General features: G+C 62.0%; 440 protein-coding genes, 6 tRNA genes and 9 pseudogenes (2 of these 455 running past the window's edge). 281 read left to right on the forward strand and 174 right to left on the reverse strand.

Annotation, left to right across the window (positions count from 1 at the left end):
- Positions 1–285: the 3' end of a serine O-acetyltransferase gene (gene cysE / locus ACYG9Y_RS09725; protein ID WP_023667506.1), read on the forward strand. Its footprint begins 564 nt before the window's first position; only the last 285 of its 849 coding nucleotides appear in the window; its start codon lies off the left edge, out of view; it ends in the stop codon at positions 283–285.
- A 256-nt stretch (positions 286–541) separates the two neighbouring features.
- Positions 542–745 (forward strand): DUF3126 family protein, encoded by a 204-nt coding sequence (locus ACYG9Y_RS09730; protein WP_006200852.1) that lies wholly within the window; start codon positions 542–544, stop codon positions 743–745.
- 255 nt (positions 746–1,000) lie between these two features.
- On the opposite strand, the gene ACYG9Y_RS09735 is transcribed toward ACYG9Y_RS09730, so the two are convergent.
- Positions 1,001–1,726, reverse strand: coding sequence for a hypothetical protein (locus ACYG9Y_RS09735; RefSeq protein ID WP_023734416.1), 726 nt, complete (start codon positions 1,724–1,726; stop codon positions 1,001–1,003).
- A 110-nt stretch (positions 1,727–1,836) separates the two neighbouring features.
- On the opposite strand from ACYG9Y_RS09735, the gene ACYG9Y_RS09740 reads away from it, so the two are divergent.
- Both ACYG9Y_RS09740 and ACYG9Y_RS09745 read left to right on the forward strand, forming a co-directional pair.
- Positions 1,837–2,205 carry a DUF6949 family protein gene (locus ACYG9Y_RS09740; protein ID WP_023734415.1) on the forward strand — a complete coding sequence of 123 codons (369 nt, stop codon included), beginning with the start codon at positions 1,837–1,839 and terminating at the stop codon, positions 2,203–2,205.
- An 84-nt stretch (positions 2,206–2,289) separates the two neighbouring features.
- A complete protein-coding gene (locus ACYG9Y_RS09745) occupies positions 2,290–2,817 on the forward strand; it encodes a gamma carbonic anhydrase family protein (RefSeq protein ID WP_023734414.1) in 528 nt (175 codons plus the stop codon).
- A 244-nt stretch (positions 2,818–3,061) separates the two neighbouring features.
- Here ACYG9Y_RS09745 and ACYG9Y_RS09750 read toward each other — a convergent pair whose 3' ends face one another.
- From ACYG9Y_RS09750 to ACYG9Y_RS09760, 3 genes are all read right to left on the reverse strand, one after another.
- Positions 3,062–3,670, reverse strand: a complete 609-nt coding sequence (locus tag ACYG9Y_RS09750) for a transglutaminase-like cysteine peptidase (protein ID WP_023681509.1) — start codon at positions 3,668–3,670, stop codon at positions 3,062–3,064.
- A gap of 288 nt (positions 3,671–3,958) precedes the next feature.
- Positions 3,959–4,576: a PilZ domain-containing protein gene (locus ACYG9Y_RS09755; protein ID WP_023667501.1), complete on the reverse strand. Its 618-nt coding sequence runs from the start codon at positions 4,574–4,576 to the stop codon at positions 3,959–3,961.
- Positions 4,577–4,700: 124 nt separating this feature from the next.
- Positions 4,701–5,336 carry a PAS domain-containing protein gene (locus tag ACYG9Y_RS09760; protein ID WP_023695380.1) on the reverse strand — a complete coding sequence of 212 codons (636 nt, stop codon included), beginning with the start codon at positions 5,334–5,336 and terminating at the stop codon, positions 4,701–4,703.
- Between the two features lie 404 nt (positions 5,337–5,740).
- Between ACYG9Y_RS09760 and ACYG9Y_RS09765 the strand changes: the two genes are divergently transcribed.
- The 4 genes from ACYG9Y_RS09765 (at position 5,741) to ACYG9Y_RS09780 (ending at position 9,273) form a co-directional block, all read left to right on the forward strand.
- Complete coding sequence (locus ACYG9Y_RS09765; RefSeq protein WP_023706620.1) at positions 5,741–6,508, forward strand: rhomboid family intramembrane serine protease; 768 nt, start codon at positions 5,741–5,743, stop codon at positions 6,506–6,508.
- A gap of 138 nt (positions 6,509–6,646) precedes the next feature.
- Positions 6,647–7,078, forward strand: coding sequence for a CBS domain-containing protein (locus tag ACYG9Y_RS09770; RefSeq protein ID WP_023667498.1), 432 nt, complete (start codon positions 6,647–6,649; stop codon positions 7,076–7,078).
- 202 nt (positions 7,079–7,280) lie between these two features.
- The gene (gene gatB / locus ACYG9Y_RS09775; protein ID WP_023688375.1) at positions 7,281–8,780 is read left to right on the forward strand and encodes an Asp-tRNA(Asn)/Glu-tRNA(Gln) amidotransferase subunit GatB; all 1,500 of its coding nucleotides are present in this window, start codon (positions 7,281–7,283) and stop codon (positions 8,778–8,780) included.
- A gap of 4 nt (positions 8,781–8,784) precedes the next feature.
- Positions 8,785–9,273 carry a GNAT family N-acetyltransferase gene (locus tag ACYG9Y_RS09780; protein ID WP_023738941.1) on the forward strand — a complete coding sequence of 163 codons (489 nt, stop codon included), beginning with the start codon at positions 8,785–8,787 and terminating at the stop codon, positions 9,271–9,273.
- 16 nt (positions 9,274–9,289) lie between these two features.
- On the opposite strand, the gene ACYG9Y_RS09785 is transcribed toward ACYG9Y_RS09780, so the two are convergent.
- The 4 genes from ACYG9Y_RS09785 to panB form a co-directional block, all read right to left on the reverse strand.
- The gene (locus tag ACYG9Y_RS09785) at positions 9,290–10,690 is read right to left on the reverse strand and encodes an ArnT family glycosyltransferase (RefSeq protein WP_050588894.1); all 1,401 of its coding nucleotides are present in this window, start codon (positions 10,688–10,690) and stop codon (positions 9,290–9,292) included.
- A gap of 183 nt (positions 10,691–10,873) precedes the next feature.
- Positions 10,874–12,034, reverse strand: a complete 1,161-nt coding sequence (locus tag ACYG9Y_RS09790) for a helix-turn-helix transcriptional regulator (protein WP_023738939.1) — start codon at positions 12,032–12,034, stop codon at positions 10,874–10,876.
- A gap of 224 nt (positions 12,035–12,258) precedes the next feature.
- Positions 12,259–13,131 carry a pantoate--beta-alanine ligase gene (panC, locus tag ACYG9Y_RS09795; protein ID WP_444849040.1) on the reverse strand — a complete coding sequence of 291 codons (873 nt, stop codon included), beginning with the start codon at positions 13,129–13,131 and terminating at the stop codon, positions 12,259–12,261.
- The gene (gene panB / locus ACYG9Y_RS09800) at positions 13,128–13,958 is read right to left on the reverse strand and encodes a 3-methyl-2-oxobutanoate hydroxymethyltransferase (protein WP_023681501.1); all 831 of its coding nucleotides are present in this window, start codon (positions 13,956–13,958) and stop codon (positions 13,128–13,130) included. Before panB ends, panC begins: the two co-directional genes overlap by 4 nt.
- A gap of 325 nt (positions 13,959–14,283) precedes the next feature.
- On the opposite strand from panB, the gene ACYG9Y_RS09805 reads away from it, so the two are divergent.
- The 3 genes from ACYG9Y_RS09805 to ACYG9Y_RS09815 all read left to right on the forward strand — a co-directional run bounded on the left by ACYG9Y_RS09805 (position 14,284) and on the right by ACYG9Y_RS09815 (position 15,808).
- On the forward strand, positions 14,284–14,682 hold the full coding sequence (locus ACYG9Y_RS09805; RefSeq protein WP_023710575.1) for an NADH:ubiquinone oxidoreductase subunit NDUFA12: 399 nt from the start codon (positions 14,284–14,286) through the stop codon (positions 14,680–14,682).
- Positions 14,683–14,797: 115 nt separating this feature from the next.
- Positions 14,798–15,349 (forward strand): DUF2155 domain-containing protein, encoded by a 552-nt coding sequence (locus ACYG9Y_RS09810; RefSeq protein WP_023667490.1) that lies wholly within the window; start codon positions 14,798–14,800, stop codon positions 15,347–15,349.
- A gap of 75 nt (positions 15,350–15,424) precedes the next feature.
- A complete protein-coding gene (locus tag ACYG9Y_RS09815; protein WP_023702474.1) occupies positions 15,425–15,808 on the forward strand; it encodes a hypothetical protein in 384 nt (127 codons plus the stop codon).
- A gap of 42 nt (positions 15,809–15,850) precedes the next feature.
- Here ACYG9Y_RS09815 and aat read toward each other — a convergent pair whose 3' ends face one another.
- The 6 genes from aat to ACYG9Y_RS09845 all read right to left on the reverse strand — a co-directional run bounded on the left by aat (position 15,851) and on the right by ACYG9Y_RS09845 (position 21,200).
- Positions 15,851–16,468 carry a leucyl/phenylalanyl-tRNA--protein transferase gene (aat, locus tag ACYG9Y_RS09820; protein WP_023681498.1) on the reverse strand — a complete coding sequence of 206 codons (618 nt, stop codon included), beginning with the start codon at positions 16,466–16,468 and terminating at the stop codon, positions 15,851–15,853.
- A 27-nt stretch (positions 16,469–16,495) separates the two neighbouring features.
- The gene (gene accC / locus ACYG9Y_RS09825; RefSeq protein ID WP_023681497.1) at positions 16,496–17,839 is read right to left on the reverse strand and encodes an acetyl-CoA carboxylase biotin carboxylase subunit; all 1,344 of its coding nucleotides are present in this window, start codon (positions 17,837–17,839) and stop codon (positions 16,496–16,498) included.
- A 10-nt stretch (positions 17,840–17,849) separates the two neighbouring features.
- Entirely contained in the window at positions 17,850–18,314 is a 465-nt protein-coding gene (accB, locus tag ACYG9Y_RS09830; protein ID WP_023681496.1) for an acetyl-CoA carboxylase biotin carboxyl carrier protein, read from the reverse strand.
- Positions 18,315–18,340: 26 nt separating this feature from the next.
- Positions 18,341–18,775: a type II 3-dehydroquinate dehydratase gene (gene aroQ, locus ACYG9Y_RS09835; protein WP_023667485.1), complete on the reverse strand. Its 435-nt coding sequence runs from the start codon at positions 18,773–18,775 to the stop codon at positions 18,341–18,343.
- A gap of 150 nt (positions 18,776–18,925) precedes the next feature.
- Complete coding sequence (locus tag ACYG9Y_RS09840) at positions 18,926–19,729, reverse strand: DsbA family protein (protein ID WP_023738937.1); 804 nt, start codon at positions 19,727–19,729, stop codon at positions 18,926–18,928.
- 58 nt (positions 19,730–19,787) lie between these two features.
- The gene (locus tag ACYG9Y_RS09845; protein WP_023738936.1) at positions 19,788–21,200 is read right to left on the reverse strand and encodes a M48 family metalloprotease; all 1,413 of its coding nucleotides are present in this window, start codon (positions 21,198–21,200) and stop codon (positions 19,788–19,790) included.
- Positions 21,201–21,352: 152 nt separating this feature from the next.
- On the opposite strand from ACYG9Y_RS09845, the gene ACYG9Y_RS09850 reads away from it, so the two are divergent.
- Both ACYG9Y_RS09850 and ACYG9Y_RS09855 read left to right on the forward strand, forming a co-directional pair.
- Complete coding sequence (locus ACYG9Y_RS09850; RefSeq protein WP_023738935.1) at positions 21,353–22,501, forward strand: pyridoxal phosphate-dependent aminotransferase; 1,149 nt, start codon at positions 21,353–21,355, stop codon at positions 22,499–22,501.
- 11 nt (positions 22,502–22,512) lie between these two features.
- Entirely contained in the window at positions 22,513–23,442 is a 930-nt protein-coding gene (locus ACYG9Y_RS09855; RefSeq protein WP_023738934.1) for a glutaminase, read from the forward strand.
- Between the two features lie 93 nt (positions 23,443–23,535).
- Here ACYG9Y_RS09855 and ACYG9Y_RS09860 read toward each other — a convergent pair whose 3' ends face one another.
- Positions 23,536–26,454, reverse strand: coding sequence for a ribonuclease E/G (locus tag ACYG9Y_RS09860; protein ID WP_023738933.1), 2,919 nt, complete (start codon positions 26,452–26,454; stop codon positions 23,536–23,538).
- A 647-nt stretch (positions 26,455–27,101) separates the two neighbouring features.
- Here ACYG9Y_RS09860 and ACYG9Y_RS09865 point away from each other — a divergent pair.
- The 5 genes from ACYG9Y_RS09865 (at position 27,102) to ACYG9Y_RS09885 (ending at position 33,514) form a co-directional block, all read left to right on the forward strand.
- Complete coding sequence (locus tag ACYG9Y_RS09865; RefSeq protein WP_023738932.1) at positions 27,102–28,361, forward strand: N-acetylmuramoyl-L-alanine amidase; 1,260 nt, start codon at positions 27,102–27,104, stop codon at positions 28,359–28,361.
- A 213-nt stretch (positions 28,362–28,574) separates the two neighbouring features.
- Positions 28,575–31,031, forward strand: a complete 2,457-nt coding sequence (locus tag ACYG9Y_RS09870; protein WP_023738931.1) for a penicillin-binding protein 1A — start codon at positions 28,575–28,577, stop codon at positions 31,029–31,031.
- Positions 31,032–31,161: 130 nt separating this feature from the next.
- A protein-coding gene (gene prfB, locus ACYG9Y_RS09875) for a peptide chain release factor 2 (protein WP_155922402.1) occupies positions 31,162–32,293 on the forward strand; the annotation gives its coding sequence in 2 pieces (ribosomal slippage) (positions 31,162–31,227 and positions 31,229–32,293; 1,131 coding nt in all).
- Between the two features lie 118 nt (positions 32,294–32,411).
- Positions 32,412–32,831, forward strand: a complete 420-nt coding sequence (locus tag ACYG9Y_RS09880; RefSeq protein WP_023738930.1) for a GFA family protein — start codon at positions 32,412–32,414, stop codon at positions 32,829–32,831.
- Between the two features lie 287 nt (positions 32,832–33,118).
- Positions 33,119–33,514, forward strand: a complete 396-nt coding sequence (locus ACYG9Y_RS09885; RefSeq protein ID WP_023667474.1) for a hypothetical protein — start codon at positions 33,119–33,121, stop codon at positions 33,512–33,514.
- Between the two features lie 54 nt (positions 33,515–33,568).
- On the opposite strand, the gene ACYG9Y_RS09890 is transcribed toward ACYG9Y_RS09885, so the two are convergent.
- A complete protein-coding gene (locus ACYG9Y_RS09890; protein WP_023738929.1) occupies positions 33,569–34,438 on the reverse strand; it encodes an NmrA/HSCARG family protein in 870 nt (289 codons plus the stop codon).
- A gap of 103 nt (positions 34,439–34,541) precedes the next feature.
- Between ACYG9Y_RS09890 and ACYG9Y_RS09895 the strand changes: the two genes are divergently transcribed.
- The 4 genes from ACYG9Y_RS09895 (at position 34,542) to ACYG9Y_RS09910 (ending at position 37,595) form a co-directional block, all read left to right on the forward strand.
- Positions 34,542–35,432 carry a LysR family transcriptional regulator gene (locus ACYG9Y_RS09895; protein ID WP_023738928.1) on the forward strand — a complete coding sequence of 297 codons (891 nt, stop codon included), beginning with the start codon at positions 34,542–34,544 and terminating at the stop codon, positions 35,430–35,432.
- 147 nt (positions 35,433–35,579) lie between these two features.
- Positions 35,580–35,948 carry a GFA family protein gene (locus tag ACYG9Y_RS09900; protein WP_023667471.1) on the forward strand — a complete coding sequence of 123 codons (369 nt, stop codon included), beginning with the start codon at positions 35,580–35,582 and terminating at the stop codon, positions 35,946–35,948.
- 150 nt (positions 35,949–36,098) lie between these two features.
- Positions 36,099–36,749, forward strand: a complete 651-nt coding sequence (locus ACYG9Y_RS09905) for an OmpA family lipoprotein (RefSeq protein WP_023667470.1) — start codon at positions 36,099–36,101, stop codon at positions 36,747–36,749.
- A gap of 237 nt (positions 36,750–36,986) precedes the next feature.
- A complete protein-coding gene (locus tag ACYG9Y_RS09910; protein ID WP_023702468.1) occupies positions 36,987–37,595 on the forward strand; it encodes a hypothetical protein in 609 nt (202 codons plus the stop codon).
- A gap of 227 nt (positions 37,596–37,822) precedes the next feature.
- Here ACYG9Y_RS09910 and ACYG9Y_RS09915 read toward each other — a convergent pair whose 3' ends face one another.
- Together ACYG9Y_RS09915 and ACYG9Y_RS09920 are read right to left on the reverse strand one after the other, a co-directional pair.
- Positions 37,823–38,953, reverse strand: coding sequence for a DegT/DnrJ/EryC1/StrS family aminotransferase (locus ACYG9Y_RS09915; protein WP_050593135.1), 1,131 nt, complete (start codon positions 38,951–38,953; stop codon positions 37,823–37,825).
- Complete coding sequence (locus ACYG9Y_RS09920) at positions 38,950–40,596, reverse strand: B12-binding domain-containing radical SAM protein (RefSeq protein WP_198018637.1); 1,647 nt, start codon at positions 40,594–40,596, stop codon at positions 38,950–38,952. Before ACYG9Y_RS09920 ends, ACYG9Y_RS09915 begins: the two co-directional genes overlap by 4 nt.
- 79 nt (positions 40,597–40,675) lie before the next feature.
- On the opposite strand from ACYG9Y_RS09920, the gene ACYG9Y_RS09925 reads away from it, so the two are divergent.
- From ACYG9Y_RS09925 to ACYG9Y_RS09945, 5 genes are all read left to right on the forward strand, one after another.
- The gene (locus ACYG9Y_RS09925; protein WP_198021318.1) at positions 40,676–41,365 is read left to right on the forward strand and encodes a class I SAM-dependent methyltransferase; all 690 of its coding nucleotides are present in this window, start codon (positions 40,676–40,678) and stop codon (positions 41,363–41,365) included.
- A gap of 63 nt (positions 41,366–41,428) precedes the next feature.
- Positions 41,429–42,097, forward strand: a complete 669-nt coding sequence (locus ACYG9Y_RS09930) for an acetyltransferase (RefSeq protein ID WP_023738924.1) — start codon at positions 41,429–41,431, stop codon at positions 42,095–42,097.
- Between the two features lie 41 nt (positions 42,098–42,138).
- On the forward strand, positions 42,139–43,050 hold the full coding sequence (locus tag ACYG9Y_RS09935; RefSeq protein WP_156942337.1) for a hypothetical protein: 912 nt from the start codon (positions 42,139–42,141) through the stop codon (positions 43,048–43,050).
- Between the two features lie 86 nt (positions 43,051–43,136).
- Positions 43,137–44,003, forward strand: coding sequence for a C2H2-type zinc finger protein (locus tag ACYG9Y_RS09940; RefSeq protein WP_156942336.1), 867 nt, complete (start codon positions 43,137–43,139; stop codon positions 44,001–44,003).
- Positions 44,000–44,671 carry a WbqC family protein gene (locus ACYG9Y_RS09945; protein WP_023738921.1) on the forward strand — a complete coding sequence of 224 codons (672 nt, stop codon included), beginning with the start codon at positions 44,000–44,002 and terminating at the stop codon, positions 44,669–44,671. The genes ACYG9Y_RS09940 and ACYG9Y_RS09945 overlap by 4 nt, the downstream gene beginning before the upstream one ends.
- A 42-nt stretch (positions 44,672–44,713) precedes the next feature.
- Here ACYG9Y_RS09945 and ACYG9Y_RS09950 read toward each other — a convergent pair whose 3' ends face one another.
- From ACYG9Y_RS09950 to ACYG9Y_RS09960, 3 genes are all read right to left on the reverse strand, one after another.
- On the reverse strand, positions 44,714–46,327 hold the full coding sequence (locus tag ACYG9Y_RS09950) for a DEAD/DEAH box helicase (protein ID WP_031243648.1): 1,614 nt from the start codon (positions 46,325–46,327) through the stop codon (positions 44,714–44,716).
- A 192-nt stretch (positions 46,328–46,519) separates the two neighbouring features.
- Positions 46,520–47,287, reverse strand: coding sequence for an NAD kinase (locus tag ACYG9Y_RS09955; RefSeq protein WP_023738919.1), 768 nt, complete (start codon positions 47,285–47,287; stop codon positions 46,520–46,522).
- A 445-nt stretch (positions 47,288–47,732) separates the two neighbouring features.
- Positions 47,733–50,702: a caspase family protein gene (locus ACYG9Y_RS09960; RefSeq protein WP_023738918.1), complete on the reverse strand. Its 2,970-nt coding sequence runs from the start codon at positions 50,700–50,702 to the stop codon at positions 47,733–47,735.
- 285 nt (positions 50,703–50,987) lie between these two features.
- Here ACYG9Y_RS09960 and ACYG9Y_RS09965 point away from each other — a divergent pair, with 285 nt between their 5' ends.
- The 4 genes from ACYG9Y_RS09965 to ACYG9Y_RS09980 all read left to right on the forward strand — a co-directional run bounded on the left by ACYG9Y_RS09965 (position 50,988) and on the right by ACYG9Y_RS09980 (position 55,007).
- Positions 50,988–52,022, forward strand: a complete 1,035-nt coding sequence (locus tag ACYG9Y_RS09965; RefSeq protein ID WP_023738917.1) for an extracellular solute-binding protein — start codon at positions 50,988–50,990, stop codon at positions 52,020–52,022.
- A gap of 101 nt (positions 52,023–52,123) precedes the next feature.
- Positions 52,124–53,551: an amidase gene (locus ACYG9Y_RS09970; RefSeq protein WP_023738916.1), complete on the forward strand. Its 1,428-nt coding sequence runs from the start codon at positions 52,124–52,126 to the stop codon at positions 53,549–53,551.
- 69 nt (positions 53,552–53,620) lie between these two features.
- Positions 53,621–54,310, forward strand: a complete 690-nt coding sequence (locus ACYG9Y_RS09975) for a TetR/AcrR family transcriptional regulator (protein WP_023738915.1) — start codon at positions 53,621–53,623, stop codon at positions 54,308–54,310.
- Positions 54,311–54,479: 169 nt separating this feature from the next.
- Positions 54,480–55,007 carry a DUF2569 family protein gene (locus ACYG9Y_RS09980; RefSeq protein WP_245260196.1) on the forward strand — a complete coding sequence of 176 codons (528 nt, stop codon included), beginning with the start codon at positions 54,480–54,482 and terminating at the stop codon, positions 55,005–55,007.
- A gap of 126 nt (positions 55,008–55,133) precedes the next feature.
- Here ACYG9Y_RS09980 and ACYG9Y_RS09985 read toward each other — a convergent pair.
- Positions 55,134–55,209: transfer RNA gene (locus ACYG9Y_RS09985), tRNA-Thr, on the reverse strand.
- A 158-nt stretch (positions 55,210–55,367) separates the two neighbouring features.
- On the opposite strand from ACYG9Y_RS09985, the gene ACYG9Y_RS09990 reads away from it, so the two are divergent.
- The 3 genes from ACYG9Y_RS09990 to ACYG9Y_RS10000 all read left to right on the forward strand — a co-directional run bounded on the left by ACYG9Y_RS09990 (position 55,368) and on the right by ACYG9Y_RS10000 (position 56,491).
- Complete coding sequence (locus ACYG9Y_RS09990; RefSeq protein WP_023710564.1) at positions 55,368–55,535, forward strand: hypothetical protein; 168 nt, start codon at positions 55,368–55,370, stop codon at positions 55,533–55,535.
- Positions 55,536–55,705: 170 nt separating this feature from the next.
- A complete protein-coding gene (locus ACYG9Y_RS09995; RefSeq protein WP_084014321.1) occupies positions 55,706–55,918 on the forward strand; it encodes a hypothetical protein in 213 nt (70 codons plus the stop codon).
- Between the two features lie 267 nt (positions 55,919–56,185).
- Complete coding sequence (locus ACYG9Y_RS10000; RefSeq protein ID WP_023738913.1) at positions 56,186–56,491, forward strand: BA14K family protein; 306 nt, start codon at positions 56,186–56,188, stop codon at positions 56,489–56,491.
- A gap of 76 nt (positions 56,492–56,567) precedes the next feature.
- Here the strand turns inward: ACYG9Y_RS10000 and ACYG9Y_RS10005 are convergent, their stop codons facing one another.
- The gene (locus tag ACYG9Y_RS10005) at positions 56,568–56,957 is read right to left on the reverse strand and encodes a hypothetical protein (protein WP_245260428.1); all 390 of its coding nucleotides are present in this window, start codon (positions 56,955–56,957) and stop codon (positions 56,568–56,570) included.
- Between the two features lie 20 nt (positions 56,958–56,977).
- Positions 56,978–57,796 (reverse strand): HTH-type transcriptional regulator BhcR, encoded by an 819-nt coding sequence (gene bhcR / locus ACYG9Y_RS10010; RefSeq protein ID WP_023681470.1) that lies wholly within the window; start codon positions 57,794–57,796, stop codon positions 56,978–56,980.
- A gap of 204 nt (positions 57,797–58,000) precedes the next feature.
- Here bhcR and gcl point away from each other — a divergent pair, with 204 nt between their 5' ends.
- The 3 genes from gcl (at position 58,001) to ACYG9Y_RS10025 (ending at position 61,794) form a co-directional block, all read left to right on the forward strand.
- Positions 58,001–59,782, forward strand: a complete 1,782-nt coding sequence (gene gcl / locus ACYG9Y_RS10015) for a glyoxylate carboligase (RefSeq protein ID WP_023738911.1) — start codon at positions 58,001–58,003, stop codon at positions 59,780–59,782.
- Positions 59,783–59,950: 168 nt separating this feature from the next.
- The gene (hyi, locus tag ACYG9Y_RS10020; protein ID WP_023738910.1) at positions 59,951–60,748 is read left to right on the forward strand and encodes a hydroxypyruvate isomerase; all 798 of its coding nucleotides are present in this window, start codon (positions 59,951–59,953) and stop codon (positions 60,746–60,748) included.
- A 158-nt stretch (positions 60,749–60,906) separates the two neighbouring features.
- Positions 60,907–61,794 (forward strand): 2-hydroxy-3-oxopropionate reductase, encoded by an 888-nt coding sequence (locus ACYG9Y_RS10025; RefSeq protein ID WP_023738909.1) that lies wholly within the window; start codon positions 60,907–60,909, stop codon positions 61,792–61,794.
- Positions 61,795–61,860: 66 nt separating this feature from the next.
- On the opposite strand, the gene rlmB is transcribed toward ACYG9Y_RS10025, so the two are convergent.
- Positions 61,861–62,712, reverse strand: coding sequence for a 23S rRNA (guanosine(2251)-2'-O)-methyltransferase RlmB (gene rlmB, locus ACYG9Y_RS10030; RefSeq protein WP_023738908.1), 852 nt, complete (start codon positions 62,710–62,712; stop codon positions 61,861–61,863).
- On the opposite strand from rlmB, the gene ACYG9Y_RS10035 reads away from it, so the two are divergent.
- The 4 genes from ACYG9Y_RS10035 (at position 62,711) to ACYG9Y_RS10050 (ending at position 63,299) form a co-directional block, all read left to right on the forward strand.
- A complete protein-coding gene (locus ACYG9Y_RS10035; RefSeq protein WP_023738907.1) occupies positions 62,711–62,944 on the forward strand; it encodes a hypothetical protein in 234 nt (77 codons plus the stop codon). The genes rlmB and ACYG9Y_RS10035 overlap by 2 nt on opposite strands.
- Positions 62,923–63,007 (forward strand) — tRNA-Tyr (locus ACYG9Y_RS10040). The genes ACYG9Y_RS10035 and ACYG9Y_RS10040 overlap by 22 nt, the downstream gene beginning before the upstream one ends.
- A 28-nt stretch (positions 63,008–63,035) precedes the next feature.
- Positions 63,036–63,109: transfer RNA gene (locus ACYG9Y_RS10045), tRNA-Gly, on the forward strand.
- Positions 63,110–63,152: 43 nt separating this feature from the next.
- Positions 63,153–63,299, forward strand: coding sequence for a hypothetical protein (locus ACYG9Y_RS10050; RefSeq protein WP_023738906.1), 147 nt, complete (start codon positions 63,153–63,155; stop codon positions 63,297–63,299).
- Here ACYG9Y_RS10050 and ACYG9Y_RS10055 read toward each other — a convergent pair.
- Positions 63,296–63,772 carry a YidB family protein gene (locus tag ACYG9Y_RS10055; protein ID WP_023738905.1) on the reverse strand — a complete coding sequence of 159 codons (477 nt, stop codon included), beginning with the start codon at positions 63,770–63,772 and terminating at the stop codon, positions 63,296–63,298. The two genes, ACYG9Y_RS10050 and ACYG9Y_RS10055, sit on opposite strands and share 4 nt — an antisense overlap.
- 131 nt (positions 63,773–63,903) lie before the next feature.
- On the opposite strand from ACYG9Y_RS10055, the gene ACYG9Y_RS10060 reads away from it, so the two are divergent.
- Positions 63,904–64,161, forward strand: a complete 258-nt coding sequence (locus tag ACYG9Y_RS10060) for a GlsB/YeaQ/YmgE family stress response membrane protein (RefSeq protein WP_023667446.1) — start codon at positions 63,904–63,906, stop codon at positions 64,159–64,161.
- Positions 64,162–64,224: 63 nt separating this feature from the next.
- Here the strand turns inward: ACYG9Y_RS10060 and ACYG9Y_RS10065 are convergent, their stop codons facing one another.
- Positions 64,225–65,112 carry a DMT family transporter gene (locus tag ACYG9Y_RS10065; RefSeq protein WP_023738904.1) on the reverse strand — a complete coding sequence of 296 codons (888 nt, stop codon included), beginning with the start codon at positions 65,110–65,112 and terminating at the stop codon, positions 64,225–64,227.
- Between the two features lie 313 nt (positions 65,113–65,425).
- Here ACYG9Y_RS10065 and tuf (ACYG9Y_RS10070) point away from each other — a divergent pair, with 313 nt between their 5' ends.
- The 16 genes and pseudogenes from tuf (ACYG9Y_RS10070) to ACYG9Y_RS10145 all read left to right on the forward strand — a co-directional run bounded on the left by tuf (ACYG9Y_RS10070) (position 65,426) and on the right by ACYG9Y_RS10145 (position 84,082).
- Positions 65,426–66,601 carry an elongation factor Tu gene (gene tuf, locus ACYG9Y_RS10070; protein ID WP_352608132.1) on the forward strand — a complete coding sequence of 392 codons (1,176 nt, stop codon included), beginning with the start codon at positions 65,426–65,428 and terminating at the stop codon, positions 66,599–66,601.
- Between the two features lie 149 nt (positions 66,602–66,750).
- Complete coding sequence (locus ACYG9Y_RS10075) at positions 66,751–68,385, forward strand: COG3904 family protein (RefSeq protein WP_023740284.1); 1,635 nt, start codon at positions 66,751–66,753, stop codon at positions 68,383–68,385.
- Positions 68,386–68,577: 192 nt separating this feature from the next.
- Complete coding sequence (locus ACYG9Y_RS10080; RefSeq protein WP_031253368.1) at positions 68,578–69,066, forward strand: group II truncated hemoglobin; 489 nt, start codon at positions 68,578–68,580, stop codon at positions 69,064–69,066.
- A 158-nt stretch (positions 69,067–69,224) separates the two neighbouring features.
- Positions 69,225–69,300: transfer RNA gene (locus ACYG9Y_RS10085), tRNA-Trp, on the forward strand.
- A 119-nt stretch (positions 69,301–69,419) separates the two neighbouring features.
- A complete protein-coding gene (locus ACYG9Y_RS10090) occupies positions 69,420–69,614 on the forward strand; it encodes a hypothetical protein (protein WP_156942347.1) in 195 nt (64 codons plus the stop codon).
- Between the two features lie 113 nt (positions 69,615–69,727).
- Positions 69,728–70,192, forward strand: a complete 465-nt coding sequence (locus tag ACYG9Y_RS10095) for an Hsp20 family protein (protein WP_352608128.1) — start codon at positions 69,728–69,730, stop codon at positions 70,190–70,192.
- Positions 70,193–70,265: 73 nt separating this feature from the next.
- A complete protein-coding gene (locus ACYG9Y_RS10100) occupies positions 70,266–70,733 on the forward strand; it encodes a hypothetical protein (protein WP_023749180.1) in 468 nt (155 codons plus the stop codon).
- Positions 70,734–71,222: 489 nt separating this feature from the next.
- A complete protein-coding gene (gene secE, locus ACYG9Y_RS10105) occupies positions 71,223–71,426 on the forward strand; it encodes a preprotein translocase subunit SecE (protein WP_023667439.1) in 204 nt (67 codons plus the stop codon).
- Positions 71,427–71,453: 27 nt separating this feature from the next.
- Positions 71,454–71,981 carry a transcription termination/antitermination protein NusG gene (gene nusG / locus ACYG9Y_RS10110; RefSeq protein ID WP_006333333.1) on the forward strand — a complete coding sequence of 176 codons (528 nt, stop codon included), beginning with the start codon at positions 71,454–71,456 and terminating at the stop codon, positions 71,979–71,981.
- A gap of 172 nt (positions 71,982–72,153) precedes the next feature.
- Positions 72,154–72,582: a 50S ribosomal protein L11 gene (gene rplK / locus ACYG9Y_RS10115; RefSeq protein ID WP_006333334.1), complete on the forward strand. Its 429-nt coding sequence runs from the start codon at positions 72,154–72,156 to the stop codon at positions 72,580–72,582.
- A 4-nt stretch (positions 72,583–72,586) separates the two neighbouring features.
- Complete coding sequence (gene rplA, locus ACYG9Y_RS10120; protein WP_023667438.1) at positions 72,587–73,285, forward strand: 50S ribosomal protein L1; 699 nt, start codon at positions 72,587–72,589, stop codon at positions 73,283–73,285.
- A 373-nt stretch (positions 73,286–73,658) separates the two neighbouring features.
- Complete coding sequence (gene rplJ / locus ACYG9Y_RS10125) at positions 73,659–74,177, forward strand: 50S ribosomal protein L10 (RefSeq protein ID WP_023740281.1); 519 nt, start codon at positions 73,659–73,661, stop codon at positions 74,175–74,177.
- A 54-nt stretch (positions 74,178–74,231) separates the two neighbouring features.
- Positions 74,232–74,609 (forward strand): 50S ribosomal protein L7/L12, encoded by a 378-nt coding sequence (gene rplL / locus ACYG9Y_RS10130; protein WP_023667436.1) that lies wholly within the window; start codon positions 74,232–74,234, stop codon positions 74,607–74,609.
- Positions 74,610–74,857: 248 nt separating this feature from the next.
- On the forward strand, positions 74,858–78,994 hold the full coding sequence (rpoB, locus tag ACYG9Y_RS10135; protein WP_460222754.1) for a DNA-directed RNA polymerase subunit beta: 4,137 nt from the start codon (positions 74,858–74,860) through the stop codon (positions 78,992–78,994).
- A 147-nt stretch (positions 78,995–79,141) separates the two neighbouring features.
- On the forward strand, positions 79,142–83,338 hold the full coding sequence (gene rpoC, locus ACYG9Y_RS10140) for a DNA-directed RNA polymerase subunit beta' (RefSeq protein WP_023667434.1): 4,197 nt from the start codon (positions 79,142–79,144) through the stop codon (positions 83,336–83,338).
- A gap of 79 nt (positions 83,339–83,417) precedes the next feature.
- Positions 83,418–84,082: pseudogene (locus ACYG9Y_RS10145) on the forward strand (O-methyltransferase).
- 46 nt (positions 84,083–84,128) lie between these two features.
- On the opposite strand, the gene ACYG9Y_RS10150 reads toward ACYG9Y_RS10145, so the two are convergent.
- Positions 84,129–85,064, reverse strand: a complete 936-nt coding sequence (locus ACYG9Y_RS10150) for a Gfo/Idh/MocA family protein (RefSeq protein ID WP_023740280.1) — start codon at positions 85,062–85,064, stop codon at positions 84,129–84,131.
- A gap of 106 nt (positions 85,065–85,170) precedes the next feature.
- Positions 85,171–85,452, reverse strand: coding sequence for a transcriptional regulator (locus tag ACYG9Y_RS10155; protein ID WP_023740279.1), 282 nt, complete (start codon positions 85,450–85,452; stop codon positions 85,171–85,173).
- A gap of 495 nt (positions 85,453–85,947) precedes the next feature.
- Here ACYG9Y_RS10155 and rpsL point away from each other — a divergent pair, with 495 nt between their 5' ends.
- The 39 genes from rpsL to ACYG9Y_RS10350 all read left to right on the forward strand — a co-directional run bounded on the left by rpsL (position 85,948) and on the right by ACYG9Y_RS10350 (position 114,411).
- Positions 85,948–86,319 carry a 30S ribosomal protein S12 gene (gene rpsL, locus ACYG9Y_RS10160; protein ID WP_038646652.1) on the forward strand — a complete coding sequence of 124 codons (372 nt, stop codon included), beginning with the start codon at positions 85,948–85,950 and terminating at the stop codon, positions 86,317–86,319.
- A 60-nt stretch (positions 86,320–86,379) separates the two neighbouring features.
- Positions 86,380–86,850 carry a 30S ribosomal protein S7 gene (rpsG, locus tag ACYG9Y_RS10165; protein ID WP_008875664.1) on the forward strand — a complete coding sequence of 157 codons (471 nt, stop codon included), beginning with the start codon at positions 86,380–86,382 and terminating at the stop codon, positions 86,848–86,850.
- Positions 86,851–86,880: 30 nt separating this feature from the next.
- Positions 86,881–88,971, forward strand: a complete 2,091-nt coding sequence (gene fusA / locus ACYG9Y_RS10170) for an elongation factor G (RefSeq protein ID WP_023667430.1) — start codon at positions 86,881–86,883, stop codon at positions 88,969–88,971.
- 65 nt (positions 88,972–89,036) lie between these two features.
- Positions 89,037–90,212, forward strand: a complete 1,176-nt coding sequence (gene tuf, locus ACYG9Y_RS10175) for an elongation factor Tu (protein ID WP_023723394.1) — start codon at positions 89,037–89,039, stop codon at positions 90,210–90,212.
- A 69-nt stretch (positions 90,213–90,281) separates the two neighbouring features.
- Complete coding sequence (gene rpsJ / locus ACYG9Y_RS10180; RefSeq protein WP_010909272.1) at positions 90,282–90,590, forward strand: 30S ribosomal protein S10; 309 nt, start codon at positions 90,282–90,284, stop codon at positions 90,588–90,590.
- A 61-nt stretch (positions 90,591–90,651) separates the two neighbouring features.
- Positions 90,652–91,380 carry a 50S ribosomal protein L3 gene (rplC, locus tag ACYG9Y_RS10185; protein ID WP_023691244.1) on the forward strand — a complete coding sequence of 243 codons (729 nt, stop codon included), beginning with the start codon at positions 90,652–90,654 and terminating at the stop codon, positions 91,378–91,380.
- Entirely contained in the window at positions 91,380–92,000 is a 621-nt protein-coding gene (rplD, locus tag ACYG9Y_RS10190) for a 50S ribosomal protein L4 (RefSeq protein ID WP_023698816.1), read from the forward strand. Before rplC ends, rplD begins: the two co-directional genes overlap by 1 nt.
- Positions 91,997–92,290 carry a 50S ribosomal protein L23 gene (locus ACYG9Y_RS10195; protein WP_023672751.1) on the forward strand — a complete coding sequence of 98 codons (294 nt, stop codon included), beginning with the start codon at positions 91,997–91,999 and terminating at the stop codon, positions 92,288–92,290. Before rplD ends, ACYG9Y_RS10195 begins: the two co-directional genes overlap by 4 nt.
- Positions 92,291–92,313: 23 nt before the next feature.
- Entirely contained in the window at positions 92,314–93,147 is an 834-nt protein-coding gene (gene rplB, locus ACYG9Y_RS10200) for a 50S ribosomal protein L2 (RefSeq protein ID WP_023706515.1), read from the forward strand.
- Between the two features lie 16 nt (positions 93,148–93,163).
- Positions 93,164–93,442, forward strand: coding sequence for a 30S ribosomal protein S19 (gene rpsS, locus ACYG9Y_RS10205; RefSeq protein WP_023738903.1), 279 nt, complete (start codon positions 93,164–93,166; stop codon positions 93,440–93,442).
- Positions 93,443–93,444: 2 nt separating this feature from the next.
- Entirely contained in the window at positions 93,445–93,834 is a 390-nt protein-coding gene (gene rplV / locus ACYG9Y_RS10210) for a 50S ribosomal protein L22 (RefSeq protein ID WP_006205462.1), read from the forward strand.
- A complete protein-coding gene (gene rpsC / locus ACYG9Y_RS10215; RefSeq protein ID WP_023672753.1) occupies positions 93,834–94,559 on the forward strand; it encodes a 30S ribosomal protein S3 in 726 nt (241 codons plus the stop codon). Before rplV ends, rpsC begins: the two co-directional genes overlap by 1 nt.
- Positions 94,560–94,584: 25 nt before the next feature.
- The gene (gene rplP, locus ACYG9Y_RS10220) at positions 94,585–94,998 is read left to right on the forward strand and encodes a 50S ribosomal protein L16 (RefSeq protein WP_006205460.1); all 414 of its coding nucleotides are present in this window, start codon (positions 94,585–94,587) and stop codon (positions 94,996–94,998) included.
- Positions 94,999–95,011: 13 nt separating this feature from the next.
- Positions 95,012–95,212, forward strand: a complete 201-nt coding sequence (gene rpmC / locus ACYG9Y_RS10225) for a 50S ribosomal protein L29 (protein ID WP_006205459.1) — start codon at positions 95,012–95,014, stop codon at positions 95,210–95,212.
- A gap of 11 nt (positions 95,213–95,223) precedes the next feature.
- The gene (gene rpsQ / locus ACYG9Y_RS10230; protein WP_010909280.1) at positions 95,224–95,463 is read left to right on the forward strand and encodes a 30S ribosomal protein S17; all 240 of its coding nucleotides are present in this window, start codon (positions 95,224–95,226) and stop codon (positions 95,461–95,463) included.
- Positions 95,464–95,535: 72 nt separating this feature from the next.
- A complete protein-coding gene (gene rplN, locus ACYG9Y_RS10235) occupies positions 95,536–95,904 on the forward strand; it encodes a 50S ribosomal protein L14 (RefSeq protein ID WP_006205457.1) in 369 nt (122 codons plus the stop codon).
- A 12-nt stretch (positions 95,905–95,916) separates the two neighbouring features.
- Positions 95,917–96,231, forward strand: a complete 315-nt coding sequence (rplX, locus tag ACYG9Y_RS10240) for a 50S ribosomal protein L24 (protein WP_013531428.1) — start codon at positions 95,917–95,919, stop codon at positions 96,229–96,231.
- Positions 96,224–96,823 carry a 50S ribosomal protein L5 gene (gene rplE, locus ACYG9Y_RS10245; protein WP_023672755.1) on the forward strand — a complete coding sequence of 200 codons (600 nt, stop codon included), beginning with the start codon at positions 96,224–96,226 and terminating at the stop codon, positions 96,821–96,823. The genes rplX and rplE overlap by 8 nt, the downstream gene beginning before the upstream one ends.
- A gap of 27 nt (positions 96,824–96,850) precedes the next feature.
- Entirely contained in the window at positions 96,851–97,156 is a 306-nt protein-coding gene (gene rpsN / locus ACYG9Y_RS10250) for a 30S ribosomal protein S14 (RefSeq protein WP_010909282.1), read from the forward strand.
- A 12-nt stretch (positions 97,157–97,168) separates the two neighbouring features.
- A complete protein-coding gene (gene rpsH / locus ACYG9Y_RS10255; RefSeq protein ID WP_006205453.1) occupies positions 97,169–97,567 on the forward strand; it encodes a 30S ribosomal protein S8 in 399 nt (132 codons plus the stop codon).
- A gap of 41 nt (positions 97,568–97,608) precedes the next feature.
- Entirely contained in the window at positions 97,609–98,142 is a 534-nt protein-coding gene (gene rplF, locus ACYG9Y_RS10260) for a 50S ribosomal protein L6 (protein WP_023682603.1), read from the forward strand.
- 140 nt (positions 98,143–98,282) lie between these two features.
- Positions 98,283–98,642 carry a 50S ribosomal protein L18 gene (rplR, locus tag ACYG9Y_RS10265; RefSeq protein WP_023682602.1) on the forward strand — a complete coding sequence of 120 codons (360 nt, stop codon included), beginning with the start codon at positions 98,283–98,285 and terminating at the stop codon, positions 98,640–98,642.
- 154 nt (positions 98,643–98,796) lie between these two features.
- Complete coding sequence (gene rpsE, locus ACYG9Y_RS10270; RefSeq protein WP_006333394.1) at positions 98,797–99,360, forward strand: 30S ribosomal protein S5; 564 nt, start codon at positions 98,797–98,799, stop codon at positions 99,358–99,360.
- 24 nt (positions 99,361–99,384) lie between these two features.
- Positions 99,385–99,582 (forward strand): 50S ribosomal protein L30, encoded by a 198-nt coding sequence (rpmD, locus tag ACYG9Y_RS10275; RefSeq protein WP_006205449.1) that lies wholly within the window; start codon positions 99,385–99,387, stop codon positions 99,580–99,582.
- Between the two features lie 22 nt (positions 99,583–99,604).
- Positions 99,605–100,075, forward strand: coding sequence for a 50S ribosomal protein L15 (gene rplO / locus ACYG9Y_RS10280; protein ID WP_023672760.1), 471 nt, complete (start codon positions 99,605–99,607; stop codon positions 100,073–100,075).
- 257 nt (positions 100,076–100,332) lie between these two features.
- Positions 100,333–101,673: a preprotein translocase subunit SecY gene (gene secY, locus ACYG9Y_RS10285; protein ID WP_023672761.1), complete on the forward strand. Its 1,341-nt coding sequence runs from the start codon at positions 100,333–100,335 to the stop codon at positions 101,671–101,673.
- Positions 101,670–102,278: an adenylate kinase gene (locus ACYG9Y_RS10290; protein WP_023738902.1), complete on the forward strand. Its 609-nt coding sequence runs from the start codon at positions 101,670–101,672 to the stop codon at positions 102,276–102,278. The genes secY and ACYG9Y_RS10290 overlap by 4 nt, the downstream gene beginning before the upstream one ends.
- A gap of 211 nt (positions 102,279–102,489) precedes the next feature.
- Positions 102,490–102,858 carry a 30S ribosomal protein S13 gene (gene rpsM / locus ACYG9Y_RS10295; RefSeq protein ID WP_006205445.1) on the forward strand — a complete coding sequence of 123 codons (369 nt, stop codon included), beginning with the start codon at positions 102,490–102,492 and terminating at the stop codon, positions 102,856–102,858.
- Between the two features lie 126 nt (positions 102,859–102,984).
- On the forward strand, positions 102,985–103,374 hold the full coding sequence (rpsK, locus tag ACYG9Y_RS10300) for a 30S ribosomal protein S11 (protein WP_006205444.1): 390 nt from the start codon (positions 102,985–102,987) through the stop codon (positions 103,372–103,374).
- Positions 103,375–103,476: 102 nt separating this feature from the next.
- Positions 103,477–104,487 carry a DNA-directed RNA polymerase subunit alpha gene (locus ACYG9Y_RS10305; protein WP_023682599.1) on the forward strand — a complete coding sequence of 337 codons (1,011 nt, stop codon included), beginning with the start codon at positions 103,477–103,479 and terminating at the stop codon, positions 104,485–104,487.
- Positions 104,488–104,588: 101 nt separating this feature from the next.
- Complete coding sequence (gene rplQ, locus ACYG9Y_RS10310) at positions 104,589–105,020, forward strand: 50S ribosomal protein L17 (protein WP_023710556.1); 432 nt, start codon at positions 104,589–104,591, stop codon at positions 105,018–105,020.
- Between the two features lie 197 nt (positions 105,021–105,217).
- Entirely contained in the window at positions 105,218–106,711 is a 1,494-nt protein-coding gene (locus ACYG9Y_RS10315; RefSeq protein WP_023688416.1) for a DegQ family serine endoprotease, read from the forward strand.
- 47 nt (positions 106,712–106,758) lie between these two features.
- Positions 106,759–108,069 (forward strand): replication-associated recombination protein A, encoded by a 1,311-nt coding sequence (locus ACYG9Y_RS10320; protein WP_023738901.1) that lies wholly within the window; start codon positions 106,759–106,761, stop codon positions 108,067–108,069.
- A 182-nt stretch (positions 108,070–108,251) separates the two neighbouring features.
- Positions 108,252–109,082: an aspartyl/asparaginyl beta-hydroxylase domain-containing protein gene (locus ACYG9Y_RS10325; RefSeq protein ID WP_023738900.1), complete on the forward strand. Its 831-nt coding sequence runs from the start codon at positions 108,252–108,254 to the stop codon at positions 109,080–109,082.
- Between the two features lie 53 nt (positions 109,083–109,135).
- Positions 109,136–109,510: a fluoride efflux transporter CrcB gene (crcB, locus tag ACYG9Y_RS10330; protein ID WP_023682593.1), complete on the forward strand. Its 375-nt coding sequence runs from the start codon at positions 109,136–109,138 to the stop codon at positions 109,508–109,510.
- 133 nt (positions 109,511–109,643) lie between these two features.
- Complete coding sequence (locus ACYG9Y_RS10335) at positions 109,644–110,624, forward strand: RluA family pseudouridine synthase (RefSeq protein ID WP_023672769.1); 981 nt, start codon at positions 109,644–109,646, stop codon at positions 110,622–110,624.
- Between the two features lie 62 nt (positions 110,625–110,686).
- Positions 110,687–111,544, forward strand: coding sequence for a DMT family transporter (locus ACYG9Y_RS10340; RefSeq protein WP_081727411.1), 858 nt, complete (start codon positions 110,687–110,689; stop codon positions 111,542–111,544).
- Positions 111,545–111,555: 11 nt separating this feature from the next.
- On the forward strand, positions 111,556–112,347 hold the full coding sequence (locus tag ACYG9Y_RS10345; protein WP_023738898.1) for an ATP12 family chaperone protein: 792 nt from the start codon (positions 111,556–111,558) through the stop codon (positions 112,345–112,347).
- Between the two features lie 177 nt (positions 112,348–112,524).
- Complete coding sequence (locus tag ACYG9Y_RS10350) at positions 112,525–114,411, forward strand: MFS transporter (protein WP_460223117.1); 1,887 nt, start codon at positions 112,525–112,527, stop codon at positions 114,409–114,411.
- 94 nt (positions 114,412–114,505) lie between these two features.
- Here the strand turns inward: ACYG9Y_RS10350 and ACYG9Y_RS10355 are convergent, their stop codons facing one another.
- A complete protein-coding gene (locus tag ACYG9Y_RS10355; RefSeq protein WP_023706518.1) occupies positions 114,506–114,703 on the reverse strand; it encodes a DUF2735 domain-containing protein in 198 nt (65 codons plus the stop codon).
- A gap of 316 nt (positions 114,704–115,019) precedes the next feature.
- On the opposite strand from ACYG9Y_RS10355, the gene ACYG9Y_RS10360 reads away from it, so the two are divergent.
- Positions 115,020–116,060, forward strand: a complete 1,041-nt coding sequence (locus ACYG9Y_RS10360; protein WP_023672774.1) for a glutamine synthetase beta-grasp domain-containing protein — start codon at positions 115,020–115,022, stop codon at positions 116,058–116,060.
- Positions 116,061–116,197: 137 nt separating this feature from the next.
- Here ACYG9Y_RS10360 and glnA read toward each other — a convergent pair whose 3' ends face one another.
- Complete coding sequence (gene glnA / locus ACYG9Y_RS10365; RefSeq protein WP_023672775.1) at positions 116,198–117,607, reverse strand: type I glutamate--ammonia ligase; 1,410 nt, start codon at positions 117,605–117,607, stop codon at positions 116,198–116,200.
- Between the two features lie 58 nt (positions 117,608–117,665).
- Positions 117,666–118,004 carry a P-II family nitrogen regulator gene (locus tag ACYG9Y_RS10370; protein ID WP_006205430.1) on the reverse strand — a complete coding sequence of 113 codons (339 nt, stop codon included), beginning with the start codon at positions 118,002–118,004 and terminating at the stop codon, positions 117,666–117,668.
- A gap of 7 nt (positions 118,005–118,011) precedes the next feature.
- On the opposite strand from ACYG9Y_RS10370, the gene ACYG9Y_RS10375 reads away from it, so the two are divergent.
- The 3 genes from ACYG9Y_RS10375 to ACYG9Y_RS10385 are packed head-to-tail and all read left to right on the forward strand — an operon-like array spanning position 118,012 to position 122,703.
- Complete coding sequence (locus tag ACYG9Y_RS10375; protein WP_156942335.1) at positions 118,012–119,145, forward strand: hypothetical protein; 1,134 nt, start codon at positions 118,012–118,014, stop codon at positions 119,143–119,145.
- Positions 119,146–119,164: 19 nt separating this feature from the next.
- The gene (locus tag ACYG9Y_RS10380; protein WP_031253422.1) at positions 119,165–120,706 is read left to right on the forward strand and encodes a bifunctional ADP-dependent NAD(P)H-hydrate dehydratase/NAD(P)H-hydrate epimerase; all 1,542 of its coding nucleotides are present in this window, start codon (positions 119,165–119,167) and stop codon (positions 120,704–120,706) included.
- Positions 120,703–122,703, forward strand: a complete 2,001-nt coding sequence (locus ACYG9Y_RS10385) for a hypothetical protein (protein ID WP_023734051.1) — start codon at positions 120,703–120,705, stop codon at positions 122,701–122,703. The genes ACYG9Y_RS10380 and ACYG9Y_RS10385 overlap by 4 nt, the downstream gene beginning before the upstream one ends.
- A gap of 25 nt (positions 122,704–122,728) precedes the next feature.
- Here the strand turns inward: ACYG9Y_RS10385 and ACYG9Y_RS10390 are convergent, their stop codons facing one another.
- A complete protein-coding gene (locus ACYG9Y_RS10390) occupies positions 122,729–123,799 on the reverse strand; it encodes a M48 family metallopeptidase (RefSeq protein WP_023738895.1) in 1,071 nt (356 codons plus the stop codon).
- 6 nt (positions 123,800–123,805) lie between these two features.
- Positions 123,806–125,338: an acyl-CoA carboxylase subunit beta gene (locus ACYG9Y_RS10395; protein WP_023738894.1), complete on the reverse strand. Its 1,533-nt coding sequence runs from the start codon at positions 125,336–125,338 to the stop codon at positions 123,806–123,808.
- A 409-nt stretch (positions 125,339–125,747) separates the two neighbouring features.
- Between ACYG9Y_RS10395 and ACYG9Y_RS10400 the strand changes: the two genes are divergently transcribed.
- The gene (locus ACYG9Y_RS10400; protein ID WP_031193338.1) at positions 125,748–127,184 is read left to right on the forward strand and encodes a DEAD/DEAH box helicase; all 1,437 of its coding nucleotides are present in this window, start codon (positions 125,748–125,750) and stop codon (positions 127,182–127,184) included.
- A 94-nt stretch (positions 127,185–127,278) separates the two neighbouring features.
- On the opposite strand, the gene ACYG9Y_RS10405 is transcribed toward ACYG9Y_RS10400, so the two are convergent.
- Positions 127,279–128,259 carry an alpha/beta hydrolase gene (locus ACYG9Y_RS10405; RefSeq protein WP_023713249.1) on the reverse strand — a complete coding sequence of 327 codons (981 nt, stop codon included), beginning with the start codon at positions 128,257–128,259 and terminating at the stop codon, positions 127,279–127,281.
- 70 nt (positions 128,260–128,329) lie between these two features.
- Positions 128,330–129,151: an SDR family oxidoreductase gene (locus ACYG9Y_RS10410; RefSeq protein WP_023710548.1), complete on the reverse strand. Its 822-nt coding sequence runs from the start codon at positions 129,149–129,151 to the stop codon at positions 128,330–128,332.
- Positions 129,152–129,365: 214 nt separating this feature from the next.
- Between ACYG9Y_RS10410 and ACYG9Y_RS10415 the strand changes: the two genes are divergently transcribed.
- The 6 genes and pseudogenes from ACYG9Y_RS10415 to ACYG9Y_RS10440 all read left to right on the forward strand — a co-directional run bounded on the left by ACYG9Y_RS10415 (position 129,366) and on the right by ACYG9Y_RS10440 (position 133,385).
- Positions 129,366–130,400 carry a cysteine synthase A gene (locus ACYG9Y_RS10415; RefSeq protein ID WP_023738892.1) on the forward strand — a complete coding sequence of 345 codons (1,035 nt, stop codon included), beginning with the start codon at positions 129,366–129,368 and terminating at the stop codon, positions 130,398–130,400.
- Positions 130,400–131,143, forward strand: coding sequence for an alanyl-tRNA editing protein (locus ACYG9Y_RS10420; RefSeq protein WP_023738891.1), 744 nt, complete (start codon positions 130,400–130,402; stop codon positions 131,141–131,143). Before ACYG9Y_RS10415 ends, ACYG9Y_RS10420 begins: the two co-directional genes overlap by 1 nt.
- A 95-nt stretch (positions 131,144–131,238) precedes the next feature.
- On the forward strand, positions 131,239–132,090 hold the full coding sequence (gene sseA / locus ACYG9Y_RS10425) for a 3-mercaptopyruvate sulfurtransferase (protein WP_023738890.1): 852 nt from the start codon (positions 131,239–131,241) through the stop codon (positions 132,088–132,090).
- 5 nt (positions 132,091–132,095) lie between these two features.
- Positions 132,096–132,659, forward strand: coding sequence for a GNAT family N-acetyltransferase (locus ACYG9Y_RS10430; protein ID WP_023738889.1), 564 nt, complete (start codon positions 132,096–132,098; stop codon positions 132,657–132,659).
- A gap of 19 nt (positions 132,660–132,678) precedes the next feature.
- Positions 132,679–132,783, forward strand: a pseudogene (locus ACYG9Y_RS10435) (OmpA family protein); the annotation flags it as partial.
- Positions 132,784–132,917: 134 nt separating this feature from the next.
- On the forward strand, positions 132,918–133,385 hold the full coding sequence (locus ACYG9Y_RS10440; protein WP_023738888.1) for a DUF1203 domain-containing protein: 468 nt from the start codon (positions 132,918–132,920) through the stop codon (positions 133,383–133,385).
- A gap of 385 nt (positions 133,386–133,770) precedes the next feature.
- On the opposite strand, the gene ACYG9Y_RS10445 is transcribed toward ACYG9Y_RS10440, so the two are convergent.
- The 3 genes from ACYG9Y_RS10445 to ald form a co-directional block, all read right to left on the reverse strand.
- Positions 133,771–134,070 (reverse strand): outer membrane protein, encoded by a 300-nt coding sequence (locus ACYG9Y_RS10445; protein WP_460223118.1) that lies wholly within the window; start codon positions 134,068–134,070, stop codon positions 133,771–133,773.
- Positions 134,003–135,004 (reverse strand): outer membrane protein, encoded by a 1,002-nt coding sequence (locus ACYG9Y_RS10450; RefSeq protein WP_460223119.1) that lies wholly within the window; start codon positions 135,002–135,004, stop codon positions 134,003–134,005. Before ACYG9Y_RS10450 ends, ACYG9Y_RS10445 begins: the two co-directional genes overlap by 68 nt.
- 275 nt (positions 135,005–135,279) lie before the next feature.
- The gene (ald, locus tag ACYG9Y_RS10455) at positions 135,280–136,395 is read right to left on the reverse strand and encodes an alanine dehydrogenase (protein ID WP_023738886.1); all 1,116 of its coding nucleotides are present in this window, start codon (positions 136,393–136,395) and stop codon (positions 135,280–135,282) included.
- A 155-nt stretch (positions 136,396–136,550) separates the two neighbouring features.
- Here ald and ACYG9Y_RS10460 point away from each other — a divergent pair, with 155 nt between their 5' ends.
- Positions 136,551–137,024, forward strand: coding sequence for an Lrp/AsnC family transcriptional regulator (locus tag ACYG9Y_RS10460; RefSeq protein WP_023668897.1), 474 nt, complete (start codon positions 136,551–136,553; stop codon positions 137,022–137,024).
- Here the strand turns inward: ACYG9Y_RS10460 and ACYG9Y_RS10465 are convergent.
- Positions 137,021–137,686, reverse strand: coding sequence for a 5-formyltetrahydrofolate cyclo-ligase (locus tag ACYG9Y_RS10465; RefSeq protein ID WP_023738885.1), 666 nt, complete (start codon positions 137,684–137,686; stop codon positions 137,021–137,023). The two genes, ACYG9Y_RS10460 and ACYG9Y_RS10465, sit on opposite strands and share 4 nt — an antisense overlap.
- A gap of 181 nt (positions 137,687–137,867) precedes the next feature.
- Here ACYG9Y_RS10465 and ACYG9Y_RS10470 point away from each other — a divergent pair, with 181 nt between their 5' ends.
- Together ACYG9Y_RS10470 and ACYG9Y_RS10475 are read left to right on the forward strand one after the other, a co-directional pair.
- Positions 137,868–139,133, forward strand: a complete 1,266-nt coding sequence (locus ACYG9Y_RS10470; RefSeq protein WP_023696082.1) for an NAD(P)/FAD-dependent oxidoreductase — start codon at positions 137,868–137,870, stop codon at positions 139,131–139,133.
- Positions 139,134–139,274: 141 nt separating this feature from the next.
- Positions 139,275–141,254: a bifunctional 2',3'-cyclic-nucleotide 2'-phosphodiesterase/3'-nucleotidase gene (locus ACYG9Y_RS10475; RefSeq protein WP_023738884.1), complete on the forward strand. Its 1,980-nt coding sequence runs from the start codon at positions 139,275–139,277 to the stop codon at positions 141,252–141,254.
- Positions 141,255–141,314: 60 nt separating this feature from the next.
- Here the strand turns inward: ACYG9Y_RS10475 and ACYG9Y_RS10480 are convergent, their stop codons facing one another.
- Positions 141,315–142,565: an SAM-dependent methyltransferase gene (locus ACYG9Y_RS10480; RefSeq protein WP_023696084.1), complete on the reverse strand. Its 1,251-nt coding sequence runs from the start codon at positions 142,563–142,565 to the stop codon at positions 141,315–141,317.
- 259 nt (positions 142,566–142,824) lie between these two features.
- Here ACYG9Y_RS10480 and ACYG9Y_RS10485 point away from each other — a divergent pair, with 259 nt between their 5' ends.
- The 6 genes from ACYG9Y_RS10485 (at position 142,825) to ACYG9Y_RS10510 (ending at position 145,917) form a co-directional block, all read left to right on the forward strand.
- Positions 142,825–142,959, forward strand: coding sequence for a hypothetical protein (locus tag ACYG9Y_RS10485; protein WP_023696085.1), 135 nt, complete (start codon positions 142,825–142,827; stop codon positions 142,957–142,959).
- A gap of 113 nt (positions 142,960–143,072) precedes the next feature.
- Positions 143,073–143,363 (forward strand): Dabb family protein, encoded by a 291-nt coding sequence (locus ACYG9Y_RS10490; RefSeq protein ID WP_023696086.1) that lies wholly within the window; start codon positions 143,073–143,075, stop codon positions 143,361–143,363.
- Between the two features lie 55 nt (positions 143,364–143,418).
- Positions 143,419–144,291 carry a VOC family protein gene (locus ACYG9Y_RS10495; RefSeq protein ID WP_023738883.1) on the forward strand — a complete coding sequence of 291 codons (873 nt, stop codon included), beginning with the start codon at positions 143,419–143,421 and terminating at the stop codon, positions 144,289–144,291.
- A complete protein-coding gene (kdsA, locus tag ACYG9Y_RS10500) occupies positions 144,288–145,166 on the forward strand; it encodes a 3-deoxy-8-phosphooctulonate synthase (RefSeq protein WP_027050832.1) in 879 nt (292 codons plus the stop codon). Before ACYG9Y_RS10495 ends, kdsA begins: the two co-directional genes overlap by 4 nt.
- A 97-nt stretch (positions 145,167–145,263) precedes the next feature.
- Positions 145,264–145,467 (forward strand): dodecin family protein, encoded by a 204-nt coding sequence (locus ACYG9Y_RS10505; protein WP_023668908.1) that lies wholly within the window; start codon positions 145,264–145,266, stop codon positions 145,465–145,467.
- Positions 145,468–145,551: 84 nt separating this feature from the next.
- Entirely contained in the window at positions 145,552–145,917 is a 366-nt protein-coding gene (locus tag ACYG9Y_RS10510; protein WP_023668909.1) for a PRC-barrel domain-containing protein, read from the forward strand.
- Positions 145,918–145,999: 82 nt separating this feature from the next.
- On the opposite strand, the gene ACYG9Y_RS10515 is transcribed toward ACYG9Y_RS10510, so the two are convergent.
- Positions 146,000–146,122, reverse strand: a complete 123-nt coding sequence (locus ACYG9Y_RS10515; RefSeq protein WP_023668910.1) for a hypothetical protein — start codon at positions 146,120–146,122, stop codon at positions 146,000–146,002.
- A gap of 109 nt (positions 146,123–146,231) precedes the next feature.
- Entirely contained in the window at positions 146,232–147,812 is a 1,581-nt protein-coding gene (locus ACYG9Y_RS10520) for a glycoside hydrolase family 19 protein (RefSeq protein ID WP_198018636.1), read from the reverse strand.
- A gap of 103 nt (positions 147,813–147,915) precedes the next feature.
- Between ACYG9Y_RS10520 and eno the strand changes: the two genes are divergently transcribed.
- From eno to ACYG9Y_RS10575, 11 genes are all read left to right on the forward strand, one after another.
- Complete coding sequence (eno, locus tag ACYG9Y_RS10525) at positions 147,916–149,190, forward strand: phosphopyruvate hydratase (protein ID WP_023682561.1); 1,275 nt, start codon at positions 147,916–147,918, stop codon at positions 149,188–149,190.
- 137 nt (positions 149,191–149,327) lie between these two features.
- The gene (locus tag ACYG9Y_RS10530; protein ID WP_023682560.1) at positions 149,328–149,651 is read left to right on the forward strand and encodes an FtsB family cell division protein; all 324 of its coding nucleotides are present in this window, start codon (positions 149,328–149,330) and stop codon (positions 149,649–149,651) included.
- A 195-nt stretch (positions 149,652–149,846) separates the two neighbouring features.
- Entirely contained in the window at positions 149,847–150,893 is a 1,047-nt protein-coding gene (gene pdhA, locus ACYG9Y_RS10535) for a pyruvate dehydrogenase (acetyl-transferring) E1 component subunit alpha (RefSeq protein ID WP_023682559.1), read from the forward strand.
- Between the two features lie 15 nt (positions 150,894–150,908).
- Positions 150,909–152,330 carry a pyruvate dehydrogenase complex E1 component subunit beta gene (locus ACYG9Y_RS10540; RefSeq protein ID WP_023696091.1) on the forward strand — a complete coding sequence of 474 codons (1,422 nt, stop codon included), beginning with the start codon at positions 150,909–150,911 and terminating at the stop codon, positions 152,328–152,330.
- 18 nt (positions 152,331–152,348) lie between these two features.
- Positions 152,349–153,767, forward strand: coding sequence for a pyruvate dehydrogenase complex dihydrolipoamide acetyltransferase (locus ACYG9Y_RS10545; protein ID WP_023738881.1), 1,419 nt, complete (start codon positions 152,349–152,351; stop codon positions 153,765–153,767).
- A 14-nt stretch (positions 153,768–153,781) separates the two neighbouring features.
- On the forward strand, positions 153,782–154,201 hold the full coding sequence (locus ACYG9Y_RS10550; RefSeq protein WP_023738880.1) for a hypothetical protein: 420 nt from the start codon (positions 153,782–153,784) through the stop codon (positions 154,199–154,201).
- Positions 154,198–154,839 (forward strand): SGNH/GDSL hydrolase family protein, encoded by a 642-nt coding sequence (locus ACYG9Y_RS10555; protein ID WP_023738879.1) that lies wholly within the window; start codon positions 154,198–154,200, stop codon positions 154,837–154,839. Before ACYG9Y_RS10550 ends, ACYG9Y_RS10555 begins: the two co-directional genes overlap by 4 nt.
- A gap of 21 nt (positions 154,840–154,860) precedes the next feature.
- Positions 154,861–156,309, forward strand: a complete 1,449-nt coding sequence (gene lpdA, locus ACYG9Y_RS10560; protein WP_023696093.1) for a dihydrolipoyl dehydrogenase — start codon at positions 154,861–154,863, stop codon at positions 156,307–156,309.
- Between the two features lie 102 nt (positions 156,310–156,411).
- Positions 156,412–156,669 (forward strand): GlsB/YeaQ/YmgE family stress response membrane protein, encoded by a 258-nt coding sequence (locus tag ACYG9Y_RS10565; RefSeq protein WP_023668920.1) that lies wholly within the window; start codon positions 156,412–156,414, stop codon positions 156,667–156,669.
- A 208-nt stretch (positions 156,670–156,877) separates the two neighbouring features.
- Positions 156,878–157,843 (forward strand): lipoyl synthase, encoded by a 966-nt coding sequence (lipA, locus tag ACYG9Y_RS10570; protein ID WP_023668921.1) that lies wholly within the window; start codon positions 156,878–156,880, stop codon positions 157,841–157,843.
- Between the two features lie 11 nt (positions 157,844–157,854).
- Complete coding sequence (locus ACYG9Y_RS10575; RefSeq protein ID WP_023688454.1) at positions 157,855–158,316, forward strand: type II toxin-antitoxin system RatA family toxin; 462 nt, start codon at positions 157,855–157,857, stop codon at positions 158,314–158,316.
- Here ACYG9Y_RS10575 and ACYG9Y_RS10580 read toward each other — a convergent pair.
- Entirely contained in the window at positions 158,292–158,801 is a 510-nt protein-coding gene (locus ACYG9Y_RS10580; RefSeq protein ID WP_023738878.1) for a CinA family protein, read from the reverse strand. The genes ACYG9Y_RS10575 and ACYG9Y_RS10580 overlap by 25 nt on opposite strands.
- Entirely contained in the window at positions 158,798–160,021 is a 1,224-nt protein-coding gene (locus ACYG9Y_RS10585) for a bifunctional 2-C-methyl-D-erythritol 4-phosphate cytidylyltransferase/2-C-methyl-D-erythritol 2,4-cyclodiphosphate synthase (RefSeq protein ID WP_023738877.1), read from the reverse strand. Before ACYG9Y_RS10585 ends, ACYG9Y_RS10580 begins: the two co-directional genes overlap by 4 nt.
- 139 nt (positions 160,022–160,160) lie before the next feature.
- Between ACYG9Y_RS10585 and dusB the strand changes: the two genes are divergently transcribed.
- The 8 genes from dusB (at position 160,161) to hflX (ending at position 170,309) form a co-directional block, all read left to right on the forward strand.
- On the forward strand, positions 160,161–161,183 hold the full coding sequence (dusB, locus tag ACYG9Y_RS10590) for a tRNA dihydrouridine synthase DusB (protein WP_023738876.1): 1,023 nt from the start codon (positions 160,161–160,163) through the stop codon (positions 161,181–161,183).
- Entirely contained in the window at positions 161,180–162,325 is a 1,146-nt protein-coding gene (locus ACYG9Y_RS10595; RefSeq protein ID WP_023706549.1) for a two-component system sensor histidine kinase NtrB, read from the forward strand. Before dusB ends, ACYG9Y_RS10595 begins: the two co-directional genes overlap by 4 nt.
- Positions 162,322–163,779: a nitrogen regulation protein NR(I) gene (gene ntrC, locus ACYG9Y_RS10600; RefSeq protein WP_023710528.1), complete on the forward strand. Its 1,458-nt coding sequence runs from the start codon at positions 162,322–162,324 to the stop codon at positions 163,777–163,779. The genes ACYG9Y_RS10595 and ntrC overlap by 4 nt, the downstream gene beginning before the upstream one ends.
- Positions 163,780–163,923: 144 nt before the next feature.
- Complete coding sequence (locus tag ACYG9Y_RS10605) at positions 163,924–166,212, forward strand: sensor histidine kinase NtrY-like (RefSeq protein ID WP_023738875.1); 2,289 nt, start codon at positions 163,924–163,926, stop codon at positions 166,210–166,212.
- Positions 166,202–167,563: a nitrogen assimilation response regulator NtrX gene (gene ntrX, locus ACYG9Y_RS10610; RefSeq protein ID WP_023668929.1), complete on the forward strand. Its 1,362-nt coding sequence runs from the start codon at positions 166,202–166,204 to the stop codon at positions 167,561–167,563. Before ACYG9Y_RS10605 ends, ntrX begins: the two co-directional genes overlap by 11 nt.
- Positions 167,564–167,665: 102 nt before the next feature.
- Positions 167,666–168,526 carry a D-amino-acid transaminase gene (locus ACYG9Y_RS10615; RefSeq protein WP_023738874.1) on the forward strand — a complete coding sequence of 287 codons (861 nt, stop codon included), beginning with the start codon at positions 167,666–167,668 and terminating at the stop codon, positions 168,524–168,526.
- A 145-nt stretch (positions 168,527–168,671) separates the two neighbouring features.
- Positions 168,672–168,917 carry an RNA chaperone Hfq gene (gene hfq / locus ACYG9Y_RS10620; protein ID WP_006202172.1) on the forward strand — a complete coding sequence of 82 codons (246 nt, stop codon included), beginning with the start codon at positions 168,672–168,674 and terminating at the stop codon, positions 168,915–168,917.
- Positions 168,918–170,309, forward strand: coding sequence for a GTPase HflX (gene hflX / locus ACYG9Y_RS10625; protein WP_023738873.1), 1,392 nt, complete (start codon positions 168,918–168,920; stop codon positions 170,307–170,309).
- Between the two features lie 6 nt (positions 170,310–170,315).
- Here hflX and mazG read toward each other — a convergent pair whose 3' ends face one another.
- The 3 genes from mazG to ACYG9Y_RS10640 all read right to left on the reverse strand — a co-directional run bounded on the left by mazG (position 170,316) and on the right by ACYG9Y_RS10640 (position 172,968).
- On the reverse strand, positions 170,316–171,140 hold the full coding sequence (gene mazG, locus ACYG9Y_RS10630) for a nucleoside triphosphate pyrophosphohydrolase (protein ID WP_023738872.1): 825 nt from the start codon (positions 171,138–171,140) through the stop codon (positions 170,316–170,318).
- 76 nt (positions 171,141–171,216) lie between these two features.
- Positions 171,217–172,401: an amino acid aminotransferase gene (locus ACYG9Y_RS10635; RefSeq protein WP_023691284.1), complete on the reverse strand. Its 1,185-nt coding sequence runs from the start codon at positions 172,399–172,401 to the stop codon at positions 171,217–171,219.
- A 129-nt stretch (positions 172,402–172,530) separates the two neighbouring features.
- On the reverse strand, positions 172,531–172,968 hold the full coding sequence (locus tag ACYG9Y_RS10640; RefSeq protein WP_023706554.1) for a DUF3592 domain-containing protein: 438 nt from the start codon (positions 172,966–172,968) through the stop codon (positions 172,531–172,533).
- A 175-nt stretch (positions 172,969–173,143) separates the two neighbouring features.
- Here ACYG9Y_RS10640 and ACYG9Y_RS10645 point away from each other — a divergent pair, with 175 nt between their 5' ends.
- The 9 genes from ACYG9Y_RS10645 to ACYG9Y_RS10685 all read left to right on the forward strand — a co-directional run bounded on the left by ACYG9Y_RS10645 (position 173,144) and on the right by ACYG9Y_RS10685 (position 179,424).
- On the forward strand, positions 173,144–173,677 hold the full coding sequence (locus ACYG9Y_RS10645; protein ID WP_023688465.1) for a sigma-70 family RNA polymerase sigma factor: 534 nt from the start codon (positions 173,144–173,146) through the stop codon (positions 173,675–173,677).
- On the forward strand, positions 173,674–174,450 hold the full coding sequence (locus ACYG9Y_RS10650; RefSeq protein ID WP_023710522.1) for an anti-sigma factor family protein: 777 nt from the start codon (positions 173,674–173,676) through the stop codon (positions 174,448–174,450). The genes ACYG9Y_RS10645 and ACYG9Y_RS10650 overlap by 4 nt, the downstream gene beginning before the upstream one ends.
- 38 nt (positions 174,451–174,488) lie before the next feature.
- A complete protein-coding gene (locus ACYG9Y_RS10655; RefSeq protein WP_023738871.1) occupies positions 174,489–175,205 on the forward strand; it encodes a Bax inhibitor-1/YccA family protein in 717 nt (238 codons plus the stop codon).
- A 175-nt stretch (positions 175,206–175,380) separates the two neighbouring features.
- On the forward strand, positions 175,381–176,259 hold the full coding sequence (locus ACYG9Y_RS10660) for an aldose 1-epimerase family protein (protein ID WP_023738870.1): 879 nt from the start codon (positions 175,381–175,383) through the stop codon (positions 176,257–176,259).
- Positions 176,260–176,282: 23 nt separating this feature from the next.
- Positions 176,283–177,059: a pyrroline-5-carboxylate reductase gene (locus ACYG9Y_RS10665; RefSeq protein ID WP_023738869.1), complete on the forward strand. Its 777-nt coding sequence runs from the start codon at positions 176,283–176,285 to the stop codon at positions 177,057–177,059.
- A gap of 107 nt (positions 177,060–177,166) precedes the next feature.
- Positions 177,167–177,943, forward strand: coding sequence for a DUF2066 domain-containing protein (locus ACYG9Y_RS10670; protein WP_031253419.1), 777 nt, complete (start codon positions 177,167–177,169; stop codon positions 177,941–177,943).
- 52 nt (positions 177,944–177,995) lie between these two features.
- A complete protein-coding gene (locus ACYG9Y_RS10675; RefSeq protein WP_032923825.1) occupies positions 177,996–178,904 on the forward strand; it encodes an alpha/beta fold hydrolase in 909 nt (302 codons plus the stop codon).
- 47 nt (positions 178,905–178,951) lie between these two features.
- Positions 178,952–179,098, forward strand: coding sequence for a hypothetical protein (locus ACYG9Y_RS10680; RefSeq protein ID WP_156929791.1), 147 nt, complete (start codon positions 178,952–178,954; stop codon positions 179,096–179,098).
- Positions 179,095–179,424 (forward strand): hypothetical protein, encoded by a 330-nt coding sequence (locus tag ACYG9Y_RS10685; RefSeq protein ID WP_023696110.1) that lies wholly within the window; start codon positions 179,095–179,097, stop codon positions 179,422–179,424. Before ACYG9Y_RS10680 ends, ACYG9Y_RS10685 begins: the two co-directional genes overlap by 4 nt.
- A gap of 75 nt (positions 179,425–179,499) precedes the next feature.
- Here the strand turns inward: ACYG9Y_RS10685 and ACYG9Y_RS10690 are convergent, their stop codons facing one another.
- Entirely contained in the window at positions 179,500–180,081 is a 582-nt protein-coding gene (locus tag ACYG9Y_RS10690) for a hypothetical protein (RefSeq protein WP_023738865.1), read from the reverse strand.
- A gap of 450 nt (positions 180,082–180,531) precedes the next feature.
- On the opposite strand from ACYG9Y_RS10690, the gene ACYG9Y_RS10695 reads away from it, so the two are divergent.
- Positions 180,532–181,140, forward strand: coding sequence for a GNAT family N-acetyltransferase (locus ACYG9Y_RS10695; protein ID WP_460222753.1), 609 nt, complete (start codon positions 180,532–180,534; stop codon positions 181,138–181,140).
- A gap of 55 nt (positions 181,141–181,195) precedes the next feature.
- On the opposite strand, the gene ACYG9Y_RS10700 is transcribed toward ACYG9Y_RS10695, so the two are convergent.
- The 7 genes from ACYG9Y_RS10700 to ACYG9Y_RS10730 all read right to left on the reverse strand — a co-directional run bounded on the left by ACYG9Y_RS10700 (position 181,196) and on the right by ACYG9Y_RS10730 (position 188,714).
- A complete protein-coding gene (locus tag ACYG9Y_RS10700; protein WP_023738864.1) occupies positions 181,196–182,005 on the reverse strand; it encodes an MBL fold metallo-hydrolase in 810 nt (269 codons plus the stop codon).
- A gap of 3 nt (positions 182,006–182,008) precedes the next feature.
- Positions 182,009–182,797 (reverse strand): TatD family hydrolase, encoded by a 789-nt coding sequence (locus ACYG9Y_RS10705; protein WP_023728031.1) that lies wholly within the window; start codon positions 182,795–182,797, stop codon positions 182,009–182,011.
- On the reverse strand, positions 182,797–184,347 hold the full coding sequence (metG, locus tag ACYG9Y_RS10710) for a methionine--tRNA ligase (protein ID WP_023738863.1): 1,551 nt from the start codon (positions 184,345–184,347) through the stop codon (positions 182,797–182,799). Before metG ends, ACYG9Y_RS10705 begins: the two co-directional genes overlap by 1 nt.
- 90 nt (positions 184,348–184,437) lie before the next feature.
- Positions 184,438–185,493, reverse strand: coding sequence for a DNA polymerase III subunit delta' (locus tag ACYG9Y_RS10715; RefSeq protein WP_023730621.1), 1,056 nt, complete (start codon positions 185,491–185,493; stop codon positions 184,438–184,440).
- A complete protein-coding gene (tmk, locus tag ACYG9Y_RS10720) occupies positions 185,490–186,164 on the reverse strand; it encodes a dTMP kinase (protein WP_023668949.1) in 675 nt (224 codons plus the stop codon). Before tmk ends, ACYG9Y_RS10715 begins: the two co-directional genes overlap by 4 nt.
- A gap of 72 nt (positions 186,165–186,236) precedes the next feature.
- Positions 186,237–187,403, reverse strand: coding sequence for a D-alanyl-D-alanine carboxypeptidase family protein (locus tag ACYG9Y_RS10725; RefSeq protein WP_023738862.1), 1,167 nt, complete (start codon positions 187,401–187,403; stop codon positions 186,237–186,239).
- A gap of 102 nt (positions 187,404–187,505) precedes the next feature.
- On the reverse strand, positions 187,506–188,714 hold the full coding sequence (locus ACYG9Y_RS10730; RefSeq protein WP_023738861.1) for a septal ring lytic transglycosylase RlpA family protein: 1,209 nt from the start codon (positions 188,712–188,714) through the stop codon (positions 187,506–187,508).
- A gap of 228 nt (positions 188,715–188,942) precedes the next feature.
- Between ACYG9Y_RS10730 and ACYG9Y_RS10735 the strand changes: the two genes are divergently transcribed.
- The gene (locus ACYG9Y_RS10735; RefSeq protein ID WP_444849039.1) at positions 188,943–189,488 is read left to right on the forward strand and encodes an MgtC/SapB family protein; all 546 of its coding nucleotides are present in this window, start codon (positions 188,943–188,945) and stop codon (positions 189,486–189,488) included.
- A gap of 212 nt (positions 189,489–189,700) precedes the next feature.
- Positions 189,701–189,790: transfer RNA gene (locus ACYG9Y_RS10740), tRNA-Ser, on the forward strand.
- 146 nt (positions 189,791–189,936) lie between these two features.
- On the opposite strand, the gene ACYG9Y_RS10745 is transcribed toward ACYG9Y_RS10740, so the two are convergent.
- Positions 189,937–190,098, reverse strand: a complete 162-nt coding sequence (locus tag ACYG9Y_RS10745) for a hypothetical protein (protein WP_023738859.1) — start codon at positions 190,096–190,098, stop codon at positions 189,937–189,939.
- A gap of 185 nt (positions 190,099–190,283) precedes the next feature.
- On the opposite strand from ACYG9Y_RS10745, the gene ACYG9Y_RS10750 reads away from it, so the two are divergent.
- The gene (locus ACYG9Y_RS10750; protein WP_023738858.1) at positions 190,284–190,475 is read left to right on the forward strand and encodes a DUF3606 domain-containing protein; all 192 of its coding nucleotides are present in this window, start codon (positions 190,284–190,286) and stop codon (positions 190,473–190,475) included.
- 345 nt (positions 190,476–190,820) lie between these two features.
- On the opposite strand, the gene ACYG9Y_RS10755 is transcribed toward ACYG9Y_RS10750, so the two are convergent.
- Positions 190,821–191,537, reverse strand: a complete 717-nt coding sequence (locus ACYG9Y_RS10755) for a hypothetical protein (protein WP_023738857.1) — start codon at positions 191,535–191,537, stop codon at positions 190,821–190,823.
- 503 nt (positions 191,538–192,040) lie between these two features.
- Here ACYG9Y_RS10755 and ACYG9Y_RS10760 point away from each other — a divergent pair.
- The 6 genes from ACYG9Y_RS10760 to rimO all read left to right on the forward strand — a co-directional run bounded on the left by ACYG9Y_RS10760 (position 192,041) and on the right by rimO (position 197,450).
- Positions 192,041–192,358: a sugar 3,4-ketoisomerase gene (locus ACYG9Y_RS10760; RefSeq protein WP_023726566.1), complete on the forward strand. Its 318-nt coding sequence runs from the start codon at positions 192,041–192,043 to the stop codon at positions 192,356–192,358.
- Positions 192,282–193,619 (forward strand): FAD-dependent oxidoreductase, encoded by a 1,338-nt coding sequence (locus ACYG9Y_RS10765; RefSeq protein WP_198018635.1) that lies wholly within the window; start codon positions 192,282–192,284, stop codon positions 193,617–193,619. The genes ACYG9Y_RS10760 and ACYG9Y_RS10765 overlap by 77 nt, the downstream gene beginning before the upstream one ends.
- Positions 193,620–194,546 (forward strand): glycosyltransferase family 2 protein, encoded by a 927-nt coding sequence (locus ACYG9Y_RS10770; RefSeq protein ID WP_023738855.1) that lies wholly within the window; start codon positions 193,620–193,622, stop codon positions 194,544–194,546.
- Between the two features lie 119 nt (positions 194,547–194,665).
- Entirely contained in the window at positions 194,666–195,073 is a 408-nt protein-coding gene (locus ACYG9Y_RS10775; RefSeq protein ID WP_032904882.1) for a DUF930 domain-containing protein, read from the forward strand.
- 262 nt (positions 195,074–195,335) lie between these two features.
- Positions 195,336–195,995: a TerC family protein gene (locus tag ACYG9Y_RS10780; RefSeq protein ID WP_023668959.1), complete on the forward strand. Its 660-nt coding sequence runs from the start codon at positions 195,336–195,338 to the stop codon at positions 195,993–195,995.
- Positions 195,996–196,136: 141 nt separating this feature from the next.
- Positions 196,137–197,450, forward strand: a complete 1,314-nt coding sequence (gene rimO, locus ACYG9Y_RS10785) for a 30S ribosomal protein S12 methylthiotransferase RimO (RefSeq protein ID WP_023682528.1) — start codon at positions 196,137–196,139, stop codon at positions 197,448–197,450.
- A 139-nt stretch (positions 197,451–197,589) separates the two neighbouring features.
- On the opposite strand, the gene ACYG9Y_RS10790 is transcribed toward rimO, so the two are convergent.
- The 8 genes from ACYG9Y_RS10790 to ACYG9Y_RS10825 all read right to left on the reverse strand — a co-directional run bounded on the left by ACYG9Y_RS10790 (position 197,590) and on the right by ACYG9Y_RS10825 (position 205,876).
- Positions 197,590–198,657 carry a BMP family ABC transporter substrate-binding protein gene (locus ACYG9Y_RS10790; protein WP_023668961.1) on the reverse strand — a complete coding sequence of 356 codons (1,068 nt, stop codon included), beginning with the start codon at positions 198,655–198,657 and terminating at the stop codon, positions 197,590–197,592.
- Positions 198,658–198,707: 50 nt separating this feature from the next.
- Positions 198,708–199,628, reverse strand: a complete 921-nt coding sequence (locus ACYG9Y_RS10795) for an ABC transporter permease (protein WP_023738854.1) — start codon at positions 199,626–199,628, stop codon at positions 198,708–198,710.
- Complete coding sequence (locus ACYG9Y_RS10800) at positions 199,628–200,752, reverse strand: ABC transporter permease (RefSeq protein WP_031193354.1); 1,125 nt, start codon at positions 200,750–200,752, stop codon at positions 199,628–199,630. The genes ACYG9Y_RS10795 and ACYG9Y_RS10800 overlap by 1 nt, the downstream gene beginning before the upstream one ends.
- Positions 200,749–202,326, reverse strand: coding sequence for an ABC transporter ATP-binding protein (locus tag ACYG9Y_RS10805; RefSeq protein ID WP_023682524.1), 1,578 nt, complete (start codon positions 202,324–202,326; stop codon positions 200,749–200,751). Before ACYG9Y_RS10805 ends, ACYG9Y_RS10800 begins: the two co-directional genes overlap by 4 nt.
- 210 nt (positions 202,327–202,536) lie before the next feature.
- Positions 202,537–203,514: a quinone oxidoreductase family protein gene (locus ACYG9Y_RS10810; RefSeq protein WP_023738853.1), complete on the reverse strand. Its 978-nt coding sequence runs from the start codon at positions 203,512–203,514 to the stop codon at positions 202,537–202,539.
- 18 nt (positions 203,515–203,532) lie between these two features.
- The gene (gene pcsA / locus ACYG9Y_RS10815) at positions 203,533–204,363 is read right to left on the reverse strand and encodes a phosphatidylcholine synthase (RefSeq protein WP_023668966.1); all 831 of its coding nucleotides are present in this window, start codon (positions 204,361–204,363) and stop codon (positions 203,533–203,535) included.
- On the reverse strand, positions 204,360–204,974 hold the full coding sequence (locus ACYG9Y_RS10820; RefSeq protein ID WP_023706821.1) for a DUF1326 domain-containing protein: 615 nt from the start codon (positions 204,972–204,974) through the stop codon (positions 204,360–204,362). Before ACYG9Y_RS10820 ends, pcsA begins: the two co-directional genes overlap by 4 nt.
- 14 nt (positions 204,975–204,988) lie before the next feature.
- Entirely contained in the window at positions 204,989–205,876 is an 888-nt protein-coding gene (locus ACYG9Y_RS10825) for a DUF2182 domain-containing protein (protein WP_023738852.1), read from the reverse strand.
- A 95-nt stretch (positions 205,877–205,971) separates the two neighbouring features.
- On the opposite strand from ACYG9Y_RS10825, the gene ACYG9Y_RS10830 reads away from it, so the two are divergent.
- Positions 205,972–207,183, forward strand: a complete 1,212-nt coding sequence (locus ACYG9Y_RS10830; protein WP_023738851.1) for a UbiH/UbiF family hydroxylase — start codon at positions 205,972–205,974, stop codon at positions 207,181–207,183.
- On the opposite strand, the pseudogene ACYG9Y_RS10835 reads toward ACYG9Y_RS10830, so the two are convergent.
- Positions 207,160–208,123, reverse strand: a pseudogene (locus tag ACYG9Y_RS10835) (AEC family transporter). The gene ACYG9Y_RS10830 and the pseudogene ACYG9Y_RS10835 sit on opposite strands and share 24 nt — an antisense overlap.
- A 224-nt stretch (positions 208,124–208,347) precedes the next feature.
- On the opposite strand from ACYG9Y_RS10835, the gene hspQ reads away from it, so the two are divergent.
- On the forward strand, positions 208,348–208,671 hold the full coding sequence (hspQ, locus tag ACYG9Y_RS10840) for a heat shock protein HspQ (RefSeq protein ID WP_023668971.1): 324 nt from the start codon (positions 208,348–208,350) through the stop codon (positions 208,669–208,671).
- Between the two features lie 81 nt (positions 208,672–208,752).
- On the opposite strand, the gene ACYG9Y_RS10845 is transcribed toward hspQ, so the two are convergent.
- Complete coding sequence (locus ACYG9Y_RS10845) at positions 208,753–209,376, reverse strand: invasion associated locus B family protein (RefSeq protein ID WP_023668972.1); 624 nt, start codon at positions 209,374–209,376, stop codon at positions 208,753–208,755.
- Between the two features lie 260 nt (positions 209,377–209,636).
- Here ACYG9Y_RS10845 and ACYG9Y_RS10850 point away from each other — a divergent pair, with 260 nt between their 5' ends.
- Together ACYG9Y_RS10850 and ACYG9Y_RS10855 are read left to right on the forward strand one after the other, a co-directional pair.
- Complete coding sequence (locus ACYG9Y_RS10850) at positions 209,637–211,457, forward strand: extracellular solute-binding protein (RefSeq protein ID WP_023738850.1); 1,821 nt, start codon at positions 209,637–209,639, stop codon at positions 211,455–211,457.
- Positions 211,458–211,506: 49 nt separating this feature from the next.
- Positions 211,507–212,187, forward strand: a complete 681-nt coding sequence (locus ACYG9Y_RS10855) for a DsbA family oxidoreductase (RefSeq protein ID WP_023738849.1) — start codon at positions 211,507–211,509, stop codon at positions 212,185–212,187.
- A gap of 125 nt (positions 212,188–212,312) precedes the next feature.
- On the opposite strand, the gene ACYG9Y_RS10860 is transcribed toward ACYG9Y_RS10855, so the two are convergent.
- The gene (locus ACYG9Y_RS10860) at positions 212,313–212,747 is read right to left on the reverse strand and encodes a hypothetical protein (RefSeq protein ID WP_023682515.1); all 435 of its coding nucleotides are present in this window, start codon (positions 212,745–212,747) and stop codon (positions 212,313–212,315) included.
- Between the two features lie 602 nt (positions 212,748–213,349).
- On the opposite strand from ACYG9Y_RS10860, the gene ACYG9Y_RS10865 reads away from it, so the two are divergent.
- Together ACYG9Y_RS10865 and mgtE are read left to right on the forward strand one after the other, a co-directional pair.
- Complete coding sequence (locus tag ACYG9Y_RS10865) at positions 213,350–215,236, forward strand: ABC transporter ATP-binding protein/permease (protein ID WP_023738848.1); 1,887 nt, start codon at positions 213,350–213,352, stop codon at positions 215,234–215,236.
- A gap of 290 nt (positions 215,237–215,526) precedes the next feature.
- Complete coding sequence (gene mgtE / locus ACYG9Y_RS10870; RefSeq protein ID WP_023738847.1) at positions 215,527–216,894, forward strand: magnesium transporter; 1,368 nt, start codon at positions 215,527–215,529, stop codon at positions 216,892–216,894.
- 74 nt (positions 216,895–216,968) lie between these two features.
- Here the strand turns inward: mgtE and gor are convergent, their stop codons facing one another.
- The 3 genes from gor to rpiA form a co-directional block, all read right to left on the reverse strand.
- Positions 216,969–218,360, reverse strand: a complete 1,392-nt coding sequence (gene gor / locus ACYG9Y_RS10875) for a glutathione-disulfide reductase (protein WP_023738846.1) — start codon at positions 218,358–218,360, stop codon at positions 216,969–216,971.
- A 124-nt stretch (positions 218,361–218,484) separates the two neighbouring features.
- Positions 218,485–219,102, reverse strand: a complete 618-nt coding sequence (locus ACYG9Y_RS10880; RefSeq protein WP_023668979.1) for a DUF2059 domain-containing protein — start codon at positions 219,100–219,102, stop codon at positions 218,485–218,487.
- Positions 219,089–219,820, reverse strand: coding sequence for a ribose-5-phosphate isomerase RpiA (rpiA, locus tag ACYG9Y_RS10885; protein WP_023738845.1), 732 nt, complete (start codon positions 219,818–219,820; stop codon positions 219,089–219,091). Before rpiA ends, ACYG9Y_RS10880 begins: the two co-directional genes overlap by 14 nt.
- A gap of 155 nt (positions 219,821–219,975) precedes the next feature.
- On the opposite strand from rpiA, the gene ACYG9Y_RS10890 reads away from it, so the two are divergent.
- The 5 genes from ACYG9Y_RS10890 to ACYG9Y_RS10910 all read left to right on the forward strand — a co-directional run bounded on the left by ACYG9Y_RS10890 (position 219,976) and on the right by ACYG9Y_RS10910 (position 223,565).
- On the forward strand, positions 219,976–220,659 hold the full coding sequence (locus ACYG9Y_RS10890) for a phosphoglycolate phosphatase (RefSeq protein WP_023738844.1): 684 nt from the start codon (positions 219,976–219,978) through the stop codon (positions 220,657–220,659).
- A 128-nt stretch (positions 220,660–220,787) separates the two neighbouring features.
- Positions 220,788–220,862, forward strand: a tRNA-Val gene (locus ACYG9Y_RS10895).
- A gap of 449 nt (positions 220,863–221,311) precedes the next feature.
- Entirely contained in the window at positions 221,312–222,244 is a 933-nt protein-coding gene (locus ACYG9Y_RS10900) for a ParB N-terminal domain-containing protein (RefSeq protein WP_460223120.1), read from the forward strand.
- The gene (locus ACYG9Y_RS10905) at positions 222,241–222,648 is read left to right on the forward strand and encodes a hypothetical protein (protein WP_023738841.1); all 408 of its coding nucleotides are present in this window, start codon (positions 222,241–222,243) and stop codon (positions 222,646–222,648) included. Before ACYG9Y_RS10900 ends, ACYG9Y_RS10905 begins: the two co-directional genes overlap by 4 nt.
- Positions 222,645–223,565, forward strand: coding sequence for a DNA adenine methylase (locus ACYG9Y_RS10910; protein WP_023738840.1), 921 nt, complete (start codon positions 222,645–222,647; stop codon positions 223,563–223,565). Before ACYG9Y_RS10905 ends, ACYG9Y_RS10910 begins: the two co-directional genes overlap by 4 nt.
- Before the next feature lie 86 nt (positions 223,566–223,651).
- Here the strand turns inward: ACYG9Y_RS10910 and ACYG9Y_RS10915 are convergent, their stop codons facing one another.
- The 5 genes from ACYG9Y_RS10915 to ACYG9Y_RS10935 all read right to left on the reverse strand — a co-directional run bounded on the left by ACYG9Y_RS10915 (position 223,652) and on the right by ACYG9Y_RS10935 (position 231,474).
- Complete coding sequence (locus ACYG9Y_RS10915; protein ID WP_023749317.1) at positions 223,652–223,924, reverse strand: hypothetical protein; 273 nt, start codon at positions 223,922–223,924, stop codon at positions 223,652–223,654.
- Positions 223,925–224,117: 193 nt separating this feature from the next.
- Positions 224,118–226,778 (reverse strand): DNA/RNA non-specific endonuclease, encoded by a 2,661-nt coding sequence (locus ACYG9Y_RS10920; RefSeq protein ID WP_023738838.1) that lies wholly within the window; start codon positions 226,776–226,778, stop codon positions 224,118–224,120.
- Positions 226,775–227,905 carry a hypothetical protein gene (locus tag ACYG9Y_RS10925; RefSeq protein ID WP_156929790.1) on the reverse strand — a complete coding sequence of 377 codons (1,131 nt, stop codon included), beginning with the start codon at positions 227,903–227,905 and terminating at the stop codon, positions 226,775–226,777. The genes ACYG9Y_RS10920 and ACYG9Y_RS10925 overlap by 4 nt, the downstream gene beginning before the upstream one ends.
- A 304-nt stretch (positions 227,906–228,209) precedes the next feature.
- Positions 228,210–229,193 carry a trypsin-like peptidase domain-containing protein gene (locus tag ACYG9Y_RS10930; RefSeq protein WP_023738836.1) on the reverse strand — a complete coding sequence of 328 codons (984 nt, stop codon included), beginning with the start codon at positions 229,191–229,193 and terminating at the stop codon, positions 228,210–228,212.
- Positions 229,194–229,209: 16 nt separating this feature from the next.
- A complete protein-coding gene (locus ACYG9Y_RS10935) occupies positions 229,210–231,474 on the reverse strand; it encodes a DNA/RNA non-specific endonuclease (protein ID WP_352608056.1) in 2,265 nt (754 codons plus the stop codon).
- Between the two features lie 509 nt (positions 231,475–231,983).
- Here ACYG9Y_RS10935 and ACYG9Y_RS10940 point away from each other — a divergent pair.
- Positions 231,984–232,670 (forward strand): Crp/Fnr family transcriptional regulator, encoded by a 687-nt coding sequence (locus ACYG9Y_RS10940; RefSeq protein WP_023738834.1) that lies wholly within the window; start codon positions 231,984–231,986, stop codon positions 232,668–232,670.
- A gap of 7 nt (positions 232,671–232,677) precedes the next feature.
- Here the strand turns inward: ACYG9Y_RS10940 and ACYG9Y_RS10945 are convergent, their stop codons facing one another.
- Both ACYG9Y_RS10945 and ACYG9Y_RS10950 read right to left on the reverse strand, forming a co-directional pair.
- Positions 232,678–237,000 carry a cytochrome P450 gene (locus tag ACYG9Y_RS10945; RefSeq protein WP_023738833.1) on the reverse strand — a complete coding sequence of 1,441 codons (4,323 nt, stop codon included), beginning with the start codon at positions 236,998–237,000 and terminating at the stop codon, positions 232,678–232,680.
- A gap of 129 nt (positions 237,001–237,129) precedes the next feature.
- Positions 237,130–238,902, reverse strand: coding sequence for an adenylate/guanylate cyclase domain-containing protein (locus ACYG9Y_RS10950; protein WP_023738832.1), 1,773 nt, complete (start codon positions 238,900–238,902; stop codon positions 237,130–237,132).
- A 357-nt stretch (positions 238,903–239,259) separates the two neighbouring features.
- Here ACYG9Y_RS10950 and ACYG9Y_RS10955 point away from each other — a divergent pair, with 357 nt between their 5' ends.
- The 3 genes from ACYG9Y_RS10955 (at position 239,260) to ACYG9Y_RS10965 (ending at position 240,902) form a co-directional block, all read left to right on the forward strand.
- Positions 239,260–239,517: a PepSY domain-containing protein gene (locus ACYG9Y_RS10955; RefSeq protein WP_023668990.1), complete on the forward strand. Its 258-nt coding sequence runs from the start codon at positions 239,260–239,262 to the stop codon at positions 239,515–239,517.
- An 82-nt stretch (positions 239,518–239,599) separates the two neighbouring features.
- Positions 239,600–240,340, forward strand: a complete 741-nt coding sequence (locus ACYG9Y_RS10960; RefSeq protein ID WP_023749315.1) for a lysozyme inhibitor LprI family protein — start codon at positions 239,600–239,602, stop codon at positions 240,338–240,340.
- A gap of 91 nt (positions 240,341–240,431) precedes the next feature.
- The gene (locus ACYG9Y_RS10965; RefSeq protein WP_023668992.1) at positions 240,432–240,902 is read left to right on the forward strand and encodes a hypothetical protein; all 471 of its coding nucleotides are present in this window, start codon (positions 240,432–240,434) and stop codon (positions 240,900–240,902) included.
- Positions 240,903–240,999: 97 nt separating this feature from the next.
- Here ACYG9Y_RS10965 and ACYG9Y_RS10970 read toward each other — a convergent pair whose 3' ends face one another.
- Both ACYG9Y_RS10970 and ACYG9Y_RS10975 read right to left on the reverse strand, forming a co-directional pair.
- The gene (locus ACYG9Y_RS10970; protein WP_023738830.1) at positions 241,000–242,880 is read right to left on the reverse strand and encodes a L,D-transpeptidase family protein; all 1,881 of its coding nucleotides are present in this window, start codon (positions 242,878–242,880) and stop codon (positions 241,000–241,002) included.
- A 212-nt stretch (positions 242,881–243,092) separates the two neighbouring features.
- Positions 243,093–243,839, reverse strand: a complete 747-nt coding sequence (locus tag ACYG9Y_RS10975) for a 3-oxoacyl-ACP reductase family protein (RefSeq protein ID WP_023738829.1) — start codon at positions 243,837–243,839, stop codon at positions 243,093–243,095.
- Positions 243,840–243,939: 100 nt separating this feature from the next.
- Between ACYG9Y_RS10975 and ACYG9Y_RS10980 the strand changes: the two genes are divergently transcribed.
- The gene (locus ACYG9Y_RS10980) at positions 243,940–244,548 is read left to right on the forward strand and encodes a TetR/AcrR family transcriptional regulator (RefSeq protein WP_460223148.1); all 609 of its coding nucleotides are present in this window, start codon (positions 243,940–243,942) and stop codon (positions 244,546–244,548) included.
- 62 nt (positions 244,549–244,610) lie between these two features.
- Positions 244,611–245,009 carry a rhodanese-like domain-containing protein gene (locus ACYG9Y_RS10985; protein ID WP_023682502.1) on the forward strand — a complete coding sequence of 133 codons (399 nt, stop codon included), beginning with the start codon at positions 244,611–244,613 and terminating at the stop codon, positions 245,007–245,009.
- Positions 245,010–245,054: 45 nt separating this feature from the next.
- On the opposite strand, the gene ACYG9Y_RS10990 is transcribed toward ACYG9Y_RS10985, so the two are convergent.
- Entirely contained in the window at positions 245,055–245,963 is a 909-nt protein-coding gene (locus tag ACYG9Y_RS10990) for an alpha/beta hydrolase (protein WP_023738827.1), read from the reverse strand.
- 48 nt (positions 245,964–246,011) lie between these two features.
- Here ACYG9Y_RS10990 and ACYG9Y_RS10995 point away from each other — a divergent pair, with 48 nt between their 5' ends.
- Positions 246,012–246,464 (forward strand): MarR family winged helix-turn-helix transcriptional regulator, encoded by a 453-nt coding sequence (locus tag ACYG9Y_RS10995; protein WP_023668997.1) that lies wholly within the window; start codon positions 246,012–246,014, stop codon positions 246,462–246,464.
- 26 nt (positions 246,465–246,490) lie between these two features.
- Here ACYG9Y_RS10995 and ACYG9Y_RS11000 read toward each other — a convergent pair whose 3' ends face one another.
- Together ACYG9Y_RS11000 and ACYG9Y_RS11005 are read right to left on the reverse strand one after the other, a co-directional pair.
- Positions 246,491–247,102 (reverse strand): pyridoxamine 5'-phosphate oxidase family protein, encoded by a 612-nt coding sequence (locus ACYG9Y_RS11000; protein WP_023738826.1) that lies wholly within the window; start codon positions 247,100–247,102, stop codon positions 246,491–246,493.
- Positions 247,103–247,167: 65 nt separating this feature from the next.
- Positions 247,168–247,521: a gamma-butyrobetaine hydroxylase family protein gene (locus tag ACYG9Y_RS11005; RefSeq protein ID WP_023668999.1), complete on the reverse strand. Its 354-nt coding sequence runs from the start codon at positions 247,519–247,521 to the stop codon at positions 247,168–247,170.
- A gap of 200 nt (positions 247,522–247,721) precedes the next feature.
- On the opposite strand from ACYG9Y_RS11005, the gene moaA reads away from it, so the two are divergent.
- From moaA to ACYG9Y_RS11020, 3 genes are all read left to right on the forward strand, one after another.
- On the forward strand, positions 247,722–248,717 hold the full coding sequence (gene moaA / locus ACYG9Y_RS11010; protein WP_031253414.1) for a GTP 3',8-cyclase MoaA: 996 nt from the start codon (positions 247,722–247,724) through the stop codon (positions 248,715–248,717).
- Between the two features lie 68 nt (positions 248,718–248,785).
- Complete coding sequence (locus ACYG9Y_RS11015) at positions 248,786–249,337, forward strand: hypothetical protein (RefSeq protein ID WP_245264385.1); 552 nt, start codon at positions 248,786–248,788, stop codon at positions 249,335–249,337.
- Between the two features lie 121 nt (positions 249,338–249,458).
- Positions 249,459–249,815 carry a hypothetical protein gene (locus ACYG9Y_RS11020; RefSeq protein WP_023682496.1) on the forward strand — a complete coding sequence of 119 codons (357 nt, stop codon included), beginning with the start codon at positions 249,459–249,461 and terminating at the stop codon, positions 249,813–249,815.
- 145 nt (positions 249,816–249,960) lie between these two features.
- On the opposite strand, the gene ACYG9Y_RS11025 is transcribed toward ACYG9Y_RS11020, so the two are convergent.
- Positions 249,961–250,092, reverse strand: coding sequence for a hypothetical protein (locus tag ACYG9Y_RS11025; protein WP_280790909.1), 132 nt, complete (start codon positions 250,090–250,092; stop codon positions 249,961–249,963).
- Between ACYG9Y_RS11025 and ACYG9Y_RS11030 the strand changes: the two genes are divergently transcribed.
- From ACYG9Y_RS11030 to ACYG9Y_RS11075, 10 genes are all read left to right on the forward strand, one after another.
- Positions 250,043–250,963, forward strand: coding sequence for a DMT family transporter (locus ACYG9Y_RS11030; protein ID WP_023738824.1), 921 nt, complete (start codon positions 250,043–250,045; stop codon positions 250,961–250,963). The genes ACYG9Y_RS11025 and ACYG9Y_RS11030 overlap by 50 nt on opposite strands.
- A 7-nt stretch (positions 250,964–250,970) precedes the next feature.
- Positions 250,971–251,603: a molybdenum cofactor guanylyltransferase MobA gene (gene mobA, locus ACYG9Y_RS11035; RefSeq protein WP_023706846.1), complete on the forward strand. Its 633-nt coding sequence runs from the start codon at positions 250,971–250,973 to the stop codon at positions 251,601–251,603.
- Positions 251,600–252,103 carry a molybdopterin-guanine dinucleotide biosynthesis protein B gene (gene mobB / locus ACYG9Y_RS11040; protein ID WP_023738823.1) on the forward strand — a complete coding sequence of 168 codons (504 nt, stop codon included), beginning with the start codon at positions 251,600–251,602 and terminating at the stop codon, positions 252,101–252,103. The genes mobA and mobB overlap by 4 nt, the downstream gene beginning before the upstream one ends.
- Before the next feature lie 319 nt (positions 252,104–252,422).
- A complete protein-coding gene (locus ACYG9Y_RS11045) occupies positions 252,423–253,208 on the forward strand; it encodes an ABC transporter substrate-binding protein (RefSeq protein WP_023688509.1) in 786 nt (261 codons plus the stop codon).
- A gap of 75 nt (positions 253,209–253,283) precedes the next feature.
- Complete coding sequence (locus ACYG9Y_RS11050; RefSeq protein WP_023669007.1) at positions 253,284–254,000, forward strand: ABC transporter permease; 717 nt, start codon at positions 253,284–253,286, stop codon at positions 253,998–254,000.
- Entirely contained in the window at positions 253,997–254,827 is an 831-nt protein-coding gene (locus tag ACYG9Y_RS11055; RefSeq protein WP_023688511.1) for an ABC transporter permease, read from the forward strand. The genes ACYG9Y_RS11050 and ACYG9Y_RS11055 overlap by 4 nt, the downstream gene beginning before the upstream one ends.
- 104 nt (positions 254,828–254,931) lie before the next feature.
- A complete protein-coding gene (locus ACYG9Y_RS11060; protein ID WP_023738822.1) occupies positions 254,932–255,801 on the forward strand; it encodes an NAD(P)-dependent oxidoreductase in 870 nt (289 codons plus the stop codon).
- A 9-nt stretch (positions 255,802–255,810) separates the two neighbouring features.
- Positions 255,811–256,515, forward strand: a complete 705-nt coding sequence (locus ACYG9Y_RS11065) for a DNA alkylation repair protein (RefSeq protein ID WP_023738821.1) — start codon at positions 255,811–255,813, stop codon at positions 256,513–256,515.
- Positions 256,475–257,059: a GNAT family N-acetyltransferase gene (locus ACYG9Y_RS11070; protein WP_023730564.1), complete on the forward strand. Its 585-nt coding sequence runs from the start codon at positions 256,475–256,477 to the stop codon at positions 257,057–257,059. Before ACYG9Y_RS11065 ends, ACYG9Y_RS11070 begins: the two co-directional genes overlap by 41 nt.
- Before the next feature lie 46 nt (positions 257,060–257,105).
- Positions 257,106–257,675 (forward strand): DUF3299 domain-containing protein, encoded by a 570-nt coding sequence (locus tag ACYG9Y_RS11075; RefSeq protein ID WP_023738820.1) that lies wholly within the window; start codon positions 257,106–257,108, stop codon positions 257,673–257,675.
- A gap of 48 nt (positions 257,676–257,723) precedes the next feature.
- Here the strand turns inward: ACYG9Y_RS11075 and ACYG9Y_RS11080 are convergent, their stop codons facing one another.
- The 4 genes from ACYG9Y_RS11080 to ACYG9Y_RS11095 form a co-directional block, all read right to left on the reverse strand.
- Positions 257,724–258,215 (reverse strand): Lrp/AsnC family transcriptional regulator, encoded by a 492-nt coding sequence (locus tag ACYG9Y_RS11080; protein ID WP_023669013.1) that lies wholly within the window; start codon positions 258,213–258,215, stop codon positions 257,724–257,726.
- 143 nt (positions 258,216–258,358) lie between these two features.
- Entirely contained in the window at positions 258,359–258,976 is a 618-nt protein-coding gene (locus ACYG9Y_RS11085) for a uracil-DNA glycosylase family protein (protein WP_023688514.1), read from the reverse strand.
- Complete coding sequence (locus tag ACYG9Y_RS11090) at positions 258,976–259,587, reverse strand: glutathione S-transferase (protein ID WP_023688515.1); 612 nt, start codon at positions 259,585–259,587, stop codon at positions 258,976–258,978. The genes ACYG9Y_RS11085 and ACYG9Y_RS11090 overlap by 1 nt, the downstream gene beginning before the upstream one ends.
- 39 nt (positions 259,588–259,626) lie before the next feature.
- A complete protein-coding gene (locus ACYG9Y_RS11095; protein WP_460223121.1) occupies positions 259,627–260,250 on the reverse strand; it encodes a thermonuclease family protein in 624 nt (207 codons plus the stop codon).
- 75 nt (positions 260,251–260,325) lie between these two features.
- Here ACYG9Y_RS11095 and ACYG9Y_RS11100 point away from each other — a divergent pair, with 75 nt between their 5' ends.
- Positions 260,326–261,849 (forward strand): sensor histidine kinase, encoded by a 1,524-nt coding sequence (locus tag ACYG9Y_RS11100; RefSeq protein WP_023706851.1) that lies wholly within the window; start codon positions 260,326–260,328, stop codon positions 261,847–261,849.
- A gap of 9 nt (positions 261,850–261,858) precedes the next feature.
- Here ACYG9Y_RS11100 and ACYG9Y_RS11105 read toward each other — a convergent pair whose 3' ends face one another.
- A complete protein-coding gene (locus ACYG9Y_RS11105) occupies positions 261,859–262,857 on the reverse strand; it encodes a nicotinate-nucleotide--dimethylbenzimidazole phosphoribosyltransferase (RefSeq protein ID WP_023738819.1) in 999 nt (332 codons plus the stop codon).
- Between the two features lie 187 nt (positions 262,858–263,044).
- Here ACYG9Y_RS11105 and ACYG9Y_RS11110 point away from each other — a divergent pair, with 187 nt between their 5' ends.
- The gene (locus tag ACYG9Y_RS11110; RefSeq protein WP_023824914.1) at positions 263,045–263,278 is read left to right on the forward strand and encodes a DUF1289 domain-containing protein; all 234 of its coding nucleotides are present in this window, start codon (positions 263,045–263,047) and stop codon (positions 263,276–263,278) included.
- 13 nt (positions 263,279–263,291) lie between these two features.
- Positions 263,292–263,996 (forward strand): TIGR02281 family clan AA aspartic protease, encoded by a 705-nt coding sequence (locus ACYG9Y_RS11115; protein ID WP_023738817.1) that lies wholly within the window; start codon positions 263,292–263,294, stop codon positions 263,994–263,996.
- A 5-nt stretch (positions 263,997–264,001) separates the two neighbouring features.
- Here the strand turns inward: ACYG9Y_RS11115 and dusA are convergent, their stop codons facing one another.
- Positions 264,002–264,994 carry a tRNA dihydrouridine(20/20a) synthase DusA gene (dusA, locus tag ACYG9Y_RS11120; RefSeq protein ID WP_031253413.1) on the reverse strand — a complete coding sequence of 331 codons (993 nt, stop codon included), beginning with the start codon at positions 264,992–264,994 and terminating at the stop codon, positions 264,002–264,004.
- Between the two features lie 127 nt (positions 264,995–265,121).
- On the opposite strand from dusA, the gene ACYG9Y_RS11125 reads away from it, so the two are divergent.
- Genes ACYG9Y_RS11125 through ACYG9Y_RS11135 form a run of 3 tightly spaced genes read left to right on the forward strand, consistent with a single transcriptional unit; the run spans position 265,122 to position 266,343 of the window.
- On the forward strand, positions 265,122–265,499 hold the full coding sequence (locus tag ACYG9Y_RS11125) for a hypothetical protein (RefSeq protein ID WP_245260425.1): 378 nt from the start codon (positions 265,122–265,124) through the stop codon (positions 265,497–265,499).
- Positions 265,500–265,525: 26 nt separating this feature from the next.
- A complete protein-coding gene (locus ACYG9Y_RS11130; protein WP_280790908.1) occupies positions 265,526–266,134 on the forward strand; it encodes a tyrosine-type recombinase/integrase in 609 nt (202 codons plus the stop codon).
- The gene (locus ACYG9Y_RS11135; RefSeq protein WP_280790907.1) at positions 266,023–266,343 is read left to right on the forward strand and encodes a site-specific integrase; all 321 of its coding nucleotides are present in this window, start codon (positions 266,023–266,025) and stop codon (positions 266,341–266,343) included. Before ACYG9Y_RS11130 ends, ACYG9Y_RS11135 begins: the two co-directional genes overlap by 112 nt.
- On the opposite strand, the pseudogene ACYG9Y_RS11140 reads toward ACYG9Y_RS11135, so the two are convergent.
- Positions 266,319–266,579: pseudogene (locus ACYG9Y_RS11140) on the reverse strand (helix-turn-helix domain-containing protein); the annotation flags it as partial. The gene ACYG9Y_RS11135 and the pseudogene ACYG9Y_RS11140 sit on opposite strands and share 25 nt — an antisense overlap.
- A 133-nt stretch (positions 266,580–266,712) precedes the next feature.
- On the opposite strand from ACYG9Y_RS11140, the gene ACYG9Y_RS11145 reads away from it, so the two are divergent.
- The 3 genes from ACYG9Y_RS11145 to ACYG9Y_RS11155 all read left to right on the forward strand — a co-directional run bounded on the left by ACYG9Y_RS11145 (position 266,713) and on the right by ACYG9Y_RS11155 (position 268,328).
- Entirely contained in the window at positions 266,713–266,949 is a 237-nt protein-coding gene (locus tag ACYG9Y_RS11145) for a helix-turn-helix domain-containing protein (RefSeq protein ID WP_023738815.1), read from the forward strand.
- Between the two features lie 270 nt (positions 266,950–267,219).
- Positions 267,220–267,465, forward strand: coding sequence for a helix-turn-helix domain-containing protein (locus ACYG9Y_RS11150; protein ID WP_031253412.1), 246 nt, complete (start codon positions 267,220–267,222; stop codon positions 267,463–267,465).
- Positions 267,466–268,133: 668 nt separating this feature from the next.
- Positions 268,134–268,328, forward strand: a complete 195-nt coding sequence (locus ACYG9Y_RS11155) for a hypothetical protein (RefSeq protein WP_023738814.1) — start codon at positions 268,134–268,136, stop codon at positions 268,326–268,328.
- 919 nt (positions 268,329–269,247) lie between these two features.
- On the opposite strand, the gene ACYG9Y_RS11160 is transcribed toward ACYG9Y_RS11155, so the two are convergent.
- A complete protein-coding gene (locus ACYG9Y_RS11160; protein ID WP_198018634.1) occupies positions 269,248–270,438 on the reverse strand; it encodes a YcaO-like family protein in 1,191 nt (396 codons plus the stop codon).
- Between the two features lie 192 nt (positions 270,439–270,630).
- On the opposite strand from ACYG9Y_RS11160, the gene ACYG9Y_RS11165 reads away from it, so the two are divergent.
- Complete coding sequence (locus tag ACYG9Y_RS11165; protein WP_156929788.1) at positions 270,631–272,337, forward strand: tetratricopeptide repeat protein; 1,707 nt, start codon at positions 270,631–270,633, stop codon at positions 272,335–272,337.
- A gap of 26 nt (positions 272,338–272,363) precedes the next feature.
- On the opposite strand, the gene ACYG9Y_RS11170 is transcribed toward ACYG9Y_RS11165, so the two are convergent.
- A complete protein-coding gene (locus ACYG9Y_RS11170; protein ID WP_023738810.1) occupies positions 272,364–272,681 on the reverse strand; it encodes a hypothetical protein in 318 nt (105 codons plus the stop codon).
- Between the two features lie 186 nt (positions 272,682–272,867).
- On the opposite strand from ACYG9Y_RS11170, the gene ACYG9Y_RS11175 reads away from it, so the two are divergent.
- Positions 272,868–274,304 (forward strand): S8 family peptidase, encoded by a 1,437-nt coding sequence (locus tag ACYG9Y_RS11175; protein WP_023738809.1) that lies wholly within the window; start codon positions 272,868–272,870, stop codon positions 274,302–274,304.
- Between the two features lie 594 nt (positions 274,305–274,898).
- Here ACYG9Y_RS11175 and ACYG9Y_RS11180 read toward each other — a convergent pair.
- On the reverse strand, positions 274,899–276,272 hold the full coding sequence (locus ACYG9Y_RS11180; RefSeq protein ID WP_023738807.1) for an FAD-binding oxidoreductase: 1,374 nt from the start codon (positions 276,270–276,272) through the stop codon (positions 274,899–274,901).
- A gap of 247 nt (positions 276,273–276,519) precedes the next feature.
- On the opposite strand from ACYG9Y_RS11180, the pseudogene ACYG9Y_RS11185 reads away from it, so the two are divergent.
- From ACYG9Y_RS11185 to ACYG9Y_RS11195, 3 genes and pseudogenes are all read left to right on the forward strand, one after another.
- A pseudogene (locus ACYG9Y_RS11185) lies at positions 276,520–276,633 on the forward strand (SAM domain-containing protein); the annotation flags it as partial.
- 325 nt (positions 276,634–276,958) lie between these two features.
- The gene (locus tag ACYG9Y_RS11190; protein ID WP_280790904.1) at positions 276,959–280,075 is read left to right on the forward strand and encodes an adenylate/guanylate cyclase domain-containing protein; all 3,117 of its coding nucleotides are present in this window, start codon (positions 276,959–276,961) and stop codon (positions 280,073–280,075) included.
- Positions 280,076–280,127: 52 nt separating this feature from the next.
- Positions 280,128–280,388 carry a DUF4242 domain-containing protein gene (locus ACYG9Y_RS11195; RefSeq protein WP_023738806.1) on the forward strand — a complete coding sequence of 87 codons (261 nt, stop codon included), beginning with the start codon at positions 280,128–280,130 and terminating at the stop codon, positions 280,386–280,388.
- A gap of 198 nt (positions 280,389–280,586) precedes the next feature.
- Here ACYG9Y_RS11195 and ACYG9Y_RS11200 read toward each other — a convergent pair.
- The 3 genes and pseudogenes from ACYG9Y_RS11200 to ACYG9Y_RS11210 all read right to left on the reverse strand — a co-directional run.
- A pseudogene (locus ACYG9Y_RS11200) lies at positions 280,587–281,231 on the reverse strand (alpha/beta fold hydrolase); the annotation flags it as partial.
- Between the two features lie 306 nt (positions 281,232–281,537).
- A pseudogene (locus ACYG9Y_RS11205) lies at positions 281,538–281,996 on the reverse strand (adenylate/guanylate cyclase domain-containing protein); the annotation flags it as partial.
- Between the two features lie 475 nt (positions 281,997–282,471).
- Complete coding sequence (locus ACYG9Y_RS11210) at positions 282,472–283,302, reverse strand: DUF1194 domain-containing protein (RefSeq protein ID WP_198018633.1); 831 nt, start codon at positions 283,300–283,302, stop codon at positions 282,472–282,474.
- 211 nt (positions 283,303–283,513) lie between these two features.
- Between ACYG9Y_RS11210 and ACYG9Y_RS11215 the strand changes: the two genes are divergently transcribed.
- From ACYG9Y_RS11215 to ACYG9Y_RS11225, 3 genes are all read left to right on the forward strand, one after another.
- Positions 283,514–285,196 carry an nSTAND1 domain-containing NTPase gene (locus ACYG9Y_RS11215; RefSeq protein WP_352608017.1) on the forward strand — a complete coding sequence of 561 codons (1,683 nt, stop codon included), beginning with the start codon at positions 283,514–283,516 and terminating at the stop codon, positions 285,194–285,196.
- A complete protein-coding gene (locus tag ACYG9Y_RS11220; RefSeq protein WP_050593255.1) occupies positions 285,102–287,699 on the forward strand; it encodes a WD40 repeat domain-containing protein in 2,598 nt (865 codons plus the stop codon). The genes ACYG9Y_RS11215 and ACYG9Y_RS11220 overlap by 95 nt, the downstream gene beginning before the upstream one ends.
- A gap of 637 nt (positions 287,700–288,336) precedes the next feature.
- Positions 288,337–288,654: a DUF982 domain-containing protein gene (locus ACYG9Y_RS11225; protein ID WP_023738802.1), complete on the forward strand. Its 318-nt coding sequence runs from the start codon at positions 288,337–288,339 to the stop codon at positions 288,652–288,654.
- Between the two features lie 825 nt (positions 288,655–289,479).
- Here ACYG9Y_RS11225 and ACYG9Y_RS11230 read toward each other — a convergent pair.
- Complete coding sequence (locus ACYG9Y_RS11230; RefSeq protein ID WP_084014313.1) at positions 289,480–289,839, reverse strand: ArsR/SmtB family transcription factor; 360 nt, start codon at positions 289,837–289,839, stop codon at positions 289,480–289,482.
- Between the two features lie 90 nt (positions 289,840–289,929).
- Positions 289,930–290,799: an ATP-dependent DNA ligase gene (locus ACYG9Y_RS11235; RefSeq protein ID WP_023749313.1), complete on the reverse strand. Its 870-nt coding sequence runs from the start codon at positions 290,797–290,799 to the stop codon at positions 289,930–289,932.
- A 125-nt stretch (positions 290,800–290,924) separates the two neighbouring features.
- Between ACYG9Y_RS11235 and ACYG9Y_RS11240 the strand changes: the two genes are divergently transcribed.
- The 5 genes from ACYG9Y_RS11240 (at position 290,925) to ACYG9Y_RS11260 (ending at position 292,943) form a co-directional block, all read left to right on the forward strand.
- Positions 290,925–291,047 carry a DUF3606 domain-containing protein gene (locus ACYG9Y_RS11240; protein ID WP_348524245.1) on the forward strand — a complete coding sequence of 41 codons (123 nt, stop codon included), beginning with the start codon at positions 290,925–290,927 and terminating at the stop codon, positions 291,045–291,047.
- 252 nt (positions 291,048–291,299) lie between these two features.
- On the forward strand, positions 291,300–291,494 hold the full coding sequence (locus ACYG9Y_RS11245; protein ID WP_031244300.1) for a hypothetical protein: 195 nt from the start codon (positions 291,300–291,302) through the stop codon (positions 291,492–291,494).
- Positions 291,495–291,537: 43 nt separating this feature from the next.
- Positions 291,538–291,744 carry a KTSC domain-containing protein gene (locus ACYG9Y_RS11250; protein WP_023738797.1) on the forward strand — a complete coding sequence of 69 codons (207 nt, stop codon included), beginning with the start codon at positions 291,538–291,540 and terminating at the stop codon, positions 291,742–291,744.
- 450 nt (positions 291,745–292,194) lie between these two features.
- On the forward strand, positions 292,195–292,377 hold the full coding sequence (locus ACYG9Y_RS11255) for a hypothetical protein (RefSeq protein WP_023738796.1): 183 nt from the start codon (positions 292,195–292,197) through the stop codon (positions 292,375–292,377).
- Positions 292,378–292,787: 410 nt separating this feature from the next.
- A complete protein-coding gene (locus tag ACYG9Y_RS11260) occupies positions 292,788–292,943 on the forward strand; it encodes a hypothetical protein (protein ID WP_023738794.1) in 156 nt (51 codons plus the stop codon).
- A gap of 235 nt (positions 292,944–293,178) precedes the next feature.
- Here ACYG9Y_RS11260 and ACYG9Y_RS11265 read toward each other — a convergent pair whose 3' ends face one another.
- Entirely contained in the window at positions 293,179–293,916 is a 738-nt protein-coding gene (locus ACYG9Y_RS11265) for a site-specific integrase (RefSeq protein WP_245260422.1), read from the reverse strand.
- Positions 293,917–294,949: 1,033 nt separating this feature from the next.
- On the opposite strand from ACYG9Y_RS11265, the gene ACYG9Y_RS11270 reads away from it, so the two are divergent.
- The 5 genes from ACYG9Y_RS11270 (at position 294,950) to ACYG9Y_RS11290 (ending at position 308,712) form a co-directional block, all read left to right on the forward strand.
- Positions 294,950–295,414 (forward strand): hypothetical protein, encoded by a 465-nt coding sequence (locus ACYG9Y_RS11270; protein WP_156929787.1) that lies wholly within the window; start codon positions 294,950–294,952, stop codon positions 295,412–295,414.
- An 18-nt stretch (positions 295,415–295,432) separates the two neighbouring features.
- Positions 295,433–304,975 carry an Ig-like domain-containing protein gene (locus ACYG9Y_RS11275; RefSeq protein ID WP_352608007.1) on the forward strand — a complete coding sequence of 3,181 codons (9,543 nt, stop codon included), beginning with the start codon at positions 295,433–295,435 and terminating at the stop codon, positions 304,973–304,975.
- Positions 304,976–305,149: 174 nt separating this feature from the next.
- On the forward strand, positions 305,150–306,850 hold the full coding sequence (locus ACYG9Y_RS11280; protein WP_023738790.1) for a type I secretion system permease/ATPase: 1,701 nt from the start codon (positions 305,150–305,152) through the stop codon (positions 306,848–306,850).
- A gap of 19 nt (positions 306,851–306,869) precedes the next feature.
- Positions 306,870–308,207 carry an HlyD family type I secretion periplasmic adaptor subunit gene (locus ACYG9Y_RS11285; protein WP_023738789.1) on the forward strand — a complete coding sequence of 446 codons (1,338 nt, stop codon included), beginning with the start codon at positions 306,870–306,872 and terminating at the stop codon, positions 308,205–308,207.
- A 286-nt stretch (positions 308,208–308,493) separates the two neighbouring features.
- Positions 308,494–308,712 (forward strand): conjugal transfer protein TraD, encoded by a 219-nt coding sequence (locus ACYG9Y_RS11290; RefSeq protein ID WP_245260421.1) that lies wholly within the window; start codon positions 308,494–308,496, stop codon positions 308,710–308,712.
- A 106-nt stretch (positions 308,713–308,818) separates the two neighbouring features.
- Here the strand turns inward: ACYG9Y_RS11290 and ACYG9Y_RS11295 are convergent, their stop codons facing one another.
- Positions 308,819–309,127: an AIPR family protein gene (locus tag ACYG9Y_RS11295; protein WP_023738787.1), complete on the reverse strand. Its 309-nt coding sequence runs from the start codon at positions 309,125–309,127 to the stop codon at positions 308,819–308,821.
- A 166-nt stretch (positions 309,128–309,293) separates the two neighbouring features.
- Between ACYG9Y_RS11295 and ACYG9Y_RS11300 the strand changes: the two are divergent.
- The 3 genes and pseudogenes from ACYG9Y_RS11300 to ACYG9Y_RS11310 all read left to right on the forward strand — a co-directional run bounded on the left by ACYG9Y_RS11300 (position 309,294) and on the right by ACYG9Y_RS11310 (position 311,272).
- Positions 309,294–310,285, forward strand: a pseudogene (locus ACYG9Y_RS11300) (IS481 family transposase).
- 129 nt (positions 310,286–310,414) lie between these two features.
- On the forward strand, positions 310,415–310,603 hold the full coding sequence (locus ACYG9Y_RS11305) for a hypothetical protein (protein ID WP_156929786.1): 189 nt from the start codon (positions 310,415–310,417) through the stop codon (positions 310,601–310,603).
- Between the two features lie 129 nt (positions 310,604–310,732).
- Entirely contained in the window at positions 310,733–311,272 is a 540-nt protein-coding gene (locus tag ACYG9Y_RS11310; protein ID WP_023738785.1) for a hypothetical protein, read from the forward strand.
- Between the two features lie 22 nt (positions 311,273–311,294).
- Here the strand turns inward: ACYG9Y_RS11310 and ACYG9Y_RS11315 are convergent, their stop codons facing one another.
- The 11 genes from ACYG9Y_RS11315 to ACYG9Y_RS11365 all read right to left on the reverse strand — a co-directional run bounded on the left by ACYG9Y_RS11315 (position 311,295) and on the right by ACYG9Y_RS11365 (position 320,859).
- Positions 311,295–311,888 (reverse strand): hypothetical protein, encoded by a 594-nt coding sequence (locus tag ACYG9Y_RS11315; RefSeq protein WP_023738784.1) that lies wholly within the window; start codon positions 311,886–311,888, stop codon positions 311,295–311,297.
- On the reverse strand, positions 311,885–312,484 hold the full coding sequence (locus ACYG9Y_RS11320) for a L,D-transpeptidase (RefSeq protein ID WP_023738783.1): 600 nt from the start codon (positions 312,482–312,484) through the stop codon (positions 311,885–311,887). Before ACYG9Y_RS11320 ends, ACYG9Y_RS11315 begins: the two co-directional genes overlap by 4 nt.
- On the reverse strand, positions 312,468–313,631 hold the full coding sequence (locus ACYG9Y_RS11325) for an AAA family ATPase (protein WP_023738782.1): 1,164 nt from the start codon (positions 313,629–313,631) through the stop codon (positions 312,468–312,470). The genes ACYG9Y_RS11320 and ACYG9Y_RS11325 overlap by 17 nt, the downstream gene beginning before the upstream one ends.
- A complete protein-coding gene (locus ACYG9Y_RS11330) occupies positions 313,628–314,278 on the reverse strand; it encodes a TadE/TadG family type IV pilus assembly protein (RefSeq protein WP_023738781.1) in 651 nt (216 codons plus the stop codon). The genes ACYG9Y_RS11325 and ACYG9Y_RS11330 overlap by 4 nt, the downstream gene beginning before the upstream one ends.
- 2 nt (positions 314,279–314,280) lie before the next feature.
- Complete coding sequence (locus ACYG9Y_RS11335) at positions 314,281–314,829, reverse strand: TadE/TadG family type IV pilus assembly protein (protein WP_084014311.1); 549 nt, start codon at positions 314,827–314,829, stop codon at positions 314,281–314,283.
- Positions 314,829–316,331 carry a pilus assembly protein TadG-related protein gene (locus ACYG9Y_RS11340; protein WP_023738779.1) on the reverse strand — a complete coding sequence of 501 codons (1,503 nt, stop codon included), beginning with the start codon at positions 316,329–316,331 and terminating at the stop codon, positions 314,829–314,831. Before ACYG9Y_RS11340 ends, ACYG9Y_RS11335 begins: the two co-directional genes overlap by 1 nt.
- Positions 316,332–316,403: 72 nt before the next feature.
- Complete coding sequence (locus ACYG9Y_RS11345) at positions 316,404–316,673, reverse strand: hypothetical protein (protein WP_245260419.1); 270 nt, start codon at positions 316,671–316,673, stop codon at positions 316,404–316,406.
- 4 nt (positions 316,674–316,677) lie between these two features.
- Positions 316,678–318,123, reverse strand: coding sequence for a type II and III secretion system protein family protein (locus ACYG9Y_RS11350; RefSeq protein ID WP_023738777.1), 1,446 nt, complete (start codon positions 318,121–318,123; stop codon positions 316,678–316,680).
- A gap of 49 nt (positions 318,124–318,172) precedes the next feature.
- The gene (gene cpaB / locus ACYG9Y_RS11355; protein ID WP_023738776.1) at positions 318,173–319,201 is read right to left on the reverse strand and encodes a Flp pilus assembly protein CpaB; all 1,029 of its coding nucleotides are present in this window, start codon (positions 319,199–319,201) and stop codon (positions 318,173–318,175) included.
- A 98-nt stretch (positions 319,202–319,299) separates the two neighbouring features.
- The gene (locus tag ACYG9Y_RS11360) at positions 319,300–319,512 is read right to left on the reverse strand and encodes a Flp family type IVb pilin (protein WP_023738775.1); all 213 of its coding nucleotides are present in this window, start codon (positions 319,510–319,512) and stop codon (positions 319,300–319,302) included.
- 468 nt (positions 319,513–319,980) lie between these two features.
- On the reverse strand, positions 319,981–320,859 hold the full coding sequence (locus ACYG9Y_RS11365) for a phosphatase PAP2 family protein (protein ID WP_023738774.1): 879 nt from the start codon (positions 320,857–320,859) through the stop codon (positions 319,981–319,983).
- 974 nt (positions 320,860–321,833) lie between these two features.
- On the opposite strand from ACYG9Y_RS11365, the gene ACYG9Y_RS11370 reads away from it, so the two are divergent.
- The 5 genes from ACYG9Y_RS11370 to ACYG9Y_RS11390 are packed head-to-tail and all read left to right on the forward strand — an operon-like array spanning position 321,834 to position 326,304.
- Positions 321,834–323,219 (forward strand): CpaF family protein, encoded by a 1,386-nt coding sequence (locus tag ACYG9Y_RS11370; protein WP_023738772.1) that lies wholly within the window; start codon positions 321,834–321,836, stop codon positions 323,217–323,219.
- Complete coding sequence (locus ACYG9Y_RS11375; protein ID WP_023738771.1) at positions 323,219–324,190, forward strand: type II secretion system F family protein; 972 nt, start codon at positions 323,219–323,221, stop codon at positions 324,188–324,190. Before ACYG9Y_RS11370 ends, ACYG9Y_RS11375 begins: the two co-directional genes overlap by 1 nt.
- Before the next feature lie 17 nt (positions 324,191–324,207).
- Positions 324,208–325,158, forward strand: a complete 951-nt coding sequence (locus ACYG9Y_RS11380) for a type II secretion system F family protein (protein WP_023738770.1) — start codon at positions 324,208–324,210, stop codon at positions 325,156–325,158.
- A 51-nt stretch (positions 325,159–325,209) separates the two neighbouring features.
- On the forward strand, positions 325,210–325,764 hold the full coding sequence (locus ACYG9Y_RS11385; RefSeq protein ID WP_023738769.1) for a tetratricopeptide repeat protein: 555 nt from the start codon (positions 325,210–325,212) through the stop codon (positions 325,762–325,764).
- 9 nt (positions 325,765–325,773) lie between these two features.
- A complete protein-coding gene (locus tag ACYG9Y_RS11390) occupies positions 325,774–326,304 on the forward strand; it encodes an A24 family peptidase (RefSeq protein WP_023738768.1) in 531 nt (176 codons plus the stop codon).
- 841 nt (positions 326,305–327,145) lie between these two features.
- On the opposite strand, the gene ACYG9Y_RS11395 is transcribed toward ACYG9Y_RS11390, so the two are convergent.
- Together ACYG9Y_RS11395 and ACYG9Y_RS11400 are read right to left on the reverse strand one after the other, a co-directional pair.
- On the reverse strand, positions 327,146–327,463 hold the full coding sequence (locus ACYG9Y_RS11395) for a hypothetical protein (protein ID WP_156929785.1): 318 nt from the start codon (positions 327,461–327,463) through the stop codon (positions 327,146–327,148).
- Between the two features lie 90 nt (positions 327,464–327,553).
- A complete protein-coding gene (locus tag ACYG9Y_RS11400) occupies positions 327,554–327,796 on the reverse strand; it encodes a hypothetical protein (protein WP_023738766.1) in 243 nt (80 codons plus the stop codon).
- 295 nt (positions 327,797–328,091) lie between these two features.
- Between ACYG9Y_RS11400 and ACYG9Y_RS11405 the strand changes: the two genes are divergently transcribed.
- Positions 328,092–328,277 (forward strand): hypothetical protein, encoded by a 186-nt coding sequence (locus tag ACYG9Y_RS11405; protein WP_023738765.1) that lies wholly within the window; start codon positions 328,092–328,094, stop codon positions 328,275–328,277.
- A 188-nt stretch (positions 328,278–328,465) separates the two neighbouring features.
- On the opposite strand, the gene ACYG9Y_RS11410 is transcribed toward ACYG9Y_RS11405, so the two are convergent.
- Entirely contained in the window at positions 328,466–328,600 is a 135-nt protein-coding gene (locus tag ACYG9Y_RS11410) for a DUF768 domain-containing protein (protein WP_023738764.1), read from the reverse strand.
- 1,411 nt (positions 328,601–330,011) lie between these two features.
- Between ACYG9Y_RS11410 and ACYG9Y_RS11415 the strand changes: the two genes are divergently transcribed.
- Positions 330,012–330,203: a hypothetical protein gene (locus tag ACYG9Y_RS11415; protein ID WP_023738762.1), complete on the forward strand. Its 192-nt coding sequence runs from the start codon at positions 330,012–330,014 to the stop codon at positions 330,201–330,203.
- Positions 330,204–331,282: 1,079 nt separating this feature from the next.
- Here the strand turns inward: ACYG9Y_RS11415 and ACYG9Y_RS11420 are convergent.
- Positions 331,283–331,981: a hypothetical protein gene (locus ACYG9Y_RS11420; protein ID WP_156929784.1), complete on the reverse strand. Its 699-nt coding sequence runs from the start codon at positions 331,979–331,981 to the stop codon at positions 331,283–331,285.
- Between the two features lie 359 nt (positions 331,982–332,340).
- Here ACYG9Y_RS11420 and ACYG9Y_RS11425 point away from each other — a divergent pair, with 359 nt between their 5' ends.
- The 8 genes from ACYG9Y_RS11425 (at position 332,341) to ACYG9Y_RS11460 (ending at position 338,277) form a co-directional block, all read left to right on the forward strand.
- Entirely contained in the window at positions 332,341–332,682 is a 342-nt protein-coding gene (locus ACYG9Y_RS11425; protein WP_023738757.1) for a hypothetical protein, read from the forward strand.
- Between the two features lie 59 nt (positions 332,683–332,741).
- On the forward strand, positions 332,742–332,945 hold the full coding sequence (locus ACYG9Y_RS11430) for a hypothetical protein (RefSeq protein WP_023738756.1): 204 nt from the start codon (positions 332,742–332,744) through the stop codon (positions 332,943–332,945).
- A 1,330-nt stretch (positions 332,946–334,275) separates the two neighbouring features.
- The gene (locus ACYG9Y_RS11435; protein ID WP_023738755.1) at positions 334,276–334,629 is read left to right on the forward strand and encodes a hypothetical protein; all 354 of its coding nucleotides are present in this window, start codon (positions 334,276–334,278) and stop codon (positions 334,627–334,629) included.
- A 240-nt stretch (positions 334,630–334,869) separates the two neighbouring features.
- The gene (locus ACYG9Y_RS11440; RefSeq protein ID WP_023738754.1) at positions 334,870–335,346 is read left to right on the forward strand and encodes an Hsp20 family protein; all 477 of its coding nucleotides are present in this window, start codon (positions 334,870–334,872) and stop codon (positions 335,344–335,346) included.
- Positions 335,347–335,420: 74 nt separating this feature from the next.
- Positions 335,421–335,930: an Hsp20/alpha crystallin family protein gene (locus ACYG9Y_RS11445; RefSeq protein ID WP_023738753.1), complete on the forward strand. Its 510-nt coding sequence runs from the start codon at positions 335,421–335,423 to the stop codon at positions 335,928–335,930.
- Between the two features lie 181 nt (positions 335,931–336,111).
- Positions 336,112–336,768, forward strand: a complete 657-nt coding sequence (locus tag ACYG9Y_RS11450; protein ID WP_245260418.1) for an NADH dehydrogenase ubiquinone Fe-S protein 4 — start codon at positions 336,112–336,114, stop codon at positions 336,766–336,768.
- A 203-nt stretch (positions 336,769–336,971) separates the two neighbouring features.
- The gene (locus ACYG9Y_RS11455; RefSeq protein ID WP_031253402.1) at positions 336,972–337,469 is read left to right on the forward strand and encodes a 2,4'-dihydroxyacetophenone dioxygenase family protein; all 498 of its coding nucleotides are present in this window, start codon (positions 336,972–336,974) and stop codon (positions 337,467–337,469) included.
- 70 nt (positions 337,470–337,539) lie between these two features.
- The gene (locus ACYG9Y_RS11460; protein WP_245260417.1) at positions 337,540–338,277 is read left to right on the forward strand and encodes an SDR family oxidoreductase; all 738 of its coding nucleotides are present in this window, start codon (positions 337,540–337,542) and stop codon (positions 338,275–338,277) included.
- 661 nt (positions 338,278–338,938) lie between these two features.
- Here the strand turns inward: ACYG9Y_RS11460 and ACYG9Y_RS11465 are convergent.
- The gene (locus ACYG9Y_RS11465) at positions 338,939–339,349 is read right to left on the reverse strand and encodes a hypothetical protein (protein WP_023738748.1); all 411 of its coding nucleotides are present in this window, start codon (positions 339,347–339,349) and stop codon (positions 338,939–338,941) included.
- A gap of 293 nt (positions 339,350–339,642) precedes the next feature.
- Positions 339,643–340,737: a mandelate racemase/muconate lactonizing enzyme family protein gene (locus ACYG9Y_RS11470; protein WP_023738747.1), complete on the reverse strand. Its 1,095-nt coding sequence runs from the start codon at positions 340,735–340,737 to the stop codon at positions 339,643–339,645.
- Between the two features lie 210 nt (positions 340,738–340,947).
- On the opposite strand from ACYG9Y_RS11470, the gene ACYG9Y_RS11475 reads away from it, so the two are divergent.
- The 6 genes from ACYG9Y_RS11475 to ACYG9Y_RS11500 all read left to right on the forward strand — a co-directional run bounded on the left by ACYG9Y_RS11475 (position 340,948) and on the right by ACYG9Y_RS11500 (position 347,972).
- Entirely contained in the window at positions 340,948–341,697 is a 750-nt protein-coding gene (locus ACYG9Y_RS11475) for an FCD domain-containing protein (RefSeq protein WP_023682469.1), read from the forward strand.
- On the forward strand, positions 341,694–343,313 hold the full coding sequence (locus ACYG9Y_RS11480; protein ID WP_023738746.1) for a GMC family oxidoreductase: 1,620 nt from the start codon (positions 341,694–341,696) through the stop codon (positions 343,311–343,313). Before ACYG9Y_RS11475 ends, ACYG9Y_RS11480 begins: the two co-directional genes overlap by 4 nt.
- A gap of 103 nt (positions 343,314–343,416) precedes the next feature.
- Positions 343,417–344,397 (forward strand): ABC transporter substrate-binding protein, encoded by a 981-nt coding sequence (locus ACYG9Y_RS11485; RefSeq protein WP_023672664.1) that lies wholly within the window; start codon positions 343,417–343,419, stop codon positions 344,395–344,397.
- Positions 344,398–344,457: 60 nt separating this feature from the next.
- Complete coding sequence (locus tag ACYG9Y_RS11490; protein ID WP_023738745.1) at positions 344,458–346,002, forward strand: sugar ABC transporter ATP-binding protein; 1,545 nt, start codon at positions 344,458–344,460, stop codon at positions 346,000–346,002.
- Complete coding sequence (locus ACYG9Y_RS11495; RefSeq protein WP_023738744.1) at positions 345,999–347,003, forward strand: ABC transporter permease; 1,005 nt, start codon at positions 345,999–346,001, stop codon at positions 347,001–347,003. Before ACYG9Y_RS11490 ends, ACYG9Y_RS11495 begins: the two co-directional genes overlap by 4 nt.
- A gap of 3 nt (positions 347,004–347,006) precedes the next feature.
- Entirely contained in the window at positions 347,007–347,972 is a 966-nt protein-coding gene (locus tag ACYG9Y_RS11500) for an ABC transporter permease (RefSeq protein ID WP_023738743.1), read from the forward strand.
- Between the two features lie 199 nt (positions 347,973–348,171).
- Here ACYG9Y_RS11500 and ACYG9Y_RS11505 read toward each other — a convergent pair whose 3' ends face one another.
- The gene (locus tag ACYG9Y_RS11505) at positions 348,172–349,536 is read right to left on the reverse strand and encodes a Do family serine endopeptidase (protein ID WP_245260416.1); all 1,365 of its coding nucleotides are present in this window, start codon (positions 349,534–349,536) and stop codon (positions 348,172–348,174) included.
- A 480-nt stretch (positions 349,537–350,016) separates the two neighbouring features.
- Here ACYG9Y_RS11505 and ACYG9Y_RS11510 point away from each other — a divergent pair, with 480 nt between their 5' ends.
- The 3 genes from ACYG9Y_RS11510 to ACYG9Y_RS11520 all read left to right on the forward strand — a co-directional run bounded on the left by ACYG9Y_RS11510 (position 350,017) and on the right by ACYG9Y_RS11520 (position 352,240).
- Positions 350,017–350,628, forward strand: coding sequence for an ATP-dependent Clp protease proteolytic subunit (locus tag ACYG9Y_RS11510; protein ID WP_023738741.1), 612 nt, complete (start codon positions 350,017–350,019; stop codon positions 350,626–350,628).
- A gap of 68 nt (positions 350,629–350,696) precedes the next feature.
- Complete coding sequence (locus ACYG9Y_RS11515; RefSeq protein WP_050587750.1) at positions 350,697–351,125, forward strand: GFA family protein; 429 nt, start codon at positions 350,697–350,699, stop codon at positions 351,123–351,125.
- A gap of 47 nt (positions 351,126–351,172) precedes the next feature.
- Positions 351,173–352,240, forward strand: coding sequence for a M42 family metallopeptidase (locus ACYG9Y_RS11520; RefSeq protein ID WP_023696168.1), 1,068 nt, complete (start codon positions 351,173–351,175; stop codon positions 352,238–352,240).
- 129 nt (positions 352,241–352,369) lie between these two features.
- On the opposite strand, the gene ACYG9Y_RS11525 is transcribed toward ACYG9Y_RS11520, so the two are convergent.
- Positions 352,370–353,194, reverse strand: a complete 825-nt coding sequence (locus ACYG9Y_RS11525; RefSeq protein WP_023696169.1) for an SIR2 family NAD-dependent protein deacylase — start codon at positions 353,192–353,194, stop codon at positions 352,370–352,372.
- A gap of 895 nt (positions 353,195–354,089) precedes the next feature.
- Between ACYG9Y_RS11525 and ACYG9Y_RS11530 the strand changes: the two genes are divergently transcribed.
- Entirely contained in the window at positions 354,090–354,260 is a 171-nt protein-coding gene (locus ACYG9Y_RS11530; protein ID WP_023672674.1) for a hypothetical protein, read from the forward strand.
- Positions 354,261–354,299: 39 nt separating this feature from the next.
- The gene (locus ACYG9Y_RS11535; RefSeq protein WP_023738740.1) at positions 354,300–354,797 is read left to right on the forward strand and encodes a hydrolase; all 498 of its coding nucleotides are present in this window, start codon (positions 354,300–354,302) and stop codon (positions 354,795–354,797) included.
- Positions 354,798–354,993: 196 nt separating this feature from the next.
- On the opposite strand, the gene ACYG9Y_RS11540 is transcribed toward ACYG9Y_RS11535, so the two are convergent.
- The 3 genes from ACYG9Y_RS11540 to cphA are packed head-to-tail and all read right to left on the reverse strand — an operon-like array spanning position 354,994 to position 359,491.
- Entirely contained in the window at positions 354,994–355,818 is an 825-nt protein-coding gene (locus ACYG9Y_RS11540; protein WP_023710470.1) for a cyanophycinase, read from the reverse strand.
- Positions 355,815–356,714: an isoaspartyl peptidase/L-asparaginase family protein gene (locus tag ACYG9Y_RS11545; RefSeq protein WP_023738739.1), complete on the reverse strand. Its 900-nt coding sequence runs from the start codon at positions 356,712–356,714 to the stop codon at positions 355,815–355,817. Before ACYG9Y_RS11545 ends, ACYG9Y_RS11540 begins: the two co-directional genes overlap by 4 nt.
- Complete coding sequence (cphA, locus tag ACYG9Y_RS11550) at positions 356,714–359,491, reverse strand: cyanophycin synthetase (protein WP_050593129.1); 2,778 nt, start codon at positions 359,489–359,491, stop codon at positions 356,714–356,716. Before cphA ends, ACYG9Y_RS11545 begins: the two co-directional genes overlap by 1 nt.
- A 657-nt stretch (positions 359,492–360,148) precedes the next feature.
- Between cphA and sdhD the strand changes: the two genes are divergently transcribed.
- Positions 360,149–360,538, forward strand: a complete 390-nt coding sequence (gene sdhD, locus ACYG9Y_RS11555; protein WP_027050929.1) for a succinate dehydrogenase, hydrophobic membrane anchor protein — start codon at positions 360,149–360,151, stop codon at positions 360,536–360,538.
- Between the two features lie 103 nt (positions 360,539–360,641).
- Here sdhD and ctaD read toward each other — a convergent pair whose 3' ends face one another.
- Positions 360,642–362,300: a cytochrome c oxidase subunit I gene (gene ctaD, locus ACYG9Y_RS11560; protein ID WP_023738737.1), complete on the reverse strand. Its 1,659-nt coding sequence runs from the start codon at positions 362,298–362,300 to the stop codon at positions 360,642–360,644.
- Between the two features lie 311 nt (positions 362,301–362,611).
- On the opposite strand from ctaD, the gene ACYG9Y_RS11565 reads away from it, so the two are divergent.
- The 5 genes from ACYG9Y_RS11565 (at position 362,612) to ACYG9Y_RS11585 (ending at position 367,679) form a co-directional block, all read left to right on the forward strand.
- Entirely contained in the window at positions 362,612–363,439 is an 828-nt protein-coding gene (locus ACYG9Y_RS11565) for a DUF2243 domain-containing protein (RefSeq protein WP_023738736.1), read from the forward strand.
- A 30-nt stretch (positions 363,440–363,469) separates the two neighbouring features.
- Positions 363,470–364,846 (forward strand): NAD(P)/FAD-dependent oxidoreductase, encoded by a 1,377-nt coding sequence (locus ACYG9Y_RS11570; protein WP_023738735.1) that lies wholly within the window; start codon positions 363,470–363,472, stop codon positions 364,844–364,846.
- A gap of 244 nt (positions 364,847–365,090) precedes the next feature.
- A complete protein-coding gene (locus ACYG9Y_RS11575; RefSeq protein WP_023738734.1) occupies positions 365,091–366,605 on the forward strand; it encodes a protein adenylyltransferase SelO in 1,515 nt (504 codons plus the stop codon).
- Between the two features lie 685 nt (positions 366,606–367,290).
- Complete coding sequence (locus ACYG9Y_RS11580) at positions 367,291–367,476, forward strand: hypothetical protein (RefSeq protein ID WP_023682450.1); 186 nt, start codon at positions 367,291–367,293, stop codon at positions 367,474–367,476.
- Between the two features lie 2 nt (positions 367,477–367,478).
- Positions 367,479–367,679 carry a hypothetical protein gene (locus ACYG9Y_RS11585; RefSeq protein ID WP_081726098.1) on the forward strand — a complete coding sequence of 67 codons (201 nt, stop codon included), beginning with the start codon at positions 367,479–367,481 and terminating at the stop codon, positions 367,677–367,679.
- A 601-nt stretch (positions 367,680–368,280) separates the two neighbouring features.
- Here the strand turns inward: ACYG9Y_RS11585 and ACYG9Y_RS11590 are convergent.
- Both ACYG9Y_RS11590 and ACYG9Y_RS11595 read right to left on the reverse strand, forming a co-directional pair.
- Positions 368,281–368,439, reverse strand: a complete 159-nt coding sequence (locus ACYG9Y_RS11590) for a hypothetical protein (protein ID WP_023672685.1) — start codon at positions 368,437–368,439, stop codon at positions 368,281–368,283.
- Positions 368,440–368,624: 185 nt separating this feature from the next.
- Positions 368,625–369,131, reverse strand: a complete 507-nt coding sequence (locus tag ACYG9Y_RS11595; protein ID WP_373432840.1) for a DUF982 domain-containing protein — start codon at positions 369,129–369,131, stop codon at positions 368,625–368,627.
- Between ACYG9Y_RS11595 and ACYG9Y_RS11600 the strand changes: the two genes are divergently transcribed.
- The 5 genes from ACYG9Y_RS11600 (at position 369,117) to ACYG9Y_RS11620 (ending at position 376,753) form a co-directional block, all read left to right on the forward strand.
- The gene (locus ACYG9Y_RS11600) at positions 369,117–370,178 is read left to right on the forward strand and encodes a glycosyltransferase family 4 protein (protein WP_023738733.1); all 1,062 of its coding nucleotides are present in this window, start codon (positions 369,117–369,119) and stop codon (positions 370,176–370,178) included. The two genes, ACYG9Y_RS11595 and ACYG9Y_RS11600, sit on opposite strands and share 15 nt — an antisense overlap.
- Positions 370,179–370,221: 43 nt before the next feature.
- The gene (locus tag ACYG9Y_RS11605) at positions 370,222–372,384 is read left to right on the forward strand and encodes an amylo-alpha-1,6-glucosidase (RefSeq protein WP_023738732.1); all 2,163 of its coding nucleotides are present in this window, start codon (positions 370,222–370,224) and stop codon (positions 372,382–372,384) included.
- 144 nt (positions 372,385–372,528) lie between these two features.
- Positions 372,529–374,310 carry an alpha,alpha-trehalose-phosphate synthase (UDP-forming) gene (locus ACYG9Y_RS11610; RefSeq protein WP_023738731.1) on the forward strand — a complete coding sequence of 594 codons (1,782 nt, stop codon included), beginning with the start codon at positions 372,529–372,531 and terminating at the stop codon, positions 374,308–374,310.
- A complete protein-coding gene (gene otsB, locus ACYG9Y_RS11615; protein ID WP_031253400.1) occupies positions 374,307–375,095 on the forward strand; it encodes a trehalose-phosphatase in 789 nt (262 codons plus the stop codon). Before ACYG9Y_RS11610 ends, otsB begins: the two co-directional genes overlap by 4 nt.
- A gap of 200 nt (positions 375,096–375,295) precedes the next feature.
- On the forward strand, positions 375,296–376,753 hold the full coding sequence (locus ACYG9Y_RS11620; protein ID WP_023688556.1) for an NCS1 family nucleobase:cation symporter-1: 1,458 nt from the start codon (positions 375,296–375,298) through the stop codon (positions 376,751–376,753).
- Positions 376,754–376,858: 105 nt separating this feature from the next.
- Here the strand turns inward: ACYG9Y_RS11620 and ACYG9Y_RS11625 are convergent, their stop codons facing one another.
- The 5 genes from ACYG9Y_RS11625 to tpiA form a co-directional block, all read right to left on the reverse strand.
- Positions 376,859–377,404 carry a DUF1697 domain-containing protein gene (locus tag ACYG9Y_RS11625; RefSeq protein ID WP_023738729.1) on the reverse strand — a complete coding sequence of 182 codons (546 nt, stop codon included), beginning with the start codon at positions 377,402–377,404 and terminating at the stop codon, positions 376,859–376,861.
- A 24-nt stretch (positions 377,405–377,428) separates the two neighbouring features.
- The gene (locus ACYG9Y_RS11630) at positions 377,429–379,066 is read right to left on the reverse strand and encodes a CTP synthase (protein ID WP_084014310.1); all 1,638 of its coding nucleotides are present in this window, start codon (positions 379,064–379,066) and stop codon (positions 377,429–377,431) included.
- Positions 379,067–379,220: 154 nt separating this feature from the next.
- Complete coding sequence (locus ACYG9Y_RS11635) at positions 379,221–380,339, reverse strand: L,D-transpeptidase (RefSeq protein ID WP_460223122.1); 1,119 nt, start codon at positions 380,337–380,339, stop codon at positions 379,221–379,223.
- Positions 380,340–380,540: 201 nt separating this feature from the next.
- Positions 380,541–381,029, reverse strand: a complete 489-nt coding sequence (secG, locus tag ACYG9Y_RS11640; protein ID WP_023738726.1) for a preprotein translocase subunit SecG — start codon at positions 381,027–381,029, stop codon at positions 380,541–380,543.
- Positions 381,030–381,225: 196 nt separating this feature from the next.
- Complete coding sequence (gene tpiA, locus ACYG9Y_RS11645) at positions 381,226–381,996, reverse strand: triose-phosphate isomerase (protein ID WP_352459332.1); 771 nt, start codon at positions 381,994–381,996, stop codon at positions 381,226–381,228.
- A gap of 147 nt (positions 381,997–382,143) precedes the next feature.
- Between tpiA and ACYG9Y_RS11650 the strand changes: the two genes are divergently transcribed.
- Genes ACYG9Y_RS11650 through ACYG9Y_RS11670 form a run of 5 tightly spaced genes read left to right on the forward strand, consistent with a single transcriptional unit; the run spans position 382,144 to position 387,588 of the window.
- Positions 382,144–384,039, forward strand: coding sequence for a peptidylprolyl isomerase (locus ACYG9Y_RS11650; protein WP_460223123.1), 1,896 nt, complete (start codon positions 382,144–382,146; stop codon positions 384,037–384,039).
- A 31-nt stretch (positions 384,040–384,070) separates the two neighbouring features.
- The gene (gene trpD, locus ACYG9Y_RS11655) at positions 384,071–385,081 is read left to right on the forward strand and encodes an anthranilate phosphoribosyltransferase (protein ID WP_023738724.1); all 1,011 of its coding nucleotides are present in this window, start codon (positions 384,071–384,073) and stop codon (positions 385,079–385,081) included.
- A gap of 3 nt (positions 385,082–385,084) precedes the next feature.
- Entirely contained in the window at positions 385,085–385,897 is an 813-nt protein-coding gene (gene trpC / locus ACYG9Y_RS11660) for an indole-3-glycerol phosphate synthase TrpC (protein WP_023738723.1), read from the forward strand.
- A 2-nt stretch (positions 385,898–385,899) separates the two neighbouring features.
- Positions 385,900–386,382 carry a cyclic pyranopterin monophosphate synthase MoaC gene (gene moaC, locus ACYG9Y_RS11665; RefSeq protein ID WP_023738722.1) on the forward strand — a complete coding sequence of 161 codons (483 nt, stop codon included), beginning with the start codon at positions 385,900–385,902 and terminating at the stop codon, positions 386,380–386,382.
- Entirely contained in the window at positions 386,383–387,588 is a 1,206-nt protein-coding gene (locus ACYG9Y_RS11670) for a molybdopterin molybdotransferase MoeA (protein WP_023738721.1), read from the forward strand.
- 45 nt (positions 387,589–387,633) lie between these two features.
- Here ACYG9Y_RS11670 and ACYG9Y_RS11675 read toward each other — a convergent pair whose 3' ends face one another.
- Positions 387,634–388,464, reverse strand: a complete 831-nt coding sequence (locus tag ACYG9Y_RS11675; protein ID WP_023738720.1) for an alpha/beta hydrolase — start codon at positions 388,462–388,464, stop codon at positions 387,634–387,636.
- A gap of 166 nt (positions 388,465–388,630) precedes the next feature.
- On the opposite strand from ACYG9Y_RS11675, the gene ACYG9Y_RS11680 reads away from it, so the two are divergent.
- Complete coding sequence (locus tag ACYG9Y_RS11680; RefSeq protein WP_023738719.1) at positions 388,631–390,256, forward strand: AMP-binding protein; 1,626 nt, start codon at positions 388,631–388,633, stop codon at positions 390,254–390,256.
- A complete protein-coding gene (kynA, locus tag ACYG9Y_RS11685; protein WP_031253399.1) occupies positions 390,253–391,089 on the forward strand; it encodes a tryptophan 2,3-dioxygenase in 837 nt (278 codons plus the stop codon). Before ACYG9Y_RS11680 ends, kynA begins: the two co-directional genes overlap by 4 nt.
- A 7-nt stretch (positions 391,090–391,096) precedes the next feature.
- On the opposite strand, the gene kynU is transcribed toward kynA, so the two are convergent.
- Positions 391,097–392,344: a kynureninase gene (gene kynU, locus ACYG9Y_RS11690; protein ID WP_023738717.1), complete on the reverse strand. Its 1,248-nt coding sequence runs from the start codon at positions 392,342–392,344 to the stop codon at positions 391,097–391,099.
- A gap of 167 nt (positions 392,345–392,511) precedes the next feature.
- Here kynU and ACYG9Y_RS11695 point away from each other — a divergent pair, with 167 nt between their 5' ends.
- Together ACYG9Y_RS11695 and lexA are read left to right on the forward strand one after the other, a co-directional pair.
- Positions 392,512–393,276, forward strand: a complete 765-nt coding sequence (locus tag ACYG9Y_RS11695; RefSeq protein ID WP_023712349.1) for a GntR family transcriptional regulator — start codon at positions 392,512–392,514, stop codon at positions 393,274–393,276.
- Between the two features lie 205 nt (positions 393,277–393,481).
- On the forward strand, positions 393,482–394,264 hold the full coding sequence (gene lexA, locus ACYG9Y_RS11700; protein WP_023738716.1) for a transcriptional repressor LexA: 783 nt from the start codon (positions 393,482–393,484) through the stop codon (positions 394,262–394,264).
- Here the strand turns inward: lexA and ACYG9Y_RS11705 are convergent.
- Together ACYG9Y_RS11705 and arr are read right to left on the reverse strand one after the other, a co-directional pair.
- On the reverse strand, positions 394,258–396,714 hold the full coding sequence (locus ACYG9Y_RS11705; RefSeq protein ID WP_023738715.1) for a ComEC/Rec2 family competence protein: 2,457 nt from the start codon (positions 396,712–396,714) through the stop codon (positions 394,258–394,260). The two genes, lexA and ACYG9Y_RS11705, sit on opposite strands and share 7 nt — an antisense overlap.
- A 111-nt stretch (positions 396,715–396,825) precedes the next feature.
- Positions 396,826–397,242: an NAD(+)--rifampin ADP-ribosyltransferase gene (gene arr / locus ACYG9Y_RS11710; RefSeq protein WP_023684701.1), complete on the reverse strand. Its 417-nt coding sequence runs from the start codon at positions 397,240–397,242 to the stop codon at positions 396,826–396,828.
- Between the two features lie 461 nt (positions 397,243–397,703).
- Here arr and gltX point away from each other — a divergent pair, with 461 nt between their 5' ends.
- Both gltX and gltA read left to right on the forward strand, forming a co-directional pair.
- Positions 397,704–399,128 carry a glutamate--tRNA ligase gene (gene gltX / locus ACYG9Y_RS11715; RefSeq protein WP_023738714.1) on the forward strand — a complete coding sequence of 475 codons (1,425 nt, stop codon included), beginning with the start codon at positions 397,704–397,706 and terminating at the stop codon, positions 399,126–399,128.
- Between the two features lie 181 nt (positions 399,129–399,309).
- Positions 399,310–400,641, forward strand: coding sequence for a citrate synthase (gene gltA / locus ACYG9Y_RS11720; RefSeq protein ID WP_023671037.1), 1,332 nt, complete (start codon positions 399,310–399,312; stop codon positions 400,639–400,641).
- Positions 400,642–400,784: 143 nt separating this feature from the next.
- Here the strand turns inward: gltA and lpxB are convergent, their stop codons facing one another.
- The 13 genes from lpxB to ACYG9Y_RS11785 form a co-directional block, all read right to left on the reverse strand.
- Positions 400,785–401,963, reverse strand: coding sequence for a lipid-A-disaccharide synthase (gene lpxB, locus ACYG9Y_RS11725; RefSeq protein WP_023684699.1), 1,179 nt, complete (start codon positions 401,961–401,963; stop codon positions 400,785–400,787).
- On the reverse strand, positions 401,953–402,855 hold the full coding sequence (locus ACYG9Y_RS11730; protein ID WP_023684698.1) for an LpxI family protein: 903 nt from the start codon (positions 402,853–402,855) through the stop codon (positions 401,953–401,955). Before ACYG9Y_RS11730 ends, lpxB begins: the two co-directional genes overlap by 11 nt.
- A complete protein-coding gene (lpxA, locus tag ACYG9Y_RS11735) occupies positions 402,842–403,675 on the reverse strand; it encodes an acyl-ACP--UDP-N-acetylglucosamine O-acyltransferase (RefSeq protein WP_023706235.1) in 834 nt (277 codons plus the stop codon). The genes ACYG9Y_RS11730 and lpxA overlap by 14 nt, the downstream gene beginning before the upstream one ends.
- A 15-nt stretch (positions 403,676–403,690) precedes the next feature.
- The gene (fabZ, locus tag ACYG9Y_RS11740; RefSeq protein ID WP_023684696.1) at positions 403,691–404,143 is read right to left on the reverse strand and encodes a 3-hydroxyacyl-ACP dehydratase FabZ; all 453 of its coding nucleotides are present in this window, start codon (positions 404,141–404,143) and stop codon (positions 403,691–403,693) included.
- Position 404,144: 1 nt separating this feature from the next.
- Positions 404,145–405,203, reverse strand: a complete 1,059-nt coding sequence (lpxD, locus tag ACYG9Y_RS11745) for a UDP-3-O-(3-hydroxymyristoyl)glucosamine N-acyltransferase (protein ID WP_023684695.1) — start codon at positions 405,201–405,203, stop codon at positions 404,145–404,147.
- Positions 405,204–405,280: 77 nt separating this feature from the next.
- Positions 405,281–407,662, reverse strand: coding sequence for an outer membrane protein assembly factor BamA (gene bamA / locus ACYG9Y_RS11750; RefSeq protein ID WP_023738713.1), 2,382 nt, complete (start codon positions 407,660–407,662; stop codon positions 405,281–405,283).
- 217 nt (positions 407,663–407,879) lie between these two features.
- Positions 407,880–409,022 carry an RIP metalloprotease RseP gene (gene rseP, locus ACYG9Y_RS11755; protein ID WP_023738712.1) on the reverse strand — a complete coding sequence of 381 codons (1,143 nt, stop codon included), beginning with the start codon at positions 409,020–409,022 and terminating at the stop codon, positions 407,880–407,882.
- A gap of 103 nt (positions 409,023–409,125) precedes the next feature.
- The gene (locus tag ACYG9Y_RS11760; RefSeq protein WP_023738711.1) at positions 409,126–409,941 is read right to left on the reverse strand and encodes a phosphatidate cytidylyltransferase; all 816 of its coding nucleotides are present in this window, start codon (positions 409,939–409,941) and stop codon (positions 409,126–409,128) included.
- An 11-nt stretch (positions 409,942–409,952) separates the two neighbouring features.
- Positions 409,953–410,675: an isoprenyl transferase gene (locus tag ACYG9Y_RS11765; RefSeq protein ID WP_023748403.1), complete on the reverse strand. Its 723-nt coding sequence runs from the start codon at positions 410,673–410,675 to the stop codon at positions 409,953–409,955.
- Positions 410,676–410,706: 31 nt separating this feature from the next.
- Positions 410,707–411,261, reverse strand: coding sequence for a ribosome recycling factor (gene frr, locus ACYG9Y_RS11770; RefSeq protein ID WP_023671027.1), 555 nt, complete (start codon positions 411,259–411,261; stop codon positions 410,707–410,709).
- 99 nt (positions 411,262–411,360) lie between these two features.
- A complete protein-coding gene (pyrH, locus tag ACYG9Y_RS11775) occupies positions 411,361–412,083 on the reverse strand; it encodes a UMP kinase (protein ID WP_023671026.1) in 723 nt (240 codons plus the stop codon).
- Between the two features lie 151 nt (positions 412,084–412,234).
- On the reverse strand, positions 412,235–413,344 hold the full coding sequence (locus ACYG9Y_RS11780; RefSeq protein WP_023738710.1) for an aldo/keto reductase: 1,110 nt from the start codon (positions 413,342–413,344) through the stop codon (positions 412,235–412,237).
- 34 nt (positions 413,345–413,378) lie between these two features.
- Positions 413,379–413,906, reverse strand: a complete 528-nt coding sequence (locus tag ACYG9Y_RS11785) for a nuclear transport factor 2 family protein (RefSeq protein WP_023671025.1) — start codon at positions 413,904–413,906, stop codon at positions 413,379–413,381.
- Between the two features lie 99 nt (positions 413,907–414,005).
- Here ACYG9Y_RS11785 and ACYG9Y_RS11790 point away from each other — a divergent pair, with 99 nt between their 5' ends.
- Positions 414,006–414,932: a LysR family transcriptional regulator gene (locus ACYG9Y_RS11790; RefSeq protein ID WP_023671024.1), complete on the forward strand. Its 927-nt coding sequence runs from the start codon at positions 414,006–414,008 to the stop codon at positions 414,930–414,932.
- Between the two features lie 33 nt (positions 414,933–414,965).
- On the opposite strand, the gene tsf is transcribed toward ACYG9Y_RS11790, so the two are convergent.
- The 6 genes from tsf to ACYG9Y_RS11820 all read right to left on the reverse strand — a co-directional run bounded on the left by tsf (position 414,966) and on the right by ACYG9Y_RS11820 (position 418,721).
- Positions 414,966–415,886 carry a translation elongation factor Ts gene (gene tsf, locus ACYG9Y_RS11795; RefSeq protein WP_023684688.1) on the reverse strand — a complete coding sequence of 307 codons (921 nt, stop codon included), beginning with the start codon at positions 415,884–415,886 and terminating at the stop codon, positions 414,966–414,968.
- A gap of 108 nt (positions 415,887–415,994) precedes the next feature.
- Positions 415,995–416,783 (reverse strand): 30S ribosomal protein S2, encoded by a 789-nt coding sequence (gene rpsB, locus ACYG9Y_RS11800; RefSeq protein WP_023671022.1) that lies wholly within the window; start codon positions 416,781–416,783, stop codon positions 415,995–415,997.
- A 177-nt stretch (positions 416,784–416,960) separates the two neighbouring features.
- Positions 416,961–417,221: a LysE family transporter gene (locus tag ACYG9Y_RS11805; RefSeq protein ID WP_280790902.1), complete on the reverse strand. Its 261-nt coding sequence runs from the start codon at positions 417,219–417,221 to the stop codon at positions 416,961–416,963.
- On the reverse strand, positions 417,167–417,499 hold the full coding sequence (locus ACYG9Y_RS11810) for a LysE family translocator (protein ID WP_280790901.1): 333 nt from the start codon (positions 417,497–417,499) through the stop codon (positions 417,167–417,169). The genes ACYG9Y_RS11805 and ACYG9Y_RS11810 overlap by 55 nt, the downstream gene beginning before the upstream one ends.
- A gap of 68 nt (positions 417,500–417,567) precedes the next feature.
- Positions 417,568–417,846, reverse strand: coding sequence for a DUF4031 domain-containing protein (locus ACYG9Y_RS11815; protein ID WP_023671020.1), 279 nt, complete (start codon positions 417,844–417,846; stop codon positions 417,568–417,570).
- A gap of 44 nt (positions 417,847–417,890) precedes the next feature.
- Complete coding sequence (locus ACYG9Y_RS11820; RefSeq protein WP_023724373.1) at positions 417,891–418,721, reverse strand: cell envelope integrity EipB family protein; 831 nt, start codon at positions 418,719–418,721, stop codon at positions 417,891–417,893.
- A gap of 139 nt (positions 418,722–418,860) precedes the next feature.
- Here ACYG9Y_RS11820 and ACYG9Y_RS11825 point away from each other — a divergent pair, with 139 nt between their 5' ends.
- The 5 genes from ACYG9Y_RS11825 (at position 418,861) to ACYG9Y_RS11845 (ending at position 423,079) form a co-directional block, all read left to right on the forward strand.
- On the forward strand, positions 418,861–419,325 hold the full coding sequence (locus ACYG9Y_RS11825; RefSeq protein ID WP_023693441.1) for a RidA family protein: 465 nt from the start codon (positions 418,861–418,863) through the stop codon (positions 419,323–419,325).
- A 14-nt stretch (positions 419,326–419,339) separates the two neighbouring features.
- Positions 419,340–420,068: a glycerophosphodiester phosphodiesterase gene (locus ACYG9Y_RS11830; protein WP_023738709.1), complete on the forward strand. Its 729-nt coding sequence runs from the start codon at positions 419,340–419,342 to the stop codon at positions 420,066–420,068.
- 55 nt (positions 420,069–420,123) lie between these two features.
- Entirely contained in the window at positions 420,124–421,338 is a 1,215-nt protein-coding gene (locus tag ACYG9Y_RS11835; protein WP_023738708.1) for a GNAT family N-acetyltransferase, read from the forward strand.
- Between the two features lie 96 nt (positions 421,339–421,434).
- Complete coding sequence (locus tag ACYG9Y_RS11840; protein ID WP_023684683.1) at positions 421,435–421,863, forward strand: HIT family protein; 429 nt, start codon at positions 421,435–421,437, stop codon at positions 421,861–421,863.
- Positions 421,864–421,981: 118 nt separating this feature from the next.
- Positions 421,982–423,079 carry a phosphatase PAP2 family protein gene (locus ACYG9Y_RS11845; protein WP_245260414.1) on the forward strand — a complete coding sequence of 366 codons (1,098 nt, stop codon included), beginning with the start codon at positions 421,982–421,984 and terminating at the stop codon, positions 423,077–423,079.
- 99 nt (positions 423,080–423,178) lie between these two features.
- On the opposite strand, the gene clpA is transcribed toward ACYG9Y_RS11845, so the two are convergent.
- The 4 genes from clpA to ACYG9Y_RS11865 form a co-directional block, all read right to left on the reverse strand.
- Positions 423,179–425,668 carry an ATP-dependent Clp protease ATP-binding subunit ClpA gene (gene clpA / locus ACYG9Y_RS11850; protein ID WP_023684681.1) on the reverse strand — a complete coding sequence of 830 codons (2,490 nt, stop codon included), beginning with the start codon at positions 425,666–425,668 and terminating at the stop codon, positions 423,179–423,181.
- Between the two features lie 6 nt (positions 425,669–425,674).
- A complete protein-coding gene (clpS, locus tag ACYG9Y_RS11855) occupies positions 425,675–426,001 on the reverse strand; it encodes an ATP-dependent Clp protease adapter ClpS (protein WP_023671012.1) in 327 nt (108 codons plus the stop codon).
- Positions 426,002–426,278: 277 nt separating this feature from the next.
- Positions 426,279–426,608 (reverse strand): phasin family protein, encoded by a 330-nt coding sequence (locus tag ACYG9Y_RS11860; protein ID WP_023671011.1) that lies wholly within the window; start codon positions 426,606–426,608, stop codon positions 426,279–426,281.
- Entirely contained in the window at positions 426,605–426,880 is a 276-nt protein-coding gene (locus ACYG9Y_RS11865) for a hypothetical protein (RefSeq protein ID WP_156929783.1), read from the reverse strand. Before ACYG9Y_RS11865 ends, ACYG9Y_RS11860 begins: the two co-directional genes overlap by 4 nt.
- 68 nt (positions 426,881–426,948) lie before the next feature.
- Between ACYG9Y_RS11865 and ACYG9Y_RS11870 the strand changes: the two genes are divergently transcribed.
- Positions 426,949–428,343, forward strand: a complete 1,395-nt coding sequence (locus ACYG9Y_RS11870; protein ID WP_373420149.1) for an SPOR domain-containing protein — start codon at positions 426,949–426,951, stop codon at positions 428,341–428,343.
- Between the two features lie 46 nt (positions 428,344–428,389).
- On the opposite strand, the gene ACYG9Y_RS11875 is transcribed toward ACYG9Y_RS11870, so the two are convergent.
- The 4 genes and pseudogenes from ACYG9Y_RS11875 to ACYG9Y_RS11890 all read right to left on the reverse strand — a co-directional run bounded on the left by ACYG9Y_RS11875 (position 428,390) and on the right by ACYG9Y_RS11890 (position 431,774).
- Positions 428,390–429,088, reverse strand: coding sequence for a DnaJ domain-containing protein (locus ACYG9Y_RS11875; RefSeq protein WP_023730128.1), 699 nt, complete (start codon positions 429,086–429,088; stop codon positions 428,390–428,392).
- Positions 429,088–429,752 (reverse strand): annotated as a pseudogene (locus tag ACYG9Y_RS11880) (VWA domain-containing protein). The gene ACYG9Y_RS11875 and the pseudogene ACYG9Y_RS11880 overlap by 1 nt, the downstream one beginning before the upstream one ends.
- Before the next feature lie 102 nt (positions 429,753–429,854).
- On the reverse strand, positions 429,855–430,292 hold the full coding sequence (locus tag ACYG9Y_RS11885) for a DUF1489 family protein (RefSeq protein WP_023671006.1): 438 nt from the start codon (positions 430,290–430,292) through the stop codon (positions 429,855–429,857).
- A gap of 78 nt (positions 430,293–430,370) precedes the next feature.
- Positions 430,371–431,774, reverse strand: a complete 1,404-nt coding sequence (locus tag ACYG9Y_RS11890; protein ID WP_023738706.1) for an L-serine ammonia-lyase — start codon at positions 431,772–431,774, stop codon at positions 430,371–430,373.
- A 272-nt stretch (positions 431,775–432,046) separates the two neighbouring features.
- Here ACYG9Y_RS11890 and ACYG9Y_RS11895 point away from each other — a divergent pair, with 272 nt between their 5' ends.
- Positions 432,047–432,790: a DUF599 domain-containing protein gene (locus ACYG9Y_RS11895; RefSeq protein ID WP_023671004.1), complete on the forward strand. Its 744-nt coding sequence runs from the start codon at positions 432,047–432,049 to the stop codon at positions 432,788–432,790.
- Here ACYG9Y_RS11895 and ACYG9Y_RS11900 read toward each other — a convergent pair.
- The 7 genes from ACYG9Y_RS11900 to ACYG9Y_RS11930 all read right to left on the reverse strand — a co-directional run bounded on the left by ACYG9Y_RS11900 (position 432,739) and on the right by ACYG9Y_RS11930 (position 437,670).
- A complete protein-coding gene (locus ACYG9Y_RS11900; RefSeq protein WP_023738705.1) occupies positions 432,739–433,536 on the reverse strand; it encodes a YdcF family protein in 798 nt (265 codons plus the stop codon). The genes ACYG9Y_RS11895 and ACYG9Y_RS11900 overlap by 52 nt on opposite strands.
- A gap of 7 nt (positions 433,537–433,543) precedes the next feature.
- Positions 433,544–434,074: a hypothetical protein gene (locus ACYG9Y_RS11905; protein ID WP_023671002.1), complete on the reverse strand. Its 531-nt coding sequence runs from the start codon at positions 434,072–434,074 to the stop codon at positions 433,544–433,546.
- A gap of 1 nt (position 434,075) precedes the next feature.
- A complete protein-coding gene (locus ACYG9Y_RS11910; RefSeq protein WP_460223124.1) occupies positions 434,076–435,641 on the reverse strand; it encodes an amidase family protein in 1,566 nt (521 codons plus the stop codon).
- Positions 435,641–436,096: a GNAT family N-acetyltransferase gene (locus tag ACYG9Y_RS11915; RefSeq protein ID WP_023706217.1), complete on the reverse strand. Its 456-nt coding sequence runs from the start codon at positions 436,094–436,096 to the stop codon at positions 435,641–435,643. The genes ACYG9Y_RS11910 and ACYG9Y_RS11915 overlap by 1 nt, the downstream gene beginning before the upstream one ends.
- Before the next feature lie 7 nt (positions 436,097–436,103).
- Entirely contained in the window at positions 436,104–436,391 is a 288-nt protein-coding gene (gatC, locus tag ACYG9Y_RS11920; RefSeq protein WP_023670999.1) for an Asp-tRNA(Asn)/Glu-tRNA(Gln) amidotransferase subunit GatC, read from the reverse strand.
- 110 nt (positions 436,392–436,501) lie between these two features.
- Complete coding sequence (locus ACYG9Y_RS11925; protein WP_023670998.1) at positions 436,502–436,918, reverse strand: hypothetical protein; 417 nt, start codon at positions 436,916–436,918, stop codon at positions 436,502–436,504.
- 44 nt (positions 436,919–436,962) lie between these two features.
- On the reverse strand, positions 436,963–437,670 hold the full coding sequence (locus ACYG9Y_RS11930; RefSeq protein ID WP_023684673.1) for a metal-dependent hydrolase: 708 nt from the start codon (positions 437,668–437,670) through the stop codon (positions 436,963–436,965).
- 165 nt (positions 437,671–437,835) lie between these two features.
- On the opposite strand from ACYG9Y_RS11930, the gene ruvX reads away from it, so the two are divergent.
- Positions 437,836–438,342, forward strand: a complete 507-nt coding sequence (gene ruvX / locus ACYG9Y_RS11935) for a Holliday junction resolvase RuvX (RefSeq protein ID WP_023724364.1) — start codon at positions 437,836–437,838, stop codon at positions 438,340–438,342.
- Here ruvX and ACYG9Y_RS11940 read toward each other — a convergent pair.
- From ACYG9Y_RS11940 to ACYG9Y_RS11950, 3 genes are all read right to left on the reverse strand, one after another.
- Entirely contained in the window at positions 438,260–438,601 is a 342-nt protein-coding gene (locus ACYG9Y_RS11940; RefSeq protein ID WP_023738703.1) for a DUF6105 family protein, read from the reverse strand. The two genes, ruvX and ACYG9Y_RS11940, sit on opposite strands and share 83 nt — an antisense overlap.
- Entirely contained in the window at positions 438,601–439,188 is a 588-nt protein-coding gene (locus ACYG9Y_RS11945) for a hypothetical protein (protein WP_023688597.1), read from the reverse strand. Before ACYG9Y_RS11945 ends, ACYG9Y_RS11940 begins: the two co-directional genes overlap by 1 nt.
- 124 nt (positions 439,189–439,312) lie before the next feature.
- Positions 439,313–440,941 carry a DNA alkylation response protein gene (locus ACYG9Y_RS11950; protein WP_031253397.1) on the reverse strand — a complete coding sequence of 543 codons (1,629 nt, stop codon included), beginning with the start codon at positions 440,939–440,941 and terminating at the stop codon, positions 439,313–439,315.
- Between the two features lie 195 nt (positions 440,942–441,136).
- On the opposite strand from ACYG9Y_RS11950, the gene ACYG9Y_RS11955 reads away from it, so the two are divergent.
- Genes ACYG9Y_RS11955 through dprA form a run of 4 tightly spaced genes read left to right on the forward strand, consistent with a single transcriptional unit; the run spans position 441,137 to position 445,168 of the window.
- A complete protein-coding gene (locus ACYG9Y_RS11955) occupies positions 441,137–442,099 on the forward strand; it encodes an aspartate carbamoyltransferase catalytic subunit (protein WP_023688599.1) in 963 nt (320 codons plus the stop codon).
- A complete protein-coding gene (locus tag ACYG9Y_RS11960) occupies positions 442,096–443,382 on the forward strand; it encodes a dihydroorotase (protein WP_023738701.1) in 1,287 nt (428 codons plus the stop codon). The genes ACYG9Y_RS11955 and ACYG9Y_RS11960 overlap by 4 nt, the downstream gene beginning before the upstream one ends.
- A gap of 56 nt (positions 443,383–443,438) precedes the next feature.
- Positions 443,439–444,044, forward strand: a complete 606-nt coding sequence (gene plsY, locus ACYG9Y_RS11965) for a glycerol-3-phosphate 1-O-acyltransferase PlsY (protein ID WP_023738700.1) — start codon at positions 443,439–443,441, stop codon at positions 444,042–444,044.
- Entirely contained in the window at positions 444,041–445,168 is a 1,128-nt protein-coding gene (dprA, locus tag ACYG9Y_RS11970; RefSeq protein WP_023738699.1) for a DNA-processing protein DprA, read from the forward strand. The genes plsY and dprA overlap by 4 nt, the downstream gene beginning before the upstream one ends.
- Positions 445,169–445,386: 218 nt before the next feature.
- Here the strand turns inward: dprA and ACYG9Y_RS11975 are convergent, their stop codons facing one another.
- Positions 445,387–446,529, reverse strand: coding sequence for a hypothetical protein (locus ACYG9Y_RS11975; RefSeq protein WP_023738698.1), 1,143 nt, complete (start codon positions 446,527–446,529; stop codon positions 445,387–445,389).
- A gap of 258 nt (positions 446,530–446,787) precedes the next feature.
- Here ACYG9Y_RS11975 and ACYG9Y_RS11980 point away from each other — a divergent pair, with 258 nt between their 5' ends.
- The 4 genes from ACYG9Y_RS11980 to ACYG9Y_RS11995 form a co-directional block, all read left to right on the forward strand.
- Complete coding sequence (locus ACYG9Y_RS11980; protein ID WP_023738697.1) at positions 446,788–447,672, forward strand: dihydrodipicolinate synthase family protein; 885 nt, start codon at positions 446,788–446,790, stop codon at positions 447,670–447,672.
- A 24-nt stretch (positions 447,673–447,696) separates the two neighbouring features.
- Positions 447,697–448,356 (forward strand): GntR family transcriptional regulator, encoded by a 660-nt coding sequence (locus ACYG9Y_RS11985; protein WP_023738696.1) that lies wholly within the window; start codon positions 447,697–447,699, stop codon positions 448,354–448,356.
- A 66-nt stretch (positions 448,357–448,422) separates the two neighbouring features.
- A complete protein-coding gene (locus ACYG9Y_RS11990) occupies positions 448,423–449,760 on the forward strand; it encodes an ABC transporter substrate-binding protein (protein ID WP_023738695.1) in 1,338 nt (445 codons plus the stop codon).
- Positions 449,760–450,303: the 5' portion of a carbohydrate ABC transporter permease gene (locus ACYG9Y_RS11995; protein ID WP_023693414.1), read on the forward strand. It continues 395 nt past the right edge of the window; the window shows 544 of its 939 coding nt (coding positions 1–544); its start codon is at positions 449,760–449,762; the stop codon falls past the right edge of the window. Before ACYG9Y_RS11990 ends, ACYG9Y_RS11995 begins: the two co-directional genes overlap by 1 nt.

A 450,303-nucleotide genomic window follows, 5' to 3' on the forward strand; every position in this document is an offset into this window, starting at 1 on the left:
GTGACGCTGGGCGGCACGGGCAAGGCCGGCGGCGACCGCCACCCCAAGATCCGTTACGGCGTACTGATCGGCGCCGGCGCCAAGATTCTCGGCAATATCGAGATCGGCCATTGCTCGAAGATCGCGGCAGGCTCGGTCGTGCTGTCGCCGGTGCCGCACAACAAGACGGTTGCCGGCGTACCGGCCCGCGTCGTCGGCGAGACCGGCTGCGACCAGCCTTCGCGCCAGATGGACCAGCTTTTGCCGTCGCAATCGATGGACCAGGTCGTCAGCTTCGACATCTGATTTGCAACACCCGGCGCGCCGGACTGAAGTCCGGTTGCCGGCGCCGTTGCCTCTGAAGCATGATGCCGAAAAGTGTGAGGCGGTTTTCGGACGACATCATGCTCTACCTCCTTGATTTAGAGGCGGATTTGGATTCGACCTGAAATCATCCGGCCCCAGGGTTCGCGTTCTATCCAGCCGGCTTGCCTTTACATCGCCATTGTCGACGTGCCAGAAGCGCGTTCCAACGAGCAAGCCCGACGATCGGAGAAGACTTTTGAAGCCGGACGAAATCAGAAAGCTGGACGCCTATTTCAAGCGCGTCTTCCAGAATCCCAAACTCGAGGTGAAGGCGCGGCCGCGCAAGGAAGATTCGGCCGAGGTCTATGTCGGCGACGAGTTCCTCGGCATCGTCTTCAAGGACGAGGACGACGGCGACTATAATTTCTCGATGGCGATCCTCGACATCGATCTGGCCTGAGCCCAGACGGCTACGGACTTCGGCGATTGGCGGCAGCCAGCTGCGCCATCGTCATCCCGGGGAGAAGCAGCCGCACAGCGGCGTCGCTGAGACCCTGGGATATATTCCAGGCCTCGGCTCAGGAATGTGGCGGTCCAGAACTGCCTCTGCTGCTTCCCAACAGTAATTCTGCACCGCTTCGCTGCCTTAAGGGCATGGAACGGATCCTCGGGTCCGCGCGGCTTCGCGCCCATGTATGACAAAAGCAGAGGGCCGCTACCGTGCGGTCTTTAAGACGCGCGTGGCCTCGGCGACGATAGCGGCGTCAAGCGCTGGCCAGTTGCCCAGCAACTCCCGGGGAAAGCGGTAGGTCAGGCTGAGGCTGTCGCCGACCTGGATGTCGCGCTCGCAGGGCGCCAGCGATTCCTCGGCGCTCGGTCCGCTCAGGCAGCGGGCGACGAACGGGTCCTTGCCGGCCCGGTCGGCGACCGCAAGCACCTCGTTGAGATAGCCTGATTTTTCGCTAAAGCCGTAAATCGTCGTGCCGCCGGGGCCGGGCGCGCCGGGCTGGCTGATCAGCGCGCTATAGATCGGCGCGAAACGGCCGCTCATGTCGCGCGACATCATCTGCGGTTCGAACGACAGGAAGATGATGTTCTTGGCCGTGCCCGTGTGGTTGAAATCGTCGCGTGCGGCTTCGCTGTAGCCGTCCATCTGGGGATAGCGCAGATAAAGGTCGAGGCGCGAAGCGATGCCGTCGCGCCGCGCCTGCAGGAAGCGGATGGCGTTGGCCGGCACGGCAATGACATTGTTGCCGATCACCACCTTGTGGACTGTGGTGTCGTCGGTGTAGCCGGCCATGGCGATCGAGCGGCCGAACCATTTTCCGCCAAGGCTGATCGCCAGCGACAGCAGCGCCAGTGCGGCAAAGGCATAGAACACCCGCTTCATCAGCACGGAATCGACGACGTTGAATTCTTCGGCGGTCGCTGCCTGCTTCATCGCAATCCCCATAGTCGCCGCCGTCTGTCCCTGGGCTGCACACATGCCGCGGCACGGCTCTTGCTGCGCTGGACGCGACTGTGCGATCTCATGGTAAACGGAAGGTAAAGATGAGCCTGCTGCTGCCCGTTCTCTTCGCTTTTGCCGTCGGGCTCACAGCCTGCGGGCTTACCGGGTCCGTGATGGAACTGGCGGCGGGCCGCCGGCTTGCCTTTGCCGAACCTTATGTGTCGCCGGCGTACATCCTGCGCTCGCTGGCCGCGACCGCTTGCGCCGGTCCGTTCATGCTCGCCAACGATGCGCTCGATGCGCGGCGCGACGGCCGCATTTCGATGCTGATGCTGGTGTCCTGCGGCTGCACGGTGATCGCCTGGGCGCTGGCGCTGGGCATCGTGCTGATCGCCATTGCCTCCTGGGGCATTGGCTCTCCTGGTGCGCTTCAGCTGTTGGTGGAATCGCTGGCGCGGTATTTGCCTTGAGGCAATTGCTGGGGAAACCGCTACGCGGTTTTCCCAGGATTGTTCTAGGGTTTGTCCCGGCCTGCGACGAATCGGAGACTGGAAATGCCGACCTATGTAATCGACGGAAAATCGCCCCGTTTCGAGGATGCCGACAGCAACTGGATCGCGCCCGATGCGACGTTGATCGGCGACATCAGCGTCGGTCGCAATGCCGGCTTCTGGTTTGGCGTGGTCATCCGCGGCGACAACGAGGCGATCGTCATCGGCGCCGACAGCAATGTCCAGGAACACACGGTGATGCACACCGATCCCGGTTTTCCCCTGACGATCGGGCAGGGCTGCACGATCGGCCACCGCGCCTTGCTGCATGGCTGCACGATCGGCGACAACAGCCTGATCGGCATGGGCGCCATCGTGCTCAACGGCGCCAGGATCGGCAAGAACTCGCTGGTCGGCGCGGGCGCGCTGGTCACCGAGGGCAAGGAGTTCCCCGACAATTGCCTGATCGTCGGCTCGCCCGCGCGGGTTATCAGGACGCTGGACGACGCCGCGGTCGCCAGGCTGCGCGCCTCGGCCGCGCACTACGTCGCGAACGGCAAGCGCTTCAAGGCGGGGCTGAAGAAGGCCTGAACTCTATCCTGTTTGACGATGATCTTTTCCGAACGGCAGGTCAGCGCAGCAAAAACCGGTTCTCACTTTTCGCTGCCGAGGTCCTTCGGTTCGCGATCATGGTCCAGAAATGGTGGAGCCGGCCCGGGGACGGGGCCGGCTCCTTAAAACCCGGTCGTTGGGGACGGGGAGGGTGGGGACTCGACCGGGCTTTCTCGTTAGGCACGTCGCATTATTCGATGTGCTTGACCTCTGTGATGGCGTCCTAGCGGACGCTGGCAACCGCGTCGGCGCGACCGTCGTTGATCGTCACCCACACGCCGGAATTCTGGTCGGACTGGCGCTTCAGGTATGTATAGTCGGTGTCGGTCCAGGACAGCACCTTGGACTCCAGATTGTCGAGGATGAACTCGCCGAGGCTGGTGCGCACGGTCAGCACCGCATGGCCGTCGCCATTTTGTTGGCGCGCCACGGTCATCAAGAGATTGCCGGCGGGAACGCCGAGCGCCATCAATTCGCGGCGCTTCTCCAGCGCATAGTCCTCGCAGTCGCCGAAGCCGCTGTCGGGATAGGACCAGACCTCTTCCTTACCCCACATTTCCATATCGGTGCGCGGCACGATCCGGGTGTTGACCGAATTGTTGACGTCGACGATCGCCGCCCACAGCTTGCGGGTCAGTTCGACCGGTGCCTGCTTCGGCGTGCGCTGAGCGCACTCCTGCGGCAGCTTCTGGCAGAATTCGTAGTGACCGACCGGCTGTGTCGTGCGGCCGCCAGTGTGCATGTAGGCCGGTCCTGCTGCTTGCGCCGTTCCCCAAGCGGAAAGCTGCATCGCCATTGCCAAGAGCAACAGCTTGCCCCAAATCTTCGCCATTGGTCAGTCTCCCCGTTTGAGGAGACAATGACAGCGCTGGATTTATTTGACGCAAAAACCCGAAGTAGACATTGAGTAAAAGCTCAATAGAATACGCGTAAAATTTGACCTATTTTAAAATAAAATCGTTCAGGTCTCGGCGTAAAACCGCGGTGTCGGGGCGCGGATTTCCGGGTGGAGCCGTGGATTTGCTGCGTGCCGCTACAAGCTGGAGAGGCAGGCGGAACGCCGGCAACAAAAAACCGGCCGCGCAGGGCCGGTTCGTTTTTGCTGCCTGTTGCCGATCGTTCAGGCGCGCGGGGCGTTGAACTCGGAATCGAGCGTTTCCGGGCGCTGGATGACGGCGAATTCGATGGCGACGCCATCCTCGAAATGACGCACCACCTGGCCACGCATGGTGCCCAGCATCACCTGGATGCCGAGCGCCGGCTTGACGTCGATCTCGACCGCCGCGCCCGACAGCGACAGGTCGATGATGCGGCACTGATACTGGCGCCCGTCGGTGAGCTGCAGCACGCTTGTCGGATTGCGCGGCGCCACGCGTTCGTGGCGGCGGTCTTCCGGCAGGTCGAGTTCATGCTTGTTGGCGAGCCAGGTCAACTGCGCGGCAAGCTTGTCCTTCTTGCGATCCGAAGCAATGACGGTCATGGCGAAGCCGTCCTGCGAGGTGCGCGTCACCACGCCCTCGATGCGGCCGATATGATCGATATAGGCAATGATTTTTTCGCCCGGCATGCCGACGCGCTCGGTGCGCAACGCGACATTGCCCGGCGACATATCGACGACCTGGCAGGGGTGCTCGGTGCGGTCCTCCAGCATGAAGCGCCCGTAGATCTTGACCCGGACGCGCTGAAAATTACGCCTTTCGGCGCGGGACGGTGCGTATTCGACCGCCGCTGACCTCATGACTGCCTACACCCCGTTGGCATTCCCGCGTCGTGCGTGGAATCTCGGCAAAAACTACAGCCAAGCAGGTTAACAAAGGGGAAAAGTGGGCCCCCGATAGTTAAGATTAGCGCCGGCTTGGAGACTATTGCTCGCGCCCGCCGTCGAACACGACGAGGTGGCGGATACGGCGCGACCGACCGAGCGCCGAGATGGTCTCCGGCGCTTCGAGTTCGGGAGCCAACGACGGAACGGATATTTCCGGCCGGTTTTTCAGGAACATCGGGTCCTTGTCGGGATCGATGACGCGGATGGCATCGATCAGCGCGTCGGTGATCGGGTCGGCGCCCAGCCAGAACGGCTTTTCCACGGCGCTGATGACGCCGAGGCAGCGCGGGTTCTCGACGCCGCCATCGAGCGGCAGCGCAAGCAGTTCGAAGTGGTTGGAACGGCCGTTGCGGCTGAATCCCTCATAAGTGATCGACACCACGGATTTCTGCTCGAAAACGCCGTGAATGAGGCGCGACACCAGCCGCTGGTCCTTCTCACGCCATAGCGAGGGGAACGAAAACCCCTTGAGCTCGCGGCCGTAGCCGGCGCAAAGCCTGGTGCCGGCAAGCCGGAACACCGCTTCGCCGCGCGTATCCCTTTCCAGGATGAAGGTGTCGGCCAAAAGCGCCTTGATGTCGGCCGGTTCGACCTCCGAACGCTTTGGGGCAGGACGTCCACCACGCAGGCGATTCCAATAATGGAACAGCGCGATTGATCCGTTCTGGTTCATGCTATGAAACTCCGCGCATTCTGCCGTCTGATGGTCCCATCGGTGAACAGAAAGGGCGCCCTCCGATGACCTACATGCGTTCCGGAGCAGGATGCGTGCCAGCGTCGTTAAGACTTGTTCACGGGTCGGGGACGTTAAGGTTAACAAGTGGTTTACGTTGCGCGCACAGGCTCGCCATGGCACACCAAAACCACTCCAGAAGCGGTCGTTTCGCGACGACCAACAGCACTTCGGTCAATAGTTTTAGGGGAGCAGGGGGCTCGACCAGCCGTTCAAGGGAAACCTTGGACGGCTTCTTTTTGATTCGCGCCCCTGGTGATTCGCGGTTGTGATTCGTAGTTTGTGATTTGTCCGGGCATGGCCTAGATGCTCGCGACGACACGCAAATCCCTGGATCAGAGCATATGAGCGAACCGGCCGGCCCCTTGGAGACCGAACAGACCGCGGAGGCGCCGCCGCCGCGCCGCGAGCCGGTGTTCAACCTGCCACCGGCGGTGCTGGCGGTGATCGGCATCTGCGTTGCCGTCTTCCTGCTGCAGCAATATGTGCTGACCGAAGAGCAGCAGATAACATTGCTCACCGACGGCGCCTTCATTCCGGTCCTCTACACCGGCCAATACGGTTTCGACTGGTTCCTTTTCACCCGTCCTTTCACCTATGCCTTCATGCATGGTGGCGTTGCCCACATTGCCATCAACATGGTTGCGCTGGCCGCCTTCGGGTCGCCGCTGGCCAACCGTCTCGGCTGGTTCTGGTTCGCCTTGTTTTTCGCCGCCACCGGGCTGGCCGCGGTGGTGCTGTTCTGGGCGGTCCATCCATACGGCGAAGCACCGCTGGTCGGCGCTTCCGGGGCGATATCGGGCATGATGGGTGCGGCGGCTCGCTTCGGGTTCCGTACCGACCGCTCCTCCGGCAGGGCGGCCTTTGCCGGTCCCGTGCTGCCGATCGCAGTCGTTTTGCGCATGCGCGGCGTCGTCAATTTTCTCGGCGCCTGGATGGTCATCAATCTCGCCACCGGCCTTTACGGTCTCGGGCTCGGAGAACCCGGCCAGATCGCCTGGGAAGCGCACATTGGCGGCCTCGTCGCAGGCTTCTTCGGATTGCGCTGGTTCGACCGGCGCTGGCGGGCGCCTGAATGGGAGATCCCCGACGACCAGCGCACCCCCCACTAGCGCACTCTATTGGCGCACCCCACTGGCACACCCCACTGGCACACTTGAAAAGCAACCGATCACGGCGCACGATGTTCACTCTTATGTGAAGCCGGTCAGGGCGGGAGCTGGCTAGCCAAGCAGGAGGAGGAGGACGCCATGACGGTTAAGGCAATTCTCGAGAGAAAAGGCCATGACGTGTTCACGCTCGGGCCGAATGTAAAGCTCAGCGAAGCCATTCGAATCCTGGCCGACCACAAGATCGGTGCACTGGTCATCACCAACGGCGATCGCAAGATCGTCGGCATCCTTTCCGAGCGTGACATCGTGCGGGTCGTTGCCAGGGAAGGCGCTGCCGCACTTGATATAACGGTACGCTCGGCGATGACGCCGAAAGTGAAGATCTGCAACGAGAACCACACGGTCAACGAGGTGATGGAGATCATGACCAAAGGCCGTTTCCGCCATCTGCCGGTGGAAAAGGATGGGCTGCTCGACGGGATCGTGTCGATCGGCGACGTGGTCAAGCGCCGCATCGAGGATGTCGAGCGCGAGGCCGACGAAATCAGGGCCTATATCGCAACGGCCTGACCTGACGAAGAAACCGCCGTCCGAATACCGGCCGGCGGCGTTCATTCTATCGGTTGCCGAGCGGCCGAAAGGGGCTGAAAAGGCCAGCCCACTGCTCTGCGCTGCTTTGGGCGCTTGTCTCGCGAAGCGGTTTGCACTAGCGAAGACCGATACCCAAATTCGCGAAAATCGCAGTTTTCGCGAGCCAAAAGCGCAGGCCACCATGACCCTTATCGATACCCGCACGCCCGATGCCAAACGTTTTATTCCCGGCGCTACCGGCGATTGGGAGATCATCATCGGCCTCGAGGTCCATGCGCAGGTAACCTCGGAAGCAAAGCTGTTTTCCGGGGCGTCGACGACTTTCGGCGCGGCGCCCAACGCCAATGTCAGCCTGGTCGACGCGGCCATGCCCGGCATGCTGCCGGTCATCAATGAGGAATGCGTCAAGCAGGCGATCCGCACCGGCCTCGGATTGAAGGCGCAGATCAACCACAAGTCGGTTTTCGACCGGAAAAACTATTTCTATCCCGACCTGCCGCAGGGCTACCAGATATCGCAGTTCAAGCAGCCGATCGTTGGCGAAGGCACGATCGTCATTTCGGTCGGTCCCGACCGGCAGGGCGAGTTCGAGGATATCGAGATCGGCATCGAGCGCCTGCACCTGGAGCAGGACGCCGGCAAGTCGATGCACGATCAGCATCCCACCATGTCCTATGTCGATCTCAACCGCTCCGGCGTGGCGCTGATGGAGATTGTCTCCAAGCCCGACATGCGCTCCGCCGACGAGGCCAAGGCGTATGTCACCAAGCTGCGCACCATCGTGCGCTATCTCGGCACTTGCGACGGCAACATGGACGAAGGTTCGATGCGCGCCGACGTCAACGTCTCCGTTCGCAAGCCCGGCGGCGAATTCGGTACGCGCTGTGAGATCAAGAACGTCAACTCGATCCGCTTCATCGGCCAGGCCATCGAGTTCGAGGCGCGCCGCCAGATCGCCATCCTCGAGGATGGCGGCAAGATCGACCAGGAAACCAGGCTGTTCGACGCCGTCAAAGGCGAGACGCGCTCGATGCGCAGCAAGGAAGAGGCGCATGACTACCGCTACTTCCCCGATCCCGACCTTTTGCCGCTGGAGTTCGACCAGGCCTATGTCGACGCGCTGGCCAAGGAGTTGCCGGAACTGCCCGACGACAAGAAGGCGCGCCTGATCTCCTCACTTGGCCTGTCGACATACGACGCCTCGATCCTGGTGTCGGAAAAGCCGATCGCCGACTATTTCGAGCAGGTGGCCTCGGGCCGCGACGGCAAGCTTGCCGCCAACTGGGTCATCAATGACCTGCTCGGCCAGCTTAACAAGGCCGGCAAGGGCATTGAAAATGCTCCTGTAACACCGGAGCAGCTCGGTGCCGTGATCGACCTGATCAAGGAAGGCACCATCTCCGGCAAGATCGCCAAGGATCTGTTCGAGATCGTCTGGAACGAGGGCGGCGATCCGCGCCAGTTGGTCGAAAGCCGCGGCATGAAGCAGGTCACCGACACCGGCGCCATCGAGAAAGCGGTCGACGAGGTGATCGCCGCCAACCCCGACAAGGTCGAGCAGGCTCGCGCCAAGCCGACCATGGCCGGCTGGTTCGTCGGCCAGGTGATGAAAGCCACCGGCGGCAAGGCCAACCCGCAGGCGGTCAACGATCTGGTCAAGGCCAAGCTCGGTATCGAATAGAACAATGTTCGTCCGCACCGCCAGCGAACGTGACCTTGCCGCTGTCCGCGCGCTGCTGGTCGAAACCTGGCACGCAACCTACGACGCGATCTATGGCGCCCAGCGGGTGATCGAAATTACCGACGACTGGCATTCGATCGCCTCGCTCAAGGCGCGGCTGACAAGGCCGAACTCGGAATTCCTGGTCGCCGATGACGGCAAGCGTATCGGCGGCATGGCTTTTGCCGCCGCAACGACGGATGCGAAGATCGTGCTGCTGAACCAGCTCTATGTACTGCCGGCCTGCCAGCGGCAAGGCATCGGCCAGGCCTTGCTGGACGAGGTCGAAGCCAGCTTTCCCGAGACGAACAGGTTGCGCGTCGAGGTGGAAGAGGCCAACGTGCCGGCCATCGCCTTCTACCGTTCGAAGGGATTTTTGCCGGTCGGCAGCACCGCCGATTGCGGCGGCGGTTCGGGGTTGCCGGCGCTGATCTTCGAGAAACCGCTGGGATAGGCGCCCGACGAAACGCTCAGTGCTGTCCTTTCAGCACGACCAGATAGCCGCGTTCCACCGGCTGCCGGAAGGCGATCTGTTCGGATGTGCCCGGATCTTTCGATTGCTTTTCGATGACGTAGCCGCCGGGGTGAGACTTGAGCCATTCCTCAGGCTTGTCGGCGTTCTCGAATGGCTTCTCTATTCGCCCAAGGAAACCGACCTCGCCCTGATAGTCGTAAGCGACGGCCCAGTCGGCGTCCTTTCGTTCGTCGATGAAGCTCGCCAGCTGCGTGAGATCGTAGCGTTTGAACACGGTCGCAGAGGCGGCGGCGTGGCCGATGGCGAAAAGGGCAAGCATGACAAAGGCCGTCGCCCTCAGCCTGGCGACTGAAATCTCGGCCATGAAATAGCCCAGCAGAATGGTCGCGAACGGTAGTGCCGGCACGACATAGTGCGGCTGCTTGCCGGATATGGCGCTGAAGACCAGCAGCACCGCAATGAACGAGAACGACAGCAGGCGCAGGGCACGCAGATCCGGGGATTTGGTGTCGATCAGGCTGCGTATCCGGGCAACCGGCCTCAGCCGCCACACCGGGGGGATAAAGGCCCAGGGCACGAACATGAGCGGCAACAGCATCAGGTAAAAGTAAAACGGCCGGCCATGCGAATTGTGCAGGCTTCCGGTAACCCGACCTGCCGACTGGTTCCAGACGAGATCGTAGACGAAACTGCCCTTGGTCAGGATGGTCGCGGGCGCCAGCCATATAGCGACCGGGGCAAGGGCGGCGAGAATTGCCAGGCCGGCTCCGGCAAAGAACTGCAAAGGGGCAAGGCCGGCTCGCCGGTCACGCCAGAGGGGATAGAGCAGGACGGGCGCGCCGATGTGAATGAGCACGACCGGGCCTTTGGCCAGCACGCCGAGCCCGATGAAGAGACCCGCCAGCACCGCCTGCCAGCGGTTGCCGGTCCTGGCGAAGCCCAGCAACGCCAGCAGTGCGGCGACCACACAGGCCGTCAAAAGCATGTCGAACAGGATCAGGGTCGAATAGATGACAAAGACGGTGCTGCCGGCCACCAGCCAGGGGATGCGACTGGCGATTTCCGGGCGCTCGGGAAACAGGGTTTTGGCCAGAAGTGTCGTCAGCCAGATGACCAGCGACGAGGCAGCGAAGATGACGAGCATCGCCGCCGCGCGGCTCACACCGAAGATGTTCCAGACGAGATCGATGAGCCAGAACAACAGCGGCGGCTTCTGCAGATAGGGCGCAAAGTTCATCGTCGGTACGAAGACATGTCCACCGAGATACATCTCCCAGGCGACGCTGAGATAACGCGTCTCGTCGACCGGCAGTAGCGGACGGAAAGCGAGCGCGATGCAAAGCAGGGCCAGCAGGAAGAGGTAAGGCAGCAGCCGTTCAATTCGTGTCGGTATCAAGTTCGGGGACCGCCCAGGAAATGGTTTTCCACGTCCGGTCGTGCACGATGCACCGTCTCCGGACCGGAGCAGAACCGCACCATGATTTTGGCCGAATTGCAACGATGCCGGCTTGGTATTGTGGATTACGCCTGCGTACCGGCAAATAGTTGAAAAATTTGATGATTGGCTCCGAGTATGGCTTCAGGCCGAGCGCAGCGGCGGCGTCAATTCGCGCATCAGGAGTTCCAGCTCTCGCTGGTCGCCGGTGGCGGTCTTGTCGAAGATGGTTGCCAGCTGTGATTTGACGGTGCCGTCCGAGACGCCGCTGGCAGCCGCGATTTCACGCCGTGTCAGCCCGGCGGCGACATGGCCGGCGACACGCTTTTCCGCTGCGGTCAGTCCGAACAGCGCAGCGATCGCTTCCAGCGCCGGCACTGATGCGGCGCCGGCGGCGGCAATGAAGATGGCCGCGGCGGCGCGCGGCGACATGCGGGCCGAAATGTCGCGTCGCGCCAGAGGCATGACATGCGCCACCGCCGGAGACATGGCCTTCACCAGCGGAATGTTGATGCCGGACGGTCCGAGCGCGAATTCGTCGCGCGTGCCGAGCTGGACGGCGCGGCCGATGGCGGTGTTGGCGTTGGCATAAGCGAAGGACAGCTGGCCGCGCACCGAGGACACTGAGGCGGTTTCGGTGAGCAGGGCTTCGGCTGCCGGATTGGCGAAAATGATCTGCATATCGTCGGCGACGATCAGCACTGGATGGTCGAGGCTCTCAAGGATCGAGCGAAAGATGTCGGCCTTGCGCCGCTCGGCCTCGAACAGGTCGCCGATGGTCACCGCACGCCGGACATGGGGGGCGAGCCTGGACATCAGGTCGATATCCCTGGCTGAAATCTGGGGCCTGTCCTTGTCGGTAACCACCATCAGCGTGCCGGTGCGCGCCGGCTGCTTCATCAGCGCTACCCAGAAGAAATCGTCGAGACGGTTGGGTTCCACCCACTCGCGCACGATGCGGCTTTCGAGCCAGTTCTGGCGGGCGTCAGGGCCTTGCAGGGCGTAGACGCTGTCGACGGTCAACGGTATGTCGACTTCCATCTTCGGCACCGCCTTGAAAAAGGGCACCTCGCAGGCGTAGTCGCGCTGCAGCGGCTCAAGCAGAACCGGATCGCCGCAGGAAGTCGAAAACCGGGCCGAGTTTCTCGCCGTATCGACGACCGCCAGCATGGCAAGCCGGCCGAGCGCCAATTTGCAGATTGATTCAAGCGTCGATGGCCAACGGCCGACATCGACAATCGAATCGTAGATTGCCTCGACGATCTGCGGCAGGGCGCGACCGACTATGTTGGCCTGGACAGACACGTAGAGCCTCGTAAGGATTGCAGCGTAGTGGCAGGTCACACACTGTCTCTGCCTGGGGTCGCACACAACATAGCCGGCTTGGTTACGTCTGTGAAACGTCTCACAGCGGCGTTCGGTGTATCGTGAGCGCTTACGGGCTGGCCAGAACGTACCTGATGAGCCGTTGTCTAAGAGCGCTCGGGCCGCTCTGCGATACAAATCAAAGTGAACGGAATTGGAATTTTTCAGGGAATAAATGAGTAAACTTCCACATTGTCGATCAACCTGGTTCTGCCAAGCCACGCCGCGGCAAGCAGGCGGCCATCGCCGTCACGCCGCCACGAGGTGAGCGTCAGGCTCTCGCGCGCGGCGACATAGTCGACGCTGTCGAAGCCTGCCTCGAGAAGCGCGGCAGTGGCTTTACCGGTCACGCCGTTTTCATCGGCACCGGCCGCGAGCGCTGCCGCCGTCTGGCGCAAGATGACATTGAGCTGTCGCGCGACGTCGAGCTCGGCGGCGTCGAGATAGGCGTTGCGCGACGACATTGCCAGGCCATGCGCATCGCGCACGGTTGGCGCGCCGACGATTTCCACCGGAAGGTCAAGATCGCGGCAGAGCTTTCGGACGACGCAAAGCTGCTGGTAGTCTTTTTCGCCGAAGATGGCGTAGTCGGGCAGGGCTTGCAGAAAGAGCTTGGCCACGACCGTGGCGACGCCCTCGAAGAAGGTCGGCCTGAAATCCGATTCCAGGCCAGAAGACGGGCCGCCGACCGAAATCTTCGTCGCAAAGCCTGCCGGATACATTTCGGAAACCGTAGGCGTGAAGGCAAGCTGTGCGCCGGCCTCGGTCAGCCGGTCGAGATCGCGGGCCAGCTGCCGCGGATACTTGTCGAGATCTTCAGTGGGGGCGAACTGGGCCGGGTTGACGAAGATGGAGACGACGCAGCGATCGGCCGTTGCGAGCGCAGCCCCGACCAGCGAGATATGGCCGTCATGCAAAGCGCCCATGGTCGGCACCATGGCGACGCTCAGGCCTTCGCGCCGCCATTCGCGGATCTGCGCGCGAAGGCCGGGCACGGTGTCGACGACGAGCGGCTGGCGGATGGGGGGCCGGTTCATGCCTTGTCCTTGTCGCTCGCGGCTGAAAAGACGTGGCCCGGCCCGGGGAAGGTGCGGCTGCGCACCTCCGCCGCATAACGCGCCGCGGCATCGGCGACAGCGCTGCGCAAATCGGCGTATTCCTTGACGAATTTCGGCACCCGGTCGACCGTCAGGCCGACCATGTCGTCGATGACCAGGATCTGGCCGTCGCAATCGCGGCTGGCGCCGATGCCGATGGTAGGAATGGTAATGTGCCGGGTGAGGTCGGCGGCAACGGTCTCGACCGTGCCTTCGATGACCAGCGAAAACGCGCCGGCCTTTGCGACCGCGTCGGCGTCGCGCATGAGCGCGGCCACATTCTCCGGCGTGCGGCCCTTGATCTTGTAGCCACCGTCCTTTTCCACCGATTGCGGCTGCAAGCCGATATGGCCCATCACTGGAATGCCGGCCGTGACGATTGCGGCGATCTGGAGGGCTACTTCGACGCCGCCTTCCAGCTTCACCGCCTCGCAGCCGGTTTCCTCAGAGATGCGGCGCGCCGAGGCAAGGGCTTGCGCGGCCGAAGTCTCGTAGCTGCCGGCCGGCATGTCGACCACCACGCAGGCCTTTGACGAACCGCGCATCACGGCCTGGCCATGGGCGATCATCATCTCCAGCGAGGCGCCGAGCGTGGTCTTGTGGCCATGCAGCACCATGGCAACGCTGTCGCCGACCAGGAGAAGGTCGACATGATCGTCGAGCAGGCGGGCGACGGGATAGGTGTAAGCGGTAAGGCATACGACCGGCACGCCGCCCTTGCGGGCGCGTATTGTCTCCGCACTGATCCTGGCGACAGCTAAGGCCATTCCTCACCTCCCGCAGCCGGCGTTGACTACAGCGCCGCGCGTCCCGTGGACGCGCAAAGGACGCTGTAGCACTTTGGTTTGCGCATGATCCTTTCCGAAAATCGATTTCGATTTTCGGGGTCATGCGGCAGCGCCGGGCGATGAGAGCTTTAGGAAGACGCAGCCGGCTTGGCAAGCGTCGGTTCGCAGGTGCGAAATGGATCGGCCAATGACCGAGCGTTTCGGCATGCCGTCAGTGCCGCAGGCGCCGCAAAACCCTTGCCTTCGCCAAGGCCTGACGCCATAAGCAGGGAACAGCCACCGCCGCGCGCCCGCGAGGATCTGAATGAAAACTTTCCTTCTGCAGTTTTTCACCTGGTGGAACCGCCAGACGCTGGGAACCCGTTTTCACACCTGGCGCCACGGCAACAAGGTCGGCCAGGATGGGGCCGGCAATGTCTACTACGAAGGCGGCGTCGATTCGGAAGGCCGCACCCGCCGCTGGATCATCTACGCCAATTATTCGGAGGCGTCGGCGATCCCTCCGGGCTGGCACGGCTGGATGCATCACCGCGTCGATGTGGCGCCGCCAAGCGATGACTATCGGCCGCGCGAATGGGAAAAGGCGCATGAGCCGAACCTCACGGGAACACCGGCGGCTTATCGCCCGAAGGGTTCCGTGCTCACCAATCAGCACCGTCCGCAGGTGACGGGCGACTACGATGCGTGGACGCCTGGTTCTTGACCGCCGGCCGGTCCTTTGTCGCCACAATTGGCGTTTAGCTGCTTGCTGATATGACAACGGCGAATAGCCTTGGGCGTGACAGAATCACCCGGGCCCAAACCACCGGTATCTCCGCATGAACATTTTCAGCCTGACATCGATGGCCGGACTGGCGGCAATTGGCGCTATCGCCATGTTCCCGACAGCGTTTGCCGCGGCGCAGGCGCCTGCGGCAGCACCCGCAATCTCCGATCGCATCACCAATCCGGTCGCCGAATTTGCCGGCATCGACAAGATCACCGGCCGTATCATCACCTTCGATGTCTACATCGACGAAACCGTGCAGTTCGGCGCTTTGCAGGTGACGCCGCGCATCTGCTATTCGCGGCCGGAGAATGAAGAGCCGAAGACCGATTCCTTCGTCGAAGTCGACGAAATCACGCTCGACCGCAAGATCCGCCGCATCTTCACCGGCTGGATGTTCGCCGAGAGCCCCGGCCTAAACGCCGTCGAGCACGCCGTCTATGACGTCTGGCTAAAGGGCTGCAAGCAGAAGTCGGATGTGCCGCCGCCCGACGCGGCCAATGCCGAGACGCCCAAGGTCGACACGTCCAAGCCAAAGCCCGCCGCTGCTCCGGCCGCCGAACAGCCAGACCCCACGGAACCTGACGCGACCAACACCAACTGATCCTCCGGAACCGTGGTGGCAACTATGCGTTGGGCCATGGACGATGACGCATTTATGCGCTTGGAGGATATTCTGATGTCGGACAGCAAACGGATAACGGCCAGCAAAGACGACCTGCTCGAACTCGAAAAGGGGTTCTGGACGGGCGACGAAGCTTACTACGCCGCCAATGTCGACACAGAATGCCTGGTGGCATTTCCTGAGATGGCACAGGCAATGGACAATGCCGATCTGGCCAAGACCGCGACCAAGCCCAACCGCTGGCGCGACCTTCAGATCGACCTCAAGGGTATCATCGAGCCCGGCAGCGACATTATCATGCTGACCTATGAGGCTCATGCGACACGGGAAAACGGCGAGCCCTACGCGGCGCTGGTCAGCACTGGCTATGTCCACCGTGTCAACGGCTGGAAGATGATGTTCCATTCGCAGACGCCGATGGAAGCCGCGAAGGGCTGACCCCTTTCACCGGTCGAGCCGGCTCGGCCGCTCGGTCTCCGATCAGGGATAAAAAACGGCTTCGCCCTTCAGCGCGTCGGCCAACATCTTCTCGTATTTGACGCGCGGCACGTCGACCGCGCCGAAGCGTTTGAGATGCTCAGTGGTGAATTGCGTGTCGAGCAGGGCAAAGCCGCGCGCCTTCAGCCGCTCGACCAGATGATACAGGCAGGTCTTGGACGCGTCGGTTTCCCGGGCGAACATGCTTTCGCCGAAGAACACGCGACCGAGCGAGACGCCATAGAGGCCGCCGACCAGCCGTTCCTCGCGCCATGCCTCGACCGAATGGCAGTGCCCCAGACGGTGCAGTTCGATATAGGCTTCGCGGATCGGCGCGTTGATCCAGGTCGAGCGGCGCTCCTCGCGCTTTTCGGCGCAGCCGTCGATCGTCGCCTCGAAATCGAAATCGAAGCGGATGTCGAACGGGTGCTTGCGAATTGTCTTCCGCAAGCTCTTCGGCGTGTGGAAGCCATCGAGCGGTATGATGCCGCGCGTCTCCGGCCGCACCCAGAACACTTCCGGGTCGGAAGCGCTCTCGGCCATCGGGAAGACGCCCGAGGCATAGGCCTTGAGCAACAGGTCGGTCGGAATGCGATAGCCGGGAGCGTAAGGACGGGTCATCGCGGCATCATAGCGGCAAGTCGGGCGCTATTCCTCTTTGGCCAGATACTTTTCCAGCCAGTGGATGTCGTAGTCGCCATTGGCGATATCGGCATTGCCGACCAGGTCGCGAAACAGCGGCAGCGTCGTCTTGATGCCGTCGACGACGAACTCGTCGAGCGCCCGGCGCAGCCGCATCATGCATTCGACGCGGTTGCGGCCGTGCACGATCAGCTTGCCGATCAGGCTGTCATAATAGGGCGGGATCTTGTAGCCGGAATAGACACCGGAATCGACGCGGATGCCGAGACCGCCAGGCGTATGGAAATGCGTAATCGTGCCGGGCGAAGGCGTGAAGGTGCGCGGGTCCTCGGCATTGATGCGGCATTCTATGGCGTGGCCGTTGAACTTGATGTCCTCCTGGCGCACCGAAAGCCCGCCGCCGGAGGCGACGCGGATCTGTTCGTGGACGAGATCGATGCCGGTGATCGCCTCCGTTACCGGATGCTCGACCTGCAGCCGCGTGTTCATCTCGATGAAGTAGAACTCGCCATTCTCGTACAGGAATTCGATGGTGCCTGCGCCGGAGTAGCCGAGGTCGGCGATGGCCTTGGCACAGATATTGCCGATGCGGGCGCGCTCCTCGGCGTTGAGGGCCGGCGAGGGCGCCTCTTCCCAGACTTTCTGGTGGCGGCGTTGCAGCGAACAGTCGCGCTCGCCGAAATGCACGCCGCGGCCGGCGCCGTCGCCGAATACCTGCACCTCGATGTGGCGCGGCTTTTCCAGGTATTTCTCGATGTAGACGGCATCGTCGCCGAAGGCCGCGCCGGCCTCCGTGCTGGCTGTCTGCAAGGCGATCTCGAGATCGGCTTCGGTAAGGGCGACCTTCATACCGCGCCCGCCACCGCCTGCCGAAGCCTTGATGATCACGGGATAGCCGATCTCGGCGGCAATGCGCCTGGCTTCCTTCTGGTCGGTGACGGCGCCGTCGGAGCCCGGCACAACCGGAATGCCGAGCCGCTTTGCGGTGCGCTTGGCCTCGATCTTGTCGCCCATGATGCGGATGTGGTCGCCCGACGGGCCGATGAAGGTGATGTTGTGGGCGGCGAGAATGTCGGCGAACTTGGCGTTTTCCGACAGGAAGCCATAGCCCGGATGCACGGCATCGGCGCCTGTGATCTCGCAGGCTGCGACGATCTGGTGGATGTTGAGATAGCTGTCGCGCGACGGCGGCGGACCGATGCACACGCTTTCGTCGGCGAGCCTGACATGCATGGCGTCAGCGTCGGCGGTCGAATGCACGACCACGGTCTGGATGCCGAGTTCCTTGCAGGCGCGCAGCACCCGAAGCGCGATTTCGCCGCGGTTGGCGATGAGGATCTTCTGGAACATCCGGCCCGCTCTACTCGATCACGACGAGCGGCATGCCGTACTCGACCGGCTGGCCGTCCTCGAACAGGATCGCCGTCACCGTGCCGGCGCGCGGCGAAGGGATCTGGTTCATCGTCTTCATCGCTTCGATGATCAGCAGCGTCTGGCCTTCCTTGACCTTCTGGCCGACTTCGATGAAGGCCTTGGCGTCGGGCGAGGGCGCGAGATAGGCGGTGCCGACCATCGGCGAGGGGACCGCGTTCTTGGACGGGTCGGCCACTGCTGGTGCGGCAGCCGCGCCCGCCGCGGGCTGCTGCGCTGCCGGAGCATAACCGGCCTGCGGGGCGGCGATGGCGTGGACGGCCGGCGCCTGGCGCGATACGCGCACCTTCAGGTCGCCGAGCTCGACTTCGATCTCGGTGAGATTGGTGTCGTTCAGTATGCCCGCCAGATCGCGGATCAGTTGCTGGTCAACACCGGTCTTCTTTATTGACATTTTCGAGCCTTCTGTTTGTGGGCCGGTCATAGGCGTGCCGCCAGCGCCTGCAGCGCCAGCGAGTAGCCAAGCGGTCCGAACCCGCAGATCATGCCGACAGCGACCGGCGCGACCATGGAGACGTGGCGGAATGGTTCCCGCGCGTGGATGTTGGAGAGGTGAACTTCGGCGACGGGCAGCGGCGCGACAGCGCGGATGGCGTCGTGAATGGCAATCGAGGTGTGGCTGTAGGCACCCGGATTGATGACGATGCCGGCTGCCTTGTCGCCGGCTTCCTGGATCCAGTCGACGAGGTCGCCCTCATGGTTCGACTGGCGAAAATCAATCTCGAGGCCAAGCGCGGCGCCCGCCTGCTTGCAGTCGTCGGCGATCGCGGCAAGCGTCTTGCCGCCATAGATGCCCGGCTCGCGCTTGCCGAGCGCGTTCAGGTTGGGGCCGTTCAGGACGAAAATCGTTTTCAAAAATGCCGACCTTTTCCGACGCCGGCCTCAAGCCGGCGCGCAGGGCCTTCTATAATGGGCATAGCCGCCCGCGGAAAGAGCACAAGTGCGATCTTTCACTGTCCACAACAGGCGGAAATGTGCCCGTGAGAAATAGGCTCGCGTGCAAGATCAGAGCGCGGCTTTCGCCGCCTCGATCTTTTCAGCCAGCACTTCCTGGCCGAGCGCCCCGAACACCACCTCATTGCCGACCACGTAGGAAGGCGTTCCGGTGATGGCCAGCTTGTTGGCGAGGTCGAAGGTCTTGGAGAAAGCCTCGGTGATGGTCGGATCCTTCATCTTCTCGCGCAATTTCGCCTCATCGGCGCCTAGCGACAGCGCAACCTTGATGGCCGCCGCCTCGGTGGCGCGGCCCTGGCCGCCGAGCAGGGCGTTGTGGAACTCGCCGTATTTCTCCGGATGCATCAGGTGGAAAGCCATCGAGACGACGCTGGCCTTTTGCGAATCCGGCCCGAGGATCGGGAATTCCTTGAGCACGAAGCGCAGCTCCGGATCGGCCTTTGTCAGAGCCTGCATGTCCTCGATGGCGCGTTTGCAGAAGCCGCAATTGTAATCGTAGAATTCGACGATGGTGACCTTGCCCTTCGGGTTGCCGACGACACCGTCGAAGGTCGAGTTGAAAATCTCGGACTTGGCCTTCTCGATGACTCCGAGGCTGGCGATGCGCTGCTCTTCCTTCTGCTTGGCCTCGAGCGCCTCCTGCACTTCGAGCAGCACTTCGGGGTTCTTCAGGAGATAGTCGCGGATAATGCCCTCGACCTCGGTGCGATCGATCTTGGTCTCGGCCGAGGCGGTCTGCACGGCCTGCGCCGTGCCGGCCTTGGCCACCTGCGGACTGCCGGCGACGAACCCGAACGCCAGCATGGCAAGAGCAGCCGCCACTCCCGTCGTGCCGAGCAATATTGCCTTGTTCATCGTCTCATCCTCTTTACCGGTTCCGGTCTATCCTAGTCGCCGCGGGCGACCGGAAGGTTCATTTCTTGAGTTTGCCTGAAGGGTTGTAGTTTATGATGTCCTGCGCCCGAATCCAGCCGGGTTCGCCACGCTTCAAGTCCTTTTGCGCGCGCATGGCGAAAATTTTCGCATTCGTGTAATCGCCGGAATAGAAATGGCCCTCGGCGGTGGCGAGTTCCGCCGCCGGAATGTTGCCAAGCTCGCCATAGGCCTGGGCGAGATAGCGGTATCCGACCGTGTTTTCCTTGTCGCGCCCGAGACCGTTGTTGATCTGCACCACCGCCTTCTTCAGCGAGTCGGGCGTGCCGATGGCCATCAGCGCCTGGCCGAGGGAAACGGGCAACAGGCCCGACCTCACCGGATCGAGGCTGACCGCCTTGGCATAGGCGTCCGCGGCGTCCTTGGGCTTGTTGGCCTTCATCAGGATGTCGCCGCGCATTTCCTGGAAGTAGGGGTTCTTCGGCTGTTCCTTGATCAATGCATTGGCCTTGGTCAGTGCTGCACCCAGATTGCCGTAGAGATAGGCCATCTGCGCTTCGCCATAGCGCGAGGCGAGGCTGCCCGGGGCCTTGCGGATCAGCCGCGTGGCGGCGGCCTGGCCGCCCATATAGGCGGCGATCTTGATGCGCATCATGTCGTGCCGCTGCTGCAGTGCCGGCGGATCGACCTTGTCGACGTTAGGGCTCTGCTTGACCAGCACTTCGAGATTGGCGATGCGCTCCTGCGGCATCGGGTGGCTGATGCGGTAGGGATCGACCTGCGTGCCGGAAAGCGACAGCGCGCTCTGGAAGCGGGCGAAGGTCTTCAGCATGCCCAAGCCGGACTGGCCGGTGGCATTGAGATAGGTGATGGCAGAGCGGTCGGCGGTCGACTCTTCGGTGCGCTGGTAGGCAAGGATGCTGCGCTGCGCCATCTCGCCGCCGCCCGCGGCCACGCCCATGCCGGCGCCGGCAAGGCCGCGGCTGTTGGTGGTGGCGCCGGCAACGATGGCGCCGGCGCCAAGCAGCGTGGCGATGATGGCCATGGTCTTGGCGCGCTCGAGCTGGTCGCGCAATTTCTGCTGATGGCCGCCTGCGATGTGGCCGGCCTCATGGGCGATGACGCCGATGATCTCGTTGGGCGTTTCTGCCTGCATCAGCGCGCCGGTGTTGATGAACAGCCGGCGCCCGGTGACGAAGGCGTTGAAGCTCTGATCGTTGACCAGAACGATATCGACACCGTCATTGGCAAGACCGGCCGCCTTGAAGATCGGCCGCGCATAGTCGCGCACCAGCGCCTCGATCTCGGCATCGCGCACGACCGGCACCGCCTGCGCGAAGGCCGTCACCGAGCCGGTGAGAGCGACGGCGGCGGCAAGCAAAAGCGTCGCAAAGCCGCGCGCTGTCTTCCCGATGGAAGATTTGGACATCGTTGATTTGGGTCGGCTCTGCATGAGGTCCACTGGTAAACGAGCGCGCGAACGATGAAAAGTCACGGCACCGAAACTAGGCGAACTTGTGATCCTCACATCAATCGGGCATTTGTGCGGCGCTGCCGCCGGTTGATGGCTTTGAGCGGCGGGCCGGACGGAAAGATTGAGGTCAAATGGTAGTTTCGCTGTCGCGCCGCGGTGAAGTCGAGCCGTTTCACGCCATGGACATTCTGGCCGAAGCCAACCGGCTGAAGGCGACGGGCGTGCCTGTCGTCTCCATGGCCGTCGGCCAGCCATCCGATCCGGCGCCCGTGGGCGTGAGGGAAGCAGCCGCAAATGCGCTGAGGATCGGACGCATCGGCTATACCGACACGCTCGGTCTGGCGGATCTGCGCAAGGCGATCGCCGGACATTATGGCGATCATTACGGGATCGATGTCGCGCCGAACCGGATCGCCGTGACCACGGGATCTTCGGCCGCCTTCAATCTGGCCTTCCTGGCGATGTTCGATCCCGGCGACCGCGTCGCCATCGCAGCACCCGGCTATCCCGCCTACCGCAACATCATGGCGGCGCTCGGCATCGAGATCGTCGAGATCGAGCTCGGCAGCGACGCCTATCTTCATGCCGAGCATTTGAAGGCGGCGCATCGCGAAAAACCGCTGAAGGGCGTGCTGTTCGCCAGCCCGGCCAATCCGACAGGTGCGGTCATTCCCGTCGACGAGTTGTCGGCACTGGTGAGGACAGCCGAAGAACTCGGCATCGCGGTGATATCGGACGAAATCTATCACCGGCTGGCCTATGCCGCGCCCGACACCACGGCGCTGGCCCATGGCTCAGGCGTGACGGTGATCAATTCCTTCTCGAAATATTATTGCATGACCGGATGGCGCATCGGCTGGATGGTGCTGCCGGAAGCTCTGGTGAGGCCGATCGAGCGCATCGCCCAGAGCCTCTACATCTCGCCGCCGGAACTGTCGCAGATCGCGGCAATCGAAGCCTTCAAGGCGGCGGAAGAGCTGGAAGCGGTGAAGGCGCGCTATGCCTGGAACCGCGAGCTGTTGATGCGGCGCCTTCCGGAACTCGGATTTCCCTTGGCGGCGCCGATGGACGGTGCCTTCTACGCTTTCTGCGATGTCACCCGGCATACCAATGACAGCATGGCCTTTGCGCGCAAAATGCTGGCCGAAGCGCATGTGGCGGCGACGCCCGGTCGCGATTTCGATCCGCTGGCAGGACACCGCACGATGCGCTTTTCCTATGCCGGCAGCCATGACGACATGGTCGAGGCGATGGCGCGCATCGAGCGCTGGCTGAAATAGCGGGGACGAGCATGCCGGATCTTGAACAAACGCTGGCCGACATCGCCGCCGAGATGGCCGAGCGCTCCGATCGCGGCGAGGTCGCCACCTACATTCCGCAGCTCGGCAAGGTCGATCCGAAGAAATTCGGCATTGCCGCCGTGACCAATGACGGCCGCGTGCTGGTCGCCGGCGACGCCGACCAGGCGTTTTCGATCCAGTCCATCTCCAAGGTGTTTACGCTCACGCTGGCGCTCGGCAATGTCGGCGACGCGCTGTGGCAGCGTGTCGGACGCGAGCCGTCGGGCAATCCGTTCAACTCGATCGTGCAGCTCGAGCATGAGAACGGCATTCCGCGCAATCCGTTCATCAATGCCGGCGCCATCGTCGTCTCCGACATACTGCTTGCCGGCCACCAGCCGCGCGAGGCGATCGGCGAAATCCTGCGCTTCATCCAGTTCCTTGCCGATGACGAAGCGATCATCATCGACCGCGAGGTCGCGGCTTCCGAACGCGCCACCGGCTATCGCAACTTCGCGCTTGCCAACTACATGAAATCCTTCGGCAATGTCCACCATGCACCGGAGCTGGCGCTGGGCGTGTACTTCCACCATTGCGCCATCGCCATGAGCTGCCGGCAACTGGCGCTGGCCGGCCGCTTCCTCGCCAATGGCGGCAGAAACCCGGCAACCGGGCACTCCGTGGTGTCTGCCGAGCGGGCGCGGCGCATCGGCGCCATGATGCTGACCTGTGGCCACTATGACGGTTCCGGCGATTTCGCCTTCCGTGTCGGCATTCCCGGCAAAAGTGGCGTCGGCGGCGGCATATTGGGGATCGTGCCGGGTGTTGCTTCGCTCGCCGTATGGTCGCCGGGCTTGAACGCCAACGGCAATTCCAAGCTGGGGTCGATCGCCTTGGAAAAACTGGCCAGGATGATGAACTGGTCGATTTTCGCCCCCTGACGCCTTCCGTCATTCGCGCATGCAAAAATCCCGCGCCGTGGTTTGAACGGCGCGGGATTTTTGTCAGGAACCTATCTTAATCGGCTGAATAGCTTAGAAAAAGCCCTTCCGCTGCCACCAGCCGGCGCGCTTCGGCTTTTCCTCGGCCTTTGCCTCGTCGGCAACGCTGGAGGAAACCACCGGCACCGCGGAGGTATCCGCGGCCACGGCTTTGCGCCGTGACTGGCGAGCCTTGGCGGGCTCGTCGTCGACGGTCGTTTCCGTGGCGGCATCGGCCGCAGCGGGGGCGGCAGCTTCGACGGCAGCTTCCGGTGCAGCCTCGGCCGCCGTCTCATCGGCGACTTCCACCACAGCCTTCTTTGCCCTTGAAGCGCGCTTCTTCTTCGGCTTTTCGGCTGGAGCGTCGTCGTTCGCCGCGGCGGGAGCCGCTGCTTCTTCAACCGCTACGGCTGCTACGGGCTCGCTTGCGGCCGTTCCGACTTCAGCGGCCTCGGCCACCGAGGCGGTTTCGCCGGCTTCGGTCTCCGTGCCGTCTTCGCGACGATTGCGCTTGCCGCCGCGCTTGCCGCGACGGCGCTTCTTGCCCTGGGCGTCATCTGATGCTTCCACCGTTTCGACGGCGCCAACCTGGGCTTCGTCTTGCTGTGTTGCATCGTCATCGCCTGGTTCAGCGGCAAAGTCGTCGCTTGCCGCCGAAACCGAAGCACCTTCGGCGCCATGCTCGCGATCGCCATGTTCGCGTTCGCGATCCTTGCCGCCGCGCCGCCTGCGGCGCTTGCGACGCTTGCGATCGCGGCCTTCGCCGTCCTCAGCCGATCTCGGCTGCTGCTGCTGCGACTGCGGCTGCGCCTGACGCGGCTGCTCTGCCTGTACCACAACCTCGTCGTCTTCCTCCTCGATGACGATCTCGTCCTCGGGCTCTTCCGGCTCGACATAGGCCGGGAAGGTTCGCGCTTCGACAAAGCCTTCCGGCTTTTCGGCAATGGCGCCGCGGAAGATCGCGTAGTGCTGCACACCGACCGTATCATCGGCCTCGACGGTGATGGTCAGGCCAAAGCGGCTTTCGAGTTCCACCAGCGTGCCGCGCTTGTGGTTGAGCACATAGAGAGCGGTCGCCGCCGGGGTCCGCACCGTGATGTGGCTGCGCGAATCCTTGAGCAGGAATTCCTCGATCGCCCGTACCACCATCAGCGCCACCGACGAATCGGAGCGCACATGGCCGGTGCCGCCGCAATGCGGGCAGGGCTTCATGGTCGATTCCAGCACGCTGGCGCGGATGCGCTGGCGCGACATCTCCATCAGACCGAAATGTGAGATGCGGCCGACCTGGATGCGGGCTCGGTCGTTCTTGAGGTGATCCTTCAGCCGCTTCTCGACGGAGCGGTTGTTGCGGTTCTCCTCCATGTCGATGAAGTCGATGACGATCAGGCCGGCGAGATCGCGCAGCCTCAATTGCCTGGCGACCTCTTCCGCCGCTTCAAGGTTGGTGTGGAGAGCGGTGTCCTCGATCGAGTGCTCCTTGGTGGAGCGGCCCGAATTGACGTCGATGGCGACCAGGGCCTCGGTCTGGTTGATGATGATGTAGCCGCCGCTCTTCAGCGTCACCTGCGGCTGCAGCATGCGGTCGAGCTGCGCCTCGATGCCGTTGCGCACGAAGATCGGCGTCGTGTCGCGGAACGGCTGAACCACCTTGGCGTGGCTCGGCATCAGCATGCGCATGAAATCCTTGGCCTCGCGATAGCCTTCCTCGCCGGAGACAAGAATCTCGTCGATATCCTTGTTGTAGAGGTCGCGCACCGAGCGCTTGATCAGGCTGCCTTCCTCATAGACGAGGGCAGGGGCGGTGGATTGCAGCGTCAGGTTGCGGACGTTTTCCCAAAGCCGCATCAGATATTCGTAGTCGCGCTTGATTTCCGCCTTGGTGCGGCTTTCGCCGGCGGTGCGCAGGATGACGCCCATGCCCTGCGGCACTTCGAGATCGGCAACGACCTCCTTGAGGCGCTTGCGGTCGACCGCACTGGTGATCTTGCGCGAAATGCCGCCGCCGCGTGCGGTGTTGGGCATCAGCACGGAATAGCGGCCGGCAAGCGACAGATAGGTGGTGAGTGCAGCGCCCTTGTTGCCGCGCTCTTCCTTGACCACCTGCACCAGCAGGATCTGCCGGCGCTTGATGACTTCCTGAATCTTGTACTGGCGGCGCACCGGCTTGCGGCGGCTGCGCACCTCTTCCAGCGCATCCTCGGCGCCTACGGATTCGATCTCGTGGTCGTCCGGATGCGAGGACTGCACCTCTTCCAGCATGCCGCGATCATTGTCCTCGGAGGTGGCTTCGCCACTTGCCTCGCTGGACGACCTTTCGTCACCCGGCTCCGCCGCAGGGACAGCTTCGGAGATCACATCCGCTTCGACGCTTGCCGCGATCGATGTCGGGCCGCCTTCCGACGGTTCGGTCCCGGATGTCTCGGCGTCGGAGGCTTCGCTGTCGCCATGCCCGGCATGATCGTCATGCCCGGCGGTATTGGCCGCGGCATGCTCGGAAGCAGGCGCTTCGGAGACGGCATCGCTGCCGGCATCGCCATGTTCGCCGTTTTCATCATCGGCGCCGGCGTCGCGCTTGTGTTCGCCGCGCTCACGACCCTTGCCGCCGCGCCGGCGGCCGCGCCGGCCGCGATCGCGACTCTGGCGGTCGTCGCCGTCATTGTCCTCGTTCTCCTCGTCCTCGGCTTCCTGCGCTTCAGCGCGCAGCAAAGCCTGACGATCGGCGACCGGGATCTGGTAATAGTCGGGGTGAATTTCACTGAAGGCGAGGAAACCGTGACGGTTGCCGCCATATTCGACAAAGGCTGCCTGGAGGGAAGGTTCGACACGCGTTACGCGGGCGAGATAGATGTTTCCTTTGAGCTGCTTCTTGTCCTGAGATTCAAAGTCGAATTCTTCAATACGGTTACCGCGGATAACGACAACGCGTGTTTCCTCCGGGTGGGAGGCGTCTATCAGCATTTTGTTGGGCATTATTTCGTTTCCTCCCGGCAGCCGTCAGCCGCAGCTTGCGAGGCAAAGCCCGCTGCTGCGTGTCTGGGATGTGGGTGCCGGATGTCTGAATGTCCGCCGGACGCCGCTTGAGCGCCATGGCGGTGCCGCCCGCAGCCACAATGGCGCGGTTTGATGCGGACCTTTCCATGATTGCGCTTGAAGCCATCGTCACCAGCAGAACCTTTTGAACCAAAGCCCGGACGAACCGGACCAGCTTGTTTGCTCATACAGAGCCGGCACGGGAACAAACCCGGCCGTTTTCCTCACGCAGGCGATTCCCCCGCCACGGGCGCACACCTGCGAAATTCGTCGCGATCACCTGAAGCCTTTTCGCTGGAGCGAAAGGAGCCGCCTTTCATCTGACCTGTAGCAGGAAGCTGCGGGAGAAGCGGTTCCAGGATTGCAGTGATCCACCATCGCTTTTATGATTTGACGGGGTGGAAGGCAACCCCGATTTCGGATGCCGGCAAAAAGCAGTGCCGTAACGGAAGCACAGGCCTTAATCCTCAATGAAAAGGCTTGGTTAACCTTCTCTGGATACCAATCGTTAATCGAGTCTGCGGCCTGACCGGCATTTCGACCAACCACGCGGGCGCAAGCGCCAAACCGGGAGCGACTGCAAAGAAATGGGACTGGCGGGCATCACAGACAAGGGCCATGGCCGTGCAGGCCGTTTCCTGCGCGCTGCCGGTGTGCTGTTGCTGCTGGCGCTTTGCCTTGCTTTTGCGCCGGTTTCACGCGCCGCCGATGCGCCACTCGGCGCCACCGCCTACAAGATGGCCGGCGACGCAACCAAGATGCGCATCGTCATCGATTTCGACCGCGAGCCCGACATCAAATGGTTCCTGCTGCGCGGCCCCAACCGGCTGGTCGTGGACCTGCCGCGCACCCGATTCGCCATCGGCGCGAAGGACGCCAAGGCCCGCGGCCTGGTCAAAGCGGTGCGTTATGGCGATCAGGGCGAGGGATCGCGGCTGATCCTGACCGGCAAGGGGCCGTTCTCGGTCGACAAGCTCGAGGTGCTCAAGAACGAGGACGGCGCAGGCTATCGCATCGCCATCGACATGTCGGCAGCCTCCGACCGCGAGTTCGACGAAGCCCTTGCCAACCAGGCGCTGACCACTGGCTCGACCGTCTCCACCGACAAGGGCTCCAGGGTCGGCACAGGGCCGATCTCCAATCCCGGGCATCGCTTCACCATCGTCATCGATCCCGGCCATGGCGGCATCGACGGTGGCGCCGAAGGCCTCAACGGCACCATCGAGAAGAACGTGACGCTGGCCTTCGCCACCGAATTGCGCGACAAGCTCGCCGCCGTCGCCAACTACGACGTGTTCATGACGCGCGATACCGACGAGTTCCTGCGGCTCGATGACCGCGTGCGCATCGCCCGGCAGCACGAGGCCGACCTTTTGATCTCGATCCATGCCGACACGATCAGCGTCAAGGGTATCAGAGGCGCCACCGTCTATACCGTCTCCGACAAGGCGTCCGATCCGCAAGCGCAGGCGCTTGCCGACCGCGAAAACCTCTCCGACCAGTTCGCCGGCATGGTGATCAAGGACGACAACAAGGAAGTCACCGACATACTGATCGACCTGATCCGCCGCGAGACGCATAATTTCTCGATGAGCTTTGCCCACACTCTGGTCGGCCAGTTGTCCACCAGCGTCGGCCTGATCAATAATCCGCAGCGTTCGGCCGGCTTCAAAGTGCTGAAAGCGCCCGATGTGCCGTCGGTGCTGGTGGAACTTGGCTATCTCTCCAACGCCAAGGATGAAGCGCAACTGCTCGACGCCGACTGGCGCGGCAAGGCGGCGCAGAGCATCACCAACGCCGTCGCCCTGTTTGCCTCCGCCAAGATGGGAACGGGAACCGGAGGCTGAGATGGTCGCCGCCGCCCACGACCGGAGGCAGCGTTGCACGACGACAACACCAGGCGCTTTTATTTCAGGTGGGGGATGCCTAAACCGGGCACTGCCGTATTTTGCCCACATGGTGGCGACATGGGTTTTCCATCACGGATCGGGACAGTTGCGAAGGCTTGCGCGAAAGGCGGCTTCGTCTAGGAAATTCCCGGACCTCGGACTGGAGCGGGCATGATTCGTCTTATCGGCTATTTCTTTGGTATCGGCACGACGCTGGCGCTTATCGTCGCCGCGGGCGTGGCGATATACATCAGCCATCTGTCGAAAGACCTGCCCGACTACGAGGTGCTGGCCAAGTACGAGCCGCCGGTCACGACCCGCATCCATGCTTCCGACGGCTCGCTGATGGCCGAATATGCGCGCGAACGGCGGCTCTATCTGCCGATCCAGGCGGTTCCGGACCGGGTCAAGGCGGCGTTCCTGTCGGCCGAGGACAAGAATTTCTACAACCATCCCGGCATCGACATCACCGGGCTTGGCCGCGCCATCTACGTCAACCTGCAGAATCTTGGTTCGGGCAGGCGCCAGGTCGGCGCCTCGACCATCACCCAGCAGGTGGCGAAGAACTTCCTCTTGTCCTCGGACCAGACCTACGAGCGCAAGATCAAGGAGATGATCCTGGCCTTCCGCATCGAGCAGGCCTATTCGAAGGACCGCATCCTTGAGCTCTACCTCAACGAAATCTTCTTCGGCTTCGGCGCCTATGGCGTTGCGGGCGCGGCACTGACCTATTTCGACAAGTCGGTCAACGAACTCACGGTCGCGGAAGCCGCCTATCTGGCGTCGCTGCCGAAGGGGCCTAACAACTACCATCCCTTCAAGCATGCCGACCGCGCCATCGAGCGCCGCAACTGGGTCATCGACCAGATGGTCGAGAACGGCTACGTGACGCGCGAGGAAGGCGACAAGGCCAAGGCCGAGCCGCTTGGCGTGACGCCGCGCCGCAACGGCTCCTATCTGTTTGCGGGTGAATATTTCACCGAGGAAGTGCGCCGCCAGATCATCTCGCGCTATGGCGAGAACGCGCTCTATGAGGGCGGCCTTTCGGTGCGCACGACGCTCGATCCGAAGATCCAGCTCATCGCCCGCAAGTCGATGCAGAACGGCTTGCTCAAATACGACACGCTGCGCGGCTATCGCGGACCGGTGACGCATATCGATGCTTCCGGCGACTGGGGCGTGGCGCTGGGCAACGTCAAGGGGCTGGAAGACGTGCCGGAATGGTCGCTTGCCGTCGTGCTCGACAGCTCGGCGACCGGCCTTTCCATCGGCCTGCAGCCGACGCGGCAGATTTCGGGCGATATCGTCAAGGAACGCATCGAAGGCGCCGTCAGCAAGGAAGACATGAGCTTTGCCATGCGCCATGTGGTCGATGGCAAGACGGTCAAGGCCAAGTCTCCGGCCGATGTACTGCAGCCCGGCGACGTCATCTTCGTGCAGAAGAACGAAGGGTCGGAAGGCGCCTACACGTTGCGCCAGGTGCCGGAAGTGGAGGGCGGCCTGATCGCCATGGATCCACATACCGGCCGCGTGCTGGCCATGGTCGGCGGCTTCTCCTATGCGCAGTCGGAGTTCAACCGCGCCACGCAGGCGATGCGCCAGCCGGGATCGTCCTTCAAGCCGATCGTCTATTCGGCCGCGCTCGACAATGGCTATACGCCGGCCTCGGTGATCATGGACGGACCGATCACCATCCAGAGCGGCACCACGACCTGGACGCCGAAGAACTATGACGGCACGGTGGCCGGTCCCGCGACCTTGCGCTCCGGTATCGAAAAGTCGCGCAATTTGATGACGGTGCGGCTCGCCAACGACATGGGAATGAAGCTGGTGGTGGAATATGCCGAGCGTTTCGGCGTCTACGACCATCTGGCGCCGTATCTGCCGATGGCGCTGGGTTCCGGCGAGACGACGGTGATGCGCATGGTGTCGGCCTATTCGATCATGGCCAATGGCGGCAAGTCGATCAAACCCTCGCTCATCGACCGCATCCAGGACCGCTACGGCAAGACCGTGTTCAAGCAGGACGAGCGCGGCTGCGAAGGCTGCAATGCGCCCGAATGGAACAACCAGCCCGAACCGGAACTGGTCGACAATTCCGAGCAGGTGCTCGATCCGATGACCGCCTACCAGATCACCTCGATGATGGAAGGCGTCGTCCAGCGCGGTACCGGCGCCACCATCGCCGAGCTTGGCCGCCACATCGCCGGCAAGACCGGAACGACCAATGACGAGAAGGACGCCTGGTTCATCGGCTATACGCCGAACCTCGTCGTCGGCCTTTACATGGGTTACGACACGCCGCGCGGTCTCGGCCATGGCGCCACTGGCGGCGGTCTGGCGGCACCTATCTTCAAGGACTTCATGCGCGTTGCGCTGGACGGCACGCCGAATGTCGACTTCAAGGTGCCGGAAGGCATGAACCTGGTCGCGATCAACCGCAAGACCGGCATGCGTGCCGCGTCGGGCGATCCCGGCACCATCATCGAAGCCTTCAAGCCCGGCACCGGCCCAGCCGACAGCTATTGGGTGATCGGCATGGGCGCCGACGGGTCCAACGGCGCCGGCGGACCGCTATCGCCGCAGGCTACGGAAGCCATCCAGGCACCTGGCGGCGGACTCTACTGACGACCTGATTTTTTACGTCGAATGGGCTGGCTTGTTGAGCCGGCCCATTTCGCTTTACAGGCAGCAATGCCGTGCCTATGTATCGCGCCGACCCAAGCGCCACTTCGAAAACAGGACAGAACAACCAGCCATGCGCGCGGAAACGCAGAATATTGTCGACGAGATCAGGCAGGCGATCACCCTGCTGAGGAGGCATCTTTGACTGGGATCAGGCTATAAAGCGGCTTGAATACCTGAACGTGCGCGCCGAGGATTCCAGCCTCTGGAATGATCCGCTGGAAGCGCAAAAGCTGATGCGCGAGCGCCAGGGCCTCGAAGACGGGATCGCCGGCGTCAAAAGCCTGACTCAGGCGCTGGAAGACAATATCGGCCTGATCGAACTGGGTGAGGAAGAGGGCGACCAGAGCGTGATCGCCGAGGCGGAAGCAGCCCTCCGCTCGATGCAGGGCGAGGCCAAGGCCCGCCAGGTCGAGACGCTGCTGTCGGGCGAGGCCGACGCCAACGACACCTATCTCGAAGTCCATGCCGGCGCCGGCGGCACCGAGAGCCAGGACTGGGCCTCGATGCTTCTGCGCATGTACACGCGCTGGGCCGAGCGTCGCCGTTTCAAGGTCGAAGTGCTGGAAGTCCATGACGGCGAAGAGGCCGGCATCAAGTCCGCCACGCTCCTGATCAAGGGCCACAATGCCTATGGCTGGCTGAAGACCGAGTCGGGCGTTCATCGCCTGGTCCGCATTTCACCCTATGACAGCAATGCGCGCCGCCACACGTCCTTCTCCAGCGTCTGGGTCTACCCGGTCGTCGATGACAGGATCGAGATCGACGTCTCGGAATCCGATGTACGCATCGACACCTACCGCTCATCCGGTTCGGGCGGCCAGCACGTCAACACCACGGACTCGGCGGTTCGCATCACCCATATCGCCACCGGCATCGCGGTTGCCTGCCAAGCCGAACGCTCGCAGCACAAGAACAAGGCGAAGGCCTGGGAAATGCTGCGCTCGCGCCTTTACGAGGAAGAGCTGAAGAAGCGCGAAGCGGTGGCCAATGCCACAGAAGCGTCGAAGAGCGACATCGGCTGGGGTCACCAGATTCGTTCCTATGTGCTGCAGCCCTACCAGTTGGTGAAGGACCTGCGCACCGGCGTCGAGAGCACCAGCCCGTCGAGCGTGCTCGACGGCGACCTCGACGACTTCATGGAAGCCTCGTTGTCGCAGCGCATCGAGGGCGGTGCCGGTGAAGCCGTGGCCGACCTCGACTAGGATATGTTCATATTCAGCTGAGGCCGGCCTGCGAATGGATGATACCTGCGCTTCCGCCACTTTCGACTCGGCTGACTTGAATAAGAACATCCCTTGGCGGGGGAGCGAAGGAGGAACCATGAGTCGCAGGCTCACCGGCAAATGCTTTTGCGGCACGGTTCAGTATGAAGTGGCGGACGAGTTCGTCTATGCCGCGATCTGCCATTGTTCGAACTGCCGGCGCACCACAGGTTCCGCCTTCAAGCCCTTCGCCGGCATCGAGCGCGAGAAACTTGCCCTTGCCGAAGGGCATCACGGGCTCATCCATTTCGGCGATGACAGCGGCCACGATGCGCATTGCAGCCGCTGCGGCTCGTTGCTGTATTCGCTGGTCCGCGACGGCGCCTATGTCCATGTCGCCATGGGCACGCTGGTCGACGATCCGACGATCCGGCCGACCGCGCACATCTTCGTCGGCTCCAAAGCGCCATGGTTCACCATCGCCGACGACTTGCCGCAATATGAAGGGCATGTGATCGCCGGTCCAGGCGAAGTATAGGCTGGAACCACATTCGGCCAATCCCGTTGTTTCGATGCCCGTCTGCCGGGAGTTGAGCCTGGCCTTGGATCTCGTCAGCGGTGGCAGATAGCGGCGTAGATGTGCGGCCTCGCGCAGCAACTTCTTGCGCCAGCCTAGGAATCAGCCCAGCATCCGAGGGCTGGAAGAGAAAAAGCATTTATGGCCGGACGCGGCATATCTGCGACCTGACGATCCGGCCACTGGGAAGACACGTTCCGGGAACGGGCAAGCGAAACGCTTGATGCTCGTTTGAAAGGAACGCTTCCATGTCTGCTGCCACTCTCCGATCGGCCAGAGCCGTTCAACCGGCTGGCCGACTCCTGTTTTCCTTGTTCGTGACCCCGATCTTTGCAATCGCGATGCTTGCTGCGGTGCTGACCGCACCCGCCTTCGCCCATGACGCCAAGCCTACGGCGGCGAAGCCGCAAGGCTGGAGTTATCCCTTCGCCTGCTGCGCAAACTACGACTGCCGCACCACCCATACCGGCGAGGTGCTGGAAAAGCCGGAGGGCTATGTCATCGCCGGAACGGGGGAGGTCGTTCCGATGAGCGACAAGCGGGTCAAGGACTCACCCGACGGCGATTTCCACTGGTGCGCGCACCAGGCCGGCCTCGACGCAGGCAAGACGATCTGCCTGTTCGTGCCACCGCGTTCCTACTGAGTTCTGTTGGCAGTTCTCATCGGAAGGCCGGCCTTGGTGCTGAAGGCGCTTGCGTCAGACGGCAGCAGCGAGTGCTGAGGCGAAGTCGCGATACGGCCGCAGTGGGCGACCCAGAAGTGCCGTCAGGCGCTCGACGTCGCCGGTCTCGGGCAGCATCCCGTCGGTAAAGAAACGCTCGCCCATCAGGCGCATGTCGTAGGCCATCCAGGCGGGCAGGAACTGCTTGAGATTTTGCTCAAAACCCTCCGTATTGTCGCCGCTGTAGCTGATCGGACGGGCGAGTACGTCTGACCAGATTGCGGCAATGTCCGTCCCGGTCAGTGTCTGCGGACCGACGAGGTTGATCCTCTCGAACGCAAGCGGCTCCTTGGACCGTTCGCGACGCAGCAGCTCAAGGGCGGCGATCTCGGCGATATCGCGGGCATCGATCATGGCGAGACCCTTGGGGCCGATCGGCATTGGGTAGGTGCCGTAGCCGGTGATGACGTCTTCGACCGTCAGATCGTTCTGGATGAAGTAGGCCGGGCGCAAGATCGTAGCTTTGAAGTCCATCTGCTCGATCATTCGCTCCACGCCGAACTTGCCCGCGAAATGCGGCACGTTCACATAGACGTCAGCGTGGATCACCGAGAGATAGACGATCCGCTCGATGCCGGCCGATCGGGCGACGTTCAAGGCGATCAAAGCCTGGGTGAATTCGTCCGGCACCACGGCGTTCAAGAGAAACAGCGTGGAAACGCCAGACATGGCTTTGCGCAGCGAATCGACATCGAGAAAGTCGCCTTGCACGACGGATACGCCCGCCGGAAAACTGGCTTTCGACGGATCGCGCACGAGAGCACGCACATCGGCGCCGCGCTTGGCGAGCTGTTCGACGACTTGGCGGCCGATATTGCCGGTGGCGCCGGTAACGAGAATGGTCATGGAATTTCTCCTGTTGGGTTGCTTGACAGCCCCAATATGTGTGGCTCACAAAGAGCCCAGTAGACGGTAATTTTAGACACGTCGTCTCACTGGTGGGACAGTCATGGATCTTTTAGCCCTTGCCGATTTTAACCTCGTGGCCCGCCATGGCGGCTTCGGCAAAGCGGCAAGGTCCACCGGCCGGCCCAAGGCAACGTTGTCCCGGCGCGTTGGCGAATTGGAAAGCAGTCTCGATCTGCGTCTGTTCGAACGGGGTGCGCGTAACCTGAAGCTGACCGAAGAAGGACGGGCGCTCTTCGAGCGGACGGGGGCGTTGCTTGCCGAGCTGGACGAGACGGCATCGGCGATTGCCTCGGGCGGTCAGAGACCCAAGGGCAGATTGCGGATCAGCGCGCCTTTGCATTTTTCGCAGACTGCAATGGGGAGGATCGCTGCGGGATTTGCCCTGAGGTATCCTGAGGTGAGGCTTGAAGTGACCACCGAAGACCGGCATGTCGACATGATCGAGGAAGGCTACGATCTGGTAATCCGGGTCAATCCGGATCCCGATGAAAGCCTGGTCGGACGGGCGTTTCTCCGCGACCGCCTGGTCGTTGTCGCGAGCCCGGACCTTCCTCGCCCGGCCGATGGGCTCGCCGCTCCTGGCATTGCGCGCGGGACAGGCGAGCGGCAAACATGGCAGGTGAAGACACCAGGTGGCCGGGCAACACTTAGAATCGAGCCGGTCCTCGCCTTGTCGACGCTGATCATGGTCCGCGATGCGGTGCGAGCCGGCGTCGGCGCAGGACGGCTTCCCATTTCGTTGGTGGCCCACGACCTGGCTGACGGCACACTGGTGAATTGGGGGGATATTGACGGCCCCGAAATTTCTCTATGGACGCTCTACCCGTCGCGGCGGCTGCTCAGCGCGCGCGTGTCGGCATTCCTGGATTTTCTAAAACAGGCTTTCCCAAACGGGAGGCCGGACGAACTGGCCGCCTATATCGGCAGGTGACGACGATTGGGAGGTGACGACGGGTCCGCTTCAGCCAGAGCGCCGCTCGGCTCGATCGACCGGAGCCTGCTGACAGACAGTTGTCAGGAGCCTTCCTTTATGGTGCCTTGCCGCATGGGTGGCGGGCAACCGAGAGGAAAGCTTTTCATGACCATCAAGGCCAGCTGTCATTGCAAGGCGACGACGTTCGAGGTTTCGCAGGCGCCCGAGACGGTAACACAATGCACCTGCTCGTTCTGCTCCAAGCGCGGTTCGCTGTGGGCTTACTACGTTCCGTCGCAATTCAAGCTCACCAGCTCGCCGGAAAACGTTTCCTTCTATCAATGGGGATCGAAGACCGTCAAACACGGGTTTTGCGCCATTTGCGGCTGCGGCACCTTCACCGAAACGCCGGACTGGTCAACCGGCAAACCGGACTTCGACAATCCCAAGATATCAGTCAATTCGCGGCTGTTCGACGATTTCGACCTCGATAAGGTCGAGGTGGTCGTCATTGACGGCAAGAACCTCTGGTAGGCCAGCACCAGCCACCGAAGCGGAAGAGTGGCGCGAGCGGGGAAAAGCCGCTTTCGCCGCTCGGTTTTTCGCCGCATTTCATGTTACAAGACCGGAGAAGGGCTTATGTGCGCGAGCCGCAAAGGCCGCGCTTTGGAGAGGGACGATTCTATGAAAAAGACTGTGCTCGTCGCCGTTGCGACGGCTGTGCTGGTGAGTGCCTGCACCACGACCGATCCGTACACCGGCGAGCAGAAGGTTTCGAACACCGCAGCCGGCGCCGGCCTTGGCGCCCTGGCGGGTGCGGGCCTCGGCCTGCTTGCCGGCGGCAATGACCGCCGCAACGCGCTGATCGGCGCCGGTATCGGCGCGCTGGCCGGCGGCGCCATCGGCGCGACCATGGACCAGAACGAGGCTGAACTGCGCCGCCAGCTCGAAGGCACCGGCGTCAGCGTCACCCGCACCGGCGACCAGATCATCCTCAACATGCCGTCCGACATTACTTTCAACGTCGACCAGGATGCGGTGAAGCCCGGCTTCTACCAGGTGCTGAACTCGGTTGCGCTGGTGCTGAAGAAGTTCAAGCAGACCACGGTCGACGTGTTCGGCCATACCGATTCGACCGGTGGCGACGAACACAATTTCGATCTGTCGCAGCGCCGCGCATTGGCGGTCGCCAACTATCTCTCAGGCCAAGGTGTCGATTCGCGCCGCTTCGCCGTCACCGGATTCGGCAAGACCCGTCCGATCGCGTCCAATGGAACGGCGGCCGGCCGTGCGCAGAACCGGCGCGTCGAGATCCAGCTTTCGCCGCTGACCTGAATTGTTCGGCATCGAAATGCGAAGGCGGCCCCCGCAAGGGGCCGCTTTCTTTTTGGGCTCCTGTGGTCCGCCAAAAGGTCTAACGCATTAGAGATTTCTAATAATTCCTTTCCGGAGGCCTTGGAAGGGATTAGCATTGGTGCGGTTCCAGAGGGGATGGGGCGATACAAACGGCCGCGCAGTCACTTAGTCGGCCCCGGTCCTGCACGGCCTGATAAGGAAATCTGGGAGGAATGCATGACAAGAACAGCTCGTCTTGGGCGTTGCGGCGTCCTCATTTTGACAGGTCTGGCCTCAGCTTGGTGCGCTGCGGCCACGGCTCGAGCCGAGGACGCCAACAAAGCCGACATCGAAGCTTTGAAGAAATCGCTCGCCAAATATGAGGACTACACGGTCGCCGTCCGCGACCTTTATCTGTCGACTGTCGGGTGTGTCTATTACAGCGGGGACAGGATCGAGGGCGCAATGGACTATCCGAAGGGCGCTATGGGCATCCATTTCGTCAACGTCCCGAGTGTCGGTCAGAAACTCGATCCGATGCGCCCCAATGTGCTGATCTACGAGCCGACCAAGAAAGGCTTGAGATTGGTTGGCGTGGAATGGCTGGTGCCCCTGACGCCAGACACCAAGGAACCTCCAAAACTATTTGGCCAGACCTTCATGGGACCGATGGAAGGGCACTATCCGCTCATTCCGAGGGAGTTCGTCCACTACGACCTTCATGCCTGGCTGTTCAGAGACAATCCGAACGGCATGTTCAGTCCGACCAACCCGAACGTGAAATGCAGCAAGGCAGAGTTTCCGATGCTGGAAAAACCGACCAAGATGATGCCCGGCCCGATGTGACGGACGGGCCAGGATAGGAGGGTGCCAAGAGTGCAAGCTGGCCGGCTGCATTTGAGAGCGCTCGGGATCAGGCTCGGACGACGATCGGCATGAGGGCCGGCGCGCATGAAGGCTGCCCGCATGATGTCGTCGCGGAAGCCGACAATGGCGGCAAAATTGCGCACGCGCCAGCATCGCGCTGGGCGCTAAGGGGCCGTTTTGCCTTAAGAGTCGACCAGACATTCGGCTCAGCCCGCAGCAGCCACTTCGCTGAGGATCGAGCAGATGCGGGAGATTGTTTCATCCGCAAGATCGGTCCAACAGGGTAGCCCCAGTTGAGTCGCTACCAGTATGTCAGTGGTCTGTAGCGGCAGCCTGGGAAAATGTTCGAAGGCTGCGTGCCGATGCAGACCGCCACCCCACCACCGGCGCACACCAACCCCTCCTTTCGCCAGCGCCGTGAGCGCCCGGTCCATCGAACCAGGCCGCAGGCCAATGGTGACGGTGGACGATATCCATTTTTCACCGAACCCCTCCGGCAAGCTCAGCCCGGAAATCGACCCCAGCGAGCGGCTATAGCTTGTGGCAACGCGCTTGTAGGCGGCACGCGTATGTGGCCACAGCTCAAGTGCGGCCAGGCCGACGGCCGCACCATACTCGCTGAGCTTGCCGTTCAGGGCCGGTCTGACCGCCTCGCGCGAATTTGAAAAACCAAAGTTGGCACCCTCCGCGATTTCCTCGATCAGAGAGCCGTCGTCTGACGCGATAAAACAACCTTCGCCGATGCCGAGTGCCTTGGTGGCATGCAGGCTGACGACTGCCGGAACCCGCGATGGCGTCAAGGTGTCGAAGGCTGCGGCTGCGTCAATTACCACGGCAAGACCGGTATCGCTCTTAAACCGATCCCAGTTCGCGACACCAATCGGGCGGCCGAACGGCATGACCGGCATGACCGCTCCGACGCCGCCGGGAGCCTGGCGGAGGAGTTCTGCCGCGCTCTCGGGCAACAGTTGCTGGCTGTCCAGGTCTACGTCGACCAGCCATGGAACGAGCCCTGCGAGGACCGCCGCGTGCGCGCTGGCCGCGAAGGTCCAGGACGGCATCATGCAGAGACTTCCCTTCGCCGGTTTCTGGGCCATCAATGCGAGCGCCAACCCCAGCGTTGCGTTTGCGCCACATACGACATGGCCTGCAGCGGTCCGAGTCTTGAGAGCTTCCTGGAAACGCCGGTTCAACGGACCGTTGTTGCTGTACCAGCGAGTTGCATCGATCTCGTGCAGATAGGGAAGGATGCTGTCGCCTGTCGGCAGTCGCGGGCGCGACACGGGAACATCGGGCGCTGGGCCGGGATCGGCATCCCACAATCCGTCGGCGTTCAAGCTCTACCGCCTGCGGTCTTGTCCAGATAGAGGCCTTCATTTGCGGGTATGGGCCGCAAGGTTTCGGGCCGGCTGGTCCCGATCTCGATCTTACTGCTGGTCCGCGAGATGGTGTAAAAATGCCAGTGATCGGCGCAAAGCAGCACGAAACTGGCGAATGGTATCGCCTCGCGGCCGCAGAGACGCCGGTTGCGGCGCCAATGCCTGACATAGGCGCCGCCCAGCGACATCGCGCTGCGCTTGGCAAGCAAAGCTCTGAAGAGTCGGGCAGCCATCAGGATGGCACCGGCCAATTCCGCAATCCGGGTCACGCCGGAACGCTTCCGGCCGATCAGGGTTGCAAGCGTCGCCCGGCTCTTGCGAAAGCCTGGCGATCCGAAATAGCCATCCACAAGGCGGCTGAAGTAGGCGTCCGGCTCGTAAAGGCGCTGCACCAACCTGTCATAGCCGGCCCTCAGCGCTTCGCGCGTCATCTTCTTCGGGCGGAAGCTGACATAGGGGTCGCTGAGTTCCAGCCGACCCTCCATCTTCAGCCGCCCATAGAGCGGCGTCGTGGGGATCGGGCACAAGATTGCCACAGATGCTTGCGCGATACCGATTTGCTGAATGAACTCGAACTGCTCATCGAAGATCGCCTCATCGTCGCTATCGAAACCGACGATGAAACCCGCCTGAATCACCAGCCCGCTGTCGCGGATGCGCTGCAATTTGTCGATCATGCTGTCGCCACGAACGTTCTGGATCTTCCTCGTTTCCATCAGCGACTTGGCGCGGGGCGACTCGATGCCGACAAAGACTTGGCGGAAATTGGCCAGACGCATCAGATCGAGCATTTCCGCGTCGTCACCCAGATTGATGCTGGCTTCTGTCGAAAAGGCCAATGGATAGCCGTTTACCTTTTGCCAATCGATCAGGCCTCTCAGGAGTTCCTTGGCCTTGACCTTGTTACCGATGAAATTGTCGTCGACCAGAAAACAGGTACGGAAGCCCGCCTTCACGATCGCATCGAACTCGCGAATCATTTGCGCCGGCGACTTCAGGCGTGGCCGGCGACCGAAGATGGTAATGATGTCGCAGAATTCACAAAGGAACGGGCATCCTCGCGAGAACTGTAGAGACGCTACCACGTAGCTTCCAGATTTCAGCAGGTCATATCGAGGCGTGGGGACGGTCTCCATATCGGTTTTCGCGTCCTGCTCGTAGCGCTTCTGGACAGGCTCTCCGCGAGCGAAAGCCGTCAGGAAGCGAGGCCACGTTTCCTCGGCTTCGCCGATGAAGCGCACGTCGCAGCGGTCGACAAACTCCGCCTCCGACACCGAGACATAGGGACCGCCCGCGGCGACGGTAATCGGTAGATCGCGCAGTCTCTCGAGGATTTCAAACATGCGGTCGCGCTGCACGATCATGCCGGTCACGCCGACGATGTCGAAGGCCCCGAGCCGCTCGAAATCCAGGTCCTCGACATTCTCATCGAGCAGGACGACATCACAATGATCCGGAGCAAGCGCCGCAAGGGCGGGCAGGGAACCTGTCACTATCCAGCTGCCTTTTTTGCCAGGCAGAACGGGAAGCACCTCGTCCCGGCTCCAGACGGAAGGGCGGAACCGCGGATTGATGAGGCAAACCCGAAGCTTGCGCGGCAAAGGCATATTCGAAGTGTGCATCGAGTATAAGCCTGTGAGTGAGCGATTCAGTGACATGATGTTTCGCGCAGATTATAGAGTGATATACAAGCCAGCCGACGCCTTCTATTGCCAATTAGACGAGGTATTCCAATTGCCCGACAGTGGTCCATACGACGCGCTGGTCGCCCACTACGAGGCGTGTCTTGCACGTCATGGCGATACGCCCCAGGGAGTCGACTGGCCGGATGCCGGGGGGGCAGCGACACGTTACCGCATAATGGCCGAGGCGATGCGTGAGCGCGACCGGGTCGATGTGCTGGACTTCGGCTGCGGCGCCGGCCATTTCCTCGACTATTTGCGCCAATCCGACGATCGCAAACTGCGATATCGGGGGCTCGATCTGTCCGCACGGTTCATTGACCTGTGCCGGCGCAAATATCCCGGCGTGACCTTTGACTGTATGGACGTGATGCAGAATGAGGTGGTTGTGCCCGAGGCCGACTACATCATCATGAACGGGGTCTTCACGGAGCGTTGTGGCGTCCCCTACGAGACGATGTTCGACACCATGACCCGGTTGATCGCAAGGGTGTTCCCGCATGCCCGCAAGGGAATGGCCTTCAACCTGATGTCGAAGCACGTCGACTGGGAACGCGAGGACCTTTTTCACGTGCCTTATGATCGGATAAGCCACTTCGTCGTCGGTCAATTGTCGCGTCATCACCTCATTCGCGCCGACTACGGGCTCTACGAGTACACGGTTTACGTCTACAAGGCTGCCGCGTAGCCGACGATCCGCGGATTTCCGGCTTGCGGGTCAAGAATATATGGGCATAGGCGCGGGGGCGGCATGGCGGACGTGGTTATTTTTGGGATGGGCCAGATCGCCGAGGTCGCGTGGGCCTACCTCGACAGGTTCGGAGAGGATCGCGTCGTCGGTTTTACTGTCGACGAAGACTTCCTCACACAAACCGAGTTCAAAGGTCTTCCCGTGGTCGCCTGGGAAAAGCTTGAGGACCGATTCCCGCCTGAAACCGTCAAGCTGCTTGGTCCGCTCAGCTACCAGAACCTCAACGAGTTCCGCCGTGATCGGCATAAGCAGGGCCGGGCGCGCGGGTACAGCTTCACGCGCTTCATCCACCCCTCTACGCACAATATGGCGGACACGGTTGGTGAAAACTGCTTCATTCTCGAGAATTGCACGCTGCAGCCGTTTGTCCGCCTCGGCGAAGGCATCATGATGTGGAGCGGTAGCCATGTCGGTCATCACTCCATCGTCGAGGATTTCTGCTTCGTCTCGTCGCAGGTGGGGCTGGCGAGCGGTGTCCATATCGGCACGTGCAGCCTGATCGGCGGCCAGGTCGGCATCGACAACGGCATCACCATCGGTGCCGGAAGCTATATCGAGTCCCGTTGCATGATCCGGCGCGATGTGCCCGCCAACAGTGTAGTGCGTCATCCCTCGGACTTTCCGAAGCCCTATTCCAGCGCCCGTATCAAGTCGATGAAGTTCCGCTGATGCCTGGCCGTCAGAGGAAATGGACCCGGCAGGGGTTGCTGGTGCCCATAAAGGCCGGGCACGGGTGGTGGGGCAGCTACGCGCAGGTTCCGACGGTCCTCGCCCTTTCGCCTCGGCTTTGGCGCATCTATTTCGCCGGGCGCAATAGCGCCAACCGGTCATCTATCCTGGCCGTTGATGTCGACCCGCAAGACGGCATGCGTGTGTTGGGTGAGTATTTCGACCCGATCATGGAGCCGGGCCTGCCAGGCACTTTCGATTGCTCGGGGCTGGGGCCCTCCTGCGCGGTGATGATCGGTGGGCGCGTGCATCTGTATTATTCGGGCATCTACCCACGTAGCGATGTCAGCTTTCAGATCGCCATCGGGCTCGCCACCAGCGATGATGGGCTGAATTTCGAGAGAGCATTTGCGGGGCCGGTCCGCAGTATCGGTCCGGCAGATCCCTATTTCGTGTCAACGCCCTTCGTTGGTGCGATCAAGGGCGGCTATCGCATGTGGTATGCGAGCGGCACCGGTTGGGTGGAGACCAGAGGTGTCCGGGAGCCTGACTATGTGCTCCGCAGCTGTGTTTCGCCAGACGGAATTCTGTGGGAAACAGGCTCGGTCCCGGTCCTAGGTGACGACCTCGGGGACGGGAACAGCCAGACGCGTCCCTGGGTCACGCATGAGGCTGGCGGTATACGGCTGTGGTACAGCCGCCGCGGGCGGGACTTTCGCGATGGTGGCAATGAAGCCTACCGCCTTTTTTCCCGCCTGATAGATGTCCGGGATGGCATGGCTGGCGAGGCGGAACCTGTGATCTTCAGCAATCCGCCGGCGGCCGGCGACTTCGACAGTTGGATGCAGGCCTATTGTTGCGTCATGCGACGCGCTTCCGGTGAAGTGATGTTCTACAACGGCAACGGGTTCGGCGAGGCCGGCATCGGCTGGGCGACTCGCGATTTGACATGACGGGGACCGGCATGACTTTCGAATTTCGCATCCCGATCCTGCCGGAGCCGGAATTTTTCTCAAACGTCAAGCTGGCAGCTTTGTCGTTGGCCAAGCTCGGCGGCGTCTATGCGGCCGCCCCCATTGTGGTCTCTGTTGGCGGGCATGCCGACATCGACGAACTCCATGCCGCCAACACCTGGTCCTCGGCCTTACCGGTAACGTGGCGCCCCGTGCCGCGTGCTATCAGCGACCGGGGTTTCTCCTCGGGCTTTGACCGCTATGCCGAGGCGCCGCGCGGCGATGTCATCATCCTCGCCGATGCCGACGCCTGCCTGATGCGGCCGATCGACGAGCTTTTGCAACGCATGCGCGACGCTGATCGGCCGAGTGTTGCCGGCCTACCGGCGCATTTCTCGCCATTTTCGAGAGATGGCTCGGAAAACAACGCTGCATGGCGTCGGCTTCTTGAGACGCTCGGCTTTGCAGATACGCCTCTCAACTGGCGATATTCCGAGTCGTCGGATGGCGCCTTCGGCGGGTGCCCCGCCTACATCAACTATGGCTTCGTCGTCTTCAACAAAAGCGCTTTCAGCGCCATTCAGCCACTGATCCGCCCGCTTACCGCGCGCGTACTGGATTATTTGAAGGATCAGCCCTCGATCTTCTTTTCCGGCCAGATCGCGCTGTCGCTGGCCATCCTGACGGTCGGGGCCGATGCGTTGCCTCTCGGGCCGGAATACAATTGTCCAAACTCCGACGAGATGCTGGCGCACGGGCTGCGCGACCCGGCGGATATCCGGGTGCTGCATTATCTTCGCCGCGAGCAGTTCGATCGCCACAGCTTCCTGTGCAACCGCGACGAATTCGACGCCTTCTGTGGCAAGTCGTTCGCATCGCCGGTCCTTCAAGCGTTCCAGCAGCACGTTCGAAGCTTGCCTCATTGCTTCTATGGCGAAGGCAAGACGCAGTGACGGGCAAGCTCACCATTGCTGTCATGCAGCCATATTTCTTCCCGCATGCGGGCTATTTTCGCCTGATGGCTGCGAGCGACGTCTTCGTTGTTTTCGACGATGTCCAGTTCCCGCGCCGGGGACGGGTGCATCGTTGCGAAATGACACCGGGCCGCTGGCTGACATTGCCGCTCGCGCCTATGCCGTTCAATACACAGATAAAGCATCTGCGCTGGGCGGACGGCGCCCGAACCGCTCTGGACAAGCGCCTGGCCGCTTTCGGCCTGCCGGGCCAGGCGACAACGCCGGCCGCGGAGCGGATCAGCCGCCATCTGACCGGGTCGCTTGGCGACGTGACAAGCTTTCTCGAGAACGGTCTTCGGCTCGTCGCCGACGCGCTCGAACTCAAAGCAAACATCTTGCGCAGTTCCAGCCTCGGCGTTGATCCCGCCTTGCGAGGGCAAGCGCGCATTATCGGCATCGTTCGAGCGCTCGGCGGACAGCGCTACATCAACGCTGCCGGTGGGCGCCACCTTTATGCCACCGAGAACTTCCAGCAGGCGGGCATCGATCTGCAGTTTCTCGTGCCCTACGCAGGGAGGTTCCCCCACATCCTGCCTGCCTTTTTTGGCAATAACCTCGCCGACCTTCGCGACGATGTTCGAAACACGTGCCAATGGGGGCCGTGAGCAATTGCCGATCACTTGGCAGCTATTTTAGGACTGCGACGATCAGACCTTGGCGACGATCTTCATGAAGGCCGGCATGTCGTCGCCGAAGCCGACGGTGCCGTCATTGTCTTCACCGCGGTTGTTGCCGCGGGCAGGGCGGCTGTTGCTGGCGCGCTGCGGCCTTGTGTCGCCGCGTTCCGGGGCGCGGTTCTCGTTGTTGCGATCGGAGACCTTGCGGTCGCTGTTTTCGGAGCGGATCGCTTCCTTGCGCTGATGCCGTTCGCCGATGTCGGCGACCGCGGCCTCGGCTACCACCGGCTGTTCCTCGCGCGCGGCATCTGCCGCCGGCGCGTCGTCGCTGCGCTTGGCATGGCGTTCGCGCGGCTTGCGCTCGCCACCGTCCTTGCGATCATGGGGCTTGCGGTCCTCGTCCTTGCGGCCGGCGCGGCGCGGAGCGCCACGGCCACGGCGGGGCGCTTCGTCCTCGCCGCCTTCGCTGGCGACCACGGTCGACAGGTCGCCGTCATGCCACTCGATCTTGTTGCCGATCAGCCGCTCGATGGCGTCGATGTATTTGGTGTCGGACTTGGTGGCGATGGTGAAGGATTTGCCCGAGCGTCCGGCGCGGCCGGTGCGGCCGATGCGGTGGACATAGTCTTCGGCGTGGATCGGCACGTCGTAGTTGAAGACGTGGCTGACGTCGGGAATGTCGAGGCCGCGCGCGGCGACGTCGGACGCCACGAGATACCGCAATTTGCCATCGCGGAAATTGGCCAGCATCTGCATGCGGGCGCGCTGGTCCATGTCGCCATGCAGGGCGCCGGCGTCGAAATCATACTTCAGCAGCGAGCGGAACAGCTCCGCGACCTCGACCTTGCGGTTGCAGAAAATGATAGCGTTCTTCAGCTCGGCGTCTTCGGCCTTTATCAGATTGCGTAGCGTCTCGCGCTTGTCCCACGGCTTGGAGCCGGACTTGACCAGGCGCTGGATGATGTTGGTGGCAGCGGATGCCGCCTTGGACACCTCGACGCGCACCGGCGCATGCAGGAATTTCTCGGTGAGCTTGGTGATCTCCGGCGGCATGGTCGCTGAGAAGAACAGCGTCTGCCTGGTGAACGGGATCATCTCGCAGATGCGCTCGATGTCGGGGATGAAGCCCATGTCCAGCATGCGGTCGGCCTCGTCGATGACGAGGATCTCGACGCCGTTGAGCAACAGCTTGCCGCGCTCGCGGTGATCGAGCAGACGGCCGGGTGTGGCGATCAGCACGTCGGCGCCGCGCTCGAGCTTCTTGTCCTGCTCGTCGAAAGAGACGCCGCCGATCAGCAGCGCGATGTTGAGCTTGTGGTTCTTGCCGTATCTGATGAAATTCTCTTCGACCTGCGCGGCGAGCTCGCGCGTCGGCTCGAGGATCAGCGTGCGCGGCATGCGTGCACGGGCCCGGCCTTTTTCGAGGCGGGTCAGCATCGGCAGCACGAAGGAGGCCGTCTTGCCGGTGCCGGTCTGTGCTATGCCCAGAATATCCTTGCCGAGCAAGGCATGCGGGATGGCCCCAGCCTGGATCGGCGTCGGCACGGTGTAGCCGGCATCGGTGACTGCGGAAAGGACCTTCGGCGACAGGCCGAGGTCTGAAAAGGTCAACGCTTCTGGAGCGGTCGTGGTGTCTGAGGACAAGAGTTGCTGTCTTTGGCTGGTTCGGGGAAGCGCAACGGCATCCGTCGCGGCAAGCACAGCGTGCCTGCAAGATTGGTATTGCGATTAGGCGCAAGCCCGCGATTTGTCAACAGAAACGGGCGGGATTGGCACGATTGTGAAAACGTAAGCTTAATCGCGATGCTTAATTAGGTAGTCACTCTTTGCGCCGGCTCAATAGCGAAACTGCTCGGCGAGAATGCGTTCGTTCCACGAATGGTTGGGATCAAACAGCAGCGTCGCTGTCGCAGTCGGCGATTCCCGGACCGTCACGGAAGCCACCGCCTTGACCTCGGTATGGTCGGCGGCGGTGTTCACCGGGCGCTTTTCCGACTCCAGAATATCGAAGCGTACGGTCGCCTTGTTTGACAACAGGGCACCCCGCCAACGGCGCGGCCGGAACGGGCTTACCGGGGTCAGCGCCAGCAGCGGCGCATCCAGCGGCAGGATCGGACCGTGCGCCGACAGATTGTAGGCGGTCGAGCCGGCCGGCGTCGCGATCATCACGCCGTCGCAGTTCAGTTCCTCGATTCGTACCTGCTCATCGACGGTGATGCGGATCTTTGCCGTCTGGTAGGACTGACGCCACAGCGCCACCTCGTTGATGGCGAGTGCCGAAACCGTCTCACCCTCATGCGTCACCGCCAGCATTTCCAGCGGGCGGATCGTTTCGGCGACCGCGGCAGCAATGCGCTCGGTGAGGCCGCCGACGCGGTACTCGTTCATCAGGAAGCCGATGGTGCCACGGTTCATGCCGTAGACCTTCTTCCCCGTGCTCATCGTGTCGCGCAAGGTCTGCAGCAGGAAGCCGTCGCCACCCAGCGCCACCACCACCTGGGCGTCGTCGAAGGATGCCTTGCCATAGCGGGCCGACAGGCTCTCCATCGCCGCCCTGGCATCGGCAGTGTCGGAGGAGACGAAGGCGAGATTGGCTTTGCTCATGACATTCCGATTGCGGTCGGCCGATGGCGGTCGGCGGCGGTTGCGTGGGGTAGCATGGGCAAGCGCATCTGCAAAGGGAGGCATCGTCCGGCACAGTTGCGGCCGCGGCGAAACGAAATCGGCGGCTCGCGCTTGATGTCGCCGGAACGGCGAATGTGATGGTTAAGAGCGAGCTTAAACACTCGTAAAGCCTGATCGATCATGTTAGCCGACAGAGGATGGGTGGCTGGGGGGCTAGCCAGTCGAGACCTGTCTATTGCCGGTGACACGCCTGATTATCGTCTTCCTTGTGATGGGAAGTTTCGCCCTTCTCTTTGCGGAGCTTGTGCGGCAGTCCGAAGACATGAGCTCCAGGCCGATGGCCTCACGCTGCGGCGGCGCCGGCGTGCCATGCCCGCAAAACGCGTTGTAGGCTGAAGCCAATCTGCCAACGACGATCCGTCGCCTACTGCGCGACAATCCTCAGATTGGCGTTGCCGTAGAATGTGTAGGCGAGATAGGTCGGATCGCCGGTCCGGTAGAATTCTCTGCGGACATCCTGCAGGATCTCGGCCAGATAGACCGGCCCGTCCTTGATCCGCGTGCTGATGCCGCCATAGAAATCGGTCGAGAAGGCCGCTGCCGCGCGGTCGGTCAGTGGCCACATGCCGCCGATGAAGCCGGAAGCGCCGCCCGCCAGCACTGCCGGACCCCAGCCCTGCACGAAGCCGCCGAGCATCTGGGAACGGCCTGTGTCGCAGGCGTTGAAGAAGTAGAACGGATTGCCCTTGCCATGCGCGGTCGCGACCAACGCGGCCCATGTATCCGGGTCGAGCGACTGATCGACGAGATCGATGGCAAAGACCGGCCGGCCGCTGCCCGGTTGGTTGACCTCGCCATGGCCGGAGAAATGAATGAAACCGGTCGAGACTTCGCCGACCAGTTTCTCGAAAGAGATGAAATCGCCATCGAAGCGGCGGTAGCCGGCAAGCTTGCTCAGTGCCGCGATCTCGTCCTGCTGAAAGCGCAGCGACTGCTTGTCGACATAGGAGGGCGCGACGGCCGCGACGCCGGTGAAGGTCATGCGGTCGAGCGGGTTGTCGACCTGTGAGGCACTGCTGCGCGGAGCCCAGCGGGCCAGCCGGTAGCCCATGCCGAGAAAACCGTCGGCTATAGCGCCGTCGGCGCTGCGCGGGCGGATCAATTCCCAGGGCAGCGTCGGGCTGTTCGAGGTGATCTGGATCGAATGCAGTTCGCCTTTGCCGCGCAGCGACCAGAACACGTCCTTGAACGCTTTCGGCACATAGTCGCGGTAGAGCGCATCGCCAAAACCTTCGGCGGCGAGCGTGACAAAGCGCTTTTGCGTCCCCGGATCGCTGCTTGCGGCAGGCTGCTGCAGCGAAACGGCCCCGCGCAAGCTCAGGCCGAGCTGCAGCAGGCGGCGGTATTCGGAGTCCAGCCACGCCGCCATCTCAGGTGGCGTCGAGAACGTATCGGTCACCGGACCGGCCAGATGCGGCGAATGGATGATGATCTGCCCCGAACCCAGCCCGCTCGGATCGTCATAGAGGATGGTCACGTCGAGATCGGGAACGTCATCGCCGGCTGCGCCGCCGAGCGTCACATTGCCAGTTACCGCCGGCTGCGGCGGCGCTGCGGCCAGCATCAGCATGGCAGGTGCTGCGGAGCGTTCGGCTGCGGCGCTCCGAGCGGCTGCCTCGACAGGCGCCGTGCGACGGATGACAACGGACCGCGACGCCGATCCGAGGAACCTCCCGGCGCTGTAGATGCGTGCGATGAACTGGGACGGCTTGCTGTCGCTGGCGGTCGGCCGCGCCTTGACGTCGAAGCGGACGAAGTCGCTGTCGCCCTGGCGGTAGAGCGTCGTTTGCCGGCTCCATTTGCCGCCGTCGGTGAGATCGAAGCCGGAGGCGAACAGATCGATGTCGATCGGCCATTGCTCGGCTCCCGCCGGCATAGCCATGGCCAGGGCGCCATCTTCCGTCGCCGACGAGCCCGGCGCTGCCTTTACCTTCACTTCGGGCGTCAATTGCTCCTCGGTCAGAGCGATCGAAACGGTCACCGTCTCGCCGGCGACAATCTCATCCGGCGCATCGATGGTTGGATGGCGCACCACCTCGACAGCGCCCGTCTCGGGTTGTGGAAAGGCGCCGCCGGAAGGAGGGCTTTGCGCCTGGTCGATGGGCGGCGGCGCTGGTTTCGGTGGCGCCTGCGCCTCCGGCGGACTTTCGGTGCCGGTCGCGGGTGGCGGGGCCGATGTCATGCCGTCCTCAGGGGGGATCCCTGCCTTATCGGGGGGCGGTTCGGTGCCGGTGGCTTCGCCATCCTGCGGATAGGTCCCGTCGAGATTGTTCTGGGCAGCGGCCGCAGCCGCGTCTTCCAGACGTTGCTTTTCCTCTTCGTATCGTTGCCGAGCCTGCTCCTCCTGGCGCTGCTGTTCCTGGCGTTTGTATTCCTCGTAGAGCGCCGCCTCCTTGGCGCTGTCGCCCATCGCGGCATCGGGACTGCCGGAGCCCGGTGCAACGTCCATGGGGTAGGGCTCCTGACCGCTGCCATCGGCGTAGTCGCTGCCGTCAGGCTCCCAACCGCCACTCCCGGAGATGTAGCCGCCGCTCGCCATCGCCGGCGGTGCCGGTTCCGGCACAAGCGGCAGCGCCGGTGCCGCGCCGGCCACCTGGTCCGGCGTCAGCACAAAGGCAGCGTCTGCCGAGCGGCCATATGCCATCCATGGCCACTGGGCGCCTGACGTTTTGTCGATAGTGGTTTGCCTGACCGAGGCGAGGATGATGGCTATGTCCGCGCCGCGCTTGACCAGCGCAGCGGTGAGCGCATCGGCAAATACGGTGACGGGGCGGGCTTCGTCCAGTGCAACGGTTCCGGGTTTGGCCGACAGGGCGACGATGGCGTGGGTGAGGGGATCGACCGCCGCCAGACCCTGCATCACGCCGGAAGTAGGGTTGTGGCCATCGCCGGGAATGTCGAGCAGAACCACCTTCAATGTCGGGGTTGCCTCGAGCGCCTGCATGAACAGATCGAGGGGCAATGCCATCTGGTCGACCGTTTCCTTTGAATCGATCCGGGTGCCGCGCGTCAGTAAATAGTTCCTGCCGTTGGCCTGCGCGGTGTGGCCGACATAGTAGAAGATGCCGACGGAGTCCGGATTGGCCAGGGATTGGGCGAAATCATGCATGGCGCGCGCGACATCGGCGCGGTCGCCATCCGACACCTGCCGGACGGTGAAGCCAAGCGATCGTAGTGTCGCTGCAACGAGTTCGGCACTGAGGTCGGCGTTGGCGATTGCCGGTGAGCCCTCAGAGGCCGGATTGGCAACAACCAGCGCTATCCGCTCTTCGCCGCGCGCAGCGGAGAAGAGCGCCATGGTCATCAGCAGCACGACCGCCAGAAAAAGGCGCATGACCGTGATCCAAGCCCTGCAGGCTGCAGCGCTCACGCCACGGCTTGCCCCAATTCATCAATGGCCCAACCTTGACCATATCATGTCGGCTTCGCCGGCGCACTGCCGGTGCCGATGATGCAGTTGTGTCCCTAAAAGATATTGACTGTATGTTTAGTAATTAATACCGTTGCCCGAGATACCGAGTTGGTCAGCCGGCATTCGCCGGTGAATGATCACCAGGACGAAGGGAACTTAGGGACTCGAGGCGCAATCCCGCCGGTCCCAACAATGGGAGACACAAGCATGCAGTTGAAATCGACCGCCACGGCGCTCGGCCTGTCGCTGCTGGCGATGACCGGCATTGCCCACGCCGAAGGCGAACTCCAGATCTACAATTGGGGCAACTATACCAGCCCGGACCTGATCAAGAAGTTCGAGGAGACCTACAAGGTCAAGGTTACCGTCACCGACTACGACTCCAACGATACGGCTCTGGCCAAGGTCCGCCAGGGCGCTTCCGGCTATGACATCGTCGTTCCATCGGCCAGCGTGATGCCGATCTGGATCAGCGAAGGCCTGCTCTTGGAAACCGATCCCAACAAGATGGAGAACTTTAGAAACGTCGATCCGAGATGGGTCGACGTGCCGTTCGATCCCGGCCGCAAATACTCCGTGCCGTGGCAATGGGGCACGACCGGAATCTCGGTCAACAAATCGATCTATGCGGGCGATCCGAACACCTCGGCGATTTTCCTCGATCCGCCGCCGAAACTCGTCGGCAAGATCAATGTCGTGCCCGAAATGGGGGACATCATGTTCCTCGCCATTGCCTATGAGGGCGGTAAGTACTGCACCGACGACAAGGTGCTCTTGAAGAAGGTGCATGACAAGCTCATCGAGGCGAAAGCGAAATGGCTGTCGCTCGACTATGCGGCCGTCGACGGTCTCGGCAGGGGCGACATTGCCGCCGGCGTCAACTGGAACGGCATATCGCTGCGCGAGCGGCTGGAGAACGACAAGATCGTCTACGGCTATCCCAAGGAGGGCTTTCCAATCTGGATGGACAATGTCGCGGTGCTCAAGGATGCCAAGAACGTCGAGAACGCCAAGCTCTTCCAGAATTTCATCATGGACCCCAGGAATGCAGCGATGATCTCGGCCTTCGCGCACTACGCCAATGGCATCAAGGGCTCCGAGCCCTTCCTGCCGGCCGATATGAAGGGCGCGCCCGAAGTGGATGTTCCGGCCGAATTTGCCGACAAGGGCCAATTCATGCCGGCCTGTCCCGCAGACGTCCAGGCGCTCTACACCAGGATCTGGACCGATCTGCAGAAATAGCGGGCCCGCCAGCCGAAGCTGACCACCAAACATCGGGCCGCGGATCGCGGCCCTGCCATCGCCAATGCCAGATGCCGTAAAGCCGCCGCGGGAGATTTTCGATGTCCGATCTCGACCTTTGCTACATGCCGGCCAGCGAGGTGTTGCGGCTGTTCAAGGCGAAGAAACTGTCGCCTGTGGAACTGATGCAGGCCACCATCCGCCGCGCCGAGGCGACCAAGGCGACGATCAATTGCCTTACCTTCACGCATTTCGACGAGGCGATGGCTCTCGCCAGAAAAGCCGAAGCGAAATACGCCAGGGGCGCCAGGACCGGCGCACTCGAGGGCCTGCCGATCGGCATCAAGGATGAGAGCTACATCAAGGGCAAGCCGACCTCGCATGGCTCGCTGCTGTCCGGGGACGCGCTTGGCGGCCATACCTCGACGATGAACGAGCGTGTCATGAAGGCCGGCGGCATCGTCCACGCCCGCACGGCGACGCCCGAATTCAGCTGCGCCGGTTATACCTGGTCGAAGCGCTGGGGCGTCACGCGCAACCCCTGGAACCCGGATTTCACGCCGGGCGGTTCGTCGGGAGGTTCGGCGGCAACGCTGGCCTCCGGCACGTCGTCGATCGCAACCGGCTCGGACATAGCGGGCTCAATCCGCATCCCTGCCTCGGCCTGCGGCCTGGTCGGCTTCAAGCCGCCTTACGGCCGCAATCCCGATGAGCCGCCGTTCAATCTCGATTTCTACTGCCACACCGGGCCCTTGGCCCGAAACGTCGGGGATGCGATCCTGCTGCAGAACGTCATGGCCGGGCCGAGCCCGCTCGACATCGCCACGCTGCGCCCGAAACTGCGCCTGCCGCTCGACTACAAGCCGATCAAGGGTTGGAAGATCGCATTCTCCATGGATCTCGGGTCCTTCGAGGTGGATGCGGACGTGCGCAAGAACACGCTCGCTGCCTGCGATGTGTTCCGCTCGCTCGGCGCCACCGTCGAGGAGGTGGACCTCGGCTGGGGCGACGAGGTGCTCAAGGCCGGCATGGCCTATCTCGAACATCTCTTCGGCGCCTCGCTGTCGCCGCTGCTCGCCAAGCACGGCAAGGACATGACCAGCTATGCCAGGCAGTTTGCGCAGGACGGCCAGAAGTCGAAGGCCACGGACTTTGTCGCAACTTTGGACGTGGCGGCCAGGATGTACCAGACGCTGGGGCCGTTGCTGGAAAAATACGATGTGCTGATCTGCCCGACCAATGCGCTTCCCGCAGTGCCGGCGGAATTCGATCAGACCAAAGGCAAGGTCGAGATCAATGGACGAGAGGTGAACCCGTCGCTGGGCTGGGTGATGACGACGCCGTTCAACATGCTGAGCCGCTGCCCGGTTCTGTCGATCCCGTCGGGCCGCGCCGCCAACGGCGTGCCGACAGGCATCCAGATTGTCGGCCGCACCTATAGCGACGCTGACGTGTTCCGGGCGGGTATGGCCTATGAGACGGCTCGTGGTCAGTGGTACACGAATGCCGGGACACGCCCGACGCTGTGAGTCCGCAGGGCGCCGGCATGCCAAGGCAGCGGCGGGATGTTTCGGCCGCCGGGGAAAGGCCTGACGACAATGGCGCAACGCATAGCCACTCCGGATGCGGGAAAAAGCAAGGCGGCCAAGGGTGCGGCGAACGACGCCGCGCCCAAGGACCGCCGGCGCGAGCGCGGCGAAGCGAGGGTCCAGCGCATCATCGACGCCACAATCGAGCTCATCGCGGAGGAGGGGCTGGCCAGCGTCACCATGCAGCGCATTGCCGGGCATGTCGGCTCGTCCAACGCACTGGTGGTCTTTCATTTTCGCAGCAAGGAGAACCTGTTCCGGGCCGTCCTGCAATATCTCAGCGACCAATATGACGCGCTGTGGCTGACGCTGGTGCGGGCGCCCGGCCTGTCGCCGGTGGAGCGGGTGTTGGGCGCGGTCGACTGCGCGCAGCGCTTTGCCCGGCAGCATCCGAAATGGGTTTCGGTCTTCGTCGTGTTTTCCAGCGACCGCAAGAGCATGCAGATCTACAATGAAATCGGCCTGCCGAGCGATCTCGCCTACACGGCCGAAGCGCGCGAACTGCTGATCGAGATTTCCCGCAGCGGCGGTTACACCGGCGTCGACATAGACACGCTGTCGGAGAGCCTGAACTATCTGGTGCATGGCGCCTGGTATTGGGACCATCTCAACCCGTCCAGCCGCGACACCGACGTGCTGCGCAAGACCATGCTGCTCCTGCTGCACCAGGCGTTTCCACGGCATTTTGAGTTGGGGTGAGAGGCGGCCAAATCGCGAGCGACGGAAAGCGTCCTCTGCAAACCTAAACCCGAAAATCTCTACGATGCCTTGATCTCTGTAAAAACGCTTGCACAATCCAAAGGTGCGAGCTAAACAACCCAGGGATGCATTCGAGGGTGGGTAAATGTGGCATTGGGCGATACTTCTGTTGCTGATTGGCGTGCCGGTTTTCTTCGCCGTCCGGTCGTCGCGCAAATCCTCACAGAGCCCAGATGACCTCGTGGGGTTCGGCGGCTGGCTGATCCTGCTGGCGATCAGCCTGTCCCTTTCGCCGTTGCGCACACTTGTCGATATGGCCAGTCTGGTCAAAACCTACCAACAGCTTGTTACAGTGCCCAACGGGGCCTTGGCCATCTATGGCGAGGCAGCCCTCAATCTGGCATTTCTGGTGCTTCAGCTGGTCGTGCTTGTTTCGATGCTGCGGCGAAGCCACCGCTTTCCGCAGCTGTTCATATGTCTGTGGTTTGCGATCCCTCTCTTATTCGTACTGGACACAGTTTGGATATCGACTGTGCTTGGTGTCCCGGTAAACCGTTTGCTTGCCGGAGGAGCTCTGGTTACACCTTTGGCATCCTTCATAGTCACAGGGATCTGGGCCGCCTACGTCTACAGGTCGGTCAGGGTGAGGAACACGTTCGGCGATACGGCAGCCATACAGGCTGCCACATTTTCCTAGAAGGTCCGACGGCTGCGAGTTGGCCTGATGTCGTGCTGCCAGCTCCGCCGAACAGATCCGTCGGCAGTCCTCCTTCGTCTAACGAGCTTCGAGTGGCCTGCCACCCGAAGCTCGAAGAGCGAAGGGTGGTGCCCCCGGACGGAATCGAACCGCCGACCTTCGGTTTACAAAACCGCTGCTCTACCAGCTGAGCTACAAGGGCACGGCGCTCCGGTTAGCATATTTCGTGCGCCAGTAAAGACAAAACTCCGTTTCCGATCGCTAATGGACCCCGCCGAGGTGGGCGGGCCGCCATCCTGAAAACCGCCAATGCGATCCCTACATATCTCTCAGGTGCAAACGCATCGAACGGGGTGTCGCATGATCAGACTTGTCATCATCCTGCCGCTTGTCGTCATCGCCTGGTTTCTCGTGGTGAAGCTCATCAAGGATGTGAAGAGCGCCAAGATCGACTGGACCGGCGTCGCCACCATCATCGGCTTCATCGTGCTGGCCTTCTGGCTGCGGCACGTTACGGGCATGGGGTGACGGGAGCGAATAGCGAATAGGGAGTAGCGAATAGGGAAGTCTTAACTCCCGAAAGCCATTTCGCTACTCGCTACTCGCTACTCGCTGAAACCTTCGAACCTTTCGCCGCACCGCGACGACTGATCTCCAGAGGCAAATGGTCGCCTCGACCAGGGATTCAGGAGATCATCATGTTGAAGCGCACTCTTACTTCGGGCCTGGTCGCCATCTTCCTCGCCACTGGCGCGGTCGCCGGTACCTTGCAGTCGTCCTCCGCTCGCGGCCATCATCACCACCATCACCATAAGCATCACGACAAGCCCTGGTGGTGGTGGAACCATCACCACAAGCACCATCACCACAAGCATCATCATCACCACGGGAAAGTGATCATCTTCCTTTGAGCGAGACGACCTGCCTCGCGGAAGGGCGGCTTCGGCCGCCCTTTTTTTGCGAGCGACGGCGCCACTGATGTGGGCCACCCGGTTACCGGCAACATAAGATTTCAGCGCTGTCGCGCGAAGATTTCGCGAGTGACGAAACGTCGACCGCAGAAAGTTCTCTGGTCCGAGAGAAAAATCTTCAAAAACCTCGAACCTTTTTCCTGCTCGCCGCGACTGATGATCAAGAGGCGGATGGATCGCCTCTCGCAACCAAACAAGGAGATCGTCATGTTCACGCGCAAAATCGCTTCTGCCCTCATCGCCAGCACCGTCGCCGCCACCTCGCTGGTCGGCACCGTCCAGCCGTCGGCCGCCCACAGCCATCACCACAACCGCGAAATCGGCATCGGCATCGCCGCCGGCGTCGGCGGCTTCGTCCTCGGCAGCCTGCTCAATCAGCCCCGCACCGTCTATGTCGACGACGAGGGTGGCTCCTGGCACGTCCGCCGCTGCGCCAACCGCTACGCCAGTTACGATCCGTACTCCGACACCTATGTCGGCTATGACGGCTACCGCCACTATTGCCGCCTTTAAGAGGAGGCACCCCCACACGGAAAGGAGGGGCTGTACGCAGCCCCTCCTTCCTGATTTGAGCGCGCCGCGGTGCGGGCTACGGTTTGGAGATCGGCAATCCCGCTGCACGGCAGATGCGGGCAACACTCGCATTCTGCGATTGATCCCCCATGGCGATGAGTTCGAAGCTGCTTCCTTCATCCGGATAGATCTTGGCGGCGAACGGTTGGTCTGTTGTATGACCACCGGACGACGTCTTTGCAGCGACATGGCCGCAGACCAGGATTTCGCGGCGGCCGTCGAGCGTTCGCTCGCCGGCAAGCATCGTCCCGAATTTGGCGGATACAGGATCATGTAAATGCTGGCGAATGCCGATCGTGATTGTCTCCTCCAAAGCGAGCGAGATCGGAATCTCGCTGACTTGCTGGGAGACAGGGGCGGGCTCGGGCGCCGTCGCCACGCATCCGCACAGTGAAGCGGCGAGCAAAAGCTGAAGCGTTCTCCGCATTATAATCGGAACCCGCCGATCATCCTCGTCACCTCAGCGGCGGCGTCGCGCACCAGCGGCCCGATCTCGTCCAGCCGCTCCATCGTCACCCGCACCGTCGGTCCGGAGACCGAGACACCGCCGATCGGCTCGCCGAACTCGTTGAAAATGGCGGCGGCCACGCAGCGCATGCCGGGATGCCGCTCCTCGTCGTCGACCGACCAGCCGCGGTGCTTGATGACAGCCAGGTCATGGGCCAGCGCCGAAATGTCGGACAGCGTCTTGTCGGTGAAGCGCTGCAGGCCCGACTTGCGCAGGATGGCGGCGACGCGTTCCGGCTCGAGCTGCGCCAGCACCGCCTTGCCGATGCCCGAGGCATGGAAGGAGCTGCGCGTGCCCGGGCGGAAGAAGGCGCGGATCGCCTGATGGGTCTCGACCTGGCTGACGAAAACGACGCAATCGTCCTCGGCGACGCCGAGATTGGCGGTTTCACCGGTCTTCTCCATCAATTCCTGCATGACCACGCGGGCCCTGTCGACAAGCTTGCGGCGGCGCAGGAAGGCGGCACCCATGCGGTAGGTCTCGACGCCGATCGACCACAGCTGGTCCGATGTATCGAACTCGACCATGCCGTGGTTCTGCAGCGTCGTCAGCATGCGGTAGGCGGTGGACGCCGCGAGCTCGCTACGCGCCGAAATCTCGCTCAGCGACAGGCCACTGCCTTCAGCGACGATGGCCAGGATGCGCAAGGCCCGGTCCAGCGACTGTACAGAACCGGCCTCGGACGGACCGTTGAAAGCGCGCGGCCGGCCGCGCTGGCGTTTTTCGCTGGTTTCCATGGCGGCATTGTCGCCGGTTTCGCCGAAATCGCAATGAAAAACTTTTTCATCGTTTTGATGGCCGGATTCATTGGAAAACGAAAAACCCAGGGGAATCAGTGGATAGAAGCGGTTTTCTCGAAATGAAAAATTATTCTGAAAAAATTGAAAAATGAAAACGACACTGGCATTGTCTACCAACCAACAATCTTGAGGAGGCTGGACATGGCCAGGATGCGCGCTGTCGATGCAGCGGTTCTCGTTCTCGAAAAGGAAGGCGTTTCCTGCGGCTTCGGCGTGCCGGGCGCGGCGATCAATCCGTTCTATTCGGCGCTGAAGGCGAGGGGCTCGATCCGCCACATCCTGGCGCGCCATGTCGAGGCGGCCTCGCATATGGCCGAAGGCTACACGAGAGCCAAATCAGGCAATATCGGGCTGTGCATCGGCACGTCGGGCCCGGCCGGCACCGACATGGTCACCGGGCTCTATTCGGCGGCGGCGGACTCCATCCCGATCCTGTGCATCACTGGTCAGGCGCCGCGGGCACGGCTCAACAAGGAGGATTTCCAGGCGGTCGATATCGCCGCCATAGCCGCACCCGTCGCCAAATGGGCGGTCACGGTCATGGAGCCCTATCTCGTGCCGATGGCGCTGCAGAAGGCATTTCACCTGATGCGCTCGTCGCGACCGGGCCCGGTGCTCATCGACCTGCCGGTCGACGTGCAATTGGCCGAGATCGAATTCGATATCGATGCCTATGAACCGCTGGTCCCGTTCAAGCCGGCAATGTCGCGCGCCCAGGCCGAAAAGGCCTTGGCGATGCTCAATGCCGCGGAAAAGCCGCTGATCGTCGCCGGCGGCGGCATCATCAACGCCGATGCGTCGGATCTGTTGATCGAATTCGCCGAGATAACGGGCGTGCCGGTCATCCCGACGCTAATGGGCTGGGGCGCGATCCCCGACGACCACCGGCTGATGGCCGGCATGTGCGGGCTGCAGACCTCGCATCGCTACGGCAATGCGACGATGTTGGAAGCCGATTTCGTCTTTGGCATCGGCAATCGCTGGGCCAACCGCCACACCGGTTCGGTCGATGTCTACACCAAGGGCAAGAAATTCATCCATGTCGACATCGAACCGACCCAGATCGGCCGGGTGTTCGCGCCGGATCTCGGCGTCGTCTCGGACGCCGGTGCGGCACTGAAGATGCTGCTCGACGTCGCCACAGAGTGGAAGACGGCTGGAAAGCTGCGCGACTGGTCGGGCTGGGCGAAGGAATGCCAGGCCCGAAAGATGACGATGAAGCGCAAGACGCATTTCGAGCAGGTGCCGCTGAAGCCGCAGCGCGTCTATGAGGAGATGAACAAGGCGTTCGGCCGCGACACCACCTATGTCACCACGATCGGCCTGTCGCAGATCGCCGGGGCGCAGTTCCTGCATGTCTACAAGCCGCGCAACTGGATCAATTGCGGCCAGGCCGGCCCGCTCGGCTGGACGCTGCCGGCGGCGCTTGGCGTGCGCGCCGCCGATCCCGACCGAACCATCGTAGCGCTGTCGGGCGACTATGATTTTCAGTTCATGATCGAGGAACTGGCGGCCGGCGCACAGCACAAACTGCCGTATATCCACGTCGTCGTGAACAACGCCTATCTCGGCCTGATCCGCCAGGCGCAGCGCGGTTTTGCGATGGATTTCGAGGTCAGCCTCGCCTTCGAGAACGTCAACCGCTCCAACGATCCGGAGGCCGGCTACGGCGTCGACCATGTCGCGGTCGCCGAAGCCATGGGCTGCAAGGCGGTGCGGGTGCGCAAGCCGGAAGAGTTCGCCGGCGCGTTCAAGGAAGCGCAGCGGCTGATGAAGGAATACCAGGTGCCGGTGGTGCTCGAATTCATCCTCGAACGCGTCACCAACATTTCCATGGGCACGGAAATCGACAAGATCACCGAATTCGAGGACCTTGCCGAAAGCCATGAGGATGCGCCGACGGCGATTGTGTTGCTCGATTAGGCGCGCCGATATTCAGGTGAGACAGGCCTACAAACGGCGCCTTCCTGCGCTTCCGGTGCTCACGTACAGAAAGTACGTTCCGCTCCGGTTCTCGAAAGTCACCGTTTTCGACTCTGCCTGACCTGAATCTCAACACGCCTAGGGCCAAGCAGAAGATGGAGAAAAAGAATGCCGCGTTTTTCAGCCAATCTGTCGATGCTCTTTGGCGAGCACGATTTCCTCGACCGTTTCGATGCCGCCGCCCGCGCCGGCTTCAAGGGCGTCGAATATATCGGCCCCTATGATCATGCGCCCGAGATCGTTGCGGCGCGGCTGAAGAAGAACGGCCTGAACCAGGTGCTTTTCAACCTGCCGGCCGGCGACTGGGGCAAGGGCGAGCGCGGCATCGCGGTGCTACCCGACCGCGTGCCGGAATTCCGGCAAGGCATCGCCAAGGCGATCAGCTATGCCCATGCGCTGGGCTGCGAGCAGGTCAATTGCCTCGCCGGCATCGCGCCGCAGGGCGTGGATCGTTCGGTGCTGGAAAATACCTTTGCCGAAAACCTGGCGTTTGCGGCCGAGAAACTGGAGCAGGCCGGCATCCGGCTTTTGATCGAGCCGATCAACACGCGTGACATCCCGGGCTTCTTCCTGAACTATTCGAACCAGGCGCTGGCGCTGATCGACCGCGTCGGCTCGAAGAACCTGTTCCTGCAATACGACATCTATCACATGCAGATCATGGAGGGGGATCTCGCCCGTACCATCGAGGCCAACCTCGGCCGCATCGCGCATATCCAGCTTGCGGACAATCCCGGCCGTCACGAGCCGGGGACGGGCGAGATCAATTATCCCTTCCTCTACGAGCATATCGACAGGATCGGCTATTCCGGCTGGGTCGGAGCGGAATACAAACCGAAGGCGGGGACGGAGGCTGGGCTGGGGTGGTTTCGGGAGCTTAACGGGCAGGGGAGTGCCGCGGCTTAAGCGTCGCAGCCCCCTCATCCGGCCCTTCGGGCCACCTTCTCCCCGAGGGGAGAAGAGATCGCCGAGGTTAGCGCCAGCCTCTTCTCCCCAACGGGGAGAAGGTGGCCGCGTAGCGGCCGGATGAGGGGGCGTTTCACACAGTCATTTGGAGAACAACAATGGAAACCATCGGCTTCATCGGCCTTGGCATCATGGGCGCGCCGATGGCGGGGCATCTGCTCGATGCCGGCTACACCGTCGTCGCCAGCGACCACCGCTCGAAGCAGCCGGCCGATCTCGTCGCCAAGGGCTTGACAAGCATCACCGGCCACGCGGCAGTGGCGAAGGCCGCGGATATCATCATCACCATGGTTCCCGACACCCCGCAGGTAGCCGAGGTGCTGTTCGGCGAGAACGGTGTCGCTTCCGCCCTGAGCAAGGGCAAGCTGGTCATCGACATGAGCTCGATCTCGCCGATCGAGACCAAGGTTTTCGCCAAGAAAATCAACGATCTCGGCTGCGACTATCTTGACGCGCCGGTGTCGGGCGGCGAGGTCGGCGCAAAGGCGGCGTCGCTGACCATCATGGTCGGCGGCGAGGACAAGGCGTTCGAGCGCGCCAAGCCCGTGTTCGAAAAGATGGGCAAGAACATCACGCTTGTCGGCCCGAACGGCGTCGGCCAGACCACCAAGGTTGCCAACCAGATCGTCGTGGCCCTGACCATCGAGGCGATCGCCGAGGCGCTGGTCTTTGCCTCAAAAGCCGGCGCCGACCCCGCCAAGGTCCGGCAGGCGCTGATGGGCGGGCTGGCGGCATCGCGCATCCTCGAAGTGCATGGCGAGCGCATGATAAAGCGCGCCTTCGCGCCGGGCTTCCGCATCGAACTGCACCAGAAGGATCTCAATCTGGCGCTGGAAGGCGCCAAGGCACTCGGTGTCTCGCTGCCCAATACGTCGACGACGCAGCAGCTGTTCAACTCATGCTCGGCGAATGGCGGGGCAAAAGAGGATCACTCAGCGCTGGTTCGTGCGCTGGAGCGGATGGCGGGGCATGAAGTGGGTGAATAGCGAATGGTGAATAGTGAATAGTGAATGGTGACGGTAAGAACGCTTTTCCATTCACTATTTCACCATTCACCCTCCAAGGAATTTCCGTGCCGCATAAAGGCTCACCGCCGCCGCATTCGACACGTTGAGCGAGCGGATGGCGCCGGGCATGTCAAGGCGGGCGAGTGTCGTCACCGTCTCGCGCGTCTTCTGGCGCAGGCCCTTGCCCTCGGCGCCGAGCACCAGCGCAATCTTTTCGCCTGAAAAACTCGTTTCGAGCTCCGCTGGCCCATCGGAATCGAGGCCAATGGTCTGGAAGCCGGCTTCGTGCAGCTGTTCCAGCGCATCTGCCAGGTTCTTCACCTCAATCTGATCGATGTGTTCCAGCGCGCCGGAGGCGGATTTGGCCAGCACGCCGGATTCCTGCGGGCTGTGGCGCGCGGTGGTGATCAGCGCGCCGGCGCCGAAGGCGACCGCCGAGCGCAGGATGGCGCCCACATTGTGCGGGTCGGTCACCTGGTCGAGCACCAGCACCAGTTTGGTATCGCCGAGCGCGTCGAGGCGTTTTGGCTTCAACGGCTCTGCCTCGATCAGCACGCCCTGGTGGACGGCATCCGAGCCGGTGATCTTGTCGATCTCCTTGGGCTCGACGAGTTCGGCCTTGAACGGCAGAGCGGCGAGATCGGCGATCGCCAGCCGCTCGGCGGCGTTGCGCGTCACCAGCATCTTTTTGATCCGCCGGCGCGGATTGTCGAGCGCCGCTCGCACCGTGTGCAGGCCATAGAGCCTGACAAGCCCGTCGGCGGCGTTTTCGCCCGGCGGCACCGGCTGGCGCGGCCGGAAGGCGGGCGCGCCGCCGGCCTTCTCGTCGCGGTGGGCGCGGCGCAGCTTGGCGTAATGGGTGTCTTTGGCGGTCTTGGGCGTGTTGTCATTGCTCATGGCCGGCTTCTATAGCCGCGTCGTCGGGCTGTGGATACGGGCAGAAAGCCGGCTTGCCGGGCAGGCTGTCAAATTCAGCGCATTTTGCCTTGGGGTGCGGTTGACACCCACTGGCCTTGCCGCCATAAGGCGCTTCGCTGATTTCGGACAAAACCCTGGTTTCGACCTGATCGGCGAGAATGCCTCGTTGCAAGGCTTCGACGGCAGGCTGGAGAGGTGCCCGAGTGGTTAAAGGGGACGGACTGTAAATCCGTTAGCTTAGCTTACGTTGGTTCGAATCCAACCCTCTCCACCACTGCCAGCCCGCGAACCTTGAGGACGATGCGGGTATAGCTCAGTGGTAGAGCAGCAGCCTTCCAAGCTGAATATGCGGGTTCGATTCCCGCTACCCGCTCCAACTTCCCCCATCAAATCTGAGCGAATACGTCCAAGACGTTGCCGTGGGTGATTTTCCGGTTTCCGTCTACACGCCGGTCGATGCAGCGACCGCCGACCGGTTCATGGCTGTGGTGAAGGCGACGCCCGACAACCGCAGAGCGGCGTCGGGCGCGTTTCGGTCCGATGCAGAAGCAGGCGGTGTACCCTAGTTGTTAAACGCCGAAGCAACCTGATGCTGTTGCGGCATCTGTCCGTTCGGCGTCAGTCTGTCGACAATGCCTGGCAGGGCTGTGGACAATTGCTTGAGCAACTCCTGCTCGTCCAGTCCGGTCCTTTGCGCGATCTCTCGAATGACCTGCGGGCCGATCGCCTTGCCCAGATCATTGGCGTTGATCGGCTGGTTCTGCCCGGTGCCGACCCAGGAGTCAGCGACATTGCCTTGGCCGGCATTCTTGAGCTTGTCGAGCAGTCCGCCCAGTCCGCCGAGCAGGCCGCCGTCGCTGGAGGCCGCGGTTCCGGTGGGGGCTGGCGTTTGAGGCTGAGGGGGTTCGCCCGTCTCTCCGGCACTCGTCTGTTCGGCGCTTCTGCCGCTCAGCATCTTTCCCACCAGCAGCGCGCCGAGCGCGATCATCAGCGGTTTGGTGATGTTGCCGCCGGGTACGGCGTTGTCAAAAAGTCCCATAGGTCAATCCTCCATAACGGCCAAGCCCGTCCCGCCGGCTACAATGGAGCATGCGGGCGGAAATTCAAGTTGGCTTGAGCTTTTGACAATCATGTGACCATGATCGGCCGGCGGGGGAATGGAGAGGAAAAATGGGCATTATCAGCTGGATTATCCTCGGCGTCATCGCCGGCTTTATCGGCAGCAAGATCGTCAACAAGACCGGCCAGGGCCTGATCATGGATATCGTGCTCGGCATTGTCGGCGCCATCGTCGGCGGGCTGATCTTCAGCGCCTTTGGCGCCACGGGCGTGACCGGCCTCAACATCTGGAGCCTGATCGTCGCCGTCATCGGCGCGGTGGTCGTGCTGTGGGCCTATCACCAGTTCTCCGGCAAGCGAACGCTTTAGGCGCCAGTCTGCCGATTGGTTGACCGCAGGACGGCCAAACCTGCTTCGACGCGTTGACTTGGGTCAGGCGACGACGGTCAGCCTGCGTTTGCGTTCATCAAGCGAGACGATGGTCAGCCCGCTCGCGACCACCAGCAGGATGCCGCAGACCGCCAAGGCATTCGGGAACTGCCCGAATACCAGCACGCCTGAGATGACCGCCCAGACGGTGAAGCAGTAGTAGAACGGTGCTACGACGCCGGTCGGACCGACGCGATAGGCCATGAAGATGAAGAAATGGCCGAAGATCAGGAAGAATCCGGCGCCGGCCATGAGCAGCAGGTGCCGGGCTTCCGGCATTACCCAGCGCTCGGAAACGAGATGCGCGGCGCCGGCGCCGATCAGCACCACTACGACGGCGGAAATGGCGACGATCATGCCCGGCACCTCGGCCGCGATCCGCCTGCCGGCAAGATCGCGCGCCGCCGCCAATACCGCGTTGCCGAGCGCCAGCAACGCATAGACCGAGATGCCCTGCATGGTCGGCTGGGCCACCATGAGCGCACCGATGAAGCCGAGCCCGATCAGCGCCATGCGCACGCCGCCGATCCGTTCGCCGAACAGGATGGAGGAGCCGACCAGCATCAAAAGCGGGGTGATCTGCCCGAGCGCGGTCGAATCGGCGATCTGCATGTTGGCCAGCGCCACGACGTAACAGAGGATGGCCGCGAGCTCGAGCAGGTTGCGGCGCAGCACGCGTTTGTCGAAGATCAAAGGGATCTGCCTGCCATAGCCCAGCAGGAACAGCAGCGGCATGCCCCATAGCGTGGCCGCGACCCCGCGCAGGAACAGCACTTCATAGGACGGCAAGCCCGCGGTCGCGAGTTTCATCATCGTGTCGTTGACGAGGTACGACCCCGTCGAAACGATCATGAACAGCGGGCCGCGTATGGAGGTCGGTATGAATTGCATGGGGCAACCAAATCAGACCGCCGCCGTAGCGGCAATGGGCCAGGCGCCGGCTGCACATCCGGCAGGCAAAGGCCAGGACATGGGCGGGACAGGACATGGGCGGGAATAGCAAACAGGTGCTGGAGCCCGCAGCCCCCATTTCATTTCCGCTCGCGCGTTCCTATATCAGCGCCACATCCCCGCAATCGGATCATCGGTTGAGACCGAGTGGACAGCGCACCCGGCCACAAGGCACTTGTGTTTTTCGGCCGTAGTCGCTAATCGCCCCGCATTCGACTGAACTGAAGGTCAAGGCCGTCCAAGGAAAGAGACTATGGCAAAAGGTAAATTCGAGCGTAACAAGCCTCATGTGAACATTGGCACGATTGGCCACGTCGATCATGGCAAGACGTCGCTGACGGCGGCGATCACGAAGTATTTTGGCGAGTACAAGCGCTACGACCAGATCGATGCGGCGCCCGAAGAGAAGGCCCGCGGCATCACGATTTCGACGGCGCACGTCGAATACGAGACGACTGCGCGCCACTACGCCCATGTCGACTGCCCCGGCCACGCCGACTATGTGAAGAACATGATCACCGGCGCCGCGCAGATGGACGGCGCGATCCTGGTCGTGTCGGCCGCCGACGGCCCGATGCCGCAGACCCGCGAGCACATCCTGCTTGCCCGTCAGGTCGGCGTGCCGTCGATCGTGGTGTTCTTGAACAAGGTCGACCAGGTCGACGATGCCGAGCTGCTCGAACTGGTCGAGCTCGAGGTTCGCGAGCTTCTGTCGAAGAACGAGTTCCCCGGCGACGACATTCCGATCGTCAAGGGTTCGGCGCTGGCAGCACTCGAAGATTCCAACAAGACCATCGGCGAAGATGCGATCCGCGAGCTGATGGCTGCGGTCGATGCTTACATCCCGACGCCGGTTCGTCCGCTGGACAAGCCGTTCCTGATGCCGATCGAAGACGTGTTCTCGATCTCGGGCCGTGGCACGGTCGTGACCGGCCGCGTCGAGCGCGGCATCGTCAAGGTCGGCGAGGAACTGGAAATCATCGGCATCCGTCCGACGACCAAGACGACCTGCACGGGCGTCGAGATGTTCCGCAAGCTGCTCGATCAGGGCCAGGCCGGCGACAACATCGGCGCGCTGCTGCGTGGCGTTGATCGTGAAGGCGTCGAGCGCGGCCAGGTTCTGGCCAAGCCCGGTACGGTGAAGCCGCACAAGAAGTTCGTGGCCGAAGCCTACATCCTGACCAAGGACGAAGGTGGCCGTCACACGCCGTTCTTCACCAACTACCGTCCGCAGTTCTACTTCCGCACGACCGACGTGACCGGCATCGTGTCGCTGCCGGAAGGCACGGAGATGGTTATGCCCGGCGACAACATCACGGTCGATGTCGAGCTGATCGTGCCGATCGCCATGGAAGAGAAGCTGCGCTTCGCCATCCGTGAAGGCGGCCGCACCGTCGGTGCCGGCATCGTCGTCACCATCAAAGAGTAATCGAGCCCGGCATCGCCGGATCGAAACGGGATAGGGGCGGCCCTCGGGCCGCCCTTTTTCGTTGGCCAGATGTGCCTGTTTTGGGGTCCCAATCTCTGTTGCAAGTCTGTGAGCCTCTACAGTATAGATTGCATTGAGGGCTTGGTCGGATGGTTCCACAGCACCGTTTGCATAGTCGGTCATGGTGGGCACTGGGGCTGATCTGCCTGGCGTCGATGTTTGCCATGGGCAGCGCCGCCTTCGCGGCCGAGACAAAAAATTCAGAGCCGGATCCGGATCCGCCGATGCGGTTCGTCGTCGTGCGCAGCGACGCGGCGGGCTGTGAGCCGACCTGTCCGGAATGGATATCGGCCGAGGGTGCGATATCGGCCAAGTCGCCGGCGCTGCTCAAGGCTGCCCTGAAAACGCTCGGCGGCCGCAAATTGCCGATCGTCATCAACTCTCCGGGCGGCGATGTCGATGCGGCCATCGCCATGGGCCGGATGATACGCAAGAACAAGCTCGACATCGCGGTCGGCAGGACGTGGTTCGTCGGCTGCGAGCCGGGGATGAAAAACTGCAAGGAGAACGACGCCAGAGGCGCGCACTATATCGGCAGCCCCTATGTGCTCGGCAGCTATTGCGCGTCCGCTTGTCCAATGATGCTGGCCGGCGGCACCAGGCGCCTGGTCGGGCCGCTGGCCTATCTCGGCGTCCACCAGATCACCACCACGATCGTGCAGATGAACGTGCAATATCAGGTCCGCTACCGGATCGTGAAAGGCAAGAAGCGGGTCATCAGCAAGAAGGTCGTCAGCCGCAAGAACACCGGCAGCTACAAGACCTACGAGATGAGCAAGGGGGTGGAGCGCAAGCTGTCCGCCTATTTCAAGGAGATGGGTGTCGACCTCAGCATCATCGAGACGATGAAGAGCACGCCGGCCAGCGACATCCAGCAGATCGACCTCAGCGACATGCTGACAATGAAGCTGGTCACCAGCGAAGACGCTGCAGATCTGCTGACCAGCGCAAGCCTGTGCAGGCTGGACCTTCCGGCTCCGAATTGCCGGGAAATACCGGAGAACAAGCCAGCCGGCGGCCTGCCGGACGTGGCAAAGGCTGCGCCGCTGCCGCTGAAGCCGGAGAGCGCGCCGCACGATGACGGCATGCGCTTTGTCGTGGTTCGCGGCAGCAACCCGCTCTGCAATCCCGACTGCCCGGAATGGATTGCAGCGCAAGGCGCGATTACGCCTCAGACGCCGCAGAAACTCAGCCAATTGCTCGCCACGCTTGGCAACCGGCGGCTGCCGGTGGTGATCAGCTCGCGAGGCGGAGACCTCTCCGGCGCCCTGGCGGCGGGCCGGATCATCCATGAAAAGAAGCTCGACGTTGCCGTTGCCCGCACAGATTTCGTCGACTGCGACCCGGCAGAGTGGAATTGCCTGGCCAAGGAAGGCGCCTATGCCGGACTGAGCGTCCATGGCGACGGCGACTGCGATTCGGCCTGCGCGCTCATGCTGGCCGGTGGCGCCAGACGGCTTGTCGGTTCCCAGGCGCGGCTCAGCCTCTATCTGATGGGGCAAAAGCAGGCGGTCAGGTCTTACCTCGACGAGATGGCGATCAGCCCCGCTTTGTTCAGGGCGCTCCAGGGCAGTTCGGTCGAGCGTCAGCTCGAACCCGACATGATGCTGAAGGTCGGCCTGACGACCGGGCGCCAGTCGGTGGATGCGCTGACGGGGTCCAGCATCTGCAAATCGGCGCCGAAACCTGAGAATTGCCGCGTGGTGCCGTCGTCCAATGGCTGATCGTGCCCTATCGTCATGGAAGCGAAAGGGGTCGGATGGGCGTGCTGGAGCCGAGGAAGGCGACGCCGGCAAGCGACATCACGCCGAAGCGCCGGCCAAATTGTAGCGCGGCGGGTTCACACTCGCCATCGAGGCAGGTTGAGCAGGGCGCGATTTCCGCTATCGTCGTGCAGGCGCCGGGCTTGGCGGAGGATCAAGAATGAGCCAGGATATCCGACACTCTACGAATGGGCCGGCGGCATCGAAGCCCTCAACCAGCTGACGGAAACCTTTTACGACAAGGTGTCGCGCGACCCGGTGGTCGGCCCGGTGTTCAAACACATGTCGCCGGATCATCCCACGCATGTCGCGGCCTTCATCGGCGAGGTTTTTGGCGGACCGAAGACCTACAGCGAACAGCATGGCGGCCATCGCGAGATGGTCATGCATCACTTGGGCAAGCATCTGACGGAGGAACAGCGCCGCCGCTGGATCAGCCTGCTTGCCGATGCCGCCGATGCGGTCGGGCTGCCGGACGATCCCGAATTCCGTTCCGCCTTCATGGGCTATGTCGAATGGGGGTCACGGCTTGCCAAGATGAATTCCACCCTCGGCGAGACCTGCGACCCGCAGACCGAACCGATGCCGGCCTGGGGCTGGGGCGTACCGGGCGGGCCGTACAAGCCGCCGGCCGGGGATTGAGCGCCGGCATGCGGCTTCAGGCAGGCGAAAAATCGAGATCGGCAGGGACGGGCTGGTCATCACCTATTCGGATTTTGGCAAAGGATCTGAAAGCGCGTCAGACACTCTTTACAGCGCGCCCGGAAGCTTTTAGGAAGCGCCTGCGCTGAAACGCGCGTACGGGCATAGCTCAGTTGGTAGAGCGGCGGTCTCCAAAACCGCAGGTCGTAGGTTCGAGCCCTGCTGCCCGTGCCATTTTCCTCGTTGGAATCCGGCATTTTAGAAACGCCTTGTTTTGGCTCCTCGTTTGGTTGGGCTGAAGCCGCGTACTCGACGAGCGACGTTCCGAAGGCATGCGCAGAGCGAGAGCGCTGATGCGCAATGCCGAAGTCGGCGTATTTACACGAACGATTTCCTTGATTCAACTGCCATTGGCGAGCCAATTGCCATTTGCGTTCACAATTCAGAATAGGCCTATTTTGCTGCCGCCGGCTGCTTTTCAGCGGCTGCGAATTATTGGAAGCGGGATGCTGGCCTGGCTTCTGAAATTTTCTGAACAGGGCTCTTGAACCGGTTTTCGGCCCTTCCTAATTCGTTTCCCGCCGAGGCCGATTGGCTTGGCAAAAGGCGGCGCTGCTGGGCGGCGCCCTTGTACCCATGTTGCTTCAAGGAGGATGTGGCTATGAGAACCTTTGATAGTCTCTATCGGACCACCGTCGGTTTCGACCGGCTTTTCGACATGCCCGACAGCGGTACGCGTCCGGACTGGCCGCCCTATAACATCGAGAAGGTCGACGAGAACGACTACCGTATCTCGATGGCCATCGCGGGCTTCAGCCAGGATGAGGTTGAGCTGACCCAGCATGGACCCGAACTGGTCGTGGTAGGCCAGAAAGCTGATGATCAGAGCGGACGCCAGCTGCTGCACCAGGGCATTGCCTACCGCAGTTTCAGGCAGACGTTCAAGCTTGCCGACCACATGAAGATCAAGGCAGCCAAACTGGAGAATGGCCTCCTCTCGATCGACATTGTCCGCGAGATTCCCGAAGAGCTGAAGCCGCGCCGCATCAGCATCGGCGTGGGCGACGCCCAGGTGGGCGGCAAGCAGATCGCCCAGGATACGGAACGCACCCGCAAAGCGGCCTGATCGTATCGATTCAGTTATCCCTGCGGTCCGCCTCCCGGCTTCGGCCGGGAGGCCCAGATTGCGGAGAATGGAGATGGACAACTTCTACGAGACACCGACACTTTCTGCGGCACGCTCGGGCAAAATTGAAACTTCTTTGTGCCTGCTCGACAATCCAGACGACGTCATCAACCATCCACGCCTCAGCCGTGGAGAAAAGCGGGCACTGCTTTCCTCGTGGGCGTCCGATGCCTGCGCGGTGGAAAACCAGCCTGCCTTGCGCCGCCTGGACAACGGCACGGTAATCCCTGTCGACCAGATTCTGAGGGCGTTGAAGGCTCTCGATGAGAAACCCACGCTGGGGAAAGAGACTTCAGGCCGAGTGCTGCCTTGGCGACCCTCCTCGCGCCGCAGCGCTCTCAAGGCTTGGCGGCGTCGTGGCCGTTCTTTCGGCCCCGACGATGACGACGACCCGCCCCCGTGCCCGGCAGTGATCGCGCCGCGCCCACGCCCACCACGCGGAATCGGCGCAGTGGCCGAGGTCGAACTCGCCTGTGCCTGAACTAACCCTGGGTTGATCCAGCTGCCTCGCCAGGGGCAGCTGGATTCCAACCTTGGGTGCTTCATTTGCTTTCCAACACAGCAGGTCGCAGTTTCGACCTCAACGCCATTTCCTCGAACTTGTAATCACGTGCCTGATCTTCCGGATGCATCCTCCGGAATTGGGGTCTGGCATTGAAAAACGGCAGGTGGCTTGCCATATTGGGCGAACTGAGGCATAAGGCCCCGATAGCCGGGACGGGACGACTGGATGGTTCCGAGGCGGCGTTTGATCATAAAGCGGACACTTGCCACTTGCGTGGATCAAGAATCGGTTTTATGTAGACACAACAGACACGCGACGCGTGGAGCTGGGAAGCCGGCTTTACGCGTCCGATTTGCATGGGCGAAATAGCGCTGATTCGGCGCCGACTTGAACCCAGGCGGCACGTCCCGGCCAGCGGGATCATCCAGGAGACCCGGCCAACGGGTCTTGAAGACAGAGCGGCATATGGCTTCGAAAACCACAAATCCTTTCGTCTTTCTCCAGCAGGTTCGCGCGGAAACTGCCAAGGTGACTTGGCCGTCGCGCCGGGAGACGATGATCTCGACGGTGATGGTGCTCGTATTCGCGGTCATCGCGATGATCTTTTTCTTCACCGCCGACGTGGCCATGGGCTACGCGATCGAGCGGTTACTGAGCCTCGGCCATTAAGTCCGGCGATTACGGAGAAGTCTTGAAATGACCGCGCGCTGGTACATTGTCCACGCCTATTCGAACTTCGAAAAGAAGGTCGCCGAGGACATTGAGAACAAGGCCAAGCAGAAGGGCCTGTCCGCCGATATCGAGCAGATCGTGGTGCCGACCGAGAAGGTCGTCGAGATCCGCCGCGGCCGCAAGGTCGATGCCGAGCGCAAGTTCTTTCCGGGCTATGTGTTGCTCAAGGCCAATCTGACCGATGCGGTGTTCTCGCTGGTCAAGAACACGCCGAAGGTCACCGGCTTCCTCGGTGACTCCAAGCCGGTGCCGATCACCGAAGCCGAGGCGCAACGCATCCTAAACCAGGTTCAGGAAGGCGTCGAGCGGCCGAAGCCCTCGGTCACTTTCGAGATCGGCGAGGCGATCCGCGTTTCGGATGGTCCGTTCGCCTCGTTCAACGGTTTCGTCCAGGAAGTGGACGAGGAGCGGGCGCGGCTCAAGGTGGAAGTTTCGATCTTCGGGCGCGCCGTGCCGGTCGATCTGGAATTCGGACAGGTCGAAAAGGGCTGATCCGAAAACCCTGCGCCGGTTCGCCGGCAAGGGGAGGCGGCGCGGAAAGCGCGCGGCCATGAACGGGTGGGAGGCGAATGCGGCTTTAGCCGGCTGCGCGGACCGCACCACCAGACTGCAACCGCCGGTGTTCCCGATACTGGGGCCGGCATGAGATAAAGGCAGGAAAGAGATGGCTAAGAAAATTGCAGGCCAGCTCAAGCTCCAGGTCAAAGCGGGATCGGCTACGCCGTCTCCGCCGATCGGCCCGGCACTTGGTCAGCGCGGCATCAACATCATGGAATTCTGCAAGGCGTTCAACGCGCAGACCCAGGAAATGGAAAAGGGATCGCCGATCCCGGTCGTCATCACCTATTACCAGGACAAGTCCTTCACCTTCGTCATGAAGACGCCGCCGGTGAGCTACTTCCTGAAAAAGGCGGCGAACTTGACGTCAGGTTCGAAAGAGCCGGGCAAGATCAAGGCCGGCACGATCGGTCGCGACAAGGTGCGCGCCATCGCCGAACAGAAGATGAAGGATCTGAACGCAAACGACGTCGAGGCGGCCATGCGCATGGTCGAGGGCTCCGCCCGCTCGATGGGTCTGGAAGTGGTGGGCTGAGATCATGGCAAAGATTGCAAAGCGTGTATCGAAGTCCCGTGACGGCATCGACCCCAACAAGGCTTATGCCCTTGGTGAGGCGCTGAAGCTGCTCAAGGACCGTTCGACGGTGAAGTTCGACGAGACCATCGAAGTTGCGATGAACCTCGGCGTCGACCCGCGCCATGCCGACCAGATGGTCCGCGGCGTGGTCAACCTGCCGAACGGCACCGGCCGCTCTGTCCGCGTCGCCGTGTTCGCACGTGGCGGCAAGGCCGATGAGGCTCGCGCCGCCGGCGCCGACATCGTCGGTGCCGAGGATCTGGTCGACATCGTCCAGAAGGGCACGATCGACTTCGATCGCTGCATCGCCACGCCGGACATGATGCCGCTGGTCGGCCGTCTGGGCAAGGTGCTGGGCCCGCGCGGCATGATGCCGAACCCGAAGGTCGGCACCGTCACCACCGACGTCGCCGCCGCCGTCAAGGCATCGAAGGGCGGCGCTGTCGAGTTCCGCGTCGAGAAGGCCGGCATCGTTCATGCCGGCGTCGGCAAGGTCTCGTTCGACGTCAAGGCGCTGGAAGAAAACGTCCGCGCCTTCGCCGATGCCGTGACCAAGGCAAAGCCGGCTGGCGCCAAGGGCAACTACGTCAAGAAGGTGTCGGTCACCTCGACGATGGGCCCGGGCCTCAAGCTCGACGTCTCGACGCTCGCAGCGTCTTGATACGAAATCTGGATCGGCTGCCAAGGCGCTGATCCGCAAGTGAATTCCGGGCCTCCGACTTGTCGGCGGCCCGGTACCGGAAGTCGAGAGGCTTCCGGACATCCTGTCCGAGATTGCAGGCGGCCCAGAAGCCTTAATTGAATTGGGCCTGCATGAGACGGGTGAAAACCGGACAACGGAGCGACAAGCTCCAATGAAAGGTTCGAACCGTGTTTGCCTTTTGTCTGCGCATCTCCGGCTTGCCGTCGATGTGGCGAAAGGGGGCAGGATCCTCGAGCGTCGTTCGGGAGATCTGTAATGGATGGCCCGGCCGGCAAAAAGGCAACCCGACGCCTGTCCCACTAGCGGGGCAGGGGTCAACTGGAGATAGGCAGTGGACAGAGCGGAAAAACGCGAACTCGTCACGGGCCTGAATGGTGCTTTTGCAGGCGCTGGTTCAGTCGTCGTGGCCCACTACGCCGGTATCACCGTCGCGCAAATTAACGACCTTCGGTCGAAAATGCGCGCTGCCGGTGGCACCGTCAAAGTCGCGAAGAACCGTCTCGCCAAAATCGCTCTTCAGGGCACGGACTCCGCATCGATCATCGACCTGTTCAAGGGACAGACGCTGATCGCTTATTCGGAGGATCCGATTGCGGCGCCGAAGGTCGCGTCCGATTTCGCCAAGGGAAATGACAAGTTGGTCATTCTCGGCGGCGCAATGGGCACCACCTCGCTCAACGCCGACGGTGTGAAGGCACTCGCCACACTTCCGTCGCTCGATGAGTTGCGCGCCAGGCTGGTTGGCATGATCGCCACGCCGGCAACCCGGATCGCCCAGATCGTCAATGCGCCAGCGGCTTCGGTCGCGCGCGTCATCGGCGCTTACGCCCGGAAGGACGAGGCGGCATGAGGCCGTTCCTCGCTATCACAAACACACGTTCGAACCTGATGAAGGAATACAACAATGGCTGATCTGGCAAAGATCGTAGACGACCTTTCGAAGCTGACCGTCCTCGAGGCGGCCGAGCTGTCGAAGCTTCTGGAAGAAAAGTGGGGCGTTTCGGCTGCTGCTCCGGTGGCGGTTGCCGCTGCCGGCGGCGCTGCCGCTGCTGCTGCTCCGGCTGAGGAAAAGACGGAATTCGACGTCGTCCTCACCGAGGCAGGCGCTCAGAAGATCAACGTCATCAAGGAAGTCCGCGCCATCACCGGCCTGGGCCTCAAGGAAGCCAAGGATCTGGTCGAAGCAGCTCCGAAGCCGGTCAAGGAAGCCGTTTCCAAGGCTGACGCTGAGAAGTTCAAGGCCCAGCTGGAAGCAGCCGGCGCCAAGGTCGACCTGAAGTAAGCGTAAAAGCGGCGGGCGGCCTCGCGCCGTCCGCCACTCCCTTCATCAGAGGGGAGGATGCGTAGCGCGAGATGTACGAGAACCTCTTTCCTGAGGGCCGAAACCGGCCTTCAGGAAACGGGTTTTCTCCCGTTTTAGCCGTCGCCGCCAGGCGGCGGGAAACAGATCAGGGGCCGCCGCCGAGGTGGCCGCGCATGCAAGGTGAGCCGCGGCGAGGCTCGCCCCGAGTTTATAGCTAAGGAGCGACGATGGCCCAGACCCAGACTTTCAATGGCCGCAGACGCGTACGCAAGTTCTTCGGAAAGATTCCGGAAGTTGCGGAGATGCCGAACCTGATCGAGGTTCAAAAAGCATCCTATGACCAGTTCCTGATGGTGGCGGAGCCCAAGGGTGGACGTCCGGACGAGGGACTGCAGGCCGTTTTCAAGTCGGTTTTCCCGATCTCCGATTTCTCCGGCTCCTCGATGCTGGAGTTCGTGAAGTACGAGTTTGAAGGACCGAAATTCGACGTTGACGAATGCCGTCAGCGCGACCTGACCTATGCCGCGCCACTCAAGGTGACGCTGCGCCTCATCGTGTTCGATATCGACGAGGATACCGGCGCAAAGTCGATCAAGGACATCAAGGAGCAGGACGTCTATATGGGCGACATGCCGCTCATGACGCTCAACGGCACCTTCATCGTCAATGGCACGGAGCGCGTCATCGTCTCGCAGATGCACCGTTCGCCGGGCGTCTTCTTCGACCATGACAAGGGCAAGTCGCACTCCTCGGGCAAGCTTTTGTTTGCGGCGCGCGTCATTCCCTATCGCGGTTCGTGGCTCGACATCGAGTTCGATTCCAAGGACGTCGTGCACGCCCGTATCGACCGCCGCCGCAAGATTCCGGTGACGTCGCTCTTGATGGCGCTCGGCATGGACGGCGAAGAAATCCTGTCGACCTTCTACAACAAGATCACCTACAAGCGCGCCGGCGACCACTGGCGCATCCCGTTCAACGTCGAGCGCTTCCGCGGCCTGAAGGCCGTTGGCGACCTCGTCGATGCCGACACCGGCGAAGTTGTCGTCGAGGCCGGCAAGAAGATCACCGCCCGCCAGGCAAGAGCGCTTGGCGAAAAGGGTCTGAAGGCGATCAAGGCGACCGACGAGGATCTGCTCGGCAATTACCTGGCCGAGGACATCGTCAACTACGGCACCGGCGAGATTTTCCTCGAAGCCGGCGACGAGATCGACGAAAAGACGCTGAAGGTGCTGCTCGGCACGGGCGAAAGCGAGATCAAGGTTCTCGACATCGACCATGTCAATGTCGGCGCCTACATCCGCAATACGCTCAACGTCGACAAGAACGAGAGCCGCCAGGACGCACTGTTCGACATCTACCGTGTCATGCGCCCGGGCGAGCCGCCGACGCTTGAAACCGCCGAAGCCATGTTCAACTCGCTGTTCTTCGACTCGGAGCGCTACGACCTGTCGGCCGTCGGCCGCGTCAAGATGAACATGCGCCTCGAGCTCAAGGCTGAGGACACCGTGCGCGTGCTGCGCAAGGACGACATCCTGGCGGTGGTCAAGACGCTGGTCGAACTGCGCGACGGCAAGGGCGAGATCGACGACATCGACAATCTCGGCAACCGCCGCGTGCGTTCCGTCGGCGAGCTGATGGAGAACCAGTACCGCGTCGGCCTGCTGCGCATGGAGCGCGCGATCAAGGAACGTATGTCCTCGATCGAGATCGACACGGTGATGCCGCAGGACCTGATCAACGCCAAGCCGGCGGCTGCCGCCGTACGCGAGTTCTTCGGTTCCTCGCAGCTGTCGCAGTTCATGGATCAGACCAACCCGCTGTCGGAGATCACCCACAAGCGCCGCCTGTTGGCACTTGGACCGGGCGGTCTGACCCGCGAGCGCGCCGGCTTCGAAGTGCGGGACGTGCACCCGACGCATTACGGCCGCATCTGCCCGATCGAGACGCCGGAAGGCCCGAACATCGGTCTGATCAACTCGCTGGCGACCTTCGCGCGCGTCAACAAGTACGGCTTCATCGAAAGCCCGTACCGCAAGATCGTCAACGGCAAGCTGACCAATGAGGTCGTCTATCTCTCCGCTATGGAAGAGTCCAAGCACCACGTCGCGCAGGCCAATGCCGAGCTCGACAAGAATGGTGGTTTCGTCGACGAATTCGTCATTTGCCGCAGCGCCGGCGAAGTGATGATGGCGCCGCGCGAAAACGTCGATCTCATGGACGTGTCGCCCAAGCAGATGGTGTCCGTGGCCGCGGCGCTGATCCCGTTCCTCGAGAACGACGACGCCAACCGCGCGCTGATGGGCTCCAACATGCAGCGTCAGGCCGTGCCGCTGGTGCGCGCCGAAGCGCCGTTCGTCGGCACCGGCATGGAGCCGATCGTTGCCCGTGACTCGGGTGCCGCCATCGGCGCCCGCCGCGGCGGCATCGTCGACCAGGTGGACGCGACGCGTATCGTCATCCGCGCCACGGAAGATCTCGATCCCGGCAAGTCGGGCGTCGACATCTACCGGCTGATGAAGTTCCAGCGTTCGAACCAGAACACCTGCATCAACCAGCGTCCGCTGGTGCGCATGGGCGACCGCGTCAACAAGGGCGACATCATCGCCGACGGTCCGTCGACCGAGCTCGGCGATCTGGCGCTCGGCCGCAACGTGCTGGTCGCGTTCATGCCGTGGAACGGCTACAACTACGAGGACTCGATCCTGCTCTCCGAGCGCATCGTGGCCGACGACGTCTTCACCTCGATCCACATCGAGGAATTCGAGGTCATGGCCCGCGACACCAAGCTTGGACCGGAGGAAATCACGCGCGACATTCCGAACGTTTCGGAAGAAGCGCTGAAGAACCTCGACGAAGCCGGCATCGTCTATATCGGCGCGGAAGTGCAGCCGGGCGACATCCTGGTCGGCAAGATCACGCCGAAGGGCGAAAGCCCGATGACGCCGGAAGAAAAGCTCCTGCGCGCCATCTTCGGTGAAAAGGCGTCCGACGTTCGCGACACCTCGATGCGCATGCCTCCGGGCACCTTCGGCACAGTCGTCGAAGTGCGCGTCTTCAACCGCCACGGCGTCGAGAAGGACGAGCGCGCCATGGCGATCGAACGCGAGGAGATCGAACGCCTCGCCAAGGACCGCGACGACGAGCAGGCGATCCTCGACCGCAACGTCTATTCGCGCCTTTCCGACGTTCTCGTCGGCAAGGAAGCGATTGCCGGGCCGAAGGGCTTCAAGAAGGGCTCGAAGCTGTCGAAGGACACGCTTGACGAGTATCCACGTTCGCAGTGGTGGCAGTTTGCGGTGGAGAACGAAAAGCTCCAGAGCGAACTGGAAGCCCTGCGTGGCCAGTACGACGATTCCAAGAAGGCGCTCGAGCAGCGCTTCATGGACAAGGTCGAGAAGGTGCAGCGCGGCGACGAAATGCCTCCGGGCGTCATGAAGATGGTCAAGGTCTTCGTGGCCGTGAAGCGTAAGATGCAGCCGGGCGACAAGATGGCGGGACGTCACGGCAACAAGGGTGTCGTGTCGCGGATCGTTCCGGTCGAGGACATGCCTTTCCTCGAGGACGGCACGCATGCCGATATCGTGCTCAACCCGCTGGGTGTGCCGAGCCGCATGAATGTCGGCCAGATCCTGGAAACCCATCTGGGCTGGGCATGCGCGGGCATGGGCAAGAAGATCGGCGAGCTGATCGACGCGTACAAGACGGCTGGAGACATCAAGCCGTTGCGCAAGACGCTTGAGAGCTTCATCCCGGCCAACGACCGCAACGAGCCGGTCCGCGAATATGACGACGAGAGCATCGTTCGCCTCAGCGAGCAGATGCGCCGCGGCGTCTCCATCGCGACACCGGTGTTCGACGGCGCGCATGAAGTCGACATCAACATCATGCTGGAGCAGGCAGGCCTGCACACCAGCGGTCAGTCGCAGCTCTATGACGGACGCACCGGCGAGCCGTTCGATCGCAAGGTGACGATGGGCTATATCTATATGCTCAAGCTTCACCACCTGGTGGACGACAAGATCCACGCGCGTTCGATCGGTCCGTACTCGCTCGTTACCCAGCAGCCGCTGGGCGGCAAGGCGCAGTTCGGTGGCCAGCGCTTCGGCGAAATGGAGGTCTGGGCGCTGGAAGCCTATGGCGCCGCCTACACGCTGCAGGAAATGCTGACGGTGAAGTCGGACGATGTCGCCGGCCGCACCAAGGTCTACGAGGCGATCGTGCGCGGCGACGACACGTTCGAGGCCGGCATTCCCGAGAGCTTCAACGTGCTCGTCAAGGAAATGCGGTCTCTCGGCCTCAATGTCGAGCTGGAGAATACCAAGCTCGACGACAACCCTGTCCGGCTGCCAGATGCTGCCGAATAGGGGCGCGGCCGAGTAAGCAAGACATCCGGTCGCGGAACGCCGCGACCGGATGCAACAAATTCTACGGCCAGTGGGCCGACCACTCAGCGGGCATTTGGCCCGCGTTAGATGCAAGGGGTTTTCGAGGACCCCGAAAAGGAGAACGGCATGAACCAAGAGGTCATGAATCTCTTCAATCCGCAGGCGCCGGCGCAGGTGTTCGATTCCATTCGGATATCGCTCGCCAGCCCTGAGAAGATTCTGTCCTGGTCGTTCGGCGAGATCAAGAAGCCGGAGACCATCAACTACCGCACCTTCAAGCCGGAGCGTGACGGTCTGTTCTGTGCGCGCATTTTTGGCCCGATCAAGGACTATGAATGCCTGTGCGGCAAGTACAAGCGCATGAAGTACAAGGGCGTCATCTGCGAAAAGTGCGGCGTCGAAGTCACGCTGTCGCGCGTTCGCCGCGAACGCATGGGCCACATCGAGCTGGCGGCACCTGTCGCTCACATCTGGTTTCTGAAGTCGCTGCCGTCGCGCATCGGCACGCTGCTCGACATGACCCTGAAGGACATCGAGCGCGTCCTCTACTTCGAGAACTACATCGTCACGGAGCCTGGCCTCACTGCGCTGAAGGAGCACCAGCTGCTCAGCGAGGAAGAGTACATGATCGCCGTCGACGAGTATGGCGAGGATTCGTTCACCGCCATGATCGGCGCCGAGGCCATTCATGACCTTCTGGCCGGCATGGACCTGGAGAAGATCGCCGGCGACCTGCGTTCGGAACTGGCTTCGACCACGTCCGAGCTGAAGCAGAAGAAGTATCTGAAGCGGCTCAAGGTCGTCGAGAATTTCATGGAGTCCGGCAACCGTCCGGAATGGATGATCATGAAGGTGGTTCCGGTGATCCCGCCGGACCTGCGCCCGCTGGTTCCTCTGGATGGTGGACGTTTCGCGACGTCCGACCTGAACGATCTCTATCGCCGCGTCATCAACCGCAACAACCGTCTGAAGCGGCTGATCGAGCTGCGCGCCCCCGGCATCATCGTGCGCAATGAAAAGCGCATGCTGCAGGAAGCCGTCGATGCGCTGTTCGACAACGGCCGTCGCGGCCGCGTCATCACCGGCGCCAACAAGCGTCCGCTGAAGTCGCTGTCCGACATGTTGAAGGGCAAGCAGGGCCGGTTCCGCCAGAACCTGCTCGGCAAGCGCGTCGACTATTCGGGCCGTTCGGTCATCGTCACCGGTCCGGAGCTCAAGCTGCACCAATGCGGCCTGCCGAAGAAGATGGCGCTCGAACTGTTCAAGCCGTTCATCTACGCCCGCCTCGACGCCAAGGGGTTCTCCTCGACCGTCAAGCAGGCCAAGAAGTTGGTCGAGAAGGAGCGTCCGGAAGTCTGGGATATCCTCGACGAGGTCATCCGCGAGCATCCGGTGCTCTTGAACCGTGCACCGACGCTGCACCGCCTCGGCATCCAGGCGTTCGAGCCGATCCTGATCGAAGGCAAGGCGATCCAGCTGCATCCGCTGGTCTGCACGGCCTTCAACGCCGACTTCGACGGCGACCAGATGGCCGTTCACGTGCCGCTGTCGCTCGAAGCGCAGCTTGAAGCCCGCGTGCTGATGATGTCGACCAACAACATCCTGCACCCGGCTTCCGGCGCGCCGATCATCGTGCCTTCGCAGGACATGGTCCTGGGTCTCTACTATCTCTCGATCGTCAATCAGAACGAGCCGGGCGAAGGCATGGTGTTTGCCGACATGGGCGAACTCCAGCACGCGCTCGAGACCAAGGCGGTGACGCTGCACTCCAAGATCAAGGGTCGTTTCCGCACGGTCGATGCCGAAGGCAAGGTCGTGTCGAAAATCTACGACACCACGCCTGGCCGCATGATCATCGGCGAGCTGCTGCCGAAGAACGTCAATGTGCCTTACGAGACCGCCAACCAGGAGATGACCAAGAAGAACATCTCCAAGATGATCGACACCGTCTACCGCCACTGCGGTCAGAAGGAGACGGTCATTTTCTGCGACCGCATCATGGCCCTCGGCTTCAGCCACGCCTGCCGCGCCGGCATTTCGTTCGGCAAGGACGACATGCTGATCCCGGACGCCAAGATCAAGCTGGTTTCCGACACCGAAGCTTTGGCCAAGGAATACGAGCAGCAGTACAATGACGGCCTGATCACTCAGGGCGAGAAGTACAACAAGGTCGTCGACGCCTGGGCCAAGTGCTCGGAAAAGGTCGCCGACGAGATGATGGCCCGCATCAAGGCCGTCGAGTTCGAGGACAGTGGCCGTCAAAAGCCGATGAACTCGATCTACATGATGTCGCATTCGGGTGCGCGTGGTTCGCCCACCCAGATGCGTCAGCTCGCCGGCATGCGCGGCCTGATGGCAAAGCCCTCGGGTGAAATCATCGAGACGCCGATCATCTCGAACTTCAAGGAAGGCCTGACCGTGCTCGAGTACTTCAACTCGACCCACGGCGCCCGCAAGGGTCTGGCCGACACCGCCTTGAAGACGGCGAACTCGGGTTACCTCACCCGTCGTCTGGTCGACGTGGCGCAGGACTGCATCGTCAACTCCGTGGATTGCGGCACCGACAAGGGCCTCACCATGCAGCCGATCGTCGATGCCGGTCAGGTCGTCGCTTCGGTCGGCCAGCGCGTGCTGGGCCGCACCTCGCTCGACGACATCACGCATCCGGTTTCGGGTGAGGTTCTGGTCAAGGCCGGAACGCTGATGGACGAACGTGACGTGGAAAAGATCGAAAAGGCCGGCGTGCAGTCGGTCCGCATTCGCTCGGCACTGACCTGCGAGGTCAGGATCGGCGTCTGTGCGGTCTGCTACGGACGCGATCTTGCCCGCGGCACCCCGGTCAACCAGGGCGAAGCCGTCGGCGTCATCGCGGCGCAGTCGATCGGCGAGCCGGGCACCCAGCTCACCATGCGTACCTTCCACATGGGCGGTACGGCGCAGGTGGTGGACAGTTCGTTCCTTGAAGCCTCGTATGAGGGCAAGGTCGAGATCCGCAACCGCAACGTGGTGCGCAACTCGGACGGCCAGCAGATGGTCATGGGCCGCAACATGGCGGTGCTGATCCTCGACGAAGCCGGCAAGGAGCGTGCCTCGCATCGCCTTACCTATGGTTCGCGCATCTTCGTGGACGATGGCGACAAGGTGAAGCGCGGCCAGCGTATCGCCGAATGGGATCCCTATACCCGCCCCGTCCTCACCGAAATCGAGGGCAAGGTGTCGTACGAGGATCTGGTCGACGGCATTTCCGTTCAGGAAACGGCCGACGAATCGACCGGCATCACCAAGCGCGAGGTCATCGACTGGCGCTCGACGCCACGCGGCAACGACCTCAAGCCGGCGATCGCCATCCTTGACCCCAAGGGCAAGGTCGGCAAGCTGTCGAAGGGCGGCGACGCCCGCTTCCTGCTCTCGGTAGAGGCCATTCTTTCGGTCGAGCCGGGTTCGCAGGTTCGTCCCGGCGACGTTTTGGCGCGTATCCCGATGGAAAGCGCCAAGACCAAGGACATCACCGGCGGTCTGCCGCGTGTTGCCGAACTGTTCGAGGCACGTCGTCCGAAGGATCACGCCATCATCGCCGAGATCGATGGCACAATCCGCTTCGGCCGCGACTACAAGAACAAGCGCCGCATCATCATCGAGCCGCATGACTCGACGCTTGAGCCGGTCGAATACCTGATCCCGAAGGGCAAGCCGTTCCATCTTCAGGACGGCGACGTCATCGAGAAGGGCGACTACATCCTCGACGGCAATCCGGCGCCGCACGACATCCTGGCGATCAAGGGCGTGGAAGCACTTGCTTCCTACCTCGTGAACGAAATCCAGGAAGTCTACCGTCTGCAGGGCGTGTCGATCAACGACAAGCATATCGAGGTGATCGTTCGCCAGATGCTGCAGAAGGTCGAGATCACGGTGCAGGGCGACTCGACCTACATTCCGGGCGACCACGTCGACGTGATCGAACTGGAAGAGGTCAACGAGCGCCTGGTCGAGGACGGCAAGAAGCCGGCCGAAGGCCAGCCAGTGCTGCTGGGCATAACCAAGGCCTCGCTGCAGACGCCTTCCTTCATCTCGGCCGCCTCCTTCCAGGAGACGACCAGGGTGCTGACCGAAGCTGCGGTTGCCGGCAAGACCGACATGCTGCAGGGCCTGAAGGAAAACGTCATCGTCGGCCGGCTGATCCCGGCCGGTACCGGCGGCACGATGAGCCAGATCCGGCGCATCGCCACCTCGCGCGACGAACTGATCATCGACGAGCGCCGCAAGGCCTCCGGTGTCGAGGTCGCCGAGCCGATGCTGACCGACATGGTCAACGCCGCGCAGTAAGCGCGGCAGGACGAGAAGAAGGAAGGGGGCCCCAGTGGCCCCTTTTCGCGTTTTGACCCCCCATCGAATCGAGGAAAACATGAGCAAGAAGGTTTGGACTGACGTCGACGACTACATCGTTTCCTCTCTCTTCGAGGCGGATCCCATCCTCGAAGCGGTGCTTGCGGCCAACCGCGACCAGGGCCTGCCGGCCATCGACGTATCGCCGGCGCAGGGCAAGCTGCTGTCGCTGCTGGTCCGCATCAGCGGCGCCAGGAAGGTGCTGGAGATCGGCACGCTTGGCGGCTACTCGACCATCTGGATGGCAAGGGGATTGCCCGCCGGTGGCAAGATCGTGACGCTCGAACTCGAGCCGCATCATGCAAAAGTCGCGCACTCGAATCTCGAGCGGGCAGGGGTGTCGGACAAGGTCGAGCTCAGGATCGGCCCCCGCTTCAGTCGCTTGAGACGCTGGCTGCCGAAAATGCCGGTCCGTTCGATCTGATCTTCATCGACGCGGACAAGCCGAACAACCCGAATTATCTGTCATGGGCCATGCGCCTGTCGCGGCCGGGGACGGTCATCATCTGCGATAACGTCATCCGCGACGGCACCGTGCTCAACGACGATGGCCGTGACGCGTATGTCGAAGGCGCACGCGGTGCGTTTTCCTTCATCGGCGGCGACAAGCGCCTGGACGGCACCGCCATCCAGACCGTCGGCGCCAAAGGCTATGACGGGTTTGCGATTGCGATCGTCGAGTAAGGCTGCATGGTGAGTGTCCGGACTGCGGTCCGGCAGAACTCATCGCTCAATCGAAGAACGCTTCCACCACATTGCGCTTGCCGAGCATGAAGGCGTCGGCCACGTGCTGCAGGGGTGCCAAATCGACATCGGAGACGCCGTCGCGTACGATTTCAGCGAAGTGCCGGTAAAGCTGGGGATATTCGGCCTCCGGCTCGTCGTGAACCACCTTGCCGTCGATGGCGAGCTTGGTGCCGCCGCCGGACAGCACCATCTTGCCCTTGTCGGTGTCGGCCAGGATGTCCCAGCTCTGTGGTCCCGTCTGCAGCCAGTCGAGCTCCATGGTCACCGGCAACCCATCCGAGGTGCGGAAGGTCACGTGGGCCGCCACAGGCGAGGCGCGGTTTTCCGGGAAGTCGAGGACGGCCGAGGTGATGAACATCGCCGGCAGGATGTGGGTTGCGATCGACAGTGCGTTGATGCCGGGATCGAAGACGCCGAAACCTCCCGGCGCCCAGATCCAATCCTGGTTCGGGTGCCAGCGGCGGACATCTTCCTTCCAGACGATGGCGGCCGAGTTGACCTTGGCCGACGCTAGGAAGGCGCGCGCGGCCTCCACTGCCGGCGCGTAGCGCGAATGCCAGCTGGCGAACAGTGAAACGCCATTGGCTGCCGCCAGCTGCTTCAGGTCCTCGACCTCACTGACCGTAGCGCCCGGCGGCTTCTCCAGGAAAACATGCTTCTTCGCTATTAGCGCGGTGCGTGCCGCGTCGTAGCGGAACTGCGGCGGCATGCACAGCGACACGGCCTCGAGTTCCGGCACCGCGTCGAGCATCGCCTCGATGGTCGGAAAATTCGGGATGCCGTCCACCTTGCCGTGCCGGCTGGCGGCGGCGATGAGGCGGTAGTCCGCATCCTTGGCCACTGCCGGCAGATGCTGGTCGCGCACGATCTTGCCGACGCCGACGATGCCGAGCTTGATGGGACCATTGTTCGAGGGCATGGGAACTCCGCGGATTCGAATTTGGCTGGTTAAGTCGCCCGGTTCTTAGCAGAGAACCGGTGCCGGGCAAGCCGGCGCGGTGACAGGCGCAAGCAGCCGGCGACGCTCAGAGCGGAACCTCGAACGTAACGATCGACACTTCGCCTTCGAGCGCGCCCTGGAAGGCCGACAGATGCGGCTCCTCGTCGGGTACGCCCTCGATATCGCCGATCTGGTCGAGCTCAGCTTCGGCATAGCCTTCGGCGGCGAGCGATTCGAGCGCCCGGCGCACGGCCGAATCGTCGTCGGGCGCAACCAGCATCACATGGACGCCTTCCGGCTTACCGCCCTTCTTTTTCCAGACGCGACCGGTGATGATGGTGACCGGGCGCTCCTCATTGTCGTTCACGGGCTGATTCCTTTTGAGACGGGTGCGGGCGAGGGGATTTGCGCTGTCCATGGCGCCTTTTGCCATGAAGAACCCGCGCATGACAGCCAAAAGCCGGTCACTTTCTTGTCTGCGCGGGTCACTTTCTTCCTCTGCCTTGCAAAATGAAGAAAGAAAATTACATGCGTTTTTCGCATGGCTGCCAAGCCGTCGTCAGCGCGCAATATTTGGCGTGCCGGGGTTGACGGTTCACGGTCTTGCGAGTAGAAGCCGCCCAGTCAGAACCGATGTGAGGCTCTCCCTTCCGAAGCGACACGCCTTGGAGTTTGCCTCAAACAGGGTTCGTTTTACGAGCGAAAAGACATTTCCGGCGCGCATGAAGCGGTTCCCGCTTCCTCTGCATTTTGTTCGGGCAGGACCGCGAGGCGCGGTTTATGGCCCGAATTTGCGTATGGAATTGGCGCTTTGAGCGGCCCTGACCGGGCGAGACACGGAATTGAGAGACAAGAGGGTTTAATGCCTACCGTCAACCAGCTGATCCGCAAGCCGCGCATTGCGCCAGTGAAGCGCAACAAGGTCCCGGCCATGCAGCAGAACCCGCAGAAGCGGGGCGTCTGCACGCGCGTCTATACAACGACGCCGAAGAAGCCGAACTCGGCACTGCGCAAGGTGGCCAAGATCCGCCTGACCAACGGCTTTGAAGTGATCGGCTACATCCCCGGCGAAGGCCACAACCTTCAGGAACACTCCGTGGTCATGATCCGCGGCGGCCGCGTCAGGGATCTTCCGGGCGTGCGCTACCACATCATCCGCGGCGTGCTCGACACGCAGGGCGTGAAGAACCGCAAGCAACGCCGTTCGAAGTACGGCGCCAAGCGTCCGAAGTAAGATTTTCCGGCCCTGGCGCTGCTTGAATGCGTCGGGCTACGAGATTGAGAGACAAAAGCCATGTCGCGTCGTCACAGTGCAGAAAAGCGTGAGATCAATCCGGACCCGAAGTTCGGCGATCTGATCGTCACCAAGTTCATGAACGCCGTCATGTATGACGGCAAGAAGTCGGTTGCCGAGACCATCGTCTACGGTGCGCTCGACCAGGTTCAGTCGAAGACCAAGCAGGAGCCGGTCACCGTCTTCCATCAGGCGCTCGACAATGTCGCGCCGCATGTGGAAGTCCGGTCGCGCCGCGTCGGCGGCGCTACCTACCAGGTTCCGGTCGATGTGCGCCCCGAGCGCCGCCAGGCCCTGGCGATCCGCTGGCTGATCGCCGCGGCCCGCAACCGCAACGAGACCACCATGGTCGACCGCCTCTCCGGCGAGCTGATGGACGCGGCTAACAACCGCGGCACCGCCGTGAAGAAGCGTGAAGACACCCACAAGATGGCTGAAGCCAACCGCGCTTTCGCACACTACCGCTGGTAAAGCGCGAACGAGACTGAGAAGGCATCCAAGATGGCCCGCGAATACAAAATCGAAGACTACCGCAATTTCGGTATCATGGCGCATATTGACGCCGGCAAGACGACGACCACCGAGCGCGTCCTCTATTACACGGGCAAGTCGCACAAGATCGGCGAAGTCCACGACGGCGCTGCCACCATGGATTGGATGGAGCAGGAGCAGGAGCGCGGCATCACCATCACGTCCGCCGCCACCACGACCTTCTGGAAGGGTCGCAGCGGCAAGATGTACCGCTTCAACATCATCGACACTCCCGGACACGTCGACTTCACCATCGAAGTCGAGCGTTCGCTGCGCGTGCTCGACGGCGCCATTGCGCTGCTCGATGCCAATGCCGGTGTTGAGCCGCAGACGGAAACCGTCTGGCGCCAGGCCGACAAGTATAAAGTTCCGCGGATGATCTTCTGCAACAAGATGGACAAGATCGGCGCCGACTTCTACCGCTCGGTCGAGATGATCGGCTCGCGTCTTGGTGCGCATGCCGTCGTCATGCAACTGCCGATCGGCGCTGAGACCGAGTTCAAGGGTGTCGTCGATCTCGTCGAGATGAACGCGCTGGTCTGGCGCGACGAGACGCTGGGCGCTGCCTGGGACGTCGTCGAGATCCCGGCCGACCTGCAGGCTCGCGCCGAAGAATACCGCGAGAAGATGATCGAAGCCGCTGTCGAAATGGACGAGACGGCACTCGAGAATTACCTCGAAGGCAAGATGCCGTCGAATGACGAGATCCGCGCGCTGATCCGCAAGGGCACCATCGCGGTCAAGTTCTACCCGATGTTCTGTGGCTCGGCCTTCAAGAACAAGGGCGTGCAGCCGCTGCTCGACGCCGTCGTCGAATACCTGCCGTCGCCGGCCGATGTTCCCGCCATCAAGGGCGTCGACGCCAAGACCGACGCCGAGATCGAGCGTCATGCCGACGACAACGAGCCGCTGTCGATGCTGGCCTTCAAGATCATGAACGACCCGTTTGTCGGTTCGCTGACCTTTGCCCGCATCTATTCGGGCAAGCTGACCAAGGGCATCTCGGTCGATAACACCGTCAAGGGCAAGAAAGAGCGCATCGGCCGCATGCTGCAGATGCATGCGAATTCGCGCGCCGACGTCGAAGAAGCCTTTGCCGGCGACATCGTTGCTCTGGCTGGCCTCAAGGACACGACCACCGGCGACACGCTCAGCGATCCGCTGCACCCGGTCATCCTCGAGCGCATGGAATTCCCCGATCCGGTCATCCAGATCGCCATCGAGCCGAAGACCAAGAACGACCAGGAAAAGATGGGCCTCGCCCTTCACCGCCTGGCCGCCGAGGATCCGTCCTTCCGCGTCAAGACCGACGAGGAAAGCGGCCAGACCATCATTTCGGGCATGGGCGAGCTTCACCTCGACATCATCGTCGACCGCATGCGTCGCGAGTTCAAGGTCGAGGCCAATGTCGGCGCGCCGCAGGTGGCTTACCGCGAGACGATCACCCGCAGGCACGAGCAGGACTACACCCACAAGAAGCAGACCGGCGGTACCGGTCAGTTCGCCCGCGTCAAGATCGTGTTCGAACCGAACCCGGAAAGCTCGGAGTTCGAGTTCGAGACCAAGATTGTCGGCGGTGCGGTTCCCAAGGAATACATCCCGGGTGTCGAAAAGGGCATCAACAGCGTCATGTCGTCGGGTCCGTTCGCGGGCTTCCCGATGATCGGCGTCAAGGCGACGCTTATCGACGGCGCTTACCACGATGTGGACTCCAGCGTTCTGGCCTTCGAAATCGCCGGCCGCGCCTGCTTCCGTGAAGCCGCACCCAAGCTTGGCGTGCAGCTGCTCGAGCCGATCATGAAGGTCGAAGTCGTGACGCCGGAAGACTATGTCGGCAGCGTCATCGGCGACCTGAACGGCCGTCGCGGCCAGATCCAGGGCCAGGAAGCGCGTGGCGTGGCTGTCGTCATCAACGCGATGGTGCCGCTGGCCAACATGTTCAAGTATGTCGACAACCTGCGCTCGATGAGCCAGGGCCGCGCGGCCTACACGATGCAGTTCGATCACTATGAGCCTGTGCCGACCGCGGTCGCCCAGGAAGTCCAGAAGAAATACGCGTAACCCCAGCGGGTTGCATCGGTAACTTAATTCAAGGCCCGTACGGGCGAGCAGATTGGAGACATCACATGGCAAAAGGTAAATTCGAGCGTAACAAGCCTCATGTGAACATTGGCACGATTGGCCACGTCGATCATGGCAAGACGTCGCTGACGGCGGCGATCACGAAGTATTTTGGCGAGTACAAGCGCTACGACCAGATCGATGCGGCGCCCGAAGAGAAGGCCCGCGGCATCACGATTTCGACGGCGCACGTCGAATACGAGACGGCAGCGCGCCATTATGCCCATGTCGACTGCCCCGGCCACGCCGACTATGTGAAGAACATGATCACCGGCGCCGCGCAGATGGACGGCGCGATCCTGGTCGTGTCGGCCGCCGACGGCCCGATGCCGCAGACCCGCGAGCACATCCTGCTTGCCCGTCAGGTCGGCGTGCCGTCGATCGTGGTGTTCTTGAACAAGGTCGACCAGGTCGACGATGCCGAGCTGCTCGAACTGGTCGAGCTCGAGGTTCGCGAGCTTCTGTCGAAGAACGAGTTCCCCGGCGACGACATTCCGATCGTCAAGGGTTCGGCGCTGGCAGCACTCGAAGATTCCAACAAGACCATCGGCGAAGATGCGATCCGCGAGCTGATGGCTGCGGTCGATGCTTACATCCCGACGCCGGTTCGTCCGCTGGACAAGCCGTTCCTGATGCCGATCGAAGACGTGTTCTCGATCTCGGGCCGTGGCACGGTCGTGACCGGCCGCGTCGAGCGCGGCATCGTCAAGGTCGGCGAGGAACTGGAAATCATCGGCATCCGTCCGACGACCAAGACGACCTGCACGGGCGTCGAGATGTTCCGCAAGCTGCTCGATCAGGGCCAGGCCGGCGACAACATCGGCGCGCTGCTGCGTGGCGTTGATCGTGAAGGCGTCGAGCGCGGCCAGGTTCTGGCCAAGCCCGGTACGGTGAAGCCGCACAAGAAGTTCGTGGCCGAAGCCTACATCCTGACCAAGGACGAAGGTGGCCGTCACACGCCGTTCTTCACCAACTACCGTCCGCAGTTCTACTTCCGCACGACCGACGTGACCGGCATCGTGTCGCTGCCGGAAGGCACGGAGATGGTTATGCCCGGCGACAACATCACGGTCGATGTCGAGCTGATCGTGCCGATCGCCATGGAAGAGAAGCTGCGCTTCGCCATCCGTGAAGGCGGCCGCACCGTCGGTGCCGGCATCGTCGTCACCATCAAAGAGTAATTTGGACTTAAACCGATCTGTCGCGGGCGCAGGATTTGCCCGCGCCGCGCCAGAACAAGGAAGTGACGCATGAACGGACAGAATATCCGCATCCGCCTGAAGGCGTTTGATCACCGCGTGCTCGACGCCTCGACGAAAGAAATCGTGTCGACGGCCAAGCGCACCGGAGCAAACGTCCGCGGCCCCATTCCGCTGCCGACGCGGATCGAAAAGTTCACGGTCAACCGGTCGCCTCACGTCGACAAGAAGAGCCGCGAGCAGTTCGAGATGCGCACGCACAAGCGTCTGCTCGACATCGTCGATCCGACCCCGCAGACGGTCGATGCTTTGATGAAGCTCGATCTGGCCGCCGGTGTCGACGTCGAGATCAAGCTCTAAGGGAATGAGAGCGCGGTAAGGGGCGGTGCCCCTGGCCCGGAACTCTAAAGGAATTGAACCGATGCGTTCAGGTGTGATTGCAAAGAAGGTGGGAATGACCCGCATCTATAATGATGCCGGGGAACATGTTCCCGTCACCGTTCTCCAGATGGAGAACTGCCAGGTCGTGGCTCAGCGCACGCAGGAGAAGAACGGCTATACGGCCGTCCAGCTCGGCGTTGGCCTTGCCAAGGTAAAGAACACGTCGAAGGCGATGCGCGGCCATTTCGCGACCGCTTCCGTCGAGCCGAAGGCGAAGGTCGCCGAGTTCCGCGTCTCCGCCGACAACATGATCGATGTCGGCGCCGAGATCACCGTCGAGCACTTCGTCGCCGGCCAGAAGGTCGATGTGACGGGCACGACGATCGGCAAGGGTTTCCAGGGCGTCATCAAGCGCCACCACATGGGTGGTGGCCGCGCGACGCACGGTAACTCGGTTTCGCACCGTACGCACGGTTCGACCGGCCAGCGTCAGGATCCGGGCAAAGTGTTCAAGGGCAAGCATATGGCTGGCCACATGGGCGACACCCGCGTCACCACACAGAATGTCGAGATCGTTTCGACCGACGCCGATCGCGGCCTGATCCTGATCCGCGGTGCGGTTCCCGGATCGAAGGGCGCCTGGATCCTGGTCCGCGATGCGGCCAAGGTGGCACTGCCGGCCAATGCGCCGAAGCCTGCCGCGATCCGCCCGGTTGCTGCAGCTAGCGCTGCCACGAACGAGGCTCCGGCCGCAGAGGGAGCAGAATAATGGATCTCAAGATCACAACGCTTGGCGGCAAGGACGCCGGCAAGGTGAAACTCTCCGAGGAGATTTTCGGCCTTGATCCGCGCGAGGACATCCTGCAGCGCGTCGTGCGCTGGCAGCTGGCCAAGCGCCAGCAGGGCACGCACAAGGCCAAGGGCCGCGCCGAAATCGCGCGCACCGGCGCCAAGATGTACAAGCAGAAGGGTACGGGCCGCGCCCGTCACCATTCGGCACGCGCTCCGCAGTTCCGCGGCGGCGGCAAGGCCCACGGCCCGGTCGTTCGCAGCCACGAGCACGATCTGCCGAAGAAGGTGCGCGCTCTGGGCTTGCGGCATGCTCTCTCGGCCAAGGCCAAGAGCGCGTCGATCATCATCATCGACGAGCTGAAGCTGACCGAGGCCAAGACGAAGGCGCTGATCGCGAATTTCGCGACGCTGGGCCTGACCAACGCCTTGGTGATCGGCGGTGCCGAGCTTGACCAGAACTTCAAGCTGGCGGCGACCAACATCCCGAACATCGACGTGCTGCCCATCCAGGGCATCAACGTCTACGACATTCTGCGCCGCGGCACGCTGGTCCTTTCGACGGCCGCCGTCGAGGCTCTCGAGGAGCGCTTTAAATGACCGACCTCCGTCATTACGACGTGATCGTCTCGCCGGCGATCACGGAAAAGTCGACCATGGCTTCCGAGAACAACCAGGTTGTTTTCAACGTCGCCAAGAAGGCGTCAAAGCCGGAAATCAAGGCCGCTGTCGAAGCGCTGTTTGGCGTCAAGGTTACGGCCGTGAACACGCTTGTCCGCAAGGGCAAGATCAAGCGCTTCCGCGGCACGATCGGCCGCCAGAGCGACGTCAAGAAGGCGATTGTGACACTGGCCGACGGCCAGTCGATCGACGTCGCGACGGGTCTCTGAGCTAGGCCGCGAGGACAACAAACATGGCACTTAAAAAATTCAACCCGGTAACGCCGAGCACCCGCCAGTTGGTCATCGTCGACCGCTCGGGCCTCTACAAGGGCAAGCCCGTCAAGGGACTGACCGAAGGCCTGACCAAGTCGGGCGGCCGCAACAATCACGGCCGCATCACGGCCCGCTTCATCGGCGGCGGTCATAAGCGTTCGTACCGCATCATCGACTTCAAGCGCCGCAAGTTCGACGTCGTCGGCACGGTCGAGCGCATTGAATACGATCCGAACCGCACCGCCTTCATCGCGCTGATCAAGTATGACGATGGCGAGCTGTCCTACATCATCGCTCCGCAGCGCCTTGCCGCCGGCGACAAGATCGTGGCCGGTGAATCGGTCGACGTGAAGCCAGGCAATGCGATGCCGCTGGCCTCGATGCCGGTCGGCACGATCGTCCATAACATCGAGCTGAAGCCGGGCAAGGGCGCCCAGGTTGCCCGCTCGGCAGGTGGCTACGGACAGCTGGTCGGTCGCGACCAGGGCATGGCGATCCTGCGCCTCAACTCGGGCGAGCAGCGGGTCGTTCACGGCTCCTGCATGGCCACCGTCGGCGCCGTGTCGAACCCCGACCACGGCAACATCAACGACGGCAAGGCCGGCCGCACGGTCTGGCGCGGCAAGCGCCCGCACAATCGCGGCGTGACCATGAACCCGGTCGACCATCCGCATGGCGGTGGCGAAGGCCGCACCTCCGGTGGCCGTCATCCGGTCAGCCCGTGGGGCAAGCCGACCAAGGGCAAGAAGACGCGGTCCAACAAGGCGACCGACAAGTTCATCCTGCGCTCGCGCCATCAGCGCAAGAGCTAAGAAGAGGTAACGCCAAGTGACTCGTTCTGTTTGGAAAGGCCCCTTCATCGACGGCTACCTTCTCAAGAAGGTGGACAAGGTTCGTGAAGGTGGTCGCAATGAGGTGATCAAGATGTGGAGCCGTCGCTCCACCATCCTGCCGCAGTTCGTCGGCTTCACCTTCGGTGTCTACAACGGCCAGAAGCATGTTCCCGTCTCGGTGAACGAGGACATGGTCGGTCACAAGTTCGGTGAATTCGCTCCGACCCGGACCTATTACGGTCACGGCGCGGATAAGAAGGCGAAGAGGAAATAATCATGGGCAAGGCCAAAGCTCCGCGCAGGCTTGCTGACAACGAAGCGCGCGCCGTTCTGCGCACGATCCGTATCAGCCCGCAGAAGCTGAACCTGGTTGCCGCGCTGATCCGCGGCAAGAAGGTCGCGACAGCGCTTTCCGATCTCGAATTCTCGGCCAAGCGGATTTCCGGCACGGTCAAGAAGACGCTGGAATCGGCGATCGCCAACGCGGAAAACAACCACGACCTCGACGTCGATGCGCTGATCGTGGCGGAAGCCTATGTCGGCAAGTCGATCGTCATGAAGCGGTTCCATGCTCGTGGCCGCGGTCGCGCCAGCCGTATAGAAAAGCCGTTCTCGCACCTCACGATCGTCGTTCGTGAAGTCGAAGAAAAAGGGGAGGCCGCATAATGGGTCAGAAAGTCAATCCGATCGGTCTGCGCCTCGGCATCAACCGCACCTGGGATTCGCGCTGGTTCGCGAACACCGGCGAGTACGGCAAGCTGCTGCATGAGGACATCAAGATCCGCAAATATCTTGAAAAGGAACTCAAGCAGGCTGCGATTTCCAAGGTCGTGATCGAGCGCCCGCACAAGAAGTGCCGCGTCACCATCCATGCGGCGCGCCCGGGCCTGATCATCGGCAAGAAGGGCGCCGACATCGAAAAGCTTCGCAAGAAGCTGATGGAGATGACGAAGTCCGAGACGCACTTGAACATCGTTGAAGTGCGCAAGCCGGAAATCGACGCAACCCTGGTCGCCCAGTCGATCGCCCAGCAGCTCGAGCGTCGTATCGCGTTCCGCCGCGCCATGAAGCGCGCCGTTCAGTCGGCCATGCGCCTGGGCGCCGAAGGCATCCGCATCAACTGCGCCGGCCGTCTCGGCGGCGCCGAGATTGCACGCATGGAATGGTACCGCGAAGGCCGCGTGCCGCTGCATACGCTGCGCGCCGATGTCGACTATGGCACGGCCGAAGCGCATACGGCTTACGGCATCTGCGGCGTCAAGGTCTGGGTGTTCAAGGGCGAAATCCTCGAGCACGATCCGATGGCTTCGGAGCGTCGCGCGACCGAGGGTGATGCTGCGCATGGCGGTGGTGGTGATCGCGAACGCGGTCGTCGTCGCGAAAACGCCTGATTATTAGGAATTTGGAGTTAGAACGATGCTGCAGCCAAAGCGCACAAAGTTCCGCAAGCAGTTCAAGGGCCGTATCCATGGTACCGCAAAGGGCGGCACCAACCTGGATTTCGGTGGTTTCGGGCTGAAGGCGCTTGAGCCGAACCGCGTCACCGCGCGTGAGATCGAAGCGGCCCGCCGCGCGATCACTCGTGAGATGAAGCGTGCCGGCCGCGTGTGGATCCGTATTTTCCCCGATGTGCCGGTGACGTCGAAGCCGACTGAAGTGCGCATGGGCAAGGGCAAGGGCGCTGTCGATTACTGGGCGGCGCGCGTAAAGCCGGGCCGCATCATGTTCGAGATCGACGGCGTCAACGAAGAAACCGCCCGTGAGGCGCTGCGTCTCGGCGCGGCCAAGCTCTCGGTCAGGACGCGCTTCGTACAGCGCATCGCAGAATAAGGACGGGCTGATCATGAAAGCCGAAGACATCCGGACCAAGACCCAGGACCAGCTGACCGACGATCTGGCCAGCCTGAAGAAGGAGCAGTTCAACCTGCGCTTCCAGAAGGCCACCGGCCAGCTCGAGAAGACCGCGCGCGTGCGGCAGGTTCGCAAGGACATTGCGCGTATCAAGACCATCGCTGCGGAAAAGTCCGCGGCCAAGAAGGCTTAAGGACGAAAATCATGCCAAAGCGCATTCTGCAGGGCACTGTCGTCAGCGACAAGAACGAGAAGACGGTAGTCGTCAAGGTCGAACGGCGCTTCACGCATCCCGTGATGAAGAAGACCGTGCGCATGACCAAGAAGTACAAGGCGCACGACGAGAACAACGCCCACAAGGTCGGCGATCAGGTGTTCATCCAGGAATCGAAGCCGATTTCCAAGGACAAGCGCTGGATCGTCGTGTCTTCGGACCAGGCGTAACAAACCGAATTTTGGACAGACCGGGGAGGGGCTTTGAGCCCGTCCCGTTAGAAGAGAAGAAGGCGGCCAGTCATGATTCAGATGCAAACAAACCTCGACGTCGCGGATAATTCAGGCGCCCGTCGTGTCATGTGCATCAAGGTGCTGGGCGGCTCGAAGCGGAAATACGCTTCCGTAGGCGACATCATCGTGGTGTCGATCAAGGAAGCCATTCCGCGCGGCCGCGTTAAGAAGGGCGATGTGATGAAGGCGGTCGTGGTTCGCACGGCCAAGGACATCCGCCGCCCGGACGGCAGCGTGATCCGTTTCGACAAGAACGCGGCCGTTCTCGTCGACAACAAGAAAGAGCCGATCGGCACGCGTATCTTCGGACCGGTTCCGCGCGAACTCCGCGCCAAGAACCACATGAAGATCATCTCGCTCGCGCCTGAAGTGCTGTAAGGAGCCGGACCAATGCAAAAGATTAGAAAAGGCGACAAGGTCGTCGTGCTGGCCGGCAAGGACAAGGGCCGTTCGGGCGAAGTCCTCTCGGTTCAGCCGAAGGAAGACACCGCGCTGGTGCGCGGCGTCAACATGATCCGTCGTCACCAGAAGCAGTCCCAGTCCCAAGAGGGCGGGATCATCACCAAGGAAGCGCCGATCCAGCTGTCGAACATCGCGCTCGCCGACCCCAAGGATGGCAAGCCGACCCGCGTCGGCTTCATCTTCCAGAAGGACGGCAAGAAGGTGCGCGTCGCCAAGCGCTCGGGAGAAGTCATCAATGGCTAAGGCTCAAACCACGAAGCCCAAGGCTGAAAGCAAGCAGTCCAAGGCCCAGAACACGCCGCGCCTCAAGCAGGTCTACAACGAGACCATCCGCAAGGCGCTGCAGGAGCAGTTCGGCTACGAGAACGAGATGCAGGTTCCGCGCATCGACAAGATCGTGCTGAACATGGGCGTCGGCGAAGCGACCGCGGATTCGAAGAAGCCTTCGATCGCGGCCGAAGACCTGGCGATGATCGCCGGCCAGAAGGCCGTCGTCACCCGCGCCCGTAATTCGATCGCCGGCTTCAAGGTCCGCGAGAAGATGCCGATCGGCGCCAAGGTCACGCTGCGCAAGGAACGCATGTACGAGTTCCTCGACCGTCTCGTGAACATCGCACTGCCGCGCGTCCGCGACTTTCGCGGACTGAATCCGAAGAGCTTCGATGGCCGTGGCAACTACGCCATGGGCATCAAGGAACACATCGTGTTCCCGGAGATCAACTACGACAAGGTTGATCAGATCTGGGGCATGGACGTCATCGTTTGTACGACTGCGAAGACGGACGACGAAGCCAGGGCATTGCTCAAGGCCTTCAACTTCCCCTTCCGCCAGTAACGGCAGCGAGAAAAGGAAAAATCTGAAATGGCAAAGACCAGCTCAGTCGAGAAGAACAACAGGCGCCGCAAGCTTGCCGACCAGTACGGTCCCAAGCGCGCAGCGCTCAAGGCGATCATCATGGACCAGTCCAAGCCGATGGAAGAGCGTTTCCGCGCTCAGCTGAAGCTTGCTGCCCTGCCGCGCAACTCGGCCAAGATCCGCATCCGCAACCGTTGCGAAGTTACCGGCCGTCCGCGCGCCTATTATCGCAAGCTCAAAGTATCGCGCATCGCGCTTCGTGATCTCGGCAATAACGGCCAGATCCCGGGCCTGGTCAAGTCGAGCTGGTAAGGAGGACATAACATGTCATTGAGCGATCCTCTCGGCGATATGCTGACCCGCATCCGCAACGCGTATGGCCGTAAGAAGTCGAGCGTTTCGACGCCGGCGTCGCGCCTGCGTACCCGCGTCCTCGACGTGCTGAAGGCTGAAGGCTATATCCGCGACTACAGCCAGACCGACTTCGACAACGGCAAGTCCGAAATCGAAATCGAGCTGAAGTATTTCGACGGTGCTCCGGTCGTGCGCGAAATCGCCCGCGTTTCGAAGCCTGGCCGCCGCGTTTACGTCTCGGCAAAGTCAATCCCGCACGTCGCCAACGGCCTCGGCATCGCCATCCTTTCGACGCCCAAGGGCGTGATGGCCGATCACGAAGCACGCGAACAGAATGTCGGCGGCGAAATCCTCTGCCAGATTTTCTAATTCGGCAGACCTGAAACAAGAGAAGTGACGAGGACAACCAAATGTCTCGTATTGGAAAGAAACCCGTTTCGCTGCCGCAGGGCGTGACCGCGACCGTTAACGGCCAGACCGTGACGGCGAAGGGCCCCAAGGGCGAGCTGAAGTTCGTGGTGAACGACGAAGTGCTGGTCAAGATGGAAGGCAGCGAAATCGCTGTCCAGCCGCGCGACCAGACCAAGACCGCCCGATCCAAGTGGGGCATGTCGCGCACGCAGATCGTCAACATCCTGCAGGGCGTCAAGGACGGTTTCGAGAAGAAGCTCGAGATCACCGGCGTCGGCTATCGCGCGGCACTCCAGGGCAAGAACCTGCAGCTGGCGCTTGGCTTCAGCCACGACGTCGTTTACGAGACGCCGGCCGGCATCACGATCACTGTGCCGAAGCCGACGGAAATCACCGTGACCGGCATCGACAAGCAGCAGGTCGGCCAGGTTGCAGCCGAGATCCGCGAGTATCGCGGTCCCGAGCCCTACAAGGGCAAGGGTGTCCGCTATGCCGGCGAGAAGATCGTCCGCAAGGAAGGCAAGAAGAAGTAGTAGGCCTGGGCCCGAAAAGTTGCAGACTTTTCGGAAAAGGCCAAGCCAAAGAAGTGCAACGCCGCGGGGAGCGGTCGCGGGAGGCGCTTTCGCCTACCGCACATGGCGGCCCCCGTTTTTTGAAGGCAAGGAAGATTATCATGGCTACCAAGGAATCCATCCAGCGCCGCGCGCAGCGCGTCCGCCGCCAGATCAAGAAGGTCGCCGGCGAACGTCCGCGTCTCTCGGTTCACCGCACGTCGAAGAACATCTACGTGCAGGTCATCGACGACGCCAAGGGCCATACCATCGCGGCTGCATCGACACTCGAGAAGGACCTCAAGGGTTCGCTCAAGACCGGCGCTGACACCGAGGCAGCAGCCGCTGTTGGCAAGCTGATCGCCGAGCGTGCTTCGAAGGCCGGCGTCAAGGAAGTCGTCTTCGACCGCGGCGCCTACATCTATCACGGCCGCGTCAAGGCGCTGGCCGAGGCTGCCCGTGAAGGCGGTCTGAGCTTCTAATTGCCTGATCCCGAACCGAAGGTCAGCGCAGCAAAAAGTTGCAGACTTTTCGGACAAGATCATGCAAGGAAAAATAATTCGCCCCCGGTGACCCAAAGAGGCGCACCGGATCTTATCAGCAACCGTGCTTCCGGAAAAAAACAAGGAACAGGATATGGCACAGGAACGTAGGGATGGCGGCCGCGGCCGCGATCGTGAAGAACGCGATGACGGCATGGTGGACAAGCTCGTCCACATCAACCGTGTCGCCAAGGTCGTCAAGGGCGGCCGTCGCTTCGGTTTTGCAGCACTCGTCGTCGTCGGCGACCAGAAGGGCCGCGTCGGCTTCGGTCACGGCAAGGCGCGCGAAGTGCCGGAAGCGATCCGCAAGGCAACCGAGTCGGCCAAGCGCGACATGATTTTCGTGCCGCTGCGCTCGGGCCGCACGCTGCACCACGACGTCGAAGGACGCTGGGGCGCCGGACGCGTGCTGCTGCGCGCTGCCAAGCAGGGTACCGGCATCATCGCCGGCGGCCCGATGCGCGCTGTCTTCGAGACGCTCGGCATGCATGACGTGGTCGCCAAGTCGATGGGTTCGTCGAACCCCTACAACATGGTTCGCGCCACGTTCGACGCGCTGAAGAGCCAGATGCATCCCAAGGATGTGGCTGCTGCGCGCGGCATCAAATATTCGACCCTTCAGGCCCGCCGCGGCACCGCCGTTGCGGCTGAAGAATAGTCGATCTGACCAGGGATTTTGACCATGGCCAAGAAAGCAACCAAGACCATCACCGTTGAGCAGATCGGTTCGCCGATCCGCCGCCCGAAGGAACAGCGCGCAACGCTGGTCGGCCTCGGCCTCAACAAGATGCACAAGCAGCGCACGCTGGAGGACACTCCCTCGGTGCGCGGCATGATCGCTGCCGTCCAGCATCTCGTCCGCGTCGTGGACGAGGGCTGAGCAAAAGCGCAGGAGAACCCAGATGAAACTCAACGATCTGCGTGACAAGGACGGCGCGACGCACTCCAAGAAGCGTCTCGGCCGTGGCATCGGCTCCGGCTCGGGCAAGACCGGCGGTCGCGGCGTCAAGGGCCAGAAGGCGCGCTCCGGCGTTGCCATCAACGGCTTCGAGGGCGGCCAGATGCCGCTCTATCGGCGCCTGCCGAAGCGTGGCTTCAATAACATCTTCGCCAAGAGCTTTGTCGTCGTGTCGCTGGCTCGTATCCAGACGGCGCTCGATGCCAAGAAGCTCGACGCCAAGGCGACCGTGACGGCCGAGGCACTCGTTGCCGCCGGCGTCATCCGCCGCGTCAAGGACGGCGTGCGCATCCTCTCGGACGGCGAACTCAAGGCAAAGCTTGCCTTCGACGTCGCCGGCGCCTCCAAGGCCGCGATCGAGAAGATCGAAAAGGCCGGCGGTTCGGTCAAGCTGCCGGAAGCGGCAGCGGAGTAACGGCAATTTGAAGCGCGGCCGGCAGGAACGGTATCCGTTTTTGTTCACGATTGCGCTTTGATCCAATCAATTAGGCGGCCGCGTCAACGCGGCCGCTTGCATGTTTAGAGCCCGGAGCTTATCTCGTGAGCTTCGGTGCCACGCGCCGCCTGAACTGCGGGCATCGAGCGTGGCATACAAATCAAAGAAGTAGCGCATGACGTTGTCCGAAAACCGCTTCACACTTTTCGGCATCATGCTCTAGCGGAGAATCAGGCATGGCTTCGGCTGCTGAACAACTAGCCTCGAATCTGAACTTTGCGGCTTTCGCCAAGGCGGAGGACCTGAAGAAGCGAATCTGGTTCACCGTCGGCGCGCTGCTCGTCTATCGCCTCGGCACCTATATCCCGCTGCCCGGCATCAATCCGGATGCATTCGCGCAGGCCTTCTCTTCGCAGGCCAAGGGCGTGCTCGGCATGTTCAACATGTTCGCCGGCGGCGCCGTGCAGCGCATGGCGATCTTCGCGCTCGGCATCATGCCTTACATCTCAGCCTCCATCATCATGCAGCTGATGACCTCGGTCATTCCGTCGCTGGAAGCGCTGAAAAAGGAAGGCGAGCAGGGCCGCAAGGTCATCAACCAGTACACGCGCTACGGCACGGTACTCCTGGCGCTGGTGCAGGCCTACGGCATTTCGGTGGGCCTGGAAGGCGGCAACGGCATCGTCAACGATCCCGGCATGTTCTTCCGCATCTCGACCGTCGTCACGCTGGTTGGCGGCACCATGTTCCTGATGTGGCTGGGCGAGCAGATCACCGCCCGCGGCATCGGCAACGGCATTTCGCTGATCATCTTCTCCGGCATCGTCGCCGGCCTGCCGCGCGCCATCTCCGGCACGCTGGAGCTCGGCCGCACCGGCGCCCTATCGACGGGGCTGATACTCGCGATCATCGTGCTGGCCATCATCGTCATCGCGCTGATCGTGTTCTTCGAGCGCGCGCAGCGCCGCCTGCTGATCCAGTATCCGAAGCGCCAGGTCGGCAACCGCATGTTCCAGGGCGACACCTCGCATCTGCCGCTGAAGCTCAACACGTCGGGCGTCATTCCGCCGATCTTCGCGTCGTCGCTGCTTTTGCTGCCGGCAACGGTCGCCGGCTTCTCGCAGACGACAAACCTGCCGGCCTGGGCAAGCACCGTGCTCGCTTCGCTCGGCCACGGCCAGCCGCTCTACATGCTGTTCTATGCGGCAATGATCGTGTTCTTCGCCTTCTTCTACACGGCCATCGTGTTCAATCCGAAGGACACCGCCGACCAGCTCAAGAAGCATTCCGGCTTCATTCCGGGCTACCGTCCGGGTGAGCGCACCGCCGATTACATCGACTATGTCCTGACGCGCATCACCGTCGTCGGCGCCATCTATCTGGTGCTGGTGTGCCTGCTGCCCGAGTTCCTGATTTCGGCAACTGGCGTACCATTCTACCTCGGTGGCACATCGCTTCTGATCGTGGTCAGTGTAACCCTCGATACGGTGGCGCAGATCCAGGGTCACCTGATCGCGCACCAGTATGAGGGCCTGATCAAGAAGTCGAAGCTGCGCGGGGGGAAGAAGGCCAGATGAGATTGATATTGCTTGGGCCGCCAGGAGCGGGCAAGGGGACGCAAGCACAAAGACTGGTAGAAAAATACGGCATACCGCAGCTGTCGACGGGTGACATGCTGCGGGCGGCCGTGCAGGCCGGCACCGAAGTCGGCAAGCGCGCCAAAGCGGTGATGGATGCCGGCGAGCTGGTTTCCGACGCCATCGTCAACGCCATCGTGGCCGAGCGCATCGATCAGCCCGATTGCACCAACGGTTTCATCCTCGACGGATATCCGCGCACGCTGGTGCAAGCCGATGCGGTTGAATCGATGCTCGCCGAGCGCGGCATTGGCCTCGATGCCGTGATCGAGTTCGTCGTCGATGACAAAGCGCTGGTCGGCCGCATCGTCAAGCGCGCCGACGACGCCAAGGCCGCCGGACAGCCGGTGCGCAAGGACGACAATCCGGTGGTGTTCGAAGAGCGCCTGCGGGAATATTACAAGAAGACCGCGCCTCTGATCGGCTATTATTATGCCAAACGCTCGCTTAGGAGTGTCGACGGCATGGCCCCTGTCGACACCGTGACGGCGGAGATTGACGCGCTGCTCGCGGCGGTGACGCGGGAGACCGTTACGGTAAAGTAAAGATTGCGCTTGACTGGAACGGTTCGCTGGGTTATGGCGGCCCGTCTTCCTATCAGGCATGAGGCTTTGCTTGTCCGCAAGGGCAAGGCAGCCGCATTGAAACTAGGGAACTCCCGCAAGGGCCGGCCTCCACCGGACGCGGGTAATTTGAACAGCGCCGCGCATGCCTTTTTTTGAAGGCCGGCCGGTCCCACATGGAGAAGAGAAGAATATGGCTCGTATAGCCGGCGTCAACATTCCGACCAACAAGCGCGTCGTCATTGCGCTTCAGTACATTCACGGCATTGGCAAGAAGTTCGCCCAGGAGATCGTCGACAAGGTCGGCATCCCGGCCGAGCGCCGCGTCAACCAGCTGACCGACGCGGAAGTGCTGCAGATCCGCGAGACCATTGACCGCGACTACCAGGTCGAAGGCGACCTGCGCCGCGAAGTGTCGATGAACATCAAGCGTCTCATGGACCTCGGCTGCTACCGCGGTCTGCGTCACCGCCGTTCGCTGCCGGTTCGCGGCCAGCGCACGCACACCAATGCACGCACCCGCAAGGGCCCGGCCAAGTCGATTGCCGGCAAGAAGAAGTAAGTGAGCGAATAGCGAGTAGCCATTAGCGAGTAGGGGTTCCCTATTCGCTGGTCCTGCTCACTACTCGCTTTCAAAGGTGGAGCCGCTGGCATTACGGCGGTGTAGAGATCAACTGAAAGGACTATCATGGCCAAGGAAGCCGCTCGTGTTCGCCGTCGCGAACGCAAGAACATCTCTTCGGGCGTTGCCCACGTCAATTCGACCTTCAACAACACGATGATCACCATCACCGACGCGCAGGGCAATTCCATTGCCTGGTCGTCGGCCGGTGCCCAGGGCTTCAAGGGTTCGCGCAAGTCGACCCCGTTCGCCGCCCAGATGGCTGCCGAAGACGTCGCCAAGAAGGCCCAGGAACACGGCATGCGCATGCTCGAAGTCGAGGTCTGCGGACCCGGCTCCGGTCGTGAATCGGCGCTTCGCGCCCTGCAGGCGGCCGGCTTCACCATCACCTCGATCCGTGATGTGACGCCGATCCCGCACAATGGCTGCCGCCCGCGCAAGAAGCGCCGCGTCTAAGACATTACCGAACGCCGCGTGAGCGCCTCAAGGCGCTCCTCCACGGCACTCCAGGTCGCCCGCCACGATTGGATGGTGGCGGGTCAACGGAAGGAAAGCATCATGATCCAGAAAAATTGGCAGGAACTGATCAAGCCGAACAAGATCGAGTTCTCGTCGAAGAAGAAGACGCTGACCACGCTGGTCGCCGAGCCGCTCGAGCGTGGCTTCGGCCTGACGCTCGGCAACGCGCTGCGCCGCGTGCTTTTGTCTTCGCTGCGCGGTGCGGCTGTCACCGCCGTGCAGATCGACGGCGTTCTGCATGAATTCTCGTCGATTGCCGGCGTGCGTGAGGACGTGACCGACATCGTCCTCAACATCAAGGAAATCGCCATCCGCATGGAAGGCGATGGTCCCAAGCGCATGGTCGTTCGCAAGCAGGGCCCGGGTGCGGTTCTGGCTGGCGACATCCAGACGGTTGGCGACGTCGAGATCCTCAACCCCGACCACGTCATCTGCACGCTGGACGAGGGCGCTGAAATCCGCATGGAATTCACCGTCGACACCGGCAAGGGTTACGTGCCGGCCGACCGCAACCGCGCCGAAGACGCGCCGATCGGCCTGATCCCGGTCGACAGCCTGTATTCGCCGGTCAAGAAGGTCTCCTACAAGGTCGAAAATACCCGCGAGGGCCAGGTTCTCGACTATGACAAGCTGACCATGACCATCGAGACCGACGGTTCGATCTCGGGCGAGGACGCGGTGGCATTCGCTGCCCGCATCCTGCAGGACCAGCTTGGCCTGTTCGTCAATTTCGACGAGCCGCAGAAGGAAGTCGCCACCGAGGCCGTCACCGAGCTTGCCTTCAACCCGGCGCTGCTCAAGAAGGTCGACGAACTCGAGCTTTCGGTGCGTTCGGCCAACTGCCTGAAGAACGACAACATCGTCTACATCGGCGATCTCATCCAGAAGACCGAAGCCGAGATGCTGCGCACCCCGAACTTCGGCCGCAAGTCGCTGAACGAGATCAAAGAAGTGCTCGCGGCGATGGGCCTGCACCTCGGCATGGAAGTGCCGGACTGGCCGCCGGAAAACATCGAAGACCTCGCCAAGCGTTACGAAGACCAATATTGAGCATGAAGTCCAAGGATCGGCGGCGTGGGCCGCTCGATCCGACGGTCATGCGGAAAACCATCAGAGGCCGTGGCCTCTTGAACAACTGAAGGAAAAGAGCCATGCGCCACGGTTTTAAAGGCCGCCGCTTCGCCCGAAGCATTAGCCATCGCAAGTCGATGTTCGCCAACCTCGCCGTGTCGCTGCTCGAACATGAGCAGATCGTCACCACCCTGCCGAAGGCGAAGGATTTGCGTCCAATCGTCGAGAAGCTGGTGACGCTCGGCAAGCGCGGCGACTTGCATGCGCGCCGCCAGGTCATTGCCCAGATCGGCAATGAAGGCGTCGTCAAGCGTTTGTTCGACACGATTGCGCCGCGCTACGCCGACCGCAACGGCGGCTATCTGCGCATCATGAAGGCGGGCTTCCGCCACGGCGACAATGCCGCCATGGCGGTCATCGAGTTCGTCGACCGCGACACCGACGCCAAGGGCGCCGGCGACCGCGCCCGCATCGAGGCCGAAGGCACCGACGAGGAAGCCGCTGCCGCATAAGGCTCGGTTTTTCAGGAATGACTTCAAGGGGCCTTCGGGCCCCTTTTTTGCATTGTCGCGAGGGCATGCTTCGCCAGGCTTTTTTGCCTGCCGGCCAAGTGCTTTTGCACGACAATCGCCGCATTTCAGTGCATTAGCCTTTCATTCTGCACAATCGTCGGGACAATGCCCCCGAACTTGCCTTGGAGGATTCGCGAATGCGCGCCAACCGACTGTCTCTTGTTCTGCTCTTCGCCATGATGGCGTTCGCAGCCGCGCCGACAGTCAGGCAGGCTCTGGCCGAGGACGCCGCCAAGCCAGCCGATCCGGGGCTCTCCGATGTGCTGACCGACCTCTTGCATGGCGTCGAGGGCGAGAACGGCACCTCCGGTCCCGACAAGCGCGTGCCGTTCGGCCGCGAAGAGGTGCAGCTGTCGTTTGCCCCCCTGGTCAAGCAGACGGCGCCGGCCGTGGTCAATGTCTATGCTTCGCAGACGGCCAAGGTCACGTCGCCCTTTGACGGCGACCCGTTCTTCGAGGAATTTTTTGGCCGCGCACAGCCGCGCGCGCAATCCTCGCTCGGCTCGGGTGTGCTGGTCGATCCGAGCGGCGTCGTCGTCACCAATTTCCACGTGATCAAGGATGCCGACGAGGTCAAGGTCGCGACCGCCGACGGGCGCGAATTCACCTCGAAGGTCATGCTCAAGGACGAGACGCTCGACCTCGCCGTGCTCAAGATCACCTCCGACAAGCCGTTTCCGGTGATCGCCATCGGCGATTCCGACGCGCTCGAGGTCGGCGACCTGGTGCTGGCCATCGGCAATCCGTTCGGCGTCGGCCAGACCACCACCAGCGGCATCGTTTCGGCGCTTGCCCGCAGCCATATCGGCGTTTCGGATTCGGGCTATTTCATCCAGACCGACGCCGCCATCAATCCCGGCAATTCCGGCGGCGCGCTGATCAACATGGGCGGCCAGCTGGTCGGCATCAACACCGCCATCTACAGCCGCAGCGGCGGCTCGATCGGCATCGGCTTTGCCATCCCGGCCAACATGGTGCGTGCCTTCGCCGATGCGGCCAAGGCCGGGCTCGATTTCTTCGAGCGGCCCTATATAGGCGCCGAGTTCGAAGCGGTCACACCTCAGATCGCCGAATCGCTTGGCATGGAGAAGCCGACCGGCGCGCTGGTGTCGTCGGTCGAGGAAGCCGGACCGGCGGCCAAGGCAGGGCTGAAGCCCGGCGATGTCGTGCTGCAGCTCAATGGCACGACCGTCGAAGGCATCGAGGCGCTGGACTACCGCATGGCGACCCTGTCGATCGGCACCAAGGCGACCTTCGCCATCCTGAGCAAGGGCCAGCAGGCGACGATGGAGATCGCACTGGAGCGCGCGCCGGAAGGCGCCAAGGCGTCGGAAGTGACGCTGCATGGCCGCAGCCCATTCTCCGGCGCCAAGGTCGCGGAACTGTCGCCCAGGCTCGCCCAGCGGCTTGGCCTGCGCACCGACCTCAAGGGCGTCACCGTGGTCGACATCAACCGCGATTCGCCGGCTGCCGATTTCGGCTTCCAGCCCGGCGACATCGTGCGCGAGGTGAACGGCACCACCGTCGATACGGCGGCGACACTGGCGCAGCTTGCCCAGCAGGATACGCGCTGGTGGCGCTTTACCGTCGAGCGCGGCGGGCAGATACTGCGCCAGGTGTTGCGTTACTGAGGCGATCTTCCCATTTCTGAGGATCGTGCTCCAACCAGAAGACCTAGATGGCCGATCTGTTCAGCGTCGATGAACCGGAAAGAGCGCCGCCCGGCCGGCCTTTGGCCGATCGGCTGCGCCCGAAAAACCTTGGCGAGGTCGTCGGCCAGGAGCATCTGACCGGCCCCGACGGCGCACTGACGCGGCTCATCAACTCCGGTTCGCTCGGCTCGATGATTTTCTGGGGGCCACCCGGCACCGGCAAGACTACCGTTGCGCGGCTGCTGGCCGGCGAGACCCGTCTTGCTTTCGAGCAGATATCGGCGGTGTTTTCCGGCGTCGCCGACCTGAAGAAAGTGTTCGAAGCAGCGAAGCTGCGCCGCACCAATGGCCGCCAGACGCTGCTGTTCGTCGACGAGATCCATCGCTTCAACCGTGCCCAGCAGGACTCTTTCCTCCCGGTCATGGAGGATGGAACAGTTGTTCTGGTCGGCGCCACCACCGAAAATCCATCGTTCGAGCTGAACGCCGCGCTTCTGTCGCGCGCGCGGGTGCTGGTGTTTCACTCGCTGGGCGAGGACAGCATTGCCAAGCTGATGACGCGCGCGGAGGAGACGGAGGGCAGGGCGCTGCCGCTCGACGACGAGGCGCGGGCGATGCTCATCCGCATGAGCGATGGCGACGGCCGGGCCTCGCTGACGCTGGCCGAGGAAGTCTGGCGCGCCGCCAAACCCGGCGAGGTTTTCGATCCCGAAGGGCTGCAGCGCATCGTCCAGCGCCGCGCGCCGATCTATGACAAGGGCCAGGACGGTCACTACAATCTGATCTCGGCGCTGCACAAATCGGTGCGTGGGTCCGACCCGGACGCGGCGCTTTATTATCTTGCCCGCATGTTCGACGCCGGCGAGGATCCGCTCTATCTCGGCCGCCGGCTGGTGCGCATGGCGATGGAGGATATCGGGCTGGCCGACCCGCAGGCGCTGGTTATCGCCAACGCCGCCAAGGACGCCTACGACTATCTCGGCTCGCCCGAAGGCGAACTGGCCTTCGCCGAGGCCACCGTCTATCTCGCCACCGCGCCCAAATCCAACGCCGTCTATACCGCCTTCAAGGCAGCCACGCGGGCGGCGAAGGAGTTCGGTTCGCTGCTGCCGCCCAAGCACATCCTCAACGCGCCGACCAAGCTGATGAAAGAGGAGGATTACGGCGCCGGCTACCGCTACGATCACGACCAGCCCGATGCTTTTTCCGGCCAGGACTATTTCCCCGAAAAGATGGGCCGGCAGACCTTTTATGATCCGCCCGAACGCGGCTTCGAGCGCGATATCAAGAAACGGCTGGACTATTGGGCAAAGCTGCGCAGCGAGCGGGAAAAATAGGTGCGCGGGACAAACGGGACGAACTCGGCCTGCCCGCGATGAACTGAAATTCTGTCCCCGCCAGTCACAGCAGTGTGATTGTACCGCATGACAAAAAGCCCTATCACGTCGCATGACTCGGCCGGGAGGCTGCCAGGACGGGCGATAATTCGGAACGGGGACAGCGCGCGGCGCGAACAGAAATGACAAAATCCCTTCGCAAAACGCTTCGCCAGGCTGTGATTGCTGTCCCGCTGCTCGTGCTCGGCTTCTATTTCATTCCGATCCTGACCACGATTTGGATCGTCTGCGGCCTGATCGATGTGCTGCGCAACGCCAGCAAGGATCTGTCGCTGTTGCGCGGCTATTTCCTCGGCAATGGCATCTTCACCTGGCTGCTGTCGCCCTTCAATCTGCTGGTGGACCTCGTTTGCTACCGCAACCCGGGTGTGTGGAAGCTGGAGCAGTTTCCTGCCGATTATCAGCGCGAGGTCAACGAGGTTCTTGACGTCTTCAAGGCGCGCAAGGACGAGATCATCGCCGATATCGACGCCAATTTCGGCACCGGTCGTCGCGGCATGTATGTCTATCAGTGGTACGGCAAGCACCGGATCGACAATGTTGCGGAATTCAACAAGGATTTCAAATACATCAAGACCATTGCCGTGTCTGTCTTCAGAGGCAAGGAATCGACTTCCTGGCATTTCGGACCGCTGCGGCTCAGCCTGCGCATCCTCTACAATCTCTTGCCGGTGAAGGCAGAGGTTTTCGTCGAATGCAACGGCGCCAGGAATTACTGGCACGACAACCCGCTCTATATTTTCGACGACACGCTGCTGCACCGCTCGGTCAACGAGTATGATGGGCGCCGCTACTGCGTGTTCATGGACATCATCCGCCCGTCGCCGTTCCCCGGTTTCATCGCCGGACTTCTGGCCATCGTTTCGGTCACCGTCGAGCGCATCAATTCCATGTTCTACAAGAACTGGAAGATGATCGGCTCGAGCAAGGCAAAGAAGGTCGAGACGACCTGAGGCGTTAGCCTGAAGGGATTGACCGCACTGCCTTGGCCGGGCAGTAAACGGGCATGTTCAATCTGCTTCTTGTTGTGGTCGGCGGCGGCATCGGCGCCGGCATCCGCCACCTGACCAACATCGGCGCCTTGCGCCTCGTCGGCCCCAACTACCCCTGGGGGACAATGGCGATCAACATCCTCGGCTCCTTTGTTATGGGGCTGTTCGTCGCCGCGCTGATGCGGCGCGGCGGTTCCAATGAGCTCCGGCTGTTCGTCGCCACGGGCATCCTTGGCGGCTTCACCACCTTCTCCGCCTTTTCGCTCGATTTCGCGACCCTGTGGGAGCGCGGAGCGACGCTGACGGCGTTGGGATATGCGCTTGCCAGCGTCGTTGGCGCCATTATCGCCCTGTTTCTGGGACTTTGGCTCGCAAGAACCGTTTCATAGTGTTATTGCCCCGACCTGGAGCACGCCGCATCCTCTGGACGCGCTGCAGAAACTTTGATCTTGCGCATGATCCTTTCCGAAAGCCGGAGTAGATTTTCGGGGTCACGCGTTAGAAACGGATAAAGCGAAAATCATGGCAGGCGTAGAACAGATCACGGTGGAGGCCGGCGAGGCGGGCATGCGGCTCGATCGCTGGTTCAAGACCCATTTCCCCGGCCTCGGCTTTGGCCATCTGCAGAAGTTGCTGCGCTCGGGCCAGATCCGCGTCGATGGCGGCCGGGTCAAGGCCGACAGCCGTGTCGAGCCCGGCCAGGTGGTGCGTGTGCCGCCGCTCGAGGTCGACAAGAAGGGCGAGAGTGCGCTTACGGGTTACTCGATCCGCAACCAGGGCGACGCCGATGTGCTGGCCAAGATGCTGATCCACGAAGATCCAAAAGTCTTCGTCTTCAACAAGCCGGCCGGCCTGGCGGTGCAAGGCGGCTCGGGCGTCACCCGCAATGTCGACGACATGCTGGAGGCCTGGCGCAGCCAGAAGGGCGAGAAGCCGCGCCTGGTGCACCGGCTCGACCGCGACACGTCGGGCGTGTTGGTGGTTGCCCGCACCAGGCTTGCGGCGATGAAGCTTTCCGAGTCATTCCGGGCGCGCGAGACCAAGAAGACCTATTGGGCGCTGGTCAAGGGCGTCCCGCCCAAGCGTGAGGACAAGATCTCGACCTGGCTGATCAAGGAGCCGACCGAGGACGGCGACCGCGTGCGCGTGGCAGCCCATGGCGAAAAGGGCGCCGACCACGCCGTGTCCTACTATCGCATCATCGAGCAGGCGGCTCAGACGATGACCTGGCTGGAAATGGAGCCGTACACTGGCCGCACCCACCAGCTGCGCGTTCATGCCGCCTATATCGGCTGCCCGATCCTCGGCGACCCCAAATATTTCGAGGCCGACACCAACTGGGACTTTCCGGGCGGCATTCAGAACCGCCTGCATCTGCATGCGCGCCGCATCGTCATTCCGCACCCGGACAAGGGCGTCATCGACGTCACCGCGCCGATGCCGCCGCATATGCGCCAGAGCTGGAACCTGATCGGCTTCGACGACGCCAGCGCGGAGGACTGACATTGGCCGTTGCCTCGGTATTGGATCGCCGCGATGCGGTCGATCTGGCGGCTGCTTCCATCATGGTCGGGTTGACCTTTTCCTGGGGGCTGAACTACGTCGCCGCCAAGATCTCCTATGCCGGCTTCGATCCGGTTTTCGTCTCGATCGCACGTTCGATCATTGGCGGGCTCTGTGTGCTCGGCTGGTGCTGGCTGCGCGGCATCAGGCTGTTTAAGGCCGACGGGTCGCTTGTCGCCGGCATCATCGTCGGCGTGCTGTTCGGCGTCGAGTTCCTGTGCCTCTATATCGGGCTGGAATACACGACCGTTGCCCGCAACACACTGCTGGTCAACACCATGCCGTTCTGGGTCCTGATCGGCGGCCATTTCCTGCTCGGTGAGCGTATCAACGCGCGCAAGCTTGGCGGGCTCGTTCTCGCCTTCTGCGGCCTGGTGGCGGTGTTTTCAGACGGGATTGCCGGCGGCACCGACGTGACCTTGATGGGCGATCTGCTCAGCCTCGGCTCCGGTATTCTGTGGGCGGCGACCAGTATCGTCATCAAGCGTTCGAAACTGGTCGAGACCAGTGCCGAGAAATTGCTGCTTTATCAGCTGGCCGGTGCGGCCATTGTCGGTGTCCTGGTTCTGCCTTTCGCCGGCCCGCCGATCCGCGCGGTCAGTGCCTTGCCGACATTGGCGCTGCTGTTCCAGTCGCTCTATATAGTTGCCTTCACCTATGTGCTGTGGTTCTGGCTGCTCAGGCGCTATCCGGCATCGGGCCTGTCGAGCTTCGCCTTCCTGTCGCCGGTGTTCGGCGTCCTCTGCGGCGCTATCATTCTTGGCGAGGCGCCAACGACCAGGATCTTTGTGGCGCTTGGGCTGATCGCAGTCGGCCTGATCATCGTCAACCGGCCGGCGCGCAAGCAGGTACCTGGATAGAAAGTTCGACCATGCGTGACATCCTCAACGACCTCGAAGCGGGAAAGCATCTGTCCGATCCGGATCCGGTCCGCCGCGCGCAGATCCAGATGAAGACGCACCTGCCGAAGCGCTTCTACAAGGACGTGTCGGTCGCAGCTGTGGAGGACGGTTTTGCCGTCCATCTCGACGGCAAGCCGGTGCGCACGCCGGGCAAGGCGCTGCTGGCGCTGCCGACCGAAAAGGCCGCCGCCCTGGTCGCCAATGAGTTCGCTGCACAGGGCGAGACCATCGACCCGGTCACGATGCCGGTGCTGCGTCTGGTCAACACCGCCATCGACGGCGTCGCCAGCGACCCGCAGGCGGTGCTGGAGGACGTCTTGCGCTTCGCCTCGTCCGATCTGACCTGCTACCGCGCCGACGCGCCACAGGGGCTGGTCGAGCGGCAGAACCAGCATTGGGATCCGGTGATCGACTGGGCGAGAGCGACATTAGGGGCTCGGTTCAATCTCGCCGAGGGCATCATCCATGTCGAGCAGCCGCGCGAGAGCATCGCAGTGCTCGGCGCTCATCTTGCCCAGCGTGCCGAGCCGCTGCGGCTGGCCGCAATCCATGTCATGACTTCGCTGACCGGGTCGGCGCTGCTGGCGCTGGCGGTCGATTACGGCGCGCTCGATGGCGACGCGGCTTGGGCCGCCGGCCATGTCGACGAGGACTGGCAGATCGAGCATTGGGGCCAGGATGCCGAGGCTGTCGCACGCCGCTCGGCCCGCAAACGCGACATGATGGCGGCCGTCGGCCTGCTCGATGCGCTGAAGACCTGATCCTCGGCCTTTGCCGCACTGCACCTAATACCAAAGTCATAAATCCAAGGTCTGTCTGCCTCCGGCGGTCGCTTTCTGTCATTTTTTACGCTGATGGCTGGTTCGAGTCGCGTTCAGAGGGAACGCCGACGATGACGCCCAGCGTCGAAGGCAGACGATTCACGGGAGGACAGTTCAATGGCATTGGCATCGACCGCCGGCGGAGCCAGCCGCGGCATGACACGAGAGGAGAAGAAGGTCATCTTCGCCTCCTCGCTGGGCGCGGTTTTCGAATGGTATGATTTCTATCTCTACGGAGCGTTGGCCGGCGCGATCGGCTTGACCTTCTTCAACTCGTTTCCCGAAAGCACCCGCTACATCTTCACGCTGCTGGTCTTCGCCGCCGGCTTCATCGTGCGCCCGTTCGGCGCGCTGGTGTTCGGCCGCATCGGCGATCTCGTCGGCCGCAAATACACATTCCTTGTCACCATCATGATCATGGGTCTGTCGACTTTCCTTGTCGGCCTGCTTCCGGGTTCAGAGACACTGGGCATTCTGGCGCCGATCCTGTTGATCGCGCTGCGCATGCTGCAGGGCCTGGCGCTTGGCGGCGAGTACGGCGGCGCCGCGACCTATGTCGCGGAACATGCGCCGGACGACCGTCGCGGCTTCTACACCTCATGGATCCAGACGACGGCGACGCTCGGCCTTTTCCTGTCGCTGATTGTCATCCTGCTGGTGCAGAATTCCGTAAGCAAGGACGCCTTCAACGCCTGGGGATGGCGCATTCCGTTCCTGGTCTCGGCTATCCTGCTCGGCATTTCGGTCTGGATCCGGCTGTCGCTTTCGGAATTGCCGACCTTCCTGCGCATGAAGGAAGAGGGCAAGAGTTCCAAGGCGCCGCTGTCGGAAGCCTTCGGCCAGTGGAAAAACGCCAAGATCGCCATCCTGGCGCTGTTCGGCCTCACCGCCGGTCAGGCCGTGGTATGGTACAATGGCCAGTTCTATGCACTGTTCTTCCTGGCCAATGTGCTCAAGGTCGACGCGCAGTCGGTCAACATCATGATCGCCATTGCGCTGGCACTCGGCACGGGCTTCTTCGTCTTCTTCGGCTGGCTGTCCGACAAGATCGGCCGCAAGCCGATCATCATGGCCGGCCTTGCGCTGGCAGTCGTCACCACCTTCCCGCTGTTCAAGGCGTTGACCTGGGCCGCCAATCCGGCGCTCGCCACCGCACAGCAGAACACGCGCGCCACGGTGACGGCGGCTCCGGGAGACTGCAACTTCCAGTTCAACCCGACCGGCACGCGCGTACCGGTCAGTTCGTGCGATATCGCGACCGACTTCCTTGCCAAGAACTCGGTGCCTTACGACATCGTCTCTACCGCGGCGGCGGGGACCCCGGCGAGTGTCATGATCGGCAGCGAAACTGTGGCGTCTTATGATGCCAAGGCCGCGGGCGACAAGAAGGCTGCAAGCGACGCTGCCTTCAAGAAGGGTATCAACCTCGCGCTTCAGGGTGGCGGTTACCCGTTGAAGCGCGCTGCCGCCAAGGTTGCCGACCAGAAGCTCGACGCCTTTGTCGCGGCCAATCCTGAACTGAAGCTCGATGCGGCAGCCATCCGCGCCGGCGAAAAGACCGCGGTCCCGACCGAACAGGCCATCAAGGACAAGGTGCTGACCAAGGATGAGGCCGCGGGCGCCACCGAGGTGACCGTGTACAGCGTTCCGGCAGCGGGCGCGTTCGCGATGTTTGCCGACCCCGCACAGGTCAACTGGGCAAAGGTCATCGGCATCCTGTTCATCCTGGTCCTCTACGTGACCATGGTCTACGGGCCGATCGCGGCGATCCTGGTCGAGATGTTCCCGACACGCATCCGCTACAGCGGCATGTCACTGCCCTATCACATCGGCAATGGCTGGTTCGGCGGCCTGCTGCCCGCGATCGTGTTCGCGTTCAGCGCCTACAAGGGCGATATCTATTACGGCCTTTGGTATCCGGTGGTGATCGCGGCGGTGACGCTGATCATCGGCATGATCTTCGTCAGGGATACGCTCGGCACCGACCTGCATACCAAGCAGTAGCCGACGGCTCTGTATCAAACAAAAAACCCGGCGCGAGCGATCGCGCCGGGTTTTTGATTTGTGGGCCTGTTCGATCTATCAGCGCGGAAGACGCCTAGCTCTTGCGAGGCTGTTCGGCCTCCGCAATGGCGGCCTCATGATACCAGGCCCCGCCATGGGCAAGCGGGTGATCGCGCAGCGAAGCAAGCTCTGCCGCAAACTTGGCCTTTACGCCTAAATTTGAGGCACCCGCACGCGCTGCCACCGGGAACATCAGGATTTTGGCCGACGGACGGGCTGAGGTGATTTCCATGGTCGGTCTCCTTTCTTCTGGAGAGGCTCTTCGATTCATCTTTCCATCAAGGTAAGTCCTGCAATCCATTTAGGCAAGATGCCTAAAGAAAGATCGGCATTTGCCTGTTATTTAAGCAAATTCTGCCTTTGATCGATCCGGGCGCATTGCTTAGGCGGCTTGCCTTCGTCACCGGCATGAAAGGGCATTTTTGCCGCACCCTGACCAACTGAAGTGGCACACGATTTGCATTTATTGGCTTGGCAGCTGGGCTGCTGGATGGCTCGGCGCGCCGGCGTCATCCAGGTTCGGTGATCAAGCAACGAGAGGCTCTAGAATGACGAAATACAAGCTCGAGTATATCTGGCTCGATGGTTACACGCCGGTCCCCAATCTTCGCGGCAAGACCCAGGTCAAGGAGTTCGCCGAGTTCCCGACGCTCGAGCAGCTGCCGCTGTGGGGCTTTGACGGTTCCTCGACGCAGCAGGCCGAAGGCCATAGCTCCGATTGCGTGCTGAAGCCGGTTGCCGTGTTCCCCGATCCGGCCCGCACCAATGGCGTGCTGGTGATGTGCGAAGTGATGATGCCAGATGGCGTGACGCCGCATGTGTCCAACAAGCGCGCCACCATCCTCGACGACGAGGGCGCCTGGTTCGGCTTCGAGCAGGAGTATTTCTTCTACAAGGACGGCCGTCCGCTCGGCTTCCCCGAGAGCGGCTATCCGGCGCCGCAGGGCCCGTACTACACCGGCGTCGGCTATTCGAATGTCGGCCCGATCGCGCGCCAGATCGTCGAGGAGCATCTCGACCTCTGCCTCGCAGCAGGCATCAACCATGAAGGCATCAACGCCGAAGTGGCCAAGGGCCAGTGGGAATTCCAGATTTTCGGCAAAGGCTCCAAGAAGGCCGCCGACCAGATGTGGATGGCCCGCTATCTCTTGCAGCGCCTGACCGAAAAATACGAGATCGACATCGAGTATCACTGCAAGCCGCTCGGCGACACCGACTGGAACGGCTCGGGCATGCACGCCAACTTCTCGACCGCCTATATGCGCGAAGTCGGCGGCAAGGCCTATTTCGAAGCGCTGATGGCTCAATTCGACAAGAACCTGATGGACCACATCGCCGTCTACGGCCCGGACAACGACAAGCGCCTGACAGGCAAGCATGAGACCGCTCCGTGGAACCGCTTCAGCTACGGCATCGCCGACCGCGGCGCTTCGATCCGCGTGCCGCATTCCTTCGTCAACAATGACTACAAGGGTTACCTGGAAGACCGCCGCCCGAACTCGCAGGGCGACCCCTACCAGATCGCTTCGCAGATCCTGAAGACCATCGCGGAGGTTTCGACCAGCGCCCAGGTTTCGGCGGCCGCCTAAGCATCTATAGCGGCGCAGGCTTCGTAAGCCTGCGCCGTAGCCTGCTGCTACCACGTCTACGGTCTGCTATTGGTCAAACAAAAACCCCGGCGTCTGAACTGACGCCGGGGTTTTTCCTTGTCGCTGAGGCTTATCGTTCAGACCGAATAGTACATGTCGTATTCGACCGGATGCGGGGTCATTTCGAAGCGCATCACTTCGGCCATCTTGAGCTCGATGTAAGAGTCGATCTGGTCGTCGTCGAAGACGCCGCCGGCCTTCAGGAAGCCGCGGTCCTTGTCCAAGCTTTGCAGCGCTTCGCGCAGCGAACCGCAGACGGTCGGAATCTTCTTCAGTTCCTTCGGCGGCAGATCGTAAAGATCCTTGTCCATCGGCTGTCCCGGGTGGATCTTGTTCTTGATGCCGTCGAGGCCGGCCATCAGCATGGCGGCGAAAGCGAGGTAGGGGTTCGCGCCTGGATCGGGGAAGCGGACCTCGACGCGCTTGGCTTTCGGCGACGAGCCGAACGGAATGCGGCAGGAGGCGGAACGGTTGCGCGCGGAGTAGGCGAGCAGCACCGGGGCTTCATAGCCAGGCACAAGGCGCTTGTAGGAGTTGGTCAGCGGGTTGGTGAAGGCGTTGATGGCCTTGGCGTGCTTGATAATGCCGCCGATGTAGAACAGGCACGACTCCGACAGGCCGGCATATTCATTGCCGGCGAAGGTCGGCTTGCCGTTCTTCCAGATCGACTGGTGGACGTGCATGCCCGAGCCGTTGTCGCCGAAAATCGGCTTCGGCATGAAGGTGGCCGTCTTGCCATAGGCGTTGGCGACCTGGTGCACGACATATTTGTAGATCAGCATCTTGTCGGCGTTGCGGACCAGCGTGTCGAACTTGATGCCGAGCTCGTGCTGGGCAGCGGCAACCTCGTGATGGTGTTTTTCGACGCGCACGCCCATTTCGGCGAGCACGGTCAGCATTTCGGAGCGCATGTCCTGCGCGCTGTCGATCGGCGGCACAGGGAAGTAGCCGCCCTTGACGCGCGGGCGGTGGCCGAGATTGCCGGTCTCGTAGTCGGTGTCGTCATTGGACGGAAGTTCGGTCGAGTCCAGCTTGAACCCGGTGTTGTAGGGATCGGCCTTGTACTTGACGTCGTCGAAGACGAAGAACTCGGCTTCGGGGCCGACATAGATGGTGTCGCCGATGCCTTCGGCCTTCATGTAGGCCTCGGCCTTCTTGGCAGTGCCGCGCGGATCGCGGTTGTAGGATTCGCCGGAGACCGGATCGAGAATGTCGCACAGGATGACCATGGTCGACTGGGCGAAGAACGGATCCATGTGGACGGTGTCCGCATCGGGCATCAGCACCATGTCGGACTCGTTGATCGCCTTCCAGCCGGCGATCGAGGAGCCGTCGAACATGACGCCGTCGGCGAACATGTCTTCCTCGACCTCGATGACATCCATCGTCACGTGCTGCAGCTTGCCCTTCGGATCGGTGAAGCGCAGGTCGACGAATTTCACGTCGTTGTCCTTGATCTGCTTCATGATGTCTTTGGCTGTCGTCATGTCGTTTCTTCCCTGTGTGATGACGTTTCGAGGAGACGTTAATCTGAAATCAGAAAGCTCAGACGGCGTCCATCCCCGTTTCGCCGGTGCGGATGCGAACGACCTCCTCGATGTTGGAGACGAAGATCTTGCCGTCGCCGATGCGGCCGGTCTGCGCCGCCTTGCGGATGGCTTCGATGGCGCCTTCGACGGCGTCGTCGCCCAGCACCACTTCGATCTTCACCTTGGGCAGGAAGTCGACGACATATTCGGCGCCGCGATAGAGTTCGGTATGGCCTTTCTGGCGGCCAAAGCCCTTAGCCTCGGTGACGGTAATGCCTTGCAGACCGGCCTCCTGAAGCGCTTCCTTCACTTCGTCTAGCTTGAACGGCTTGATGATCGCTTCGATCTTTTTCATGTAAAAAGTGGCCTCCACTGCCAAAAAAACGGGTTGTGCGCCCCGCTTGCGCCTCCATCAAGCACGAACTGTGCCAATTTCAGCCCACGCGAAGCGGTTTCGCGCAATTCCAATGCCGCGCCGCGCCGGGATGCACATTCGCGTCATCCTCTGCTTCGGCTGCGGCAAAGCTGCCCGAAGCCTACACATTGCCGCTTCGGGCGTCTGCACGATAATTAGGCAGATTGCGCATTTTGCAGGCCCGCGCGGAACCGTGCAGTTGGGCGGCCTGGCAGATTTGACCCATCATTCCCGGTGTGGGCATATCCGCGTCAACGACGCAGTGAAAGGTGGACGAATGAAGGGTGTATTTGGGCGCGTGCAGTCTTCACGTGGCTCTGCCGGCTCCGGTAGCGGTTCGACTGGTGGCGGACCACCGCGGGCCGTGGATTTTCCATGGCGCGACAAACCTGACAGCGCCGCCTGCAACTTTGCATTCGGACATTTGCGCGACAATCTTCCGCAGCTTTTGGCGGTGAATGGACGCATCCATGCCGAGACCATCGTTTCGGCTGCGGGAGCGATTGCCGGCTTTGCCGCGCAGTGCGCTCTGCTCAGCGGCCGCACACCCGAGCTAGACATCGTGACGACCAAGGACGGGTCGCGTTTCCTGTTCGGCGAGCCGCTGAACGAGATGCTCTTTGCCCGCGACGACAAGAAAGCTCCGGAGCGGCTCTGGAACCTCGCTGCCGGAACGGCGATCAACAACGGCCTGCCGCCGAATGGTATGCCTTCGCTCGAGGCCATGTTCGCCCATGTCTCGCAGACGCTGGGCGGCCCACTGGAGGGGCTGCCGTCGGTCGGCAAAAATCATCATCCGCATTTCCCGGTCAGGAAGCTGCTTGGATTTGCATGGCCAGTGGCGGTGACGTGTCTGACCGGCCGTCTGCCGAATGCGACAATTGTCTATGGCGAGGCCGATGTGACCAATTGGCCGGCCATCACCGCCAATGTGGCGGCATTGATTCTCGGTCAGGCCAAGGATTTGCTCGACCCGAAGCTGGGTCTCACCATCGTCATGGAATCGGCGATCTATGCCTCAAAGCTCGATCCCGGCCTCGTGTCCGGCCGAGCTCCCGACGCTGCCACGCAAGGCGGATGAACCGAAGGACGTACCAGCGATGGGTTTGCCAGCCGGCGCCAAATTGGAACTGCTGTCGCCGACCGAGATGGCGGAGACCGACCGGTTGGCAATCGCGGCCGGTCCACTGGACGGCTATGGCCTGATGAAGCGCGCCGGCGAAGCGGTCGCTGCTGTGGTGTTGGCGCGCTACCCCGCCGCGAGCCGCGTGCATGTGCTGTGCGGCCCCGGCAATAATGGCGGCGACGGCTATGTCGTGGCGCGGTTGCTGGCGGAGACCGGTGTCGAAGTCGCGCTGTGGACATCAGGCGAACCGAGGGTAGGCAGCGATGCCGCGATCGCCGCGACCCAATGCCTGCTGGAGCGCAAGCCGCTAGCGGCTTTTGCCGCCGAGCCCGGCTCGTTGATTGTCGATGCTCTCTATGGCGCGGGCCTATCCAAGGACCTTTCGGGCGATGCCGCACGCGCGGTCGACAGTGCTGCCCGCCTGTCTGTTGTCGCCGTCGATTTGCCTTCAGGTGTCTCAGGTGACAGCGGCGACATTCTCGGCACGGCATTTCGTGCCGACATCACCGTCACCTTCGCGCGCAAGAAACCGGGGCATCTGCTGTTGCCCGGCCGGGACCGATGCGGCGAGATCGTCGTCGCCGATATCGGCATTGGCGACGACATCATCGCCCAGGTCGCGCCGCGCGCATTCGAAAACAAGCCGGCGTTCTGGCTCGACGCGTTGCCGGTGCCGGCCGTCGATGCACACAAATACAAACGCGGCCATGTCGGCGTCTTCTCCGGCGGACCGTCGGCGACGGGTGCGGCGCGGTTGGCCGCACTTGCCGCTGCAAGAAGCGGGGCAGGGGCCGTGACCATGCTGTCTCCCGCCAATGCCATGCAGGTGAACGCCACGCATCTGACCGCGATCATGCTGCGCAAGGCCGACGCTATCGAGGACGTGCAAGACTTTCTCGGCGATCGCCGGTCGTCGAGCTTTGTCCTCGGCCCGGGCTTTGGTGTTGGTGACAAGGCGCGCGATTTCGCCCTCGCCGTGCTCGGCAGAGCACGGCAAGAGGGTGGTGTTGAAGGGTTGGTGCTCGATGCCGACGGCATCACGTCTTTCCGCAACGCGGTCTCAACGCTGTTCGAGGCGGCCGGCAGGCCGGATGCGCCAGCATTGGTCATGACGCCGCATGAGGGCGAGTTCGGCCGACTGTTTCCCGACATCGCCGACGACAAAAGTCTGTCCAAGCTCGCCAAGGCGCGCGCAGCCGCTGAACGAGCCAACGCCATCATGGTCTACAAGGGCGCCGACACCGTCATCGCGGCGCCGGACGGCCGCGCGGTGATCAACGCCAATGGTGCACCATGGCTCGCCACCGCCGGTTCCGGCGACGTGCTGGCGGGCATTGTCGCCGCGCTGCTGGCGCAGGGCATGCAGGCATTCGAGGCCGCCTGCGCAGCGGTCTGGATACACGCCGAGGCCGGCAGCCGCTTTGGACCCGGTCTGATCGCCGAGGATCTCCCGCTGGCCCTGGTGCCGGTGCTGCGTGAACTTGTCGAGGCACGGCAGAAGGTGCCGATCGGATGAAGCGTTTCGCGCTCGCCATTGCAGCCATCATCGCGCTGTTCGCCTCGCATGGCGTGCGCGCTGAGCAGCCGGTGACCATCGTCGACGATCCGGCGGTGCTCGCCGCCCTCGATGCCAAGGGGTTTGGCTTCGCCGGCATTTTCGCCGTCGACGGCGCGGACGATCTGAAGACGCTCTACAGTGAGGTGCCGGCCTATCGTGCTGTTGTCGACATGGTGGCGGCCGATATTGCCACGCTGCGGGCCGAGATAAAGGCCGGCGGGCGCACGCTCTACGAGGTGACCGACGGCAATGTCGGCCGCATCATGGATATGCGCTGGCTGAAGACCGAGGCCGCGCGCTTCCGCCTGGTCGGCGTCGTCAACCGGCTGGACCGGCGTGATTTCACCGCGCTGCAAGGCGACAAGAGCTGTGGCGAGGTGCGCTTCATCTATCGCCTGGCCTACAGTTTCCGCAAGAACGGCAAGGTTTTGGCATCGCGGCTGCCATTCAATTTCAACGCCGTCTACAGCGTGGCGCCGGATGCCGATGGCGGCTGCGTCGGCGTTGCCGGGCGCTGGACACCGCAGATCGACGAAAACGTCGATGCCGGCTGGCTGGCCGGCGGTTCGCTGGCACCGGAGGAACTGACGTTCAAGCAGCTTGAACTCAATGCGCAGGTGGTGCGTTTTCCCTCGGGACAGGAGACCCAATTCGGCGGGCAGGCGGCCTATCTGATGCGGATCTTCGGTATCGATGGCGCTGCCATCAGCGAGAAGCCGCTGGAGAATACGCCTGACGTTGCGCGGCTCTCGGATGATGCCGCACTGAAGAAAGGGCTCGCCGACTACGTCAGCGCCAATGTCGCGGCCATCGATCTCGGCGTCTACGAAATCCCCGACGAATTCCTGGCCAAGAAAATCATCTCGTGGTCGACCTTCGGCAGCGCGAGACGGGCCAACCATCCGTTCACGCCGCTGTTCCAGCCAGCGGATTTCGCCGGCTTGGACTATGCGGCGCTAAAGCTGGTGCGGACACCGGAGGCGCTGGTCGAGCGGCTGGACAATGGCGCCTGCCAGGGCTGCCACCAGGCGGGCTCGACGGCCGGCTTTCACTTCATTGGCCTCGACGACAAAACGACGTCGCCTCTCAACCGGATCGAGGTCGGCATCTCGCCGCATCTCCATGCCGAGATTCCGCGACGTGAGGCCTGGCTGCGCGCGACGGAAGAAGGCAAGGAGCCGAACCGCTACCGGCCGCTGTCCTTCGCGCCGCCAGCGACATGGACCGATGCCGGCGATGTCGACTACGCCCCGGCCGAGATGGCGATGCCGTGCCTGATGCCGGATGATGCAAAACGCTTCGGCGCGACCTGGCAATGCGGTGGCGGCACCGTCTGCACGCCGCTCGCGACGGCTTCAGGCGTGCATACCGCGTTGGCGCAATGTCTGTTGCCCACGGACAGTCCAAAGATGTTTTCGGGCCATCCCTGCCTGACCGGGTCGATCGCCAGCAACCCGTCTCAGCCGTTCAACGACCGCTACAAGATCACCGGCCAGTTCGCGGCTTTTGCGCCGACCTTTTCGCGGACCGCCTACACCTGCCGGCCACCGAAAATCGGCGTACCGGCAGGCATCGCTTATCGCGCCTGCGACGACAAGGACCGCAGCTTCGCCGCATTCAAGACGGGCAAGCCGATGCCATCGGAAATTTGCGGCATGGTCGGCGGCAAGAAATTCGACACCTGCGTCGCCACCAACAATTTCGACCAGTGCCTCGGCGGCGCGGTCAACCGCGGCAACCGTCCAGCCTGCTCGGCTGATCATTTCTGCCGCGAGGACTATATGTGCCAGTCGCTGCCGCCGGACACGCCGGGTGCTGCCAAGGTGAAAGGCATCGGCTACTGCTCGCCGACCTATTTCATCTTCCAGATGCGCATCGACAATCACGCGACGCCCTGGGCGAGCGCGACCAGCGCCCCCAGGAATGCGGGGTTCGGGGCGGCGGAAGAGGAGTGAGCCTGCGAGTTGGGCGACCACCAGTTCAGCGCTGGAGATAGTCTTCCATCCGCGCAGTCCATTTGGTGTCGAATTCCGAAATGTGGCGCTGTGCTACGCTCGAGTTCAGCAGCGTCGAGAGCGCGGTCACGGCGATCGGGTCCAGGTCGGGCGGCTCCGTATAGCCAAGCGCCGCCAGCCGTTGAGCCCATGATGGATGGGTGGACTTTGCGTCATCCGGGCTTGCCCACGCCTTGCGGGCGCAAACATCGAGGCAAATGGGTTCTCGCAGCTGGCCGGCAGCTTCCAGCATGCGCTCGAGCGGCGGTCGCGGCGGACGCAAAGCACCTCGTAATTCATGCTGCAAAGGGTCATAGACCGTCTCCGTGAAATGCACGTCTGCCGTGGCAAGAAGCAACAGCGCGCGTGCGGCGTGCTCGGCGTCGCCGGAGGATGCCGCGTGTCGATCTGCCTTGATCTCCGCTTCGCGCGAAAGCCGGATTTCTTCCCGCTCGAACGATTGCGACAGCCAGCCGATAGCGGCGTGGAGCAGGCTGCCTGTGATCGTGGTTCCGGGCGGGGCATACTCGAAGACAAATCCGAAACCGTTTTCGAACTCAGCGAGATTGAGGCTGCCATTGGTATCCTTGTTGCGCACATGCGCGTCCTCATGGGCAAGGATCGCGGCAAGCGCTCTTTCATCGGTCACTGCGAGGAGAGGGATGCCAATGGTTAGAAACAGCCGATTGCCGAGAAGGCCGAGAAGCGTGCGCTCTTCGCGCACGCTGGCGTTCAGGTTGCCCTCTAGTATGACAACCGTGCGCGCAGCACGGCGCGGTCCGGCGATGCTCCGCCACAGCGCCCACAGGCCGGGCGCTTCTGCTTCACTGACGCCTTTGATCTTGCTGCGTCGGAAGCCCGCAAACAATGTGCCGAACAGAAATGCCATGGCCGTGGTGGCGATCGGCATGACGACAAAGCCGCCGGCGATAAACCAGATCGGATGGTTGTCGAGCAGGGACATCCAGACGCACAAGATGACGAGGGCGGGAACAACGAAAAACAGGACCGTGAACCTGCCAAACCGCCGACCGGCGCTGATGATCAGTCGCGACATTGGATGTTACAACGGGATGTTGTCGTGCTTCTTCCAAGGGTTCTGCATGTCCTTGTTGCGCAGCATGCGCAGTGCCCGGGCAATGCGGCGGCGGGTCGAATGCGGCATGATCACCTCGTCGACATAGCCGCGTTCGGCGGCGACGAAGGGCGACAGGAAACGGTCCTCGTAAGCCTTTGTGTGAGCTGCGATCTTTTCGGCGTCGCCGATATCCTTGCGGTAGATGATCTCGACCGCGCCTCTCGCCCCCATCACCGCGATCTGCGCCGTCGGCCAGGCATAGTTCATATCGCCGCGCAGATGTTTTGAGGCCATCACGTCATAGGCACCGCCATAGGCTTTGCGGGTGATGACGGTGATTTTCGGCACGGTTGCCTCGGCGTAGGCAAACAAGAGCTTGGCGCCGTGCTTGATCAGTCCGCCATATTCCTGCGCGGTGCCGGGGAGGAAGCCGGGGACGTCGACGAACGTGACGATGGGAATGGAAAAACAGTCGCAGAAGCGCACGAAGCGCGCCGCCTTGCGGCTTGCGTCGGAATCGAGCACGCCGGCCAGCACCATCGGCTGGTTGGCGACGAAGCCGACGGTGCGGCCTTCGACGCGGCCGAAACCGGTGACGATGTTCTTGGCAAAGTTCTGCTGGATCTCGAAGAAATCGCCTTCATCGGCAACTTTGAGGATCAGCTCCTTGATGTCGTAAGGCTTGTTGGCGTTGTCCGGGATCAGCCGGTCGAGCGACAGATCATGGTCGGTGACCGACTGGTAGCATTCGACCTCCGGAAGCTCCGACGTGTTGGACGCCGGCAGCAGATCGACCAGCCGACGCATCTGCAACAGCGCCTCGACGTCATTGTCGTAGGCGCCGTCGGCGATCGAGGATTTCGTCGTGTGGACGGACGCGCCGCCAAGGCTCTCGGCGGTCACCGTCTCGTTGGTGACGGTCTTCACCACATCCGGCCCGGTGACGAACATATAAGAGGTGTCGCGCACCATGAAGATGAAGTCGGTCATCGCAGGCGAATAGACGTCGCCGCCGGCGCACGGGCCCATGATCACGGAAATCTGAGGAATGACGCCGGATGCGAGCACGTTGCGCTGAAAGATCTCGGCATAGCCGCCTAGCGCCGCCACGCCTTCCTGGATGCGGGCGCCGCCGGCGTCGTAGATGCCGATGATCGGCGCGCGGTTGCGTAGCGCCATCTCCTGCACCTTGATGACCTTTTCGGCATGAGCCTCCGACAGCGAGCCGCCGAAGACGGTAAAATCCTTGGCGAAGAGATAGACCGGACGGCCATTGACGGTGCCCCAGCCGGTGACGACACCATCGCCGGCGATCTTGGTTTTCTCCATGCCGAAGTCGGTCGAGCGATGCTCGACATACATGTCGAACTCCTCGAACGAGCCTTCGTCGAGAAAGACATCGATGCGCTCGCGCGCGGTGAGCTTGCCCTTCTTGTGCTGGGCGTCGATGCGGGCCTGGCCGCCGCCCATGCGGGCGATCTCGCGGCGGCGCTCAAGTTCCTTCAGCACGTCCTTCATCGCTCGGTCCCCAGAAATGGCAGCTGCCTTTGTGGTAATGATGGCTGCAGGCGTGCGCAAGCGCCGCTTTCGCAGTCGATTTTGCTGCGCTGCAACATGTGGCCCCTTGCATTCCGGAGCGAACTCAGCCATATGCAGCCCATAGGCGCTTGGGCCGGAGATTCCGGCCTTCTCGACAAATGAGACTGGTTGCGTCTGTTTTCCCTCTTTCCGGTATATCGGCCCCTCTTTCCGATACATCGCGAAGTGGCGAAAGAGCCCCGTGGCATGACGCCTGCGGGCACGACAGCGCAGCCGAGTGGACGTTTCCGTCCGCCCGCCTTGTCGTTTCATATCAAATTTTTCGACGGCAGGTTGCGCCCTGCCGCCATCGATGTTTGCGGCCAAGACCGCGTGAAAGAAGACTATTTTGACCAACGAAAACACCTCAGCCGGTAACGCGATCTCGACCGGCAACACTGCGGACCTCACCGGTTTCGCAGCTCTTGGGATCACGGGCGCGCTGCTCAAGGCGACGCATGGCGCCGGCTTCACCGAGCCGAAGCCGATCCAGACGCAGGCGATCCCGCCGCAGATGGAAGGCCGTGATATCTTCGGCATCGCCCAGACCGGCTCCGGCAAGACCGCGGCCTTCGCGCTGCCGATCCTGTCGAAGATCATCGCGCTCGGCACCAAGCGCCGGGCCAAGACCACCCGTGCGCTGATCCTGGCGCCGACGCGCGAACTCGCCGTCCAGATCGAGGACACCATCAAGATCCTCGCCAAGGGCGCGCATGTCTCAACCGCTCTCGTGCTTGGCGGCGTCTCGCGCTTCAGCCAGGTGAAGAAGGTTGCGCCCGGCGTCGACATCCTGATCGCCACGCCCGGCCGCCTGACCGACCTGGTGCGCGAGGGCGACCTCATCCTCTCCGACACCAAATGGCTGGTGCTCGACGAGGGCGACCGCATGCTCGACATGGGCTTCATCAACGACGTCAAGCGGATCGCCAAGGCGACCGCGCCCGACCGTCAGACGGTGCTGTTCTCGGCCACCATGCCCAATGAAATCGCCGAACTGGCGAAGGGCCTGTTGAAGAACCCGATCCGCGTCGAAGTCGCGCCGCAGAGCACCGCTGCTGCCGAAATCGTGCAGGGCGTTGTCTTTGCCCGCACCAAGCAGAAGCGCCAGGTGCTGTCGACGATGCTCGCCGACGAAGCGATGAAGTCCGTCATCATCTTCTCGCGCACCAAACATGGCGCCGACCGGGTGACCAAGGACCTCGAACGCGACGGCTTCAAGGCCGCCGTCATCCACGGCAACAAGTCGCAGAACGCCCGCCAGAAGGCGCTCAACGATTTCCGCGAGGGCTCGGTGCGCATTCTCGTGGCGACCGATATCGCGGCGCGCGGCATCGACGTCCCCGGCATCAGCCATGTGGTGAATTTCGACCTGCCGGATGAGGCCGAAAGCTATGTCCACCGCATCGGCCGTACCGGCCGTAACGGCATGGACGGCATCGCCATCACGCTTTGCGATCCTTCCGAAAACAGCAAGCTGCGTCAGGTCGAGCGCATCATCCGCAGCAAGCTGCCGATCGTTGCCGACCATCTCGGCAGCCCGGATCCGGTGCGCAATCCGGCCGAAAAGAACGAGCGCTTCGAGCCCGCCAATGATCGCAACGACCGCAATGGACGTCGCGACGGCAGGCGGCCCGGTGGCCAGAACAACGGCTTCGCCAAGAAGCGTTTTGGTGACAAGCCGGCCTTTGCGGGTGCAAGCGAGCGCAAGCCGGAAGGCGCCAAGGCCTTCAAGGGCAACAACAAGCGCCGCTTCGGCGGCAAGCGGCCCGCGGCGCGGGCTGCCTGATCAGACGAACCGGTCAGGCTCGTCGAGCCTGGCTTGATTGCTGACGATTGAATATGAGGACGGCCGGGGCAATGCTTCGGCCGTCCTTTTTCGTTTAGGGCTGCCCGGCAATTGCCTGAACCCACACGACGATCCGCTGCGCCAGGAATGCCGTGGTCGAGGGCGACAGCGCGTCGCCGGCAATGACGTGGTTGTCGGGATCGCCATTGTCGTCGACGGGCACCAGTTCATGCGGTGCGCCCCAGCGGCCGGCGATTTCGCGGGTGCGATCCTGGCGCACCACCTTGTCGGAATCCGAGAAGATGAACAGCGCCGGTATGGTTGCCTTCTCCACAGGCGCTGCGTAGGCAAGGTTGGTCAGCGCCGCCATCGGTAGCACGGCTGCCATTGGATATGTGTGCGTCCAGAGTTTCTCGTGCAGCGCGTTGCGGGTCGGAAAGCTGCGCTCCTTGCCGCCGACGAACTCGGCGATCTGCCTGCCCCAGGGCATGGTCAGCAGCTCGGCGCCTGCAGCCCTGACGCCGAAATTCGGCGAGATGAATGCGATCGCAGCGACGCCGTCCGATGCGCCAGGCTCAGTCGCCGCCCATGCCGCCAGCGATCCACCGGTCGAGGTGCCGATGACGATCACCTTGTCGCCGATGGCCCGGCCGATGGCGAGCGCCTCCTCATAGTCGTTGATCCAGGCATTGACGCTGCCTTGCGCCATAGCAGCGCCGTCCTGACCATGACCGGTGAGGCGGGTGTAGAAAAGGTTGGCGTCGAGTTGGTCGGCGACCTCGTCGGCCAGCGGGCGAACCTCGCCCTTCGATGCCGAAAAGCCATGGATATAGACGATCGCCAATGGCGTCTTGGCGTGAACCATCGGATCGGCCCAGATGATTTCTTTCTCGAGCGCGTCGCGGACGTTGGGCACGGTAGCCTCTTCACGCGCGATATACGCTTGCGGATCGTCGCCGATCACCTTGGGGTCGAAGCTGATTGTTGTGTCGACGGGAACGCGCGGACCAAGCAGGAGGGCCAGGACAAGGATGATGACGACGCCCAGCACCGCAAGCACGATCCGTCGCCCCATCTCAGACACCACAACAATTCTAAAGCCTATGGCGGCCGGTGCAGTCAGGCAACAGCCGGGCTGTGGACAGCTATTCGTTCGGCGGCTTGCGGTCGAAATTCAGCGGCCGCCCTGTCCAGCGGGTCGCCGTGCTGATGAACCACCGGCAGACTGGCCTTGGCAGCAGTGCCAGCAGCTTCAGCCCCCAACTCAGCCGGTGAGGGAAGGTAACCTCAAAGCCGCCATGCTCGATGCCGCGCAGCATGCGGCGCGAGGCGCGGTTGACCGGCATCAGTCCCGGCATTGGCAGCATGTTCTTTTCGGTCAGCGGCGTGTCGATGAAGCCCGGATTCATCACCTGGATCCGGACATTCATCTTGTCGAAATCGTATTTCAGCGACTCGGCCAGGATGTTGATCGCCGCCTTCGAGCCGCCATAGGCCGCCGTGGTCGGCCAGCCGAAATAGGCGGTAACCGATCCGACAAGCACGATATGGCCGCGCGCACGGATGCGCATGCGCTCCATGAGCGGGACGAGGCCATTGATGATACCGAAATAGTTGACCTCGAAGGTCTGGCGAAAGTCGCGGACCCTGAGGTCTTCGCCGGGCGTGGCGATGTAGTTGCCGGCGTTAAAGACGGCGAGCACGATCGGCCCGAGCTCCTTTTCAATCGCCGCCACCGTGCTTGCCATGCGCGGCTCATCGGTGACGTCGCAAGGGTAGGCGGCGACACGTCCCGGCATCTGCGCCGTCTCGACGATGAGCGCGTCGAGTGGGTCGCCGTCGAGTGCGGTGACCGCGACGACAAAGCCCTTTGACGCGAGGTCTTTGGCCAGCGCACGGCCGATGCCGCTGCTGCCGCCGGTTATCCAGGCGACGCCGTGCTTCGGGTTGGCCCGGTAAAGTGTCATTCTGCGCCCTGCCGATCTGTCATTAGTGCTCTAGCGGTGAAAAAATCGAATGAAAAGAGCGCTTTTCCGTACTGGCCGAAATGATAGTCATCGCGCTTTGTGCGGCCGCGGGAGATTGCAGTGCCCGAAATGCGACTGGACCAGGCGAATTCTTGCCTTGAAACGCACGCTTCGGGTTTCTAGGGTCTCGCCGCAGCTACATAAGGAATCCCGGATGCCCCGTTCTGTGATCGAAGCGATCGGCAACACGCCCCTGATCCGCCTCAACAAGGCCTCGGAGCAGACCGGCTGCGAGATCCTGGGCAAGGCCGAGTTCATGAACCCCGGCCAGTCGGTCAAGGATCGCGCAGGCCTGTTCATCATCCGCGACGCCGAACAGCGCGGGCTGTTGAAGCCGGGCGGGGTCATCGTCGAAGGCACGGCCGGCAATACCGGCATCGGCCTGACGCTGGTTGCCAAGGCGCTGGGCTATCGCACAGTGATCGTCATTCCCGACACCCAGAGCCAGGAAAAGAAGGACACGATCAAGCTGCTTGGCGCCGAGCTGATCGAAGTGCCGGCGGTGCCTTACAAGAACCCCAACAACTACGTGAAACTGTCGGGGCGGCTAGCCGAGCAGATGGCGAGGTCGGAGCCGAACGGCGCGATCTGGGCCAACCAGTTCGACAACGTTGCCAATCGCGACGGCCATATCCGCACCACGGCGGAAGAAATCTGGACGCAGACCGGCGGCAAGGTCGACGGTTTCGTCTCGGCGGTGGGTTCGGGCGGAACGCTGGCCGGCGTCGCCTTCGGGCTGAAGGCCAGGAGCAGCAACGTCAAGATCGCGCTCGCCGATCCGCTAGGTGCGGCGCTCTATTCCTTCTACACGAGTGGCGAATTGAAGTCCGACGGCAGCTCGATCACCGAAGGGATAGGGCAGGGGCGCATCACGGCAAATCTCGATGGGTTCACGCCGGACTTCTCGTTCCAGGTGCCGGACGAGGAAGCGCTGCCGATCGTCTTCGACCTGATCCAGGAAGAAGGCCTGTGCGTCGGCGGTTCGACCGGCATCAACATTGCCGGCGCGATCCGGCTGGCGCGCGAGCTTGGCCCCGGCCACACCATCGTGACCATCCTTGCCGACTATGGCACGCGCTACCAGTCGAAGCTGTTCAACCCGGAATTCCTGCGCGAGAAGAACCTGCCGGTGCCGGGCTGGATGGATGAGCGCAGCACAATTTCGGTGCCGTATGAGAAGGTCGCCTGATGGCGCACAGAACAGAAGCGCTGTTTCGCGACGACGCCTATCTCAGAGCGGCTGACGCCACCGTTGTCGCCATCAACGAGCGCGGCGGCATCATTCTCGACCGGACCATCTTCTATGCCACATCGGGCGGCCAGCCTGGCGATACCGGCACATTAGAGCGCGCCGACGGCAGCCGCATCGCCATTGCCGCCACCATCACCGGCGAGACCAAGGACGAGATCATCCATGTGCCGGCGCCGGAGCAACCGGCACCCGAGGTCGGCGAGCAGGTGAAACTCGCCATCGGCTGGGAGCGGCGGCATCTCCTGATGCGCATGCACGCAGCTTGCCATTTGCTCACCGTAGTCTGTCCGTTTCCGATTACCGGTGCTGCGGTTTCCGAAGATGACAGCCGCGTCGACTTCGACGCTCCCGATGCCGGCTTCACCAGGGAAGACGTCACCGCCGGGCTGATGGAGCTGGTGCGAGCCGATCATCCGATCTTCGTCAGGCTGATCACCGACGAGGAACTGGCAGCCAATCCTGGCCTGGTGAAATCCAAGAATGTCCGGCCGCCCGCCGGCACCGGCAAGATCCGCCTGGTCTGCATCGGCGACAACGCTTCGATCGACAGCCAGCCCTGCGGCGGCACCCATGTCAAAAGCACCGGCGAAGTCGGTGAAATCCATATCGGCAAGATCGAGAAGAAGGGCCGCGAAAACCGGCGTTTTCGCATTCGCTTCGGACCGCTGCCGGTGGCTTGAACGAACCATGATCCCGAAAAGTGGAAGCCGGTTTTCGGGGAAGATCATGGTCAACAGGAAGCAATGCTTCGCCAAGGCGGAGCAGGAGAAGAACAATGGCCGATGACAGCCCTTTCACCGTCGATGCGGACTGGTTGCAGAGCCGTCTTGGCGAGCCCGGCCTGACGATCGTCGATGCATCCTGGTATCTGCCGGCGCAGAAGCGCGATGCGCGCGCCGAGTATGAGGCTGCGCATATTCCGGGCGCGCGATTCTTCGATCATGATGCGGCCTCCGATCCTGATGCCAAGCTGCCGCACACGCTGCCCTCGCCACAGCATTTCGCGCAATATGTAGGCGCCATGGGAATTTCGGCCGACGACACCATTGTCGTCTATGACGGTCCGGGTTTCTTCTCGGCGCCGCGCGCCTGGTGGATGTTCCGCGTCATGGGCGTGTTCCAGGTCTATGTGCTCGACGGCGGCTTCGACCGCTGGAAGGCGGCGGGCCGGCCGGTGACGGCGGAGCCGACCAAGATCGCGCCGAATGTGTTTCATGCCGATTTCGATGCCGCTCGCGTCGCCAGCCTTGCCGACATGCGCCGCATCGTCGAGACTGGCGAGAGCCAGATTGCGGACGCCCGAGGCGCGGGCCGCTTCACCGGCGCCGAGCCAGAGCCCCGCGCGGGTGTTCGCTCCGGCCACATGCCCGGCGCGCACAATTTGCCTTATTCGGCGCTGTCAGAGGATGGCGCGCTGTTGTCGAAGGACCAGTTGCGCAAGGCCGTTGAGGATGCCGGTATCGATCTGTCGAAACCGGTCGTCACCTCTTGCGGTTCCGGCATCACGGCGGCTGTCGTCACTCTGGCGCTGGAGACGCTCGGCCACACCGACAACCGGCTCTACGACGGCTCATGGACGGAATGGGGCGGGCTGGCAGACACGCCCGTGGTGACGGGCAAGGAATGATGGCGATGGAAAATGGCGCGCTGGACGACATCGAGGTTACGGTCACGTTTCTGGAAATGCATGTGCCGCCGGCCTATTCGCCGCCGTTGCCCTACAACAGGCAAATCGCGCTGCTCAGGACCAAGGACATTCCGCTGCATTTCTACCGCTATCTGATGGATCGGGTCGGACGCAAATGGCACTGGGTCAATGTGCTGAGGCTGGACGATGACGAGCTTGCCGCCGGCGTCCACCGCGAGGACCGCGACATCAGGGTGCTTTATCTCGACGGCGCGCCGGCCGGGTTCTTCGACCTCAAGCCGCATTTTCCAGAGGAAGTCGAACTCGCTTATTTCGGCATGATGGAACATGCGACCGGGCAAGGCATCGGCCGTTGGTTCCTCGGTGCGGCGATTGCCGCAGCATGGTCGTATGGGCCGAAACGGGTAACGGTGCAGACCTGCACGCTCGACCATCCGGCTGCCTTGCCGCTCTACCAGAAGCTCGGTTTTGCGCCGGTGGCGCAAAAGAAGGAGACCGTGCACCCGCTGTCGTTCGCCGAGCGCTCGGCCAGCGTCATGCGGCCGTGACTTTCTCCGACTGAAGGCCGAACCGACCGTTCATGGCGAGGAATTCCTGCTCGTGCGGACCCAGGACGAGAACTGGCGCAGGCGCCGGGTGACGCTGCGCCGCTTCGACGATTTCATCCGCTGAGCCGGCGCGGGACCTGCCCAATGCCGAAGCAGTCCGGCCTGAGACTGGCCGGGCTGCTGACAGTTGACAGGAATCGGGTGGGAAGTACCTCGGCGGGGGCATAATTTCCGGTCAACCACACCGGAGATTTAGCCATGACCGTCCAGTTCAAAGCCTTGCCGACAGAAGATGTGAGAGCGCTGCAGCGCGGCGGGCCGGACGCCTACGGGCAAACGCCGGAGCGGAAGGTTTCAGATGGCGACGGGGTGCCGTGCCGGCATTGCCTAAGAAACGTCGCCGAAGGCGATGGCTATCTGATCATGGCCTATCGGCCGTTTCCGGCGTTGCAGCCTTACGCCGAGACAGGACCGATCTTCCTGCATGCGCAGGAATGCGAACGCGCAGCCGAAACGGAAGCGCTTCCAGAGATGCTTGAGAGCAGCGACTATATCGTGCGTGGCTATGGTGCCGATGACCGTATCGTCTATGGCAGCGGCGGCGTCATCCCGACGGGCGCCATTGCGGCGCGGGCAGAGACGCTGTTTGAGCGCGATGACATCGCCTATGTCCACGTCCGCTCGGTGCGCAACAATTGTTATCAGTGCCGCATGGAGCGTGTCTGACAAAAAGATGCCCGCCGGTGGTCTGGCGGGCAGTTGGGAACCGTGTGACGGCACGAGCCGTCAAGTTGGCATCCCTGTCTGCGCATGTTTTTCGATTGCCTGATGTGAAGCACTTCACATAGCGTCCGCGATCGTCGCCGGCGTGGCGGCGCGCCGATTGCCGGTGCGCTGTCGCACTCCCTTCGCATTCGTCCGTTAAAGCATGAGTGTCGATGGATTTGCCGACCGCGGATGAACCGGCGGGGATCTCGACAACCGAGGAAGCGGGGCTTTGGCTCCGCTTTTTTGTTGTCCGTCAGCCTGTTCAATGCCGATGTTAAGATTTTGCGCAAAGAAAAAGCCCGCCGGAATTGACCGACGGGCTTTGACGTTGCCGGAGCGGCTTTTAGTTGAATTTATACTTCGCGCCAAGGCGAACGGTCTGGAAAGAAGGCTCGTCGGTGAGGAAGCCGCCCGAACCGAAATCCTCTTTCTCATACTGCGAATAGCGGTATTCGAGGCCCAGCGTCATGTTGCTGGAGACGGCCGTTTCCAGGCCGCCACCGATCGAGAAGCCGCTCGAACCCCAGTCGGTAATGTCGCCGCCAGGCGAAGCATGCAGGTCGAAATGCTGCCAGCTATAGCCGCCGATGACATAGGCCAGAGTCGAACTCGTTGACCTTGGCGCCGATGCGGGCCAGGGCATCGAAGCCATAGTCGGCATCGCCCTTAATGGAGCCGCCGAAGAGATCCAGCTTCGAGCGAATGCCGGAATAGCGGGCATCAAGCAGCACGCCGGCGACCCATCCGCCGAAATCATGGTCGTAACCGATGCTCGCCTCGCCGAACACGCCTTCGCCACCGATGCCATCCAACTCGAGGGCACCGCCCAGCGTCAGGTCATGTACCACCGTGCCGGCGCCAAGCGCGCCGCCGACATAGAAGCCGGTCCAGTTGTAGGTCGGAGCAGCAAACGAGGCCCCGCCGCCATTCTGGGCGCCGAAGCGGTAGTTGGCCGCGATGTGGAAGGTGTGGCTGGATGGCTCGACATCCAGAGAGGTTCCCGGGCCGCCAATAATGCCGAGGTCAGCCACCGAGTCGTCGCCATAGTTGGCGTAGCGGTACTCGGTCTTAATCGTCCAGTTGCCGCGCAGCACGGTTTCCATGCCAACGCCGACGACATAGCCGCCACGGTTCTCCGTGAAATCGAGACCGTCGGCAAAGCCCGAACCCTCGAGCTTGAAATGGTTCCAGGTGTAGCCGCCGAGCACATAGCCGAGTGTATCGGGGTTCAAGAGATAGCCGGCGCGCAAGCCGACGTCGAAGCCATAAGCGTTCGTCAGGTCGATATCAGCGCCCGGAAGGCTGATCGACGGACCGATATTCCCGATGTTGGCGTCGATGAAGCCGCCAAGCAGGAAGCGCTCGGAGACCATATAGTCGTAGCCGGCGGTGATTTCGCCAAACACGCCGTTGCCGCCGATCCCGTTGAAGTCGATCACCGGGTCGACGCTGATGCGATGCACGGTGGCGCCGAAGCCGCCGCCGATGCCGACATAGGCGCCGCTCCAGTTGAAACCGGCAGGTTCTTCCACCGGCTGCACAACATCGGCGGCATGCGCTACCGATATCAAAGCCATTGCCGAAACGGCCCCGAGAAGAACGGATTTAGCAGAGATGAACATTTTAGCCCCTTAGCATAAGAACAAACCCGTCCGTGTTCTAACAGGACGCTCGCCAATATTGGAATGACAAAAATGCCACATCGGCAGGCAAAAGCACCGCCAAGCCGGGCCGTTTCGCCGTGATGTTGCCTTAGAGCCCGCAATTTGTGAGCACGCGGCCAATAAAAAACCCGCCGGCGCAACCGGCGGGTGAGGGAGGCAGAACTGCTTGAGTCGATTAAGGCGTCTGGTCAGGCAGCCAGAACCACTTTCGGTTCGACCAGCTCATAGCCGAGTGCTTCGGCGACGGCGCGATTGGTGATCTTGCCCCTGTGGACATTGAGGCCGTTGCGCAAATGGTGGTCGTCGACCAGTGCCTTCAGGCCCTTGTCGGCCAGCTGCAGGCCATAATGCAGCGTCGCGTTGTTGAGCGCGTGCGCCGAGGTCACCGGCACGGCGCCCGGCATGTTGGCGACGCAGTAATGGATCACGCCGTCGACCTCATAGGTCGGCTCGGCATGGGTGGTGGCGTGCGAAGTCTCGAAGCAGCCGCCCTGGTCGATAGCGACGTCGACCAGCACCGAGCCCTTCTTCATGCCCGACAGCATTTCGCGAGTGACCAGCTTGGGTGCAGCAGCACCCGGGATGAGCACGGCGCCGACGACGATGTCGGCCGAGAAGCATTCTTCCTCAAGCGCCTCGACTGTGGAGTAGCGGGTGTGGACGCGGCCGGTAAAGAGGTCGTCCAGCTGGCGCAGGCGCGGGATCGAGCGGTCGATGATGGTGACGTCGGCGCCGAGGCCGACCGCCATGCGGGCGGCATGCAGGCCGACGACGCCGCCGCCGAGCACCGTGACCTTGCCGGGCAGTACGCCGGGCACGCCGCCGAGCAGCACGCCGCGGCCACCATTGGCCTTCTGCAGCCCGGTCGCGCCGGCCTGGATCGACAGGCGGCCGGCAACTTCCGACATCGGCGCCAAGAGCGGCAGGCCGCCGCGGTCGTCGGTTACGGTCTCATAGGCGATTGCGGTGACGCCGGACGCGAGCAGGCCCCTGGTCTGCTCCGGATCCGGGGCCAGGTGCAGATAGGTGTAGAGGATCTGGCCCTCGCGCAGCTGCGCCCATTCGTTGGGCTGCGGCTCCTTGACCTTGACGATCATGTCGGACTTGGCGAACACGTCGGCGGCGGTCCTGGCGATGGTGGCGCCGGCGGCGCGGTAGGCATTGTCATCGGCGCCGATGCCGGCGCCGGCGCCGCTTTCGACCAGCACTTCATGGCCATGCGCGACATATTCGCGGACGGAGCCCGGCGTCAGGCCGACTCGGTATTCGTGGTTCTTGATTTCCTTGGGGCAGCCGACGCGCATAGTCTTCTCCTGATCCGGCCCTTCGGGCTCGTTCCCTGTATCAACCGAGTGAACCACGAATCGTTGCGCAGGTGTTTGCGAATGCGCTTGCGCGAGGTGACGTGTTTCGATAATCGTTGCGCGAAATTGCATAATTTTCGCAGGAATCACTCTAAATGCCGCTCGACAGGATCGATATCGCCATTCTCGAGGCACTGCAGAAGGATGGGCGCATACCCAATGCGGCGCTCGCTGAAAGGGTCGGCCTGTCGCAATCGGCCTGTTCGCGCCGGCTCGACAATCTGGAGAAATCCGGCACCATCCGCGGCTATCACGCCCGGCTTTCGAATGCAGCGCTCGGCCACCAGATGACGGCGATCGTGCACATATCGCTGTCGGGGCAGTTCGAAAAGACGCTGTCGGATTTCGAGGCGGCGATCAAGCGCTGCCCGAATGTGCTGTCGTGCCACCTGATGTCGGGCGAATACGACTATATCCTGCGCATCGCCGCCAAGGATCTGGTCGACTATGAGCGCATCCACAAGGAGTGGCTGTCGGCGATGCCGCACGTGACCAAGATCAATTCGTCGTTTGCCCTGCGCGAGATCGTCGATCGCACGGCGATGGGCATGAAGCCGGAACTGGCCTAGCCCTGAGCAGTCTCGGTCACCAGCCTATCCATTGGGATGTCGTGCGGCTGCGGGTAGATGGTGGCTATGCGCTGCAGTTCGTAGCCGACGCCGATGACCAATGGCTTGAACGGCATGGCAGCCAGCGTGCGGTCGAAGAAGCCACCGCCATAGCCCAGGCGGTAGTTTCGCGGGTCGATGCCGACGATCGGCGAGATGACGACGTCGGGCAGCACCGGGTCGCCTTCGGCGGGGATAGGGATGTTCCAGACGCCTTTTTCCAGCCGGTCGCCAGGCACATAAGCGCGGAAGATCAGCGGCTGGCCCTTCTCGATGACGACTGGCAGTGCCGTGCGGCCGCCGCGCTGGTTGATCGACGCCATCCACGACCGCAGGTCCGGCTCGCCGCGAAACGGCCAGTACAGGCTGACCATGCGGCCGGCAATGTCGCCGATTGCCGCGTCGAGGCCTTCGGTGATAGCCCGCGACATCGCCACCCGCGCATCGGCCGAAACCGCCAACCGTGCCGCGATCAGACGCTCGCGCTCGGCCTTGCGCCAACGGCGCACATCGGTCCAGTCGGTCAATGGCGCGCGAAATTCCGGATCGAGTTCGTGCATGAAGCAAGGCGGCGAAGAATATTGCGCCCGCCCTTTGCGATCTTTGTCATCGTCGTTGGCCATGCTTCACTCCCGTGGTTCCAGCCCCTGCAAGGCTATACCCGTCCAGGCTTGCCGACATAGGCATTCGCGACATCCGGCGACGAGTCCTGGGCAGCCTTACGCGCGGCAGTCTAGCGCGCCGCGACATTGTTGCGGTGCACAAAAATCACTAGATAAAGAGAGACAAACAGGGGTGAATGCGATGAGTGAAACCAGCCATCATGTCGTTGTCGTCGGCGCAGGGTTCGGCGGTCTCGAACTCACCCGGGCGCTGGCCGGCGCACCCGTGCGCATCACCATGGTCGACAAGCGCAACCATCACCTTTTCCAGCCGCTGCTCTACCAGGTGGCGACCACCTCGCTGGCGACCTCGGAAGTTGCCTGGCCGATCCGTCATCTGCTGCGCAAGCGCGAGGACGTGACGACCCTGCTCGGCAACGTCACCGGCGTCGACCGTCCAGGCAAACGCGTGCTGCTTGAGGACGGCAGTTCTGTTCCCTACGACACGCTGGTGCTCGCCACCGGCGCGCGTCATGCTTATTTCGGCCACGACGAATGGGAGCCTTTCGCGCCCGGGCTGAAGACGCTCGAAGACGCAACCACCATTCGGCGGCGCATCCTGCTCGCCTTCGAGCAGGCCGAGCGCGAGACCGATCCGGCCAAGCGCCAGGCACTGCTGACACTGGTCATCGTCGGCGGCGGCCCGACCGGCGTGGAGCTTGCCGGCACCATTGTCGAACTCGCGCATGAAACGCTGCGCGGCGAATTCCGCAACATCGACACGCGTGAGGCGCGTGTGGTGCTGGTCGAGGCCGGAGACAGGATCCTCGCCAATTTCGCGCCAAAGCTGTCCGACTATGCGCGCAAGGCGCTGGAGCGGCGGGGCGTCACGGTCGAGCTTGGCCGCGCCGTCACGCGCCTCGATGCCGAAGGCGTCGTCTTTGGCGATACGCATCTGCCGGCGCGAACCATCCTGTGGGCCGCCGGCGTGGCGGCTTCCCCCGCGGGAGAGTGGCTGGGCGCGCCGGTGGACCGGGCGGGCAGGGTAATGGTCGAGCCCGATCTGACCGTGCCGAACAGTCCTGAAATCTTCGTCATCGGCGACACCGCGCATGTCTTGCGGCCGGACGGCAAACCGGTGCCCGGCGTGGCGCCCTCGGCCAAGCAGGAGGGCAAGCATGTCGCCGCGACGATCAGGGCGCGGCTGGCCGGCGATGGCGCGCCGCGGCCTTTCCGCTACAAACATGCCGGCGACCTGGCGACGATCGGCAAGTGGGCAGCCGCGATCGATTTCGGCTCGATCAAGCTCACGGGATGGCTTGCCTGGTGGCTGTGGGGCGTGGCGCATATCTACTTCCTGATCGGTTTCCGCAACCGGCTCTCGGTGTCGCTTAGCTGGCTATGGATCTATTTCACCGGCCAGCGCAGCGCGCGGCTGATCACCCAGGGCGACGATGACAAGGGCTGAGGTTCTCAACCGCGGCCAAGGATATTCATCCAGCCGTCACCTTTTGCTGATCGACTGACTTCCCGATGGACATGGCCGGTTTTCGGCGCGAAGCTTCCGCCCGGGGCTGGGATCTTGTCACGTCGCTGGGAAGGAAAACCAATGCCGCATCTCAATTACCCCGTCTCCCGCCGTAGTTTTCTTGCCGGTACGGCCGCCAGCGGGGCGCTGATCATGCTCCATCCGTTTTCCGCCCGCGCGCAGGCCAATCAGGCGCATCTGAGGATCATGGAGACCACCGACATCCATGTGAATGTGCTGCCTTACGACTACTACGCAGACAAAGCCAACGACACGATGGGCCTGTCGCGGACGGCCTCACTGATCGCGGCGGTGCGCAAGGAAGCCACCAATGCGATGCTGATCGACAATGGCGATCTTTTGCAGGGCAATCCGATGGGCGATTACATCGCCTATGAGAAGGGCCTCAAGGAAGGCGATCTGCATCCGATCATGAAGGGCATGAACCTGCTGGGCTATGAATGCTCGACGCTCGGCAATCACGAGTTCAACTACGGCCTGTCGTTCCTCGACAAGGTGCTGGCCGGGGCCAATTTCCCGTTCGTCTGCGCCAATCTGATCCGCGGCACCGAGCTTGCCGCCAACCCGCGCGACGACAAGCTCTACCTCAAGCCCTATGTCATCCTCGACAAGAAGATCAAGGACGGGTCGGGCGCCGAGCAGCCGATCAAGATCGGCATCATCGGCTTCGTGCCGCCGCAGATCATGGTCTGGGACCTGAAGAACCTGGAAGGCAATGTCAGGACGCGCGATATCGTCGAGGCGGCCAGGGCCTGGGTTCCGCAGATCAAGGAGGAGGGCGCCGACATCGTCATCGCGCTCTCGCATTCCGGCATCGATATCAAGCAGGGCGACGGCATGGAGAACGCCTCCTTCTTCGTCGCCGGCGTCGAAGGCATCGATGCGGTGTTCACCGGCCATCAGCATTTGGTCTTCCCCGGCAAGAAGGATTTTCAGGCGCTCGAAGGCGTCGACACCGAGAAAGGCACGCTGCAGGGCAAGCCCGCCGTGATGGGCGGTTTCTGGGGCTCGCATATGGGACTGATCGATCTGCTTCTGGAACGGGACGGATCGAAATGGCGCGTAGCCTCGGCCACATCGGAGGCAAGGCCGATCTACCAGCGCGTCGACAAGGCAAACAAGCCGACGGTGGCGGACGACCAGCGCGTCGTCGATGCGCTGAAGGCGGACCATGAGGCGACACTTGCCTATGTCCGCCGACCGGTCGGCAAGACCTCGGCGCCGCTCTATTCCTATTTCGCGCTGGTCGCCGACGATCCGTCGGTGCAGATCGTCAACCAGGCGCAGAGCTGGTACCTCAAGGACATATTGAAGAGCACGCAGTGGAAGGATGTGCCGCTGCTGTCGGCGGCAGCACCCTTCAAGGCCGGCGGGCGCAACGGCGCCGACTACTATACCGACGTGCCGGTGGGCGACCTCGCCATCAAGAACGTCGCCGACCTCTATCTCTATCCGAACACGGTGCGCGCCGTCGAAATCACCGGCGCGCAAGTGAAGGAATGGCTGGAAATGTCGGCCGGCATTTTCAGGAAGATCGAGCCGGGCAAGGCCGACCAGGCGCTCATCGACACCGAATTCCCGTCCTACAATTTCGATGTGATCGATGGCGTCAGCTACGGAATAGACCTGTCGCAGCTGCCGAAATACGATGCCAAGGGTGGCGTCGCCAATGCCGGCTCGAACCGCATCGTCGGCCTCAGCTTCGACGGCAAGCCTATTGATCCGGCAGCGAAATTCGTCGTCGCCACCAACAATTACCGCGCCGGCGGTGGCGGCAATTTCCCCGACATCAATGCCTCGAAGATCATCTACGAGGCGCCGGACACCAACCGCGACGTGATCGTGCGCTACGTCGTCAGCGAAGGCACGATCAATCCCTCGGCCGACGACAATTGGTCGTTCACGCCGCTGCCCGGCACCAGCGTCGTGTTCGAGACCGGCCCCAAAGCGAAGGATTTCATATCTGGGGTGAAATCGCTCAAGATCGAGCCGGCCGGCGAGGGCGAATCCGGGTTTGCGAAGTATCGCATCCTGCTTTGAGGCAACGTGCAGCTAACAGGGAAAACGAGCGGGCATACGCCCGCTCAATCACGCTTCGGATCAGGCCTTGTAGACCACCTGGCGCACGTCGATGTAGCTGGCCCTGAAGCCGGCTTCGCAATAGTGGAGATAGAATTCCCAAAGCTTCTTGAAGCGGTCGTCGAAGCCGAGCGGGACGATCTTTTCCCACGACGCCCAGAAGCGGTTGCGCCATTCGGCAAGCGTGCGGGCATAGTCGTCCGGAAAGACGCGCTCGCGCAGATGGGCAAGGCCATGGTCGCTGCCCAGCGTCTTCAGGATCGACGGCGTCGGCAGCATGCCGCCTGGGAAGACATAGCGCTGGATGAAATCCGGCCGCGCCCGATAGGTGTCGTAAGCGGCCTCGTTGATGGTGATGATCTGCAGGCCGGCGGTGCCGCCGGGCCTCAGGCATGCCTTCATCTTGCCGAAAAATACCGGCCAATATTTTTCGCCGACCGCCTCGAACATCTCGATCGAGGCGATGCGGTCGTAAGTGCCCGTTTCGTCTCGGTAATCCTGCAGCTTGATGTCGACCTTGTCAGACAGTCCCGCCTTCTGGATGCGCGCCTTGGCGAAATCGTGCTGTTCGCGGCTGATGGTCAGGCCGGTGACGCGGCAGCCGATCTCGCGCGCGGCAAATTCGGCAAAACCACCCCAGCCGCAGCCGATCTCGAGCACATGGTCCTTCTTGCCGATACCCGTATCCTTGGCCAGCGCGCGGTATTTGGCGGCCTGAGCGCTTTCCAGGTCGTTGGCGCCGGTCGCATAGAGCGCCGACGAATAGGTCATGCTGGGATCGAGCCATTGCTTGTAGAAGGCGTTGCCGAGATCGTAATGCGCCGAGATGTTGCGCTTCGAGCCTGTGCGGGTGTTTTCGTTGAACCAGTGGCGGATGCGCTGGACCGTGTTGATGAGCCAGCTGGCGCCGCCGGCAATGCGTTCGCCAACGGCCGAGTTGACGACGAACAGTTCCAGGAAGCTGGTTACATCAGGGCTTTCCCAGTCGCCGTCCATGTAGGATTCGGCAACGCCGATGGTGCCGCCGGAAAAGGCACGGCCGGGCAGGCGCCAGTTCTTCAACACCAGCTCGGCATCCGGCCCGGGTCCGTTGCCGCCGACAAGCACCGCCCGGCCATCCGGCATCCTCACCTTCAGCGAACCGCGCGGCAATTTCATCGCCGCCGACAGCACCATGCGCGCCTTGGCCGGCAGGCCCTTGACGATCTCGGCGAAATTGAGTTCGTCCAGCCTGATGGCGTCGCCGATGCCTTTGTATTCCCTGACAGCCATCTCACACCCCCCTGGACTTCCGCGGGGGCGGCGCAAGATCTGCCGGCCTCCACATCCTCCACTTTCATTCGCCAGGCGCGAACGCCGTAGCCTGCTTAAATTTTCGCCACAATCTTCCATGGCATTGGCCGAAACTTCAAGAGGCAAGCTTCGTGCGGCGCTGGCCCAGCTTGCCGGCCTGAGGCCAGAATCCGCGGGAGAGCGCGGCCCTCGGCGAAATCGCTATGGTTACGAACAGCCACATACGTTAGTTTCAGCCATGCGTTATGTCATCGTCATCGTCGCCATCGCCTTTTTCCTGATCTGGGACGGCCTCTACAATCAGGGCCGCTATCTCGACACGACGGTCAGGGAGATGTCGCGCGTCGTGCGCTACGTCACCGGCGGGGCCTAGCTTTTGCGCCTCTGCAAAGTCGCCTGCCGGCGTTGCCGGGCGCGACATCGTGGCGGTTGACGCGACGGTCCCGCTCACACAAAACATGCCGCAAATCGAACGTGGAGGCAGGCGTGATCCGGCATATCGTTTTCTTCAGCGCGCGGCGCAAGGACGATGTCGAGGCCGTGCGTACGGGCTTGCTCACACTGGGCAAGATCCCGCATTCAAGCCTCTTCGAGGTGACGCTCAACACCAAGGTCGATCCGCTGTCGGATGCGATCGACGTGGTCGTCTATGCCGAGTTTGAGGATGATGCCGCGCTTGCCGCATACAAGGCGCACCCGCTCTATGCCGAGACGACCAGCCGGGTCAAACCCTTGCGCGAATTGCGCTATTCGGCCGATATCGTGGCGACGGCCTGATCGGGCCGGCAAGAGGCCTTGAACCAATTTCGGGAATGATGCACACCGCGCCGGCATGACCAGCACGACCCATCCGCTTGACCATCTGGTGCTGCCGACGGCGAGCCTCGCCGTGGCGTGGGCGCGGCTGACATCGCTTGGCTTCATCGTCGCGCCAACCGGCGTTCATCCCTTTGGCACCGAAAATTGCTGCGTCTTCCTTGCCGACGGCACCTATCTCGAACCGCTGGCGGTCGGGAATGAACAGGTGGCAGCGAGTGCGATCGCCGGCGGCAATGTCTTTGTCGCGCGCGACCGCCTCTATCGCGCCAGGCTGGGCGATGAGGGCTTTTCCGCCGTGGTGCTGGCCACCGATGATGCCGATGCGGATCATGCGCGCTATGTCTCGGTCGGTCTGTCGGCGGGGGACGTGCTGAGCTTTTCCCGCGCCTTCACCGACACGGCCGGAAAGAGCGACATGGCCTCGTTCAAACTGGCTTTCGCCGCCGGCGCCGAGACGACGGACGCCTTTCTGTTCGCTTGCGAGCGGATCAACGCCCCTCAAATCGACCGTACGGCACTGCAGGCCCATGCCAACGGCGTGACCGGCATTGCCGAAGTCGTTGCGGTCAGCGATGTGCCTTCCACACAGATCAGCCTGATCTCGACAGTGGTTGGCTCGGAGCAGCAGAGCAGCGCGGTCTTCGACCTGCCGAATGCGCGTCTGACCGTTCTGGATCCTGCGGCTTTCACCGCGCGCTTCGACATTCCGGCCGGTGCGCCGACAAGAGTTCGCTTCGCCGCGATTGTCTTTTCAGTCCGCAGTGTCGGCGCTGTCGCGAGGCTGCTTGCAGACAACGCCGTCGGGCACGATATAGCGGGCAACGAAATCGTCGTGCAGCCGGCATCCGGACAGGGCGCGGCTTTCATCTTCCGGGAGACCCCATGAGCAAGCCGCAAGGGCTCAATTCGCTGGCGCCGAATTCGTCGGTAACCGTCGGCAACGTCGTCTTCGACAACAGCGGGCCCTTGGCGTTGATCGCCGGCCCGTGCCAGTTCGAATCGCGCCAGCACGCTTTCGACATGGCCGGCGCGCTGAAGGAACTGACCGGCAAGCTCGGCATCGGCCTCGTCTACAAGACCAGCTACGACAAGGCCAACCGCACCTCGCTGTCGGCAACGCGCGGCGCCGGCATGGACGCGGCGCTTCCGGTGTTCGACGAGTTGCGCAAGGAATTTTCGGTTCCCATTCTGACCGATGTCCACACCGAGGAGCAGTGCGCGATCGTCGCACACCATGTCGATGTGCTGCAGATTCCGGCGTTCCTGTCGCGCCAGACCGACATGCTGGTCGCCGCCGCCAAGACCGGCAAGGTGATCAACGTCAAGAAGGGGCAGTTCCTGGCGCCCTGGGACATGAAGAACGTGGTGGCCAAGATCACCGGCTCCGGCAACCCCAATGTGCTGACCACCGAGCGCGGCGCTTCCTTCGGCTACAACACGCTGGTGTCGGACATGCGGGCTTTGCCCGTGATGGCCGAGATCGGCGCGCCGGTGATTTTCGACGCCACCCATTCGGTGCAGCAGCCGGGCGGGCAGGGCGGTTCCTCCGGTGGCGAGCGCCGCTTTGTCGAGACGCTGGCGCGGGCTGCCGTTGCCGTCGGCGTCGCCGGCGTGTTCATAGAGACCCACCAGGATCCCGACAATTCGACCTCCTCCGACGGGCCCAACATGCTGCCGCTGAAGGACATGCCGGCGCTGCTCGAAAGACTGATGGCATTCGACCGCATCGCCAAGAATGCTGCTGACCTGAACCGAGGCTGATGGTTTCGGCTATGGCGCGCGCGCTGCCCTGCTTGTGGAAGGCATAAGCCGGCTGTAGGCTCGCTGCTGCAAATGAGCGTCTTGGCAGGAGGAAGCCATGTCCGTCGCCCGCGTCACCGAAATCACGTCGTCGTCGAAAAAGAGCTTTCAGGACGCCATCGAGAAGGGGATTGAGCGCGCCTCAAAGACCCTGAAGAACGTCGAAGGCGCCTGGATCCAGGACCAGAAGATCGTCGTCGAGGACGGCAGGATCGCGGCCTATCGCGTCAACATGAAGGTGACGTTCATCCTCGCGGAGTAACCGCCCGCCGCTCGAAAAAACGGGAACTTTCGCCCGCGCCCCTCATTGTCAAAGTATCGATCAACGACATGAGGAGCAGCAGCCATGACCACCCAGACAGGCCACACCGAAGCCATCGCCGCTTCGCGCGTCATCGGCACGTCGGTCTACAACACCGAAGGCACGAGCATCGGCAGCATCGAGGACATCATGCTCGACAAGACGTCGAACGGCATCATGTTCGCGGTGATCGGGTTCGGTGGATTTCTCGGCATTGGCGAGAAGTATCACGCCATTCCGTGGGCGAGCCTCGACTATGACGAGGACAAGGGCGGCTATGTCGTGCCGTTCTCGAAGGAGCAGCTGAAGGCAGCACCCGCCTATTCGATCAATGAACTGGCCGGCGCCGATGGCGAGGCCGCGCGTGATGCTTCCTATGATTACTACAAGGTCACGCCGTATTGGCATTGATCAGCTGCGCTGACGCCTGACGTGAAAAGGCCCCCGAATTCCGAAACGGGGGCCTTTTCAGTGCAACCCGACAGTTTCTAAATTATTCTGCCGCATGAAACGTGGACAGCTGCGTCGCCGCCCTTGGCGGCTGCTGCGTATCGCAGGACGTCAGGAACGCCGCCGCGATCAGGAACAAACTCACGATACCGCTCAACTCGGACATGGCGAAACTCCTCCTGTTTCGCCCCGCGCATCACCATCCTAGTCGACACAGAGATTGTTATCTCTGAATTATGATGACGTGGTGTTGTCGAACGTGATCCGAGGCATGCTCAGCCGAGGAGTCCGGCATTCTTCACCGCCTTGAAAACCTTTTCGTGCCAGGCGATCCGATCCGCTTCGCCATTGGCCTGCGTGGTTGAATTGGCGTTGCCGACGTTGATCGCGCGCGAGATCTTTTTGATCAGGCCGGAATCAGCAAAGGCATTGCAGCCTGAGCCTTTCCATTCGGCGCAAGCTGCGAGCAGCGAAATCTGCGGATCCTCGATCAGTTCAGGATGATTGGCGAGGTCGACCTTGGCGAGCTTGCCCTTGGCCGTGTACGCGTCGCGTCCGGTGGTCTGGAACGTACCGCCGCCGCGGAAATTAAAGCCGTCCAACGTTCCTTTCACATTGCCCATGCGGTCGCCATAGGCCCAGTCGCCCAGGGCTTGCGGCTTGCGCAGCAGGTTGTCCTCGATCCACTGATCGGTCTTGCCCGCGGCTCGCGACCTCCATGCTTTCCGGATTGCCGCCACGGTCGTGTAGGACAGGGATTCGCGAATGAGGGTGAAGCCACCGGTTTCCATCGCCGCTTGAGCGAAGAAATGCATCAGCCGATCATAATTGTTGCACACGCCATGATCGCCAAGTGTCTTGAGGCCCTTGTCGGAGGTAAAGGCGCCGATGTAACCGTCATAGATTGTTCGCTTGGAACCGCTTGTCGGTCTCGGCGCGAATTTCTGGAAGACCGCTGCCGGCAAACCCTTGTTCGGATCGCCCGCAACCGCTTCGAGCACGCTCTCGACACTCTCGGTCGACAGCACCGGTTCGCCTTCGACGACCACCGAAGCATTGGGAATTCGCTTGCCGTTGCTTTTCGGGAAGCCACCGCCGGCAAAGGTTTTTAGATCGTCAATGAGGGCGATTACGCGTGTCCGGCTCTCCGTGAAATCCATGTCGGAAAGCGGACCGCTCACCTTCTTCGTCGGGTTGATGCATCCGACGCTGGACAGGAAATTGACGCCCGGATGGATCAGGATTTCGGTGCGCTTGTTGGTCTTCAGCAGTTCGAGTCCAGGTTTGGGTGGCGTCTTGGCGCCAGTGTAGCCTATGGTCACATATTTGCCTCCGGCCTGTGTCGCCAGCGGATAGGTGCCGGGCTCGATGCGCCTGCCATTGTCTTCTTTGGAATTGTCGCCTGGGCCGCGAGATTCACACACGAACCCCGATAGACCCGTTACTGCCGTGCCGTTGTGGAAGACTTTATAGGTACCAACCGTCCTGCGTCTGGTGCCCCTCGTATGCTCGACTTTGCGGCTAATAAGAAGTTCCCAGCCAGTGCCTGAAATCGCTGCCATTGCCGCCTCCCCAAAGAGTTCAAGTGTGTTGATTTCACTGTGGTCGCCAAATAGTTCGCGTTGTAGATGTGACGCTAACATCTTCGAATTCTCTGCATTGTGAAGTTTGTCACGTTGGCGGTAGCCTCTTTTGAAGCATCTGCTGGAGTTTGCGTGCCGCCTGGTATTTTGTGATAAGGGATTGCCGCGATCAAAGGGGAGGGGCACCCGCCCCATGCGGCGCCAGACATATGACGTCAGGGCGGGCTGTTTGCGTTCAGATGGCGTCGCCCATGCCCCACGGCCTGAGCGCATGGGGCGATCGTCACCATTATTTCATGCCATTCCTGATTGCCTTTTGCGGCACTTTGGCTAAGAGGGGCGCGACGCTTTCAATCGATCAATCGGGGACATCGCAATGACCGCCATCATCGACATTGTCGGGCGTGAAATCCTGGACAGCCGTGGAAATCCGACCGTCGAGGTCGACGTCGTTCTCGAAGACGGCTCGATGGGCCGCGCCGCGGTGCCGTCCGGCGCGTCGACCGGCGCGCATGAGGCCGTCGAACTGCGCGACGGTGGCGCCCGCTATCTCGGCAAGGGCGTGCTCAAGGCGGTCGAGGCCGTCAATGGCGAGCTGTTCGAGGCGATCGGCGGCATGGAAGCCGAGAACCAGATCCACATTGACCAGACCATGATCGAGCTCGACGGCACGCCCAACAAGAGCCGGCTCGGCGCCAACGCCATTCTCGGCGTTTCGCTGGCGGTCGCCAAGGCAGCAGCGGAAGCCGCCGGCCTGCCACTCTACCGCTATGTCGGCGGCACCAAGGCGCATTTGCTGCCGGTGCCCATGATGAACATCATCAACGGCGGCGCGCATGCCGACAATCCGATCGATTTCCAGGAATTCATGATCCTGCCGGTCGGCGCGCCGACGCTGCGCGAAGGCGTGCGCTGGGGCTCGGAAATCTTCCACACGCTGCGCAAGAAGCTCAAGGATGCCGGCCACAACACCAATGTCGGCGACGAAGGCGGCTTCGCGCCCAATCTGAAGAGTGCGCCGGTGGCGCTCGATTTCATCATGGAATCAATCGAGAAGGCCGGCTTCAAGCCGGGCGAAGAGATCGCGCTCGGTCTCGACTGTGCGGCGACCGAATTCTTCAAGGACGGCAATTACGTCTATGAGGGCGAGAAGAAGACCCGCGATCCCAAGGCGCAGGCCAAGTACCTGGCCAAGCTCGCCGCCGACTATCCGATCATCTCGATCGAGGACGGCCTGGCCGAGGACGACTGGGAGGGCTGGAAGTACCTGACCGATTTGATCGGCAACAAGACGCAGCTGGTTGGCGACGACCTCTTCGTCACCAACACGGCGCGGCTGCGCGACGGCATCCGCATGGGTGTCGCCAATTCGATCCTGGTCAAGGTCAACCAGATCGGCTCGCTCACCGAAACGCTCGACGCTGTCGAGACCGCGCACAAGGCAGGCTACACCGCAGTCATGTCGCACCGTTCGGGCGAAACCGAGGATTCGACCATCGCCGACCTCGCCGTCGCCACCAATTGCGGGCAGATCAAGACCGGTTCGCTGTCGCGCTCGGATCGCATGGCCAAGTACAACCAGCTGATCCGCATCGAGGAAGAGCTCGGCAAGCAGGCGCGCTACGCTGGCAAGTCGGTGGTCAAAGCCTAAATTCTGCCGAACTGGCGAAAACGACGAAGGGCGGGATTTTCCCGCCCTTTTTCGTTGCGGCCGCTGGCTAATGCACCTGTCCGTAACCGTCCATTAAGCACAATCGAGCGACAAATGGCGGTCAAAGGATTGCGACCATGTGGACACGCCAGCACAAGCAGAGAAACACCGGCCGGCTGATCATCCCGTCGCTTTGCGTGGCGTTCCTGGCCTATTTCGGCTTCCATGCCTATCATGGCGAGTTCGGCATCAATTCCAAATATCAGCTCGAAGCGCAGACCATCGAATTGCAGGCCAAGTACGATGCCATCAAGGCGCGCCGGATCGATCTGGAGCGGCGCGTCCAGCTGATGCATGAGGGCACGCTCGAAAAGGATATGCTCGACGAGCAGGCACGCCGGGCGCTCAATCTGTCCCAGCCCGATGAAATCACCATCATGCTGCCGGCCAATTCGAAATAACCGAATTTCGGTTAATCGCTGTTATCTCTAATGATTCTGGGCGTTTAGGCGCATGCCAGCCATGCGTTTTTCTGCATGGCGAAACACGGTCTCGCATGTTAGCTTCCTTCCAATCGGTGGGGAGGAGCTGATCCTCCCCGGAGCAGACATGGTCTGCTTTAGTGTCCGCGAAGAGACGCCAACAGGGAGTGATGCATGGCCACCGCCGCCAAAAAAGCGCCTGCCAAATCCGTTAAATCGACATCCGCCAAATCAACGGGGCTTTCCGCCCCCAAGCCGGCCGACTTCACCAAGGACGAGGAGCTTGCCGCCTACCGGCACATGCTGCTTATCCGTCGCTTCGAGGAAAAGGCCGGCCAGCTCTACGGCATGGGCTTTATCGGCGGCTTCTGCCACCTCTATATCGGCCAGGAAGCGGTCGTCACCGGCATGAAGATGTCGCTGATCAACGGCGACCAGATGATCACCGCCTATCGCGACCATGGCCACATGCTGGCGATGGAACTGTCACCGCGGGGCGTCATGGCAGAGCTGACCGGACGCCGTGGTGGCCTGTCGAGGGGCAAGGGCGGCTCCATGCACATGTTCTCCAAGGAGAAGCATTTTTACGGCGGCCACGGCATTGTCGGCGCGCAGGTCTCGCTCGGCACCGGTCTCGCCTTCGCCAACCGCTACCGCGACAACAACAATGTGTCGCTGACCTATTTCGGCGATGGCGCTGCCAATCAGGGTCAGGTCTATGAAAGCTTCAACATGGCCTCGCTGTGGAAGCTGCCGGTGATCTACATCATCGAGAACAACCGCTACGCCATGGGCACTTCGGTGTCGCGCTCGTCGGCCGAAACCAATTTTTCGCATCGCGGCGCCTCGTTCAAGATTCCCGGCATTCAGGTCGACGGCATGGATGTGCGTGCGGTCAAATCCGCCGGCGATCAGGCGACCGAATGGTGCCGTGCCGGCAACGGTCCGATCATCCTCGAGATGCAGACCTATCGCTATCGCGGTCACTCGATGTCGGATCCCGCGAAATACCGCTCCAAGGAAGAAGTGCAGAAGATGCGCTCGGATCATGATCCGATCGAGCAGGTCAAGGCGCGGCTGACGGCCAAGAAGTGGGCGACCGAGGACGAGCTCAAGAACATCGACAAGGAAGTCCGCGACATCGTCGCCGACGCTGCCGAATTTGCCCAGCACGACGCAGAGCCGGATCCGTCCGAGCTCTGGACCGACATCGTATTGTAACGGGAGGGCAAGGACATGCCGATCGAAATTCTCATGCCCGCTCTCTCGCCGACCATGGAAGAGGGCAATCTTTCCAAGTGGTTGAAGAACGAGGGCGACAAGGTCGTCGCCGGTGATGTCATCGCCGAGATCGAAACCGACAAGGCGACGATGGAAGTCGAGGCCGTCGATGAAGGCACGATCGGCAAGATCGTGGTTCCCGCAGGCACCGAAGGCGTCAAGGTCAATGCGGTGATCGCCGTGTTGCTGCAGGACGGTGAAAGTGCAGGCGATGTCGAAAAGAGCGGCAAGCCTGCCTCCACCCAGGATGCCGTTTCCGCTGGCGGTCAGCGGACCGATGCAGCCGAGGAAGGTTCAAAAGCGGCTCCCCAGGATGCCGGCGAGGCTCCGAAGGCAGTTCCCGCCGCTCCGGCGGCCAAACCTGCGGCCGATCCCGATATTCCCGCCGGCACCGAGATGGTCTCGACCACGGTGCGCGAGGCCTTGCGCGATGCCATGGCCGAGGAAATGCGCCGCGACGGCGATGTCTTCGTCATGGGCGAGGAGGTCGCGGAATACCAGGGCGCCTACAAGATCACGCAAGGCCTGCTGCAGGAATTCGGGCCGCGCCGCGTCGTCGACACGCCGATCACCGAGCACGGCTTTGCCGGCGTCGGCGTCGGTGCGGCGATGGCCGGCCTGAAGCCGATCGTCGAGTTCATGACCTTCAACTTCGCCATGCAGGCGATCGACCAGATCATCAACTCCGCCGCCAAGACGCTCTATATGTCGGGCGGCCAGATGGGCGCGCCGATCGTGTTCCGCGGCCCGAACGGGGCTGCCGCCCGCGTCGGCGCCCAGCATTCGCAGTGCTATGCCGCCTGGTACAGCCATATTCCCGGCCTGAAGGTGGTGATGCCGTACACGGCTGCCGACGCCAAGGGCCTGCTCAAGGCGGCGATCCGCGATCCGAACCCGGTCATCTTCCTTGAAAACGAAATCCTCTACGGCCAGTCCTTCGACGTGCCGAAGCTCGATGATTTCGTGCTGCCGATCGGCAAGGCGCGCATTCACAAGCAGGGCAAGGACGTCACCATCGTCTCGTTCGGCATCGGCATGACCTACGCCATCAAGGCGGAAGCCGAACTGCGCGGCATGGGCATCGATGCCGAGATCATCGATCTCCGGACCATCCGCCCGCTCGACCTCGACACCGTCATTGCCTCCGTAAAAAAGACCAACCGCCTGATCGTGGTGGAAGAAGGTTTCCCGCAAAGCTCGGTCGGCGACCACATCGCCAATCAGGTGTCGCAGCGCGCCTTCGATTTCCTCGACGCGCCGGTCATCACCATCGCCGGCAAGGACGTGCCGATGCCCTATGCGGCGAACCTCGAAAAGCTGGCCTTGCCCAATGTCGGCGAGGTCATCGAGGCGGTCAAAGCCGTCACGTATCGCTGAGCCGGTCGGGAGGACATCATGCCAATCAACATCACCATGCCGGCGCTGTCGCCCACGATGGAAGAGGGCAATCTTTCCAAGTGGTTGGTCAAGGAAGGCGACAAGGTTACGCCGGGCGACGTGATCGCCGAGATCGAGACCGACAAGGCGACGATGGAAGTCGAGGCCGTCGATGAGGGCACGGTCGCCAAGCTGGTCGTTCCGGCCGGCACCGAAGGCGTCAAGGTCAACGCGCTGATCGCCATTCTGGCCGGCGAAGGCGAGGATGCTGGTGCAGCGGCAAAGGGCGGCGGCGATGCCGCGCCCGCGAAAGCCGATGCCAAGCAGGATAAGGCGTCAATCTCCCCACCCGTGGGGGAGATGTCGACGAAGTCGACAGAGGGGGGCGCTGCCCCGCCGACCTCTCAGTCTGTCGCGCCCCCCTCTGGCCTGCCGGCCATCTCCCCCACAAAGGGGGAGATCAGCCAACCGTCAGGCGAGCGCACCTTTGCCTCGCCGCTGGCTCGTCGCATTGCCAAGGATGCTGGTGTGGACGTGTCCGCCGTGACCGGCACCGGTCCGCATGGCCGCGTCGTCAAGGCCGATGTCGAGGCGGCGATCGCCGGTGGCGGCGCCAAGGCCGCGCCCGCCGCGAAAGCAGCATCTGCCGGCGCTCCGGCGTCTGCGCCGGCTCCGGCACCCAAGGCGATGTCGGACGAACAGGTGCTGAAGCTGTTTGCCGAAGGGTCCTATGAGCTCGTCCCGCACGACAATATGCGCAAGACCATTGCGCGCCGGCTGGTCGAGGCCAAGACCACCATTCCGCATTTTTACCTGACACTCGACTGCGAGCTCGATGCGCTGCTGGCGCTGCGCACACAGATCAATGCGGCTGCTCCGACGAAGAAGACCGACAAGGGCGAGGCTCCCGTCTACAAACTCTCGGTCAACGACATGGTGATCAAGGCGATGGCGATGGCGCTGATGGCGGTGCCGGATGCCAATGCATCGTGGACCGAAAGCGCCATGGTCAAGCACAAGCACGCCGATGTCGGCGTTGCCGTGTCGATCCCCGGCGGCCTGATCACGCCGATCATCCGCCACGCCGACGAAAAGACGCTGTCCACCATCTCCAACGAGATGAAGGATCTGGCGAGCCGTGCCCGCAGCCGCAAGCTGAAGCCTGAGGAATATCAAGGCGGCACGACGGCGGTTTCCAATCTCGGCATGTTCGGCATCAAGGACTTTGCCGCCGTCATCAACCCGCCGCATGCGACGATCCTGGCGGTGGGTGCCGGCGAGCAGCGGCCGGTGGTCAAGAACGGCGAGATCAAAATCGCCAATATCATGTCGGTGACGCTGTCGACCGATCACCGCGCCGTCGACGGTGCGCTCGGCGCCGAACTTCTGGTCGCCTTCAAGCGCATGATCGAAAATCCGATGGGCATGCTGGTCTAGGAAGGAAAAAGGCTGTGCGGAAATTCGTCACCAGCCTTTTCGCCCTGATCCTTTCCGGCCTGGCCGGCGGGCTGGTGGCGCTGTGGCTGGCAATCGTCACCAATGCGAATTCCGAATACATCCTGGTCTTCATGGTTTCGGCGCTGGTCACCATCGTTGCGACGGTGGCGTTTTTCATCGCGCAGTTGGTGCCAAACCCGCAAAGGGCGATAAACCTGACGGGGCTTGTTGGGATTGCGTTGTTCGTGCTGGCCGGAATCGGCCTGATCGCCTGGACCTTCTCGCAGCCGCCGGGCAAGGCCCAGTGGTCGGGCGATCTTCATTTTGGCGCCGGCCTGGTGTTGCCGAGCATCGCCACGGTCATTGTGCAGTGGCTGTTCGTTGGATGGCGCGTGCGGCGCGGGCTTAGGGCGGAGGCGGGTGCGGGTGCATGAAGACGATCCTCTGCTACGGCGATTCCCTGACCTGGGGCTATGACGCGGCGAGCCTCGGGCGTCATGCGCTGGAAGATCGCTGGCCGAGCGCGCTCAAGGCGGCGTTGGGCGACGACGATATCGAAGTCATTGCCGAAGGTCTGAACGGCCGCACCACGGCTTTCGACGATCACCTGGCTGGTGCCGACCGCAATGGCGCCAAGGTGCTGCCGACGATCCTGACCAGCCATGCGCCGCTCGACCTGATCATCATCATGCTCGGCGCCAACGACATGAAGCCCTGGATCCACGGCAATCCGGTCGCGGCCAAGCAGGGCGTGCAGCGGCTGATCGACATCGTGCGCGGCCACGATTATCCGTTCGACTGGGCCGCGCCGCAAATCCTGATCGTCGCGCCACCAGCGGTCAGCCGCACCGACAATGCCGAATTCAAGGAAATGTTTGCCGGCGGCGACGAGGCCTCGAAGCGGCTGGCGCCGCAATATTCCGCGCTCGCCGACGAGGCTGGCTGCGGCTTTTTCGATGCCGGCACGGTGGCCGAGACCACACCGATCGACGGGGTCCATCTCGATGCCGAAAACACGCGCAATATAGGTGACGCATTGGCGCCATTGGTGCGTGTGATGCTGGAACTCTAGAGAAAATCAGGGAGAAACCCCGTGGCAGAATCCTACGACGTTATAATCATCGGCTCGGGCCCCGGCGGCTATGTCACGGCGGTGCGCTCCGCCCAGCTCGGCTTCAAGACTGCCATCGTCGAGCGCGAGCATCTCGGCGGCATCTGCCTCAACTGGGGCTGCATCCCGACCAAGGCGCTGCTGCGCTCGGCCGAGATCATGCACTATTCCGATCATCTGAAAGACTACGGCCTGAAGCTCGAAGGCGGCAAGGTCAGCGCCGACACCGCCGCTGTCGTCGACCGCTCGCGCAAAGTGTCGTTGAGGCTCAATGGCGGCGTCGCCTTCCTGATGAAGAAGAACAAGGTCGACGTTATCTGGGGCGAGGCCAAGCTCTCCAAGCCCGGTGAGATCGTCGTCTCCAAGACGGCGAAGAAGCCGATGGAGCCGCAGCCGCCGGTGCCGAAGGGCGTCAAGGGCGAGGGGACCTATACCGCCAAGCACATCATTCTCGCCACCGGCGCCCGGCCGCGCGCGCTGCCCGGCATCGAGCCGGACGGCAAACTGATCTGGACCTATTTCGAGGCGATGGTGCCGAAGGAGATGCCGAAATCGCTGCTGGTCATGGGTTCGGGCGCCATCGGCATCGAGTTCGCCTCCTTCTACCGCACCATGGGCGCCGAGGTGACGGTGGTCGAGCTTTTGCCGGCGGTGATGCCGGTCGAGGATGCCGAGGTCTCGAAATTCGCGCAGAAGCAGTTCGAGAAGCAGGGCATGAAAATCATCCTCGAGGCCAAGGTGACCAAGGTCGAGAAGGGCACCAACTCGGTTACCGCACATGTCGAGATGAAGGACGGCAAGGTCGAGAAGATCACCGCCGACCGCATGATCTCGGCCGTCGGCGTGCAGGGCAACATCGAGAATCTCGGCCTCGAGACGCTCGGCGTGAAGACCGATCGCGGCTGTGTCGTCATTGACGGTTACGGCAAGACCAATGTGCCCGGCATCTACGCCATCGGCGATGTCGCCGGGCCGCCTATGCTGGCTCACAAGGCTGAGCATGAGGGCGTGGTCTGCATCGAAAAGATCGCCAATTTCCCGGGCGTGCATGCGACAGACAAGCTGAAGATCCCGGGCTGCACCTATTGCAACCCCCAGGTCGCATCGGTTGGGCTCACCGAAGCCAAGGCCAAGGCCGAAGGCAAGGACATTCGTGTCGGCCGCTTCCAGTTCGGCGCCAACGGCAAGGCGATCGCGCTTGGCGAGGACCAGGGCTTCATCAAGACCATCTTCGAAAAGAAGACCGGCCAGCTGCTCGGCGCGCATATGGTCGGCGCCGAGGTGACGGAGCTGATCCAGGGCTTTGTCGTGGCGATGAACCTGGAGACCACCGAGGAAGAACTGATGCACACCATCTTCCCGCATCCGACGCTGTCGGAGATGATGAAGGAAAGCGTGCTTGATGCCTATGGCCGTGCGCTCAACGCGTGATAAATTGGTGCTGCGAGACTCAGACGCATGCGCCGGAGGAACCTTACGGCAAGACAGTTCGTTTCCGGATGCATTTTCACCTGACACTGGAGGAGTTGGCATATGGACGTGAATGGCGTGGGCTGGATTGCGGCCATCATCATCGGCGGTTTGGCCGGGTGGCTGGCCGAGATGGTCATGAAGAGCAATACCGGCGTCTTGATGAACATCATTATGGGCATTGTCGGCGCGGTGGTGCTGAACGCAATTCTCAGGGCGCTCAACATCGAACCCTTCGGTGTCGGCTGGCTCGCCTACCTGATCACCGGCTTCATCGGCGCCTGCCTGCTGATCTTTGCCGGGCGGCTGATACGCCGCTAAAACGGCTCGCCGTTTTATCTCGTTCTTCTGACGCAATTCCGGACGGAAAACCGTGTCACATTTTTCCTGGAATTGCTCTGGATCCCCGCTATGCGAAAAAGGCTGTGGCGGCATGCGCCACCGCAGCCTTTTTCTTTGCTCCGAAAAGTCTTAAGTGACGTTCTGAAGGCTGACGCCGACGGGCGGACGCCAACAAGTCAGGTTTGAGATGGTCACCGTCCTCGACACGATCGCCAACGCGCCGCGCCTGCGGCACCCCGAGAAGGCACACAAGCCTGATCAGGACGTGCTGCGCAAACCCGACTGGATCCGCGTCAAGGCGCCGATGTCGAAGGGCTATGCCGAAACCCGCGAGATCGTGAAGTCGCACAAGCTGGTCACGGTGTGCGAAGAGGCCGGCTGCCCCAATATCGGCGAGTGCTGGGAAAAGAAGCACGCCACCTTCATGATCATGGGCGAGATCTGCACGCGCGCTTGTGCCTTCTGCAATGTCGCCACCGGCATTCCCACCGCGCTCGATGCCGATGAGCCGGCGCGTGTCGCGCATGCCGTCAAGCAGATGGGGCTGACCCATGTCGTCATCACCTCGGTCGACCGCGATGATCTCGCCGATGGCGGCGCGCAGCATTTCGCCGAGGTTATCCGGGCGATCCGAGCAGCGACGCCCTTGACCACGATCGAAATCCTGACGCCCGATTTCCTGCGCAAGGAGGGCGCGCTGGAGATCGTCGTGGCGGCCAAGCCCGATGTCTTCAACCACAATCTCGAAACCGTGCCGTCGAACTACCTGACGGTGCGGCCGGGTGCCCGCTATTTCCACTCGATCCGGCTGTTGCAGCGGGTCAAGGAGCTCGATCCGTCGATCTTCACCAAGTCCGGCATCATGGTCGGCCTCGGCGAAGAGCGCAACGAGATCCTGCAGCTGATGGATGACCTGCGCTCGGCCAATGTCGACTTCATGACCATTGGCCAGTATCTGCAGCCGTCGAAGAAGCACCACCCGGTGATCCGCTTCGTCACGCCGGAGGAATTCAGCTCCTTCGCGACGATCGGCAAGACCAAGGGTTTCCTGCTGGTGGCGTCGAGCCCGCTGACGCGCTCCTCGCATCATGCCGGTGACGATTTCGCCAGGCTGCGGGCGGCGCGTGAGGCGCAGCTCAAAAAAGCCAGTTAAATCCTGCTTCAATGCCGAAATTCGAAGCCACACGCCGCGTTGCCCACACGCCGGAGCAGATGTTTGCGCTGGTCGCCGATATCGAGACCTATCCTGAATTTCTGCCGCTGTGCGAGGCGCTGACGGTGCGCTCTCGCAAGGAGCGTGATGGCCGCACCATTCTCGTTGCCGATATGAGCATCGGCTACAAGGCGATCCGCGAGACCTTTACGACGCAAGTGCTGCTGAAGCCGGACGAAAACACAATCGATGTCAAATACATCGATGGACCGTTCAAATATCTCAGCAATATCTGGCGCTTCGAGCCGGCCGACGGCGGCGGCTGCAACGTCCGCTTCTTCATCGACTACGAGTTCAAGAGCCGCATCCTCGGCGTGGTGATGGGCACCATGTTCGATCGTGCCTTCCGCATGTTTTCCGAAGCCTTCGAAAAACGTGCGGACGTCATCTACGGAACGACGCCCATCTCATGAGTGTCGCCGAGCGCGCGCAGCCCGATCTCCAGCGCATGCTTGACCGTCTCGCGGCGGATGAAGTCGCGGCCATTGTCGGCAAACATATTGAGCTCGGCAGCCACCGGCCCAGCTCTTAGGGCAACTCCGAACCAGACGAGGCCGACCGGTTTTTCCGGCGAACCGCCGCCTGGGCCGGCAATGCCGGTGACGGCAAGCGCAAGCCCGGCGCGCGAGCGCGCCAGAGCGCCCGCCGCCATCTCCAGAACCGTTTCGCGCGAGACGGCGCCATGCGCCTCGAGTGTGGCGGGCGAGACGCCGAGCATCTCCATCTTTGCTTCATCAGAATAGGTGATGAGGCCGCGATCGACGACAGCGGACGAGCCGGCAATGTCGGTCAGTGCCGAGATGATCATGCCGCCGGTGCAGCTCTCGGCCGTCGCCAACATGATGCCGCGCTGCTGGCAGACCTGGAGCAGGGCGTTGGCAAGATCGCTGTTGTTCATGCGGGAACCTCCCCGGGGAAGACGACACTGGCGGTGGCGATGGCGGCGATGCCTTCCTCGCGGCCGACAAAGCCGAGTTTTTCGTTGGTCGTCGCCTTGATGGAGATGCGATCGCTGGAAATGCCCAGCATCGCCGACAGCGCGTTGGTCATGGCCTCGCGATGCGGGCCGACGCGCGGCGCCTCGCAGATCAGCGTGATGTCGGCATTGGCGATGCGGCCGCCGCGTTCGCGCACCAACCTGGCCGCATGCTCGACGAAGATCTTTGACGCCGCGCCCTTCCATTGCGGATCGGAAGGCGGGAAATGCGTGCCGATGTCGCCGGCGCCGCAAGTGGCGAGCAGCGCATCGGTCAGCGCGTGCAGGCCGACATCGGCATCCGAATGGCCGGAAAGCTTCTTGCCGTGCGGAATGGCAACGCCGCACAAAGTGACATGGTCGCCGGCCTCGAAGGCGTGCACGTCATAGCCATTGCCGGTGCGAATGTCTGGAAAACGCTCGCCAGTAAGCCGCTGATCCGCCATCGCAATATCCCTTGCCCAGGTCAGTTTGACATTGTCCGGCGACCCCTGAATGATTTTCACCGGAATATGCGCCCATTCGGCGATCGCGGCATCGTCGGTGAAATCCGCCTTGCCGAGATGATGGGCCTTTTCATGCGCGGCGAGCAACGGCCAGAACGGAAAGCCTTGCGGCGTCTGGGCGGCATGAAGGCCGGCCCTTGGCACCGTCTCTTCGATCATGCCGGTCGTCGACTCGCGCTTTAGCGTATCGGCGACGGGCAAAGCGGGCAGCGCGCCCTGCCGCTCGCCAATGGCGGCGATGGTACGGTCGATCAGGGCCGCGTCGACAAAGGGCCGCACCGCGTCATGGACAAGGACACGGCCGGGCGTACGGTCCCTCAGCGCCAGCAGGCCGAGCCGGACCGAGGCCTGGCGTGACTCGCCACCGACCACGGCGGTAACCCGCTCGGCATACACGCCGGCTGCCTTGTCGAAAAGCGCGCGGTCATCGGCATGGATGGCGACGACGACGGGGCCAATTTCGGGATGCCCCAGGAAAGTCTCCAGCGTGCGCGCGATGACGGCACGGCCACCGATGCGTTGATATTGCTTCGGCCCGTCGGCCTTTCCGGCACGCGCGCCGCGACCGGCGGCAACGATGACCAAGCCGACCTTGTCGGTCGTCGCCTCGGCCGGTTTTTCGCTTGCGTCTGTCATGCCGAGAGGCTTAGTCGCGGCTTATGGCGAAGGCCAGCATTTTCCCAAATGCGCCGCAATGTGACGTCATTGCGCGTTGCACAATGCCTTTCTTATGGCTAGAGAATGTGCAGCAATCCGATATGCTTGGTTTTTGTGCATGCCTGAAGTGACAAAATTGGCTTCGCCGCTCGACGTCGGCGGCGTGACGATCCGCAACCGCGTCTTCCTCGCGCCCATGTCGGGAATAACGGACGAGCCGTTCCGGCAGCGCGCCTACGCGCATGGCGCGGGCCTGGTCGTGTCGGAAATGGTGGCGAGCGGCGAGCTTGCCAAGGGCAGGGCCGGCTGCGACCTGCGCATCCGTCATTCCGGGCTGCCCGTCCATATGGTCCAGCTTGCCGGCCGCGAGGCCGAGCACATGGCCGAGGGCGCGCGCATCGCTGCCGGCGAGGGCGCCGACATCATCGACATCAATATGGGCTGCCCGGCCAAGAGGGTGACCGGCGGCTATGCCGGCTCGGCGCTGATGCGCGATCTCGACCACGCGCTGTCGCTGATCGAAGCGGTGATCGGCGCGGTCCAGGTGCCGGTCACGGTCAAGATGCGGCTCGGCTGGGACGACAATGCGCTCAATGCACCCGTCTTGGCGCGCCGCGCCGAAGAGGCCGGTGTTAAAATGGTGACCGTGCATGGGCGCACGCGCTGCCAGTTTTATCAAGGCAAGGCCGATTGGGGCGCCATCGCCCGCATCAAGGACGCCGTCTCGATCCCGGTGGTCGCCAACGGCGATGTGGGCTCGCCCGCGGAGGCCGCCGAAATCCTTGAACAGTCGGGCGCCGACGCGGTGATGATCGGTCGTGCCCATTATGGCGCGCCATGGACGGCGGGCCGCATTGCGGCGACGGCTGCGGGCGACGCGCTCTCCGGCGTGCCGGAAAGCCCGCAAGCCATGGCCGACTACATCGTTTCCCACTACGAGGACATGCTGACGCTTTACGGCGTCGAAAGCGGCTTGCGCCAGGCGCGCAAGCATCTCGGCTGGTATCTCGACCGCCACGCTGCTGGCGTTTCCGATGGGCGGCGGAAAGCCATCCTCACCTCTTTCGAACCCGCCCGCGTCATTGCCTTGCTGCATGAGGTGTTTTCCGGCGAAGCCACGCCCTTGCGGAGCGCCGCATGAACGCCACGGTCACACCGAGCTCCGACATGGCGGATGCCGCCAGTATCGTGCTGAACACCATCCGCCGTCCGGTCATCATGGTCGATCCGGACGGGTTCATCACCTACGCCAATGCCGATGCGGAAGACTTCTTCCGCTCAAGTGCCAACATGCTTGCCCGCAACACACTGTCCAAGCTGATCCCGTTCGGCAGCCCGTTGCTGCAGCTGGTCGACCAGGTGCGCGAGCGCCGTGCGCCGGTCAACGAATACCGTGTCGACGTGTCGTCGCCGCGTCTCGGAATCGAGAAGGTCGTCGATCTTTATGTCGCGCCGGTGCCGGAATTCCCAGGCTCAATCGTGGTGATGTTCCAGGAACGCTCGATGGCCGACAAGATCGACCGGCAGATGACACACAGGGGTGCCGCGCGTTCGGTCACCGGCCTTGCCGCCATGCTGGCGCATGAGATCAAGAACCCGCTGTCCGGCATACGCGGCGCCGCACAGCTGCTCGAACTCTCGGCGTCGGACGAGGATCGCGCGCTGACCCGCCTCATCACTGACGAGACTGATCGCATAGTCTCCCTCGTCGACCGCATGGAAGTGTTTTCCGACGAGCGGCCGATTGACCGCTATCCTGTCAACATCCATGTCGTGCTGGATCATGTGAAGGCAATCGCCAAGAACGGTTTTGCCAAGAGAATCAGGATATTGGAGGACTATGATCCATCATTGCCTCCGGTTTTCGCCAACCGCGACCAACTGATCCAGGTGTTTCTCAACCTGGTCAAGAACGCCGCCGAGGCGATCGGCGGCGACCCGCAGGGCGAGATCGTGCTGTCGACCGCGTTCAGGCCGGGCATCCGCGTTTCCGTTCCCGGAACCCAGGACCGCGTGTCGCTACCGCTTGAATTCTGCGTGCGCGACAATGGGTCCGGCGTTTCGGAAGACATTCTGCCGATCCTGTTCGATCCGTTCATCACCACCAAGCCGAACGGCTCGGGGCTCGGCCTGGCGCTGGTGGCGAAAATCGTCGGCGAGCATGGCGGCATCATCGAATGCGATTCGACGCCGCGCGGCACCACCTTCCGAATCCTGATGCCGGCCTGGAAAGAAACACCCATCGACACTGCCGATGATGAAGGCGAAGGAGACCGCAAATGACGGTTCGCGGCAATATTCTCGTCGCCGACGACGATGCGGCCATCCGCACCGTGCTCAATCAGGCGCTGTCGCGCGTCGGCCATGAGGTGCGCGTGACCTCCAACGCCTCGACGCTGTGGCGCTGGGTGGCGGCGGGCGAGGGCGATCTGGTGATCACCGACGTTGTCATGCCGGACGAGAACGCCTTCGACATGCTGCCCCGCATCAAGAAGGCCCGGCCGGAGCTGCCGGTCATCGTGATGAGCGCGCAAAACACTTTCATGACGGCTATTCGTGCTTCCGAAACAGGTGCTTACGAGTATCTGCCGAAGCCGTTCGACCTGACCGAGCTGCTCAACATCGTCAATCGTGCGCTGTCAGAGCCGCGCCGACCGAAGATCGATACGCGACCGGAAGAACAGCCTGACGCCATGCCGCTGGTCGGCCGCTCGGCCGCCATGCAGGACATCTACCGCATGCTGGCGCGCATGATGCAGACCGATCTGACGGTGATGATCTCGGGCGAGTCCGGCACCGGCAAGGAATTGGTGGCGCGCGCGCTGCACGAATATGGCCGCCGCCGCGGCGGTCCGTTCGTCGCCATCAACATGGCGGCGATCCCGCGCGACCTTATCGAATCGGAACTGTTCGGCCATGAGAAGGGCGCCTTCACCGGCGCACAGAACCGCTCGACCGGCCGCTTCGAGCAGGCCGAGGGCGGCACGCTGTTCCTCGACGAGATCGGCGACATGCCGATGGAGGCGCAGACGCGGCTGCTGCGCGTGCTGCAGCAGGGCGAATACACCACTGTCGGCGGGCGCACGCCGATCAAGACCGATGTGCGCATCGTCGCCGCCACCAACAAGGATCTGCGCACGCTGATCAACCAGGGGCTTTTCCGCGAAGATCTGTTCTATCGCCTGAACGTCGTGCCGCTTCGGCTGCCGGGTTTGCGTGAGAGGTCGGAAGACATTCCCGATCTGGTGCGGCATTTCTTCAAGATCGGCGCCAGCGAAGGCTTGCAGACCAAGCGCATTTCGACCGGCGGCATCGAATTGATGAAGCGCTATCCGTGGCCGGGAAACGTGCGCGAGTTGGAAAACCTGGTGCGCCGGCTTGCGGCGCTCTATTCGCAGGACGAAATATCAGCCGAGATCATTGAAGCCGAGCTGAAGACAGGCGAAAGACCGGTCGTTCCCGGCGGCGGCAATTTGATCCCGGACGATCTATCCATCGGCCAGGCGGTGGAGCACTTCCTGCAGCGCTATTTTGCCTCTTTCGCCGGTGAGTTGCCGCCGGCAGGTCTCTATCAGCGCATCTTGTCCGAGGTCGAATATCCGCTGGTGCTCGCTTCCATGACGGCAACGCGCGGCAACCAGATCAAGGCGGCCGAATTGCTCGGCTTGAATCGCAACACGCTGCGCAAGAAGATTCGCGAGCTGGGCGTCAACGTCTATAAATCGTCGAGATCATGAGCGCCTGGCGCCCGAAGTGACGCGAGGTCGTCCCCTTTTCAGGGGATCGGCGGCCGAAAGATTTCCGTCACGGCCACACTTGTTGCATAATCGCCACAATGCGTTGCATACATCCGACGCAATCACTGGCTCTTAGACGGCGACATGGCTTCGCAAGCTCTGACATCAAACGAACCGCTTTTCAGCAGACCCGGCCAGAGGGATGGACGGCGGCTGCTTGCGTTGCCCGGCGTTGTGGCAATTGCCGGCGCGCTGGTTACGGCGGCAATCTCGTTTGCGATTCTTGTCGGCGCCACGCCGATCACGCCAGACGCAAACACAACGCTGACGCTGATTGCGGCCAATGCCTTATTTGTGCTGGCGCTGATTGCCCTCGTCGGCCGCGAGGTGCATCGCATCACCATGGCGCGCCGGCACGGCAAGGCGGCGTCGCGGCTGCATGTGCGCATCGTGACGATGTTTGCGCTGGTCGCGGCCATCCCCGCCATCATGGTGGCCATCATCGCCTCGATCACGCTCGATATCGGCCTCGACCGCTGGTTCGAGATCCGCACCAAGGCGATCGTCAACTCGTCGCTGTCGATCGCCGACGCCTATGTGCAGGAAAACGCTCGCAATCTTCAGGGCACGACGCTGTCGATGGCCTACGATCTCGATGCGTCGCGCACGCTTTACGGCCTCGATCGAACCGGCTTTCTCGACCTGATGAACAAGGAAGCCGTCGGCAGAAGCCTGGTGCATGCGGCGCTGGTCAGGGAAGACGGCTCCTTTGTCGTGAGTGCCCAGACCGATGCGGACTTCGCCATGCCAGCACCGCCTGAGGGCGCGGTGGCAAGTGCGGCCGACGGCAAGCCGGTGCTAATCGAGCCGAAGACGCGCAACATCATGGGCGCCATCATCAAGCTGCGGGAGATCGAAGGACTCTACCTCTACACCAATCGCCTGGTCGACCCCGAAGTGATCAAGGCGAGGGCGATCGTCCAGTCCAACACCGCCGAATATCGCGGCCTGGAAGACAACAGGCGGACGTCGCAGGTGGCGTTCGCGCTGCCCTATCTGTCACTGACGCTGATCATCATCCTGTCGGCCATCTGGACCGGCATAGCGGTGGCCGACCGTCTGGTGCGGCCCATCCGTCAGCTCATCGGCGCGGCTGACGAGGTTGCGACCGGCAATCTCGATGTCGCCGTGCCGGTACGGCCTTCCGACGGCGATGTCGCCTCGCTTGGCGATACGTTCAACAAGATGCTGCTGGAGCTTAAATCGCAGCGCAACGAGATCCTGTCGGCCAAGGATTTGATCGACGAACGGCGTCGTTTCTCGGAAGCGGTGCTGGCCGGCGTCACCGCCGGCGTCATCGGCGTCGATCCCTACGGCATCGTCTCCATCGTCAACAAATCGGCCGAAACGATGCTGGCCATATCGGCCACGGCGGCGCTGGGGCAGAACCTGTCCGCCGTGCTGCCGCATGTCGGCCGTGTCTTCGAGATCGGCCGCAAATCCGGCAAGCCGGTCTATCGCGAGCAGGTCACCTTCTATCGCACCGGCGCCGAGCGTACCTTCAACGTGCAGATCACCATCGAGGCCGGCGACGACGGCGAGGAGGAGAAATCCTACGTCGTGACGGTCGACGACATCACCGATCTGGTCCAGGCGCAGCGCTCGTCGGCGTGGGCGGATGTGGCGCGGCGCATCGCACATGAGATCAAGAACCCGCTGACGCCGATCCAGCTCTCGGCCGAGCGCATCAAGCGCCGCTTTGGCAAGGTCATCACCGAGGACCGCGAGATTTTCGACCAGTGCACCGACACGATCATCCGGCAGGTCGAGGATATCGGCCGCATGGTCGACGAGTTCTCGGCTTTCGCCCGCATGCCCAAGCCCGAGATGAAAGCCATCGATCTGCGTGAATCGCTGCGCGAGGCGTCGTTCCTGGTCGAAGTCAGCCGCGCCGACATTGCTTTCGAACGCGTGTTCGGCAACGAACCGCTCAAGGGCACGTTCGATAGCCGATTGATGGCGCAGGCTTTCGGCAACGTCATCAAGAACGCGGCCGAGGCGATTGACGGGCTGGAACAAAAGGACGGTTCGCACGGCATAATCCGGATTCAAGCTGCCCGGCAGAATGGCGCGATCAGAATCGACGTCATCGACAATGGCAAAGGCTTGCCACGCGAGAACCGCCAAAGGCTGCTCGAGCCCTACATGACGACGCGCGAGAAGGGCACCGGGCTCGGTCTCGCCATCGTCAAGAAGATCGTGGAGGACCATGGCGGGCGGCTCGAATTGCACGATGCGCCTGCGGATTTCCACGGTGGACGCGGCGCGATGATCTCGATCATCCTGCCGCCAGCTGCCGCAACCGCGCCGCCACGCGATCAAGGCGAAACGGAACACGAACGAGAAACTGAAAAGGTCGGTAATGGCGTCTGATATTCTCATCGTCGATGACGAGGAAGACATCCGTGAACTCGTCGCGGGCATATTGAGCGACGAAGGGCATGAAACCCGCACGGCATTCGATGCCGACAGCGCGCTCGCGGCAATCGCCGACCGGGCGCCGCGGCTGATTTTCCTCGACATCTGGTTGCAGGGCTCGCGCCTCGACGGGCTGGCGCTGCTCGACGAGATCAAGACGATGCATCCGAGCCTGCCGGTGGTGATGATCTCCGGCCACGGCAATATCGAGACAGCGGTGTCGGCCATCCGCCGCGGCGCCTATGATTTCATCGAGAAGCCGTTCAAGGCCGACAGGCTGATCCTGATCGCCGAGCGGGCGCTCGAAACCTCGAAATTGCGGCGCGAGGTGTCCGACCTCAAGCAGCGCAGCGGCGAAACCTTCGACCTGATCGGCATGTCGTCGGCGATGAGCCAGCTGCGCCAGACCATCGAGCGCGTGGCGCCGACCAACAGCCGCGTCATGATCATCGGTCCGTCCGGCTCGGGCAAGGAGCTCGCCGCGCGCGCCATCCACACGCTGTCGACGCGCAAGGGCGCGCCGTTCGTGACGCTGAGCGCGGCCAACATCACGCCCGAGCGCATGGAGATCGAGCTGTTTGGCACCGAATCGAACGGCACCGAGCGCAAGGTCGGCGCGCTTGAAGAGGCGCACCGCGGCATTCTCTACATCGACGAAGTGGCCGACATGCCGCGCGAGACGCAGAACAAGATTTTGCGCGTGCTGGTCGAACAGCAGTTCGAGCGGGTCGGCGGCACCAAGCGGGTCAAGGTCGACGTCCGCATCATCTCCTCGACCTCGCAGAACCTGGAGGCGATGATCGCCGACGGCCGTTTTCGCGAAGACCTCTATCACCGCCTGGCGGTGGTTCCGGTCATGGTGCCGGGCCTGGCCGAGCGGCGAGAGGACATTCCCTATCTCGTCGACAATTTCATGAAGCAGATCGCTCGCCAGGCCGGCATCAAGCCGCGCCGCATCGGCGACGATGCGCTTGCCGTGCTGCAGGCGCACAACTGGCCGGGCAATGTCCGCCAGCTGCGCAACAATGTCGAACGGCTGATGATCCTGGCGCGTGGCGACGATATCGATGCGCCGATCACCGCCGACCTGTTGCCGTCGGAGATCGGCGATGTCATGCCGCGCACGCCGAACCAGTCCGACCAGCACATCATGGCGCTGCCGCTGCGCGAGGCGCGCGAACAGTTCGAGAAGGACTATCTGATCGCCCAGATCAACCGTTTCGGCGGCAACATCTCGAAGACGGCGGAATTCATTGGCATGGAGCGCTCGGCGCTGCACCGGAAACTGAAGTCGCTGGGGGTCTGATCCCCATTGTTGTTGGTCCAGCGGGCCGTGGCCCGTGCAATTGCCGGTTACGGCAGCGGCGGAATCGCCTAGAAATAGCGAGACTGTTCTGAGGGATAACCCATGCCGCGCATTGCCTATGTGAACGGGCGCTATGTCGCCCATGCCGACGCTGCCGTGCATATCGAGGATCGCGGCTATCAGTTCGCCGACGGCGTCTACGAGGTCTGCGAGGTGGCGCAGGGCTTTATCGTCGACATGCCGCGCCATCTTGCCCGGCTGAACCGCTCGCTTAGCGAATTGTCGATCGACTGGCCGGTCACCAAGGGCGTGCTGCCGCTTCTTCTGCGCGAGATCGTGCGGCGCAACCACGTCGTCAACGGCCTGGTTTATGTCCAGGTTACGCGCGGTGTTGCCAGCCGCGACTTCGTTTTCCCGGCCGATACACCGTCATCGCTGGTGATTACGGCCAGAAAGGCCGACCCGGCGGCGGCCGCCAAGCGAGCCGAGGCGGGCATCAAGGTCATCACCGTGCCGGAAAACCGTTGGGACCGGGTCGACATCAAGAGCACCGGCCTGCTGCCCAACGTGCTGGCCAAGCAGAAAGCCAAGGAGGCCGGCGCCCAGGAAGCCTGGTTCGTCGACACCGATGGCAACGTCAAGGAGGGCGGCTCGTCCAACGCCTGGATCGTTACAAGGGACGGCGTTCTGGTTACCCGGCCGGCGGAGCATGGCATCCTGCGCGGCATCACCCGCACGACCATGTTCGAAGTGGCGGCAAATCTCGGGTTGACGATCGAGGAGCGCGGTTTTTCAGTCACTGAAGCCAAGGCTGCGCGAGAAGCTTTCATCAGTTCGGCAACGACAATCGCCATGCCGGTCGTGGCAATCGACGGTGCCGCGGTCGCCAATGGGAACCCCGGTTCGATAACACTTTCATTGCGGCAAGCCTTTTTTGACGTTGCGGAAAAAAGTCCAGCCTGATAACCGCACAGACGGACTGCACATCAATATATCTCGTTCTGCTTGTCGTTACTGACGGCAAGGGGGTGTTTGCAAGCTTGACATGTGCCCGCTAATTTGGCGCATTGGCCTGCAAACCGAAGGGGATCGGCGAAAGACAAGAACAATGGCGGAACGATCGCAAAACCTTCAGGACCTGTTCCTGAATTCTGTTCGCAAGAGCAAAAATCCACTCACCATCTTTCTCATCAACGGCGTCAAGCTGACCGGCGTGGTCACTTCCTTCGACAATTTTTGTGTTCTGCTGCGCCGTGACGGCCACTCCCAGCTCGTCTACAAGCATGCCATTTCCACGATCATGCCGAGCCAGCCGGTTCAGATGTTCGATGGCGAGGAAAGCCAGGGCGCCTGATTGGCACGTGAAAAAGACGCGGACCGCGGCGTCCGCGGGAAACCAGCACATAATTCCGGGACGGAAGCCACAGGTCCGACCCGGGCGGTTGTCATTGTGCCGGTGCTTACCCGGCATCAGCGCAACGATGACGAAACGAACCGTCCACGGCTGACGCGTTCGGCGGATGCGCGCCACGACGAAGCGGTCGGCCTTGCCCGCGCCATCAACCTGGATCTGATCCACACGGCGGTGGTCACCGTCAACGATCCACGCCCGGCAACCTTGCTCGGCAGCGGCAAGGTCGCGGAATTCGCCGAGATCGTCAAAGAGGGTCACGCGGAGGTGGTCATCGTCGACCATCCGCTGACGCCGGTGCAGCAGCGCAATCTCGAAAAAGAAATGAATGCCAAGGTGCTCGACCGCACCGGACTGATCCTGGAGATTTTTGGCGAGCGCGCGCGGACCAAGGAGGGCACGCTGCAGGTCGAACTTGCCCATCTCAACTACCAGAAGGGCCGCCTGGTGCGGAGCTGGACCCACCTTGAACGCCAGCGCGGCGGAGCCGGCTTCCTCGGCGGCCCCGGCGAAACCCAGATCGAATCGGACCGGCGGCAGCTGCAGGAAAAAATCATCAAGCTCAAGCATGAGCTGGAAACGGTGCGCCGCACCCGCGACCTGCACCGGGCCAAGCGCAAGAAGGTGCCGTTCCCGGTGGTGGCGATCGTCGGCTACACCAATGCCGGCAAGTCGACGCTGTTCAACCGGCTGACCGGGGCCGACGTGCTGGCCGAAGACATGCTGTTTGCCACGCTCGACCCGACGCTGCGCCGCGTGCGCCTGCCGCACGGCACGCCGATCATCCTGTCGGACACAGTCGGCTTCATTTCGGACCTGCCGACGCATCTGGTCGCCGCCTTCCGCGCCACGCTGGAAGAGGTCGTCGAGGCCGATCTGGTCATCCACCTGCGCGATATTTCGGATCCGGATACCGCAGCGCAAGCCGAGGACGTCGAGCGCATTCTCGCCGATCTCGGCGTCGATGCCGGCGATGCCAAGCGCGTCGTCGAAGTGTGGAACAAGGTCGACCTGCTCGACGACGGCAACCGCGAGCGTCTGCTTGCCGACGGCACTGACGCCAACAAGGCGCCGCCGATCGCCATCTCGGCCGTCACCGGCGAAGGCATCGATGCGCTGAAGGCGCTGATCGAGACCAGGATGTCGGGCGAACTCGAGGAATTGACGGTGACGATCGAACCGGCGCAGTTCGGCCTTGTCGACTGGCTCTACCGCAATGGCGACGTCGTTTCGCGGGTAGACAATGAGGATGGCAGCGCAACCATTGCACTCAAGGCTACGCACAGCGCGCGGCATGAGATCGAAAGCCGATTGCACCGCAAAAACAGGCAGTAAGCCTGATTATTTCGCGCTCTTGGCCTGCTGCCAGAGCGCTTCCATCTCGTCCAGCGTGGCTTTTTCGAGCGTGCTTCCCGATGCATCGATCGCGCGCTCGACATAGTGGAAGCGCGAGCGGAACTTTTCGTTGGTGCCGCTGAGCGCCGCTTCCGAATCGAGGTTGAGGTGACGGCCCAGGTTGACGACGGCAAACAGCATGTCGCCGAATTCGTCCTTGATCTCAGCCGTTTCGCCCTTGGCCAGCGCCTCGCGCAATTCGCCGATCTCTTCCTCGATCTTGTCGAGGATGGGTGCTGCCTCGCTCCAGTCGAAACCGACACGGGCAGCCTTTTCCTGCAGCTTTAGCGCCCGCGTCAAAGCGGGCAGGGCGACGGGCACGCTGTCCAGGAACCCCTTGCCATTGTCTTCGGGGTCGAGGCCGCGGGCGAGGCGGGCGCTTCGCTTTTCGGCTTTTTCCTCAGCCTTGATCTTTTCCCACATGCCCTTTGCCATGCCGGCGCTGCGCGCCTTCTCGTCGCCGAAGACATGCGGATGGCGGCGGATCATCTTGGTGGTGATGGCCTCGACCACATCACCGAAGGCAAAATCGCCGGCTTCCTCAGCCATCTGCGCGTGGTAGACGACCTGCAGCAGGAGATCGCCGAGTTCGTCGCGCAGATCGTCGAGATCGCCGCGCGCAATGGCGTCGGCCACCTCATAGGCTTCCTCGATCGTATAGGGCGCGATGGTCGAGAAATCCTGCTCGATGTCCCAGGGACAACCGGTCTTCGGCGCCCTGAGCGCCGCCATGATCTCGATCAGCCGGGAAATGTCGCGCGAAGGTTTCATGCGGCGAATGCTATCCCGCTGCCTGTCGTGCGGCCAACGGCGTCAGCCGGAGAGGGGAGATTGTCCACAGCGAGCTTCAGCCGAGTACCGACACAACCGCCTTGGCGAGGTCATCCATGCCGTCCTCGGGCAGGCCGGCGACGTTGATGCGGCTGTCGCCGACCATGTAGACGCCATACTCCGCACGCAGCCGCTCGACTTGCGCCTCGGTCAGGCCAAGCCTGGAAAACATGCCGCGATGGCTGGCGATGAAGTCGAAGCGGTCGGAGTTGGACTGCCGGCGCAGCGCGTCGGCGAACTGGACGCGCAGCCTCAGCATGCGCAGCCGCATCTCCTCCAGCTCCGCCTCCCAGTCGGCGCGAAGGCCATCATCTTCCAGCACCATGCGCACGGCGGCGGCGCCATGGTCCGGCGGCATCGAATACATGGCGCGCGCCGCCGCCAGCATCTGGCTCATCGCCACATCGGCTTGCGCACCATCCTTCGCCAGGATCATCGCCGCGCCGACGCGGTCGCGGTAGACGGCAAAGTTCTTCGAGCAGCTCGAGGCAACGACCATTTCAGGCACCTTGCCCGCGAGAAGGCGCAAGCCGGCCGCATCGGCGTCCAGGCCTTCGCCAAAGCCCTGATAGGCAATGTCGACAAAGGGCAACAGCCCGCGCTCGACGACAAGATCGGTGACGCTGGCCCATTGCGCGATATCGAGATTGGCGCCGGTCGGGTTATGGCAGCAGCCATGCAGCAGCACGATATCGCCGGGCTCGGCTGCGCCAAGCGTTGCCAGCATCTCGTCGAAGCGCACCGCGCCGGAAACGGCATCGAAATAGGGATAATCGCGCACCTTGAGGCCGGCCCCGCGCATCACCGGCGGGTGGTTCGGCCATGTCGGGTCCGACAGCCAGACGGTTGCGTCGGGGCGGGTCCGCTTCAACAGCTCCGCCACCAGCCGCAGCGCGCCGGAACCGCCAGGCGCTTGCGCGGCGCGGATGCGCGTCATGTCGGCAGCGGGGCCGAAGGCCAGCTTGACCATCGCCGTGTTGAAGCCGGTGTCGCCGGCAAGGCCGAGATAGGTCTTGGTGTCCTGGTCCTGCAGCAACCGCTTCTCGGCCTCGCGCAGGGCGCGCATGACCGGCGTCCTGCCGTCGCGGTCCTTGTAGACGCCGACGCCGAGATCGATCTTGCCGGGGCGCGGATCGGCGCGATAGAGGCCGATCAAGGCGATGATCTTGTCAGCCGGGGCAGGTTGCAGGGTCTCGAACATCAATACGGCTCCAATGGCGGCGGAGTAATACGCAAAGCGGCCGCGTTTCGCCAGTGCTTCCATCTGCGCCAGTCCGCTAGCGTACTGGACCGTTACGCCAAGCTTTGTCTGTACGGCAGGGGTCGGCGGCTATGGCGACGGGTTCATTCCAATCCGCCGGATAAGCACCCGTCCAATCACGGCGAGACCGATGCCGGTCAGCAGGGAGAAACCGCCGAGCATGCCGGCCAGCCCGGCAAGGAACCAGCGTCCGGCGAAGCTGTCGACGGAGGCATTTTGCGGATTGGTTGGGTCGTAAGCGACAGGGACGCTGTCGCCATCACCCCAGAACGAGCTGTGGACGGCATTGTTGAAGCGGATGACGGTGCCGTCGGCGGTCGAGAACTCGATGCGGGGATTGTATTCGGCGGCGACAATCCTGCCTGTCGCCGAAGCGGTACGAGGGCCGTACATCTCGACGATGGCCAGCACGCCGGAAGCGATCAGTCCGACAATGCCAAAGATGATGAACACCCTGCCGACGATCGGCAACGCTGCAAAACCCGTTACACGACTACCATTGGCCATCTTTTGCTCCTGGGACAGACGGATAAGGCTAGACTTCATCCATAAAGCAAACATCTGCCGCACGGGAGATGGGTAAGTGCGCAGCGGACTTCTGATTGCATGATGCCTATTGTGGCGACGCAAAAAAGTTTTGGTGGCGATGGATTAAGATCCCCGCCTGTTTCGTAAACGGGGCATGAAACGGTCGATGCCACGCTTCGATATTGTCGGACAGCTGGGTTCGCTCAGGCGCTACGCACGCTCGCTGACGCGCGACGGCACTGACGCCGAGGATCTGGTGCACGATGCGCTGGTGCGCGCCTACGAGCGGCGCGACACATTCCGCTCGGGCGGCAATCTGCGGGCATGGTTGCTGTCGATCGTCCACAACGCTTTCATCGACAAGATGCGCTCGCGCCGGTCGGAAGCAGCGCGTGTCGAGCAGGCCGGCTATCTCACCGATGCCAGCACCCCGGCGCCTCAGGAACATTCCGTGCGACTGGCGCAGGTGCGCGAGGCCTTTTTCAGTCTGCCGGAGGAGCAGCGTTCGGCGCTGCATCTGGTCGCCATCGAGGGCCTTTCCTACCAGCAGGCCGCCGACGCCAGCGGGGTGCCGCTGGGCACGCTGATGTCGCGCATCGGCAGGGCGCGCGCAGCACTGCGCGAGATGGAAAACGCTGCACCTTCGCCGGCCAAAAGCCATCTGAGGATCGTGGGAGACCCGTCATGACCGACCTGTTGCGGGACCCGGTGACCGATACCGATCTCGATTCTTATGTCGACGACCAGCTGGATGTCGCGCGCCGCATCGAGGTCGAGGCGTTCCTCTCAGTTCGTCCGGAGGCTGCGGCGCGGGTGATGTCCGACTTGAGGACGCGCGACGAACTGCGCCTGGCGCTGGCTGCTTCCACAGGCATGGCGCGGCCGGCGACGACTGAAGTCGCGCGCCGGCTGGGCAGGGGACTGGCCAGTCGCCGCGTCTTCGCCGTGCTGCAGCGGGTGGCCGCGGTCGCCGTCTTTGTCGCTGCCGGCTGGCTGGCGAACGGCCTCTTCGGGCCGCTGCTGGTGACCAAGGTCGTGGCTTCGCCGCCGCCGCCCGCCTATGTCGAAGAAGCGATCCGGGCGCACAAGACGACGCTCATGCGCGAGGCGATGCCCTCGCAGCTGGAGGCGCCCAACTACAATGGCGACGAAATCCGCGCCGCCACCGCAATCGTCATGCCATCGCTGCCCAAGGACTGGAAGGTCCGCGACGTGCAGATCTATCCGTCGCGCTTCGGGCCGAGCGTCGAAGTGGCGCTGGAGACGAAGGATATGGGGCTGGTCTCGCTGTTTGCGATCCGGCCCGGAACCTTCGACGTGGTCAAGCCTGCCATCGCGCCCTCCGGCGACATCTCCTCTGCCTATTTCCAGATCGGCGAGGTCGCGTACGCGGTCGTCGCGCGCAGCGATGTCCACGACCTCGACCGCGCCGCCGAGACGCTTGCCAAGACACTTTACTGATCAGGACACTTTACTGAGACCACATAAGGAGAACCCGCATGAATACCCCTGACCTCGGATACCGCATGGGCACTGGCGCGCGCGCCGGCGCCGTCTATGACGAGGGCCTGCGCAGCCACATGCTGCGTGTCTATAACTATATGGGCATCGGCCTCGTCGTCACCGGCATCGTCGCCATGGTGGTCGCTTCGACGCCGGCCCTCTACGTGCCGATCTTTTCCAGCCCGCTGAAATGGGTGGTGATGCTGGCGCCGCTCGCCTTCGTGCTGCTGTTCTCGTTCAAGATGCAGACGATGTCGGCGGCGAGCGCCCAGTTGATGTTCTGGGCCTTCTGCGCGGTGATGGGCCTGTCGCTGGCTTCGGTGTTCCTGGTCTTCACCGGCACCAGCATCGCGCGCACCTTCTTCATCACCGCCACGATGTTCGGCGCCACCAGCCTCTACGGCTACACGACCAAGCGCGACCTGACCCAGTTCTCGTCCTTCCTGATCATGGGCCTGATCGGTGTGGTGATCGCCAGCGTCGTCAACATCTTCCTTGGCTCGACCGCGCTGCAGTTCTCCATTTCGGTGATCGGCATCGCGGTGTTCGTTGGCCTGACCGCCTGGGACACGCAGACGATCAAGGAACAGTATGCGGAGAATTTCGACGCGGAATCGCAGCAGAAGCTCGCCGTCTTCGGCGCGCTGTCGCTCTACCTGAACTTCGTCAACATCTTCCAGCTGCTGCTGAACTTCACCGGCGAACGCGAATAGTCGAACCGTAGCAGGGCAACAATCTCGATCTCGCAGTGGCCGGAGGAGAATCTCCGGCCACTGTCGTTTTTGCCGTCGAGACATCGCTCCTCTATCAGCGCGATGTCGCTGCGCCCTTGAGTCCATGGGGGCTTTTGCTAACCTGCCGCTCGCACGCAGCTTTCCGCGAGAACGCATGGAACAAGTGACGCTTCACGGCGACGGCATCTCGGCAACCATTGTCGGGCAGGGGGCCGAGCTCGTCTCCTTGCGCAATGCCGAGGGTCTGGAGTTTTTGTGGCAGGCCGGGCCGGAATGGCGGCGGCATTCGCCGGTGCTGTTTCCGATCGTCGGCCGGCTGAAGGGGGACCAGCTTCGCCATCGGGGCCGGGTCTATCCCCTGACGCAGCACGGATTTGCCCGCGACAAGCCATTTGTGTGGGCTGACGCGAGCCCCCGATCCTGCGCGCTGGTGTTGACCGACGATGCCGATACACGCACGCGCTATCCGTTCGCCTTTCGCCTTGCCATCACCTACACGCTCGAGCGTCGCGAACTTGGTGTGAGCTTCGAGATTGCCAACACCGGCGACGAGACGCTGCCAGCCTCCATCGGTGCACATCCGGCTTTCAATTGGCCATTGCAGCCGGGGCTCGCCAAGACAGACTACCACCTGACCTTTGCCCAGAACGAGCCGGCGCCGATCCGCCGGCTGAAGGATGGCCTGGTGGTGGCTGCACCACAGCCGACGCCCATCGAAGGCAAAACGCTGGCGCTTTCCGAACAGCTGTTCGAGGCAGACGCCGTGATCCTCGACCGGCCGGCCAGCACCAGCGTGCGCTATGCCGCCCGTAACGGTGCGGCGATCGAGATGTCGTGGCAGGGTTTTAGGGAATTGGGCATCTGGTCGAAGCCGGGCGGCGCTCCGTTCCTGTGCATCGAACCCTGGCATGGCCTCGCCAGCCCCGTCGATTTCGATGGTGAGTTCGCGGACAAGCCGGGCGTGATGCTGATCGCGCCCGGTGAAAAGCGCGTGCTGAGCTATCAGGTACGGCTCGAGCATGCGCCGCTGTGACCGATGAACCAGAGACAGGCGCGATGAAACTTGGCTTCATCGGCACGGGTGCCCTTACAGCGGCCATTGTCAGCGGGCTCAAATCCGTCGCGGATAACTCCGTCTCCGTGCTGCTGTCGCCGCGCAATGAAGAGATCGCCGCAGAGCTGGCAGCCCGTTATCCGGATGTGCGTATCGCTGATGACAATCAGGCGGTTCTCGATCAATGCGACCTGGTCATGCTGGCTGTCCGGCCGCAAATTGCGCATGACGTCCTGCCGGGTTTGCGGTTTCGGCGCGAGCATCACCTCATCAGCTTGATCGCCACGCTGCCGCGCGAGGAGATTGCCCGCTTGACCGCACCCGCGCACCAGGTGACGAAAGCGCTGCCCATGCCGATGATCGCCCACCGGCTGGGGGCAACGATCATCTGCCCGCCGGATGCCACTCTCGCTGCCTTGTTCGGCAATCTGGGGAAAGTGATCGAGGTCGAGAACTCAGCCGAATTCAACGCGTTGAGCGTGGCCACCGCAACCTATGCCAGCTACTTCAGATATCTCGATACGATCAACAGCTGGCTCAAGAGGAATGGCGTGGAGGAAGGGAAGGGGCGCGATTACATCGCCTCGCTTTTCAAAGCCTTGGGAAGCGCTCCTGATATGTCGCCGGATGCCGACTTCATGCATCTGGCGCAGGACTATGCGACGCGCGGCGGCATCAACGAACAGGTTCTTCGCGAACTCACGGCGCGAAACGTGTTCGAGGCGCTCACCGAGAGCCTGGACGGCGTACACCGGCGCATCGTCGGCGATACGCCTTGATGGGCGGCACCTTGAAGTTCCCTGATGATCAGGAGTATGGCTCCAACGGATGTTCCGGACCGTTTCGGGAGGGTCGGCGGGTGCCTGGATGCTTGAAATTGGGCTTTGTGGCAGCGGCGCTGGCTGTGCTGATTGTCTTTCCGGTCGCTGCCGCCGACATCGACCGCGCCAGCATCTACCGCGCGCAGTCGGTGACCAGCGGCACTGGCGAGGAGAACCGGGCGTGGGGCCTGGCGCCGTGCCTTGAAGAGGTGCTGGTCAAGGTTTCCGGCGACCCGCGGCTGATCGGCGACCCGCGTGTTGCGGACATGAGCCGGCACGCGGCCGACTATGTCACTGGTGTCGGCTACCGCGACCTGCTCAACAACCGCCCGCCGCATGACGAGCAGGGCACCCACGACCGGCCGCATTACATCACCGCCGATTTCGACCCGGACGAGATCGATGCCTTGCTGGCGTCGCTCGGGCGCAAACCGTGGGCGGTGCCGCGGCCAAAAATCGTCGCACTGCTGGATGTAAGGCCGATGAAAGGCGACGGCTTCACGCTGGTGCGCGATGGCGGCGGCGAGCTTGCGGCGGATATGCGCGTTGCGCTGGCGGACGCGGCGCACCGGACCGGTTTGCCGCTGGAGTTGCCTCGGCCGTCCGACGTCGCGCTCGCCGACGTGGCCAACACGCTGGATGGGGACGCCCTGCTTGCCGGCACTTTGGTATGGCGCCAGGAAGCGCTGGGCTGGGTCGGCGACTGGCGGCTCAGCTTCAAGGATAAGGACTATCGCTGGCAGGTACGTGGCGTCAGTTTCGACGATGCGTTCCGCAACGCCACGCGCGGAACGCTGCAGATCCTGTCGGGGAATGGACAGCCGGAAGCCGTCACGCCCTGACTTCAAGGGAACCTTCTTGCCGGAGCACCGTAAACAAAGTGGCGGGCAAGCTTTGAGCAAGGAGGTAGAATTGCAACATCGCCGGATCGACATTGACGGAAACAGCATCTTCTATCGCGAAGACGGCCCGCCTGATGCTCCCGTCCTTCTCCTGCCGCACGGCTATCCGTGCTCGTCCTATCAATTCCGACGGTTGATGCCGGCACTTGCCGATCGCTGGCATACATTCGCGCCGGACTTTCCCGGCTTTGGCTATAGCGCCACGCCCGAAATGTTGGTTTTTGGCTATGATTTCGATGCCTATGCCGAGTTTCTGACAGCTTTCGCCGATGCGCTCGGCATGTCGCGCTATGCTCTCTGGCTGCACGATTATGGCTCGCAGATCGGACTGCGCCACGCCATCGCACATCCCGAGCGCATCGCGGCACTCATCATCCAGAACGGCGATATACACCAGGATGTTCTCGGGCCGAAATACGCTGGGATAAAAGCCTATTGGAAGGAAAAGACGCCCGAAAAGCACCGGCCGTTGGAAGAGGCGGTGAGCGAGGAGGGGTTCCGGCACGAGTTTGTCGGAGAGGTGGATTACGCTGTAGCCGAGCGCGTGCCTCCCGATCTTTGGAAACTCCACTGGCCTTTGATGGACACGCCGATCCGCCGGCGGCTCGCGGTCGGCCTGATGGAGAAGCTGGAGGCGAACCTCGGCTGGTTCCCGCGCTATCAGCGCTATCTGCGCGAGCACCAACCGCAGACGCTCATTGTCTGGGGCCCCGAGGATGGTTACATGCCGGCACAATCGGCGCATGCCTACCACCGCGATTTGCCGGAAGCAGAACTTCATCTCATCGGCGGCGCCGGCCACTGGCTGCTCGAAACCCATTTCGATGAGGCGCTTCCCCTGGTGCGCGATTTTCTGGCGCGCGTCCACAGTCAGGAAGCGAAAGGGACGGGCCGGGCGTAGACCCCTCCGTTGCGGCCATCGGATCGATCTGCAACCATGGCGCCATGATGGAAAAGTCTGCCGCGCCCTGGCCACTGCTGCAAATCGCGATCGAGCCGAAGTCGCGGGCCGATCAGGAGAAGCTGCTTGTCACTTCGTCCAAGCTCGCGCCTGACGACCGCGACCCGTCCGCTGCCGTGGCCATGGCCAGATGACGTCGCCAAAATTCTCCTCGCGGGCAGGGTTCCTTGTCGGCCTCGGCATCACGCCCGTCGCCTTTTTCCTGGCGCTCTATTCGGCCGGAGCCGGGCATGGCGACTATGGGCTGGCGCGACTTCTCTATCCGGTCCCCATGCTGGCAACGCTGTTGACCAACACTACGATCACCGGCCTTTCGATCGGATTGGCTGCGCTGCAGTTTCCCGCCTATGGGGCATTTGTTGCGGGCGCCGGCGGCTCCAGATGGCTGGCCCTTGGCGTCTTCCATCTTGTTGCAATCGCAGCAGCCTTCAGCGGCCTCCTGGAAAGCTTCTCGGGATGACGCTCCTGTTCGTTATCCTGGTGCCAGCCCGTCGAGCAGGAAGTCGAGGCCTTTGCGAAGGCGCCATCCCAATCGCTAAGGGGAGAGGGGGGAACCGACCTGAAGCAGCCGCTCGTTAATGAGGCGATCATCCCATACCTGCACCTCGATGAACTTGTCGTACTTCATCGTTGGATCGGTCTTCCAGCGCTCACCGGGCATCCCAAATTCGGCCACGACGGCTTCGATCTCACCAAGAGTAAACACTTGCCCGTGGTATCGCTTTCGTTGGGGGCGAAGATCGTCACGCGTCGCGATCGGGAGACTTGCCATGCTGTCCGGATAGGTGAAAGTGAGCGTCTCCGGTGGGAACTCTCGCAGTCGCATAACGAGTCGGCTTGGCCGTGACGGGTCTTTGCCGTCGGCAAAGTCGCCAAGAAAGAAATAGACCGGACGCTCTAGCTTCGTGGGCCCAAGCAGTCGGCGCCGTTCTCGAATGAGCCATTCCTCCGTTAATCGTCGCCTCTCCAAGTAGTTTGGTTTGATAGCGCGCAGCCCAGACGCTCTGATCTCGTCAAGAACCCGTTCTGCCTGCTCTTCGGAAAGCTCGCAAACATTTCTGCACGGTCCTCGACGGGGATCGTAGTTGTGAGTGATGACCTCGGGGAACGATTCCATTCGGGGAAGCTATACGAACCGCGCGTCAGCAGGCCACATCGCTGCCAGATGGATGCCCTTGAGGGTACCCGTTGGGACGTTGTCGGCAAATCATGCGTTGTATCGCAGCCATGGGATGGTGACCGCCCAGTGAGCCGCCGGCCTGCATCTCAGTCAGCAGGGCGTATATTGGCACGCCGCTAATGGAAGCAGCAGCCACATATGAAAGTCGCATAAGATAGATTATGGAACTTATTACATGAGGCTGCAGCTGGGAAATGACGCGGACTTTCATAGGCTTGGCATGATCGACGCGTGTTGCCTTGAGCCGATGGCCAACGCTACGCTGTGTCGATGACGACAGGAAAGCGTGACATCGAAGCGGCGATCGAAGTGTTCGTGCACGGCTTCAGTACCGATAAGAGCCGTTCCTTTCCCTACGAGGCCAGCCGCGTCGGACCCTTGTGGCTGATGCGCGATGCCGAGCGCAAGAATGCACGCGATTACCGTGACGAAGAATGGATCGTCCATGACGTCGCCGCCGAGGAAGCCGATGCCATCGTGCGGCAGCATGCGCGGCCGAGCTTTGCCGTTTCGGTCGTGATCGCGAATGATGGCCCGGACGAACCAACGCGAACGGCCTACAAGGCGCTCGGCTACCGGCTGCTGCGGACGGAAGGCTTTTTCGTCCAGTCGCTGCGCCAAATTCCAGACCCGCCAGCAATCGTCTCTATCGAACGCGTGAGGACGGCTGAACGCGCTGCACAACTGGGAAAGGTCATACGCAGGCGGACACTTCCAGACGATCAACTCGGCGACGATGCGCCGTTTCGCCAGTATGTGGCGCTCGATGGCGACGCCATCGTCGGGCGTGTGCGCAGCATAGACGCCGTCGGCGCCACATGGTGCTCGGCAATGTTTGTCGAGCCTTCGCACCGGCGTCGAGGCATCGGCCAGGCGCTGATGGCCAAAATGCTGCATGACGACAAAGCGCATGGGTCGCGGTGCTCGATGCTGTTGGCGACGCCGGAGCGCTGCTTTATCCCCGCATGGGCTATGAGCGGATTGGAACGCTGCTGATCTTCGCACTGAAGAACCGAACGTCCTTATAAAGATCTGCTCGTATCATGCTGTCTCATAAAGGAATTTCGATCACCATGCCGTCATAGGCCGGAGTGACGTTGGCCGGCACCTCGGCCTTCACCGTGGCATAGTCGAGCGGCACATGCATATGCGTCAGCACGGCCTGTTTCGACGCCAGTTTTTCAATCCAGCCAAGCGCCTGACCGAGCGACAGATGACTGGGATGGGTATGGTACTGCAAGGCATCGATGACCAGCATGTCCAGGCCGCGCAGCCGCTCGGCGGTGGTATCCGGGAAGTCGCTTATATCGGGGCAGTAGGCCAGCCCGCCGATGCGGAAGCCGAGCGAAATGATGTCGCCATGGATCTGCGGCAGCGGCTCGAGGGTGAGGGCACCGCCCTCGCCTTCGATCGTCACCGCCCTTGCGTGATCGATGATGTGCGGCCTGACGATCGGCGGATAGGAGCTGCCAAGCGGCGTCTCGAAGCAATAGCCGAACGCTTCGCGCAGCCTGAGCATGGTCGGCTGGTCGGCATGGACATCGATCAAATGGCGCTGCTCCAGCACGTAGCCGCGCAGATCGTCGATGCCGTGGATGTGGTCGGCGTGCGGATGCGTATAGACGACGGCGTCGATGCGCCGGACCGCCGCCATCAGCATCTGCTCACGGAAATCAGGCCCGGTGTCGATGACGACCGTGGTTCTGGCGCCGTTGGCTGCTATCCGCTCGACGAGCGCGGCTGAGCGTGTACGCCGGTTTTTCGGATTGGCCGGGTCGCAATTGCCCCAATCGCCGGTGATGCGCGGCGTGCCAGGTGACGAGCCGCAGCCGAGGATGGTGAGGCGCAGCCGGTCGCTCATGCGTCAGAGCCCGGCGGGCCGCGGCATCTTGCCGAACAGCCGGAAGAAGTTCGCCGTCGTCAGCGTCGCGATCTCGGCTTCGCCAACGCCGACCGTCTCCGCCAGCACCTTGGCTGTATGCGCGACATAGGCCGGCTCGTTGCGTTTGCCGCGGAACGGCACCGGCGCCAGATACGGCGCGTCGGTCTCGACCAGCAGCCGGTCATGCGGCACATCGGCTGCGATGGCGCGTAAATCGGCGGAGTTCTTGAAGGTCAGTATGCCCGAGAAGGACACATAGCCGCCAAGCGCCACGCCGACCTCTGCCAGCCGTCGCCCCGACGAAAAACAATGCAGGATGAAGGGGAAGGCGCCCTTCCCTGTTTCGTCTTCGAGGATGGCAGCCATATCGTCGTCGGCATCGCGCGAATGGATCACCAGCGGCAGCCCGGACTCGCGCGCGGCCGATATGTGAGTGCGAAAGCCCTGCGCCTGCGCGTGGCGTGGCGCCTTGTCGTAGAAATAATCCAGCCCGGCCTCACCGATCGCCACCACCTTCGGGTGCGCGGACAGGCGCACAAGGTCCTCAGCCGTCACATCCAGCTCTTCGCCGGCATTGTGAGGATGGGTGCCGACCGAGCAATAGATTTCGTCGAAACTCTCGGCAATCTCAAGCACTTGCGCAAACCGCTTCACGCGTGTCGAGATGGTCACCATGCGACCTATACCGGCAGCCTTTGCGCGGGCGACGATGGCCGCCCGCTCCTCGGCGAAATCCGGAAAGTCGAGATGACAATGGCTGTCGACGAGCATCAGGCGCTCGCCTCAGGGTTTTCGACATAACGCGGAAACACGCCCTCCGGCGCGGGCAGCGCCGTGCCGGGCACCAGCGCATAGTCGGCATGGACATGCGCGAAGTCACGCTTGTCCGCCGGCACCGCCAGCAGGTCCAGCAGCTTGCCGGCCGACCCCGGAATGTAGGGCTGGCACAGCAATGCCACGCGCCGCACCAGTTCGGCGGTCGTCCACAGCACCGTTTCCATACGCGCCGGATCGGTCTTCTTCAGCGCCCAGGGCGCCTGCGAGGCGAAGTAGCGATCCGCTTCCGCCACAACGCCGAAGATCGCCGCCAACGCGAGATGGATGCCCTGTTCCGCCATCGCCTGGCGCGCGGTACCCAGCGCTTCCACCGCCTGGTCGAGGATCGCGCTGTCGGCTTCGGTCAGCTCGCCGCGATGCGGCACCACGCCGCCGCAGTTCTTGGCGATCATCGACAGCGAGCGCTGCGCCAGATTGCCGAGACCGTTGGCGAGATCGGCATTTGTGCGGTTGACGATCGCGTCATGGCTGTAGCTGCCGTCCTGGCCGAATGGCACCTCACGCAAGAAGAAATAGCGCACCTGGTCGAGGCCGTAATGCTCGACCATGGTGAAGGGGTCTACGACATTGCCGACCGACTTCGACATTTTCTCGCCGCGGTTGAACAGGAAGCCATGCGCGAAGACGCGCTTCGGCAGTTCGATGCCGGCCGACATCAGGAAAGCCGGCCAGTAGACGGCATGGAAGCGGACGATGTCCTTGCCGATAATGTGCGTGGCCGGCCAGTAGCGCCATTGCTCGGCCTTGGTGTCGGGATAGCCGGCAGCGGTGATGTAGTTGGTCAAGGCATCGACCCAGACATACATCACATGCTTGTCGTCGCCGGGCACCGGCACGCCCCAATTGAAGGTCGTGCGCGAGACCGAGATATCCTTGAGGCCGGATCTGACGAAGCTCATCACCTCATTTCGGCGCTCGGCCGGACCGACGAAATCGGGCTGGCTTTCGTACAGCGCAAGCAATTTGTCCTGATAGGCGGAAAGCCTGAAGAAGTAGCTTTCCTCCTCATTCCATTCGACCGGCGAGCCAAGCGGCTCGCGGCGCACGCCGTCGTCGCCGAGCGTGGTTTCGCTCTCTTCGAAATAGCCTTCCTGGCGGACCGAATACCAGCCACTGTAGCGGTCGAGATAGATGTCGCCATTGGCCGCCATCGCCTTCCAGATCGCCTGGCACGACTCGTAGTGGCGTGGTTCCGTCGTGCGGATGTAATCATCATTCGAGCCGCCCAGGACCTCTGTCATCGAACGGAAGATCGCCGAGTTGCGGTCGGCAAGCGCGAGTGGCGTTATGCCTTCCTTCTCGGCCGTCTGCTGCATCTTGAGGCCGTGTTCGTCAGTGCCGGTGAGGAAGAGCACGTCCTTGCCGTCCAGGCGCTGGAAGCGGGCCAGCGCGTCGGTCGCGATGACCGTATAGGCGTGGCCGATATGCGGCTTGCCGTTCGGATAGAAAATTGGTGTCGTGATGTAGAATGTGTCGCGTGACATGAATTAACCGTCATGAATGGCCGAATGAATGTGAGCGGTGGATATCGCATCGAGACGGCGATTGCCATCCCGCCGCAATGCCGAAACCGGTCACATTCGCATTGCGGAATTCAGGCGGTCGATCATGGTCAAGGCGTGCTGCTTCTTGTCAAGATTGTAGGTATCGGTCTCAGATATGGCGTTCAGCGCCTCGTGCCAAGTGTCGGACAGCGTTTTCGCCCGCGCGAGATCCCCAGCCAGCGCGGCTTCACTGGCGCCGGTGGAGAGCAGATCGAGCGCGCGGCGGTTGAAGATGTCGAACTGGATCGCCTGGTCGCGGCCGGCGACGGCCTCGGCAAGGCGATAGGCGCCGGCGATGTCGCTCTTGCCCGACGTGACCAGGGCGTCGAGCGTGCCGGCAATCTCCAGCCCGCCATATTGGGTCAGAAGGATCGCATTGCGGGCGCTGCCCCCTGCCCGTTCCGCCAATGCCGCGCGCGCGGCAGGATCGGAAGGTGGCGGCGGCTCGACGGTTTCCAGAACGCTCATCAGGCTGCCGGCATCGAGCGGCGTCAGCCGCACCATCTGGCAGCGCGAGCGGATGGTCGGCAAAAGGCTGCCCGGCGCATGCACGATGAGGATGAACAGCGTGCGGCTCGGCGGCTCCTCAAGGTTCTTCAGCAAGGCATTGGCGGCGTTGGTGTTCATGTCGTCGGCCGGATCGACGATCACCACCCGGTAGCTGCCGTCATGCGAGGTCAGCGACAGGAAGCGGTTGACCTTGCGGATCTCGTCGACGGTGACGACCGTCTTGAAGCTCTTGGTCTTGTCGTTCAGCGGCCTGGTCAGATGCAGCACGCCGGGATGCGCCCCTGTGGCGATCTGGCGAAACAGCGGTGAGGCCGGATCGGGAACGGCAAACACATCCGGCGCCTGGTCGAAGGCCGGATGCTTCAACAGATGGTGCGCCAGGTGAAAGGCAAGCGTCGCCTTGCCGATGCCGACCGGCCCGGCAAAGATCAACGCATGCGGCAGTTTTCCCGAGCGATAGGCGGCAGCGAGCATCGCGGCCGCCTGCTCATGGCCGACCAGGCGCAGCGTCTCGGACGGCTCCGGTACACCGTCCAGTGTGTCGTGCTGCTCGGGAGCGATGCGTTCGAAGATCATGCGGGCGCCGCCTGTCGGTTGCGCGCGGGCGCCCTCGCCTCAAGTGCGGCGAACACCACCGCGGTGATGACATCCTCCACCGCAGCGGGAGGCGCCGACGCGTCGATCACGATGCAGCGGTCCGGCTCGGCGGCTGCGATCGCCAGGAAGGCGTCACGGCGGCGCTGGTGGATGTCCAGCGTCTCCTTTTCGAAGCGGTCCGGACCGTCCTCGGCGCCACGCCGCGCGGCGGCGCGCCGCAAGCCCTCGGCGGGGTCAATGTCAAGGATCAGCGTCATGTCCGGCATCATGCCGTTGATGGCGACCTCCTCCAGAGCTTCCATGAAAGCCGGATCGAGGCCGCCGGTGACGCCCTGATAGACGCGCGACGAATCCAGGAAACGGTCGCAAAGCACGATGGAGCCGCGCTCCACCGCCGGCCGGATGACCTGCTCGACATGGTCGGAGCGTGCGGCGGCAAACAGCAGCGCCTCCATCTTCGGCCCGAAAGGCTCGGCGGCGCCGGACAGGAGCACGTGCCTGACCGCCTCGGCGCCGGGTGACCCCCCGGGTTCGCGGGTGAGGAGGACATCGTATTTCTTGGCGCGCATCTTCTGGGCCAGCCGCTCGATCTGCGTCGACTTGCCGGCGCCCTCGCCGCCTTCGAAGGTGATGAAAAATCCGCTTGCCAATCGAAAGGCCTTTGTCCTGCTTTGCGCTGGTGTCTTAGTCCGCGCCCGAGAAAAGGTCCACGCCGCGGGAACTCAACGCAGCCAGCCTACGGCCAGTTCCCTGGCGGCATCAAACGCGCGTTGCGGCAGTGTGCCGACGCCGACCGATTCGGCGGCGAAAAGCGGCGTTTCCTGGCTCAGCGTATCGCCGATCCAGACGCGCAGCGCGCCGACGGGTTGCCCCTCCTCCACCGGCGCCGATACCGGCCCCTGATAGACGATCCTGGCGGTCAGCTTGTCGCGGTTGGCGATCGGCAGCAGGACGTCGATCGGCGCCTTTGCCTTCAGCGCTACGCTGGATTTGGCGCCGCCGAACACCTGGGCCTCGCCGACCACTTCGTTGCTGGCGAAAATCTCGGTCTTCTCGAAGGAGCGGACGCCCCATTCGAGCAGCTTGCGCGCTTCCTCGGCGCGCTCGCGATCGTTGGCCAATCCGCTCATCGCCGCGAACACCCTGGTCCCGTCATGGCTGACCGAGCCGACGATGCCGAAACCGCCCGCCTCACTCGACCCGACCGCCAGCCCATCGGCACCGATGCCCATGGCCAGCAACGGGTTGCGGTTCTTTTGCGAGATCTTGTTCCAGGTGAAATCGGCCCGGCCGTAATAGAGATAGAGATCCGGATATTCGCGCCATATATGCAGGCCAAGCTGCGCCAGTTCGCGCACCGTCGTCTGCTGGCCGTCGGCCGGCAGGCCAGTCGAATTGACGAATGTCGATTTCGCGAGCCCGATCTGGCGGGCGCGATCGTTCATCTGCGCCGCGAAATTCTCTTCCGAACCGGCCATGCCTTCGGCCAGCACCATGCAGCCGTCATTGGCGGCCTGTATGGTGACCCCCTGGATCAGATCCTCGACCCGGATCGCCGATTTGAGCTTGGCAAACATGGTCGACGTTCCCGAAGGCGCACCGCCCTTGCGCCAGGCATTTTCCGAAACCACGAAGGTGTCGTCGAGGCTCATGCGCTTCGACTTGATGGCGTTGAAGACCATCTCCATCGTCATCAGCTTGGCCATCGAGGCCGGCGGGATCGGTTGGTCGGCATCCTTGGAAAACAGCACCGTGCCGGTTTCGGCATCGATCATGAAAGCCTGCGTCGCCTTGGTTTCGAAAAGCTGCGCGTTGGCCGGAACCAGCGCGGCAAGCAAGAAGCCAAGGCCAAAAAGCCCGGCAAAAGGGTGGAAAAGGCGAAATCGCATGAAGAGGCTCGACTGTTAGCCGGCAGAAACTTGCCGCAACGCTATCAGGCTTCTTCCCGGCGGATCAACCGCGCAATGACAAAACCGGCGTGCCTTTGTTGGTCAGTTGCGCACAGCCAGCGCGTCCGGCGCGCCATGCGACCATGCCGCGCGCAAGAGGTCGTCGACATTGCCATGGCCATCCGGATAGAGATTGACCGCGTACCAGTCATTGCCGTCGAGTTCGGTGCTCTGGATTTCGGTCCTGCCGAACGGTTCGAGAGCCGCAGCCACCCGCTTTGCCTCGGCAGCATCGTCGAAGGATCCGGCGGCGACATAGTCGGAAACGGCAGGCGATGCCTGCGGGTTGGATTTCTTCCACGATTGCAGGATGTCGGCTGGCGACATGCCCCGGTCGTCAAGCGCTGCAAAGACGTCGGCGCGCTGTGCGCGCTCATCCGCATAGGAGAGCGAAGCCACGGCAAAGGGCGATTCCGGGCGCTGAGGCACGATCGGCCCGAATTCAGGCAGCGTCACATCGCTTGAGGCCGGTGCCTGCATCGACATCACTGGCTGTGTGTCGGAATTCGTCAACTGACCAGGAAACGGCACTACGGCAGGGGGTGCGCCAACAGATAGGCTCGGCGAAGGTCCGTTCATCGCCACCATGACCCCGGTCGGCAAGCCGTCGGACGGATCCGGACGATTGTTGCCCGGGTGGTAGGAGGCCACCAGATACTGGTCATCATTGCCGTCGAGCGGCGCGCGACCGATATATTCCACCTTGACCTTGGCCGTGCCGACCTTGGCATAGTCGAGCATTTGCGCGGCGCGTTCCGAGACATCGATGATGCGTCCCTGGTGATAGGGGCCGCGGTCGTTGACGCGCACGATGACCGAGCTTCCGGTCTCGGTGTTGGTGACACGGGCGTAGCTTGGCAGCGGCATGGTCGGATGCGCCGCCGTCAGATGGGTCATGTCGTAGACTTCGCCATTGGCTGTGAGACGACCGTGGAAGGCATCGCCATACCAGGAGGCGAGACCGACCTTGGCGTAGCGCTTGTCTTCCTTGGGGTAATACCACTTGCCGCGCACCTGATAGGGCTTGCCCAACTGGTCGCGGCCGCCGCCGCGCCGCATGTACTGCACGCGCGGGCTGGCCTTCACGCCGTACTCGGTCTCGGCAAAATATTCCTTAGAGCGAGGCTTCTTGTAGACCATGGCTTTCGGCTCGGACTGCGGCGACGCGCACGCGGCCAGCAACGCAGCCGAAAGAGCGCACAACACCAAAGCAGGAGCGCGACGAAGACGCCGATGCGTCGTGGTCTGCATGTTTCCGATGTCCCCTACCGTCTCGACACAGGCGCCGCTTCTAGAATTTCGGCGGAGCCAGATGAGCAATGCCTGCGACGCGCCAATCCCCATCCCTTGTGCGCAGGAATTGTTTATCAGCGTATTAATCGATTGTGTCCGGAACCGGGCAGGAATGTGGCGGAGTTCTTGGGTCGGTCGGGCCTGTGGAGCAGCATCCGAGACCTAGCCCAGGCCCTTGGAGTCTGAATGTTAATCTATGGCACGAAGCGCGGCTGCCTGGAACCGACCGACCCGAGATACGTTCTGCCCGTCATGGATGAATTCATTGAACGTTTTGGGCAACAGACGTGGCTGCCCTTTTCCGTAATTTCAGCCAGGCTTTTGCTCGCGGCCGTCCTTGGCTCCATCGTTGGCATCGAACGCGAATGGCGCAACCGGCCGGCCGGATTGAGGACACACATCCTGGTCTGTGTTGCGACGGCTCTAATTGCCATCCTCACGATCGAGATTACTCACCTTCACGTCTTCGATGGTCAGGAAATCGCCATTGATCCTATCCGCTTGATCGAAGCCACGACTGCCGGCGTGGCATTTCTGGCCGCCGGCCTGATCTTCTTCTCCAAGGGCGAGGTTCAAGGGCTTACCACCGGGGCGGGCATGTGGCTGGCGGGCGCCATAGGCCTGGCGGTTGGGCTCGGGTTCTGGCAGATCGCGGCTTTGGCAACTGTGCTCGCACTTGTCGTGCTGGGCCTTCTGCAACTGGTGCAGGTCGGCAGCAAGGATCGCAATTAGAGCCCTTGCGCTCGAAAAAAACGGGCTCGCAGCTCCGTTCGGGCACCGAACGCCACCCCCTGTTATCCATGGCAGCGCCGATGGTTGACTTGGCGCTGAGCAACGCTCTAGAGAAATGAACCGCAAGCTGGTCCGGAAGCATAGGTATCATTCGATACCAACTGTCGTTCACTGGGTCGGTTGATGTTCCTGAATGATTGAAAAATCACGACGGAGGGATGGCCGAGCGGTTTAAGGCACCGGTCTTGAAAACCGGCGTGGGTGCAAGCCCACCGTGGGTTCGAATCCCACTCCCTCCGCCAGATATTTGGCTACCGTGCTGAATTGCCTCTGTATTTTCAAAGAGGGCCAAATCTTTCCTAAGTTATTCCTAACTTCCTAAAACGAAGAAGCCTGCCACCGTGAGGCAGCGGGCCAGCGTAGCGCAAACGTTGCGCCAGCCTGAGGATCAACGTTCGTCCTGGCTATAGAGCCGTTTGGTCGCGCGGTCGCTTTCCATGCGTTCTGCAGGACCACGGTAGCGTCGGGTAATAAGAACGTATGCCATCAGTACGGCCAGCAACAGTGGCCCACCAGCAACGACGATCAACCACATCACACTTTCAAACATGAGACATCTCCTTCACGTCACAACCGTCAAGGAGAAAAACCGTTCCGTTCAAAGTTACAGCAACACCAGCACCTCCTGCTATGAGGGTCGTTTTCCCATGTGACCGTTTCGGAAATCCGGACTCCGCTGCAACAAAAGGCTGCGGCTGCACGTTGCGGTTGATCATTCAACCAGGAGCAAAGCAAATGGCCGCCGACAAAACGAAGACGGACTTCCGCGATCGGGACCGCGTCTCTGCCGATGAGGATTATGAAGTCGAGTATTTCGCCACCAAGGCCGGCATCACCCCGCAGCAGGTCGAGGAATTGATCGCGAAGCACGGCAACCGACGCGAGACGCTGGAGCGGGAAGCGAAGGCTCTGGGGAGCGGTAGGTAGCCGGCATGCCAGAGTACCAGGTGGAAGAGTGGCATGGAGAGGAGTGTGTCTCAACTCAGGCCACGAGCGCCGATGATCCGTTATCTGCGGTAGAGAAGGTCACGGGCCAAAGGGTGTCGCCTAGAGCGCTTCAGGAGCATTGGTTTCGTGTGGTCGATGAAGATGCGCGAAGCACGCATGAATTCAGCCTTGAGGACGGCGGCGCGGCTGGAGATTTCGCAAAATAGCCATGACCAGAATCTCGGACCTGCATTGGGACCAACGCTGCAGATAGGCGAGAAAGGTGCAGCCGCCGGGCGGACCCGACGGCTTATCGTCGATTGGATCGCTGCCGCCGCATGGGCCTTAAGGCGCGGCCGGCGCCAGCTTGGCGGCTACTTGGTCGATCTTGTCGGCAAGTACGCTATTGGCCCAATCTGTCACCTCAGGGTCAACGGGCTTGTTGGCCATTTGGGCAAGGGCTGCATCGATCGATGGGACGTTGGCAGCGGCAGCTGTGGCGGCGGTCTGAGCAGCGGCCGCATCCTGGGTGGCGTCATCGAGCGCTGCCTGTGCTGCATCGAGGTCGGCCTGCGTCGGGACATCTTCGGGCGGGGTATTCGGGTCAGCCGCTTTCGCATTCAGCGCGTCGAGCGCCGCTTTGGCGTCGGCAACCGCCTGATTAGCGGCATCGAGCGCCGATTGAGCGTTCTTGGCTATTGCCGACTGTGTCACAAAGGCCTGCACGCCAGCGAAGTTCTTGCTCTTGGAGTGCATAAAGGCGTTGGCGTTGCGCTGCAGTGAGTTCAACCGGCCCAGCTTGGCATGGATATTCTTTTGCTTGGACACTGAACCGGTAGCGGCCTTGGCGACCTGGCCCTTGGCGGATGCCGACTTGCCGAGCGAACCGCCGCCTCCGCCATTGCCGCCAGCATTACCGTTTCCTCCGCTATTGCCATTGCCATTGCCGTTACCGTTACCATGGCCGTTACCATGGCCGTTGCCACCAGCAGCAGCCAGGGCCGGCGACACCAGAAGCGAGAACACCGCAAATGCAGCAAAAAGGGTCTTTCGGGATGTCATAACTACCTCCGAGATTGCCACCGCCACTAACCGCTATAGCGGGCAACATGAGGAATCGCTAACACAAAGGGTAAACTTGGATATAGCTGTGCTTTCATTGCGAGAACGAAGCGGCCGGCCGGCGAAACGCCAACCAGCATAACTCTTTGAAATTGCTGAAGTAGATCACCCTCGTTGGGACCGGCCGGCCTTCCGAACTCAAAGGTCCTAGACCGCTCGGACCAAGGTCTTAAACCGTGGTTTCGGCCGCGACTCAGAAGTCGTGACGGCGCGGCGACCTTCGGTAGTCGGCACCGTATCGGCCTGAGGCCGAGCTCGACATCGATCCGCTGCTGTGTCCCAAAACACCGCCTAAGTGGTTGTATTCTCTGTCTTTTGATATAAGCGCTAGTCTGAGGTAAATTTCGACCGGCATCTGGCGGGCTTACGTTATGCAGCATCGAACGTTCTTTGGCGGCAAGGTCACCGAGATCCCTACTTCGTTACATTGCGATCCCAGGGGAATGCTGACCGCTATCGAGTTCAGCGGTTACAATTTCCAAGCCGTGCGGGCGTTCGTCGTCACCGCGCCGCGCGGCACGTCGCGGGGCGGACATGCACACGGCTCGGGCCGGCAATTGATGATGCAGCTGTCGGGCGAGATCGGCATCGAATTTCGCTATCAGGAACAGATCGAACGGCTGACGCTCACCGCATCGAACCGCGCGGTGCTGGTCGATGCCCCGGTGTGGGCGCTGCAGACCTATGAAGGCGAGAACCCGTCTTTGCTGGTTTTCTGCGATACCGAATACGACCCTGAAAACTACGTATCGAACCCCTGATGACACTCATCGGGAAAGGAGAGGCCGCGATGCGCGCCAGGACATGACAGCGCCTCGCGGCAGAATGGCTATTCTCGGCGCCGGCATCATGGGCGCCAGCCTCGCTCTCATGATGGCCCGCAGAGGCTACGCGGTGTCCCTCTTCGACAAGGAGAGCGAGCCGATGGCCTGCGCCAGCCGTTGGAACGAGGGCAAGATTCATCTCGGCTATCTCTACGGGAACGATCCCTCGCTGCTGACCGCCCGGCATCTGCTTTCGGGAGGACTGTGTTTCGGCAGGCTTGTTTCCGAGCTGATCGGAAGCAATCTGGAAGCGCACACGACCTTTTCGGAAGACCTTTATCTGGTCCATCGCAACTCGATCGTCGCTGCCGAGGCGCTGGGGGCGATCTTTGAACGTGTGGATGTATTGGTGCGCAGCCACGCTGACGCCACCAGCTACCTTGCCGACGTATCGGCGGCGCGATCGAATCGGCTTTCCAAAACTGAATTGGCCGATGTCACCAACTCGGACCAGATCGTCGGGGGCTTCCAGGTGCCGGAGCGATCCGTCAACACGCGATGGGTTGCCGACCGGCTTTGCGCGGCGCTTCGGGGTGAACCCAATATCAGCTTGCGGATGGCGTCCAAAGTCCTGTCGGCACAGCCGGTGGACGGAATTGACGGGAAATGGCGCGTGGCGGTCGCAAGCGAAAAAAGGGCGTTCGACATCGTCGTCAATTGCCTTTGGGAGGGGCGGCTGGCTGTCGACCGCACGGCCGGCATCGAGCCGGTTCCCGGATGGTCGCACCGCTACAGGCTTTGCCTGTTCGGCCGCACCAGCCAGCCTGTCGATTTGCCGTGCGCGGTCGTCGCCCTTGGCCCGTTCGGCGACATAAAAAACTATGACGGGCGCAACTTCTATCTCTCCTGGTACCCGAGCGGGTTGCTTGCGGAGAGTGGCGAATTGTCGATCGAAACGCCACAAGCGCTCGATGCCGACGCACGACAGCGGTTCATCGGCGACGTTCGCGCCACGCTCACTCGGTTGGTGCCCGTTGTTTCCAGCATGTTCGACGATGCCGAGGAGCTTGAGGTACGCGGCGGCTTCGTGTTTGCGCAAGGGCGTGGTTCGCTCAGCGACCCGAAAGCCACGATCCATCGCCGCGACCAATTCGGGGTCAACCGCCTGGGCAACTACATCTCGGTCGACACAGGTAAATATTCGACGGCGCCGTGGCTTGCCGACAGGCTGGCGCGGCAAATCTGCGGGATCGACTGAATGGGTGAGACAGAACAGGGCGGCGCGAAGCAGGTAGCGCAGAAACAAGTCGAGCTTCGATCCGGCTGGCGGCCGAAGGTCACGGCGCTGGTGCCATGCTACAATTCGGCGGCATTCATTTCGCGTACGCTGGACAGCCTCGCCGCGCAGACCTGGGACAATATCGAGATCCTGGTCGGCGAGGACAATTCGACCGACGCGACATTCGAGATCGTTTCGGCCTTCGCCGGCGGCCGCGACGATGTCCGCATCCTGCGTCGGGACAAAAACCTGGGATGGCTGAAGAATTCCAACGATCTGATGGCCAATGCCAGCGGCGAATTGATGTTCTTTGCCTTCCATGACGACGTCATCGATCCAAACTATATCGAGGCGCTGGTGCGGGCGCTCGATGCCAATCCCGAGGCCGTACTGTCGTTCAGCGATGTCGAAGTGGTCGAAGTCAGAGGCGAAAGTGCCACGTGGAAGTTCGACCTGCTGGAGGGCTTGCAGGACGGTTTTGCGCGTGGCCGGGTGATGGCGCGCCAGCCGCATGGATGGTGGGTCCCCAACCGTGGGGTATTCAGGGCCTGGGCGTTCCACCGCAGCGGCGGGATCAAGCCCAACAGCCAAGGCGAATTCAGCGCCGACTGGACCTGGCTTCTGCATCTGTCGCTGCTCGGCGGCTTTGTCCGCGTGCCGCAAGTGCTCTGCCACAAATACTATCGGGCGGGCAGCATCAGCCGGCGCTGGGAACGCAACAGCACCCAACGAAGGGCATTGAGGGCGGCGGGGATAAGGGAGGTCTGGCACAGCGAGGCCGGCCTTGCACAGAGAACCTTCCTCGCTGCCTATATCGCCTTGCGGCCGTGGCGGTGGCTGCCGCGATCGCGAGAAGCGGAAAGACGGCGAAACAGGCAATCGGTGCATGGCAGCCCGGACAATTAAGAATGGCGCCGGCGACGTGTCAAAGCGGCTGCGTCAAGACACCCTGCCCGGCCAACGACGATTTCCGCGCATATCCGGCTGCCCCAAAATGGCACTCCGGTTGATTTTTCACGCGAGTTATGGTCGTTCTCCCGCCCATGAAAAAACTATTCCTTGCGGCGCTGGCCTCGGTGACGCTGGCCTGGCCCGCCCACGCGATGGACGCCGCCCTGCGCGCCGGCCTGCTGAAACTCGACCCGGAGACCCGGCTGGAGCAGAGATGCGACGCCGAAGTGCTCGACCGCATCAGCCATGACGACCACAAGTACAAGGCAGACCGCGTCGTCGCCTACGCCTTCGCGACGCCGGAAATGAAAGCCGATGTCATCCGCAGCCCGGGTGCTGCCTTCCGCAGCAAGGGACAGTGGTACCGGCTAAAGTTCAAATGCGAGACGGCGCCGGACCATATGGAGGTCCTGCAGTTCCGTTACCGCATCGGCGACGAGATTCCGGAAGCCGACTGGGCGAAGTACAATCTCTACGACTGAATTCGCTGCGACCAGAATTCTCTCTGGCAGAACGACCTTCCCTATTCCCGTGGCTTTCAGCGTCGGCCGTTAGAGCGTTTCAGCTTTTTATGGAGCAGCTGACCCACTCTAACTCTTTGTTTTTGCATAATTCCGGACGGAAAACCGCTACGCACTTTTCCTGGAATTGCGCCGGCAGTCTCTTGACGCGCGGGAACCATACACGTTAGGGCGTCGGCATATCCGACGACGAACACGCCGATACAGCAAGGGGCTCCGGTCGATGGACATTTTCAGCGCTGCAAGCATGACGGCCCTCCTCCAGGTCATCGCCATCGATCTGGTGCTTGCCGGCGACAATGCCATCGTCATCGGCCTTGCCGCCGCCGGCCTGCCGGTCGAGCAGCGCAAGAAAGCCATCCTGATCGGCGTGTTGGCAGCGACGGTGCTGCGCATCCTGTTTGCCGCCGTCACCGTCAAGCTTCTTGCCATTGTCGGCCTGCTGCTGGCCGGCGGCATCCTTTTGTTGTGGGTGTGCTGGAAGATGTGGCGCGAGCTGCGGACGTCGCATGCCGACGAGTTCGAGGCGACCGAGGCGCTGTCCGATTCCGACCTCAACAGCGACAGAACGGTGGGTGGCAAGGCGCCGCGCAAGACGCTCGGCCAGGCGGCCCTGCAGATCGTCGTCGCCGATGTTTCGATGTCGCTGGACAATGTGCTGGCGGTCGCCGGTGCGGCGCGCGATCATTTTCCTGTGCTTGTCATAGGCCTGGTGCTGTCGATCGCCTTGATGGGCTTGGCCGCGAGCTTCATTGCCAAGCTGCTGCATCGCCACCGCTGGATCGCCTATGTCGGCTTGCTGATCATTCTCTACGTCGCGATCGATATGGTCTATCGCGGCGTTGTCGAGGTCTGGCCGCATGTCAGTCCTGTGGTGAGCTGACGCTGCCGGTCCCACAGCTTCTGTAGCAGCATGGGTATCTGCCGGAGGCAGTGGTCGCGTTCGCCGCAGCCGCTGCCCATACCAATGCCGCAATAAGTGTGGTACTGGCCGCCGATCCCGAAAAACCCGGAATGTTTTCTCATGTCTGCGCCTCGCGTCAGTTTCGTCAGCCTTGGATGCCCGAAGGCGCTTGTGGATTCCGAGCGCATCATCACGCGCCTGCGCGCCGAAGGCTATGAGATCGCGCGCAAGCATGACGGCGCGGACCTGGTCGTCGTCAACACCTGCGGCTTTCTCGATTCGGCCCGCGACGAATCGCTCAACGCCATTGGTTCGGCGCTTTCGGAAAACGGCCGGGTGATCGTCACCGGCTGCCTCGGCGCCGAGCCGGACGTCATACGAGAGAAGCACCCCAACGTCCTCGCCATCACCGGCCCGCAGGCCTATGAGAGCGTGATGGCCGCGGTGCATGAGGCGGCGCCGCCCAGCCACGATCCGTATATCGACCTTCTGCCGCCGCAAGGCGTCAAGCTGACGCCGCGCCACTACGCCTATCTCAAGATTTCCGAAGGCTGCAACAACCGCTGCACCTTCTGCATCATTCCGGCGCTGCGCGGCGACCTCGTCTCGCGCCCGGCGGCCGATGTGCTGCGCGAGGCCGAGAAGCTGGCCAAGGCCGGCGTCAAGGAACTGCTGGTCATCTCGCAGGACACCAGCGCCTACGGCATCGACATCAAGTACCAGACGTCGATGTTCGGCGACCGCGAAGTGCGGGCGAAATTCCTCGACCTGTCGGAGGAGCTCGGCAAGCTCGGCATCTGGGTACGCATGCACTATGTCTACCCCTACCCGCATGTCGCCGATGTCATCCCGCTAATGGCGGATGGAAAAATCCTTCCCTATCTGGACATCCCCTTCCAGCACGCCTCGCCGCAGGTGCTGAAGAACATGCGTCGGCCCGCGCATGGCGAAAAGACGCTGGAGCGCATTCGCGGCTGGCGCGAGGTGTGCCCGGATCTGGCGATACGCTCGACCTTCATCGTCGGTTTCCCCGGCGAGACCGACGAGGATTTCGAGATGCTGCTCGACTGGCTGGACGAGGCCAGGATCGATCGCGCCGGCTGCTTTAAATACGAGCCGGTCCGCGGCGCCCGCTCCAACGATCTCGGCCTCGAACAGGTGCCGCAGGAGATCAAGGAAGCGCGCTGGCATCGCTTCATGCAGCGCCAGCAGAAGATCTCGGCGACGCAGCTGGCCAAGAAGGTCGGCAAGCGCCTGCCGGTGCTGATCGACGAGGCGCATGGCACGTCTGCCAAGGGCCGGACAAAATACGACGCGCCCGAGATCGACGGTTCGGTGCATATCCAGTCGCGCCGCCCGCTGCGCCAAGGCGACATCGTCACGGTCAAGATCGACCGCGCCGACGTCTACGACCTTTACGGCTCGGCGGTTTAGAAAAATACCAAAAAGGGCGCCTCCCGGCGCCCTCGGATTTTTGGCACAGCCCTCGGCGCGGTTTCGCAGTCGAAGCGTGCAGCCCGCGAAGTGAAAAAGGGCGCCGGGCGGCGCCCCTTCTCTTTTGCGTTTCCGATACTTACTGCGGCAACTTGTCGTCGACGCCCTTCACATAGAAGTTCATGCCGAGCAGCGTGCCGTCGTCGGCTACTTCGCCGTCCTTGAGCCACGGCGTGCCGTCCTGCTTGGCGACCGGTCCGGTGAAGGGGTTCCAGCCATCTGCGATTTTCTTGGCGGTTGCCTCGGCCATCGCCTTCACATCGTCCGGCATGTTGGTGAAGGGCGCCAGCTTGACGGCGCCGTCCTTGATGCCGAGCCAGACATTGTCAGGCTTCCAGGTGCCGTCGAGCGCCGCCTGAACGCGGCTGATGTAATACGGCCCCCATTCGTCTGTCAGCGAGGTCAGCTGCGCGTTCGGCGCGAACTTGATCATGTCGGAGGACTGGCCGAAGCCGTGCAGCTTGCGCTCTTCCGCCACCTGCAGTGCCGCAGTGGAATCGGTGTGCTGGACGATGATGTCGGCGCCCTGGTCGAACAGCGCCTTGGCCGCGTCGGCTTCCTTGCCCGGATCGAACCAGGAGTTCACCCAGACGATCTTGGCCTTGAAGTTCGGGTTGACCGACTGCGCGCCGAGCATGAAGGAGTTGATGCCCATCACCACTTCGGGGATCGGGAAGGAAACGATATAGCCGGCGACCCCTGCCTTCGATTCCTTGGCGGCGATCTGGCCGAGCACGTAGCGGCCTTCATAGAAGCGCGCATTGTAGATGCCGAGATTGTCAGCGGTCTTGTAGCCGGTGGCGTGCTCGAACATCACTTTGGGGAACTTCTTGGCGACCTTCACTTCCGGGTCCATGAAGCCGAAAGAGGTGCCGAAGATGATCTTGCAGCCTTCGCGCGCCAGACGCTCGAAAGCGCGATCGGCATCGGGACCTTCCGAGACGTTCTCGAGATAGGCGGTTTCGACCTTGTCGCCGAGCGCCTTCTCCACCTCGAGGCGGCCTTGGTCGTGCTGGTAGGAATAGCCGAAATCGCCGATCGGGCCGGTGTAGACCCAGCATGCCTTCAACTTGTCGGCGGCCTGCGCCGACGCCGCCAGTGACATGGCGGCGGTCGTGGTCATCAACGCGATAAACAGTTTTTTCATTGTGTTACCTCTCTGAGTTTAGCCTTGGAGCTTCCCGTTTGTTTTTGTTGTCAACGATCCGGAACGAATGGCTGCCCCAAGGAAGCCGGCGTGTTCATCATCGTCAGACGCTTGTTGCGCGAGATTAGAACGAGAACCACGACGGTTGCCAGATAGGGCAGAGAAGAAAGCAGCTGCGAAGGCACCGGAATGCCAAATGCCTGTGCATGAAGCTGGCCGATCCACACCGCGCCGAAGATGTAGGCGCCGGCCAGCACGCGCCACGGCCGCCAAGAGGCGAAGACGACCAGCGCCAGCGCGATCCAGCCGCGGCCCGCGCTCATGTTCTCCACCCATTGCGGCGTGTAGACCAGCGACAGGTGGCCGCCGGCAAGGCCGGCGCAGGCGCCGCCGAAGATGACCGCGAGATAGCGGTAGCGGATGACCTTGATGCCGAGTGCATGCGCCGATGTGTGGCTGTCGCCGATCGAGCGCAGGGTGAGGCCGGTGCGGGTCTTGAACATGAACCACATGACGGCCGCCGTCAGCGCGATCGAGATGTAGAAGATCGGGTCCTGGCCGAACAGCAACCTGCCGACCACGGGAATGTCGGTGAGCACCGGAACGTAGAGATTTGGCAGCCTCTCGCCGGGCTGGCCGACGAAGCTGGTTCCCATCATGCCGGACAGGCCGAGGCCGAGCAGCGTCAACGACAGGCCGGTCGCCACCTGATTGGTGGCGAGCGACAGCGTCATCACCGCAAACAGCAGCGAGAACACCGCGCCCATGGCAATTGCCGCCAACAGGCCCATCCAGGGCGATCCCGTGAGATAGCCGGCTCCGAAGCCGCCGACGGCGCCCATGATCATCATGCCTTCGACGCCGAGGTTGAGCACGCCGGAGCGCTCGACCACCAGTTCGCCGATGGCCGCTATTAAAAGCGGCGTCGCCGCCGTGGCGATGGTCAAAAGGATGTTGACGGCGATGTCCATCAGCGGGCTTCCTTCAACTTCGGCGCGGCTTCAAGCTTCGCCGCGCTTTTCGTCAGCGCCATGCCGACCAGACGGATGCGATAGTGGATGAGCGTGTCGCAGCCGAGCACGAAGAACAAAAGCATGCCCTGGAACACACGTGCCACTTTGTCGGAAATGCCGAGCGCGCTCTGCACCGCCTCGCCGCCGAGATAGGTCAACGCCAGCACCAGGCCGGCGGCGACGATGCCGAGCGGATTGAGCCGGCCGAGGAACGCGACAATAATGGCGGTGAAGCCGTAGCCGGGCGAGATCACCGGCTGGAGCTGGCCGATGGCGCCGGAGACTTCCGAAATGCCGGCAAGCCCAGCCAGCGCGCCTGACAGCAGGAAGGCGAAGAACACCATGCGGTTGAGGCCGAAACCGGCGAAGCGCCCTGCCCTCGGGCTGGAGCCGAGCACGCGGACCTCAAAACCCTTGAGCAGGCGGCTCATCAGCACCCAGATCAGCACGGCTGCAACAAGCGCGAAGACAAAACCCCAATTGGCGCGGCCGGCATCCGGCATCAGTTCCGGCAGGACCGCCGAGTCATTGAACTGGATCGTCTGCGGGAAACCGTGGCCCTGTGGATCGCGCCAGGGGCCGCGCACCAGCCAGTCGAGGAAAAGCTGGGCGACATAGACCAGCATCAGGCTGGTCAGGATTTCGTTGGTGCCGAAGCGCGTCTTCAAGAGAGCCGGGATTGCTGCATAGGCGGCACCGCCGACCATGCCGAACAACAGCATCAGCGGCAGCACCAGCGGGCCTTCAAACCCGGGAAACAGCACCGGAATGGCCGAGCCGAAAATGCCGCCGAGGATGAACTGTCCCTCAGCGCCGATGTTCCAGATGTTGGCCTTGTAACAGACCGACAGGCCGACCGCGATCAGGATCAACGGCGCGGCCTTGATCGCCAGCTCATGCAGCTGCCAGACCTGGCTGATCGGCTCGATGAAATAGATCTCAAATGCGCTCAGCGGGTTGACGCCGAGCAGCGCGAACAGAACCGCGCCGGCGATGATCGTCAGGGCGAAGGCGATGAAGGGCGACAGCGCCGAAAAGAGCATAGAGCGCTGCGGGCGTTTGACGAGTTCGAGGCGCATCATGCCGTCTCCAGACCATGTTCGGCGTGGCCAGGCTCGGCGCCGCCCATCAACAGACCGACCTTTTCGAAAGTTGCCTCGGCGATCGGCAGCGGTTTGGACAATTCGCCATTGTGCATGACCGCGATCGCGTCCGAAATCTCGAACAGCTCATCGAGGTCCTGGCTGATGACCAGAACTGCCGAGCCGCTGCGCGCCAGTTCGATCAGCGCCTGGCGGATGTGGGCGGCGGCACCGGCGTCGACGCCCCAGGTCGGCTGGTTGACGACCATGACGGCAGGGCTGCGGTCGAGTTCGCGACCGACGATGAATTTCTGCAAATTGCCGCCCGAAAGGGCCGCGGCTTCCGGATCGGGCGCGCTCTTGCGCACATCCATGGCCACGATGATGCGCTGGGCGGCGGCATAGACCGCACCGCTTTTGACCGCGCCGCCGGCGCCGACAAAAACCTTGCCGTCGGTGGCGTGCCGCGACAGAAGCAGATTTTCCGAAAGCTTCATGCGTGGCGCGGCGCCATGGCCGAGGCGTTCTTCCGGCACGAAGGCAGCGCCCATCAGCCGCCGGCCTGTGATCGAGAGCGAGCCGGCATCCTTGCCGCGGATGCGCACGGATGCGGCGTCCTGCTGCAGCACCTCGCCGGAGACGGATTCGAAGAACTCGCCCTGGCCGTTGCCGGCGACACCGGCAATGCCGATCACCTCGCCGGCGCGCACAGTGAGGTTGATATTCTTCAGCGGAATCGAAAACGGCGTTGCCGGCTTGCGGCTGAGGGCGCGGATTTCGAGCAGCGGCTGCGCGGTCTCGATGCCTTCGGCCGGCGCACGCACCACGGCCTTCACCTCGTTACCGACCATCATGCGGGCCAGCGACGAAGCCGTTTCCTCGCGCGGATTGCAATGGCCGACGACCTTGCCGTGACGCAGCACGGTGGCGCGGTCGCAAATGCGTTTGACCTCTTCCAGCCGGTGCGAAATGTAGAGGATGGATTTGCCCTCGGAGCGCAGGCGCTCCAGCGTCTCGAACAGCTTGTCGGCTTCCTGCGGCGTCAGCACCGAGGTCGGCTCGTCGAGGATGATGAGCTGCGGCGTCTGCAACAGGCAGCGGATGATCTCGATGCGCTGGCGTTCGCCGACCGAGAGATCGCCGACCAGCGAGTCCGGATCGAGCGGCAGGCCATAGCTGAAGGAAAGCGCCCTCGCCTTGGCCGCGATCGAGCTGATCGGTGAGCCGTCATCCAGAGACAGAGCGATATTCTCGGCCGCGGTCAGCGCCTCGAACAGCGAAAAGTGCTGAAACACCATGCCGATGCCGAGCTTCTTCGCCATGCCCGGACTGGTGATCCGCACCGCTTCGCCGTTCCAGAATATCTCGCCGGAATTGGGCTCCAGCGAGCCGAACAGCATCTTGACCAGCGTCGACTTGCCGGCGCCGTTTTCGCCAAGCAGCGCGTGGATCTCGCCCTTGGCGATGTTGAGGTCGATATGATCGCACGCCGTCAGCGTGCCGAATATCTTGGTCAGGCCACGAACCTCAAGCAGGTTCGCTCCATCATGATCTGCACTCACAGTGCCTCCCATCCGGTTCCCGGACATGTTCTGTGTTCCCGCCAGCATGGTATGCGCTGGCCGCTCTCGTGCGAAAGCAGCACCCACCTTGAAAGAGCTTCAAGAATTTCAGCGGAAACTCAAGGGGTAAAGACCGACCTGCTTCGTACAACAGACCGATCGCCCGGTTTTTCGGGTAAACAGTGCCTAGCGTCGCGGCAAAACACTGAACAGCAAGGCAGATCAGGGGATCAGTATGGTCGTGCCCGTGGTCTTGCGCCGTTCGAGATCGGCTTGCGCCTTGCCCGCGTCCTTCAGCGCATAACGCTGGTTGATCTTGATCTCGACCGCACCGCTCAACACCACGTCGAACAATGCCGCGGCGGAGACTTCGAGGTCTTCACGCTTGGCGTTGTAGACGAACAAAGTCGGCCTGGTAGCGAACAGCGAGCCCTTCTGCGCCAGCAGCGACATCGAAAATGGCGGGATCGGTCCAGAGGACTGACCGAAAGAGACGAACATGCCGAGCGGCTTCAGACAGTCGAGCGAGGCCGGGAATGTGTCGTTGCCGACCGAATCGTAGACGACGTCACATTTCTTGCCGCCGGTGATGGCGGCGACGCCGGCGACGAAATCCTGCTCCTTGTAGTTGATGACATGGCCGAAGCCATGCGCCTTGGCGAGCTCGATCTTATCGGTTGAGCTTGCCGTGCCGATCACGGTGGCGCCGAGATGTTTTGCCCATTGTCCCAGGATCAGCCCGACGCCGCCGGCGGCGGCATGAAATAGGATGGTGTCGCCTGCCTTCACCTTGAAGGTTCGGCGCAACAGATACTCCGCCGTCATGCCTTTAAGCATCATGCCGGCGGCCTGTTCGTCGCTGATGCGGTCCGGCACCTTGACGACGCGGTCGGCGGCGACGACGCGCTGCTCGGCATAGGCGCCGACACTGACGGCATAGGCGATGCGGTCGCCCGGCTTCAGCCAGTCGATGCCTGCGCCGACCTCGAGAACCACACCTGCCGCCTCGCCGCCGGGGATCAGCGGGAAGCCGCCGGGTGGCGGATAGAGGCCGATGCGGTGATAGACATCGATGAAATTGAGGCCGATCGCGGTGTGCCTGACCAGGATCTGCCCGGCGCCGGGTTGTCCCGGATCGGCGTCTTCATAGGTCAGGACTTCCGGACCCCCATGGGCGTGGATACGGATTGCTTTGGACATTTGTGGGCTTTCCTGCGGTCAGGCTTTCTTAGTGTCCGGCTTGGCGCCGAGTTTGGGGAAGAACTGCATGATACCGCCGATGCAGGCGAGGTAAAGTCCGGTGATGGTGATGCCGACCTTGGTAAAGACGCTGACCTGTTCGCCCAAAACGCCGATCTGGTCGTAGAAGGCGGCAAGGGCCGCCTGCGCCAGCGCCAGCGCACCGAAAGCGCACCAGAGCAGCGTCATGCCAAGATTGATTGGCCGCAGCCGCACCACCCGCACGGGATGGATGAAGTTGATCGGCACGAAGGTCAGGATGCCGGCCGCCACGACGACGCCGAAGGACACCCACTGTCCGGGCTCGATGACGAACAGCGTGAACACGACCATGTTCCAGACGACCGGAAAGCCTTTGAAGAAGTTCTCCTTCGTCTTCATTCCGGTGTCGGCATAATAGATGGCGCTGGACACCACGATGATGGCCGCCGACAGGAACGACAGCCCTTCGCCCATGAAGCCGCGCTGGTAGAGTGCGAAGGCCGGGATCAGCACGTAGGTGACATAGTCGATGATGTTGTCGAGGAGTTCGCCCGACCAGGTCGGCAAAATCTCCTTGACCTCGAGCTTGCGGGCGATCGGCCCGTCTATGCCGTCGACGAACAGCGCCAGCCCCAGCCACCAGAACATCGCCGTCCAGCGTTGCTCGCTTGCCGCCACCAGCGACAGGAAGGCCAGGAACGAGCCAGACGCGGTCAACAGATGCACCGAGAATGCCCGCGCCTGCGGCCAGGTGACCTTTTTCTTCGGCCTGGGAATCCGGTCGGTGATCTTTTTGGCGGCGTTTCTGGCCGTTGTGTTCTTGCTCACGGGCCCCGCCAATCCAGTTTGCAGATTTCGGCCGAGCGGCCGGCAAAGTTCCAGTTGCGGCCGAAAGCCCGCATCTTGCTCTTGTCGGACCTGGCCACGATGATCTCCGGCGCGATCCAGTATTCCGAGTTGCCGATCACGGTATCCTTCTCGCGATCCTTGCCGGGAATCGGTGTGACCGCCCCGTCGATGATCTTCGGTATCTGGAAAATACGGGTCTTGTCACGCGTCTCGTAGGTGATCGGCACCTGCTCGACGCCGAGGAACTTGCCGACAAGGATCGACAACAGCGCGGTGGTTCCGCCGGCCTTCCCGGTGAAGATCCTGGTCAGCGCTTTCACCGCATAGACGGAGGCTTGCTTGTCGATGAACAGGCCTGCGGTCCAGTTGCCGCGGCTCATGTAGCCGGGGATTTCCATGACCAGACCGAGATTGAGGCCGGACAGGTCGACCTCGCCGAAATGGCCTGCGTCGATGCGGAAGCCCGCCCAGGTCTGGCAATAACCCTCCGTCGGCGGATGGCTGCCAAGCGACAGTACGCAAGGACAAAAAACCGTGCAATTGCAGGAGAGTACGAGCTCTCCTTTCATTGCCCAGCCTTGCTCTGCCATGGAATTATCCCCCGTCATGCCGAGACTACTAGCAGGGCGACTGCCCAGACAAGCAGTATCGCACCGGCCACTCGGGTTGGAAGGCTGCCGGTGGTCTGTTTTTCGATCAAGGTGAACAGGCCGATCAGCGCCATCCAGAACACGTTCATCGCGCCGACGGCAAACATCACCAGCATCAGCGCCCAGCAGCAGCCGAGGCACCACAGGCCCTGCTTCAGCCCTAGCCGGAAGATGCCACCCGGCTCCGCGCTCCAGTTGGAAAACAGTGTCGAGAACGGGTTCCGGCATTTTGTCAGGCAGGCCTGCTTGAGGCTGCTGAACTGGTAAAGGCCGGCAACCAGCAGCGCGGCCGCCGCGGCAAGGCCGCTCACCGGATCGAGCAATCGAGCGGAGGACGCAAATGCGTGGACGAGCAACGTCAGCACCGCGAAGCCGATAGAGGCGACAAGCCATGTCGAGAGGTAGCCGGCAACCAGGACCAGCGGGTGGGCCACCGGCTCGCCCTTGAGGCGGGCGGTGTCGGCGATTTCACAATAGGTACGGATCATCGGCGCCGCCGACGGCAGCATCTTCGCCACGGCCATCAAAAACCACATTACGATCAGCGCCAGAACCGGTGCGCCGCCAGCATCAAGTGGTGCGGGCGTCAGGCACATGCCGAAGAAGCGGTCGAGGACATCCGGCAGCGGCAGTTGCGGCAGATATCGCAGGACCACATCGCCTGGTACGCCGGGGAGCCGGCCTTCGGCGCCGCGGATCGCCATGGCGCCGAGAATGAACCAGGCGAGCAGAATGCCGCCGGCGATGGCGATGTTGACCGTCAGGCGGGGGCTGCGGGCCAGGCTTGCCGTGGCGCGGCCGGCGCGGTCGAGATGGCTGAAATCGTCCTGCTGGCCGGTCATGACAACCGAATGAGCCTAATCGCCGCGTTGATCAAGCCGCATGGTCTGACCTATATCCATGGGTAGACACCTGCATCGCAAACTGGAAGTCCAATTTGGATCATCGCGAGACAGCACGGATACTGGTAGCCGGCAGCGGCCCTGCCGGACTGATCGCGGCGCTCGGTTTCGCCGAGGCGGGCTTTCCGGTAACCCTGGTCGGACCCGAAGCAGGCGGGCCCGATGGCCGGACCACGGCGCTGATGAACCCTGCTCTCAAGGTTCTCGATCGGCTGGGCGTGCTGGCCGAACTTGCGCCGAAGGCCGCGCCGCTGAAGGTCATGCGCATCGTTGATGCGACCAGCCGGCTGATCCGCAGCCCGGTGGTGACTTTTCGCGCCATAGAGATCGGCGAGGAGCAGTTCGGGCTCAACCTGCCCAACAGTGCGCTGAACCCGACGCTGGCCAAGTCCGTCGCGGCGCATCCCGGCATCGAATGGCTGACGTCGATGGTCGAGAGTTGGCGTCTGGACGCCGATCAGGCGCATGCCGTCTTGACTGATGGTCGCGAAGTCTCGGCCGCGCTTGCGGTCGCTGCCGATGGGCGCCTGTCGCCGGCGCGCGAGGCGGCAGGCATAGTGGCTTCGGTGCGATCCTACCGCCAAGCGGCGCTGGTGCTGAATTTTGGCCATCGCAGCGAACACGGCTTCACCTCGACCGAGTTCCACACAGAGACCGGGCCGTTCACCCAGGTGCCGCTGCCCGGCAACCGCTCCAGCCTCGTCTGGGTGGTGAAACCGGAGACGGCCAAGGACCTCGCCGCACTCGATGACGCGACGCTTTCCGAGCGTGTCGAGCAGCAGATGCAGTCGATGCTGGGCCGGGTGTCGGTCGAGCCCGGCCGACAAATTTACCCGCTTTCAGCGGCATCACCGGGGCGCTTCGCGCAAAACCGGGTGGCGCTGGTCGGCGAGGCTGCACATGTGTTCCCGCCGATCGGAGCCCAAGGTCTCAACCTCGGCATCAGGGACATCGAGGATCTGATTGGAATCGCTGGTGAAAATCGCGGCGACCCCGGCGCCGCGAAGGCCCTGGCCGCCTATGATTCCAGGCGCCGTCCCGACATTCTGGCGCGTTCCGGCGCGGTCAATCTGCTCAACATGTCGCTGCTTTCGGACATGCTGCCGGCGCAGATGGCACGCAGCGCCGGCCTCAATGTGCTCGGCAGTTTCGCGCCGCTGCGCGCCTTTTTCATGAGCGAAGGCTTGAGGCCGGGCAGCGGCTTTGCGGCGCTTACCGGCGGTTCAGGGAAACAGGTCCGGCGGTAAGATGCCGTGGCGGATCATGTAGAGCAGCCCGGTCACCGTCAGCACCGAGAGGCAGGTGGTGATCAGCACGCTGGCCGAGGCGCGTTGCACCCAGACGCCATATTGCTGGGCGATGACGAAGACGTTGGTTGCGGTCGGTAATGCCGCCAAAAGCACGGCTGAAAAAACCCAGATTTCAGAAAAGTTCCCGATCCAGCTCAGCACGACGTAGCAGAGCGATGGATGCAGGATCAGCTTCAGCGCCGCGATCGACGCCAGCTCATGCGGCACGCGGTTGAGCGGCCGGAGCGCAAGCGTCACGCCCATGGCAAACAGGGCGCAAGGGGCGGCTGCCCGCGAAAGATATTCAAGCAGGCGATCGACCGGCTGCGGTGGGTGAAAGCCGAGATAGGCGGCGCCGACGCCAAGCGCGGTCGCGATGATGAACGGGTGCAGGACGATTTTCCTGACTACGCCGAGGGATGAGCCGCCACGGCGATGTCTTGTCGTCGCCCGACAGCGCCATCATCATCGGCGCGATGGCGAAATGCATGATATTTTCGAAGCAGAAGATCAGCGCGACGGGAACCGCCGCTTGTTCGCCGAAGGCGAGCAGCGCCAGCCCCGGCCCCATATAGCCGATATTGCCGTAGGCCGCGGCCAGCGCCTTGATCGTCGACTGGGCGATCTCGCCGCGCGACGCCGTCACCGACCATACGAACATGATCGAGAAGATCGTGTAGGTGGAAAATACCGAGCCGAAGATGAAGCGCCATTCGGTCAACTGTTCGAACGGCGTGCGGGCCAGCAATTGGAAGAACAGGGCAGGAAGCGCGACATAGACGATGAAGGTGTTCATCCAGCCAAGCGCTTCCAGCGGCTGCCTGGTCATGCGCGCGACCAGAAAGCCGATGAAAATCAGCCCGAAGAACGGAAGAACAAGACCGACAATGTCAGACATTTTTGCCCTGGCCCGAAACCCCGGGACCGGGCTAGCCCGTAGCTTCATCGGGCGTCAAGCGCTTCGGCATTGAACTGACACGCCATCTGCGCCAAATAAAGCCTGATCCCAGACCTAAGTCGGGCTCGATTTTTGGCCACGGTGTGTGTAAATTCAAAGCCTTAGAGCGCTCTTCGCACATTCGAGGGGACGCCGGGCGCTCTAGAGGCTTAGTGGTGAGTATGATGAAAACGGCCAAATTTTCGATCGGACAGGTGGTTCGTCATCGGCTGTTTCCGTTCCGCGGCATCATTTTCGATGTCGATCCGCAATTCGCCAACACCGACGAATGGTACGAAGCCATCCCGGCCGACGTGCGGCCGCGCAAGGACCAGCCGTTCTACCATCTGCTCGCCGAGAATTCGGAAACCGAATACATCGCCTATGTCTCCGAGCAGAACCTGCTCGAGGACCAATCAGGTGAGCCGGTCCGTCATCCGCAGATCGGCGAGATGTTCGACAAGCGGCCGGATGGACGCTACGAGCCGAAACGCCAGTCGAGACACTGACATCACCTTGCATCGACGTGACGACAACAAAAAAGCGGGGCATGACCCCGCTTTTTGTCGCTCCGGTATCTGTCCCGGCGATTAGTTGGCGGCTTTGGCCTTGGCCTGCTCGTCCTTGAGCTTCTTGGCGAAGTCCTGGTTGTTCTTGACGACGAAATCCTGAAGTTTTTTCTGCCGATCCTCGATGTCCGACTGCTGCAGCGGCGCGCCGTCAAAGGCGCCGCTGAAGCCGGTCAAGGCAACCTTGATGGGATTTGGCTGACTTTGGAAGTTGATCGAGGTCAGCGTGATCGCCTGTCCCTTCTTGAAGGACGCGACGAGCGCGTCGGTCAGCGGCACTTCGGCAACGCAACGGTCGGCGAAGCAAATGACATAATCCAGCTTCGTCGCCTTGCCGGCGTCTATCTGCAGGGCGATGCCGGGGGGCACCAGGCGACCTGGGGGAACCGTGACCTGGAAGACCTTGCGGTTTACCTTGCCCTTCAACTCGATCAGGCTGACGCCGGTGACGAACTGGCCGTTGCCGGCAGTGATGATGTTCTGGACATTGCAGATGTCGACATCTTCCTGCTTGGTGCAGGCCTTGAACCAACCCTGCGGAATCTGTTGCTGTGCCGAAGCGGTGGGAAGTCCGGCGCCCAGAAAGCCGACCACGCCCGCGGCCAGGACCGAAAGGCGGTATGCGTTGCTGTTCAGGCTCGTCATGTCGTGCATTTCCTCTCAAATGATCCCGGGACCGGCTTCTTCGCGCCGTGTGGTCCTGCTACCTGTTGCCGAATTGAGGCAACAGAATGACTTCGGAGCGCGTGTTACACTGCATGAGCAGCCGAATCCAGCCCGCCGCCTGCAATTCTTGGCCTCGCAATTTGGGTCGTGCGATTTGGGTTGATGTATCTGGCCGGAGCGCCGCGGCGCCATGTTAGGGTGCACTCCGAATCATCAAGCCGCCCAGTAAGGAGACGGTCATGGGCCGCATTCTTGTTTGGCTGATCGCCGCAATTTCGTTCTTCGCCTTTGCACCCGGCGTGGCGATGTCGGAACCGAAACATGCCATCGCCATGCAGGGCGAGCCGGCGCTGCCAGCCGACTACCAGCATTTCGACTACGTCAATCCCGATGCGCCGAAGGGCGGCAACATCACTTACTGCGTCGTCGGGAGCTTCGACAATCTGAACCCGTTCATCCTGAAGAGCCTGCGCACCACGGCGCGCGGCATGCAGGACCTCATTTTCGGCAATCTCGTCTTCGAGCCGTTGATGATGCGCAACTACGACGAGGCCTTCACCCTCTATGGCCTGCTCGCAGACAGCGCCGATATGGACCCGGAGCGCAAATCGATCGAATTCCACCTTAATCCAAATGCGAAGTGGTCGGACGGTGAGCCGGTGACGCCGGATGACGTGCTGTTCACCTATGATGTCTTCACCGACAAGGGCCGCCCTCCCTACAGGGATCGCATGAGCCTGGTCGCCAAGCTCGAAAAGACCGGCGATCACAGCGTGCGCTTCACCTTCAATGACAAGGCCAATCGCGAGACCCCCTTGATCATCGCGCTGACGCCGATCATCCCAAAGCACGCCTTCAACAAGGATACCTTCGACAAGACGACGCTGAAGCCGGTGATCGGCAGCGGTCCCTACACCATCGACAAGGTGCAGCCGGGACAGCGCATCGTCTTCAAGCGCAATCCGAATTACTGGGGCAAGGACATCCCTTCCAAGCGCGGCTTCGACAATTACGACCAGATCACCATCGAGTACTTCCTCAACGCCAACGCCAAGACTGAAGCGTTCAAGAAAGGCATCTGCGCCATTTACGATGAGGGCGATCCGGTCAAGCGCGAGCGCGATATCGATTTTCCCGCCTTCCATCGCGGCGAGGTGATCGCCGAGACCTTCGACACCGGCATACCGCCCGTGGTGACCGGCTTCCTGTTCAACACGCGACTGGAGAAGTTTTCCAATCCGGAGGTGCGGCGCGCGCTCGGCATGCTCTACGACTTCGAATGGGCCAACAAGAACCTGTTCGGCGGCAAGTACACGCGCACGATGAGCTATTGGCAGAACTCCGAACTTTCCGCGCTCGGCCATCCCGCCAGCGACAGGGAAAAGGCGCTGCTGGCGCCCTACCCCGGCCGCGTGCCGGCCGATGTCATGGACGGCAGCTGGCGCCCGCCGGTGAATGACGGCACCGGCCAGGACCGCAAGGTGATGAAGGTGGCGTTCGACCTGCTGAAGAGTCAGGGCTACGCCGTTAGGGATGGTGTCCTGCTGGACCCAAAGGGAACTCCCTTCGGTTTCGAGATCCTGACGGCCTCGCAGGACGAGGAACGCTTTGCCGCCATTTATCAGCGCTCGCTGGAAAAGATCGGCATCGCGGTGACCATCCGCAGCCTCGAAGCCGACCAGATCCAGTCGCGCAAGCAGCGTTTCGACTTTGAGGTTCTTGTCGGGTCGAGCGGGTTCAGCAACTCGCTGTCTCCCGGTATGGAGCAGAACCTTCGCTGGGGTTCTTCAGAGGCCAAAAGAGAAGGTTCATTCAATCTGGCCGGCGTCGCCGATCCAGCGGTCGACGCGGCGATCGACGCGATGCTTAGAGCACGGACCAAGGAAGACTATGTCGCCGCCGTGCGCGTGCTCGACCGATTGCTGATCTCCGGCAACTACATGGTGCCGATGCAGTACAACGCGCAGCAATGGCTCGCCTACTGGAATTATCTGGACCATCCCAAAAAGACGCCCATATTCGGTTATCAATGGCCGACCTGGTGGCGCAAGCCGAACTGAGCGTGGCCGAGATCGGTCTCGCTGAAACGTTCGGCTGCAGGAGATCAAGATGAGCGATGACAATTCCATTACCATCGACGTGGTCTCCGACGTCGTCTGCCCCTGGTGCTTCGTCGGCCAGAGGCGGCTCGACAAGGCGATCGCCGCTGCTGGCGACGTCCAGGTTCATGTGCGCTGGCGGCCGTTCCAGCTCGACCCGACCATCCCATCCGAGGGCAAGGACCGGCGCGAATACATGCTGGCCAAATTCGGCAGCGACGAGCGCATCCGTCAGATGCATGCCCGCATAGAGCCGCTCGGCGAAGCCGAAGGCATCAATTTCGCTTTCGACGCCATCAAGGTCGCCGCCAACACGCTGGACGCGCATCGTGTCATCCGCTGGGCCGGTGCCGCCGGTGAAGCCGTGCAGAACCGGCTCTTGCGCCGGCTGTTCCAACTGTATTTCGAGAAAGGCGGCAATATTGGCGACCACGCCGTGCTGATCGATGCCGCCCGCGAGGCCGGCATGGACGCTGCCGTGGTCGAAACGCTCCTGCCGACCGATGCCGACGTCGAGGAGGTGCGCACAGAAATCGCCACGGCATCGCGGATGGGGATCACTGGCGTGCCGTGCTTCCTGCTCGAAGGCAAATACGCCGTCATGGGCGCGCAGGACGCCGACACGCTGACTGATGCCATCCGCCAAGTCGCGGCCGCAAAGGCCAAGGGCGAACTGGAAAAGGCCGGCTAGAGCCTGTTCCATCCCGATGGAAATCGGGATGGGCTCTATCTCCTTGTTTGAGCATGATCTCTGGACAAAACGGTTTCCCGTTTGTCCGATAAAACCGGCAACCACTTTTCGGGATCATGCTCGGGTTATTTCACCGTCACCTTGGCTTTGCTGAGGAAGAAGCCATGCCCGTTGCTGCCCGTGCAGGTCAGTCCCTTGGTTGACGACTGGCAGGTAAACGGCCCTTTGCTCCAGCTGTTGCCATAGGCCAGCTTCGCGACATCGCTGCAGCAGCCCTGCTCTCCCGGATTCTTGATCAATGTCGCCGGGCCGTTCGGCCCAAGGATCACGGTGACGTAGCTGGGCTCGACGCGCGAACAGCTCAGTTCCGGACCGCCATCCTGTGGTTCGTAGGTGCTGGTGCCGCCCTTCGGCGTGTAGATGCAGCCGATGTTGCCGGACGGAGCATTGAACTCGATTTGCCCTTCGGCGCTTGCCGGAATGGTCTGGCTGACGGCATGCGCAAGAGGCAGCCAGGCAAAGAGCGTCACCATTGCGGGAACGGCTGCGCGTGCAAGCATTGGGGAGCTTCCTTGTTGGGGACCGGACATGCATCGGTGCCGACAGTGCCCGGCAAGGTTCATTCCAGTGCGCTTGATTGTCAAACGGTGTTGAGCTGCAGCTAAAAAGCGCGTGCCACCTCATGAACAGTCGCTTTACAGGAGGGACGATCTTGCGTGCCCAACCATGATGGCCGGTGAAATGATTCGGGCGGCCTGGGGCGATCACGGACGGCATTTTTCGGGCGATCCGGTTAGCGCGCGGTGGGAAAACCGGCCGACGGGCAGGCCTTTTGGTCACAAAGCCGTGTATGAGCCTTCCCTCAGGAAATATTTTCGCACATCTGAGCGTTCCCGCAACATATTGAAACAAGAGCAAATTCGGCCCAAAGACGGCGGTCTCGCAGCACCAACTGTTGCCTCATGGCAACGGGGGTGGGCTGCCTCACATTCGCCGGGATAAAATTCATAGAAAATGATCAATTGGTGTTACTATCCGTAACAAAACTAAAAAAGGTTTGGGCGGGATTGTGATTCGGGTCGACAGACCGCGACGTTCAATATCGGCACTTTGGAACCGCGACGCCCCCGCCGGGCCGTCGCCCCTGACGCCAGTATCGTCGATGCGGACCTTCTGGGGACTGATGCGGGCCTACTGGTTCTCGGACCGGTGGAGAGAGGCCTGGGCTCTCACCGTCGTCCTCGCACTCATCATAGCCCTGTCGAGCAAGGCCGACGTCTGGTTTACCGTGTTGGCGGGCGAACTGGCGGCCTCAATCGCTTTTTTCCACGACGCTGCGAATACCACGCCCCTTGAATCGGTGCTTACCAATGCCGGCCTGCTTGTGCTGCTGGTCGTGTTCAAGGACATGGGAATCATAGGCGCCTGCAAATTTGTATCGGCGACATTGCATCGCAAATGGCGCGCCTGGCTGAACGCGCGTTTCAATGCGGCGCTGCTCGATACCAACCATACGCACTACCACGCCCAGAATGGCTCGCCAGATGCGCCAGCGCCCGACAACATTGATCAGCGCGTGCAGGAATCCATCAAAGACATGGCGGGCGGCGCCATCGGGCTTGCCCAAGGTGTCTTCGGCGTCTTCACCTCACTTTATTTTGTCGGCGGCGCTTTGCTGGCGAATTCCGTGGAGGTAAAAGGCCTGGATGCCCTCGGCAGCTATGGCAGCGCCGTCCTCGCTCTGCTGGCGGTTGCCATCTACGTGCCCGTCAATACCTGGATCGCGATCAAACTCGGCGGAATGCTGGAGTGGCTCAACGTCAGGATGCAGAAGGCCGAAGGCACCTATCGCAGCGAGCTGATCACTTTGTTGCGCCGCAGTTTCCATGTGTCGGCGTCGCAAGGCGAAGACGTGCAAAAGACGATACATGGACGGCTCTATGTCGATATCGATACGACCTGGTCGAAGCTCAACATCGTCAACACCCTCTATGCGGGATTCGAATCGGTCTATAATTTCGTCGGGGCCAAAGTTGTCGCCTACGGACCTGGTCTGGTGCCGTTCATCCACAACGGCGTCGACCTCAAGGGCTACATAACCGGTTCCGAGCAGGTCAACGCGCTGATCAGCAAATGTTCCTGGTTCATCCATGTCATGCCGAGTCTCGCCACCTTGCGGGCCAACAGCCAGCGCGTCATTGAATTGGCGCACGCCATTGAAAACGTCCAACAGCCGCAGGACTTCTACAGCCAGACCGGCCGTTCCGACTTCCACTATGCCAGCCAGAACCCGGTCTTCGGCCTGACCATCCAGAAGCTTGAACTGGCGCATCAGGGTGAAGACGCCACGCCGTTCCTGAGCGCAGCCAATCTGCGCTTTCGGCGCGGCGAGTGGGCATTCCTCAAGGGCGAATCCGGCTGCGGCAAGACTTCGCTGATCAAGGCGATCAACGGCTTGTGGCCTTATGGCCGCGGCACCATCGTCTTCCCTGACGGTGTGAGGAGCTTCTATGCCGCCCAGGAGGTCAAGCTGCAGCAGGTGTCGCTGAAGCAGCTGGTGTGCCTGCCCGGCTCCGAGGACGACTATGGCGATGCGCAGGTCGCGGCAGCCCTGCACAAGGCCGGCCTTGGCGATTTCATCGAACACATGGCCGATGAAAGCCGCGAGGGAAAGATCTGGGACCAGCTGCTGTCGGGCGGCCAGAAGCAGAAGCTGGTTGTGGCCCGCATCGTGCTGCAGCAACCGGGACTGCTGTTCCTCGACGAAGCGACCGGCGCGCTCGATCCGGATGGCAAGATCGCCTTCCACCAGGCCATCAAGGACAACTGTCCCGATGTCACGGTGATCAGCATCATGCACGAGGCGGTGGCCCCACGCTCGGCCTCGGGCGAGGAATTCTACCACAGCGTGGTCGCGATCGCCGACGGCGTCGCCACCAAGAGGCCGCTTGTTCCGAACCTTCCGCGCGAGCTCACCACCATCCTTACGCAGCCGCGGCCGGTCGAGGACAAATGGATGCGTTTTTCACGCCGGCTGAAGCAGAAATAGCAGCCACGCCGAAGCGCGTTCCGCCACTGGCGGCGGGGCACTCGCTCCCTCCCCCTTCAATAATCATCACAGTCTCGCGATTGGGCCGGCTCCCGGCTGTTTTCCGCCACCCCCGCGATTGACTCGCCAAGATGCGCTCCTATGTTGCGCCCGCTCGCTGAATTCCAACTCGAACCCGCGAGCAGAAAGGTCACCGCGCCATGCCTGGCGACAGTAGTCGAACGCAACCGCCGTCCGCCTCGATGTGACCTCTAACGGCTCACGTCCCGCCGGACGGCAAGGAGTGAGCCATGAACGAATTTACCCCCGTCGTAGCGGGCGACGATGCCGTCGCTATCGCGCGTATCCTTGCCAATGATCACGTCGCCGATGTCGTCGAGGCCCTGAACCGGGAATCTCGCGATACCGCGATAGAACTGCTTTGCGAAATGCCGTTCGAGCGGCTGGTCGAGATCTTCGACCAGCCTGAACTCGACGGCGCCTCCGATCTGGCCGAGGCGCTGCCGCGCGCCAAGGCGTGCAAGCTGCTGACCGCCATGTCGGTCGACCGCGCCGCCGATATCCTGCGCGAACTGGACGAACCGGCGCGCTCCGAGCTGCTCGGCGGGTTGGTCCCGCCGCTGCGGGCAACGCTGCTTTCCATTCTCGGCTATCCCGAAGGCAGCGCCGCCTCGATCATGACGACCGAATTCGTCAGCGTGCCGTCGGACTGGACCGTCGGGCGCACGCTCGACTACATCCGCAAGGTGGAGCGGACGCGGGAGACCGTCTACGCCATCTACATCGTCGATCCAGACACGCATGTGCTGGTGCGCTCGACCGGCCTGCGCCGGCTGATCACCGGCGAGCCGGACGATCCGATCCTGTCGGTGGCGCCGGATCGCGCCCCGGTGACGGTGACGCCGCTGACCGATCGCGAGACACTGGCGCAGACGATCTCCAAATATGACCTGCTCGCGGTTCCCGTCGTCGACCACGGCAAGATCCTCGGCATCGTCACCATCGACGACATCATCGACACCATGATCGAGGAGACGACCGAGGACGCTCATCGTTTCGGCGGCATGGAGGCGCTCGACGAGCCCTACATGAAGATGAGCTTTCTCGCGATGATCAAGAAGCGCGGCGGCTGGCTGTGCGCGCTGTTCATCTCGGAGATGCTGACCGCCAACGCCATGCAAAGCTATGAAGGCGAACTGGAGAAGGCGATCGTGCTCACTCTGTTCATTCCGCTGATCATGAGCTCGGGCGGCAATTCCGGTTCGCAGGCGACCTCGCTCGTCATTCGCGCGCTGGCGCTGCGCGAGATCGGCCTTCGTGACTGGTGGCGGGTGGCGTTACGCGAATTGCCAACCGGCCTGGTACTCGGCGCCATGCTTGGCGTGGTCGGCATCTGCCGCATCGCGCTCTGGCAGTATATGGGCTTCTACGATTATGGGCCGCATTGGCCGCTGATCGCGGCGACCGTGGGGGCAGCCCTTGTCGGCATCGTCACCTTCGGCTCGCTGTCGGGGTCGATGCTGCCGTTCGCGCTGAAACGGATCGGCTTCGATCCGGCGAGCGCCTCGGCGCCGTTCGTCGCCACGCTGGTCGATGTCACCGGCCTGGTGATCTATTTCTCGGTGGCGCTGGTCATCCTGCGCGGCACTTTGTTGTAATAAGCTTCAGGCCTCCCATCGCGGTGGCAACAGCGGCTGCCATGGGGGGTTCTTCAAGATCGAGCGCGCGGGCGTCAATCGACCCGCACGCCGTTCTTCACGCGGTAGGTGGGCTTGTACATGGTGACCAGTTCCTCCGCTGCCGTCGGGTGGACGGCCATGGTGCGGTCGAAATCATCCTTGGTGACGCCGGCCTTCAGCGGAATGCCGAGCAACTGCGCCATCTCGCCGGCGTCCGGCCCGAGGATGTGCGCGCCGAGCACTTTTCGCGTGGCGCCATCGACCACCAGCTTCGTCAGCATCCTTTCGTCGCGGCCCGACAGCGTGTGCCGCATCGGCCGGAATGTGGCGCGGTAGATTTCGATGTCGGAGTAGCGCTTGACGGCATCGTCCTCGGACAGCCCGACGGTGCCGATCTCCGGCTGTGAGAAGACGGCGGTCGGAATGGTGTCGTGGTCGGGCGCGGTCGGATTGCCCTTGAATGCGGTCTCGATGAAGCACATGGCTTCGTGGATCGCCACAGGCGTCAACTGCACGCGGTTGGTGACGTCGCCGATCGCCCAGATGTTGTCGATGTTGGTGCGGGAATACTGGTCGACAACGATGGCGCCGGTTTTGCCGAGTTCGATGCCGACGCCTTCCAGGCCCATATTCTCAGTGTTGGGGAGGCGGCCGATGGCGAGCATGACCTGGTCGACTGTCAGCACCTTGCCGCCGGTGACCAACGCATCCAGCCTGCCGTCCGGCCGCTTGCGGACCCATTCCGACACGGCGTGGCAGAGGATCTTGATCCCCTTCTTTTCCATGGTTTCGTGCAGCATGCGCCGCAGGTCCATGTCGAAGCGCGACAGTATCTCCTTGCCGCGATAGACCAGCGTGGTGTCGACGCCCAAGCCATGGAAGATATTGGCGAATTCGACGGCGATGTAGCCGCCGCCCTCGATCATGATCGCCTTCGGCAGTTGCTTGAGGTCGAAAACCTCATTGGAAAAGATGCAATGCTCGTGACCGGGCAGCGCCGGGTGCGGCGCCGGCCGGCCGCCGGTGGCGATCAGGATCTGGTCGGCGGTGACGGTGCGGTCATCGCCCAGGAGATGCACGACATGCGGGTCGACCAGCATGGCGCGCGAGTGGAACGTCTCGCCGCCGGCGCCTTTCACGTTCTTTTCGTAGATCGCTTCCAGACGGGCAATCTCGCGGTCCTTGTTGGCGACCAGCGTCGGCCAGTCGAAGCTCGCCTCCGGCACCGTCCAGCCATAGCCGGCGGCGTCGGCAAAATGCTCGGGAAATTGCGAGGCATAGACATAGAGTTTTTTCGGCACGCAGCCACGGATGACGCAGGTGCCGCCATAGCGGTATTCCTCGGCGATGCCGACACGCTTGCCGAGCGCTGCCGCCACGCGCGCCGCCCTCACCCCGCCGGAGCCGCCGCCGATGACGAAGAGATCGTAGTCGTAGCCGGCCATGCTGCTGTTCCTTGCCCCAAGAAATGTTTGAGACAGGTAGGCTGCATGAAGCCAAAAGAAAAGCCCGGTTTCCACCGGGCTTTCTGGTCCAGCGGCAAGGATGCCGGTGGCGAAATCAGACGTCTTAGTTCTTCGGCGCTTCCGGCTGGTCACCGTCTGCGGGCGCATCGCCGTCGGCAGGTGCAGCGCCATCGGCGGGGGCAGTTGCGTTATCCGGCGCAGGCGCGGCCGGAGCAGCGGCCTTCGCGGCGGCTGCCAGCGTTTCGCCGACCTGCTGGGCGAGATCGCGCGCCAGGCCGTTCTGCCAGATGTCGGCGGCCTTGACCAGTTCGCGCGTCACGTTGGGGCCGTTGTCGAGCAGTTTCTTGCCGGCATCGGAATTGTAGAAGGCGGCGATGTCGGTGAGATCCTTCTCGGAGAACACCTTGGCATAGGCGAGCGCTGCTTCCTTCTCCAGATCGGCACGGCGCGAGGCCAGCGCCAGTGCCTTTTCGCTGACGGTCTTGCCGATCAGCTCCTGCATATCAGGGTTCTTCTGGATAAGCTGCTGCTCGAGCGAGGCCGCCGCTTGCGGCAGGATGTTGTCGAACGAGTCGGTCGCGTGGATTGCCGTGACCGCCGCCCGTGCCGCCTTCAGATGCGATTCCGTGATCTCCTGCGAGAACGCCGGGGAGGAGAAGGCGAAAACGGCCGAAGCCGCCAGAACGGCGCAAAGATTGCGAACCCGGTTATGCAACATCATGATCGGTAGAACTCCCTGGTTTTCGGGCGGCACGGACGGCTTGGATGCCGTCGCCGCCGGCGATGATGGCCGCTGACGCCAGCCCGATGAAAAGACCATGCTCGACCACACCAGGAATGGCATGGAGAGCATTCGAAAGCGCTCTTGTATCCGGAATGCGGCCAAAAGATGCATCGAGGATAAAATGGCCGCCGTCTGTAACAAAAGGCTGGCCCCCCGTCATCCTCAATGTAACCGGGCCGGAAAGGCCGAGACTTTTGGCCGCTGCCGCGACCGCGATTTCGGTGGCGCGCAGGCCGAATTGGTTGACTTCGATCGGCAACGGAAACCGGCCAAGGGTGTCGACCATCTTCGAGCGATCGGCAATGACGATCATGCGCTGAGACGCCGCCGCGACGATCTTCTCGCGCAGCAGCGCGCCGCCGCCGCCCTTGATCAGCGTCAGCGCCGCGTCGATCTCGTCGGCGCCGTCGACGGTAAGGTCGAGCTCGGGCGTTTCCTCAAGCGTCGACAGCGGCACGCCAAGTTCGCGGCAAAGGGCTGCAGTGCGCTCCGACGTCGGCACGCCGATGACGGTCAAGCCCGTGGCGATCTTTTGGGCCAGCAGCCGCACGAATTCGTCGGCCGTGGTCCCGGTGCCGATGCCGAGCCGCATGCCGTCGCTGACATGGGCAAGGGCTGCCCGCGCGGCCTCGACCTTCAACTGCCTCGCATCCATGCTCGCCCCGGGGATTTGGCTTGGTTCTGATTTTTCTGGATGCGCGCTCCTAGCACTTTTGCCCGCAGGGTCAAAGACTTTGGCTCCCACCGGCTTGCCTGAAAGAAGCGCAGCCGCTATCGCCTGCCTGCAATGCATCAGCCACAGGATAGGCCATGACCCAACCGATCATCGTGTTCGACCTCGACGGGACGCTGATCGACACGGCGCCGGATCTGCTCGACAGCCTTAATCACAGCCTTGCCGCCAGCGAGCTTGCCGCTGTCGACGAGGCCGGCTTCCGGCGTTTTGTCGGCCAGGGCGGACGGGTGATGATCGAGCGCGCGCATACCGCGCAGCAGAAATCGCTGGCGGTGGAGGAGCACGACAGGCTGCTGAAGGTGTTCCTCGACCACTACACACTCAACATCCCCGGCAAGTCGCGCCCCTACCCCGGTGTCGTCGAAGCCATCGCCCGCTTCGAGAAGGCCGGCTATCTGCTCGCCATCTGCACCAACAAATATGAGGCGAATTCGAAAGCGCTGATCGAGGCGCTCGGCCTGACAAAGCATTTCGCCGCGATCGCCGGCCAGGACACGTTCGCCTTCCGCAAGCCCGACCCGCGCCATCTCACCGAAACCATCCGGCTCGCCGGCGGCGAGCCGCACCATGCGCTGATGGTCGGTGATTCGCAGACCGACATCGACACGGCCAAGGCCGCCGGCATTCCGGTGGTCGCCGTCGATTTCGGCTACACCGACCGCCATGTCAGGGAATTCGAGCCATCGGCGGTGATTTCGCATTTCGATGCGCTGACGCTCGACCTGGCGGAACGGCTGATTGCAGCGGCGGCCGGCTGAGCGAAACAGGTGATTGCGCGGCAGCGCCTGTCCTCGGCTATTTCAGGCACAGAAGGCCGGCGCATCGCCTTGACTTCACAACCCTGCCTCCCTTATATCGCGGCTCGCTTGGCCTTCGGGCAACGAGCGGGCGATTAGCTCAGCGGGAGAGCACACCCTTCACACGGGTGGGGTCGCAGGTTCAATCCCTGCATCGCCCACCATTTTTTCAAGCACTTAGGCATGTTGATTTTCCTCCGCGTACGGAAACCGTACAGAAACAATCGCATCCTTCAGACATTTCCGGCGATCTGCTTTTTGTTGGACAGTGAAGGCATGCCAAATCTTGATGAGATCCTGCCCGATTTAGAACCGCCACTCGCACTCGAACTCACGTTCCTCGGGCCATACCGGGTTGACGTATTCCGCAGGTGAGAGAACGACGATGTCTGGCAGCTCACGTGGATGCTCCCTAACGCGACGCCGATTTCACGAGTCGAAGATCGGGATAACGGCACCGGGCCCAAAAACAATACTGCCCTCAAGTAAGCGAGTGTCGCCCAGAATAGTATCCAGATCACCGCCGGGAATATTTCGCAACAACTCTGCATTGGATAGCTTGAATTTTTTTCACGCCCAGGCTTAATCCCACGCCAGGTATGGGAGGGGACTAATGCCGAAACCTATTGGGCTGAAAATTTCTGAGCTTCGCTTGGATCACGAAAATCCGCGCATCTCGACGGAAGACGGTCAAATCAACATCCGTCAGGCACTTCTCGATGATCAGGGGACCAAGATAGCGGAGCTTGCCGCCGATATCGCGAAATTTGGGCTAAACCCCATGGACCGGATGATGGTTCTAAAGCCCGACTCGAAGAAAAACGAATATGTCGCTCTTGAGGGTAACCGACGAACAGCGGCCTTGCAGATTCTCGCCAATCCGTCGTTGCTGGAAGATATGAAGATTCCAAACTCGCTTCGAACTAAGCTGACCGACCTTGCGGACGATTTTGACACGAAAACGGTCGAGCCCATCTCTGGCGTGGTCATGCCCGACCGAGACACTGCCCGACGTTGGATAGAGCTCCGGCACACCGGACAGAACAGCGGCCGGGGAATAGTTGATTGGAATGGTGTTCAGACGGCCCGTTTTCGCGGAGATCGCACACTTGATCTATTGGAATTCGTGCGTCAGAAGGGAAATCTGACACCGGCCGAGCAGGCTGCCATTGCGAGCAATTTCCCGATTACCACGCTCGACCGTATCATTTCCAATCCAGCAGTCCGCCAGAAAATAGGCATACAGATCGTCGATGGAGAGTATTATTTCGCTTACCCGACCAGCGAACAGATCAAGATCATCAAGAAAATTGTTCTTGACCTGGCTAGTAAGACGATCAAGGTCGATGCGGTCAAAACCAAGGAACAGCAGATCACCTACGTCGACGGCATTCCCAAATCGGCGATGCCATCTGGACCGAAGCTCAAGGCGGCCGAGTCCGTGAAGGCTGTAGTAAAGGCCCAGCCTTCACCCCCACCCCTCCCCCGCCCCCCTTTCCAAGCCCATTGCGCCGAAAGACACTTGTCCCAAAGACCTTTGGGTTGACGATATCGAACACGAAAGCAGCTCAGCTCTTTTATGAGCTGCGAAACCTGAACATCGACAAATTCACGATTGCCGGCGCTATTTCTTTGCGAAGTTTTGTCGAAGCGGTCGTCGAGATATATTGCTCTTCCCATTCGATCTTAACGAAACACACGTCGGGGAAGAACGCGGGGAAGACATTCAGCCTAGGAGAGAAAGTGGAGGCCGTGCTGCAGCATCTCAGTTCGGCTCTGACGAAACAGGAGTTGACCGCAGCAAGGGCTTCGCTCACCGGTAAGGATAGCGTGATATCCGTCGCCCGGTTACACGAGTACGTGCATAACCCGGCCATGTTTCCATCAAAAAACGATCTTATTGGCGCCTGGTCTGGCGTGGAGGCGTTTTTCAAAGCGGCCTGCAAATGACGCCGAAGAGCGCCCGCGCCTCTCACCATGCGTCTCCGCTACGCTATCCAGGGGGAAAGGCCAAGCTCGCCCCGTACTTTAAAGCACTTGTTCGAAAGAATAGGCTCCTAGACGGAACCTATGTCGAACCGTTCGCAGGCGGTGGCGGTGTGGGGCTATGTTTGCTTCTGCATGGCTACGTCGAGCACATCATACTCAACGACCTGAGCGCCCCGATCTACGCATTCTGGAGAGCTCTGTTGGATGAACCCGACCGGTTTCAGCAGAAGATTCTCGACATTGAGCTAACGACCGAAGAGTGGTTAAACCAGCGACAAGTGTTTCAAGAAGCTGAGGGGCGGATCTCCTTCGAAATTGGGTTTGCCACGTTCTTCCTCAACCGAACGAACCATTCTGGCGTCCTCAACGCCGGCATGATCGGAGGGCACAGTCAAAGGTCCGCCTATGGTCTCGATGCCCGTTTCAATCGTCAAGAACTCGCCGCTCGGGTCATGAGAATCGCGAAAAATCGTTCGAAGATCACGGTGATGAATCTGGATGCGGCGGAGCTTATCCGGAATGTGACGGAAATTGCCGGCGATGATCGCCCGCTGATCTATATCGATCCTCCATACTATCGGAAGGGGCGCGACCTTTACTACGACTTCTACCGTCAAGAGGATCATGGCAAGCTTCGCGATGTGATCGTTCAACTCAATTCCGCAATCCCTTGGGTAGTCTCTTACGATAACGAGCCGGCGATCCGCGAGTTGTATGATGCCCACCAGATGCTTGAGTACAACTTGAGCTATTCGGTCCGAAACGGAAGGCAGGGCAAAGAGGTTATGTTCATGTCTGACTGTCTCAAACCGGCTTCACTTGCTGAAGGAGGGCTGCAGGCGCCCCTGCCACAAGCGGAGTTCAACCTGGCCAGTTGATCGATTCGGGCGCACGGTCTTTCGGAGATTTCGTGTCTAGCGCCCGGCTTCACTTCGCAGAGTATCGGTTGGCAGCGGACGTTAGACTAGCAACTACAGCTCGCCCCCTCACCCCCAAAATTCTTCTGCGCGAAATTCAACGCGCTTGAGTAGCTGGTGTAGCTCTGGAACTGGCAGACATCGGAGCCGTTGCGCACCTTCATCTGCTCGAGATCCCAGAACGAGACCTCGATGTGGTCGTTGGCGCAATAGACCGTGTATTTTTCAGGCTCCAGCGCGCTGGCTTTCTGCAGCGGCATGGAGACGGCAGGAATGGAAAGTACGGAAAGTGCAAGCATGACGGCGTGACGCGTGCGCATGGTAAACCCCTTAAGTGAAACCGGCCCGTATTATCGCCGCTATTTTGAAACGTTGCATCACGGCTTTTTGGCGAACGACTTCTTTCCCCACGGCCCGGCTCGCAGCCGGCTACTCCCTGTTTGACGCAATTCCCAAGGGAAAGCGCTTCGCGCTTTTCCCGGGAAAACCGTTTCACACTTTTCCTGGAATTGCTCAGATGCTGATCCAGATCTCCAGTGTGTTGGCGCCGATAATCGGTACCGCTCGGGCGATTACCGCCTGGCCGGCAGCAGTGAGGTCGGCGGCGAGAAGTTCGGCGGCGTAGCGGTCGGCGTCGGCGTCCGGATTATAGCGCACCTCGTTCTTGCCGGCAGCGGAGTCCACCTGTTCCTCGCCGGGTGTCGGGATGCCCCAGCCCAAGGCGCGCATTTTGGCGGAGAGCGCCTGGGCGCCATCGCGCGTCATCCCGTCGAACTGAACGTAAACCGTCTGCGGGTGCTGCTGGATACGCAGCCGATCCTTCAATGTGTTGAGCGCCTCGCGGTCCTGGTCGCCGATGATCGCCTGACCGCCGGCTGCGGATATGTCGAGATCTGCGACAGCGCGGCGCGCGGCGGCGAACACAGGCAGCCAGTCCGGGCGGTTCCACAGGTCAGGCGGAACACTGAGCAAGGTCTCGAGCACGTTGCTGCGCCGGGCAGGCGTCAGCCCTGTCATGCTTTGCAGGCCGGCCATCTCGACAAGAGCTGCGACGATCTTGCGCCGTTCGGGCACCGCGAGATCCGCATTGCCGAGTGCGGCAATCAATTCACCGCGCAGCGCATCGGTGGCGCCGTCGGCGCTGTCGAGCAGTTTGACACGCCCCGCCAGATCGTCGGCTGCGGTTCCATTCGGGCCGGGGTTCTTCACCGAATCCGTCCATTCGATGAGCGTGCCAAAATTCAGGCTCGTGCGTCTCTCAAGCTCGGCAACCGGGAGCCGATACTGTTCGACGTTGAACTCGCCCGTGGCGTCGCCCGGAATGAGGAACGCATCGACGACGAAGTCAGGCTCCCTCGCCTCGTCCTTCACGGCAGCCGGCACGGAAGAGACGGCGAGCTTCCAATAGGCGTTGGGGACCGGCACGCCATCGATCGGGTGGCTGGTGGGGTTGAAGATCGTACCGCTGAAGATGGTCACCTTATTGGCCAGCGGATTGTGCTGCGTGCGCACCCAGTTTTCGAGCGGCGCCCACTTCGTCTCGTAAAAAGCGCTGGACTGCGGCATCGTGTTGGGCAGGACATAGGTATACTGGGCCAGTTTGAGCGCCGCCGTTGCCGCATCGACCGTGAATTCGGGACCCCAGGCGATGTCGCTTGCGTTCGCCAATCGTGCTGGCAGCCAGCGCCGGTCCGGCCGGAGGTACCAGGCACGATCCGGCTGCAAATCATCCAGCAGTCGATTATCATACCTCAATCCGCTGCCGGTGACCTGCAAAGTCATCCTTTGCGACCGATCCAGATTGACCGCCGAGTAGATGGCCATGCGGTGACTTCGGCCCATCACCAGCGAGTAGTTGATATAGTCCAGCGGCGTCCTCGAGGTATCGCTCGCCAAATCGCCGGTTAACCTGGGCAGGGCGATGTTGGCCTGGATAAAATCGACCTTATAGCCCGTAAGGACATTGGGCCGCTTGTCAGTAACTTTGCCGAGCAGCGGTTCAAGCGCGCTTTGCAGCGGCGCCGGCAACTCGCTGAGACTGATCTCACTGCTTTTGATCCGGCCTGCCAGTTCAACAAGCACCGCCTGCTTCAAATCGGGCGTCAGTTTTTCGAGGGATATATTGCCGTCTTTGAGCTGGTCGATCACAAGCCCGATGGCAGACCGCAAGGTGGCCTGCGTGTCTTGCTGCTCACGCAGTCTTTTGGCAGCGTCCTCGGCATTCTTCAAGGCAACGTCACGCGCGGCTTCTGCCTGTACGCGTGCGTTTTTTGCCTCCGCGAGAGCGGCGCTTAGGTGCTTATTGAGTTCCGCGACCTCGTTCGCCGCGGTCTCGGCCTTGGATTGTGCCTGCTCGGCATTGGAACGGGCAACAACAGCATCATTCCTCTGGTTAAATGCGAAGTAGGTGGTTCCAGCGAGGATTGCGGTTAGGGTGGCGAACACGGCGATCAGCAGGTTCTTGCTGCGATCGCGCTGCTTCTGGCTGTCCGTCTCCGCCTTGGCGCTCGCCTCAACGAACTCGGCAATGTCGGCACCTTGCGGCAGCTCCGCCGCCTCCTTCAGCGCTTCGCCGCGCAGGAGATAACCGGCATAGCCGGTGTTCTTCCATTGCCTGGCCTGAGCGGCCACACGGATGCGAAAGCGCTCGGTCAGTTCGTCCGAACTCAGTTCGTCGTCGGATGCGGATTGCTCGTTGGACCCAGAGGCCGTGGGGCCGGCTTTGGCCGGCCCGACAATGGCATCCGTTGCAACCGACCCCGGATCGTCCGCCGCGACAGCGACCGTTTCAAGGCCGCCGCCACCTGCGAAAGACGCGAGCCGCGCCGGGCTGACGTCGGCTGAGGTGATGCCCGGCCGCGTGACCAGTTCGGCGGACCAATAATCGAGTATGCGCTGCGCCGCGCGCCGGTCGGATTCCCGCGCGATGGAGCTGCCGGCGCGCCGTGCCTTGGCCAGGAAGTCGCGGATGGCCTGCGCATCGGGGGCCGTGTTGTCGATGCTGGCTTCCGTCGTCTCGGCGCCGGCCTTGTCGCTGCGGCTCATCGATGGGTCGACGGCTTCATTGCTGCTGGCGATGCGCATCAGCTCGAGATGTGCGATCCGGATGTCGCTCAGCGAAATAAAATCGGCCGGAGTTTCGGTCTCCGTGCCTGTCGCAAGTTCATCGCTCATGGCCCCAGGTCCTCAATGATCTTGTGCAAAGGCGTGCTGACGCGGACGATCGAGGCGCATTCCGTTTTCAGCGCCAGATCGACCTGGACGAAGCGTTGCTGGGCCTCGTCCCGATAGGCTTCGAAGGCAAGGATGAAGGCGGCATCGACGGTCTCGCGCGATAGCTGGTCGTTGACGTCGGTGGAGTAGTCGACGAGCGTCGCCCGCCACGCTCCAGTGGGGTCGAGGTCGGCAAGAACCTTGACCTTCACTTCCAGGTTTCGCCACAGCGGCGAAAACTGGAACGGCAGCGACCTGTCCGCCGCAGCGCCCCCTTCTATCGGCTCGATCATGTCGGTAAGGCTGGCCAGCTTGTTGTCGATGTCCTGCCATAGCTTGTGCTCGACGACGCGCGCATAGATGGTCGAGGACAGCACCATGATCGCGTCATGCGCGGCCTTGATCAAGGGCACGGACGGCTCTTCTGCAGGAAGTTTGCCGGCTATCGTATCTAGACCGGTGGCCAAAAGTCCGAAGGGCAGGTTCTTTGCCGTGACGAAAATCTGCTGGTTGAGCCGCGACGGCACGACGCGCAGCACGGTGCGCACGTCAAACAGCGCGTCGTAGGCGTCCGGAGACTTGTTATCGATGGCAGCCTGCAACTTGATCGCAGCCGCCTTGAGGTCGTCGAGCCAGGCCTGCTCGATATCGTGAAGCGCCGGCCCCGCCGGCAGCTCCATGACCGACTCTCCGATAGAGACACAGAAGAGCTTCAATATTTTGAGGAAATTGCGCATGACGCGGACCTGCTCTAGGTCGGCCCCCATGTCGCGGGCGGCGACCAGCAGGTTCTGGAAGCTGCCGATGCCGTATTGAAAACTCTGCAGATGGTCATGCAGGTCCTTGTAGGTCTTGAGGACATCGATCTGGCTGGTGACATTGGTGAGGCCGTTGTCGGCGGCAAGCGTGGCCTGAATGTCCTTGGACTGCTGGTTGACGGCGTTGAAGCCTGCGAGCGCGGTGTTGACCCGATCGTCGGTCGTCAGGCCGGGCAACTCGGCCGTCGGTTTCTGGCCCGCGGCGAGTTCGTCCAGATAGGCCTTGAACCGGGCCGCGCACTGCGGATTTTGCGCCACGACGGCAGTCATAAGCGCCTGCGACAGTTTATTGGTCAACGCATAGTCAAGGATGTTGAACCAGACTGTAAGCGCCGCCCCCTGGAGGTTGATGGCGCCAGCGACGATCCCAGCGTCCTTGGTTACCTGCAACCAATCGGGAGGCAATGGGTAGAGATCAGCCAGTTGAAGCCTGAGGTCGAAATAGGCGCTGATCTCTGAACTCCCTGGTGTTTGGTGTGTGGCGTTATAAACCGTCACATCCGAAAAAATTTACATGCCGTAGTCCCAAATCGCCGCGCATCGAGCTGCGCCATCGGTCTGCATAGCTCACCATCTACACAGGCTTGGCCGCGAGGTCCTGGATGATGGTGTCGATCGCAATGCCCTCGTTGCGATAATATGTGCTTTTGGCAGGCGCGTTGGGCTCGGTGAGCCAGCCTCCGCTGTGATGCAGCGCAATCAGGTTCCAGTCGGTGTCGAAGACCGGCGAGCCCGACGAACCCGGCAGTGTGTCGGTCAGATACTGGACGCGGCCGCCGCCGACGAAGGCCACGACATTGGCGACGAACGAAATCTGTTTCTGCGCACCGCCGGGATGCTGGATGATATTGACGTGATCGCCGACCTTCACGGCCATGGGCTTCATGTCCAGCTCGCCCCACTTGGAAGCATCGCCCTTGATGCGGACGGCTGACCAATCATTGTCGTTGGAGGTACGAAGAGGCACGGCGGTGTCGATGTCGAACTGGTCGAGCGGCGCGTCGAGCCCGGCAACGGTGCGCTGATAGTTGAACTGGACCACCGTGCCCGCCAATGAAGCGTCGTCAGGCAAGACATGGTTGTTGGTGATCAGTATCCCGCCGGTGGTCATGAAGCCGGTGCCGGAGCTGCCATCCGCACGCTTGATGCGCACCACCGATCTTGCCCTGACAAGGCCGAGTTCGAGATAGCTGATCGGCACCAGCGTGCTCTTGTCGCCAAGGATTTTTTCGAGCTGGGCCGGCGCCGTCGCGCCGCTCCAATTGGCGGTCGCGGGGCCTTCGACCGGCGGCGGCGGGGCGTGCTGCTTTGCCTGCAGCAGTGCTTGGTCGCCGGGATTCTCATCGAGTGCAAAGGCGACGAGGTCATCGGCCCTGGTCTCCTGCTTTGCGCGCTGGACAATCGCAAACCAGTTGTTGATCGCCTTGTTGTCAAAGGCGATCTGGGCAGTCGAAAGACCGACACCTTTGGCAACACGCACGCCGTCGCCGATCATCGGGTAGAGGTTGGCGAGGATGCGGTTGAGACTGTTCAGTTCGGATTGCGTCCATTCGGTCATGGGATTCCCTCCGACCCTAAGCCTTCTTCTTCCGCTTGCGTGATCCCGCCCGCATTGCAATTTCGCCGCCACGAACCGTTTCGTACTGGTCGGCGTCGACAATCGATTTGTCGAAGGTGATGCCGGTCATTTCGGAGATTTCGGTTAGCGGGTACATGGCGCCGATGAATTCGTCGGAGACGGCAAACTCCAGCTCCGTGTCCGACAGATCCTGTTCGAGGACGAAGCCATAGCTGGCGAGCCCGTCTGTGACGCGCGCCACGATCACCTTCCAGAAACGGCGCGGCACCGGCGCGCGAAGACTTGTTCCCTTGGGGCCTTTGCCGGCAAAGGTTCGGTCGTCATCGGCGAGCACCGGGCCAGCGAAGACACACAGCCGTTCGCTCGCCGCCTCCGACAGGACGTGGTTCTCAAGATCGCCCCAGTTCTTCTCGCCCCTGTCGGAGCGGTTGTAGCCTTCGACCTGGGGCGAGCAGTTGGTGACATGGAAGGAACAGACATTGCCCCTGAGCAGCAACTCGAAGGTGCTGCCCCAGGCCACGTCATCGCGCCTGACGATATGGCCCTTGTCGAAGGCGCCCTGATCCTGGGTGTAGAAGACGTCGGGGATCTGATACTTGTCGTCGAGCCGCAGATCCGGGAACCAGCGCTCGCTGAACAGGCCGCCGCGCGAATAGTTGCGGCCCTTTTCCGGCTCGCGCAGATTGCTCTCCTCGGTGACGTTGGAGGCGGTGAACAGCGCCAGCCGCCGCTTGGCGTGCATCTTGAGCGAAAAATTCTGGTAGTCGAGTTGCGTGCCGCCGGCCTTGAGCGGCGCCAGCACGGAGAGGTCGGTGGCCTCAGGCATCGGCACAACGACCGGCGCGAGTTTAGTGCCGCCAGAGAGAAATTTCTCGTCGTAGCCCTTATAGCCGGCATAGTCCGCGACCGTTTTGGGAACGAATGCGCCGCCTGGAGGGGTCGACTTGGCCGCTTCGAGCTCGACCGATTCCGTGACCGCTTCATGGGCAGGCGTTGCGCCGAGCGAGACGGTGATGCGCAACGGCACTTCGAAGGTGACGCTGCCGCCCGGCGAAACGACGACGCCTCCGGATGGAGGCGTCTGGGTGGCGACGCCAGGGATCTGCTGGACGCCGCCGACTTCAACCAGGTTTACGCCCTCGGCCGGCGACCCGCTGTCCGCCTTGTTCCACCATGCGCCCCAATCGTTTGGGCCGCCGCTGGCGGCGCCGGCGAAATTGAGGCCGAGGTCGACGACACGCTGGTCCTTGGCCAGCGCGCCGGTCGGCACGGCGTAGTTACGCTCGAGATAGCGGCCGGCGAAATGCAGCGCCACGACCTCGCCGGTGGCGAGGTTGATCATGGCGGTACCGGAGTTGCCGCCAGTGGTCGAGCAATCATGTGTCGCCGCGCTGACGATCTTGCCGAAACTCTCCGTATCGAAGCCGCCCTGCAGCATGCCCGGTTGCAGGCGCTTGACCTGGAAACGATTGCGCATGAGCTCGTTCTGGACATCGACCGCGTTGCGATTGTCGAACGCGGGATAGCCGATGGCGACGACTTCCTGGCGCAGCATATCGCGCGCGTCGGCGACCGCGAGCGACAGCGGCGTGATGTTGTCGGGCAGGCCTTCGACTTCGAGGATCGCCATGTCCCAATAGGGATGGATCATCCGGACATTGCGGATCTTGAAGACGTTTCCCGCCGCCGAATCGCGCTTGAAGTCGATGCCGGCGGCGCGGCCGTTGATGAATTGCAGATTGCGGTCGCCAAGGCCGTCCGCAAATATCTGCGCCACATGACGATTGGTCATCAACAGGTTGCGGCCGACGACGAAGCCCGTGCCGCCGTAAGGGATATTGGTGTTCCACAACAGTTCGATACGCCCGATCGCCGGCAGGGCGGCTTCGATGCGCTGCTTCAATGCGGCCTCGCTGGTAAGCTTCGTCCACAGCGAATGGCCAGGTGTCAGAGCGCCGTCGAAAGTCAGCGTCGTAAAGGTGCCATCCTTGATGTCATAGACCGGCCGCAACTCCGGGATGATTATGGCTTCCAGATCGGAAAGCTGCTCGGGCGCGACTTCGGCGCCCCGCGCGAGGCTCTCCATGCCAGCGCGCGCCGATTCAAACGCCGCCTCCGTCTTGCCGGCTTCCGCAGGCGCAAGGGATTCCAGAGCGCCGCCTGCCATCGTCTCCACGTTGCCGAGGACCGATTCAGTCCCCTCGCCCCCGGTGACGAGATCGAGATATTGACGGATTCGCTGCTCTCTGCTGACCGGCATAGTCGCCCCCAAAGGTTCTGTCGAAGTAAATAACTGTATTGCCCCATTTTAGACTGGTGCAATTCTGATTGGCAGGCAAGGAAACAAATCAACTCGCGTCGAAGATGACCGGAGCGCAACGTCGGCATGTCTCTTTGCCGGCAGTCGCTCGCGCGATGTATGACGTTCGCATTATTTCAGCGATGCCGTATGTGATCTCCGTCACAGACGCTCACGCTGTTTGCGCCCACCTATCGCAACGGGTGGAAGGGCCATTGCGGCCGCTTGGTTTTACAGAAATTTTATCACCTATCCATTTTTATCAGTTGGCGCCTGCACGCGCGGCTCCTCTCGCCGCGCGTGCAGGCGGCTTTCCGCCCGGCACGAGCCAGGCACTGGGCGCGACCACGGCGCCAAGCCTTTACAAGGCGTAATCGCAAGGGATGAACGCCGGCCTTTGACGCGGTGCACTCTTGCCTTAGACTTCGGGCCTTAAACTTCGCCGATTGCGGCAATTGGGAATTTGGAACATGGCTTTTGGCGGCCCTAACGACAGAAACGATCTGCCGCGCCTGGCACGCATCGATCCAAAGCTGTTCGATATCCTGTTCAGCGGCTGCAAGGTCGAGCGCTACGCCGCCGGCCAGCATCTGTTCGTCCAGGAAGATGCCGCCGACCGGATCTACGGGGTGATGAGCGGCACGGTGGAAATCTCGATCTATTCGCCCGGCGGACAGAAGCTGGTGGCCAATATCGAGCTGTCGCGCAGTCTGGTGGGCGAGATCGGCGCCCTGGACGGCCGGCCACGCACCGCCACCGCCATCTGCCTGACCGCTTGCGAGCTGGTTTCGCTCAGCAGGATACAACTCTTTGATCGCATTGAGAGAAATCCACCGCTGGCACGCGCGATGATCGAACTTCTGTGCGCCCGGCTGCGCTGGGTCAGCGGCGAACTCGGCGATCAGGCCTTCTTCGGCATCGAGGCGAGGCTCGCCAAACGCCTGGTCTTCCTGGCCAAGGTGATGGCCGACAGCGCCGGCTGGATCCCGATCTCGCAATCGGAACTCGGAGAGTTCCTCGGCGCCACGCGCGAGTCCGTCAACAAGACGCTCAACGACTGGCGCAACCGCTCGTTCATTGCCATCAAACGCGGCGGCCTGCGCATCACCGACACCGGGGCACTGCGCCACATCGCCGAGTCGCAGGACGACGACTGACGCCGAATCAGAGCCGCGAAATCAGGTAGCGCAGCGCCGAGCGGCTGGGCATGAAGAAATATCCACCCCCCTTGGTGGTGACGAATTGCGGCATGTCACGGAGCGTCGTGACCTTTTCCCATGACGGAATGGTGAACCTGCCATCGCCGCCGCGCGAACCAATCGTCGGGTCCTTTTCAGCGACGAGGCCCTGGAACGTGGCCGACGAAACCCAGGTCTGCTGAATGAATTCGTACTGGCGCTCTATGTCGGCGTTGAGGCACATGAACAGCAGCCCCTTTTCGACCTTGCCATTCTTACCGTCCTGCTTCTCATAGGTGCGGCCGACCCGCAGGATACGATGGCGCTTGCCGATATTGATCTGCGTATCGCGGTCCTCACCCAGCGAGTCGCGTGGGTTGGAACGGCGAATGTGGGCACCAAGCGGGCAGCGATGGCCTTGCGGATCCTCGGCGCCAGCGGCGAAGTTGTTGTCGATGACGCGTCCCGGATGATCCGGGTTGCGCACCAACGAGCTACCGTTCTGCCAGCGGCCGAGCATCTTGGCGGCAATCCAGTCTTGCGTGATGGCTTGGTTGCCGAGTTGGCTCGCGACCAAGGCTGCAGCCTTTTTGCAGTAGTTGTTGAAGACGTCGACGTGCTGCTCGAACTGGCGAATAACCAGGAATGAACCGTTGCGCCCGAAATCGCGCGGCGGTGGCGGCAGGCCCGGAATCAGCCGGCTACGGCGCACCTGCGAAAGGATTCCAGTCCGATCGCGTGATGCGCTTACCGAGGGCGAGGCTGGATAGAACCCATGCTCATCACGATAGCCGAACAGGAACTCGCCGGGCGCGACCAGATGCATGGGCGCGGCGCCCCTGCTGGCGCGGGTCGTGCCCCGGACAATCGGCTGCGAAATCCCGTCCGCGAAACCGAAATGCTCGTAGGCTGGCCCACGTTCCGACCGATCGTCACGCTTTGCCCCGTCGGACGATTTCGTCTTCGTGTCGGTCGGACCCCGGTTTACGGCGAGCGGCAGTTCGGCGACGACCTTCATGCCTGCACCGGTCGTCTTTCGTCTCACGGTGGCAATCTCGGTCTTCAACCGTCCCAGGTCTTCAGCATAGCAGACGATGACCAGGTCCACAGGGTTCTCCAACGACCCCCACTCCCATTCGTCCGGGCCGTCGCGGCCTCGGTCGTCCAGTATGCGCCCACGCTCGGGATTGCCCATGCCATGGCGAAAGGCGATCGGAAATGTTTCCAGTGGATCGCCCTCCACACCCTCGTCGAGCCCAAACTGCCGCAGGCCACCGGGACCAAAGGCGACTATCATAGCTCGCCCGGCGGGCCTGCCTTCGCCGAAACTCGTCTGCTCGACAACGAAATCGAGCCAGGCTCTGCGCTTGGGCGCCGGCAACTTGTCCGGCACCCGGATCGCAAGCATATGCGAATAAGCGAGCGGGCCGAGCGGGCCGAAGAAGATGGACTGGATCTCGCCGGTTTCCAGCTGCTGTTCGAGAGGCGCCGGAAAGGCAGAGCTGATATTGGCCAGCAGCGAAGTGGTCTTTTGAACGGTGGTCGTTTCGCTCGCCGGGCGCCGTAGCGAACCGAACAAGCTCAGCCAGTCGCGCGCCTCGTTGCCGACGGCGGAAGCAATGCCGCGCCTGACCCGGGAATTGATCCGGATGCGCTCTGTGTTGATTTGGGGATAGGCGGAGTACCAGAACAGGGTCGGCACCTGCTGGCGCCGCGCCCAGCGCTTGAAACGATCGCCGTCGCGCGCGCCGTCCAGGAACAGCCATCGTGTGCGTGGATAGCCCACGGTGTTGCTCCACACGCCGGTCAGGCCAGCGGACGCCTTGGCGATGAAGTCCTCAAGATAGCTTTCCCAGCTGCCGCCGTAGTTGGAGAAGAACATCAATCGGTTGGAGCCGGGCAGCAGTATCCAGCGGGCGAAATGGATCGTGTTGATGGTGTTGAGGAAGCCTGGCTTGAACACCTTCTGGGCAGCTATCGAGATCAGGTAGAAAGAAAACCTGAGCGCCAGCCGCCGCAGGATGCCGGCCTTCATCGTCGAAATCGCAGTCAGATGGTTCTGTGCCGCGTGGCCCTCCTTGACGAGTATCGCGTTCAATTCAGATATGCCGATCGATGTGCTTTCCGGCCGATCCCTGTCCTCGCGGCGTCGCAGCGCCAGCAAGCACGAAAACGCCAGCAGCGCCGCTGCCACCAACACTCCAAGTCCCGACAACAGAAGTGAGGTGATTGCTACGGCTATGGCGGTGAAGGAGATTTCCTGGGAACTGATGTCGATAGATCTGCCGAACACCACACTGTAGGTCATGTACCAGCAAGCAGCCCAGATGATCGCCACCGTGACGAAGACCGGTGGTACCAGCAACGTCGTCATCAGGGCACGGCCCCAATGACCCGGCGGCTTTTCCAGCAGGCTCTCGGCCGGCTCGAACGCCCAGGCAAACGTCCCTAATGACTGGACATGCTGGCGAACTTCAGCGAGCACGGCAGGAGCGTTGCCGGCGCCTTTGCGTGGCCGCTCGACGATGTCGCGGACGGCTTCGAAAAGCTGCTGCTCGGCCTTGATACGCTGGACCGAGTGCCCCGGCGTGCCCGAAAACACCAGTCCGGCATTGCTGCCGAAGGACGGCGATATGTCGACATTGTGCTTGCGCAGGAAATCGTTCAATGCGCCGCCGTCGCGCAGATCGCAGACATCCTTGAAGATCGGCCGCAGCCGGTGCCCGATGGCGTGCGTGACCGCATCGATGACATCGTCGATGCTGCCGTCACCGGAAATCTCGAGAACCAGAGCTCCTTTTTCCTGACCGGAATCAGCGCCGATCTCGCCGGTGCCGACCACGGTCAGGCTGGTGAAGTGGACGGTGCCGGCAATATCGAGCGCGGTGCGGATATCTTCGACGGCCGGGTTGCCGAGGCTGGCAACCTTGTCGCGGACAGCATCCAGCGACGCGGATCGGGTGACCGGGCAGACCACCGTCACCATGGACTGCGTTACGGTGCGGCAGAGTTCTGCCCGTTCGAAATCGACCTTGAGGGTTTCGGGATAGGCGCCGATGCGGGTCATCCGCCCGGCCTTGCCGGGCATGCGGCGCACGCCCTGCTTCTGGAACAGGGCGCGCAGGCTTTCGCCGATCTGGATCCTGGCAATCTCGGCGCCGATGCACTGATGAATGCCGTGGCCGAACACCATGTAGTCGCGATACGGGCGCGATGTGTCGAACTGGTCCGGGTTCTGCACGGCTTCGGCATCGAACATCGCCGACAGCGTCGCCGGCATCACCACCGTGCCGGCTTTCACCAGGCGCTCGCGGCGCGTACCCTTGCCGATGATCGCGTCGCGGGCCGTGTAGCGCCAGGGGCCGACCCAGATCGGCTTGAAGCGCATGGCTTCAAGGACGGCCCTGTCGAGCTTGGCGGTATCGTTTTCGGCCAATGCGGCATCGATAGCCTGCCGTGCGTCGGGCCGCGACAGGATCACGTCGAGGCAATTGCCGGCGGCCAGCACATTGGTCGGGACGAAGCCGGCGATCATGCCCAGCATGATCGAATTGAGGTCGTCCCGCGACAGGCGGCCCTGATCCATCTGGACAACCAGCCTCGCCAGCGGTTGCTCGGCCTTCAAGCCCCGGTCCCTGGCCGACTGGATGGAGCGATCGATGACTTTGAGAAGACGGTCGCCCGCCACCACCGCGAGTTCGCGCATGACGGGGCTCGCCGTCGGGTCCGAAAAGAACAGCGCACTCAGCGCGATCGCCCAGTCGGCGAATTCGGATTCATCGTCGATCTCGACGCCGAAATAATCTCGACAGATGTGCACCGGGACGATCTTCATCAACCTGGAGATCGCATCGAAGCCGGGGCTGGCGCGCGTCATGATCTCTTGCGAATGACGCGCCGCGATCGGCCTGACGGCGGCTTCGACCTCGGCCGGCGGGAATGCACTCAGCACCGACGATTTCATGCGCCGGTAGTCGGCGCCGTCCTGCATGCCGAGGATGAAGTTGGATCCCCGGGCAAGCTCGGTCATTTCCGGGCCGTATGGGGTCTGGAATTCGTCGCCGCGCTCCAATATGTCGCGGACATCGGCGTTCTTGGTGACCACGAGAACGCCGAAAAGTTTGCCGGTCGGCCGGAAACGCCGCAACAAGGAAAGCGCCCAGCGGGGGTCTTCGGCCAGAGACCCGACGATGCGCGCAATCAGCCCTGTCTTGCGGATCCGGCCGAGATCGAACGGCGGCATTTCCGACAGCGGGCGCTGGTTTCTCTGGGCCGCGCTAATAGCGTCGAAATACTTCAGTTTGGTCATGCGCGTTCAAGCCCCCCGGCTATCCACGTCATTGCGATGCCGGCCGTTCAACGCCTAGGTTTGCATCGGCTGCACGTATGTGAATCTTTTCACAGTTGGTCCATGTTCCAGCCAGCACTGACGCCATGTTCATTTGGCCAGTTGGAAATTGGCGACGAGGAACTCGTTCGCGGCCTTGTCGGTGAACGGTATCCAGCGCACACGCTGTTCTGAAAAATCGGGATGCCGGGTGGCGAAAATGGCCATCTCGCGCCGCGCCTGTTCCGGCCGGCCGCTTCGCATCAGCGCGCCGATCTTCAGGAACCTGGAATAAAAATAGCCGGGAGACAGGTTGAGCGAGCGGTCAGCGGCAGCGATCGCCGCCGGCCAGTTCTCGACCAAACAATAGGCCGCCGTCAGTTCCCCCAGATTGTGGAAGCGGTAGAGGTCGAACGGGCTCAATCGCTCGGTATCGAGAAAGAACGGTATCGCTGACGCGGCATTGCCGAGCAGCAGCTGGGCGCTGCCCATGGCCGAGCGCGCGAAGGCAAAGCTCGGATTGATGTGGATCGCTTCCTCGAGATGGTCGACGGCCGACCGCGGTTCGCCGCGCATGATGTCGACGGCGCCGAGATGGGCGTGCGGGCGCGCATCCAGGCTGTCCACCAGCAACGCCTTGCGGGCAAACTGCTCGACCTTGTTCAAATCGTCGCTGTCGCCGAAACGCAGCCATGCCCGCCAGAAATACCACCACGCCAGTTCGTTGAGCACGGCGCTCGAGTTGGCGTCCTCGCGGTAGGCCTTCTGGAAGAACTCGAGTGCGGTTTCGGTGTCGCCGCGGGTGCGCCGGTTCATGTGCCAGCGGCCCCGTCGCACCAGTTGCCAGGTCTCCAGGCTTTCCCAGGGAACCTGGAAGGTGCGTGCCTGTTCCGCCCGGTCGACCTCCTTGTCCAGGATCGAAACGATCTCAGCGCCGATCTGGTCGCGCAGGTTGAAGATGTCGACCAGATCGCGATCGAAGCGCTGCGACCACACCAGCCGCCCGTTGGACGCGTCGGCCAGCGCGGTGTTGAGGCGGATCTGGCCACCATTGCGCATCAGCGTGCCGCTGACGATGTAGCGCGCGCCGAGCGCGTTGCCGATCACCCGCGTGCCCAGCGTGTCGTCGCGGAACTGGAAGCTGGAGCCCTTGGCGATGACCGAGAGCCATCTGGTGTTGGAAAGACCATAGATGATGTCCTCGGCGATGCCGTCGGCCATGTAGCCGATGTCATGCTCGCCGCCATCGGCGTGGAAGGGCAGGACGGCGATCGCCGGCGGCCCCTTGGACGACAGCTTCTGCTGCGCATTGGCCTGGGGAATGGCGGCGAACGACGCAGCCGGCGAGGATCCGTTGCCACTGCGGCCGGCGATCAGAACGCGCACCGGCAAGGCGATGTTCTTCAGCATGAATTCGCCGAGATCGGTGAATTCGGCCGCCGTCTTGTCCTTCACATGGTGCCAGGTCGTCTCCGAAACGGCGAGACCGTCGCCCGGCGCGAATTCCTGGATTCTCGCGGCGATGTTGACGTCGTCGCCGTAGAGGCGTCCACCACGCACGATGACGTCGCCGGTGTTGATGCCGGCCCGAAACGGCATGCGCATGTCGTCGGCAACCTCGGCGTTGAGGGCGACGATGCGGCCCTGGAAATCAAAGGCCGCGCGCAACGCCTCGATCGGATTGCCGAACTCGGCCATGATGCTGTCGCCGGCGTCGCCGAACGTGCGGCCGCCAAATGTGCCACAGCTGTCGGCGATGATGTCGCGCCGTTCCTCGAATGCCGCGACAGCAGACTCGTCGTCGATGCCCATCAGCCGGGAGAACCCGACGGCATCGATAGAAATGATTGTCGCCAGCTGACGGGTGTAGTTCCGTACAGCCATGTTCGAGCCCCCGCTCCCTTTCTGGTTCTGGTCCAGCACAGGCGACGACCCGTTCCTGAAACACTTCGCCGCGCGCTGAGAGATGAAGATTCCGGCGGGGTTGGCGCACCATGCCACCCCGCCAGGACCAGAAGTCTAGCAGGGTCTTGGGCAAAGCTCTACCACCATCGGGTTGTCCAGCGCGGGCCGTGGCAGCACTCATGGTTGGCCGGCGGTTGGCGCAAATATTGGCGTGCCGTCGCTCTGAGCGCGGAGATCTAGGGCTTCACGGAAGCTGCGCGATGTCAGCTCTCGGAACAAACTGTGCTGCCTGCGAGTTTCCGGTGCGGTTCATACCAACGTGAAATGAGGGTAATCATGCGAAATCTTGTTCTGGCGACCGGTGTCGTCGTTCTTCTGGCCGGCTCGACGGCCTTTGCCGCGGATGACAGCCCACTGCCGCCGACGAATGCCCAGAAACTGTCGGCAATCATCGCCAAGGTCGAGCAGCGCGATGGCTTTCGCTATGTGAAGGAGGTCGACTGGGACAAGGACGGCTACACCGTCACCTATTACACCGCCGACAAGGCGAAAGTCGAAATCACCTTCGATCCCGTGACCGCCGAACCGAAATAGCGCCGATACCGCACCGCTTCGGCAATTCCGTCCGCCGCGTTTTCGCCTAGAATGGTGGCAGTTGTCGGACAACGGGGCGACCATGCTTTCTTCCAATCGAATTGCCAACGCGCTTGCGCTTGTCGTCGCACTGGCTGGCGGGGCGGTCTACCTTGGTCCAGCGCGTGCCGACGGACCATCCTTCGACTGCCGCAAAGCCCGCCTGCCGGTGGAAAAGGCGATCTGTGCCGACCCGCAACTGTCGGCAATTGATGCCTTGGTGGCCGAGGCCTTTACGGGTTTCGAGCCAGCCTTTGGCGGCGACAAGCGCAAGATCGCCCGTGCGCTCATCGCCGACAGGAACGCCTGTGGGCAGGATGCCGCCTGCATCGTCAGCGCCCAGAACAATGCGCTGCAGACCTACGGCAATGCGCCGTCCTGGGTGCAGGACTACAACATCGCCCTGATCGGCAAGAAGGCGCTCGACACCGCGGCCCGCCATCCGGGCAGCCTCGACCAGCCCCTGCCCTCGTCGATCGGCCAATGCGCCTTGACCCACATCACCGCGCTGACGACGCGGCTCGGCGACGACCCGCTGGAAACCGCCGGCCCTGAAGCCGGCAGCCTGGCGCGGTTCAGCAATGGCGGCGCCGGGGTTTCCTACGAGCGGGAGCCTGGCCTTGCCAGTTCGAAAGCCGGCGATCCTGTCGTCATGTGCCTGATATCGATCCCGAGGGATTGTCCGCAGGGCGACGAGCGCGGGCGGGTCTATTACGCCGTCGACCTCACGATAAAAGGCACATGGGTTTTGCCGGATTCACAACATCTATGCGGCGGCGCCTGAAGATTTGCCGCAAAGCACTGCTGGATGCACTCTTGCGCCGATCCGCCTTTGATGGCTGAGTGCGCGTAACAGTTGCAGGGCACGGGGGTGCATGGCCATGGTTAAGCATGTTTTGAAGCGCATCCTGATGATGCTTGCCGGCTATTTCGTTTCGGTGCTGATCGGATTGTTCGCGGTCGTGGCGATATATTGCGCACTCGCCGTATTGCCCAACGCGCCGGACTATTTCGGCGCCATGCAATTTTCGCCCATTGTCGTGCTGCTGTGGCCGCCGCTCGGCATGGTCGTCTATTTCCTGACGATCGTGCTGACCGGCCTGCAGACGCTGATCTTCGCGCTGCTCGCCGAATTCTTTGCCCTGCGCAATTTCCTGGTGCACATGCTGTTTGGCGCCGCTGCCGCTGCAGCCGGCTTCTTCCTGGTCTGGCCGGCCGCGGAAGAGGATGCCGGACGCTGGGCCGATATCGGCATCATCGCCGCCGCCGGCCTCGTAGCCGGCCTGGTCTATTGGCTGATCGCGGGCCGCGACGCCGGCTTCCGGCGTCCGCTCATCCAGCGCTGATCGCAGGAAACGGGCGACCGTCTATCGGCCAAAAATCTAATAAAACCAGAGAGTCAAAGTGAGTTCCTCGTTTCGTTGAACGAGGAACTCCGCTGGTTCAGCTCGTCGACGAACGCACCGCTTCGGTCGCGTCCAGCGCCTGCATCAGCCGCGTGTCGCGGTCGTAGACGTCGTTGAAATATTCGACTTTGCCGGACAGGTCCGGCCAGGCAGTGAAGTAGGAGACATAGACGGGAATCGTGCGTGTCACGTCTTCGCTGGCATGGCCGTGCTTGAGCTTTTCGGCGATGTCGTCGACCGAGACGCCGAGCACCGCCGCCGCCATCCCACGTGGATCCTGAAGGCGAATACAGCCATGGCTGAGCGCCCGCATATCGCGCTGGAAGAAGGATTTTTGCGGCGTGTCGTGCATGTAGATGGCGTGCTTGTTGGGGAACAGGATCTTCAGTTCGCCCAGCGCATTGGCTTCGCTCGGCTGCTGGCGCACGCTGTAGGGAATGTTGGCGCCGTAGGCGCCCCAATTGACCGAGGAAGAGGGAACCCGCCTGCCGCGCGAATCGGTCACCTCGTAGCCGGCACGGTCGAGATAGCCCGGATCGCTACGCAGCCTTGGCAGCATCTCGTTGACGATGATCGACTGCGGCACGCCCCAATAGGGATGGAAATCGACCTGCTTGATCTCCTTGAAGAAGAAGGCGGTCTGGTTGGTGGTCCGGCCTATGACGACGCGGGTCTTCAGCTTCTCCTCGCCATTGTCGATATAGCTGGCGGTGAAGGCGGGCTGGTTGATGAACACCCGCGGGCTGCCGAGATCGGACGGCAGCCAGCGCAATTCTTCCAGCGCGACCTGCACCTTCTGCAGCCTGTCTGCCTTGGATGCGCCGGCGAGCGAGGCGACGGTGCGCGGGCCGATGACCCCATCGCCCTTCATGCCGGCCTTCACCTGCACGGCCTTGATGATCGGAACCAGTTCGGGAACATAGACATCGCTGGTGCCGAGACGAGACAGGATCTCGCCATAGGCGCCGCCCATCTCGTCGTCGAGATTGCGCGCGATCAGCGTCAGCAGCTTCGGCAGTTCGGCGCTGGTCTCGCCGGGCTTCAGCAACAGCTTGGGATCGACGACGATTTCGTTTTCGGCGCTCGCCTGCAGCGATTCAAGTTCGACGCGCAGCGCCTGATATTCCGCGTTCTGCGGGTGCCGCGATTCGAGGTAGGTGCGCACTTCCTGGGTGTGGGCCAGCGTCTTGAGCGCGCCTTCCATGTCGACCGGCTTCGGCGGAAATTCATAGTAGCCGGTGATGCGATTGGGATCGACGCGCCCGCTCTGGGCGTCACGGGCATAGCGCAGCACGCGCGCCGACAGCGCCATCTCGAAGCGGACGAGTTCCTTCAGATGGGCATCGGCATTGACCGCCGATGCGTTGGCTGCCGGCACCTCGACCGTGTAGTCGGCCGATGCGAGGCCATAGCTCGCGGCCTCGCCAAGCACCCTCACCGCGTCCTGGGCGCGGGCATTGGGATTGCCATCATTCACCCAGATGAAATCAGGATTGGCAGAGTAATAGGCAATCAGTGCCTTGGCGATATCGGGCTCGGCATAGAGTTCATAGTCGCTGAGGCCTGCAACGGCTTCACGGAAGGCAGTGCTGGTTGCCGACGGCACAAAGGCGGCGTCTTCAGCTGTTGCCACCTGGGGAGGTGCTGCCACCAATGCGGCAAAGTCGACGCGCACCAGCCGGTCGGCCTTGTAGGTGTAGTAGGACGGGCTGCTGATTCTGGTGCCGCCACCGCCCGATACGGCGGGCTTCGGCTTGCGCTTTGGCGGCGGCGGGAATTCGCCTTGCGGACTGTGCTTGACGCCACCGCCGAACAGCATGTCGAACAGGCCTTGCGCGCTTGCCTGCGGCACACCGAAGGCCAGTGCTGCCGCCACTGCAAGCGGCATCACGGTGGCTTTATTTCCGAGGAATTTCATTAATCACCCGCTCCGGCTGCAAGCCGGCTCCCGTTCCGCGCCGCTAGACGATCTTGCCAACCGCATGGCGGATGTAAGGCGCTACCATACCGATTCATACCGATTTCGTTAAGCTTCCATAAATTTCCGCAGGCCTGTTGCAGAACGGTTTCACAACATCGTGACGTCTGGAGCGGCGTTGCCGCTCCAGACCGGTCAAAGCGGCTGCTGCTTCAGGCGTTGGCGCCACCGTCGATGGTGAGCGCGGCGCCGGTGACGAAGCGCCCTTCCGGACCGGCGAGCCAGGCAACCATGCCGGCGATCTCGTCAGCCTTGCCGAAGCGGGGCGTCGCCATCTTCCGCCGCTGGTGTTCGGCATGCGGGCCTTCGGCCGGGTTCATGTCGGTGTCGGTCGAACCGGGATGAACGACGTTGGCGGTGATGCCGCGCGGACCGAGGTCTCGCGCCAGCGCCTTGGTCAGGCCGACCAGCGCAGCCTTGCTGGTCGAATAGGCGCTGAGGCTGGTGTCGGTGACGCGCTCGGCCAGATTGCTGCCGATCGAAATGATGCGGCCGCCCTCGCCCATGTGAGCCGCTGCCGCCTTCGAGGCCACGAACGGCGCTCTCAGATTGACCTCAATGGTCTCGTCAAAGTCGGCCAGCGACATCTGTTCGATGGGCGCCGCGCGCCAGATGCCGGCGCTGTTGACCAGGATGTCGAGCCGGCCGAAGGCATTCACCGCCTCGGTGACCGAGCCTGCGATGGCGGCGGCGTCGCGATTGTCGGCTTGGATGGCGATCGCGCGACCACCTGCCGCTATAATCTCGGCGACGACAGCTTGGGCCGGCGCCGCACTGTTGACATAGGTGATGGCAACGTCGGCGCCATCGGCCGCAAGCCGTTTTGCTATCGCAGCACCTATGCCGCGGCTGCCGCCGGTGACCAGTGCTGCCTTGCCGTTCAATCCGTTCGCTGACATGTCATTTCTCCGTTATGTAACGATCGATACATAAATATCTGGCAACCTTGCCTGGCGACGTCAAGTGAATTATGTATCGATCAACACAGAAAAGATCGTCATGCCGGAAAGAGGCCGTCCCCGCACCTTCGATCGAACCGCCGCCTTGCGGCAGGCGATGGAGCTGTTCTGGGCCAAAGGCTATGAGGGCACCTCGATCGCCGACCTGACCGCGGCGATGGGGATCAGCTCGCCCAGCCTCTATGCCGCCTTCGGCAGCAAGGAGGCGCTGTTTCTGGAAGCGACCGAGTATTACACCCGCAACGAAGGCACCGAGATCTGGAGCGCGCTGGACGAAGCGCCGACGGCATGCCAGGCGATCGAGAATTTCCTGCGCCAGACGGCAAAAGCGTACTCTCAGGACGACCGCCCGCAGGGCTGTCTCATCGCGCTGGGCGCACTGCACCAGGATTTAAGCAGCGGCGCGATCTGCGATGATTTGCGCCGCCGCCGCACCGAAAACCACACCCTCTTGCTGAGACGGCTGGAACGCGGTGTGGCGGAAGGCGAATTGCCGGCGGGCTTCGACAGCAACGCGGCGGCGACCTTCTATGCGACGGTCCAGCACGGCATGTCGATCCAGGCCCGCGACGGCGCCTCGTGCGACGCGCTGATGGCCACAGTGGCCGGAGCGATGGCGGCGTGGCAGGGCCTGGTCGGAACAGCGTGACAAAGCGCGGAGCTTGTGCTGGAAATCCAGTCGGCGGCGAAATGCGCCGGGAGGGATCATCCGTGAAAAAAGGGTATCGCGAGTTGCTCGACGAGGCCAATGCCGAGATCGAGGTGGTCTCGCCCGAGGAAGCGGCCGGGCTGCTCGACGACGAGGACACCATCTTCGTCGACCTGCGCGATCCACGCGAGATCGAGCGGGACGGCCAGATCCCCGGCGCCAAACATGTCACTCGCGGCATGCTGGAATTCTGGATCGATCCCGAAAGCCCTTACCACAAGCCGTTCTTTGCCTCGGGCAAGAGCTTCGTCTTCTTTTGCGCCGGCGGCTGGCGCTCGGCGCTGGCCACCAAGACGGCGCAGGATATGGGGCTGTCGCCGGTCAAGCACATCCTTGGCGGCTATACCGCCTGGAAGGCGGCCGGATTGCCGGTCGAGCCGGGCGGCAAGAAGAAGGGCTAGCTCACCGCTCCGGCGTTGTCGGAGTCGACAATACACCCATTGGAATCAATGCAGTATCGGCTCGCGCTCGTTTTTGACAAAAGTCACAGCGCGTTCGACAACACCTTTGTCGGCGAGAATGCGACGGTGGCCGAGCCCATCGGCCCAGTGCAGCCGCACATGGCTGCCGGCGCCGGCATAACGTGTGGCATGATCGGCGGGGACTTCGCGGTCGTCCGGCGCGTGGATGACCAGCGTCGGCACCGGCGCCTCAGCCAACTGGCGGTCGCCGGTGAATTCATGCAGCGGCCGGCCCGACAGCCTTTTCACCTGATCGGCCATGGAAACCTGCGAACGCGGACCGACATTGAGCATGCGGCTGAAGTCGGCGAAGATCGCCGGCAGGGAACTTGGCGCGGCGACCAGCACCAGCCGCTCGGCCGCGACGGGCTGGATACCCTTGATCGAACCGGCAATGGCATTGGCGGCGACGGCGCCACCGAAGGAATGGCCGACGATCGCCTTGAACGGACCGAACCATTCGCCGGCGACCCTGACCGCCTCGACCGCATTGACCATATTGAGATGACGGCCCAGCGACTGGCCATGGCCCGGCAGGTCGAGCGAGGCGACCCGGTAGCCCGCATCGCGAAAGCCTTCGATCAGCGCCCGCATATATTCCGTGCGCGAACGCCAGCCATGGACCACCAGCACCGTGCCGGCGGACGCCCTGCGCGGCTCGGGCCGGAATTCGTGCACCATGACGCAGCCGGCCTTGGTCGTCAGCCGATGATGGCGCGCCTCGGCCATGAAGCCGGCGGCGCGGTCGACCGCACGCCGCTCGCCGTCGCTGAGCGCCTTCACGCTCGGCGTGCGGCAGAACAGTTCGAAGGCCGCGCGCCCGCTCAGACGCGGCGCCACAAGCTCGGCCGCGCCGAACACGCCCCGGATGACCTTCAGTCCAAATGATGCCATAGTGGCGATCCATCCATTCCGTTCACGCATGAACATAATAGTTCAAACATGAACATTAAACAAGAGCTGCCCTGGGACAACCCGCGCTTTCGCAACTGGGTCGCGGTGGCGCGCGCCTGCCATGTGCTGGAGCGTGCGCTGGCGGTAAAGCTGGCGCCGCTGGATCTCAAGCCGGCGCAGCTCGACGTGCTGATGAACCTCTATCGCCATCCCGGCATGTCGCAGCACGATCTCGCCCGCAAACTGCTGGTCGGCCGCTCCAACATCACCATGCTGTTGCCGCAGCTCGAGGCGCGCGGCCTGCTGCGCCGCGAAGGCGATGAGAAGGACAAGCGCGTGCTGCGGCTGACGCTTACCGAGGCCGGCACGGAGCTCCTGATGAAAGCGCTGAAGGTGCATATGGCGCTGATCGAAAAGGCGATGAGCCAGTCGACAGCGGAACAGTGCGACATGATCGGCGAACAGATGCGCAAGATCTATGACGTGCTGAAGGATACCTGAGCCGTTCGATCCACGCGCCTCCCACCTCACCACATCGTCTTCTTCGCCCGCTCCGGCCATTCCTTGTCGTAAGTACCGGCATCGATATTCTTGCGGCTGGTGACTTCCAGGATTGTTCCGGGTGTCGGCAGCGATTTCGGGTCGACGTGCTTTGCCGGGTTCCACAGCTCCGAGCGAACGATGGCGCGGGCGCACTGGAAATAGACCGAATCGACATCGACCACGGTGACCGAGCGCGCCGGCTTGCCTTCGACGGCGAAGGAGGCGCAAAGCGCGGCGTCGGTGGTGATGCGGGCGCGGCCGTTGACGCGCAGCGTCGTGCCCGAACCCGGCACAAGAAACAGCAGCCCGACGCGAGGATCGCGGATGATGTTCTTAAGCGAATCGGCGCGGTTGTTGCCGCGCCTGTCCGGCATCATCAGCGTTTTCGGGTCATGCATGCGCACAAAGCCGGCGAGATCGCCGCGCGGCGAACAGTCCAGCCCTTCCGGCCCGCTCGTCGCCAGGGCGACAAAAGGCGAGGCTTCGATGAAGGCGGCATATTCGGGAATGACGTGGTCGAGTTCCTTGACCGTCGACGCTTCGCCGGGCAGGCCGTAGAGGGCTTCGAGCTGTTCGACCGTGGCGATGTCAGACATTTTCCCGTCTCCGAACTGTTGCCAGCGTTACCCCCAATCAATGACGTTTTGCCGACAGTGCCGAACTAGCGGTCGCGGCTCAGTCCCTTCTCCTGGAGCTCGGCGAGATAGGCATTCCAGCGCGCGTCCTTTTCGTGGCCAAGCGTGTGAAGATAGTTCCAGGTGAAGATGCCGGTGTCGTGGAAATCGTCGAAGGTGATGCGCACTGCGTAGTTGCCGACCGGCTCGATCTTCAGGATGGCAACGTTGCGCTTGCCGGGAACCGTCACCCGCTGGTCCGGCGAATGGCCCTGCACCTCGGCCGAGGGTGAAGCGACGCGCAGCAGTTCGGCCGGCAGTTCGAACGGCCGATGATCGGGAAAGGTGACGGACAGCAGTTTTCTGTCCTTCGAGACCCTGAGTTCCTTCGGCGCCGTCATTGTTCTGCATCCCGCATCAATCCGCCCTTCCCTACGCTGCTTCGCGCGAGCGGAAAAGGCCATTTGGACCCGGCCGACATCGGATGTCGGCCAGGGAATGTCACCAAAGATCGAGAGCGGCTATCTTGAATGGCGGGTTGGATCGTATCACATAGCCGTATATAACGGCGCCACTCGCAGCATTGGAAACGCTTGAACGCATGGACATGATCGATCCCTTCGGTCGCACGATCAGCTACTTGCGCGTGTCGGTCACCGACCGCTGCGATTTCCGCTGCACCTATTGCATGGCCGAGGACATGGCGTTCCTGCCCAAGAAGGACCTGCTGTCGCTCGAGGAACTCGACCGGCTCTGCACCGTCTTCATCGAAAAGGGCGTGCGCAAACTGCGCCTCACCGGCGGCGAGCCGCTGGTGCGCAAGAACATCATGCATCTGGTGCGCCAGCTGTCGCGGCACCTGAAGAGCGGCGCGCTGGAAGAGTTGACGCTGACCACCAATGGCTCGCAGCTGTCGCGCTTTGCCGCCGAGCTTGCCGATTGCGGTGTCGAGCGCATCAATGTCTCGCTGGATACGCTCGATGCCGACAAGTTCCACGCCATCACCCGCTGGGGCCATCTCGGCAAGGTCATGCAAGGCATCGATGCCGCGCAGGCGGCGGGGCTGAAGGTGAAGCTCAACGCCGTTGCGCTGAAGGACTTCAACGAGGTCGAGCTGCCGGAGATGATGCGCTGGGCGCATGGCCGCGGCATGGACTTGACCGTCATCGAAACCATGCCGATGGGCGAGATCGACGCCGACCGGACCGACCAGTATCTGCCGCTATCGCTGCTGCGCGCTTCGCTCGAGCGCCAGTTCACGCTGAGCGACATCCCCTACAAGACCGGCGGTCCGGCCCGCTACGTCCATGTCGCAGAGACCGGCGGCAGGCTGGGCTTCATCACGCCGATGACGCATAATTTCTGCGAAAGCTGCAACCGCGTGCGGCTGACCTGCACCGGCACGCTCTATATGTGCCTGGGTCAGGAGGATGCCGCCGACCTGCGCGCGCCGTTGCGTGCCTCAGAAGGCAACGAGCTGGTCGCTGCTGCCATCGACGAAGCGATCGGCCGCAAGCCGAAAGGCCATGATTTCATCATCGACCGCCGCACCAGCCGCCCCTCGGTATCCAGGCATATGAGCGTCACCGGCGGCTGATTTTTTCCGAGATTTGGTGCAAGGAGTGTCTCCATAGAGCAGTTCACCGTTTCACGGCGAACCGCTCTATGTCTTTGTTTTTTGCGCAATTCCGGACGGAAAACCGATCACACTTTTCCTGGAATTGCTCTAGTTCACTGGAGACATCGAATGAAGCGTCTTTCCATTGGATTGGCAGTTGCACTGATAGCGGCAGGCAGCGCCAATGCAGCGCCGTTCACCTACACCAATGCGCGCTTCGGCACGGTCTGCACCTTTCCCGACGACTCTTCACCGATCGCCAGCCCGAGCCGTACAATGGCGACGGACAGCAATGGCTCAGCGCCGACGGCGCCAGCCTGATCTGCTCCGGTATTTTCAACGTCAGTGACGACACCCCAAAGAGCTTCGTCGCCGAGGAGAAGGCAATCAAGGAAGCGGGCTACCAGATCAGCTACAGCAAGACCGGCAAGAACTGGGCGGTGCTGCCGGGACTGAAGGATGGCAAGATCTTTTACGAACGGCGCCTGTTCGGCAAGGACGGCGTCATCCGCACCGTGCGGATCGACTATCCGCCGGCCGTTAAAGCGAAATACGATCCGCTGGTCGGCGCCATTGCCGGCAGCCTCAAAGGACCGTGAGCTTTTCGGACACACACCAGAAAAAGTCTCATGCGCATATAGCTGGCGGATTTACCGCAAGCGCGTTCGAGCCTAGATTCCTGGACATAGCGGCTCGTCGCTCGGTTTGGGGGAATACGACATGCGCACATTCTTACTTTCTCTTGCACTGCTTGGGTTTGCCGCCGCGCCGGCAGCAGCACAGTCCATCGGTGGCAGCTACACCGTCGCGGGCACCAATTTCGACGGCTCGAAATATGGCGGCGAAGCCACCATCACACTGACCAGCGAGACCACCTGCACCATCCATTGGGAGACGGGCGGATCATCGTCGGACGGCATCTGCATGCGCAACGACGATGCCTTTTCCGCCGGCTATGTCATGGGCAAGGAAATCGGTCTCGTCGTCTACAAGGTAGAAGATGACGGCTCGCTGCACGGCCTGTGGACCATCGCCGGCAAGAACGGCAGCGGCACCGAGGTGCTGACGCCGAAATAAGGCTGCCGGTCATCCGGCCAGCCCTCTCAGGGATTTCTAGGGGCCACGGGAGAAAATCCGTGGCCTATTTCTTTGACGTTGCTGTCTTGCCGCCGGCTGCTACAGGCTTGAGCGGTTCACCGTTTCGCCGAAACGTCGAACCGCTTTATTCTTTGTTTTCACGCAATTCCGGACGGAAAACCGTTTCACACTTTTCCTGGAATTGCTCTTGCAAACCGGTAACGCCCTTGCCTCTTTCCCCAAACATTCGCGGCGCGCTGTGCATGATGGTGGCCATGATCGGCTTCACCCTCAACGACGCCATCACCAAGTTCTCGTCGGAATCGATGAACATGGCGCAAGTCATGCTGGTGCGCGGCGCCTTTGCGACGCTGCTCGTCGGCCTGCTCGCCTGGCAGCAAGGCGCGCTCGCGCGACCGAGGTCGATGCTGCAGCCGCTGGTGGCGCTTCGCGTGGTCGCCGAGGCCGGCGCCACCGTCGCCTTCCTTGTGGCATTAGCGCATCTGCCGATCGCCAATGTCTCGGCGGTGCTGCAGGCGCTGCCGCTGGCGGTGACGATGGGGGCCGCACTCGTATTCAACGAAGCGGTCGGCTGGCGGCGCTGGCTGGCGATCGCGGTCGGCTTCGGCGGCGTGCTGATCATCGTGCGGCCAGGCTTCGAAGGCTTCAGCGTCTATTCGCTGTACGCACTCGTCAGCGTCGCCTGTTGCGCAGTACGTGACCTCGCCACCAAGCGCATCCCAAGGGCTATCCCGACCTTGCTGGTGTCGACGGCAACGGCAATCGCCATGACCATCGTTGGCGCCGTGCTCCTGTCCCCGATGGGTGGCTGGACGCCGATGTCCGGCAAAGGCACGGCACTTTTGGCATTGGCGGCGGTGCTGGTGCTGATCGGCTACCAGTTCATCATCATGGCAATGCGGGCCGGCGACATCTCCTTCATTGCGCCATTCCGCTACACCGCCCTCTTTTGGTCGATGCTGCTTGGCCTCATCATCTTCGGCGATGTCCCCGACCTGCCGATGATCGTTGGCTCCGCCATCATCATCGGCTCCGGCCTCTACGCGCTCTATCGCGAACGGGTCGTCGGCCGGCAGAAGCCGGCGGCCGAAAGCGCTGGACCCGACATGGCGCCGGACGGCATATAGCTTGGCCATGAGCCAAGACATTGCAGGAATTATCCTGGCCGGAGGCCTGTCACGGCGCATGGGCGGCGGCGACAAGACTTTGCTGGCGCTTGGCGAGCGTCCGCTTCTCGACCATGTCGTTGCCCGCCTGGCGCCGCAGGTCGGATCGCTGGCGCTCAGCGCCAATAGTGACCCGGCGCGCTTCGCCGCGGCCGGTCTTCCGGTTCTCGCCGATGCGGTGGAAGGCTATGCCGGACCGCTGGCCGGAATTCTCACCGGCCTCGAATGGGCGGCAGCGAATACCGCTTTCAAGGCATTGGCGACGGCCGCCGGCGACACGCCGTTCCTGCCGGTGGACCTGGTCGAGAGGCTGGCTGCGGCTGTTGACGAGCGACCAGGCTCCATCGCTGTTGCCAGTTCCGGCGGCAGGCGGCATCCGACCTTTGCGCTGTGGCCGCTCGGGCTGCGTGAGGCCTTGCGCCATTTCCTGATCGACGAGGACAACAGGCGCGTCTCCGCCTTCATCGAGCGGCACGACTGTGTCGAAGTGGAATTTCCGTTGCTGACCCACGGCAGTGACGAGATCGACCCGTTCTTCAACATCAACACACCGCACGACCTTGCGGTGGCCGAGCGTCTGTTGCAGAGCATCGGCCCATGAACATCTTCGGCATCACCGGCTGGAAGAATTCCGGCAAGACCACACTGACCGAGAAGCTGGTCACAGAGCTCGTCCGGCGCGGCTGGACAGTGTCGACGGTCAAACACGCCCATCATGAGTTCGACATCGACAAGCCTGGCGCCGACAGCTTTCGTCACCGCCAGGCGGGCGCCACCGAAGTCGCGGTGGTGTCGGGCAAACGCTGGGCGCTGATGCATGAATTGCGCGGTGAGGACGAGCCGACGCTGGAGACGGTCCTGTCGCGGTTGGCCCCGTGCGACATCGTGCTGGTCGAAGGCTACAAACGCGAGGTGCACAAAAAGATCGAGACCCGGCGGCAGGAGGCCAAGGACCGCTCGCCGCTGTCGGCGAACGACGGACATATCGTGGCGATTGCCGCCGACTTCGCGGTTACCGGCGAAAGCCTGCCTGTGTTCGATCTCGACGACACGGGAGGGATAGCCGACTTCATCGAGCGCATGACCGGCCTCAAACCTTGAGGCGCCTGCCCTCGCCCGGGTCAGCCGCCCTCTTCAGCCGTTGCATTGTCTAAGCGCGTCTCGCCTGAACGGCCTCATGCGACGCGCTTCAGGTTGTTTTATTTATGCATGTCGTCGTCCCAAAACCGCTGCGCACTTTTGGGCGACATGCATTAACCCGGCGTCGGCATTGGCTGGACCCGCAAATCCCGCAAGCAACGGTTTTACAGTTGCTTTTCTCCCGAAAACAGTGGGAGTATCGCGCCAGCGGGCGGTCAAAAGCACCGCCCCACAGAGCCGTTCCGGAACGACGGCCGGGAGCCATAAAGAGAGGACTATCATGCGTATTGCACTGCGTATCGCGCTCGCCGCATCGGCTGCGCTGCTGACGCTCGGCGTCGCCCAGGCTCAGGAAACGACCCTGAGAATCGGCACCGAAGGCGCCTACCCCCCATTCAACAACCTGACCTCCGACGGCCAGCTCGTGGGCTTCGACATCGACATCGCCAAGGCGCTCTGCGACGAGATGAAGGTCAAGTGCACCTTCGTCGCCCAGGATTGGGACGGCATCATTCCGGCCCTGCAGGCCGGCAAGTTCGACGCCATCGTCGCCTCGATGTCGATCACGCCGGAGCGCGCCGAGAAGGTTGACTTCACCCACAAATACTACAACACGCCGTCGGCGATCGCGGTACCCAAGGATTCGACCCTCAAGGGCGTGACCAAGGAAGACCTGGCCGGCAAGACCATCGGCGTCGCAACCACCACGACGCATTTCAATTATGCCTCGAAAACCTATACGGACAGCACGGTCAAGGGCTATCCGAGCAGCCCCGAAGAGCAGGCTGATCTCGCCAATGGCCGTCTCGACGCGATCGAGGACGATATCGTCGTGTTGCAACAGTTCCTGGATTCGCCTGATGGCGCCTGCTGCAAGATTCTCGGCCAGCCTTCGCCGCAGCCGGTCGATATCTTTGGACCGGGCGCCGGCATCGCCGTGCGCAAGGGCGAGACGGATCTGGTCAACAAGTTGAACAGCGCCATCGACGCAATCCGCGCCAACGGAAAGTACAAGGAAATCAACGACAAGTACTTCAAGTTCGACGTCTTCGGCGCCGAGTCCTGATCGTCTGAAACAAGGCGGCAGGGGAAATTTCCTGCTGCCGCCTTGGCCTGACAGAAGTGGAGACAAGACCCGTCAATGCCAAGCCAGAACATATGGATACTTCTCACTTGGGGACCCGATGGCTGGATTGACGATATTGCCTATGGCGCACTGGTCACCATTGCGCTCGCGCTGGCGACACTGCCGATCGGCCTGACGATCGGCTTTTTCGTCGCCTGGGCAAAACAATCCGAAGAGCCGTCGCTTCGCGTGGCTGCCAACATCTACACCACGGTGTTTCGCGGACTGCCGGAACTGGTGACGCTTTTCCTGTTCTTCTTCGGCATGCCGATCCTCTTGCAGTATGTCATCCGTCTGTTCAGGCCGGAAGCGACGGTCGATGTCGACAGCTTCCTCGCCGGCATGATCGTGCTGTCGCTGATCTTTTCGTCGTATTCCAGCGAAGTCTTCCTGTCGGCCTTTCGCGCCATTCCGAAGGGCCAGTATGAGGGCGGCTATGCGATCGGGCTGTCGAAATGGCAGACGATGCGCAAGGTGATCCTGCCGCAGCTGCTGCGCATCGCCTTCCCCGGCCTTGAGAATTGCTGGCTGAGCCTGCTCAAGGACACGGCCCTGGTGTCGGTCGTCAATCTGGCTGAAACCTTGCGCAACGCCGGCGTGGCGGCCCGTGTCACCAAACATTCCTTCCTGTTCTACAGCGTCGCGGCGATGGTGTTCCTTATCCTTGCCATCCTGTCGTCGATCGCCACCGGCTTCATCCTGCGTTCGCTCGGGAGGAGGGAGGCACGATGAGCGTCGTGACGCGCGCCGCCGTCGACATCGAGAAGCCACCACCACGGGCGCGAGGCTGGCCGCGGGCCCGTATCGTCGGCTACGCGCTGGTCGGCTTCTGGATCCTGTTCGGCATCGGCATCGCCGTCTATCTGGTTTACGCTTGGAATGGCGAATTCTTCGCCAGATACGCGCCGGCCTATCTGCAGGGCTTGGGAACCACGCTTGCGCTGGTGGCCATCTCGATGGTGCTCGGCGCGCTTTTTTCGCTGCCCGTCACCTATGCCCGCATGTCGAAGAACCGCTATCTGTCCGTCCTGGCCTATTGCTACGTCTACTTCTTCCGCGGCACGCCGCTGCTGGTCCAGGTCTATCTCGTCTATTACGGCCTGGGCTCATTCCGGGTGCAACTCGAATCCGTCGGGCTGTGGTGGTTCTTCCGCGACGCCTTCAATTGCGGTGTGTTCGCCTTCGCGCTCAACACCGCCGCCTACCAGGCCGAAATCCTGCGCGGCGCCATCGAGAGTGTTCCGAGGGGCCAATGGGAGGGCGCTGCTTCGCTCGGCCTGCACAAGCTGCAGACGCTGCGCAAGGTCATCCTGCCGCAAGCGTTTATCGTGGCGCTCCGACCCTACGGCAACGAGCTCGTCTTGATGATCAAGGCCTCTGCCATCGTTGCCATCATCACCGTCTATGATTTGATGGGCAACGCGAAGCTCGCCTACGCCAAGTCCTTCGACTTCCAGGCCTATGTCTGGGTCGCCATCGTCTATCTGGTGATGGTCGAGATCCTGCGCCACGGCGTCGAATGGATCGAGCGACGGATCACCATTCATCTGATCCGCTGAGCGGTCGGCTGTACCAGTCGATCGGCTCATGCGCGTCTTGACGAATTGTGTGCAGTGCCTAGAGCTTGCGCTGACAATTTCGCTTTCATCTGAAGGGCAAACCCATGGCATCTGTGGCATTTCTCGGTCTTGGCGTGATGGGCTATCCCATGGCCGGGCACCTCAGGAACAAAGGTGGCCATGAGGTCACCGTCTACAACCGCACCGCAGCGAAAGCCGAGCAATGGGTTGCCCAGCATGGCGGCAAGCTTGCTTTGACGCCGGCAGAGGCCGCAGAGGGCCAGGATTTCGTCTTCTCCTGCGTCGGCAATGACGACGATCTGCGCTCGGTGACGACCGGGGCCGATGGCGCCTTCGCCGCGATAAAAAAAGGCTCCGTTTTCATCGACAACACCACCGCCTCCGCCGAAGTCGCGCGCGAACTGGCCGACGCCGCTGAAAAGGCCGGCTTTTCCTTCCTCGACGCGCCGGTTTCCGGCGGGCAGGCGGGCGCCGAGAACGGCGTGCTGACGGTGATGGTCGGCGGCGAGCAGGCTGCCTTCGACAGGGCCAGGCCGGTCATCGACGCCTTTGCCCGCATGGTCGGGCTGATGGGGCCGTCGGGCGCCGGCCAGCTCACCAAGATGATCAATCAGATCACCATTGCCGGGCTGGTGCAGGGACTGGCCGAAGGCATCCACTTCGGCAAGAGGGCCGGGCTCGACATCGAGAAGGTCATCGAAGTCATCTCCAAGGGCGCTGCCGGGTCCTGGCAGATGGAGAACCGCCACAAGACGATGAATGCCGGTAAATATGATTTCGGCTTTGCCGTCGACTGGATGCGCAAGGATCTCGGCATCTGCCTCGATGAAGCCGACCGCAATGGCGCGAGACTGCCGGTGACCGCCCTTGTCGACCAGTTCTACAAGGATGTGCAGGCGATGGGCGGCAAGCGCTGGGACACCTCGTCCCTGCTGGCGCGCCTGGAAAAATAGGCGTTCGCAATGGCCGAGCTTTCGCCCCAATCGAACGCCGACGAGATCGTCGCCCATTTGCGCTCGATCGGCTCGGAGGACAATCGCCGCGGTATGCTGCGCTACGGCATCAAGATCGAGCGCGCGCTCGGCATCTCGCATCGCATGCAGCGGCAGATCGCCAAAAAGATCAAGCGCAACCACGAGCGTGCTTTCGAGCTTTGGCAGACCGGCATCATGGAGGCGCAGTTCATCGCTTCCGTCACGGCCGACCCGAAGCGCTTCTCAGCCGCGGATGCACGACAATGGGCCGCGTCCTTCGATTCCTGGGACATCGTCGACGGCGTCTCCGATCTCTTCGTCGACACGGACGCCTGGAAGGAGCTGATTGAAGAGTTCGCGGCGGACGAGCGCGAGTTCGTTCGACGCACGGCCTTCGCCATGATGGCGTGGTCCGTCGTGCACCGGAAGCAGGAGCCGGTGGCGACTTTCCTCGGCTTCCTGCCGATCATCGAAGCGCATGCCACCGACAGCCGCAATTTCGTGAAGAAGGCGGTAAACTGGGCGCTTCGTTCGATCGGGAAGCGATCGTTGGAGATGCACGGCGCTGCCCTTGCCGTGGCCGAACGACTGGCCCAGTCGGCCGACAAGACGGCGCGCTGGATTGGCAAGGACGCCGTACGGGAACTCACCAATGCCAAGATCATCGAGCGGATCGCCGCCAGAAAAGGCTGACCTAGCCAACGTCCGGTTCACCGAGGTGACGCGGCAGACGCGCGCCGATTTCGAAGGCCTCTTCGAAGCGCAAGGCGGTCCGAAGTATTGCTGGTGCATGGCCTGGCGGCCCCTGCCCGGCCGCCGCGAGCATGTCCAGCACGCCGAGTTGAAACGGGCCATGATGGCGCTTGTCGAGGCCGGTACGCCGGTCGGAATCTTGGCCCAGATTGACGGCAAGACCGTCGGCTGGTGCTCGGTCGCGCCGCGCCAGACATATCGGAAGCTGACGTCGCAACAGGACGATGACGAGACCGGCATCTGGTCGATCGTCTGCTTCTATGTGCCAAGGGCGCTGCGCGGCGGCGGGCTGGCGGCAGCGCTGCTTGACGCCGCCATAGATCACGCCTTTGCCAAGGGCGCCGGCGTGATCGAGGCCTACCCGGTCGACGAGGCATCGCCGAGCTACCGTTTCATGGGGTTTCGCGACATGTTCATCGCTCGCGGGTTCCATGAGGTCGGCATGGCCGGCTCCCGCAGACATGTGATGCGGCTCGAGCGTTGACGCGATCGGCCGCGGCGTCTTTACTCCTGCACAAAGGAAGCGGCCGATGAGCAGTCCTCTCAAATCGACCTTGGCGCTTGCAGCCGCGTTGTTGGTGTTCACCGCTACCAACGCCTCAGGCCAAACCGCGCACATCTTCTGGAAAGATCTGCGTCCTGCGACGCAGGCGGTGGCCGAAGATGCCGGCCTGCCGATGATTGCGGCAAAACTGCCCGATCGTGGCGAGACATTGTCGCTCAACCTGCAGGACAAGACGGTACAATTAGCCGGCTATGCATTGCCGGTCGACCGTGATGGCGATCTCGTCTACCAGTTCCTGCTGGTGCCGTGGACAGGCGCTTGCAGCCACATGCCGACGCCGCCGCCCAACCAGATCGTGCTGGTGACGCCGGCTCGTCCCTACAAGATGTCGCAGGCCTATGAGTCGGTTGCCGTGACCGGCGCCTTGCGGCCCGGCTTGGAGAAGAGCCAGCTGTTCATTCTCGACGGCGTCAGCATCATCCAGTCCGGCTACACCCTACGCAAAGCCGATGTGGTGGCAGTCGACACGGTGCCGGACACGATCACGCTGCCGGTCAACTCGCCCTGGAGTTTCCTCAACAAAAAGAAAAACTAAGCGCCGCCTGCTTGTGCAGCGTCACCGCCCAGTCACGGACAACCGCGCTCAGGCCGCGTTGGCGCCGGATTCCTTGTCCAGCAGCATGTAGTCGAGCGGCATTTCGGTCGTGTACTTGATCTGCTCCATGGCGAAGGACGACGATACGTCGCGGATCTCGATCTTGGCGATCAGCCGCTTGTAGAAGGCGTCATAGGCGGCGATGTCGGGCACCACGACGCGCAGGAGATAGTCGACGTCGCCGCTCATGCGGTAGAATTCGACAACTTCGGGAAATTCCTGGATGACTTCCGAGAAACGCCGCAGCCATTCATGGCTGTGCGAATTGGTGCGGATCGACACGAAGACGGTGACGCGCACATTGACCTTTTCGTGGTCGAGGATGGCGACCCGCCGCTTGATGACTCCCTCTTCCTCCAGCTTCTGGATGCGGCGCCAGCACGGCGTCGTCGACAGGCCGACTTTCTTGGCGACATCGGCAACCGCGAGCGTCGCGTCCTCCTGCAGGAGGCGGAGAATTTTTCTGTCGAGGCGATCCATTAAGGTGCTCCTGGTGCAGGCCGCGTTCCCTCGGGCGCGACGCGCTTTGGGAATAGATTGGCTATACTCCCTCTTATTTCGACCTTTCACAAGAAAGAAATTCTGCCGGATGGCACAAAAGCGAGTGATATCTTGCTTAAAGTCTAATCTATGCGATAGCGGATTTCCGATCTCAGAAACGGCAGCAAATCCATTTCAAACCATGGATTCTGCTTCAGCCATCCTGAGTTGCGCCATGACGGGTGTGGCAGCGGCAGCACTTTCAGGCTGGCCGGCGCATCCCAGATGGTGCGCCAGTCCTTCACGGTTTCGGTCAGCGACGGCCGGCGCGTGGCGCCCATATGCCAGGATTGCGCGTAGGAGCCGATTGTCAAAACGAGGTCGATCTGCGGCATCAGCGCCATCAGCGGCGCGCGCCAGGCCAGCGCGCATTCTCGGCGCGGCGGCAGGTCGCCGCCCTTTGCGTCCTGGCCGGGGAAGCAGAACCCCATCGGCACGATGGCGAATTTATCCGTGTCGTAGAATTCCTCGCTGGTTACGCCCAGCCAGCTTCGCAGCCGGTCGCCGGACGGGTCGGTGAACGGCATGCCGGACGAATGCACCTTTGTGCCTGGCGCCTGGCCGGCGAGCAGGATGCGGGCGCTGGATGATGGCAGCAGCACCGGGCGCGGCTCGTGCGGCAGTGGCCTGCCGACCGGAGTGTCGACGCAGATGCGGCAGGCGCGGACCTTTGCCGTCAAGCGTTCGAGTTCCGCCTCCATCAGGCGGAAGCGCTCGGACGGCTGGAGACGGCGCTGTACCAGCGCAGCACGTTTGTGCACTCGTCCGGCACTTTGATGCGCGCCGGTTTCATGAAATCCATGGCGATCATGCCGGTGATATCGGCGATCGAATAGGCGTCACCGGCGGCGAATTCGCGGTTTGCCAGTTCGGGGTCGAGCAGTTTCAGGAATTCGACCGCTTTCGCCTTGTTGGCCTCGCCCCATTCGGGGATCTGCGGAATTTCCCATTCCTTCATCGCCGGATGGATGTGGCGAAAAGCCTGGGCGACGCAGCTGAGCAGATTGAACTCCATGCGCCTTTGCCACATCTCGACCTTGGCCTTGCCGAGCGCGCCTTGCCCGAACAGCGCCGGTTCGGGATGCAGTTCCTCGAAATAGCGGCAGATGGCGACGGATTCGGTGAGGATGGTACCGCCGTCGAGCTCGAGCACGGGCAGCCGCTGCAGCGGGTTGCGCGACCTGACCGGCTCCTGCTTGTGCCCCATCGCACCCATGTCGACCGGCACCAGCGGCACTGCGATGCCCTTTTCGGCGAGGAAAACCCGCACGCGCCGCGGATTGGGGGCGCGGCCGCCGTCGAACAGTTTCATGCTTATCCTCCCGATCTGGTCCTTCAACTATAGTGCTCGTCACCAGAAGCGAAACATCTCTCGCAAGGCGTCACCGACCGAAGCCAGGGTGCCGTGCTTTCTTTCGAGCGGGCCGCCGTGGTGGCTTTCGCGCCAGTCTTGCGGCCGATCGAACGTGCCGGCCCAGATGCCAACCTTGCCGGCGCGGGCAATGGCCTGCTCGGTGTCGAAATCGCCATAGGCAATTGCCCAGCCGGCCTCAACCTGGGCCCGGTTGAGATCCTTTCCACCGGCCTTGCAATCGCCGAGCAGGCGGCCGTAGCGGTCGCGCTGCCAGCCGCTGCAGGTCACCGGATTGCCTGATATCAGCCGCACCAGCGCCTGGCGTGCCAGCCTGCCGCAAGCGTAGTCTGCGCCATGCCTACGGCAGATCTGCTGGTATTCCGGAGCGTCGATGCCGCGCATGCGGATACGTTCGGTGCCAAGGGTGAGTAAATCGCCATCGTTGACGATCGCCGCCCCTTGCGCCTTGCGCGTCTCGAAACGGTCGAGGCGTGCGGCGAGCAGGATCAGCAGGCCGAGCAGAATGACCGTCAGCGCGTAATCCAGCAGCTTGCGCCACAGGCTTCGCGGCGGCGGCGGATAGTATCGCCGGCGCGGCCTTGGCGACCACGAACGGCTCATATGGCAAACAGTCTCTTAATCATTCGAACGTAGCTTAACGAATTGAGATCGCTGCGCGCATAAATCGAAGTTTCCATGCCTCTGCTACGCTCGAACACAGCGGATAAATTCATTGTGGACCGCCGGAAACCGCACCGCAACAGCGATGTGGCGCGCGCGGTGCGCAAGACGCGCGACCGTCTTTCGCAGCAGGTCGGCAATCTCGACTTCGACCGCGAGCTGCTGAAGCTGCACGCCGGGACCATGGTGGGCGGCGCAGCCGTCATCCCACTGCTGGTGTTGGCGGTCGCGGCGGCCGGGCTGCTGGCCGGTGTGGACAAACAGATCAGCGTCTGGGCGCTGTTCACCCTGATCTGCTATTCGATCGTCGCCTTCATGGCGCGGCGCGTCGGCCGCACCGAAGCTGCCGAGCTCAACCCTGTTCGCACCCGCAGGGATTTTCTGATCGGCCACTCGCTGTGCGGCCTCGGCTGGGCGTGGTTCGCCTGGCTCGGCTGCGCTACCTGCCAGATCGACCAGTTCCAGGTGGCCAAGGCGGTGGTGCTGCTGCTGGCCATGGCGACGACCGCTATCATGGCGTCGTCCTTGCGCGGCTCGCTGCTTGCCACCTTCGTCGTTCCGGTGGCGGTCTATGCCTATGCTGAAACGAAATTTTGGGTGCCGGTCGGGACGATCATGGTCGCCCTGCTGGTCGCGGCATTGCCGTTCTTTGCCTATATCGCGCGCCATCTCAACCGCTCGTCGCTGATACTTCTGTCCTTCCGCTCCGAAAAGGATGCGCTGCTCGCCGAGGTGGAGACCGCGAAATCGATGTCGGACGAAGCTCGTCGGCGGGCCGAAGACGCCAATCTGGCGAAGTCGCGCTTCCTTGCTTCTATGAGCCATGAGCTCAGGACGCCCCTCAACGCCATTCTCGGTTTTTCCGAGGTGATGGCCAATGAGGTGCTCGGGCCGATGAGCAACCCGACCTATCGCGACTACGCCCGCGACGTGCACGATTCCGGCCAGCATCTGCTCGACCTGATCAACGAAATCCTCGATCTGTCGCGCATCGAGGCCGGCCGCTATCAGCTCAACGAAGAGCCGGTGATGCTGCTCAACATCGCCGAAGATTGCTGCCACATGATGGAATTGAAGGCGCGCAACAAGGACATCCGCATCGTCCAGGATTTCGAAAGTGCCCTGCCGCGGCTGTTCGCCGACGAGCGCGCGGTGCGGCAGATAACGCTCAACCTCCTGTCCAACGCCATCAAATTCACCGCCACCGGCGGCGAAGTTCGCGTGCGCGTCGGCTGGACGGCGGGCGGCGGCCAGTACATTTCGGTCAAGGATAACGGGCCGGGCATACCGGAAGACGAAATCCCGATCGTGCTGTCCGCCTTCGGCCAGGGCTCGATCGCCATCAAGAGCGCCGAACAGGGCACCGGGCTCGGACTGCCGATCGTGCAGGGCCTGCTCGCCATGCATGGCGGCGAATTCGAACTTCAGTCGAAATTGCGCGAAGGCACCGAGGCAATCGCCATTTTCCCGCTCGCCCGAGTGATGGAGGAACTGCCGGCGCTGCCAACCAAGACCGTGGCGGCGGCCCGCCGACGTTGACAGCTTGTTCTAGGCTTTGACCGCCGCCGCCATGCCCGAACTGGTAAGCGCCGCCGCCTTGACCAGACCGGCGGCAAGGGCGGCCCCTACCCCTTCGCCGTGGCTGATGCCGAGATCGAACAGCGGCCTGAGGCCGAGCCGCTCGGCGGCAAGCCTTTGGCCGGGTTCGGGCGACTGGCTGGCCAGCAGGCAATGGTCGAGCGCACCCGGGTTGGCGGCATGCAGCACGGCAGCGGCAGCGGTCGCGGCGAAGCCGTCGAGCAGCACCGGGATTTTTTGCATCCGGGCGGCGAGGATGGCGCCGGCAATGGCCGCAAATTCGCGGCCACCGACCCGGCGCAGTGCTTCCAACGGGTCCTTCAGAGCCGCACCATGGAAGGCGACGGCTTTATCGACTACATCAGCCTTGCGCGCCTGCATGGCCGCGTCCGCGCCCGAGGCGGGGCCGACCCAGTCGGCGCCGCTGCCACCGAACAGGACGGCGCACAAGGCCGCCGCAACGGTGGAGTTGCCGACGCCGAGATCGCCGAGGCAAATCAGATCGGAGCCACCGGCAATGGCTTCCATGCCGAAGGCCATGGTGGCGGCGCAGCCGCGTTCGTCGAGGGCGGCGTCCTCGGTGATGTCGGCGGTCGCAATGTGCAGCGCCAGATCGAACACCTTGAGGCCAAGATTGTTGGCGACGCAAATCTGGTTGATTGCCGCACCGCCGGCGGCGCACAGCTCAACGGCGTTTGCGGTCGCAGCGACAGGGCGCGGCGAGATGCCGTGGCGGGTCACGCCATGGTTACCGGCGAAGATCGCCACCAGGGGCCGGTTCACCGCCGGCGGGGCGCGCCCGCTCCAGACAGCAAGCCAGGCGGCGATGTCCTCGATACGTCCAAGCGAGGCTTTCGGCTTGTCGGCCTTGGAAAACAGGGTGCGCACCCTGTTTTCCGCGACTGTATCGGCAGGCGGCAGGCTCGCCAGCAGATTGCGAAAGTCGTCGAAGGGCAGCGCGCTGGTCATGTCGGTCCTGATCATCCCCTGTGGTTGATCAGCGGCATAACCGCCTTGCCCGGCCGGCACAACTCCCCTCGACATTGGCGCGAAAGCGGTTGCCCGCGCCGCATTCCGAAGGGCTTGCATTGGCTTTGCCGTTGCACCATGTGGAGATGGAACGAGGGATTCCGGACGGAACCTTCAAGAGAAAGTCATGACGGCCATCGAATCCCCGTGCATCCTGGTCTGTTCGATCGACATGAAAACCGGCTTCTGCTTCGGCTGTGGCCGCACGCGCGATGAAATCGGCGCCTGGATGGGGATGACGCCGGAGGTACGCCGCAGCGTCATGGCCGAGTTGCCGGCCCGATTGGAAACGGTCGAGCGCCGGCCGCGCCGGGAAACACGCCGCAGCCGCATGGCGCGCGAGCGCGACGTCCTCTCTTGAAACGGCAGGTCCAATGAACCGACTGTTCTGGATGGTGATGGCGGCAATCGGCCTCGGGCTGGTGCTGCTTATGATCAACAACGACGCCGGCAGCACGTTCGGCATCGAGAATTACGATTTCAGCCGTCTGGTCTGGCTGGGGGCGATCGGCTTGCTGGTCAGCGCCGGCCTTGTCCGGTCCGGCAGGCCGCTCGGCGTCATGGCCCGCAATCTCGGCACGTGGGCCCTGATCGTGCTGGCGCTCGTCGCCGGCTACCAGTACCGCTACGAGTTGCAGGATTTCGCCAGCCGGGTGACGGCGGGCCTCGTTCCCGGCAGCCCGCTGGCGCTCGGCGTCGAGGACGGCCATGCCACCGTGACCCTGGACAAGGCCGACAGCGGCCATTTCGAGGCCCGCATCACGATCAACGGCGCGCCGATCCGCACCGTCGTCGATACCGGCGCGACCAGTACAGTGCTCACCGCCGAAGACGCGCAGGCGGCCGGCTTCAATCCGGCAGCGCTGAGCTTCACCGTCCCGGTCTCGACCGCCAATGGCATGGCACGCGCCGCTTCGGTGCGCACCGACGAACTGGCGATCGGCGGCATCGTGCGCAAGAACATGCAGGTGATGGTCGCCGCGCCCGGCGCGCTCAGCCAGAGCCTGCTCGGCATGAACTTCATCGGTTCCCTGTCGGGTTTCGACGTGCGCGGCGACCGGATGATTCTGCGCGACTGAACTGCTTAAGCGGCCTTTTCAACACGGTCGAAATCGACGGCAGCGAACGCTGCCTTCAGCACATCCGGTCCGGCGCCGGGTTTCGTCGCGTCGGTGGACAGTATCTGCCGGAAGCGGCGCGCGCCGGGCAGGCCGTGGAACAGCCCGACCATGTGGCGAGTGACGTGGCCGAGCCGCCCGCCCTGCTCGATATGCCGCGCCGCATAGTCGGCCTCCGCGTCGATCAGCGCGGCAAAATCGTAGGTGCCGGCCTTGCCGCCGTAGAATGCCGCGTCGATGCCGGCCAGGATGCCTGGCGTGTGGTAGGCGGCGCGGCCAAGCATGGCGCCATCGACATGATCGAGGTGGCGAGCCGCCTCTTCGAGCGATTGAACGCCGCCATTGATGCCGATGAATTTGTTCGATTTTCCCGCCTTGAGGCGATAGACCCTGTCATAGTCGAGCGGCGGGATGTCGCGATTTTCCTTCGGGCTCAGCCCCTCCAGCCAGGCCTTGCGCGCATGCACCCACAGCGCGTCGGCGCCGGCCGCGAAGACGCCGTCGGCCAGCGCGTCGAGCGCGGGCTCCGGATCCTGCTCGTCGACGCCGATGCGGCATTTAACCGTCACCGGGATTTTCACCGCCGCCTTCATCGCCGCCACACAATTGGCGACGAGGTCAGGCACTTTCATCAGGCAGGCGCCGAACGTGCCGGACTGGACGCGGTCGGACGGACAGCCGACATTGAGATTGATTTCGTCGTAACCGAAGCCCTCGCCGATGCGCGCCGCCTCGGCCAGCTTTTGCGGATCGGAGCCACCGAGCTGCAGTGCCACCGGATGTTCGATCTCGTCAAAACCAAGCAGCCGCTCGCGCGCGCCATGGATCACGGCGTCCGCCACCACCATTTCGGTGTAGAGCAGCGCACGCTGCGTCAACTGGCGGTGGAAGAACCGGCAATGCCGGTCGGTCCAGTCCATCATGGGTGCAACGGAAATCCTATGGGGTTGATTTATCACGCTTTTTCTCGTATTTTCAGGGCCTCAAAACGTGCACACGTTCGCCGTTGTACGACACGATATCCGTCAGTTTTCGCATCTTGTACCCCTCCCTGTGCACACAGCGTGCACGAAAAAGAGACCACCCATGGCGTCCATCAACAAGTTGGCTTCCGGCAAGTGGCGTGTGCAGGTTCGCTGCAAGGGCCACTCCCTCAGCACCAGCTTCTCGCTCCGCAAGGACGCCGAGATGTGGGCGCGCCGAATTGAGCGAGAAATCGACCTGGGTCAGAAGCCTGCTCCCAAGCACAAGGACGGGATCAAAACGGTCTCCGACCTGATCGACCTGCATATCGCCGATATGACGGAAGTTGGCAAGTTGATCGGGCGTTCGAAGGCATTCAGCCTGGACCTGCTACGAGCCAGGCTCGGAAGGCTCAACATCGCGGATCTCAGTCGCGAACAGGTCATAAAGTTCGGCAAGGAACGAGCCGAGGAAGGCGCCGGACCTGTCACCGTTGAATAGACATCGGATACATCCGGACATTGCTGGTGCACGGCGCGGCTGTGCATGGACTGCCTTATTCAGCGGACCCGGTGGAACTTGGTCGTGTCGCCCTCGCCCGCTTGGGTCTTGTTGGCAAGGGCAACGAACGCGATCGGCGGCCGACACTTGGCGAGATAGAGGCCCTGATCAGGTACTTCAGAGAAAACAACTTCCAGATTATCCCCGTCGACAAGATCATCCGCTTTGCGATCGCCACCGCCATGCGGCTCGGGGAAATCTGCAACGCCACGTGGGAGGACCTGAACGACCGCAACAACACCCTGCTGATACGAGATCGCAAGGACCCACGCCACAAAAAGGGCAATCACATGCGTATCCCGCTCCTCGATGTGAGTGGTTACGACGCCCGCGCGATCCTCGAAGAGCAGCGTTTCTCCACTGAGGGAAAGGGACGCATCTTCCCCTACAATGGGAAGTCGGCCGGAACCGCTTCCGACGTGCCTGTCATGAACTTAAGGTCGAGGACCTGCACTTCCAAGACCTGCGTCACGAAGGCACAAGCCGCCTGTTTGAAGCTGGCTTCAGCATCGAGCAGGTCGCCATGGTCACCGGGCACAAGGATTGGAAGATGCTCCGCCGCTATACCCACTTGAGGCCGGAGCAACTTCATGTGATCGCGGCGAGGCTTCAACAGACACCGCCACATACGGAGTTGCGGAAGGCGCCGACCCTCTGCGCTGGCAATGAAATCAGGCGCTCATCGACCGGCAGGTACCGCGCCTCGACGCGGGTCTCATCGTTTCCCGGCAGGCCTTCGAAGAAGCGGCCGACAGGAACGTCGAGCGAGCTGGCGATCTCGTAGAGCATCGACGCGCTCACGCGGTTCCTCGCGTTCTCGTATTTCTGGAGCTGCTGGAAGCTGATGCCTATGGATCGGGCAAGTTGGGCCTGCGATACGTCCGACTGGACGCGGACGGTCGCAATCTGCCTGCCGACATGCTGATCGGCGGGATGAGGGTCACTGTCGATCTTTGGCTTCGGCTCCGTCCGAAAGAGCACGGAGCGTTGCGGTTTCAACAAGGCCTTTCGATGTTCCATTAGAGAGTCTGTCGCATACGCGCCGGTCTTAGCCCGGCCCGATTCGAAAGTATGGTCGCCATTAAATATACCTTATAGGGCGTAAAATAACCCTATAGGTGGCAAACAAAATCGGCCTGCCGATTGTCAACTCATGGTCAGTCCACGACAGATTCGAGCCGCAAGGGCTTTGCTTGGTTGGTCGCAGCAGGAGCTTGCTGACAAGGCAATTGTGTCGCTGAATGCGCTGACCAGGTTGGAAAACGGCAAGGTAGATTCCCGGATCAGCACTTTGCAGGCCATTGAGGCGGCTCTCACAAAAGCAGGTGTCGAATTCTTATCTGCTGGTCAAAAGGGTGAAGGTGTACGGCTCTTAGATCCTCTGGCTTGAATGTCCCATTGACGGAAATACCTGTTCTCGCAACTGTAATTGCCAAGTGGACCCTCTTGGGTGACGAGAGGCAAAGTCGTGGTATTGTCGGAATCAGCCATGATTCCGAGTTCCCTAAGCCTGGTTGTAGTCTGGCGGGGATGACCACCGACGCACGTCTCAACCAAGTCCATACGTGAGCCCCTGCCCTATGAACTTTGGCGGCAAAAAGCTTAGATGATTAATTTCATATCATGTGAGTCATAAGTGATCAACTCGAAACCAGATGATATGAAAGAAATTACGGGCGCCCAGATCAGAGCAGCGCGAGCCTTGATACGTTGGAGTGCCGAAGATTTGGCCGATACAGCTAGCGTGGGAGTGGCGACGGTTAGGCGCGCAGAAGCTGCGGATGGCGTGCCTCCGATCACCATAGCAAATCGAAACGCGATCCGTGGTGCCCTTGAAAAGGCGGGCATCGAGTTCATTCCTGAAAACGGCGGCGGCGCTGGCCTGCGCTTGGCGAGACGGCAATAGCGAACACGGAAGAGCGCTCACCCTATACTGGCGCCGACTTTGCCGCATTGCGCCAGGTGCCACCATGGTGGTTCAGGTAGGACGAGCTGCTGTTCCCAATTACGCAACCTTTTTGAGGCACATATCGTGAACATTGGTACAAGTTGACTTGTGTCCGGTGGCTTTCGGCACAAAGGCGTTTCAAGTTGTCGACAGTGCGTTCAGACTGCCTGATGCGTTCGCGTTGAGCGTCCTCTTCGGTGGCCATTTTGCCCCAAATTATAAGCCTGTCTGTTTTTCCCTGATTCTATCGGAATTGAACTTGTCCTTAGAGCTAAGCGTGCCCTCGCACGCGACGGGGTTGGCGCCCAGTGCGATAAAGCCGTGTCGCTGGTCGGCCACCTTGCGCGAACACGACCTTGTCGCGAACCTTTAAGGTAGGCAGAAGAAATACGCGCAGAACGGCGCACTCTTTCGTGCGGGGAGGCCGTTCTGAATTCCGCGGAGAATTCGTGAATGGCGAGGAGCTTCCTTTGATGGGCTTCCTCTGGCCCTCCCCTGTCACAACTTGTGCAAAAGAGCGCTCGCTCGACCGAACTCAATAGAGCGCCTTTTCCATAGCGTTCAATGAGGCCGGCAGGCTTTACCGTTGCATGGTGCGAACAGGATCTGCACCAGGCCCGCAGCACATGCCACTCGCGAAGATCGCCGAGCGCCACATCCAGGGCAGCGTGAACGCTGCCATCGATGATGGCCTGCAATGGGATCTTGACCTCGCCTGGTGTCAAGATTTTCTCCATCACATGCCGACTGTTGTAGTGGATCAGCAACATGCCCGGCCGGCGTCGGATGGCGGCCTGCCAGGCTGCCTGGCTCACGGTTGAATCGGGAGAACAGGAAATGGTTTCTGACAAAGCCTGCTCCTCGCGATCCCAGACGTCGATTCGAAAATTGTCTTCAGCTGTTTTCACCATAGCGTTGCCGGCCAGCGCGATTGACGCCGAGCCATGGTCCTTTGCTGCTCAAGATGCTGAAATAAGGAACATTTTCCTCTCTCGTCAAGGCCGTTGTTCTCATTTTGTTCTTGCTAGGCTGAGGCGATAACATCGTTGACAGACCCAGCCGCCCGAACGGTATGATTCAGGACCATCTTTGTGATTGAAAATCCCGCTTCAGCGTCGCTCGGAGAACGAACTCTACTCCCTACAAGCGACCATCGCCAAAACACGGCGCGCCCTAGTGGCTTCCCGGGAGCTCCTGAAAAAGATTGACGCGAGAATACCATACCCGGCCTTAGGGAATGGCCGGTGCAGGTTGGGCATGCTTGTGGGACTTCACCGCACCGGCCACTGCGGGAAGATATGAGGCCCCGCGGTGCTTAAGATATAGCCATATTAGCAAGCGATCAAAATATCTCGCAACGCCATCTTGAAGGCTCAACCGCCAAGTCAACTTAGTTCCGAGAGAATGGGCGGATTGGTGAACGCGATGTCGCACCCCGGTAGCAGTGCGCATCTTTGGGCTTTGGACCTTGCCGACCTGCGCAAGGAGTTTGGAAAGTTCTCTCAAGAGCACGGGACAACGCCTCTTGAGCGGGATGAGCACACCAAGCTGTTCCTTGATGAACGAAGGGAACGCCGCCCGGAGCCGGACGCTACCCAGCCGTAGGGAAATGGCTAGTTCTGCGCGTTTCACTACAGCGGCACACACTCCAAGAGTCGCGAGGATAAAGCCGCTTGGCTGAACTTTTGCGGTGCGCGACCTGTCCAACGCCGGTGAACTCCTCGACAACGCGGGCTGAGGTCAGTACAAAATAGCGGTCGGATTAAGGTCCGATTCTGAAATAGGACTCTTGCGCGCGCCCATGGCTACCGGAACTTCGAACAGCCGGCCCTTGGCGTATCGGGGCCAGATAGGGCGAAGCGCAGGTGCGAGGACGCGGACGACGGTTGGCGCATCGTCGCGGGACAAGCACACAACGAACAGGTCAACGGCCTTTGACCTGAGTTTGCCGAGAACGTCCTCCGGCCCGGCGTGCTCACGGCGATGGTCAAGCCGACCTGAGGGCGTCAAATGGCTGTTTCGTCGCAACGACGCGGCAGCAGCCCAAGCGACGAAATTCGGTGGGATGGCCTGCCTGGCGGCAGACATCGGCCGTGCGAAACTGGCGGAAAGCATGAACTGGCAGACCTCGCCCAGAGCACCCTCAATGGCCTGATGCAGATCCGGGCCAGCAGCGGAACCAAACCAGAATCCTTTGCCATCCTCGCCATATGCCAGCGCGGCGACAACCGGGATCTCAAGATCATTGGTTAGGTCAATCAAATGAAGCTTCCGATGAAGTGTCCGCAACCAGCTACGAAACAACCTCACCAACTCTTCCTGACTTTGCGGTATCGTGACTTCCGGCAATTTAAGGCGATTATACCACCATATGGACACCGCATCGCGTTCAACAAGCTCGAGAACGGCACGTAGCGTCGCCTCTTCTCTATTTAGGCCAGCGGCAAGCCCCGAACTGTCTGCCAAGCAAAATCCGAAATCGTAACAATTCGGGTATGAAAGCAGACAAGACGCTGCCGGCGCATATCCTCGATTTCCTGTTGAGACATGCTCGATCTCCAACCATGATATCGCTCGCCCAGTGTTGAAAGGCCAGGGTATCCATTGGTCTCGATCAGCGCTGGAGTTCCAAACCTCCGCATGGGCCAACTGTCGGGGCGAATACTTCAAAAGATCCCGAGGATCTATTGCCGAACCTTCCATCTCATCGAAGGTGGCCACCACGACCTGTTCGCGACCGGTATATACGGCACTGCTGCGCTCGATGCCTTCCATCACCGTCCGACTGAAGGCCTCGTCTGCGGTTCGGGCGCGCCCAGAAACCAGGCGTCGGCGGCCGGTGTGGTCCGGTGCCAATACGGCGGCGGCGACGTGAAAGGGACATTCCGTGGGCAGCGGCAGTACTGCAGGCGGGCTGGCGAACGTGATCAAAGGGAACCTCAGCGCCTTTCGCGACCTCATGTGGAGCTTCGCCTGCGATGTCCCGGGCAGGCCGACGCTGCATTCCAACTGGCTAATACGCCGATTTGTAGGTAGGATGACTTCTGCGGTGCAACATAATCAACAATTCGGGCTGACGTGCAAACGATAGTATCTGGCGAGGCCGCCTCGTCCGGTACGATCGTGGCCGAGACGCGGAAAAAACTCTTCATCCTGGCCGGTGACATGGTCGGATACAGCGAGTCCGTCTTCCGGAACCCCGAGACGGGCGTCCGTAATCTCGTCACGTCGCGCAACGCGTTTGTGAAGGCGCTGAAGGCAAATGGCGGACGGATAGTTTCGACTCCGGGTGACTTCGTCCTGGCAGCTTTCGAGTCTGCTTCGGACGCAGCGGTTGCTAGCATAGCAGCACAATCAGCGCTTCTCGAAAATAGGCTGCAAGATAGTCGCTGGCGGGTTGGAATTGCGTTCGGAGAGGTTTTTGAAATCGATGGCGACATCTATGGACATGCAGTCAACGTTGCGTCCCGCATTCAGGGAGTAGCGGCGCCCGGCCAGATACTTATGTCCGACGATGTCGTCCGGCGATTTCCTGATGGGTTTTCGGTCGTTACCGAAAGTATTGGCTCTAAGCGCCTGAAGAATATTAGCGAGAGCGTTCACGTATATTGTGTTGTAAGCTCTAAACCGGATGAATATCGCTCCGACTTTGTAGGGGACATTCAGCAATATAGAGAGAATATTGTAAAGCCGATTGTTGAAATTCAACCGTTTGAGCCGCAAGACGACTCGCAATCGGCGCGGTTCGTCGCGTCATCTCTGCAAGATGAGATTCATCTTGTCTTGGCGCGGCTCACCAATTCGATCTCGGTTCGAGACACGACCGCCGTGGCGCGAGGCAAGCCCCATTATGTCTTGCGATCGAGCATCAGCGCGCGCGGCCAGCATCTCCGGATCATGCCTCGGCTGATTTCGGTGTCTGACGGCGCGACCATCTGGGCCGAGCGATACGACTACGATCTTCGCGACAGCTTCGACGCCCAGGACCAGATTGCCTCGGAAGTCGTATCTGCTTTGCAATTGGCGCTGACCGACGGGGAACAGGCGCAGATTTGGAAGCGTGGAACACGCAGTGGTTTGGCGTGGGAGACCTTTCAGCGAGGTCATGACGAGGAGCGCCGATACACACGGGAGGGGCATCGGCGGGCGAAGGAATTCTATTCCAGTGCACTGGCCATGGATCCCACCTACCTGTGCGCCCTGGTAGCTTTCGGGTTCTGCTATCTCGACGAGGTGCGTCTGGGCTGGGCAGAGAACGACGAGAAAGCGATCCACGAGGCCGAACTTCTATACGAGCGTGCCTCGCGCATTGACGCCGGCCATTCGGACGTGCTGGCTCTGCTGGCATTCTTGCGATTTCTTCAACGGAAGCCTCAGGAGGCGCAGCGGGCCATGGATGATGCCGTCGCGGTCGCGGGTCACAGTCCAGAAATCGTAGGATACCAGGGCGCGCTCATGGATCTGCTCGGCAACTACCCTGCCGCCATTCGGGCCTATAATCGCGCGGCTTCGCTGAGCCACCATGTCTCGCCTTGGATATCGGCCAATCTTGCACTCTCCAATCTGGCGGTGGGGAGAGCCAAAGAGGCTGAACTGATTTGCCGCGAGGTGGTCGCATCGCATCCCGGTTACGTTAGAGCGTGGCTTGCTTTAACGGTCGCGTTGATGCGTCAGGACAAGGTCAGTGAAGCGCTTCGGGCGGCGAGCCGTGTGCTGGACCTGGACCCGAAATTCACGGTGACGGAGTGGTCGCACGGCAGGCCATTTGCGGATGAAGCCCTGCTGGCCGCGTTCGCGAGAGACATGGAGAAGGCTGGCCTTCCCAGTTAGAAGCCGGCCTCACAGGGTATCCGCGCTCATCGACCGCAGCCGAAGAGGGCTGCCGCGCTCATTCCGGCAACGAAATCCTGATTGCGTGCAAGGTAGTCCCTGAGTTGGTCACGCGTTGCAATGCCTGCCGGGGGCAGCGGCACGACTATCTTCACGACGGTCGGATCATCGATTATGGCCAGTGCGGGCCTGTCAAGGATGTCATTAAAGGCCGCAGTGAGTGAGTACTCGTCCATGGCTCCGATGGACCCGGAACTTTCCGGCAGCACTCGAAACCACTCCGCGATTATGGCCTGCGCGATTTCCGTCTGCTGCCGATTACGCTTTGCCCTCGCCCGTGCCATCAAATCCCCCTATCTGTAACCGGCAGACACCATGAGCCCGTCAAACGAGCACCCCGCTGAAATGTCCCCCAAGCCGCCGCTTGAGAAATCGGGGAAGGACGGTGAGACATTATTGCCACGCCCACCTTTTCAAATTACTCTATTGCGAATTGGCGACTTGGGCAATCGGCCCGGTGGGGGTTTGGCATGCGCTGCTTACCGACTCTGTTCGTCGCAAGCCTGATCCTTGCAAACGCGCCGCTTGCGAACGCGGGTGAGGAGTCATCTGGCGCGACCCCGTTGGAGCCTATTCCTGGCACCGTGATTTCCGAGATGCAGGCCAAGGCTGACAACACGTCAATCATATGGCTCAAACGCGGAAAGGATTACACTGAGGCTGACGTCAACCAGATAGCGCGAACAATTCTTGGGGAAGCCTTCATCGATCAAAACGGAGGCGAAAAGTATTTCTCCGATAACGTAGGCAATCTGCATTCGCTCAGCGCGCTCACACTTCCCGTATCAGCCGCGACCGCCCGCGCTCGGGTGGCTGAAGAGAAGATCCTCGAAGTAGGCGAGATCAGCTCAAATTCGCTGATTTTCGGCATGGGCTTCGAGTGCGGGGACGAAGACGATCAAAAAGCCATCTCCACTACGGAGTCTCTCCCTAGGAACATCAAGCGGGTCAACCCCAGTCCTGTGGATGCGAGCGCGCTGACGAAAACCGTTTGGATTGTCGACAGCGGCATCGGCCCTGGGTCAGATATCGCCAACGAATTGCAGATCGTCGAGCAGCGACTTTGCACGGGGAGTTGCGTTTCCGAAACGCCCGCCGATCCAATCGGACACGGAACCATGGTGGCCGGGATAATCGGCGCAAAAAAAGGAAACAATCTAGAACTGATTGGAGTGGCTCCGGGGATCAGGATACGCGCGCTGCGAATATTTACCGCATCATATCCGGTCGACCTGTTGAGCAATGCGCTTACGGCCCTTCAGTATGTCAAGACATACGCCGCCGCAGGCGATGTTGTGAACGTGAGCTTTGGAGCCTATTACAATCCGCTGTATGTACCTGGGGCAGCGTCTGGAACGACAGAGCCCAGTCCGGAATCGAAGGTTGAAGACCTTCTGCGGGACCTTGCGCAAAACAAGCAGCTTTTTATTTCGGTTGCTGCCGGAAATACGGACGTCATTGGCGGTTCGGGATACGTGCAGACCATCTCTCCCGCTCGTGCTGGCGGATACCGGTTTCCTTCCACGGGCACTCCGACTGGAGCAGTAATCACCGTTTCTGCGGTGAGGAAGACCGACGTGTTCTGGAACTTTTCCGCTTATGGAAACGGCAACATCGACATGACTAGTGGCATCCAGATAGGACCGCCTGATTTCGCTGCGCCCGGCGTAAAGATCCGATCGCTATGGCCGGGCAACGTCGCAAACCCGAATGGCCAGACAAACGTTTGCTCGGGAACCTCATTTGCAGCTGCACACGTTTCGGGCTTGCTGGTGTACGGAATTCCAAAGCCCGACAAGAGCGCCCTTTTCGATCCGTCTGCGCTTGTTCCTGGCAAGCTTCCGGGGAGCGACAAGCCGAGTGACTACAGCGTTGCCAGGCAAGATCCAATCGCTACGAAGCCCTAAGCTGTTGGTAACGGGACGCGTGTCGCCTCGGTCGCAGTGATGTGGACATAGCTGTTGCACAACGGGCAGAGTGCGGTCCGCACATTGTTTGGCGACATCGGATTATCCAAATTTTGCAAGCTCGACCGAACGCCGATGACGAATGAGCAGTCCTCGGCCCACGACACAGGTGCCTGGAGGGCAGCTCCAACGCGCAACCGGGGTCGCGAGCTGGCGAGTGCGGAAGCAACCGCCCCGAAATTGCTAACCGATATGGCTCCGAGACCCCGAAGAAACCGTGAGAATAAGTCGCGCCGACTGAGCATTGCCGGTCTCCGTCCGATGAGCCCATGCTAGGCCCGCTCCACACGTTTGTCGAGGGTGTTCCACAGCGCGAGGTGACCCTCGAATGTCCACTTCAGGGGTGCAGGACTGATTTTCCGAGGGCCGAACTCAACGCGACGCGTGGCGCAACCGCGACCTCCAGCCTGGTCACCGTCAACGTCCGCTTTCAGGCGTCGGCAGAGCTCACTTCAACGGCCGACATGGGGCGCAAAGCGGACTTTGCACATTGACCGCCTTAGACCCGGTATGGACGGACCACCTCTACTGAATCTATATGGCGGGACGGATGTTTTGGTTGACGCGGAAAAGGTTGGCAGGGTCGAACTTCCCCTTTAAGGCCGCGAGGCGCGGATAATTGTCGCCGTAGCTCGCCTGAATACGCTCATCGCCTTCATCATCCATCATGAAATTGGGATAGGCGCCGCCTAGGTCAAACGGATGAACAGCCTGCCAGTAGTCGGTGGCCCACTTCTTGAGGGCCGGCGCCATGCCCGGATCGGGATCTATCCCGGCGATCACCATGGACCAGGTCACATCGCGGGCGTTCCAGGCGCTGTCCGCTTTGCCCCGGCGATGCACCGCGCCATCGACCGGGTAAAGATGCATGCACGAACCCGGGCTTGCCTTGCTTGCATGTAGGAGATGGGCGTCGATGGCGACATCTGGCAGCTCTCGGACAAAATCGCCCTTCCAATACCATTGCAGCCCGGCCGGATAGAGCGCGTCGAACAAGGTCTGCAACGCCGTGTAGGGGATCGGGCCGGCCCAGTCGATCAGCGGCTTGGGGAGAGCCGCGCGGATGGCGTTGACGGCCACTTCGCCGCCCTCGCCGTTATGCGCGACAACGAGGACACACATCTGTTTGTTCCAGTGCTCCGGTGGGAAAGGAGCGCCGCCAGGGACCGATTGCAGTCCGAGGAAGATGTAGAAATCCTCCGGAGCTTTCGCCTGGAAATCCCGATACCAGCGCATCACCTCAGCGGCATCGCCAACATCGAAGATGATCGGTCCGCCATAGAGCATTTTCGCTGGGTGCGTGCGAAACAGGAAACTGGTCACTACACCGAAGTTTCCTCCGCCGCCGCGAAGCGCCCACAAGAGATCTGCATTCTCGGCTTCGCTGGCGGTCATGAAACTCCCGTCGGCCAACACCACATCGGCTTCGATGAGGTTGTCTACTGCCAGGCCATATTGCCGGCTGAGGTAGCCGTGGCCGCCGCTCAGTGTCAGGCCGGCGACCCCAGTGGTCGAAATGATCCCGAAGGGGACTGCCTGGCCGAAGGCGTGGGTAGCATGGTCAACTTCGCCAGTCGTGCAGCCGGGTCCGACCCGCACCGTGCGGTTCCTTGGATCGACTCGGACGCCTTTCATAGTCGAGAGGTCGATCACGAGGCCATCGTCGACGCTGCCGAACCCCGGTCCATTGTGACCACCCCCGCGGATTGCAATCGGAAGTCGCCTATCACGTCCGAAGTTCACTGCGGCCATGACGTCTCCGGCATCGGCGCACCGGGCAATAATCAGCGGCCGCTTGTCGATCATACCATTGTATAGCTTGCGGGCATCGTCATAGCCGACGTCGCCGACGCCGATGACTTGGCCCCGCAGACTCTGTGCAAATTCCGCAATTTGCGTCCTATCCATTCCAGCCTCCAAGGAAGGCCACCCGAGAGTTTCGAGCTTCACCCGCGGCGCTCAATTTCCCGACTTTTATCTTGCGCCGAAAGCCACGCGTGGTCCAACCGAAATTGATATCCCGCGCCTCCTTCGCGGACCGTTCTGGCCATCGAGGAGTTTTGGCCGGCTGCTCGTCTCGATCTCCCGATCTGAAAGGTGGTGCCGCCACGAGATTCGCGCTAGTTTGGATCGCGGTGCCGCATGAGAAAGCTCGATGCAAACAATTGAGGATTGGCTGAGCCACCTCGGTCTCGGCAAGTACCTGCAGGCGTTCCTCGAAAACGACGTCGACCTTCGAGCGCTTCCCCATATCACGGACGCCGATCTCCAGGAGCTTGGAGTCTCGCTCGGGCACCGGAAGATCATTCTGGCCGCGATCGATGGACTTGGACAGCCTCACCCCAACGGAGCTCGTCTTGCCTCGGTTCCAGTCGGTAGGCCGGAAGCTCAGACCACCGAAGTGCCGCAAGAACCAGCTGCCGACCGGCGGCTCCTCAGCGTGCTGTTCTGTGATCTGGTCGGCTCGACGGCGCTATCGGCGCAGCTCGACCCGGAAGACATGCACGAGCTCACACGCCGCTATCAGGACAGCGTCGCTGGCGCAATCACCCGCTTTGGCGGCTATGTCGCCAAATATCTAGGAGACGGCGTGCTTGCCTATTTCGGGTGGCCGATGGCTTACGAGGATCACGCAGAGCAGTTCCATTCGGGCTGGCCTCCAGGCCCTCGCCGCAGTCGAGGCCATCCAATCGCCCGACGGCGAGCAACTGAAGGCGCGTATTGGCATCGCATCGGGCCACGTGGTGGTCGGCGACATTGCGGGCAGCAGCGTGAACGAGCGCGCCTCAATCGCAGGGGACACACCCAATCTCGCGGCGCGCCTGCAAAGCGCTGCCGCTCCCGGTCAGATCGTCGTTGCCGACAGCACGCGTCGGCTCGCCGGGCAGTCCTTCGAGATCGAGAGCCTCGGTGAGCAGGAGTTGAAAGGCTTCAAATCGCCTATTGCCCTATTCGCGGTTCGTGGCGAGCGGGAGGTGGAAAGCCGGTTCGACGCAGCGCACGATCGCGCTTTGTCGAAGTTCGTCGGCCGAACCAGCGAAATCGGCATTCTTCTCGAGCGCTGGGAGTTGGCCGAAGCCGGCCAAGGCCAGGCGGTTTTCGTGTCGGGAGAAGCGGGCATCGGGAAGTCGCGCCTCGTGGATGCGCTCGAGGAACGGCTTTATGAGAGCCATCATGAGCTAATCCGGCTGCAGTGCTCCCCCTATCACATCACCTCAGCCTTCTACCCCATCATCCAACGCCTAAGCCGGCTTGCAGGCTTTTCATCCGCCGACAGCGAAGCCATGCGCGATGAAAAATTTCGCGCGATTGTTCAACGTTACGGGGAACATCCCTCGGAGGTCGGACCGATCTACGCCGAGTTGCTCTCGCTCGACCTCGGCGGCGCCTTCAAACCGCTCGATCTCTCCGCCCAACATCGTAAGGAACTCAGCGTCCACACATTGGCGAACCGCGTTCTGCTCGCTGCGAAGATTGCGCCGGTGCTCTTTGTCGTCGAGGATGCGCACTGGATCGATCCGTCGACTAATGAATTTCTCACAGAAGTTGTGAACCGCGTGCATGGTGCGGCCGTCCTTGTCGTTGTGACGCACCGACCGGAATGGACCGCCGGGTGGGCAACCGGACTGGCTCAGGTGACGACGCTCGCCATTGGGCGCCTGACGAAGCAACAGATGCGAGAGCTGATTGAATCGATGCTCGCGGATATTCCCGACCAGCTTGCCGACCGAATTGCCGAGCGAACAGACGGTGTACCATTGTTTGTCGAGGAGCTGACGCGCTCAATCATGGAGAGCGGAAAGGCGGCGTCGCTCAACGTCGAGATCCCAGATAGTCTGCAGGGCTCCCTTATGGCGCGACTCGATCGTTTGACAGCGACGGCCAAGGAAGTCGCACAAATTGCCTCTGTGATAGGCAGGGAATTCGATCGTGGCCTACTCTCGAAAGTTGCCGGACTCGAAGATAAGGGTCTCGACGACGCGTTGCATCAGCTCATGTCCACCCAACTCGTCGTGACTGGAGGCGTTCTGCAGGACGCGCTCGTTTTCCGCCATGCGCTCATCCAGGATACAGCTTACCAGTCGCTTCTCAGTCGGCGGCGCCGCCACTATCATGAAGCGATAGCCAGGGTCCTCATCGACGGATATCCCGATCTCGTCGTCACGCAGCCCGAGCTCATTGCCCAGCACTACGTCAGGGGACAGCAAAATGAGCTTGCCCTCCCGTACTGGATGATGGCCGGCGAACGCGCGCTGGGGCGATCAGCCAACTACGAGGCGGTCGACCATTTTCAGAACGCTCTTGCTATAGCGGAGCACTTGCCGAAAGGACGGGCTCAGCAAAAAGATGTGCTCGAGGCGACCCTAAAACTCTGCGAAGCACTGAGCGCCGCAGGCCGGTTGTCGGACTCCGTTGCAAAATACGAGCTGACCGCGCGACTGGCTCGCGAGGCTAGCGATACCAAGGCCTTCATCCGCTCTGCACTCGGTTTTGATGCCGCCCAGTTCCTTTCCTCGAAGCCGCTCGCCGAATCGCTCCAGCTACTCAGGGAAGCGATGGGCAAAATCGACCACGACGATCAGAAATCGCGCTGCCAGCTTCTCACCCGCCTTGCGCGCGCATATGCGTACCTTGGCGACGCTAAGAACAGCGCGAAATACCATAAGGAGGGCGTCAATCTGGCTCGGCAGCTTGATGACAAGCCTTCGCTCTTGGAACTCTCTGTCTTGCCTTTCCTAACCCCGACGACAGTCAAGTCTGCCGCGGAGGCAACCGATCGGACTACTCGCATAGACGAAATAAAGCGCCTCTCGGCTGAGATCAACGACGACGACATGCGGGGCCGAGCCCTAATACTCGACGTTTACGTCTCCACCGAATTGGGCAATCGTACTCGAGCCGATCTAGCGATCGATGGATTGGAAGAGCTCGGAACGCTACGCCAGCGGCTCCACCTCCTTTGGATGGCTCGGCATGCCCGGGCCATGATGGCTATTCTTGAGGGACGTTTCACGACGGCTGAGGCACTTGCAGGAGAAGCACTAAGCATGGGTAGACAGACGCATGGCGCGGAAGTCGAGGGCGTCTACGGCATGCAGATGTTCGCGATCCGACGTGAACAGAGCCGCCTGTCGGAGGTCGCACCGGTCATGAAGCGTTTGATCCAAGAGAACCCCGATGAAACCACCTGGTTGCCAGGTTTTGCGTTGGTTGCATGTGATTTGGGCTATCGGGACGCAGCGCAGCGTAGGCTGAGGGAGCTGGCTCGCACCGGTTTCGCAATGCCGCTAGATGCGAAGCGAAGCACGTCCCTCTCGTTCATGTCGGAAGTCGCGATCAGCCTCGGCGACACAGAGGCGGCGCAAACGATCTACGACCTTATGATCGCCTACAAGGATATGACCATCATGGCGGGAGTCGCAACTGTCTGCTTTGGAGCAGCGAGCCGCTATCTAGGAATGTTGTCCGCCTCGCTAGGTGACTTCGAGAAGGCCGCCGCGCACTTCGAGCATGCACTCGAGATGAACGCAGCCAGCAGTTCAAGACCGTGGCTCGCGCATGCACAGGCCGAATATGCGAGCCTGCTTATGAAAATCGGTAGCAAGAAAGCGATCGAGAGAGCAATCTCACTATCGGAGCAAGCCTCGGCAACTGCGGTCGAACTGGATATGGTCCGTTTGAAGAAGAGGTTGCAACCGACCCTGCATTAAGGGGCTCGGTCGTGCTTCGCCGGCATCAACACGGTTCAGAAGGAGCCTTCTCATGCCACGCTACGTCATCGAACGAGATTTTGCCGAACAGCTTAACCTTTCAAAGGACTCGGTCGAAAATGTCAATTTGATCAATGACGAGGAAGGCGTCCAGTGGATCATCTCCTTCCTCAGCGCCGACAGGAAAAAGACCTATTGCCTTTACGAAGCGGCTAACCCTGAAGCCATTCGGGCCGCAGCCCGACGAAACAACCTGCCCGCTGATGTGATCATTGAGATCAGTGGCGAGATTGGGCCCAATATGTTCGCTTAGCGCAATAGGCCGCAAGCAGCCAAATGGCGACGAATTTCCAAGTTGGCCCGTCCGTCGCAAACGGGCCGTCTCGCCTGTCACTCGGATGTCTGCTTTTGGGATGATGCTATGACCGCTGAGCAGCCATTGCGCCATTCATCGGGGCAGCGCACAATAGTCGCCTGCCCCGATGCTACCCGCATCAACTGCCGAACCCGCTCATTTCGAGATGGTCTGCGCCGCTTGGTCTATCGTATCCGCAATCACTTAGGCTGAGTCATAAAGAGCGCATGGCTTGCCGACACTGTGGTCACCTTGGCGCCGATGCGATGCGCCAGGTGAAGCAGCATGGCCTAGTCGAATGCTTTGTCTTCTGTGGCGATTACAGCCCAGCTTGGCTTCGACGCCAAGCCGCGTTGTTGAGCTTCGTGCCGAAGGCCGACATGTTTATCGGGACCTGCGAGTCCCGCATGAAGGCGACGTCTTGGTCACTAACGTCATGAGCGAAACCGGACTTGAAATTCTCCGGCTTCACGAAGCCGAAGCCATTATCGGTGGTTTCGACAACAAACCCGGCAGCAGGTGCAAAACCTTCGTACTGCTGACCAGTTGTCTCCCCGGCATCTGGCGAAAGCGCAGAAACGTAGACCAGCCCGCGACCTTGGGATTGACCCCTGCTTCCGCGATGACGGTGCCGCCCCAGAAGTGCCCAACGAGAACGGTCGGGCCATCCTGACGATCAAGAACACGCTTGGTTGAAGCGACATCATCCTCCAGTGACGTCAATGGGTTCTGGACGATCGTGACGCGATAGCCGCGTTGGGTGAGTTCGTCATAGACCCCGCGCCAGCCAGAACCATCGGCAATAAGTTCTCGGCCGACCCGGACTATGTCGATGTCACCTCCCCGATAACGGAAGGACGAGTTGCGTGCGATCACATGCAGGTCACGGAACCGCGCCAATTCTGTAATGATGTCTTCAGTAAGCCCATCACTGAAATATCGCTGTTCGAGATCGCTGCTCATGTTTGTGAACGGAAGAACTGCGAGCGAGGGGGGCGTGTGCGACGATCGAAGCGTTCGCGGTTGCTGCGCAGGTGATGACTGTAGAGGATCCGCGTCCATTAAGCGGAAGGCTCGTACGGGCGTCGAGATGTTCTTCAGTTTCTGCTCGCCCATCTCCTCGAATTGACAGGCGACCTTATTGCGCACCTCGTCGTGAATTTTGCCGGAAACGCAGATACCGCCGGGGTCGGCTAGGGCCTCTAGCCGCGCAGCTATGTTGACACCTTCGCCAAAGACGTCAGTTCCCTGGCCAATCACGTCACCAAGATTGATGCCGATCCGCAAATCGATGCGTTGTTTCTCCGACGCCAATGCATTCGCGGCCGCCATTTCTCGCTGCACGTCTACTGCCGCTGCAACGGCGTTTATGGCACTGCCGAACTCGATCAGCATTCCATCGCCCATAAGTTTCACGACACGCCCGCCATGAGCGATGACGGTCGGCGCGAGAATAGAAGCGCGCCGTTCTGTCAATGCAGCAAGCGTCCCAGATTCATCGTCTTCCATGAGCCTGCTGTAACCGACGACGTCAGCCATTAGCAGGGCGGCGAGGCGACGTTCCATGGACCCTTTCCGAGAGAGGGAGCTAATACCAAATCCTTACACGAATACTGCCTTGCGAGCGAACGCGCTTTCAGTTTGCATCTCGGTTTCGGCACTGGAGGCTCTTCATCAGTCGTGTTCGCGCAGCCGGATCGCATACAGCGTCCCCGTGCTCCAACCACTGATGGCCAGTCGCTCGCTCTCTAATCTTGGGAAGGCGCGCCAGTTGCATAGCGCACCCATGACCAAAAGCTCCCTCCAAGTCATGTCCGCTATCGGGCAACAGCGAATTGGCTCCGAATGACCAAGATGCTGAAGGGTTTCGGGTGCCGTCAGCGTTGGGGCCGGAACTTGCCCTTCCGGTTTCGGAACGAAGTTGTCGACAAGCAGCCCTTCGGCCTTTGACGGCGTTCGTCGCTGTTAATGCTACCTGCTCTGTTTGATTGTCGGCAGCGATGCGCGAAGCTAGCCGTTGCTGGCACCACATTGCCGAGCCTCATCGGCCTGGCAACTGACCGATCATGTTGCAATCGACCGTGGGGCCGGAACGCTCGGTGTACGCGGCGTAGATTACCTGATCCATGTTCATGGAGATTTCGCGAACCAGCTTTCGACGGACTGCGGTGACGAACATTGCGGCGTCGGTGACGCCGATCGCAAATGCGTCCGGTCCGCCGATGACGCAGCGCTCGAAATATGATTGCAGCCTGGAGGGGTCGTACCGCGCAAACCCGTCGGCCTCGCCAATGCGGGGTAGTGTGATAGGCAGCCCGTTGATCGTCACACCTTCCGCGAGAAGAAACTGCCGGATGGGGTCAATGAGTGCTCCGGCATTGTTCGGTCCGTCGCCGGATACATCAATAACACGGCGCGGGCTGCGCAAGCCGCTCTTCGCGAACAGCCCATTCGCGGCCTGCAACGCGCCAGAAATCGACGTTCCCCGGCCTTCAGTCAACGACAGAGCAGCGAGCCTGTCCGCCAAAGTCAGAGCATCCTCGCGGCTTTCCACAATTGTCCACGGCACGATGACGGTTTGCTGACTTGGCCCCGCCCACTCCAGATAGAGCACTGCAATTCTTCCCAGGTCTCCCGCCTTGATTGCCATCGCGACATCCGCGTGGCGGAAAGCATCAACATAGCCGTCGCGCTGCACTTTTTGCTCAATTCTGCTCATCGACGGCGAGACGTCCACGGCAAGGATCAATTGCAAATCGACTTCGGCCAGGCCGCCCGCGGGACGGTCCGTCGAGTGAGCCTGTGGCGCTGTCGCGAAGAACAGGGTGAGCAAGAAGGCGCCCGCTAGCCGCAGCGCTGGTCTTGCACCCATGTTTCCAATCCGCACTAAGCAGTCCATAGCGAACCTCTCTCATCGACAATGGAGTGTGGAATTGTCGGTCCGGGGCATTTGCCAAGTCACGAACGGCTTACGATCATTCGCCGAAATCCGAGCTCCCCGCACGGGCTGGATGATGATCAGTCTTCGCAGCGCGAAACCGTGCTAGTATGGGACTGCGGCTTCGTGCTTGAGGGGAACCGGCTTGAATAGCTCGCCGCCTACAACGTTCGTACTCAACGGCGTGACCGCCGACGTGAGCAGGGAGACCTTGCGCGACCAGTTCAACAGGACAATCGCAGTTCGCCACCAGACCTTCGCGGTACTTCGCCACCTTCTGGAGAACGCTGATCGAGTCATCACCAAGGATGAGCTGATGAAGGCGGTCTGGAACGGGCTAGCCGTCACCGATGACAGCCTGGTCCAATGCATTCACGAGATCCGTGCGGCGCTCAACGACAGTCGCCAAGCCGTCGTGCAGACAGTGCCGAGGCGCGGTTACAGGTTGGTCCTTCCCTCAAATGCCCGACCAAGAATGATTACAATTCTGGCGGCAGAATTGGCCGCCGGGGTCCGGCCGGCAGGCCAGGATGAGCGGAGCATTGCTGCACCTACCCCGGCCTACAGGAAGGTCCTTGATCGGCTGCTGATAGAACATGCCGGTCATGTCTTCGCGAGCGTCGATGAGACAGTCCTTGCGGAGTTTGCTGGCCCTGTCGAGGCGTTGCGGTGTGCGAACGAGATCCAGTATGAGGTCGATAGACGGAACTGCGAGGTTCCCGAGACAAAGCGGCTGCGCTTCCGCATCGGCGTTGACCTCGGTTACGTCGTCGCCGAGGGCGAGCACCTCAGGGGCGAGGCCGTCGAGGTCGCAGCTTATCTTCAAACCTTGTCACGCCCCGGCGGGATTTGCATCACGGAAGCAGTCCGCTCCCAGGCTCAGGACCACCTCTCGCTGGAATTCATCGATCTCGGCGAGCACAAACTGAAGGATGTCGCTCGTGCCTTGCGCATCTACCGCGTATGTCTTGCGTCCGAGGAACCGGTCAGGTCGCCATTTCGCGGTCTCGATGCCTTCGAATTCGAAGATGCCTATCTATTCTTCGGCCGAGCGCGGGCGATTGCCGCCTGCACTGCCAGACTGGAGCAGCAGGCAGCAAGCGGCACGGCATTCCTGCTCATCTACGGAATGAGCGGTTGTGGCAAGTCTTCCCTCCTGTCCGCTGGCCTGCTGCCGTCATTGACGCGACCTGGAGCCGTGGCAGGCATATCCTTGTGGCGCCGCTGCCTGATCCGCCTCTCCGAAGGACCGGATGCATTCGCTGTGTTGGCTGCGGCGCTGCTTCACAGCGCCGCAGTGCCGGAGCTGTCCTCAGAAGCAACAGCCGCGGAGTTTGCTCGACTCTGCAGGAGCACGCCGGATCGAGCCCTGGCGATGGTCCGACAGGCACTTCGCAGGGCCGCCGGGCCGGCCCGCTCGCAGGTCAGACTGCTTGTGGTCATCGATCAACTTGAGGAGCTGTTCACGACGGAGAAGCAGCCGGCGATGCGCGAGGCCCTTGTGCGGTTCATGGCGGTGCTGGCCGCGAGCGGACTGGTGTGGGTGATAGCGGCGATCCGTTCGGATTTCTTTCACCGCTGCGGTGAGGTCCAAGGTTTCTCGGCGCTCAAGGACGGCCTCGCCAGCTACGAACTTCTGCCACCAACCGGCCCAGAGATCGCGCAGATGATCCGCGAACCTGCGGTCGTGGCCGGGCTCCGCTTCGAGGAGAGCGCCGAGTTGGGGCGGCTCGATGACGTGCTGCAGGCGGCAGCAACTGCCGACCCCGGATCATTGCCGCTTCGCGCTGATCGAGGCCGCCCAAGAGGCAAAACGCGAGCGCCTTGAGCGCGAGGCCGAGCGCCGGAGCCTCGCGGCTGCCGCAGCAAACCGGCTTGCCCGACGGACGCGGAACGCCGCTATCGTGGCAATAATGCTCGCTCTTATGGCGGGTGCAGGCGCACTGGTCGCGTTCAAAGCGCGGGAGGAAGCAAGAGGCCAACGCGATCAGGCGCTGCGCAATCAGTTCCTTTCGCTCTCGTTCCTCTCGGAGCGGTCCGCCGCGGCGGGCAACACCGAGGCTGCGATCCGGTTGGCGCTTGAGGCGCTACCCTCGAAAGAGCAACCCGAGCGGCCATATCTCTTTGAGGCGGAGGCAGCTCTCTTCAAGGCGCTGCTGGCGCACCGGCAGATCAAAACCCTCCGCCCTGGCGCCAGTGTGGCGCATGCGGCATTCAGTCCTACAGGTGATCGCATCGTCACCACATCCTATGACAAGACTGCAGCAGTCTGGGACATCTCCAGCGGTGCCGAAACTGCAATTCTAAAAGGTCATGAAGGGCCCGTGGAGAGGGCCGAATTCAGCCCCGACGGGAGCCGTATCCTGACGGCCGCGAGGGACGGCACGGCACGTCTCTGGGACGCCGTCTCGGGAGAGCAGCTCTACATCCTGCGGCCGGTAGGCAATTACCCGACGGCAATCTTCAGCCCGGATGGCACCCGGGTGCTGACGGCGGGAGAGAACAGCGATGCAACGCTCTGGGATGCTTGGACCGGAAAGAAAGTCCTAGGTGTAAGCAGCGACGCATATACGCGTGCTGCTTTCAGTTCAGACGGCCGCAGCTTCGCGACGGCAGGCAAGCATTTTATTTCGATCTGGAATACCGCAGACGGCGTGCTGACGCGGTCGATCCGAGTGACCTCCTGGCCCTACACCTTGGCGTTCAGCCCGGACGGAAGCCGGATGGTGGCCGGCCCGTGGGGTTGGCATTCACACCGCGACACTTCCAGTCTTTTCGATTTGTCGAAAGGAACGGAGATCGCAAAGTTGGCCGGCAGCAAGAGCGACACTCAATTGAACGGCGTGATTTTCAGCCACGGGGGTCAGCAGATCGCCACCATATCACTGGATGGCACTGCCCGGATTTGGGATGGAGCGTTGGGAACGCCGGATGATGAGCTCGGCCAGGAGGTTTCAGGGTTGAAACCTGACATCGGCACAGATGAACGCGATGTGGAGATGAACGGTGCTTTCACCCCGGACGACCGCTTCCTTGCGACCGCCTCGATCGATGGGCCGATCCGCGTCTGGGACGTTGAACGCGCCTCGTTGGTCCCGACCATCGCCGGTCATGAATCTTTGGTTGAGCATCTGGAATTCAGCCCGGTTGACAGCAACATTCTTCTCACTGCTTCACACGATGGCACCGCTCGGCTGTGGGATGTCGACGGTGCCCTGACGACGGCGCTCTCACATGAATATCGCCCCACTTTCGCGGTCTTCAGTCCCGACAAGGTCCACCTGCTGACCGGCGGAGGCGACAGCGCAGCGCACCTGTGGAATGTCGTGAGCCGGCGCGAGATAATCCGCCTCGACACGCACGAGATCATTCAAAACGCCTCGTTCAGCCCAGATGGGAGGCGCGTCGCCACGGCGTCTCTAGAGGGCGCGGTCCGAATTTTTGACGTGGCCACGGGACACGAGACCGCCCAGTTCCGATCAGATGCCGGACTGATCAAGATCCAGTTTGGTCGCGATGGCAAATCGCTTGTTTGCGCATGGATCAACGGCACCGCCCAACTGTGGGACGCGATGACCGGCGCCAAACTGGCTGTCATCCATACAAGCATCAATCTGCCGCAAACCATTCTTAGCCCTGACGGACGTCGGATCCTCTCGGCCAGGGAAGACAATGTGGGACACCTCCTGACGACGAGCGGAGCCGAACTACGTGCTCTTGTGGGGCATCAGGATCGCATCACGGCAGGGGCCTTCAACCCTGACGGGCAGCTCCTCGCCACGGGCTCACTCGACCACACGGCCCGAATTTGGTCGACCACCGGGACAAGCGTTAGAACGCTGGAGGGACATACCGGCGCGGTGACGGTAGTCGCCTTCAGTCCCGACAGCCAGTCGCTGCTGACTGCTTCACGCGATGGAACCGCCCGGATCTGGAGCGTCGCAGGCGATCCGGAAAGGGTTCTCAGGGGCCACAGCGGCGCGCTCGACAGCGCCGAGTTCAGCCCCAATGGCCTGTATGTCGTGACCGCGTCGACCGAAGATCGAACGGTGCGGTTGTGGGCGGCGCAATCGGGGCGCCAGATTGCCGTCCTTGGGAGCCAGGACGAAGCAACCTTTCTACGGGGCTTTACACGCGCAGCTTTCAGTTCCGACGGCACCCATGTCGCGATTGTTTCCGGCGAACAAAGAGTCAGCATCGTTCGCGTCTTCCAGACACCCAACGAGCTTATTGAATTCGCCCGGCGTACCGTCCCTCGCGAACTGACCCCTTGCGAGCGGCGAAGCTTCTTCCTTCCTGAAGTCCCTGCAAACGGCACCTGTCCGGGCTGAGGCGACAACGGTCAGACTTTGTGAGCAGCCTTCGGGCGTCGTCAGGTCGGCGGCCACGACCTCAAGCGAAGGATACCTCCCGGATGATCTGTCGAACAATTTGTTCGGTCAGGCACAGAGATGGTTATTGCTTGGAATAATCGGAGGGCTTGCTAACCTAGCGAGAAGAAAAGCCCCCACAATTGCCCAAGTGCACCGGCCATTCCTACGGCTGGGTAGGGTGTTCGCGCTCGGCAATCTTTGCCAAGAGCTTCCGTGAGGCCTCTAGGATGCTTCGTGTCTCTTGGATGGTCGATTGTAGGGATTCCAGTTCTCTCTCCGCCCAGCGCTGGCTACGGCGGGCGCCTTCGATGAACTGGTGGTCGGATTCCCACTGGTCTTTCAGGCGACTTAGCCTCTCTTCCAGGTGGCGCATGTTTCCGTCGTCACGGCTACATCCGAGGAATCGACCGCTTAGGTAGGAATGTGTGGTTGTCGCCACGGTTCCATACAATTTTTGGAAGGCATTCCCCTACGGCCGTGTCCCAACCCGCCGATTCAATTGGCTTGTGCTGCTGAAATGGGTCAAAAAAACAAATAGGCATGGAAACCAAAAAGCTCTTTGCGTTCGGCGCACTAAAAGGTCGGGAGGTGTGCGATGAGCACCTTTTTGCCGCTTTTCGTTAAGCTGGTAGACCGGAAATCAATGACGGTTGCCTCCATCTGTGAGGCCGAGGAAGCGCTCCAGGGGCAGTGGCCAAATAAGGAAGCGGCGGCCTATAGGAATGCGTGCCGATTAATTGCGGAGGCCAAGGATGGAAGCTGCAGTCCGGCCGTAGCATTTGCGGCGTTCAAGGCCGCCGCTATCGACCAGCGCTTGCTGCAGCCGGCCAAGACGGAGTCCCGCCCTCGGCATGTCGGGCAACGTGCCATAAACCATCGTGATGATGAACCGCCGTCCCCTAGTATCAAATAGGGACCGACACAGGGGATCTCGCTTGGTCGCGCGACGGTGGGCTCGCACCGACCGGGGCAGGTGATGCGAGCCCGGCCGAGTCTTGCGGGACCTCGACCAGCAGCGAACACCCACTCGCTGCCGTGCTATCAACAAGCCCCCAAATTTCAGGTTCCGCTAATGTACAAAAAAGCCCTCCAACCGTTGAGTTAGTGGGCAGTTTTGGGAGACACTGATATGGGAACAGTGCGACCGCCCGAAGTGTTTCGAGGCGACGATGTTCCAAGGGGATTCACAGTGCGGGCGTTTCTATGCTGAAGGGATGGACACTGTTTTCGATGATATCGGCCAGGCCTCAGGGGGTCCCGCCAGGACTTGTGGCGCCCCGTCCGCGCCTTCGCCCTCGATCTTGCCGCCACGCTGTTCCTGGGCGTCGCAGTCGGCCTTGGTGTTGGCTTTAGAATGGCGATCGCGGGTTAGATCGCGTCCTTCCTTCGTTTGTATGTTTCGTTTGGCATTGGTAGCAGTGCCCATATGTTTGCCAGCCGGCGCTAAGTATCACCGGTCAGGCCCAGTGGCCCGCCCGTTAGCGCCCCCCGCAACAAGGCTGCTGGGCCGTCCTATGTACCGCCGAGGCGAAAAAGCCGCTGCGCGACATCGACTAGCGCCAGTGAACTGCGCGAACTATTTGCGCGCAAACGCATAGGCGGCGGGGTGTCCGGGGAACAGGCCTCGGGCGGGTGAGTTGGGTGGTTGCAGCGTGTCCCGCTGCCAACCGATGTCGACGGTTGAGGCCCGCGCTCCGCTTTACAGGCTGGCGCGGGCCGCTCGTCTAGATTTGCCTTCTCAGGCCATTCGCAGCCGGCGAAGTCTTTGGGCAACGTAGTGCGGACCTGGGCCCGCGAGCGGTCGTCCGGTCGTCAGGAAGCCGTCCAGCATAGCTAGTAATTCGCGCGCTGCGCCGGATGAGCAGTAGTAGTAGATTACTTGACCGTCGCGTCGGGTGTCGACAAGGCCGAAGGCGCGGAGCTTGGCAAGATGCTGCGACAAAGCCGACTGGCTGAGTTGAACTTTCTCGGCGAGGACACCGGCCGAAAGTTCGCCGCCGGCCAGGTGGTTCATGATCAAAAGCCGCTTCTCATTTCCCATCAAGCTGAGAAAGGCAGAGACGGTTTTGGCACTGGCGGCAAGGTTTCTTGAAATCATCGAATCAGACTAAGGTCCTACCCAAGATAGAACTTAAGTCTGCAGCAACGCGGAATCAAACCCTCGGTTCCGCCAAAAAAAAGCAAATTCCTATTGATCCTCATCCTCACGCAAATCCTGCAGCGATGCATGCCGCAGGTCATCCTCGCCGCGCAGGTGCTTTACGCGGCCGATCAGCCCCGGCTTGACCCATTGCGTCGCAGGCCGCTTCATGACGCCCTTGGGCGCCGTGCCTGGGTGCTCTTGGACGCGTTTCCATAGCCTCTCGCGCATTTCCCGGTTCAAGGTGACGAACGCGCTGCCGACATAGCGCCCTGTGCCCCGCTCAGCCATGAGAGCGAAAGCCGGCTTGCCCGCTTCACGCTCGACGCCGAGCAGATCGAACTCGTCGATCGCATAGCACTTGGCCTTCAGCCAGTTGGTCGACGGACCGCTGCGGTGTTTGCTGTCCTTCCGCTTCGACACCATGCCTTCAAGCCCAGCCTGGTCGAGCAAGTGGAAGATCACCTTGGCTTCGCCGGGCAGAGGCTCGCTGAACTGAATACGCCGCCCGGGCTCGATCATGCTGGCCAGGATCTCGCGCCGCTCCTCAAGCGCCATGTCGCGCAGATCGTGCCCATTGAGGTGCAATAGATCGAAGGCGACGAAATAGAGGTCTTGCTGTCGGCGGGTGATCGCCTTGCGCAGATCGCCGAAGTCCGAAAGGCCAGCTTCGTTCAAGATGATGATCTCACCGTCGACAATCGCGCTTTCGGCACCAAGACTCTTTGCCTCCCCCACCAGGTCGCGATATTTCGCGGTCCAGTCGTGGCCGCGGCGAGTGTAGATCCGCGTCCCATCTTCATCGACGATCAGCTGGGAACGGTAGCCGTCGAACTTGACCTCGTGGGTCCAGCCTTCACCCTCGGGAGGCTTCTCCACAAGGGTCGGCATCAACGGCTCGATGAACTTCAAACGCATGCACAGACCCACCCTCCGGCGATTCAATAAGATAAAGCTAAAATAGTTCCAAAACCGGAAATCAGCCTTTTGGTGCAACAAACACGTCAACTCGACGTTGCGGGATGAGCGAAGGAGGAAACGATATGGCCGATGACAAGAGCAAGCGGGATTTTCGCGATCGGGACCGTGTCTCGGCCGACGAGAATTATGAAGTTGAATATTTCGCAACAAAGATCGGCATCACACCCAGCAGGTCAAAGAGCTGATCGCAAAGCACGGCAACCAACGCGAGACTTTGGAGCGGGTAGCCAAGGCGCTGCGGAAACAATGACCAGGCTATCTGATCTCGGCAGACCACTGATCGCATCGACATGAAGGCCCGCCCGCGAGCGAACTTGATCATTTCATCCCTTGCCCTGTTTGCGCCAACAGATCGACATGCGCGATTTTCGCCAGGTCGCTTATCATGCCGATCCGGATCACGATCAGCCTCTCGCACTGGACGCTTAGGACCAAAAGTGCCGAAATACCATGTTGAGGAAATGGACGGCGATACCGTGACGGCTACCCACATCGTCCACGCGACAACGCCGATCAGGGCGGCGCGGGAAGCGACAGAGCGCGACGTCACTCTGCGCACCAGCGAGCCCATCTGGATCAGGGTTGCCGACGAAAAGCGCGGCCACATATTCGAATACAGTTTCAGCCTGTAGCTGGCGATCCAACTCGGCTAGCTGAGTTTTTGGATGGCATACCATGCCGTCGACCTCGATACGCAAGTTCGACTATGACCCCAACACCAGGGTTCTCTCGGTTTGGTTTGTAGCGAGCGGGAAGCATTACGAGGTTTTGGACGTACCTGCTGATGCCGTTGCTGCGTTCAAAGTTGCCTTTGCCAAGGGCGTCTATTTTAACAGCCACATCCGCAATCGTTATACAGTCCGGCTCGCGCCAGAGCGCTGACATCTGGAGACGCCGGGCTTGTGCAGGGATGGCCCGCGCCTGCTTCCGAGCGCGGGCCGACTATGATGAGTGAGGGGCCATCTTGGTCACCGGCAGGACCGCTGAGAACGAGCCGGGTGTGACCGAACAGCCTCGGAGCGAGGATGTTCCCGGCTGACGCAAAAAGACTGAAGGCCGCAATTAGCACCAACTTATTAGGTCCGGATCATTTTAACGAATCGTTGACCGCGCTGTCCCAGAATAGGACGGCGCGGTCAAACCCCAACCTTGGCTGCGCAGGCGGCTTCGGCACTCAGTTCCACCCCCGAGCTGTCGGAGCCGCCACTCACACCACACTTATACCAGCAATGGTTGAATCAACCGTTACTGCACGTGCTTTCTATGGCGCTTCCCTGATCGTTAGACTTTGACGGAGCAAACAGGGGATTCACAGATTCGGAGATTCGAGCGATGGAAACGATCTTCGATGACATCGCCAAGTCCCTCAGAGCGCCCCGCACAGACGCATGGCGCCCTGTACGCGCCTTCGCCATCGACATGGCCGGCAAGCTGTTCCTTGGCGTCGCCCTGGACCTTGGCTTCGGAATGGCGATCGCGGGTTATACCCGACCTATCGGTTCGGGCGGTCCGTAGCCAAAGCGTTGTAAAGCACCAAACACGCCAGCAACGAAATGACGCTGCCCAGCAGGTCGCCTAGGGTCGGGCCGAAAAAATAGACAAGATCGAGCGCCAGTACCGCCATCGCTCTCGGACACTGCCGGACATTAACCGTTAGTCGCCGCTAATGTTCCGGTCTGGATAACCTGTTCAATCTTTTGGTTGAACTTGCGCCATTCGCCAACAATCCATAGTTGGGCGAAGCAATCAAGCTTGCGAATGAATACGCCTCCGGAGACGTCCCCATCGGCCAAGAGGTTTTGAGGCCATCGGAGCGTCGCGGAAAGAAATGATAGAGAGTTGGCGAAAGAGGCGGAACGCTATCCGGTTTGGCAAGCTCGCTCCCACACCACGCAACATCATCCAAAGTACCGCGAGGAATAGGAATGGCTAAAGTCCGCAAACGCACCCTGCCCTCCGTCGAAGTCCGCTGGCTGGCCGACTATTTCGATGCCGGCGGCAATCGCCGCTCCAAGCAGTTCGACAAGCGCAAGGATGCCGACAGCTATCCGGTAAAGGTGCGACGTGACCTGCAGCTATGATTCGAATCCAGGTTCCCCAGAAAGCGATTTTTCCGTTTGATCATTAGAATATTTCGTGTCAGTCGGACGCACGGTCGGTAATTTTTGTTCCCGTTTCGAGCTTGCGGATGGCGCTTTCGCCGAGCGCCGGATCTCGGTTGAGGAAGGCTGTGGCCGGTGATCGTTGCGATTTCCGGCACCCAGGCCTCGACGAGCGCCAGGCGCGTTACAGCAGTCCCGCGAATGTCATTGAAGGTCACTCCGACCACCCCGGCCGAGGCGCAGGCCTTGCGCCAGATGATCGAAAGCCATCTGAGGTCCATGGCACGCCGTCGCTGTTCAAAAGTATCTGCCCGACCTTGTCGCGCAGCGCCCCGAGCGCAGCCTTGAGCGGCGCGCCGACGGGAATGACCACACGAGTTCCGGTCTTGGATTGCTGCAAGCGGATCACCTTGCCGTCATACTGCTGCCAAGTGAGCCGCAGCAGGTCGCCCTGGCGCTGGCCGGTCCACAAGGCCAGTGTGAGCGGCAGATGCAGGTGCGCGGGAGCGCTGGCATAGAATGCGGCCTCGTCGGCGGCAGTCCAGACGTTAGCCACCCTGGTGCCGCGATAGAGGCGCCCGCCCTTCTCGCAAGGATTGGCTGACACAAGGCCGCGACCGTGTCCCCAGGACAGGATCCTCGCCAGCACCTGCCAGCCATAGTCTGCCTGTCGGCGCGATGCCTTGGCGCGCTCGTCGCGCCACTCCATGAAGATGCCCTGCGTGCGGCGGTCGCTCATGCCCGACAGCGGGAAGTCACCGAATTTCTTTCCGATAACCTTGATCAGCTTGACATAGTCGGCTTGCTTGCGCGGCGCCAGGTCATCCAAATCCGAGCTGGCCTGAAATTCATTCATCACGGACAGGAGCGCGCCCTGGCGCGGCTTGGCCTTGGTCGCGGCGGCAGCTTTGTAGGCCGCGATGAATTCGGGATCTCCAGGCTTGCCAGGCAAGGTGGCCCGCCCTTCCAAGCCCACTAGTAGGTGACGAGGCTGCCGTCGGCGAGTTGTTTCGTGCGGCTGTTCAGCCCCTTAAGACGAACGCGCATGATTTTTTATACACTGGTCGATGGGGTTTTCCGGTTCGCTCGTATGTGTAGCGGCGATGACCACGATCTTGCCCGTCGCCTCTACCCTGCCAGGCTCCATGTTGCCTTAGCGTGCGCTCTTGATCCGCGCGCAATACCGGCAATTTTGAAGGAGATCAGTGTGCCGGCCATTTTTGGGTTGCTCCCGCCTTTTCAGCCGCCGCGTTTTCCAAAAGATTGGTGAGGTTTTGGATTAACTGCTTGGAGCAGATCCTTGACGGGCAGCCCCATCACCTTCTCGATGCCAATTAAGACTTCCAGGACAATTCGAGCCGGCCTGAGAATGATCGAAACCGGATATTGATCGCGCCTAATTACCTCTCCTACCGGAGACGATGCATCGAAATCAGACCATCCCTACCCTTCCTGGTCGAAAGACAAGGCCAAGGTGCGGAAATTCGGACTCTTGGGACCTTCTCAGATGGTTACAGCAACCGACACAGTGAAACGCAATTGTCTATGAGATCGGCGGTTGCTGCTACACATTCACCTCACGGGGGCATGCGTTTCTTGAAGGCGGTCCGCAGCCGGTTCCGTGCACGTTTTATTTTGACTGTTAACTGTCACGCTAGTCGAATGTTGACGACTCCCCCTCGGAAGAGTTAATAATCTCCTAATATAAGCATTTTCTTAAAAACATGATCGGCAGCCGACGAGTTTGCCGACGCAAGGGGAGACGCAGCGCGACGACCAATCTCGTCGCAACATCATCATCATCATCATCAACATCGAGCCGCCATCCGTAAACGGTACTGCTGAGTCAGCCGTTCGCAAGGCGTAACATAGCGGTGGTTGGGTGGGCTGACTAAGTCTATGAGCTTTGATAGCGAGTGCTTTGTCTTTTCAGTGCGGTCGGTAAACGGATGTGGGGGCATCTGTGTATGAGTAAGGGGGTTATAATGGCTGCTTCTCAAATCGTACACGCCGACGGAATTTCGACGTTGCTTCCCGATACGCCACAGGGCGGAGATTATACCTACCGCTTAGCCGAAAATGCGCCCGTCCCCATTTCCACCGTTCTGACCATTATATCTCTCGATGGGTCGAGTAGCGATCTGGCCGAAATCGCACTTTGCTCTCCGAATGATGAGTTTTCCGCCTCGACCGATCCGAAGAAGCCCGCTGTTGCCTGCGCAGATTCAGCAGGCATCAAGCTGTGTTTGCCGGACTCGCGAGCGTGGGCGTTTGGCATTGGTACACATGCCATTGGTCTGGATGCGAACTCATTTGGTCCGGCACTCTCGTTCAGGATCAAGCCGTTAGTGGGCGAAGGCGAACTTGCCCTCACCGGTTCACAATTTTTGAGCGACCCGCCGCAAAGCGGCAGATCGATGTCGACACTTCTGGATCGAAAGAACAATTAGCAAGATAGGGGATTGGGCATGGCAACGACCATTGGCACAAGTGGCAGCGACAATCTGGTTGGTGGTAGCGGAGACGACGTGCTTCTGGGCGGCGCTGGAAGCGATCGCCTGAATGGCGGATCAGGCGCCGATACGCTCGATGGAGGCAGTGGTTTCGATGACCTTCTGGGCGGATCAGGCGCTGACCTTCTGATCTTCCGGGCCTATGAGAACCAATACAAGCTTGGGAGCACCTACGTTGCGGGATCAGGCGGATTGCCTGGCACTCTCACCGGCGGCACCGTCTACGACAACGGAGCCGCTCAGAGCGGCAGTTCTTTTGGCGGATACGACAACTACGATGGCGGAAACGGCTCGGCCAAGGGCGGAACGGGGGAGATAGACACCCTTAAGATCTACGTCAGCGTCCAACAAAGCAATGACGCCGCATTCATGCATGCGCTGAACGACGAGATCAACTATTTCAATACGGTTTGGTATCCGGCTCACAGAAATCAACAAACGCTGCAGGCTGATCAGTCATTTTACCAGTTCAAGAGCGTCAACCTGAAGGTCAGTGCGGTCGAGACAATCGCCCCTGTGACGGTCGACAACACCACAAATCATGGGCCGGTAAACACTGTCCCCCTTGCGGCGCAGATCGCTACCGAGGACACGACGAAAGCCATCGGGGGAATATCTGTCGCGGATTCCGACGGCGGGCTACTAACGACGACGATCTCGGTCAATCACGGCACCCTTACGGTGACGTCCGGACCAGGCGTCACACAGAACGGGACGAATTCTGTCATCATTACGGGTACATCGGCGCAAATCAACGCCGTGCTCTCCAGTCTGACGTATAAGGCAGTGCCGGACTATAATGGTGCGGACAACCTTACCATCGCGACTTCGGACGGGTTGGCGACCGACACGGACACGGTAGCGATTACCATCAACGCGGTCAGCGACATCGTCGCCGATACGGTCGTCACCAATGAAGACACCGCCATTACCTTCAACCCGGTGAGCGGGGCCAACGAGGTCTCGGGCGCCGACAATTTCGAGGGCAACGCGCAGATCACCGCCATCAACGGCAGTGCGATCACCGTGGGCGGGCCGGCCATTGCTGTCAGCCACGGTTCGGTCACGCTCGGCGCCGGCAATGCGCTCACTTTCACCCCGGCCGCCGACTACAACGGTCCGGCCGTATTCTCCTACACCGTCACCTCTGGCGGCGTCACCGAGACCGCCAGCATCTCCGTCACGGTGAATGCCATCAGCGACATCGTCGCCGATACGGTCCTCACCAATGAAGACACCGCCTTTACCTTCAACCCGGTGAGCGGGGCCAACGAGGTCTCGGGCGCCGACAATTTCGAGGGCAGCGCGCAGATCACCGCCATCAACGGCAGTGCGATCACCGTGGGCGGGCCGGCCATTGCTGTCGGCCACGGTTCGGTCACGCTCGGCGCCGGCAATGCGCTCACTTTCACCCCGGCCGCCGACTACAACGGTCCGGCCGTATTCTCCTACACCGTCACCTCTGGCGGCGTCACCGAGACCGCCAGCATCACCATCAACGTCACCAGTGTGAACGACGCGCCGGCCGGCACCGACAATTCGACGACCATCAACGAGGACGGGACCTACACCTTCGCGGCGGCCGATTTCGGCTTCACCGATGCCAACGACAGCCCGGCCAACGCCCTGGCGGCGGTGACGATCACCACGCTGGCCAGCAACGGCGTGCTCAAGCTGAGCGGCGTCGACGTGACGGCAGGCCAATCAATCGCGCTCGCCGACATCGGCAATCTGACGTTTGTGGCGGATGCCAACGAGAACGGCTCGCCCTATGCCAACTTCACCTTCCAGGTTCAGGACAACGGCGGCACCGCCAATGGCGGCGTCGATCTCGACCAGTCGGCCAACACCTTCACCATCAACGTCACCAGTGTGAACGACGCGCCGGCCGGCACCGACAATTCGACGACCATCAACGAGGACGGGACCTACACCTTCGCGGCGGCCGATTTCGGCTTCACCGATGCCAACGACAGCCCGGCCAACGCCCTGGCGGCGGTGACGATCACCACGCTGGCCAGCAACGGCGTGCTCAAGCTGAGCGGCGTCGACGTGACGGCAGGCCAATCAATCGCGCTCGCCGACATCGGCAATCTGACGTTTGTGGCGGATGCCAACGAGAACGGCTCGCCCTATGCCAACTTCACCTTCCAGGTTCAGGACAACGGCGGCACCGCCAATGGCGGCGTCGATCTCGACCAGTCGGCCAACACCTTCACCATCAACGTCACCAGTGTGAACGACGCGCCGGCCGGCACCGACAATTCGACGACCATCAACGAGGACGGGACCTACACCTTCGCGGCGGCCGATTTCGGCTTCACCGATGCCAACGACAGCCCGGCCAACGCCCTGGCGGCGGTGACGATCACCACGCTGGCCAGCAACGGCGTGCTCAAGCTGAGCGGCGTCGACGTGACGGCAGGCCAATCAATCGCGCTCGCCGACATCGGCAATCTGACGTTTGTGGCGGATGCCAACGAGAACGGCTCGCCCTATGCCAACTTCACCTTCCAGGTTCAGGACAACGGCGGCACCGCCAATGGCGGCGTCGATCTCGACCAGTCGGCCAACACCTTCACCATCAACGTCACCAGTGTGAACGACGCGCCGGCCGGCACCGACAATTCGACGACCATCAACGAGGACGGGACCTACACCTTCGCGGCGGCCGATTTCGGCTTCACCGATGCCAACGACAGCCCGGCCAACGCCCTGGCGGCGGTGACGATCACCACGCTGGCCAGCAACGGCGTGCTCAAGCTGAGCGGCGTCGACGTGACGGCAGGCCAATCAATCGCGCTCGCCGACATCGGCAATCTGACGTTTGTGGCGGATGCCAACGAGAACGGCTCGCCCTATGCCAACTTCACCTTCCAGGTTCAGGACAACGGCGGCACCGCCAATGGCGGCGTCGATCTCGACCAGTCGGCCAACACCTTCACCATCAACGTCACCAGTGTGAACGACGCGCCGGCCGGCACCGACAATTCGACGACCATCAACGAGGACGGGACCTACACCTTCGCGGCGGCCGATTTCGGCTTCACCGATGCCAACGACAGCCCGGCCAACGCCCTGGCGGCGGTGACGATCACCACGCTGGCCAGCAACGGCGTGCTCAAGCTGAGCGGCGTCGACGTGACGGCAGGCCAATCAATCGCGCTCGCCGACATCGGCAATCTGACGTTTGTGGCGGATGCCAACGAGAACGGCTCGCCCTATGCCAACTTCACCTTCCAGGTTCAGGACAACGGCGGCACCGCCAATGGCGGCGTCGATCTCGACCAGTCGGCCAACACCTTCACCATCAACGTCACCAGTGTGAACGACGCGCCGGCCGGCACCGACAATTCGACGACCATCAACGAGGACGGGACCTACACCTTCGCGGCGGCCGATTTCGGCTTCACCGATGCCAACGACAGCCCGGCCAACGCCCTGGCGGCGGTGACGATCACCACGCTGGCCAGCAACGGCGTGCTCAAGCTGAGCGGCGTCGACGTGACGGCAGGCCAATCAATCGCGCTCGCCGACATCGGCAATCTGACGTTTGTGGCGGATGCCAACGAGAACGGCTCGCCCTATGCCAACTTCACCTTCCAGGTTCAGGACAACGGCGGCACCGCCAATGGCGGCGTCGATCTCGACCAGTCGGCCAACACCTTCACCATCAACGTCACCAGTGTGAACGACGCGCCGGCCGGCACCGACAATTCGACGACCATCAACGAGGACGGGACCTACACCTTCGCGGCGGCCGATTTCGGCTTCACCGATGCCAACGACAGCCCGGCCAACGCCCTGGCGGCGGTGACGATCACCACGCTGGCCAGCAACGGCGTGCTCAAGCTGAGCGGCGTCGACGTGACGGCAGGCCAATCAATCGCGCTCGCCGACATCGGCAATCTGACGTTTGTGGCGGATGCCAACGAGAACGGCTCGCCCTATGCCAACTTCACCTTCCAGGTTCAGGACAACGGCGGCACCGCCAATGGCGGCGTCGATCTCGACCAGTCGGCCAACACCTTCACCATCAACGTCACCAGTGTGAACGACGCGCCGGCCGGCACCGACAATTCGACGACCATCAACGAGGACGGGACCTACACCTTCGCGGCGGCCGATTTCGGCTTCACCGATGCCAACGACAGCCCGGCCAACGCCCTGGCGGCGGTGACGATCACCACGCTGGCCAGCAACGGCGTGCTCAAGCTGAGCGGCGTCGACGTGACGGCAGGCCAATCAATCGCGCTCGCCGACATCGGCAATCTGACGTTTGTGGCGGATGCCAACGAGAACGGCTCGCCCTATGCCAACTTCACCTTCCAGGTTCAGGACAACGGCGGCACCGCCAATGGCGGCGTCGATCTCGACCAGTCGGCCAACACCTTCACCATCAACGTCACCAGTGTGAACGACGCGCCGGCCGGCACCGACAATTCGACGACCATCAACGAGGACGGGACCTACACCTTCGCGGCGGCCGATTTCGGCTTCACCGATGCCAACGACAGCCCGGCCAACGCCCTGGCGGCGGTGACGATCACCACGCTGGCCAGCAACGGCGTGCTCAAGCTGAGCGGCGTCGACGTGACGGCAGGCCAATCAATCGCGCTCGCCGACATCGGCAATCTGACGTTTGTGGCGGATGCCAACGAGAACGGCTCGCCCTATGCCAACTTCACCTTCCAGGTTCAGGACAACGGCGGCACCGCCAATGGCGGCGTCGATCTCGACCAGTCGGCCAACACCTTCACCATCAACGTCACCAGTGTGAACGACGCGCCGGCCGGCACCGACAATTCGACGACCATCAACGAGGACGGGACCTACACCTTCGCGGCGGCCGATTTCGGCTTCACCGATGCCAACGACAGCCCGGCCAACGCCCTGGCGGCGGTGACGATCACCACGCTGGCCAGCAACGGCGTGCTCAAGCTGAGCGGCGTCGACGTGACGGCAGGCCAATCAATCGCGCTCGCCGACATCGGCAATCTGACGTTTGTGGCGGATGCCAACGAGAACGGCTCGCCCTATGCCAACTTCACCTTCCAGGTTCAGGACAACGGCGGCACCGCCAATGGCGGCGTCGATCTCGACCAGTCGGCCAACACCTTCACCATCAACGTCACCAGTGTGAACGACGCGCCGGCCGGCACCGACAATTCGACGACCATCAACGAGGACGGGACCTACACCTTCGCGGCGGCCGATTTCGGCTTCACCGATGCCAACGACAGCCCGGCCAACGCCCTGGCGGCGGTGACGATCACCACGCTGGCCAGCAACGGCGTGCTCAAGCTGAGCGGCGTCGACGTGACGGCAGGCCAATCAATCGCGCTCGCCGACATCGGCAATCTGACGTTTGTGGCGGATGCCAACGAGAACGGCTCGCCCTATGCCAACTTCACCTTCCAGGTTCAGGACAACGGCGGCACCGCCAATGGCGGCGTCGATCTCGACCAGTCGGCCAACACCTTCACCATCAACGTCACCAGTGTGAACGACGCGCCGGCCGGCACCGACAATTCGACGACCATCAACGAGGACGGGACCTACACCTTCGCGGCGGCCGATTTCGGCTTCACCGATGCCAACGACAGCCCGGCCAACGCCCTGGCGGCGGTGACGATCACCACGCTGGCCAGCAACGGCGTGCTCAAGCTGAGCGGCGTCGACGTGACGGCAGGCCAATCAATCGCGCTCGCCGACATCGGCAATCTGACGTTTGTGGCGGATGCCAACGAGAACGGCTCGCCCTATGCCAACTTCACCTTCCAGGTTCAGGACAACGGCGGCACCGCCAATGGCGGCGTCGATCTCGACCAGTCGGCCAACACCTTCACCATCAACGTCACCAGTGTGAACGACGCGCCGGCCGGCACCGACAATTCGACGACCATCAACGAGGACGGGACCTACACCTTCGCGGCGGCCGATTTCGGCTTCACCGATGCCAACGACAGCCCGGCCAACGCCCTGGCGGCGGTGACGATCACCACGCTGGCCAGCAACGGCGTGCTCAAGCTGAGCGGCGTCGACGTGACGGCAGGCCAATCAATCGCGCTCGCCGACATCGGCAATCTGACGTTTGTGGCGGATGCCAACGAGAACGGCTCGCCCTATGCCAACTTCACCTTCCAGGTTCAGGACAACGGCGGCACCGCCAATGGCGGCGTCGATCTCGACCAGTCGGCCAACACCTTCACCATCAACGTCACCAGTGTGAACGACGCGCCGGCCGGCACCGACAATTCGACGACCATCAACGAGGACGGGACCTACACCTTCGCGGCGGCCGATTTCGGCTTCACCGATGCCAACGACAGCCCGGCCAACGCCCTGGCGGCGGTGACGATCACCACGCTGGCCAGCAACGGCGTGCTCAAGCTGAGCGGCGTCGACGTGACGGCAGGCCAATCAATCGCGCTCGCCGACATCGGCAATCTGACGTTTGTGGCGGATGCCAACGAGAACGGCTCGCCCTATGCCAACTTCACCTTCCAGGTTCAGGACAACGGCGGCACCGCCAATGGCGGCGTCGATCTCGACCAGTCGGCCAACACCTTCACCATCAACGTCACCAGTGTGAACGACGCGCCGGCCGGCACCGACAATTCGACGACCATCAACGAGGACGGGACCTACACCTTCGCGGCGGCCGATTTCGGCTTCACCGATGCCAACGACAGCCCGGCCAACGCCCTGGCGGCGGTGACGATCACCACGCTGGCCAGCAACGGCGTGCTCAAGCTGAGCGGCGTCGACGTGACGGCAGGCCAATCAATCGCGCTCGCCGACATCGGCAATCTGACGTTTGTGGCGGATGCCAACGAGAACGGCTCGCCCTATGCCAACTTCACCTTCCAGGTTCAGGACAACGGCGGCACCGCCAATGGCGGCGTCGATCTCGACCAGTCGGCCAACACCTTCACCATCAACGTCACCAGTGTGAACGACGCGCCGGTGAATACGGTGCCGGCACCGCAGACGGTCGCCGAGGACACCAACCTTTCTGTCACCGGCCTGGCGATTGCCGACGCAGATGCTGGCAGCGCCACCAACATCACCACGACGCTGTCGGTGCTGCACGGCACACTGACGGTCGCATCGGCAGGCGGCGCCGCGATCTCCGGCAGCGGCACCGGATCCGTGACGCTGACCGGCACGGTGGCGCAGATCAACACCAGCTTGGCTGCGCTCAACAACGTCGTCTACAAGGGCGTTGCGAACTTCAACGGCGGCGACACGCTGACCGTCCTTACCAGTGATGCCGGCAATAGCGGATCGGGCGGAACCCTGACCGACAGCGACACGGTCGCGATCACCGTTACCGCGGTTAACGACAATCCGATTGTGGTGGACGACACCAATTGGGCGAAGGAAGACACCAACACCAACGCCACCGGCAACGTGCTGCAGACGCTGGCACATGCCGGCGCGCCGTCGGGAACATTCTCGGACCATGCTGATAGCGATCCTGATGCCGATACACTGGCTGTCTCCGCGCTCTCCGGCGGCATCGACAACGGCACCACATTCACCAGGACCGGAACCTACGGCTCGCTTGTAATCACCAAGGCGACCGGAGCCTACACCTATACTCTGGCGAACGCCCAACCCAGTGTGCAGGCTCTGGCGGCGGGCCAGACCGTCACGGACAGCTTCACTTACACCGTCTCGGACGGGCATGGCGGAACAACATCGGCCAACCTGGCTGTGACGGTCTTCGGCACGGACGAAGTTACTCCCGGGCTAATTAGCTTGGTAGCGGATGGCAAACAGGGGAATAACGCTGACCCAAGTACCGTCACCATAACGTTTACGACCGCCGTCAATGCGAATTTTGGAAATCTATCAAACGTGATGCATGTATCCGGCCTGCCAAATGTCAGTGTGATCGCTGGGTCAGGAAGCTTCAACGCAGCCCACACTCAGTATACATTCCAAGTGGACAAAGGCGCAGGAAGCAGCAACGGATCGTCCTACACCCTTAGCATCGATGCCGGAGCATTCTCGGATACAACCGGTCATACGACTGCAGCAGTCAGCCAAGGTGGCCTCAAGCCCGCCGGCACGTCCGGCGAGCCCATCAATCTCGCCCTTACCGATCCATCGCATGAGGGCGCACTCATCACCGTCACTGTGAAGGACGTACCTTCGGGCTGGACCATCGACGGCGCAACCCATATTGCCGACGGAACCTGGACGACACAGACCAACGACCTGCAGGGGCTGACCGTTACCACACCGACCAGTTTCACCGGGGCAGCCGTGCTCGACGTCCAGATGACCTGGACCAATGCCGACGGCACCTTGGGCAGCGCGTCCATCGCCGACAATGTCGAGGCTTACGCTCCGGGTTCGCCGATCTTTGCCTGGTCCGGCGACGACGTGCTGACCGGCTCGAGCGGCAACGATCTCTTCGTCTTCTCGCAGCCGATCGGCGCCGATACGGTGCATTATTTCGACGCCGCAGCCGACCAGATCGACCTCATCGGCTACAACGGATTGGCAAGCTTCTCCGATCTCCAGACGCACATCACCGACGACGCCAACGGCAACGCGGTGATCGCGCTTGGTGATGGGCAATCGATCACCCTTGATGGCGTGCACTCGAGCGCACTGACCGGAAGCAATTTCGTCTTCGACCAGACGCCGGTGGTCAACAATGCCGGCACCATGACGATCGGCGACGGCGCCTTGCTGCCGCTGAGCGGCACGATCAACAATAGCGGCCTTATCTCGCTGGACTCGACCGGCAGCAATACGCTGCTGCAAATTATCCAGCATGGCGTGACCCTGCAGGGTGGCGGGCAGATCCTGCTGTCCGACAGCGCCGCCAACATGATCTCCGGCACGGGGCCGGACGTCACTCTGGTCAATGTCGACAACACGATATCGGGCGCCGGCCAGATGGGCGGCGGGATGCTCAGCCTCGACAACAGCGGCACCATCATCGCCACCGGCTCGAATGCGCTGGTCGTCGACACCGGAGGCAGCGTCGTCGTCAATTCGGGAACGCTGGAGGCAACCGGCTCCGGCGGCCTTACGATCACCGGCGGGCTGGCGAATTCCGGCATGATCTGGGCCAATGGTGGTAACATTGACATCAACGGCCAGGTCACCGGTGACGGCGATGCCACCATCGGCAACCTGTCGAAGCTGGAGTTCGGTGCGGCCTCTTCAACCGACGTCACGTTCGCGGCGAATGCCGCCGGCACATTGCAGCTGGACGATTCCTTCGATTTCAGCGGAAGCATCGCCGGCATCACCAATGACGACAAGGTGAACCTCGAAGACATCCTGTTCGGCACCGGAACGTCCGCTGCCTATCAGGCGGACCTCGACGGCGCCGGGGGAACGTTGACCGTCACGGACGGCACGCACAACGCCACGCTCCACCTGCTCGGCGTCTACGATGCCCACAGCTTCACACTTGCCGACGACGGCACCGGCAGGACGGTGGTGCAAATGAGCGACTTTGTGATGTGAACCAAAAGGAGAGCCGCGCGGACAGCCTTGGCTCTCCTCATGCTACCGTTTCCTGATTCAGCTTACGAATTAAGGTTTACGGCAGGAATAGGAAGGGAACCACGTGGCCGATCGAAGGATCAGGAGTACTATCGGTTCCGGGCGTGGCCAGGGGGGCGGTTTTCCGCTGGGTCGTTGAGTCTCGACAACAAATCCAAGATCGTGAAGGATGCGCTTCGGGCATGCCGCCGCTATTTCCTGGTTGCGGCGGCATTCAGCCTGGCGATCAATCTGCTCTACCTCGCGTCCCCGCTTTACATGCTGCAGATCTACGACCGGGTCGTCACCAGCGGCAGCGAAACCACGCTGGTGATGCTCACCCTGGTGTTGCTGGCGGCCTTCCTTTCGTTGGCCGGCCTCGATCTGGTGCGCGCCTCCATCCTGACGCGTGCCAGCGCGCGGCTCGACCGGTTGCTGTCGGCAAAAGTCCTCGCCGCGTCGGTGGAGACCCCATCGCCGGGCTCCTCGCAAAGCCAGCCGATCCGCGATTTCGACACGTTCAGGCAGGTGATCACCGGCAGCGGCATCCATGCCCTGTTCGACCTGCCATGGTCACCCATCTACATCGGCATCATCTTCCTGCTGCATCCGTGGCTCGGCTTCTTCGCGCTGGGCTGCTCGCTGCTCTTGATCGCCATGGCCGTGCTCAACGAGTATCTCGTGCGTTCGCCGCTGAAGCAGGCCAACGACCTGGCGACGACCAACTACAACTTTACCGAAATGAGCCTCAGAAACTCGGAAGTCGTTCGCGCCATGGGGATGATCGACGGTCTCATCCGCCGCTGGGGGCGCGACCGTAACCTGGCGCTGCGGCGCCAAGCGGAGGCAAGCGATCGCGCCGCCCTGATGTCCGGCCTGATCCGGTTCCTGCGGCTCACCATGCAGTCGCTGATCCTCGGCCTCGGCGCCTATCTGGTGATCGAGCGGCAGATCACCGGCGGCACCATGTTTGCGGCGAGCCTCTTGCTGGGCCGGGGGCTACAGCCGGTCGAGCAGATCGTCGGCCTTTGGCGCAGCCTGATCCTGGCCCGGGCGGCGTTGGCAAGGGTCGAGAAGCTGGTCGACGGGGGCGCGCTGAACGAAAGATCTTTCAACCTGCCGAAGCCCACCGGCAAGATTTCGGTCGAGCAGGTCAGCTTTGCAATTGCCAGCCAGCAGAAAGTGCTTCTCCGCGACGTATCATTCCGGCTGGACGCAGGCGAGGCGCTGGGAATCGTCGGCCCTTCCGGCGCCGGCAAGTCGACGCTGGCGCGTCATCTCGCGGGCGTCATGCAACCCAGCCGCGGCACCGTCAGGCTGGACGGGGCCGACCTGTCGCAGTGGGGGCACGACGCGCTCGGCGACCACATCGGCTACCTGCCGCAGGATATCGAACTCTTCGCCGATACGGTCGCCGCCAACATCGGCCGCTTCAAGACCAATGTCGACCTGGAGGTGATAGCCGCCGCGCGGCTCGCCGGCGTTCACGAGATGATCATTCGGCTGCCGCAGGGCTACGAGACCCAGATCGGCGAAGGCGGCGCAGTGCTGTCGGGAGGATATCGGCAGCGGATTGCTCTTGCTCGTGCGGTATTCGGGACGCCGAACCTGATCATTCTCGACGAGCCGAGCTCCAATCTCGACGCCGATGGCGACCGCGCGCTGAGCGAGTGCGCGATCGAGCTCAAGCGCCGCGGCAGCACAGTGATCATCGTCTCGCACCGGCCTTCGACCTTGGCCAATGTCGACAAGATCCTTCTGTTGCGCGATGGCGCCGTCGAGGCCTTCGGCATGAGAAACGAGATCGTGGCGCTGCTCAACCAGCGCGCGGCTCCAATGGCGGTGGCAACCCAATGAGCTGTGGCCGGAGAGATCGATGAGCGACGGCGCCCTCACCTACCGGAGCCTGTCCGGCGAAACCGGTATCCTGGCCCCGGATTCGATCCGGGTGCCGGCCTCTGTCGGCCTGCTGATCATCATTGCCTTCTTCGGTATCTTCGGCGGCTGGGCGGCTTTTGCCCCGCTGAACGGCGCCGTGCTCGCCGACGCCATCGTCAAGGTGGAAGGCAATCGAAAGAGCGTACAGCATTTCGACGGCGGCACGGTGAAGGAGATCCGCGTCAAGGATGGCGACATCGTCAAGGCAGGCGATGTGCTGGTGGTGCTCGACGACACGCACGCCCGTTCCGAATTCAACCTCTATTCGCAGCAATATGCGTTGTTGCGCGCTACCGATGCCCGCATTCGTGCAGAGCTCGACGGCCATGAGGCAGTCGCCTTTCCGAAGGACATCACCGCTGAGCACCAGGCCTATCTGCAGGACGCGATGACCAACCAAATTGTCGACCTCGGGAGCCAGCGCGCCTCGATGGCCGGTGCCAAGCAGATCCTGCAGAAACGGATAGCCGAACTCGACGAGCAGATCGATGGAAAGCAGGCGCGCGTCGAATCTTTTCGTGCGCAGCTCAAGTCGACAATTGATGAAAAGGCAGGCCTCAACAAGTTGCTGAAGGCCGGCCTGACAACGCGCACGCGTGTCCTGGAGCTCGACCGCTCCGCCTCCGACCTGCAGGGCCTGATCGACCAGACTCTCGGCGATATAGCCGGAAACCGCCAGAGTAAGGCCGAGCTTGAAAGCCAGATTGCGCAGCTCACCAACGAGCGCCGCGCAAAACTCTCAACCATGCTGATCGACGCCCAGTCCAACCTCGCCGACCTGGTACCGAAAATGTTCGCCGCGCAGGCCACGGTCGACCGCGCCGAAGTGCGGGCGCCCTATGACGGCCAGGTGATGAATCTCACCGTTTTCTCGACCGGCGCGATCGTCGCCCCCGGCCAGACCATCCTCGACATCGTGCCGACTAGGAATTCGTTGATCGTTCAGGCGCAGGTGAAGGTCGAGGACATATCCAGCCTGCGCGCCGACATGACGGCCGAGGTCCGCTTCACGTCCTACAAGCAGCGTTCGATACCGGTCATTCATGGACGGGTCACCCGCATTTCGGCGGATCGCGTCACCGACAGCAAGACCGGGCTTCCCTACTATCTTGCCGACGTAGCGGTCGATCCCGCGGAATTGGCCGCGGCCCCACAGATTGCGCTTTATCCGGGCATGCCGGCGTCAGTCATGATCGTCACCGAGGAACGCACCGCACTGGACTACATTTTAGGCCCGCTGGCTGTGTCGTTCCACTCCGCGTTTCGCCAGAAGTAACGAGCTTCGCGCCCAACATATTCGCGTTTTTTCAATTTGCGGACGCGGTCCAAGGTAGGTGGCGAGACCCATCTTATCGATGGTCTGCGCCATGTCCAAGGCGGCCCAACCCATCCGGGAGCTTATTTCGATTTCTGGCGATTACGGTTGGGGTAGTACCATGTTGCACGAACTTTCCGGCTCTCTGTCGCTTAAATCCTTTCTTTCCGGGCATGTCTCAGCCCATTCCTTGCTGTCCCTGCAACATGGCTGCAACACAAATTAATATGTTTGTTCGTGTATGTTCGTGCAAAAATCCATCGCATTACCGATCGGCCTCCTCGTCAAGGCAGGCATCGTTAATCTGACCAACTACGATCGCGCTGCCAACTACGGCGCGATGCTCTGGATGACCGCGAAGGTCGAGAGCCCAGAAGGCGAGCAAGCACAACGATTATGGACTGAGAAGGGTAGCCAGGCGTTCGATGCTGAACGGCGTGACGAGCGGATGGGACGGCGAACTTAGCCATAGTTGGCGCGAGCAGCGGCCGGCACGAAGCCCGAACAGCAGACTTCTCCGGTGCGCCAGCGCCGACGCCGCAGTCAAACGCCTGCGCAGGAAGCTTTCGTCGCTACCGCGCGCACGTTCCTAGAACCAGCGTGACTGACGTTGCATACCGCCCGCCGGGGGCGCCCAGATCGACCCGAAAGCTCCTGCACCGTCGGTGGAAGGGATGATTGGACGAGAAGTCGGCCATGTCGACCTTGTTCTGATTGTTGGCCGACTGGGAGATGCGCGGCGCGATCTCCTCGATGTCACCATCGTCCAGAATCTCGATAATCTTGAGCCGCACTTGGAGGCGGCTCGCGTCCACATCGTCCTTGCGCCACGCGCGGAAGATCGAACCGGTCGTCTGCCGCGCAATCACGCTGATCAGCAATGGCAAGACCTACGTTGAGCCCACAACCACCGCGTCCGTTTCCGCGGTCTGGGCGAGGAGCTGGGACGTGGACGAAGGTTTGCTATCTAAGAATTCCGATGACTGCTAGTTGTTTGATCCCAGGCTTTGATGGCGCATACTTTTCGTCCGAATCAAAGGATGCGCTATGGGCCAGGTTCTTCATGGGAGCGCCACGACGACAGAGGCGATCCGTCGAGCGATACAGCATAGTCAAGAGAGCCTGAGGGCGCTGGCGAAGCGCTACGGCATCAATCAGAAGACGGTTAGGAAGTGGAGGAACCGGACGTCGGCCGCCGATCTTCCGACTGGCCCCAGAGATCCGAAGTCGACAGTGCTATCGACTGAGGAAGAGGCGGTCATCGTCGCCTTTCGGCGTTATACGCTGCTGCCACTGGACGATTGCCTCTATGCTCTCCAACCGACGATCCCGCATCTGTCGCGGTCATCCTTGCATCGCTGCCTGCAGCGTCACGGGATAGGCAGGTTGCCGGATGTCGAGGGCGACAAGCCGGCAAGGAAGAAGTTCAAGGCCTATCCAATCGGCTACTTCCATATCGACGTCGCCGAGGTCCGAACCGAGCAGGGCAAGCTGCATATGTTCGTGGCCATAGATCGGACCTCGAAGTTCGCTTTCGTCGAGCTGCACGAGAAGGCAACGACAGCGGTCTCCGCCGATTTCCTGCGCCATCTTCTTGATGCTGTCCCTTACAAGATCCACACAGTGCTTACCGACAACGGCATTCAGTTCACGACCCCAGGTGCCGGCGGCTCGGCCGTTCCGCTGATCAAGGAAGCCATGGCGGCGGGAGAAATCATATGGGCGCACGCCTTCGAACATACTTGCGCCAAGGCCGATATCGACCACCGAACGACAAAGCCAAGGCACCCATGGACCAACGGCCAGGTCGAACGCATGAACCGCACGATCAAGGATGCGACCGTCAAACCTTCTACTACGAGAGCCATGACCAACTGCGCCAGCATCCCGCCGATTTCGTCTTAGCCTATAATTTCGGCCGTCGACTGAAGACCCTCAAGGGCCTCACGCCCTTTGAATACATCTGCAAAATCTGGACAAAAGAGCCCGAACGATTCAGGCTCGATCCAACCCATCAAACCTTGGGACTAAACATTTAAGGCACTGAAGCGCAAAAATCGCGATCGTGGTTACCCGGTGGGCAGGCCATTGGAACCAGCTCGCGAATTCAGCGTTTCGAGCGGATGATCAGAAGTTTCGCTTACGCCCTTATCCTCGTCCAGGTATCCATGGCGACCGCGCTGGCCACACAGGTCTTCCTTACGACCGCCGAGGAAGCCCGTAGCTCAGAACTCTCGCTGGCGCCGGCGCCAGGCGAAGAGGGATGCGCCAAGGCGATGTGGCCCAATATTCCGGAACGATGTCTGCAACGAGTCGAGCCGAAGGTGGTGACGCTCGTGCTCACCCAAAACAACTAATGGCGCATGGCGCTTTCTGATATGCAGCTGGCTTGCGCCGCTGGCTGCGCTGCCGCAGCACCAGCAACGGTCCGTTAAGCCTCGCTCAATCTCTGCAAGCTATCTTGTTGCCAGTTTGTCGAGGGTGACATGAAGCGCAAGTCGATAATGCTCTTTGCCTTCCCAGCTCTGATCCTGCTGATCTTGGCAGGGGAGCGCATGGCGACTTTCTTGCTGGGAGCACATCCGGCCAGTCCCGCAATGTGGCGGATCTGGCTTGAACTAAGGCCGCTGTCGACGATGTTCTGGCAACAGGTCGATCTTTATCTCGGGTCGTCGATGGTCCTTGATGCCTTGATGCTGGCCGCCGCGTCGATGGTTTGCTGGATGGCGTGCCGCACAAGAAGGTCGGCCGCGTTCTTCTTCCTTGCCAACCACGTCGCCCTGCTTTTCGCCGGGTTGATGATCGCTGTCACCAGCCATTCCGAAACAGCCAGCACGATCGCCTCTTTCACGGTACCCGGCGGCCTTCCGTTCCAACTAACGGTCGATTTCACCTTGAAGAACAGCCTTGTGCTGTTTCTGGGCGTGACGGCATGCGCCTACTGCCATGTCATCTTCCTCAGCGAAACCCGACAGCGGGCCGAAGCGCTGGCCGCTAGGCTCGTTGCTCTGCAGCGAGATCTCTAGGATAGCCCACCTTTTTCCAGCGCTAGTTGATCTTTCGGTAGTAAACCTTGCCGTCGGCCTGCTCTATGCGCTGGTAGTTGGAGCTTGGGGCGGGGGCTGCAGCTGCAATCCTCCTTTTGGGCGGACGCGGTGTATCGACGACGCTGGGCTCGGTCGCGTCTTCACCATCGAGAACAGCAGGCGCCTCCGCCATGCTGCTGGTCGTGTCGACGGAAGGTTCCGCTGCGCTCGACGTGATTTCGTCATGGACAATAGGCTGGTTCTGTTCCAGCCGGGCTATGCTCCGGTTGATTTCGCCAAAGCTGCTCTGCAGTTGAGTGTCCAGTTTTTCAAATCGGCTCTGAAAACCGTTGTTGACCGTATCCAACCGGCTGCCGATTCGTTGTTCGAACGTCCCGAGTTGTTCCAGGCGCCCTTCCAGAAAGCGCACATCGCTGATGCCGCGGTAGAGATAGACTGCGGCTATTATGTTCACGAAGGTGAGCAGGGACGTGCCGATGATGACCGCGCCGATAATGCTTTTGTCGCTCGGTTTCCCAACGACAGCCTGCTCTCCGGTGCGGGTTGCTGTCCCAATCTCGATTGCCGGCATGTCCGGTTCGCTGATCATCGTCATTGAACCACCACCTTTGCGCCGATCGCGACGCGCCTGAAGAGATCGATCACATCGGTGTTGGTAAGGCGAAAACACCCCGATGTTCCATCGAAGCCAACACCCTTGGGATCGTTGGTTCCGTGTATCCGATAGAGCGTGTCACGCCCGTTCCGAAGCAGATAAAGCGCCCTGGCGCCAAGTGGATTGTAAGGACCGGCAGGCACCATTTGCGGCAGGTCCGGCTGGCGGGCGCGCATTTCGCGGGGTGGGCGCCATTCCGGCCATTCGGTCTTCGCCCCCACCTCGACCACTCCGGTCCAGCCAAAGCCGTCGCGTCCGACGCTGATCTGATAGCGAAGCGCCTGGCCCTGTCGGGTCACCAGATAAAGCGCTTTCTCGCCCTTGCGGATAACGATCGTTCCGGGCTGTTCTGTCGTCTCGAAGGCAACAGTCTTGCGCAGGCTGGGTCCCATTGCCGGCAGCGGCGGCCGATCCGAAAGTGCCGATCGTGCGCTGGCGAAATCCTGGACCAGCATCATCAGCGCAATGCTCATGACATAGGCCAATCCCGGGCCAATCCGATACCTACTTGGCCGCCCCCTATTTGGCAGCGTCATCGAGCCGCTCTTTGAACATCCGCTTGAGGTCCTTGTTGAAGCGCGCACGCCCATCCACCTCGGCAGGCAGGATAGCACGGTTCAACGCATCGGTCAGAAGCGCATTGTCCAGCGCGACCGACTTGATGTGCGGCGCCTTGAAGATCTTTTCCAGCTCGCTGCGCGAAAAGTGGTTGCCGAACCATTTGCGCTTGTGCTTGTTGGCCACCAGCGTGATGCTGACAGCATTGCCACGCAACTCACGGATCTTCTTGTAGAGCCGTTTGCCTTGCCGCAGCGAGGCGACGTTGAGTTCGAAGACGATGAATATCTCATCGCTCGTCGACAGCACGGAATTGTGCCAAGGCGTCTCGATGTTCGGCAGGTCGATGACGATGTCGTCGAACCGGTAGGCGACGAGGTCCAGCAGCCGGAAGACAAAATCACTGCCCTGCGGTTCAAAAGGCAATTGCGGCCTCTCGAAGGAATAGAGCGTCAGCCCGGACGGGCGCGAGAGCTTGATGACGTCCATCAGTTCGACATCGAGCCTCTCCGGCTGGCCGATAATGCCGCCAAGGTCGAACTGGTTGAACTGGTTGAGATAGGCGCCGCAATTGGCGCTCTGGAAATCGAGGTCGACCAGGCAGGTGGAAGCCCCGCGTTCCTTCGATTTCGACGCCAGGAATTCGGCCGCCGACAAAGCGAGCGTCGTCGCGCCGGCGCCGCCGCTGGCGCTGATGAAGGTGATGATGCGGCTTTTGGTTCCCTGGTTGCCGGTGTCGTGGAAGGTCACCGCGTTGAGCAGTTCCTTGCCGTCGAGCGGCTTGTGCAGCCAGTCCGAAGCGTTCATGCGCACCAGCACACGCGTCTGCTCCGACGACAGCTCGTCTGAGACCGCGATCAGCGGCACGGTTGCCCAAAGGGCGCGCGCCTCGACGATGCCCGGCCTTCCGAGCAACTCGCCATTGCCGAGGTCGAGGATGACGATGCCGGGGCGCGTATCCGCGGGCGGCCCCCTAAGGAAGTCGCTCGTCTCGGAAACCCTGACGTCGTAGATCGCCAGCGCATCGAGCCGCGTCGCCACATCGCGCTTGAAATTCGGATCCGACGAGAACAGCGCCACCTGCTTTCGCTTGGTCGGTGTAACCTTGGTGTTGATGGCGTTCATGGATACGAGACCTTCATGTCTTCGCCCGTGACCGTGCTCAGCATGGAGGGCATGGTGAGGGAGGTGAACCGTGTCATCAGCCCGCCCAGGAAGAAGAACTGGTAGGTCATGTTCTGCAGGCTGACGGTGATCGTCGGGACCGGGCCGCCCAGCCGTGTCTGGTAGCCGAGGCCAGTGGCGGCATATGTGATGACGACATTGCTGCGCAGCAGGCCGGGGAAGAAATGGCACATGCCTAGCCGCATGGTGGCCCGCTGGGCTGCCGTGATGTCCGGACAGTCGTCGTTGTTGGTGACAGCCGTGTCGCCCCGGAATATGCGGCTGAAATCGGTGGCGTTGAACGTGCCGCCGTTGCTGCAAGCGCCCGTGGTTCCGGTGTATTTGCAGACGAAGGGGCCATACGCGCCGGCGATAACCGGCGCGCCTGGCGTCGTGGTGGGTGCGGCAGCGGTCAGATTGGTTACGACGGGATCGGAGATCGATGCCAGTCGTGCACCAATTTGGACCGCTTTGGTTGCAGCATTCCATTGGTAGAGCGCATAGCCGAAATCGACGAAGCCCAGCGTCAGCGTAAACAACAGCGTCGAAACGATGGCCATTTCCACCGCCGCCGCGCCGTCCTCCGATTTTGCAAAACGCCTGATCATCTTCAGAACCGGATCAACCGCTCCTCGTGAAATCCTCCCAAAGTGATCGGGCCGAGGCCAAACAGCGACAGCATACCGATGTCGCTATAGGGATAGGATGCTGTAGCCCTGACGATGCAGACCTGCGCAACAGTGGAGCGGTATTCGGTGACGCCGGCAACGACGGCGTCATGACAGTCAGCGATAGCAGCAATTGTCACCGTCGCGTTGTTGGATGCGCCCCCAGATTTCTGCCAGCCACTGATGCGCGGGTTGCCTGTGCCTCCCGCATTGCCGAAGACCGCTATGTTGGCAGCGATGTCGGCGCAGTTGATCGCCGCAAGCCCAGCATCGGTGTACATCTTGCTGTTGCAGCGCGCGCCGAAGCGGGCTGCGTCCGAAAGTCCTGCCTCCATCAGCAGTTTGTCATGGATCAGGTTGCCGAATTCGAACACGCCCGCCGACAGAAGCAGCAGCACCGGCGCGATCAATGCCATTTCGACAAGTGCGGTACCACGCCGGTCGCGTCGAAATCTGTCGAGGTGACGGAACAGGAGGCTGATCATCGCCATCACCGGTAAAGCTGGGCTTCGTCGCGCAGGTAGTTGTCGAGCGTACCGCTACCGCCCCTGCCTGTGATGTCGACGAGTTCCACCATGATATCCTTACCGTCGATGATCGGCTCTGTAATAAAGAAGCTGGCAAATCTCCTGGCCGGAATGCCCGTCTGGCGGCCGCTGAAATTCATGCCCGACGCCTTGAGCGCATTGCAGTCCAGGATTGCGCCATAAAGCAACCGGCGGTCGGGGATTGAGATCGGGGTGCCGGCCCCGGCAGGAGGCGTGCCTTTTTCGCCGCCAACGGACGCGTCCGAAACGACGTTGTTGTCGATCTCGTAGCGATACACTTCATACCGCGTCGGGAGATCGGCGCCAGTGCCGGACAAAGCCGCCGGCACGGTGCGTGTCGGATGATTGGCGGCCCAGTAGCGCGCGAAGTTCCAGTCGCCGGCGCCCATGCGGCCACCCATCAAGGTGCAGTTGCCGGCGATCTGACACGAGTCGCGCTCCAGCCCGATGCCTTTGGTCGGGTCTGTTTGGTAGTCGACCTTGTTGTCCTTGACAAATTGATCCCAGTTTATGGCACCCTTGCGCACATTGACCCCAGGCCCGTCCGAGAACGATGACGCGTCGATGCCGAAGCGCGAGTTGATGCCATCTTTCACCGGACCGGAATTCTGTCCCGGTTCCGTGTCGACGCCATCGCGCGAATAACAATTCTGTGGCTTGGAGTCGGCTAGCATCCTTTCGAGCTGACTGGCGCCGTTGCCGAAAGGCGAAGCCAGGAAAGCGAAATTGCCTGGAAAGTAAGACCCGTCTCCGCGCAGCTTGATCTGGCGACGACGGTATTGCCTGGTTTGCGCTGCCTGCTCCAGCGTGACGCCGCCGGTGATGCTTGTATCCTCATACGGATTGCACATGAAAACGGGCGTGTACTCGCAAACACCCGACGTGAAGCCCGCGACGGAAACTGCACCGACACTGAATGAACCGCTCGCCGAACTCGACAGGAACGAGACCGGGAAAAAGGCGCTGAAGCCGGTCGGTGCGACCGTGACTTGAATGAATTTGGTCTCATCTTCGCCAATGGCAGGATCGGAATTGGCAAGATAAGTTGCCTGGTTGGCCGTCGTTATCTTCGTACCGTCGGCGGCGGGGATTGCCTTCAGGAAACACCAGGAGATGTTCCCTGAATTGTTGCATCTGAGCGCTCCTCCCGGTTGCCCGGAGGTCAGGGTGAACCGGCCCGAATTCGAGAAATTGCTTTCATTGTCGACCAGCGTCGCCATGGCGCGCTCGGCTCTTGCCCAGGAACCAGGCAGGCCATCGAGCTCTGCGGCCCCAGCCAACGAAAAGGCGTCAGCCGCCTTCTGCAGATCATTGTGGAGATTGTTGACCCGGCTCGCGTCGATCACCAACAGCGAGAAGCCGACGATCGCCGGCAACATGATGCTGACCAGGATGAGTGCTATACCCCTCTGATCGTGCCAGAACGCGCGAACAATTCGCAACATGGCGTTACTCTTAGCTCCCCTGGCCCCAGAACCCCTCGTTCGTCTGGCGCGTATAAAACCGCATCCTTCTGTTTAGTTCGTGGTCGGCGTGCCGACATTCACCGTAATCGCTGGCGGTGGCGGCGGTGGCGGCGGAAATTTGTAGTTGCGCGCAACAAGCGCACCCCGCGTGCCGTCACCTTCGATATGTGTGTTCTTCGCGTTCGGATTGAACGGATCGACCGTCTGCAGCAGCGAATTGTATTTCTGCGTATCGCCGGCGGCCAGGGTCACCGTGTCGTAGTGGTTCAGATAGTCGGCGGCGCAGCCCGATAGTGCTCCGGCGCACAGAATGAGGATCACGACGCTATTTCTTGACATAGAGCATCTTGTCCTTCGATTTGAAGTCCAGCATGTGGCCATAGGGGCCGGTCACTCCGTCGCCCGTTTCGTATTTTCGGATCATATCCTTGTTCACCTCAAGCTGGCCGAGCACGAAGAATTCCGGATCGTTGGCCGGCCGTGTCTTGTCGAACGGCGTCGCCAGCTGTTCGCCGGGCTTCACCGGCCGCACGACATGCGGCGTGACGATGACGACCAGTTCGGTCTCTTCCTTCTGGTTGCTCGAATTGCGGAACAGCGTCCCGATGACCGGAACCTGGCCGAGCCACGGCACCTGGTTTTGCAGCTTGATGGTCTTGCTCGACAGCAGCCCGCCGACCGCGAAGCTCTGGCCATCGCGCAGTTCGACGACGGTATCGAGCTTGCGGTTGGTGAAGATCGGGTCGCCGGCGGTGGTGAAACCCGTGAGGTCACTCACTTCCGGCGCCAGCTTCATATGGATCTTGCCGTCGTCGAGTACGACCGGCGTGAACAGTAAATTAACGCCGAATTGCTTGTACGTGATGGTTATCTGGCCATCATTCCCGACGACACGGATAGGCACTTCGCCGCCGGCGTTGAAGCTGGCTGGCTCACCGGACAAGGTGGTGAGATTGGGTTCAGCCAGCGTGCGCACAACCCCCTTGGCCTCAAGCGCTTCAATGATCAGGTCGACCTTGATGTTGCTGTCAATGACGCGGGTGATCAACGCTGCGAAGGGATTGCTGGTCGACAGTAGACCGCTGAGCAGACCGCCCGGGCCAAGCACTACGTTATCTTTGTCGGCGGCGGCGATGCCCGTTCCTGTACGGGTTGTGCCGCTGCCATTCGTGCTTTTGATCGACACGCCAAGATCCCTTCCGGCATTGCGCTTGGCTTCCAGCACGCGGACCTCGAGATTGACCTGCTGGCTATCATCCACAATGACGGAATTGATGATGGCGTCGGGACCATATTGCTGCGCCACTTCCATGATGGATGCCAGCGTGGCGCCGTCCTTGACATGGCCGCCGAGCCTGACCTTGCCGTTGATCGAACCGATCTCGATGCGCGCCCGAGGCGCCACCTGCCGGATCGCTTGCGCCATGTCGCTGACGTCAACGCCGACTTCGATCTGGATGACGCCGAGTGAGCGCTTCTCAGGGGAGAAGAGATTGACCGTGGTGGTGCCGGCGCCCTTGCCGATGACATAGAGCGTGCGATCGGTCATCGGCTGAGCATCGGCGATCTTCTCGTCGCCGACGACGATATCGCCCAGATTGGCGCTCACCTGGAGCGTCACCGACTGTGACATCGGCAGGAAGATGCGATGGACGCTGGGGTTCGATACGTCGATGTAACGGTCGGCTGCTTCAGCCCCAAGGCTGGAGGTCAGCAGCGCAGCCAAACAGGACAGCGCGGCCGCCACTATCCTTACCCGAAACCCTTGCATCCGTATCTCCCCACTGCAGCCGATAGCAGCTCCAATGCGCCGCGCATTGTTATCTCTGTCGCGGCACTTCATAGGATTCGAGCTTCACACCCCGAAAGACCCCGACCGTCGCCAGCTTTGGCGGCTCCGGCTGAACATACTTGACCACTTCCTTGGCGACCTCCTGCGGGGCCGCCGCGACGACCGGCTTGACCTTGCTCAACTGGTCGAGCTGGCTTCCGACTCTCTCCACGGCCTGTGCCAACCCGGCAATCTTGTCGTCCGCGCGCTTACGGTCCGCGGCGGCCGCGGCATCGGCTGCGGCCTTCCTGTCGAGTTCGGCCTGCCTGGCTGCGACGTCTGCCGGCGTTTCGGCAGTCAGGTCCGATACCGTGACGCGTTCGGTCGTCTCGCCCTTGCTCGCGGCTGCTTGGCGCAACGCCAGTGACAATTGCCCGGCGCCGGCGGCCAAGGTAAGCTTCTGTGCATCCTTGGTGCTGACTTCAAGCGTTACGGCTTTGACGACCGTGGGGCTGTCCTTGCTCTCATCGGCGACCTGGTCGACGGCGAGCACCTTCATGCTCTGCAACAATACGTCGACAAAACTCTGGTCCACACCGTCGGCATTGCGCACCGTGCGTGTCAGCAAGACATCGACACGGTCGCCGGGGAAGACGAATCCGGCAACGCCAAGCACGTCGTTGACCCTGATGGAAACGGCTTTCATGCCTTCGCCGAGCACTGCCGAAAGCGTGGCGCGCTGGCCGGGGCCGGTGATCTTGGTGGCGAGAATTGGTTCGTTGACGCCGATCGCCTGCAGCGCCTGCTTCGAACCTTCTCCGGCCAGCAGGTCCTTTGTTGTCTTGAAGGCGCCAGTCGGAACCGCGCCCGTCGGCCACGCGACCTCGCGCAATTTGTCGGCGGACAGTGTGTCACCAAACTTCAGCGCCACTGACGCCACGACGACCGTATCGCGAGGGACATCGCCTGTCTTTGCAATGGCACTGCGCTGGTTGGCCAGCCAGATGTTGGCGAGCACAACCGCCAGCACGCCGAACACGCCGGCGAGAATGATCATTATGATTGTATTTGCGCGCATGACCCCAACCCCAGGAAGGCTTGTTGCTCAGCCGCCTTGTCCGGCGGCTAAATCTCAGGCCCGGACCCCCTGTCCGGGCCTGAGGAGAGCGCGAGTGATCAGCTACCCGAGCCACCCACGGCGCAACTGCCAGGTCCAGCATTCAGACCAACGCAGAGAGCGGTGAAACGTCCGGTCACCCACAAACCGATGCCGACGATGATCAGAATAGACGCGGTGGCGATAATGCCGACCAGGATGGAATATTCGACCATAGCAGCGCCGTTGTCGTCGTCGCGGAACTGCCGGGCCATCGTCATGAGCTTCTTCATGTCAATTTCTCCCCTTTGGAGTTGAACCCGACGAGACAGAGCCAAGGATGAACCCCATACCCAAGCATCCCCCGTCACCTCAATCGTAGGTCCCGCGAAAAAGCAGAGTCAAACAGATTAACAATTCGTTTACCTTCCAATACCTGAATCTGAGCGGCTTCAATTCGGACAAGAGCTTGATTCGATTAATTTTTCAAGCCGCTTTAACCATTCGTTCACAATTATGCCACACCCCGGGTAAACGGGCCCTTATATTAGCTAAGATGCATAATCCTTTATATCTAAGGGCTTATGGCACTCATTCGGCGCCACAGCGCTTGTCACGATGGGAAATGTTTCGTGAGTTGAGGCCGGCGTCTGCTTGCACATGCAGAGTTTCAAAATAAAACGATTTTTTTTGGTCTGGCTCTTTAATTTCGGCAAAGTAACGGGATGCGCCATTGTGTCCTGCGGCCTACCCCCTTAGTTCTATCGATATGGGCTTGCTGGCTCGGCTTTGAGACGTCGCGCGTCGGGATCAGCTGAACGAACATGGCCTGCCAGGCGCCATATCAGCAAGGTGGCCAAAATCGAGACATAGCCGTCGACGGCGTAGTGCCAGCCGAAATAGACGGACCCGAACATGATCACGGCGGCGTATGCCCACGCCGCGGCGCCAACCCAACGGTTGAGGCTCCAAAGGAACAGGGCATTCAAGGTGACGATTGCCACATGAAAGCTCGGCATTGCCGATATGCCGCTGCCGACCACGGCTCGATTGGTCGTGTAGGAAGCGTAGAGATAGTCGCTGATTTTCAGGGTATCTGGGCCGGCGTTGCTGTCTTTCAACGCTGACATCAGATCGACGAAGCGCGATCCAGCAAAAATCCGGTCATAGAAGATAGGCCCAGCCGACGAACCTAAAACTCGGAGGCAGAGACCCAGCACGATGGCCATGGTCATCAACGCGACGAAATATCTTTGACGTGCGTCGGGCCGCTCCAGCCAGGCCGCAAGCAGGACAACCATTGCAACCTGTATGATCCAGAACTGGGAATAGAGTATGTAGAGCACCCTATCGATCGGAGCGGGGACCGGCACCGATCGAGTCCATCGCCAGGGATCGCCAAAATGAATGGCCGCGTCGACCCCGGCAAGCCATGGATCGGCAAAGAAAGTGACCATGCCGGACAGGTCGTGCTTGTAGGCCGTGAAAGCCGCGACGCATACCATGAAGATAGCGATGGTCGAGATGGCCCCGATGCCGCGCGAAACCAGCTTCTCGCGTACGAAGCTGAGAGGAGATTTGGGCCTGTTGATCATTCCGGCGACGGCTAGCCCAACAAGCATCATCGGCGGCAGAAGCAAGTAGTAGAGTACCAGGCGAGTGTCGCCGAAAGCCGAAAGGTACGATCGCGGGAAGAGGCATGCCGCGACTGCGGCATACAGCAGGGCAATGCATGCCAGTTTGGCAGATGGGGCGAGGCGGGGACGGATTGCGGAGTGTCCGCTAAGTCAGGCGCCATTTCCATTTTCGGACTGGCTTCTTCTTGATCATTGGAAGCGGTGGTGGGTCATAGGTGACAGCCTGCGACTTGGCCGGTGTTGTCACATAGCGTTCAATGCCGACCGCCGACGATCCGATAATCGCGCCTGCAAGGACTATCAGGACTATCTGCCTATCGAACATTGGACGCCCCCGTTCGCGGATACATTAGCGGTCCCCGGTTAATGATATGTGGCGTCGATCTCCGAGGCGGCGGCGTACAATCACATCTGCGCCGGCTGTTTTCCCGCGGACTGATGGCGGTTTCGGCGTCCGCTACATTGTTGCCAAGAGACGGGCCAAGGATGAAATCCATACTCATGCATCCCGGCATCACCCGGAGCCTAGGTCGTACGAAAAAGCAAAGTCAAACCGATTAACTGTTTGTTGGCCTTCAAATACCTGAATATTGAGTTCCGGGGCCAATTCAACTCTAGCGAGAGCTTGATTTGGCTTTTTTTTCAAGCACCGTGAACCTTTCATTCACCATGTGACCGCATCTACGGCGAAAAGCGAGTCAATTTAGCGAATCAGCATATTCATTTATATCTAGTGGCTTACGACCATCTCCCGCTTGTATGCCGTTCGTTGCGATGTGAAATATTCCGTGATGTCGAATAGTCGGGGGTGGTTCGTGATGGCGGCCGAGCGCAGCGTTGCAACAAAATCGATTTTTTTGCGCACCGGCTTTAACTATGTTGTAAGTAATAAGCGTCCACCGCCTCGCTCGGCGCTTGTGCCTCTCTTGGTTAACGCTTAGTTTCTGATCCTGGGGAATTTCAGGGGGGCTTGAGCGATGTTGGGCCGCTTTATCAAAGGACCAAATGAGCCGCGGGCAGAAGCGCCGCCACTGATCGCTGTGACGGTGTCAAATTCGACACCGATCCCGGCGCCAGACTTTGAACAACATGGCGACGATTTCCTGACGCTCAAGGTCGAGATCCACCGCCATCTGATCGACCGCTTCAATCTGGCCGCGCTCGAAACGGCAACCAAGGACGAGATCCTCAACGAAATCAGGCCGATCGTGCGGGAATTTGTCCGCATTCGAAACGTGCCGCTGAATGCACGTGAACTTGATCAATTGACCAGCGACACCGCCGACGAGATGCTTGGCCTGGGGCCAATCGAACCGCTGCTCAAGGACGACTCCATCGCTGATATCCTGATCAACACGCACAACCGAGTCTTCATTGAGCGGCGCGGCGTGATCGAGGAAACTCCGATTCGTTTTCGTGACGAGGCGCATCTGCTGCGCATCATCAACAAGATCGTTTCGGCGATCGGCCGCCGTGTCGATGAATCCGCGCCGATGGTCGACGCCCGCCTGGCAGACGGGTCGCGCGTCAACATCGCGGTGCGGCCGATCTCGGTGGATGGCCCGCTGGTCTCGATTCGAAAGTTCTCAAAAAATCCCTACTCGCTCGAACGCCTGATGGCATTCAACTCGATCCGTCCCCCCATGATCGACTTGCTCCGGATCGCCGTGCAGTCGCGCAAATCCATCCTGGTTTCGGGCGGCACCGGCAGCGGCAAGACGACCTTGCTCAACGCGTTGTCCAGCTACATCCCTTCGAAGGAGCGCTTGATCACCATTGAGGATGCAGCTGAACTGCAATTGCAGCAGCCGCATGTCGGCCGGCTGGAGACGCGCCCACCCAATACCGAGGGCAAGGGTGAGGTTCGCCAGCGCGAGCTGCTCAAGAATGCACTGCGCATGCGACCCGACCGCATCATCGTCGGCGAGGTGCGTGGCGAAGAAGCCTTTGACATGCTGCAGGCCATGAACACCGGCCATGAGGGGTCGATGACCACCATCCATGCAAACACGCCGCGAGATGCGATATCGCGCCTGGAACAGATGGTCGGCATGGCCGGAATGCCGATGACCCATGATGCCATCCGGGCACAGATCGCATCCGCCATCGACATCATCGTGCAGACGCAGCGTCTTTCCGATGGCGGCAGGCGGGTTGTCTCCGTATCCGAACTGACCGGCATGGAAGGCAATGTCGTCCAGCTCCAGGAAATCTATCATTTTGTCCGGCGTGACGTCGCAGCCGACGGCACCATCATCGGAGATTTTCGGGCAACGGGTGTCCGACCGCGCTTTGCCACGGAAGCGGCTACGCTGGGACATCATTTCGCTAAGGATGCATTCAATCCGCAGGTTGCGCTGTGATGCTGACCGGACAGACCCTGCTTTATTTCGTCTACGTATTGGCAGCCGCCTCGGTGATCCTAGCGGTCGAGTCTCTCTACGTGTCGTATTCCGCGCGGTATGCAAGGGTCGGAGTTATCAATCGCCGACTAAAGCGGCTCGAAGAGGAGGGGCCGGCAGAACAGACACTGCAAGGTCTTTTGCTCGAGCGAGGCCTGACCAACACCGGCGACTACCTTTTCGGAGCAGTAGGCTTAAACAGGCTTTATACGCAGTCGGGTACCACGGGGAATCCAATCCTCTTCGCAACAATCTTTCTGTTAGCGGGAGCGGTTGCAGGGCTTCTCCTCTGGTTACTGACCGCCCTGCCGGTGGTTCTGGGGATTGTGGCCTTTTTCGTCATCGGCTTCGTGCTGCCCTTGCTGGTTCTACGGCGAGCGCGCAACAGGCGAATCCGCAAATTCGCCCAGCAACTTCCTGACGCTCTTGACATGATCGTACGGTCGCTGAGGGCCGGTCATCCGGCATCGGTGGCAATCAGCTTGGTCGCACGTGAGATGCCCGACCCGCTCGGAACCGAATTCGGCATCGTGTCCGACGAGATCACTTTCGGTCTCAGCCTTGAGCAGGCGGTACGGAAGTTGTCGGAGCGGGTCGGCTTCGAGGGTTTGCATTTGCTGTCGGTCTCACTCTCTATCCAATCCAAGACCGGCGGCAATCTCACCGAAATTCTGGGAAATCTTGCGTCGGTCCTGCGTGAACGGCAAAAACTGCGCTTGAAGATCAAAGCGCTTACGGCGGAAGGCCGAATGTCGGCCTGGATCATATCCTTGTTTCCCGTGGTGATGTTCCTGGCGCTTCAGGTCACCGCGCCCTCCTACTATGGCACCGTCTGGAACAATCCGCTTATGTTGCCGGCGATGACAATTTCAGCGGGCTGGGCGCTGTTGGGCGACTACATGATGTATCGAATGGTCAACTTCGATATCTAACGGGGCGAAGCACAGATTTGTTCGCGAACATGCAGGACCTGAGTTTTTTGATCTCCATTGCGGTGTTTTTGACCGCGGTGGCCCTGTTCCTTTTTGGAGCGCTCATCTTTCTTCCGGCGCTGCAGACGCGAAAGCTGGTGGCGCAGAGCCTTATTGCCGAAGGCATTGCTGACCGCCGGTCTTTGCTGGGACAGGAGAAGCTCGCGAGGATCGCTGCCCAGCGTCCGATCGAAGCCTATTTCCGCTCTGTCGAGAAAGCGCGCGGAGAGCCGAATGCATTGGAAGCCAAGCTTTTCCGTGCTGGTTTCTATAAAGCCAGTTCGCCGCTGCTCTATACGTTGTCGCGACTTGGCGTGGTGTGTTTTGGCTTCCTGGCTTGCTACGCGATTTTGTCTCGGGTCCTGCCGCCCACCGTGCCGAGTTTCCTAGCTTTCATCGGATCCGCTCTGTTCGGTCTCGCCTGCCTGGTGATTCCAAGCGTTATGCTGGATCGCTTCGAGAGGGGGCAAAAGCAGGTTTACCAACGCGGCTTTCCCGACTTCATGGACATGATGATCACCTGCGCCGACGCCGGCATGAGTTTGGAGGCGGCTGTCGAGCGCGTCAGCCAAGAACTGGCCGGCACCCATAAATGGCTGGGTATTCAGCTTTCGATCATGAATTTGCAAATGCGCGCCGGCAAGCCGATGCGGGATGCGCTGCGTGAACTCGCCGACCGCCTGGGACTTGATGAGGCGCGGACTTTGGCTGTGCTTTTCAGGCAGTCAGAGGAACTTGGCACCAGCCTGACCGAAGCTTTGCGAGTTTATAGCGACGAGATGCGAAGCGCGCGGATCTTTCGCGCCGAGGAACGCGCCAATTCCTTGCCGGTCAAAATGATGATCCCGTTGGGACTCTGTGTCTTTCCCGTTGTGCTCATGGTCATCCTATTGCCTGTGATCATTCGCATGAGGGGCGTTTTCTTCTAAAGTCGTATATGCTTTGGTTCTAAATAGAGTCTGAGACTCTCGGGAGAGAAGATGAGAAGGCCAATGCGCCTTGCAACGGCCGCCAGTTTGCTGGCCGTCATGCTTGCTGGCTGCCAGACGAACGGGGCTGACGGCACCGATGGTGTCGTTCGCACCAACGAACCATCGAAAGGTGATGTCACGTCCTTCGGCGATGCGTTCGACGGACTGAAGACGGTCGGTGATGTCGAATATTACGCTTCGGACCAGGCCGTCGCCGAGGCCAAGAACCAGTTCCGCGCGGAAAATTACGGCAATGCCGGTGCCTTGTTCTTCAAGGCGACGCAACTGGCCCCCAATGATGGTGGCGCCTGGATGGGACTGGCCGCCTCCTGCGACCGAATTCATCGTTTCGACCTCGCCGACCGGGCCTATGGCCGCGCCTTCAGGCTGGTTGGGGCGACGCCTGAATATTACAACAATGTCGGCTATTCCTATTTGCTGCGCGGCAAGCTGCAGGACGCACGCGCGAATTTCCTCAAGGCCTACGAACTGGCGCCCAACGACCCGACCGTGGTCAACAATCTGAAGCTCCTGTCGTCCAGCGTGCAGAACATCGAGCGGTAGAGCCCCAACATGCTGCTTGCCGCGTCGCTGCTGCTAAAGGCGCTCGCCCTCCCGCTTCTCGCGAGGATTGCATGGCTGGACTTCACGACCCAGAAAATTTCCAATCGTGATGTGGTGCTGCTTTTGTGCATCGGGCTGGGATCGCTGCAGTTCCTGTCGATTCTCTTGGGATCGTGGTGGGACATGGGCCTGAGCGCGCTAGCCGGCCTCGTGCTATTTCTTGCGCTCTTCCCGTTCTGGGCCTTGCGCAAGGTCGGCGCCGGCGATGTCAAGCTGATGGCAGTCATTCCGTTCGTTATCGGCGGAACCGATCTCGTCGTGTTTTCCCTGCTGCTGCTGGTTTTCGCCCTGGGCACGGCCTTGATCGTGAAGAATCCCTTCATGCTGCCTGCCGGTGCCTTTCGCCTTTACGCCGAGCATCTCGATCGCAAGGGTGTTGTGCCGTTCGGCGTGCCGATCTCAATCGCGGCGATCTGCTCGATCGTATTCCACATCGTCAGCCGAGTAACGGGCTATGGCGGTATTGAGAATTTCCTCTGATGCGCAACGGGCTAGCTATTCCACGCCGGCAAGGGGCTGAGCAATAAAAAGCCCGCCACCGTGAGGCAGCGGGTTCTCTTTCGGAAATGATGAGCTGCCGTTTACGGCCGGCCTTCATGGGGCGGGGTTGCGGATGCCTCTGGCCGGACATTCGACGTCATTGAAGCGAGGCACTCCTCCAGACGTTCCAGCCGCGCCTTCTGGCATCGCAGTGTGTGCGCGACGTCATGCAGCCTGGATTTGCCCTGAGAGTTGGCGGCAGCGATCAAGTCTATTTGGAGCCGACTGATCTCGCTCCGCAGATCGCGAGCGTCAGCTTCCATCAGACCCCTGATCCATCCAGCCCCGCGCATTCCAGCACACCATCCACCGAGACCTGCGTCGCACGATAGCAGCGAGTTTGCTAACAACCATGCCATGAACCTTCTCGAATTTTATGCATTGCTAATATATAAAAAGCCCGCCACCGTCAGGCATCCGGGCAGTTTTTGCCCGTTCGGATCGATCTGTGAGGTTTGTCACAGACGCACCGACGTATCGGCGTAGGCTACGTGCAGTTTCCTGCAGGGGTAAAGGGAGTGGTCCGATGCTTGTGAACCTTCCTATGCTTGTGAATCTTCCTCTTGTCGCAGTTGGTCCTCTTGCCGATTGGGTCCGTCATCGAGCCGAGCAGAACGCGCTGTTGAAGGCAACGGACGAGTTGAGCGCGTCACCAGACGACATGCTCAGTGACATCGGGATTTCCCGTGACGAGATCACGACGTTTGCGTTCCGCAGCCCGGCGTCGAGACGTTGGAGCTGAGCAACAAAAAAGCCCGCCACCGTGAGGCAGCGAGCCACATTAATCGAGAATTAAACTTGGATCGTTCCAGGTTCTGTATCGCGGGAAGCGCCGCCGGTCGCCGAACACCCGGCCGAGGATGCGAATGCAAGAAGATGGCCCTCGTCCGCACACCAGGCAATCGAGAAGGAACGTCTCGTGCAGACTTCCCTTGGCGGCAAAGCGGCCCCCATAGCCTCGCCCGTGATTGTTGCGCCAGGTCATGGTTTGCGGATGACCGCCTCCAAACATGGCGACCACAACGCACCCGTCCTCCAGTTCCGCGTCTGGATCAATGATAAGGCTTTCAGCCCTAAGCTCGGGGTAGGTGTCTGTCACCGCAAACACGTTGTAGGCCCACTTGCTGGCGGCACTGCGAGGCAAAACTGCTGCCCCAGGGCCACGTGACCGTGCCGAGACGGTCGCGGGCTATGAGATGCCGTCGACGTTCTCTTGAGCCGCGACCGAAATTCGACTAGTCGAGTCAGCCGCTTCCGATGAGCGCCAGTATATCAAGCAAACGACCAGCCCGGCGTACCCGACTTGCAGAACGATCAGCGCAAGGACCGCACAGCCGAGCGCGGTCCAAATTGAACCGGCTTCGATGTAGGTCCAGATCGCCACAATGATCGCAGTGGCAGACATGCCGACCAGAAACTGTGGAAAATACATTCCTAACGCATTTCATTAATTTAGCGATTGCGCAATTAGCTGATTCTAAAATATCGCTGCAGCATGATGTCGCATCGGTTAGCGCTACCCATCCATAGAAATGGCCGCTCCAGTCTTTGGTGTGGGGGCCGCACCGGCCACCGCGCGGGAAGATACAGCCCCCGCGCTGCCTAAGATATAATCATATTAGCGATCACGCAATTAACCATGTAGGCGCTCCCCAAGCCGAAACTCAGGGAATCCCTCTTGAAGGCTCAAACGAGAGGACAAGCTAATACCTTTGAGAGGCGCGGGCATGGACGACGGTATGGGCGAGCATCTTGGGGTTTTCGACCTTGACGCTTTGCGCAAGGCTTTCCTCGAGTTCGTAGAAGAGCATAAAACCACGGATCATCCTGAGTGGGGCGAACTCGCCAAGCTGTTCCTCGAAAAACAACGAGAGCGGGACCAAGAACCGGACCCTACCCAGCCGGAGGGGTGAACGCACCAGCGCTGTGTGACCGGACCGGCGCAGAAGCCATGACCAGAACAAACCGGGGATTCACGGATTCGCGGTTTCGATCTACGTTTGCTCTGAGATGGCATTGGCGTGGCGCTGGCCGGTTAGGTAAGCGAGCCCCTTGTCAGGCAGTCCGGCATGTAGGACATGACCGGCACGTCGGGGAAGCCTCAGGCTAAGTCCACCCTTTCGGCGACACGACGATTCACTTCGATAATCAATTCGAAGACGCTTTCAAGCTCGCCGTTGATCTCGTCGGCAGGAATGCCGGCCTTCTCGGCAGCTGTCATCAACTGGTCTTTCAAGTCGCCAACCGAGATGGGGTCTCCACAATGGGCAGTTGTTCGGCTACCCACTTATCGAGAAACTTCAGGCCACGGACGCTCATTTGTTAGCAACTCTCCGCACCCGCCCGCGGCCGAGTGACACCCGATCGCGCGTGACGATTCCCTCCTATGACTTCCGCATTCGGTTGTCGATTCGACTTCGAAGGCCGTGATCGGCCAGCATATGGAATCAGTCGGCCCGGTCACGCGCATCGACGGCGACAAGGTAACCGTCAGCCTCCGGCAACTGGTGACTGTCGACGCCGAGCACGTGCGCGTTGTTGAGAGCCATGTGGAGGTCGCCACTGCGAAAAAAGCCGATTGTTGACAAAGCCTAACGGCGACTGCTTCAGGAGATCAAAGGCCTCGTCGCAGGGGCAGCCGCCGGAAAGAATGGGATTCGGGCCGCTCTGGATAATTATGCGGTTCCCGAGCCAGCACGGCGACAAGCACCGAGCAGTCGAGTTCCTCGTTGAATGAAAAGTGCGGGTCGGCCTGTGGCAAGATCTGAGCCAAGCGGAGCGATTTCAACCTGGCTGTCTTGGCGGCACGTTCTGTGCATTCAACCTCATTGATCCCTTTCGCGGACCGCACTGCACCTCGACGTTCTCCCAGCCAACACATTTCCTGGTAGCCTCATTCTCACCTCCCCCAACACAAATTTCCACATTCGGATGAACCATGTCGCCCTTCATTCTGATGAAGCCCAAGCTCAAGCAGCGGACCAGATGGCCGCGATTGTGGGCTCGCACCGACCGGCGAGGTGATGCGAGCCCGGCCGAGTCTCGCGGGACCCTGGACAGGGCAGCGCCGAGTGGCTGGTGTCGGCGCTCCTCGAGTTCTTCATGGAAGGCAAACACCCAGAAACACCAAAGATGACTGTTGAACCGGCCGCTGACGCCGCCAGAGGCCGCGACCAAGTTCTAACCGCTATTTTTGAAGCATAGCAGCAGCCTATCAAGCCACGCTCTATGAAAACAATGATCCTTTGGACAATTGCGCGACATTTGCAGAGACGGCACTAGCGTCGCTGGAGTCGAGTGGCTTCAGAGTGGTGCGTTAGGCCACCTTTGCTGCCTGCACGGTTTCGGGCGAACCGTGCAGGTTGCCCAATGGGGCGACAGCGGAACAAACAGAGGATGTTCGATGATATCGCCAACGCCCTCAGAGAGCCCCGCTCAGACGTGTGGCGCCCAGTCGTTCGCCCTCGATCCTGCCGCCAAGCTGTTCCTTGGCCTCGCTGTCGGCCTAGGCGTTTGCTTTGGAATGGCGCTGGCTGGTTAGCTATCTCGCTGCGGCCGGCTGAAGTGCGACAGCAGCAAAATCTGCCGTTGAGTTTCCCCGAAAACGTTGCAGTCTCCGATTCAGCGGAGGTCGAACTTGTTGATGCATGGATGCCAAGGAAATCCTTTTCACAAAGGGCACTAAAATCTTCGGTGACATTGCTCATGGAGCCGGAGGTGGTGCCGAAGCGATGAGCAAGATAAAAGCGATGCCATCGGCTGGAATGGTGATGGTAATCCTGTCGCCGCTTTCTGCAGCTGTCGCGGCAGGTATCTCGGAAGCTCCAACCACTCTGTAAATCTGCGCCGTGACAGACGGGTTGCCGCCATCAAAAGTGAACCCGATGTCGGTCGACGTTGTGTTTTCCAATATGTCGCCGCTGCCGGCTGATATGAACCAGATCTCGGAATTGGCGCTTGAGGGCACATCATGACTGCGCACCAGGCGCCTTGCCCGAAGGTCGCCCACAGTTACGGTATCCAGCGTCCGCAACTCCCCGAAAAACTTCCATGAGACTTCGAGCCAGATATCCCGACCGGTAGCAACAGCACCAAGGTTTTTCGAGGGCGCCTTAACCGTGGGGCCAGGGACGAGCCCCCCACTATTAAGGCCGAGACAGCCGAGACCATGATCGGTGACGCGCGCCGTACATTCTGAAAGCCAATGATCGCCGCCGTGATCGCCAACGCCGCCAGGACAAGGGCAATCGCTATCCAAACAACTGACCGGCGTCGATTTCGCATCGTTGCCCCAACCCTAGGGGAAATATCAACGTATTAGCAACTGCTGTATTTCTCGTGAACCAGGATCATTCTTGCCGCACGGAGGCCACCAGTAACGATGGAAAAGGGGAACGTCATGGAATCCGTTTGCTACGCCCAAAGCTCGATCTGTTTGCTGTCGTTCTTAGTCAACACCACGATGGCGCTTATTGTTTTGACGCCATTCGCAGCGACGCGCCTGCTGGTGTTGAGGATGCGCGCGGGCTCGGGCCGAAACCTTCAACTCGCCTAAGGCGCCGTGGGCAAACCACGTTACCGAGGCGCAGATCATGCGAATATTTCTGTTGATCCTCGCCGCTGTCGCCGTGTTCTACATCTGGGACAACGTGGCGAACAAAGGGCTGTACACTGCCCAGATTGAACGCAGCGTGGGTCTAGTCGCAGGCTTCAAACTCATAAACTAGCGCATCGCGATTGGTTGCACATCATGGCCAGAAGGTTGCCGCAACCATCAGACTGCACCGATGTGGGCCATGAAATCGGCATGACGGTGTCCCTCTCGGGTGCGCTCGGTACCGTCGAGAACGTTGCAACTCAAAAATCTTGCGGTCGAGATAGCCGCCAACCGATTTGCCGAGGCACATCTTGCGCGTCGTCAAATCGTTGATGGTATTACCCGACGCCACGGACGCCTCGATGCCGCCATTGACGGAGAATAGAGGCTCCCGCCTTCGTGGCGCCATGTCGTCACCACAGGCACGCCGGTCGAAATGGCAGTACTGGGAACCTGCCAAGGGTACGACACGAAATTCGATCCTTGGCCAATGGGCCCCCGGATAGAAGTGCCATTTGTAACCAGCGTCGTCACCCACAGGATGTCATTGTTAGCGGCGTTGCCTGCGCCAGTGTTGTTAATGTTGATGGCATCGATGTAGCCCGAACAGATCACAAAGCCGGACGACAGCCCCACGAAATTGGAGATGCTCGCGCCTATCAGTTGGCTGGTGATGCCTTTGAAATCGGCGCATGTCCGGCTGATTGGACCTGCAGTTGTAAAGGCCGGCTGCGCACTGGTGACCCCAATCTTCTCGAAGTGCCGGCCGCCGCCGGTCTGGTCCTTGAAGGAATCGGTGCCGGGCGTCGGAATCTTCGCCGTGGAAGGGTTGTCGATGTTGGCTTCGATCTTCAGTGCTTCGAGCCTGCCGCTCAGACCCCGCCGAGCGCCGGACTCTTTGCGGTAGGCATTTTCCGCCGCGACGAATTCCGAGGTCGGTCTCGGGAGCTTCAGTGCTGATCTGAAGTAAGCCGCGCTGGCCATTTTCGAAGGGCGAGATGTCTTGGCAGCGATGTTCATTGCCATTATGTCCATCGCAAGCGCGATGCGTCCCGTCGCGTATGTCACGTTTGCCGAAAATATTCCCGCATAGCCGCCACCTCGGCTTTCCATCTGCCGCCGACGCGCCGGCCGAAACCTTTCCGATCTTCTGGCCGAGAGCCTCGGCGGCAACCGCCGTCTCGACCCAATCTCCAGAACTCCGATCCTCGAACTCCGTTTCGATCTCAGCGACAAGCGCCGCTATTTGCGCGAGTTGGCGTCTGATCGCTGCGAGTTTGCGCACGGTGCTCATGGGCACGTCTCGATCGATGCCGGAACCAAAGCCGTTGAGCAAAGTTTCCTTACCGAAGGGCGTTTTAGGTTTTGGAGAACTCGAAATGAAGACCATCATCCTTGGCGCATTGGCGCTTTGCTTGGCTGCGCCTGCGGTCGGGTCCGCAGAAGAAGGCATCGTCGTCCAGACCCAGCGACACCACCACCGCCATTATTGGGACGACAACAATAACGACCGTGTGGTCATCTATCGGAACGGACACCGTCTCCATCGCCGCCATCATGGCGAGCAGGCGCTTTACGACAATGGCGAGCGCGCCTGGCGCCGGCATCATCACCGGTCCAGCGACTTTGTGGTCACCGGATCGATCAACCGTCCGATGCATCACCGCCGTCACGTCGTCATTCAGCAGGACGACAACAGCGATTATGACACCGACTATTGATCGCAGTCTAACGGCCCGGCCTTCGACGAGAGCCGGGCACCGGAGGGAGGGGTTTCGCCATGACGATGCTGTTTCAACCCTTGGACTTGGACGGTCACAAGCGCAGCGAGCTTTACCATGCGGCGCGGTTGTCGATGCTCCAATGTCGTGTGTTGACGCGCTTCGATCGGGTCGAAGAGGCTGCCGATAAGGTGCAAGCAGCGGCTGAGTTGTTCGCTGAGGCGGCTCGACCTGTCGGAAGCACTCAAACGCTCGGTATGTGAGCGCCAAGTCGGCGGCGGAACCGGCAGGCGGCAACGCGCGTTGCCTTTGCATGGTCGACTATCTCAAATCGGTACTGAAGGAACTGTGTCCTGCCTGGCTCATGCGGAAGGCGGGCGTCGTAGACGTTCGCCCTGTTGAGCAGCAGCCAGCCATAAGCGATCTAATAGGTGCGGCGCCGCCGGCGCGATATCGTGGGCCGGTGCGGTCCGAGCCTCCCGACCACAGGCTTAACGAGTCCATAAGCAAGCCCAATTCGGGCTGACCCGCGACGCAGAAAGTTCGAAAAGCTTCCAGGAACCCCAGGCAAACTGGACGACGCAAACTGGACGCCGCAGACAACAATCCGGTTCACGGACATCCTGGTGAGCATTCGCATTGGAGCGGATAGTATCGTCGGCAAAAGAGGGTCCGAAAACGCCTTTCGGCAGCTCCCTCGTAGGAACGAAAAAAGAAGAGAAGCGGAACTTGCGTGTGCAGTATTTGCACACGAACCCTCATAAATATCTCATTTTATTAATCTATCTTCCCCATCATCATAGGGGCCACGGCCAGTCTATGCTCTTGATATTTCAGCATCTGTTTAACATCAGAACCTTAGAACCTACCGCACACGCTGCGTCAGCGAGACCTTCCTGCAACGCGACGTTGCGCGGCGCCAGGGCACCGACACCAAGTCGATCGCAGTGAGACGCCGAAGCCCTGTTAGCGCGCCTGAAGCCTTCGGCGAACTCATCGACCTTCATATCGACGACATGTGCGATGTAGGCAAGTCCCCTCGCCGCTCCAAGGCCGCAGCCCTCGCTATGCTCCGCCACCCTCGATCGCGAACGGCTCGTTCGCTTCGGTCGTGGTCGAGCCGCCCAGGGTGCCGGACGATGACTCTCGGTATCAACATCACCTGGGGAAGTCGTTGAGCGTCGTTTGATCCTGGATGATCTGCCTGGTCGTGATCGCGACAGCCGCTGGCAGTCTCTGACACACGATTGCGCTGAAGTCGTTCGGAATTTCCTGTGCGATGGCCGGAACAAGGCGGCCGGTCGAGAGCATCAGGGCTCAGTGATCAAGCCAATGCACAAGGTCCTGGAGAGGGTAAGACATGACTGTTTCTCCTGCCGGATTCGGCCTTCGAGTTCGCCCGACGTCAGAATTGAGATTCTCGCCGATTGTTTGACCGGCCCGATAAAATGGTTCCAAGGCGTTGACGACGGCAATGTGACCCGTGCCGAGCCATTGAAACTTGCTTGAGACGTTCCAAAATTTCGCCGGCGGGAATGGCGAGAGCCGCCAGACTCAAACACGCATGAGATTGTCTGAAGCCGAGGACCATCCATGGAAGGACCCATTTCGACCTATTTTGCATCGATTGAACCCGTGGCCCCCGACGTTTTTCTGGACCGCTTGCTGCATCCGGCGCGGCATTTCAAACAGCCCCACGACGTTTTGGCCGACGTTGCCCTGGACGCTCAGGAGAAGCGCGCCATTCTTTCGTCATGGGCATCGGATGCCTGCGCCGTAGAATCCGTGCCAGCGCTTCGCATGCTGCCGCGAGCGGGTGAACCGGTCAGCTTCGACACGATCATGGATGCGTTGCAACAGTTGGATCAATCGGATGAGCGTGCCGGTCCTGACTGCAGTGACAGCGCGGCAGTGGCCGCGTTCGTACCATTCGTCGATCGGATTTAAGGGCGACGTAGTTGTTCTTGCACCATGGACCCGTCGGCGAGTGACCCCGCCGGCGGAAGGGGTGGCATTGGTGCGTTCGCCCAGATTGCCGATGAAAATTTTCCTATTCTTGCTCTTGAAAGTGTAAGTCGCGATTCTAAATTGATGGTCGCCGGCAGCCTAATGGGGCCGGCAACACCAGGAGGCGGCAAGGCTCTTGGCGCCTTCTGTTGTCCATGTTGCTCAAAGGAGGATGTGGCTATGAAGACAAACCTCGATTTTACCCCTCTATACCGGTCCAGCATCGGCTTCGACCGCATGGTCGACATGCTTGAAAGTGCGAGTCGTGTGGCCTCGTTCGACAACTGGCCGCCCTACGATATCGCCAAGGTTGATGATGATCAGTATCGCATCACGATGGCGGTCGCCGGTTTCCCGCAGGACCAGCTGACCGTCACCTACCAGCCCAACATGCTGGTTGTGAGCGGGTCGCAATCCGGCGATGAGAACGGCCCGTATCTCTACCGCGGCATCAACGGGCGCGCTTTCGAGCGTCGGTTCGAACTGGCCGATCATGTCAAAGTCGAGGGCGCCAGCCTTGAGAACGGGCTGCTGAGCATCGATCTCAAGCGCGAGGTTCCCGAGGAGATGAAACCGCGCAAGATCGAAATCTCCAGCGGGGCTCCCATGCCGAAGATCGAGGCTCCCAAGGTCGAGACCGACAAGCTGGCCGCCTGAGCAATCCACCATGAAGGCTTTCGCTTGAGCCGGGCGTCCCGCCCGGCTCAGAGACCTACGAAAGGAGAAAGACAATGAGCGTACGTGACTTGATCCCATGGGGCCGGGGCAACGGAAACTCGGCGCCCAGTCTCTTCCCTGATGGAGATCGAGACCCCTTCGTCTCCCTCCACCGGGAGGTAAACCGGCTGTTCGATGACGCCTTCCGCAGCTTTGGCGCCAGACTGCCGGCCTTCGGTCCCTCTTTCGCCGCCAGTTGGCCGAGTGTCGAAATCTCCGACACGGACAAGGAAGTCCGCGTCACGGCGGAAATACCTGGCCTGGACGAGAGCGACATAGAAGTCCTGCTGGAAAATGGGGCGCTCAAGCTTAAAGGCGAGAAGCGTTCCGAGACCGAGGACAAGGACCGGCAGTTCTCCGAGCGCTTCTACGGTCGCTTCGAGCGCCTCATTCCGCTCGGCTACGAGGTTGAAGAAGACAAGGTCAACGCCGCCTTCAACAACGGGGTGCTGACCGTGACGTTGCCCAAGACCGAGCGGGCGCAGGCGAAGGCCAAGCGGATCGCAATCAACGGGAAGAACTGACGGATGCAGTATGGGTGGCGGCCCTTACGGCCGCTGCCCGTGCGACCCTTCATAACGGGAGGGACAGGCAATGGAGACAGTTCAAAGCAGCGACAACAGAAACCTAACCAAGACGTCCGTCTGGCCGGACAATGACAATCGGCCTCGTCTAGACGGGCCGGCTTTGTCAATGGGACGGTCAGTGTTTCCGGACGGCGCAACGGCGCGGATCTACCAGCCCTGCCGCTCGGCCATGACCTCGGCAAAGCCCCGCAAGGACTGGCGATTGGTCTTCGAACGCCGCACAGCCCCGTTCATCGAGCCGCTGATGGGCTATACCGGTGGCCGGGACACCCTGACCCAGGTTGAACTGAACTTTCCGACGCTGGAAGCGGCGATCCGTTATGCCGAGCGTCAAAGCCTCAATTACGTGGTGCAGGCGGCACCTCCTGCTTCCCCGGCCAAGATCAGGAGACAACATGTATCGGAGGAGGAACAGGCCTTTTCCGACCTGGTTTGGCAGCGGCTGCAGTTGGCTTGGCTCCAGGCAAGTCACGGCTATGGCGCCGGTGCACAGGCAGCGAACATACAGACGGCGCTTTCGGAGCCCGAGACACTCTACGCCTCTCCGATGGAGGTCGTGGACGACCCGGTGCTCGCACCCGACGAGAAACGCGCCGTGCTCAAGAACTGGGCCTGGAACGAGTATCTGATCGACCTGGCCACCGCCGAAGGCATGCCGGAAAATGCACGCCCGTCGCGATTGGACGAGGTCGAACTCGCCTTGCTGGCCTTGGAAGTCCGAAACCGGGGCTTCCAGACCAGGACCAGCCCGGTGCACTCCCGGATAGCCGCATGATAAGGCAAGAAGGAACCCACTGATCGTCTTCGACGCCCAACGGACCATCCCGAAACCCTTCCCGCTTGCGGTCGCGGCAGCGGGCGGGCGCGCGCCGACAACTTTCCCAATGCGTGGGCGCCCGATTGCGCCTCGGCAGAACGCGGCCCAGTTGTTAGGATCGCGCTGATATGGACTCCAATGAATTGGCGACAGAGGTTCCTATGTATCAATCCTTCAACGGCTCCGCCCATCCCCTGGCACCGAAAGAGATCGCGATCGCTGCCGTCCCCGAAGACGAGCGTGTCTGGGTCCCACAGGCTAAGGGCGTGTGGTTCCGACCACTTATGCTCAACACAATGCAAGGCCAGTGGTGCAATCTGCTCCGCGTACGCCGGGCCGGGATATTAAGCCGTCATCTGCATCCGGCCCCCGTGCATGGCTATGTGATCAAGGGGCGTTGGCACTATCTTGAACACGACTGGGTGGCAGAGACGGGATCTTACGTTTTCGAGCCGCCCGGTGAAATCCACACGCTCACGGTTCCAAGCGACGTGCCCGAGATGATCACCTTCTTCAACATCTCCGGCTGCATGGTTTACCTGGACAAGGACAACAAGCAGATTGGTTTCGAGGACGTTTTCACCAAGATCGACATGTGCAGAAACCACTATGCGAGCGTGGGTCTCGGTGAGGATTTCGTCGATCAATTCGTGCGGTAGGCATCCGCCCGTTTGTCTTCCGCTGCGATGAGTTCGCGCTCCGCCACAGAGGCGAAACGAGGAGATTTTGGTGACCGATTCCATATGGGCCATGCCCTTCTTCGCGGGCAAGATCGTCGTCATTACCGGAGGCACGACAGGCATCGGAAAGGGCATCGCCATGGCGTTCGCCGGGGCCGGGGCAATCGTCCACGCGACGGGGGCCACGGCCGCCGAGGTGGCGGCCGCTCGTGCATACGGCACCGCCGTCTCGTATTCAGTACTCGACGTCCGGGACATGACTGCGGTCGAAGGATATTCCAGTCAGTTCACATCCGTTGCAGCGCTCGTAAATTGCGCAGGGGTAAACCTGCGCGCCGCCGAATTCACTGTCCAGGGTTTCGAAACGGTGGTCGATATCAATCTCACCGGCTCCATGCGGAGTGCGAGCGCGTTCCGAGGGGCACTCTCGAACGGGGGCGCCATCGTCAACATCGCCTCGATGTTCGCGTTTTTCGGCGCGGCTCATGCGCCGGCTTACGCCGCATCCAAGGGCGCCATCGTGCAACTTACCAAGTCGCTCGCCATCGCCTATGCCGGGGATGCCATCCGCGTAAACGCATTGGCGCCTGGCTGGATCGAGACCGCCATGACCGCCGCGCCACGGGCCGATCCAGCTCGCAACGCGGAATTGATGAAACGCACTCCGATGGGTCGCTGGGGTACGCCGGGCGACCTGACTGGCCCCGCCTTGTTCCTGTGTTCTCCGCTCGCGGGGTTCATCACTGGGGCAATTCTGCCGGTTGACGGTGGCTATCTCATTGCGTGAGGCGTTGGCTATGCTGCGCGACCGATCTCCAAGCCTGTGTCGTCGAGATCAAGATCGAACGCGACCAGTCGACCATGCCTGACCGCAATTGCCGCCACCAACTCCGCAAGCTCGCCATCCGTATGCTCGCAAAAAGCTGCCTGTTTCCTGACAATCGTGACCGCATCCCGGGTCGATACGACAGAGAACGGCCTCCGGGATCTCACGAAGGATTCCGCAACCTCCGCGACGGATGAAGCTCGGTCAAAATTATCTTGCATACTTGCACCTCTGTACGACGCTAGCCCAAGCTCGGCCCGCGCAATTTGTTCCCACTGGCCTAATGCAGCCTGGTTGGCATCCGGCCTGGGCTCCTTGTGTGCGAAGGCCGGGAGCAACGCGACATGGCCGTCGCCGTGCCTTGGACAGTAGGCTGGACGCATTCGTCTCCACTCAACCAAAGGTCACGCCATCGGCCAGTCCTCGCTACATGCTTCAAATGCGAACACGAGCGCGACGCTACAGACGAGGAGGATCAGATGTGTCCAAGCCGCTCGCCAAAATTTCCGATCCTCGGATCACCGCAGTTCCCGCGCAACAAGTCGCCGGGAGACCTGTTTGCTCGCGTTAATTGCGGTCGACTGACTCCTGGCTCATTCGCCGCCCCGCCAGTTGGCTCCGGTCAGCCGGCCTCGTCCGTCTCCGTCATCGCTGGCCGGCGGACGATCCAATCCACCAAACCGGCTTCGGTCTGCTCGCAGGCCACGAATTCGCGCACCAGACTTCGCGCCAGCTCGCGCCATTGACACTCGGGCACGTTCATCTCCGCGATCAGATCTCGGCATGCAGCGCGTATGATGTCGGCATCGAAGGCTGACACGGCGACAGGACCACGGTCTGTATTCTTTGCTCGAGGAGTGTCGTCGCCCTGACGTTCGCGAAAGCGCCTCAGCACCTCGCGCGATGTGGCGATCGCTTGTCGGGTTTGACTCATAGCCTCGTAAAATCCAACTTCGCGGACCGGTGAGCGGTGCCGTGATAGAATGAAGTCCTCCATAACCGGATGTGCAGTGTCCGTACGCGTTGCAACCATCGCCGCCTCCCTGCAGGCGCACCCAATGCTTGCAGCTTCTGCCCGTTTTCGGGTGGCCGCCTGCATTTGTCGTGTCGCTGCTATGATCGCGTGAGTTAAAGCCGGTCAAGCGTCGCTGCAATTACAAATGTAAGTGGGGCATCCGATAAGTGGTATGCCCGCTGGCTGCGGCGGTGGCGAGTTCGTTCTTCAGACGGTCGAAGTCTTCCTCGGCGAAGCGCTCTCCGCGTTGCCGGAACGAGGAAGCAGGATCTGGACAAAATGCATGCGGCCGTGCCGCCGTTCAGGGGGCGCTATTGGCGAAAATCCGCCAATTTCCGCCAGTCGAAGACAACGCCCACTCCAGGCTCGTCGGGTGCTATCGCCAAACCACCCTGAAGCCTCAGCGGCTCAGTGGTATAATGGTCAATATCAAAACTATGCGCCTCCACCCAGCCGGCATTTGTCTGACCTGCAACGAGGCTGACATGAAGTTCCTGCATCCCGTGACTGCAGACCGGAATGCCAGCCTTGTGTGAGAGCGCTGCCACGCGCAGCCAGCCGGTGACCCCGCCGCAGTTGGAGGCGTCGGGTTGGATGTAGGCGAGATTCGACCAAGCGAAGGCATGCTCGAACTCCTCGATGACATGCAGGTTTTCTCCCATTGCCAGGGGCATTCCGGTCGCCTTGGCAATGCTGGCGTAGCCCTCATAGTCGTCGGGTATGATGGGCTCCTCGAACCACAGCAGATCGTAGGCGGCGAATGCTCTCGCTGCCTCGATCGCTCGCGGGACGTCGAGCGCGTAGTTGGCGTCAACCATAAAGGTGACATGAGGGCCGATGCGCTCGCGAACTGCCTTCACCCGGGCCACATCCTCGGCAAGGTCGTCCTTGCCGACCTTGATCTTCACCCCGGTAAAGCCGGCATTGAGATAGGAATCGATGCTGGCCAAAAGCTGATCGAGGGTGAAGTTTAGGTCGATGCCGCCGCGATAGGCCTTGGCGCTCTTCCCGGCCCCGCCCGCCATCTGCCAAAGCGGCAGGCCGCTACGCCGGCCCTTGAGGTCCCATAATGCGATGTCGATCGCCGAGATCGCGAAAGAAGCGATGCCGCCGCGCCCGACATAGTGGATGTGCCAGAGCATGCCGTCGTAGATCGTGTCGATCTGTATTGCGTCGCGAGCCTTGAGGAACGGCGCGAGGTCGTGATCGATCATTGCCTTGATCGCATAGCCGCCCCTGCCGCCGGTGTAGGTGTAGCCTGTGCCCTCGGTGCCGTCGGCAAGCCTCAGCGTGACGGTGACCAGCTCGAAATGCGTGTGCGCGCCGTGCTTGGCATCGGTCATCACCTCACGCAGTGGGACCCGAAACAGCCGGGTCTCGACTTCCTTGATTTCGGTGCGGCTCATGCTGCGCTCCATTCACGTTTTTTCATCGGACCATAATTGCACCGGCAGCGCTGACTGGCAACAATGTGGCTGATCTTTCAGCGGTAATGTGGCTGGTCTTTCAGCGGTTCTGAAGCCAATCCGTCATTTTTGGTCCTACAAAAGCATCAATCCGCTTGTGCTTTGGTCCGATTTACCTTCTAATAACAGGACCATCTGGGAGGAAAAGGCTTGCTGGATACGGAAGAGCGTCCTGAGATGCCCGCGGCTATTCTCGCCGCCCGCGCGGCCGACGCGATGGTGGCCGGCATAGAGGCCGACATCACGTCCGGAAGGCTTGGCGACGGCAGCTACCTGCCGGCCGAGCGCGAACTGATGATCGAGTATGGTGTGGGCCGGGGCGTTGTGCGTGAGGCGATTGCGCGCCTGGCCAGCCGCGGCCTGGTGGAAGCGCGTCCGCGGTTCCGACCCGTGGCGCGCCGGCCCGGCCTGGATGCCGCGCTCGGCGCCCTCGACGGCATTGTAGGACATCTGCTGAGCGACCAGGCGGGCGTGAAGAACCTCTACGACATGCGCGTCTTCCTCGAGGCGTCGCTGGCGCGCAACGCCGCCATCCATGCCCGCAAGGATGACGTCACAGCCCTGAGGGCGGCGCTGGCGATGAATGAGGCGGCCATCCCGGATTCCGAGAAATTCTATGCGACGGACGTGGCGTTCCACGCAGCGCTCTATGACATCGCGCGCAACCCGGTGCTGCCTGTCGTGCACAAGGCATTTACCGCCTGGCTGTCGCCGCATTGGATGCGCATGCCACGGTCGCCCGAGCGCAACCGCGTGAATTTCCTCAGCCATCGTGAAATCTGCACGGCCATCATTGAGCGAGATCCTGACGGCGCCGAGCGGGCGCTGCTCAACCACCTCTCGGCGGCCTGGGAGTATGTCCGCGGAACATTCGAAAGCCGTGAGGCGCCGGAAGCATGACGCAGTCCTACGACCATATCGTGGTGGGCGGCGGAGCAGCCGGCTGCGTCGCGGCGGCAAGGCTTGTCAAAGCGGGACGGCGAACCCTGCTGCTGGAGGCCGGCCATTCCCATCATCACCCCTTGCTCGACATGCCGCCCGGCATCTTCAAGATGATCAACGGCTCGAAATTCATGCGCTATCACCGCACCGAGCCGCAGGCCCATCTCGACGGGCGCGTCCATGAAATCTCGCAAGGCAACGTGCTGGGCGGCGGCACCTCGGTCAACGCCCAGGTCTACATGCGAGGCCGCTCGGCCGATTATGAGGAGTGGGACGAGCTGCTGCGCGGCAACAATGCCGGCGTACGCTGGAACTGGCAGGCGGTGCTGCCGCATTTCACCGGCATGGAGGGAAACAACCGCCTCGGCGGCGAACTGCATGGCAGCGAAGGTCCGCTGCTGGTCTCGGATCCAGGCCACATCGATGATGTTTCCCGTTGGTTCGTCCAGGCCGTCCAAGGCCTTGGATTGCCGTACAACCATGACTTCAACGGACCGTCGCAGCGCGGGGTCGGCTTCTACCAGTTCATGAACCGGCGGGGAAAGCGAAGCAGCGCCGCCTATGCCTTCATCGAGCCGCTGACGAATGATCCCAAGCTGACGCTGAAACTCAATTGCACAGTCAGCCGGCTGCTGATCGAAAAAGGTCGGGTCACCGGCGTCGTCTATTCGGATGCGTCGGGCGCCGAGCATACCGTCCATGCGGATGCCGACGTGATCGTCTCGTCCGGTGCCCTCGTCTCGCCAAAATTGCTCATGCTGTCCGGCATCGGCCCCGCCGAGGCGCTTGCCGGGCACGGCATTTCCTGCGTCGCCGACCTGCCTGGGGTCGGCGAAAACCTGATCGACCATCCGGAGGTGCCGATCATCGCCATCGCAAACGGCCCATACGGCTATTTCAGGCAGGGCCAAGGCTGGCGGATGATCAGGAACGGCCTGCATTTCAAGCTCTTCGGCACCGGCACGATCCTGTCAGCGGGGGTGGAGGCCGGAGCCTTCGTCAATCCGGCCGATCCCGAGGGCGAACCGACGATCCAGGCCTTCTGCGTACCGCACGTCTATCTGGACCGCGATATCCTGACCTTGGTCGAGAACACCTATGGGCTTACCGTGACGACAGTGGTGGTGAAGCCAAAGTCGCGCGGTTTCGTGAGGCTGCGTTCGGCGGATCCGAAGGACATGCCGATCGTTTCGCCGAACCTCCTTAAACATCCCGACGACATGCGGGAAATGATCTCCGGCCAGCGTTATTTCCTGCAGGCTTTTCAGACCAAGCCGCTCGCCGATCGGGTCAAGGCCATTGCCGTGCCAGGCCAGGATGATCTCAGCGACGAAGCCATGACAAAGCATTGCAAGCGCTTTGTGAAGACCAACTACCACCCGGCCGGGACATGCCGGATGGGCTCGGACAGCGACCGGATGGCGGTGCTGGACGCGGCGCTGCGCGTGCGCGGAATAGACAATCTGCGGGTTGCCGACATGTCGGCCTGCCCCAACATCAATGCCGGCAATACGGCGGCGCCCGCCATGATGCTGGGCGACCGCTGCGCCGACTTCATTTTGGAGGCGGCATAGCGCCTGATCCAGCTTCCCGACGGCGTCATCGCCGAAGCCGTCTGGGCCGATATCGTGAGGAAATTACACAGTCGCTGAAAGCGACGATAAAGGAGGAAAGAGCATGATCATTACCCGTCGAAAACTACTGGTTGGCTCCGCCGCCGGCGCGGTCGCGCTGACACTCGGCTCACGCGCCTTCGCGGCGCTCCCGCCGCTCGCCAAGAAGGACAAGTACAAGGTCGGTTTCGCCCAGACGGAAAGCAACAATCCGTGGCGTCTTGCCGAGACCAAGAGCATGCAGGACGAAGCCGCCAAGCTTGGCCATCAGCTGGTCTACACGGATGCCGCCGGTTCGTCGGCCAAGCAGGCCTCCGACGTGAACTCGATGATCGCGCAGGGCGTCGACGCAATCTTCCTGCCGCCCCGCGAAGACAAGCCGCTGGTGCCGGTCATTCTTGCCGCGCGCGATGCCGGTATACCGGTGTTTCTGGTCGACCGCGACGTTGATCACACCATGGCCAAGCCGGGCGAGGATTATGTCTGCTTCATCGGTTCGGATTTCATCGAGGAGGCGACCCGCGTCGGCGAATGGCTGGTCAAGAACGCCAATGGCAAGTCGAAGATCATCGAGCTGGAAGGCACGACCGGAGCCTCGGCCGCTACCGACCGCAAGAAAGGCTTCGACGATTTCATCGCCAAGCACTCGCAGTTCACCATCCTGGCGTCGCAGTCCGGCGACTTCGCCCGTGACAAGGGCCGGCAGGTCGCCGAGACGCTGCTTCAGGCGCACCCTGATGCGGATATCATCTACGCGCATAATGATGAGATGGCGCTGGGCGCCATCGCCGCTTTGGAAGCAGCCGGCAAGACCCCGGGCAAGGATGTGCTGATCTTGTCGATCGACGGCGAGAAGGAAGGCGTCCAGGCGATCATTGACGGCAAGATCGGCGCTATCTGCGCTTGCAGCCCGCTGTTCGGGCCGAAGGCCTTCGCTACGATGGCCGACTATGCGGCCGGCAAGAAGATCCCGCCGTTCATCAAGAACGAGGATGCCTTCTTCGACGCCACGAACGCGAAGAAAGACTTCGATATTGCGTTCTGATATCCACTTTCTTTCCAGTTGCCCTACCCGCTTCGGCGGGTAGGGTTTGGGAGTTTGACGATGACCGCTCAGCCGGACCAAGCCGCGCTGCTCCTGGACATGCGTAACATCCAGAAGCGTTTTGCCGGCATCCCTGCCCTGGCCGATGCCTCGCTCCAGGTTCTTCCGGGCGAGATCCACGCACTCATCGGCCAGAACGGTGCGGGCAAATCGACACTTATCAAGGTGCTCACCGGCTATTACCGCCGGGATGCGGGGCAGGTGCTGTTCGAACGGAAGCCGTTCGAAGTTGGGTCTCCGCATCAGGCGCAGGTCAGCGGCATCAGCACCATCTACCAGGAGATCAATCTCGTACCGCTGCGCTCGGTGACCGAGAACATCTGCCTTGGACGCGAGAAGCGCCGCCGCGGCCTGCTCGACTGGAGCGCGATGCATGCGGAAGCCGAGCGCCTGCTCAGCCGCTTCTCGATCGGCATCGACGTGCGCCGCCCGCTCAGCGATTTCAACACCGCCACGCAGCAGATGGTGGCGATCGCCCGCGCCATCGGCTTTTCCGCCCGCCTCGTGATCATGGATGAGCCGACCTCCTCGCTAGACGAGCGTGAAGTCTCGGTCTTGTTCAGCGTTATCCGTCAGCTCAAGGCCGACGGCGTCTCCGTTCTGTTCGTCAGCCACAAGCTCGACGAGTTGTACGAGGTCTGCGACCGGGTCACGATCATGCGTGACGGCCGCACGGTGCGAAGCGCGGCGATGAGCGACATCGGCAAGCTGGAGCTGGTCGCGGCCATGCTCGGCCGCGACGTCGCAGCCGTCGAAGGCCATGCGACCGCGTTCGGCGAACGCGATCGGTCGAGGATCGGTGATGTGCTGTTTACCGCGCAAGGGCTGGCGGCCGGCCAGTTGGTGCGTGACGTGAGCTTCGACCTGCGCCGCGGCGAGATCGCCGGCTTTGCCGGCTTGCTCGGCGCCGGCCGCACCGAAACAGCCCGCCTCGTATTCGGCGCCGACCGCCGGAGCGCAGGCGAGATGACGATGGAGGGCGCGTCCTACCACCCCGCACGTGCCGCTGATGCCATCGCCGCAGGGATGGGCTTCTGCACTGAGGACCGCAAGGCCGAGGGCATCGTGCCGGAAATGACCGTCGCGGAGAACATAACACTGGCACTGCTGCCGAAAATCAGCCGCAATGGCATCCTGAACGAGGCCCGGCAGAAGGAGATCGTCGAGCGCTTCATTCGTGAACTCGACATCAAATGCTCGGGGCCTAACCAGAAGGTCCGCGAGTTGTCGGGCGGCAACCAGCAAAAGGTGCTGCTTGCCCGCTGGCTGGCAATGAACCCGAAGCTGCTCATTCTCGATGAGCCGACGCGCGGCATCGATGTCGGGGCCAAGGCCGAGATCCAGCGCCTCATCCGCAAGCTTGCCGATGACGGGCTCGGCGTGCTGATGATCTCCTCGGAACTCGAGGAAGTGATGGAAGGAGCCGACCGCATATTCGTGCTGCGCGAAGGAGTGAGGGTGGCCGAACTGGAAGGCCAGGCAGCCGACGAGGAGGACGTGCTCGCGGCGATGGCGCATGGCGGCGCGGCGAAGGAGGCAGCGTGAGCGATCTGGCCACACCATCCGCAGCCAACGACGCTGGAAACCGCCGCTTTGATGTGTTCGGTTTCCTGGCGCGCTACGGCACGGTGATCGCGCTTGTGCTGCTGGTGGTCTTCAACCTTGCCTATACGCGCAATTTCGCGACGCTGCAGACACTCAACGTCAACCTAACCCAGGTCTGCACGATTGTGATCGTCGCGGTGGGGATGACCCTGGTGATCGCCACCGGCGGCATCGACCTGTCGGTTGGTTCGCTGATGGCGATCTCCGGCGCATTGGCGCCGATGATCTTCATGGGCACGATCTTCCCGGTCGGAAACATCTATCTGGCGGTAGCCGTCGCGATGGTTGCCTCGATCTTCGTCGCCGGCCTGTTCGGGTTGTTCAACGGCTGGTTGGTCTCGCGCTTCCGCATCCAACCGATCGTCGCAACGCTCGTGCTGTTCATCGCCGGGCGCGGGATCGCGCAGGTCATGACCAACGGCAATCTGCAGACCTTCCGCGTGCCGCAATTCCAGTGGATCGGACTTGCCCGCCCGCTCGGCATTCCCGCGCAGGTCATCATCATGGCCGTGCTGGTTGCGGCGGCCGCTTGGGCCCTTCACCGCACAGTGTTCGGGCGAAGCATCCTGGCGGTCGGCGGCAATGAAAAGGCCTCTGAACTCGCCGGCATCGCCGTATCGAGGATCAAGCTCGTTGTCTATGCGATCAGCGGCCTGTGCGCGGGGCTAGCCGGTCTCGTCGTCATTGCGATCAACTCCTCCAGCGACGCCAATCTCGTGGGGCTGGGCATGGAACTCGACGCCATCGCGGCGGTCGCGGTGGGCGGCACGCTGTTGAGTGGCGGAAAGGCCACAATCATCGGCACCCTGCTGGGCGCACTGACCATCCAGTTGGTGCGCTACACGCTGCTCGCCAATGGCGTGCCCGACGCCGCTGCGCTCGTCGTCAAGGCCGGCATCATCGCATTCGCCGTCTGGCTGCAGCAGCAACACCGGGTGTAATCCATGAACAGCGCCAGACTGGTTCGCATCATCGGCACTTACGGTGTCGTCATCGCGCTTGCAGCCCTCGTCCTGTTCGGATTCCTGCGCTACGACCGCTTCCTCGGCCTCTTCAACGTGATGAGCGTTCTGCGCTACAACTCGATGTTCGGGCTCGTCGCGCTCGGCATGTGCTTCGTGATCATGACCGGCGGCATAGACCTGTCCGTCGGCTCCGTCGCCGCCTTGGGCAGCGTCGCGTCGGCCCTGGCGAGCCCGCACGGCATCGTGGCAGGCCTTGCAGCGGGCGTTGGCGCCGGCCTGGCAGCCGGGCTGATCAACGCGCTCCTGGTTACGCGCGGCAACCTGATGCCATTCATCGCCACGCTTGCGACCATGCTGGCCGCAAGCGGCTCGGCGCTGCTTCTGGCCGGCAACCAGACCGTTTCGGTGTCTTACGATTCGGGTTTCACCGCCATCGGCCAAGGGAATTTCTGGATTTTCCCGATTCCGGCAGTCATCGCCCTGGTTGCCTATGCCGTCGGCTCAGTGGTCCTGAACTACACCAGCACGGGACGGACGGTGCTGGCCATCGGCGGTGGCGAGGATGCCTCGCGGCTGATGGGGCTGCGCACTAACCGCGTCAAATTTCTCGTCTATGTCGCAAGCGGGTGCCTGGCCGGGCTCGCCGGCGTCGTCCTCGCTTCTCAGTTCGGCGCAGGCCAGCCGATCGAGGGCGTCGGCTGGGAGCTGTTTGCCATCGCAGCCGTGGTCGTGGGCGGGACGCTGCTGACCGGCGGCTCGGGCTCGGTGTTGACCACGCTGGCCGGCGTGCTGTTGCTCGGGATCCTTTTCAACGTCCTGAACTTCGAAAACGGCATGGGTTGGATTTCGCTGTCAGCCTACTGGCAGTCGGTGATCCGCGGGCTGTTTTTGCTCGTCGTCGTCCTTCTCCAGGCACGGCTTACGGCAAGGCGCGAAACTGCCTGAGGATGGCGAGCGCCTTCGAGCACGACGAGCTCAAAAGAGCTCTGACGCTGCAGAATAAGTGCGCGTTGCGCGCCTGGCCAATGAGCGCATCCCGCAAACTTTCTGCGGCGATGCTTCCCCGTTGCACCTGGGCTCCGGCGCCTTTGGAGCGGATCCGCAAGCGGATCGTGGTGCAGTCACATGGCCGTCCTGGAGACGGTCATTTCCCGGCGACCGCCACGAACACGGACTGCCCCTGCCTTTCCAGCCGAAACAGGATGGGCTTGCTCTGCCGGCGAGAGTTCGCCCACTCCTCGACGATATCCGAAGGCTCCGTCACGCGGCGATCGTTGGCCGATATGATGACATCGCCCGGCTGCAATCCGCTCCGGGCGGCAAGGCCATCGGGAACCACTTCCACGACGAAGACGCCGGTCGTTCCTGATTTGATGCCTAGCTGCTGACGCGCCTGATCCGGAATCGGGCTGAGGGATAGGCCGAGGCCTTCGGCCGCCGACTTCTTGTCGGGAACAGCGCCGGTCTTCACCTCCGCATCCTTGCGCTCACCGATGACAAGCGCGATCTCCTGGTCCTTGCCGCCGTTACTCCGTGTCAGAGTGGCCTTGCTGCCAGGCTTCTGGCTAGCCGTCGCAAGCGTGAGGTCATGGACACCCTCAATGCCCTTGCCGTTGAACCGGGTGATCACGTCACCCGGCTTCAAGCCGGCTTTCTCCGCCGGGCTGCCGGGCTCAACCGAAGCAACCAGCGCGCCGTTGTCATCCTTAAGCCCGAGGGCCTCAGCCAGCGACGGCGTGATGTCCTGCAGGCGGACCCCGATGAAGCCGCGCTCGATCCGGCCGGTTCGGATCAGCTGGTCGGCGATGCTCTGGGCGGTGCGCGATGGCACCGCAAACCCGATTCCGATGCTGCCGCCCGACGGCGAGACAATGGCGGTGTTGACGCCGATCACCTCGCCACGTGCGTTGAACAGCGGACCGCCCGAGTTGCCTCGATTGATCGACGCGTCCGTCTGGAGAAAATCGTCGTACGGCCCGGCTTGAATGTCTCGCGAGCGGGCCGAAAGGACGCCGACAGTGACTGTCCCTCCGAGCCCGAAGGGACTGCCGATCGCGATTGTCCATGCGCCCGGCTGCATTGCATCCGAGTCACCCCATTTGGTCGTGGTCATGTTGGGCCGCGGGTCGACCTTCAGCACCGCTATATCGGTGGCGGGGTCACGGCCGACCAATTGCGCCGGCGCCGTTTCCTTGTCGGAAAATACGACATGGATCTCTGTCGCATCGGCAACGACATGGTTGTTGGTGACGATGTAGCCGTCGGCACTGATCACAAATCCGGAGCCAAGCGCCTCCCTCACCTGCGGCTGAACGGGTCCGAGGCCCTGGCCGTCGAACGGACTTGTAAAGTCGCCCGCCGTCGTCTGGTCCTGGACAACCTCCCGGGTCGTGATCGCGACCACGGCCGGCAATTTCTGCTGGATGATCGCTGTGAAGTCGGTCGGGGTATCCTGGGCCAGGACAGGCGCCACGCCACTGGCCGAGAGCATCAGCGCAACCGCGATCAAGCGCGTTGCAAATCGTCTTTGCATATCGTGAGACATTGCTGGACCTCCTGCCGGACAGCCCCGGCCGCTCGGCCGCGCCGCGCGGAGCCGGTGCTCCGGACGCTAGAACTGCCAACAAAGCTGTTTGTTTCAGCCCCCCGGAAAAATGGCACGGCCAGGAAAAATAGCCCGACCGCGGGGGTCCGGAAGGCAGCAGCCGGGAACCATTGAGGCCGTTGAGTTCAACCGTCCACAGGACTGGTCCCGGACGTGGCAGAAATCAGCAAAGCGACTGCGTCAGCTCCGGCAAATGCCCGATATGCCCATGGAGCCAACTAGCGGCTGAGGTGCCTCTACCGGGCCTGGTGCGAAAAGGATCTGCAATGAAAGAGGGAGCTCCACAGCCGCCGAGAGACGCGGCTGTGATCACCACCGCTCGAACTCCCTCAAGGGAACAAAAGGGTACCAACTAAGTTCGGCCCCCATAATGAGGATGCCTATATGGACCTGTTGCCCCAGTCAGCCGAACACACCGTCTCCCCGCCGCCCGCTCCAGACCTTCACCGGCTTTTGTTCGATCCAAACTTGCGTATACACGGCTTGATTGATGACACTGTCGTCACCAAAGCCTTGGACGATTTGAAAGCCGTGCGTTCCGGGGAAGACGATCTCTACGTTGAAATCGACACGCCCGGAGGCGACGCCGACGGCGCGCGACGTCTAGCTCTAGAGTTCAAACTTTTTCTGAAACACTCGGGCCGCAACGGCTACATCATTGGCAAGAATACGGTTTACTCTGCCGGGGTAACGGTCCTTGCCGCTTTCCCGAAAGCCTGCAGGTTCCTTTGCCCGCAAGCAGTCCTGCTGATTCATGAAAGAAGGCTTGAGAAAGACATGGTTCTGAATGGACCAATTCGAAGCTGTCTTCAGATCGTTCGCGAACAACTTGCGCTGTTGGAAACGGCAGAGCGACTCGAGAATGAAGGGTTCGCCGATCTCGTCCAAGGTTCTCGAACATCGCTGGAAGAGCTGCGCGACCATGCCCTGAACAGCTGCTACCTGATGGCAGCAAGAGCTTTGGAGCTAGGCCTTGTTGAAGACATTGCCCATTAACTTGATGCCTCGATGCAAACGGCAGAGCGGAGTCCAACACGCTTCCCTCACTCATGTCGGCGGCGACCATGAACGACGAGGTTGACAAGATAGAGCGGACCGGCGGCTGTCTTTGCGGGTCTGTGAGGTATGTTGTTACCGGCGCGCCGTTGCGCGTTGGCTTGTGTCATTGCCAGGATTGCAAGCGAACCAGCGGCAGCACCTACAGTGCCTTTGCCGTGTGGCCGCGGTCGGCTTACCAGTGCAAGGGCGAGCTTGCGGCGTTCAACGGCAGAGGTTTTTGTCCGGCATGCGGGTCGCGCGTGGTGAATCTCCGCGACGACGAAGCCGAGATCATGACCGGCACTCTCGACGATGCGCCAAACGACCTTCTCCCGACATACGAGCTTTGGACCCCCCGGCGCGAAGCCTGGCTCCACAACCTGCCTTGGGCTGACCAATTCGCGGGCGATCGCACCGAAGAAGGCCAAAATTGGCGCGAAGCCCGACGAGTATGACCATGCTCGAATGGCCCTCCACCCCGTGAACCGTGAAAGTCAGCTTGATGCGCGATGAATCACTCAAGTTCTTGAAGGAAATTGTGGCGACCCCGTCGCCGAGCGGCTTTGAGCAACCCGTAGCGGAGCTTTTCCGCGAGTATGTTCGTCCCTATGCCCACAGGTTGACGACGGACGTCATGGGCAATGTCACGGCGATCATCAATCCTGAGGCGTCTATGCGCTTCATGTATGCCGGGCACATGGATGAGGTCGGCTTCATCGTCCATTACATCGACGATGACGGCTTTCTTTTCTTCAGCACCATAGGTGGAACGGACGTTGCCACTGAAATCGGCCAGCGTGTCTGGGTGCACGGCAAGGAGCCGATCCTGGGCGTCGTGGGTCGCAAAGCAATCCAGACCTTCAAAGCCTCTGACACGTCTCAGACTCCCTCGCTGATGGAACTGTGGATCGATATCGGCGCGAGTTCGCGAGAGGAAGCGTTGAAGGTCGTAGAGGTCGGCAGCGCGGTCACTATCCACGGCGAGTTTGCGGCGCTACAGGCCAACCTTGCTGTCGGACGAGCGTTCGACAACAAGGTTGGCCTCCTCATCGGCGCCGAGGTCCTGCGCTGCCTCTCCGAGGAGGGAGGCGTTCACCCCGGCGTGGGCCTCTATATCCTGGGTACGGTTCAAGAGGAAATTGGGTCCCGAGGCGCGATGACCTCAGCGTTCAACATCGCACCTCGAACCGGCCTCGCAATCGATATGGGCGTGGCGATGGACTATCCGCGCGCTCGCGCCGAGGATCAGGGCAAACTGGACCTTGGGAAAGGGCCGGCAATCACTCAAGGCGCGAACACCAACCCGGTGGTGTTCAATCTGCTGAAGTCGGTGGCCGAGAAAGAGGGCCTACCTTATCAGCTTCAGGCGGTGGGCAGCTCAAGCCCTACCGACGCGCGTGTCATGCAGCAGAACCGAGGCGGCGTGGCAAGTGGAGTGCTCTCCGTGCCTTTGCGTTACATGCATACCCCGTCCGAAGTTGTTTGCCTGGATGATGTGCAAACGACGATTGACCTTGTTTGTGCATATTGCCGGCAATTGACGCCGGAGATCGACTTCACGCCAAGATGATCGCGGCGGGATTGATTGTGGAAGTCCTAGCTCCAACAGTCGCTGATCTGGTGCCTGTCGGCCACCGCCTGGTGCGTCGGTCACCGCGCACCTGAGAAAACCCAACTGCAGTCCACTGGGGAGCGCGCCTCAGGTCACCCCCACCGCTTCCACCAAACGCCTGAGGAAGTCCGTCAGACCGGCTTCAGGATCATCACCTGCGCCAACGAGCACCGAAATACCCCAGCGCCCAAGCACGGCCTCCTCCACAGGGTTGCGGCTGGGCATGAAGATGAACGAAGGGGGACGATCTTTCTCATATCCAGACCGGTGCCAGGTCTGCCAAAGCCGGTGCAACAGCAGCCGGATGTTTGGATCGGAGAGGCTATAGCCAATGAACAGGATCGTGCTGCCGAGAGCATCGGAGCGAAAGCGGACATCAAGGGGAGAATTGAAGGACAGGCGGTCAAGATAGTCGGTTTCGGTGAGGACAAGGGAAGAGTCCTCGTCAAAGTCGCCGTGAAATTTCACGATGTGCGTTACGCCTCGACGGGCCTGCGCAACGTGCCGTGCGTTGGCCACTTTCACGTACTCTCGACCGTGGATTTCAAAAGCGAGTTCCAGGTTCCGGTCATAGTTCGTCGTATAGATGACGGGAAAATCGAGCGTCACGATGAGTCGGTGCAATTCCGATTTCTCGATCCGTTCCTTGGCGACAGACCAGTTTCTGTCCATCCAACTGCGAAGTGGTCCGATACTGCCATGCTTGATCCGATAGTATTCGGCCAAGGTCTGAAAACGATCGCGTCGCGTGGAAAATTCATCGTCGACGCCGAGCTCCTTTGCCATTCGCTCGATGAGTTTCTCCCAAGACGGAAGTCCGACGCTGATCGATACCCCCGCCCCCACAAACAAAATTGCGCTGCGATGACGAATTGCATTGGCGAGCGAATCTATAGGATCATCATCGTTCATGGATAGGTCCTCCGAAGCCACTCGCGTGGGCCGGACCTAAAGGTGCGTGCCCCGTGCGCGAATCTTGGACTTGGTCCCGCAATTCGAGCCAGCACGGCGCACTGCGGGAGCATCGTGCCCCGCCGTCATCGACTAAATCGGATCGACCGTGCACCAGCCAGCCCAGAGGGGGCGGCCCTTGCAGTCCTGCCGAGCCGCTTGCCACCCGAACCGAGGTAGCGGCCGCGAGGACACTGGCTGTGAACTGGAACCGGCGGTGTTGCGGTTTACTGGCCACGTTGATTCAGTTCTGCGCCAGCCATATTGCGCAAAACTCTATCGAGTTTCGCATTCACCAAGAGGTTGCGCCGCTTCGCGCCGATAAAGATGGCGAGAGAGTAAATCATTGTAAGAACAGAGATCATCGTCATTCCGGCCTAAACATCAGCGGCCGGAGATGTTCCATGCGCCCGGAAATATTCCAGTGCAGGTGTTTTTAAATCGCCGAAGCTACGCGCTCAATGCGCGGTTGGTTTCGTGTCCAGGGCGGACGAATTAGCGCAAGGCGGTATTCATCCTCCTACATCGGCGGCGGACTGAAGCGAAATGCTGGTTGTGTCCCGGAACAAATGCTCGCTTGCACAGTTCGAGCCATGCAGCGGTCGACCCCCGCGCTGCAAGATCGGTAGCCCGATCGCCCGCGCCGGCCCCTCCCACGGCGCGGGCTTTCGTTTGAATTCACGCTGTCGGGGTTGGAGTCGCTCCGCCGTTGTCGCGAGCCGGCTGATATACGCGCTGTCTGGGGCTCGCGCGGTGTCGGCGACATCGGCATTCGCGCAGTCCGGCAGGTCAGCCCATGCACGGGAACAACGCGGCACTGTGATGGTTTGGTGGCCTCGGAAGGTGGCAGAGAACGATGGGCAAAAAGCCCAAACAGCACGCAAAATCCACGGCGGATCGCGAAAAGGCGATCGAGGCGCTCTACTTCGCGCGCAAGTGCGGCCTTACGAAGGAAGAGGCACTCAAGATGCTCAGGGAAGCCCCGATCGGGATCGATGATGAAGCCGAAGAGCGCTCCGGCAGTTAGAGGCGACCGCCAATCGCGCATCGCAGCCGGCCGCGGCGCATGATCTTCTTCACTTCCGATACGCATTTCAACGATCCGCGCATTCTGCGCCTCGACCGGCGTCCCTTCGCCTCGTTGGTCGAGCATGACCAGGCGCTGGTTGCGTTTTGGAACGAAACGGTTGGCCCGAACGACGAGGTCTGGCACCTCGGCGATTTCGCCAAGGGTCCAGCCGAGACCGTCTCTTCACTGCTGTCGTCTCTTAACGGGTCCAAGCACCTGATTATTGGCAACAATGACAGCGCCGCCACCATTGGCGACCCGGCCTGGGCGAGCGTGCACCACTACATGGAGCTTCTTGTCGAGGGCCGCTTGCTGGTTCTGTGTCACTATCCTTTTCGCACCTGGAACCAGATCGGCAAGAGATCGGTAAACCTGCACGGTCATTCGCACGGTCGTCTGAAGCCGATGACGCGCCAGCATGATGTCGGCGTCGACGCCTGGGGGTTTCGTCCGGTAACCTTTGCTGCCATTCAGGCCAGTCGCCGGCGGGGTTAGCCCGGCAGAACGCCGGGCGAGCGAAGGTCTCAGCTTTGCGGGATTCGAGCCGACGAGTGGCCGTCTGTAATCCTGCCGGGCCTGCCACAACGCGACAATCCTGGTTGGGCGACTTCAAATAGGAGAACTGCTTCATATATGCGGTTTTCGCGGTACGCGGACCGCGCCACACCATCAGCTTGAGTGTGGCGAAGTCTTACGGAAGCCCCACCGGCCGTCGCAGCGCGAGATCGAACGCATCGCCTGAGCTCAGCACGTGAACCCTCAGATCATGAATCGAAAGGGCGGCATCAGGCTCACCTTCCGCGATGTTGGAATGGGTCACGCCGGCTGCATCGACCAGATAGACAGCGCCGCTGCCGATGACCTTGAACATCTCGCCCTTCACCACGATCGCCGTGTCTTCATCGATGCCGATGCCGAGGACGCGCGGGTTCTGCGACACCGCCCCGATGAGCCGCCCAATGCGGCCCCGTTCCGCAAAGTGCTGGTCGATGATGACATTCGGCAGCAGGCCCAGTCCCGGCGCCATCCGAATGTGGCCGATCCGAAAGGACGCTGCGTTCGGCCCCTTCACCATCATCGTGTCGCTCATGACCGACGCGCCCGCGGAGGTGCCGGCAATGACGCCTCCGGCTTCATAGATTTCGTGCACCCGCTCGTCGATGGGCGTGTCGCCGATCTGGCTGGTGATCCGGAGCTGGTCGCCGCCGGAGAAGAACACCGCACTCACGTCTGCGAGCGCACTTATTTTCTTTTCATGAGCTGCCTCGAGGCGGTCGTTGACGTAGAGCTCGATGACATCCTTGATGCCCAGTTCACCGAAGGACCTCTGATACTTCTCGAGATAGCCATCCGGCTCATGAGACGCGATGGTGGCAAGCACCAGGCGGCCGTTCGGAACCAGGCTCGCCACCTCCTTCAAGATGACACGATCGCCATCATGGTCCTCGTGGCCGCCGATGATGACGAGCGTTCCGGCTTTACCGTTCGAGGATCGTTTTTTCTTCTTGTCGGTCATTTGTCCACGTCTTTCTTGCGCAGGAAAACGTGTGGGTGGTTGTCCTCGCTGGTCATGAATGCGACTGCGAACTCCCTGCTGTTATGCGCCCATCCAGACACGCCGGTCGCGGTAAGCACGATGGCTCCGGCTTCGCCGCCGATCGCCTCGACTTCCTTGAGCGCGGGATTCAGCACCTGCTCCAGGCCGCCTTCAGCCTGCCCCGAGGACAATGCCTGCCGCGCCGAGAGTGCCTGCATGACACGGGCCGCGAGAGCCTTTCGCGCAATATGCTCACCGTCTCCCGAGAAGGCGACGGCTCCCAATTGGTTGTCGGCATAGTAGCCGCAACCGGGTTGCGGAGAATCCCCCACACGACCCGGAGCACTGCCGTCCAGTCCGCCGGTCGAAGTGCCCACGGCGATGTCCCCGTACTGATCCAGGGCAACCACACCGATCGTATCCTTCGCCTCCGACTTGCTGGAGGCGTCGCGCTGCTGCGGCGTGATCAAATCCGCCGGATCGCAAAGCTCCAGCTGCTTGTCGGCGGCGAAACGCCGGGCCCCCTCCGACGCCAGCAGGATCGGCTCCTCATGCAGCATGGCCTTCGCGACACTGATTGGATGGCGCACGCCCTTGATCACTGCGACGGCACCTACATTGAAGTCCCTGCCCTCCATCAGGCCAGCGCACATCTCGACCTCGCCGTCCGAATTGAGGGCACTTCCATATCCCGCATTGAATGTCGGGTCGGCCTCGAGGACGCGACCGGCAGCTTCCACGGCATCGACCGCCGTTCCGCCGCCGGCCAGGACGGCCCGACCTGCCTCGAGCGCCTCGATGCATCCGTTGCGATGCGCCTCCTCCTCTTGCGGATCGATCTCCTTGGCGCCGCCGTGCAGGATCAGCGACCACATCAGCCAGCCCTCAGATGGCGAATATGGGTCTGATCGGGCCCTCCCCTCGAAGGCGTCGCGCCTCCGAAGCCGGTTACTTGCCGCCACACGGCTTCAACGTCGTCGACGGTCAGCACGACAAGGTCGTTTTCCCGTGCAAGCCGGAGACACACGTCGACGGCCTCCTTCTCGGGACAGACGGCGTGAATGCGGCCTGGGGCGCAGCCGGCGTTCAAGGCACCTTCCCGCAGCAAGCCGGCGATCGCTCCGGGGGCTCGGCCGCGCAGCTCCTGCTCATCCTCCTTGAAGACGATGACGTCGAATATCCGCGAAGCGATCGCGCCCATCTCGCGGATGTCGCAATCGCGGCGGTCGCCCGGTATGGCGACCAGGCCGATCGTGCGCTGATAGCCGCGCCTCATGTGGGAAACGAGCTTTCCGAGCGCCCTCAGCCCCTCCGGATTGTGCGCATAGTCGACGATCGTGCGGAAACCATGCCCGTCGAAGACGTTGAGGCGACCGGGAGATTGCTCGAACGAGGTGCCAAACTCCGCCAGCGCCGCCCGGATCGTTGCCGCCGGAACGTCGTGGCAATGCGCCATAGCGACGGCTGCCAGGCTGTTGGCAACGTTGAATTCGGCCGAACCCTCGAAGGTCGCGGGAATTTCGTCGACGCTCATCAGGAACATCGATTCCCCATCCTCGTGGATGAAAATGTCCCAGCCGTCGCTGCTGGGCTCCCGCGTCACGGCGCGGCCGCCTTCCGCCAGGTGGCTGCGCAAGAAACCGGGCCACTCGCTCCTGCTCGCCAGCGAGAAGTAGCAGATCCTGCCGCCGGCATCTCGCGACATTGCGGACGTGTGGACGTCGTCGGCATTAAGAATGCTCCATCCGCCGCGGCGGACGGACTCGACCACGACCGATTTCACCTCCGCCAGGTCCTCGATCGTGTCGATGCCCCTCAGCCCGAGATGATCGCCGTGGACGTTCAGCACCGCGCCAACATCGCATGCATCGAAGGCAAGCCCTTCGCGCAGGATGCCGCCGCGTGCACATTCCAGCACCGCGACATCGACACCCGGCTCGCGCAGCACGATCCTGGCGCTCTGCGGGCCTGAGCAATCGCCTGTGATTATTCGTTCGCCGTTCAGGTAGACGCCGGTGGTCGAGGTGAGCCCGACGGTTGCGCCATTCGCCTGCAGGATGTGCGCCAGCATTCTGGCAGTGGTCGACTTGCCGTTGGTCCCGGTGATCGCGAAGATCGGAATCCGGCCGTCCTTGCCGCCTTTGAAGAGAAGATCGAGCACGGGCCGTGCGACGTTGCGGGCGCGCCCCGACGAGGGTTCGAGATGCATGCGAAAGCCGGGACCGGCATTCACCTCTATGATGCCGCCGCCGGTTTCGCTGACCGGCCGTGAGATGTCGGGACAGACGAAGTCGATCCCGGCAATGTCGAGACCGACGATCTGTGCCGCCCGCCTGGCGATCAGCGCGTTTTCGGGATGGATTTCTTCCGTCCGGTCGATCGCGGTCCCACCGGTGGAGAGATTGGCGGTGGGCCGCAAGAGCACCATTTGACCCGGCGCTGGAACGCTCGCCAGGGTGAGCTGCGATTTTGACAGGAAATGCTCGACACATTCGTCGATCTCGATGCGGGTCAATACCGAGGAATGGCCCTCTCCCCTTCGTGGGTCGCGGTTCGTCTCCTCGACGAGCTCGGCGACAGAACTCCGGCCATCGCCGACCACATGGGCCGGAACCCTCTCGGCAAGCGCCACGACCTTTCCACCGATCACCAGGATCCTGTGGTCCGAGCCGACGAAATGCTGCTCGACGATAACGCTACGGCTGTGTTCTCGCGCCTGTTCGAAGCCCCAGCGGACCTCGTCGTCCGTTGCCAGACCGATGTTGACGCCGCTTCCATGATTGCCATCGAGTGGTTTGGTGACCACGGGGTAGCCCAGCCGTGCTGCTGCCGCGACTGCGTCCTGCGCCGATCGCACCAGTTCCCCGCGTGGCACCGGCAAGCCGGCCTGCTGCAGCAGGAATTTGGTCAGGTCCTTGTCCGAGGCGATCTCGGTCGCAATCTCGGAAGTGAGGTCGCTGCAACTGGCGCGGATGCGCTTCTGATGCTTTCCGTGACCAAACAGCACGAGGCTGCTGTCGTCGATCCGCGCCGCGGGAATGCCTCGCCTCTCGGCCTCGCGCACCAAGGAAGCAGTCGTGGGCCCCAAGGCACGTTCGGCGGCCAGACGCTTGAGCTGCTGAAGCCTGGCTGCGAACTCGAATGGCCCCTGCGTTTCCGCAATTTCGCCGAGCCCCTCGACACCATGCAGATTGGCCGGCAGCAGGCTGTCCACCAGTTCGAGCGCGACGCGTCCGGCGAGCAGCCCGACAAGCTCATCCTTGTAGGCGAACATGACGTTATAAGTGCCGGGACTGCCTTTGACCGACCGTGTCTTTCCTCGTGTTACTCGGTGACCGAGCATGCTCTGCAGCTCCAGGGCGACATGCTCGACGACGTGGCCGAGCCAGGTTCCTTCCTGCATGCGGCGGACGAAGCCGCCGGCGGCGCCATAGCTGCAGCCATGGCCCGCAAGGCCGGGCAACAGTCGGACGATTTGTTCGGAAAACCCGGGCAGTTTGTCTGTCGGGAACGCCTCAAGGGCTCCGAGGTCGATCCGAATCTGGACCATTGGCGTCATGCTATAGAGGTGCGGCCCGCGAAACACGCGGGCGTCTACGACGCGGATAGGGCGAAAACGCGAGGCGCCCCGATGAATTTCTTTGTCCGACATAGTCCGTTTCTCCTGACTAACTCCGCAACATCGGGAGGATTGGTTAGTTCCCGGCCTTTCAGCCCAAATATTTTTGCAGGAGAGAGAAACAAAAGTGGCCGTTAACATATGTTGGCCCAAGAACACCCTCTGGTCATCTCGGCCACGTGCGGTCGCTGTTCTGAGGGCTACTTATCTCTCGGGACGAGGCGGGCCAGGCATTCGCTCGTTTTCACAAGCATTCGCCGGGCACATCGCGGCCGTTGAGCTAGTGCCCGGCTTCAGCTCATGGCGACCCATTGTGCGGGTCCAGCACTGAGGCATTAATCTTCAGCACGCCTTCGGCACCCGGGAACATTTCCAGACGCGTCAGGTTTGGAACCATCCTTGCACCGGAACTACAGCCATGCAGAGTCGAAAATCGGTGAAGGCCGCGCTCGTCAAGGAGATCGACGCGGTCCGCCTTCGTATCTCGCTGCTTGAAAGCGAGTTATGCAGAGACGGCAGACCCAGGCAAATTGGATGGCGTTCAGGATACGAACTGAACGCCCACAAAGCCCGCCTTGCTCGACTGGAGACCGTGCTTGCCCACTATCCGTCGGCACCGACGGCCCGGGCATCGAAACAGCAACAGCTTGAGTTGCGCGCAAGGCAACCAAGTAATTTTGGGGAAACGCCATGGCTGACAGACCCTCAATCAGAACTCCGCTAGCTCGAGTGCGGGGCCTTGGATCGGCGAAACACGGAACCGAAACGTTCATGCTGGAGCGGCTGACATCTGCTGCCCTGTTGATCCTTGTCATTTACATCGTCGCGGTCGTTATAATGCTGGTCGGTGAGCCTCGAGACGCCGTCCTCAGCGTCGTAGGATCGATCTATGTCGCGCCAGCCCTTATTGGCTTCATTCTCGTAAGCTGCGTTCACATGCGGCTTGGAATGCAATCGATTATCGAAGATTACTGCCATGCCACCGTGCTCAAATCACTTCTTCTGATCGCCAATTGGTTATTCTGCTGGGCAGTCGCGCTCGCAAGCTTGTTCGCTGTGCTGTTAATCAGCTTCAGATAGCGATCCGGTTCCCTGCTGCAGCCAGCGTCTGCCACCGGCAGGCTGAAGTTCGCCTCAGCGGCGAACCGGGCTGGCTTGCGCAAAGGAGTTCGACAACCCGGCCTCATCTGATTTGCGGCAGCCTGTCCCATTGATGGAAAGGGGGTGGAGAGGTCAACTCCCACTCCAATGTGGTAGCTCCTGGCCCCCACGGGTTCATGCCGGCGGCTCTTCGCCGGTAGAAAGCTTCCAAGATGCCGAAGAGGAAAATCACGACACTCGCGGCCGACAGGTACGATCCATAAGAGGACACCATGTTCCAGCCGGCGAATGCGTCGGGATAGTCGACATAGCGACGCGGCATGCCAGCCAATCCAAGGAAGTGATGGGGGAAGAAGACGAGGTTCACGCCGACGAAGGTCGTCCAGAAATGGACCCCAGCCAGAAGCGGATTGTAGAGATATCCCGTCATTTTCGGAAACCAGTAATACCAGCCCGCGAAGATGCCGAAGATCGCTCCCAGTGAGAGTATGTAGTGGAAATGCGCGACGACGAAGTATGTGTCGTGCAGTTCACGGTCGAGGCCGGCATTTGCGAGTTGAACGCCCGTCACCCCGCCTACGGTGAACAGGAATATGAAGCCGAGGGCCCAGAGCATCGGCGTCCGCAGGCTGACCGAACCGCCCCACATGGTTGCAATCCAGGAGAACACTTTAATCCCGGTCGGCACTGCTATCACCATCGTGGCGAAGGTGAAGTAGCGCTGCGTGTCGAGGCCTATCCCGCTGGTGTACATATGGTGGGCCCAGACGACGAAGCCGATCACCCCGATCGCCACGATTGCGTAGACCATCCCGAGATACCCGAAGATCGGCTTTCGCGAGAAAGTCGAGATCACCTGGCTGACGATGCCGAACGCCGGCAGGATCATGATGTAGACTTCCGGGTGGCCGAAGAACCAGAAGAGATGCTGGTACAGCAGCGGGTCGCCTCCGCCGTCCGGCGCGAAGAACGTGGTTCCGAAATTGCGATCGGTCAGGAGCATGGTGATGGCGCCGGCCAGCACCGGCAGAGCCAGCAGCAGCAGGAAGGCGGTGATGAGGATCGACCACACGAACAGGGGCATCTTGTGCAGGGTCATCCCCGGCGCGCGCATGTTGAAGATGGTGGTGATGAAATTGATGGCACCCAGGATCGAGGAGGCGCCCGCGATGTGCAGAGACAGGATGACCAGATCCACGGCGGGACCGGGGTGGCCGGAGGTCGACAGGGGCGGGTACAGGAACCAGCCGGTCCCAGGGCCATAGCCGCCGGGGACGCTGGGCATGAAGATCGACAACAAAAGCAACATCAATGCCGGCGGCAGCAGCCAGAACGAGATGTTGTTCATGCGCGGGAAGGCCATGTCGGGGGCGCCGATCATGATCGGAACCATCCAGTTGGCGAAGCCGCCGATCAGGGCGGGCATTACAGTGTAGAAGATCATGATCAGCGCGTGGGCCGTGGTGAAGACGTTGTAAAGCTGCTTGCCGGCGTCGATCGCCGCGTCGCCCTGGTAACCGTAGATCATCGACGCCAGTCCGGGGAAAAACTGGATCCCGGGTTGCTGCAGCTCGATTCGCATGCTCACCGACAAGAGCATGCCGATCACCCCCGCGATGAAAGCGAAGACCAGATAGAGTGTGCCGATGTCCTTGTGGTTGGTCGAAAACAGCCATCGGGTGATGCCGCTCGGCTGTTGGCTGTCGAGACCGTCCGGATCTGCCGCCGTATATTCGTTCATGACCTTCTCCGCTTGAGCCGTCCGTCGCCAGCATCGAACCGTGCTGGAACTTGATTGTTCCCTCCACCGAACCGACAGCCAGGAACATTCCACGGAAGCCGCTGTTAGGTTCCGCGCGGCCGACCTGCGCGGCTGAGGATCGACGTCCATGCTGGCGATAATTGCTGCGACCCTGGTTCTGACGACGGTGGTTGGTGGGCTGATATCCGCCTTCTGGCTCGAGGCGCGTCATGGTCTCCATGACCCCACGCCGCCGGACATGTCGGTGCCCAGGCAACTGAACGCCCCGGCCTGGAGCCGGTGGTCCTGACATGGACGCGATCACCGCGACACTCGACCCGAGGACGCGAGCCGGCTGGCTGCTGCTCGGCTTCGCGCTCGGCGGTTTCTTCGACGGCATCGTCCTGCATCAGATCCTGCAATGGCATCATCTTCTCTCGGGCGTCGCCGATCCGGCGGGTTCCGACCTGCGCTTCCAGATCATGGCCGACGGCCTCTTCCATCTTTTCATGTATGTGCTCGCCGTCGCCGGCACGGTGCTGCTGGTGGCCGCGAGGGCGGCGGGCGCGCGGCCCGGGACCACCACGGAGATCCTGCGGCTCGCCTTCGCAGGGTTCGGCGTCTGGCATGTCGTCGATGCTGTCGTGTTTCACTGGCTGCTGGGTCTGCACCGGATCAAGATGAACAGCGACTTGCCGCTCGCCTGGGATATCGCGTGGCTGGTCATCTTCGGCATCGTGCCGCTTGTGTTGGTGCTGGTGCTGCCCAACCGCGGCGGACCGGCACGCGGTGCTTCGGCAGCGCTGACCAGCATCGTCCTGCTCGCGGGATTGGCAGCCGGCGCCGGCCCGTTCTTCAACGGTGCCGCCAATTCCATCATCGTCTTTCGGGCCGGGATGGAACCGGCGGCGATGATGCGGGCCGTTGAAGTCGCCGACGCCCATCTCAAATGGGTCGACGCCAGCGGCACCATCTGGGCGGTCGACCGCGTCTCATGGCGCGGGTTGGTATCCCTTCACGCGCGCGGCGCCCTTGTGGTCAGCACGACGCCTGTCATTGCCGGATGCCTCGCCTGGACCGATGCCGCCGGAATGAGCAGTAGCTCCAGCCAGCAGCGAGGCACTCCTGCCAGGCTATGACTTCCGGACAGGGATAGGGGAGTATCAAGCATGCAGTTCGCCACCGAGAGCAGCCACGGCCGGAGCCTGACACCGCGCATCGTCGTGGTCGGCGGAGGCTTTGCCGGCCTGGAGGTTGCCAAGGCGCTTGGCAAGGCGGAAATCGGGGTGACGATCATCGACCGCCACAATCACCACCTGTTCCAGCCCTTGCTCTATCAGGTTGCAACCGCCGCCTTGTCGGCGCCTGATATCGCCGAGCCCATCCGCAAGATCCTGGGCCGCTATCCCTCGGTTCAGGTCCTCTTCGGCGATGTCACCGAGATCGGCACCGAGGCCAGGATACTGGTGCTGGCCGATGGGACCACGGTCCCCTACGACATCCTGGTCTTGGCCACTGGTTCGCAGCCATTCTATTTCGGCCAGGAGAGCTGGGCTCGGGTTTGTCCCGGTTTGAAGACCATCGAGGACGCGCGCACGATCCGGTCACGGCTGCTGCTATCGTTCGAGCACGCGGAACGGACCACCGATCCAGTCGAGCAATCCCGGCTGATGACGATCGCCATTATCGGCGGCGGCCCGACCGGTGTCGAACTGGCGGGCTCGATCGCCGAACTCAGCCGGCACACACTGGCGCGCGACTTCCGCAACATCCGGCCCGAGAAGACAAGGATCATACTGGTAGAAGCCGGCGAGCGTCTGCTCGCCGGATTCGCCCCGGAGCTTTCCAGATATGCACGTCTGCGCCTTGAAAGCCTGGGCGTCGAGGTCGCGCTCGGCAACCGGGTCGAGGCTATCGAAGCGCATCAGCTCACCGTCGGCGGCCAGGTGATCCCGGTGGCCTTGACGCTCTGGGCCGCCGGGGTGGCGGCTTCTCCGCTGGTCGCCCAGCTTGGTGTCGGGCTTGACCGCGGCGGTCGGGTGAAGGTCGAATCCGACCTGCAGGTCGTCGGCCATCCCGATGTCTTCGCGCTTGGCGACGTCGCACTGGTCCTCGATGGGAACGGCCAGCCATTGCCGGGTCTTGCCCAGGTCGCCAAGCAGCAGGGCGAGTACCTCGGCAAGGCACTGGCACGCCGGATAGATGCTGGCGACACGCTGCCCGCTTTTGTCTTCAGCAATCGAGGCAACACGGCCATTGTCGGCCGCCACGCTGCCGTGTTCGAATCGGGCAGGCTGAAACTGAAAGGCTGGTTCGCCTGGTCTGCCTGGGCGCTCATCCATGTTTATCTGCTCGTCGGTTTTCAGCACCGCGTTCAGGTCTCGATCCAGTGGCTCTGGCGCTACCTGACCTATGAGCGTGGCGCCCGACTCATCGCCGAGGAACGAGTCGAACCGGGTTCAACATCGTCGCCGGGAGCGGCCCCGAGAGAGCCGCTGCCACCCAAGGCAGACGCCGCCCCGGCATTGCCCGCCCGCACTGACTAGATTGCCGGGTGCTCAGTTCGGAGACAGTGGCGATGCGGGGATCAGCTCTGGATTCCGCCACGGCCCGTCGTCCCACTGCAGCCCGAACCTCGATAATCGAGGCGGGTGGTTCCCAGCTTGTATCCGGTGCCGGCATGATGGGATCCGGATGGCACCAGCGACGTTGCATCCCTATATGCTCAAATGAACACAGGCTCCTCGAAACGGGATCTGTTGAACCCCTCCTCTTCAGAGACAGCTCGTCATGACGTCACCTGCGACTGCTGAACAACCCCCGGTCATTCAGACGGGGCTTCCCGCCCTGAGCAACAGCTATGCGCAATTGCCGGAGCGCTTCTTCGCGCAAACAGATCCGAAGCCGGTGTCCGAACCGCGGCTGATCCGGTTCAACCGGCACCTCGCGGAGGAACTCGGGCTCGATGCCGACCAGCTTACCAGCCCGGATGGAGTGGCGATGCTTGCCGGCAACAGATTTCCGGAAGGGTTGCAAGCAATCGCCCTGGCCTATGCGGGCCACCAGTTCGGAAACTTCGTGCCTCAGCTTGGCGACGGGCGCGCCCTGCTGCTTGGCGAAGTGGTGGACGTCAACGGCGTTCGCCGTGACATCCAGCTGAAAGGATCGGGACCAACGCGGTTCTCGCGCAACGGCGACGGCCGCGCCGCACTCGGCCCTGTCCTGCGCGAATATGTCGTCAGCGAAGCGATGGGGGCGCTCGGCATTCCGACGACGCGAAGCCTTGCGGCGGTGCTCACCGGCGACCCGGTCTATCGCGAGGTCCGGCTGCCCGGCGCCGTCCTGACACGGGTGGCGGCAAGCCATATCAGGATCGGCACGTTCCAATATTTCGCCGCGCGCCACGACACCGAGGCGCTCAAGATACTGGCCGACTATGCCATTCAGCGTCACTTCCCACAGCTGGCGGGGGAAGCACGGCCGTACCGGGCTTTGCTGGAGGCCGTTGTCGCCGCACAGGCGGACCTGGTGGCGCGCTGGATGCTGGTCGGCTTCATCCATGGCGTCATGAACACCGACAACATGTCGATCTCGGGCGAGACGATCGACTATGGCCCATGCGCCTTCATGGACGCTTACGACCCCAGCGCGGTGTTCAGTTCGATAGACCGCGCCGGTCGCTATGCCTATGCCAACCAGCCTCGTGTCGCCACATGGAACCTTGCGCGCTTTGCCGAGACCCTGCTGCCGCTCATGAGCACGGACGAGAATGAAGCAGTGTCTGAAGCGGAAGAGGTGCTGAGGTCGTTCCAGGCCTCCTATGAGGCTGTGTTGCAGCGCGGCTTCCGCAGAAAACTCGGACTGCTGACCGAAGCGGAAGGCGACTTGCAGCTCGCTGCCGACTTTCTGGATGTGCTGGCTCGCGGCGAAGCGGATTTTACGCTCGGCTTCCGGCGCCTGGGCGATGACCTCGACGCTGCGGACGGCCAAGGCACGGCGCGGCAGTTGTTTAAGGATCCAGGCTCATTCGATGCCTGGTCGGCGCGGTGGCGCCAGCGCATTGCAAGCGAAGCAGCCGACACGGCCACGCGCCGGGCAGCCATGCAATCCGTCAATCCCAAATTCATCCCCCGCAATCATCGCATCGAGGCGATGATCCAGGCGGCGTTGGGCGGCGACTTCACACCGTTCGAGGAGATCTTGACGGTCGTCAGCCGTCCCTTCGATGAGCAGCCGGGAATGGAACGCTATGCTGAGCCGCCACGCCCGGATGAGCGCGTCCTGCAGACATTCTGCGGTACCTGAGACATTCGTGATGGTCGCTTAACATGTGCAAATGCGGAAGACCCATTTGCAAGCTATCGTCACGGGTACTCTCGTAAGGGCTGAGCTATGACGATCATAGAATTGGCATTCGAATTGCTGGCACGGAAGCTCGTAGACCGTACCGGAATATCAGACGAAGATGCTCGAGACCTTGTCGCAGCCATGGGAGCTGACTGGTCATCGCTCGTGCGAGCAGCGAGGGCGATCAAAGAGACTTAGGTCTTTTGACGTCGTTTTAGCTGCCATCAGCTGCAGGGAGAGCGGACCTGAGGCTGCTGCCGCGATCCAGGCGCGACACCATCACCGATCATGTCAGCAACGTGGTCAAGCACTGTATTTCGGTCGCTCGAAATCGACCGGATACAACACGCTGCTCTCCTGAAAGCCACTGAAGCCCGCTACGCAAGTCGCCGGAAGCTCGCAATAAACTGCGATAGCAGCCCAGTCTTGAGGTTTATATTGCAGGCCCGCATCACTGGCGGGGCGACGCGGGCCTGCCCAGAGATTGCCTGTCCTCGACAAGCAACGCAGGCCCTGCCGTTCGTTGAAATCCGCGTTGGGAGTCAGATTCCGTCGGCACCGAAATCACAGGTGCTGACGAAGCAGACGGAACTTCCCCCCACGATCACGGTTTGGAGTCACGAGACCAACCAAGGAGATGCAGATGTCGAGCAAAATGCCGCCCGTGCCGCCTGAGAACCAGAGCCAGAAGGGTCGAGGAGAAGGGCGACAGATTAGCCACGATGATGCCCAGCACGGCACTCACGGAGCGCCGGATCCGGAGCGCCAAGGGCAGCAAGCCAACACCAAGGTCAACACCACTCATCAGGGCCGTCAGCAGGATCGGTGATCATGTCCACATCGAAGAAACACCCGAACACGATCCGGCAGGGCGGGCCAGGCGCATCGCACGAGAACGCCAGAAAACCCTTACAGATCAACAAGCCCCCGGCGGATGAAGACCGTCGATCCAAAAGCCGAGTTTCAGGGGGTGGCGGTGAAAAGGACAGTCATCATTCGCACAATCCAGCCAAGAAGGGTAGCAACAGTTGAACCCACGGCTTTGTGAATGATTGTGCTAAAGCGCGCCGCGTGTGCATGTCATTGTCTCACAACCGAGCCTTTTTTTGAGTGACATGCATTAGCCGGACCAGGGTGAGGATCAGCGAGTCGAGACGCCCGGAAAAACCGGAGGCCGTGGGCCCGCACCACTGGCGGAGCGATGCGGGCCCGGCCAAGGGTTACGGCCCTCGACCAGCAGCGAGGGGCTCGCTGCCGCATGCAGAACAAGCCCCGTAATTTCAGGTTCCGCTTATATACAAAAAAGCCGGCCACCTTTCGGCAGCCGGCCAGTTCCAACAGAACAAGGGAACGTGCACTGATGGGGCAGTGCAACGCCCGAAGTGTTTCGAGGCGACGATGTTCCACCGGAAATCCACAAATTCGCCGTTTCGATCTACATTGGCCGGATTGAAAGATCTTTGACGATCTCTCCCAAGTTCTCGCGGAGCCCGGTCCGACGTGTGGCGCCCTGTCTGCGCCTTGGCTCTCTATGCGGCCAGCAAGCTCATCCTTGAAGAATGCCCGCCGCGGCTGCCGCGCGCGTCAAACACCGGCGTGCAATTGGTCGAGCGCGCGGCAGACCGGGGACGCGTCAAGTCGAGCGTCGGTCGACGTAGGTGTAGACGCCGGCCCCAATGGCGACCGCGCCGACCGTGATCACGATCGATGGCGCGCCCATCAAACTGGCAAAGACCGCCCAGATGAGGGCGATGACGATAGCGCCGAGTGTTCCCAGGATCAGTCTCGGCATTGTCTACCCCTCCACGTTCGGGCCGCCTGTGGATGGTCGTCACCCACCGGTCATGCGAAACGCCGCATGAAAGCACAGTGTGGCCCATGAGGTGAAGGTCCGCGCCGGAATACTCCGGTGCGGAAAAGATGATGCCCGCGCCGCCAAAGCCCGGGTGTTCAATAGCCAAATGGCTGGACCGGCGCCTAGCGCCTCAGCGCGTGGACTTCCGCCATGCTTTCGCCGCCCATCGGCAGGGCCATGTCATCATCGAGCAGCCGGGTGATGCGGGCAAAGCCCGTAAACGCCTTCCTGGCTGCTTCGGCCGACATTCTGCCCGACAGGGCCGCGGAGCAGCAATTCACGGCGCACTGATACACAGGCCCACGCCGTCCCAATGGCCATTTCTGCAAAAAGACCATCGCTTCGGCAACGCTATCGACTTCCTCGACGGGGTGTCCCTGCCCGCGCGCAATGCGCACGGGCGTAAAGAAATGCAAGCGGTCCATTTTGTTCTCTCCCTGGTCGGCCGCAGCGCGAACCAACCCTACTAAATTCGCGGATGGCGCGTTTGTTCCGCTTATTGCAAAAAAATCTGCGCTGGTGGGCTTGGGTTGCCGACGCCCGCTTTTGTCCGGAACGTTAGGCCGGCTGATGCATTTCGCTCTCGTGATTGCCTTGAGGGACACGTTCAAACCATGCGCATAGCCCATGTCGCCCCTTTGCACGAATCGGTGCCACCCCTTCTCTATGGCGGCACCGAGCGCATCGTTTCCTATCTGACCGAAGGGCTGGTCGAACTCGGCCATGAGGTGACGCTGTTCGCCAGCGGCGACAGCCGGACGTCGGCCAGACTGATACCAGGTCGCGAACGCGCGCTACGCCTCGATCCGCGCCCGCTGAAATCGGACACGGCGGCGCATCTTGCGATGCTTGCCGATGTGAGGAACCGAGCCCACGACTTTGATATCATTCATTTTCACCTCAGCCATCTCCTGCATTTCTCGTTCTTCGAGACCATGCCGGACAAGACGGTGACGACGCCTCATGGCCGGCTCGATTATGTCGATCTGGCGCCAGCCTATGAGCGTTTTCCGCGCTTTCCGCTGATCTCGATCTCGCATAGCCAGAAGACCGGGCTTGCGAATGCCAATTGGCTGGCCACCATCCATCACGGGCTGCCGACGGGTCTCTATCAGCCGACCTTCGAGACGGCGGCAGGCGAACCATACCTCGCCTTTCTCGGCCGGCTTTCGCGCGACAAGCGGCCGGACCGGGCCATCGACATCGCCTTGCGCTCGGGCATGAAACTCAAGCTGGCGGCCAAGATCGGCGACGATGATCGCGCCTATTTCCATGAGACGATCGAGCCGTTGATCGATGGCGACCGCATCGACTATGTCGGCGAGATCGCCGAGAGTGAGAAGACTGAATTCCTCGGCAATGCCGCTGGTCTGCTGTTTCCGATAGACTGGCCCGAGCCGTTCGGCCTTGCCGCGATCGAGGCGATGGCGTGCGGTACGCCAACCATCGGCTGGAACTGCGGTGCGTTGCCGGAAGTCATCGACCATGGCGTTACCGGATTTGTCGTCGATTCTCTCGACGCCGCGGTCGCCGCGGTGCCGGCCTTGCTGCAACTCGACCGGCGAAAGGTGCGCGCCGTCTTCGAAAGTCGGTTCTCCGCCAACAGGATGGCGCGCGACTATCTCACTGCCTATGCGCGTCTCATCGGCGCCCCGGCTGAATCGAAAGCGTCGTGAACGACGGCGGACGTTCCGAGCCCGAAACAGAGATTTGTGACTGATGACCGAACTTGACGAGCGCAAGCTCGACCCTGCCGTGGCCCTTGCCTCCCTGGACGAAACCGCGCCGCGCGAGCCGCACCGGCTGTTTGCCCTAAAGCAAGGCGACTGTTTTGCCGTGGCCGATGCCTACGGCGATATCAGGGGTGCGGGCGACGGTTTCTTCCGTGACGACACCCGGGTGCTGTCGGAGTTCAGGCTCACCGTCGGCGGCCGGCAGACATCGCTGCTCGGCGCCTCCCTCAGCCAGGACAATGTGCTGTTCACCAGCAATATGACCAATTTGCCGATGCAAAGCGTCGGTGGCCGCGACATCCCGCAGGGCGCCATCCATATCGAGCGCGTCAGGCTGTTGTGGCAGGACCGGCTGTTCGAGCGCATCACCCTTTCCAACTACAGCCAGGAGCATTCGGCAATCCGCGTCTCGCTGCATTTTGCCGCCGATTTCCGGGACATGTTCGAGGTCCGCGGTTCGACCCGGCCGAAGCGCGGAATGGCGCATGCAGCGGAGATCGAGCCTGCCTCGGTGCTGCTGCGCTATGACGGACTGGACGGGCTGGCGCGGGTGTCGGCGATCTCGTTCTCGCAGCCGCCAGACCAGTTGAGCGCCGAGCGCGCGGATTTCCTCATCGCAGTGACCAAGCGCAGCAGCAAGATGCTTTACGTCGAGATCGGCGCGGAACTGACCGAAACGCCCGACCGCGACCGCTTCCGGGCGGCCGCGGCGCGCGCCCGTTTCGGCATGCGGGCCAAGCGCCGCCATGGCGCGACGGTGCACAGTTCGGGTCGCGTCTTCAACGATTGGGTCGAACGCGCCCGCGCGGATGTCGCCTTGCTGACCACCGAGTTGTCGACCGGCCCCTACCCCTATGCCGGCATCCCCTGGTTTTCGACGGCCTTCGGCCGTGACGGCGTCATCTCGGCGCTGCAGATGCTATGGCTCAACCCCGGCCTGGCGCGCGGCGTGCTTGCCTTCCTCGCCCAGCACCAGGCGACCGAGACATCGCCTTTCAGCGACTCGCAGCCCGGCAAGATCATGCACGAGACGCGCAAGGGCGAGATGGTGGCGCTGCAGGAACTGCCTTTCGGCCGCTACTATGGCGGCGTCGATACCACGCCGCTCTACATCCACCTCGCCTGCGCCTATGCCGAACGCACCGGCGACATGGACTTCATCGCCAGCCTGTGGCCGTCTCTCTGCGCCGCCGCCAAGTGGACGGAAGAGGCGAGCCGCGCAACCGGCTTCGTCACCTATCAGCGCGCTGCCGAATCCGGCCTTGCGAACCAGGGCTGGAAGGACAGCTTCGACTCCGTCTTCCACGCCGACGGGCGCATTCCCAAGGGGCCGATCGCGCTGGTCGAAGTGCAGGGTTATGTCTTCGCCGCCTTCAGGGGCCTTGCCGCTCTCGCCCGCCGCCGGGGCGAGTTCGCGCAGGCCGAGCACTGGGAAAATCGCGCCGAAGAGATGCGGATCGCCGTCGAGCGTGATTTCTGGCTGGACGATCTCGGCTTCTATGCGCTGGCGATCGACGGCGCCGGAGAGCCGTGCAAGGTGCGCACCTCGAATGCCGGACACCTGCTCTATGTCGGCCTGCCCGAACCGGCGCGGGCTAAGATGGTCGCCGACCAGTTGCTTTCGGCTTCCTTCCACTCCGGCTGGGGGGTGCGAACGCTTTCCGACGATGCTGTGCTGTTCAACCCGATGTCGTACCACAATGGTTCCATCTGGCCGCATGACACGGCGATGTGCGGCGCCGGCCTGGCGCGGTTCGGCGAGCGTGACAGCGTGGTGCGGCTGATGAGCGGTACGTTCGAATCGGCAGTGCATTTCAACATGCGACTGCCGGAACTGTTCTGCGGTTTCACCCGCTCGCCGGGCGAAGCGCCGATCGCCTACCCCGTCGCCTGCCTGCCGCAAGCGTGGTCGGCAGGCTCGGCCTTCATGCTGATGCAGGCGTGCCTCGGTCTGGAAATCGACGGCTGGAACGGCGAAATCCACGTCACTCGACCCCGTTTGCCGATCGGCATCGATACGCTGACGCTCAGGCATCTGGGTGTCGGCGAAAAGAGGGTCGATCTTACCTTCCAGCGCGTCGGCGACCGCGTCGTCGCCTTTCTCGCCGACCGCCATGAAGGGCTGGTTCCGCTGATCGTGCGGACATGATCTGAACGGGCTTCAACGGGAACCGAACCCAGGGTTTGTGCGTTGCGAAAAACACAGGTTCTCACGGGCGATCGTCGGCTGCGAACACTCAAATGGAACCATGAAGAAAAAGGCCCTGACGGCCAAAATTGAGTTGGAATTGGAATGACTGATTATGGCATGGCCCTGCTCTGGGTCTTGATCCTTGCAAGCCTTGGCCTTTCGATTCTAGCCGTTATGTTATCGATCTCCAGGCAACGTCGTAGCCATAGCTTGACGGTTGCACCGACTGCCGGCGAGGACGTCGCATCGGAAGCGACGCGCAAGGTCTTGCGGGAGTTCGAGAAGAACGGACAATCTCCCGACGCGGCGCTGGTGAACTGGTCGCCCGACACCTTGCGCAAGATACTTGCCGACGACCTGCCGGACGCGCAGGTCATCGTCGTCTCGAACCGAGAACCCTATATCCACAACATCAAGGACGACGGCGTCGAGCTTCTGGTGCCGGCCAGCGGCCTGGTGTCGGCGCTTGAGCCTATCACCCGCGCCTGCAGCGGCACCTGGATCGCCTATGGCGGCGGAACTGCGGATCGTCTGACGGTCGACAGCAACGATCGGGTTCAGGTGCCGCCGGACAATCCGTCCTATACGCTGCGCCGCGTGTGGCTGAGCGACGACGAATACCAGGGCTATTATCTCGGCTTTGCCAATGAAGGGCTTTGGCCGCTCTGCCATATCGCCTTCACACGGCCGGTCTTCCGTGCCTCGGACTGGGAGGCCTATGAGGCCGTCAACCGCAAATTCGCCGATATGGTGGTTGCCGAGGCGCGCAATGAGCGGCCGATCGTGCTGGTTCAGGATTACCATTTCGCGCTCCTGCCGCGCATGATCCGCGAGCGCCTGCCGGAGGCGATCATCATCACCTTCTGGCACATCCCGTGGCCGAACTCCGAAGTGTTCAGCATCTGCCCATGGCGCGAACGCGTTCTTGATGGACTGCTCGGGAGCTCGATCATCGGCTTTCACACCCAGTTTCATGCCAATAATTTCACTGAAAGCGTAGACAGGTTCCTGGAAAGCCGGATCGAGCGCGCCGACGCCGCGATCTCGTATGGCGGGCGGACGACACTGGTGCACGCCTATCCCATCTCCATCGAATGGCCGGCCGAACTCCTGGCCAAACTGCCACCGGTCGAGGAAAGCCGCGCCCGCCTGCGTGAGCGGTTCGGCCTGTCGGCGGACGTCAAGCTGTGCGTCGGCGTCGAGCGCCTGGACTACACCAAGGGCATCCTCGACCGCTTCCATGCGCTGGACGAATTGTTTACGCGCCACCCCGAGTGGATCGGCAAGGTAGTGTTCCTGCAGATTGCTGCCCCAAGCCGCGGCACGTTGCCGGCCTACCAGCAATTGCACGATGAATGCCTGCGTTATGCCAACGAGCTCAACCAGCGCTACGGTCATGACGGCTACAAGCCCGTGGTCATGGTGGCTGAACACCATTCGCAGCAACAGATCTATGAGATCTATCGCGCCGCCGACATCTGCATGGTCAACAGCCTGCATGACGGCATGAACCTCGTAGCCAAGGAATTCGTCGCCGCGCGTGACGACGAACAGGGCGTGCTGTTGCTCAGCACGTTTGCCGGCGCGTCGCGCGAACTGCTGGAAGCACTGATCGTCAATCCTTACGACGCGGCGATGATGAGCCAGGTGTTGCTGCAGGCGCTGACCATGTCACCGGACGAACAACGCGAGCGCATGCGCCCGATGCGGGAAATAGTGCGCGACAACAATGTCTTTCGCTGGGCCGGCAGCATGCTGCTCGATGCGGCGCGCCTGCGCAAACGCGGCGACCTCGAAAGAGCGACAAGTGTCGCCGAGCGGCCCGCAAACACCGACACCAACATCGTCTCGCTGTTCGACCGCATGCGGAAGGTGGCGTCATGAATAGCCTGTCGAAAGCACCGGGCCTGCCAACCGCACCCGACCTGCCGGAAGGACAATGGGCGCTTTTCCTCGACATCGACGGCACGTTGCTGGAGCACGCCGCGCACCCCGACGCCGTGTCCGTGAGCGACGAACTGCGCAACCTCCTCGGCGCCGTCGACAAACGGCTGCACGGCGCCGTCGCCTTTATCACCGGCCGCTCGGTCGAGGGCGCCGACCGCCTGTTTCATCCGTTGAAGCTGCGTGTTGCCGGTCTCTATGGGCTGGAACACCGGCTGACGCCGGACGGCCCGGTCGTTACCGCCGATGCTCCCGCCGATATAGCTGCCCTTGCCGACGCCATCGAAGCCGAACTGGATGACGGCCTTGTTCATATCGAGCGCAAGGGTCCGATCCTCGCCATCCATACGCGTGCGGCGCCGCATCTGCTGGCCAGGGCAACGCATCTTGTCGAACAGGCATTGACCGAGCTTCCCAAGGGCTATCGGGTTATCCCGGGCAACGCCGGCGTCGAACTCATGCCGCTCGAAGCAGCCAAGGGCGCTGCCGTGCGGCGTTTCATGGCAATCCCGCCCTTTGCCGGACGGCGGCCGGTCTTTCTCGGCGACGACACCGCCGACGAAAACGGTTTCGAGGCGATCAACGAGGCCGGCGGCATCTCGATCCGGGTCAAGCCGCGTGGGCCGACCGTGGCCCAATACAGGCTCGATGATGTCACCTGCGCGATAGCTTGGCTTGCCGCCAATTTCGACGCATCACCGGCCCTCAACCGCAAAGCGTCCTGATCGCTGCCGTCTGCGGGTCGAATCAAGATCGCCGCGATTGCGCCGACCTTCGCCAAAAGCCGATCGATAAGCGCTGTTCTCATTGAATATCTTTAAGGCCAAAGCCGGCAAATGGATTGCTTGCCGGTTCCCCTGCGTCAGGCATAACCTGCGCAGTCGACGCGTGAGGGCGCGTGCGGCATCAAGGGGAGGACATCGCAATGACCATACAAGGCGCATCACCCGATCTATACAATGAGGATTTGGCTCCGGCCAAAGTCCGAAACTGGGGGCCGTTCTCGATCTTCAACGTCTGGACGTCGGACGTCCACAGCCTCTGGGGCTACTATCTCGCCGCAAGCCTGTTCCTGTTTTGCGGCGGCTTCGTCAATTTCATCATCGCCATCGGCATCGGTTCGCTGATCATCTACGCGCTGATGAACATGGTCGGCTATGCCGGCGTGAAGACCGGCGTGCCCTACCCCGTGCTGGCGCGCGCGTCCTTCGGCATCTGGGGCGCCAACATTCCGGCCCTGGTGCGCGCCATCGTCGCCTGCTTCTGGTACGGCGCGCAGACGGCAGCGGCATCGGGCGCGATCGTGGCGTTGCTGATCCGCTCGCAATGGTTCGCTGATTTCAACGCCAACACGCATTTCCTCGGCCACACGGGTCTGGAAGTGATCTGTTTTGTGGTCATCTGGGCACTGCAATTGCTGATCATCCAGAACGGCATGGAAACGGTGCGCCGCTTCCAGGATTGGGCTGGACCGGCGGTGTGGGTGATGATGTTGATCCTGGCGATCTATCTCTGTGTAAAATCCGGGAGATTTGCCTTCACCAGCGACATCCCGATGGATGTGCTGCTCGACAAGACAAAGGATGCCGGCGTACCCGGAACCCCTGGCTCCTGGACGTCGCTGTTTGCGGTGGCGGCGATCTGGGTCACCTATTTCTCGGCGCTCTATCTCAATTTCTGCGATTTCGCCCGCTATGCCCCAGACAAGGCATCGCTGCGCAAGGGCAACATCTGGGGCCTGCCGATCAATCTCATCCTGTTCTCGCTGGTCGCCGGCGTGACCACCATCGCTGCCTTCGACGTGTATGGCGAAGTGCTTCTGCATCCCGACCAGATCTCGGCGAAATTCGACAGCTGGTTCCTGGCAGCGCTTGCAGCCCTGACTTTTGCCGTGGCGACGCTCGGCATCAATGTGGTGGCAAACTTCGTCTCGCCGGCCTTCGACTTCTCCAATGTCTTTCCCCGGCAGATCGACTTCAAGAAGGGCGGCTATATCGCAGCTGTGATCGCGCTGGTGCTCTATCCCTTCGCGCCGTGGGAAGGCAGTGCCGCGTCTTTCGTCAACGTCATCGGCGCGACGATGGGGCCGATCTTCGGGGTGATGATGGTCGACTACTATCTGATCCGGAAGGGCGAGGTCGACGTCGAGGCACTGTACCGCGAAGATGGCGAGTTCCGCTTCCAGGGCGGCTGGCACGTCAACGCCTTCATAGCAGCCGGCATCGGCGCCATCTTCTCCTCGGTCCTGCCGAACTTCACCAACCTGCTGCCGGCATGGTGGGGCGTTTATGGCTGGTTTTTCGGCGTCGGCATTGCAGGGGTCATCTACTACGTCCTTCGCACCGCCGCCCTTGGCGCAGGGGCCAGGACGGCGAAGGCGTGAAATGAGAGATAGGGAGTAGTCAGTAGTAGTAGTCAGTAGGGAATAGTATATAACCCCTACTCCCTACTCCCTACTCCCTACTCCCTACTCCCTACTCCCTACTCCCTACTCCCTACTCCCTACCATCTCAGCCAACCTCCGCACCGTGTTCCAGTTGCGTGCGGTGCCGATGCCCATGCGCTTGTGGTTCATGGCAGCGAGCAGCCGCGAGCTTGGTCGCTGGCGCGAAAAGACGACCCAGATGTCACCGTCGACCGAAGCCACCTTCTCGTCCTCGGCGGCATAGGCCTGGAGCGCGGCCACACCATCCGCTGGTGCTGGCTCGCGCATCACCCGCACGGCCACCTGATCGCCTGCCTCGGCAGAGTCGGCCGGGAATGGGTTGCCGGCGGCAAGTTTCAGCCAATCCTCGGCAGTGCGCACGATGATGACGACATTGCGGCCGAAGGTTTTTTCGAAGGCCGTTTCCAACCGCTGTTCCAGCTTGGCGATGCCAGTCGCCCGTGTCTCGAAGACCAGATTGCCGGTCGCCACCAGGGTGCGCGGGTTCTTCAGCCCAAGCTGTTCAGCCATCGCCTTGAGGTCGGCCATGACGACCCGGCGGCCTTCGCCGAGGATAATGCTGTAGAGCAGCGCAACATAGGTCTGCATCAACTGCGAAACCTCACCGTGGCCCTACACCAGTCGCGACTGGTCCACCGCGGCCGAGATGAAGCTGGCGAACAGGGGATGCGGCTCAAGCGGCCGGCTCTTCAGCTCCGGATGGTACTGGACGCCGATGAACCAGGGATGGTCGGGGTATTCGACCGTTTCCGGCAGCACGCCGTCGGGCGACATGCCGGCAAACACCAGGCCGCAATCTTCGAGCCGCTCCTTGTAGTCGATATTGACCTCGTAGCGGTGGCGATGGCGCTCGGAAATCTGGGTGTCGCCATAGATGTCGGCGATCTTCGAACCCTCGGCGAGTTCAGCCTGATAGGCGCCAAGCCGCATGGTGCCGCCGAGATCGCCCGTTTCGCGGCGCTTCTCCAGCATGTTGCCTTTCAGCCATTCGGTCATCAGGCCGACGACCGGCTCGTCGGTCGGACCGAATTCGGTCGACGAGGCGTGTTCGACGCCGGCCAGCGAGCGCGCTGCCTCGATGCAGGCCATCTGCATGCCGAAGCAGATGCCGAAATACGGCACCTTGCGCTCGCGGGCGAATTTCGCCGCCAGGATCTTGCCTTCCGAGCCGCGCTCGCCGAAGCCGCCGGGCACCAGGATGCCATGCACCTTTTCCAGCCACGGCGTGGGGTCTTCCTTCTCGAAAATCTCGCTCTCGATCCAGTCGAGCTTGACCTTGACGCGGTTGGCCATGCCGCCATGCGACAAAGCCTCGATCAGCGATTTGTAGGCATCCTTGAGGCCGGTGTATTTGCCGACGATGGCAATCGTCACCTCGCCCTCCGGATTGTGGATGCGGTTGGACACGGCCTGCCAGGGCTCCATACGCGGCTTCGGAGCCGGATCGATACCGAAGGCGGCCAGCACTTCCGAATCGAGCCCTTCCCTGTGGTAAGCCATCGGCACGTCATAGATGTGGGGCACGTCGAGCGCCTGGATGACGGCGCTCTCGCGCACATTGCAGAACAGCGACAGTTTTCTGCGCTCTTCCTTGGGGATGGCGCGGTCGGCGCGGACCAGCAGGATATCGGGCGCGATGCCGATGCCGCGCAGTTCCTTGACCGAATGCTGGGTCGGCTTGGTCTTCAGCTCGCCGGCCGTGGGGATGTAAGGCATCAAGGTCAGGTGGACATAGACGGCGTTGTTGCGCGGCAGATCGTTGCCGAGCTGGCGGATCGCCTCGAGAAACGGCATCGCCTCGATATCGCCAACCGTGCCGCCGATCTCGCACAGCACGAAATCATAGTCGTCATTGCCGTCGAGCACGAAATTCTTGATCTCGTCGGTGACATGCGGAATGACCTGCACGGTGGCGCCGAGATAGTCACCGCGCCGTTCGCGCTCGATAATGTTCTTGTAGATGCGGCCGGTGGTGATGTTGTCCTGCTGGTTGGCCGAGCGGCCGGTGAAGCGCTCGTAATGGCCAAGATCGAGATCGGTCTCGGCGCCGTCATCGGTGACGAAAACCTCGCCATGCTGGTAAGGCGACATCGTTCCGGGATCGACATTGAGATAGGGATCGAGCTTTTTGATGCGTGCGCGATAGCCTCGCGCCTGCAAGAGAGCCCCAAGGGCCGCTGCAGCGATGCCTTTTCCAAGTGAGGAAACCACGCCGCCTGTGATGAATACATATCGCGCCATGGGAGTCATCGCTTAACGCGGCCGAATTGATTCCGCCAGAGAAAAAACCGCCGCTGAGGCTTTTTCCAGAGAAGGCGCGATAGTCCCGAGGTTCGAGACTGGTGTTTTGGTCAAAACAAAAGGGCCGGCAAAAGCCGGCCCTTTCGGCAGGTTTGTGAAAGCGTCAGATGATGACGACCTTGGTGCCGACCCTGACGCGGCTGTAGAGGTCCATGACGTGCTCGTTGATCATGCGGAAGCAGCCATTGGAGGCGCTGGTTCCGATCGACTGCGGCGCGATGGTGCCGTGGATGCGCAGATGCGTGTCCTTCTTGCCGTCGTAGAGATAGATGGCGCGGGCGCCGAGCGGGTTCTGGCCGCCGCCGGGCATGCCGTCCTTGTACTGGCCATAATGCTTGGGTTCGCGCTTCTGCATGTCGAGCGTCGGGATCCAGCGCGGCCATTCCTGCTTGTCGCCAACGGCAACCTTGCCCTTGAACTGCAGGCCTTCGCGGCCGACCGCGATCGCATAGCGGCGGGCGGTGAAAGCCAATTCGACGAGGTAGAGGCGGCGCGCGCTGGTATCGATGACGATCGTACCCGGCTCGTAGCCGCTGAATTCGACGTCCTGCGGCACGAATTCCGGCTTCACCTTGAACTGTTTCTTGGCTTGCCGCTTGGCGAGAGCCTGGTCGAGAGCGCGCGTCTCGGGGAGATAGGCAATCGACGAGGCAGAGGACGTGCCGCCGAACAGGCCGGCGAACAGCCCGCCACTCGTCGGCTTCTGGCCCGGGGCCTCGCTGCGCAATTCGCCATTGTTGCCGGTCAGCGCGATATTCATCGCTTCGGCCGGAAGCGGTTCAGCCGATTCGATCGGCTCGATCGGCGCGATCGGGTCAACCGGAGCGATGATCTTGGTGGTCTTCTTGCCTGGCTTGGCGTCGGCAACCACGACCGGCTTGCCCTTGCTTGCCAGGAACGCCTGGCGCTGGGCATCGGCCCTGGCTTTCGCCGCATCGCGCATCGCCAGCTTGCGGGCCTCGAGCGCCTTGACGCGGGCGAGATCCCTCTCGGCGGCGATCTTGTCTTCGAGCTTGCTGATCTGAGCCAGATCATCCGGGCTCGGGTTTTTCTTCTTCTTGAGAAGCTTCAGCTGCGTCGCATCGCTCTTGGCGGCGACGTTGATGACAGCGGTTTTGCCAACCGCCTGCGGTGAGGTCATTGCCGGAGTGCCGGCGAAGACCGCGGAGCTCATGCCGAATACGGCACAAAACCCCATGAAAATGAAGCTGCGAAGCTGCATGGCGAAGATCCGATCGTTCAATGCTTGTTGCCCACGGCGTCGCCCGGCGCCCCCCAAGGGCGCAGAAAGTGCCGCCGGCAATCTATAATCGAAGTGGCGTACGGGCCTCAAGCACGGGGTGCGGTCGAATCTTCGTGATCGTGTGCCATTTGCCGCGACTGTGTTGAAACAACAACAGATCGCGGCATCTGACGCTACCGACTACTGGTTCGGAACCTGCGGTGTCACCGGGAAGGTAACGCCATTGGTAGCCGGCGGCGCAGCCGAATCGGTTGCAGGTGGCGTCGCCGGAGATGGAGCCGTCGCCGGGGCCGTGGTGGCGGGCGGCGTGGTGGTGGCGCCGTTGGCCGCGGGCGCGGCCGGTGCGTTGTTGCCCGAAGGCGGCGTCGGCGCCGTCGTGCCGGGCAACTGATTGAGCACGCCGTTGCCGCTGTCGGCCGGCACGCGGTCGAGAATGTCGATCGGTTTTTCGCCATAGCGGGCAACGATCGAGAGTGTCAGCGACGTCACGAAGAAGGCCGCGGCCAGGATCGCCGTCGCCCGCGTCAGCGCATTGGCGGCGCCACGCGCGGTCATGAAACCGGAACCGCCGCCAATGCCGAGACCACCGCCTTCGGAGCGTTGCAGCAGCACCACGCCGACAAGGGCGAGCACGACCATGAGGTGGATGACGATCAGTACGGTTTCCATATTTTATCCTGGCAAGCCCTGCCGCTCCCTGGCGATCAGGGCCGGTGATTTGGAGGCGGCTCCATACAATGCTTTAACGGCATTTCCAAGCCCGTGGCCGGAATATGGGAAGCAATGCGCCCTTTGCAACGATTCCCGCCGAACTGCTGCGTTCATAAGTCGATGACGGAACTGGTCGGCAACGAGATTCCGGGGCCTACGCGATATTCTGGTATGCCTCGGCGATGGCGAGAAAGTCGGACGCCTTCAAGCTGGCGCCGCCAACCAGCGCGCCATCGACGTTTTTGACGCCCAGCAGTTCGACCGCGTTGGACGCCTTGACCGAGCCGCCATAGAGGATGCGCATCTTGCCGGCCACGGCTGCGCCGAGCGCTTCCGCCAGTTTTTGGCGGATATGCGCGTGCGCCTCCGCCACGTCTTCGGCGGTCGGCGTCAGGCCGGTGCCGATAGCCCATACCGGCTCGTAGGCGATAACGGTGTTGGCGGGCGTTGCGCTCGGTGGCACCGAGCCGGCGATCTGGCGCGACAACACGTCGAGTGCTGTGCCCGCTTCGCGCTCCGCCTTGGTCTCGCCGATGCAGATAATGGCGACGAGCCCTGCCCGCCACGCCGCCGAGGCCTTGGCGAGGACGATGGCATCGTCCTCGCTGCGCTGTTCGCGGCACTCGGAATGGCCGACAATGACGTGGCTGGCGCCCGCATCCTTCAGCATCTCGGCTGAGACACAGCCGGTGAAGGCGCCGCTTTCCTTGATGTGGCAGTCCTCGCCACCGGCCCGCACCGGCGTGCGCGACAGGATTTCGACGGCGCGCGACAGCAAGGTCGCCGGTACGCAGACCAATGCTTCGGTCTCGGCGTCGAGCCCGCTCATGAAGCCGTTGCCGATCATCCTGAGCTCGTTCAGCGAAGCGCTGGTGCCGTTCATTTTCCAGTTGCCGGCAACGAGCGGTCGAATTCCTGGCGTCATGGGGATCTGGTTCTCCGGGCGACATTGGGGTCTCGCCCTCCCTATCAAAATCAGGCCACAAAGCAATCGACAGTGAGCCGGAAGGGCGCTATTGCGCTTGTTTCAGACTCGGGCGCACGCAAAACTGCGCAAAAATCGGAAGTAACAATGCTTGGTATATTGAGAAGCGCGGCAGGGACCTGGGTCGCGAAAGCCCTGCTGTCGCTGCTGGTGTTGAGTTTCCTTGCCTGGGGCGTCACCACGCGGATGACGGGCGGCTTCCTGGCTGGCCATCATGCGGTGATCACCGCCGGCAGCACCACCGTGTCGATCACCGAGTACCGCCTCGCCTATGATCGCCAGATCGCCATGCTGCAGCAGCAGATCGGCCAGCGCATCAGCCGCGACCAGGCCAAGGCCTATGGCATCGACAACCAGGTGCTGGCTCAGTTGGTGTCCGGCGCCGTCCTCGACGAACAGGCGCGCAAGCTCGGGCTTGGCTTCTCCAAGGACAGGCTGGCCGAACTGACGCGGCAGGAACCCGCCTTCCAGGGCCCGAATGGCCAGTTCGACCGCCGGCTGTTCGAATCCCGGCTGCGCGAACTGGGAATGCGGCCGGAGGATTATCTGAAGAACCGGGCTCAGGTGGCGGTGCGCCAGCAGATCGTCGAAGCGGTTTCGGACGGGCTCAAGGCTCCGGATACCTTCTTCAAGGCAGTTGCGCTCTATCGCGGCGAAGACCGCACCATCGACTATCTGATCTTGCCAAAGGCGTTGGTGGAGCCGATCGAGGCGCCATCCGACAGCGTGCTTCAGGCTTATTTCGAGGCCAACAAGAAAACCTACGCGGCGCCAGAATACCGCAAATTCTCCTATGTCCGGCTCGAGCCCGAAGACATCATGGATGTCAGCGCCGTAACGGACCAGCAGGTCAGCGACGACTACAACAAGAACAAGGGCCGCTACACCACGCCGGAAATGCGCACCATCGAACAGCTGGTGTTTCCTTCCGCGGACGCCGCCAAGGCGGCATCCAATTCGCTGAAGACGGGCGCCACTTTCGACAAGATCGTCACCGCGCAGGGCAAGACCCCGGCCGACACGCTGCTCGGCACGCTCTCCAAGGATAAGATCACCGACAAGGCGGTCGCCGATGCCGCATTCGCGCTTGCCGTCAACGAAGTCAGCCCGGTCGTCCAGGGCGCGTTCGGTCCGGTGCTTTTGCGCGTTACCGAGATCAAACCGGAAACGGTGAAGCCGCTGGCGGAAGTGTCAGACCAGATCCGCAAGGATCTGGCGCTTGGCGAAGCAAGCCGCATCCTGCTCGACGTGCACGACAATTACGAAGACACCCGCGCCGCCGGCAGCACGCTGGCCGAAGCCGCCGCCAAACTCAAGCTCAAGGACGTTACCGTAGAGGCCATAGACCGCACCGGCCTCAAGCCGGACGGCACCATCATCAAGGACCTGCCGGCATCGCCGGACCTCATCAAGGCGGTGTTCGAGGCCGAGCCCAACACCGAGAATCAAGCCCTGACCACGCCTAACAACGGCTTCGTGTTCTATGAACTGACATCGATCACGCCGGCTCGCGACCGCACGCTGGACGAAGTCCGCCAGCGCGTGGTGGCGGACTGGACGACAGAGGAAACGACCAAGCGGCTGACCGCGAAAGCAGACGAACTCGACAAGCGCCTCAAGGCTGGCACCACACTCGACGTCATCGCCGGCGAACTGAAGCTTGAAAAGCAGACCAAGCGCGGCGTGAAGCGCGAGGCCGACGATGTCGATTTCGGCAAGGAGGGTGCTGCTGCGATGTTCGGCGTCGGCGAAGGCGGCACCGGGCTGATCCCCTCGCCCACCGGCGACGGCCAGATCCTGTTCAAGGTCGCCGAAGTGTTCGAGCCGGCCGGAGCCGACGCCAGCTCGGTACCCGACGATGCGCAAAAATCCTTCACGCAAGGCATGTCCGACGATCTGCTCGACCAGCTGGTGGCGCAGTTGCAGACGCAGTACGCCGTCAGCGTCGACCAGGCCGCCGTTGCCCAAGCCCTCGCCCAATGAATGGCCTTAGCCCAATGAACGTCTTGGCCCAATGAGCGCCCTGAAGACCCATATCGCCAAGGTCGCCACGGGAACCGGGCTTACCTTCGAGGAAGCGCGCGAAGCTTTCGACATCATCATGTCTGGCGACGCGACGCCGGGCCAGATCGGCGGCTTCCTGATGGCGTTGCGCGTGCGCGGGGAGACCGTGAGCGAGATTTCCGGCGCCGTCGCCACCATGCGTGCCAAGATGCTGCGCGTCGAAGCTCCTGAGGGCGCCATCGACATTGTCGGCACGGGCGGCGACAATTCGCATTCGGTCAACATCTCGACCGCTTCGGCCTTCGTCATTGCCGGCTGCGGCGTGCCGGTCGCCAAGCACGGCAATCGGGGCCTGTCGTCGCTGACGGGCGCTGCCGATGTGCTGGTCGCGCTCGGCGTCAAGATCGATATCCCGCCAGAGGTGATCGGCCGCTGCATCCAGGAGGCCGGCGTCGGCTTCATGTTCGCACCTGCGCACCACCCGGCGATGAAGCATGTCGGCCCGACCCGGGTCGAGCTCGGCACGCGCACCATCTTCAACCTGCTCGGACCGCTGTCCAATCCGGCCGGCGTCAGCAGGCAGATGGTCGGCGTGTTCCTGCCGGAATGGATCGTGCCGGTGGCCGAGACATTGAAGGCGCTGGGCACCGAGCATGCCTGGGTCGTCCATGGGGATGGCTATGACGAAATCACCACCACCGGCGAAACGCAAGTGGCGGAATTGGCCGGCGGCGAGATCCGTCATTTCACGCTCACCCCGGAAGCGGTCGGCCTGCAGCGCCACAGCAAGGACGAGCTGCGCGGCGGCGATGCCGCCTACAACGCCAAGGCGTTGCGCGACATGCTGGGCGGTGCTGCCGGCACCTATCGCGATACGGTGCTGATGAATGCCGGCGCCGGCATGGTGGTAGCCGGCAAGGCGACGACGCTTGCCGACGGCATGGCCGCGGCCACACAGGCCATCGACAGCGGTCGGGCGCTGGGCGTGCTCGACAGGCTGGTCGAGATTTCGAACGGATGAGCCGTGGCTGACATTCTGCGCAAGATCGAGGCCTACAAACGCGACGAGATCGCGGCGGCGAAGGCGCGGATACCGTTGGCCGAGATCAAGGCGCGAGCCAAGGATGCCGACGCACCGCGTGGCTTTCTGAGGGCGCTTGAGGCGAAGCGCAGATCGGGCAGCTTCGGCCTGATCGCCGAGATCAAAAAGGCAAGCCCTTCCAAAGGCTTGATCCGTGCCGATTTCGACCCGCCCGCACTGGCGCGGGCCTATGAGAAAGGCGGTGCCGCCTGTCTTTCGGTGCTGACCGATGCGCCATCCTTCCAGGGCGCGCCGGAATTTCTCACCAATGCACGCAAGGCAGTGTCCCTGCCCGCGCTGCGCAAGGATTTCCTGTTCGACCCTTACCAGGTCTACGAGGCTCGCGCATGGGGCGCCGATGCCATCCTGATCATCATGGCCAGCGTCGATGATGCCTTGGCGAGCGAATTGGAAGCGACCGCATTCGAACTCGGCATGGATGCGCTGATCGAGGTGCATGACGAGGCCGAGACGCAGCGCGCGGTAAAACTGTCGTCGCAGCTGATCGGCATCAACAACCGCAATCTCAGAACATTCGAGACCAGCCTCGAGACCTCGGAACGGCTGGCATCGATGGTGCCGGGCGGCCGATTGCTGGTCAGCGAGAGCGGAATTTTCACCCACGACGATTGCTTCAGGATGCAAAAGACCGGCATCAGCACCTTCCTCGTCGGCGAGAGCCTGATGCGGCAAGAGGATGTCGCTGCGGCAACGCGGCTGCTTTTGACAGGCAAGGCGAAGGCAGAGGCCATCTGAGGATGGCAGCCGCCCTCACCCATCTCGGCGCCAAGGGCGAGGCCAACATGGTCGATGTCGGCGAGAAGGCGGAGACGACGCGCACGGCGGTCGCCGAGGGCTTTGTCTCGATGCGGGCCGAAACCCTGAAGATGATCCTCGACGGCGACGCCAAGAAGGGCGATGTGCTGGGTACCGCGCGCATTGCCGGCATCATGGCGGCCAAGAAGACGCATGAGCTGATTCCGCTCTGCCATCCGCTGCTTTTGACCAAGGTGTCGGTCGACATCGAACCGGACACCACGCTGCCCGGCCTCAGGGTCACCGCGCTCGCCCGCGTCACAGGCAAGACGGGGGTCGAGATGGAGGCGCTGACCGCGGCATCTGTCGCGTGCCTGACCATTTACGACATGGCCAAGGCGGTCGACCGCGCCATGGTGATTTCCGGTATAAAGCTGGTGGAAAAGACCGGCGGCAAGTCAGGCGGCTACAAGGCGGGTTCGTAAATGGCGCTGGTTCCGGTCGCCGAGGCGCTTCAACGCCTACTCGACGGCGCTGTGGCGTTGCCCGGTGAAAGCGTCGCGCTGGCGGATGCGGCCGGCCGGGTGCTGGCGGAGCCGGTCGTGGCGCTGCGTACCCAGCCGCCTTTCAATGCATCTGCCATGGACGGCTATGCCGCACGGGCGCAGGATGTGGCGTCCGCTCCGGCGAGGCTTTCGGTGATCGGCATGGCGCCCGCAGGGCGGGGCTTTAACGGCACTGTAGGTAAGGCGGAAGCCGTGCGCATCTTCACCGGCGCGCCGCTGCCGGAAGGCGCAGACACCATCGTCATCCAGGAAAATGTCCGCGATCTCGGCGGTAGCCGGATCGAGGTCACCGAGCCGACGGCGAAGAACCGCAATATCCGCCGCCTTGGACTGGATTTTGCGCAAGGCGACGTGCTGCTGGAAAAAGGCCGCGTGCTCGATCCGGCTGCATTGTCCCTGGCGGCATCGGCCAATCATCCCCGGTTGAACGTGGTGCAACGGCCGCTGGTCGCCATCATCGCCACCGGCGACGAATTGCTGCCACCGGGCAGCGAACCTGGCCCCGACCAGATCATCTCGTCCAACGCCTATGGCGTCGCTGCTGTGGCGCAGTCGGTCGGCGCTCGCGCGCTCGATCTCGGTATAGCGGCCGATCGCAAGGAAGCGATCGCGGCGCTGGTGAAAAAGGCGGTCAATGCGAAAGCCGACGTCATCGTCACGCTCGGCGGCGCCTCGGTCGGCGACCATGATCTAGTCCATGACGTGCTGACCGGCGAAGGCATGAAGCTCGACTTCTGGAAGCTCGCCATGCGCCCGGGCAAGCCGCTGATGTTCGGGCGGCTGGGCGATATCAGGTGCATCGGCCTGCCCGGCAATCCGGTGGCGAGCCTGGTCTGCTCGCAATTGTTCCTGAAGCCGCTGTTGGCGCAGCTCGGCGGCCGTCCCCACCGGCAGGACATCCGCCAGGCTCAGCTTGGCGCCGCGATGCCGGCCAATGATCTAAGGCAAGACTATGTGCGCGCCGTGGTCCGGGAAGAAGCCGGCGCATTGGTGGCGACGCCGTTCGGCATCCAGGATTCCTCGATGCTGAGAATGCTGGCCGACGCCACCGGCCTGATCGTGCGCGAGCCCTTCGCTCCGGCGGCAGAAGCAGGCGCCGCTTGCAGCGTTCTGATGTTGCGCTGAAGGTCGCGGATCCAAGCCGTTGATTCCAGGAGATAAGACTGGTTGTTACTCCGCCAGCAATGTCCGCGTCAGCGGATGTGTCGGATCGGCAAGCCCGTCGACGATGCTGAAATGATGCCGGTCCGGCTCGACCACTGTGCTGGTCGTGGCGCCGAGGCCGATCCAGATGTTGGCAAGCAGCGCATTCTGGCGCAGGAACTCCGCCCGCTCGCCGCCGCCGGCCCAGCAGGTGATGCGCGCGCCCTGCATGGGGCGCAGCAGAACCGGGCTTTCGGCCAGTGCTTCCGCTTCATCGATGGCCAGTGTCGCGTTCATCCCCGTCCGCATGATCGGCCGCAGATCATGAACCCCGGAGATCGAGACGACATTGCGTATGCGGCCGGCCACATCGGCGGCCAGAGGCGTCGTTGTCGTCACCATCCTGGAGGCGAGATGGCCGCCGGCGGAATGCCCGGTCAGGATCACCGGCCCGCCGACCATCGTCGCCGCCTTGCCGATCGCCGCCGCGATTTCCCTGACGATGCCGGAAATGCGTATGTCGGGACAAAGCGTGTAAGTCGGCATTGCCACGGCAAAGCCATTGGCAACCGCGCCGTTGGCCAGATGCGACCATGGCTTGTTGTCGAACGCCTTCCAGTAACCGCCATGGATGAAGACGACGAGCCCTTTGGGCATGACATCGGGAAGGAACAGATCGAGCCTGTTGCGCGGGCTGTCGCCATAGGCGATGTCGAGCTTGGCCCGACCGGACGCCGACATTGTGTCGCGAAAAGCCTGTGCCGCTGTGTCCCACGCGGCCGGCCAGCGATTGCTGCCGGCAATGTTGTCGCCGTTGGCGTAGGCATTGTCCCAATCGGCAACACGATGTTGGAGCATCTGCATCCCTCCCGGATGGCTTCAGTTCAGTCGACAGGAATGGCCGCCGAACAGGGCGGCGTCAATCCTGCGACCTAAAAACATTTTAGGCTTGAAACAAATTTCGACTGGTGCGATCCTGCGCCTTGTTCAGCCATGGGCGCGAGGCAGACAGGGGCAGCCGAAAATGCTTGGGCCATCAGCGCATATCGACACATTCACGCGCGACAACCTGCCGCCGCCGGAGCAATGGCCGGAGTTTTTGCTCGACGGCTTCGACTATCCCGACCACATAAATGCCGGCGTCGAATTGACCGACAGGCTGGTCGAAAAAGGCTTCGGCGACCACACCGCGCTGATCGGCAATGGCCGCCGCCGCACCTACAAGGAACTGTCCGACTGGACTAACAGGCTCGCCCATGCGTTGGCCGAGAATTACGGTGTCAAGCCGGGCAACCGGGTGCTGATCCGCTCGGCCAACAATCCGGCCATGGTCGCCTGCTGGCTGGCCGCCACCAAGGTGGGCGCGGTGGTCGTCAACACCATGCCGATGTTGCGTGCCGGCGAACTCGCCAAGATCGTCGACAAGGCGGAAATCACGGTCGCACTTTGCGATACGAGGCTGATGGACGAGATGACCGCCTGCGCCAAGGGCAGTGCGTATCTCAAGCAGGTCATTGGCTTCGACGGCACGGCCAACCATGACGCGGAACTCGACCGAGCCGCCCTCGACAAGCCGGTCACCTTCACTGCCGTTAACACCGGCCGCGACGATGTCGCGCTGCTCGGCTTCACCTCCGGCACCACCGGCGTGCCGAAGGCGACGATGCATTTCCACCGCGACCTGCTGATCGTCGCCGACGCCTATGCCCGCGAAATCCTGGAGGTGACGCCCGACGACATCTTCGTCGGCTCCCCGCCCCTTGCCTTTACCTTCGGTCTTGGCGGGCTCGCCATCTTCCCCCTGCGTTTCGGCGCCGCGGCGACGCTGCTGGAACAGGCGACGCCACCCAACATGATCCACATCATCGAGACCTACAAAGCGACCATTTCCTTCACCGCTCCAACCGCCTATCGGGCCATGCTCAAGGCCATGGATCAAGGCGCTGACCTGTCCTCGCTGCGCGTCGCGGTTTCGGCGGGCGAGACGCTGCCGGCGCCTGTCTTCGAGGAATGGACTGAGAAGACCGGCAAGCCGATCCTCGATGGGATCGGCGCCACCGAGATGCTGCATATCTTCATCTCCAACCGCTTCGACGACATGAAGCCGGCCTCCACCGGCAAACCCGTCGGCGGCTATCAGGCACGCATCGTCGATGACGAGATGCGGGAGCTGCCGCGCGGCTCTACTGGCCGGCTGGCGGTGCGCGGCCCGACCGGCTGCCGCTACATGGCCGATGCCAGGCAAAAGGACTATGTCCGCGATGGCTGGAATCTCACCGGCGATACGTTCACGCAGGACGAGGATGGCTTCTTCCACTTCGCCGCGCGTTCCGACGACATGATCGTCAGCGCCGGCTACAACATCGCCGGCCCCGAGGTCGAAGCGGCGCTGCTCTCGCATCCCGACGTCGCCGAATGCGCGGTGACCGGCGCCGAGGACGGTGAACGCGGCCAGATCGTCGAGGCGCATATCGTGCTTGTGCAAGGTGTTTCGCCGGACGCATTGACCGTCAAACGCCTGCAGGACCACGTCAAGGCAACGATCGCGCCCTACAAATATCCGCGTTCGGTGAAGTTCATCGACGCCTTGCCCAAAACCCAGACCGGCAAGATCCAGCGATTCCGGTTGCGCGCGGAGAAGAGCAATTGATTAAGCCGCACGATCCGGCGTCCGATGGCGCGCAGATGTCGTTCAAGGAGCGGATGTCCTACAGCGACTATCTGCAGCTGGACAAGGTGCTCGATGCGCAGGCGCCGCTGTCTTCGGCCCATGACGAGATGCTGTTCATCATCCAGCATCAGACATCGGAATTGTGGATGAAGCTCGCTTTGCACGAGATCGGCGCCGCGATCCGCTCAATCCGCGCCGACCGCCTCGAACCGAGCTTCAAGATGCTGTCTCGCGTCGCGCGCATCTTCGAGCAGCTCAACAATGCCTGGGACGTGCTGCGCACGATGACGCCAAGCGAATACACCGAGTTTCGCGACGCGCTCGGCCAATCCTCGGGCTTCCAGTCGTGGCAGTACCGCGCTATCGAGTTCATGGCCGGCAACCGCAACCTTGCCATGCTCGGGCCGCACAAGCACCGGCCCGACCTTGCGGACAGGCTGGAAGCCATCCTGGCCACGCCGTCGCTCTATGACGAGGCGCTTCTGCTTTTGGCGCGCAATGGCTTCGACATCGGCGCCGACGCCAGTCGCACGGACTGGCGCGAGACGCGCGTCGAGAACGAAGAAGTGCTGGCTGCCTGGCAAACCGTCTACCGCGACCCGCAGCGCTACTGGATGCTCTACGAACTGGCCGAGAAGCTGGTCGACTTCGAGGATTATTTCCGCCGCTGGCGCTTCAACCACGTCACCACGGTCGAGCGCATCATCGGCTTGAAGCGCGGCACGGGCGGCACCTCAGGCGCCTCCTATCTGAAGAAGATGCTGGAGGTCGTGCTGTTTCCGGAGCTCTGGACGGTCCGCACCCGGCTCTAGTAGTTCCTCAGGTGACCGCGGTCTTCACCGCGAAGCGGGCGTCCTGCCAGGCGCCGGTGCGCAGAATATCCTCCAGCGCTTCGACCGCCTGCCAGACATCGCCATAACCGACATAGAGCGGCGTGAAGCCGAAACGGATGGTCGACGGCGCCCGGAAATCGCCGATCACGCCGCGCTCGATCAGCGCCCGCATCACCTGATAGCCATGCGGATGGAGGAACGACACCTGGCTGCCGCGCTGGCTGCCGTCGCGCGGGCTTTCGAGTTCAAGGCCGTAGGCGCCGCATCTGGCTTCGACGAGCTGGATAAACAGGTCGGTCAGTGCGATGCTTTTTCTGCGCACCGCCGCCATGTCGACGTCGTTCCAGATATCGAGCGCGCCCTTGAGCGCCCGCATCGACAGCACCGGCTGCGTTCCGCACAGGAAGCGGCGGATCCCGCTGCCGACGGCAAAGCCCTGCTCGAAGGCAAAGGGCCGCGCATGGCCCCACCAGCCGCTGAGCGGCTGCCTGATATCACCATGGTGGCGCTCGGCCGCGTAGATGAAGGCCGGCGAGCCCGGGCCGCCATTGAGGTATTTGTAGGTGCAGCCGACAGCGAAATCGGCATTGGCACGGTCGAGTTCGACCGGCAAGGCGCCGGCGGTGTGGCAGAGGTCCCAGATGATCAGCGCGCCAGCGTCATGTGCCTTGCGCGTCAGCGCCGCCATGTCGCGCAACTGGCCGGATTTGTAGTTTACGTGGTTGACCAGGATGACGGCAACGCTGTCGTCGATCAGCTCCTCGATTGCGGCCGCGTCGACGCCCTCCAGCCGCAGCCGCGTTCCCGGCCGGGTCGAGGCGACGCCTTCGGCCATGTAGAGGTCGGTCGGGAAACTGTCGCCCTCGGCAACGATGGCCGACCGAGCCGGCCGCATGCCGAGCGCGGCGTGCAGCAGCTTGTAGATGTTGATCGAGGTTGTGTCGCAGACCACCGTCTGCCCGTCAGCCGCGCCGATCAGTCGTCCGAGCTGATCTCCCAGTTCCACCGGCATGTTGAACCAGCCAGCCGTGTTCCAGGCGCGAATGAGGTCCTGCGCCCATTCCTGCGTGGCGGCCTGCTGCAGTTCGCTGAAGACGACCGCTGACGCGGCACCCAGCGAATTGCCGTCGAGATAAATCACGCCTTGCGGCAAGACAAAGCGTTCACGCATGGAGCGCAGCGGATCGGCGGCATCCATTGCTTCGATTGTAGCGAGATCGGGTGTCGTGCTCATGATCCGGCGCCCTTCCATGGACAAACGCGCGCGGCGGAGCCTGCCGCCCAAACATGCCGGCGATCTTGAGTGGTCGCCCTTGAACTGTCAAATATTATATATAATTCACCCGTTGAAAGGCTTTGATATATAATGATCCGCCGAGCGTTTATGTCTGATGGATCACGATGCTGGATGACGAGCAGACCTCGAAGACGGAAGCAGCCTATCGCCTGCTCAGGCGCGATATTCTTGCGACCCGGCTGGCGCCTGCCGCGCCGTTGAAGCTGAGCACGCTGCGCAACACCTACGGCATCGGCTGGACGCCGTTGCGCGAGGCGCTGTCGCGGCTGGAGGCGGAACGGCTTGTGACCGCCATCAGCAACCGCGGGTTTGCGGTCGCTCCCGTCTCTCGGGCGGAGCTCGAGGATTTGGCGCGTGCGCGGCTGGTGGTCGAACTGCCCCTGCTGGTGGAATCGATCGAGAAGGGCGACCGTGAGTGGGAAGACGCGGTCGTTGCCGCCCACTATCGTCTCTCACGGTGCGGGTCTGTTCTCGACGATCCATCGGATGATGCGGTCGACGCGTGGTACGAAAAACACGATGCCTTCCATGCGGCGCTGCTCAGTGCCGCGACATCCAGCTGGCTGCTGCGCTTCAATGCAACGATTTCCGACCAATTGCATCGCCATCACCGCTTTCTGGGTCTGGCCCCGACGCTGCGCGCCGCCGCCGGCCGCACGGATGGACACCGGAAGGCCGTGGCGGCCCTGCGCGACGCCGTGGCGATCGAACACCATACCGCCCTGATGGAAGCGGCCCTCGATCGCGACGTCGAACGTGCGAAAACTCTGATGACCGCTCACATCGGCTACACGCTGCAGGTCTATGCCCAGAGCGAACCCGGCGCGGATGCTGCGCAGCCCCGTCCGAAAAGGAAGCGGCGATCATAGCCGACGACGCAGGGCACTTTGTCTTCGTTTCACCCCGTTGCCGGCCAACGACTACGAGCGCCGCTCGCGGTGCCGAACGTTACGCTGAACAAAACGTCAACACATTCATTAAACTTTAAAAGGTTGCGGAACACAACTGGAACAGATAGTGTTTGTTCTGGGTTTGTTTTTTCTGATTCTGGTTTCAGAACCCTTGGGGGCCGCGATGCTGACGCGCAAACAACATGAGCTTCTGATGTTCATCCATGAACGCCTGAAGGAGAGCGGAATCCCGCCGTCCTTCGACGAGATGAAGGAAGCGCTCGACCTCGCCTCCAAGTCCGGCATCCACCGACTGATCACGGCGCTTGAGGAGCGCGGTTTCATTCGCCGGCTGCCGAACCGGGCGCGCGCGCTGGAAGTGCTGCGGCTACCCGACTCGATCGCACCAGGCCTCAACGCGGCGAGGAAGTTTTCGCCGAGCGTCATTCAGGGCAGTCTTGGTCAAGCCGGGCAAGGGCAAGGCGGCCAGGGACAAGGCGGGATGGGCCAAGGCGGTCTCGGCCGCCAGATCAAGCCGGTCTCGCCGTCGCGTTCGATGTCTGCCGGCAATGACGATGCCGTTTCCTCGATTTCAATCCCGGTGATGGGACGCATCGCCGCCGGCGTGCCGATCGACGCCATCCAGCATCAGACCCATTCGATCTCGGTGCCGCCCGACATGATCATGGGCGGCGAACACTACGCGCTCGAGGTCAAGGGCGATTCGATGATCGAAGCCGGCATTTTCGACGGCGATACGGTCATCATCCGCAATGCCGACACTGCCAGCCCCGGCGAGATCGTGGTGGCGTTGGTCGACGACGAGGAAGCGACCCTGAAACGCTTCCGCCGCAAGGGCGCCTCGATCGCGCTGGAAGCCGCAAACCCGGCCTACGAAACCCGCATCTTCGGCCCCGACAGGGTCAAGGTGCAGGGCAAGCTGGTCGGGCTGATCAGGCGTTACTGAGCCGGCTTAGGTTTGTACTTTTCACGCTGCTTGTAGGGCGGCAGGCCTCGGGCTTCGCGTGAGAAGCGGCGCTGCTCGTGCCAGGGGCGATACGGCTTGTCGACGGCGAAGCGGATGGTTGGCGCTGCAGCTGCCGATTGCGGATCGAAGAAGACGGCGGCGCTGCCGTCGCGGGCCAGCTGTTTCTTCGTCACGACCAGCACCAGCGGGTCGCGGCACGGATTGTAGGCGGTGGCGTCATCGATGACGATCAGGCTCGCGAAGGCACAGGCCGGCCGCGCCGTCTTGCGGTCTTTCGCAAGCGCTACAATGGCTCCGGAAGGGTGCCGGGCGATACAGAGATCGCCGGTGCAATAGAAGGGCGAGCCGGGCGGCAGATCGAGCGGATCGAGATCGAACCGCGTATCTGTTGACTCGAAAATCTCAGGTGGGATAATGGTTTCGGCCCGCAGCGCCCGTTTCCAATTGTCCGTGGTGAATTCGTTGGAGCGTTCGCGGTTGAGGGCGAGTTCGCCGCCACCGATCGGCATGGCCACCAGATGCGCATCCTCGGATATGAGCACGTCGGGCGTAAGCACCTGCGGCACCGTCAACAGGCCGGCCAGCGCGAAAGGCACGGCCGCCAGCCTGAGCCAGGTGGTGGCCATGGTGGCGATGACGAGGGCGACCGCCACCAACAGCACCGAGCGGATGGAGATCAGCCCGACGGCGTCGACCGGCGAGCGCTCGGAAATCCAGGCCGATATAGCGATCATCGCCATCAGACCCTTGCCCATCACATAGAGGAACGGCCCGTCGGCGCCGAACGGCATCGCCAGTGCGCTGAGCACGGCAAAAGGCATGACGATCAACGAAACAATCGGCATCACGGCCAGATTGGCGATCAGGCTGAGCGGCGACACACGCTGAAAATGCCAGATGGCGAACAGCAAGGTTGCACTGCCGGCGATGATCGAGGTCATGGCGAGGCCGCCCATGGCCAGCGCGAATTTTCGCGACAGGAAGCCGACGAAGGAGCGCTTTGCCGGCGGCGTTCTCACCTTGTCGGCGCGGTAATCGGCCCAGCCGGCATAGGCGCCGACAAGGGCGGCGGTGGCGGCAAACGACATCTGGAAGCTGGGACCGACCACCTCGTGCGGCGACACCAGGATGACGGCGATGGCGGAGATCGCCAGATTGCGCATGGTGAGTGCGGCGCGATCAAACAGCACGGCGACAAGCATGACCGCCAGCATGATGAAGCTGCGCTCGGCGGCAACCACGACGCCTGAAATGACGAGATAGGCGGCGATGGAGACGAGTGCTGCCACTGCTGCATATTTCTTGACTGGGCGGCGCGAAGAGAAATCGGGAAACAGCGCAAAGGCGCCACGCAGCAACGCCATGATGGTGCCGGCAACCAGCGCCATGTGCAGGCCGGAGATGGAGATGATGTGGTAGATGCCGGTGCGCCGCATCGCTTCGTTGACCTCGTCCGGGATGCCGGCGCGCACCCCGACAATCAACGCCGCGGCAATCTCGCCTTCGGCGCCGCCGATTTTGCCCCTGATATGGTCGGCAATGTTTTCGCGCGCGTTCTCGATTGCCGAGGAGAGCCGCGCGGTCAGCGGCGGCGGTCCCTGCGTAGCAATGGTTTTCGGATTGCCGAGAAAGAAGCCGCTGCCGCCGATACCGGTGAAATAGCTGTCGAAGGAGAAATCGTAGCTCTCCGGCCGCACCGGACCGGTCGGCGGCAACAGCCTGGCATAGCCGGTGATCAGGGAGCCGGCGGTCATATCGGCGGGAACGGTCCGCGCCGAGAGCCTGACCCGCTCCGGGGCGTAGCGCAGCTCGGGGTAAGCGGTCGAAACCACATCGAGCGTCAGCCTGATGCGGCCGCTTTCCATCTGTTCGAGACTGACGACGCGGCCGGTCAGCCGTGTCTGGATCTCGGAGCCGAGCATCTGCGTTCCGGCGCGCCAGGTCTCGACCTTGGCGGCGACGACGCCGAGCGCGCACAGCATCGCGGCCATGCAGAACAGATGCGTCCTCGGCCGCGATCGCGTGGCGACAGCGCAACATGTCGCCAGCACCACAATGGCGATTGGCTGCGCAAAGCCCGACTCGCCGGCCAGCGAGAAATAAATGATGACGCCGGCCGCCAGGAAAACCGGCACCAGCAGGAAGGCGACGCCCCGGTCGAGCTCCGTGTTGGCGGCCACGGCAAGGCTGCGGCGGAGCGCGGGCCATGACGGACGGCGAAGCCGTCTGCGCAGACGGGCGATAGATCCGGGCGCTGTGACTTGCGCCGGCAACGCGTGACCGGGCAGCGCAGGCGCGACGCCGGGATGCGGCTCAGGCAGCGCGAGGGGCAGCGGCTCGGCATAGGGACTATCGGCAAACAGCGAGCGTTCGCTGACGCTTGCCTCGGCGCCTTCGCCTTCCTTCGTGCCCCGGCCACGTCCAGCCATCGGGTCTGCCCCTTGCGCCCCAGACCCCTATGCTACATGAACGCGCAAAGCGCGAAAGTCCGCGTGATCACGTCCACCGCGCCGGAATCGACCATCACCTGGCAAGGACGCTCAATCCTCAATCATATCCTGGCCCTCCGCTCTCAGGCGAGCAAGCCCATCGTGCATTGCCTTCAATTGTTCCGGTGTATGACCCTGCCATTCACCGAGTTCACCCAGGATGAGCAACGGATCACGGGAGCGGTAGGATTTCGTCGGATTACCGGGAAATTTTTTGTCGGTCAGGTTAGGGTCATCCATAAAAAACTCCGTCGGCTTTACGATGTAAATCCTTTGACGACCGTCACCCGTTGCAAGCTCTGCTCCCCAGATGGCGGCTTCCAGTGTCTGGGTGAAATAGATCCATGACAGTGGTTTACCTCTGAAATTGGAAGGGTGGCCGACGCTCAGCAGATCCCCGGGTTTCAAATCCGCCCGGGTACCATGGTAGAACGGATCACCCTCCGTATGGTCGGCGTTTTCGGTCATCGGTAGTCCTTCTTTCAATCATGCCTCCTTCGTGGCGAGACCGGCCTGCACACAGTTGCGGTGTTCACGATAATGATTGCAGAAAGGTCAATATGCGTGACCAAGCCAACGCTGTCACGGCGGCGTTGTAGTCGGGCAGTGCCGCATCCGTGAAGAAATGTCCGCTCGTCAGAGGGGGCTACCACCGTCGCAGCGATGTTCCAGGCACTGTGACGGACGCTGCAGCCGAATGAAACCCAGACATTGACGCTGCTGCCAAATGAGGTTGCGCGGAGGTGCGAACAGATTTTGTGCTACAAGGCTCCGGCGCCTGTTGACGCAACCGATAATTGCCGACGTGCCCCGGCCTCGTCCAGCCATCGGGTCTGCCCCTTGCGCCCCAGACCTCCTATGCTACATGAACGCGCAAGCGCGAAAGTCCGCGCGATCACGCCCCGCTTTCCAAGCTTCCCGAGAGTTCCATGTCCGACACGGTCGTCACCCGTTTTGCCCCCTCGCCCACCGGCTATCTGCATATCGGCGGCGCGCGCACGGCGCTGTTCAACTGGCTGTACGCCAAGCACACCGGCGGCACGATGGTGCTGCGCATCGAGGACACCGACCGCGAACGCTTCAACGAGGCGGCGACACAGGCCATTCTGGATGGGCTGACCTGGCTCGGCCTTTCCTGGGACGGTGAGGCCATATCGCAGTTCGAGCGCGCGCCGCGCCACCGTGAGGTGGCCGAGGAGCTGGTGCGCCTGGGCAAGGCCTATTACAGCTACGAGACGCCTGCCGAGCTCGAGGCGATGCGCGAGGCCGCACGCGCCAAGGGCCTGCCGCCTCGCTACAACGGCCAGTGGCGCGATCGTGCCCCCTCGGAGGCGCCTCCCGGCGTCAAGGGCGCCATCCGCATCAAGGCGCCGACCGAGGGCGAAACCGTGGTGCACGACCGTGTGCAGGGCGAGGTGCGCTTCCCCAACAAGGACCTCGACGATTTCATCATACTGCGCTCGGACGGCAATCCGACCTACATGCATGCCGTCGTCGTCGACGACCATGACATGGGCGTCACCCACATCATCCGTGGCGACGACCATCTGACCAACGCCGCGCGCCAGACGGTGATCTACAACGCGATGGGCTGGGACGTCCCGTCGATGTCGCATATCCCGCTGATCCACGGCGCCGACGGCGCCAAGCTGTCGAAGCGGCACGGCGCACTCGGCGTCGAGGCTTATCGCGCCATGGGCTATCTGCCCGAGGCGCTGCTCAATTATCTGGCACGGCTCGGCTGGAGCCATGGCGACGACGAGATCATGTCGATCAAGGACATGATTTCGTGGTTCGACATCGGCGATGTCAACAAGGGTGCGGCGCGCTTCGACTTCGCCAAGCTCGAGTCGATCAACGGCGCGCATATGCGCAAGATGGCCGATGCCGAGCTGTTCGACATTTTCGTCGCCACTCTGCCATACCTCGAAGGCGGACCGGCTATCGCCGCCCGTCTCGACGATGCCAGGAAGGCGCAGCTGCTGGCCGCCTTGCCGGGCCTGAAAGAGCGCGCCAAGACGCTGGTGGAACTGGCCGATGGCGCGGCCTTCCTGTTCGTCGAGCGGCCGCTGCCGATCGACGAGAAGGCGGCAGCACTGCTCAATGCCGACGCGCGCGCGATCCTGCGCGGCGCACATGCCGCTTTGCAGACTGTTTCGGGCGATTGGTCGGCTGCCGCGGCTGAAGCCGCGGTGCGCGAGTTCGCGACGGCAGGCGGCCACAAGCTCGGCGCCGTGGCCCAACCGCTCCGGGCGGCCCTTACCGGCCGCAGCACCTCGCCCGGCGTGTTCGACGTGCTCGCCGTGCTTGGCCGCGAGGAAAGCCTGGCGCGGATTGCGGATCAAATCGATTAGGAGCGAACTGGCCCAAGAAGATTGGCATTGAAAGGCGGGTTTCGCAGTGCAACATTAGGCCTTGGCCCAATCTGGCACGCACCTCCCAAAATGCGGTGGCGAGTTCGCGCATTCCGGTGATTTCGACGTGTCGTTTGCAGGAATTGCCTTGCCGGCATGAGGAACATGAAGGAGTTTGAGAATGAGCGAAGCTGCGACAAGACTGGAAACCGGCAGCAAGACGACGCACCCGTCGACTGCCACGCTCGAACTGGCCGGCAAGACGCATGAATTCAAGGTGCGAAGCGGCTCGGTCGGGCCCGACGTCATCGACATCGGTGCGCTCTACAACACCACCGGCGCCTTCACCTACGATCCCGGCTTCACCTCGACGGCGAGCTGCGAGTCGGCGATAACCTTCATCGACGGCGATGCCGGCATCCTGCTTCACCGCGGCTACCCCATCGACCAGCTGGCCGAGCATGGCGACTTCCTCGAAGTCTGCTACCTCCTGCTCTACGGCGAACTGCCGACCAAGGCGCAGAAGGACGATTTCGACTACCGGGTAACGCGCCACACCATGGTGCACGAGCAGATGTCGCGCTTCTTCACCGGCTTTCGCCGCGACGCGCATCCGATGGCTGTGATGTGCGGTGTGGTCGGCGCGCTGTCGGCCTTCTATCACGACTCCACCGACATTTCGGACCCATACCAGCGCATGGTCGCCTCGATGCGGCTGATCGCCAAGATGCCGACGATTGCGGCCATGGCCTACAAATACCATATCGGCCAGCCCTTCATTTACCCGAAGAACGAGCTGAACTTCGCCGCCAACTTCCTGCACATGTGCTTTGCGGTGCCGTGCGAGGAATACAAGATCAATCCGGTGCTGGCGCGCGCCATGGAGCGCATCTTCATCCTGCATGCCGACCACGAACAGAACGCCTCGACCTCGACGGTGCGGCTTGCCGGCTCGTCGGGCGCCAATCCGTTCGCCTGTATCGCCGCCGGCATCGCCTGCCTGTGGGGCCCGGCGCATGGCGGCGCCAACGAAGCGGCGCTCAACATGCTGGGCGAGATCGGCCACGTCGACCACATCCCGGAATTCATCGCCCGCGCCAAGGACAAGAACGATCCGTTCCGGCTGATGGGCTTCGGCCATCGCGTCTATAAGAACTACGATCCTCGCGCGAAAATCATGCAGAAGACGGCGCATGAGGTGCTGGGCGAACTCGGCATCAAGGACGATCCGCTGCTCGACATCGCCATGGAGCTGGAAAAGATCGCGCTGACCGATTCCTACTTCATCGAGAAGAAGCTCTATCCGAACGTCGATTTCTATTCCGGCATCACGCTGAAGGCGCTGGGCTTCCCCACCACCATGTTCACCGTACTGTTCGCGGTCGCCCGCACCGTCGGCTGGATCGCGCAGTGGAAGGAAATGATCGAGGATCCCCACCAGAAGATCGGCCGTCCGCGCCAGCTCTACACCGGCGCGCCGGAACGCGACTACGTGCCGATTGCGAAAAGGTGAAAGAGAGTGAATGGTGAATGGTAAGTAGTGAATAGCAGGTAGTAAGTAGCAGCTTGATTATAGGCGAGAGCGCGTTAATCCTATTCACTATTCACTATTCACTATTCACTATTCACTATTCACTATTCACTATTCACTATTCACTACGGCCTATTCGCTCTCCCGATGTGGCGAAGAACGACATCGGCGGCGATGTCGCCGGAGGGCCTGTCGGTGGCCATGCGTCTGGCAACCTCGCCAAAGCCGTCCTTTTGCCAGGCGCGGTAGGCGGTGTCTGAAAACAGTGCCTCGAGCTGCCGCGCCAGATAGTGCGGCCGCACATACTGGTTGTAGCTTTCCGGCACGACCGGCCGGTCGGCAATAAGGTTGGGCAAAGCAGCGCTCCACACCGTGATCAGGCTCTGCGCCATCAGCATGATCGGATCGAACTTGTAGCAAGAGATCATCGGTACACCCGACAACGCCAGTTCCAGCGACACCGTTCCTGACGCGATCAGCGCCGCATCGGCCTTGCCGAAGGCCTGCCACTTGCGCTCGGGATCGAGGATGACTTCCGGCTCCTGATCCCAGCGCGCCACCGATGTTTTGACCAGTTCGGCGACATGCGGCACCGTCGGCAGCAACAGCCGCAGCCGGTGGCCACGCGCGCGCAGCGCCGACACCGTCTCGCCGAACGGACCGATAAGCCGGCTCACCTCGCCACGCCGCGACCCTGGCAGGACGAGCAGCGTCTTGACGTGATCGGCCGAGAGATCGCGTGGCTGGGCTTGCGCCCTGGCCGCGCCCAGCACGCCTGGATCATGCGTGAGGCGATGTCCGACGTAAGTGCCGGGCGGGCCGCCGAGACGGCTGAGCTCCTTTACCTCGAAAGGCAGGATGCACAGTATGTGGTCGACATACGGCTTCATCGCGGCCGCCCTACCCGGCCGCCACGCCCAGACGCTCGGGCAGACATAATGGACGATCGGGATCGACGGATCGGCGGCGCGGATCTTTTTGGCGACGCGCAGCGAGAAATCGGGGCTGTCGATGGTGATCAGACAGTCGGGTTTTTCGGCGGCAACAGCACTTGCCGTCTGGCTGATCCGCCGCATCAGGCGCGGCAAGTCACGGAGGATGGCGCTGAGCCCCATCAGCGCGATCTCGGCGCCGTCGAACAGCGGCGCCAGTCCGAGCGCCTGCAGATGCCGCCCGCCAGTGCCGACGAGTTGCACCTCGCGCCCGGTCATGCGCTTCAGCGCCTGCACGATGTCGGCGCCCAGCAGGTCGCCGGATTCTTCGCCGGCGACGATGGCAATCTTCAGCGGCTTCTCAGCTGCCATGGACAGACTCCGCAGCCGGCAGGCCGAACACGAACAGGCCGAGCGCATTGGCGCGCGCGACAACGGCGGGGCCTTCGAGGATGAGCGAACGGCCGGCTTCGACGGCAATGCCGGCCAGCCCCGCGGCATGCGCCGCCTCGACGGTCCGGGGGCCAATAGATGGCAGATCGGCACGCAATTCCTGGCCAGGCTTGGCGCATTTGACCAGGACACCGCGCGTCTTGCCGGCCAGCCTGCCATGGCCGCGCAACTGCTGCGTCCGCTCGAGCAGTCCGTGGGTGCCCTCGACGCCTTCCAGGGCAACAGTGCGGCCACCGATGGCAATTGCCGCCTGACCAATGTCGAGCGCGCCGATGGCCTTTGCCGCCGCGTGTGCCGCCTCGATATCGCGCCAGTCGGACTTTCGCGGCGCTGCTTTGGTCAGCGGCCCTTCGGCCGCGACGAGCCGGGGCACGACTTCATGCGCACCGACAACCTTGACGCCCCGTGCCTCCAGGCCGCGGGTCAATATCTTCAACAGCCCGTCATCGCCGCGGGCAAGCGCCATGGCGAGCGAGGGTATAAGTGCCAGTAGCCCAAGGTTCGGACGCATGTCGACCAACCGCGGCCTGCGCCTGATCTCGCCGGCAAGCACAAGATGGGTGATTCGCCGGCGCCTCAGCAACGCAACCAGCGAGCCGATGTCTTCCAGCGCAAGGCTTTCATGCTCATAGATTGTGAGGTCGGACTGACGGTCGGCCTGACCTTCGACCAGGATGATGACGGGCGGATGTCCGGCCTCCGCCAGGCCGGCGGCAACTTCGACCGGCAAGCTACCGCCGCCGGCAATGATGCCGACCCTGGCGTCCGGCGCAAGATCGAGGCCCGTTGAAGTGGCCTCAGCCTTCGTCATCGGCATCGTCGCCGTCGCCACCCTTAAGCGACGGGACGGCAAAATGCCGCTTGCCGCGACTGGTGATGAAATCGATGATTTTCATGGCCGTCGGCGACGACGCAAACTCGGCCTTGGCGAATTCGATGTTCTCGCCGACAGTGCGGGAGCGGTCGAAGATGGTCTTGTAAGCCTTGCGCAGCAGGTAGATTTCGGCGCGCGGCAACCCGGCGCGCTTCAGGCCGATTATGTTGAGTCCACGCAGGCTGGCGCGATTGCCCACCGCAATGGCGTAGGGAATGACATCGCCGACAAAAGCCGAGCAGCCGCCGAGAAAGGCGTTGTCACCAACACGCACGAACTGATGAACGGCGCTGAGGCCGCCAATATAGACGCTGTCACCGACCTCGCAATGGCCGCCCAGGGTCGCGCCATTGGCGAAGGTGGCGTTTTTACCGACGACGCAATCATGGGCAATGTGGGCATAGGCAAGGAAATTGCCGTTGTCGCCGACGGTCGTCTCGCCGCGGCTGGAATCGGTGCCGAGATGCATGGTCACGCCTTCGCGGATCGTGCAGTTCTGGCCGATGACCAAAGTGGTGCGGCCGCCCTTGTGCTTGGTGTTCTGCGGCGGTCCGCCCAGTGTCGCCATTGGATAGACCTTGGTCGCGGCGCCAATGGTTGTCGCGCCCAGCACCGAGACATGGCTGACCAGTTCGACGCGGTCACCGATCACGGCGTCAGCGCCGACATAGCAGAAAGGTCCTATTGCGGCGCCTTCGCCGATCTGCGCGCCGGCCTCGATGACGGCCGAGGGGTGGATTGAAGTCTGTATTTTCATGAGCATTTCGAACCGTCAGCCGGTAACCATCATTGCCGAGATCTCGGCTTCGGCGGCCTTTGTGCCCTCCACCATGGCCTCGCAGGCGAATTTGAGCAGGTTGCCGCGCATCTTGATTTTCTTGACGTGGATTTTCAACTGGTCGCCCGGGACGACCGGTTTGCGGAATTTCGCATTATCGATGGTCAGGAAATAGACCAGCGACGGCTTTTCCGTGTTGAGGTTACGGATGCAGATCGCGCCGGCGGTCTGCGCCATGGCCTCGACGATGAGCACGCCCGGCATCACCGGCTGATCCGGGAAATGGCCCTGGAAATGCGGCTCATTGATGGTCACGTTCTTGATGCCGATGGCAGAATCATTGCCGTCGATTTCGATGATGCGATCGATCATCAGGAAGGGATAGCGATGCGGTAAAAGCTTCATCAACCCCAATATATCGACCGCTTCGAGCGTCGCCGGCACCATCTCAGCTACTTCCCCCTTCGCCCTGCTTGCGCGTCCTGGCGAGCTTCCTCAGCATGGCGATCTCGCGCATGGCTTCCGCCATCGGCTGCGCCGGATAGCCTCCCCAGATCTCGCCCGCCGGCACGTTGCTCATGAACCCGCTTCTTGCAGCAAGCTTGGCCCCTGATCCGATGGTCAAATGATCGGCAAGGCCAACGCCGCCGCCCATGGTGACACCATCACCGACGGTGACGGAGCCGGAAATACCAGAGAGCCCGGCAATAATGCAATTGCGGCCGATGCGAACGTTATGGGCGATCTGCACCAGATTGTCGATCTTGGTGCCCTGACCGATGACCGTATCCGACATGGCGCCGCGATCGACGGTCGTGTTCGAGCCGATTTCGACATCGTCCTGGATGATGACGCGGCCGACCTGCGGCACACGCTCAGGGCCTTTGGCGCCGCCGACAAAGCCGAAGCCGTCCTGGCCTATCCTGGCGCCGCCATGAATGATGACGCGGTTGCCGATCAGCGCATACTGAACACTGACACCCGGCCCAATGTAGCCGTCACGGCCGATCTGGCAGGAGGGGCCGATAACGGCGTGGGGGGCAATGACCGTTCCGCTGCCGATGGAAGCGCGGGGGCCGATGACCGCTCCGGCCTCGATGATCGCCCCGGCCTCGATATGCGCCGAGGCATCGACATGAGCTTGCGGCGAGACCCCGGTTTCGCTGGTCATCGGTCCCGGCGTAGCCGCCGTCGGGAACAGCAGCCGGCCGATCATGGCGAAGGCCTGCTGCGGGCGCGGATGAACCAGAACCGCAATGCCTGCCGGCGCCTTGCCCGCGAACTCGGCGGGACAAAACACGGCCGCCGCCTTCAGCGACTGCATCAGCGCGAAATTGCGCTTGCCGTCGACGAAGACGAGCGCACCCTCGCCGCCTTCATTGGCTGGCGCCAACGCATCGATCGATATGTGGGCAAAATCGGAATCGACAAGCGATGCGCCGGTCAGATTCGCGACTTCGCCAGCCGTATACCGGCGTGATGGCGCGAAGAACACCGGATCGGTCATTCCAGAAGCAATATCCAGCTAGGTCGGATCAATTCTCTTCCGGACCCCAACGGCCCGGAAGCATCGTTACCGCAAGATCAGAAGCGGCTCGACATGCCGAAGTTGAATTCCTGCACGTCGTCGGTCTTTTCCTTCTTGACGGGCATCGCGTAGTCAATGCGGATCGGGCCGAAAGGCGATGACCACAACAAGCCGACACCAACCGAGGCGCGCAACTTCATATCGACCGAGGCCTGATCGACGCCGGCGGTGTCGATCTTGCTGCCGTACAGTGTGGCGGCATCAGCAAACACAGCGCCGCGCACACCAAAGCTTTCCGGAATGACCGGTATCGGAAATTGAGCTTCCGCCGACGCATTGAAATAGGTGGTGCCGCCGAGGTGATCACCACCAGAACCCGGCGTAATATCGGCAGGGCCGATGCCGCCATACTCGAAGCCGCGGATCATGCGGTCGCTGCTCTGGAACTGATCGAAGATACGCAAGCCGTCACCGCCGAAGCCCTGAATATGGCCAGCGCCGCCTGAGATCAGGCCAACCAGATCCAGCTGTTCGGACAGCGTCTGGTAGACAGTGCCACGACCGGTAACCTTGACGAATTTGGCATCGCCACCAAGGCCGGCCACTTCCACGGTCGTGGTGGCGTAGATGCCTTCATGCGGACTCTTCATGTCGTCGATGGTGTTGTAGACCAGTCCCAGGCTGACCGACGACTTGATCCACGGGCTATCATTGATGCCCTCGACGATGGCTTTAGAAATGTGGCAGTCAGCGTCCGGAATCTCATCGTGGGGAGTATCATCGCAACCGTCGTCGAGCTTGTACTTCTCCTGGGCGATATTGTACGCCAACTGCGTCGAGATGTTGTCGGTGATCGGCAGGCCGAAGCGCACCGTCGCACCCAGCGTCTCGCTGTCATAGTGGTCGTAGTTGCGGGTCTGCTGGAAGATATCGAAGCCGGCGGCGATACGGCGCCCCAGGAAATAGGGTTCGGTGAAGGACAGGCTGTAGTCCCGCGAATTCTTGCCGCCACCCGCCGAAACCTTGATGTACTGGCCGCGACCGAGGAAGTTGCGCTCCGCGACCGAACCTTCGACAGACGGACCGGCAGTGTCGCCACCGGTCGAATAACCTGCGCCAACCGAGAACTCGCCGGTCGATTTCTCGACCACGTCGACCACGAGCACGACCTGGTCTGGCTCAGAACCCGGGACAGTCGAAACGTCGACTTTCTCAAAGTAATCTAGCTTTTCCAGCCGCTTCTTCGCGCGCTGGATGAGTACCTGGTTGAAGGCGTCGCCTTCGCTGACATCGAACTCACGACGAATGACATAGTCGCGTGTGCGGTCGTTGCCGCGGATTTCGATGCGCTCGATATAGGCCTTGGTGCCCTGGTCGATCGTATAGACGACCGAAATGGTGTGGTTCTCGAAGTTGCGATCACCGCGAGGCGTCACCTGGGCGAAGGCATAGCCCGAACCCGCGACCTTTTCGGTCAGCGCAATGATGGTGTCCTCGACATCCTTGGCGTTGTAGACGTCGCCCTTGTGGGTCTGAACCACCGATTCCAGCGCCTTCGAGTCGACTTCGGGAATGGTGCTCTCGACGCTGACGTCGCCGAACGTATAGCGGTCGCCTTCCTGGACGGTGATGGTAACGGTGTACTGGTTGGTCGTGTCGTCGAGCTCGCCGACAGCTGAGACCACCTGGAAGTCGGCATAGCCGTGATTGTAATAGAAGCGGCGCAGCGATTCCTGGTCGGCGCGGAGCTTGTCCTCGTCATAGACGTCGTCACGCAGCACGAAGGACAGGAAGCTCGAGCGCTTGGTGGCGATGACGTCAGACAGGCGGCGGCTCGAATAGGCGCTGTTGCCGACGAAATTGACAGCGGCGATCTTGGTGCGGCCGCCTTCGTTGATGTTGAAGACCACGTTCACGCGGTTGTCGCCGAGATCCATGATCTGCGTCGTGACAGTGGCGTCATCGCGGCCAATCCGCCTGTAGGCAGCCTTCACCGCCTCGACATCGGAGTCCAGCGTTGCCTGCGAGAACGTCCCGCGCGGCTTCAACTGCACGGCGACTGCCAGCGCATTGTCCTTGAGCTTCTTGTTGCCCTGGAACAGAACCTGGTTGACGACCTGATATTCGGCAACCTTGACCACCAGCGTCGAACCGACCTGATTGATCTGCACGTCCGAGAACAGCCCGGTGCCGAACAGCGCCTTGACCGCATCGTCGATATCGGCGCTGGAAAACGCCTTGCCCGGCTTGATGGTGATGTAGTTGCGGATGGTGTCGGCGTCGACACGCTGGTTGCCGCTGACCTCGACTCTCGAGACAACGGCTGCCTGCGCCGCAGATGTGGCAACGAACTGCACGGCGAGCGCACCTGGTACAACCAGAGCGGCGGACATAGCCACCGCGGACGCGGCGCTCAAAAATTTGGATGCTGCCTTCATCGGGCTTTTGTACCTTTTCTCGAAGTCCCCACGGCGAGAAAACCGGACGTGCGGTAATTTCTCCTACCGTATTAACCGGATTTTCCCTACACGCAAGGCTTCTGGTTAATTTGTAATTACTTAACCCTGATGCGTGGCTTTCGCGTCACGCATACCCCCGTGCATGGTAAACGGCGTCTCAACATTGCCGGTGCTGAAGCCAAATTTCTTCATGATTTCAGCACCCAAACAGATCGTTCCAGAAGACGAAGCCCATAAATCCCAGCACCAGAAAGAGGCCGGCCCGGTATCCCATTTCCATCATCCGCTCCGATACCGGACGCCGGAAAACGGCTTCGAGTGCGTAGAACAGGAGATGGCCGCCGTCGAGGGGGGGAATCGGCAAAAGGTTCAGAATTCCGATCCCGACCGATAGCCCGGCGACGAGTTGCACCAGCCATAGGAAGCCCAGCTTTGCCGCCTGCCCCGACATCTTGGCGATCTTGATGGGGCCGCCCAGCTGGCATTTGTCTTCGCGGCCGACAACGAATCGCTGCAGGAACTGGCCGGTGCGCTGAATGACGTGCCCCGTCTCCTCGACCGCGGCGCCGACTGCTCCGACAGGGCTGTAGGTGATCAGCCTGGGCTGGCCGACATCCTTGTTGTTGACGACGCCGATGACGGCCACCTTGACCTTGTTGCCCAGCGCGTCCAGCTGCTCCATCGGCTCCGGCGTCGCGACGACGGTGACCTCCTTGCCGTCGCGCAACATGGTGAAGGTGATGGCGTCGCCGCCGCGGCCTGAGACCACGCGTTGGACGTCGGCGAAGGTCTCAACCTTGCTGCCGTCGACGGCGACGAATCGGTCGCCTGGCAAAATGCCGGCCCTTTCGGCTGGACTGCCGGCGGTGACCGCCGCCACCATCGGCTCAAACACAGGGCGGCCATAGAGGGAAAACAGCACGGCAAAGACGGCAATGGTCAAAAGGAAGTTGAACAACGGTCCGGCCACCACCGTGGCGGCGCGTTTCCAGATGGGTTGCGTGTGGAAGGCGACCTTGCGTTCAGCGTCAGTCAGCGTTTCCAGATCTTCCGAACTCGGCTGGCTCGACGTGGCGCTCATGTCGCCGACGAATTTGACATAACCGCCGAGCGGTATGGCGCAGAGCTTCCAGCGCGTGCCGTGGCTGTCGTTGAAGCCGAGAAGTTCGGGGCCGAAGCCGATCGAAAAGGCCTTCACGCCAATGCCGCACCAGCGGCCGACCAGGTAATGGCCCATTTCGTGAATGAAGACGACCACGGTCAGCACGAACAGAAACGGCACCAGCGTGCCGAGGACAAAGCCTTCCGTGCTGAAAAACGCGTGAAGAATTTCGTTCAAGTCATGCCCTCAAATTCACCCGCGGCAAAAGGTGTCGCCGCGACTGTGACATCAATCCAGGCGAATCCGTGGCGTGCGCCATTTCTTCGCCGTGAAATATCACTCAAGCCGGAAACAGCCCCTGCGCCGGATGATCGGCGCCCGCCGAAATCCAGCCGATCACGTATAGGGCAAAAGCCGCCGCGACAAGCCCGTCCACCCTGTCCATGACACCGCCATGCCCGGGTATCAACGCGCTTGAATCCTTGCGGCCGTGGCGGCGCTTGACCCAGGATTCGAAGAGATCGCCAGCCTGGGCAACAATCGACAGCACCAGCGCAACCAAGGCGAGGACGCCAAGATTGCCGGCCCCGGCGGCGGCAGCCAGAAGCACGCCGGCGGCCACGCCGCCGACAGCGCCGCCAAGCGCGCCGCTCTGCGTCTTGCCGGGGGATATAGATGGCGCGAGCTTGGGCCCACCGACGGAGCGGCCGACGAAATAGGCGAAGATGTCGGTCGCCCAGACCACGGCGAACAGAAACAGGATTGCGACCAGGCCGGGATGGTCGCCGCCGCGCAGCAGCGCCAGCGATAAGCCGGACAAAGCCGCGTAGGCAAGACCGGCTGCATCCCATTGCGCCGCTCCACGCATACGGGCGCCGATAGCAGCGACCACAACCATGGCCAGGACAAGAGACAGAAGCCACGATGCCGGCACGCCTGCAACCAGGGCGACGACGAAAACCAGAAGCAGCGCTTCGGGAATGAAGCCGAGGGTCGCACCGGCCAAGGGGCGCGACATGCGCGCCCATTCATAGAAGATGACCGCCGATATCCCGGCGCAAAGCAGGCGGAACCACAGCCCTCCCAACCAGGTCAGGCCAAGCGCTATTGCGGCCAGCACCAGCGCCGAGACGATGCGAAGCTGAAGATTGTTCATCCCGCCGCCGATCACGAGGCAGCGACATCTTGAGCGGCAAGCCCGCCAAAACGGCGCTCGCGGCCAGCAAAATCGCGCAATGCGTCGGCCAGGTGTTCGCGGCTGAAGTCAGGCCAGTAGCAAGGCAGAAAAACCAGTTCGCTGTAGGCTGCCTGCCACAGAAGGAAGTTCGACAGCCGAAGCTCGCCACTGGTGCGGATGACCAGCTCCGGATCGGGAATGCCTGCGGTGTCGAGGGCGCCGGCAAAAGTGTCTGCCGTGATCGCCTCTGCGTCGATCTCGCCGCGCGCCACTGCGGCTGCGAGCTTGCGTGCCGTGCGCACGATCTCGTCGCGCCCGCCATAGTTGAAGGCGATGACCAAGGTCAGCGATTCATTGCGCGCAGTCAGCGATTCGGCCTCTTCCAGCAGGCCCCTGATGTCCGGCTGCAGCCCCGCCCTGTCACCGATGATCCTGACGCGCACGCCGTTCTGGTGCAGTTCGGCCAGATCGCGGCGGATGAACAGTTTCAAAAGCCCCATCAGGTCGCTGACTTCGGCCTTGGGCCGCGACCAGTTTTCCGACGAAAAGGCGTAGACGGTCAGGAAGGAAATGCCGAGACCGGGCGCGGCGCGCACCGTCTTGCGCAGCGCTTCGACGCCGGCGCGATGGCCGGCAAGCCGCGGCATGCCGCGCGCCTTGGCCCAGCGTCCGTTTCCATCCATGATGATCGCGACATGCGCGGGCGTTGCCATTGTCTCGCTTTCGGGCCGGTGTGGGCCGACCCTAAACCTGCATGATTTCAGCTTCCTTATCGGAAAGCAGGTGATCGATGGTGCTGATCGTCTCGTCGGTCAGCTTCTGGACCTGATCGGAGCGCTTGCGCTGATCGTCCTCGCTGATGTCGCCGTCCTTTTCGGCCTTCTTCAAGAAGTCCATGCCGTCGCGACGGACATGGCGCACCGCGACGCGGGCGTTCTCGGCGTAGCCATGCGAGATCTTGACCAGTTCCTTGCGGCGCTGCTCGTTGAGCTCGGGCAGCGGAATTCTGAGATTGGTGCCGTCGACGATCGGATTGAAGCCGAGATTGGATTCTCTGATGGCACGGTCGACCGCGCCGACCATCGACTTATCCCAGACCGAAACCGAAATCATGCGCGGCTCGGGCACCGACACGTTCGCCACCTGGTTGATGGGCATGGTGGTGCCGTAGGCCTGGACCTGGATGGCGTCGAGCAGATTGCTGGAGGCACGGCCGGTGCGCAGCGAAGCCAAATCGTGCTTGAAGGCGGCGATCGCGCCATCCATGCGCCGCTTGAGGTCGTCGAACTCACCACTCATCTTAGTCTCCTCGACCCGTTTGATCCGGGTTCACTGCTTAGGGCCCATATTCGGACCCTCTTTCGAAAACTGATCCCTTTTTGGAGAGTATACTCCGGATTATTCGTCGGCGACGATCGTGCAACGGCCGCCGCCCCGCAGAATATCGCCGAAACCACCTTTTTCGTGGATCGAATAGACGATTATCGGGATGTTGTTTTCGCGCGCAAGTGCAATTGCGGCGGTATCCATGATCGATAAGCCCTTGTTGATGACTTCGGCATGGCTGATGCGCTCGAAGCGGGTCGCATTCGGATCCTTCTTGGGATCGGCCGAATAGACGCCGTCGACCTGGGTGCCCTTGAACAACGCGTCGGCGCCGATCTCGGCGGCGCGCAAGGCCGCGGCCGAATCGGTGGTGAAGAACGGATTGCCGGTGCCGCCGGCGAAAATGACGACCTTGCCCTGGTTCATATAGGCGGTGGCCTGGCGCTGGGAAAAACTCTCGCACAGTTCGGGCATGGCGATGGCCGACAGCACGACGGCATCGACGCCGATCTTGTTCAGCGAGGTGCGCAGCGCCAGCGAGTTGATGACGGTGGCCAGCATGCCCATGTGGTCGCCGGTGACGCGGTCGCCGCCCTTGGATGCCACCGCCACGCCGCGAAAGATATTGCCGCCGCCAATGACGACGCCGACCTCGATGCCAAGCGCGCGGGCTTCGGCGATGTCGGCGGCGATTCGGTCGACCACCGAGACGTCGATGCCGAAATGCTGCTCGCCCATCAACGCTTCGCCCGAGGCTTTCAGCAGGACACGTCGATAGAGGGGCTTTGCCGTCATCTGGACCTCGTCATTGATTGCGTGTGGCAGCCTGGGCAGGCCGCCCTCGCGCGGGCGCCGCCGCTGGCGCGATGCCGAGTTCCGATACACGAAGGGCGCCGCGATGTCACGCGGCGCCCCTCGCCCAATTCCGCCTTCCCGTCGCGGCCCGTCAGTTGCTGGTGATGCTGACGGCGTCGCCCTCGACCAGCAGCGGCGGCGCATAACCCAACGGTTTGTCGCCGGTCACGGCGCCGCCGGTAACCCGGGCTTGTATGTCGGACCCGAAATAGGCGTACGGGAATGGCGGCGGTGTCTTGCTGACCGTATCCAGCCGCGCGCGAAGCTCGGCGGGTAAAGTGAAATCCAACGCCGCCAGATTGTCCTGCAACTGTGCCAGCTTGGTGGCGCCAAGAATCACGGTGGCGATGCCCGGTTGCGTTGCCACCCAGTTGAGCGCGACCTGCGCCATGCTGTGTCCGAGTTCGGCGGCCACTTTTTCGAGTTCCGCCACGATCGCCCAGTTGCGCTCGGTGAACTTCTGGAACCCCGGATGAGTGGTGTTGCGAAAGCCGTCGAGCCGGCCGACATGGCCGTCCTGCGTCGGCCGGTACTTGCCGCTGAGCAGGCCGCTGGCCAGCGGGCTCCACACCATGATTCCTGCGCCATGGCGGGTGCCGAAGGGCACGAACTCATTTTCGATCGAACGCTCCGCCAGCGAATATTCAAGCTGCAGGGCCGACACCGGCTCGTAGCCGCGCCACTCGGCGATCGTCTGCGCGCGGGCAGCATACCAGGCCGGCACATCGGACAGGCCGACATGGCGAATTTTGCCCGCACGCACGAGATCATCCGTCGTGCGCATGACCTCCTCGGCCGGCGTCAGCCCGTCCCAGACATGGAGGAGGTAGAGGTCGATATAGTCAGTGCCCAACCGCTTCAGCGAGGCGTCCACGGCGCGCAAGATGTTCTTGCGGCCATTGCCGCCGGCGTTCGGATTGCCGGGCTCCGCGTTGAAGGTGAATTTCGTGGCGATCACCGCTTTGTCGCGCAAGCCCCGCTCGGCGATGAATTCGCCGAGCCAGGTTTCGGCTGTGCCGCCGGTGTAGAGGTCGGCGGTGTCGAAGAAATTGCCGCCGGCCTCGACATAGGCGTCGGCCATGGCGCGCGCGGTTTCCCTGTCCGCGCCCCAGCCCCATTCGGTGCCAAAGGTCATGGTGCCCAGTGCCAGCCGGCTGACGCGCAGGCCGCTGTTGCCCAGTGTGTAATAGCTCATGGTCATGGTGTTTTTCCTATCCTGATTTCTTGACGCCGGCTCACTGGCCAGGCGTCATCTTGACCCAGGGATTGCCGCGCTCATGCGTGGCGCGGAAAACGAAGCCGTCGACTTTCCAGCCGGTCCCGGAGCGAACCAGATGGTGCTCGTAGGTGCCCCAGACTTCCCACAGCGGGTCGCCATTGCCTTCCATCCGGTTCCAGGCATAGCCGTTCGAAGAGACGGTCGCCGCGTCCGCCTCAAAGATCACCTGGTGATTGGTGCGCAGATGCAGGCTGGTCTTGCTGCCCCTGAGGTTGCCGGCCCAGGTACCGATCAGATTGTCGGAGGGGATGGTGGCGGCAGGCTGTCCTGACAGGCTGCTGAAGTCGACGGTGACACGGTCGGCGAAATAGGAGCGGGCAAGCTTCCAGTCCTGCGCATCGACGGCACGGTCGATGGCATCGGCGATGCGGATGACGGCGCGTTCGTCGGCGAGCGCGCGCCAACCGGACGGCTCGGCGCCGCCGGCATCGACCGGCGCTAGGGCAAGGCCTGCGGCGAAGGTAGCGTGTTTCAAGGCATCCATCTCTCTTCTCCTTTGTGCATCGGTGATGGCAATATGGGTCAGCCTGTCGGCATCGAGAAGATTGAAGTGTTCGCAAGGACTATGCGATATCATGCATGAATGGACCGGGATCTGCTCAGTCATTTGCCTGTCATCGTCGCCGTTGCCCGACGCGGCGGCTTTGCGCTAGCTGCGGCCGAACTGGGCATGTCCCCATCCGCCGTCAGCCATGCGGTGCGCCTCGTGGAGGAGCGGATCGGCCAGCCGCTGTTTGCGCGCACCACGCGCAGCGTCTCGCTGACGGAAGCCGGCAAGGCGCTGGTGGACACAGCAGCCCCTGCCCTCCAGGATATCGCCGACCGGATGGACCGCATCCGAGCCATCAAGGGCCGGCCCTCCGGCTTGCTCAGGTTGAACGTTCCCAACATCGCCGTTCCACTTGCCGTCACTCCCGTGGCCGCCGCGATGGCTGAACGCTATCCTGATGTGACCATCGAATTGCTCACCGACCAGGGGCTGGTGGACATTGTCGGCGAGGGTTTTGATGCCGGCATCCGGCTGGGCGAGATGATCGCACAGGACATGGTCACGGTCCGGCTGACGCCGCCATTCAACGCCGTGATCGTCGCCTCCCCCGCCTATGTCGGCCGGCATGGCCGTCCGCGCGGTGTGGCGGATCTTTCGGACCACAATTGCATCGGCTACCGGCTTGTGCGCTCCGGCGCACTCTATCGCTGGGACCTGACTGAGGACGGCAAGGATGTCGTGGCCGAGACGAAGGGTACGGTCATCGTCACCGATTCGCTGGCCGCGATCGACCTTGCGCTTGCCGGCGTCGGGCTGACCTATGTGTTCGAGCCGCTGGTGCGCGCGGAATTGGCCGCCGGCCGCCTCGTTCAGATCCTGCCGCAAACGGCGATCGAGGAGCCCGGCCTCTTCCTCTACTTCCCGCGCAGGGCGTCGATGGCGCCAAAGCTCAGGGCCTTCATCGACACCGCACAAGAAATTGGCCGAGCATCCTTGCGGACGCCCGGCCGAGTTGCCTGAGCTGAGAAGCCCTTTTCGGGGCTATTTTTAAAACTACTTCTTCACCGCCGCCGCGACTTCCGCCGCGAAATCGGTCTCTTCCTTTTCGATGCCTTCGCCCAGCGCAAAGCGCAGATAGGCGGAGATCTTGGCCGGAGCGCCGATGTCCTTCTCGGCATCCTTCAGCGCCTGCTCGACAGTGATGTCGGGATTGAGCACGAAGGCCTGCTTGAGGAGCACGACTTCCTCGTAGAACTTGCGCAGGCGGCCTTCGACCATCTTTTCGATGATCGCTTCCGGCTTGCCGGACTGGCGCGCCTGGTCGGCGAAGATCGCCTTCTCGCGCTCGACCGCTGCCGGATCGATCTGCTCGGCGGTCAAAGCCAGCGGGTTGGTGGCGGCGACATGCATGGCGACCTGGCGGCCAAAGGCGTTGGCGGCATGCTCATTGCCCGTGGTCTCGATCGCGACCAGAACGCCGAGCTTGCCAAGACCATCGGCAACCGCATTGTGCACGTAGGTTGCGACAGCACCGTGCGGGACGGTGAGCTTGGCCGAACGGCGGAAGCTCATGTTCTCGCCAATGGTGCCAACGGCGTCCTTGATGGTGTCAGTGACCGACTTGTCCGAACCAGGATACTTTGCGGCAGAGACAGCCTCCGTCGTGCCATAAGCAAGCGCGACCTTGGCGACATTGCGAACGATCTCCTGGAACTGCTCGTTGCGGGCCACGAAATCGGTCTCGGAGTTAACCTCGACGATGGCGGCCTCGCGGACGCCGGAGTCGACGCCGATCAGGCCTTCGGCGGCAGTACGGCCAGCCTTCTTGTCGGCCTTGGAAATGCCCTTCTTGCGCAGCCAGTCGACGGCCTCTTCGATGTTGCCGTTGGTCTCGGTCAACGCCGCCTTGCAGTCCATCATGCCCGCGCCGGTCAAGTCGCGGAGTTCTTTGACCTGTGCAGCCGAAATGCTCATTGTCGCCTCTTTGTTTTAAATGCACCGACGCACCACCGGTACTCGGTGATGCGTCCGTCTAGCGTGCCAAATATGAGAATGATGAAGGCCGCAACCGACCTTCGATTGTCAAGCTTCCGGAGCGTCCGCAGCCGGGGCCGGAGCCGGATCAAGCGCCGGTTCGACCGGAGCTTCGACCGAGGCGCCGATGTCGACGCCGAGCGCGCCCTGCTGGCGGGCGATGCCGTCGATGGCAGCCTTGGCGATCAGGTCGCAATAGAGCTGGATGGCGCGCGCCGCGTCGTCATTACCGGGGATCGGGAAGTCGATCTTGTCCGGATCGCAGTTCGAATCGATGATGGCAACGACCGGAATGCCGAGGCGCTTGGCCTCGAGAATGGCGATCGCTTCCTTGTTGGTGTCGATGACGAACATCAGGTCGGGGGTCGAGCCCATGTCCTTGATACCGCCGAGCGCCTTGTCGAGCTTCTCGCGCTCGCGGTCGAGGTTCAGGCGTTCCTTCTTGGTCAGGCCCTGGGCCTCACCGGCCAGCATCTCGTCGAGCTTGCGCAGGCGCTGGATCGAATTCGAGATCGTCTTCCAGTTGGTCAGCATGCCGCCGAGCCAACGCGAATTGACATAATACTGGGCCGAACGCTGCGCCGCGTCAGCGACGATATCCGAAGCCTGGCGCTTGGTGCCGACGAACAGCACGCGACCGCCCTTGGCAACGGTGTCGGAAACCTGCTTCAGAGCCTGGTGCAGCAAAGGCACCGTCTGCGACAGGTCGATGATGTGGATGTTGTTGCGGGCGCCGTAGATGTAAGGCGCCATCTTCGGGTTCCAGCGGTGGGTCTGGTGGCCGAAGTGAATGCCAGCTTCCAAAAGCTGGCGCATGCTGAAATCAGGCAGTGCCATTCTTAGTTCCTTTTCCGGTTAGCCTCCACGGACACAGGCATTTTTGGACTTTGTCCTCGAACGCCACCGGAGGTTTCAGCCGGATTTCTCCCGGGCAGACACCAAAGTCCGTGTGTGGAATGAGCGCGCATATAGAGGGGAAGCGCTGCAAACGCAAGCGGTGAGGTGCTTCATCGCTCAGCGCGCGGCAATCAGCGCTCCGGTCCCGATCATGGCGCTGCCGGCGAACCGGTTCATCAGCCGCATGCGTCCGGGCGTCCTGAACCAGCCGGATGCCCTGCCCGCCAGCGCGGCGTAGATGCCCATGGTGAGAATATTGGCGCCGACGACGACTGCCACCACCAGCAGGCCGTCGGCAAACGTCATGGTGTCGAGGTTGAGGATCAGCGGCATGATCGAGGCGTGGAACAGGATCGCCTTCGGGTTGCCGAGCGCCACGGAGGCGCCAAGCAGGAACGCGACAATCCGGTTTGGGGGATTCCTTGCGCGGCCGATTGCGCGGCCGCGGCCCGCCACATCTTGATGCCGAGGAAAATCAGGTAGGCCGCACCGGCGTATTTCAACAGGAGAAACACCCATTCGAAGGTCTGGGCCAGCGCCACCAGCCCGAGCAGTGCCAAGGTGACCAGCACGGCATCACCGGCGGCAATGCCCATTCCGGCGACGAACGCACGCAGGAAGCCGCGTGCCACGCCGTTGGTGATCACCGTGAACATCGCCGGTCGTCCCGGCGTGGCGGCGGCAAGTGTGATGGCAAGGCAATAAGCCAGGAATGCCGTTAGCGTCACGACCGGCCCTTTCCGTTGGGTACCCGTACGCGCCTGAAGATCGCAACGATCTCCTCGCGGCTGCATTCGATGGCGCCGAGCCGCACCGCCCGGTCGCGCTCGAAGCCGGTTATGTCATAGTGCGGCGCCGATGTCCTGGGCGGCCCTTGGTAGGACGAACGCTTGACGCCAAGTTCGGCGGCGAAACGATGCAGTTCGTCCGTATCGTCGGCCATCAGGTGGCACCAGCGATGGCCGGCCCATTTCCAGATTGCCGCATCGACATAGACCGCCATCGGGAACTGCCATCAAGCCTGCCGTGGCCAGCGCCGCATTGTTGCTATTTCGAGACGGGGCAAGGCTTGGTCTGATCGAACAGCGACAGGTTGACCAGCTTTCCGGTCATCGAGAACTCGCCATAGTCCATTGTGAGGTCGCGGGTGATGCCGTTCTCGTGCAGCTTGAAGCTGATGCGGTATTCCGGCACCTCTTCGCCCGATTTGTCGGTCTCGTCGAAATAGGCGATGTCGACCGGCCAGTATTTGTCGCCGGCAAGCTTGGCCAGCGCCGGCGCTTCGGGGTCGGCCTTGTCGCCCTCGGCCTTCTTGCCGACGATGACGGTGGTGGTCATCACCTTGTTGGCATCCTCCGAACCGTCGAACAGGCTGGTTTCGTAGAAATTCTCGCCCTTCTCGGCCTTGCCGATCAGTTCGACCAGATGCTGGGTCGGGAACTGGGTGGTGGCAAGTTCCAGGCTGTTCTTCTCGGGCTTGTCAATGTCGACTTTGAGGCCCTTGGTCTCTTTCGTGGCGGTGCCCTTGACCTCCTTGTCGAGGTTCTGGTCGACGAAGGATTTGGTCACGAACGAGAAGGTCTTGCCTTCGGCGTCCTCGAACGTGGTCGTCTGCTGGTCGGTCAGCCTGGTGTTGTCGCCGGTGGCGATCTGGGTGACGAAACGGAATTTTACCGTATAGCCCTCGCAGGGCGAGCCGTTGAACTCATAGACCATGCGGCCGGAAATGCCGGTGATACCCGAGCGGTCCGACGCCTTGTCGAGGGTAAGATCGTAGACGGCGCGATGCGCCTGCAGCGCCGGCACGGCAAAGGCTGGAGCCATCGAGAACAGCACCGGAAAGAGAACGGCGTGGAAGGCAAGGCGCGTTGCGCGCATAAGGGGCTCCGATCGTCGCAGCTGATGGCAGGCCGCAGGTAAAGATGGTCCAGCTTAAAAAAAGTCGTGGCGGAAGCGGAGGCAAAAATAGCAATTTCGGCTCGGCCAGCGCGGCGTCTCCAAGCAATAGGGAAATACCATGAGTGAAACAATCGAAAAGCGGCTAAGCGATCTCGGCGTGACGATACCTGCCGCCGCAGCGCCCGCCGCGAACTATGTGCCCTATTGCAGGTCCGGCAATCTTTTGTTCACCGCCGGGCAGTTGCCGCTCAAGGACGGCAAGCTGCAGGCAAGCGGCCTGCTCGGCCGCGACGTCGATACCGCAACCGGCAAGGAAGGCGCAAAGTACTGTGCAATCAACATCTTGGCGCAGGCAAAAGCAGCACTTGGCGATCTCGAAAAAATCCAGCGGCTGGTCAAGATCACCGTCTTTGTTGCATCAGTGCCGGATTTCGTCGAGCAGCATCTGGTCGCCAACGGCGCCTCCGATTTCCTGGTCGCAGCCCTTGGCGAGCGCGGCAAGCATGCCCGCTCCGCCGTCGGCACCGCCTGTCTGCCGCTTAATGCCGCAGTGGAAATCGAAGCCGTCTTCGAGGTCGCATGAGCAGGACCAAGACAATGACCGACCTTTCCTGGCTGACCGCCCGCCCGGTGGCGCATCGCGGCTTTCACGACATGAACAAGACGCGCTGGGAAAACACGCTGTCGGCCTTCGCTGCTGCCGCCGAGCGCGGCTATGCGATCGAATGCGACGTGCATTTGTCGTCCGACCGCGTCCCCGTCATCATTCATGACGGCGATCTCAGGCGGTTGACCGGCCAGGACGGCTTCGTCTGGCAGCGCACGGCAGCGGAACTGGCGGCGCTCAGGATCGGCGGCACCAAGGACCATGTGCCGACACTGCAAGAAGCGCTCGACTTGGTCGACGGCCGTGTGCCGATGGTTGTCGAACTGAAGGGTGTGCCCGGTTACGACGAGGGCTTGGTGGCAAGCGTCGGCAAGATGCTGGAGCGCTACAAGGCCAAGGCGGCGATCATGTCGTTCGACCACTGGCTGGTCCGCGATTTCCCCAGGGATGCGCCAGGAATTCCGGGCGGGCTCACGGCCTATGGCAAGGACAACCAGTTGATCGAGGCGCATTTCGCCATGCTGGCGCATGACCTCGCCTTCACCTCCTATGCCGCGGGCGATCTGCCGAACCCGTTCGTCAGCTTCGTGCGCGAAAGGCTTAAAATGCCTGTCATCACCTGGACGGTGCATGACCAGCCGGCGGTGGATCTCACTTTCAAATACGCCGACCAGATGACGTTCGAAGGGTTCGAACCCGATCTGGTCAATGTCGCCTGATGGAAGTGCCTGAAACGTGACTTGTAGCGGCCCCGACAGAGCTTAAATAAGCCCCATGGATCAGGGTGATGAAGGCGACGGGCAAACGGCGAATGCGGAGTTTTCCATCCGCGTCGCCGCCGGCATCAATGCCTTCACCTGCGACGAGTGGAACGGCTTTACCGGCACAACCCGCAGCGACACAGAAAATGGCTATAACCCTCTCGTTTCATATGCTTTTCTGAGCGCGCTTGAAGATTCCGGCTGCGCCGTGCGGCGTACCGGCTGGCAAGGTCATCATCTCAGACTGGAAAATGCCCAAGGCAGATTGCTGGGCGCCGTGCCCTGCTATCTCAAATCGCACAGCCAGGGCGAATATGTCTTCGACCACGGCTGGTCCGATGCGTTCGAACGCGCCGGCGGCAACTACTATCCGAAACTGCAATGCGCCGTGCCGTTCTCTCCGGTCACCGGCCCTCGCCTGCTGGTCAGCAAGGGCGAGGACAGCGCCATTGTGAAGGCCGGTCTCGCAGCGGGCCTGAAGGCGGTGACGGAAAAGCTCGGCGTGTCCTCCGCGCATGTCACCTTCGCCAATGAAAGCGACGTTGCAACGCTGGAAGCAGCCGGCTTCCTGCACCGCACCGACCAGCAGTTCCATTTCTTCAACGAAGGCTTTTCGACCTATGACGACTTTCTCGCCACGCTGGCATCGCGCAAGCGCAAGGCGATGAAGAAGGAGCGCCGCGAGGCGCTCGCCAACAATATCTCGATCGACCGGCTCACCGGCAAGGACCTGACCGAAAAGGCCTGGGACGATTTCTTCGCCTTCTACATGGATACCGGCAGCCGCAAATGGGGCCGGCCCTATCTCAACCGCAAGTTCTTCTCGCTGATCGGGGAGCGCATGTCCCAGGACATCCTGTTGGTCATGGCCAAGCGCAATGGCCGCTATGTCGCCGGCGCCATCAACTTCATCGGCTCCGATGCGCTCTACGGCCGCAATTGGGGCTGCATCGAGGACCACCCGTTCCTGCATTTCGAAGTCTGCTACCATCAGGCCATCGACTTCGCCATCGAGCGCAAGCTGAAGGTGATCGAGGCCGGCGCGCAGGGTGAGCACAAACTGGCGCGCGGCTATCGTCCCGTGACCATGCATTCGGCGCACTACATCGCACATGCCGGCCTGCGCAATGCTGTGGCCGATTATCTCCGGCGTGAGCGGCGCGAGGTCGAGCGGATGGGCGAAATTCTGGAAGAGCATACGCCGTTCCGCAAGGATCTTGAGGAATAGCGATCCGCGCCTGCCCTCGCCTGACCATCTTACCTGACCATCTTGCCGGTCCGGGACAGCTTCGCTACACCGGGAGCATACTCCCGGAGCGCCGCCATGACCGAGGCCTACGACCCCAGCAATATCTTCGCAAAGATCCTGCGCGGCGAAATCCCCTCGCACCGCATCTACGAGGATGATGCCGTGGTCGCCTTCATGGATGTGATGCCGCAAGGCCCCGGTCACACGCTGGTGGTGCCCAAAGCACCGTCGCGCAATCTGCTCGATGCCGATCCCGCGACGCTCGGCCGGCTGTTCACCACGGTCCAAACGGTCGCGCTGGCGGTCAAAAAGGCTTTCGGCGCTGACGGGGTCACCATCCTGCAGTTCAACGAACCGGCGTCCGGCCAGACCGTCTACCACCTACATGTCCATGTCATCCCGCGGTTCGAAGGCATCGCGCTCAAGCCGCATACGGGGCAGATGGAGAAGCCCGAAGTGCTGACGGAGAACGCGGCGAAGATCCGAGCAGCGCTGAACGGTTGAGGTGGCGCGCGCCTCAGGGCGATGCGCTCAGCCACAATCCACCACGTCGGTTAGGAAAATATCAAACCACGCCGTGATAACGTGCTCCGTACCGGGATGCGTTTGGGTTTTCAAAATCGTGGAACATTCGGTTGCGACATCAGAGCCGTTGGTAAAAGCAGCTGCCGGGCGGGCCTTTCTGCGCACCTTGGCGGACGCGTACCGGCGACACCGCCTGCTGCACGCGATGGCCATCGCTGCCCTGCTTTTGGCAGCCGCGGTCGGCCTGCGCACCGGAAACATGCCGGATTTCGGCGTGCTGGAAGACTATTCCCAATACCTTCTTTTCGCTTTCTGGATCGGTGGCTGCGCCTTCGCACTCGGCAGCTTTTTTCACCTTGCACTCATCAAGCGGGATCCTGAGCCGCTCGGCACTTTCCTGCGATCGATCGGCGGCGTCTTCGGCGACGCCGAGCGCAACGCCAACAGCCTGAATGGTCTGGCCGCGTGCATTGCGCTCATATCCGCTTTCGGTGTGTTGAAAGGCGCGGTCGCGATCCTTTCGCCATTCGCATGGGATCACGCATTGGCTCAGGCCGACCGGGTGCTGCATTTCGGCCGAGCGCCCCATGAATGGCTATGGTTTATCGTCCAGTCGCCGCTCGCCGTAAGATCGTTCAACCTGGCTTACAATTCCTGGTTCGTCGTCCTTATCGCCTCGGTCTTCATCGCTTGCATCACGCGCAGGGACACGAAGCTGCGTCACCAGTTCCTGATGAGCTTCATGCTCGTGTGGATACTGGCGGGTTTTTTCCTGGCGATGGGCCTGTCTTCGGCAGGGCCGTGCTTTTACGAGCGACTGGGGCTGGGCAGCGACTATCATTCCCTGATGCAAGCACTCGCCGCCGCCGATCGCATCTATCCGATCTGGGCGCTCAGCACGCAGGACATTGTGTGGAGCGGCTATATCGGGGCGACGCCAGGCAGTCTCGGCATATCCGCCTTCCCGTCCATGCATGTAGCGATGGCGGTGCTTTTCGCGCTTTATGCAACACGCCGCTCACGGTTGGCCGGCCTTTTGATGTGGGCATTCGCCGCAATCATCATGGTCGGCTCGGTCGTCCTTGGCTGGCATTATGCCGTGGATGGCTATGCGAGCGTTCTGATTTCGATCGCCATCTGGAAGGCGTGCGGGTACTTCCTGGGCAAGTTTGCACCCGAGGGCGTCGCCGCCTGACCTAACAACATCTGCCCTGAAAAGCAGGGGCGCTGTGTCGGCAAACCGGCCAGCCAATGAAAAAAGGGCCCGTCACCGGGCCCTTCATAGGCGAACCTTTCAGCTCTTGCGCGGCAGTTGCGGCACCAGGCTGCGCTTGCCGCCATCCTTGCCCTTGGGCTCAGGCTCGTCCTTGCCCTTGGGCTGAGGCTTCTGCGCCACCGCCTTCTTGGCGACGGGCTTCTTGGCCACCGCCTTGCGGGCTTTCGGCGTCTCTTCCGGCTCCTGCTTCGGCTGCACCGGGGCTTCGTCGGCCAGTGATTCGAGCTTCAGGCCGGTTTCGCCGGTTTCCTTCTTCTCGACGGTGACGCGCACCGTGCCGCCCTTCTTGAGCTTGCCGAACAGCACCTCGTCGGCCAACGGCTTCTTGATGTGCTCCTGGATGACCCGGCCGAGCGGCCGCGCACCCATGCGCTCATCATAGCCCTTGTCGGCCAGCCAGGCGATCGCGTCGGACGACAGGTCGAAGGTGACGCCCCGCTCGGAGAGCTGGGCCTCGAGCTGCATGACGAACTTCTGCACCACCTGATGGATGACCGGCACCGGCAGCGAACCGAACGGGATGATCGCATCGAGACGGTTGCGGAACTCCGGCGTGAACAACCGGTTGATGGCCTCGACATCGTCGCCTTCGCGCTTGGTCGATCCGAAACCGATCGCCGCGCGCTGCGCATCGGATGCGCCTGCATTGGTGGTCATGATAAGGATGACATTGCGGAAGTCGATCTGCTTGCCGTTGTGGTCGGTCAGCTTGCCGTGGTCCATGACCTGCAACAGGATGTTGAACAGGTCCGGATGCGCCTTCTCGACTTCATCCAGCAAGAGCACGCAGTGCGGATGCTGGTCGACCCCGTCGGTCAACAAGCCGCCCTGGTCGAAGCCGACATAGCCGGGAGGCGCGCCGATCAACCGCGAGACGGTGTGGCGTTCCATATATTCCGACATGTCGAAGCGGATCAGCTCGACGCCGAGCGAGGCAGCCAACTGCTTGGCGACTTCGGTCTTGCCGACGCCGGTCGGGCCTGAGAACAGGTAGGAGCCGATCGGCTTTTCCGGTTCGCGCAGGCCGGCACGCGCCAGCTTGATCGCCGAGGTCAGCGCGGTGATGGCGGTGTCCTGGCCATAGACGACGCGCTTCAGCTCGATGTCGAGGCCTTGCAGCACCTTCTCGTCGTCGGCCGAAACCGTCTTCGGCGGGATGCGGGCCATCGTGGCGATCGTGGCTTCGATCTCCTTGATGCCGATCGTCTTCTTGCGCTTGGCTTCCGGCACCAGCATCTGCGAGGCGCCGGTCTCGTCGATCACGTCGATCGCCTTGTCCGGCAGCTTGCGGTCGTTGATGTAGCGGGCCGACAGTTCCACCGAAGCCTTGATCGCCTCGTTGGTGAACTTCACCTTGTGGAATTCCTCATAATAGGGCTTGAGGCCCTTCATGATCTCGATGGCGTCCTCGATGGTCGGCTCGTTGACGTCGATCTTCTGGAAGCGCCGCACCAGAGCGCGGTCCTTCTCGAAGAACTGGCGGAACTCCTTGTAAGTGGTCGAGCCGATGCAGCGGATGGCACCCGAAGACAGCGCCGGCTTCAACAGGTTCGACGCATCCATCGCGCCGCCGGACGTCGCACCGGCGCCGATGACGGTGTGGATCTCGTCGATGAACAGCACGGCGCCCGGATAATCCTCGAGCTCCTTGACGACCTGCTTCAGCCGCTCTTCGAAATCGCCACGGTAGCGCGTGCCGGCCAGAAGCGTGCCCATGTCGAGCGCGAAAATGGTGGCGTCCTGCAGCACTTCGGGCACATCGCCTTCGACGATGCGCTTGGCCAGACCTTCGGCAATCGCCGTCTTGCCGACGCCGGGATCGCCGACATAGAGCGGGTTGTTCTTGGAGCGGCGGCACAGCACCTGGATGGTGCGGTTGATTTCGCTCTCGCGGCCGATCAGCGGATCGATCTTGCCGGCCTTGGCTTTGTTGTTGAGGTTGACGCAATAGGCAGTCAGCGCATCCTGCTGCTGCTTCTTCTTGCCGCCTTCCTCCTGCGGCTCGGCGCCGTTCTGGCCGCCCTGCTCGTCATCGGCGCCGCGCGGCGAGCGCGTCTCCGATGCGCCGGGGCGCTTGGCGATGCCGTGCGAGATGTAGTTGACCGCGTCGTAGCGGGTCATCTGCTGTTCCTGCAGGAAATAAGCGGCATGGCTCTCGCGCTCGGCAAAGATGGCGACGAGCACGTTGGCGCCGGACACTTCCTCGCGGCCGGATGACTGCACATGGATCACGGCGCGCTGGATGACGCGCTGGAAGCCGGCGGTCGGCTTGGAATCCTCATCGTAACCGGTGACCAGATTGTCGAGTTCGGTGTCGATATAGGTCAGAACGGTGTGCTTCAGCTCGTCGAGATCGACGTTGCAGGCGCGCATAACGGCGGCCGCCTCGGTGTCGTCGATGAGGGCGAGCAGCAGATGTTCTAGGGTTGCATATTCATGGTGCCGCTCATTGGCGAGCGTCAGCGCCTGGTGAAGCGCCTTTTCCAGGCCTTGGGAGAAAGCCGGCATGTTACCTCACTTCTTCTCCATCACGCATTGCAGCGGATGCTGATTCTGTCGGGCGAAATCCATGACCTGAGACACTTTGGTCTCGGCCACCTCGAATGTATAGACCCCGCACTCGCCCACCCCATGATTGTGAACATGAAGCATGATGCGTGTGGCGGCTTCGCGGTCCTTTTGAAAAAAACGCTCCAGGACGTGAACCACGAACTCCATGGGCGTATAGTCGTCGTTGAGGATGAGGACCCTGTAAAGGCTGGGCTTCTTGGTCTTGGTCTTGGTGCGCGTAATGACGGCTGTGCCGCGACCGGCCTCATTGCCGTCGCCGTCACTTTGCATCCGCACCACGCTTGTCGTGGCAGTCAAACCTGAAGTCACGTAATCCTGCCTCTTTCGAATCCCCATGGCGAGTTCGATATGTAGGTGTTCGATGGACGATTTTAAGCCCTTCTTGTTAGCTGACAATATGGCTAGGTGGGCAAACCGAGGCGATTTTCAAAATCGTGAACCGCCAAAGCCCCGGAATTGAAACCGGCATGAAAAAACCCGGCCGCGCATCCGCGACCGGGTCTGTTTTGCAAGCCCGAAAGGCCGTGCCTGGTATTCTCGAGCGAAATTACTTCGCCTTGGCGACAATCGATTCGAAGGGCTTGTAAGCCTCCTTGGCGAGATCGGCATAGAGATCGCCGAACTTGGTCGCCTCGGCAACGAAGCTCTCATAGCTCTGCTTGGCGAAGTCGGACTGGATCTCGACCGCCTTTTCCAGCGACTTGGCGGAGAACAGCTTTTCGACCGCGGCGCTGCCGGCTTCGAAGCTCTTCTTGGTGTATTCGCCAGCTTCAGTGGCGATCGCCTGCGCGCCCTTGGAGAGCGAGGTGAAGCTCTTCAATCCGGTATCGGCAAACTCCTTGCCGTATTTCGAGAAGTCCTCGTAGGTCTGGGTCATTTGACGTTTCCCTTGGCGTTTTGAAGCGCCCTTGCCTGAGCGCGGTTGTGCAATGCACGAGAATATATTGTGCGCTGCACAAAAGTCAAGATTTCAGCGGCATCAGGCCGCGCTGCGCCGGCAACAGCTAAAATTCGAATAAAGAAAAGCTCAAGCCCGAGGAAAATGGTGAACGCGCCGGTTACCATAAACGGATTGGTAACGCTGGCCGCGATAGTTTGACGACAAGTGAGGTCGGATCCCTTTGCCGCCTCCATGGCAATGAGTTTCAAAGGAACTATCAGTGCGTCAGGCGTTGTCGGTCTTCGGTTCAAAATCCGCATCTTCCCTCAAAACGATCATGATCCTCGCTTTGGCGATGTCATTTGTCGTTGCGGATGCCGCGTCCTCGATGGCCGCCAGGTCTTCGGCGATCGTCGTCGACGCCAAGACCGGCAAGGTGCTTTATTCGTCCGATGCCAACGGCCGGCGCTACCCGGCGTCGCTGACCAAGATGATGACCCTCTATCTGACCTTCGAGGCCATGGCGAAGGGCCGGATCAGCAGGAACACGCCCGTGCCGTTCTCGGCCAAAGCGGCGGCCGAACCGCCGACCAAGCTCGGCGTCAAGGCGGGCGGAGCGGTTTCGGTCGAGACCGCCATCCTGTCGATGGTGACCAAGTCGGCCAATGATTCGGCGACCGCGCTCGGCGAACTGCTCGGCGGCAGCGAAAGCAATTTCGCCCGCATGATGACCGCCAAGGCGCGCGCGCTCGGCATGGACGGCACCGTGTTTCGCAATGCCAACGGCCTGCCCGATCCAGGCCAGTTCACAACCGCCCACGACATGGCGATGCTTGGCATAGCGCTCAGGGAACATTATCCGCAGTATTACGGCTATTTCTCGCAGCGCTCCTTCCTTTACGGCCGCCAGCGCATCAATGGCCACAACCGTCTGCTCGGCCGCATCAAGGGCGTCGACGGCATCAAGACCGGCTATACCCGCGCCTCCGGCTTCAACCTCGTCTCGTCGGTTTCGGATGGCAACCGCCGCCTCGTCGCCGTCGTCATGGGCGGCACTTCGGGGCGCAGCCGCGACAACCAGATGGCCGGCCTGATCAACGCCTACATGCCGCGCGCATCGACCCGCGGCGGCGGCGCCCTGGTCGCCAAGGCCGGCGGCGACAATCCGGTCAAGGCGCTGGCCAAGGTCTTCCTGCCCAAGCATGACGCGCCGACGCCGGATGGCAAGCCGATCGTTGAAGACGATGCCGTAGCGTCCAATGACGATCCGACATCCGCTGACGAGCAGTCTGCTGAAGGCCAGTCTGCCGACGAACAGACGGTGGCCGCGGTCGAAGAGCCCGCCCCCGTCGTCAAGACCAGGAAGGTCAAGACCGTCATCGTGACGGCGCCGAAGGTCGAAACTGCGCAGATTGTGGCTGCCTATGCCGAACCCACGCCTGTATCCCCACAGGCGGTCGACCCGGTCAACACGGCCTCGGTGCCGGCTGGTTGGGCGGTGCAGGTGGCGTCGTCGCCCAAGCAGTCCGAAGCCCAGGCTTTCCTCGACAAGACCGCCAAGCTGGCGCCCAAAGTTCTTGGGGCTGCTTCCGGTTTCACCGTCGCCTTCGAAAAGGATGGCGAGACCTATTACCGCGCCCGGTTCGGCGGCTTCCGCTCGAAGGACGCGGCCTGGAATGCCTGCAATGCCCTGAAGAAAAAGAAAATCGCCTGCTACGCCGTCCAACAGTAGGGCGGCGTCGGAACCCTCTCCCGGAAATTTACTGCGTCGAAGGAGACTAGTTGTGATTGGAGAGCAAGACGTCCTTGGCTTCGTTGATCCGCGCCGCCAGGAAAGACGTGCCGCCGATGTCGGGGTGCAGGCGCTGCATCAGGCGGCGGTGCGCCTTGCGGACATCCGCCGCGGCGGCCCCCGCTTCAAGACCAAGGATCTTGTAGGCCTCCTCCTTAGTCATGGCGCCCGCACCTGGCGCAACACCCAGCCCTTCGCCACCGTTCGCCTCAGCGTCGTTGCGCCAGACGGGAAAACGGCCGTCAAGATACGTCTCTAGGAGCTGGCGGCTCTCCGGGTCGCCGGGGAGTTCGCGGTAAAGCTGCTGCAGCTCGGCCAAGCCCATCGCGCCCAGCATCTTGCCTTCATGGCGGCCGGCCAGAACCAGGCCTTCAAGCCCGCCCGTATCGTGATCAAGCTCCATTTCCAGTGCGGCGGTCCGCACCGTCGAGCGCTTGCCGGGCGCCGGCCCGACCGACGGCCGCTTCATTCGCATCGAACCGTACCAGGCAAGGGCCGCGGCCAGGATGAGGCCGGCAATGCCTTCGCGCCCGACCACCAGCACGGCAAGGCCAACCAGCGCCAGAAGCACCGGCCCGAGCGTGCGCATGCCGCTTGCCAGTTTTTGCGCATCGGCACGGACAAAGATCGTCGCCGCGCCGAGCAGCACCAGAAACAGTGCAACAAGTGCAATGATAGCGCCCATCAATTCCCGCCGCCCCTGAGATGCTCGATCAGCAGCCGATCTCCCGGCCTGTCCCTTGCCTCGAGCGCCTTCAATCCACCCGTCGCATAGACGGCAACCGCCGAAAGCAGCCCGGCCAAGGTCGCGGCAGCCCGCCGATCAAATCGGAACCAAGCCCCTTTGGACAGCCGCGCAATCTCCTTGAACGCCTTTTCTGCGCCGGGATCATGGCCTTCCTGGAAGACGAAGACGGGAACGCCGTGCAGACCGAGGCTGCCGGCCTTCTGCGCCAGGTCGTCGATATCCTCTTCCATGGCGTCGCCGATATAGACCAGAGCATTGACCTTGGCCGCCGCCGTTTCCTTCAGCGCATGCGCCAGCACCTTGCCGATCTGGGTGTGGCCGGCACGGCAGTCGATCCGCGAAAATAGGCCAGTTGGACACTGAGGGTGCCGGCCTTGCCGACGGCGTCGAACATCTCGCCCTGCAGCTTGGCGGCGACATCCCAGGTCGGCTGGCGGCTCATCGTTGCGTCGAGCGCAAGGATCAGCCGCCCGCAGCCGGTCGCGGACGCGGCAAGCGTCCGGGCCTGACGGATGAAGGCGTCGATCTCGCCGGCATTGGATTGAGGCTTGACCGGCGCAGGATCGGCCCTTGCGGGCACGCGCTGCTTCTTGTCGCTCATAAGAATCAAGATGTGGCGTTGTCGGGCCCCTTGCAAGTCCAGCCTTGGACAAGATGGAGGGCCAGCGCTCGACGCTCTGGGAGAAGCGGCCGCGCCGTGGCCTTACAACAAGCCCAGATCGGCGAGCTCGCGCTTCAGTTTCGGCGGCATCTCGACCATTCCGGCCTTGCCCTTGCCGATATCGGCGGGCGCATCCGACGGTTTGAGATAACGCCAGCCCTGGAAGGCGCGGCGCGGCTGCCAGTCGGTGCGGACGACGTCGAGGTCGAGCATCAGGCGGCAACGGCCGATGCCTTCGTCGTCGGTAAAGGGCCTGATATCAGTGATCAACTGGCGGCATTGCACGCTGCCCTTGATCACCCAATAAAGCGAACCGCCATCGGTGACCTCGGCGCCGCGCGTCGGCACCATGCGGGTGGTGTGCCAGTGCTCGGCGGGTTCGCCGGCGCGGCGGCGCTCATCGAGGCGGAAGGCGATCCATTCTTCGAGGTCCTCGACGCTGTCGCAACCGACGCACAGTTTTAGGAGATTGAGTGCCATCGCTTAAGGTTTAGTCCGGCGCGCGATTGCGTCAACGGCCCTGCCCGACTTCTCCACAGTGCCAGTGGCGTTGCACGGTCAGCATTCCACGACATTGACGGCGAGCCCACCAAGGCTGGTTTCCTTGTACTTCTCGTTCATGTCGAGGCCCGTCTGGCGCATTGTTTCGATCGCGGCGTCGAGCGGCACGAAATGGACGCCGTCGCCTTTGATCGCCAGAGAGGCGGCGGTGACCGCCTTGACGGCGCCGAGCGCGTTGCGCTCGATGCAAGGCACCTGGACCAGACCGCCGACTGGATCGCAAGTCATGCCGAGATGATGTTCGAGCGCGATTTCGGCGGCGTTCTCGACCTGCTCGGGCGTGCCGCCCATGACGGCGCAGAGACCCGCGGCAGCCATCGCCGAGGCCGAACCGACCTCGCCCTGGCAGCCGACCTCGGCGCCGGAGATCGAGGCATTGGTCTTGATGATGCCGCCGACGGCGGCGGCCGTGAGCAGGAAGTCGCGGATGCTCGGCTGGTCGGCCTCGGGGTGGAAATGCAGCCAGTAACGCAGCACCGCCGGCAATGTGCCGGCCGCACCATTGGTGGGCGCGGTGACGACGCGTCCACCGGCCGCGTTCTCTTCGTTCACCGCCATGGCGTAGATCGACAGCCAGTCATTGGCCAGCAAAGGGTTGGGCTTGTTCTGCTGCCATTGCTCCTGCAGCTTGTCGTGCAGCATGCGGGCACGACGGCGCACTTTCAGCCCGCCCGGCATGATGCCGTCCTGCGACAGGCCGCGGTCGATGCAGCCCTTCATGGCGCCCCAGATCGCATCAAGGCCGCTGTCGAGCTCCTCGCGCGACATATGCGTCTCTTCATTGATGCGCTTCATGTCGGCGATAGACAGGCCGCTTTTGCCTGCCATCTTCAGCATCTCGACGGCATTCTTGAAGGGATAGGGCACCTTCTTGCCTTCTGTGGTCACCGAGCCCTTCACCTTCATCCGCTGCAGCTCTTCCTCGGACACCACGAAGCCGCCGCCGATGGAATAGTAGATGCGCTTGAGCAGCAGCCGGTCGCCGGCATCGTAAGCGTAGAAGGCCATGCCGTTGGCGTGGCCGGTGAGCGGCGTCTTGCGGTCGAGCACCAGATCCGTCGCCGGGTCGAAGCGATAGGAGGGATGGCCGTGTGGCGATATCCGCTTCTCGGCGGCGATGCGCGTGGCGATGCCTTCGGCCTGATCGGGATCGACCGTCTGCGGTGTCAGGCCAGCAAGGCCGAGGACAACGGCGCGATCCGAGCCATGGCCGATACCGGTATAGGCGAGCGAACCGTGCAGGCTGGCGCCCAGACGATCAACTTTCGCGCCGGCCGGGCGCGGCCAGTCGTCTCCGGCGATCTCGTCGAGAAACCGCCGCGCCGCTGTCATCGGTCCCATCGTGTGCGAACTCGACGGTCCGATGCCGATCTTGAACAGGTCGAAAACCGAAAGAAACACGCTGCGCCGTCTCCGGGAATGGGATCAAGACCTACATATAGGACTTTCCATGATGTTTGTGCTGTTTTGCGGATTGCGGCGCTGCACCTGCCGACCTTGTTTGCTCCGGCAGCGACATCACCGGCTGAAAGCGCGTCGCGCTGAAACGGATTCATGCGACGCGCTTTAAGTTCTTGTTTCAATGCATGTCGTTGTCCCAGAACCGCAGCTCACCTCTGGGCGGCATGCATTGGAGCATCGAACTGACCGCTTTGCCTGTGGTAAAAGGGGGCATGGGCGATTCCTTCCATCTGTCGACGGCTGATCTGGCGGCGCTGGCTTTTTTCCTGCTCGCATGGTTGCTGCATACGCTGGCGTCCGACGGCAGACTGGTCAGCCGGGTGTCGTTGACGATGGCCATGAACGTGCAGCGCGAGGCCTGGATGCGCACCATGGCCGAGCGCGAAATCCGCATCGTCGACACCGCCATCATGAGCGGCCTGCAGCAAGGCACCGCCTTTTTCGCCTCCAGTTCGCTGATTGCGCTCGGTGGCTGTTTCGCGCTGCTTGGCGCCTCGGATCAGGTCCTTGCCGTGCTGAACGACCTGCCGTTGAACGCGACCTCATCGCGCTCCGCCTTCCAGATCAAGGTCTTTGGCCTGGTGCTGATCCTGGCCTTCGCCTTCTTCAAGTTCGGCTGGGCCTACCGTCTCTTCAACTACTGCACGATCCTGATCGGCGCGGTGCCGATCCCCTATGGCGAGGCGTCACGCAACCCGGTCAGCGAAACGGCGGTGTGGCGCGCGGCGCGCATGAACATGCTTGCCGGCAAGCACTTCAATTCAGGGCTGCGCGCGGTGTTCTTCTCGATCGGCTATCTCGGCTGGTTCGTCGACCCGATCGTGTTCGTGCTGTCGACTCTGCTGCTTCTGGCGGTGCTGGTGCGGCGTCAGTTCTTTTCTGCCGCAAGGCAAGCGGTGATCGGTCAGCCGCCCGGGCCGGGGAAAAGCTGGTCGATCCGGCCCGATAGCCAATAGGCGGCGAGCCCGATCCATTCGCGGATCGCCATGGTCGTGGTCTGCAGCGAATCGGGTGCGTTGTCGCGAAACAGGCCAAAGCCTTCATTGCCCGAGGTGCGATAGTCGACAGGCCACGGGACCGGCTGAAAGCCGGCCTTGTCGAACAGTGCCTTGGCGCGCGGCATGTGGAAGGCGGAGGTCACCAGCAGCCAGGTCTCGCCCGGTTTCGGCGTTACTAGTTCCTTGGTGAAGACGGCATTCTCATAGGTGTTGCGGGATTTGTTCTCGAGCATCAGGCGATCCGCGTCGACGCCAAGCGCACCGAGCAGGCGCGGCGCGGTGGCCGCATCGCCCTCGCCATCGATGAACAGTTCACCGGTGCCGCCCGAGATAACCACTTTCGCCTCGGGAAAGCGCCGGGCAAGGATCGCCGCCTCGACCATGCGGTCGCCGCCGGAATTCAGCTCATAGCCGCCGCGCGCCAAGTTGATGGCGCCCTCGAAGCCGCCGCCGAGCACGACAATGCCGTCGACCTTCCGCGGCAGCGGCGGCTTTGGGAAGCGCTCTTCGAGCGGATTGAGCATCATGGCGCCAAGCGACGTCCAGGCCGACAGCGCCAGAATCAGGAAGGCGAACACACTGCCCGTCGCCGCCAATCGCCGGCGGCCGATCAGCGCCGCGAGCAAGCCGGCAAGCAGCAGGAAGGTCGCCAGGTTGAGTGGTTGGACGAAGAACCAGAATACCTTGGAGAGATAGAAGAACATTGCCTGCCTATCTCCAGCTCAAATTGTGACGGCCGGTGAAGTGCTCGACCGCACTCGCTACCGCTTCCGCTTCGAGGCGGCTTAACTCCCTGCCGAAAACAAGGACGCCGTTCGCGTTGGTCAAGCTGATGACTTCCGACAGTCCCACTTCGTCCGTGGGATAGGTATGGTCGAGGATTTCGACCCTAAGATGCCCTTTCAAAGGCAGTGACCACCGATTTCGCAAAGAACCCCTCACCGAGCGAACGGCTGCGGTGTCGGTCAGCCGCAGGGTTTCCCTGCCGAACACCCGCCAGATGAAATCCTTGCCCAGGAAATAGGTGAAGAGGGCAATGACCGCCACGAAGGACAGCAGGCCGAGCGTCCCGCTGGTGAGCGTTGCGGACGACATATCCGTCAATCCCATGTAGCCGGTGTAGGCGACGATCGCGGCCCCGATCAGGACAAAGACTGTCCTGAAATCCGAGGTGCGTGGCGGGTTCGTGATCAGCAGTTCGTTTCCCGTCTCGACGATGGAAATGCGAGACGGAGGCGGCATGCTACCACCACTTCTCCGGCTGGAAGGTTCCCGCCGCCTGCTCGATGGCGGCGGCTGTCTGGAACAGGGTTTCCTCGTCGAAGGGACGGCCAATCAGCTGCAGGCCGAGCGGCAGGCCCTTGGCATCGAGGCCGGCAGGCACGGCAATGCCCGGCAGTCCGGCCATGTTCACGGTCACCGTGAAAATGTCGTTGAGGTACATTTTCACCGGATCGGCGGCCATGTCCTCGTCAGCGATGCCGAAGGCGGCCGACGGCGTCGCCGGCGTCAGGATGACGTCGACGCCGTCGGCAAAAACCGTCTCGAAGTCACGCTTGATCAAATTGCGCACCTTCTGCGCCTGCAGATAGTAGGCATCGTAATAGCCTGCCGACAGCACATAGGTGCCGATCATGATGCGACGCTTGACCTCCCGACCGAACCCGGCGGCTCGGGTCTTTTCGTACATGTCGACAATGTCCTGGCCCGGCACGCGCAGGCCGTAGCGGACGCCGTCATAGCGCGCCAGATTGGATGACGCTTCGGCGGGCGCAACGATATAATAAGCCGGCAAAGCGTATTTGGTGTGCGGCAGCGAGATGTCGACGATCTCGGCGCCGGCATCCCTGAGCCAGGCAATGCCCTTCTGCCACAGCGCCTCGATCTCTTCCGGCATGCCGTCGACGCGGTATTCCCGGGGAATGCCGACCTTCATGCCCCTGATCGGTTTGCCGATCGCCGCCTCGTAATCCGGCACCGGCCGGTCGACGGAAGTGGTGTCCTTGGCGTCGACCGAGGCCATGGACTTCAGCATGATCGCGGCATCGCGCACGTCCCGGGCGATCGGGCCCGCCTGATCGAGCGACGAAGCGAAGGCGACGATGCCCCAGCGCGAGCAGCGGCCATAGGTCGGCTTGATGCCGACGGTGCCGGTGAAGGCGGCTGGCTGGCGGATCGAGCCGCCGGTGTCGGTGGCGGTGGCGCCGGCGCACAGGAAAGCCGAGACGGCGGAAGCCGAGCCCCCCGACGAGCCCCCCGGCACCAGTTGGGCATTGTCCAGCGTGCGCGCGGTCTTGGTGCCGCCGGCCGAAACGAAACCGCCATCGCCCTGATGCGTGGTCGGCATCACCACCGTGTCGAGGCGCGAACGCCGCCACGGATTGACGACAGGGCCGTAATAGGAGGTCTCGTTGGACGAGCCCATGGCGAACTCGTCCATGTTAAGCTTGCCCAGCATGACGGCGCCGTCTGCCCACAGATTGGCGGTGACGGTCAATTCGTAGCGCGGCTTGAAGCCGTCCAGCACATGGCTGCAGGCCTGGGTGTGGATACCTTCGGTGCCGAACAGGTCCTTGATGCCGAGCGGGACGCCTTCCAGCGCACCGCCCTGGCCCTTGGCGAGCCTGGCGTCGGAAGCTTTGGCCATATCGCGCGCCTTGTCGCCGGTGACGACGATGTAGGCATTGAGCACCGGATTGGCGCGCTCGATGGCACCGAGATAGGCCTCGGTGATTTCGACGGCCGAAATCTCCTTGGCGCGCAGCTTGGCGCGCGCCTGCGAAATTGTCAGATGGGTCAGTTCGCTCATCAAAGGCTCTTTTCGTAAAACACCGACCACTCGGAATCGGGATAATCCAGCACCGGCCCGCAGCGCGAGAAGCCGGCGCGTTCATAGACGGTCCAGGCGGCGGGATGGCGGTCGCCGGTTTCAAGCACCAGGCGCTTCAGCCCTTCGCTGCGCGCCAGCGTTTCGACATGCTCGACGATCTTGGCGCCGATCTTCCTGCCGCGATGCGAGGGCCGCGTGTACATGCGCTTGACCTCACCGACGCGGGCGTCATGGCGCTTCAGCGCGCCGCAACCGATGGCTTGCCCGTCGTCGCGGGCGATGAACACGGTGGTGTCGTCGCCAGCCATCTGCTCGACCGTCAGATGGTAGCAATGCTCCGGCGGCGTCAGTTCGAGCAGCGTCGCGTTGAGCTCCTCGACCAAAGCGCGGACATCGTCCTGCAGCGGCGTTTCGATCGCGATCTCGATTGCCATCGGCCGCCTACTCCACGACCTTCGGCACGAGGAAGAAATTCTCGTCAGTGGCCGGCGCATTGGCGACGATATCGGCGGCCTTGTTGCCGTCGGTGACGATGTCTTGGCGCTTCTTCATCTCCATCGGCGTCACCGATGTCATCGGCTCGACGCCGGAGACATCAACCTCGTTCAGCTGCTCGACAAAGCCCAGAATGGCGTTCAGCTCGCCGGTCATGCGCTCGGCATCCTCCTCGCTCACCGCAATGCGGGCGAGACGCGCGACGCGCTTCACAGTTTGCAGATCAACGGACATGTCTTTAGCCTTTGGGAAAACCAGATGGCGCTATAGCGGCGTGGCGCGTGCCGCGCAACATCGATCGTGCTTGGGGATAAAGCCCGTTCATGCCAGGGCGGCATTTCAGCCTAGGGCAGCGATACACCCTCGCACAGATAATAGCTGCCGCCATTGCCGGCCTGCTCGCCTTCGTCGGCGGTCGGGCGCACCGAGACGATGTCGATTTGGGTCGCGTTCATCTGCGTGATCGACAGTATATCGGGAAAGAGAAAGCCCGGCTCCTGGCAGATGGCAGTGACCGCCCAGCTCGGCGAGCGCGTCGCCTTGGTGACCTGGACGAACTCGCAATTATACTCGACGCTTTGCAGGCCGTCCGCCGACAAGATGACATTGCCGGTGTCGATCAGCGTCTGCAGCGTGTCCTTTTTGGCTTGCGCGCAAAGCTCCTGGGTCTGGAGGTAAACGCCCTTGATGAAGTCCTCGGCGGCGGATGCGGGCGACGCAGCGACCAGCATCGAAACGCAAAGAGTCTCTCTCAAACCCATGGTTTAATTCCCCTTTGCGACAAGGGATCGTTTCAACGATCGCTCTATAGTGTGATCGTTTGGCCGATGGCTGGCAAGGCTACGTCGACACCTGATCCTTCGAGGCCGGCCACGAACTTCTCCGCCGTCGCGTCGATGATCGGGAAGGTGCCGAAGTGGCATGGCACGACGGTGTCGAAGTGGAAGAAGCGCCGGCAGGCCAGGGCCGCCACCGCGCCGCCCATGGTGAAGCGGTCGCCGACCGGCACGAGGCCGATCTTCGGCTCATGCAATTCCTCGATCAGCGCCATATCGGAGAAGATGTCGGTGTCGCCCATATGGTAGAGCGTCTTGTCCTCCGGGAAATGCAGGACCAGCCCGTTGGGATTGCCGAGGTAGACGTTCTGGCCGCCATCGAGCCCAAACGACGAGGAATGCAGTGCCTGCACGAATGTGGTGGTGAAGGCACCGCAATCGACGGTGCCGCCATGATTGCCGGGATTGATCTTCTTGCCGTCGACGCCCTTGCCGACCAGGTACATGCAGATCTCGTAATTGGCGACCAGCTGGGCGCCGCTCTTCTTCAGCACCTCCACCGCGCCGCTGACATGGTCACTGTGGCCGTGGGTCAGAAGCACATGGGTGACGCCTTCCGCCGGCCCCTCCCAGCCGCTCGTCCATGATGGGTTGCCGACGAGATAGGGGTCGATCAGGATGGTCGCGCCTGATGTCTCGACGCGGAAGGCGGAATGTCCGTACCAGGTCAATTTCATCGATCGTGTTCCTCGATTTTGGTTGCGCCGGAAGATAGAACGCCGGCAGCAAAATTAAAGTGACATAGTGTGCTCGCGGTTCAAAAGAACGTGTCGCGCTCTTTGTGACGGCAAGTCTGGGTCACGGTTAGACTGGGTCACGGTAAAACTGGTTGGGGAAAGCCGTTGGGCATCATAGCAATCGAGGATCTGCCGGCACGGCTGGAGGGCGGCAGGACGCTGGCCGGACTCGACCTCGGCGACAAGACGATCGGTGTCGCCGTTTCCGACCGCGGCCTGTCCTTTGCCCATCCGCGCCCTGTCATCCTGCGTAAAAAGTTTTCGCTGGATGCGGCAGCGCTGCTCGCCCAGCTGCAGAAGGATAATGTCGGCGCGTTTGTACTCGGCCTTCCTATCAACATGGACGGCTCGGAAGGTCCCCGCGCCCAGAAGTCGCGCGCCTTCGTGCGCAACATGGCAGGCATAACCGACCTGCCCTTCGTGCTGTGGGACGAGCGGCTGTCGACGGTGGCGGCGGAGCGGACGCTGATCGAGATGGATTTCTCGCGCCGAAAGCGCGCCGGCAAGATCGATTCGGCGGCTGCGGCCTTTATTCTGCAGGGAGTTCTGGACCGGCTCCAGTCGCTTGACCCACGCGATCGGACGGAGCCGGATTCCCCGCCTGCCGCCTGACCCAGGCCGTGATGTTGCGGCGGCGGCGAAACGCCCACAATGCCATCAGCAGGAAGCCGTCAAAGACGCAGGCCCTTGCCACCATGCCCGGAATGATCGCCGGATCGATGCCCAGCATCTGCCCGTAGAGCTGGAACACGAAATCATGCAGCTGCCGGCTGAGCATGACGTAGCCGAAATTGATGTCGTTGAGCGACAGGAAGAACCAGCCCCAGAACAGAGCGAGTGGCGCGGCCCACAATGCGAACAGCGTGCGCATCAGTGACCGTCCCTGCGGCTGGAACCGCCTCTGGGACCGCTGGGACCAATGTCCGGACGGCCGGAAATGCGCGACAGCAAGGAGCCGTGCGCGGCACCCTTGGCCATGGCATGGGCGGTGGCGCGGCTCTCTGCCTCCCGCGAAACCATGACGGCGAAGACCGACCTCCGCTCTGCCAGCATGGCGACATAGGAGGCCAGAAGTGCCGCCAATTGCACGGCGACAACCAAAAACAGGCCGTTGATGCCTCGCGCTGCGCCGCCGATCAGGATCAGCGACAACACCGCGGATGCCGAAATGAAGGCGGTCCGCGCCACACTGTCGGCTCCGTCCGGGCTCGCTGCGGCGTTAACTAGGCTCTCGACGAAGACCCAGCAAAACAGCACCGCCACGACCAGCAAGGCGATGGCCAGCGGCGCCACGACGGCAGCATTGTCGAGATCGGCCAGACGAGTGTTTTCCACGACGACGCCGAGCACGCCCAGAGCGCCCGCAACGCCGCGGTTTCCATCGACACAGATGAACGCCAGCAGGGCGAAAACCAGCGCCCAGTGCAAGGCCAGAAAGGACGTCAAAATGTGCCGCATGGCATTCCTGCTTTGGTGACAAAGACAGTGGGGTCTGCGGCCTGCGGCTGCAACGGAAACCATTCGTTAAGGTTAACGGCTGTCCACAGGCAGGCAAATTCGTTCAAGGCCTGGCGGAAGGCCCTCAATTCACCGGCGGATAGAGCGTGTCGATGATCATGCGCGCATCGTGGCGCGAATCGAGCATGCCATAGGTGTTGCGCCACTGGCCGGCGAGCCGCGTCTCGACGAAGGCGTCCGCAATCCGCCCTGCCCCCAGCCGGCGCAATTCCGCAGCTGCCGCCGACAGCGCCAGTTGTTCGGTCAGCAGGCGGGCCGACCCCTCATCGGTGCCGGCGACCTGCATGGCCGCCTTGAGCACGCCAATGGTTCCGCGTCCGCCGGCGCCGAGATCGCGGTCGATGCCGGCCAGCACCTCCTCGAACAGGCCGGGCGCGCGGCCGAGCACGCGCAGCACGTCGAGCGCCATGACATTGCCTGAGCCCTCCCAGATCGCATTGACCGGGGCTTCGCGGTAGTAGCGGGCGAGCGGCGCTTCCTCGACATAGCCATTGCCGCCGAGGCACTCCATCGCCTCATAGAGCAGTGGCGGCGCGATCTTGCAGACCCAGTATTTGACCACCGGGGTCATGGCGCGGGCAAAAGCAGCCTCGCCGCGGTCGCCGGCAGCCTCGTCGAAGGAGCGCGCCAGTCGGAACGAGAGTGCCGTGGCGGCGGCGACATCGAGCGCCATGTCCGCCAGCACGCGCTGCATCAGCGGCTGTTCGATCAGCGTCGAGCCGGCCACCTGGCGGTGACGGGCGTGATGCACGGCCTCAGCCAGACCCGCTCGCATGATTGCCGACGAGGCGACGGCGCAGTCGAGCCGGGTCAGCGTGACCATGTCCATGATCGTCTTTATGCCGGCGCCGGGCTCGCCGACCATCTCGCCGATGGCGTTGACGAACTCTACCTCGGATGAGGCGTTGGAGCGGTTGCCGAGCTTGTCCTTCAGCCGCTGAAAGCGGAAGCCGTTGCCGGAACCGTCGCCGAGGATGCGCGGGACGAGAAAACAGGAAAGCCCTTCCGGTGCCTGTCCAAGCACGAGAAAAGCGTCCGACATCGGCGCCGACATGAACCATTTGTGGCCGGTGAGGCGATAAAAGCCGCTGCCGGCGCGTTCGGCCCGTGTGGTGTTGGCGCGCACGTCGGTGCCGCCCTGCTTTTCGGTCATGCCCATGCCGAGCGTCAGCCCGGCCTTGTCGACCGGCGGCTTCTGGCTCTGGTCGTATTTGCGCGTCGTCACGCGCGGCGCCCATTCGCGAAACAGCTTTGGGCTGGCCATCAGGGCGGCCAGCGAAGCGCTGGTCATGGTGATGGGGCAGAGATGCCCGGTCTCGAGTTCGGCGGTCAGGTAGAAACGCGCGGCGCGCACCTGATGGCGACGGCCGATCTCGCTATCGCCGTTTTCCCAGATCGAGGAATGCAGGCCGCCGGCAACCGAGCGGCGCATCAGCGCATGATAGGCCGGATGGAATTCGACGAGGTCGATGCGCCGGCCCTGACGGTCATGCGTGCGGAGCTTCGGCGTCTCGACATTGGCGAGGCGCGCCAGCTCTTGCGCCTCCTGCGTCAGGACGAACCGGCCAAGCCCGTCGAGGTCCTTGCGCACCGGATCGGAAAAGCGCTCGGCAAGCTGGATCAGCAACGGATCGCCCCGCCAGGCGTTGCCGCCCGTCAGCGGCGGCGGCTGGTTGGTCACGTCGTCGTTCACGCCCAATCCTTCTGAAAGTAGAAGGCCTTCTAACGGTAGAAAGGCCTTATCATCACAAGGCTTCGAATCCGAAGCAATCGGCTAGATATAGCCCAAGCCAGGCGGCGCGCGCGACGAAAATACCGGGGAGAAAGGCAGCAATCCCAAGCTGGCGCTTGCGGCAAGGAATTCTCCCCCCTATAGCAGCGCCTTGAGATGACCGACGCTTCGTCCCTGCCGCTTTATCCTCACCGCCATCTTCTGGGCATCCGCGATCTTTCCCCCGGTGACATCGAGCTTCTGCTCGACCGGGCCGATCGCGCTGTCGCCATTTCGCGGCAGTCCGAAAAGAAGACCTCGACGCTGCGCGGCCGCACCCAGATCAACCTCTTCTACGAAGCCTCGACGCGCACGCAGTCGTCGTTCGAACTGGCCGGGAAACGGCTCGGCGCCGACGTCATGAACATGTCGGTGGCGAGCTCTTCGGTGAAGAAGGGCGAGACGCTGATCGACACGGCGATGACGCTGAACGCCATGCGGCCCGACATCCTGATCATCCGCCACCAATCGGCGGGCGCCGCCGCCCTTTTGGCGCAGAAGGTTGGCTGCTCGGTGGTCAATGCCGGCGACGGCGCGCATGAACACCCGACGCAGGCGCTGCTCGACGCGCTGACCATCCGCCGTGCCAAGGGGCCGCTGTCGAAACTGATCGTAGCGATCTGCGGCGACATCCTGCATTCGCGCGTCGCGCGTTCCAACATCATGCTGTTGAACGCGCTTGGCGCGCAGGTGCGGGTCGTGGCGCCGTCGACGCTGCTGCCGTCCGGCATCGAGAAAATGGGCGTCATCGTCTCGCGCTCGATGGCCGAGGGCCTCAAGGGCGCCGACGTGGTGATGATGCTGCGCTTGCAGCGTGAGCGGATGGAAGGCGCCTTCGTGCCTTCGGTGCGCGAATATTTCCGCTATTTCGGCCTCGATGCCGAAAAACTGAAGGCCGCCAAGGACGGCGCGCTGGTGATGCATCCAGGTCCGATGAACCGCGGCGTCGAGATTGCCTCCGAGATCGCCGACGGGCCGCAAAGCGTCATCCAGGAACAGGTCGAGATGGGTGTCGCCGTGCGCATGGCGGTGATGGAAGCGCTGCTCGACCCGCGCCGCAACGAGGGCCGGAGCGCATGAGCACGACGGTCTTTGAGCGCGCCCGCATCGTCGACCCGTCACGCGGCTTCGACGAGGTCGGCACCGTGATCGTCGAGGGGAAAAAGATCGTTGCCGCCGGCAAGGCTGCCCTGAACCAGGGCCTGCCGGCGGGAGCCACCGTGGTCGACTGCGCCGGCAAGGCAATCATTCCCGGCCTGATCGACGCGCGCGTCTTCATCGGCGAACCGGGCGGCGAACATCGCGAGACCATCGCTTCGGCCAGCGTTGCGGCGGCGGCCGGCGGCGTTACCTCCGTCGTTATGATGCCCGACACGGACCCGGTGATCGACAATGTCGCGCTGGTCGAATTCGTGCTGCGCACCGCCCGGGACACGGCAAGCGTCAACATCTTTCCGGCGGCGGCGATCACCAAAGGCCTCGCCGGTCGCGAGATGACCGAATTCGGCCTGTTGCGCGAGGCCGGTGCGGTCGCCTTCACCGATGGGCGGCACACAATATCCAGCGCACTGGTGATGCGCCGGGCGCTGACCTATGCCCGCGATTTCGGCGGCGTCATCGCACATGAGACACAGGATGGCGACCTCGCTTCGGCAGGCGTGATGAATGAAGGCCTGTATGCCAGCTGGCTCGGCCTTGCCGGCATTCCGCGCGAGGCCGAGTCCATCCCGCTGGAGCGCGACCTGGCGCTGGCACGGCTGACGCGCGGCGCCTACCACGCGGCCAAGATCTCGACGGCGATGGCAGCGCAAGCGATGACGCGGGCGAAAGCCGACCAGGCCAATGTCACGGCGGGCGTAGCGATCCACAATCTGTCGCTGAACGAGAACGATGTCGGGGAATACCGCACCTTCTTCCGGCTGACGCCGCCTTTGCGCGCCGAGGAAGACCGGCTGGCCATGATCGAGGCGGTCAAGGACGGCACGATCGACATCATCGTCTCCTCGCACGACCCTCAGGATGTCGACACCAAGCGCCTGCCCTTCGCCGATGCAGCTGCCGGCGCGATCGGGTTGGAGACGCTGCTTGGAGCAGCGCTTCGGCTCTACCACAATGGCGACGTGCCGCTCATCAGGCTGGTCGAGACGCTGTCGACAGCGCCCGCCAAACTGTTCGGCCTGCCGGGCGGCACGCTGAAGCCGGGAGCGCCGGCCGATCTTGCGCTGATCGACCTCGAAGAACCCTGGATCGTGAGTGAAAGCGGCATCCGCTCGCGCTCGAAAAACACCTGCTTCGAAGGTGCGCGGCTGCAAGGCATGGTCTTGCAAACGCTGGTGGCGGGCCGCACAGTGTTTTCGAGCTAGAGCGATCGCGCCACGTCGCAGACCGATATTCTGCTGGGGAAATGCGGGGGCAAACAATGAGTTATAACGTTATCCTGGCATTGCTGTTCGGCTCTCTCCTCGGCTCGATTCCCTTCGGCCTCTTGATCACCCGCGCGGCCGGCCTCGGCGATGTGCGCAAAATCGGCTCCGGCAATATCGGCGCCACCAACGTTCTGCGCACCGGCAACAAGGGCCTCGCCGCCGCGACGCTGGTGCTCGACGCGTTGAAGGGTACGGCGGCGGTGATGATCGCGCGCCATTTTGGACACGACTACGGACTGTGGGCCGGCCTTGGACTCTGGGCGGGCCTTGGCGCCTTCCTTGGCCATCTGTTTCCGGTCTGGCTCGGTTTCAAGGGCGGCAAGGGCGTGGCGACCTATCTCGGCGTGCTGATCGCGCTCGGCTGGCATGTGGCGCTGATCTTTATCGTCGTCTGGCTGGCGATGGCTTTTCTGTTTCGCTATTCCTCGCTGGCAGCGCTGACGGCGGCGGTCATCGTGCCGATCGCGCTTTATTTCTGGAGCACACCTGAGACCGCCGGGCTGTTCCTGGTGATGAGCCTGATCGTCATCTTCAAACATCGCACCAACATTTCGCGCCTTCTTGCCGGCACCGAAGGCAAGATCGGAGCCAAGGGTTGAGCAAGCCCCCCGGCGGGCCGCGCCTCAGCGACCGGCAGCGGCTGAGCTGGCTGCGGCTGATCCGCACACAAAATGTCGGCCCGGCCTCGTTTCGCGAATTGATCAACCGCTTTGGTTCGGCGGAGGCGGCGTTGGAGATGCTGCCCGAGCTGATGATTTCGGGCGGAGCCAAAAGGATCATGCGCATTCCTTCCGTCGAGGAAGCCGAAGCGGAACTCGACGCAGCCAGTGAAAACGGCGCCCGCTTCGTCGGCATCGGCGAGGCCGACTACCCGCCGATGCTGAAAAACATGGACAATCCGCCGCCGCTGATTGCCGTGAAGGGCGAGGCAGCCGTCTTTCGCCTGCCGGCGGTGGCCATCGTCGGCGCCCGCAACGCGTCGCTCGCCGGCATCAAGATGGCGCGCATGCTGGCGGCGGATCTTGGCCGCGACGGCTACGTCATCGTTTCCGGCCTGGCGCGCGGCATCGACACGGCCGCACACCAAGGCAGTCTTTCCACTGGCACAGTCGGCGTGCTGGCCGGTGGGCTCGATGTCCCCTACCCGCCCGAAAATATCGGCTTGTGCGACGACATTGCCGAGCGTGGCGGCGCCGTCATTTCGGAAATGCCGTTCGGCTGGCAGCCGCGGGCGCAGGATTTTCCGCGCCGCAACCGGCTTGTCGCGGGCGCCGCCCTCGGACTGGTAGTGATCGAAGCTGCGCAACGCTCCGGCTCGCTGATCAGCGCGCGCCTGGCCGGCGAGATGGGCCGGCTGGTCTTTGCCGTACCGGGTTCGCCACTCGATCCGCGCTGCGCCGGCTCCAACGGCCTGCTCAAGGACGGCGCCACCCTGGTCACCGAGGCGGCCGATGTTTCCGGTGCGATCGCACCCTTGGCGGGTACGCGAACGCGAAGCATTGCGCCGCCAGAAAAGGCACCCGATTTTTCGGCAACTCCCCCACCCGGTGAGGACGAACGCAGCGGCGTGCTCGAGGTGCTGGGCCCAACGCCGGTGGGCGTGGACGAGATCATCCGCCACACCGGCCTCAACTCCGCGCAAGTCTCCATGGTGCTGCTGGAACTCGACCTTGCCGGCCGCATCGAGCGCCATGCCGGCGGCAATGTCTCACTAGTTTCGTGACGTTCCACCCGATCCCGCCGCACGTCGGCCGCAACTCACGCGTCGAGGGTCACGCCGGCGGCGCCAACGCCGGTACAGATGCCACCGCAGGGTATTTTTCCAGGCGGCTCTCGGAAAAGCACTCCGCCATTCCAGGGCTCTCCGTTGCACTGACGATCACGCTCGCAATGGCATACTCGACAGCTGACGAAAACCGGGCTCGACAGTCTGCGCATCAGTCAGCGGAACAGATACTTCGATACCTCCGGATTGCCACGGCGCCACATCACATTGTCGAGAAAATAATGGTGCACATTGATGAAGATGAGCACGATGAAGAAGAACAGCGATGACCCCAGCACTTGCCTGTCATACGGGATCAAGGCCGTCAGCGCGGATGGGATCAGCCAGAAGCCGAGATAGCCAAGGGCCGTGCCGCCGACGATGAAGCCGAGGAGCCGAAACCTGTATAGGGGTCCAAGAAAGGACAGGATTTTCGGCTGCGGATCGCCTTCAGCGTCCAAGCTGTCGCGCTCGACGTTCGTCTGGTAGCGCCAGACCACGGCGAGGTACTGCAGCGAGTGGAGCGCTGGCACGATCAGCAGCCAGAGCGGGTTTATCCTTGCAATCAGGATCCAGAGATAGAGCGACGCGACATAGGCCACCAGACCGTTATAAGGCAGGCCGCCGCCGTTCTTCCGCCAGCGATTGACCAGCATCAAAAGCGTAGCCGCCGTCGACGCAACGGCCGCCAGCATGGCGATGTTGGTGACCCAGGAAGGGGCCGCGAAGGTGTAATAGTCCAGGCCGTAATATTTGCCTTGGGTGACTGCGGTATTCGTCTGCAGCCATGCCAGGATCCACACCGCATAGGAGTTGACCAGCAGCACCTTCTTGTCGCGGTCGTCGAAGAATTTGCGCTTCAGCACCGCATCCACCATCAGCATGCCATAGCCCTGCTTGACGTAGTGCCAGCCGACGAAAAAGAACATCGCGTTGGTGGCATAGCCGAGCAGGCGCGTGTTCGCCGCCGCCGCGCCATAGGCGAAGAACCCGGCCATGGCGAGGGGCACGACAATGCCCGCGAAGATGTAGCGAAGCTGCAGGCTCCTGTCGTAGCCGTCGCCCGTCACCTTGCGCCCGAAATTGCGGTAGAAAAGCTGGTAGGAGTGGGCGAAGTGGGGATAGTTCACGAGATAGGCAACGATCACCATCGTTGCGGCCACCGGACCCTCATATTCGAGGGGAACGAGAAACAGCACCGGCAGGATGAGAAACGCGCTGCCGCCCAGCATGAGGAAATCGGCGACCGGGCCGAAGAGGTACTTTTGAGGCGCCGCCGCCTTAGGAGCGACAGCATCCGCCGAAAGCTGAAGTGTCATGTCAGAACCCTCCCCTGGGAAAGGCTGAGTTTAGCCATCGACTGGGATGGGGACAAGGTTGGAGCTGCCGCTCCGCGCCCGAACACTGGGCCATCCTGCTGTTTCGCCAATGGTCTCGATCCGCCATGGCTTGAACCCGTGAACCTCTCGATAAAAAAGGTGGGGGGCCTCCGCTGTTAAAAAAGCGCACCACCCCAATTTACGACTAACATGTTAGTGTGCTAGCACAGCATACATACCTGCTTCGGAGACCTTCCGGTGACATCACGCTTTGGCCTTTCGGCCGCTCTCGCCACGCCTTTCGATGCCCGCGGGCAGATCGCCACCGCCCCCATGATCGCTCAGGCCGAAAGTTGCCTGGCGCAGGGTTGCGGCAGCGTGACGCTTTTCGGCACCACAGGGGAAGGCGCATCGGTGGGCACGACGGAGCGGCGGTCGGTGACCGAGGCCATGCTGGCTGCTGGAATCCTGCCGCATCAACTCGTTGCCGGCGTGCTGGTCGACGCCGCCGAAGACGCCGCCGAACAGGCACAGCATGCCTTGCAGCGCGGCGCCCGAAACATTCTGCTGGCCCCGCCAAGCTACTTCAAGAATGTCGGCGACGACGGCCTTTTCGGCTGGTTTTCCGCCGTCTTTGCCGCGCTCGGCCCCCTCGCCCGTGACGTGCTGCTCTACAACATCCCTTCGGTTACCATGGTGCAGCTTTCGCTTGGCCTGATCGGCCGGTTGCGCACTGCTTTTCCCGACGTGGTCGCCGGGGTCAAGGATTCCGGTGGAAATTGGAGCTACAGCGAGGCGCTGCTTGCCGCCCATGGCGATCTGGTGATCCTGATCGGCGATGAAAGGCATCTGGCGCGTGCGGTGCGACTGGGTGGTCAAGGCGCAATCTCGGGCATGGCCAATTTCGTCCCGGGCGAAATCCGCGCCATGGCCGAGGACGGGCGCGACGATCCTCGCGTCGAGAGTTTTGTGCTCGAATTGCTCAAATATCCGGTCACCCCGGCGGTAAAGGTGATGGTGGCGCGTAAGACCGGCGACGAGCGCTGGCTGGCGGTCCGTCCGCCGCTGGAGCCGATCGCGTCGCAAGGGCAGCAGCAGCTTGCCGCAGCCTATGACAGCTTGTTTGCCAGGGAACCGGCCTGACCGGCAAAGAGAAGGCGCGCCGAAATGGAAGACGGCAACGAACCGACCACCCTCAGGGAGAAGGCCTATGCCAGCTTCACGCGGCATTTGCTGGCGCGCGACTTCAAGCCGGGCCAGTTCGTGTCGCAGCGTGAGCTGGTTGCCTTCACCGGACTGCCGCTCGGCGCCATTCGCGAGATCGTGCCGCGTCTCGAGGCGGAAGGACTGCTGACGACCTTCCCGCAGCGCGGCATGCAGATCGCCCATATCGATATCAGCCTGATCCGCGAGGCCTTTCAGTTCCGCCTGTTCATGGAGCGTGAAGCGGTGGCGCTGTTTACGGTCAGCGCGTCCGACGCCGAGCTTGCCCGCTTGCGGCGCGAGCATGAGGACATGCTTGCCCAGGCGCTGGCGCATACCCCGACGCCGGAGATGGAGGCCAAGGCGCAGACCATCGACTGGGCCATGCACGACACGTTCATCGATGCGCTGGGCAACGAGATCATCGCCAAGGCCTATCTGGTCAATTCGGTGAAGATCCGGCTGATCCACCAGGAGCGGTTCCGTATCGACGGGCGCGTCGTGCCGGTCATGCGCGAGCACCTGGCGGTGATCGATGCGATGCAGAGCCGCGATCCTGGCAAGGCGGTCGAGGCCATTAGCCAGCATATCGACAAGGCGCGCCGGCTGGCGCTGCAAATCTGAGGAAGCATGAGCCGCGCCGCGGTCGCTGCGGCGCAATCGACAACGACAACAACCGGGAGGAAGAAAATGTCGTCCAATCTGTTCAACCCAACCAGGAGGCAACTCCTCCAGGGAACCGCCGCCCTTGCCGCCGCCGGCTTTGCCGGCGTTCGCCCAAGCTTTGCCGCCGGCGTCGACTGGAAGCGCTTTGCGGGAACGACGCTTGACGTCAATCTGGTGAAAAGCCCGCGCAGCGACACGCTGATAAAATACATCGCCGAGTTCGAGGAACTGACCGGGATCAAGGTCAATGCCGAAGCGACGCCGGAACAGCAGCAGCGCCAGAAGACGGTGATCGAACTGAGCTCCGGCAAACCGAGCTTCGACGTCGTGCATCTGAGCTACCACGTGCAGAAGCGGCAGTTCGAAAAGGGGGGCTGGCTGGCCGACATATCAGGCTATCTCGCCGACCCGACCCTGACCGATCCTACGCTGGTGGAAACCGATTTCGCCGATGCCGGCATGCTGTTTGCCAAGGACGGCCAGGGCGTGCTGCGCTCGCTGCCGTTCTCAGTCGACTACTGGATCGTCTACTGGAACAAGGAATTGTTCGAGGCCAAGGGCCTCAAATACCCTGAAACCTTCGAGCAACTGATGGCGGCCGCCGAAGCGCTGACCGACCCGTCGACCAACACCTACGGCTTTGTCGCCCGCGGCCTCAAGAACGCCAACACGCCGGTGTGGACGTCGCTTATGCTCGGCTACGACATGACGCCGCTCGACGACAAGGGCAAGCTGCGCACGACCTCGCCCGATGCGGTCGAGGCGGCCAGCCTCTACCAGCGGCTGATGACCAAGTCGGCGCCTCCAGGCGTCACCGGATTCAACTGGGCCGAAGCCCAGTCCGCCTTCCTGCAAGGCAAGATCGGGATGTGGTTCGATGGCGTCGGCTTTGCCCCGCCAATGGAAAATCCGGAAAAGTCACGAGTTGTCGGCAAGGTTGGCTACGGCGTCATGCCCAAGGGGCCTAAGGCGCATGCCGCCGGCACCTTTGGCGACGGCCTCGGCGTGACGGCCGCCAGCGAGAAGAAGGAGGCCGCCTACCTCTTCTGCCAGTGGGCGATTTCGCCCGCGATGGGCGCGCGCCTGCTGCAGGCGGGTGCCGGCGTGCCGTTCCGCAAGTCGGTGCTGGAAAATCCCAAGGTGCGCGAAGGCGTCACCATGCCGGCGAGTTGGCTCGATGCCGTGGTCGGCTCGGGCAATGTCAGCCGGCTGTCGCTGCCGGTCATCATTCCGGTCACCGAGTTCCGCGACATCTATGGCGTGGCGCTGACCAATCTGATCGCCGGCGCCGATCCGGCGGAGGAACTGAAGAAGGCCACCGAGCAGTTCCAGCCGGTGCTCGACCGGAGCGAGCAAGGCTGATGTCCGCCATCACCCCAGAACGCACCGGGGTGACGACGCAAGCCATCGAAGGGAGCCAGACCATCCGGCTGGCTCCCAACTACTGGCCTTTCGTCGTCCCGGCGCTCGTCGTCGTCGGCGCCGTGATCGTCTTTCCCTGGGCCTTCACACTGTGGATGAGCGTCAACCGCTGGACCCTCGGCCAGGCGCGAAGCTTTGCCGGGATGGAAAATTACCTGCGGCTGGCCGTCGACCAACGCTTCTGGGAATCGCTTTTCCATACGCTGACCTACACGGCGCTTTCGGTTGCGGCGCCGATGTTCCTCGGCACTGTCGCGGCGCTGATCTTCGACGCCAAATTTCCGCTGCGCGGCCTGTTGCGCGGCGTCTTCGTCATGCCGATGATGGCAACGCCAGTCGCCGTGGCGCTGGTCTGGACGATGATGTTCCATCCCCAGCTCGGCGTGCTCAACTATCTGTTGTCGCTGGTCGGCATCCCGGCGCAGGAATGGATCTTTAATGCCAGGACGGTCATCCCGTCCCTGGTTGCGGTCGAGACATGGC

It is taken from the genome of Mesorhizobium sp. W050, assembly GCF_054719535.1.

Excerpts from the sequence above, each read along its gene's own strand:
- ACYG9Y_RS09735 (WP_023734416.1), bottom strand. The coding sequence starts at position 1,726 with ATGAAGCAGGCAGCGACCGCCGAAGAATTCAACGTCGTCGATTCCGTG.
- ACYG9Y_RS09740 (WP_023734415.1), top strand. The coding sequence starts at position 1,837 with ATGAGCCTGCTGCTGCCCGTTCTCTTCGCTTTTGCCGTCGGGCTCACA.
- ACYG9Y_RS09745 (WP_023734414.1), top strand. The coding sequence starts at position 2,290 with ATGCCGACCTATGTAATCGACGGAAAATCGCCCCGTTTCGAGGATGCC.
- ACYG9Y_RS09750 (WP_023681509.1), bottom strand. The coding sequence starts at position 3,670 with ATGGCGAAGATTTGGGGCAAGCTGTTGCTCTTGGCAATGGCGATGCAG.
- ACYG9Y_RS09755 (WP_023667501.1), bottom strand. The coding sequence starts at position 4,576 with ATGAGGTCAGCGGCGGTCGAATACGCACCGTCCCGCGCCGAAAGGCGT.
- ACYG9Y_RS09760 (WP_023695380.1), bottom strand. The coding sequence starts at position 5,336 with ATGAACCAGAACGGATCAATCGCGCTGTTCCATTATTGGAATCGCCTG.
- ACYG9Y_RS09765 (WP_023706620.1), top strand. The coding sequence starts at position 5,741 with ATGAGCGAACCGGCCGGCCCCTTGGAGACCGAACAGACCGCGGAGGCG.
- ACYG9Y_RS09770 (WP_023667498.1), top strand. The coding sequence starts at position 6,647 with ATGACGGTTAAGGCAATTCTCGAGAGAAAAGGCCATGACGTGTTCACG.
- gatB (WP_023688375.1), top strand. The coding sequence starts at position 7,281 with ATGACCCTTATCGATACCCGCACGCCCGATGCCAAACGTTTTATTCCC.
- ACYG9Y_RS09780 (WP_023738941.1), top strand. The coding sequence starts at position 8,785 with ATGTTCGTCCGCACCGCCAGCGAACGTGACCTTGCCGCTGTCCGCGCG.
- panC (WP_444849040.1), bottom strand. The coding sequence starts at position 13,131 with ATGAACCGGCCCCCCATCCGCCAGCCGCTCGTCGTCGACACCGTGCCC.
- panB (WP_023681501.1), bottom strand. The coding sequence starts at position 13,958 with ATGGCCTTAGCTGTCGCCAGGATCAGTGCGGAGACAATACGCGCCCGC.
- ACYG9Y_RS09805 (WP_023710575.1), top strand. The coding sequence starts at position 14,284 with ATGAAAACTTTCCTTCTGCAGTTTTTCACCTGGTGGAACCGCCAGACG.
- ACYG9Y_RS09810 (WP_023667490.1), top strand. The coding sequence starts at position 14,798 with ATGAACATTTTCAGCCTGACATCGATGGCCGGACTGGCGGCAATTGGC.
- ACYG9Y_RS09815 (WP_023702474.1), top strand. The coding sequence starts at position 15,425 with ATGTCGGACAGCAAACGGATAACGGCCAGCAAAGACGACCTGCTCGAA.
- aat (WP_023681498.1), bottom strand. The coding sequence starts at position 16,468 with ATGACCCGTCCTTACGCTCCCGGCTATCGCATTCCGACCGACCTGTTG.
- accC (WP_023681497.1), bottom strand. The coding sequence starts at position 17,839 with ATGTTCCAGAAGATCCTCATCGCCAACCGCGGCGAAATCGCGCTTCGG.
- accB (WP_023681496.1), bottom strand. The coding sequence starts at position 18,314 with ATGTCAATAAAGAAGACCGGTGTTGACCAGCAACTGATCCGCGATCTG.
- ACYG9Y_RS09840 (WP_023738937.1), bottom strand. The coding sequence starts at position 19,729 with ATGAACAAGGCAATATTGCTCGGCACGACGGGAGTGGCGGCTGCTCTT.
- ACYG9Y_RS09845 (WP_023738936.1), bottom strand. The coding sequence starts at position 21,200 with ATGCAGAGCCGACCCAAATCAACGATGTCCAAATCTTCCATCGGGAAG.
- ACYG9Y_RS09850 (WP_023738935.1), top strand. The coding sequence starts at position 21,353 with ATGGTAGTTTCGCTGTCGCGCCGCGGTGAAGTCGAGCCGTTTCACGCC.
- ACYG9Y_RS09855 (WP_023738934.1), top strand. The coding sequence starts at position 22,513 with ATGCCGGATCTTGAACAAACGCTGGCCGACATCGCCGCCGAGATGGCC.
- ACYG9Y_RS09860 (WP_023738933.1), bottom strand. The coding sequence starts at position 26,454 with ATGCCCAACAAAATGCTGATAGACGCCTCCCACCCGGAGGAAACACGC.
- ACYG9Y_RS09865 (WP_023738932.1), top strand. The coding sequence starts at position 27,102 with ATGGGACTGGCGGGCATCACAGACAAGGGCCATGGCCGTGCAGGCCGT.
- ACYG9Y_RS09870 (WP_023738931.1), top strand. The coding sequence starts at position 28,575 with ATGATTCGTCTTATCGGCTATTTCTTTGGTATCGGCACGACGCTGGCG.
- ACYG9Y_RS09880 (WP_023738930.1), top strand. The coding sequence starts at position 32,412 with ATGAGTCGCAGGCTCACCGGCAAATGCTTTTGCGGCACGGTTCAGTAT.
- ACYG9Y_RS09885 (WP_023667474.1), top strand. The coding sequence starts at position 33,119 with ATGTCTGCTGCCACTCTCCGATCGGCCAGAGCCGTTCAACCGGCTGGC.
- ACYG9Y_RS09890 (WP_023738929.1), bottom strand. The coding sequence starts at position 34,438 with ATGACCATTCTCGTTACCGGCGCCACCGGCAATATCGGCCGCCAAGTC.
- ACYG9Y_RS09895 (WP_023738928.1), top strand. The coding sequence starts at position 34,542 with ATGGATCTTTTAGCCCTTGCCGATTTTAACCTCGTGGCCCGCCATGGC.
- ACYG9Y_RS09900 (WP_023667471.1), top strand. The coding sequence starts at position 35,580 with ATGACCATCAAGGCCAGCTGTCATTGCAAGGCGACGACGTTCGAGGTT.
- ACYG9Y_RS09905 (WP_023667470.1), top strand. The coding sequence starts at position 36,099 with ATGAAAAAGACTGTGCTCGTCGCCGTTGCGACGGCTGTGCTGGTGAGT.
- ACYG9Y_RS09910 (WP_023702468.1), top strand. The coding sequence starts at position 36,987 with ATGACAAGAACAGCTCGTCTTGGGCGTTGCGGCGTCCTCATTTTGACA.
- ACYG9Y_RS09930 (WP_023738924.1), top strand. The coding sequence starts at position 41,429 with ATGGCGGACGTGGTTATTTTTGGGATGGGCCAGATCGCCGAGGTCGCG.
- ACYG9Y_RS09955 (WP_023738919.1), bottom strand. The coding sequence starts at position 47,287 with ATGAGCAAAGCCAATCTCGCCTTCGTCTCCTCCGACACTGCCGATGCC.
- ACYG9Y_RS09960 (WP_023738918.1), bottom strand. The coding sequence starts at position 50,702 with ATGCGCCTTTTTCTGGCGGTCGTGCTGCTGATGACCATGGCGCTCTTC.
- ACYG9Y_RS09965 (WP_023738917.1), top strand. The coding sequence starts at position 50,988 with ATGCAGTTGAAATCGACCGCCACGGCGCTCGGCCTGTCGCTGCTGGCG.
- ACYG9Y_RS09970 (WP_023738916.1), top strand. The coding sequence starts at position 52,124 with ATGTCCGATCTCGACCTTTGCTACATGCCGGCCAGCGAGGTGTTGCGG.
- ACYG9Y_RS09975 (WP_023738915.1), top strand. The coding sequence starts at position 53,621 with ATGGCGCAACGCATAGCCACTCCGGATGCGGGAAAAAGCAAGGCGGCC.
- ACYG9Y_RS09990 (WP_023710564.1), top strand. The coding sequence starts at position 55,368 with ATGATCAGACTTGTCATCATCCTGCCGCTTGTCGTCATCGCCTGGTTT.
- ACYG9Y_RS09995 (WP_084014321.1), top strand. The coding sequence starts at position 55,706 with ATGTTGAAGCGCACTCTTACTTCGGGCCTGGTCGCCATCTTCCTCGCC.
- ACYG9Y_RS10000 (WP_023738913.1), top strand. The coding sequence starts at position 56,186 with ATGTTCACGCGCAAAATCGCTTCTGCCCTCATCGCCAGCACCGTCGCC.
- bhcR (WP_023681470.1), bottom strand. The coding sequence starts at position 57,796 with ATGGAAACCAGCGAAAAACGCCAGCGCGGCCGGCCGCGCGCTTTCAAC.
- gcl (WP_023738911.1), top strand. The coding sequence starts at position 58,001 with ATGGCCAGGATGCGCGCTGTCGATGCAGCGGTTCTCGTTCTCGAAAAG.
- hyi (WP_023738910.1), top strand. The coding sequence starts at position 59,951 with ATGCCGCGTTTTTCAGCCAATCTGTCGATGCTCTTTGGCGAGCACGAT.
- ACYG9Y_RS10025 (WP_023738909.1), top strand. The coding sequence starts at position 60,907 with ATGGAAACCATCGGCTTCATCGGCCTTGGCATCATGGGCGCGCCGATG.
- ACYG9Y_RS10035 (WP_023738907.1), top strand. The coding sequence starts at position 62,711 with ATGGCCGGCTTCTATAGCCGCGTCGTCGGGCTGTGGATACGGGCAGAA.
- rlmB (WP_023738908.1), bottom strand. The coding sequence starts at position 62,712 with ATGAGCAATGACAACACGCCCAAGACCGCCAAAGACACCCATTACGCC.
- ACYG9Y_RS10055 (WP_023738905.1), bottom strand. The coding sequence starts at position 63,772 with ATGGGACTTTTTGACAACGCCGTACCCGGCGGCAACATCACCAAACCG.
- ACYG9Y_RS10060 (WP_023667446.1), top strand. The coding sequence starts at position 63,904 with ATGGGCATTATCAGCTGGATTATCCTCGGCGTCATCGCCGGCTTTATC.
- ACYG9Y_RS10065 (WP_023738904.1), bottom strand. The coding sequence starts at position 65,112 with ATGCAATTCATACCGACCTCCATACGCGGCCCGCTGTTCATGATCGTT.
- tuf (WP_352608132.1), top strand. The coding sequence starts at position 65,426 with ATGGCAAAAGGTAAATTCGAGCGTAACAAGCCTCATGTGAACATTGGC.
- ACYG9Y_RS10075 (WP_023740284.1), top strand. The coding sequence starts at position 66,751 with ATGGTTCCACAGCACCGTTTGCATAGTCGGTCATGGTGGGCACTGGGG.
- ACYG9Y_RS10090 (WP_156942347.1), top strand. The coding sequence starts at position 69,420 with ATGCGCAATGCCGAAGTCGGCGTATTTACACGAACGATTTCCTTGATT.
- ACYG9Y_RS10095 (WP_352608128.1), top strand. The coding sequence starts at position 69,728 with ATGAGAACCTTTGATAGTCTCTATCGGACCACCGTCGGTTTCGACCGG.
- ACYG9Y_RS10100 (WP_023749180.1), top strand. The coding sequence starts at position 70,266 with ATGGACAACTTCTACGAGACACCGACACTTTCTGCGGCACGCTCGGGC.
- secE (WP_023667439.1), top strand. The coding sequence starts at position 71,223 with ATGGCTTCGAAAACCACAAATCCTTTCGTCTTTCTCCAGCAGGTTCGC.
- nusG (WP_006333333.1), top strand. The coding sequence starts at position 71,454 with ATGACCGCGCGCTGGTACATTGTCCACGCCTATTCGAACTTCGAAAAG.
- rplK (WP_006333334.1), top strand. The coding sequence starts at position 72,154 with ATGGCTAAGAAAATTGCAGGCCAGCTCAAGCTCCAGGTCAAAGCGGGA.
- rplA (WP_023667438.1), top strand. The coding sequence starts at position 72,587 with ATGGCAAAGATTGCAAAGCGTGTATCGAAGTCCCGTGACGGCATCGAC.
- rplL (WP_023667436.1), top strand. The coding sequence starts at position 74,232 with ATGGCTGATCTGGCAAAGATCGTAGACGACCTTTCGAAGCTGACCGTC.
- rpoB (WP_460222754.1), top strand. The coding sequence starts at position 74,858 with ATGGCCCAGACCCAGACTTTCAATGGCCGCAGACGCGTACGCAAGTTC.
- rpoC (WP_023667434.1), top strand. The coding sequence starts at position 79,142 with ATGAACCAAGAGGTCATGAATCTCTTCAATCCGCAGGCGCCGGCGCAG.
- ACYG9Y_RS10150 (WP_023740280.1), bottom strand. The coding sequence starts at position 85,064 with ATGCCCTCGAACAATGGTCCCATCAAGCTCGGCATCGTCGGCGTCGGC.
- rpsL (WP_038646652.1), top strand. The coding sequence starts at position 85,948 with ATGCCTACCGTCAACCAGCTGATCCGCAAGCCGCGCATTGCGCCAGTG.
- rpsG (WP_008875664.1), top strand. The coding sequence starts at position 86,380 with ATGTCGCGTCGTCACAGTGCAGAAAAGCGTGAGATCAATCCGGACCCG.
- fusA (WP_023667430.1), top strand. The coding sequence starts at position 86,881 with ATGGCCCGCGAATACAAAATCGAAGACTACCGCAATTTCGGTATCATG.
- tuf (WP_023723394.1), top strand. The coding sequence starts at position 89,037 with ATGGCAAAAGGTAAATTCGAGCGTAACAAGCCTCATGTGAACATTGGC.
- rpsJ (WP_010909272.1), top strand. The coding sequence starts at position 90,282 with ATGAACGGACAGAATATCCGCATCCGCCTGAAGGCGTTTGATCACCGC.
- rplC (WP_023691244.1), top strand. The coding sequence starts at position 90,652 with ATGCGTTCAGGTGTGATTGCAAAGAAGGTGGGAATGACCCGCATCTAT.
- rplD (WP_023698816.1), top strand. The coding sequence starts at position 91,380 with ATGGATCTCAAGATCACAACGCTTGGCGGCAAGGACGCCGGCAAGGTG.
- ACYG9Y_RS10195 (WP_023672751.1), top strand. The coding sequence starts at position 91,997 with ATGACCGACCTCCGTCATTACGACGTGATCGTCTCGCCGGCGATCACG.
- rplB (WP_023706515.1), top strand. The coding sequence starts at position 92,314 with ATGGCACTTAAAAAATTCAACCCGGTAACGCCGAGCACCCGCCAGTTG.
- rplV (WP_006205462.1), top strand. The coding sequence starts at position 93,445 with ATGGGCAAGGCCAAAGCTCCGCGCAGGCTTGCTGACAACGAAGCGCGC.
- rpsC (WP_023672753.1), top strand. The coding sequence starts at position 93,834 with ATGGGTCAGAAAGTCAATCCGATCGGTCTGCGCCTCGGCATCAACCGC.
- rplP (WP_006205460.1), top strand. The coding sequence starts at position 94,585 with ATGCTGCAGCCAAAGCGCACAAAGTTCCGCAAGCAGTTCAAGGGCCGT.
- rpmC (WP_006205459.1), top strand. The coding sequence starts at position 95,012 with ATGAAAGCCGAAGACATCCGGACCAAGACCCAGGACCAGCTGACCGAC.
- rpsQ (WP_010909280.1), top strand. The coding sequence starts at position 95,224 with ATGCCAAAGCGCATTCTGCAGGGCACTGTCGTCAGCGACAAGAACGAG.
- rplN (WP_006205457.1), top strand. The coding sequence starts at position 95,536 with ATGATTCAGATGCAAACAAACCTCGACGTCGCGGATAATTCAGGCGCC.
- rplX (WP_013531428.1), top strand. The coding sequence starts at position 95,917 with ATGCAAAAGATTAGAAAAGGCGACAAGGTCGTCGTGCTGGCCGGCAAG.
- rplE (WP_023672755.1), top strand. The coding sequence starts at position 96,224 with ATGGCTAAGGCTCAAACCACGAAGCCCAAGGCTGAAAGCAAGCAGTCC.
- rpsN (WP_010909282.1), top strand. The coding sequence starts at position 96,851 with ATGGCAAAGACCAGCTCAGTCGAGAAGAACAACAGGCGCCGCAAGCTT.
- rpsH (WP_006205453.1), top strand. The coding sequence starts at position 97,169 with ATGTCATTGAGCGATCCTCTCGGCGATATGCTGACCCGCATCCGCAAC.
- rplF (WP_023682603.1), top strand. The coding sequence starts at position 97,609 with ATGTCTCGTATTGGAAAGAAACCCGTTTCGCTGCCGCAGGGCGTGACC.
- rplR (WP_023682602.1), top strand. The coding sequence starts at position 98,283 with ATGGCTACCAAGGAATCCATCCAGCGCCGCGCGCAGCGCGTCCGCCGC.
- rpsE (WP_006333394.1), top strand. The coding sequence starts at position 98,797 with ATGGCACAGGAACGTAGGGATGGCGGCCGCGGCCGCGATCGTGAAGAA.
- rpmD (WP_006205449.1), top strand. The coding sequence starts at position 99,385 with ATGGCCAAGAAAGCAACCAAGACCATCACCGTTGAGCAGATCGGTTCG.
- rplO (WP_023672760.1), top strand. The coding sequence starts at position 99,605 with ATGAAACTCAACGATCTGCGTGACAAGGACGGCGCGACGCACTCCAAG.
- secY (WP_023672761.1), top strand. The coding sequence starts at position 100,333 with ATGGCTTCGGCTGCTGAACAACTAGCCTCGAATCTGAACTTTGCGGCT.
- ACYG9Y_RS10290 (WP_023738902.1), top strand. The coding sequence starts at position 101,670 with ATGAGATTGATATTGCTTGGGCCGCCAGGAGCGGGCAAGGGGACGCAA.
- rpsM (WP_006205445.1), top strand. The coding sequence starts at position 102,490 with ATGGCTCGTATAGCCGGCGTCAACATTCCGACCAACAAGCGCGTCGTC.
- rpsK (WP_006205444.1), top strand. The coding sequence starts at position 102,985 with ATGGCCAAGGAAGCCGCTCGTGTTCGCCGTCGCGAACGCAAGAACATC.
- ACYG9Y_RS10305 (WP_023682599.1), top strand. The coding sequence starts at position 103,477 with ATGATCCAGAAAAATTGGCAGGAACTGATCAAGCCGAACAAGATCGAG.
- rplQ (WP_023710556.1), top strand. The coding sequence starts at position 104,589 with ATGCGCCACGGTTTTAAAGGCCGCCGCTTCGCCCGAAGCATTAGCCAT.
- ACYG9Y_RS10315 (WP_023688416.1), top strand. The coding sequence starts at position 105,218 with ATGCGCGCCAACCGACTGTCTCTTGTTCTGCTCTTCGCCATGATGGCG.
- ACYG9Y_RS10320 (WP_023738901.1), top strand. The coding sequence starts at position 106,759 with ATGGCCGATCTGTTCAGCGTCGATGAACCGGAAAGAGCGCCGCCCGGC.
- ACYG9Y_RS10325 (WP_023738900.1), top strand. The coding sequence starts at position 108,252 with ATGACAAAATCCCTTCGCAAAACGCTTCGCCAGGCTGTGATTGCTGTC.
- crcB (WP_023682593.1), top strand. The coding sequence starts at position 109,136 with ATGTTCAATCTGCTTCTTGTTGTGGTCGGCGGCGGCATCGGCGCCGGC.
- ACYG9Y_RS10335 (WP_023672769.1), top strand. The coding sequence starts at position 109,644 with ATGGCAGGCGTAGAACAGATCACGGTGGAGGCCGGCGAGGCGGGCATG.
- ACYG9Y_RS10340 (WP_081727411.1), top strand. The coding sequence starts at position 110,687 with ATGGTCGGGTTGACCTTTTCCTGGGGGCTGAACTACGTCGCCGCCAAG.
- ACYG9Y_RS10345 (WP_023738898.1), top strand. The coding sequence starts at position 111,556 with ATGCGTGACATCCTCAACGACCTCGAAGCGGGAAAGCATCTGTCCGAT.
- ACYG9Y_RS10350 (WP_460223117.1), top strand. The coding sequence starts at position 112,525 with ATGGCATTGGCATCGACCGCCGGCGGAGCCAGCCGCGGCATGACACGA.
- ACYG9Y_RS10355 (WP_023706518.1), bottom strand. The coding sequence starts at position 114,703 with ATGGAAATCACCTCAGCCCGTCCGTCGGCCAAAATCCTGATGTTCCCG.
- ACYG9Y_RS10360 (WP_023672774.1), top strand. The coding sequence starts at position 115,020 with ATGACGAAATACAAGCTCGAGTATATCTGGCTCGATGGTTACACGCCG.
- glnA (WP_023672775.1), bottom strand. The coding sequence starts at position 117,607 with ATGACGACAGCCAAAGACATCATGAAGCAGATCAAGGACAACGACGTG.
- ACYG9Y_RS10370 (WP_006205430.1), bottom strand. The coding sequence starts at position 118,004 with ATGAAAAAGATCGAAGCGATCATCAAGCCGTTCAAGCTAGACGAAGTG.
- ACYG9Y_RS10380 (WP_031253422.1), top strand. The coding sequence starts at position 119,165 with ATGGGTTTGCCAGCCGGCGCCAAATTGGAACTGCTGTCGCCGACCGAG.
- ACYG9Y_RS10385 (WP_023734051.1), top strand. The coding sequence starts at position 120,703 with ATGAAGCGTTTCGCGCTCGCCATTGCAGCCATCATCGCGCTGTTCGCC.
- ACYG9Y_RS10390 (WP_023738895.1), bottom strand. The coding sequence starts at position 123,799 with ATGTCGCGACTGATCATCAGCGCCGGTCGGCGGTTTGGCAGGTTCACG.
- ACYG9Y_RS10395 (WP_023738894.1), bottom strand. The coding sequence starts at position 125,338 with ATGAAGGACGTGCTGAAGGAACTTGAGCGCCGCCGCGAGATCGCCCGC.
- ACYG9Y_RS10405 (WP_023713249.1), bottom strand. The coding sequence starts at position 128,259 with ATGGGGCGACGGATCGTGCTTGCGGTGCTGGGCGTCGTCATCATCCTT.
- ACYG9Y_RS10410 (WP_023710548.1), bottom strand. The coding sequence starts at position 129,151 with ATGACACTTTACCGGGCCAACCCGAAGCACGGCGTCGCCTGGATAACC.
- ACYG9Y_RS10415 (WP_023738892.1), top strand. The coding sequence starts at position 129,366 with ATGCCCCGTTCTGTGATCGAAGCGATCGGCAACACGCCCCTGATCCGC.
- ACYG9Y_RS10420 (WP_023738891.1), top strand. The coding sequence starts at position 130,400 with ATGGCGCACAGAACAGAAGCGCTGTTTCGCGACGACGCCTATCTCAGA.
- sseA (WP_023738890.1), top strand. The coding sequence starts at position 131,239 with ATGGCCGATGACAGCCCTTTCACCGTCGATGCGGACTGGTTGCAGAGC.
- ACYG9Y_RS10430 (WP_023738889.1), top strand. The coding sequence starts at position 132,096 with ATGGAAAATGGCGCGCTGGACGACATCGAGGTTACGGTCACGTTTCTG.
- ACYG9Y_RS10440 (WP_023738888.1), top strand. The coding sequence starts at position 132,918 with ATGACCGTCCAGTTCAAAGCCTTGCCGACAGAAGATGTGAGAGCGCTG.
- ACYG9Y_RS10445 (WP_460223118.1), bottom strand. The coding sequence starts at position 134,070 with ATGCCCTGGCCCGCATCGGCGCCAAGGTCAACGAGTTCGACTCTGGCC.
- ACYG9Y_RS10450 (WP_460223119.1), bottom strand. The coding sequence starts at position 135,004 with ATGGCTTTGATATCGGTAGCGCATGCCGCCGATGTTGTGCAGCCGGTG.
- ald (WP_023738886.1), bottom strand. The coding sequence starts at position 136,395 with ATGCGCGTCGGCTGCCCCAAGGAAATCAAGAACCACGAATACCGAGTC.
- ACYG9Y_RS10460 (WP_023668897.1), top strand. The coding sequence starts at position 136,551 with ATGCCGCTCGACAGGATCGATATCGCCATTCTCGAGGCACTGCAGAAG.
- ACYG9Y_RS10465 (WP_023738885.1), bottom strand. The coding sequence starts at position 137,686 with ATGGCCAACGACGATGACAAAGATCGCAAAGGGCGGGCGCAATATTCT.
- ACYG9Y_RS10470 (WP_023696082.1), top strand. The coding sequence starts at position 137,868 with ATGAGTGAAACCAGCCATCATGTCGTTGTCGTCGGCGCAGGGTTCGGC.
- ACYG9Y_RS10475 (WP_023738884.1), top strand. The coding sequence starts at position 139,275 with ATGCCGCATCTCAATTACCCCGTCTCCCGCCGTAGTTTTCTTGCCGGT.
- ACYG9Y_RS10480 (WP_023696084.1), bottom strand. The coding sequence starts at position 142,565 with ATGGCTGTCAGGGAATACAAAGGCATCGGCGACGCCATCAGGCTGGAC.
- ACYG9Y_RS10485 (WP_023696085.1), top strand. The coding sequence starts at position 142,825 with ATGCGTTATGTCATCGTCATCGTCGCCATCGCCTTTTTCCTGATCTGG.
- ACYG9Y_RS10495 (WP_023738883.1), top strand. The coding sequence starts at position 143,419 with ATGACCAGCACGACCCATCCGCTTGACCATCTGGTGCTGCCGACGGCG.
- kdsA (WP_027050832.1), top strand. The coding sequence starts at position 144,288 with ATGAGCAAGCCGCAAGGGCTCAATTCGCTGGCGCCGAATTCGTCGGTA.
- ACYG9Y_RS10505 (WP_023668908.1), top strand. The coding sequence starts at position 145,264 with ATGTCCGTCGCCCGCGTCACCGAAATCACGTCGTCGTCGAAAAAGAGC.
- ACYG9Y_RS10510 (WP_023668909.1), top strand. The coding sequence starts at position 145,552 with ATGACCACCCAGACAGGCCACACCGAAGCCATCGCCGCTTCGCGCGTC.
- ACYG9Y_RS10515 (WP_023668910.1), bottom strand. The coding sequence starts at position 146,122 with ATGTCCGAGTTGAGCGGTATCGTGAGTTTGTTCCTGATCGCGGCGGCG.
- ACYG9Y_RS10520 (WP_198018636.1), bottom strand. The coding sequence starts at position 147,812 with ATGCGCTCAGGCCGTGGGGCATGGGCGACGCCATCTGAACGCAAACAG.
- eno (WP_023682561.1), top strand. The coding sequence starts at position 147,916 with ATGACCGCCATCATCGACATTGTCGGGCGTGAAATCCTGGACAGCCGT.
- ACYG9Y_RS10530 (WP_023682560.1), top strand. The coding sequence starts at position 149,328 with ATGTGGACACGCCAGCACAAGCAGAGAAACACCGGCCGGCTGATCATC.
- pdhA (WP_023682559.1), top strand. The coding sequence starts at position 149,847 with ATGGCCACCGCCGCCAAAAAAGCGCCTGCCAAATCCGTTAAATCGACA.
- ACYG9Y_RS10540 (WP_023696091.1), top strand. The coding sequence starts at position 150,909 with ATGCCGATCGAAATTCTCATGCCCGCTCTCTCGCCGACCATGGAAGAG.
- ACYG9Y_RS10545 (WP_023738881.1), top strand. The coding sequence starts at position 152,349 with ATGCCAATCAACATCACCATGCCGGCGCTGTCGCCCACGATGGAAGAG.
- ACYG9Y_RS10555 (WP_023738879.1), top strand. The coding sequence starts at position 154,198 with ATGAAGACGATCCTCTGCTACGGCGATTCCCTGACCTGGGGCTATGAC.
- ACYG9Y_RS10565 (WP_023668920.1), top strand. The coding sequence starts at position 156,412 with ATGGACGTGAATGGCGTGGGCTGGATTGCGGCCATCATCATCGGCGGT.
- lipA (WP_023668921.1), top strand. The coding sequence starts at position 156,878 with ATGGTCACCGTCCTCGACACGATCGCCAACGCGCCGCGCCTGCGGCAC.
- ACYG9Y_RS10575 (WP_023688454.1), top strand. The coding sequence starts at position 157,855 with ATGCCGAAATTCGAAGCCACACGCCGCGTTGCCCACACGCCGGAGCAG.
- ACYG9Y_RS10580 (WP_023738878.1), bottom strand. The coding sequence starts at position 158,801 with ATGAACAACAGCGATCTTGCCAACGCCCTGCTCCAGGTCTGCCAGCAG.
- ACYG9Y_RS10585 (WP_023738877.1), bottom strand. The coding sequence starts at position 160,021 with ATGACAGACGCAAGCGAAAAACCGGCCGAGGCGACGACCGACAAGGTC.
- dusB (WP_023738876.1), top strand. The coding sequence starts at position 160,161 with ATGCCTGAAGTGACAAAATTGGCTTCGCCGCTCGACGTCGGCGGCGTG.
- ACYG9Y_RS10595 (WP_023706549.1), top strand. The coding sequence starts at position 161,180 with ATGAACGCCACGGTCACACCGAGCTCCGACATGGCGGATGCCGCCAGT.
- ntrC (WP_023710528.1), top strand. The coding sequence starts at position 162,322 with ATGACGGTTCGCGGCAATATTCTCGTCGCCGACGACGATGCGGCCATC.
- ACYG9Y_RS10605 (WP_023738875.1), top strand. The coding sequence starts at position 163,924 with ATGGCTTCGCAAGCTCTGACATCAAACGAACCGCTTTTCAGCAGACCC.
- ntrX (WP_023668929.1), top strand. The coding sequence starts at position 166,202 with ATGGCGTCTGATATTCTCATCGTCGATGACGAGGAAGACATCCGTGAA.
- ACYG9Y_RS10615 (WP_023738874.1), top strand. The coding sequence starts at position 167,666 with ATGCCGCGCATTGCCTATGTGAACGGGCGCTATGTCGCCCATGCCGAC.
- hfq (WP_006202172.1), top strand. The coding sequence starts at position 168,672 with ATGGCGGAACGATCGCAAAACCTTCAGGACCTGTTCCTGAATTCTGTT.
- mazG (WP_023738872.1), bottom strand. The coding sequence starts at position 171,140 with ATGAAACCTTCGCGCGACATTTCCCGGCTGATCGAGATCATGGCGGCG.
- ACYG9Y_RS10635 (WP_023691284.1), bottom strand. The coding sequence starts at position 172,401 with ATGTTCGAGACCCTGCAACCTGCCCCGGCTGACAAGATCATCGCCTTG.
- ACYG9Y_RS10640 (WP_023706554.1), bottom strand. The coding sequence starts at position 172,968 with ATGGCCAATGGTAGTCGTGTAACGGGTTTTGCAGCGTTGCCGATCGTC.
- ACYG9Y_RS10645 (WP_023688465.1), top strand. The coding sequence starts at position 173,144 with ATGAAACGGTCGATGCCACGCTTCGATATTGTCGGACAGCTGGGTTCG.
- ACYG9Y_RS10650 (WP_023710522.1), top strand. The coding sequence starts at position 173,674 with ATGACCGACCTGTTGCGGGACCCGGTGACCGATACCGATCTCGATTCT.
- ACYG9Y_RS10655 (WP_023738871.1), top strand. The coding sequence starts at position 174,489 with ATGAATACCCCTGACCTCGGATACCGCATGGGCACTGGCGCGCGCGCC.
- ACYG9Y_RS10660 (WP_023738870.1), top strand. The coding sequence starts at position 175,381 with ATGGAACAAGTGACGCTTCACGGCGACGGCATCTCGGCAACCATTGTC.
- ACYG9Y_RS10665 (WP_023738869.1), top strand. The coding sequence starts at position 176,283 with ATGAAACTTGGCTTCATCGGCACGGGTGCCCTTACAGCGGCCATTGTC.
- ACYG9Y_RS10680 (WP_156929791.1), top strand. The coding sequence starts at position 178,952 with ATGGAAAAGTCTGCCGCGCCCTGGCCACTGCTGCAAATCGCGATCGAG.
- ACYG9Y_RS10685 (WP_023696110.1), top strand. The coding sequence starts at position 179,095 with ATGACGTCGCCAAAATTCTCCTCGCGGGCAGGGTTCCTTGTCGGCCTC.
- ACYG9Y_RS10690 (WP_023738865.1), bottom strand. The coding sequence starts at position 180,081 with ATGGAATCGTTCCCCGAGGTCATCACTCACAACTACGATCCCCGTCGA.
- ACYG9Y_RS10695 (WP_460222753.1), top strand. The coding sequence starts at position 180,532 with ATGCGCGATGCCGAGCGCAAGAATGCACGCGATTACCGTGACGAAGAA.
- ACYG9Y_RS10700 (WP_023738864.1), bottom strand. The coding sequence starts at position 182,005 with ATGAGCGACCGGCTGCGCCTCACCATCCTCGGCTGCGGCTCGTCACCT.
- ACYG9Y_RS10705 (WP_023728031.1), bottom strand. The coding sequence starts at position 182,797 with ATGCTCGTCGACAGCCATTGTCATCTCGACTTTCCGGATTTCGCCGAG.
- metG (WP_023738863.1), bottom strand. The coding sequence starts at position 184,347 with ATGTCACGCGACACATTCTACATCACGACACCAATTTTCTATCCGAAC.
- ACYG9Y_RS10715 (WP_023730621.1), bottom strand. The coding sequence starts at position 185,493 with ATGATCTTCGAACGCATCGCTCCCGAGCAGCACGACACACTGGACGGT.
- ACYG9Y_RS10725 (WP_023738862.1), bottom strand. The coding sequence starts at position 187,403 with ATGCGATTTCGCCTTTTCCACCCTTTTGCCGGGCTTTTTGGCCTTGGC.
- ACYG9Y_RS10730 (WP_023738861.1), bottom strand. The coding sequence starts at position 188,714 with ATGCAGACCACGACGCATCGGCGTCTTCGTCGCGCTCCTGCTTTGGTG.
- ACYG9Y_RS10735 (WP_444849039.1), top strand. The coding sequence starts at position 188,943 with ATGTTAATCTATGGCACGAAGCGCGGCTGCCTGGAACCGACCGACCCG.
- ACYG9Y_RS10745 (WP_023738859.1), bottom strand. The coding sequence starts at position 190,098 with ATGTTTGAAAGTGTGATGTGGTTGATCGTCGTTGCTGGTGGGCCACTG.
- ACYG9Y_RS10750 (WP_023738858.1), top strand. The coding sequence starts at position 190,284 with ATGGCCGCCGACAAAACGAAGACGGACTTCCGCGATCGGGACCGCGTC.
- ACYG9Y_RS10755 (WP_023738857.1), bottom strand. The coding sequence starts at position 191,537 with ATGACATCCCGAAAGACCCTTTTTGCTGCATTTGCGGTGTTCTCGCTT.
- ACYG9Y_RS10760 (WP_023726566.1), top strand. The coding sequence starts at position 192,041 with ATGCTGACCGCTATCGAGTTCAGCGGTTACAATTTCCAAGCCGTGCGG.
- ACYG9Y_RS10765 (WP_198018635.1), top strand. The coding sequence starts at position 192,282 with ATGAAGGCGAGAACCCGTCTTTGCTGGTTTTCTGCGATACCGAATACG.
- ACYG9Y_RS10770 (WP_023738855.1), top strand. The coding sequence starts at position 193,620 with ATGGGTGAGACAGAACAGGGCGGCGCGAAGCAGGTAGCGCAGAAACAA.
- ACYG9Y_RS10775 (WP_032904882.1), top strand. The coding sequence starts at position 194,666 with ATGGTCGTTCTCCCGCCCATGAAAAAACTATTCCTTGCGGCGCTGGCC.
- ACYG9Y_RS10780 (WP_023668959.1), top strand. The coding sequence starts at position 195,336 with ATGGACATTTTCAGCGCTGCAAGCATGACGGCCCTCCTCCAGGTCATC.
- rimO (WP_023682528.1), top strand. The coding sequence starts at position 196,137 with ATGTCTGCGCCTCGCGTCAGTTTCGTCAGCCTTGGATGCCCGAAGGCG.
- ACYG9Y_RS10790 (WP_023668961.1), bottom strand. The coding sequence starts at position 198,657 with ATGAAAAAACTGTTTATCGCGTTGATGACCACGACCGCCGCCATGTCA.
- ACYG9Y_RS10795 (WP_023738854.1), bottom strand. The coding sequence starts at position 199,628 with ATGGACATCGCCGTCAACATCCTTTTGACCATCGCCACGGCGGCGACG.
- ACYG9Y_RS10800 (WP_031193354.1), bottom strand. The coding sequence starts at position 200,752 with ATGATGCGCCTCGAACTCGTCAAACGCCCGCAGCGCTCTATGCTCTTT.
- ACYG9Y_RS10805 (WP_023682524.1), bottom strand. The coding sequence starts at position 202,326 with ATGGGAGGCACTGTGAGTGCAGATCATGATGGAGCGAACCTGCTTGAG.
- ACYG9Y_RS10810 (WP_023738853.1), bottom strand. The coding sequence starts at position 203,514 with ATGTCCAAAGCAATCCGTATCCACGCCCATGGGGGTCCGGAAGTCCTG.
- ACYG9Y_RS10820 (WP_023706821.1), bottom strand. The coding sequence starts at position 204,974 with ATGGCAGAGCAAGGCTGGGCAATGAAAGGAGAGCTCGTACTCTCCTGC.
- ACYG9Y_RS10825 (WP_023738852.1), bottom strand. The coding sequence starts at position 205,876 with ATGACCGGCCAGCAGGACGATTTCAGCCATCTCGACCGCGCCGGCCGC.
- hspQ (WP_023668971.1), top strand. The coding sequence starts at position 208,348 with ATGAAAACGGCCAAATTTTCGATCGGACAGGTGGTTCGTCATCGGCTG.
- ACYG9Y_RS10845 (WP_023668972.1), bottom strand. The coding sequence starts at position 209,376 with ATGACGAGCCTGAACAGCAACGCATACCGCCTTTCGGTCCTGGCCGCG.
- ACYG9Y_RS10850 (WP_023738850.1), top strand. The coding sequence starts at position 209,637 with ATGGGCCGCATTCTTGTTTGGCTGATCGCCGCAATTTCGTTCTTCGCC.
- ACYG9Y_RS10855 (WP_023738849.1), top strand. The coding sequence starts at position 211,507 with ATGAGCGATGACAATTCCATTACCATCGACGTGGTCTCCGACGTCGTC.
- ACYG9Y_RS10860 (WP_023682515.1), bottom strand. The coding sequence starts at position 212,747 with ATGCTTGCACGCGCAGCCGTTCCCGCAATGGTGACGCTCTTTGCCTGG.
- ACYG9Y_RS10865 (WP_023738848.1), top strand. The coding sequence starts at position 213,350 with ATGCGGACCTTCTGGGGACTGATGCGGGCCTACTGGTTCTCGGACCGG.
- mgtE (WP_023738847.1), top strand. The coding sequence starts at position 215,527 with ATGAACGAATTTACCCCCGTCGTAGCGGGCGACGATGCCGTCGCTATC.
- gor (WP_023738846.1), bottom strand. The coding sequence starts at position 218,360 with ATGGCCGGCTACGACTACGATCTCTTCGTCATCGGCGGCGGCTCCGGC.
- ACYG9Y_RS10880 (WP_023668979.1), bottom strand. The coding sequence starts at position 219,102 with ATGATGTTGCATAACCGGGTTCGCAATCTTTGCGCCGTTCTGGCGGCT.
- rpiA (WP_023738845.1), bottom strand. The coding sequence starts at position 219,820 with ATGGATGCGAGGCAGTTGAAGGTCGAGGCCGCGCGGGCAGCCCTTGCC.
- ACYG9Y_RS10890 (WP_023738844.1), top strand. The coding sequence starts at position 219,976 with ATGACCCAACCGATCATCGTGTTCGACCTCGACGGGACGCTGATCGAC.
- ACYG9Y_RS10900 (WP_460223120.1), top strand. The coding sequence starts at position 221,312 with ATGCCGAAACCTATTGGGCTGAAAATTTCTGAGCTTCGCTTGGATCAC.
- ACYG9Y_RS10910 (WP_023738840.1), top strand. The coding sequence starts at position 222,645 with ATGACGCCGAAGAGCGCCCGCGCCTCTCACCATGCGTCTCCGCTACGC.
- ACYG9Y_RS10915 (WP_023749317.1), bottom strand. The coding sequence starts at position 223,924 with ATGCGCACGCGTCACGCCGTCATGCTTGCACTTTCCGTACTTTCCATT.
- ACYG9Y_RS10920 (WP_023738838.1), bottom strand. The coding sequence starts at position 226,778 with ATGAGCGATGAACTTGCGACAGGCACGGAGACCGAAACTCCGGCCGAT.
- ACYG9Y_RS10925 (WP_156929790.1), bottom strand. The coding sequence starts at position 227,905 with ATGACTGCCGTCGTGGCGCAAAATCCGCAGTGCGCGGCCCGGTTCAAG.
- ACYG9Y_RS10930 (WP_023738836.1), bottom strand. The coding sequence starts at position 229,193 with ATGACCGAATGGACGCAATCCGAACTGAACAGTCTCAACCGCATCCTC.
- ACYG9Y_RS10935 (WP_352608056.1), bottom strand. The coding sequence starts at position 231,474 with ATGCCGGTCAGCAGAGAGCAGCGAATCCGTCAATATCTCGATCTCGTC.
- ACYG9Y_RS10940 (WP_023738834.1), top strand. The coding sequence starts at position 231,984 with ATGGCTTTTGGCGGCCCTAACGACAGAAACGATCTGCCGCGCCTGGCA.
- ACYG9Y_RS10945 (WP_023738833.1), bottom strand. The coding sequence starts at position 237,000 with ATGACCAAACTGAAGTATTTCGACGCTATTAGCGCGGCCCAGAGAAAC.
- ACYG9Y_RS10950 (WP_023738832.1), bottom strand. The coding sequence starts at position 238,902 with ATGGCTGTACGGAACTACACCCGTCAGCTGGCGACAATCATTTCTATC.
- ACYG9Y_RS10955 (WP_023668990.1), top strand. The coding sequence starts at position 239,260 with ATGCGAAATCTTGTTCTGGCGACCGGTGTCGTCGTTCTTCTGGCCGGC.
- ACYG9Y_RS10960 (WP_023749315.1), top strand. The coding sequence starts at position 239,600 with ATGCTTTCTTCCAATCGAATTGCCAACGCGCTTGCGCTTGTCGTCGCA.
- ACYG9Y_RS10965 (WP_023668992.1), top strand. The coding sequence starts at position 240,432 with ATGGCCATGGTTAAGCATGTTTTGAAGCGCATCCTGATGATGCTTGCC.
- ACYG9Y_RS10970 (WP_023738830.1), bottom strand. The coding sequence starts at position 242,880 with ATGAAATTCCTCGGAAATAAAGCCACCGTGATGCCGCTTGCAGTGGCG.
- ACYG9Y_RS10975 (WP_023738829.1), bottom strand. The coding sequence starts at position 243,839 with ATGTCAGCGAACGGATTGAACGGCAAGGCAGCACTGGTCACCGGCGGC.
- ACYG9Y_RS10980 (WP_460223148.1), top strand. The coding sequence starts at position 243,940 with ATGCCGGAAAGAGGCCGTCCCCGCACCTTCGATCGAACCGCCGCCTTG.
- ACYG9Y_RS10990 (WP_023738827.1), bottom strand. The coding sequence starts at position 245,963 with ATGGCATCATTTGGACTGAAGGTCATCCGGGGCGTGTTCGGCGCGGCC.
- ACYG9Y_RS10995 (WP_023668997.1), top strand. The coding sequence starts at position 246,012 with ATGAACATTAAACAAGAGCTGCCCTGGGACAACCCGCGCTTTCGCAAC.
- ACYG9Y_RS11000 (WP_023738826.1), bottom strand. The coding sequence starts at position 247,102 with ATGTCTGACATCGCCACGGTCGAACAGCTCGAAGCCCTCTACGGCCTG.
- ACYG9Y_RS11005 (WP_023668999.1), bottom strand. The coding sequence starts at position 247,521 with ATGACGGCGCCGAAGGAACTCAGGGTCTCGAAGGACAGAAAACTGCTG.
- moaA (WP_031253414.1), top strand. The coding sequence starts at position 247,722 with ATGGACATGATCGATCCCTTCGGTCGCACGATCAGCTACTTGCGCGTG.
- ACYG9Y_RS11015 (WP_245264385.1), top strand. The coding sequence starts at position 248,786 with ATGTCTTTGTTTTTTGCGCAATTCCGGACGGAAAACCGATCACACTTT.
- ACYG9Y_RS11020 (WP_023682496.1), top strand. The coding sequence starts at position 249,459 with ATGCGCACATTCTTACTTTCTCTTGCACTGCTTGGGTTTGCCGCCGCG.
- ACYG9Y_RS11025 (WP_280790909.1), bottom strand. The coding sequence starts at position 250,092 with ATGGCCACCATCATGCACAGCGCGCCGCGAATGTTTGGGGAAAGAGGC.
- mobA (WP_023706846.1), top strand. The coding sequence starts at position 250,971 with ATGAGCCAAGACATTGCAGGAATTATCCTGGCCGGAGGCCTGTCACGG.
- mobB (WP_023738823.1), top strand. The coding sequence starts at position 251,600 with ATGAACATCTTCGGCATCACCGGCTGGAAGAATTCCGGCAAGACCACA.
- ACYG9Y_RS11045 (WP_023688509.1), top strand. The coding sequence starts at position 252,423 with ATGCGTATTGCACTGCGTATCGCGCTCGCCGCATCGGCTGCGCTGCTG.
- ACYG9Y_RS11050 (WP_023669007.1), top strand. The coding sequence starts at position 253,284 with ATGCCAAGCCAGAACATATGGATACTTCTCACTTGGGGACCCGATGGC.
- ACYG9Y_RS11055 (WP_023688511.1), top strand. The coding sequence starts at position 253,997 with ATGAGCGTCGTGACGCGCGCCGCCGTCGACATCGAGAAGCCACCACCA.
- ACYG9Y_RS11060 (WP_023738822.1), top strand. The coding sequence starts at position 254,932 with ATGGCATCTGTGGCATTTCTCGGTCTTGGCGTGATGGGCTATCCCATG.
- ACYG9Y_RS11065 (WP_023738821.1), top strand. The coding sequence starts at position 255,811 with ATGGCCGAGCTTTCGCCCCAATCGAACGCCGACGAGATCGTCGCCCAT.
- ACYG9Y_RS11070 (WP_023730564.1), top strand. The coding sequence starts at position 256,475 with ATGCCAAGATCATCGAGCGGATCGCCGCCAGAAAAGGCTGACCTAGCC.
- ACYG9Y_RS11075 (WP_023738820.1), top strand. The coding sequence starts at position 257,106 with ATGAGCAGTCCTCTCAAATCGACCTTGGCGCTTGCAGCCGCGTTGTTG.
- ACYG9Y_RS11080 (WP_023669013.1), bottom strand. The coding sequence starts at position 258,215 with ATGGATCGCCTCGACAGAAAAATTCTCCGCCTCCTGCAGGAGGACGCG.
- ACYG9Y_RS11085 (WP_023688514.1), bottom strand. The coding sequence starts at position 258,976 with ATGGAGGCGGAACTCGAACGCTTGACGGCAAAGGTCCGCGCCTGCCGC.
- ACYG9Y_RS11090 (WP_023688515.1), bottom strand. The coding sequence starts at position 259,587 with ATGAAACTGTTCGACGGCGGCCGCGCCCCCAATCCGCGGCGCGTGCGG.
- ACYG9Y_RS11095 (WP_460223121.1), bottom strand. The coding sequence starts at position 260,250 with ATGAGCCGTTCGTGGTCGCCAAGGCCGCGCCGGCGATACTATCCGCCG.
- ACYG9Y_RS11100 (WP_023706851.1), top strand. The coding sequence starts at position 260,326 with ATGCCTCTGCTACGCTCGAACACAGCGGATAAATTCATTGTGGACCGC.
- ACYG9Y_RS11105 (WP_023738819.1), bottom strand. The coding sequence starts at position 262,857 with ATGACCAGCGCGCTGCCCTTCGACGACTTTCGCAATCTGCTGGCGAGC.
- ACYG9Y_RS11110 (WP_023824914.1), top strand. The coding sequence starts at position 263,045 with ATGACGGCCATCGAATCCCCGTGCATCCTGGTCTGTTCGATCGACATG.
- ACYG9Y_RS11115 (WP_023738817.1), top strand. The coding sequence starts at position 263,292 with ATGAACCGACTGTTCTGGATGGTGATGGCGGCAATCGGCCTCGGGCTG.
- ACYG9Y_RS11125 (WP_245260425.1), top strand. The coding sequence starts at position 265,122 with ATGGCGTCCATCAACAAGTTGGCTTCCGGCAAGTGGCGTGTGCAGGTT.
- ACYG9Y_RS11145 (WP_023738815.1), top strand. The coding sequence starts at position 266,713 with ATGGTCAGTCCACGACAGATTCGAGCCGCAAGGGCTTTGCTTGGTTGG.
- ACYG9Y_RS11150 (WP_031253412.1), top strand. The coding sequence starts at position 267,220 with ATGAAAGAAATTACGGGCGCCCAGATCAGAGCAGCGCGAGCCTTGATA.
- ACYG9Y_RS11155 (WP_023738814.1), top strand. The coding sequence starts at position 268,134 with ATGCCACTCGCGAAGATCGCCGAGCGCCACATCCAGGGCAGCGTGAAC.
- ACYG9Y_RS11170 (WP_023738810.1), bottom strand. The coding sequence starts at position 272,681 with ATGGCACGGGCGAGGGCAAAGCGTAATCGGCAGCAGACGGAAATCGCG.
- ACYG9Y_RS11175 (WP_023738809.1), top strand. The coding sequence starts at position 272,868 with ATGCGCTGCTTACCGACTCTGTTCGTCGCAAGCCTGATCCTTGCAAAC.
- ACYG9Y_RS11180 (WP_023738807.1), bottom strand. The coding sequence starts at position 276,272 with ATGGATAGGACGCAAATTGCGGAATTTGCACAGAGTCTGCGGGGCCAA.
- ACYG9Y_RS11195 (WP_023738806.1), top strand. The coding sequence starts at position 280,128 with ATGCCACGCTACGTCATCGAACGAGATTTTGCCGAACAGCTTAACCTT.
- ACYG9Y_RS11210 (WP_198018633.1), bottom strand. The coding sequence starts at position 283,302 with ATGGGTGCAAGACCAGCGCTGCGGCTAGCGGGCGCCTTCTTGCTCACC.
- ACYG9Y_RS11220 (WP_050593255.1), top strand. The coding sequence starts at position 285,102 with ATGACGTGCTGCAGGCGGCAGCAACTGCCGACCCCGGATCATTGCCGC.
- ACYG9Y_RS11225 (WP_023738802.1), top strand. The coding sequence starts at position 288,337 with ATGAGCACCTTTTTGCCGCTTTTCGTTAAGCTGGTAGACCGGAAATCA.
- ACYG9Y_RS11230 (WP_084014313.1), bottom strand. The coding sequence starts at position 289,839 with ATGATTTCAAGAAACCTTGCCGCCAGTGCCAAAACCGTCTCTGCCTTT.
- ACYG9Y_RS11235 (WP_023749313.1), bottom strand. The coding sequence starts at position 290,799 with ATGCGTTTGAAGTTCATCGAGCCGTTGATGCCGACCCTTGTGGAGAAG.
- ACYG9Y_RS11240 (WP_348524245.1), top strand. The coding sequence starts at position 290,925 with ATGGCCGATGACAAGAGCAAGCGGGATTTTCGCGATCGGGACCGTGTC.
- ACYG9Y_RS11250 (WP_023738797.1), top strand. The coding sequence starts at position 291,538 with ATGCCGTCGACCTCGATACGCAAGTTCGACTATGACCCCAACACCAGG.
- ACYG9Y_RS11255 (WP_023738796.1), top strand. The coding sequence starts at position 292,195 with ATGGAAACGATCTTCGATGACATCGCCAAGTCCCTCAGAGCGCCCCGC.
- ACYG9Y_RS11260 (WP_023738794.1), top strand. The coding sequence starts at position 292,788 with ATGGCTAAAGTCCGCAAACGCACCCTGCCCTCCGTCGAAGTCCGCTGG.
- ACYG9Y_RS11270 (WP_156929787.1), top strand. The coding sequence starts at position 294,950 with ATGGCTGCTTCTCAAATCGTACACGCCGACGGAATTTCGACGTTGCTT.
- ACYG9Y_RS11275 (WP_352608007.1), top strand. The coding sequence starts at position 295,433 with ATGGCAACGACCATTGGCACAAGTGGCAGCGACAATCTGGTTGGTGGT.
- ACYG9Y_RS11285 (WP_023738789.1), top strand. The coding sequence starts at position 306,870 with ATGAGCGACGGCGCCCTCACCTACCGGAGCCTGTCCGGCGAAACCGGT.
- ACYG9Y_RS11305 (WP_156929786.1), top strand. The coding sequence starts at position 310,415 with ATGGCGACCGCGCTGGCCACACAGGTCTTCCTTACGACCGCCGAGGAA.
- ACYG9Y_RS11310 (WP_023738785.1), top strand. The coding sequence starts at position 310,733 with ATGAAGCGCAAGTCGATAATGCTCTTTGCCTTCCCAGCTCTGATCCTG.
- ACYG9Y_RS11315 (WP_023738784.1), bottom strand. The coding sequence starts at position 311,888 with ATGACGATGATCAGCGAACCGGACATGCCGGCAATCGAGATTGGGACA.
- ACYG9Y_RS11320 (WP_023738783.1), bottom strand. The coding sequence starts at position 312,484 with ATGACGCTGCCAAATAGGGGGCGGCCAAGTAGGTATCGGATTGGCCCG.
- ACYG9Y_RS11325 (WP_023738782.1), bottom strand. The coding sequence starts at position 313,631 with ATGAACGCCATCAACACCAAGGTTACACCGACCAAGCGAAAGCAGGTG.
- ACYG9Y_RS11330 (WP_023738781.1), bottom strand. The coding sequence starts at position 314,278 with ATGATCAGGCGTTTTGCAAAATCGGAGGACGGCGCGGCGGCGGTGGAA.
- ACYG9Y_RS11335 (WP_084014311.1), bottom strand. The coding sequence starts at position 314,829 with ATGGCGATGATCAGCCTCCTGTTCCGTCACCTCGACAGATTTCGACGC.
- ACYG9Y_RS11340 (WP_023738779.1), bottom strand. The coding sequence starts at position 316,331 with ATGTTGCGAATTGTTCGCGCGTTCTGGCACGATCAGAGGGGTATAGCA.
- ACYG9Y_RS11350 (WP_023738777.1), bottom strand. The coding sequence starts at position 318,123 with ATGCAAGGGTTTCGGGTAAGGATAGTGGCGGCCGCGCTGTCCTGTTTG.
- cpaB (WP_023738776.1), bottom strand. The coding sequence starts at position 319,201 with ATGCGCGCAAATACAATCATAATGATCATTCTCGCCGGCGTGTTCGGC.
- ACYG9Y_RS11360 (WP_023738775.1), bottom strand. The coding sequence starts at position 319,512 with ATGAAGAAGCTCATGACGATGGCCCGGCAGTTCCGCGACGACGACAAC.
- ACYG9Y_RS11370 (WP_023738772.1), top strand. The coding sequence starts at position 321,834 with ATGTTGGGCCGCTTTATCAAAGGACCAAATGAGCCGCGGGCAGAAGCG.
- ACYG9Y_RS11375 (WP_023738771.1), top strand. The coding sequence starts at position 323,219 with ATGCTGACCGGACAGACCCTGCTTTATTTCGTCTACGTATTGGCAGCC.
- ACYG9Y_RS11385 (WP_023738769.1), top strand. The coding sequence starts at position 325,210 with ATGAGAAGGCCAATGCGCCTTGCAACGGCCGCCAGTTTGCTGGCCGTC.
- ACYG9Y_RS11390 (WP_023738768.1), top strand. The coding sequence starts at position 325,774 with ATGCTGCTTGCCGCGTCGCTGCTGCTAAAGGCGCTCGCCCTCCCGCTT.
- ACYG9Y_RS11400 (WP_023738766.1), bottom strand. The coding sequence starts at position 327,796 with ATGTATTTTCCACAGTTTCTGGTCGGCATGTCTGCCACTGCGATCATT.
- ACYG9Y_RS11405 (WP_023738765.1), top strand. The coding sequence starts at position 328,092 with ATGGACGACGGTATGGGCGAGCATCTTGGGGTTTTCGACCTTGACGCT.
- ACYG9Y_RS11415 (WP_023738762.1), top strand. The coding sequence starts at position 330,012 with ATGGATGCCAAGGAAATCCTTTTCACAAAGGGCACTAAAATCTTCGGT.
- ACYG9Y_RS11420 (WP_156929784.1), bottom strand. The coding sequence starts at position 331,981 with ATGAACATCGCTGCCAAGACATCTCGCCCTTCGAAAATGGCCAGCGCG.
- ACYG9Y_RS11425 (WP_023738757.1), top strand. The coding sequence starts at position 332,341 with ATGAAGACCATCATCCTTGGCGCATTGGCGCTTTGCTTGGCTGCGCCT.
- ACYG9Y_RS11430 (WP_023738756.1), top strand. The coding sequence starts at position 332,742 with ATGACGATGCTGTTTCAACCCTTGGACTTGGACGGTCACAAGCGCAGC.
- ACYG9Y_RS11435 (WP_023738755.1), top strand. The coding sequence starts at position 334,276 with ATGGAAGGACCCATTTCGACCTATTTTGCATCGATTGAACCCGTGGCC.
- ACYG9Y_RS11440 (WP_023738754.1), top strand. The coding sequence starts at position 334,870 with ATGAAGACAAACCTCGATTTTACCCCTCTATACCGGTCCAGCATCGGC.
- ACYG9Y_RS11445 (WP_023738753.1), top strand. The coding sequence starts at position 335,421 with ATGAGCGTACGTGACTTGATCCCATGGGGCCGGGGCAACGGAAACTCG.
- ACYG9Y_RS11455 (WP_031253402.1), top strand. The coding sequence starts at position 336,972 with ATGTATCAATCCTTCAACGGCTCCGCCCATCCCCTGGCACCGAAAGAG.
- ACYG9Y_RS11465 (WP_023738748.1), bottom strand. The coding sequence starts at position 339,349 with ATGGTTGCAACGCGTACGGACACTGCACATCCGGTTATGGAGGACTTC.
- ACYG9Y_RS11470 (WP_023738747.1), bottom strand. The coding sequence starts at position 340,737 with ATGAGCCGCACCGAAATCAAGGAAGTCGAGACCCGGCTGTTTCGGGTC.
- ACYG9Y_RS11480 (WP_023738746.1), top strand. The coding sequence starts at position 341,694 with ATGACGCAGTCCTACGACCATATCGTGGTGGGCGGCGGAGCAGCCGGC.
- ACYG9Y_RS11485 (WP_023672664.1), top strand. The coding sequence starts at position 343,417 with ATGATCATTACCCGTCGAAAACTACTGGTTGGCTCCGCCGCCGGCGCG.
- ACYG9Y_RS11490 (WP_023738745.1), top strand. The coding sequence starts at position 344,458 with ATGACCGCTCAGCCGGACCAAGCCGCGCTGCTCCTGGACATGCGTAAC.
- ACYG9Y_RS11500 (WP_023738743.1), top strand. The coding sequence starts at position 347,007 with ATGAACAGCGCCAGACTGGTTCGCATCATCGGCACTTACGGTGTCGTC.
- ACYG9Y_RS11510 (WP_023738741.1), top strand. The coding sequence starts at position 350,017 with ATGGACCTGTTGCCCCAGTCAGCCGAACACACCGTCTCCCCGCCGCCC.
- ACYG9Y_RS11515 (WP_050587750.1), top strand. The coding sequence starts at position 350,697 with ATGAACGACGAGGTTGACAAGATAGAGCGGACCGGCGGCTGTCTTTGC.
- ACYG9Y_RS11520 (WP_023696168.1), top strand. The coding sequence starts at position 351,173 with ATGCGCGATGAATCACTCAAGTTCTTGAAGGAAATTGTGGCGACCCCG.
- ACYG9Y_RS11525 (WP_023696169.1), bottom strand. The coding sequence starts at position 353,194 with ATGAACGATGATGATCCTATAGATTCGCTCGCCAATGCAATTCGTCAT.
- ACYG9Y_RS11530 (WP_023672674.1), top strand. The coding sequence starts at position 354,090 with ATGGGCAAAAAGCCCAAACAGCACGCAAAATCCACGGCGGATCGCGAA.
- ACYG9Y_RS11535 (WP_023738740.1), top strand. The coding sequence starts at position 354,300 with ATGATCTTCTTCACTTCCGATACGCATTTCAACGATCCGCGCATTCTG.
- ACYG9Y_RS11540 (WP_023710470.1), bottom strand. The coding sequence starts at position 355,818 with ATGACCGACAAGAAGAAAAAACGATCCTCGAACGGTAAAGCCGGAACG.
- ACYG9Y_RS11545 (WP_023738739.1), bottom strand. The coding sequence starts at position 356,714 with ATGTGGTCGCTGATCCTGCACGGCGGCGCCAAGGAGATCGATCCGCAA.
- cphA (WP_050593129.1), bottom strand. The coding sequence starts at position 359,491 with ATGTCGGACAAAGAAATTCATCGGGGCGCCTCGCGTTTTCGCCCTATC.
- sdhD (WP_027050929.1), top strand. The coding sequence starts at position 360,149 with ATGGCTGACAGACCCTCAATCAGAACTCCGCTAGCTCGAGTGCGGGGC.
- ctaD (WP_023738737.1), bottom strand. The coding sequence starts at position 362,300 with ATGAACGAATATACGGCGGCAGATCCGGACGGTCTCGACAGCCAACAG.
- ACYG9Y_RS11565 (WP_023738736.1), top strand. The coding sequence starts at position 362,612 with ATGGACGCGATCACCGCGACACTCGACCCGAGGACGCGAGCCGGCTGG.
- ACYG9Y_RS11570 (WP_023738735.1), top strand. The coding sequence starts at position 363,470 with ATGCAGTTCGCCACCGAGAGCAGCCACGGCCGGAGCCTGACACCGCGC.
- ACYG9Y_RS11575 (WP_023738734.1), top strand. The coding sequence starts at position 365,091 with ATGACGTCACCTGCGACTGCTGAACAACCCCCGGTCATTCAGACGGGG.
- ACYG9Y_RS11580 (WP_023682450.1), top strand. The coding sequence starts at position 367,291 with ATGTCGAGCAAAATGCCGCCCGTGCCGCCTGAGAACCAGAGCCAGAAG.
- ACYG9Y_RS11585 (WP_081726098.1), top strand. The coding sequence starts at position 367,479 with ATGTCCACATCGAAGAAACACCCGAACACGATCCGGCAGGGCGGGCCA.
- ACYG9Y_RS11590 (WP_023672685.1), bottom strand. The coding sequence starts at position 368,439 with ATGCCGAGACTGATCCTGGGAACACTCGGCGCTATCGTCATCGCCCTC.
- ACYG9Y_RS11600 (WP_023738733.1), top strand. The coding sequence starts at position 369,117 with ATGCGCATAGCCCATGTCGCCCCTTTGCACGAATCGGTGCCACCCCTT.
- ACYG9Y_RS11595 (WP_373432840.1), bottom strand. The coding sequence starts at position 369,131 with ATGGGCTATGCGCATGGTTTGAACGTGTCCCTCAAGGCAATCACGAGA.
- ACYG9Y_RS11605 (WP_023738732.1), top strand. The coding sequence starts at position 370,222 with ATGACCGAACTTGACGAGCGCAAGCTCGACCCTGCCGTGGCCCTTGCC.
- ACYG9Y_RS11610 (WP_023738731.1), top strand. The coding sequence starts at position 372,529 with ATGACTGATTATGGCATGGCCCTGCTCTGGGTCTTGATCCTTGCAAGC.
- otsB (WP_031253400.1), top strand. The coding sequence starts at position 374,307 with ATGAATAGCCTGTCGAAAGCACCGGGCCTGCCAACCGCACCCGACCTG.
- ACYG9Y_RS11620 (WP_023688556.1), top strand. The coding sequence starts at position 375,296 with ATGACCATACAAGGCGCATCACCCGATCTATACAATGAGGATTTGGCT.
- ACYG9Y_RS11625 (WP_023738729.1), bottom strand. The coding sequence starts at position 377,404 with ATGCAGACCTATGTTGCGCTGCTCTACAGCATTATCCTCGGCGAAGGC.
- ACYG9Y_RS11630 (WP_084014310.1), bottom strand. The coding sequence starts at position 379,066 with ATGACTCCCATGGCGCGATATGTATTCATCACAGGCGGCGTGGTTTCC.
- ACYG9Y_RS11635 (WP_460223122.1), bottom strand. The coding sequence starts at position 380,339 with ATGCAGCTTCGCAGCTTCATTTTCATGGGGTTTTGTGCCGTATTCGGC.
- secG (WP_023738726.1), bottom strand. The coding sequence starts at position 381,029 with ATGGAAACCGTACTGATCGTCATCCACCTCATGGTCGTGCTCGCCCTT.
- tpiA (WP_352459332.1), bottom strand. The coding sequence starts at position 381,996 with ATGACGCCAGGAATTCGACCGCTCGTTGCCGGCAACTGGAAAATGAAC.
- ACYG9Y_RS11650 (WP_460223123.1), top strand. The coding sequence starts at position 382,144 with ATGCTTGGTATATTGAGAAGCGCGGCAGGGACCTGGGTCGCGAAAGCC.
- trpD (WP_023738724.1), top strand. The coding sequence starts at position 384,071 with ATGAGCGCCCTGAAGACCCATATCGCCAAGGTCGCCACGGGAACCGGG.
- moaC (WP_023738722.1), top strand. The coding sequence starts at position 385,900 with ATGGCAGCCGCCCTCACCCATCTCGGCGCCAAGGGCGAGGCCAACATG.
- ACYG9Y_RS11670 (WP_023738721.1), top strand. The coding sequence starts at position 386,383 with ATGGCGCTGGTTCCGGTCGCCGAGGCGCTTCAACGCCTACTCGACGGC.
- ACYG9Y_RS11675 (WP_023738720.1), bottom strand. The coding sequence starts at position 388,464 with ATGCTCCAACATCGTGTTGCCGATTGGGACAATGCCTACGCCAACGGC.
- ACYG9Y_RS11680 (WP_023738719.1), top strand. The coding sequence starts at position 388,631 with ATGCTTGGGCCATCAGCGCATATCGACACATTCACGCGCGACAACCTG.
- kynU (WP_023738717.1), bottom strand. The coding sequence starts at position 392,344 with ATGAGCACGACACCCGATCTCGCTACAATCGAAGCAATGGATGCCGCC.
- ACYG9Y_RS11695 (WP_023712349.1), top strand. The coding sequence starts at position 392,512 with ATGCTGGATGACGAGCAGACCTCGAAGACGGAAGCAGCCTATCGCCTG.
- lexA (WP_023738716.1), top strand. The coding sequence starts at position 393,482 with ATGCTGACGCGCAAACAACATGAGCTTCTGATGTTCATCCATGAACGC.
- ACYG9Y_RS11705 (WP_023738715.1), bottom strand. The coding sequence starts at position 396,714 with ATGGCTGGACGTGGCCGGGGCACGAAGGAAGGCGAAGGCGCCGAGGCA.
- arr (WP_023684701.1), bottom strand. The coding sequence starts at position 397,242 with ATGACCGAAAACGCCGACCATACGGAGGGTGATCCGTTCTACCATGGT.
- gltX (WP_023738714.1), top strand. The coding sequence starts at position 397,704 with ATGTCCGACACGGTCGTCACCCGTTTTGCCCCCTCGCCCACCGGCTAT.
- gltA (WP_023671037.1), top strand. The coding sequence starts at position 399,310 with ATGAGCGAAGCTGCGACAAGACTGGAAACCGGCAGCAAGACGACGCAC.
- lpxB (WP_023684699.1), bottom strand. The coding sequence starts at position 401,963 with ATGGCAGCTGAGAAGCCGCTGAAGATTGCCATCGTCGCCGGCGAAGAA.
- ACYG9Y_RS11730 (WP_023684698.1), bottom strand. The coding sequence starts at position 402,855 with ATGACGAAGGCTGAGGCCACTTCAACGGGCCTCGATCTTGCGCCGGAC.
- lpxA (WP_023706235.1), bottom strand. The coding sequence starts at position 403,675 with ATGAAAATACAGACTTCAATCCACCCCTCGGCCGTCATCGAGGCCGGC.
- fabZ (WP_023684696.1), bottom strand. The coding sequence starts at position 404,143 with ATGGTGCCGGCGACGCTCGAAGCGGTCGATATATTGGGGTTGATGAAG.
- lpxD (WP_023684695.1), bottom strand. The coding sequence starts at position 405,203 with ATGACCGATCCGGTGTTCTTCGCGCCATCACGCCGGTATACGGCTGGC.
- bamA (WP_023738713.1), bottom strand. The coding sequence starts at position 407,662 with ATGAAGGCAGCATCCAAATTTTTGAGCGCCGCGTCCGCGGTGGCTATG.
- ACYG9Y_RS11760 (WP_023738711.1), bottom strand. The coding sequence starts at position 409,941 with ATGAACAATCTTCAGCTTCGCATCGTCTCGGCGCTGGTGCTGGCCGCA.
- ACYG9Y_RS11765 (WP_023748403.1), bottom strand. The coding sequence starts at position 410,675 with ATGGCAACGCCCGCGCATGTCGCGATCATCATGGATGGAAACGGACGC.
- frr (WP_023671027.1), bottom strand. The coding sequence starts at position 411,261 with ATGAGTGGTGAGTTCGACGACCTCAAGCGGCGCATGGATGGCGCGATC.
- pyrH (WP_023671026.1), bottom strand. The coding sequence starts at position 412,083 with ATGACGGCAAAGCCCCTCTATCGACGTGTCCTGCTGAAAGCCTCGGGC.
- ACYG9Y_RS11780 (WP_023738710.1), bottom strand. The coding sequence starts at position 413,344 with ATGACCATGAGCTATTACACACTGGGCAACAGCGGCCTGCGCGTCAGC.
- ACYG9Y_RS11785 (WP_023671025.1), bottom strand. The coding sequence starts at position 413,906 with ATGGATGCCTTGAAACACGCTACCTTCGCCGCAGGCCTTGCCCTAGCG.
- ACYG9Y_RS11790 (WP_023671024.1), top strand. The coding sequence starts at position 414,006 with ATGGACCGGGATCTGCTCAGTCATTTGCCTGTCATCGTCGCCGTTGCC.
- tsf (WP_023684688.1), bottom strand. The coding sequence starts at position 415,886 with ATGAGCATTTCGGCTGCACAGGTCAAAGAACTCCGCGACTTGACCGGC.
- rpsB (WP_023671022.1), bottom strand. The coding sequence starts at position 416,783 with ATGGCACTGCCTGATTTCAGCATGCGCCAGCTTTTGGAAGCTGGCATT.
- ACYG9Y_RS11810 (WP_280790901.1), bottom strand. The coding sequence starts at position 417,499 with ATGTTCACGGTGATCACCAACGGCGTGGCACGCGGCTTCCTGCGTGCG.
- ACYG9Y_RS11815 (WP_023671020.1), bottom strand. The coding sequence starts at position 417,846 with ATGGCGGTCTATGTCGATGCGGCAATCTGGAAATGGGCCGGCCATCGC.
- ACYG9Y_RS11820 (WP_023724373.1), bottom strand. The coding sequence starts at position 418,721 with ATGCGCGCAACGCGCCTTGCCTTCCACGCCGTTCTCTTTCCGGTGCTG.
- ACYG9Y_RS11825 (WP_023693441.1), top strand. The coding sequence starts at position 418,861 with ATGAGTGAAACAATCGAAAAGCGGCTAAGCGATCTCGGCGTGACGATA.
- ACYG9Y_RS11830 (WP_023738709.1), top strand. The coding sequence starts at position 419,340 with ATGACCGACCTTTCCTGGCTGACCGCCCGCCCGGTGGCGCATCGCGGC.
- ACYG9Y_RS11835 (WP_023738708.1), top strand. The coding sequence starts at position 420,124 with ATGGATCAGGGTGATGAAGGCGACGGGCAAACGGCGAATGCGGAGTTT.
- ACYG9Y_RS11840 (WP_023684683.1), top strand. The coding sequence starts at position 421,435 with ATGACCGAGGCCTACGACCCCAGCAATATCTTCGCAAAGATCCTGCGC.
- clpA (WP_023684681.1), bottom strand. The coding sequence starts at position 425,668 with ATGCCGGCTTTCTCCCAAGGCCTGGAAAAGGCGCTTCACCAGGCGCTG.
- clpS (WP_023671012.1), bottom strand. The coding sequence starts at position 426,001 with ATGCAAAGTGACGGCGACGGCAATGAGGCCGGTCGCGGCACAGCCGTC.
- ACYG9Y_RS11860 (WP_023671011.1), bottom strand. The coding sequence starts at position 426,608 with ATGACCCAGACCTACGAGGACTTCTCGAAATACGGCAAGGAGTTTGCC.
- ACYG9Y_RS11870 (WP_373420149.1), top strand. The coding sequence starts at position 426,949 with ATGATCCTCGCTTTGGCGATGTCATTTGTCGTTGCGGATGCCGCGTCC.
- ACYG9Y_RS11875 (WP_023730128.1), bottom strand. The coding sequence starts at position 429,088 with ATGGGCGCTATCATTGCACTTGTTGCACTGTTTCTGGTGCTGCTCGGC.
- ACYG9Y_RS11885 (WP_023671006.1), bottom strand. The coding sequence starts at position 430,292 with ATGGCACTCAATCTCCTAAAACTGTGCGTCGGTTGCGACAGCGTCGAG.
- ACYG9Y_RS11895 (WP_023671004.1), top strand. The coding sequence starts at position 432,047 with ATGGGCGATTCCTTCCATCTGTCGACGGCTGATCTGGCGGCGCTGGCT.
- ACYG9Y_RS11900 (WP_023738705.1), bottom strand. The coding sequence starts at position 433,536 with ATGTTCTTCTATCTCTCCAAGGTATTCTGGTTCTTCGTCCAACCACTC.
- ACYG9Y_RS11905 (WP_023671002.1), bottom strand. The coding sequence starts at position 434,074 with ATGCCGCCTCCGTCTCGCATTTCCATCGTCGAGACGGGAAACGAACTG.
- ACYG9Y_RS11910 (WP_460223124.1), bottom strand. The coding sequence starts at position 435,641 with ATGAGCGAACTGACCCATCTGACAATTTCGCAGGCGCGCGCCAAGCTG.
- ACYG9Y_RS11915 (WP_023706217.1), bottom strand. The coding sequence starts at position 436,096 with ATGGCAATCGAGATCGCGATCGAAACGCCGCTGCAGGACGATGTCCGC.
- gatC (WP_023670999.1), bottom strand. The coding sequence starts at position 436,391 with ATGTCCGTTGATCTGCAAACTGTGAAGCGCGTCGCGCGTCTCGCCCGC.
- ACYG9Y_RS11925 (WP_023670998.1), bottom strand. The coding sequence starts at position 436,918 with ATGGGTTTGAGAGAGACTCTTTGCGTTTCGATGCTGGTCGCTGCGTCG.
- ACYG9Y_RS11930 (WP_023684673.1), bottom strand. The coding sequence starts at position 437,670 with ATGAAATTGACCTGGTACGGACATTCCGCCTTCCGCGTCGAGACATCA.
- ACYG9Y_RS11940 (WP_023738703.1), bottom strand. The coding sequence starts at position 438,601 with ATGCGCACGCTGTTCGCATTGTGGGCCGCGCCACTCGCTCTGTTCTGG.
- ACYG9Y_RS11945 (WP_023688597.1), bottom strand. The coding sequence starts at position 439,188 with ATGCGGCACATTTTGACGTCCTTTCTGGCCTTGCACTGGGCGCTGGTT.
- ACYG9Y_RS11955 (WP_023688599.1), top strand. The coding sequence starts at position 441,137 with ATGACCGACGCTTCGTCCCTGCCGCTTTATCCTCACCGCCATCTTCTG.
- ACYG9Y_RS11960 (WP_023738701.1), top strand. The coding sequence starts at position 442,096 with ATGAGCACGACGGTCTTTGAGCGCGCCCGCATCGTCGACCCGTCACGC.
- plsY (WP_023738700.1), top strand. The coding sequence starts at position 443,439 with ATGAGTTATAACGTTATCCTGGCATTGCTGTTCGGCTCTCTCCTCGGC.
- ACYG9Y_RS11975 (WP_023738698.1), bottom strand. The coding sequence starts at position 446,529 with ATGACACTTCAGCTTTCGGCGGATGCTGTCGCTCCTAAGGCGGCGGCG.
- ACYG9Y_RS11985 (WP_023738696.1), top strand. The coding sequence starts at position 447,697 with ATGGAAGACGGCAACGAACCGACCACCCTCAGGGAGAAGGCCTATGCC.
- ACYG9Y_RS11990 (WP_023738695.1), top strand. The coding sequence starts at position 448,423 with ATGTCGTCCAATCTGTTCAACCCAACCAGGAGGCAACTCCTCCAGGGA.